At 41.0% G+C, this 461,373-nt stretch carries 472 protein-coding genes, 1 pseudogene, 8 riboswitches and 2 other annotated features (1 of these 483 cut by a window edge); of the genes and pseudogenes, 70 read left to right on the top strand and 403 right to left on the bottom strand.

The window, feature by feature from the left end:
- Positions 1-223 precede the first annotated feature (223 nt).
- A complete protein-coding gene (locus NSQ36_RS08575; RefSeq protein ID WP_339207205.1) occupies positions 224-538 on the bottom strand; it encodes a hypothetical protein in 315 nt (104 codons plus the stop codon).
- A 640-nt stretch (positions 539-1,178) separates the two neighbouring features.
- Here NSQ36_RS08575 and NSQ36_RS08570 point away from each other — a divergent pair.
- A complete protein-coding gene (locus NSQ36_RS08570) occupies positions 1,179-1,550 on the top strand; it encodes an iron chaperone (RefSeq protein ID WP_339207203.1) in 372 nt (123 codons plus the stop codon).
- 52 nt (positions 1,551-1,602) lie between these two features.
- Here the strand turns inward: NSQ36_RS08570 and NSQ36_RS08565 are convergent, their stop codons facing one another.
- Positions 1,603-2,184: an undecaprenyl-diphosphatase gene (locus tag NSQ36_RS08565; protein WP_268458598.1), complete on the bottom strand. Its 582-nt coding sequence runs from the start codon at positions 2,182-2,184 to the stop codon at positions 1,603-1,605.
- Between the two features lie 139 nt (positions 2,185-2,323).
- Positions 2,324-2,866: a GNAT family N-acetyltransferase gene (locus NSQ36_RS08560; protein ID WP_137054595.1), complete on the bottom strand. Its 543-nt coding sequence runs from the start codon at positions 2,864-2,866 to the stop codon at positions 2,324-2,326.
- A 207-nt stretch (positions 2,867-3,073) separates the two neighbouring features.
- Here NSQ36_RS08560 and NSQ36_RS08555 point away from each other — a divergent pair, with 207 nt between their 5' ends.
- Positions 3,074-3,535 carry a macro domain-containing protein gene (locus NSQ36_RS08555; protein WP_137054596.1) on the top strand — a complete coding sequence of 154 codons (462 nt, stop codon included), beginning with the start codon at positions 3,074-3,076 and terminating at the stop codon, positions 3,533-3,535.
- A gap of 71 nt (positions 3,536-3,606) precedes the next feature.
- Here NSQ36_RS08555 and NSQ36_RS08550 read toward each other — a convergent pair whose 3' ends face one another.
- The 16 genes and pseudogenes from NSQ36_RS08550 to spoVK all read right to left on the bottom strand — a co-directional run bounded on the left by NSQ36_RS08550 (position 3,607) and on the right by spoVK (position 18,032).
- Positions 3,607-4,089 (bottom strand): TIGR01741 family protein, encoded by a 483-nt coding sequence (locus NSQ36_RS08550; RefSeq protein WP_137054597.1) that lies wholly within the window; start codon positions 4,087-4,089, stop codon positions 3,607-3,609.
- A gap of 7 nt (positions 4,090-4,096) precedes the next feature.
- Complete coding sequence (locus NSQ36_RS08545; RefSeq protein ID WP_339207199.1) at positions 4,097-6,025, bottom strand: T7SS effector LXG polymorphic toxin; 1,929 nt, start codon at positions 6,023-6,025, stop codon at positions 4,097-4,099.
- A gap of 126 nt (positions 6,026-6,151) precedes the next feature.
- Positions 6,152-6,286, bottom strand: a complete 135-nt coding sequence (locus NSQ36_RS08540; protein ID WP_257736826.1) for a hypothetical protein — start codon at positions 6,284-6,286, stop codon at positions 6,152-6,154.
- A 2-nt stretch (positions 6,287-6,288) separates the two neighbouring features.
- Entirely contained in the window at positions 6,289-7,380 is a 1,092-nt protein-coding gene (locus tag NSQ36_RS08535) for a Rap family tetratricopeptide repeat protein (RefSeq protein ID WP_310426708.1), read from the bottom strand.
- A gap of 648 nt (positions 7,381-8,028) precedes the next feature.
- Positions 8,029-8,288: pseudogene (locus NSQ36_RS08530) on the bottom strand (group-specific protein).
- A gap of 187 nt (positions 8,289-8,475) precedes the next feature.
- Complete coding sequence (locus NSQ36_RS08525) at positions 8,476-9,018, bottom strand: hypothetical protein (protein WP_327840718.1); 543 nt, start codon at positions 9,016-9,018, stop codon at positions 8,476-8,478.
- Positions 9,019-9,498: 480 nt separating this feature from the next.
- Positions 9,499-9,687 (bottom strand): hypothetical protein, encoded by a 189-nt coding sequence (locus NSQ36_RS08520; RefSeq protein ID WP_003211444.1) that lies wholly within the window; start codon positions 9,685-9,687, stop codon positions 9,499-9,501.
- A 49-nt stretch (positions 9,688-9,736) separates the two neighbouring features.
- A complete protein-coding gene (locus tag NSQ36_RS08515; protein ID WP_106032486.1) occupies positions 9,737-10,243 on the bottom strand; it encodes a hypothetical protein in 507 nt (168 codons plus the stop codon).
- Between the two features lie 228 nt (positions 10,244-10,471).
- Positions 10,472-11,095 (bottom strand): hypothetical protein, encoded by a 624-nt coding sequence (locus tag NSQ36_RS08510; RefSeq protein WP_310426714.1) that lies wholly within the window; start codon positions 11,093-11,095, stop codon positions 10,472-10,474.
- A 435-nt stretch (positions 11,096-11,530) separates the two neighbouring features.
- Complete coding sequence (locus tag NSQ36_RS08505) at positions 11,531-11,743, bottom strand: hypothetical protein (protein WP_310426716.1); 213 nt, start codon at positions 11,741-11,743, stop codon at positions 11,531-11,533.
- 287 nt (positions 11,744-12,030) lie between these two features.
- Positions 12,031-12,273 carry a hypothetical protein gene (locus NSQ36_RS08500; protein WP_339207196.1) on the bottom strand — a complete coding sequence of 81 codons (243 nt, stop codon included), beginning with the start codon at positions 12,271-12,273 and terminating at the stop codon, positions 12,031-12,033.
- 221 nt (positions 12,274-12,494) lie between these two features.
- A complete protein-coding gene (gene glnA / locus NSQ36_RS08495) occupies positions 12,495-13,829 on the bottom strand; it encodes a type I glutamate--ammonia ligase (protein ID WP_003211015.1) in 1,335 nt (444 codons plus the stop codon).
- 59 nt (positions 13,830-13,888) lie between these two features.
- Positions 13,889-14,299, bottom strand: coding sequence for a MerR family transcriptional regulator (locus tag NSQ36_RS08490; protein ID WP_050944935.1), 411 nt, complete (start codon positions 14,297-14,299; stop codon positions 13,889-13,891).
- 90 nt (positions 14,300-14,389) lie between these two features.
- Complete coding sequence (locus NSQ36_RS08485; RefSeq protein WP_106032484.1) at positions 14,390-15,670, bottom strand: aminotransferase class I/II-fold pyridoxal phosphate-dependent enzyme; 1,281 nt, start codon at positions 15,668-15,670, stop codon at positions 14,390-14,392.
- Positions 15,671-15,688: 18 nt separating this feature from the next.
- Positions 15,689-16,951, bottom strand: coding sequence for a GTPase HflX (hflX, locus tag NSQ36_RS08480; RefSeq protein WP_339162182.1), 1,263 nt, complete (start codon positions 16,949-16,951; stop codon positions 15,689-15,691).
- Positions 16,952-17,072: 121 nt separating this feature from the next.
- Positions 17,073-18,032, bottom strand: coding sequence for a stage V sporulation protein K (spoVK, locus tag NSQ36_RS08475; protein WP_003211912.1), 960 nt, complete (start codon positions 18,030-18,032; stop codon positions 17,073-17,075).
- Positions 18,033-18,352: 320 nt separating this feature from the next.
- On the opposite strand from spoVK, the gene NSQ36_RS08470 reads away from it, so the two are divergent.
- Positions 18,353-19,111: an N-acetylmuramoyl-L-alanine amidase gene (locus NSQ36_RS08470; protein WP_339207194.1), complete on the top strand. Its 759-nt coding sequence runs from the start codon at positions 18,353-18,355 to the stop codon at positions 19,109-19,111.
- A gap of 67 nt (positions 19,112-19,178) precedes the next feature.
- Here NSQ36_RS08470 and NSQ36_RS08465 read toward each other — a convergent pair whose 3' ends face one another.
- From NSQ36_RS08465 to NSQ36_RS08425, 9 genes are all read right to left on the bottom strand, one after another.
- Positions 19,179-19,796 carry a hypothetical protein gene (locus tag NSQ36_RS08465; protein WP_050944943.1) on the bottom strand — a complete coding sequence of 206 codons (618 nt, stop codon included), beginning with the start codon at positions 19,794-19,796 and terminating at the stop codon, positions 19,179-19,181.
- Positions 19,797-19,880: 84 nt separating this feature from the next.
- Entirely contained in the window at positions 19,881-20,861 is a 981-nt protein-coding gene (gene nrdF, locus NSQ36_RS08460) for a class 1b ribonucleoside-diphosphate reductase subunit beta (RefSeq protein WP_003212452.1), read from the bottom strand.
- 17 nt (positions 20,862-20,878) lie between these two features.
- Positions 20,879-22,981, bottom strand: a complete 2,103-nt coding sequence (gene nrdE / locus NSQ36_RS08455; RefSeq protein WP_003212060.1) for a class 1b ribonucleoside-diphosphate reductase subunit alpha — start codon at positions 22,979-22,981, stop codon at positions 20,879-20,881.
- Positions 22,941-23,333, bottom strand: a complete 393-nt coding sequence (gene nrdI, locus NSQ36_RS08450) for a class Ib ribonucleoside-diphosphate reductase assembly flavoprotein NrdI (protein ID WP_008360380.1) — start codon at positions 23,331-23,333, stop codon at positions 22,941-22,943. The genes nrdE and nrdI overlap by 41 nt, the downstream gene beginning before the upstream one ends.
- A gap of 265 nt (positions 23,334-23,598) precedes the next feature.
- On the bottom strand, positions 23,599-23,811 hold the full coding sequence (locus NSQ36_RS08445; RefSeq protein ID WP_137054604.1) for a hypothetical protein: 213 nt from the start codon (positions 23,809-23,811) through the stop codon (positions 23,599-23,601).
- Positions 23,812-23,890: 79 nt separating this feature from the next.
- Positions 23,891-24,223, bottom strand: a complete 333-nt coding sequence (locus tag NSQ36_RS08440; protein WP_003211073.1) for a YmzC family protein — start codon at positions 24,221-24,223, stop codon at positions 23,891-23,893.
- A 161-nt stretch (positions 24,224-24,384) separates the two neighbouring features.
- Complete coding sequence (hfq, locus tag NSQ36_RS08435) at positions 24,385-24,606, bottom strand: RNA chaperone Hfq (RefSeq protein ID WP_003211269.1); 222 nt, start codon at positions 24,604-24,606, stop codon at positions 24,385-24,387.
- A gap of 25 nt (positions 24,607-24,631) precedes the next feature.
- Positions 24,632-25,588 (bottom strand): tRNA (adenosine(37)-N6)-dimethylallyltransferase MiaA, encoded by a 957-nt coding sequence (miaA, locus tag NSQ36_RS08430; protein WP_310023813.1) that lies wholly within the window; start codon positions 25,586-25,588, stop codon positions 24,632-24,634.
- Between the two features lie 69 nt (positions 25,589-25,657).
- Positions 25,658-26,059, bottom strand: coding sequence for a YmaF family protein (locus NSQ36_RS08425; RefSeq protein WP_003211728.1), 402 nt, complete (start codon positions 26,057-26,059; stop codon positions 25,658-25,660).
- 104 nt (positions 26,060-26,163) lie between these two features.
- Between NSQ36_RS08425 and NSQ36_RS08420 the strand changes: the two genes are divergently transcribed.
- From NSQ36_RS08420 to NSQ36_RS08405, 4 genes are all read left to right on the top strand, one after another.
- On the top strand, positions 26,164-26,412 hold the full coding sequence (locus NSQ36_RS08420) for a spore coat protein (protein WP_251190513.1): 249 nt from the start codon (positions 26,164-26,166) through the stop codon (positions 26,410-26,412).
- A 112-nt stretch (positions 26,413-26,524) separates the two neighbouring features.
- The gene (locus NSQ36_RS08415) at positions 26,525-27,067 is read left to right on the top strand and encodes a TetR/AcrR family transcriptional regulator (protein WP_335364956.1); all 543 of its coding nucleotides are present in this window, start codon (positions 26,525-26,527) and stop codon (positions 27,065-27,067) included.
- Positions 27,068-27,069: 2 nt separating this feature from the next.
- On the top strand, positions 27,070-27,387 hold the full coding sequence (locus NSQ36_RS08410) for a multidrug efflux SMR transporter (protein WP_003211368.1): 318 nt from the start codon (positions 27,070-27,072) through the stop codon (positions 27,385-27,387).
- A gap of 15 nt (positions 27,388-27,402) precedes the next feature.
- Positions 27,403-27,771 (top strand): multidrug efflux SMR transporter, encoded by a 369-nt coding sequence (locus tag NSQ36_RS08405; RefSeq protein ID WP_034662159.1) that lies wholly within the window; start codon positions 27,403-27,405, stop codon positions 27,769-27,771.
- A gap of 47 nt (positions 27,772-27,818) precedes the next feature.
- Here NSQ36_RS08405 and NSQ36_RS08400 read toward each other — a convergent pair whose 3' ends face one another.
- Both NSQ36_RS08400 and NSQ36_RS08395 read right to left on the bottom strand, forming a co-directional pair.
- The gene (locus NSQ36_RS08400; protein WP_050944954.1) at positions 27,819-28,268 is read right to left on the bottom strand and encodes an OsmC family protein; all 450 of its coding nucleotides are present in this window, start codon (positions 28,266-28,268) and stop codon (positions 27,819-27,821) included.
- A 77-nt stretch (positions 28,269-28,345) separates the two neighbouring features.
- Complete coding sequence (locus tag NSQ36_RS08395) at positions 28,346-29,080, bottom strand: poly-gamma-glutamate hydrolase family protein (protein ID WP_339207188.1); 735 nt, start codon at positions 29,078-29,080, stop codon at positions 28,346-28,348.
- A gap of 585 nt (positions 29,081-29,665) precedes the next feature.
- Here NSQ36_RS08395 and NSQ36_RS08390 point away from each other — a divergent pair.
- A complete protein-coding gene (locus NSQ36_RS08390; RefSeq protein WP_050944956.1) occupies positions 29,666-30,991 on the top strand; it encodes a S8 family peptidase in 1,326 nt (441 codons plus the stop codon).
- Positions 30,992-31,082: 91 nt separating this feature from the next.
- On the opposite strand, the gene NSQ36_RS08385 is transcribed toward NSQ36_RS08390, so the two are convergent.
- The 3 genes from NSQ36_RS08385 to NSQ36_RS08375 all read right to left on the bottom strand — a co-directional run bounded on the left by NSQ36_RS08385 (position 31,083) and on the right by NSQ36_RS08375 (position 33,933).
- A complete protein-coding gene (locus NSQ36_RS08385) occupies positions 31,083-32,231 on the bottom strand; it encodes a Rap family tetratricopeptide repeat protein (RefSeq protein ID WP_339207185.1) in 1,149 nt (382 codons plus the stop codon).
- A gap of 165 nt (positions 32,232-32,396) precedes the next feature.
- The gene (locus tag NSQ36_RS08380) at positions 32,397-33,146 is read right to left on the bottom strand and encodes a poly-gamma-glutamate hydrolase family protein (RefSeq protein ID WP_106028923.1); all 750 of its coding nucleotides are present in this window, start codon (positions 33,144-33,146) and stop codon (positions 32,397-32,399) included.
- 313 nt (positions 33,147-33,459) lie between these two features.
- On the bottom strand, positions 33,460-33,933 hold the full coding sequence (locus tag NSQ36_RS08375; RefSeq protein ID WP_050944959.1) for a CarD family transcriptional regulator: 474 nt from the start codon (positions 33,931-33,933) through the stop codon (positions 33,460-33,462).
- 567 nt (positions 33,934-34,500) lie between these two features.
- Between NSQ36_RS08375 and NSQ36_RS08370 the strand changes: the two genes are divergently transcribed.
- Together NSQ36_RS08370 and bslA are read left to right on the top strand one after the other, a co-directional pair.
- A complete protein-coding gene (locus tag NSQ36_RS08370) occupies positions 34,501-34,899 on the top strand; it encodes a hypothetical protein (protein ID WP_003211318.1) in 399 nt (132 codons plus the stop codon).
- A gap of 125 nt (positions 34,900-35,024) precedes the next feature.
- Positions 35,025-35,561, top strand: coding sequence for a biofilm surface layer hydrophobin BslA (gene bslA / locus NSQ36_RS08365; RefSeq protein WP_339207183.1), 537 nt, complete (start codon positions 35,025-35,027; stop codon positions 35,559-35,561).
- A gap of 208 nt (positions 35,562-35,769) precedes the next feature.
- On the opposite strand, the gene mutL is transcribed toward bslA, so the two are convergent.
- The 57 genes from mutL to NSQ36_RS08080 form a co-directional block, all read right to left on the bottom strand.
- On the bottom strand, positions 35,770-37,671 hold the full coding sequence (gene mutL / locus NSQ36_RS08360; protein WP_339207182.1) for a DNA mismatch repair endonuclease MutL: 1,902 nt from the start codon (positions 37,669-37,671) through the stop codon (positions 35,770-35,772).
- Positions 37,672-37,691: 20 nt separating this feature from the next.
- Positions 37,692-40,268 (bottom strand): DNA mismatch repair protein MutS, encoded by a 2,577-nt coding sequence (gene mutS, locus NSQ36_RS08355; RefSeq protein WP_339207180.1) that lies wholly within the window; start codon positions 40,266-40,268, stop codon positions 37,692-37,694.
- A 124-nt stretch (positions 40,269-40,392) separates the two neighbouring features.
- The gene (cotE, locus tag NSQ36_RS08350; RefSeq protein WP_003212450.1) at positions 40,393-40,938 is read right to left on the bottom strand and encodes an outer spore coat protein CotE; all 546 of its coding nucleotides are present in this window, start codon (positions 40,936-40,938) and stop codon (positions 40,393-40,395) included.
- Positions 40,939-41,203: 265 nt separating this feature from the next.
- Positions 41,204-41,638 carry a RicAFT regulatory complex protein RicA family protein gene (locus NSQ36_RS08345; protein WP_003211238.1) on the bottom strand — a complete coding sequence of 145 codons (435 nt, stop codon included), beginning with the start codon at positions 41,636-41,638 and terminating at the stop codon, positions 41,204-41,206.
- A gap of 1 nt (position 41,639) precedes the next feature.
- Positions 41,640-43,166, bottom strand: a complete 1,527-nt coding sequence (miaB, locus tag NSQ36_RS08340) for a tRNA (N6-isopentenyl adenosine(37)-C2)-methylthiotransferase MiaB (protein WP_012010025.1) — start codon at positions 43,164-43,166, stop codon at positions 41,640-41,642.
- 90 nt (positions 43,167-43,256) lie between these two features.
- Complete coding sequence (locus NSQ36_RS08335) at positions 43,257-44,363, bottom strand: DUF3578 domain-containing protein (RefSeq protein WP_335364959.1); 1,107 nt, start codon at positions 44,361-44,363, stop codon at positions 43,257-43,259.
- Between the two features lie 110 nt (positions 44,364-44,473).
- Positions 44,474-45,655 carry a glycine C-acetyltransferase gene (locus NSQ36_RS08330; RefSeq protein WP_106032963.1) on the bottom strand — a complete coding sequence of 394 codons (1,182 nt, stop codon included), beginning with the start codon at positions 45,653-45,655 and terminating at the stop codon, positions 44,474-44,476.
- Positions 45,652-46,716 (bottom strand): L-threonine 3-dehydrogenase, encoded by a 1,065-nt coding sequence (tdh, locus tag NSQ36_RS08325; RefSeq protein WP_268458617.1) that lies wholly within the window; start codon positions 46,714-46,716, stop codon positions 45,652-45,654. Before tdh ends, NSQ36_RS08330 begins: the two co-directional genes overlap by 4 nt.
- 174 nt (positions 46,717-46,890) lie before the next feature.
- On the bottom strand, positions 46,891-49,935 hold the full coding sequence (locus NSQ36_RS08320) for an efflux RND transporter permease subunit (protein ID WP_339207177.1): 3,045 nt from the start codon (positions 49,933-49,935) through the stop codon (positions 46,891-46,893).
- 202 nt (positions 49,936-50,137) lie between these two features.
- On the bottom strand, positions 50,138-50,398 hold the full coding sequence (gene spoVS, locus NSQ36_RS08315) for a stage V sporulation protein SpoVS (protein ID WP_003211281.1): 261 nt from the start codon (positions 50,396-50,398) through the stop codon (positions 50,138-50,140).
- A 201-nt stretch (positions 50,399-50,599) separates the two neighbouring features.
- The gene (locus NSQ36_RS08310; protein WP_003212177.1) at positions 50,600-51,394 is read right to left on the bottom strand and encodes a TIGR00282 family metallophosphoesterase; all 795 of its coding nucleotides are present in this window, start codon (positions 51,392-51,394) and stop codon (positions 50,600-50,602) included.
- Positions 51,395-51,482: 88 nt separating this feature from the next.
- The gene (gene rny / locus NSQ36_RS08305) at positions 51,483-53,045 is read right to left on the bottom strand and encodes a ribonuclease Y (RefSeq protein ID WP_003211958.1); all 1,563 of its coding nucleotides are present in this window, start codon (positions 53,043-53,045) and stop codon (positions 51,483-51,485) included.
- Positions 53,046-53,278: 233 nt separating this feature from the next.
- Positions 53,279-54,454, bottom strand: a complete 1,176-nt coding sequence (locus NSQ36_RS08300) for a serine hydrolase domain-containing protein (protein ID WP_137054611.1) — start codon at positions 54,452-54,454, stop codon at positions 53,279-53,281.
- 141 nt (positions 54,455-54,595) lie between these two features.
- On the bottom strand, positions 54,596-55,633 hold the full coding sequence (gene recA / locus NSQ36_RS08295; protein ID WP_050944976.1) for a recombinase RecA: 1,038 nt from the start codon (positions 55,631-55,633) through the stop codon (positions 54,596-54,598).
- 177 nt (positions 55,634-55,810) lie between these two features.
- Positions 55,811-57,061: a competence/damage-inducible protein A gene (locus NSQ36_RS08290; protein WP_034620034.1), complete on the bottom strand. Its 1,251-nt coding sequence runs from the start codon at positions 57,059-57,061 to the stop codon at positions 55,811-55,813.
- A gap of 16 nt (positions 57,062-57,077) precedes the next feature.
- A complete protein-coding gene (pgsA, locus tag NSQ36_RS08285; protein WP_003211136.1) occupies positions 57,078-57,659 on the bottom strand; it encodes a CDP-diacylglycerol--glycerol-3-phosphate 3-phosphatidyltransferase in 582 nt (193 codons plus the stop codon).
- Between the two features lie 75 nt (positions 57,660-57,734).
- The gene (locus tag NSQ36_RS08280; protein ID WP_003212257.1) at positions 57,735-58,646 is read right to left on the bottom strand and encodes a helix-turn-helix domain-containing protein; all 912 of its coding nucleotides are present in this window, start codon (positions 58,644-58,646) and stop codon (positions 57,735-57,737) included.
- A 23-nt stretch (positions 58,647-58,669) separates the two neighbouring features.
- A complete protein-coding gene (locus tag NSQ36_RS08275; protein WP_003211480.1) occupies positions 58,670-59,461 on the bottom strand; it encodes a DUF3388 domain-containing protein in 792 nt (263 codons plus the stop codon).
- A gap of 131 nt (positions 59,462-59,592) precedes the next feature.
- Positions 59,593-59,850, bottom strand: coding sequence for a DUF3243 domain-containing protein (locus NSQ36_RS08270; protein ID WP_003211590.1), 258 nt, complete (start codon positions 59,848-59,850; stop codon positions 59,593-59,595).
- A gap of 73 nt (positions 59,851-59,923) precedes the next feature.
- Entirely contained in the window at positions 59,924-60,652 is a 729-nt protein-coding gene (locus tag NSQ36_RS08265) for an SDR family oxidoreductase (protein WP_106028933.1), read from the bottom strand.
- 31 nt (positions 60,653-60,683) lie between these two features.
- Complete coding sequence (locus NSQ36_RS08260) at positions 60,684-63,803, bottom strand: MMPL family transporter (protein ID WP_327840692.1); 3,120 nt, start codon at positions 63,801-63,803, stop codon at positions 60,684-60,686.
- The gene (locus NSQ36_RS08255; protein WP_339207175.1) at positions 63,781-64,257 is read right to left on the bottom strand and encodes a MarR family transcriptional regulator; all 477 of its coding nucleotides are present in this window, start codon (positions 64,255-64,257) and stop codon (positions 63,781-63,783) included. The genes NSQ36_RS08260 and NSQ36_RS08255 overlap by 23 nt, the downstream gene beginning before the upstream one ends.
- Before the next feature lie 152 nt (positions 64,258-64,409).
- The gene (locus NSQ36_RS08250; protein WP_106028935.1) at positions 64,410-65,702 is read right to left on the bottom strand and encodes a pitrilysin family protein; all 1,293 of its coding nucleotides are present in this window, start codon (positions 65,700-65,702) and stop codon (positions 64,410-64,412) included.
- Positions 65,699-66,979, bottom strand: coding sequence for a pitrilysin family protein (locus NSQ36_RS08245; RefSeq protein WP_335364963.1), 1,281 nt, complete (start codon positions 66,977-66,979; stop codon positions 65,699-65,701). Before NSQ36_RS08245 ends, NSQ36_RS08250 begins: the two co-directional genes overlap by 4 nt.
- A gap of 145 nt (positions 66,980-67,124) precedes the next feature.
- On the bottom strand, positions 67,125-70,241 hold the full coding sequence (locus tag NSQ36_RS08240; RefSeq protein ID WP_339207172.1) for an MMPL family transporter: 3,117 nt from the start codon (positions 70,239-70,241) through the stop codon (positions 67,125-67,127).
- A 317-nt stretch (positions 70,242-70,558) separates the two neighbouring features.
- Complete coding sequence (locus NSQ36_RS08235; RefSeq protein ID WP_339207170.1) at positions 70,559-71,791, bottom strand: MFS transporter; 1,233 nt, start codon at positions 71,789-71,791, stop codon at positions 70,559-70,561.
- A gap of 99 nt (positions 71,792-71,890) precedes the next feature.
- Positions 71,891-72,616 carry a GntR family transcriptional regulator gene (locus tag NSQ36_RS08230; protein WP_050944992.1) on the bottom strand — a complete coding sequence of 242 codons (726 nt, stop codon included), beginning with the start codon at positions 72,614-72,616 and terminating at the stop codon, positions 71,891-71,893.
- A 164-nt stretch (positions 72,617-72,780) separates the two neighbouring features.
- Positions 72,781-75,153 carry a DNA translocase FtsK gene (locus NSQ36_RS08225; protein WP_339162141.1) on the bottom strand — a complete coding sequence of 791 codons (2,373 nt, stop codon included), beginning with the start codon at positions 75,151-75,153 and terminating at the stop codon, positions 72,781-72,783.
- 110 nt (positions 75,154-75,263) lie between these two features.
- On the bottom strand, positions 75,264-75,500 hold the full coding sequence (locus NSQ36_RS08220; RefSeq protein ID WP_003211099.1) for a YlzJ-like family protein: 237 nt from the start codon (positions 75,498-75,500) through the stop codon (positions 75,264-75,266).
- Positions 75,497-76,225 (bottom strand): ClpP family protease, encoded by a 729-nt coding sequence (locus NSQ36_RS08215; RefSeq protein ID WP_003212436.1) that lies wholly within the window; start codon positions 76,223-76,225, stop codon positions 75,497-75,499. The genes NSQ36_RS08220 and NSQ36_RS08215 overlap by 4 nt, the downstream gene beginning before the upstream one ends.
- Positions 76,226-76,344: 119 nt before the next feature.
- On the bottom strand, positions 76,345-78,012 hold the full coding sequence (gene rnjB, locus NSQ36_RS08210) for a ribonuclease J2 (protein WP_003212233.1): 1,668 nt from the start codon (positions 78,010-78,012) through the stop codon (positions 76,345-76,347).
- Positions 78,013-78,183: 171 nt separating this feature from the next.
- Positions 78,184-79,050 (bottom strand): 4-hydroxy-tetrahydrodipicolinate synthase, encoded by an 867-nt coding sequence (dapA, locus tag NSQ36_RS08205; protein WP_003211660.1) that lies wholly within the window; start codon positions 79,048-79,050, stop codon positions 78,184-78,186.
- A gap of 30 nt (positions 79,051-79,080) precedes the next feature.
- Positions 79,081-80,295, bottom strand: coding sequence for an aspartate kinase (gene dapG / locus NSQ36_RS08200; protein WP_012010005.1), 1,215 nt, complete (start codon positions 80,293-80,295; stop codon positions 79,081-79,083).
- Between the two features lie 92 nt (positions 80,296-80,387).
- Positions 80,388-81,407: an aspartate-semialdehyde dehydrogenase gene (gene asd / locus NSQ36_RS08195; RefSeq protein ID WP_003211715.1), complete on the bottom strand. Its 1,020-nt coding sequence runs from the start codon at positions 81,405-81,407 to the stop codon at positions 80,388-80,390.
- A 139-nt stretch (positions 81,408-81,546) separates the two neighbouring features.
- Complete coding sequence (gene dpaB / locus NSQ36_RS08190; RefSeq protein ID WP_050945000.1) at positions 81,547-82,140, bottom strand: dipicolinate synthase subunit B; 594 nt, start codon at positions 82,138-82,140, stop codon at positions 81,547-81,549.
- On the bottom strand, positions 82,137-83,039 hold the full coding sequence (gene dpaA, locus NSQ36_RS08185; RefSeq protein ID WP_003212195.1) for a dipicolinic acid synthetase subunit A: 903 nt from the start codon (positions 83,037-83,039) through the stop codon (positions 82,137-82,139). Before dpaA ends, dpaB begins: the two co-directional genes overlap by 4 nt.
- Positions 83,040-83,162: 123 nt before the next feature.
- Positions 83,163-83,435, bottom strand: coding sequence for a YlmC/YmxH family sporulation protein (locus NSQ36_RS08180; protein ID WP_012010001.1), 273 nt, complete (start codon positions 83,433-83,435; stop codon positions 83,163-83,165).
- Between the two features lie 70 nt (positions 83,436-83,505).
- On the bottom strand, positions 83,506-84,429 hold the full coding sequence (locus NSQ36_RS08175) for an aminoglycoside phosphotransferase family protein (RefSeq protein ID WP_339207168.1): 924 nt from the start codon (positions 84,427-84,429) through the stop codon (positions 83,506-83,508).
- A 73-nt stretch (positions 84,430-84,502) separates the two neighbouring features.
- Positions 84,503-85,732: a pitrilysin family protein gene (locus NSQ36_RS08170; RefSeq protein WP_050945004.1), complete on the bottom strand. Its 1,230-nt coding sequence runs from the start codon at positions 85,730-85,732 to the stop codon at positions 84,503-84,505.
- Positions 85,733-85,765: 33 nt separating this feature from the next.
- Complete coding sequence (locus tag NSQ36_RS08165; RefSeq protein WP_223250646.1) at positions 85,766-86,659, bottom strand: polysaccharide deacetylase family protein; 894 nt, start codon at positions 86,657-86,659, stop codon at positions 85,766-85,768.
- Between the two features lie 174 nt (positions 86,660-86,833).
- Positions 86,834-88,951: a polyribonucleotide nucleotidyltransferase gene (gene pnp, locus NSQ36_RS08160; RefSeq protein WP_003211098.1), complete on the bottom strand. Its 2,118-nt coding sequence runs from the start codon at positions 88,949-88,951 to the stop codon at positions 86,834-86,836.
- Between the two features lie 181 nt (positions 88,952-89,132).
- On the bottom strand, positions 89,133-89,402 hold the full coding sequence (gene rpsO, locus NSQ36_RS08155; RefSeq protein WP_012009997.1) for a 30S ribosomal protein S15: 270 nt from the start codon (positions 89,400-89,402) through the stop codon (positions 89,133-89,135).
- A gap of 140 nt (positions 89,403-89,542) precedes the next feature.
- On the bottom strand, positions 89,543-90,508 hold the full coding sequence (gene ribF, locus NSQ36_RS08150) for a bifunctional riboflavin kinase/FAD synthetase (RefSeq protein WP_137054622.1): 966 nt from the start codon (positions 90,506-90,508) through the stop codon (positions 89,543-89,545).
- Between the two features lie 18 nt (positions 90,509-90,526).
- The gene (gene truB, locus NSQ36_RS08145; protein WP_137054623.1) at positions 90,527-91,456 is read right to left on the bottom strand and encodes a tRNA pseudouridine(55) synthase TruB; all 930 of its coding nucleotides are present in this window, start codon (positions 91,454-91,456) and stop codon (positions 90,527-90,529) included.
- 68 nt (positions 91,457-91,524) lie between these two features.
- A complete protein-coding gene (rbfA, locus tag NSQ36_RS08140; RefSeq protein ID WP_003210803.1) occupies positions 91,525-91,875 on the bottom strand; it encodes a 30S ribosome-binding factor RbfA in 351 nt (116 codons plus the stop codon).
- Positions 91,876-91,892: 17 nt separating this feature from the next.
- On the bottom strand, positions 91,893-92,171 hold the full coding sequence (locus NSQ36_RS08135; RefSeq protein ID WP_012009994.1) for a DUF503 domain-containing protein: 279 nt from the start codon (positions 92,169-92,171) through the stop codon (positions 91,893-91,895).
- Positions 92,168-94,288 carry a translation initiation factor IF-2 gene (gene infB / locus NSQ36_RS08130; protein ID WP_003212253.1) on the bottom strand — a complete coding sequence of 707 codons (2,121 nt, stop codon included), beginning with the start codon at positions 94,286-94,288 and terminating at the stop codon, positions 92,168-92,170. The genes NSQ36_RS08135 and infB overlap by 4 nt, the downstream gene beginning before the upstream one ends.
- A gap of 19 nt (positions 94,289-94,307) precedes the next feature.
- Positions 94,308-94,610: a YlxQ family RNA-binding protein gene (locus NSQ36_RS08125; RefSeq protein WP_034619894.1), complete on the bottom strand. Its 303-nt coding sequence runs from the start codon at positions 94,608-94,610 to the stop codon at positions 94,308-94,310.
- A complete protein-coding gene (locus NSQ36_RS08120) occupies positions 94,603-94,887 on the bottom strand; it encodes a YlxR family protein (protein ID WP_003210758.1) in 285 nt (94 codons plus the stop codon). Before NSQ36_RS08120 ends, NSQ36_RS08125 begins: the two co-directional genes overlap by 8 nt.
- Positions 94,888-94,902: 15 nt before the next feature.
- Positions 94,903-96,018, bottom strand: a complete 1,116-nt coding sequence (nusA, locus tag NSQ36_RS08115) for a transcription termination factor NusA (RefSeq protein ID WP_003211013.1) — start codon at positions 96,016-96,018, stop codon at positions 94,903-94,905.
- Between the two features lie 32 nt (positions 96,019-96,050).
- The gene (gene rimP / locus NSQ36_RS08110; RefSeq protein ID WP_003211398.1) at positions 96,051-96,524 is read right to left on the bottom strand and encodes a ribosome maturation factor RimP; all 474 of its coding nucleotides are present in this window, start codon (positions 96,522-96,524) and stop codon (positions 96,051-96,053) included.
- Positions 96,525-97,181: 657 nt separating this feature from the next.
- On the bottom strand, positions 97,182-97,985 hold the full coding sequence (locus NSQ36_RS08105) for a class I SAM-dependent methyltransferase (protein WP_339207335.1): 804 nt from the start codon (positions 97,983-97,985) through the stop codon (positions 97,182-97,184).
- Positions 97,986-98,013: 28 nt separating this feature from the next.
- Positions 98,014-98,607, bottom strand: a complete 594-nt coding sequence (locus NSQ36_RS08100; protein ID WP_251191259.1) for a CPBP family intramembrane glutamic endopeptidase — start codon at positions 98,605-98,607, stop codon at positions 98,014-98,016.
- Positions 98,608-98,689: 82 nt separating this feature from the next.
- The gene (locus NSQ36_RS08095) at positions 98,690-99,499 is read right to left on the bottom strand and encodes a SagB/ThcOx family dehydrogenase (RefSeq protein ID WP_050945016.1); all 810 of its coding nucleotides are present in this window, start codon (positions 99,497-99,499) and stop codon (positions 98,690-98,692) included.
- 24 nt (positions 99,500-99,523) lie between these two features.
- Positions 99,524-100,870, bottom strand: coding sequence for a YcaO-like family protein (locus NSQ36_RS08090; protein WP_251191260.1), 1,347 nt, complete (start codon positions 100,868-100,870; stop codon positions 99,524-99,526).
- A gap of 2 nt (positions 100,871-100,872) precedes the next feature.
- Positions 100,873-101,853: a TOMM precursor leader peptide-binding protein gene (locus NSQ36_RS08085; protein ID WP_003210769.1), complete on the bottom strand. Its 981-nt coding sequence runs from the start codon at positions 101,851-101,853 to the stop codon at positions 100,873-100,875.
- Between the two features lie 24 nt (positions 101,854-101,877).
- Positions 101,878-102,576, bottom strand: coding sequence for a hypothetical protein (locus NSQ36_RS08080; protein ID WP_003211085.1), 699 nt, complete (start codon positions 102,574-102,576; stop codon positions 101,878-101,880).
- Between the two features lie 419 nt (positions 102,577-102,995).
- On the opposite strand from NSQ36_RS08080, the gene NSQ36_RS08075 reads away from it, so the two are divergent.
- Positions 102,996-103,121 carry a plantazolicin family TOMM peptide gene (locus NSQ36_RS08075; RefSeq protein ID WP_003212531.1) on the top strand — a complete coding sequence of 42 codons (126 nt, stop codon included), beginning with the start codon at positions 102,996-102,998 and terminating at the stop codon, positions 103,119-103,121.
- A gap of 343 nt (positions 103,122-103,464) precedes the next feature.
- Here the strand turns inward: NSQ36_RS08075 and NSQ36_RS08070 are convergent, their stop codons facing one another.
- The 85 genes from NSQ36_RS08070 to NSQ36_RS07650 form a co-directional block, all read right to left on the bottom strand.
- Complete coding sequence (locus NSQ36_RS08070; RefSeq protein WP_251191261.1) at positions 103,465-104,184, bottom strand: pentapeptide repeat-containing protein; 720 nt, start codon at positions 104,182-104,184, stop codon at positions 103,465-103,467.
- Between the two features lie 144 nt (positions 104,185-104,328).
- Complete coding sequence (locus tag NSQ36_RS08065) at positions 104,329-105,075, bottom strand: ABC transporter permease (RefSeq protein WP_003212220.1); 747 nt, start codon at positions 105,073-105,075, stop codon at positions 104,329-104,331.
- A 262-nt stretch (positions 105,076-105,337) separates the two neighbouring features.
- A complete protein-coding gene (locus NSQ36_RS08060; RefSeq protein ID WP_003211121.1) occupies positions 105,338-106,231 on the bottom strand; it encodes an ABC transporter ATP-binding protein in 894 nt (297 codons plus the stop codon).
- A gap of 21 nt (positions 106,232-106,252) precedes the next feature.
- On the bottom strand, positions 106,253-106,546 hold the full coding sequence (locus NSQ36_RS08055) for a transcriptional regulator (RefSeq protein WP_034619900.1): 294 nt from the start codon (positions 106,544-106,546) through the stop codon (positions 106,253-106,255).
- Entirely contained in the window at positions 106,539-107,132 is a 594-nt protein-coding gene (locus NSQ36_RS08050; RefSeq protein ID WP_251191262.1) for a hypothetical protein, read from the bottom strand. Before NSQ36_RS08050 ends, NSQ36_RS08055 begins: the two co-directional genes overlap by 8 nt.
- Before the next feature lie 236 nt (positions 107,133-107,368).
- A complete protein-coding gene (locus NSQ36_RS08045) occupies positions 107,369-108,499 on the bottom strand; it encodes a cellulase family glycosylhydrolase (protein ID WP_050945026.1) in 1,131 nt (376 codons plus the stop codon).
- A gap of 18 nt (positions 108,500-108,517) precedes the next feature.
- Entirely contained in the window at positions 108,518-109,747 is a 1,230-nt protein-coding gene (locus tag NSQ36_RS08040) for an endo-1,4-beta-xylanase (RefSeq protein WP_339207158.1), read from the bottom strand.
- Positions 109,748-109,832: 85 nt separating this feature from the next.
- On the bottom strand, positions 109,833-111,938 hold the full coding sequence (locus NSQ36_RS08035) for a glycoside hydrolase family 48 protein (RefSeq protein ID WP_339207156.1): 2,106 nt from the start codon (positions 111,936-111,938) through the stop codon (positions 109,833-109,835).
- Positions 111,939-111,968: 30 nt separating this feature from the next.
- A complete protein-coding gene (locus tag NSQ36_RS08030; RefSeq protein WP_339207333.1) occupies positions 111,969-113,819 on the bottom strand; it encodes a glycoside hydrolase family 9 protein in 1,851 nt (616 codons plus the stop codon).
- A 421-nt stretch (positions 113,820-114,240) separates the two neighbouring features.
- Complete coding sequence (locus tag NSQ36_RS08025; RefSeq protein ID WP_233421743.1) at positions 114,241-118,494, bottom strand: PolC-type DNA polymerase III; 4,254 nt, start codon at positions 118,492-118,494, stop codon at positions 114,241-114,243.
- A 135-nt stretch (positions 118,495-118,629) separates the two neighbouring features.
- Positions 118,630-120,327 (bottom strand): proline--tRNA ligase, encoded by a 1,698-nt coding sequence (locus tag NSQ36_RS08020; protein ID WP_050945032.1) that lies wholly within the window; start codon positions 120,325-120,327, stop codon positions 118,630-118,632.
- Positions 120,328-120,406: 79 nt separating this feature from the next.
- A complete protein-coding gene (gene rseP, locus NSQ36_RS08015) occupies positions 120,407-121,672 on the bottom strand; it encodes an RIP metalloprotease RseP (RefSeq protein WP_106055909.1) in 1,266 nt (421 codons plus the stop codon).
- 6 nt (positions 121,673-121,678) lie between these two features.
- The gene (dxr, locus tag NSQ36_RS08010; RefSeq protein WP_003211521.1) at positions 121,679-122,830 is read right to left on the bottom strand and encodes a 1-deoxy-D-xylulose-5-phosphate reductoisomerase; all 1,152 of its coding nucleotides are present in this window, start codon (positions 122,828-122,830) and stop codon (positions 121,679-121,681) included.
- Between the two features lie 39 nt (positions 122,831-122,869).
- Entirely contained in the window at positions 122,870-123,664 is a 795-nt protein-coding gene (locus NSQ36_RS08005; protein WP_044141895.1) for a phosphatidate cytidylyltransferase, read from the bottom strand.
- A gap of 12 nt (positions 123,665-123,676) precedes the next feature.
- Entirely contained in the window at positions 123,677-124,459 is a 783-nt protein-coding gene (locus tag NSQ36_RS08000) for an isoprenyl transferase (RefSeq protein ID WP_003212321.1), read from the bottom strand.
- Positions 124,460-124,589: 130 nt separating this feature from the next.
- Positions 124,590-125,147 carry a ribosome recycling factor gene (frr, locus tag NSQ36_RS07995; protein WP_003212469.1) on the bottom strand — a complete coding sequence of 186 codons (558 nt, stop codon included), beginning with the start codon at positions 125,145-125,147 and terminating at the stop codon, positions 124,590-124,592.
- A gap of 1 nt (position 125,148) precedes the next feature.
- Positions 125,149-125,871: a UMP kinase gene (gene pyrH / locus NSQ36_RS07990; protein ID WP_003210919.1), complete on the bottom strand. Its 723-nt coding sequence runs from the start codon at positions 125,869-125,871 to the stop codon at positions 125,149-125,151.
- Between the two features lie 134 nt (positions 125,872-126,005).
- Positions 126,006-126,887, bottom strand: a complete 882-nt coding sequence (gene tsf, locus NSQ36_RS07985; protein ID WP_003211584.1) for a translation elongation factor Ts — start codon at positions 126,885-126,887, stop codon at positions 126,006-126,008.
- A gap of 91 nt (positions 126,888-126,978) precedes the next feature.
- Positions 126,979-127,713, bottom strand: a complete 735-nt coding sequence (gene rpsB / locus NSQ36_RS07980; RefSeq protein WP_003212093.1) for a 30S ribosomal protein S2 — start codon at positions 127,711-127,713, stop codon at positions 126,979-126,981.
- A 155-nt stretch (positions 127,714-127,868) separates the two neighbouring features.
- A complete protein-coding gene (locus NSQ36_RS07975) occupies positions 127,869-128,408 on the bottom strand; it encodes a Swarming motility protein SwrB (RefSeq protein ID WP_050945035.1) in 540 nt (179 codons plus the stop codon).
- A gap of 21 nt (positions 128,409-128,429) precedes the next feature.
- Positions 128,430-129,197: a FliA/WhiG family RNA polymerase sigma factor gene (locus NSQ36_RS07970; RefSeq protein ID WP_012009976.1), complete on the bottom strand. Its 768-nt coding sequence runs from the start codon at positions 129,195-129,197 to the stop codon at positions 128,430-128,432.
- A gap of 24 nt (positions 129,198-129,221) precedes the next feature.
- The gene (locus NSQ36_RS07965) at positions 129,222-129,722 is read right to left on the bottom strand and encodes a chemotaxis protein CheD (RefSeq protein ID WP_034662325.1); all 501 of its coding nucleotides are present in this window, start codon (positions 129,720-129,722) and stop codon (positions 129,222-129,224) included.
- Positions 129,722-130,348: a chemotaxis protein CheC gene (locus NSQ36_RS07960; RefSeq protein WP_003211405.1), complete on the bottom strand. Its 627-nt coding sequence runs from the start codon at positions 130,346-130,348 to the stop codon at positions 129,722-129,724. Before NSQ36_RS07960 ends, NSQ36_RS07965 begins: the two co-directional genes overlap by 1 nt.
- Before the next feature lie 12 nt (positions 130,349-130,360).
- Positions 130,361-130,822 carry a chemotaxis protein CheW gene (locus NSQ36_RS07955; protein ID WP_003211606.1) on the bottom strand — a complete coding sequence of 154 codons (462 nt, stop codon included), beginning with the start codon at positions 130,820-130,822 and terminating at the stop codon, positions 130,361-130,363.
- A gap of 24 nt (positions 130,823-130,846) precedes the next feature.
- Complete coding sequence (locus tag NSQ36_RS07950; protein ID WP_212045863.1) at positions 130,847-132,877, bottom strand: chemotaxis protein CheA; 2,031 nt, start codon at positions 132,875-132,877, stop codon at positions 130,847-130,849.
- A gap of 5 nt (positions 132,878-132,882) precedes the next feature.
- Positions 132,883-133,956 (bottom strand): chemotaxis response regulator protein-glutamate methylesterase, encoded by a 1,074-nt coding sequence (locus NSQ36_RS07945; RefSeq protein WP_003210900.1) that lies wholly within the window; start codon positions 133,954-133,956, stop codon positions 132,883-132,885.
- Positions 133,953-134,858: a MinD/ParA family protein gene (locus tag NSQ36_RS07940; RefSeq protein ID WP_339207153.1), complete on the bottom strand. Its 906-nt coding sequence runs from the start codon at positions 134,856-134,858 to the stop codon at positions 133,953-133,955. The genes NSQ36_RS07945 and NSQ36_RS07940 overlap by 4 nt, the downstream gene beginning before the upstream one ends.
- Entirely contained in the window at positions 134,855-135,970 is a 1,116-nt protein-coding gene (flhF, locus tag NSQ36_RS07935; protein WP_106032949.1) for a flagellar biosynthesis protein FlhF, read from the bottom strand. The genes NSQ36_RS07940 and flhF overlap by 4 nt, the downstream gene beginning before the upstream one ends.
- On the bottom strand, positions 135,970-138,003 hold the full coding sequence (gene flhA / locus NSQ36_RS07930) for a flagellar biosynthesis protein FlhA (protein WP_003212241.1): 2,034 nt from the start codon (positions 138,001-138,003) through the stop codon (positions 135,970-135,972). The genes flhF and flhA overlap by 1 nt, the downstream gene beginning before the upstream one ends.
- A 29-nt stretch (positions 138,004-138,032) precedes the next feature.
- Positions 138,033-139,121: a flagellar biosynthesis protein FlhB gene (flhB, locus tag NSQ36_RS07925; protein WP_284906491.1), complete on the bottom strand. Its 1,089-nt coding sequence runs from the start codon at positions 139,119-139,121 to the stop codon at positions 138,033-138,035.
- Positions 139,118-139,897, bottom strand: a complete 780-nt coding sequence (fliR, locus tag NSQ36_RS07920; protein WP_012009967.1) for a flagellar biosynthetic protein FliR — start codon at positions 139,895-139,897, stop codon at positions 139,118-139,120. The genes flhB and fliR overlap by 4 nt, the downstream gene beginning before the upstream one ends.
- 6 nt (positions 139,898-139,903) lie before the next feature.
- Positions 139,904-140,173 (bottom strand): flagellar biosynthesis protein FliQ, encoded by a 270-nt coding sequence (gene fliQ / locus NSQ36_RS07915; protein WP_003211206.1) that lies wholly within the window; start codon positions 140,171-140,173, stop codon positions 139,904-139,906.
- Between the two features lie 16 nt (positions 140,174-140,189).
- Positions 140,190-140,855, bottom strand: a complete 666-nt coding sequence (fliP, locus tag NSQ36_RS07910) for a flagellar type III secretion system pore protein FliP (protein ID WP_003211147.1) — start codon at positions 140,853-140,855, stop codon at positions 140,190-140,192.
- Entirely contained in the window at positions 140,848-141,507 is a 660-nt protein-coding gene (gene fliZ / locus NSQ36_RS07905; protein WP_226805181.1) for a flagella biosynthesis regulatory protein FliZ, read from the bottom strand. Before fliZ ends, fliP begins: the two co-directional genes overlap by 8 nt.
- Before the next feature lie 18 nt (positions 141,508-141,525).
- Complete coding sequence (locus NSQ36_RS07900) at positions 141,526-141,888, bottom strand: response regulator (RefSeq protein WP_003212360.1); 363 nt, start codon at positions 141,886-141,888, stop codon at positions 141,526-141,528.
- A gap of 27 nt (positions 141,889-141,915) precedes the next feature.
- A complete protein-coding gene (gene fliY / locus NSQ36_RS07895) occupies positions 141,916-143,040 on the bottom strand; it encodes a flagellar motor switch phosphatase FliY (RefSeq protein WP_050945045.1) in 1,125 nt (374 codons plus the stop codon).
- Positions 143,030-144,028 (bottom strand): flagellar motor switch protein FliM, encoded by a 999-nt coding sequence (fliM, locus tag NSQ36_RS07890; protein ID WP_003212239.1) that lies wholly within the window; start codon positions 144,026-144,028, stop codon positions 143,030-143,032. The genes fliY and fliM overlap by 11 nt, the downstream gene beginning before the upstream one ends.
- A 32-nt stretch (positions 144,029-144,060) precedes the next feature.
- Positions 144,061-144,489 (bottom strand): flagellar basal body-associated protein FliL, encoded by a 429-nt coding sequence (gene fliL / locus NSQ36_RS07885; RefSeq protein WP_003212424.1) that lies wholly within the window; start codon positions 144,487-144,489, stop codon positions 144,061-144,063.
- On the bottom strand, positions 144,486-144,701 hold the full coding sequence (locus tag NSQ36_RS07880) for a flagellar FlbD family protein (RefSeq protein ID WP_034620035.1): 216 nt from the start codon (positions 144,699-144,701) through the stop codon (positions 144,486-144,488). The genes fliL and NSQ36_RS07880 overlap by 4 nt, the downstream gene beginning before the upstream one ends.
- Positions 144,702-144,738: 37 nt before the next feature.
- Positions 144,739-145,533: a flagellar basal body rod protein FlgG gene (gene flgG / locus NSQ36_RS07875; RefSeq protein ID WP_339207149.1), complete on the bottom strand. Its 795-nt coding sequence runs from the start codon at positions 145,531-145,533 to the stop codon at positions 144,739-144,741.
- A gap of 17 nt (positions 145,534-145,550) precedes the next feature.
- A complete protein-coding gene (gene flgD / locus NSQ36_RS07870) occupies positions 145,551-145,997 on the bottom strand; it encodes a flagellar hook assembly protein FlgD (protein ID WP_251191269.1) in 447 nt (148 codons plus the stop codon).
- The gene (locus tag NSQ36_RS07865; protein WP_251191270.1) at positions 145,997-147,319 is read right to left on the bottom strand and encodes a flagellar hook-length control protein FliK; all 1,323 of its coding nucleotides are present in this window, start codon (positions 147,317-147,319) and stop codon (positions 145,997-145,999) included. Before NSQ36_RS07865 ends, flgD begins: the two co-directional genes overlap by 1 nt.
- Entirely contained in the window at positions 147,320-148,018 is a 699-nt protein-coding gene (locus NSQ36_RS07860; RefSeq protein ID WP_251191271.1) for a MotE family protein, read from the bottom strand.
- Positions 148,019-148,030: 12 nt separating this feature from the next.
- Positions 148,031-148,474, bottom strand: a complete 444-nt coding sequence (fliJ, locus tag NSQ36_RS07855; protein WP_034620036.1) for a flagellar export protein FliJ — start codon at positions 148,472-148,474, stop codon at positions 148,031-148,033.
- Positions 148,475-148,482: 8 nt separating this feature from the next.
- Positions 148,483-149,799 carry a flagellar protein export ATPase FliI gene (gene fliI / locus NSQ36_RS07850; protein ID WP_106065280.1) on the bottom strand — a complete coding sequence of 439 codons (1,317 nt, stop codon included), beginning with the start codon at positions 149,797-149,799 and terminating at the stop codon, positions 148,483-148,485.
- Positions 149,796-150,560, bottom strand: a complete 765-nt coding sequence (fliH, locus tag NSQ36_RS07845) for a flagellar assembly protein FliH (protein ID WP_251191272.1) — start codon at positions 150,558-150,560, stop codon at positions 149,796-149,798. Before fliH ends, fliI begins: the two co-directional genes overlap by 4 nt.
- Positions 150,553-151,569, bottom strand: coding sequence for a flagellar motor switch protein FliG (gene fliG, locus NSQ36_RS07840; RefSeq protein WP_003210883.1), 1,017 nt, complete (start codon positions 151,567-151,569; stop codon positions 150,553-150,555). The genes fliH and fliG overlap by 8 nt, the downstream gene beginning before the upstream one ends.
- 11 nt (positions 151,570-151,580) lie before the next feature.
- Positions 151,581-153,173 carry a flagellar basal-body MS-ring/collar protein FliF gene (fliF, locus tag NSQ36_RS07835; protein ID WP_034619909.1) on the bottom strand — a complete coding sequence of 531 codons (1,593 nt, stop codon included), beginning with the start codon at positions 153,171-153,173 and terminating at the stop codon, positions 151,581-151,583.
- 49 nt (positions 153,174-153,222) lie between these two features.
- Positions 153,223-153,540 carry a flagellar hook-basal body complex protein FliE gene (fliE, locus tag NSQ36_RS07830; RefSeq protein WP_003212183.1) on the bottom strand — a complete coding sequence of 106 codons (318 nt, stop codon included), beginning with the start codon at positions 153,538-153,540 and terminating at the stop codon, positions 153,223-153,225.
- 11 nt (positions 153,541-153,551) lie between these two features.
- Complete coding sequence (gene flgC / locus NSQ36_RS07825) at positions 153,552-154,004, bottom strand: flagellar basal body rod protein FlgC (protein ID WP_012009953.1); 453 nt, start codon at positions 154,002-154,004, stop codon at positions 153,552-153,554.
- Complete coding sequence (gene flgB, locus NSQ36_RS07820) at positions 154,004-154,393, bottom strand: flagellar basal body rod protein FlgB (protein WP_012009952.1); 390 nt, start codon at positions 154,391-154,393, stop codon at positions 154,004-154,006. Before flgB ends, flgC begins: the two co-directional genes overlap by 1 nt.
- 286 nt (positions 154,394-154,679) lie before the next feature.
- Positions 154,680-155,459, bottom strand: coding sequence for a GTP-sensing pleiotropic transcriptional regulator CodY (gene codY / locus NSQ36_RS07815; RefSeq protein WP_003210838.1), 780 nt, complete (start codon positions 155,457-155,459; stop codon positions 154,680-154,682).
- Positions 155,460-155,493: 34 nt separating this feature from the next.
- On the bottom strand, positions 155,494-156,894 hold the full coding sequence (gene hslU, locus NSQ36_RS07810; protein WP_003211907.1) for an HslU--HslV peptidase ATPase subunit: 1,401 nt from the start codon (positions 156,892-156,894) through the stop codon (positions 155,494-155,496).
- A gap of 16 nt (positions 156,895-156,910) precedes the next feature.
- The gene (gene hslV / locus NSQ36_RS07805) at positions 156,911-157,456 is read right to left on the bottom strand and encodes an ATP-dependent protease subunit HslV (RefSeq protein ID WP_003211247.1); all 546 of its coding nucleotides are present in this window, start codon (positions 157,454-157,456) and stop codon (positions 156,911-156,913) included.
- Positions 157,457-157,470: 14 nt separating this feature from the next.
- Positions 157,471-158,388, bottom strand: coding sequence for a tyrosine recombinase XerC (gene xerC, locus NSQ36_RS07800; RefSeq protein WP_003211704.1), 918 nt, complete (start codon positions 158,386-158,388; stop codon positions 157,471-157,473).
- Positions 158,389-158,450: 62 nt separating this feature from the next.
- Positions 158,451-159,755, bottom strand: coding sequence for an FADH(2)-oxidizing methylenetetrahydrofolate--tRNA-(uracil(54)-C(5))-methyltransferase TrmFO (gene trmFO, locus NSQ36_RS07795; protein WP_003212444.1), 1,305 nt, complete (start codon positions 159,753-159,755; stop codon positions 158,451-158,453).
- A gap of 70 nt (positions 159,756-159,825) precedes the next feature.
- Positions 159,826-161,901 (bottom strand): type I DNA topoisomerase, encoded by a 2,076-nt coding sequence (topA, locus tag NSQ36_RS07790; RefSeq protein WP_003212237.1) that lies wholly within the window; start codon positions 161,899-161,901, stop codon positions 159,826-159,828.
- A 193-nt stretch (positions 161,902-162,094) separates the two neighbouring features.
- Positions 162,095-162,997, bottom strand: a complete 903-nt coding sequence (dprA, locus tag NSQ36_RS07785) for a DNA-processing protein DprA (RefSeq protein ID WP_050945050.1) — start codon at positions 162,995-162,997, stop codon at positions 162,095-162,097.
- Positions 162,998-163,060: 63 nt separating this feature from the next.
- Positions 163,061-163,963 carry a succinate--CoA ligase subunit alpha gene (gene sucD, locus NSQ36_RS07780; RefSeq protein WP_003212080.1) on the bottom strand — a complete coding sequence of 301 codons (903 nt, stop codon included), beginning with the start codon at positions 163,961-163,963 and terminating at the stop codon, positions 163,061-163,063.
- A 22-nt stretch (positions 163,964-163,985) separates the two neighbouring features.
- The gene (gene sucC / locus NSQ36_RS07775; RefSeq protein WP_003211841.1) at positions 163,986-165,146 is read right to left on the bottom strand and encodes an ADP-forming succinate--CoA ligase subunit beta; all 1,161 of its coding nucleotides are present in this window, start codon (positions 165,144-165,146) and stop codon (positions 163,986-163,988) included.
- Between the two features lie 176 nt (positions 165,147-165,322).
- Positions 165,323-165,598, bottom strand: a complete 276-nt coding sequence (locus NSQ36_RS07770; protein ID WP_003211418.1) for a FlhB-like flagellar biosynthesis protein — start codon at positions 165,596-165,598, stop codon at positions 165,323-165,325.
- Positions 165,595-167,331, bottom strand: coding sequence for a glycosyltransferase (locus NSQ36_RS07765; protein WP_251191273.1), 1,737 nt, complete (start codon positions 167,329-167,331; stop codon positions 165,595-165,597). Before NSQ36_RS07765 ends, NSQ36_RS07770 begins: the two co-directional genes overlap by 4 nt.
- A gap of 27 nt (positions 167,332-167,358) precedes the next feature.
- Positions 167,359-168,123 (bottom strand): ribonuclease HII, encoded by a 765-nt coding sequence (locus NSQ36_RS07760; protein WP_003210902.1) that lies wholly within the window; start codon positions 168,121-168,123, stop codon positions 167,359-167,361.
- Positions 168,124-168,199: 76 nt separating this feature from the next.
- Complete coding sequence (gene ylqF / locus NSQ36_RS07755; protein ID WP_050945052.1) at positions 168,200-169,048, bottom strand: ribosome biogenesis GTPase YlqF; 849 nt, start codon at positions 169,046-169,048, stop codon at positions 168,200-168,202.
- Between the two features lie 88 nt (positions 169,049-169,136).
- Complete coding sequence (rplS, locus tag NSQ36_RS07750) at positions 169,137-169,484, bottom strand: 50S ribosomal protein L19 (protein ID WP_003212364.1); 348 nt, start codon at positions 169,482-169,484, stop codon at positions 169,137-169,139.
- 137 nt (positions 169,485-169,621) lie between these two features.
- On the bottom strand, positions 169,622-170,356 hold the full coding sequence (gene trmD, locus NSQ36_RS07745) for a tRNA (guanosine(37)-N1)-methyltransferase TrmD (RefSeq protein WP_003211682.1): 735 nt from the start codon (positions 170,354-170,356) through the stop codon (positions 169,622-169,624).
- A complete protein-coding gene (gene rimM, locus NSQ36_RS07740; RefSeq protein WP_050945053.1) occupies positions 170,353-170,877 on the bottom strand; it encodes a ribosome maturation factor RimM in 525 nt (174 codons plus the stop codon). Before rimM ends, trmD begins: the two co-directional genes overlap by 4 nt.
- Positions 170,878-170,885: 8 nt before the next feature.
- Entirely contained in the window at positions 170,886-171,272 is a 387-nt protein-coding gene (locus NSQ36_RS07735) for a YlqD family protein (protein WP_050945054.1), read from the bottom strand.
- A gap of 103 nt (positions 171,273-171,375) precedes the next feature.
- Complete coding sequence (locus NSQ36_RS07730) at positions 171,376-171,621, bottom strand: KH domain-containing protein (protein WP_012009937.1); 246 nt, start codon at positions 171,619-171,621, stop codon at positions 171,376-171,378.
- On the bottom strand, positions 171,621-171,893 hold the full coding sequence (gene rpsP / locus NSQ36_RS07725; RefSeq protein ID WP_003212139.1) for a 30S ribosomal protein S16: 273 nt from the start codon (positions 171,891-171,893) through the stop codon (positions 171,621-171,623). Before rpsP ends, NSQ36_RS07730 begins: the two co-directional genes overlap by 1 nt.
- A gap of 105 nt (positions 171,894-171,998) precedes the next feature.
- Positions 171,999-173,339 (bottom strand): signal recognition particle protein, encoded by a 1,341-nt coding sequence (ffh, locus tag NSQ36_RS07720; protein WP_050945055.1) that lies wholly within the window; start codon positions 173,337-173,339, stop codon positions 171,999-172,001.
- 13 nt (positions 173,340-173,352) lie between these two features.
- A complete protein-coding gene (locus NSQ36_RS07715) occupies positions 173,353-173,685 on the bottom strand; it encodes a putative DNA-binding protein (protein WP_003210763.1) in 333 nt (110 codons plus the stop codon).
- Positions 173,686-173,827: 142 nt separating this feature from the next.
- Complete coding sequence (gene ftsY / locus NSQ36_RS07710) at positions 173,828-174,814, bottom strand: signal recognition particle-docking protein FtsY (RefSeq protein ID WP_003211188.1); 987 nt, start codon at positions 174,812-174,814, stop codon at positions 173,828-173,830.
- A 22-nt stretch (positions 174,815-174,836) separates the two neighbouring features.
- Entirely contained in the window at positions 174,837-178,397 is a 3,561-nt protein-coding gene (gene smc, locus NSQ36_RS07705; RefSeq protein ID WP_339207143.1) for a chromosome segregation protein SMC, read from the bottom strand.
- Positions 178,398-178,502: 105 nt separating this feature from the next.
- Positions 178,503-179,246, bottom strand: a complete 744-nt coding sequence (gene rnc / locus NSQ36_RS07700) for a ribonuclease III (protein WP_003211549.1) — start codon at positions 179,244-179,246, stop codon at positions 178,503-178,505.
- A gap of 184 nt (positions 179,247-179,430) precedes the next feature.
- On the bottom strand, positions 179,431-179,664 hold the full coding sequence (gene acpP, locus NSQ36_RS07695) for an acyl carrier protein (RefSeq protein ID WP_003212028.1): 234 nt from the start codon (positions 179,662-179,664) through the stop codon (positions 179,431-179,433).
- 81 nt (positions 179,665-179,745) lie between these two features.
- Entirely contained in the window at positions 179,746-180,489 is a 744-nt protein-coding gene (gene fabG, locus NSQ36_RS07690; RefSeq protein ID WP_050945057.1) for a 3-oxoacyl-[acyl-carrier-protein] reductase, read from the bottom strand.
- Positions 180,489-181,433, bottom strand: coding sequence for an ACP S-malonyltransferase (gene fabD, locus NSQ36_RS07685; protein WP_253622622.1), 945 nt, complete (start codon positions 181,431-181,433; stop codon positions 180,489-180,491). Before fabD ends, fabG begins: the two co-directional genes overlap by 1 nt.
- Positions 181,434-181,448: 15 nt before the next feature.
- The gene (gene plsX / locus NSQ36_RS07680; RefSeq protein ID WP_003211133.1) at positions 181,449-182,447 is read right to left on the bottom strand and encodes a phosphate acyltransferase PlsX; all 999 of its coding nucleotides are present in this window, start codon (positions 182,445-182,447) and stop codon (positions 181,449-181,451) included.
- 15 nt (positions 182,448-182,462) lie between these two features.
- On the bottom strand, positions 182,463-183,029 hold the full coding sequence (gene fapR, locus NSQ36_RS07675; RefSeq protein ID WP_003210820.1) for a transcription factor FapR: 567 nt from the start codon (positions 183,027-183,029) through the stop codon (positions 182,463-182,465).
- A gap of 112 nt (positions 183,030-183,141) precedes the next feature.
- A complete protein-coding gene (recG, locus tag NSQ36_RS07670; RefSeq protein ID WP_310426817.1) occupies positions 183,142-185,190 on the bottom strand; it encodes an ATP-dependent DNA helicase RecG in 2,049 nt (682 codons plus the stop codon).
- Positions 185,168-186,070: an L-serine ammonia-lyase, iron-sulfur-dependent, subunit alpha gene (gene sdaAA / locus NSQ36_RS07665; protein ID WP_034620038.1), complete on the bottom strand. Its 903-nt coding sequence runs from the start codon at positions 186,068-186,070 to the stop codon at positions 185,168-185,170. The genes recG and sdaAA overlap by 23 nt, the downstream gene beginning before the upstream one ends.
- Before the next feature lie 20 nt (positions 186,071-186,090).
- Positions 186,091-186,753, bottom strand: a complete 663-nt coding sequence (gene sdaAB, locus NSQ36_RS07660; protein WP_003212160.1) for an L-serine ammonia-lyase, iron-sulfur-dependent subunit beta — start codon at positions 186,751-186,753, stop codon at positions 186,091-186,093.
- 149 nt (positions 186,754-186,902) lie between these two features.
- Positions 186,903-188,576: a DAK2 domain-containing protein gene (locus NSQ36_RS07655; protein ID WP_050945060.1), complete on the bottom strand. Its 1,674-nt coding sequence runs from the start codon at positions 188,574-188,576 to the stop codon at positions 186,903-186,905.
- A 15-nt stretch (positions 188,577-188,591) separates the two neighbouring features.
- Positions 188,592-188,954: an Asp23/Gls24 family envelope stress response protein gene (locus NSQ36_RS07650; RefSeq protein ID WP_003211680.1), complete on the bottom strand. Its 363-nt coding sequence runs from the start codon at positions 188,952-188,954 to the stop codon at positions 188,592-188,594.
- 271 nt (positions 188,955-189,225) lie between these two features.
- Between NSQ36_RS07650 and rpmB the strand changes: the two genes are divergently transcribed.
- Entirely contained in the window at positions 189,226-189,414 is a 189-nt protein-coding gene (rpmB, locus tag NSQ36_RS07645; protein WP_003212514.1) for a 50S ribosomal protein L28, read from the top strand.
- A gap of 69 nt (positions 189,415-189,483) precedes the next feature.
- Here rpmB and spoVM read toward each other — a convergent pair whose 3' ends face one another.
- The 17 genes from spoVM to NSQ36_RS07560 all read right to left on the bottom strand — a co-directional run bounded on the left by spoVM (position 189,484) and on the right by NSQ36_RS07560 (position 207,051).
- Positions 189,484-189,564, bottom strand: a complete 81-nt coding sequence (spoVM, locus tag NSQ36_RS07640) for a stage V sporulation protein SpoVM (protein WP_008354550.1) — start codon at positions 189,562-189,564, stop codon at positions 189,484-189,486.
- A 71-nt stretch (positions 189,565-189,635) separates the two neighbouring features.
- Positions 189,636-190,280 carry a thiamine diphosphokinase gene (locus NSQ36_RS07635; protein WP_003210934.1) on the bottom strand — a complete coding sequence of 215 codons (645 nt, stop codon included), beginning with the start codon at positions 190,278-190,280 and terminating at the stop codon, positions 189,636-189,638.
- A 60-nt stretch (positions 190,281-190,340) separates the two neighbouring features.
- On the bottom strand, positions 190,341-190,991 hold the full coding sequence (gene rpe, locus NSQ36_RS07630; protein ID WP_339207140.1) for a ribulose-phosphate 3-epimerase: 651 nt from the start codon (positions 190,989-190,991) through the stop codon (positions 190,341-190,343).
- A gap of 3 nt (positions 190,992-190,994) precedes the next feature.
- Positions 190,995-191,891, bottom strand: a complete 897-nt coding sequence (gene rsgA, locus NSQ36_RS07625; protein ID WP_050945062.1) for a ribosome small subunit-dependent GTPase A — start codon at positions 191,889-191,891, stop codon at positions 190,995-190,997.
- A 12-nt stretch (positions 191,892-191,903) separates the two neighbouring features.
- Positions 191,904-193,859, bottom strand: a complete 1,956-nt coding sequence (gene pknB, locus NSQ36_RS07620; RefSeq protein ID WP_003212486.1) for a Stk1 family PASTA domain-containing Ser/Thr kinase — start codon at positions 193,857-193,859, stop codon at positions 191,904-191,906.
- Entirely contained in the window at positions 193,853-194,623 is a 771-nt protein-coding gene (locus NSQ36_RS07615) for a Stp1/IreP family PP2C-type Ser/Thr phosphatase (RefSeq protein WP_251191279.1), read from the bottom strand. Before NSQ36_RS07615 ends, pknB begins: the two co-directional genes overlap by 7 nt.
- 3 nt (positions 194,624-194,626) lie before the next feature.
- Positions 194,627-195,709 (bottom strand): 23S rRNA (adenine(2503)-C(2))-methyltransferase RlmN, encoded by a 1,083-nt coding sequence (rlmN, locus tag NSQ36_RS07610; RefSeq protein WP_003212089.1) that lies wholly within the window; start codon positions 195,707-195,709, stop codon positions 194,627-194,629.
- Between the two features lie 3 nt (positions 195,710-195,712).
- Positions 195,713-197,056 (bottom strand): 16S rRNA (cytosine(967)-C(5))-methyltransferase RsmB, encoded by a 1,344-nt coding sequence (rsmB, locus tag NSQ36_RS07605; RefSeq protein WP_339207138.1) that lies wholly within the window; start codon positions 197,054-197,056, stop codon positions 195,713-195,715.
- Complete coding sequence (fmt, locus tag NSQ36_RS07600; RefSeq protein ID WP_050945065.1) at positions 197,043-197,996, bottom strand: methionyl-tRNA formyltransferase; 954 nt, start codon at positions 197,994-197,996, stop codon at positions 197,043-197,045. Before fmt ends, rsmB begins: the two co-directional genes overlap by 14 nt.
- A gap of 5 nt (positions 197,997-198,001) precedes the next feature.
- A complete protein-coding gene (gene def, locus NSQ36_RS07595) occupies positions 198,002-198,484 on the bottom strand; it encodes a peptide deformylase (protein ID WP_251191281.1) in 483 nt (160 codons plus the stop codon).
- A gap of 15 nt (positions 198,485-198,499) precedes the next feature.
- Entirely contained in the window at positions 198,500-200,908 is a 2,409-nt protein-coding gene (priA, locus tag NSQ36_RS07590) for a primosomal protein N' (protein WP_106028965.1), read from the bottom strand.
- Positions 200,905-202,122: a bifunctional phosphopantothenoylcysteine decarboxylase/phosphopantothenate--cysteine ligase CoaBC gene (gene coaBC, locus NSQ36_RS07585; RefSeq protein WP_251191282.1), complete on the bottom strand. Its 1,218-nt coding sequence runs from the start codon at positions 202,120-202,122 to the stop codon at positions 200,905-200,907. The genes priA and coaBC overlap by 4 nt, the downstream gene beginning before the upstream one ends.
- Before the next feature lie 117 nt (positions 202,123-202,239).
- A complete protein-coding gene (gene rpoZ / locus NSQ36_RS07580; protein ID WP_003211647.1) occupies positions 202,240-202,443 on the bottom strand; it encodes a DNA-directed RNA polymerase subunit omega in 204 nt (67 codons plus the stop codon).
- 3 nt (positions 202,444-202,446) lie between these two features.
- Complete coding sequence (gene gmk / locus NSQ36_RS07575) at positions 202,447-203,061, bottom strand: guanylate kinase (protein WP_003212381.1); 615 nt, start codon at positions 203,059-203,061, stop codon at positions 202,447-202,449.
- 9 nt (positions 203,062-203,070) lie between these two features.
- Positions 203,071-203,340, bottom strand: a complete 270-nt coding sequence (gene remA / locus NSQ36_RS07570) for an extracellular matrix/biofilm regulator RemA (RefSeq protein ID WP_008344898.1) — start codon at positions 203,338-203,340, stop codon at positions 203,071-203,073.
- Between the two features lie 76 nt (positions 203,341-203,416).
- A complete protein-coding gene (locus tag NSQ36_RS07565; RefSeq protein WP_003211878.1) occupies positions 203,417-204,292 on the bottom strand; it encodes a YicC/YloC family endoribonuclease in 876 nt (291 codons plus the stop codon).
- Positions 204,293-204,375: 83 nt separating this feature from the next.
- Positions 204,376-207,051 (bottom strand): calcium-translocating P-type ATPase, SERCA-type, encoded by a 2,676-nt coding sequence (locus NSQ36_RS07560; RefSeq protein ID WP_251191283.1) that lies wholly within the window; start codon positions 207,049-207,051, stop codon positions 204,376-204,378.
- 164 nt (positions 207,052-207,215) lie between these two features.
- On the opposite strand from NSQ36_RS07560, the gene NSQ36_RS07555 reads away from it, so the two are divergent.
- A complete protein-coding gene (locus NSQ36_RS07555) occupies positions 207,216-208,925 on the top strand; it encodes an NFACT RNA binding domain-containing protein (protein WP_251191284.1) in 1,710 nt (569 codons plus the stop codon).
- Positions 208,926-208,955: 30 nt separating this feature from the next.
- Here the strand turns inward: NSQ36_RS07555 and NSQ36_RS07550 are convergent, their stop codons facing one another.
- From NSQ36_RS07550 to NSQ36_RS07260, 59 genes are all read right to left on the bottom strand, one after another.
- Entirely contained in the window at positions 208,956-209,459 is a 504-nt protein-coding gene (locus tag NSQ36_RS07550) for an NAD(P)-dependent oxidoreductase (protein ID WP_050945072.1), read from the bottom strand.
- On the bottom strand, positions 209,440-210,225 hold the full coding sequence (locus NSQ36_RS07545) for a sirohydrochlorin chelatase (RefSeq protein ID WP_251191285.1): 786 nt from the start codon (positions 210,223-210,225) through the stop codon (positions 209,440-209,442). Before NSQ36_RS07545 ends, NSQ36_RS07550 begins: the two co-directional genes overlap by 20 nt.
- Positions 210,226-210,299: 74 nt before the next feature.
- Positions 210,300-211,055 carry a uroporphyrinogen-III C-methyltransferase gene (gene cobA, locus NSQ36_RS07540; protein WP_137054650.1) on the bottom strand — a complete coding sequence of 252 codons (756 nt, stop codon included), beginning with the start codon at positions 211,053-211,055 and terminating at the stop codon, positions 210,300-210,302.
- Between the two features lie 29 nt (positions 211,056-211,084).
- Entirely contained in the window at positions 211,085-211,678 is a 594-nt protein-coding gene (gene cysC, locus NSQ36_RS07535) for an adenylyl-sulfate kinase (protein ID WP_003212173.1), read from the bottom strand.
- A 14-nt stretch (positions 211,679-211,692) separates the two neighbouring features.
- Positions 211,693-212,829, bottom strand: a complete 1,137-nt coding sequence (gene sat / locus NSQ36_RS07530) for a sulfate adenylyltransferase (RefSeq protein WP_050945075.1) — start codon at positions 212,827-212,829, stop codon at positions 211,693-211,695.
- A gap of 57 nt (positions 212,830-212,886) precedes the next feature.
- Positions 212,887-213,951, bottom strand: a complete 1,065-nt coding sequence (locus tag NSQ36_RS07525; protein WP_003211192.1) for an inorganic phosphate transporter — start codon at positions 213,949-213,951, stop codon at positions 212,887-212,889.
- 13 nt (positions 213,952-213,964) lie between these two features.
- Complete coding sequence (locus NSQ36_RS07520; RefSeq protein ID WP_251191286.1) at positions 213,965-214,666, bottom strand: phosphoadenylyl-sulfate reductase; 702 nt, start codon at positions 214,664-214,666, stop codon at positions 213,965-213,967.
- A complete protein-coding gene (locus NSQ36_RS07515) occupies positions 214,653-214,844 on the bottom strand; it encodes a DUF2292 domain-containing protein (RefSeq protein WP_003211143.1) in 192 nt (63 codons plus the stop codon). The genes NSQ36_RS07520 and NSQ36_RS07515 overlap by 14 nt, the downstream gene beginning before the upstream one ends.
- Before the next feature lie 68 nt (positions 214,845-214,912).
- Positions 214,913-215,015, bottom strand: a riboswitch (SAM riboswitch).
- A 139-nt stretch (positions 215,016-215,154) separates the two neighbouring features.
- Positions 215,155-215,793 carry an orotate phosphoribosyltransferase gene (gene pyrE, locus NSQ36_RS07510; RefSeq protein ID WP_044141967.1) on the bottom strand — a complete coding sequence of 213 codons (639 nt, stop codon included), beginning with the start codon at positions 215,791-215,793 and terminating at the stop codon, positions 215,155-215,157.
- 7 nt (positions 215,794-215,800) lie between these two features.
- A complete protein-coding gene (pyrF, locus tag NSQ36_RS07505) occupies positions 215,801-216,505 on the bottom strand; it encodes an orotidine-5'-phosphate decarboxylase (RefSeq protein WP_106028971.1) in 705 nt (234 codons plus the stop codon).
- On the bottom strand, positions 216,477-217,409 hold the full coding sequence (locus tag NSQ36_RS07500; RefSeq protein ID WP_050945079.1) for a dihydroorotate dehydrogenase: 933 nt from the start codon (positions 217,407-217,409) through the stop codon (positions 216,477-216,479). Before NSQ36_RS07500 ends, pyrF begins: the two co-directional genes overlap by 29 nt.
- Entirely contained in the window at positions 217,403-218,179 is a 777-nt protein-coding gene (locus NSQ36_RS07495) for a dihydroorotate dehydrogenase electron transfer subunit (RefSeq protein WP_003211895.1), read from the bottom strand. The genes NSQ36_RS07500 and NSQ36_RS07495 overlap by 7 nt, the downstream gene beginning before the upstream one ends.
- Entirely contained in the window at positions 218,176-221,391 is a 3,216-nt protein-coding gene (carB, locus tag NSQ36_RS07490; protein ID WP_050945080.1) for a carbamoyl-phosphate synthase (glutamine-hydrolyzing) large subunit, read from the bottom strand. Before carB ends, NSQ36_RS07495 begins: the two co-directional genes overlap by 4 nt.
- A complete protein-coding gene (locus NSQ36_RS07485; protein ID WP_339207130.1) occupies positions 221,376-222,470 on the bottom strand; it encodes a carbamoyl phosphate synthase small subunit in 1,095 nt (364 codons plus the stop codon). Before NSQ36_RS07485 ends, carB begins: the two co-directional genes overlap by 16 nt.
- Positions 222,467-223,753: a dihydroorotase gene (locus NSQ36_RS07480; protein WP_106033181.1), complete on the bottom strand. Its 1,287-nt coding sequence runs from the start codon at positions 223,751-223,753 to the stop codon at positions 222,467-222,469. The genes NSQ36_RS07485 and NSQ36_RS07480 overlap by 4 nt, the downstream gene beginning before the upstream one ends.
- Positions 223,737-224,660, bottom strand: a complete 924-nt coding sequence (locus tag NSQ36_RS07475) for an aspartate carbamoyltransferase catalytic subunit (protein ID WP_253622632.1) — start codon at positions 224,658-224,660, stop codon at positions 223,737-223,739. The genes NSQ36_RS07480 and NSQ36_RS07475 overlap by 17 nt, the downstream gene beginning before the upstream one ends.
- Before the next feature lie 130 nt (positions 224,661-224,790).
- Positions 224,791-226,119, bottom strand: coding sequence for a solute carrier family 23 protein (locus NSQ36_RS07470; protein WP_050945084.1), 1,329 nt, complete (start codon positions 226,117-226,119; stop codon positions 224,791-224,793).
- Positions 226,120-226,272: 153 nt separating this feature from the next.
- Positions 226,273-226,815 carry a bifunctional pyr operon transcriptional regulator/uracil phosphoribosyltransferase PyrR gene (gene pyrR / locus NSQ36_RS07465; RefSeq protein WP_003211705.1) on the bottom strand — a complete coding sequence of 181 codons (543 nt, stop codon included), beginning with the start codon at positions 226,813-226,815 and terminating at the stop codon, positions 226,273-226,275.
- Positions 226,816-226,985: 170 nt separating this feature from the next.
- Entirely contained in the window at positions 226,986-227,900 is a 915-nt protein-coding gene (locus NSQ36_RS07460; protein WP_339207128.1) for an RluA family pseudouridine synthase, read from the bottom strand.
- Positions 227,897-228,364 carry a signal peptidase II gene (gene lspA, locus NSQ36_RS07455; protein WP_003212011.1) on the bottom strand — a complete coding sequence of 156 codons (468 nt, stop codon included), beginning with the start codon at positions 228,362-228,364 and terminating at the stop codon, positions 227,897-227,899. The genes NSQ36_RS07460 and lspA overlap by 4 nt, the downstream gene beginning before the upstream one ends.
- A gap of 94 nt (positions 228,365-228,458) precedes the next feature.
- On the bottom strand, positions 228,459-228,833 hold the full coding sequence (locus NSQ36_RS07450; RefSeq protein WP_050945086.1) for a TraR/DksA family transcriptional regulator: 375 nt from the start codon (positions 228,831-228,833) through the stop codon (positions 228,459-228,461).
- A 160-nt stretch (positions 228,834-228,993) separates the two neighbouring features.
- Positions 228,994-231,759 carry an isoleucine--tRNA ligase gene (gene ileS / locus NSQ36_RS07445; RefSeq protein ID WP_339207126.1) on the bottom strand — a complete coding sequence of 922 codons (2,766 nt, stop codon included), beginning with the start codon at positions 231,757-231,759 and terminating at the stop codon, positions 228,994-228,996.
- Between the two features lie 59 nt (positions 231,760-231,818).
- Positions 231,819-232,054, bottom strand: a binding site (T-box leader).
- Between the two features lie 61 nt (positions 232,055-232,115).
- Positions 232,116-232,610: a DivIVA domain-containing protein gene (locus NSQ36_RS07440; RefSeq protein ID WP_003211323.1), complete on the bottom strand. Its 495-nt coding sequence runs from the start codon at positions 232,608-232,610 to the stop codon at positions 232,116-232,118.
- A 26-nt stretch (positions 232,611-232,636) separates the two neighbouring features.
- On the bottom strand, positions 232,637-233,413 hold the full coding sequence (locus tag NSQ36_RS07435; protein ID WP_212045842.1) for an RNA-binding protein: 777 nt from the start codon (positions 233,411-233,413) through the stop codon (positions 232,637-232,639).
- Positions 233,414-233,466: 53 nt separating this feature from the next.
- The gene (locus NSQ36_RS07430; protein ID WP_251191297.1) at positions 233,467-233,748 is read right to left on the bottom strand and encodes a YggT family protein; all 282 of its coding nucleotides are present in this window, start codon (positions 233,746-233,748) and stop codon (positions 233,467-233,469) included.
- Between the two features lie 6 nt (positions 233,749-233,754).
- Complete coding sequence (sepF, locus tag NSQ36_RS07425; protein ID WP_003212271.1) at positions 233,755-234,213, bottom strand: cell division protein SepF; 459 nt, start codon at positions 234,211-234,213, stop codon at positions 233,755-233,757.
- A gap of 1 nt (position 234,214) precedes the next feature.
- Positions 234,215-234,904 (bottom strand): YggS family pyridoxal phosphate-dependent enzyme, encoded by a 690-nt coding sequence (locus NSQ36_RS07420; protein ID WP_251191299.1) that lies wholly within the window; start codon positions 234,902-234,904, stop codon positions 234,215-234,217.
- A gap of 6 nt (positions 234,905-234,910) precedes the next feature.
- Positions 234,911-235,774 carry a peptidoglycan editing factor PgeF gene (pgeF, locus tag NSQ36_RS07415; protein ID WP_212045841.1) on the bottom strand — a complete coding sequence of 288 codons (864 nt, stop codon included), beginning with the start codon at positions 235,772-235,774 and terminating at the stop codon, positions 234,911-234,913.
- 212 nt (positions 235,775-235,986) lie between these two features.
- Entirely contained in the window at positions 235,987-236,223 is a 237-nt protein-coding gene (locus NSQ36_RS07410; RefSeq protein ID WP_008344958.1) for a YlmC/YmxH family sporulation protein, read from the bottom strand.
- 79 nt (positions 236,224-236,302) lie between these two features.
- Positions 236,303-237,079 carry an ABC transporter ATP-binding protein gene (locus NSQ36_RS07405; RefSeq protein WP_034620040.1) on the bottom strand — a complete coding sequence of 259 codons (777 nt, stop codon included), beginning with the start codon at positions 237,077-237,079 and terminating at the stop codon, positions 236,303-236,305.
- 130 nt (positions 237,080-237,209) lie between these two features.
- Complete coding sequence (locus NSQ36_RS07400; RefSeq protein WP_007499733.1) at positions 237,210-237,566, bottom strand: PTS glucitol/sorbitol transporter subunit IIA; 357 nt, start codon at positions 237,564-237,566, stop codon at positions 237,210-237,212.
- Between the two features lie 26 nt (positions 237,567-237,592).
- On the bottom strand, positions 237,593-238,603 hold the full coding sequence (locus tag NSQ36_RS07395) for a PTS glucitol/sorbitol transporter subunit IIB (protein ID WP_251191300.1): 1,011 nt from the start codon (positions 238,601-238,603) through the stop codon (positions 237,593-237,595).
- Positions 238,604-238,616: 13 nt separating this feature from the next.
- Positions 238,617-239,147: a PTS glucitol/sorbitol transporter subunit IIC gene (locus NSQ36_RS07390; RefSeq protein ID WP_003210918.1), complete on the bottom strand. Its 531-nt coding sequence runs from the start codon at positions 239,145-239,147 to the stop codon at positions 238,617-238,619.
- 18 nt (positions 239,148-239,165) lie between these two features.
- Positions 239,166-239,597 (bottom strand): transcriptional regulator GutM, encoded by a 432-nt coding sequence (locus NSQ36_RS07385; protein WP_003212289.1) that lies wholly within the window; start codon positions 239,595-239,597, stop codon positions 239,166-239,168.
- Positions 239,598-239,609: 12 nt separating this feature from the next.
- Positions 239,610-240,854 (bottom strand): SAF domain-containing protein, encoded by a 1,245-nt coding sequence (locus NSQ36_RS07380; RefSeq protein ID WP_003212501.1) that lies wholly within the window; start codon positions 240,852-240,854, stop codon positions 239,610-239,612.
- A 243-nt stretch (positions 240,855-241,097) separates the two neighbouring features.
- The gene (locus tag NSQ36_RS07375; RefSeq protein ID WP_050945093.1) at positions 241,098-242,036 is read right to left on the bottom strand and encodes a sugar-binding transcriptional regulator; all 939 of its coding nucleotides are present in this window, start codon (positions 242,034-242,036) and stop codon (positions 241,098-241,100) included.
- Between the two features lie 151 nt (positions 242,037-242,187).
- Positions 242,188-242,967 carry an RNA polymerase sporulation sigma factor SigG gene (gene sigG, locus NSQ36_RS07370; RefSeq protein WP_003211879.1) on the bottom strand — a complete coding sequence of 260 codons (780 nt, stop codon included), beginning with the start codon at positions 242,965-242,967 and terminating at the stop codon, positions 242,188-242,190.
- 143 nt (positions 242,968-243,110) lie between these two features.
- On the bottom strand, positions 243,111-243,830 hold the full coding sequence (gene sigE, locus NSQ36_RS07365) for an RNA polymerase sporulation sigma factor SigE (protein ID WP_003211142.1): 720 nt from the start codon (positions 243,828-243,830) through the stop codon (positions 243,111-243,113).
- 58 nt (positions 243,831-243,888) lie between these two features.
- Positions 243,889-244,818: a sigma-E processing peptidase SpoIIGA gene (gene spoIIGA, locus NSQ36_RS07360; protein ID WP_251191301.1), complete on the bottom strand. Its 930-nt coding sequence runs from the start codon at positions 244,816-244,818 to the stop codon at positions 243,889-243,891.
- Positions 244,819-245,055: 237 nt separating this feature from the next.
- Positions 245,056-248,559, bottom strand: a complete 3,504-nt coding sequence (locus tag NSQ36_RS07355) for a S8 family serine peptidase (protein WP_339207121.1) — start codon at positions 248,557-248,559, stop codon at positions 245,056-245,058.
- A 290-nt stretch (positions 248,560-248,849) separates the two neighbouring features.
- A complete protein-coding gene (ftsZ, locus tag NSQ36_RS07350) occupies positions 248,850-249,995 on the bottom strand; it encodes a cell division protein FtsZ (protein WP_003211613.1) in 1,146 nt (381 codons plus the stop codon).
- A 33-nt stretch (positions 249,996-250,028) separates the two neighbouring features.
- Entirely contained in the window at positions 250,029-251,360 is a 1,332-nt protein-coding gene (gene ftsA, locus NSQ36_RS07345; protein WP_003210781.1) for a cell division protein FtsA, read from the bottom strand.
- A gap of 159 nt (positions 251,361-251,519) precedes the next feature.
- Positions 251,520-251,888 (bottom strand): small basic family protein, encoded by a 369-nt coding sequence (locus tag NSQ36_RS07340; RefSeq protein ID WP_003210988.1) that lies wholly within the window; start codon positions 251,886-251,888, stop codon positions 251,520-251,522.
- On the bottom strand, positions 251,888-252,613 hold the full coding sequence (locus tag NSQ36_RS07335; RefSeq protein WP_106029729.1) for a DUF881 domain-containing protein: 726 nt from the start codon (positions 252,611-252,613) through the stop codon (positions 251,888-251,890). The genes NSQ36_RS07340 and NSQ36_RS07335 overlap by 1 nt, the downstream gene beginning before the upstream one ends.
- 20 nt (positions 252,614-252,633) lie before the next feature.
- The gene (locus tag NSQ36_RS07330) at positions 252,634-253,323 is read right to left on the bottom strand and encodes a DUF881 domain-containing protein (protein ID WP_003211621.1); all 690 of its coding nucleotides are present in this window, start codon (positions 253,321-253,323) and stop codon (positions 252,634-252,636) included.
- On the bottom strand, positions 253,320-254,099 hold the full coding sequence (locus tag NSQ36_RS07325) for a cell division protein FtsQ/DivIB (RefSeq protein ID WP_339207119.1): 780 nt from the start codon (positions 254,097-254,099) through the stop codon (positions 253,320-253,322). The genes NSQ36_RS07330 and NSQ36_RS07325 overlap by 4 nt, the downstream gene beginning before the upstream one ends.
- Before the next feature lie 127 nt (positions 254,100-254,226).
- The gene (gene murB, locus NSQ36_RS07320; protein WP_339207117.1) at positions 254,227-255,138 is read right to left on the bottom strand and encodes a UDP-N-acetylmuramate dehydrogenase; all 912 of its coding nucleotides are present in this window, start codon (positions 255,136-255,138) and stop codon (positions 254,227-254,229) included.
- Positions 255,139-255,169: 31 nt separating this feature from the next.
- Positions 255,170-256,264: an undecaprenyldiphospho-muramoylpentapeptide beta-N-acetylglucosaminyltransferase gene (gene murG, locus NSQ36_RS07315; protein WP_003212323.1), complete on the bottom strand. Its 1,095-nt coding sequence runs from the start codon at positions 256,262-256,264 to the stop codon at positions 255,170-255,172.
- 197 nt (positions 256,265-256,461) lie between these two features.
- The gene (spoVE, locus tag NSQ36_RS07310) at positions 256,462-257,562 is read right to left on the bottom strand and encodes a stage V sporulation protein E (RefSeq protein ID WP_003212197.1); all 1,101 of its coding nucleotides are present in this window, start codon (positions 257,560-257,562) and stop codon (positions 256,462-256,464) included.
- A 59-nt stretch (positions 257,563-257,621) separates the two neighbouring features.
- Positions 257,622-258,977, bottom strand: coding sequence for a UDP-N-acetylmuramoyl-L-alanine--D-glutamate ligase (murD, locus tag NSQ36_RS07305; RefSeq protein WP_212045839.1), 1,356 nt, complete (start codon positions 258,975-258,977; stop codon positions 257,622-257,624).
- Positions 258,978-259,952, bottom strand: coding sequence for a phospho-N-acetylmuramoyl-pentapeptide-transferase (mraY, locus tag NSQ36_RS07300; protein WP_003211854.1), 975 nt, complete (start codon positions 259,950-259,952; stop codon positions 258,978-258,980).
- A 135-nt stretch (positions 259,953-260,087) separates the two neighbouring features.
- Positions 260,088-261,563 (bottom strand): UDP-N-acetylmuramoyl-L-alanyl-D-glutamate--2,6-diaminopimelate ligase, encoded by a 1,476-nt coding sequence (locus NSQ36_RS07295; protein WP_212045889.1) that lies wholly within the window; start codon positions 261,561-261,563, stop codon positions 260,088-260,090.
- Positions 261,564-261,775: 212 nt separating this feature from the next.
- Positions 261,776-263,695: a stage V sporulation protein D gene (locus NSQ36_RS07290; protein ID WP_012009866.1), complete on the bottom strand. Its 1,920-nt coding sequence runs from the start codon at positions 263,693-263,695 to the stop codon at positions 261,776-261,778.
- A 125-nt stretch (positions 263,696-263,820) separates the two neighbouring features.
- Complete coding sequence (locus tag NSQ36_RS07285; RefSeq protein WP_339207330.1) at positions 263,821-265,971, bottom strand: penicillin-binding protein; 2,151 nt, start codon at positions 265,969-265,971, stop codon at positions 263,821-263,823.
- Positions 265,972-265,978: 7 nt separating this feature from the next.
- Positions 265,979-266,326 carry a cell division protein FtsL gene (gene ftsL, locus NSQ36_RS07280; RefSeq protein WP_212045837.1) on the bottom strand — a complete coding sequence of 116 codons (348 nt, stop codon included), beginning with the start codon at positions 266,324-266,326 and terminating at the stop codon, positions 265,979-265,981.
- 37 nt (positions 266,327-266,363) lie between these two features.
- Positions 266,364-267,296 (bottom strand): 16S rRNA (cytosine(1402)-N(4))-methyltransferase RsmH, encoded by a 933-nt coding sequence (rsmH, locus tag NSQ36_RS07275; protein WP_127686901.1) that lies wholly within the window; start codon positions 267,294-267,296, stop codon positions 266,364-266,366.
- A 66-nt stretch (positions 267,297-267,362) separates the two neighbouring features.
- Positions 267,363-267,794 carry a division/cell wall cluster transcriptional repressor MraZ gene (mraZ, locus tag NSQ36_RS07270; RefSeq protein WP_003211163.1) on the bottom strand — a complete coding sequence of 144 codons (432 nt, stop codon included), beginning with the start codon at positions 267,792-267,794 and terminating at the stop codon, positions 267,363-267,365.
- Positions 267,795-267,922: 128 nt separating this feature from the next.
- A complete protein-coding gene (gene bshC / locus NSQ36_RS07265) occupies positions 267,923-269,542 on the bottom strand; it encodes a bacillithiol biosynthesis cysteine-adding enzyme BshC (RefSeq protein ID WP_212045836.1) in 1,620 nt (539 codons plus the stop codon).
- Between the two features lie 65 nt (positions 269,543-269,607).
- Entirely contained in the window at positions 269,608-270,507 is a 900-nt protein-coding gene (locus tag NSQ36_RS07260) for a 2-dehydropantoate 2-reductase (RefSeq protein ID WP_339207113.1), read from the bottom strand.
- 209 nt (positions 270,508-270,716) lie between these two features.
- On the opposite strand from NSQ36_RS07260, the gene NSQ36_RS07255 reads away from it, so the two are divergent.
- Positions 270,717-271,196 (top strand): N-acetyltransferase, encoded by a 480-nt coding sequence (locus tag NSQ36_RS07255; protein ID WP_003211702.1) that lies wholly within the window; start codon positions 270,717-270,719, stop codon positions 271,194-271,196.
- Positions 271,197-271,242: 46 nt separating this feature from the next.
- Here the strand turns inward: NSQ36_RS07255 and gerR are convergent, their stop codons facing one another.
- From gerR to NSQ36_RS07240, 3 genes are all read right to left on the bottom strand, one after another.
- A complete protein-coding gene (gene gerR / locus NSQ36_RS07250; protein WP_339207111.1) occupies positions 271,243-271,782 on the bottom strand; it encodes a sporulation-specific transcriptional regulator GerR in 540 nt (179 codons plus the stop codon).
- Positions 271,783-271,921: 139 nt separating this feature from the next.
- Entirely contained in the window at positions 271,922-272,095 is a 174-nt protein-coding gene (gene rpmF, locus NSQ36_RS07245; RefSeq protein ID WP_008354700.1) for a 50S ribosomal protein L32, read from the bottom strand.
- A gap of 26 nt (positions 272,096-272,121) precedes the next feature.
- On the bottom strand, positions 272,122-272,640 hold the full coding sequence (locus tag NSQ36_RS07240; RefSeq protein ID WP_339207108.1) for a DUF177 domain-containing protein: 519 nt from the start codon (positions 272,638-272,640) through the stop codon (positions 272,122-272,124).
- Between the two features lie 206 nt (positions 272,641-272,846).
- On the opposite strand from NSQ36_RS07240, the gene NSQ36_RS07235 reads away from it, so the two are divergent.
- On the top strand, positions 272,847-274,091 hold the full coding sequence (locus NSQ36_RS07235; protein ID WP_284906397.1) for a nucleotidyltransferase: 1,245 nt from the start codon (positions 272,847-272,849) through the stop codon (positions 274,089-274,091).
- Between the two features lie 177 nt (positions 274,092-274,268).
- Here NSQ36_RS07235 and NSQ36_RS07230 read toward each other — a convergent pair whose 3' ends face one another.
- Positions 274,269-275,297 carry a SepM family pheromone-processing serine protease gene (locus NSQ36_RS07230; RefSeq protein ID WP_050945105.1) on the bottom strand — a complete coding sequence of 343 codons (1,029 nt, stop codon included), beginning with the start codon at positions 275,295-275,297 and terminating at the stop codon, positions 274,269-274,271.
- Positions 275,298-275,301: 4 nt separating this feature from the next.
- Complete coding sequence (locus NSQ36_RS07225) at positions 275,302-276,081, bottom strand: patatin-like phospholipase family protein (RefSeq protein WP_050945106.1); 780 nt, start codon at positions 276,079-276,081, stop codon at positions 275,302-275,304.
- Between the two features lie 158 nt (positions 276,082-276,239).
- On the opposite strand from NSQ36_RS07225, the gene ylbJ reads away from it, so the two are divergent.
- Entirely contained in the window at positions 276,240-277,448 is a 1,209-nt protein-coding gene (gene ylbJ, locus NSQ36_RS07220) for a sporulation integral membrane protein YlbJ (RefSeq protein WP_277552440.1), read from the top strand.
- Positions 277,449-277,461: 13 nt separating this feature from the next.
- Here ylbJ and coaD read toward each other — a convergent pair whose 3' ends face one another.
- The 9 genes from coaD to NSQ36_RS07175 all read right to left on the bottom strand — a co-directional run bounded on the left by coaD (position 277,462) and on the right by NSQ36_RS07175 (position 282,520).
- On the bottom strand, positions 277,462-277,944 hold the full coding sequence (gene coaD, locus NSQ36_RS07215; protein WP_044142001.1) for a pantetheine-phosphate adenylyltransferase: 483 nt from the start codon (positions 277,942-277,944) through the stop codon (positions 277,462-277,464).
- Positions 277,945-277,947: 3 nt separating this feature from the next.
- Positions 277,948-278,535 carry a 16S rRNA (guanine(966)-N(2))-methyltransferase RsmD gene (rsmD, locus tag NSQ36_RS07210; RefSeq protein WP_257736834.1) on the bottom strand — a complete coding sequence of 196 codons (588 nt, stop codon included), beginning with the start codon at positions 278,533-278,535 and terminating at the stop codon, positions 277,948-277,950.
- A 280-nt stretch (positions 278,536-278,815) separates the two neighbouring features.
- Positions 278,816-279,088, bottom strand: a complete 273-nt coding sequence (locus NSQ36_RS07205) for a YlbG family protein (RefSeq protein WP_003212137.1) — start codon at positions 279,086-279,088, stop codon at positions 278,816-278,818.
- 66 nt (positions 279,089-279,154) lie between these two features.
- A complete protein-coding gene (locus NSQ36_RS07200) occupies positions 279,155-279,604 on the bottom strand; it encodes a YlbF family regulator (protein ID WP_007499807.1) in 450 nt (149 codons plus the stop codon).
- Between the two features lie 57 nt (positions 279,605-279,661).
- The gene (locus NSQ36_RS07195; protein ID WP_050945107.1) at positions 279,662-280,069 is read right to left on the bottom strand and encodes a hypothetical protein; all 408 of its coding nucleotides are present in this window, start codon (positions 280,067-280,069) and stop codon (positions 279,662-279,664) included.
- A 72-nt stretch (positions 280,070-280,141) separates the two neighbouring features.
- Positions 280,142-280,390 (bottom strand): YlbE-like family protein, encoded by a 249-nt coding sequence (locus NSQ36_RS07190; RefSeq protein ID WP_034619936.1) that lies wholly within the window; start codon positions 280,388-280,390, stop codon positions 280,142-280,144.
- A 19-nt stretch (positions 280,391-280,409) separates the two neighbouring features.
- A complete protein-coding gene (locus NSQ36_RS07185; RefSeq protein WP_003212038.1) occupies positions 280,410-280,823 on the bottom strand; it encodes a YlbD family protein in 414 nt (137 codons plus the stop codon).
- Positions 280,824-280,931: 108 nt separating this feature from the next.
- Complete coding sequence (locus NSQ36_RS07180; RefSeq protein ID WP_003212349.1) at positions 280,932-281,975, bottom strand: CAP domain-containing protein; 1,044 nt, start codon at positions 281,973-281,975, stop codon at positions 280,932-280,934.
- Positions 281,976-282,097: 122 nt separating this feature from the next.
- A complete protein-coding gene (locus tag NSQ36_RS07175; RefSeq protein ID WP_044142103.1) occupies positions 282,098-282,520 on the bottom strand; it encodes a CBS domain-containing protein in 423 nt (140 codons plus the stop codon).
- Positions 282,521-282,681: 161 nt separating this feature from the next.
- Between NSQ36_RS07175 and NSQ36_RS07170 the strand changes: the two genes are divergently transcribed.
- The gene (locus NSQ36_RS07170; protein WP_050945108.1) at positions 282,682-283,047 is read left to right on the top strand and encodes a YugN family protein; all 366 of its coding nucleotides are present in this window, start codon (positions 282,682-282,684) and stop codon (positions 283,045-283,047) included.
- A gap of 31 nt (positions 283,048-283,078) precedes the next feature.
- Here the strand turns inward: NSQ36_RS07170 and ctaG are convergent, their stop codons facing one another.
- The 6 genes from ctaG to cyoE form a co-directional block, all read right to left on the bottom strand.
- Positions 283,079-283,957 carry a cytochrome c oxidase assembly factor CtaG gene (gene ctaG, locus NSQ36_RS07165; protein ID WP_012009845.1) on the bottom strand — a complete coding sequence of 293 codons (879 nt, stop codon included), beginning with the start codon at positions 283,955-283,957 and terminating at the stop codon, positions 283,079-283,081.
- Between the two features lie 30 nt (positions 283,958-283,987).
- Positions 283,988-284,317 (bottom strand): cytochrome c oxidase subunit IVB, encoded by a 330-nt coding sequence (ctaF, locus tag NSQ36_RS07160; RefSeq protein WP_003211520.1) that lies wholly within the window; start codon positions 284,315-284,317, stop codon positions 283,988-283,990.
- Positions 284,318-284,319: 2 nt separating this feature from the next.
- Entirely contained in the window at positions 284,320-284,943 is a 624-nt protein-coding gene (gene ctaE, locus NSQ36_RS07155; protein ID WP_088001578.1) for a cytochrome c oxidase subunit III, read from the bottom strand.
- The gene (ctaD, locus tag NSQ36_RS07150) at positions 284,940-286,811 is read right to left on the bottom strand and encodes a cytochrome c oxidase subunit I (RefSeq protein ID WP_050945109.1); all 1,872 of its coding nucleotides are present in this window, start codon (positions 286,809-286,811) and stop codon (positions 284,940-284,942) included. Before ctaD ends, ctaE begins: the two co-directional genes overlap by 4 nt.
- Positions 286,812-286,977: 166 nt before the next feature.
- Positions 286,978-288,045: a cytochrome c oxidase subunit II gene (gene coxB / locus NSQ36_RS07145; protein ID WP_003212202.1), complete on the bottom strand. Its 1,068-nt coding sequence runs from the start codon at positions 288,043-288,045 to the stop codon at positions 286,978-286,980.
- Between the two features lie 278 nt (positions 288,046-288,323).
- The gene (gene cyoE, locus NSQ36_RS07140) at positions 288,324-289,241 is read right to left on the bottom strand and encodes a heme o synthase (RefSeq protein ID WP_003211774.1); all 918 of its coding nucleotides are present in this window, start codon (positions 289,239-289,241) and stop codon (positions 288,324-288,326) included.
- Positions 289,242-289,634: 393 nt separating this feature from the next.
- On the opposite strand from cyoE, the gene NSQ36_RS07135 reads away from it, so the two are divergent.
- On the top strand, positions 289,635-290,558 hold the full coding sequence (locus NSQ36_RS07135) for a heme A synthase (protein ID WP_003210766.1): 924 nt from the start codon (positions 289,635-289,637) through the stop codon (positions 290,556-290,558).
- A 40-nt stretch (positions 290,559-290,598) separates the two neighbouring features.
- Here the strand turns inward: NSQ36_RS07135 and NSQ36_RS07130 are convergent, their stop codons facing one another.
- From NSQ36_RS07130 to glsA, 5 genes are all read right to left on the bottom strand, one after another.
- Positions 290,599-292,032 (bottom strand): deoxyribodipyrimidine photo-lyase, encoded by a 1,434-nt coding sequence (locus NSQ36_RS07130; protein ID WP_339207104.1) that lies wholly within the window; start codon positions 292,030-292,032, stop codon positions 290,599-290,601.
- 298 nt (positions 292,033-292,330) lie between these two features.
- Positions 292,331-295,777, bottom strand: coding sequence for a pyruvate carboxylase (gene pyc / locus NSQ36_RS07125; protein ID WP_339207103.1), 3,447 nt, complete (start codon positions 295,775-295,777; stop codon positions 292,331-292,333).
- A gap of 80 nt (positions 295,778-295,857) precedes the next feature.
- Positions 295,858-297,069, bottom strand: coding sequence for a putative lipid II flippase FtsW (ftsW, locus tag NSQ36_RS07120; RefSeq protein WP_339207101.1), 1,212 nt, complete (start codon positions 297,067-297,069; stop codon positions 295,858-295,860).
- 210 nt (positions 297,070-297,279) lie between these two features.
- Positions 297,280-297,561 (bottom strand): YlaN family protein, encoded by a 282-nt coding sequence (locus tag NSQ36_RS07115; protein WP_003212509.1) that lies wholly within the window; start codon positions 297,559-297,561, stop codon positions 297,280-297,282.
- A gap of 122 nt (positions 297,562-297,683) precedes the next feature.
- On the bottom strand, positions 297,684-298,613 hold the full coding sequence (glsA, locus tag NSQ36_RS07110) for a glutaminase A (protein WP_251191315.1): 930 nt from the start codon (positions 298,611-298,613) through the stop codon (positions 297,684-297,686).
- A 119-nt stretch (positions 298,614-298,732) separates the two neighbouring features.
- On the opposite strand from glsA, the gene NSQ36_RS07105 reads away from it, so the two are divergent.
- Entirely contained in the window at positions 298,733-299,215 is a 483-nt protein-coding gene (locus NSQ36_RS07105) for a hypothetical protein (RefSeq protein ID WP_050945113.1), read from the top strand.
- A gap of 16 nt (positions 299,216-299,231) precedes the next feature.
- On the opposite strand, the gene NSQ36_RS07100 is transcribed toward NSQ36_RS07105, so the two are convergent.
- Positions 299,232-300,554: a PhoH family protein gene (locus NSQ36_RS07100; RefSeq protein WP_034619937.1), complete on the bottom strand. Its 1,323-nt coding sequence runs from the start codon at positions 300,552-300,554 to the stop codon at positions 299,232-299,234.
- A gap of 140 nt (positions 300,555-300,694) precedes the next feature.
- On the opposite strand from NSQ36_RS07100, the gene NSQ36_RS07095 reads away from it, so the two are divergent.
- Together NSQ36_RS07095 and NSQ36_RS07090 are read left to right on the top strand one after the other, a co-directional pair.
- The gene (locus tag NSQ36_RS07095; protein WP_310426892.1) at positions 300,695-301,312 is read left to right on the top strand and encodes a YhcN/YlaJ family sporulation lipoprotein; all 618 of its coding nucleotides are present in this window, start codon (positions 300,695-300,697) and stop codon (positions 301,310-301,312) included.
- A gap of 101 nt (positions 301,313-301,413) precedes the next feature.
- Positions 301,414-301,644 (top strand): YlaI family protein, encoded by a 231-nt coding sequence (locus tag NSQ36_RS07090; RefSeq protein ID WP_003210787.1) that lies wholly within the window; start codon positions 301,414-301,416, stop codon positions 301,642-301,644.
- A 31-nt stretch (positions 301,645-301,675) separates the two neighbouring features.
- Here NSQ36_RS07090 and NSQ36_RS07085 read toward each other — a convergent pair whose 3' ends face one another.
- Positions 301,676-301,999, bottom strand: coding sequence for a YlaH-like family protein (locus tag NSQ36_RS07085; RefSeq protein WP_003210819.1), 324 nt, complete (start codon positions 301,997-301,999; stop codon positions 301,676-301,678).
- 54 nt (positions 302,000-302,053) lie between these two features.
- Positions 302,054-303,892 (bottom strand): translational GTPase TypA, encoded by a 1,839-nt coding sequence (typA, locus tag NSQ36_RS07080; protein ID WP_003212439.1) that lies wholly within the window; start codon positions 303,890-303,892, stop codon positions 302,054-302,056.
- 114 nt (positions 303,893-304,006) lie between these two features.
- On the opposite strand from typA, the gene NSQ36_RS07075 reads away from it, so the two are divergent.
- Entirely contained in the window at positions 304,007-304,186 is a 180-nt protein-coding gene (locus tag NSQ36_RS07075; RefSeq protein WP_003211596.1) for a DUF5325 family protein, read from the top strand.
- A gap of 274 nt (positions 304,187-304,460) precedes the next feature.
- Positions 304,461-305,096, top strand: coding sequence for a hypothetical protein (locus tag NSQ36_RS07070; RefSeq protein WP_044142020.1), 636 nt, complete (start codon positions 304,461-304,463; stop codon positions 305,094-305,096).
- A 157-nt stretch (positions 305,097-305,253) separates the two neighbouring features.
- On the opposite strand, the gene NSQ36_RS07065 is transcribed toward NSQ36_RS07070, so the two are convergent.
- Positions 305,254-306,060, bottom strand: coding sequence for an inositol monophosphatase family protein (locus tag NSQ36_RS07065; RefSeq protein ID WP_137054683.1), 807 nt, complete (start codon positions 306,058-306,060; stop codon positions 305,254-305,256).
- Positions 306,061-306,193: 133 nt separating this feature from the next.
- Complete coding sequence (locus NSQ36_RS07060; protein WP_003211901.1) at positions 306,194-306,382, bottom strand: hypothetical protein; 189 nt, start codon at positions 306,380-306,382, stop codon at positions 306,194-306,196.
- Between the two features lie 288 nt (positions 306,383-306,670).
- Between NSQ36_RS07060 and NSQ36_RS07055 the strand changes: the two genes are divergently transcribed.
- A complete protein-coding gene (locus tag NSQ36_RS07055) occupies positions 306,671-307,306 on the top strand; it encodes a DUF1054 domain-containing protein (protein WP_050945117.1) in 636 nt (211 codons plus the stop codon).
- 30 nt (positions 307,307-307,336) lie between these two features.
- Here NSQ36_RS07055 and NSQ36_RS07050 read toward each other — a convergent pair whose 3' ends face one another.
- On the bottom strand, positions 307,337-307,606 hold the full coding sequence (locus tag NSQ36_RS07050; RefSeq protein WP_050945118.1) for a UPF0223 family protein: 270 nt from the start codon (positions 307,604-307,606) through the stop codon (positions 307,337-307,339).
- 190 nt (positions 307,607-307,796) lie between these two features.
- Here NSQ36_RS07050 and NSQ36_RS07045 point away from each other — a divergent pair, with 190 nt between their 5' ends.
- Positions 307,797-309,269, top strand: coding sequence for an aminotransferase class I/II-fold pyridoxal phosphate-dependent enzyme (locus NSQ36_RS07045; RefSeq protein WP_251191318.1), 1,473 nt, complete (start codon positions 307,797-307,799; stop codon positions 309,267-309,269).
- A gap of 43 nt (positions 309,270-309,312) precedes the next feature.
- On the opposite strand, the gene NSQ36_RS07040 is transcribed toward NSQ36_RS07045, so the two are convergent.
- Positions 309,313-309,432, bottom strand: coding sequence for a GapA-binding peptide SR1P (locus tag NSQ36_RS07040; protein WP_003212464.1), 120 nt, complete (start codon positions 309,430-309,432; stop codon positions 309,313-309,315).
- Between the two features lie 316 nt (positions 309,433-309,748).
- On the opposite strand from NSQ36_RS07040, the gene NSQ36_RS07035 reads away from it, so the two are divergent.
- Positions 309,749-310,129 carry a hypothetical protein gene (locus NSQ36_RS07035; RefSeq protein ID WP_223250645.1) on the top strand — a complete coding sequence of 127 codons (381 nt, stop codon included), beginning with the start codon at positions 309,749-309,751 and terminating at the stop codon, positions 310,127-310,129.
- A gap of 118 nt (positions 310,130-310,247) precedes the next feature.
- On the opposite strand, the gene lpdA is transcribed toward NSQ36_RS07035, so the two are convergent.
- The 5 genes from lpdA to NSQ36_RS07010 form a co-directional block, all read right to left on the bottom strand.
- Positions 310,248-311,660, bottom strand: coding sequence for a dihydrolipoyl dehydrogenase (lpdA, locus tag NSQ36_RS07030; RefSeq protein WP_003211097.1), 1,413 nt, complete (start codon positions 311,658-311,660; stop codon positions 310,248-310,250).
- Positions 311,661-311,664: 4 nt separating this feature from the next.
- Positions 311,665-313,005, bottom strand: coding sequence for a dihydrolipoamide acetyltransferase family protein (locus NSQ36_RS07025; RefSeq protein ID WP_003211261.1), 1,341 nt, complete (start codon positions 313,003-313,005; stop codon positions 311,665-311,667).
- 107 nt (positions 313,006-313,112) lie between these two features.
- Positions 313,113-314,090, bottom strand: a complete 978-nt coding sequence (gene pdhB / locus NSQ36_RS07020) for a pyruvate dehydrogenase complex E1 component subunit beta (protein WP_003211433.1) — start codon at positions 314,088-314,090, stop codon at positions 313,113-313,115.
- Positions 314,091-314,093: 3 nt separating this feature from the next.
- Complete coding sequence (pdhA, locus tag NSQ36_RS07015) at positions 314,094-315,209, bottom strand: pyruvate dehydrogenase (acetyl-transferring) E1 component subunit alpha (protein WP_003211678.1); 1,116 nt, start codon at positions 315,207-315,209, stop codon at positions 314,094-314,096.
- A gap of 410 nt (positions 315,210-315,619) precedes the next feature.
- Positions 315,620-316,288 (bottom strand): YkyA family protein, encoded by a 669-nt coding sequence (locus NSQ36_RS07010; RefSeq protein ID WP_251191320.1) that lies wholly within the window; start codon positions 316,286-316,288, stop codon positions 315,620-315,622.
- Positions 316,289-316,522: 234 nt separating this feature from the next.
- On the opposite strand from NSQ36_RS07010, the gene NSQ36_RS07005 reads away from it, so the two are divergent.
- Both NSQ36_RS07005 and def (NSQ36_RS07000) read left to right on the top strand, forming a co-directional pair.
- On the top strand, positions 316,523-316,711 hold the full coding sequence (locus NSQ36_RS07005; protein ID WP_041816227.1) for a YjcZ family sporulation protein: 189 nt from the start codon (positions 316,523-316,525) through the stop codon (positions 316,709-316,711).
- A 112-nt stretch (positions 316,712-316,823) separates the two neighbouring features.
- The gene (gene def / locus NSQ36_RS07000) at positions 316,824-317,381 is read left to right on the top strand and encodes a peptide deformylase (RefSeq protein ID WP_137054685.1); all 558 of its coding nucleotides are present in this window, start codon (positions 316,824-316,826) and stop codon (positions 317,379-317,381) included.
- 39 nt (positions 317,382-317,420) lie between these two features.
- Here the strand turns inward: def (NSQ36_RS07000) and NSQ36_RS06995 are convergent, their stop codons facing one another.
- Positions 317,421-318,200 carry a Cof-type HAD-IIB family hydrolase gene (locus NSQ36_RS06995; RefSeq protein ID WP_251191321.1) on the bottom strand — a complete coding sequence of 260 codons (780 nt, stop codon included), beginning with the start codon at positions 318,198-318,200 and terminating at the stop codon, positions 317,421-317,423.
- Between the two features lie 395 nt (positions 318,201-318,595).
- Between NSQ36_RS06995 and NSQ36_RS06990 the strand changes: the two genes are divergently transcribed.
- Both NSQ36_RS06990 and rnjA read left to right on the top strand, forming a co-directional pair.
- Entirely contained in the window at positions 318,596-318,805 is a 210-nt protein-coding gene (locus tag NSQ36_RS06990) for a DNA-directed RNA polymerase subunit epsilon (protein WP_003211882.1), read from the top strand.
- A 5-nt stretch (positions 318,806-318,810) separates the two neighbouring features.
- Positions 318,811-320,478 (top strand): ribonuclease J1, encoded by a 1,668-nt coding sequence (rnjA, locus tag NSQ36_RS06985; protein WP_003212511.1) that lies wholly within the window; start codon positions 318,811-318,813, stop codon positions 320,476-320,478.
- 91 nt (positions 320,479-320,569) lie between these two features.
- Here rnjA and ade read toward each other — a convergent pair whose 3' ends face one another.
- The 5 genes from ade to NSQ36_RS06960 form a co-directional block, all read right to left on the bottom strand.
- On the bottom strand, positions 320,570-322,300 hold the full coding sequence (gene ade / locus NSQ36_RS06980; protein ID WP_251191322.1) for an adenine deaminase: 1,731 nt from the start codon (positions 322,298-322,300) through the stop codon (positions 320,570-320,572).
- Between the two features lie 263 nt (positions 322,301-322,563).
- Positions 322,564-323,232, bottom strand: a complete 669-nt coding sequence (locus NSQ36_RS06975) for a TrkA family potassium uptake protein (RefSeq protein WP_003211815.1) — start codon at positions 323,230-323,232, stop codon at positions 322,564-322,566.
- 37 nt (positions 323,233-323,269) lie between these two features.
- A complete protein-coding gene (locus NSQ36_RS06970) occupies positions 323,270-324,106 on the bottom strand; it encodes a gamma-glutamylcyclotransferase family protein (RefSeq protein ID WP_251191323.1) in 837 nt (278 codons plus the stop codon).
- Positions 324,107-324,110: 4 nt separating this feature from the next.
- Positions 324,111-325,421 (bottom strand): ATP-binding protein, encoded by a 1,311-nt coding sequence (locus NSQ36_RS06965; protein ID WP_339207095.1) that lies wholly within the window; start codon positions 325,419-325,421, stop codon positions 324,111-324,113.
- A 142-nt stretch (positions 325,422-325,563) separates the two neighbouring features.
- Entirely contained in the window at positions 325,564-325,842 is a 279-nt protein-coding gene (locus tag NSQ36_RS06960) for an AbrB/MazE/SpoVT family DNA-binding domain-containing protein (protein ID WP_003211634.1), read from the bottom strand.
- A 276-nt stretch (positions 325,843-326,118) separates the two neighbouring features.
- On the opposite strand from NSQ36_RS06960, the gene mreBH reads away from it, so the two are divergent.
- From mreBH to NSQ36_RS06945, 3 genes are all read left to right on the top strand, one after another.
- Entirely contained in the window at positions 326,119-327,126 is a 1,008-nt protein-coding gene (gene mreBH / locus NSQ36_RS06955; RefSeq protein WP_003211642.1) for a rod-share determining protein MreBH, read from the top strand.
- A 74-nt stretch (positions 327,127-327,200) separates the two neighbouring features.
- Positions 327,201-327,332 carry a protein YkpC gene (locus NSQ36_RS06950; RefSeq protein WP_003210922.1) on the top strand — a complete coding sequence of 44 codons (132 nt, stop codon included), beginning with the start codon at positions 327,201-327,203 and terminating at the stop codon, positions 327,330-327,332.
- Between the two features lie 106 nt (positions 327,333-327,438).
- Entirely contained in the window at positions 327,439-328,671 is a 1,233-nt protein-coding gene (locus tag NSQ36_RS06945) for an aminopeptidase (RefSeq protein WP_339207093.1), read from the top strand.
- Positions 328,672-328,709: 38 nt separating this feature from the next.
- Here the strand turns inward: NSQ36_RS06945 and NSQ36_RS06940 are convergent, their stop codons facing one another.
- Positions 328,710-330,329 carry an ATP-binding cassette domain-containing protein gene (locus NSQ36_RS06940; RefSeq protein WP_003212114.1) on the bottom strand — a complete coding sequence of 540 codons (1,620 nt, stop codon included), beginning with the start codon at positions 330,327-330,329 and terminating at the stop codon, positions 328,710-328,712.
- Between the two features lie 143 nt (positions 330,330-330,472).
- On the opposite strand from NSQ36_RS06940, the gene NSQ36_RS06935 reads away from it, so the two are divergent.
- Positions 330,473-330,748 (top strand): hypothetical protein, encoded by a 276-nt coding sequence (locus NSQ36_RS06935; protein WP_034619939.1) that lies wholly within the window; start codon positions 330,473-330,475, stop codon positions 330,746-330,748.
- A 65-nt stretch (positions 330,749-330,813) separates the two neighbouring features.
- Here the strand turns inward: NSQ36_RS06935 and lepB are convergent, their stop codons facing one another.
- The 8 genes from lepB to NSQ36_RS06895 all read right to left on the bottom strand — a co-directional run bounded on the left by lepB (position 330,814) and on the right by NSQ36_RS06895 (position 339,111).
- A complete protein-coding gene (gene lepB, locus NSQ36_RS06930; RefSeq protein ID WP_223251366.1) occupies positions 330,814-331,386 on the bottom strand; it encodes a signal peptidase I in 573 nt (190 codons plus the stop codon).
- Between the two features lie 210 nt (positions 331,387-331,596).
- Complete coding sequence (locus NSQ36_RS06925; RefSeq protein WP_310426907.1) at positions 331,597-333,492, bottom strand: fructose-specific PTS transporter subunit EIIC; 1,896 nt, start codon at positions 333,490-333,492, stop codon at positions 331,597-331,599.
- Positions 333,493-333,505: 13 nt separating this feature from the next.
- Positions 333,506-334,417 carry a 1-phosphofructokinase gene (pfkB, locus tag NSQ36_RS06920; protein ID WP_212045821.1) on the bottom strand — a complete coding sequence of 304 codons (912 nt, stop codon included), beginning with the start codon at positions 334,415-334,417 and terminating at the stop codon, positions 333,506-333,508.
- Positions 334,414-335,169, bottom strand: a complete 756-nt coding sequence (locus tag NSQ36_RS06915) for a DeoR/GlpR family DNA-binding transcription regulator (RefSeq protein ID WP_137054690.1) — start codon at positions 335,167-335,169, stop codon at positions 334,414-334,416. Before NSQ36_RS06915 ends, pfkB begins: the two co-directional genes overlap by 4 nt.
- Positions 335,170-335,490: 321 nt before the next feature.
- A complete protein-coding gene (locus NSQ36_RS06910; protein ID WP_339207090.1) occupies positions 335,491-336,684 on the bottom strand; it encodes an ABC transporter permease in 1,194 nt (397 codons plus the stop codon).
- The gene (locus NSQ36_RS06905) at positions 336,671-337,372 is read right to left on the bottom strand and encodes an ABC transporter ATP-binding protein (protein WP_339207088.1); all 702 of its coding nucleotides are present in this window, start codon (positions 337,370-337,372) and stop codon (positions 336,671-336,673) included. Before NSQ36_RS06905 ends, NSQ36_RS06910 begins: the two co-directional genes overlap by 14 nt.
- The gene (locus NSQ36_RS06900) at positions 337,369-338,475 is read right to left on the bottom strand and encodes an efflux RND transporter periplasmic adaptor subunit (RefSeq protein WP_050945132.1); all 1,107 of its coding nucleotides are present in this window, start codon (positions 338,473-338,475) and stop codon (positions 337,369-337,371) included. Before NSQ36_RS06900 ends, NSQ36_RS06905 begins: the two co-directional genes overlap by 4 nt.
- Before the next feature lie 9 nt (positions 338,476-338,484).
- Positions 338,485-339,111 (bottom strand): YIP1 family protein, encoded by a 627-nt coding sequence (locus tag NSQ36_RS06895; protein ID WP_003211611.1) that lies wholly within the window; start codon positions 339,109-339,111, stop codon positions 338,485-338,487.
- A gap of 508 nt (positions 339,112-339,619) precedes the next feature.
- Between NSQ36_RS06895 and NSQ36_RS06890 the strand changes: the two genes are divergently transcribed.
- Positions 339,620-339,997, top strand: a complete 378-nt coding sequence (locus tag NSQ36_RS06890) for a hypothetical protein (protein ID WP_003211488.1) — start codon at positions 339,620-339,622, stop codon at positions 339,995-339,997.
- A gap of 46 nt (positions 339,998-340,043) precedes the next feature.
- Here the strand turns inward: NSQ36_RS06890 and moaD are convergent, their stop codons facing one another.
- The 6 genes from moaD to NSQ36_RS06860 are packed head-to-tail and all read right to left on the bottom strand — an operon-like array spanning position 340,044 to position 344,179.
- Entirely contained in the window at positions 340,044-340,277 is a 234-nt protein-coding gene (moaD, locus tag NSQ36_RS06885; protein ID WP_044142043.1) for a molybdopterin converting factor subunit 1, read from the bottom strand.
- Positions 340,270-340,761, bottom strand: a complete 492-nt coding sequence (locus NSQ36_RS06880) for a molybdenum cofactor biosynthesis protein MoaE (RefSeq protein WP_339207085.1) — start codon at positions 340,759-340,761, stop codon at positions 340,270-340,272. Before NSQ36_RS06880 ends, moaD begins: the two co-directional genes overlap by 8 nt.
- Positions 340,758-341,282 (bottom strand): molybdopterin-guanine dinucleotide biosynthesis protein B, encoded by a 525-nt coding sequence (mobB, locus tag NSQ36_RS06875; protein WP_339207082.1) that lies wholly within the window; start codon positions 341,280-341,282, stop codon positions 340,758-340,760. Before mobB ends, NSQ36_RS06880 begins: the two co-directional genes overlap by 4 nt.
- Positions 341,264-342,541 carry a gephyrin-like molybdotransferase Glp gene (gene glp, locus NSQ36_RS06870; protein WP_050945134.1) on the bottom strand — a complete coding sequence of 426 codons (1,278 nt, stop codon included), beginning with the start codon at positions 342,539-342,541 and terminating at the stop codon, positions 341,264-341,266. Before glp ends, mobB begins: the two co-directional genes overlap by 19 nt.
- A 9-nt stretch (positions 342,542-342,550) precedes the next feature.
- Entirely contained in the window at positions 342,551-343,567 is a 1,017-nt protein-coding gene (locus tag NSQ36_RS06865) for a thiazole biosynthesis adenylyltransferase ThiF (RefSeq protein WP_050945135.1), read from the bottom strand.
- A 30-nt stretch (positions 343,568-343,597) separates the two neighbouring features.
- Positions 343,598-344,179, bottom strand: a complete 582-nt coding sequence (locus tag NSQ36_RS06860; protein ID WP_050945136.1) for a molybdenum cofactor guanylyltransferase — start codon at positions 344,177-344,179, stop codon at positions 343,598-343,600.
- Between the two features lie 84 nt (positions 344,180-344,263).
- Between NSQ36_RS06860 and NSQ36_RS06855 the strand changes: the two genes are divergently transcribed.
- On the top strand, positions 344,264-345,181 hold the full coding sequence (locus NSQ36_RS06855) for a hypothetical protein (RefSeq protein ID WP_050945137.1): 918 nt from the start codon (positions 344,264-344,266) through the stop codon (positions 345,179-345,181).
- A gap of 52 nt (positions 345,182-345,233) precedes the next feature.
- Here the strand turns inward: NSQ36_RS06855 and rok are convergent, their stop codons facing one another.
- The 3 genes from rok to ahpA form a co-directional block, all read right to left on the bottom strand.
- A complete protein-coding gene (rok, locus tag NSQ36_RS06850) occupies positions 345,234-345,815 on the bottom strand; it encodes a transcriptional regulator Rok (protein WP_003210851.1) in 582 nt (193 codons plus the stop codon).
- 470 nt (positions 345,816-346,285) lie between these two features.
- A complete protein-coding gene (locus NSQ36_RS06845) occupies positions 346,286-346,744 on the bottom strand; it encodes a TlpA disulfide reductase family protein (protein ID WP_003211884.1) in 459 nt (152 codons plus the stop codon).
- An 82-nt stretch (positions 346,745-346,826) separates the two neighbouring features.
- The gene (gene ahpA / locus NSQ36_RS06840; protein ID WP_003211758.1) at positions 346,827-347,369 is read right to left on the bottom strand and encodes a biofilm-specific peroxidase AhpA; all 543 of its coding nucleotides are present in this window, start codon (positions 347,367-347,369) and stop codon (positions 346,827-346,829) included.
- Between the two features lie 271 nt (positions 347,370-347,640).
- Between ahpA and NSQ36_RS06835 the strand changes: the two genes are divergently transcribed.
- The gene (locus NSQ36_RS06835; RefSeq protein ID WP_339207079.1) at positions 347,641-348,447 is read left to right on the top strand and encodes a mechanosensitive ion channel family protein; all 807 of its coding nucleotides are present in this window, start codon (positions 347,641-347,643) and stop codon (positions 348,445-348,447) included.
- A gap of 29 nt (positions 348,448-348,476) precedes the next feature.
- On the opposite strand, the gene NSQ36_RS06830 is transcribed toward NSQ36_RS06835, so the two are convergent.
- The 15 genes from NSQ36_RS06830 to fadH form a co-directional block, all read right to left on the bottom strand.
- Entirely contained in the window at positions 348,477-348,719 is a 243-nt protein-coding gene (locus NSQ36_RS06830; protein WP_003211408.1) for a YkuS family protein, read from the bottom strand.
- Between the two features lie 50 nt (positions 348,720-348,769).
- On the bottom strand, positions 348,770-349,948 hold the full coding sequence (locus NSQ36_RS06825) for an N-acetyldiaminopimelate deacetylase (protein ID WP_339207077.1): 1,179 nt from the start codon (positions 349,946-349,948) through the stop codon (positions 348,770-348,772).
- A 34-nt stretch (positions 349,949-349,982) separates the two neighbouring features.
- A complete protein-coding gene (gene dapD, locus NSQ36_RS06820; protein ID WP_106029784.1) occupies positions 349,983-350,693 on the bottom strand; it encodes a 2,3,4,5-tetrahydropyridine-2,6-dicarboxylate N-acetyltransferase in 711 nt (236 codons plus the stop codon).
- Positions 350,694-350,802: 109 nt separating this feature from the next.
- Positions 350,803-351,228 (bottom strand): flavodoxin, encoded by a 426-nt coding sequence (locus NSQ36_RS06815; RefSeq protein WP_229200389.1) that lies wholly within the window; start codon positions 351,226-351,228, stop codon positions 350,803-350,805.
- 49 nt (positions 351,229-351,277) lie between these two features.
- Positions 351,278-352,171: a hypothetical protein gene (locus NSQ36_RS06810; RefSeq protein WP_095117790.1), complete on the bottom strand. Its 894-nt coding sequence runs from the start codon at positions 352,169-352,171 to the stop codon at positions 351,278-351,280.
- A complete protein-coding gene (locus NSQ36_RS06805) occupies positions 352,161-352,637 on the bottom strand; it encodes a flavodoxin (RefSeq protein WP_003212484.1) in 477 nt (158 codons plus the stop codon). Before NSQ36_RS06805 ends, NSQ36_RS06810 begins: the two co-directional genes overlap by 11 nt.
- A 186-nt stretch (positions 352,638-352,823) precedes the next feature.
- Positions 352,824-353,246 carry a DUF4275 family protein gene (locus NSQ36_RS06800; RefSeq protein ID WP_226805329.1) on the bottom strand — a complete coding sequence of 141 codons (423 nt, stop codon included), beginning with the start codon at positions 353,244-353,246 and terminating at the stop codon, positions 352,824-352,826.
- A 111-nt stretch (positions 353,247-353,357) separates the two neighbouring features.
- A complete protein-coding gene (locus NSQ36_RS06795; RefSeq protein WP_003211236.1) occupies positions 353,358-354,239 on the bottom strand; it encodes a LysR family transcriptional regulator in 882 nt (293 codons plus the stop codon).
- Positions 354,240-354,335: 96 nt separating this feature from the next.
- Positions 354,336-354,779 (bottom strand): cyclic-di-AMP-binding protein CbpB, encoded by a 444-nt coding sequence (gene cbpB, locus NSQ36_RS06790; RefSeq protein ID WP_003210874.1) that lies wholly within the window; start codon positions 354,777-354,779, stop codon positions 354,336-354,338.
- A 146-nt stretch (positions 354,780-354,925) separates the two neighbouring features.
- Complete coding sequence (gene abbA / locus NSQ36_RS06785) at positions 354,926-355,117, bottom strand: antirepressor AbbA (protein ID WP_003210802.1); 192 nt, start codon at positions 355,115-355,117, stop codon at positions 354,926-354,928.
- A 149-nt stretch (positions 355,118-355,266) separates the two neighbouring features.
- Positions 355,267-355,782 (bottom strand): ribonuclease H-like YkuK family protein, encoded by a 516-nt coding sequence (locus NSQ36_RS06780; protein ID WP_003212504.1) that lies wholly within the window; start codon positions 355,780-355,782, stop codon positions 355,267-355,269.
- Between the two features lie 147 nt (positions 355,783-355,929).
- The gene (locus NSQ36_RS06775) at positions 355,930-356,172 is read right to left on the bottom strand and encodes a DUF1797 family protein (protein WP_003212254.1); all 243 of its coding nucleotides are present in this window, start codon (positions 356,170-356,172) and stop codon (positions 355,930-355,932) included.
- Positions 356,173-356,355: 183 nt separating this feature from the next.
- Positions 356,356-357,252 carry a manganese catalase family protein gene (locus NSQ36_RS06770; protein WP_003210823.1) on the bottom strand — a complete coding sequence of 299 codons (897 nt, stop codon included), beginning with the start codon at positions 357,250-357,252 and terminating at the stop codon, positions 356,356-356,358.
- Between the two features lie 303 nt (positions 357,253-357,555).
- Positions 357,556-358,776, bottom strand: coding sequence for an EAL-associated domain-containing protein (locus NSQ36_RS06765; RefSeq protein ID WP_339207326.1), 1,221 nt, complete (start codon positions 358,774-358,776; stop codon positions 357,556-357,558).
- 64 nt (positions 358,777-358,840) lie between these two features.
- Positions 358,841-359,605 (bottom strand): 2,4-dienoyl-CoA reductase, encoded by a 765-nt coding sequence (gene fadH, locus NSQ36_RS06760; RefSeq protein WP_003211125.1) that lies wholly within the window; start codon positions 359,603-359,605, stop codon positions 358,841-358,843.
- 137 nt (positions 359,606-359,742) lie between these two features.
- On the opposite strand from fadH, the gene NSQ36_RS06755 reads away from it, so the two are divergent.
- The 4 genes from NSQ36_RS06755 (at position 359,743) to NSQ36_RS06740 (ending at position 363,162) form a co-directional block, all read left to right on the top strand.
- Positions 359,743-360,600 carry a metallophosphoesterase gene (locus NSQ36_RS06755; protein ID WP_339207074.1) on the top strand — a complete coding sequence of 286 codons (858 nt, stop codon included), beginning with the start codon at positions 359,743-359,745 and terminating at the stop codon, positions 360,598-360,600.
- A 156-nt stretch (positions 360,601-360,756) separates the two neighbouring features.
- Positions 360,757-361,254, top strand: a complete 498-nt coding sequence (locus NSQ36_RS06750; RefSeq protein WP_034619946.1) for a L,D-transpeptidase family protein — start codon at positions 360,757-360,759, stop codon at positions 361,252-361,254.
- A gap of 73 nt (positions 361,255-361,327) precedes the next feature.
- The gene (locus NSQ36_RS06745; RefSeq protein WP_003211422.1) at positions 361,328-362,605 is read left to right on the top strand and encodes an MFS transporter; all 1,278 of its coding nucleotides are present in this window, start codon (positions 361,328-361,330) and stop codon (positions 362,603-362,605) included.
- Positions 362,606-362,946: 341 nt separating this feature from the next.
- A complete protein-coding gene (locus NSQ36_RS06740; RefSeq protein ID WP_050945147.1) occupies positions 362,947-363,162 on the top strand; it encodes a hypothetical protein in 216 nt (71 codons plus the stop codon).
- Positions 363,163-363,357: 195 nt separating this feature from the next.
- Here NSQ36_RS06740 and NSQ36_RS06735 read toward each other — a convergent pair whose 3' ends face one another.
- On the bottom strand, positions 363,358-364,254 hold the full coding sequence (locus NSQ36_RS06735) for a DMT family transporter (RefSeq protein ID WP_339207072.1): 897 nt from the start codon (positions 364,252-364,254) through the stop codon (positions 363,358-363,360).
- A 112-nt stretch (positions 364,255-364,366) separates the two neighbouring features.
- On the opposite strand from NSQ36_RS06735, the gene NSQ36_RS06730 reads away from it, so the two are divergent.
- Positions 364,367-365,263 carry an AraC family transcriptional regulator gene (locus NSQ36_RS06730; RefSeq protein WP_339207070.1) on the top strand — a complete coding sequence of 299 codons (897 nt, stop codon included), beginning with the start codon at positions 364,367-364,369 and terminating at the stop codon, positions 365,261-365,263.
- Positions 365,264-365,484: 221 nt separating this feature from the next.
- Positions 365,485-365,946: a YkyB family protein gene (locus NSQ36_RS06725; protein ID WP_012009774.1), complete on the top strand. Its 462-nt coding sequence runs from the start codon at positions 365,485-365,487 to the stop codon at positions 365,944-365,946.
- A gap of 33 nt (positions 365,947-365,979) precedes the next feature.
- On the opposite strand, the gene NSQ36_RS06720 is transcribed toward NSQ36_RS06725, so the two are convergent.
- The 3 genes from NSQ36_RS06720 to NSQ36_RS06710 all read right to left on the bottom strand — a co-directional run bounded on the left by NSQ36_RS06720 (position 365,980) and on the right by NSQ36_RS06710 (position 368,937).
- Positions 365,980-366,888, bottom strand: a complete 909-nt coding sequence (locus tag NSQ36_RS06720) for a chemotaxis protein (RefSeq protein WP_003212225.1) — start codon at positions 366,886-366,888, stop codon at positions 365,980-365,982.
- Between the two features lie 73 nt (positions 366,889-366,961).
- Complete coding sequence (locus NSQ36_RS06715) at positions 366,962-368,272, bottom strand: MFS transporter (protein WP_339207068.1); 1,311 nt, start codon at positions 368,270-368,272, stop codon at positions 366,962-366,964.
- Positions 368,273-368,397: 125 nt separating this feature from the next.
- Entirely contained in the window at positions 368,398-368,937 is a 540-nt protein-coding gene (locus tag NSQ36_RS06710) for an RDD family protein (RefSeq protein ID WP_003211813.1), read from the bottom strand.
- A 301-nt stretch (positions 368,938-369,238) separates the two neighbouring features.
- Between NSQ36_RS06710 and NSQ36_RS06705 the strand changes: the two genes are divergently transcribed.
- Positions 369,239-369,391: a hypothetical protein gene (locus tag NSQ36_RS06705; protein WP_170965990.1), complete on the top strand. Its 153-nt coding sequence runs from the start codon at positions 369,239-369,241 to the stop codon at positions 369,389-369,391.
- A gap of 61 nt (positions 369,392-369,452) precedes the next feature.
- Here the strand turns inward: NSQ36_RS06705 and NSQ36_RS06700 are convergent, their stop codons facing one another.
- Positions 369,453-370,337 (bottom strand): cation diffusion facilitator family transporter, encoded by an 885-nt coding sequence (locus NSQ36_RS06700; RefSeq protein ID WP_284906313.1) that lies wholly within the window; start codon positions 370,335-370,337, stop codon positions 369,453-369,455.
- Between the two features lie 292 nt (positions 370,338-370,629).
- Here NSQ36_RS06700 and NSQ36_RS06695 point away from each other — a divergent pair, with 292 nt between their 5' ends.
- Positions 370,630-371,799 (top strand): aminotransferase A, encoded by a 1,170-nt coding sequence (locus NSQ36_RS06695; RefSeq protein ID WP_003210942.1) that lies wholly within the window; start codon positions 370,630-370,632, stop codon positions 371,797-371,799.
- Positions 371,800-371,824: 25 nt separating this feature from the next.
- Here the strand turns inward: NSQ36_RS06695 and NSQ36_RS06690 are convergent, their stop codons facing one another.
- Positions 371,825-373,654 (bottom strand): PAS domain-containing sensor histidine kinase, encoded by a 1,830-nt coding sequence (locus tag NSQ36_RS06690; protein WP_137054703.1) that lies wholly within the window; start codon positions 373,652-373,654, stop codon positions 371,825-371,827.
- A gap of 155 nt (positions 373,655-373,809) precedes the next feature.
- A complete protein-coding gene (locus NSQ36_RS06685) occupies positions 373,810-375,936 on the bottom strand; it encodes a penicillin-binding protein 2 (protein ID WP_339207065.1) in 2,127 nt (708 codons plus the stop codon).
- A gap of 336 nt (positions 375,937-376,272) precedes the next feature.
- Here NSQ36_RS06685 and NSQ36_RS06680 point away from each other — a divergent pair, with 336 nt between their 5' ends.
- Positions 376,273-377,067, top strand: a complete 795-nt coding sequence (locus NSQ36_RS06680) for a CAP domain-containing protein (RefSeq protein ID WP_003212087.1) — start codon at positions 376,273-376,275, stop codon at positions 377,065-377,067.
- A 39-nt stretch (positions 377,068-377,106) separates the two neighbouring features.
- On the opposite strand, the gene NSQ36_RS06675 is transcribed toward NSQ36_RS06680, so the two are convergent.
- From NSQ36_RS06675 to NSQ36_RS06630, 10 genes are all read right to left on the bottom strand, one after another.
- Positions 377,107-377,979, bottom strand: coding sequence for an NAD(P)-dependent oxidoreductase (locus tag NSQ36_RS06675; RefSeq protein ID WP_003211880.1), 873 nt, complete (start codon positions 377,977-377,979; stop codon positions 377,107-377,109).
- Between the two features lie 13 nt (positions 377,980-377,992).
- Positions 377,993-378,778: an SDR family oxidoreductase gene (locus NSQ36_RS06670; RefSeq protein WP_251190919.1), complete on the bottom strand. Its 786-nt coding sequence runs from the start codon at positions 378,776-378,778 to the stop codon at positions 377,993-377,995.
- Between the two features lie 74 nt (positions 378,779-378,852).
- Complete coding sequence (locus NSQ36_RS06665; RefSeq protein WP_339207062.1) at positions 378,853-380,814, bottom strand: methyl-accepting chemotaxis protein; 1,962 nt, start codon at positions 380,812-380,814, stop codon at positions 378,853-378,855.
- A 118-nt stretch (positions 380,815-380,932) separates the two neighbouring features.
- A complete protein-coding gene (gene splB / locus NSQ36_RS06660; protein ID WP_050945157.1) occupies positions 380,933-381,961 on the bottom strand; it encodes a spore photoproduct lyase in 1,029 nt (342 codons plus the stop codon).
- A gap of 82 nt (positions 381,962-382,043) precedes the next feature.
- The gene (locus NSQ36_RS06655) at positions 382,044-382,286 is read right to left on the bottom strand and encodes a transcriptional regulator SplA domain-containing protein (RefSeq protein ID WP_044331928.1); all 243 of its coding nucleotides are present in this window, start codon (positions 382,284-382,286) and stop codon (positions 382,044-382,046) included.
- Positions 382,287-382,383: 97 nt separating this feature from the next.
- Positions 382,384-384,102, bottom strand: coding sequence for a phosphoenolpyruvate--protein phosphotransferase (ptsP, locus tag NSQ36_RS06650; protein ID WP_106029802.1), 1,719 nt, complete (start codon positions 384,100-384,102; stop codon positions 382,384-382,386).
- The gene (locus NSQ36_RS06645) at positions 384,102-384,368 is read right to left on the bottom strand and encodes a phosphocarrier protein HPr (protein ID WP_003211078.1); all 267 of its coding nucleotides are present in this window, start codon (positions 384,366-384,368) and stop codon (positions 384,102-384,104) included. Before NSQ36_RS06645 ends, ptsP begins: the two co-directional genes overlap by 1 nt.
- Before the next feature lie 93 nt (positions 384,369-384,461).
- The gene (gene ptsG / locus NSQ36_RS06640; RefSeq protein WP_003210849.1) at positions 384,462-386,561 is read right to left on the bottom strand and encodes a glucose-specific PTS transporter subunit IIBC; all 2,100 of its coding nucleotides are present in this window, start codon (positions 386,559-386,561) and stop codon (positions 384,462-384,464) included.
- 202 nt (positions 386,562-386,763) lie between these two features.
- Positions 386,764-387,618 (bottom strand): transcription antiterminator, encoded by an 855-nt coding sequence (locus NSQ36_RS06635; RefSeq protein WP_277552591.1) that lies wholly within the window; start codon positions 387,616-387,618, stop codon positions 386,764-386,766.
- A 55-nt stretch (positions 387,619-387,673) separates the two neighbouring features.
- Positions 387,674-388,663, bottom strand: a complete 990-nt coding sequence (locus NSQ36_RS06630) for a LacI family DNA-binding transcriptional regulator (RefSeq protein ID WP_253622666.1) — start codon at positions 388,661-388,663, stop codon at positions 387,674-387,676.
- 93 nt (positions 388,664-388,756) lie between these two features.
- Here NSQ36_RS06630 and NSQ36_RS06625 point away from each other — a divergent pair, with 93 nt between their 5' ends.
- On the top strand, positions 388,757-388,900 hold the full coding sequence (locus NSQ36_RS06625; protein ID WP_003211556.1) for a hypothetical protein: 144 nt from the start codon (positions 388,757-388,759) through the stop codon (positions 388,898-388,900).
- A 53-nt stretch (positions 388,901-388,953) separates the two neighbouring features.
- Here NSQ36_RS06625 and NSQ36_RS06620 read toward each other — a convergent pair whose 3' ends face one another.
- The 6 genes from NSQ36_RS06620 to NSQ36_RS06595 form a co-directional block, all read right to left on the bottom strand.
- Entirely contained in the window at positions 388,954-390,048 is a 1,095-nt protein-coding gene (locus tag NSQ36_RS06620) for a Xaa-Pro peptidase family protein (RefSeq protein ID WP_253622667.1), read from the bottom strand.
- A 104-nt stretch (positions 390,049-390,152) separates the two neighbouring features.
- Positions 390,153-392,072 (bottom strand): heavy metal translocating P-type ATPase, encoded by a 1,920-nt coding sequence (locus NSQ36_RS06615; protein ID WP_253622668.1) that lies wholly within the window; start codon positions 392,070-392,072, stop codon positions 390,153-390,155.
- A 290-nt stretch (positions 392,073-392,362) separates the two neighbouring features.
- Entirely contained in the window at positions 392,363-392,851 is a 489-nt protein-coding gene (stoA, locus tag NSQ36_RS06610; RefSeq protein WP_253622669.1) for an endospore biogenesis thiol-disulfide oxidoreductase StoA, read from the bottom strand.
- A gap of 54 nt (positions 392,852-392,905) precedes the next feature.
- Positions 392,906-394,222, bottom strand: a complete 1,317-nt coding sequence (locus NSQ36_RS06605) for a polysaccharide biosynthesis protein (protein ID WP_309216599.1) — start codon at positions 394,220-394,222, stop codon at positions 392,906-392,908.
- A 115-nt stretch (positions 394,223-394,337) separates the two neighbouring features.
- Complete coding sequence (locus tag NSQ36_RS06600) at positions 394,338-394,991, bottom strand: cell wall hydrolase (protein WP_003211234.1); 654 nt, start codon at positions 394,989-394,991, stop codon at positions 394,338-394,340.
- 307 nt (positions 394,992-395,298) lie between these two features.
- Positions 395,299-395,493 carry a hypothetical protein gene (locus NSQ36_RS06595; protein WP_003212409.1) on the bottom strand — a complete coding sequence of 65 codons (195 nt, stop codon included), beginning with the start codon at positions 395,491-395,493 and terminating at the stop codon, positions 395,299-395,301.
- A gap of 167 nt (positions 395,494-395,660) precedes the next feature.
- Here NSQ36_RS06595 and NSQ36_RS06590 point away from each other — a divergent pair, with 167 nt between their 5' ends.
- Positions 395,661-395,849: a DUF2187 family protein gene (locus NSQ36_RS06590; RefSeq protein WP_003211747.1), complete on the top strand. Its 189-nt coding sequence runs from the start codon at positions 395,661-395,663 to the stop codon at positions 395,847-395,849.
- A gap of 152 nt (positions 395,850-396,001) precedes the next feature.
- Complete coding sequence (locus NSQ36_RS06585) at positions 396,002-396,526, top strand: GNAT family N-acetyltransferase (protein WP_327840586.1); 525 nt, start codon at positions 396,002-396,004, stop codon at positions 396,524-396,526.
- A gap of 92 nt (positions 396,527-396,618) precedes the next feature.
- Here NSQ36_RS06585 and NSQ36_RS06580 read toward each other — a convergent pair whose 3' ends face one another.
- The 6 genes from NSQ36_RS06580 to NSQ36_RS06555 form a co-directional block, all read right to left on the bottom strand.
- Positions 396,619-396,837 carry a hypothetical protein gene (locus tag NSQ36_RS06580; protein ID WP_044139792.1) on the bottom strand — a complete coding sequence of 73 codons (219 nt, stop codon included), beginning with the start codon at positions 396,835-396,837 and terminating at the stop codon, positions 396,619-396,621.
- Between the two features lie 267 nt (positions 396,838-397,104).
- Positions 397,105-397,602, bottom strand: coding sequence for a preQ(1) synthase (gene queF / locus NSQ36_RS06575; protein ID WP_003211403.1), 498 nt, complete (start codon positions 397,600-397,602; stop codon positions 397,105-397,107).
- A gap of 15 nt (positions 397,603-397,617) precedes the next feature.
- Positions 397,618-398,349 (bottom strand): 7-carboxy-7-deazaguanine synthase QueE, encoded by a 732-nt coding sequence (gene queE, locus NSQ36_RS06570; RefSeq protein ID WP_050945163.1) that lies wholly within the window; start codon positions 398,347-398,349, stop codon positions 397,618-397,620.
- Positions 398,342-398,782, bottom strand: coding sequence for a 6-carboxytetrahydropterin synthase QueD (gene queD, locus NSQ36_RS06565; protein ID WP_003211826.1), 441 nt, complete (start codon positions 398,780-398,782; stop codon positions 398,342-398,344). The genes queE and queD overlap by 8 nt, the downstream gene beginning before the upstream one ends.
- Positions 398,783-399,439, bottom strand: coding sequence for a 7-cyano-7-deazaguanine synthase QueC (queC, locus tag NSQ36_RS06560; RefSeq protein WP_003211973.1), 657 nt, complete (start codon positions 399,437-399,439; stop codon positions 398,783-398,785).
- A gap of 159 nt (positions 399,440-399,598) precedes the next feature.
- Positions 399,599-399,643, bottom strand: a riboswitch (PreQ1 riboswitch).
- 71 nt (positions 399,644-399,714) lie between these two features.
- Positions 399,715-400,758, bottom strand: coding sequence for a hypothetical protein (locus NSQ36_RS06555; RefSeq protein ID WP_335355804.1), 1,044 nt, complete (start codon positions 400,756-400,758; stop codon positions 399,715-399,717).
- A 244-nt stretch (positions 400,759-401,002) separates the two neighbouring features.
- Here NSQ36_RS06555 and NSQ36_RS06550 point away from each other — a divergent pair, with 244 nt between their 5' ends.
- The 3 genes from NSQ36_RS06550 (at position 401,003) to motB (ending at position 405,038) form a co-directional block, all read left to right on the top strand.
- The gene (locus NSQ36_RS06550) at positions 401,003-403,111 is read left to right on the top strand and encodes an ATP-dependent Clp protease ATP-binding subunit (RefSeq protein WP_309216594.1); all 2,109 of its coding nucleotides are present in this window, start codon (positions 401,003-401,005) and stop codon (positions 403,109-403,111) included.
- Positions 403,112-403,486: 375 nt separating this feature from the next.
- Positions 403,487-404,281 (top strand): flagellar motor stator protein MotA, encoded by a 795-nt coding sequence (gene motA, locus NSQ36_RS06545; protein ID WP_003212085.1) that lies wholly within the window; start codon positions 403,487-403,489, stop codon positions 404,279-404,281.
- Positions 404,274-405,038 carry a flagellar motor protein MotB gene (motB, locus tag NSQ36_RS06540; protein WP_003211671.1) on the top strand — a complete coding sequence of 255 codons (765 nt, stop codon included), beginning with the start codon at positions 404,274-404,276 and terminating at the stop codon, positions 405,036-405,038. Before motA ends, motB begins: the two co-directional genes overlap by 8 nt.
- A gap of 29 nt (positions 405,039-405,067) precedes the next feature.
- Here motB and NSQ36_RS06535 read toward each other — a convergent pair whose 3' ends face one another.
- Positions 405,068-405,523, bottom strand: coding sequence for a MarR family transcriptional regulator (locus tag NSQ36_RS06535; RefSeq protein WP_003211701.1), 456 nt, complete (start codon positions 405,521-405,523; stop codon positions 405,068-405,070).
- 204 nt (positions 405,524-405,727) lie between these two features.
- On the opposite strand from NSQ36_RS06535, the gene NSQ36_RS06530 reads away from it, so the two are divergent.
- Positions 405,728-407,233: an ATP-binding protein gene (locus NSQ36_RS06530; RefSeq protein ID WP_309216591.1), complete on the top strand. Its 1,506-nt coding sequence runs from the start codon at positions 405,728-405,730 to the stop codon at positions 407,231-407,233.
- A gap of 47 nt (positions 407,234-407,280) precedes the next feature.
- Here the strand turns inward: NSQ36_RS06530 and NSQ36_RS06525 are convergent, their stop codons facing one another.
- From NSQ36_RS06525 to NSQ36_RS06500, 6 genes are all read right to left on the bottom strand, one after another.
- Positions 407,281-407,523 (bottom strand): aspartyl-phosphate phosphatase Spo0E family protein, encoded by a 243-nt coding sequence (locus tag NSQ36_RS06525; protein ID WP_003211198.1) that lies wholly within the window; start codon positions 407,521-407,523, stop codon positions 407,281-407,283.
- 301 nt (positions 407,524-407,824) lie between these two features.
- Positions 407,825-408,355, bottom strand: a complete 531-nt coding sequence (locus NSQ36_RS06520; RefSeq protein WP_113386965.1) for a cupin domain-containing protein — start codon at positions 408,353-408,355, stop codon at positions 407,825-407,827.
- Positions 408,356-408,371: 16 nt separating this feature from the next.
- Entirely contained in the window at positions 408,372-409,010 is a 639-nt protein-coding gene (locus NSQ36_RS06515; protein ID WP_003210888.1) for a methylthioribulose 1-phosphate dehydratase, read from the bottom strand.
- The gene (locus tag NSQ36_RS06510; protein WP_050945170.1) at positions 408,974-409,669 is read right to left on the bottom strand and encodes a 2-hydroxy-3-keto-5-methylthiopentenyl-1-phosphate phosphatase; all 696 of its coding nucleotides are present in this window, start codon (positions 409,667-409,669) and stop codon (positions 408,974-408,976) included. Before NSQ36_RS06510 ends, NSQ36_RS06515 begins: the two co-directional genes overlap by 37 nt.
- A complete protein-coding gene (gene mtnW / locus NSQ36_RS06505) occupies positions 409,670-410,890 on the bottom strand; it encodes a 2,3-diketo-5-methylthiopentyl-1-phosphate enolase (RefSeq protein WP_339207055.1) in 1,221 nt (406 codons plus the stop codon).
- 102 nt (positions 410,891-410,992) lie between these two features.
- A riboswitch (SAM riboswitch) is annotated at positions 410,993-411,094 on the bottom strand.
- Between the two features lie 44 nt (positions 411,095-411,138).
- Positions 411,139-412,329 (bottom strand): pyridoxal phosphate-dependent aminotransferase, encoded by a 1,191-nt coding sequence (locus NSQ36_RS06500; RefSeq protein WP_050945172.1) that lies wholly within the window; start codon positions 412,327-412,329, stop codon positions 411,139-411,141.
- Between the two features lie 165 nt (positions 412,330-412,494).
- Positions 412,495-412,653, top strand: a riboswitch (SAM riboswitch).
- A gap of 79 nt (positions 412,654-412,732) precedes the next feature.
- Here NSQ36_RS06500 and mtnK point away from each other — a divergent pair.
- Both mtnK and mtnA read left to right on the top strand, forming a co-directional pair.
- On the top strand, positions 412,733-413,926 hold the full coding sequence (gene mtnK / locus NSQ36_RS06495; RefSeq protein WP_113387013.1) for an S-methyl-5-thioribose kinase: 1,194 nt from the start codon (positions 412,733-412,735) through the stop codon (positions 413,924-413,926).
- Between the two features lie 6 nt (positions 413,927-413,932).
- Complete coding sequence (mtnA, locus tag NSQ36_RS06490) at positions 413,933-414,994, top strand: S-methyl-5-thioribose-1-phosphate isomerase (protein WP_113386963.1); 1,062 nt, start codon at positions 413,933-413,935, stop codon at positions 414,992-414,994.
- Between the two features lie 25 nt (positions 414,995-415,019).
- Here mtnA and NSQ36_RS06485 read toward each other — a convergent pair whose 3' ends face one another.
- The 3 genes from NSQ36_RS06485 to NSQ36_RS06475 all read right to left on the bottom strand — a co-directional run bounded on the left by NSQ36_RS06485 (position 415,020) and on the right by NSQ36_RS06475 (position 417,934).
- Positions 415,020-415,154: a hypothetical protein gene (locus tag NSQ36_RS06485; RefSeq protein ID WP_003211599.1), complete on the bottom strand. Its 135-nt coding sequence runs from the start codon at positions 415,152-415,154 to the stop codon at positions 415,020-415,022.
- A 91-nt stretch (positions 415,155-415,245) separates the two neighbouring features.
- On the bottom strand, positions 415,246-415,737 hold the full coding sequence (locus NSQ36_RS06480; RefSeq protein ID WP_113386962.1) for a methylated-DNA--[protein]-cysteine S-methyltransferase: 492 nt from the start codon (positions 415,735-415,737) through the stop codon (positions 415,246-415,248).
- 1 nt (position 415,738) lies between these two features.
- Complete coding sequence (locus NSQ36_RS06475; RefSeq protein WP_113386961.1) at positions 415,739-417,934, bottom strand: PAS domain-containing sensor histidine kinase; 2,196 nt, start codon at positions 417,932-417,934, stop codon at positions 415,739-415,741.
- A 293-nt stretch (positions 417,935-418,227) separates the two neighbouring features.
- Between NSQ36_RS06475 and NSQ36_RS06470 the strand changes: the two genes are divergently transcribed.
- Entirely contained in the window at positions 418,228-419,247 is a 1,020-nt protein-coding gene (locus tag NSQ36_RS06470) for an acyltransferase family protein (RefSeq protein ID WP_113386960.1), read from the top strand.
- A gap of 27 nt (positions 419,248-419,274) precedes the next feature.
- On the opposite strand, the gene NSQ36_RS06465 is transcribed toward NSQ36_RS06470, so the two are convergent.
- The 5 genes from NSQ36_RS06465 to htpX all read right to left on the bottom strand — a co-directional run bounded on the left by NSQ36_RS06465 (position 419,275) and on the right by htpX (position 422,626).
- Positions 419,275-419,457, bottom strand: coding sequence for a hypothetical protein (locus NSQ36_RS06465; protein WP_003211111.1), 183 nt, complete (start codon positions 419,455-419,457; stop codon positions 419,275-419,277).
- Positions 419,450-419,614 (bottom strand): hypothetical protein, encoded by a 165-nt coding sequence (locus tag NSQ36_RS06460; protein WP_199852772.1) that lies wholly within the window; start codon positions 419,612-419,614, stop codon positions 419,450-419,452. Before NSQ36_RS06460 ends, NSQ36_RS06465 begins: the two co-directional genes overlap by 8 nt.
- A 6-nt stretch (positions 419,615-419,620) precedes the next feature.
- Positions 419,621-420,139: a YetF domain-containing protein gene (locus NSQ36_RS06455; protein ID WP_003211987.1), complete on the bottom strand. Its 519-nt coding sequence runs from the start codon at positions 420,137-420,139 to the stop codon at positions 419,621-419,623.
- 97 nt (positions 420,140-420,236) lie between these two features.
- Entirely contained in the window at positions 420,237-421,583 is a 1,347-nt protein-coding gene (locus tag NSQ36_RS06450) for a TrkH family potassium uptake protein (protein ID WP_003211513.1), read from the bottom strand.
- 143 nt (positions 421,584-421,726) lie between these two features.
- Complete coding sequence (gene htpX / locus NSQ36_RS06445; protein WP_003212518.1) at positions 421,727-422,626, bottom strand: protease HtpX; 900 nt, start codon at positions 422,624-422,626, stop codon at positions 421,727-421,729.
- Positions 422,627-422,904: 278 nt separating this feature from the next.
- On the opposite strand from htpX, the gene NSQ36_RS06440 reads away from it, so the two are divergent.
- The gene (locus tag NSQ36_RS06440; protein ID WP_003211160.1) at positions 422,905-423,618 is read left to right on the top strand and encodes a DUF1836 domain-containing protein; all 714 of its coding nucleotides are present in this window, start codon (positions 422,905-422,907) and stop codon (positions 423,616-423,618) included.
- Positions 423,619-423,747: 129 nt separating this feature from the next.
- Positions 423,748-423,942: an alpha/beta-type small acid-soluble spore protein gene (locus tag NSQ36_RS06435; protein ID WP_003211343.1), complete on the top strand. Its 195-nt coding sequence runs from the start codon at positions 423,748-423,750 to the stop codon at positions 423,940-423,942.
- A gap of 39 nt (positions 423,943-423,981) precedes the next feature.
- On the opposite strand, the gene NSQ36_RS06430 is transcribed toward NSQ36_RS06435, so the two are convergent.
- The 4 genes from NSQ36_RS06430 to NSQ36_RS06415 form a co-directional block, all read right to left on the bottom strand.
- A complete protein-coding gene (locus tag NSQ36_RS06430) occupies positions 423,982-425,166 on the bottom strand; it encodes an anti-sigma factor domain-containing protein (RefSeq protein WP_106029820.1) in 1,185 nt (394 codons plus the stop codon).
- Positions 425,163-425,918, bottom strand: coding sequence for an RNA polymerase sigma factor SigI (gene sigI / locus NSQ36_RS06425; protein WP_034662939.1), 756 nt, complete (start codon positions 425,916-425,918; stop codon positions 425,163-425,165). Before sigI ends, NSQ36_RS06430 begins: the two co-directional genes overlap by 4 nt.
- Before the next feature lie 215 nt (positions 425,919-426,133).
- Positions 426,134-426,925 (bottom strand): TerC family protein, encoded by a 792-nt coding sequence (locus NSQ36_RS06420; protein ID WP_050945179.1) that lies wholly within the window; start codon positions 426,923-426,925, stop codon positions 426,134-426,136.
- Positions 426,926-427,019: 94 nt separating this feature from the next.
- A riboswitch (yybP-ykoY riboswitch) is annotated at positions 427,020-427,127 on the bottom strand.
- A 79-nt stretch (positions 427,128-427,206) separates the two neighbouring features.
- A complete protein-coding gene (locus tag NSQ36_RS06415; protein WP_050945180.1) occupies positions 427,207-427,821 on the bottom strand; it encodes a DedA family protein in 615 nt (204 codons plus the stop codon).
- Positions 427,822-428,066: 245 nt separating this feature from the next.
- Between NSQ36_RS06415 and NSQ36_RS06410 the strand changes: the two genes are divergently transcribed.
- Entirely contained in the window at positions 428,067-430,490 is a 2,424-nt protein-coding gene (locus tag NSQ36_RS06410; protein ID WP_339207050.1) for an EAL domain-containing protein, read from the top strand.
- 30 nt (positions 430,491-430,520) lie between these two features.
- Here the strand turns inward: NSQ36_RS06410 and NSQ36_RS06405 are convergent, their stop codons facing one another.
- The 3 genes from NSQ36_RS06405 to NSQ36_RS06395 form a co-directional block, all read right to left on the bottom strand.
- A complete protein-coding gene (locus NSQ36_RS06405; RefSeq protein WP_088004396.1) occupies positions 430,521-430,985 on the bottom strand; it encodes a MarR family transcriptional regulator in 465 nt (154 codons plus the stop codon).
- Positions 430,986-431,340: 355 nt separating this feature from the next.
- The gene (locus tag NSQ36_RS06400) at positions 431,341-431,505 is read right to left on the bottom strand and encodes a hypothetical protein (RefSeq protein WP_050945182.1); all 165 of its coding nucleotides are present in this window, start codon (positions 431,503-431,505) and stop codon (positions 431,341-431,343) included.
- A 38-nt stretch (positions 431,506-431,543) separates the two neighbouring features.
- The gene (locus tag NSQ36_RS06395; RefSeq protein WP_095117785.1) at positions 431,544-431,699 is read right to left on the bottom strand and encodes a hypothetical protein; all 156 of its coding nucleotides are present in this window, start codon (positions 431,697-431,699) and stop codon (positions 431,544-431,546) included.
- A gap of 191 nt (positions 431,700-431,890) precedes the next feature.
- Between NSQ36_RS06395 and NSQ36_RS06390 the strand changes: the two genes are divergently transcribed.
- Positions 431,891-432,220 carry a MerR family transcriptional regulator gene (locus NSQ36_RS06390; protein WP_012009715.1) on the top strand — a complete coding sequence of 110 codons (330 nt, stop codon included), beginning with the start codon at positions 431,891-431,893 and terminating at the stop codon, positions 432,218-432,220.
- Between the two features lie 260 nt (positions 432,221-432,480).
- On the opposite strand, the gene NSQ36_RS06385 is transcribed toward NSQ36_RS06390, so the two are convergent.
- Complete coding sequence (locus tag NSQ36_RS06385; protein ID WP_003211130.1) at positions 432,481-432,852, bottom strand: cupin domain-containing protein; 372 nt, start codon at positions 432,850-432,852, stop codon at positions 432,481-432,483.
- A gap of 213 nt (positions 432,853-433,065) precedes the next feature.
- On the opposite strand from NSQ36_RS06385, the gene NSQ36_RS06380 reads away from it, so the two are divergent.
- A complete protein-coding gene (locus NSQ36_RS06380; protein ID WP_050945183.1) occupies positions 433,066-433,929 on the top strand; it encodes a LysR family transcriptional regulator in 864 nt (287 codons plus the stop codon).
- Between the two features lie 86 nt (positions 433,930-434,015).
- Here NSQ36_RS06380 and NSQ36_RS06375 read toward each other — a convergent pair whose 3' ends face one another.
- The 3 genes from NSQ36_RS06375 to NSQ36_RS06365 form a co-directional block, all read right to left on the bottom strand.
- Complete coding sequence (locus tag NSQ36_RS06375) at positions 434,016-434,414, bottom strand: hypothetical protein (protein WP_003211828.1); 399 nt, start codon at positions 434,412-434,414, stop codon at positions 434,016-434,018.
- 101 nt (positions 434,415-434,515) lie between these two features.
- Positions 434,516-435,874, bottom strand: a complete 1,359-nt coding sequence (gene mgtE / locus NSQ36_RS06370; RefSeq protein WP_003212108.1) for a magnesium transporter — start codon at positions 435,872-435,874, stop codon at positions 434,516-434,518.
- 207 nt (positions 435,875-436,081) lie between these two features.
- Positions 436,082-436,245, bottom strand: a riboswitch (M-box (ykoK) riboswitch).
- A 132-nt stretch (positions 436,246-436,377) separates the two neighbouring features.
- Entirely contained in the window at positions 436,378-436,518 is a 141-nt protein-coding gene (locus NSQ36_RS06365; RefSeq protein ID WP_003212346.1) for a hypothetical protein, read from the bottom strand.
- Between the two features lie 260 nt (positions 436,519-436,778).
- Between NSQ36_RS06365 and NSQ36_RS06360 the strand changes: the two genes are divergently transcribed.
- Positions 436,779-438,071 carry an aminotransferase class V-fold PLP-dependent enzyme gene (locus NSQ36_RS06360; RefSeq protein WP_339207048.1) on the top strand — a complete coding sequence of 431 codons (1,293 nt, stop codon included), beginning with the start codon at positions 436,779-436,781 and terminating at the stop codon, positions 438,069-438,071.
- A 148-nt stretch (positions 438,072-438,219) separates the two neighbouring features.
- On the opposite strand, the gene NSQ36_RS06355 is transcribed toward NSQ36_RS06360, so the two are convergent.
- The 6 genes from NSQ36_RS06355 to NSQ36_RS06330 all read right to left on the bottom strand — a co-directional run bounded on the left by NSQ36_RS06355 (position 438,220) and on the right by NSQ36_RS06330 (position 442,371).
- Positions 438,220-438,738, bottom strand: a complete 519-nt coding sequence (locus tag NSQ36_RS06355) for a PepSY domain-containing protein (RefSeq protein WP_050945185.1) — start codon at positions 438,736-438,738, stop codon at positions 438,220-438,222.
- A gap of 93 nt (positions 438,739-438,831) precedes the next feature.
- Positions 438,832-439,521: a PepSY domain-containing protein gene (locus tag NSQ36_RS06350; protein WP_003211196.1), complete on the bottom strand. Its 690-nt coding sequence runs from the start codon at positions 439,519-439,521 to the stop codon at positions 438,832-438,834.
- 67 nt (positions 439,522-439,588) lie between these two features.
- Complete coding sequence (locus tag NSQ36_RS06345; RefSeq protein WP_339207046.1) at positions 439,589-440,938, bottom strand: ATP-binding protein; 1,350 nt, start codon at positions 440,936-440,938, stop codon at positions 439,589-439,591.
- Positions 440,939-440,941: 3 nt separating this feature from the next.
- On the bottom strand, positions 440,942-441,628 hold the full coding sequence (locus NSQ36_RS06340) for a response regulator transcription factor (RefSeq protein ID WP_253622684.1): 687 nt from the start codon (positions 441,626-441,628) through the stop codon (positions 440,942-440,944).
- Positions 441,629-441,864: 236 nt separating this feature from the next.
- On the bottom strand, positions 441,865-442,068 hold the full coding sequence (locus tag NSQ36_RS06335; RefSeq protein WP_050945187.1) for a helix-turn-helix transcriptional regulator: 204 nt from the start codon (positions 442,066-442,068) through the stop codon (positions 441,865-441,867).
- Positions 442,069-442,371: a hypothetical protein gene (locus NSQ36_RS06330; RefSeq protein ID WP_050945188.1), complete on the bottom strand. Its 303-nt coding sequence runs from the start codon at positions 442,369-442,371 to the stop codon at positions 442,069-442,071.
- 457 nt (positions 442,372-442,828) lie between these two features.
- Between NSQ36_RS06330 and NSQ36_RS06325 the strand changes: the two genes are divergently transcribed.
- The 3 genes from NSQ36_RS06325 to NSQ36_RS06315 all read left to right on the top strand — a co-directional run bounded on the left by NSQ36_RS06325 (position 442,829) and on the right by NSQ36_RS06315 (position 447,144).
- The gene (locus tag NSQ36_RS06325) at positions 442,829-443,788 is read left to right on the top strand and encodes a S8 family peptidase (protein WP_003210884.1); all 960 of its coding nucleotides are present in this window, start codon (positions 442,829-442,831) and stop codon (positions 443,786-443,788) included.
- A gap of 113 nt (positions 443,789-443,901) precedes the next feature.
- A riboswitch (cobalamin riboswitch) is annotated at positions 443,902-444,093 on the top strand.
- Between the two features lie 153 nt (positions 444,094-444,246).
- Positions 444,247-446,535 carry a 5-methyltetrahydropteroyltriglutamate--homocysteine S-methyltransferase gene (gene metE / locus NSQ36_RS06320; protein WP_050945189.1) on the top strand — a complete coding sequence of 763 codons (2,289 nt, stop codon included), beginning with the start codon at positions 444,247-444,249 and terminating at the stop codon, positions 446,533-446,535.
- Positions 446,536-446,673: 138 nt separating this feature from the next.
- Positions 446,674-447,144 (top strand): nucleoside deaminase, encoded by a 471-nt coding sequence (locus NSQ36_RS06315; protein WP_003212370.1) that lies wholly within the window; start codon positions 446,674-446,676, stop codon positions 447,142-447,144.
- 61 nt (positions 447,145-447,205) lie between these two features.
- Here NSQ36_RS06315 and NSQ36_RS06310 read toward each other — a convergent pair whose 3' ends face one another.
- Positions 447,206-447,622 (bottom strand): organic hydroperoxide resistance protein, encoded by a 417-nt coding sequence (locus NSQ36_RS06310; protein WP_003212261.1) that lies wholly within the window; start codon positions 447,620-447,622, stop codon positions 447,206-447,208.
- Positions 447,623-447,784: 162 nt separating this feature from the next.
- Here NSQ36_RS06310 and NSQ36_RS06305 point away from each other — a divergent pair, with 162 nt between their 5' ends.
- Positions 447,785-448,231, top strand: a complete 447-nt coding sequence (locus NSQ36_RS06305; protein ID WP_003212097.1) for a MarR family transcriptional regulator — start codon at positions 447,785-447,787, stop codon at positions 448,229-448,231.
- Between the two features lie 32 nt (positions 448,232-448,263).
- On the opposite strand, the gene NSQ36_RS06300 is transcribed toward NSQ36_RS06305, so the two are convergent.
- From NSQ36_RS06300 to purU, 6 genes are all read right to left on the bottom strand, one after another.
- On the bottom strand, positions 448,264-448,692 hold the full coding sequence (locus NSQ36_RS06300) for an organic hydroperoxide resistance protein (RefSeq protein WP_044138892.1): 429 nt from the start codon (positions 448,690-448,692) through the stop codon (positions 448,264-448,266).
- Positions 448,693-448,843: 151 nt separating this feature from the next.
- Positions 448,844-448,978: a hypothetical protein gene (locus tag NSQ36_RS06295; RefSeq protein ID WP_003211284.1), complete on the bottom strand. Its 135-nt coding sequence runs from the start codon at positions 448,976-448,978 to the stop codon at positions 448,844-448,846.
- A complete protein-coding gene (locus tag NSQ36_RS06290; protein WP_335355926.1) occupies positions 448,968-450,104 on the bottom strand; it encodes a Rap family tetratricopeptide repeat protein in 1,137 nt (378 codons plus the stop codon). The genes NSQ36_RS06295 and NSQ36_RS06290 overlap by 11 nt, the downstream gene beginning before the upstream one ends.
- A gap of 125 nt (positions 450,105-450,229) precedes the next feature.
- Entirely contained in the window at positions 450,230-451,477 is a 1,248-nt protein-coding gene (locus tag NSQ36_RS06285) for a glutamate-5-semialdehyde dehydrogenase (RefSeq protein ID WP_339207043.1), read from the bottom strand.
- Positions 451,478-451,489: 12 nt separating this feature from the next.
- Positions 451,490-452,587 (bottom strand): glutamate 5-kinase, encoded by a 1,098-nt coding sequence (gene proB, locus NSQ36_RS06280; protein WP_003211523.1) that lies wholly within the window; start codon positions 452,585-452,587, stop codon positions 451,490-451,492.
- 55 nt (positions 452,588-452,642) lie between these two features.
- Positions 452,643-452,861 (bottom strand) — a binding site (T-box leader).
- Between the two features lie 43 nt (positions 452,862-452,904).
- Complete coding sequence (gene purU / locus NSQ36_RS06275) at positions 452,905-453,807, bottom strand: formyltetrahydrofolate deformylase (RefSeq protein WP_003212058.1); 903 nt, start codon at positions 453,805-453,807, stop codon at positions 452,905-452,907.
- A gap of 162 nt (positions 453,808-453,969) precedes the next feature.
- Between purU and NSQ36_RS06270 the strand changes: the two genes are divergently transcribed.
- On the top strand, positions 453,970-454,155 hold the full coding sequence (locus NSQ36_RS06270; protein ID WP_050945194.1) for a hypothetical protein: 186 nt from the start codon (positions 453,970-453,972) through the stop codon (positions 454,153-454,155).
- 32 nt (positions 454,156-454,187) lie between these two features.
- Here the strand turns inward: NSQ36_RS06270 and NSQ36_RS06265 are convergent, their stop codons facing one another.
- Positions 454,188-454,502 (bottom strand): multidrug efflux SMR transporter, encoded by a 315-nt coding sequence (locus NSQ36_RS06265; protein ID WP_003212530.1) that lies wholly within the window; start codon positions 454,500-454,502, stop codon positions 454,188-454,190.
- Complete coding sequence (locus NSQ36_RS06260; protein ID WP_003211810.1) at positions 454,499-454,828, bottom strand: multidrug efflux SMR transporter; 330 nt, start codon at positions 454,826-454,828, stop codon at positions 454,499-454,501. The genes NSQ36_RS06265 and NSQ36_RS06260 overlap by 4 nt, the downstream gene beginning before the upstream one ends.
- Before the next feature lie 66 nt (positions 454,829-454,894).
- Positions 454,895-455,002: riboswitch (guanidine-I (ykkC/yxkD leader) on the bottom strand.
- Positions 455,003-455,222: 220 nt separating this feature from the next.
- Between NSQ36_RS06260 and NSQ36_RS06255 the strand changes: the two genes are divergently transcribed.
- Positions 455,223-455,357 (top strand): YrzI family small protein, encoded by a 135-nt coding sequence (locus NSQ36_RS06255; protein ID WP_003212325.1) that lies wholly within the window; start codon positions 455,223-455,225, stop codon positions 455,355-455,357.
- 174 nt (positions 455,358-455,531) lie between these two features.
- On the top strand, positions 455,532-456,575 hold the full coding sequence (locus NSQ36_RS06250; protein ID WP_339207041.1) for a trifunctional transcriptional activator/DNA repair protein Ada/methylated-DNA--[protein]-cysteine S-methyltransferase: 1,044 nt from the start codon (positions 455,532-455,534) through the stop codon (positions 456,573-456,575).
- Between the two features lie 17 nt (positions 456,576-456,592).
- On the opposite strand, the gene NSQ36_RS06245 is transcribed toward NSQ36_RS06250, so the two are convergent.
- From NSQ36_RS06245 to NSQ36_RS06225, 5 genes are all read right to left on the bottom strand, one after another.
- The gene (locus NSQ36_RS06245) at positions 456,593-457,138 is read right to left on the bottom strand and encodes a GNAT family N-acetyltransferase (RefSeq protein WP_137054731.1); all 546 of its coding nucleotides are present in this window, start codon (positions 457,136-457,138) and stop codon (positions 456,593-456,595) included.
- Between the two features lie 17 nt (positions 457,139-457,155).
- The gene (locus tag NSQ36_RS06240) at positions 457,156-457,644 is read right to left on the bottom strand and encodes a small multi-drug export protein (RefSeq protein WP_003211008.1); all 489 of its coding nucleotides are present in this window, start codon (positions 457,642-457,644) and stop codon (positions 457,156-457,158) included.
- A 112-nt stretch (positions 457,645-457,756) separates the two neighbouring features.
- On the bottom strand, positions 457,757-458,509 hold the full coding sequence (locus tag NSQ36_RS06235; protein WP_335355925.1) for a hypothetical protein: 753 nt from the start codon (positions 458,507-458,509) through the stop codon (positions 457,757-457,759).
- A gap of 4 nt (positions 458,510-458,513) precedes the next feature.
- On the bottom strand, positions 458,514-458,840 hold the full coding sequence (locus NSQ36_RS06230) for a PadR family transcriptional regulator (RefSeq protein WP_339207040.1): 327 nt from the start codon (positions 458,838-458,840) through the stop codon (positions 458,514-458,516).
- 114 nt (positions 458,841-458,954) lie between these two features.
- Positions 458,955-459,476: an acyl-CoA thioesterase gene (locus tag NSQ36_RS06225; protein WP_034619972.1), complete on the bottom strand. Its 522-nt coding sequence runs from the start codon at positions 459,474-459,476 to the stop codon at positions 458,955-458,957.
- Between the two features lie 179 nt (positions 459,477-459,655).
- On the opposite strand from NSQ36_RS06225, the gene NSQ36_RS06220 reads away from it, so the two are divergent.
- Positions 459,656-460,537 (top strand): dimethylarginine dimethylaminohydrolase family protein, encoded by an 882-nt coding sequence (locus NSQ36_RS06220; protein ID WP_003210878.1) that lies wholly within the window; start codon positions 459,656-459,658, stop codon positions 460,535-460,537.
- Between the two features lie 39 nt (positions 460,538-460,576).
- Here NSQ36_RS06220 and NSQ36_RS06215 read toward each other — a convergent pair whose 3' ends face one another.
- On the bottom strand, positions 460,577-461,373 hold the 3' portion of the coding sequence (locus NSQ36_RS06215) for an oligopeptide/dipeptide ABC transporter ATP-binding protein (RefSeq protein ID WP_003211497.1). The gene runs 172 nt beyond the window's last position; only the last 797 of its 969 coding nucleotides appear in the window; its start codon lies beyond the right edge, outside the window — the gene reads right to left on this strand; it ends in the stop codon at positions 460,577-460,579.

Raw genomic sequence — 461,373 nt, 5'->3', positions numbered from 1 at the left:
TGATTTCACTAAATATGGAACTTCTATTAGCAATTGCTAATTAGTCCATTCGAGATCATTTTAATATGAATCACTTAAATCTTCAATAACCGTTTCCTTTGAAAAAGCTTTTCTTTTTTCTAACCAATGATGTTTGCGTAAAAATTCCGCCTTTTTTCGGTTTTAAAATAAACAATCATCTCGGGATGAAATGAAAAAAGCCCTTTTTGGGGGCTTTTTGTACTTATTCCAATCGTATGATGGTAAGTGCCGCTCCAACAGAACCTCCCCCAAGTAACACCACTGTTGCGACTAAACCGAAAATTTGGAGAGAAATTTGGTTACCTGCTGCAAGTGTTGTAATGAGTGATGCCGATAAAGCGGGTGTTAATATAGAACCAGGAATGGCAGATCCGCTGTTAACCAGCCTTGTTCCAGCAAGCAGCGCTGCATTTGTGTTCACTTGATAAGTGATGAAATAGCGACCCGAGACTGGTACTGTAAAAATCGTATTTCCACCACTTGCCGTAAAACCATCTAAACTCTGATTATTAGGCAAAGAAACCGCTGTCCCGCCTAGGACAACAAGCACTGGAGGCGTACATTGAGTTAGCGGTTACAATTGTGCAGGATCGGTTATTCCTGTTGGACACTTCTATCAAAGAACACCAATGAGTAGAAAGATTCCGCATATTTCCTGATGAGCAATAAAGGAGAACTTATTGGACATTTGTGAGTAAAGCTTTTCATTTTTTGTTTGAATATTGATCTCTTTCAGTTTACTCATCAACAGGTTTGTCACTTTCCATCAGCCCAATTCAATGCTGTATACAAACACAAACCATATGGTCTTTTATCATATGTGCCTATGACTATTTTGTGCGATTCGTCTAAAGATCAGTAAACTTATTATCAGCGCAGCTTTTCATTTATCCAGTTTCTTTATATAATATGATCAATAACTTCCGCGCCTCAGTAGCTCTAGAAGGGAAGAGCGCCGTAAAACAAATTGTAGCTAGCGGGTCGCAAGGCAAGGGTTTCAGAAGCACCGAAAAGCACATGAGCTGAGACAGGCGAAACTCCTGTCGGTGAAATTCCGTAGGGAAGCGTGTTGCCCCTAGCCTATGCTTACGAAAGGAGTGCGGGTTCGAATCCCGTCTGAGGCTTATGAGGTAGATGGAATGGGAGGATAAAACATCATGCATGTGTTTGAAGAGTATGTAAGCAACATTGGTAACCCAGAGCTGAAGCAGCGCACGCAAGACATTTTACAATGGATTTTAGACACATTCCCTCAATTAGAACCAAAAATTGCTTGGAATCAGCCCATGTTCACAGACCATGGCACATTTATTATTGGGTTTAGCGTGGCAAAACATCACATTTCTGTCGCACCAGAAGGAAAAGGAATTGATCACTTTTCAGCTGAAATTGTACAAGCTGGTTACGATCATGGAAAAAAGATGTTTCGCATGAAGGAAAGCTTGCCAGTTGATTATCCTCTCCTAAAGAAAATCATCGAATTTAATATCGAAGACAAAGCGGATTGTACAACGTTTTGGCGAAAATAAAAAGTACCCCGATCTGAGCCATTATTAGATCGGGGCATTTTGCTGCAACATGTTATTTTGTTCTCTTCCTTACAACGTTCTGCTCAAGCCACTCATAACATGACAAGATGGCATTCACGCTCTTTTGGCATATCGGCAAATATACAACAGTGACCGCTGTTAAACTCGCTATGACAGCCCCTGCTAAGACATCAAAAGGATAATGGACACCTACCCATATCCTTGAAAAACCAACGGCGCACGCTATGATCAGCCAATAAACATGGCGTTTGTGAAAAAGCCAAAAGATCAGACATACAGAAAAAATCAAGATGGTATGATCACTCGGAAAAGAGTTATTCACTTCCTTTTGAATCAAAAGATTGACATGACTCATTTCGGCAAAGGGCTGCTGGTTGGAATAAAAAAATCCTGCAATTTTCCCAATTAACTCTGCCAATATGAAAGTAAGTCCAGCAGATACCACCATCCCCCTATTGGTTTCACTTCGATTTTGAAACCATATGAACAGACACGTGAGCGCTGCTAACAGCACAGTATATTCAGCTAGTCCAATGAATATCGGATTCAAATAACCATGATCGATACTGAGCTGATTCACCCACCTAAATAAATCTTCATTATATCGCTTCATCTCATTTCATTCCTTTTTCCTCGATTTATGATAAGGATAATTGAAATAAGATGACTCTTCCATCGATTGAACGAACAAACCATGGAACCATATGACATGTTTGTCACTTTGCTGTCACTGACATCATTTACTTACTGCTCTATAGAGAGTGACGCTGCTCCCATTCCTTTTTTAGTAAAGCATATTGGTACGTGTTTTCATATTTAGGGGTGCCATCCTCATATGTAGTAAATGAAATAAACTCAAGAAAAAGGCCTTCTCTCCGCATGCCTAATCGCTCACATAATGCCTGCGAACGGACATTATCATCTTCTACATAGGCATAAAGCCGCCTTGCTGCCTTTTCTACAAATAAATAGGACAAAAGCGCCACAGCGCTCTCTCGTGCATATCCCTTTCCTTCATATGCTTCATTGAAATTCCAGCCGATTGAATACGTATCAGGATCCTCTTTTAAATGAAACAACTCACCGATAATCTGCCCACTTTCTTTTAAACAAACCGCTACATATGAATGGTCTTCTTTTCTCTTTTTCACTATAGCCAAAGCTTCTTCTAATGAAGAAATTCGATCAGCGAGGAAACAATTTACTCTTGGATTAGACAAGTACTCAAGCATCCCTGCTGCATCTTCATCGCAAAACGGTCTAAGCATTAAACGATTCGTTTCTAATTGATTCATAAATGACTCCTCACTGTTTTTGCTTTATTTCGTGTTTTCTAGTCTCTTCATATTTTAGATGACATGCACCAGCTTTGACAATCAAGTTATTCTGAAGTGTCTTCAAATAAACGAAACTCATAAAAAGCATTTTGCTATTAAATCATTTGGTCAAAACTGATAAAATAGAACTTATGTTTCTATTTTATGAAAAAGGGGTTACACGATATGATCAAAACAGTGGATGGCAACATTTTAGAGGCAAGTGAAGACATCATCTGTCACCAGGTGAACTGTAAAGGGGTCATGGGCGCTGGATTAGCCAAACAAATCAAAAGCAAATACCCCAATGTGTACAAAGAGTATAAAGAATTATGTACAGAACAAGGAGATGACTTGTTAAGCTCCGTTCAACTCATCACAACTAATGACGGAAAAACAATTGCCAACTTATTTGCTCAAACCGGATACGGAAGAAAAAGAATGCAAACGGACTACGATGCCTTACGCAGCTGCTTACAAAGCCTAAAAGACACAGTAACCCATTCAAATGAAAAGAAAAACCATACTTCCATCGCCATTCCCTACGGGATCGGCTGCGGACTGGCGGGCGGCGATTGGGCGATTGTGGAAGGCATGATTGAAGAGGTGCTTAGTGATTGTGAAGTGACGGTTTATCGGTTTAGATAAGTGAATTTTCGTTTTCGATTAAAAGATAAAAGGACCATTCTGTCTGGAACGGTCCTCTTATTCTATGCAAACTAGTTATTATTCTTTTCTTTGTTCTTCATATATTCAATTACAAATTCTCGATCTTCCTGGTCTTCTGGAAGTATTCCAATATTTTGATACATCCATATCTCTTGTTTTTGAACTTCATCTAATCCATCTTCCAATATATCTATATAATCATATTCGATGGAAAACTCACCTTTGTTATTTAATTTTAATGTAGCACTAGTCCACACATCATTATTAATTTCTTTATCAGTAAGCCATAATTCTTTAAACAAAGCATGTAAATTTAAAAGTAAATCTTCATAAATATTCTCACTTACATTAAACGTTTCTGGAATATCATGAGAATATATATACTCTGTATTACAGTCCTTTTTAAAGAAAAAAAACACCTCAGATGATTTCTCTAGCACTTCAGCATAAAGCACAGCTTTATACCATTCAGTTGGGATGATTTCGTTAACCTCTTTTGCGATTCTTTGAAATAGATCTGCTTGATGCTGCATCTTCTTATCAACCTCCTGCTTGATTCTGTATCACAACAGTTCTTTTCATTTTTCCCTCTATTGTATAAGTCACTTTAAATTCAGTTGGTCTCAATGAGCCACTTATATATAGCGGTTTAATTTCTACATTAACTTTTTTGGGCGGATTTGCACTAAGAGCCTTTATCCATGTTTGCTCCATCTTGTACCATTTCCCACCGCTTCGATTAATCTGTGAATTCATCGGCACAAGATTATCAATATCCCCAGACCCTTTAAAAATTGACGCAATTAAATGACCACCATCATCATCCAGTAATCGATCTGGCTTGCCTGAATTAGATTGGGCGTATTGGTTTCTTTTGACCTCTCCGTATTTTAAATCACTTGCTTCAACTTTGACAATACGTCCGTAGTGATCGGTTGTGTAGGTGTAGCCTTGCTTTGTTGAATAAACGACATTTGGTTTTAATACTTTTTTACGTTTCCATCTCACATAGTGATCTCCGTAACTGACAACAGCCGGTGGTGATTTAGGTGCTGGTAATCGTCTGCCTGTCTTAGAGATTCCGTAGCCTGAATTGTTGTCGAGACGCTTTGCCATGGAGAGGAGTTTATTTTTGAGATTTTCGCCGTCAAATACATTGTACGGAAGCTTCGGTCCACCAGCCATTTGAAACTTTGGTGAGTACGGCAATAGATTCGGAATAGAGACTCTGTCTAATGATTTTGCTCCTTGTTCAAGCCCTTTCTTCACTGTAGTTTTGGCCGCGGTTGTCCCTGTTTTTGTGATGGCTCCTGCCCCTTTGGAACCAAAGACGATTTCTGCTAGTGAACCAGTCGCATAGGCGAACCAGTGTGAACGAGAATACGCATCACCATCTATGACTTCTTTTTGGAATGAGTCTGAAATTGATTTTCCAATCGCTTTCGATGTTTCAATTGGATGAGAAACAGCCGTAACGACTGATTCTACGGCACCACCAGGATCTGTTACAAGATCGTAAATGCCAACTACTGTATCTTTGGCCACATCATATAGACCAACTGCAGCACCTTTTACACTATCAACGAATACCTCTGATGCTTCTTCCTGCGCTTTGATTTGGAGCAGCTGGCTGTAATACATTTTTTGATCGTAAGAAAGATTTTCATATCCAATTTCGTCTACAATCTCAAAGTATTTCGCTTCTGATATACACGAGGGATCATTGAGCTTTTCTTTCAATTCTTTGATTCTTCGTTTCTCTTTTTCTTCTTTTTTCACTTTTAAATATGCTTTCACCTGTGCATCGATTTTATCATGATTCTTGTACACATCTGTCTCATGAAATGCTTTTGCATCATAATACATGGGCTGAGCGTTCTTACCTTTTCCTGTAGCAGCCATCATTTTTGTATAAAAAGTTTTGAGGTGATTCTCAATCTCTTCTGACTTTGCGTATTCTGTTTTTAGCTCATGATCTATTTTATGTAAAGCATCAATTGTCTCTTTTCTTTTTTTGTTCGCATCGTCTAAATGTTCATTGACCTCTTTACTTGAAAATGTGTGTAATTCAATTAAATCACTGATATCGTCAAAAATAGTGGAAAGAGCTTCTTTTTGTTCCTTGACCATATCTTTATTATTCTGAATGCCTTGCTTCAATTGAGCATCTAGGAAGTGCTCATCAATAAATGTACTCCCGCCTAATGATTCATCATCCAGCTTTCCTTTCACTCCATCTAAAAAAGCTTTTTGCATATCGATAAAATCAAGATAAGTGTCTGCGTATAGTGCAAGATCATTATAAAAAGCTTTGATATTATCTGCACCTTTTCCAGTAAACTCATCACCTAATCCCGATACACCTTTTAATGCTTTTTTCACAAGTTTCATCTCTTCTTGAAGCTCATGATAGGCCTTTGACCTCTGTTCGACAGCTGATAGTAAAGATGGAGCATCTAATATTTTCATATAAAAAAGACTCCTTTTATGGAATATTCTTTTACTAGAATACCATAAGGAGTCTGACACTTTAATCCATTTTATCGTTTTTTAACCAATTATCCTCCGTAGTGGTGGATTAAAACCCTATCGCTTTTATGAACCTGCACCTCTAGAGAAAAGTAACACTACCTCATTTTTAGCATCAGCTTGAGTTTGTTGTCCAACAGGCATTCCAAGAATTGTACCTAATAGCAAAGCAGTAGTAATCATCATCATTATTTTTTTCATGATCATATGACCTCCTTTCCTATAAGCGTACAAGATTTTAAAGCCAATTCCAAGAAGTAGTTACTTTCTTCATAAAGATTTAACTTCTTATAAATGGATGCAACATCAGGAGCTAGAGCCTCTATATCAACATATGCTTTTCTTTCTTCCAAAAAACATAGCCCTTTCTTGATATCCTCATAGCTTTCCCGTGGTGTTGTATAACATTTCTCAAGGATATTGAATTTCAAAATAAAGTTTGTGTTTTGCTGTTCTTTAGAAAAGGATTTCCCCTCAGCAACCCAACTTATTGCCTGATCCAATTGATTTGATTTATAGCTTGATCTTGCAAATTCATACGCACATTGTAAGTATGAAACAGGGGCTGACTGTTTTAGATCATCTGCGAAAATTGCTTTGTTAAAATATTCAATGGCTTCTATATGGTGGTCATCCTGAATTTTGAGAAATCCTAAATCATAATAAGCCAACGCTAACAATCTCTTATCATCCTTCTCAATTAGTCTATCAACACACTCCAAAAGCATTTTTTCAGCTTTGTCTAGTCTACCATCATCAATCAAATTCAGTGCCAACAACATATTACAGTTTATGGTCTGTATGCTGTAGCCTTCATGACCTTTATAGATATCTTTTGCTGTTTGTAGATGATGGTGAGAAAGGAGCGTGACCTTATTGAAATAGTAGAGTGTGCCAATTTTATAATGGAACTCAGCCTTTTCAATTTCATCATGTACCTTATCCAATTGTCTCTCAGCTACTCTAAATAGGACTAGAGCTTCTGAATAATTATTCCTTGCACTCTCGTACATACCTTTGAAAAGATAAAAGTAAAACCTTAACATGTCATCTGTTTTGACTCTTTCGCTTTCTGTTATTGTTGGCTGCCCCACTAAATCTTCCATAAGTACCTTAAATCTATAATCAAGAATATTGAAATAGAGTAAAACATCTTGATTTTCTTCCATTTCGCCTAACATCTCTTGAATCTCATCCCTCAACTCTACTGCTTGTGAAACTTCCCTCTTTTTAATATGTAAATACCATTTGTTGAGAGTGTTTGCTACATCTACAGAGGAAATCAAACCCGACATCCCATTACCCCCTTGCTCTCATTTCCTTTGTATAATTTTAACACGATATTTACAACATATGTAAAGTCAAGGTGGTCATTTTAAAAATTTTCGGTATCCCGCAAAATGCAAAAATACGTTTCTATAAAAGGTATGTTTTATGTAGAGTGCATTAAAAGAGGAACAGCATGGCAGTAAAAAATTATACATATGGATCCTGTAACACAGGAAGTAACAGAGCTTTCTAAAGGTGGATTTAGTACAAAAAAGAAGAGCAAGTTGATGCTTAAAACATGAGAATTGCTTAGAAGTGGTATTGAAGTTGGTGGCGTAGAAACAACTTTAAAACATTTTCTTTAGGAACGCCTATTCTCTTTTTAAATATAGATTCACACCCCATTTTCTTCTTTTTTTAATATAAATTGAGACCAAAATAAAATCCCCCTGAAGCCAATAGCTCCAAGGGGTTTCTTGATTAATACTGAGACATATACTGATCGCGTTCCCATGGGTGTACTTGGGTTCTAAATATAATTTATTACTTAATATATGTAATTTGTTGTTTCTTAACCCTATTAAATCAACGCTTTGTCAGATAGAACCCTCTCCTTAATTCATCTTAAATTATCCATTGGTGGTCAAAATCACAATGAAATTAGCCCCATTGATTTACTTATTATTGATCCATTTTAATAAGAATTCTTTAGTTTGAGATACAGGATAATACCACTTGTTCCCTATCTTTCTCTTAGGAAATCTTCATCAAAGAAAAACTCTTTTTGCATAGTGTTCATACACATACTTGTCTGATATTCCAGCTCCTTAGTATTCCAAAACAGCTTTTCATTGTCAAGCTTCTTTAAGTGTTTCTCCAATTCATCTATGTATAGTTTTCTAACTTCTTCTTCATCAATTTTGATGTTTAACATTTAATTCCTACTTTCTTTTTTTATTTTATATACGACAATTTATAAATTAAAGAACGACGAATAAGGTGTTGGCATCATGCCCCCACCCTTTGTTTTTAATAAACTTCATTAGTATTTAATTAAAAAACAAGCAGACAGGTAACATCTCCCTATCTGCAAATTGAGCTTAATTAATGAAATACTTCTTTTATACACTTTGTAATACAGGTTTAATTTTTTGTTCATATAAATTCTTACCGTACAGTCCATTCAGTTTTAATCCTCGAATTTTTTCTAAGGGTAAATCTTGTGCTGAAATGGCTGTAGGAATATATTTAAATGTTGCTTCTTTCTTAAGTATTATAGGTTTAAATGTCTTTGTGAAATCTTGAAAACCAGTAATGAAATAAGAAATAGGTTTTCCACGATTAGATCTTCTCACCATGACATCTACTAAATCGTCAATTTTCGCAGAATAATTTTCTGCATTGTTACTAATAACATAGTCTGGGATAAATGTTTTGTGTTTATTAGATAAACCTTGTTTTTTTATGGTTAAATCAACTACACCAAAAGGAGGCACTACGCACCAAGCATGTGCTGCAATTTTTGGCAAGGAGCCAGAACTAACAGGCCAATAATGGAGTTGAGATAGACCGCTATTTTTAGGAAAATTTATTGGCAAGGCTCCAAATACTATATAGTTCCATACTCCTTCTGCTTCGATAGCACTCCTGCCATATTTACACAAGCGTTTTGCCTTCCGTCAGTTTTTAGTTCTCCATACAATAGTTCTGCAACAACTGAAAGAACTTTTTGTGCATGATTTTTATAATCATCCTTGTATTCTTTGTACTGAACAAACTTTGCATAATTTTCTAAAAATTTCGAGTCTACTTTCTCATTCTCTATAAAATTTCGATCATCATAAAATCCAGGTTTTGTTACATCAATATGTTTTGCAGTTAAGTCTAATTTAACCTTCTCAAAAATTTTATTGTGAGTGCTCGTTATTTAATCCCCTTCGGATAATATAAAAGAATGATTTTGTTTAATAATTCTATTAGTGTAACTAACACTATACCCATCAATACCTGAATTTCAATGTCGGCGAGGAAAGTGTTTTTGTTATCAACATATCTACCCTTTCTATTTATTACAAGAAACAGATATCCGAAATAGAATAAAAATCAAAAAAAGGGAGCTATAAACGTAGCCCCCTCATAAGTGATTAATTTTTCTTTTTTTTGTGATCTTTTATTAAACTTGAAACAGTTAAACCCATAACACCAAAAGCTACAATATAAAATAAAACATTAGTGACAGGTGTATCAATTTTACTTAAAACCAACACAACAGCTATAATAGCGATAGGTAAAGTAATTAACACACTTTTAGATGCCTTATTTTCCTGTGTCATCTAATTAAGCACCTCCTTGAATTTTACCATTAGGATGTTTTAGCTAAGTTTAAAAAACAAACAGCATTATGGTTTTAGCAACCCACCACGCAGCATTTTCATTTCCAGTAACTTTAAGAGCGCCTAAATAGATACCATGTTCTAGAGCGCCTGTATAATGTTCTAGAGTCATTAGAATCGTTTCTAACCCAGTAACACCGCCTATCATTACCTTAAGTTTTTTCGGTAATTGGTCATAAGCACCTTTTATTGCTTTTATAGCCGATGTGAATTTACCATGTACAGAGGCTTCCCCATTTTCCTTATCTTGAAATTCTTTTATAGTTTTTTTGAATTTTACTGTTTCTTCTTCATTTAGATTCCAATACTGTGCAATCTCATCTATTGTAGGCTCTTTTGATTGATCAAAAGAAGATTTTACAGATGAATAAGAATAGGACTGTTCTTTTTCGAGAGCTTTAGCAGCATTTGCTTCTGCAAAAGGTGTGACTGTTAAAAAAGAAACTCCAGCAACCATTGAGAGTAATAATCCTTTTGAAGTGCTTAAATTTTTCATAATAACTCCTAATTTTAAATATTTAGTGGCTATACTTCTAACAAATATTAAGCATATTTTTGTAATTCAACATATTGTTTCAGCTGTTAAGAATAACCCTCCTCGGTTTTATGCTATCATTTGTAAATAAATGAAGTAAATAGGGTTTTGGTTGCATACCTTTAATGGTTCAATATACACATTATTGATAATCCATAAAAAAATCATCTTATTTGAAAACCATCTGTCTTACTGCTTATTCGTCTTAATAACTATTTGACACTCGATTTTGTAAGTGGATTCACCAGTATCAACTTTTATATCATCACGGTTAATTTTATATTTCCCACCATACAATCTCGATGAAACAGGATGGGAAATACCATCTTTAAGATATCTGAATATAAATTCCTTGCCTTTTTTATAATCTTTAAGTGGAACATGCCCTACTTTCAAATCATTAACATAGACTGCAATAGCTTGAGGATCATGTTCGTTGTCCTCCTCAAGTTGCAAATAACAATCAGAAAAAAATTCATCCTGATGAAGGAAAATAGGCTCGTCATAAGTGTATTCTAATATTTCAGTATTGGTCATTCCATTATATTTTTCTTCAAAATTATAATTGTCTTTTTCTTGGGCAATGGCCTTTTTTATTTCTTTTTGATAATAGCTTACTCCAGCAACATTGAATGTGATATATTCAAAAAATGCATCTTCCTCTTCATACTTTACTGAGTATGAAGTTTCACTCACAAACTTTGGATATTCATCAATTTTCAGGGGCGGATCAGCTATTTCTTCTAAAGTGTTCACAGTACTTTTTGCTTCTTGTTTAAAAATCATATTCTTAATAGTATTCCATAAACTCACTTACTCACCCTCCAAATGTTCTTCTTTTAAATAGTTATTATATTATCGGCATAATTCCCATTTTGTTTACAATTTTTTTGATACTGAGTTGCGTCTGTTAATTTCAGATACATGTGCAAATAGGGAAGCACAGAGATATCCTATCCTCATTTATCGCATCGGCTGTTTCACTACTCTTTCAAGTTTAACGTTGTTAGCGCATGCCACGACAGCCTCACCCTGAAATTAGGCATCACTAAAGACAACACCTTGATCCAGGAGCATAGACTGATTCTATTCAGTTGTGAACTATTGAATATAGATTAAAAATAAGTTAGAATGGGCTGGTATCATTGCAAATTCATCAAAATTATTTAAATGTTATAGTAATTAACTCATAAGCCTTTAATTAGTTTTATAAGTTTAATTACGCACCTTAAATTTACACTTGAAAATTTATAGATTCGGTTTTGAAACCTTTCCTTTCATTTGCTTTAATCCTTTTCTAATAGATTCTAAAGCATTATAAGCCCCTTTTTCATCAGCGACCATTTTATCGATGTGCATATTCACTGAATAATTGCTAGTAACATTCTTGGACTCTGACACTTCAAATCCTAGAACTGAAAGTTTAGCGATAGCAACTGAAGAAGCTACATTGTTAAACATACTTCGTATTGACTCGTAGCTCTTTGCTACTGCTTCGATCTTCTATCTTTGTTTCTCTAAGTAAACTCAACAGCTTTAAGCATGTTAACTGAGCCTTGTTTATTAAGGACAATTTCTCCATCATCTACTACAGCTAATGCTCCTTGAGCTGGGACTTTACCAACTGATCCACCAGTCTTGAAACGAGGGATCTTTTGGCCAGTAGTATTACCCTTAACGACAACACCGAGAGCATTTAAAGCCTCTTTAAGCTTATCAATCAAATTGTTAGAGATAGACTTGCCGATTTACTCCATATTTGAATTGATAAACTTAGTGAATTCAGAAAGCTGTTTATTGATATCGATAATCTTATCGTTCATCAATTTTCCTTCTAAATCCTTGAACCCATGCTCAGCATTAATAAGATCATCATACTTTGCGTTAATTGATTTTTCGACTTTTTCAAGCTGATATTGCAGCGCTTCTTTACGCTTGGAGTTTTCACGATCTTTTAGGAATTTATCTAAAACAAGCTGTTCATTTTGCATCTGTTCACTAAGTTATTTAACTTTTCATTTACCGAACTCACAGTCATGGAGTGAATATCGATTTATTTGATCTAAAAGTTTTGTTTGCTTTTGAAATTTTCTGTTGAATTTGGTGGTCAAAAAGTGGCCAATCTTCATTTTGATTCTGGTCACTATAAATTTGACCACCAAATCCTTTTTAAAAACCCCTTGAAGCCAATAACTCCAAGGGGTTTTCTTTATTAATACTGAGACATATACTGATCGCGTTCCCATGGGTGTACTTGGGTGCGGAACATATCCCATTCGATTTCTTTTGATTCGATGAAGTGCTCGAATAAGTGATCGCCTAGTGCGTTGACCATGACTTCGTTTGATTTCAGCAGCTCAAGTGCTTCTGCAAGTGTTGCAGGAAGGTCAGCGATGCCGTTTTCAAGGCGCTCTTCTTTGTCCATGACATAGATGTTTCTGTCGATTGGTGCTGGTGCGTCTAGTTTGTTTTTGATTCCGTCAAGACCTGCTGCAAGTAATACGCTTAATGCAAGGTATGGGTTTGCAGATGGGTCTACGCTGCGCACTTCTACACGTGTGCTGATGCCGCGTGATGCAGGGATACGGATCAGTGGGCTGCGGTTTTGTGCACTCCATGCCACATAGCAAGGTGCTTCATAACCAGGTACAAGACGCTTGTAAGAGTTCACCGTTGGGTTTGTGACCGCTGTAAAGCTAGTTGCATGCTTAACGATACCCGCGATAAAGTGTCTAGCCGTCTCGCTTAATTGTAAGTCTGCTTTTTCATCAAAGAATGCGTTTTTGCCATTTTTGAATAATGATAGGTTACAGTGCATACCAGATCCGTTCACACCAAACAATGGTTTTGGCATGAATGTCGCATGAAGACCATGCTTTCTTGCAATCGTTTTGACAACGAGTTTGAATGTTTGAATGTCATCACAAGAACGGATGGCGCCTGCATATTTGAAGTCAATTTCATGCTGTCCAGGTGCTACTTCGTGGTGAGACGCTTCAATTTCAAAGCCCATTTCTTCAAGCTCAAGCACGATATCACGGCGGCAGTTTTCGCCTAGATCTGTTGGTGCAAGGTCAAAGTATCCACCTTTATCGTTTAATTCAAGCGTTGGCTCGCCTTTTTCATCTAATTTAAATAAGAAGAATTCTGGCTCAGGTCCAAGGTTGAAATCACTAAATCCTAGGTCTTCCATTTCCTTCAAGACACGCTTTAAGTTATTACGCGGGTCTCCATCAAATGGCGTCCCGTCCGGCTTGTAAATGTCACAAATAAAGCGTGCAACTTTACCTTTTTCTGCTGTCCAAGGGAATATAACAAATGTGTTGAGATCTGGGTATAGATACATATCTGATTCTTCAATACGTACGAAACCTTCAATAGATGAACCGTCAAACATACATTTGTTATCGAGAGCTTTTTCTAACTGGCTCACAGGAATTTCAACATTTTTAATCGTTCCGAGAATGTCTGTAAATTGCAGACGGATGTACTTTACATTTTCCTCATTTACTAATTTTACGATATCTTCTCTTGTGTATTTTGCCATTTCGTAAAACTCCTCCCCTACAAAAGGTAAAATTGTATAGCAATGCTTTTGCTAATTGGTTAACGGAAGAACCTTGACATATCCCCCTGCCTAAAGGTCGTTCCTTGTTGGAAACGTCCAGCCTGAATGAGTTCCTTCTTCAGTAGCTTCCTGAGTTCATCATCTGTCAAGTTGTGCTTCGCTGTGGATTTCTCCTCGGTCTTTGCATCAGACGCTGGATGTTCTGCCTCAGCTTTGGCAAAAAGTTTTTTGATTCCTGCCATGTTTACACCTTGTTCGATGAGGTTTTTAATTTCTAGTAATTTATCAACATCATGGAAAGAAAATAATCGGCGATTCCCATCACTTCTTGCTGGAAATACTAAACCATTTTCCTCATAATAGCGAATTTGCCTTGCAGATAATTCTGTTAGCTGCATGACAATCCCAATTGGGAATAAAGGCATTGAGCGGCGAATGTTATCACTCATCTCAACTGTCTCCTCCTCTTTGCTTAAATTTATTATATGTCATGTTATATTATGTGTCAACATTATGTTAGGAATATTAACATGAATTTTTTATCGAGCAGGTATGTCGATAAAACCTTGTTCCATTAAGGCATCTACAGCACTGCAAATCGCATTTTTCACATGGGCATACGTGAGTCCGCCTTGAACGTAGGCTGTATAAGGCGGTCTGATCGGTCCATCGGCTGACAATTCGATACTAGCCCCTTGGACGAAGGTGCCCGCTGCCATAATGACATCATCCTCGTAACCTGGCATATAGCTTGCATGCGGTGTGACGTGACTGTTGATCGGAGATGCATATTGAATCGCCTGACAGAATGCAATCATTTTGTTAGGATCACCAAATTCGACGGATTGAATTAAATCCGTTCTTTTCGCATTCCACGCCGGGTTCGTTTGGAACCCGAGCTTCTCAAGAAAACGAGCCGTGAACACTGCACCTTTTAAGCTTTGCGCCACAACATGCGGTGCTAAGAAAAATCCTTGATACATTTCCTGAAGCGCATAAAGCGAGGCACCCGCTTCACTGCCGATGCCCGGAGATGTCATTCGATAAGAGCAAGCTTCTACCCATTTTTCTTTTCCAACGATGTAGCCGCCTGTTTTGGCAAGCCCGCCGCCTGGGTTTTTAATAAGGGAACCCGCCATAAGATCCGCTCCCACATGACATGGCTCTTGTAATTCAGTAAATTCACCATAACAGTTGTCCACAAACACAATGATTTCTTCATTGATCTCTTTTACAAATGAAATCATTTGCTCGATTTCTTCTATTGTAAAGGAAGGTCTTGAAGCATAGCCTTTTGAACGCTGAATGCCGATCATTTTTGTTTTAGAGGAGATTGACTCTTTTACTTTGTCATAATCGACGGATCCATCTTGTCTTAAATCAATGGCCTTGTAATCAATCTGGAAGTCTTTTAATGAGCCTGTCCCTTCTTTGCCGCGAATCCCTACAATTTCTTCTAGCGTATCGTATGGTTTTCCCGTCATATAGATCAATTCATCGCCAGGTCTCAGCACACCAAATAACGCAATGGAAATGGCATGTGTGCCGGAAATGATCTGCGGACGCACAAGGCCGCTTTCTCCTCCGAAGACATCCGCATAAATTTTTTCTAGCGTGTCTCTTCCCATATCATCGTAGCCATATCCAGTTGTCGGGTTAAAGTGAGAATCACTGACTCTATGCTTTCGGTAGCTTTCAAGCACCCGCCACTCATTTTGTTCACTCTTTTGATCAATTTGCTGATGCATGTGAAAAATGTCTTGTTCTGTTTCTGCTGCTACTTTTTCTAAAATACTGCCGTGTTTTAATGTATGAAACATCTTGATTTAATTCCTTTCTTACAACATATACTTCTTGATTTGACCTAATATGGTCTGCTCCTCACCGCTAAACCCGGTGATGTCATAAAGTTCTGCTTCTTTTTGAAATTCTAGCGATTCCACGAGCGTTTCTGATTTTAATGCGGAGATGAGCTTTCCTTCATACGCTGGAATCTTCACATGATATGGCTTTAAAAAGTTTTGTTTCAGTTCTGCCATAATATCCGCTTTTAATCGCTTTACATCTTCTTCGCGTCTCGCACTGATTAACAGATGACGATGCTTTGAAGATGGGATGAAATCCGGTCTGATTTGATCTTCTTTGTTATAAACCGTCAGCATCGGTATACGGTCTGCTTCTAGTTCTTCTAATAACTCATGAACCGTCCGTTCGTGACCTTCGTAATCCTCATTAGAAGCATCAATGACATGAAGCAAATAATCGGCTTCCTTCACTTCTTCAAGAGTGGAACGAAATGCCGCAATGAGTGTTGTTGGGAGGTCTTGGATAAAACCAACGGTGTCTGAAATCAGCACACTATAGCCAGATGCTAATGTCATCTTACGTGTCATTGGATCAAGTGTCGCAAATAGCAGATCTTCTTCATGACTATCTGCATCTGTTAATTGGTTAAACAAAGTAGATTTTCCGGCATTCGTATACCCAACAATGGCAATTTGGAACACACCATTTTTCTTCCGGCGCTCCCGGTATCTTGTCCGGTGCTCTTTGACTGTAGATAATTGCCCGTTAATTTCGTGAATACGGTTTCGAATATGGCGTCTATCTGTTTCAAGTTTTGTTTCACCTGGACCTCTTGCGCCAATTCCTCCGCCTTGCCTTGAGAGGCTGATCCCTTGTCCGCTTAGTCTCGGCAAGGCATACTGAAGCTGGGCAAGCTCTATTTGCAGCTTCCCCTCTCTTGTCCGGGCTCTTTTTGCAAAGATGTCTAAAATCAATTGTGTCCGATCGATAATTTTCACATCTAAGGCAGTTGCCAAAGCTTTTAGCTGACTTGGAGACAGTTCATCATTAAAAATAATGACATCACATTCGAATTCCTCGCAAAGCACTTCAAGCTCTTCTACTTTCCCTTTACCGATATATGTTGCGCTGTCTTGTCTATTTCTCTTCTGCGTCATTACGCTGACAGCTTCACCGCCAGCCGTTTTGGTTAAGGAAGCTAATTCTTCCATTGAGTATTGAAAGCGTTCATCCGTGACATGCGGCAATTGACAGCCGACAAGGATCGCTTTTTCTGTCATTTCATGTTCATTCAACGTCAGTTGTTTCCTTTCTGTACTTAAGTTTTCAGTAGTACCATCATACCAAACACACCACACGTATACCACTATTCGGATGGTTTATTTTAGTATCTCTTTATAAAAAGGATACGCCATTTTAAGTAGGCGTATCCTCTTTCATTTGGAGATCGTGACTTTTAATCGTGAGCAAATCTTTTTTATCATAATGATCCACAAGCAGGAGTCTCATCGCTTGGGTTCGAATGGCCTTTTCAATCGTGTTTCGCACAAAACGGCCGTTGCTGAATTTTGCAGGACTCGTGGTGCTTTTAATGTGCATTAAGTAATCTCGCAGCTTCCATTCAGCTTCTTGAGTAAATATATATTCTCTGTCAGCCATCATCCGTTTGGCAATGTCCATGAGCTGATCGACGGTATAATCAGGAAAGCTGATATTGATTGGAAATCTCGATTGCAGCCCCGGGTTTAATGATAGAAAATGATCCATTTCCTTGGAGTAGCCAGCAAGAATGAGAATGAATTCGTGTTGTTTGTCCTCCATATGTTTGACTAGGGTATCAATCGCTTCTTTCCCAAAATCCTTTTCGCCTCCGCGGGCAAGAGAATAGGCTTCGTCGATGAACAAAATGCCGCCTAGTGATTTTTTAATTAAATCTCTTGTTTTTTGAGCAGTATGACCGATGTACTCGCCGACTAGATCTCCGCGTTCCGCTTCAATTAAGTGACCTTTTGAGAGGACATTCATTTCAAAGAAAAGCTTCCCGACAAGTCTTGCAACCGTTGTTTTCCCTGTGCCGGGATTCCCTTTGAACATCATATGAAGCGCTTGTTTACCTACCTTTAACCCTTGTTCCTGCCTTTTTTGATTGACAAAGATCCAAGCATAAATCTCTTTTATGTTTCGTTTCATTTCATCCATACCGACAAGGCTGTTCATTTCACGCTCTATTTCCCGTAAGATGCTGTGTTTTGCCTCATTTTTCTGCAAGGCTTCTAGGTATTCTGCCTCTGAATCTGCATCAACCAATACTTGTTTTTGTCCGTTAAGTATAATATTGATTTGGCCGTTGTTTTTATATGTGACAGCTCGCTCCAACGTATTCACCTCTCGCTCTTCTCTCTTTATTCTATTCGGGTGGAGCTGTAATCGTGACAATCGCCCGCTTAAGCCCAAGTTTGCTGTCAAAATGACCCGAGATTCCGAATATTGTAGGGATTTCTGCGGTTTCCCAGGAAATGATGTGCTATTTCCATTGTATTCATCCCATTTAGGCGGACAAACCAACAATTTGTTTTTTCTTAGAAAAATGTAGCTTTCTCATCACAAATTGTGCAGAAAAGAGTCTCAATGATTTCCGCATTTTGTACAGGCAATTTTTCTATTTTCTCATAAAATAAAGACGAGGTGATGAATAGATGGTGAAAATTTTTATTGATCCTGGCCATGGAGGAACAGATTCTGGAGCTGCTGCTAATGGACTTTTGGAGAAAAATATCACACTGCAAATCGCGATTTTATTGAGAGATATGTTGATTAGTGATTATGATGACGTTTCCGTCCGCTTAAGTCGTTCAATTGATCAATCCGTTACTTTGGCCCAGCGTACAAATGCGGCAAACAGCTGGGGAGCTGACTATTTCGTGTCTATTCATGTTAATGCAGGCGGGGGCACAGGTTTTGAAAGCTATGTGTATCCTGGCGTTTCAGCACCAACCACCACGTATCGCAATGCCCTTCATGATGAAATTGTTCGCTCGGTGGATTTTGCCAACCGCGGCAAGAAAACAGCGAACTTCCACGTTCTTCGAGAAACTTCTATGCCCGCTATTTTAACAGAGAATGGTTTCATCGATACGACAGCTGATGCAAATAAGCTCCGCAACGCAACCTTCCTTCAAGGCATCGCTCGCGCTCATGCCACTGGATTAGAGAAAGCCTTTCAGCTGAAAAAAAAAGCTAGTAATCTTTATAAAGTTCAGGCTGGAGCTTTCAAGGTGAAAGCCAATGCAGATGAATTAGCAGCCACGCTGAAATCCAAAGGCTTTGACGCCTTCGTTGTATTAGAGGGCGGTATGTTCCGAGTGCAAGCCGGGGCTTTTCGTACAAAGCAAAATGCGGATGACCTCGTCGCAAGATTGAAACAGGCCGGTCACGACGCATTCATTTTCCAATAACTGAAGCTTGTTATAACGAAATAAACCGGCTCAAGTCTGCTGCTGAGCCGGTTTATGATTGATTCCTTTATGCTAAAATGTTCACGACAAATTGAGACCACGTTTCAAGTCGATCGAAGTATTCAGGCTTTTTCAAATCGGATGCTTTCATCCATTTTCCTGAGATTTGATCTGTTTCTTTCACTTCTACATGAGCGCCTGGAGATAATTCAAGCGCCGATAACAGTCCAATGTGCACACGGCCGACACTGTTGTCATCATCATTAATTAAACCAAGGGTTTTCATCTCAAGTTTGTCTTCTTCTTGAATAGAAAGTTCCTCGTCTAGCTCACGATCCGTATTTTCTTTTAGAATTTCAGCAAAGTTTTTGCCTTCGATGAAATTCATGTGACCACCAAAGCCAAGAGATAACTTATGATGCAATCGAGTCTCTCCCCCGCCTTGAAGCCTTTCATATACATACACTTCGTCCTCACGCTTAATCACGACATAAGGAATCGGCTGCTTGAAGTCAGGATTTTCTTCCGCATCGCCTCTGCGCATCTGCTTGAAGTGCTCTTCGATTTCTTTCATAATGGTGTTGATTGTTTTCTCTTCACTATTCACACCATTAAACGCAAGCGTTTCGTTTTGGAATACGCGTGTGCGCGGTGCAACTAGTATGATTTCATCCATTTTTCCCATGTTCGGTAACCTCCAGTATGTAACGCATTATATGAAATGGCAAAAAGCCAAAACGAGTGATGCGTTTTGACTTTTACGCCTTACTTATGATTCATCTCCAAAGAAGAAGTCGTCATCTTTTAACGGCTCAACCGTTGCTTTTTTGTAGCCGTTCCCTTTCATTGAGAAGAAGTCATGCGATTTTGTTTTTGTATTGAGTCCGTTCAATACAATTGGATTGATCTCTTCTTCTTCAAAGTAAGGGGCAAATCCAAGGTTCATTAACGCTTTATTGGCATTGTAACGAATGAACTTTTTCACATCATGCGATAAATTGACTTGGTCATATATATCTTCCGTGTAATGAAGTTCATTTTCATAAAGCTCGTTCAAGAGGTCAATCGAGAAATCATATAGCTCTTTTTGCACGTCAGGTGTTTGTTTGTTGTAAATTTCTTGTGCTAATAATCCAACATATACACCGTGAATCGCTTCATCACGCAAAATCAAGTTGATGATTTCACCACTTTGCATGAGCTTTCCTTGTCCATAGAAATAAAGCGGGTAGTAAAAACCACTATAAAATAGGAAGCTTTCTAAATAAACAGAAGCAACCATTGCTTTAAAGAGGGAAATCGGATCGTCCTTTTGAATCGAACGGTATAAACTGACAATCATATCTGCTTTCTTTTGCAAGAATTTATTCTTTTTGACCCATTCAAACACTTCACTGATCGTTTCAGTTGGTGCGAGTGTCATGAAGATATTTGAGTATGATTTCGCATGTACCGCATTTTCCATCATGGCCATAAAGTTTAATACTGCTTTACGCTGATGGCCTTCTACATGTTCAGCCACAATCGGCATCCCTGTATTTCCTTGTTCTGTATCAAGTAAAGTCAATCCAGCAAGTACCTTCATGTACGTATCTCGCTCTTTTTCACCTAGATATTTCCATGTTAAGAGGTCCCCATTTAAGGAAATCTCTTCAGGAAGCCAGAACTGCTTCACATTTTGGTTGTAAAACATTTGTGTAAAATCATCTTCGTGTTTTGACCAGTTGGCTGCATCATAAATTTTTGTCACGTTAAACTCTCCTTTAATCAAACAACACAAGAAAGACAGCCTTCCTGCCCTGTATCCTTCGTTCTTGCATAATAAAGTGTCTTAATGCCTTTATGGTGTGCATACAGATCGATGCGGTTTAGGTCACGCGTTGTCATCGTATCTTTCAGGAATAGTGTAAAGCTGATTCCTTGATCGACGTGCTGCTGAATCGTTGCGATCATATCGACCACTTTAAACATATCCATATCGTACGCTTCTTTATAGAAGAACCAGTTTTGCGCTGAAAGACCTGGCATTGGGTAATACGTTTTGCTGTTGCCGTATGTTCTTTCTTCGATACGTTCCATAATTGGCATAACAGAGGCTGTTGCCGATTGCACATAAGAAATGGAACCTGTTGGCGCAATACATAAACGGTAGCTATGGTACATGCCATTTTCCGCTACAAAGTCTTTGAGTGCTGCCCAGTCTTCTTTTGTTGGAATGTGCATGCCTTCAAATAATGCTGCTGCTTTTTCTGTTTTTGGTGTGAAATCATTCTCCACGTATTTATTGAAGTACTCGCCCGTTGCGTAGCCAGAGCCTTCATAACGATGGAATGTTTCTCCTTTTTCTTTTGCAAGCTCACTTGAACGTTTAATTGAATAGTAGTTCACCATCATAAAGAACGTATTCGCGAAATCTCTTGCTTCTTCACTTTCATAGGCCATTTGGTTTTGAGCCAAATACCCGTGAAGGTTCATCGCACCAAGTCCGATTGATTTCATCGCTTTGTTCGCTTTTCGAACAGCCGGTGCATTGCGAATATCTGTTGTTTCAGATACAAGCGTGAGTGAGTCTGTTGCTAGTTTGACCGTTTTTTCGATCGATTTGTTTTTCATGACATTCATGATATTTAATGAACCAAGGTTACAAGAAATATCAAGACCAATTTCATCTTCTTGATCATAGTCCGCGTAAGAAGAGACCTCTGAAGCTTGAAGCACTTCTGAGCAAAGGTTTGAGAATTTCACTCGTGAAATATGGTTTAATGCATGCTCTCTATTCACATTATCTTGGAACATGATATATGGATAGCCAGATTCTGAGCGAAGAACAGCCAATTTTTCAAGAAGCTTTCTCGGATTGACTTTTTCTTTTTTGATTTTCGGGTTTTCTACAAGCTCATCATACATTTCTTCCATGTCCATCTCATCAAGATGCTGTCCATATTCTTTATAGACTGTGTGCGGATAGAAGGTGTAAGCTGTTTTATCTTCTCTGGCAAGCTCAATAAATTTATCCGGGATGACGACACCGATGGACAATGTTTTCACACGCACATCTTCATCTGCAGAGATTTTTTTTGTATCTAAGAAATCATTAATATCTCTGTGGAAAATATTAAGGTAGGCACTACCTGATCCTTGTCTTTGTCCCATTTGATCTGCATATCTGAATGCATTATCAAGAAGCTTCATCACGCCGACGACACCTTTTGTCGCGTTTTCAACATCTTTAATTGCTTCGCCTTTTGCACGAAGCTTTGACAAGTTCAAGCTGACGCCGCCGCCTAATTTTGAAAGCTGCATTGAAATATCAATCGCTCTTGAAATATCGTTTAATGAGTCATTCACTTCAAGCAAGAAGCAGCTCACAAGCTCACCGCGTCTTTTACGTCCAGCGTTTAAGAATGTTGGTGTACTTGGCTGGTATTCCTGATTGATCATCAGTTCTACAAACTCAAGGGCTTTTTCTTTATCTCCGCCCGCAAAGAAAAGCGCTACAACTGAAATGCGGTCTTCATAGCGTTCAAGGATTTTCTTTTTATCATTTGTTTTCAGTGCATAATCGTTGTAAAACTTAAACGCACTCATGAATGATGGGAATCTAAATTTCTTCGCATATGCAGCTTCGAATACCTCTTTAATATCTGCCATGCTGTATTGTCTTAAAAATTCTTCCTCATAGTAGTCGTTTTCTATTAAGTAATCAATCTTCTCTTCTAAGTTGTGAAAGAAGACTGTGTTTTGATTAATATAATCTACGAAATAACTATGTACAGCTTCTTTGTCCTTATCGAACTGAAACTTTCCTTCTTTCTGAATCATAATCTCGTTATTTAATTGTATCCACTTTGGAACCTGATTTTGTGACAATTCTTTCTACCTCCTGTGTAAACAATTCAACATCCCTTTTTGTTCCGCTTAGTTCAAAGGTGTGCAAAATAGGAACTTGATATTGTTTAGAAATCGTATCGGCGCTTTTGGCAAAATTATCTCCCCATACTTTGTTTCCACTCACCGCTACACCTAGTAAAAGGTGAGCATTTTTCTCTAAAAAGGATTGAGTAGTACTAGGGACTTGTCCAAATCCTGTCGTAAAGGTGACGAGAATAAACGGCGTATCCAAAAACTCTTCTCCAGTCAATTTTCGTTTGTCTGTAAAAGGGGTCTTGTCCAAAAAGCGTTGAACATTTCCTGTTTTTGAATCAAATACGATTTGAATCAATTCCATCACGACCTAGTTTTTAGTATTGTTGATCATTTCGTTATTCACTATATATAGTATACTATGTTTTTTCAAAACACAACATATAGATGTTCGAAACGAAAAAAATCAACCAACCCGGCCGAACATTCATAGCCGAACTCGTACGTTCAAATAAATAGAGCAGAACAGGATCTAAAAATAGACTGCTCTACTCTCTATTCAACTGAAACCGAAATCTATCATAACACGAAAAAAAATCGCTTAGTAGACTAGACTTTTTGTTTTATTTTTTGTAGGCATCGCACTGTAAATCTTCTGACACTTCTGTAATTTCCACTTCAACACCTAATTCTTTTAGCACCGCTTCAAGCGCAGAGACGATTGAAGCTTCTCTGACTAATTCTTTCCCATTTATAGAAACGCTTGTTCCATATTCAAAACAGGAGTCGTCTTCACAAGTTTGTTCCCAATGATTAATTTTAATTTTGTGTGTCATGAACTCATCCTTTTCTGTCTAGATGTCTGATGCATGATTATAGTGTAGCGACTTCACATTCATTTGTAAATTTACGTGCTTACTCTTCTACAGAATCGTCATCATCATCATAATCTTCGTCCCACTCATCTATGTATTTTGTTTTAATAAGGGTCAGTTCTCCCTCTTTTTCATCAAACCGGTACACATGTACTTCATCATCTTTCACAACAGCAAAGTGATTATTTTTTAGTGCAACAGCTGATTGTAATAGGCCATCTATATGTCCATGATCATCTTGATTAGAATAGTTATGCCAGCTTTCCTGTCTTGATTCAATGTTTGAAATGGCGCATGATCCAAATAAGACAACAATCCCAATCAATAGAAGGATCACTCTAATCCTTCTTAATTCAAGCTCTGCATTTTCCATATCGCTTCCCTCACCTTTCTTCATATCCAATAAGGGATTATACGCAGAATAGGCAGAAAAGTTTCATGGCATGCAAAATAGCCCCTCTGCACTGACAAAAAACGTAGCGGGTTCCGGCCGGTTTATTCGCAGATGCATGGGGCTATTAGGTCGAACATATCCTATTCTAATTCTAGATTTACATTCTTTTGAGGTGCAAATGTAGAAATGGCGTGTTTATAAATAAGCTGCTGCTTCCCTTCTGTTTCAAGCAGCACCGTGAAATTGTCAAAGCCTTTCACTTGACCGCGAAGCTGAAAGCCATTCAGTAAGAATACTGTAACAAATGTATTGTCTTTACGAATTTGATTCAAAAATTGGTCCTGAATATTAATCGGTTTCATGTTTCGTCCTCCTTGATTCTGATAACTACAGTTTCGCTTTAAGTCCAAGCTTTCCTGCTATATATGCGAAAATTTCCTCTTTTTTGTCTGAAAAGTGGCAAGGCGGTGTCATGTCGAACCAAGTGACATCCATTTTATTACGGAACCACGTGAACTGACGCTTCGCATATCTACGGGAATTTTGCTTTAATTGCTGGATAGCTTCATCAAGTGAGCAGTCACCTTGAAAATACGCATACAACTCTTTATAACCAATCGCTTGAACCGATTGACAATCCTTCAAGCCAGATTGATAAAGTGCGCTCACTTCCTCAATTAAGCCTTCATCTATCATCATATCAATTCTTTGGTGAATGCGCTCGTACAAAAGCTCTCGATCCATTTTGAGCCCAATGAAGGCTGTATCATAAAGAGGAACTTCTTGATGACCATTTTGCATCTCCGACATTTTCTGACCTGTTGTATGGATCACTTCCAGCGCCCGGATCACGCGGCGGACATTATTCGGATGAATGGCTTTTGCAGCATCAGGGTCTACTGCTTTTAGCTTTTCGTGCAGCTGAAGGGAGCCATGCTGCTGTTCAAACAGCGCCATTTCTTCTCTAAAAGCAGGGTCACTTTTCTCATCGGTAAATGTGTAATCATATAAAACAGATTGGATATACAAACCTGTTCCGCCGACAATCATGGGTGTTTTCCCTCTAGCGGCAATCTCTTTGATTTTCATACGGACCAGCTGCTGAAATTCAGCTGTAGAAAAGGATTCGGCCGGCTCTTTAATATCAATTAAGTGGTGCGGGACACCATCCATTTCTTCAGGGGTGATTTTAGCTGTTCCAATGTCCATTCCTTTATAAATCTGCATAGAATCACCACTGATAATTTCTCCATTAAATGCTTTGGCTATATGTATGCTCAGTTTTGTTTTGCCGACAGCCGTCGGTCCTACTAATACAATCACTGGTTGTTTCGTTTTTTTCATAACATCACTCTCTTTTACAAACTGCCTACAGTATAGCATAACTTCTCTTTCTCTCCTATATAATGCCCATCACCAGCCGAGTGGTTCATTTCCGACCACTTCATATGTTTTTCCTTTTAAGCGGTGCGTATGCGTCGGCCGCTCTTCGTCCGGACTATAGACGACTCCTCCGTACGGAATGGGGACAGAATCGTTATAGGCTGAAAACGTAACTTCCTCAATCTCGTGATAGTGGGTACCATCTAATCTCGGTATCGCAGGCCCTGTGACGCCGTAGTATCTGTGGAAATGCCCTCTCTCAAAAGAGGTGACCCCGCGATAGTAATGAGTATGCTGATCGGTATTGCTCCCATTGACAGGCTGAGAAATACCTTCTATTAAATGATAATGCTCTTCTGTTACATCCGTTCGTGCTTTATAGGCATGAGCATGCGGCGGGCATTTTGCCCAATCAGATGGATACAGGCCCATTTTTAACATTCCTCCTTATCATAGGCGTTCATCCAAACACATATAGGCCAATCGAATACACTGATGTCAGTTACAGTGATTTTATGTGAGAGGAGCCTTTTTTTATGAATTATTTTGATGCACCGCCATTTATGCAAGAAGACATGAGAAGACCTTTTGGTTTTGGATTTGGACGCCCGGGTTTTGGGTTTGGGAGACCTGGATTCGGGTTTGGTAGACCCGGATTCTTCGGACCTCCATTTTTAGGTGGTTTTGCTGGAGGTCTGCTGGCTGGGTCTCTGCTTGCGCCAGGCTATGGCTATGGGTACCCTTATCCGCCGTACCCGCCATATGGACCATACCCTTATTATTAAACATGCCTTTTAAGTGAAAACAACCTTTCATAAAAATGAATCGATTGACACACTAGTTTTTCATGGGTTAACATTTACTTTACCGACCGTTCAGTAAAGTAGGTGTTTTTTTATGTCTAAAACCAAAAAAGAGCAAATTTTTGAGGCAGCTGCTCGTACGATTTTAAAAGAAGGATTAAGTCAGCTTACCCTTCAACATGTAGCAGAGCATGCACATATGACCAAAGCCGGTCTGCTTTATCATTTTGCAAGCAAGGAAGAGCTCATCCAAAAAATGAATGACCACGCGATTGTCTGCTTTCGTCAGCAGCTTGAGTCGTATCAGGAAACATACAAAAACGAAAAGGCTCCTTATGTACGTGCATATATTTTGGCGACATTAAATGATCTTGATATGCAAAACACGACCCAGTTATGTACAAGCATGCTGGCCACCATGTCATTTGATGAAGCGTTATTGAACCCTTGGCGTGATTTTTATGCAGAGTTCAAAGCGAAAGCAGCTGAGGAAATCAATGACCCTGCATTGAGCCAGCTGATCCGCCTTTCATGTGATGGAATATGGTTTTCAGAAATGTTTCAGCTTGAACCGCTGAACCGAGAGGAAAAAACCCTTTTACTTCATCGGATTTTACACCTATTAGAGGAGGGATAATCATGATCCTCGGATATCTTTTTCTAGCTGTGGCTATTTTTTCAGAAGCCATTGGCGCCGTGATGTTAAAATTCTCAAATGGCTTTACTCGCTTTAAGCCTAGCGCTGTCGTTGTTGCTGGGTATACACTTGCCTTTTATATGCTGTCATTGACACTGAATATCATTCCGCTTAGCATGTCTTACGCAACATGGTCTGGGGTTGGTACAGTCCTCACGGCTATTTTTGGCGTGCTTTTTTTCAAAGAAACCTTGAACCAAAGAGCAATCATTGGGATGGCGATGCTTGTCTCAGGAGTCGTACTTTTAAATATGTCATAAAGGATGTGAGAGATCATGAAAGGAATGCTCTATTTAACAGGGGCTATTTTGACAGAGGTTTTTGGCAGTACGATGCTGAAGCTTTCCCAAGGTTTTTCGCAACTGCTGCCGAGTATTGGGGTCCTGATCGGATTTGGGTGTGCCTTTACCTTCCTCAGTCTGGCACTTAAAACGATTGACCTTTCGTCTGCTTATGCAACATGGTCTGGCGTTGGAACAGCACTCACTGCTCTTATCGGACTCGTGCTGTTTAACGAAACCATTCACATAAAAGGCTTCATCGGTCTTGCACTAGTGATATGCGGCGTGATTGTCTTGAACCTGTCAAAAAAACAAAAGGAAGAAAACAAAGAACAAATCGATCAAACCGAATGGACGTCATAAAAAAAGTCATTTTCTCCATTTCATTAAGAGAAAATGACTTTTTGTTTTTACCCGCCGACTTGAATGGTTTCTTCTAAGGAAATGTCCACATTTCCTTGAACAGCTCTTGAGATCATACATGAGCTTTCGGCTTTGTGCGCGAGCTTGCGGGCCAGCTCAATATCTTGCGGAGAAGCAGAGGCTTTGAGGATGATGACAGGCCGGTGAATGATTTTTTCATATGTAAACACACCATTTGTCACATCTACGACAGCCTCAGAACTCATTGTGAGATCCTCTTTTTCTAATTGGCTCCGCTCCATCATAGCGGCAAGTGTAATAATATAACACGTAGCCGCTGCACCTAAGAGCATCTCATCTGGATTTGTTCCGATGCCGGGACCGTCCATTTCTTTTGGAATTGAAATCTTCGTTTTTAACTGTTCGCATGAGATTGTACCCACATCGTTACGCAGGCCAGGCCAGCTCGCCTGAAGATGAAAATGATGACGCGCCATATTCGTCTCTCCTTTTGTTATCACTTTTTATAGTGTAACAAGAATTCACGCTGCTTGTCTTAACATGTGCACCATCTTTATGTATATTCCTCATCCAGCACTGTCCGAATCGCCCTGACATACCGGTAGAACGTCTCGTTTTTTGCACTCGACCGCCGCCGAAAGTCAAAACTGTCAAATAAAGCTTCACGCTGACTTCTACTAATCTCTAACTGTACACTTTGCCCTGTTTTAGTAAGATTATTAATATTATGATTGCTTGTTCCGCTCAGGGTTGCGTGTGCGACAGCCAGTTCAGCAGAAAATCCGTTCCGCTCTAATGAGTTCACTATTTTTTCTGCACGGTCGTAATCTGTTCCGCCAACGAGCGTATGGTCAATGCCTTCCTCACCTTTGTATCCATGCACTGCTAAGATATAATCGTGTGCTTTTGCCTGCGCGACGCCGACTGGCTCATCAAAGTTTGTACTTGTCACATGAAGTTCTGACGCATTCTCTCTTAAACCTTCAAACAAATACGTAGAGAAATCATTATCGAAAAAATGGACGATCTCACTCACGCCGCCTTCAATTCTCCCGCCATGGGGTGACATCACAAGAAGACGGCTTCCAGGCACTGGGTTGGCTGTAATTTGATAGCTGCTTGTTGATTCGTTTTCTTCCAGTTCTTTAAAATTGCGATAAATATCATTTGAACCGCTTTCGTCTTCCCCACCTGATGACAATGGCTCATCATGTTCCTGTGCTTGCATTGTATAATAAACGCCCCATCCGATCGCAAGCAGGAGAAGCAAAGCAAAAAACTTCTTCATTCCCGTTCTCCTTTAACAGATTTCTAAGCCGTTTCTATGATTTATATTGAATCATCATTTCTTTTCATTTTTTCCACTTTTTCTCTTCAAATTTGATCATAACACTCTAGATCATGAGATTCCTCAAAAATAAGATAATTGCATTTATATACACAGAAACGCCTCTCGTCTTTGAAAACAGAGTTAGAATAGTATGACAGACAAACGAAGTTATGTTTAAAATGACCTAGTTCTATCCAGTCTGTTTTCTTTAATTCGGCTTGTTTTTATATGGATTTGATTTTTTTCCTCTGTGACAAGTCACATTTGTATGAGCATTGACCCTGTCTAACCCCTCCTTTTTTTCTGCAAAATCGTTTGTTTCACCGGTTCTCTAAGAAGAACTCTCCCACCTATCATCGGCTGATTCTACATGTTTTCCACCTTTTTCTATTATTTTACAAAATGTAAGCGCTTTTCTTTTTCATCAGAAATGAGTAAGCCGCCAATATGAAGAAAAGAAGGGACAAGAATCCGAACAAAGCAGCTCTCATTCTCATAACGTAAGAGTGTACAAGAATGGATAGCTAGAATGGAGGGCATCACATGTTTGGATTTTCTATGGTGCAAATGGTCAGGACACATGCTAGTAAACTAGATCAGCCTTTAAGAGAGACCGTCCTTCACCTTTATAAACCTTTTAAATGGACGCCATGCTTTCTTCATCGTTTCTTTGAAGGAAGATTAAAGAAGAGAAAGAAGCTTCGTGTAATTATTGAATTTAAGGAAGACGCGGTCGAAGCAGGGATTCAAAGCACAAAACAGCTCATGAAAAAAAGTAGAAAAACAAATATCAAACGGCACTTTTCACATATCGACTGCTGCGCTGCAGACATAACACCGGCCGCTTTAGAGGAGCTGTTAGCAAATGGTGAGCATATTCGTAAAATTTATTTAGACCGGAAAGTTCATGCACTTCTGGATGTGGCCACACAAGCCAGTCACGCGGATGAAGTCTTCCGCAACGGTACAGCCTTAACAGGGGAAGGCATTACGGTCGCTGTCATTGATACAGGAATTTATCCGCATGAAGATTTAGAAGGAAGGATTCGCGATTTTGTGGACTTAGTCAAGCAAAAAACAAAGCCTTATGATGATAACGGGCATGGTACTCACTGCGCTGGAGATGTAGCTGGAGACGGAGCGGCCTCAGATGGCTTGTACAAAGGACCTGCTCCAAAAGCTCATTTAATTGGCGTAAAAGTGTTAAATAAACAAGGGGCTGGATCGCTTTCTACTATTATAGAAGGGGTTGAATGGTGCATCCAGTTCAATGAAGATCACCCTGATGATCCGATTCATATTATGAGTATGTCACTAGGCGGAGATGCTCAGCGTTATGATGACGAACAGGACGATCCGATGGTGCGTGCTGTCAATGCTGCTTGGGATCAAGGCATTGTAGTATGCGTCGCAGCCGGAAACTCTGGTCCTAACAGTCAAACGATTGCGAGCCCTGCCGTCAGTCAAAAAGTGATTACGGTTGGCGCTTTTGATGACCGGAATACACCAGAATCAAACGATGATATCGTGGCACCATTTTCAAGCAGAGGTCCTACTGTTTATGGTGAGACAAAGCCTGATATCCTTGCACCAGGAGTAAACATCGTCTCTCTCAGATCACCAAGATCCTTTCTAGATAAACTCGACAAATCAAGCAGAGTCGATGATGATTACACGACGTTATCTGGCACATCTATGGCAACACCGATTTGCGCTGGTATTTGTGCTCTTCTATTAGAGCATTCACCAGATTTAACGCCCGATGAGGTCAAAACCCTGTTAAAAGAAAATACAAGCAAGTGGTCTGGGGATGACCCGATGATTTACGGGGCAGGTGCCATTGACGCAGAAAAAGCCATCAAAGAATAAATAAAAAAGCCCTTTACGTTGATTCGTAAAGGGTGTTGTTTTTGTCTGTTATTACGTGTGAAGTCTTTCATCTACTTGATCAGCTGACATGTTATGCTTCGTTCTCATACATCTCATCTCCTTTTTGAATGTGCGTACGCGCTTCGATCACAATCTCAAAAAAAGTGGAGGATTCCTTGTACATGTCGCGTTCCTTATAATAATTAGCCGCATCAAGTGCTAATTCCTCTAAATCAGCAAACATTTTTTTGCTTCGCAGCCCAAATAGTGCCGATCTTAATTGCTCACAGCTGTCTTTTTCTATATAAAGCGCCTGTAAAAATTGAAATTTCAACTGATAAATTTCATCTTCCAATAAACAAGCCTCGTTCATTCCTTTACGTATAGCCTCACCCGCCCGCTCGATATCTCCGAGTTTAAACCAGGTAAGAGCAAGTGAAAATAATGATTTGATCATCGTGGATGCTTGATCTTTTTGATAAAGGGAAATGGCTTGTTCAAAAAAGACTGTCGCTGTATGGTACGTTCCCATACTATAATGACAAGCTCCTAAGTTATTAAGAGCCATCGCTTTAAAATAAGATGTGCACTCTTTCCGCTCCATCGCTTCACAAACCTTTAACGCTTTTTCTAAGTAAGGAAGCGCTTTTTGGTGCTGACTCACATCAATACAATTACCTGCCATGACAAAATCACATTGAATGCTTCTTTTTCCATAAAGCTGATGTTTCTTATAAATGTCTCTCGCCTTTTTAGCATAATGCATGGAGAAATAAGTTTGTTTCATATGATAGTATACTTCAGCGATTTTATAGTAAAATTCCGCTTTTTCAATCTCATCTGTCACTAAGATCAGTTGATGTTCCGCATGCTTGTAATAGGAAATGGCCTCGATGTATCGGCGCTGGATAAACGCATACATTCCATGAAAAAAATGAAAGTAATAGCCAAGTAAGCCTGTCATCTCATCTTCTCCATCTTCCATTTCTTTCGGAAAAGACACGGCTTGAAGTGTTTCACTCCCTGCATGGACTGGCGTTAAATGCTGAAGCATCAGTTGATGGCGAAAATCCATTAGAGAATAATATAGAAGCAAATCTTGATCCTCTTCCATCTCATGAATTTCTTCTTCAACAAGGCGCTTCATATCGTTTGCTTGTTCGACTTCAAATTTGCAAATATGCGTGTACCATAGATTGATCTTTACACCTACTTCGGAAGATGGTATTTTATGTGCCATCCACTTCAGCCCCATTCTATCATATCAAACTGATAACTATTATTTTACATAATTTATGTTTTTAAGGCAAATTGTAATTTATTGCATGATTTATGTTCATTTCGCATATTTCTATCTTTTTTACCAAGTTTAAATGGAGTACTTTTACCCATCAAAACGATTTTACTACGAAGTTGGGTCAAATTCTCTTAATACTTCTTTTAAAGCACGGATATAACGTCTGAATGCTTTTTTCTTTCCTTTTCTCGTATCAAAATGGTCGAAAAAAGATTCTCTCTGCGCCGTACTAATTTCTAGCTGAACGCTTTCACCACTTGCATTTCGATTATTAATATTTTTAGGATCTGTTCCTGAAAGCCGTTCGCCTTCTTGCACCATTTCTGCAGAAAATCCTCGATCTTTTAACTCTCGTACAACTGCTCTTTTCATTTTTTCGTTTGTCCCGCCAACTAGCGTGTGCTTTTTATCACTTTTATAGCCGTGGATGGAAATGGAGAAGGGATACGTTTTAATCATTTGGACCAATATCGGTTCATCAAACTTGGTGCTTGTAATATGCAAATCACGATTGTTGTCTTGTTTCGTTCCTTCAAACAAATACGTCGAGTATCTTTCTTGAAATGCTTCTACAATTTCACTTGTTCCTGGTTCAATTTCCCCTCCATGAGGAGAAAAGACGAGTAAATCACTTCCGCCCTTTTCGTGAAATTCTATTTCATACCCTTTTCTTTCATGCCGAATAAGCTGTTTAAAACTGTCGTATCGATCCCCTTTTTTTCGCTCTTTTTGATACTTTTCTACCTCTTCTTGATGTTGCTTTTGCTCTTTTTTTTCTTGAACAGAATGGCTGCATTTCACCATTAAAAGAGCACATAGGATCAGAAAGATGAATCCACATATCAGTAGCCTTTTCATTTCACCGCTCCTTTTCATTCTCTTAGGTGTCATCTTATCGCATTATTTTACTATCAATGGCTAACAGAATTCAAAGGTTGTCCGGCTCATTTAAATGAATCAGGAGAACTTTCCTGTTTTTTTATGCCGCTCTAGGTATTTCTGACTTCTTTGAATCATTCGCTGCTTGAATAAAAAACTGCATCGTATGACCTTATTTTAGCTTTAGTTAAAATCACCTACAAAAATGGACATGTTTTTCTGATTTCAAACAAAAAAGCCGCAAACAAAAGGGATGCCCTTCTGTTTACAGCCAATTATTGTATATCCATCATTAAATTCTTAGTTCATTCTCTAAAGCTGAAAGGACTTCATCTTGTGAAAGCCCTTGTGCAAGAGAAATTTCACTCACTAACATGCCTCTAGCATCTTCAAGCATCTTCTTTTCACTTGAATTTAATGCTTTCTTCTGATTTCGTCTCATCAGATCTTTGACAACGTCTGCACCGTCTTCGATCGCACCTGTTTTTAGTTTTTTCATATTTTCATCATATCTTTGCTTCCAAGTAAGCGTGTCGTCGTTTGTTTCTTCTGCAAAATTGTTCATCACAACTTTCAGCGTTGCTTGATCTGCTACCTGACGAATACCTAGTTGATTGATTCTGCCTCTTGGGATCATCATCTGCATATTCGGCATTTGAATCAGAAAATATTCCTCCGTCTTACCTAAAATCTCTTTTTCTTCCATTCCTTCAATCACACCGGCACCATGCATAGGATAAACAATTTTATCACCTATTTGAAACAAATCCGCCACCTCCGAAAGTATTCACAATTTGATTATAACACATTTCATGGTTGGATAAAAATTTATATTTTATCATGTTATTTTAGCACTAGTCAATTCTTTTCATTTGAATTTTGAGAAAAAGCCTTTTTTTAGAGAAGATGCGCCACCATCCAGTCCCCTTGTCTTATTCGTGCATATACTAGCATTGAGTCACATTTAGGAGGGATGACAATGTGCAAATGCAAGTGCAAACATTCCCACTCAAACTGTTATAAAAAGCATGACGATCATTGCCATGAGGACCCATGTAAAGAAAAAAAGTTTCATCATAAAAAAGATGATTGGTTTGAGAGCGATTTCTGGGATACTTCTAGAAGCTACGATCCCTATTATTACCCTAAAAGTGTCTGCAGCAGTTGTAAGAAGCGTCGTAGAAGAAGACATGGCTTCTCATATTAGCACCTGACGCTTTCAACTGCTTTTTGTTTTCCCGGCTGAAAAGCCGGTTTTTTTCATATGGATAGGCTCATGAAACGGATCATGCTCATAGGATATGGCAACCTGACATAAAGGATGAGATATCAAATGAACAATATGAATAGCCAAATGAATTATCATCACGAAGGAAATCCGTACCATACGTTTGAGAATGTGTATACAGCCAATCATGAGCATGTGGTCGCGCCAAACATGCATGATCATATGAATATGCCAAACCATTATCATACCGGTAAAAAGGATAAGTACAGCGGACATTATCCGCATCATCATTCAGCCTATCCGCCTTTTCCAAATCAGCATGACCCCTTTTCGCATGTTCCAATGAAGGATCACCATCATCATGGCCACTATGGTGGATATGGAATGATGCCATATCATCCATACGGATATCAAGATATGCATATGATGATGCCGAATCAGCAAATGCCAGGCTTTGGTTACGGAATGAACCAACCAAATGCGCATTTTCCCCGTTATTACTAAACAAGATGACAAAATAAGGGTATAATATACCATTTAATACCATGTAGGGATATGGTAACATTATAGGTAAATAATGGGTGTAATCATCTATTATTTACCTATATTCAACAAGGGGGAAGGAAGAAATGAAAAAAACATGGACGATGATCATGATGGGGATGCTCACATTGGTTATGGCGCTGTCAGTACCGCTTTCTGCATCTGCTGAAGGAGCCAAAATAGAGGAAAGCAAAGCATCAACCAATGCAAAACCAGCTGCCCTTTACGCAAAAATTACAGGTACAAGTAAGCAGGAATGGTCTTTTTCTGACATTGAACTAACGTACAGCCCAAATTCTATTCTAAGTCTTGGTGCGGTTGAGTTCACACTGCCAAAGGGTTTCCAAGCAACAACTAAAGACATTATGAACGGTAAAGCATTAAAAGACAGCTACATTTTGAACAACGGACAAACCGTCCGTATTCCGCTTAGATTGGATTTACTTGGAATTTCCAAATATACATTAAAGCTTTCACATAAAGTACTCCCTGCCGCAGGTACATATACGTTCCGCGCAGAAAATCGAGCAATTAGCATCGGTTCCACATTTTATGCAGAAGATACGATTGATATTAATACACGACCAGTTGTGGTCACACCGCCAGATCCGTGTGGATGCTAAATAAAAAAGCGCTCTAATAAGAGCGCTTCAAATGACAAAGGGCAAAATGATGTTTATTTTAGCCCTTTGTCTTCTTTTCAGTGTGATAGAAACCTTTGTAGCTTAGGAAGGACGAGTTCTGGCGCGGATTAGACATTCGTGAGCACCAGCTCGCGCAATAGTTTGTCTACACGCTGAGGTGCCTTAATAAGAGCTTTTTTTTATTTGATCACATGACCCGTTTAAACATTTTCTCCATTTCATATGTCGAGTGATGAATGATGATCGGCCGGCCGTGCGGACAAGTGAAAGGGTCCTTTGTCTGCCTGAGTTCATCTAATAGGGCTTTGATTTCATCATTTCGCAAATGACGATTTGCTTTGATAGAGCCTTTGCAGCTCATCATGATTGCCGCTTCTTCTCTTAATTTTTTGATATCTACACGCTTCTCATCCAGCACTTGCTCAATAATCTCTTCGATCAGTTCAGCCTCTTCTCCTTTTGGAAACCACTGCGGATGCGACCGTACAATGTAGCTTCCTGAACCGAAAGGCTCTAAGAAGACACCCACTTTCGTTAATATCTCTTTATGCTCTTCAATAATCAGCATATCGTTTTTCGAGTAATGGAATGTTAATGGGACGAGCATTTCTTGCACTTCCTGTTTGATCTCTCCTACCTTCTCACGATAATACTCATACTTGATTCGCTCCTGAGCCGCATGCTGATCGATAATATAAAGCCCACGTTCATTTTGAGCCAAAATATATGTGCCATGCATTTGTCCGATGGGATACATGACAGGAACTCGTTCGTTTTCTGAAATGGCTTCTGCAGCATCTTCTCTTAGTTCTAACTCTTCATATTCTAGTGAAGCGGCGGATTCCTCTAACTGAACTCGCTCAGATGAGGCTTCTTCATAAAATACTGGTGATGATGGTTCCATCTTCTCTTGATTAGGCATTCCGTATGCTTCGGTATGGCTTGTCTCATATAAGACCGATTCGAGCGGCTCCGGCTGATAGGATAGCGGCGTTTCCGCTGGGCTTGGGTTTCCTTTTTTCGCATCAAAGGTTAAGGATTGCTGCTCATTTTTGATCGCTGGCATTGGTGCTTTCTTTGGCACCGAAGCACTTGGAATGAGCTGCTGCTTTTGAAATATGTCCTTAATTCCTTGCTTAATTAACTCATGAAGTTCCTGCTCTTTACTAAGTCTCACTTCAAGCTTCGAAGGATGAACGTTCACATCCACTAAAATGGGGTCCATCTTCATCTCTATAAATGTAATCGGGTGGCGGCCAATCGGTAGCAGCGTGTGATACCCTTCATGGACCGCTTTCACGAGCGGAAAATGCTTAACATATCTGCCGTTTACAACAGAAGACATATAATTCCGTGATGCCCTTGTCACTTCTGGCAAGGAGATATATCCTTTCACTTCAAAATCAAGTGATTGCACGTGAAGTGGCACCATTTTTTTCGCAACAGCTGTTCCGTAAATGGCCGCAAGCACATGCCGCACATCCCCGTTTCCATTCGTCTGAAGCAGGACTTTTCCTTGATGACGCAAGCGAATCGATACTTCTGGGTGAGCCAGCGCAATTCGATTGACGACATCTGATATATTGCCAAGCTCCGTATGAACGGTTTTCATGTATTTTAGGCGGGCCGGTGTATTGTAAAATAAGTTGGTAACGACGATCTCGGTACCGCGGCGACTAGAGGTTTTTTTCTCTGAAATGATCTTTCCGCCTTGCAGCACCAGTTGCGTTCCAGCTCCTTCACCAGTACTTGTTTTCATTTCTAGATGAGAGACAGATGCGATACTTGGCAGCGCCTCTCCCCTGAAACCGAGCGTTCTGACACGGAACAGGTCATTTTCATCTTTGATTTTACTCGTTGCATGGCGCTGAAAGGCGAGCTTACAATCTTCAGCATCGATTCCAACACCATTATCAATCATTCTAATAGAAGAAAGACCTGCTTCTTCTACATCGATTTCAATCACTGTACTACTTGCATCGATTGCATTTTCCATAAGCTCTTTTACGACAGAAGCTGGACGCTCGACTACTTCACCTGCAGCAATTTTATTGGATAGGTCATCGGATAACTGAATAATCTTTGCCATTTTGCTCACCTCACCTTACATTATAATTTCTTTTGCAATTCATATAGCTTAGTCATCGCTTCGAGCGGAGTCATATCCATTAGATTGAATGACTTTAATTCCTCGATCACCGCTTGATCTTTCTGTTTTAGAACTGGTTTGGTTTGCGGTTTTTCTTCTACTTCAAAGAAAGAAAGCTGCTGCTTTTCCTCTGCCTTTTCTGTTTTTGGAGCTGCAGATACGTGCGGGGTCACTTCATGTGATCCGCTCTCAAGCTCCGTCAAAATGGTCTGGGCCCTATCGATGATCGCATCAGGCAATTCAGCAAGCTGCGCTACATGAATACCATAGCTTTTATCAGCTGCACCCTCTTTGATTTGATGTAAGAAAACGACCGTGCCCTCATGCTCTTCAGCACGTACATGGACATTTTTCAGCTCGCTTAATTGAGATTCAAGAACTGTCAGCTCGTGATAATGTGTGGAAAAAAGCGTTTTGGCACCAATATGATCGTGAACAAATTCAATGATCGCCTGCGCAAGAGCCATTCCATCATAGGTGCTTGTCCCGCGTCCAATTTCATCAAATAAAATCAAGCTGTTTTTCGTTGCATGCACCATCGCATTTTTTGCTTCGAGCATCTCTACCATAAAAGTACTCTGACCAGAAATCAAATCATCTGCCGCCCCAATGCGTGTAAAGATTTGGTCAAAGATCGGAAGAGTCGCCTTCGATGCCGGCACAAAGCAGCCAATTTGCGCAAGAATGGAGATAAGCGCCATTTGTCTCATATACGTACTTTTCCCTGACATATTTGGTCCAGTAATGAGTAAGGTTTGCCGGCCATTTCCCATATGGCAGTCATTTGGTACATACTCCTGGTGATCCATCACTTTTTCAACGACTGGGTGACGACCATCTATGACATCTACCTCATCCTCTGAGAATTCTGGACGGATATAACGGCGTTTTTCACTGACAGTCGCAAAGCATTGAAGCGCATCCAGCTCACTCATTTGTTTTGCAAGCAGCTGTAATCTAGGAATATAACCTTTCACTTGATCCCTGAGAGCTGTAAATAGTTCATATTCCAATTCGTTGATATTTGATTCTGCTTCAAGTATCAGTGCTTCTTTTTCTTTTAATTCAGGTGTGATATACCGCTCTGCATTGGCAAGCGTTTGTTTTCTTTCATAACGGCCTTCCTCCAGCAGATGTGTATTTGCGCGTGTCACTTCGATATAATAACCAAACACTTTATTAAACCCGACTTTTAAGGAGCGAATGCCGGTATATTCTCTTTCCTGCTGTTCAAGACGTGCAATCCAGTCCTTTCCGTTTCGGCTGGCATCACGGTATTCATCTAATTTTGCATTGTAGCCATCTTTAATCAAATTGCCTTCTTTTATCGTCATCGGCGGATTTTCATAAAGTGCATCTTCTAATAAATTAAGCAAGTCACCACAAGGATCAATCGCATTCGCTCTTGATTTTGCCATTTCCTCTGGCAGTGAGTGCACAAGCTCTTTAATGGCTGGTACTTGTTTTAAGGATTCCTTTAACTGAATGAGATCACGGGCATTTACGTTGCCAAATGCGACGCGGCCCGCTAAACGTTCGAGATCATATACTTGCTTTAACCGTTCACGCAGATCCTCTCGTTCAAAGAGATGGTCCATAAGAATTTGCACCATTTCCTGGCGTTCTTTAATGTGCGAAAGCCGAATTAACGGCCGGTCGATCCATTGCTTGAGCAGCCTTCCACCCATCGCTGTTTTTGTTTCATCTAACAGCCATAACAAAGAGCCCTTCTTGCTTTTTGAGCGGATCGTCTCTGTTAATTCAAGATTTCGTTTTGAGTAAAGATCAATTTTCATTGTTTGTTCGAGCTCAAACACTTGAACTTGCTGAAGGTGATCGAGACTTCTTTTTTGCGTTCTTCTTAAATAAGCATATAATGTCAAAAAGGCCGATCTTAGTTGCTCGCTCAGGCGGGACACGAGCCGCTCAGCTTCATCGATCAATTCATCACTATCTTCGTATGAAATGGTCGCTTGGCACCGATCCTTTAAGGTCTTGACTGTTTCCTCATCCAGCTGCTTTGACACCACAATTTCTTTTGCACCGACAGAATAAATTTCAGACACGACTTCATCTAATCGATCAATGAAAGCCGCCATGTTTTCACCAGTAGATAAATCGGAAAGTGCAAGTCCATATCCATTTTCAAACTTTGTCACAGAGGCAATGAAGTTGTTTTCATTTTCACTTAAGCCTTTACCATCCATCACCGTACCTGGTGTAATGAGTTGAACGACTTCTCTTTTGACTACACCTTTTGCCGTTTTAGGATCTTCCACCTGCTCACAAATCGCGACCTTGTAGCCTTTTGAAATCAATTGTTCTATGTATGCAGAAGCAGAATGATAAGGAACACCGCACATTGGTATGCTCCCGCCATCTCTGCTTGTTAGCGTGATTTCTAATTCTTGTGACGCTTCTTTTGCGTCATCAAAAAACATTTCATAAAAATCGCCTAAGCGAAAAAATAAAAAGGCATCTTGGTACTCTGCCTTGATTTTTAAATATTGCTGTATCATGGGCGTATAACTTGCCATATTTCTAATCCCTCACTATATTACATTCGAATTCATACCATCTTTCATTATAGCATATAAAATCACCTTTTTTCTCCTAGATAGGACACAAAAAAACTAGGGGGATATGCGCCCTAGTCATCAATTACTCTTCTGGATCACCCGCTAGAAATTCTGGATGAATATCCTCTAACTCCTCATCCACCTCTTCTTCCCACTCATGATCATCTTTTTCTTTCCAGCTTGAATTGACCTCTACAACAATTTTTGTTTCTCCTACCACTTCAGCAATGAATTCACGCTCTGCCTGAACGATAATTTTATTGCCGTTTGGAGAAATGGTCACTTCTAGACAATTCGGCTGCTGCAGCACTTTTGCAATCACTTCGTGCTCATCATCAAGGAAATTTTTATCTTTATATCTTAGTTTGATGATGTCTACATATTTCACCCGTTCTGTGACAACTTCTGTTTTTGTGTTATCAGCGTAAGAATACCATACGTTAATATCAAAGGTTCCTTCAATCTCAACAGTTTTACCGACCTTTTCAGCATCATACTTATGATTAATGATCCAACCACCTAGGATGCTGGTTGGTTTTTGCGATGGAGAAATGGTGTGTGTGCTTTGGGTGAATTTCCTCCCTTTTGCAACCACCGCTTTTGTAATAATTTCTCTGTATTCAGACATTCCGGCATGCCTCCTTGTTCTTGATCGTTTTATCTTATGCTGGGCATTCGTCTAGTGTGTCACGATTTTGAACTTCATGTTCAATTAAATTCATTTCTGTTTCAGTGTATGCATGGTTGCCCATAAACTTGCCTTGAAAATTGGAAAAGTTGGAGAGTGAGAGATTTTGGGGTGACGAAACAAGAAGTAGAATGGGAAGTGTGATTTTTGTTCTTTCAAAAAATGATGATAGCAAAACAAAAAACCCCGCATTTGCGGGGTTTTCTCATTTAATGGAGCAACTTGGTGATGAGTTTTTCACTTTTGAACCGGTTTCTCCTAATAAGAGGTCACCGCCGGTTGAAAGAATGATTTCATCTGTTACTTGATTAGAAATCGTATGCGCTACGAGCTGAAGCAGGGAATTGACTTCCACTTGAGATTCTTTGAATTCTTGAATCACCGGGATTTCATCCAGTTCTTCTTGCAGGGCATCGATTTTTTCTTCGACTTGCTTTAAGGCTTCATGTTTGCCGTAATGCTTTAAATTCACAGCTTGTTTTTGAAGCGCCTTAATTTGATTAATAATCGTTGAAATTTTTGTATTTTCATTGATTTGCGCTTCTGCTTTCTTGAAGAAATCAACTTCTTCTGTTTCAGAAATCATTTTAGCGAGCTCTCTTGCGCGCTCGACAATCTCTTTTTTTGAATAAAGCGTCATTTTAATTCACCTCGATAGCTTCTCCAACCATTTCTCCGTCAAGAGACCAAGTTTTGGCTTGTGTGATTTTCACTTTGACGATGTTGCCAATCGCTTCTTTTGGTGCTTTAAAATTCACAAGCTTGCTTTTACTTGTATATCCGGCTAGGATTTCAGGATTGTTTTTACTTTCACCCTCTACTAATACTTCGACAGTCTGCCCTTCATATTCCTTCATTTTTTTCGCAGAAATTTCATTCACGAGGGCATTCAGGCGCTGCAGACGTTCTTTTTTCACATGCATTGGCACGTTGTCTTGCATTTTCGCTGCTGGTGTTCCTTCTCTTGGAGAGTAAATGAACGTATAAGCAGCGTCAAACTCAACCTCGCGATAGAGGGAAAGTGTTTCTTCAAACTGCTCATCTGTCTCATTTGGGAACCCAACAATAATATCCGTTGTTAATGAAGCATTTGGCATCGCTTCTTTGATTTTGCGCACAAGATCAAGGTAACGCTCACGGTCATATTTTCTCGCCATAAGCTTCAAGACAGAAGAACTGCCGGATTGAACTGGCAAATGAATATGATCGAGAAGGTTCCCACCCTTAGCAAGCACTTCAATTAAGTGATCGTCAAAGTCACGCGGGTGGCTTGTTGTAAAACGGATACGCGGAATATCGATTTTACGCAGCTCATCCATCAAGTGTCCAAGACCATATTCCATGTCTTCAAAATCTTTTCCATACGCATTCACGTTTTGACCAAGAAGGGTAATTTCCTTATATCCTTCTGCCGCTAAACGTCTGACCTCTTGAATAATTTCGTCAGGGCGGCGGCTTCTTTCTTTACCGCGTGTGTAAGGGACGATACAGTATGTACAGAATTTATCACAACCGTACATAATATTCACCCAGCCCTTAATTTTTCCTTGGCGGGCTCTCGGAAGGTTTTCAATGACATCGCCTTCTTTTGACCAAACCTCGATGACCATTTCTTTTGAAAGATAGCATTCAGATAACAGCTCTGGCAGGCGGTGAATGTTGTGTGTACCGAAAATCAAATCAACAAATGGATGTTTCTTCAAAATACGGTTGACGACAGATTCCTCTTGAGACATACATCCGCAGACACCTAAAATTAAATCTGGCTTTTCACGCTTTAATGCTTTTAAATGACCAAGCTCTCCGAACACTTTATTTTCCGCATTCTCACGAATTGCACAAGTGTTTAATAAGATGACATTTGCATCCTCCGTTGAGTTTGTCGGTTCATAACCAAGCGCCATAAAAATACCAGCCATCACTTCTGTGTCATGCTCATTCATTTGACAGCCATATGTGCGAATATAAAACTTGCGCCCGTTTCCTAACCCTTGAAAACGCTCGTCAATTTGAAATTGATTGTATTCGACTTCTTCTTTACCCCGTTTTTTTGCATCTTTTAAGGAAGGCGGAATGTACACAGCTTCAAAATACTGGCTATAGTCCTTCTCGGATTTTTTGTCCGATGAACTTACTTGTCCGCTCGCTTTTCTCTGCTCTTCATTCATGAATTTGTACTCCTTTCAAACCAAGCTCCACCCTACAGTATAGACTATTTTGTGATGAATTGAAAATAAATTCATACGTGCCACTACTTTTCAATCCACACGAATTTTGCATGAATATTGAGTAGGTTTCAGATGTAGATCGTCTTTACCTAAAGGGTTTTGTATTTCTTTGACAATCTTCATATGCTGTGTCCCGACACTCTCAACTAAAGTAATCACATATGATTCTTTTTCCTCTTCTGCTACCATTCTTTCTTGTTCAGATAAGAAGAATGGAAAGTCTTGGTGAGTCAGTTTAGATCCTTTTACTTCTATGAGTTTCTCTTTTCCATCGGGGTAATAAGATTTGATATCAAATCCATGACCATCTTCCGTCTCAGCCACCCAATCGACAGCTTCCGCTAATTGTTCCCGACCCACTGCTTTTAATTGCTCTACTTCCTTACGATAAACAAATTTCTCTGCTATTCTACCTGTCTCTTCGTTTTGCTTTGCTCTTTCTTCTCTTAATTGTTTATAAACATCTCTATGAATGATTCTTTTTCTTTTAAATTTGTTCTGATCTTTCACTTTTGGAGTAAGGTCCTGATCCAAATATACTTCGTAAACAAAATCATAAAAAAACTCATTTAAAGAATTGATATCTTGTATTAATTGGTGATGGTCAAAATGATCAATATTATACTTTTTAAAAACCAATGAGCTTGCCACGTATTTTTTAGGTCTTAATGATTTACCCAAATGAAAATCACCTATATGAAAGCCCTCTAGTCTTTTATGGTGCTTTAATTCCGGCTGTAGCCTCTTCCTCCAAATAGCTGCCTCTTCTTTAATTTCAGATAAAGATAAATTTTCAGTTCCAGTTTCAATTGTTAAATAAAAATCTTCCCCGTTCTCAGCAAATAAAATAACAATAAATATTCCTTTTTGTGTCGTTGTTTTTTGGGAATTAGGATTTGTCGTTAATCTCCTGTCTAAAAGTGCAATCCAAAAACATTCTGCAACTTTTCCATTTCCTGTAGATGCTTTAATATCGATCCTATCCAAATTCCTCATATAACGTTTTTCTAATTCATAACGAATGTTGTTTGGGATTTCTTTATTAAACATGTTGTGAAAAGGGTGATTCTTATCTGTTCTCCCTTTGTTCTTATAATCTAAAAATTGCTCATAAAAATTTTCTTTATTAAATAACATTTGTCTCACCACTTACCTCAATAGATCTTTTTACATACATTATACATAACAAACGGTAGATTTGATGAAATATGGAAAGAATAGTGCAAAAAAAGAGAGCCTGCGCTCTCTCAATCAAGTATGTTCAGTTTTTTTGCTTCTTCTTCGATGATCGTCAGTGCACGGTCCAGTTCTTCTTTTGTGTGCTCTGCTGTGATGATGGCTCTAATTCTCGCTTTTCCTTTTGCTACAGTTGGGAAAGCGATGCCCTGGGCAAACACGCCTCGGTCTATTAAAGCCTTTGAAAAGCGAAACGTAAGAGCTTCGTCTCCAATCATGATTGGAATAATGGGTGTTTCTGTCGGAGCAACTTGAAATCCAAGGCTGACGACTTTTTCTTTGAAATAGGCGGCGTTTTCCCAGAGCGTGCTAATTCGCTCTGGTTCGTCTAACAGCACTTCAATCGCTTCTTCACACGCTCTAGTCACAGCTGGCGGATGTGAGGTGCTGAATAAAAACGGTCTTGCTTTATGCTTTAAATAATCAATCAAAACGGCTGATCCCGCTACATAGCCGCCGAGCACTCCGACAGCCTTACTAAGTGTCCCAACCTGAATATGCACTCTGCCGTCGAGTTTAAAATGGTTGACTGTCCCGCGGCCATTTTCACCAAGCACGCCCGAGGCATGTGCATCGTCTACCATCACAAATGCATCATATGCTTCTGCGAGCCTGACAATCTCAGGAAGTGGCGCAATATCTCCATCCATCGAGAACACACCGTCTGTGACGATGAGACGAACGCGGTAATTCATAGATTTCTTTAAAATTTTCTCAAGCTCTTCCATATTGGAATGACCATATACTTTTTTATCTGCTTTTGTTAACCGAATGCCGTCAATGATTGAGGCATGATTCAGTTCATCTGAAATCACAATATCATCTTTTGTCAGGATACTTGATAAGACCCCTTGATTGGTCGTAAAGCCTGATTGGAATACAAGGGCTGCCTCGGTCTTTTTAAATGCAGCGAGCTTTTTTTCAAGACGTTCGTGCATCGTCATTGTGCCAGCGATCGTTCGTACCGACCCCGTACCAGCACCGAATTGATCAATGGCCTCTTTTGCCGCTTTCATCAGCCTTGGATGTGAGGTGAGGCCTAAGTAGTTATTTGAGGAGAGCTGTATGACAGGTTGTTCATTTAATGTCACAGTGGATGATTGTTTTGAGTCAATCTCTTTCAATGTTTGGTGAGTGCCTTGCTGCTTCATTGTTTCCAGTTCATCTTGTAAATACGTGAATTCTTTCATCATTTCTTCCCCCTTTGATTTGATGGCATCATCAGTACGACCTTTCCGCACATCCCATTTCTCATGAGTTCAAATCCCTTTTCGAACTGTTCAAATGGTAGTGTATGGGTGACAACTGGCTTGACATCGATGGTATTTGTTCTTAATAACTCAGATACTTGACGCCACGTTTCAAACATTTTTCTCCCCGTGATCCCTTGCACGGTTAATCCCCTAAAAACAATTTGATTCGTAATGTCAATTGTCACTGGTCGTTCTGGCAAGCTTAGTATATTGACTTTCCCTCCATTTGCACAAGCTTCGAGAGCTTGATTAATGGCAACTGGATGTCCTGACATCTCGCATATCACACCTGCCCCCTCCATCCGCGTGAACTGCTTAATCACCTCAACAGGATCATCTTTTCCAATATCCACGATATGGTCTGCTCCCATTTCCCGGGCAAGATTCAGCCTGTATTCGTTTTGATCGACAGCAAACACTTGGACAGCACCGGAAGCTTTCGCGACGGCGATCGCCATTAAACCGATTGGTCCGCAGCCAAAAATCGCCACTGACTTACCTGAAACAGGTGTGTGCAGCACTGTATGAACCGCATTGCCAAGCGGCTCTTGAATAGACGCAAGCTCTACTGGCATTTGAGCTGGATTGTGCCACACATTTTGTTCAGGTACTTTGACATATTCAGCAAAACAGCCGTCAATGTCTACTCCTAAAATTTTCGTTTCATTGCACAAGTGCTGTTGACCTGTTAAACACATAGAGCACTGATTACATACAACATGTGTCTCTGCCGATACAAAATCCCCTACTTTTGCACGTGAGACTTGTTTCCCCGTCTTGACAACTTCCCCTGTAAATTCATGTCCAAAAATGTAGGGCGCTTTAACTCTTCCCTTTGCCCAGTCATCCCAATTATAAATATGCACGTCTGTTCCGCATATCGAAGTGGCTTTCACCTGAATCAATACTTCATGATCATTGATTTCTGGAATCGGCATCTCCATCAGCACCGCTCCGTAAGCGCTTTCTTTTTTAACAATTGCTTTCATCGTTCCACACATGACGTACAACCCCTTTGTTAAAAAACTTCTCCCAATGAGATTTTAACACGTCTTATTTTCGTCGTAAATACCATTGTCTACTGCAAAAAGACAAATGAACACTCCACATATTTTTTTGGATATTTTTCTAAAAAAAAAGCAAATCCCCATAGAAAAGGAGATTTACTTTTTGATTCACCGTCTTTTTGAAACGGCAATATATAAGGCTGGCACAATTAATAGTGTCAAAATTGTTGAGAAAAAGACACCCGATACAATGCAGATTGCCAGCGGCTTAAAGAGCGGATCATTACTTAATGCTACAGGCATTAGGGCAACAAGTGCCGTAAATGCTGTTAGTAAAATTGGCCTAATCCTTGCTCTTCCCGCTTCAATGACAGCTGTCTGTTGATCGAATCCCTGCTTACGCCGCTGCTCAATAAACTCGAACAAGACAACCGCATTTCGGACCACGATACCAGCTAATGAGACAATTCCCATTGTTGCCATAAAGCTGAACGGTGTTTGTGTGACAAATAGTCCGATAACAGCTCCAGATATCGCTAAGTAAACCGTTCCTAGAACTAATAGTGGAAGCATCAATGAATTGAACTGGAAAGCGATGGTCACATAAATGAGAAGCAAGACAACCCCAAATAAGAGACTAATTTCAATAAAGAACTTGGTTTGATCTTCATTTTCTCCGCCTTGAGAAATAGCTAGATCCTTCGCTGCATCTGTTTTTCCTACTTGATCGACGACTTCTTTCATGTCGTCTTTAAACGACTCTGACGTGCCAGGGTACGCCTTCAGCGTAATGGTCGGAATTCCATTTTCATGTGGAATGCTTTCGTACTGCTCTGTTTCTTTTTCTTTTACATATCGGCTAAGTGGCTCGAGTGAAGGCATACCGCCTTCATTTGAATTGACAGGCACTTTTATTTCTTTTAGCTTTAATCCATTTTGATGTGTACCTACATCCTGTTTGACCACTAAATCGATATCTTTTGTTCCTTGTTTAAAGCTGCCTAATGGCATGCCTTCTGTCACAAGACCGAGCTGTCTGCTGACAAGCTGAGCGCTGAGGCCATCCTCTGCCATTCGGTCACGGTTTAGTTCAAAGGAGATCGTTTTTACCGGCTGATTGACATCGTCAGTGATCAAGCTCGCTCCTTTTTCTTTCATTTCACTTGTGAGCGTTTCTTTGACATCAATGAGCTTTGCAAAAGAGTCACCCGCAATGGTTACTGTCACAGGTGCACCAGTTGGAGGTCCTTGAACAATGGTTTTCATAAAGATATCAGCATCTTTAAATTTCTTACGCAATGGCTCTGTCATACGATCGATCAATTGTTTACTCGTCATCTGATCATTGTCTACTCTCACGACAACCTGACCAGTATGATCACTTGCATTTGAGATACTTTCATTAAACAGGTTCGGTACACCGCCGCCTGCAAAGATCGCCGTCTCTTCAATGCCTTTCTGCTGTTTCATCTCTTGTTCTATTTTCTCTAATGTTTCATTTGTTTTGTCTAATGTTGTTTCACTTGGAAGTGTGACAGTGACAACCACTTCTTTCTTATTCGCTGCAGGGAAAAATTCAAATGGTGTGACGAAAATTAGTAAAAAGGCAAGCGTTGCAACAAGCAAACCACTTAGCCCAATAAGCAGCGGACGCTTCACAATGTTCGTCAGCACGCGGTCTGCATAAAAATCAGCTAATTTTTTTAACGGTTTGCCTAGGAATCCTGGCTCTTTTTGAATTTTCTTGTTCTGTCTTTTTCGGTTCACGGTATATTGGTAGACTGGCACTAGTGTCAGAGAAATCACCATAGACGCAAGTACAGTCGTTACGAGGACAGACGGTAATGCTCGTATAAATGAACCGTTTGCACCTGATAGGAAAACAAGTGGCAAGAAAGCAAACACAACCGCAAGTGTTGAGGTCAAAATAGACCCTGCAACTTCTTTGACCCCTGCAATCGTTCCTTTCAGCGGACTTTCATATTTTTTCATCTGCCTTAAAATATTATCGTTGACGACAATGGCATCATCGACAAGTATCCCTAGGGCAATGATAAATCCGATAATTGATATCTGATTGAGGTCCACTTGTAAAAATGGCAGCGGAATCGTTCCGATTGTGATTGATAATGGGATGGCAAGTGAAACGATAAACGCACCGCCAATGGTCAGACCAAGTGTGGTGACAACAATAACAGCGATGACCGCAACAATGGCTTCTTTTATCAAATCATTAAAAATGGCATCCACTTCACTTTTTTGTGAATAGTAGTTTACCCACTCGACACCACTTGGAAGCTGCTTCTCTTTCTCAATAACATCACTGACTTTGTCATACATTTTAGGAATATCAAGCCCTGGTTTGATATTGACTGTAAATGAATAGGCAGGCTTTCCGTTATACGACACAATGTCACTTTTCTCTTTTTCTACTTCTTTTAAGCTGCCAAGCTGACTGATTGTGACCGGTTCACGGTTCGTTTTGGAGAAAAGCTCAAGCTTTTTCACTTGATTCAAACGGTCGTAGGCATCGATGGACAGCTTAACCTTCTCGCCGCCTGTCCGAATGTCGCCTAGTGGAGATGTGTCAAATTCCTGATTGATGGCATTTGTGACATCCGTTACACTTAACCCTTCATCCTCCAGTTTACTTGAATCTAAGTTTAATACCGCTTGCTTGTCATTGAATCCTTTGATGACGACACTGTCTACCCCTTTGATGTCCTCAACCTTTTCCTTCAACGCACGCAGCGATTCCTGACTTTTTGCTAAGTCTGCTGATTGACTTGCCACAGCCATATAAGAACCAACCGGCACGCTGCCAAACTCATCCTTTACATCAGGCTCCATCACTCCATCAGGAAAGGACGACGCAGCACTTGTGGTTTCGTTCTTAATTTGACTTGCCACCTTTTGAAAGTCGGCTTGATCATCAATTTCAAGCACAATATTTGAAAACCCAATGGCAGAAACAGAGCTCGTTTTCTCTACACCATTGATATCAGATATGGCTGATTCGAGCTTATTGGTTACATCACTTTCCACCTGTTTTGCATCCGCACCTGGGAACACGGTGGAAATCGTGACGATATTCGCTTGGAATTCTGGCAGTTCTCGCTTAGGAAGCTGCGTAAATAAATAGCCGCCTGCAATGAGAACAATAAAAAATAAAATAAAAACAAGCTTTCCTCTTTTCAAAAAAGCTTCAATCATTATTTCACCTACTTAAATATTTATTTTTGATGAAGTATTTTTAACTTAATCTTAATTTATCATCATGGTGAAAAAATGCAAGCTCTAATATGTCATTTTTATCTATTTCATGAACTGAATTTGTTATATAAGAAATGTATAGTGGTAAACAAAAACAACCTGCTTACATGATGTAAGCAGGTTGAAAATAATAAAATTAGAATTATCGTGGCTCAACAATCAATTTGATGGCTGTTCTTTCTTCTCCATCGATAAGAATGTCAGTAAAGGCTGGAATGCATATCAAATCCACTCCACTTGGTGCAACAAATCCCCTTGCTATGGCTACAGCCTTGACCGCCTGATTCAGCGCTCCAGCGCCGATTGCTTGTATTTCCGCTGCACCGCGTTCACGTAAAACGCCTGCTAATGCTCCTGCTACTGAATTCGGATTTGACTTTGCTGAAACTTTTAAAATTTCCATTTCTGCTCCCCCTTAAATTTACAATGGATAAGTGAGTGTTCATTAGAACAATCTTTGTTAGATGATGCTATTTTTTGAAAATCCATCCCCAAAATGTTTTTCAAAAATAGCAGGCTACCTACCATTTTTACTATATTCACGATAGAGGGCGCATATTCCTTCTTTCTGATTAATATTTTTCTGAAATAAATATGTGAACATTTATTCAAAGAAAATATGGTCATCATTTATCAAAATTCGATCAATTTTGACAGCTTTTTTCGACTGTTCGTCAATTTCTACGATTACTGCACTTAATGTCGTGCGTCCTTCCGCAATCTCAAAACGGACTGGAAGACTCGTTTTGAATCGTTTAATAATCGTCTCCCGATCAACACCTAAAATGCCATCATAAGGTCCTGTCATTCCCACATCTGAAATATACGCAGTTCCTTTTGGCAAAACGCGGTTATCTGCTGTTTGAACATGTGTATGCGTTCCAACGACACATGATGCACGGCCGTCTGTATACCAGCCCATCGCTAGCTTTTCACTTGTGGCTTCACCATGAAAATCAATAAAAATGAACGGTGTACGTTTAGATGCTTCCGCAATTAACTCGTCTACTTTTTGAAATGGGCAGTCAAGTGGGGGTAAAAAAGTACGTCCTTGCAAGTTGATGACGGCTAATTCTTTCCCTTGTTTTTTGATAAACGTCAGACCTTTACCAGGTGTACCTTCTGGGAAGTTCGCCGGACGAACCATGTTGGCTGCGTCATCAATGAAATCAAAAATGTCTCTTTTATCCCATGTATGGTTGCCCATTGTGAGCACGTCAGCTCCTGCTTGCAGCAGTTCATGATAGATTTTTTCAGTGATCCCTTTTCCATGAGCAGCATTTTCTCCATTGACAATGGTAAAGTGGGGCTGATATTTCTTCTTTAGCTTTGGCAAGTATTCTTTCAGTGTGTCTCGTCCAGGTGAACCGACAATATCTCCAACAAATAATATTTTCATGCGCTTTGAACCCTTTCTCTTATAAATTGACTTCTTATCAGTGTTGCATATTTACACAAAAAAATAAAGCGGCGCTAAGCGCACCGCTCTATTTTGCATACTCTACTGCGCGAGTTTCTCGAATGACCGTCACTTTAATGTGACCAGGGTAATCGAGCTCGTCCTCAATCCGCTTACGAATATCCCTTGCTAGACGGTGAGCTTCAAGATCATTAATTGAATCCGGCTTCACCATAATACGTACTTCACGTCCAGCCTGTATCGCAAACGATTTTTCAACACCTTCATAAGATTCAGAGATATCTTCTAATTTCTCAAGTCTCCGAATGTAATTTTCAAGCGTCTCACTTCGTGCACCAGGGCGTGCTGCAGATAATGCATCTGCTGCCGCAACAAGAACAGCGATAATAGATGTCGGTTCTTGGTCACCGTGGTGAGAGGCAATACTGTTGATGACAACAGGATGCTCTTTATATTTCGTCGCAAGCTCAACGCCAATTTCTACGTGGCTTCCTTCTACTTCATGATCAATGGCTTTTCCAATGTCATGCAGAAGACCTGCTCGTTTTGCAAGCTTTGCATCTTCTCCAAGCTCTGAAGCCATGAGACCTGCAAGATGTGCAACCTCAATTGAATGCTTCAGGACATTTTGTCCATAACTTGTACGGAATTTTAAGCGACCGAGAATTTTGATGAGGTCCGGATGCAGACCGTGAACTCCGACTTCGAATGTCGTTTGCTCACCCATCTCACGGATATAATCATCGACTTCACGGCGTGATTTTTCCACCATTTCTTCAATTCGTGCAGGATGAATGCGGCCATCCTGGACTAGCTTGTCCAGAGCTATCCTCGCTGTTTCACGTCTAATCGGATCAAAGCCCGATAGGATAACAGCTTCAGGTGTATCATCTATGATCAAGTCAATACCTGTTAACGTTTCTAACGTACGGATATTTCGTCCTTCACGTCCGATAATACGACCTTTCATCTCATCATTTGGAAGATTGACTACAGATACCGTCGTTTCAGCTACATGATCAGCTGCACAACGCTGTAACGCAAGTGAAAGAATATTTTTCGCCTTTTTATCAGCCTCTTCTTTCGCTCGGTTTTCAGATTCTTTCGTCATGACTGCAATGTCGTGGGAAAGCTCATTTTCAACTTGATCCAGAATGATTTGTTTCGCTTCATCTCGAGTTAAACTTGAAATACGTTCCAACTCGGCTTTCTGCAAACGAATCATATCATCCACTTTGCTTTCCATCTCTTCAATATGTTGTTGTCGTTCATTCAGAGAATGATCTCTCTTCTCCAACAGGGACTCCCGTTTATCTAAAGATTCATCTTTGCGATCAAGATTTTCCTCTTTTTGAAGTAAACGGTTTTCTTGTCTTTGAAGCTCATTACGTCTTTCACGAACTTCTTGCTCCGCCTCTACACGAAAGGAATGAATTTCATCTTTCGCTTCCAAGAGCGCTTCTTTCTTCAATGCTTCCGCATCACGCTTTGCATCCTCAACAATTTGTTCGGCCATGTTTCTTGCGCCGGATATTTTTGCTTCTGCAATGGTTTTACGAACAAAGTAGCCAACAACTAAACAGATTAGGCTCAGCAAAATGGAGATGATCGTAAACATCGTAGGCGACATATTTTCACCTCCTCTTGCTATGAACTTGGTTTTACAAATAAAGTGTCGGCATGTACATTGTTTTGTGTCTCAACATACAGGGCCTTCACAGGGAATGAGATCCTCACTGCCCTTGTCAAGTTTAAATTAGTTATCAATCATGTTAAGAAAAACAAGTGATACATTTCCATTGTAATTGTGTCGGAAATACTTGTCAAGCTTGCTATCTTAACGTTTGCAAAAGCAGATCAGAATTATTCTTGATTCAGCAGCTGATATATTATATTGTTCACTTGGCCCAGTTTCGTGTTATTTTGAATGTTTGACAACAATACAACAATGGTTTGTCCAGATTTGCTAAAGCTGTTCAAAATGTTGAAACCCGGCATGACACCATGGTTTGAATAGCTGCCGGGAGCAACATAAAATCCCATTCCGTATGTGGAGCTACTTCCTGGCGTAAACATCTTTTTATAGCTCTTCTGCGAATACAGTTTGCCGTCTATCAGTGCTTGGTCAAATTTGCACATATCTATAGCACTCATATAAATATCTCCAGCACCATACAGCTGAGATAGATCAGGCATATACGGTGTAATCATTCTGCCGCCTTTCAGTTTATACCCTACAGCAGGATAAGGGTTTTTTTCATATGTTTTGTAAAAACCTGCATGCGTCATTCCTGCCGGTTTAAAAATATGATTCGTTATATATTGTTCATAGGACTCACCGCTTACTTTAGCAACAATATAAGCAAGAACAGAATAGTTGGAATCCTTGTATTCCCATACGCCCGGCTGACGATTAATTCCCTGACGTTCTATATCTTTTATTAAATTGTCCGGAGTAATTGCGCCGTTTCCTTCAATATGTCCGTTTATTCCCGATGTATGTGTAAGCAGATTTTTCAAGGTAATCTTTTGTCCGTTAGGGAAATGAGGTAAATACATGCTTACCGGATCACTTGTCTGAAGTTTCCCCTTTTCCTCAAGCTGCAAAATAGCGGTTGCTATCAGCGCTTTTTGTGACGAACCGACATAAAAAGATGTCAATGGATTATTTTGAATTTTTTGTTTACGGTCTGCATAACCAAAACCTTTATTTGTTACGATTTCTCCATTTTTAACCATCATGGCTGTTCCGCTGAAACCGATCTCATTTAAATAGCTGCTGATATTTTGATTGCGGTCCACTGTTTTGATTTGTTCCTCTGATTTTTTGACGGTTTTCTTTTTGACTTCTTTTTTCTGGCTAGTACTTGAAGCTGCTGCAGTTTGTTGAAACGGGTTGTTCTCTTCACTATTTCGATGAAGCACATTCCACATCGTTAAGTAAATCATCGCTGCTAAAAAAACAAGCACAAGTTTTCCCCTCTGATTTGGTTTTCTCTGTCTGCGTTTTGCAGTTCTACTGCGGGTTGGGCTTGTCATTACCTTTTCCTCCCAAAATAAATCCCATTTTATATTTTAGACGGATGAAGTACTGAAAAAGTTGTCGAAAGTTTTTTGCAAAATTAAAAAGGCTGAGTTTTTTCACCCAACCTTTTGTATCATTTCATACTGATTTTATTTTTATTCTAATTCTTCTAGCGCCTCTTCAGCTTCCTGCTGCGCTACTCCGTTATTATCCAAGCCGTAATGTTCGCGAATTTGCTCCTGAATCATTAGCATGATATCTTTGTTTTCTTTCAGGAACTGTTTCGCATTTTCGCGGCCTTGTCCAAGACGTTCCTCTTGGTAAGAATACCAAGCACCGCTCTTTTGTACGATATCTAGTTCGCTTCCAAGGTCGATGATTTCGCCCTCTTTTGAAATTCCTTCACCGTACATAATGTCTACTTCTGCAATACGGAATGGCGGTGCTACTTTGTTTTTCACTACTTTAATTCTCGTTTTATTCCCCATAATGTCATTGCCCTGCTTCAGCTGTTCAGCACGGCGCACTTCTAAACGAACAGATGAATAGAACTTCAGCGCACGTCCACCTGGCGTTGTTTCAGGGTTACCGAACATGACCCCAACTTTTTCACGAATTTGGTTAATAAAGATGGCAATGGTTTTTGATTTATTAATGGCACCAGATAGTTTACGAAGTGCTTGGGACATCAAACGTGCTTGTAGACCAACGTGTGAATCACCCATGTCTCCTTCAATCTCTGCTTTTGGTACAAGAGCAGCTACTGAGTCAATAACAACAATGTCAACTGCACCACTGCGGACAAGAGCTTCTGCAATTTCAAGTGCTTGTTCTCCTGTATCAGGCTGAGAAAGTAACAACTCATCAATATTGACACCTAGTTTTTGAGCGTAAACTGGATCGAGCGCATGCTCTGCATCAATAAATGCAGCTTGTCCTCCCTGCTGCTGAACCTCGGCAATGGCATGAAGTGCTACTGTCGTTTTACCAGAACTCTCTGGACCATATACTTCAATAATACGGCCACGAGGATATCCACCTATTCCTAGTGCAGTATCAAGTGCTAACGAACCACTCGGTACTGTTGAAATACGTGTATCTGTTCGCTCTCCTAGTTTCATAATAGAGCCTTTACCAAACTGTTTTTCTATTTGTTTAAGAGCCATATCTAAGGCTGCTTGACGATCACTCATTCTATTGTTTCCTCCTTTATCAATTCCACTATCTATACTATACCTTGTTTCACCTCATTTGCCAAGAAAAAAAACGAACACATATTCGATTTTTTCTTGGCAGATTTTTAAGAAAAGAGTGATTTCTATTAGAAAAAACACTCTTTTATAAAGGAGTAAACCTAACAAAAAACAAAATTAACTTTCTTTTAATAAATTGAGCAAGTGATGCAGTCCGTATTTCACAGCGCGCTTTCGAATGCCCGACCGGCTTCCTGTAAACATCCATTCAAACACGTCTGTATGGTCTTTCGTAGATAGCCCGATGAACACTTTTCCGACAGGCTGTCCCTCGTGGGTATCAGGGCCTGCTACACCCGTAAAGCTAATGCCAATATCACTTCCCGTAAGCTTTCTAGCACCTTCAGCAAGCTCTAAAGCACACTCTTTGCTAACAGCACCATGAGAAGACAATGTTTCTTCCCGGCAGCCAAGCACCTGCTGTTTGACTTGGTTTGTATAACAAACGATACTGCCGCTTAAAATCGACGATGCACCTTCAAGGTCTGTCAGCCATTCAGAAAACATTCCGCCTGTCAGGCTCTCAGCCGCTGCCACTGTTTTCCCGTGTTCGTGCAGAGCCTTGGAGGCTTCACGGACAAGTGATGTATCACCATACCCGTAGAAGTACTCTCCTACACGCGCTAAAATTTTCGCTTCCGTCTCTTTTAACAGACGCTCCGTTTCTTTTTCATCCTTATGCTTAGCCGTGAGCCTAAGTGTCACTTCACCGTCAGATGCGAGAGGTGCAATCGTTGGGTTGGTTTGAGCATCAATTAAATCTTCTAGGTCTGTTTCAAGCTGTGATTCACCGATTCCGAAAAAGCGAAGAACAACAGACACGATTTTTTCCTTCAAATCCAGTTTCTCAGATATCAGCGGCTTCGCCTCGTTCTCAAACATTGGATGCAGTTCACTTGGCGGACCAGGAAGAAGCATATAAAACGTATCGTTTTCTTGAATAAACATACCTGGAGCCATTCCAAACCGGTTCACGAGCACATCAGATCCTTCTAGGACGAGTGCCTGCTTCCGGTTATTCGGTGACATGTCTCGTCCAGTCTTTCGAAAGTATTCTTGAATGGATTCAAATGCTTCTTCATTTAGCACGAGCTCTTTTCCAAGCGTACTCGCGATGGTTTCTTTTGTTAAATCATCTTTCGTTGGTCCAAGACCACCTGAGAAGATAATAAAATTCGATCTTTCCTGCGCCACTTGAATGGCCCTTTTTAAACGCTCTGGATTGTCACCAACTGCTGTATGGTAATAAACATTCACACCAATTTCAGCCAGCTGTTTGCTGATGAATTGTGCATTCGTATTCGTAATTTGCCCTAGCAATAGTTCGGAACCGACTGCAATAATTTCTGCTTTTCTCTCTGACTTCAAAGCGTACACGTCCTTTTTAGTTAGCATTCTTTAAAGCTTCCCAGTTTTTCACAAAGTAATCCCAGCCTGACACAACAGTGAAGAACACTGCTACCCACATCGCAAGGTCACCAAACGGGAATGATACAAGTTCGAACGGCAGGTTATGCAATAGAAGAGCTGAAATCGCAATGATTTGCGCCCATGTTTTCACTTTTCCAAGCATATTAGCTGCTACCACTTCACCGCCTCCGGCTAGTACAAGCCTTAGACCAGTTACAGCAAATTCACGGCTAATGATCACAATCGCCATCCATGCCGGCGTGAGGTTGTACTGAACAAGTATAATTAAAGCAGCTGAAACAAGCAATTTATCTGCAAGCGGATCTAAAAATTTACCAAAATTCGTCACTAAGTTCAGTTTACGCGCATAGTACCCATCAATCCAGTCCGTTGTCGAAGCAACAATAAACAGGATTGCTCCAACAAGATGTGTCACTTCGATGCTGACGTGACCAAAACGCGCAACGCCCCAATCTAAAGGTGCAAGCATAATAATCATAAAAACAGGGATCAAGGCGATCCTAGAAAGAGTTATTTTATTCGGTAAGTTAAACATGAATTTCAATCCTCCAATAAGCCATTTTTTTATGTATATATAATAGTAGGAACAAAAGAAAAGTCATCTACTTGCTTAAGATGACTTTTCCTTTCCTTTATTCACAATCACAATGTTTTGTGTCATGGTGTTCTTAGGGTCTAATTCGTACTTAAGCGTCTCGTCATTCACCTTAATATCAATTCCAGTCGCATTGCCTAGACGGATATCGACCTGAGAGAGCTCAGACAAGTCTGTTTTAAACGATTCGCCATCTTTAAGTTCACCCATTTTCAGCACTTTTCCAGATTCGTCTCTGACGCGCAGCCAAGAAGCTTTTGTAGCAGAAATGGTTAACTCCATCTCATCTGCGCCTGACACTTCATACGTTGTCGTTGAGCCTTCTGTATTCGCTGCCTTCAAAGAGACCGTTTCATCGTCTTTGGATGAATCCTTTGATGAGTCATCTTTTTTAGATGATTTTTCTTGATCATCTGACGAAGCTTTTTCTTTTTTCTTTTGATCCTTGGCAAGAGATGAATCCTCAGATACTTCATACTTAGATTCTGACTGCTGAGGAGCCGTCTGGTTGTTCTTCTGTCCGCTATCATGATTGACCGCCTGCACGATGACATAAATGATCGCGATGACCACAAGGACGCCTCCAATAATCAAGATGGTCGGCAGCAGCTCAAGCACCTTCGAGGCAGGCTTAGGCAGCTCTCTTTGCGGCTTAATATTTGATAATTTATCAGATACTTCATCGTTATATGTGCTCGGCACATCTTTACGAAATTCTTCGAACAATTGTTCAGGATTTAGTCCAACGGCTTCGGCATATTGTTTAATAAATGCTCTGACGTAAAATTTACCTGGAATAATATCATAGTTTCCTTGTTCGATTGCTAGCAAGTAGCGCTTTTGGATTTTGGTCACCGTCTGAAGATCCTCCAGCGACATCCCTTTTTCCTCTCTGGCCTCAATGAGCCGTTTTCCCAATTCAGTCAAAACAAACACCTACCATTACCATATTAAAAATCGAAGCCAGAAAAACCAGAATGATCAAACACTTGTGGTTCTTCAGCGTGCTCATATGTAATCTCTTCGTCTGCACTATTACGCAATTCAATGATATAGTCGAAATCATCCATTGTATATTCTGAATTTTGAATAAAGATGTCTGGATGCTCAACTACTTTTGTTGCCGGCAGTCTCATAATTTCTCTTAAAAGCTGCAAGTGCTTCTCAGAACCTCTTCGCGTCGACACAATACCATCAATAATAAAGACGTTATCTGGGCTGTATTCATCCGCAATCAGCTGACTTCGGATCGTCTGTTTCAAAAGAGTCGACGATACAAATAGCCATCTCTTGCTGGCACATACACTTGAAGCCACAATTGATTCTGTTTTTCCGACACGCGGCATCCCGCGAATCCCAATCAATTTATGTCCTTCTTTTTTAAATAGTTCTGCCATAAAATCAACAAGAAGACCAAGCTCGTCCCTTTCAAATCGGAACGTCTTTTTGTCATCTGCATCACGCTGAATATATCTGCCGTGACGAACCGCTAAGCGGTCACGAAGTTTTGGCTGTCTTAATTTCGTTACTTTTATCGTTTCCATTGTATTTAAAATTGATTCAAGGCGCTTAATTTGATCTGTATGGTCACAGCGCAAAAGCATTCCGCGTCTTGATACATCAACACCATTAATTGTCACAATATTAATTGAAAGCATCCCCATTAGAGATGAAATGTCTCCTAAAAGTCCGGGACGGTTTACCTGTATCTCATATTCAAAATACCATTCGAGCTTTGCCAAATGATATTACCCCCTTCATTGTGGCAAATTTTTACCTTCCTATATCATAAAGCATTTTCACATTTTTAGAAAGCACAATGTTGTGAAACAGTTAAAATAAAAAGAGAGGCACAAACGACCCCTCTTTTTGTTTAGTGCGAGCTATTATTTTCAACCAGTTTGACCATCATATTGGCAATTGCGCGCTGCTCATCTTCTGATGCAACGCTCCAAAGGTCAGCAAGTACTCTTTCTTGCTCGTTCTTTGCTTCAACTTCGTTAGCTAAATATCCGCCAATTTCATACGCAAGGTTATTGATGGTATCATCTTTTAAGCCTTTATCCTGCGCATGATTTAAGCGGTCACCTAAAAAGTTTTTCCAATGGTCCCAGTTCTCAAGTACTGACATGTCGATTCCTCCATTCGAAAAGATGAATTACAGCCATAGCTTTTGTCATGGAGTTACGAATTATACACGTTATTTAACAGTACCAGCCTCCATTAACGGATAAAATTTGACCTGTCATATAACTTGACTGCTTTGAGGCGAGAAACCAAATGACATCTGCAATCTCCTCAGGTGATGCAAGCCGGCCAAGCGGGATTTCTTCCTCCAGCATGTCAATATCTTCTTGTGTGAAGCTTTTCATCATGTCTGTATGGACAGCACCTGGCGAAACAGCATTTGCTCTAATTCCACTTGGGGCAAGCTCTTTTGCCAGACCTTTAATAAACGCATTTTGCGCCCCCTTTACCATGCTATACAGCACTTCACACGATGCACCTGTTTCTCCCCATATTGAGCTTACCGCAACAATATGACCTGCTTTTTTTTGAATCATGGCTGGCAATAGGTGCTGGGTGAGCTCATATGGACTTGTGACATGAAGCTGCACCATACTGGCTAATACGTCTTTTTCTGTATCTGTCACTAATCCGACATGACTCTTACCGCTATTTAATACAAGAATATCTGGACATACAGGCAGACGGCTGACGAGCTCATCTGCGCCGCCCGTTTTAGCTAAATCCGCTTGAACGACATGCGTCTGAATATGACATGTTTCTTCCAGCTCAGCGGCAAGCTGCACGGCTGTCTGTTCATTTTTGTGATAATGGAGTATCACATGGCAGCCTTCCTGGGCAAGCTTTTTTGCCGCAGCCTGCCCAATCCCGCCACTGGCACCTGTTATCAGCGCCCAACGACTCATCACATGGATTCCTACTTTCTATTTGAAATATCTATTCTTTTCGTTTAAATGGGAACCAGTTCGCTGATCCGAACAATTTCACCATCACAGGTACGAACAATGGTAGCACAACGAGTGCGTACAGCAAAAGTCCTGTGAGAACAAGTGTTGCAATCTGCAGGAGAGACAGCACTCCTGAAGGAAGCATGGCTGCAAATGTTCCTGCCAAAATAACAGCAGCAGACATAATGACAGAGCCCATATTCTTCATTGATTCGGTCATCGCAAACTGAATGTCTTTTGTTTTGTATTCATTGAACCTCTCCATTAAGAAAATCGAATAATCGACTCCGAGCGCCATTAATATGACAAATCCAAAGAATGGAACCGCCCAGTTAATCCCCGGATATCCGAAGAAATGAGTGAAAATAAATTCTGTCATTCCGATAGCTGTAAAGTAAGTCAAAATAAGTGAACCTACTAAGTACAGCGGCATCACAAGCGAACGGAACAGGATCACCAGGATGAGGAAAATACCGATCATCATGTAAAGAACCGTCTTATTGAAATCTTGGTCTGACAGCTGTTTTAAATCAGCGTTCATACTTGATACACCTGAAACGCCGAATGATGCATCTTTTAAATTTGTTTCAGGAAGTGCCCGCTCGACAGAAGCTTCTACTTGTTTGATCGTCGACAAGGCTTCATTACCATATGGATTTTTTTCTAAAATGACATCAATCTTTGTCATCTTGCGGTCATCCGACATGTATGAATCAAATACTTGCTTAAATGCTTTATTTTTCAGCACATCTTTTGGGATAAACCAGCCGGCCATGTCTTGATCTGGTGCATTTTTCAGTTCGTCTAAGTAGTCACCTGCACCCATTAATCCGCTTGAAATTTTCTCTAAGCCATCGACGCTTTTGTTCAGCCCATCTGTCAGTTTGGTCAGGTCATCACCAAAGCCGCCAATCTTTTCTTTCATTTGTTTTTGACCATCAATCACTTGCCCGGCACCATTTGCAAGCTTTGGCATATTATCAGCTATTTGCCCTTGACCTTTAGACGTTTTATCCAATCCAGTTTCAATTGCATCTAAGCCAGCAATGAGTTCATCGATTTGACTCGTCAAGACTTTTTGCTGCTCTTTAGCTTTTGCGATAAAGGCATCCGCTGCTTCAAGCTGTTTTCTAGCTTCTTTCGCTTGTTTGGCATAGCTGTCTGCCTGTTTTGCGCCTTCTTGCAAGGTCGTAGAAAGTTCATTATATGAAGCTTTGATGGCTTGATACGATTGATTTTCTTTCACTTGCGGAATTTGTTTTTCAAGTGTACTAAATTGTTTATTTGCTTGTGTGATTAATGCTTTTACATCTGCTGCGGCAGAGGAGGACGTATCAACCTGCGCCAATGCTGCCTTTAATTCTTTGGAAATGCTTTTATACAGCGACACTTGCTGATTTACTTGTGCGACTTGAGTCGTTAATTCTTTTTTCGCACCTTTAATTTTTTCTTTAATCTGTGCAACACCGTTTTTGTTTTGATCGATTCCGCCTTGTAAATCTCTTAACGATTTTTCGATGTTTTGAATGCCTGTTTTCACTGATTCTGTACCAGAAATCAATTTGTTAATGCCTTTTCCAGATGATTTGATTTGCGGCGTTTGATCCTCAATGGATTGACTCATTGTCGTCAGTGCATCTTGGATTTTTTTCAAGCCTTCATTACTTTTATCAAGTCCGGTATTTAGTTCTTTTGCTTGTGATTTCACGTATAGATCACTCAGCCCTTTACCGACAGGACGTGTCGCACTTCTCACTTTACTTACGCCATCTGTTTGTTCAATTGCACGGCTGAGTTTTTCAACAGCAATCAGCCCTTTATTGTTGTCTAACAGATCAGCTGATTTCACAACAATCGTTGCAGGTAGAGCTTCTCCTGGTCCAAATTTGTCAGAAATCGTATTGAATGCATTGACTGATTCATATTTATTACCGATTTCATCTAAGCTATTATAAGAAAGCGTTCCTTTATACATGAGAATGGGCGGAAGCGTAATGATTCCTACGATTAATAAACTGAAAAGTGGTTTTTTAAATGAAAAGCGTCCTGCTGTTTCCCACATTTTTGACTGCGGATGCGCAATATCACCTTTAATCGGCCAAAATAACACTTTACCTAAAACCGCCATAAAGAACGGAACAATCGTGAGAAGCGCCACAATGAGCACAGCGACACCAACTGCTACTGCAACAGCCGATTTATAGAGCTGAAACTGTGCCAGGCCAATACATGTAAAACCGATGAGCACAGCAATTCCGCTGAATAAAACAGTCTTTCCTGCTGTTTTATACGTAATGAGAATTGCCTCAATTTTATCTTTACCGTGTGCGATTTCTTCTTTAAAGCGGCTGAGAAGTAGAATGCAGTAGTCCGTTCCTATTCCAAACATGATCGCGACCATGAAAATTTGGGTAAAGGTCGAGAGCGGGAAGTCGAGATATTTAACTAAATAAGCCACGATGGATTGACTCACCAAGTAAGACAAAGCTACTGCGACTAATGGAACGAAAGGCGCCACAGCTGATCTAAAGACAAGGACAAGAACGATAAGAATAAACCCAATCGTAATGAACTCAGTTTTCTTCAGACCTTCTTGCGAGCTTGTGATCACGTCATCATCAATTAACGGCTGTCCTGTCATTTCATATGTTAGATTTAAGCTCTTCAGCTTTTCATTGACTCTTTCTTTAAAATCGGAAGCTTTGATTTTGTTTGAGTCATATGTAACTGGAACAAGGAGCGTCGTGCGATCTTTAGAAAGCATCTGTTTTTTGATATCTTTATTGGCGTCAAAATAAGAAGTGATGTCCTCGACATGTAGATCTTGGTCCTTTTCTAAAATCTCCATTGCCTTTTTTAAAGATGTTTCTCTTTCTTTGGCAATGTTCTTTTCTTGAAAGACAATGACAATTGATTTTTCTGTATCACCGTTTTCAGACATTTTCTTTAATAACTGATTTGCATATGAGGACGGATAGCCGTCTGGTACTGAAATTTGCCCTTTTTCTTTTGTTAATTGCGCCATATTAGGGGCGGTGATGAGTAACACTGCCGCTAATACGATCCATAAAATCGTGATCAGCCATCTACCCTTTATGATTGCTCTCATTAGTACTTTGTGCCTCCTCTTCGATGATTACTTGATAGATCTTTTCATATGTTTGAATAAATGATTCCATTTCTTTTTCTTCCAGCTTTTCAAAATAAGATCGAACGAGATCCTGAAGCTGCTTTTCCATTCGGCTGACCACATCTTTGCCCTCTGGCGTGACGTAAAGGTGAACATTTCTTCGATCGGCTTTATCGTGCTCACGGACAATATAGTTTTTTGTAAAAAGACGATTGGTCATGGAGGTTACCGCACTTTTATTCACATTGCATACATTTGCAAGGTCAGTAGACGTACATCCAGGATTTAAATTGATGTATCGAAGCGAGTAATACTGATCAAGCGTCAGCTCTTTATCAAGCTTTTCCGTGATCATACTCGATACCTTTTTTTCCATCATAAGATAGACGTCTGCATATCTCTGAATGAGCTGTGCAATTTTATTTTGTTCCATACGCTGCTCCTTTTTTAGTTTAAGTGTTTAACTATTAAAGAGTTTAACTAATGAACAAAATGATTGTCAATGAAAATCCTCACACATCACAGGCTTTTATTCATTAGACATAAAAAAGACAAACTCATGTATCTGAGTTTGTCTCTCTTTATTTATTTGGTTTTCGGGACGACTTTGAAAACGGACATCCGTTCTTCATCAATTTCTTCCTCTAAAATTTGCTGAATGTCGGTTAATTGGATCTGTTCCAGCATAGTCACGACATCAAATAAGCTCATGTCTAAAAATGCATATCGGGTAAATTGGTTTGCAATGTATTCAGGAGAGTTCATCGCTTTTAAAAAGCTTCCGATTTTCTTCTTACGCGCGAGCTCAATTTTCTCTTCTGAGATCAAGTTCTTTGCTTGAAGAAGGGTTTCTTTTAATACTTTCGCCAGTTGATCAGGATCATTTGTGTCTCCGCCAACTGACGTGAAGCCAAAGCCGCCTTCTTCCGTATAATCGTAGCTGAAGGTCTCATCAATTAAACCTTTTTCATACATTTGTTCATATTGTAAGGAGCTTTTACCAAACAGTGTCTCTAAAATGAGATTCATTCCGAGCTCATGTTTTAGCAGCTCATTTCCTTTTTTATGAGGATTCTTTGTTTTCAAACCGAACATACATTTCGAGCCTTGTACGTTCATTGGAAGTTCGTATTCTTTTCGGTACACACCTTCAGGCTCATTGATGTCTTTTCGTTTGATCTCTGGCTGGTCTGTAAATGGCTTTTTCGCCTGATTTGCTCGAACTTGATCTAATATTTGCTTCGGATCAACGGGACCGACAACAAATAGAAGCATATTGCTCGGGTGATAGAACGTTTCATAGCATTCATACAAATGATCTTTTGTAATCGGAGCAATGCTTTCTACTGTTCCAGCTATATCAATTCTCACGGGGTGCTCTTGATATAGATTTTCAATCAGACCGAAGAATAAACGCCAGTCCGGATTGTCATCATACATGTTAATCTCTTGACCAATGATGCCCTTTTCTTTTTCGACCGTTTTTTCAGTAAAATAAGGTTCTTGAACAAAATCAATGAGTGTCTCAAGATTTTGTTCGACATTTGAGGTGCTTGAGAATAAGTAAGCTGTTCTCGTAAATGTCGTAAAAGCATTTGCGGATGCTCCTTGTTTACTAAATGTATGAAATACGTCTCCGTCTTCTTTTTCAAACAGTTTATGCTCTAAGAAATGGGCAATTCCGTCAGGCACTCGAATCATGTCTTCTTTGCCAAGCGGCACAAATTCGTTATCGACAGAGCCATATTTGGTTGTAAAGGTCGCATAGGTTTTGTTAAACCCTTGCTTTGGGAGCACATAGACGTCAAGTCCGCTCTCCATTTTTTCGTGATAGACCGTTTCTTGCAGCTGGTCGAATTGAATTGTTTTCACTGTCATGAAGCACCCTCCGTTCCTTTAAGAAAATAGGTCGTATCCCATTCGATTTTCTGACCCACTTTGATGATGTCCTCTTTTGTCACTCGGTCAAGTGCTTCTAAAAAGGAATCAAGCGTTTCCCCTGTTGGCACAACGGCATGCTGATACAGGTATTCCGCTGTCCCATAAGATGTATCGATCGTTTCAAGAAGCTGATTTTTGACGACAGCTTTTGTTTGGTCAATCGCTTCATCTGAAAAATCACCTTTTTGCATCGCTTCAAATTGTTCTTTAATGATGTCTACTGCCTGCTGATAGTTGCCGACTTCAATCCCTGACATGACCATCATCAAGCCTTTAAAGCTCTCAAGTCTAGACACAGCGTAGTACGCAAGACTTGCTTTTTCCCGAACATTGATGAATAGCTTCGAGTGTGAGAAGCCGCCGAATATGCCATTAAACAAATGCAAAGCCGGATAATCGTCATCTGCAATCGTCGTATGCGTGCGAAAGCCGATATTTAGCTTGCCTTGCTTTACGTCTTCTTCGTCGATGACTTCTTTTGCTTCTCTTTGCGTGCTTGCTGATTCAGCGTGTTGTTTAACCGGTTCTCTATCACTTGTTTTGAAGTATTGAGAGACCATTCGGCTGATGTCTTGTTCGTCTACATCTCCCACAACATAAAGATCAAGCTGATTTGTTTGAAGCGCATGCTTATATGCTTCAAACAGCGAATGAGCTGTGATCGTTTCGATATCTTCCATTTCTCCATTGACGTGCAGTGCATACGGTTCACCTTTGCACATTTCCTGCACAAGCCTTAAGTTCGAGTAACGCATTTTATCATCATACACTGCTTGAATTCGCTGTTTTAAAGTGCGTTTTTCTTGATCTACATATAATTGACTAAACGCTCCATTTTCAACATACGGATGGAATAGTAGATCAGATAGTAAGGCAATCCCTTTTTCTAGTAAAGGGGTTTGATCCTTTAAATATTTCTCATTCGCCATTTCCAGGCGGAAGGTAATGATGTGATTCTCCCCTTTTTTCGCCATGTCTGCTGAAACCGTAGCACCATAAAGCTCATCAAAATAAGCACGCAATTCTCCTGTTTTCGGCATTTTTTCTGTTCCTCTTAACAGCACATGCGGGAAAAGTGAACGCATGGTGACGTCATCTTTCGATAGAGGCGCAAGCATTTTAAAAAGGATTGTGACCGTTTTAAATTTTTCTGTTTTGACAATATGAGTATGAAGACCATGTGTGTCTAGTGTCTTCTCTTGTAAGTACGTCATGAGAAACCTCCTTTGTTCATCCTATTTATTATGTATTAGAACATAGCTGATATATACGTAAAACAGCCATTTAATAGACATTATATCAATCAGAGGAAAGGATAGGAAATAAAAACGCCTCTGCTATAAGCAGAGACGCCGGTCGTTATTTCATTCTAAAAGGCCACCAATTCCATTTACCGAAAATACGAACCATGACCGGGATGAAGAGCGGTAATACAACAAAAGCATATAATAAAAGCCCAATGAGTATGACCGTTGCAATTTCAACAAGTGATAATACACCGGACGGCAGCATAGCAGCAAAGGTCCCCGCTAATATCGCGACTGCTGAAATAATGACGGAACCCATATTTCTCATCGCTGATATCATTGATGCTTGCACATGCTCTCCCTTCCATTCATTAAAGCGATCCATTAAGAAGATCGAATAATCAATGCCAAGGGTGACAAGAATGACAAAGCTGAAAAATGGGACAGCCCAGCTGAGACCGTCGTAGCCAAAAAATGTTTTAAAGATCCATTCTGTTAAACCGACGGATGTAAAATACGTTAAAATGAGTGAAAGTGTTAAGTATATCGGCATGACGATTGACCGTAATAATATAATTAAAATGATAAAGATGCCAACTAGCATGAAAATGACCGTTCGAATAAAGTCACCGTCAGATGTTTCTTTTAAATCTACATTTAAACTTGAGATACCAGACACACCGTAATTTGGATTCTTTAACCCGCTGACAGGTAAATATTGATCAAGGGTGTCCTCAATTTTCGCAACGCCTTTCATCGCTTCATTGCTGTATGGATTCACATTTAAAATAACTTCAAAGGTTGTTAATTTACGATCAGGAGACATATACGTATGAAAGATTTGCTTAAATTCAGGGCGTTTCAGCACTTCTTCTGGAATAAACCAGCCTGTTATTTCTTCATCTGGCGCTTTCTGAAGCTGCTTTAAATAGCCGTCCGCCTCTGTGAAGCCGCTTTTGACCTGCTCAAGCCCTTCAATACTTTCATCTAAACCATCTGTTAACAATGTGAGTTTTGATGAAAGCTGGCTAAATCCTTTTTTGATGGCTTTTTGACCGTCTGTCAGCTGGTCTGCGCCATCTTCAATTTTAGGCATTTCTTTAATCAATTGTTTTTGACCCTCATTTGTTTGATCAAGACCGGCATAAATTTGATCCAGTCCTTCCATGAGCGCTTGTACTTGACGTTTTACTTCTTTTTGCTTGCTTGATAGGCTTTGAATCACTGAATCTGCTTTCTTGATCTTTTCTTTAAAGACAGAGGCTTCCTCTTCATACAGACTCATTTGGTCCCCTGCTTGATCAAGCATTCCTTTTGTGTCTTTGAATACTTTCTTTATTTCTTTATATTCATCCATATCTTTTACTTCTGGAAGCCGTTTTTCAAGTGCTTCAAACGATACATTTTCATACGAACTTTTTACTTTTTTAATGGTGGTTATTAGCTGCTGATTTGATTTCGCATGACGTTCCAGCGTACTCACCATTCGTTTAAGCTCTTGAATCATCGCTTCACTGCTTCGATATTCTTGCTCTAATTCCTTTTTTGCTTCTTTGATTTTACTTCGAATGGTTCCGACGCCATCTTTACTGCGCCTCACCCCATCTTCTAAAGAGATCAGGGACACCCTTACTTCTCCAATGCCGCTTTTGATCGCTTTTGTTCCATCAATCAGCTGATCAATGCCTTTAGCGGATTCTTGAATTTTTGGTTTTTGTTTAAGAAGGGCAAGATTTGTTTCGGTCAAACCATCTGAAATTTTTCCGATTCCTTCATGGCCTTTTCCTAATTCTCCGCCCAGCTCTTTTGCTTGAGAGGTGACGTAAAGCTGACTTAGCCCGTCCCCAACAGGCCGAGTGACACTGCGAACTGTTTTTACTTCGTCAATGTCATTTAATTTACGGGTCAGTTTTTCAATTATGACAATCTTTTCTTGGTTATCTAACTTATTGTCACTTTCAACAAGTACATTCAGGGGCAGCGCTTCCCCAAAGCCAAATTGCTCTGATATCGTATTAAATGCAGACACTGATTCATACTTTGTCCCAATCTCATTTAAGCTGTTATAAGAAAGAGTCCCGTCGTACATCAGAATAGGAGGCACCGTAATGAGTGCAACTAAACCTAGGCTGATCAGCGGCCTTTTAAATGAAAAACGCCCAGCCCATTCCCACATTTTACTTTGCGGGTGGCGAATGTTTTCTCTTTTAGATGGCCAGAAAAGGGATTTTCCAAAAACAGACATAAAAAAGGGAACGATGGTGACAAGGGCGATCAGCAGGATACCAACTCCAACAGCAACACTAACGGCTGATTGATACAATTGAAATTTGGCAAACCCAATGCTTGAGAAGCCGACTAACACGGCTAAGCCACTGAAAAGGACCGTTTTCCCTGCACATTTATATGTGATGATAATCGACTCTTTGACATCACGACCTTGACCGATTTCTTCTTTAAAACGGCTTAACAGCAAAATACAATAATCTGTTCCTATACCGAACATAATCGCTACCATAAAAATCTGAGTAAAATTAGATAGAGGAAATTGCATATATTCTACTAGAAAAGCCACAATACAACGGCTGACAGCATAAGAAATGCCGATCGTAATAAGCGGAACAACAGGTGCCAAAATCGATCTGAAAACAATGATTAAAATAAAGAAAATAAAAATGATCGTTATAAGTTCAGTTTTCTTCAGACCTTGTTGAGAGCTTTGAATGACATCTGAATCCACAAATTTTTGTCCCGTCATTTCATATGAGACATGATAGGGCTTTAAAACTTCCTCAATTTGTTCTTTAAGCTTCACAGCTTTTGTTTCGTAGTGGTCGAATTTGAATGGAACAAGAAGTGTACTTTTATCCTTTGATAAAAGTTGTTTTTGAATGTCCGGATCTACATGAAAATACGAAGTAATTCCGTCAACGTGGAGGTCTGGAGCATGTGTCATGAGTGCAGATAAAGCCTTTTTTAATTCCTGCTCTTTCTTTGGGAACAGATGTTGTTCGGAGAATACAATGACACCCGTATCTTTTTTCCCGTTTTGATCTGTGAGCTTATCCAATAAGTGAAGTGCCTCAGCTGTTGGTGTCCCCTCCGGAACCTTTAATTGCCCTTTTTCTCTTGTTAATTCCTCTAAATTGGGCGCAGTAATAAACAGAATCACAGCTGTTATCATCCACACCACTAATACAATCCATCTTGCTTTAATTATTTGCAACATAGCTGCTTCAAGCTCCTTCTAGTTCATCAATCAATTTGCTATATTTGAGCGTGTCTGAAGTGCTGACTGCGTCTCCTTCAACGTGCTAATGGCAGGATGACCTATTCAATTGTCTTTTCGTGTTGAAGAAACACACATTCATCATCACCACGCGAACTCAATTTCCGCCTAAAGAAGGACAGAAAATGAATATTTTTGAACACCTCCCGTTTGGAATAATTTAAAAGATATTACTATACATTAGTTTAACTATCAAAATTTTACATGTCAATTTATAAAAAAGAAAAAAGATGGCAAAATACCGTCTTTTTTCTAGATTAAACCGTTTTTAATTGTTCACTTTCATCCTCTTCATCTGGCTGGATGAAGAAGATGACCAAAAATAGAGAAATAAGACTGCAAATGGTCGAGAGAATAAAAACGATGGAGTCCCCTTTATCCATGAGATAAGCGTAAATCGGAGGTCCTAAAGCGACACCGATAAAACGCATACTGCTGTAAAACGACGTAATGGTTCCGCACTGCTCTTTTTCAATTCCTTCTGTGATCAGGGCATCAAGTGCAGGCAGGACAATACCGATGCCAACACCGCCAATGCTTAAGCAGATAAACAATACATAAAAGCTGTGATTCCACCATAAAAGCATATAGGAAAGTGATAACAAGACCATGCCTACGATTAAAAAGATTCTCATTTTCCCTTTTTCTTTTCCAATTGTTTTCCCAGCAATGTATGAGCTGATGGATAGAAAAAGGAGCGGAATGCTAAGCAGGAGCCCTTTTTTGACACCCTTAATTTGATAAGCTGCCTCTAGGTTATCAGATAAGTAAAAAAGCACACCAAAAAGAAGAAACATAATAAAACCGCCAATTGCAAAAATGGCATACAGCCAGCGTCCCTCATGCTTAAATATGGTCTTTGTTGATTTTAAAAATTCTTTGAATGAAGGTGGGTCCTCCTCTTTTTTCGCGGATTCTACCATGAACAGTACCATGAGAAAGCTGATGATTGAGAAGAGCGGAATAAACCAAAATGGCACAAACCAAAACCATGAAGCCAAAAGCGCCCCAATAATTGGGCTCAATACCTTTCCAGCTGTGTTAGAGGTTTCAATGGCGCCTAGTCCCGCACTGACTTCTTCATCATCATGAAACAAATCTCCAATAAACGGCATCACGACAGGTGCTGCCCCGGCTGAGCCAACACCTTGAAGGACCCTGCCAAATAGAATCCACATGTACGGTTCTTTCATGATCGTTGAGGCAACTGCTGCCACAGCCCCTCCAAGTCCTGCGATTAACAGACACGGCAGGAGTACCTTTTTTCGGCCGATTCGATCTGATAAATAGCCGGCGATCGGAATACATAAGATCGCGACAACGGAGTATACCGTAATAATGAGGGAGACTTGAAAGGAAGTAATGGAAAGTGTCTTTTCTATCTGTGGCAATACGGGAATGAGCATCGAGTTCCCAAGTGTCATGATTAAAGGCACTGATGATAATGCAATAATATTCTTTTTACTGACTGTTTTCTCGCCCAACATCATTCACCCAATTCTATATACTGTTACGTATTAGTGTGGCAAGTTTTACGGGTATTATGTATGGGCAAACAAAAAGCAACCGCTTATGAAAGCGACTGCTCGTTAAAATCGTTTACGTATCACATGAAAGCTGAATTTATCCGCTCGAAAATAATTAAGCGAGTATAAGACCGGCTGATCATCCTGATCATAGTGCATTTGTTTCAGTAGTAATAATGCTGTTTCAGGGTCACATTCTAGTATCGGTGAAACCTGATCGTGGTAGCCGATTGGTTCAATGTCAGCAACTGCATATTTTATCCCGCTATGTGGTTCTCTTCCAAACAGCTCAAAAAGAGACTCTTCTTCATGTGTAAAAGAAGCGGGAAGATGCTTGACCGGAATTTTATCTAAACAGTAAACCACGGGCTGTCCATCTGCCGTCCGAACGCGCTCCATTGAAAAAATCTCATCAGATTCATCACACTGAAAACGAATCACATCATTCTCTGTTGGTTCCCCTTCTTGGGAGGATAAAAAAATGGTACCAGGCGTCATATTGACCTGCTCTATCATTTTCGTGACACTTGCCAGCTGTTCTATGCCTGTTGAAAAGAGTGGTCTTGTGTTGACGAACGTACCCACACCATGCCTTCTAATTAAATATTTCTCTTCTTCTAATATACGAAGGGCTTCACGCAGTGTCGCTCTGCTCACGCCTAAAAGCTTTGAGAGCTCAAACTCAGAAGGCAGCTTTTCTTTTTCGGCATATACGCCTGATTGTATATCTTCTTTAATACGGTCAATCACTTTCAAATATAAATGGCGATTGTCTGTTTTGGTCGACATGTTTTCCCTCCGTCTAATCAATGCAAATGATAAGATGAGAAATCTCTATTCCGAGATAAGTTGAACATAACTATATCATGTTTTTGCAAATAAATAAATAGTCTGACTTCCAGTTAACATAATCATACTATCGTTCACTTCTTTTTTAGAAAGCTCTCTTCGATTTATGAAGAGAGCTCGTCATATTGTTCTTTTGAAAGCAGGACTTCTCTCGGTTTACTTCCTTCATAAGGACCGACAACGCCTCGCTCTTCCATTGCGTCAATCAGGCGGGCGGCCCGGGTATAGCCGATGCGGAATCTTCTTTGAAGCATAGAGACAGAAGCCGTCTGCATGCCGATGATGAGTTCCACTGCTTCATCATATAAATCGTCATCCACAGCTGTAAGCTGATCCTGCGTTTCTTCAGTTGGAATCATTTCTTCTTGATATTGCGCTTTTTGCTGAGTGATCACATGGTCAACGACATGCTCTACTTCTTCATCTGATAAAAAGGCGCCCTGCACACGAACCGGTTTGTTTGCTCCAACTGGCAGAAACAGCATGTCCCCTCTGCCGAGCAGTTTTTCTGCGCCCCCCATATCAAGGATCGTCCTTGAATCGGTTTGCGAGGACACGCTAAAGGCGATGCGAGATGGGATGTTGGCTTTAATGACACCTGTAATGACATCGACAGAAGGTCTTTGTGTGGCAATAATTAAATGAATCCCGGCTGCTCGAGCCATTTGCGAAAGTCTTGTAATAGAATCTTCCACATCTGAGGAAGCGACCATCATTAAATCTGCAAGCTCGTCTACAATGACGACAATATAAGGAAGTTCTGGCTGTTTCGCCTCTTCTGATTGATTCATTCGTTTAATGTAATCATTGTACCCTTCAATATTTCTTGTCCCCGTATGAGAAAATAATTCATAGCGGCGTTCCATTTCACTGACGACTTTTTTCAGTGCCTGTGAGGCTTTCTTAGGGTCCGTTACAACGGGAGCGAGCAGATGCGGAATGCCATTATACACATTTAGTTCAACCATTTTCGGATCAATCATCATCATTTTCACTTCATGAGGTTTCGCTCTCATGAGAATACTTGTGATAATGCCATTGATACACACACTTTTTCCGCTTCCTGTCGATCCTGCTACAAGTAAATGCGGCATTTTGTTCATTTCAGCGAGCACGGCTTCACCCGAAATATTGCGGCCTAGTCCAATCAGCAGCTTCGCATTTGGACGGTCATTTTGCTTCGATTCTAATACCTCTTTTAAAGAAACCATCGCAATTTCTGCATTAGGAACCTCAATACCGATGGCTGATTTCCCAGGAATCGGCGCCTCAATCCGAATATCTTTTGCGGCGAGAGCAAGAGCTAAGTCATCACTTAGATTGACGATCTTACTTACCTTCACGCCAACATCTGGATAGACTTCATATTTGGTAACAGCCGGTCCTAAGTGAACCTGTGTGACTTTTGCTTTGACGCCGAAGCTTTGAAACGTTTTTTCAAGCTTTCTTGCATTTTCATATATATTCTTCTTGTCTGTTTGCTGTCCTGAGTGCTGCGGCTCTGCCAAAATATCCAGTGATGGCAATTCGTAATCTTTGTTTTCAAGTTCCGTAAACGTCATCGGCGGCGCCTCTTTTGGTTCATCAGCTGAATCTGATCGAGCCGGCGTACTTTGCACAGAATCTTGAAGAGGCGAAGTCTCTTTTGCCGCCTGCTCTTTTTGAACGAGCGGGGTGAGAATGTCATCTCTGTCAGCAAAGCTTGAGATAATCGGCTGACTATTGTCAGGCACTGGCGCTTCCTCTTCCATTATGATCTGATCATCTTCGTCCTCTTCTTGAATACGAGACCGTTTTTTCTTTTGGGCCGTTTTCTGAGAGGGCGCGCTCTTTTTCGCCTGCCTGATTCCTTTCATATCTTCAACAAACGCTTTCCACTGCTTCACCATAAATTGCGAGACAGGCAGCGTCACTTTTTTCACCATTTCTTGAAGAGATCGATTTGTAATCAGCACAATTCCAATCAGCATCAGAACGATTGCCATGATTTGAGAGCCTGCTTGTGCAAATAAGAAATAAGAAGCAGCAAATAATACGGCACCGATCATGCCGCCTCCTAAATCAGGCGACCCCGTCTCACCTTTCATGTCCATCAAGAAAAGCTCAGATGTATTTCTGATCACACTTTGAGAGCCTATCGCACCCGCAGATGAAAGGTGCTGAAAGAGCTTCACATGAGACAAAAGCAAGATACTCGCAATGATGCAGTATAGACCTGCTTTTCTTCTTGTCAACATATCTGGGATTTGTTTTTTCCAGAAAATGGTCACGCCAAAAAGAAATAATCCGATAAGGCAGAGAATGAACCATTCACCTGCAAAGAATCGGAATAAATGTACGAAGGTTTGTCCAACGACGCCTAGCTGTAAAATGGCGATGATCGCTATGGCAATACAGACTAACCCATTTAATTCATATTTCAGTTTTAGCTGTTTATTTTGTTTTTTTCTCGTTTTCCGTTTTCTCTTTTTAGCCATACTCATCACCTTACTACGAAAGAAAATATAACCTACCGAAAGATCAGAAAGAAAGCAGCCTGGTTTTGGCTGCATCTTGTTGTAAGTTTTCCCTTTATTATAGCATAGAATCATTCATATGAGTCGGTTTGATTGGAGCCTAATTGTAACTTCAATCGCTTGCCTGGTGCAAGCTCTTGATTCAAAAAGTCCATTGGATTGGTGCTCATGACTTGAACGATTTCTGCTTCATCCTCTTTCATTTCAACCATAACTGGCACGCCTTGGATGTTTACCTGCTGAAGTTTACGGTCTCCTTGTTCCTCTGCGTAAATGGCTTCATATGGCATAGGTGTGTATAAAATCATTGGATCAGCCCCTCGTTTTGAGATGCCCTTTCTCCAATCAGCTCGTTCAACTTTTTAATCGCTTGTCCTACACCGCCTACTTCATTCATGAGACCGTATTCTGCCGCTTCATGACCAACAACATTTGTTCCAATGTCTCTTGTCAAATTGCCTTTTGAGAACATGAGCTCTTTGAACTTCTCTTCTGTAATATTGGAGTGGCTTGTCACAAAGTTAATGACTCTTTCCTGCATTTTATCTAAGTATTCAAAGGTTTGCGGGACACCGATCACAAGACCAGTTAAACGCACAGGATGAATGGTCATCGTGGCTGTTTCCGCAATATAGGAATAGTCACACGATACAGCAATCGGGACACCAATGGAGTGGCCGCCGCCAAGTACAATCGATACAGTCGGTTTTGATAAAGACGCAAGCATTTCTGCAATCGCTAGTCCCGCTTCAACATCGCCGCCTACTGTATTTAAGATGATCAAAAGCCCTTCAATCTTTGGGTTTTGCTCTACTGCTACGATTTGCGGTATGACATGCTCGTATTTGGTTGTTTTATTTTGTGGTGGAAGCTGCATGTGCCCTTCAATTTGTCCAATAATGGTGAGGCAATGGATATTTGTATCTTGCGGCAGCTGTGGTATGGCTGTTTCACCAAGCTGCTGTATTTTGCTCATAATGCTGTCTTTTTCTTCTGGCTTTCGCTCAGGCTGCTGTTCATTTTTTTCGTCCATTTGTCTCCATCCTTTCCTCAAACTCTCCTCCTATTATGAACAAGAAGGCCGTATTCAATCCGCATTCCTCGCACCACATCAAAAAAGCCCAAAGAGCTTATGCTCCTTGGGCTTTGTCATTATACTTCCATAATAATTGGAATGATCATCGGCTTACGTTTTGTTTTTTCATATAGGAATTGATTGAGTACGTCACGCATGGATTGTTTCAATGTTGACCATTCAACAATTGAGTTTTCCGTTTGCTCTTTGACAATCCCTTTGACCATTTCTGTCGCTTTCACAATCAGCTCTTCAGATTCTCTGACATACACAAATCCTCTTGTGATGATTTCAGGTCCAGAAATTAATTGTTTCTTTTGTTTATCGAGCGTAATGACGACAATTAAGATACCATCTTGAGACAGTAGGCGTCTATCGCGTAACACAATGTTCCCGATATCACCAACGCCAAGACCATCGATCAAAATATTGCCTTGGTGAACTTTTTCACCAATCTTGACGTTCTGTCCTCTAAACTCCACAACATCCCCTTTATCAATCAAGAAAATGTCACTTCGTTTCATTCCCACTTCTTCAGCAACACGAGAATGTGCTTTTTGCATACGATATTCGCCATTCACCGGAATTAAATACTTCGGCTTTAGTAAGTTCAGCATGAGCTTTAACTCTTCTTGGCAGCCATGTCCAGAAACATGCACACGTTTTTGTGCAAAAATGACTTGTGCGCCGCTTCTTGTAAGGAAATCCACTGTTTTTGAATAGGTGAGTTCTTGTCCAGGAAGAGGTGTAGATGCAATCACAACCGTGTCATCTTTTTCAATATGAAGCTGTTTGTGATTTTGTTTCGCCATTTTTGTTAACGCAGCTAAAGGCTCTCCGTGGCTTCCAGCTGTCAGGACGACCACATCGTTTTTCGCCATTTTCTTCACTTCTTGAACTGGTACAAATAATTCTTCGTCTGCTGTGACATAACCAAGTTTGATCGCCAGCTGAAGAGTCGTCATCATATTCTTTCCTGCTACGGCAAGCTTACGGCCATTTTGATTTGTTGCATTAATGATCTGCTGCACTCGGTTAATGTTAGATGAAGATACAGCCACAATGACACGATTTTCAGCATTGTACATCGCATTTGAGATTTCGTCTTGGACGAGCGCCTCAGAAGGTGTATAGCCTGGTTTTTCAGCATTGGCACTGTCTGAAAGAAGTGCTAAAACGCCATTGTTTCCAATTTTCGCAATCTCTCCGATGTCACAGGCTTGGTTAAGCGCTGGGGTTTGATCAAATTTAAAATCACCTGTGCATACGATTGAACCAAGAGAGGTTTTGAAGCTGATCCCAACTGAATCAGGGATGCTGTGATTCGTTCTAAAGAATGATACCTTTGTTGTTTCAAACGTAATGACTGATTTTGCATGTACCTCACGCAAATCAGCTTTTTGATTGAAGCCATACTGTTTTAATTTTTCTCGAAGTAACGCAAGGGTCAGCTTCGTTCCGTAAACTGGTACAGACAATTTGCTTAAGCAATGGAATACGCCTCCGATTGCTTCATCATGTCCGTGGGTAAGAAAAATTGCTTTCACCCGATCAGCACGTTCTGTTAAATAAGAGATATCAGGAATGACAACGTCAATGCCTAGCATTTCGTTTTCTGGATGCATCAAGCCTGCATCTACCACATATATGTCCGAATCAATTTCAATGACATATAAGTTTTTCCCGATTTCTCCAACGCCTCCAAGTGCAATAATTCTTACGTTCTCTGTATTTTTCTTTTTCAAAATTCTTATCCTCCTAGTCTCAAGCCCGTCCATCATCGCTTAATGCTATTATAACTGAATCTAATTTTAGAAAACAAGATGAAGTCACATTTTAAGAAAGTGTTTATGTATAAAAAACGGTCATACTCAGGGACATCTGAGAATGACCGCTTACGAAATCTTTTGTTTTGATCAGCTGTTTAAGACGCTACTTAAATCCAGTCTCTCTTCTTCTGACAAAGGTAGAAGCGGAAGACGAACCGATCCGACATCTAGTCCTTTCAGCTGAAGAGCTGTTTTGACAGGCGTTGGATTTGGCGCTGAGAATAGCTGTTTCATGATTGGAAGCAGCTTTTGATGGATCAATGCGGCATTGGCCGTTTGACCTGAAGCATAGCTTTTCAGCATTTGCTGCATATCAAGCCCTACGATATGAGACGCCACAGAGACTACTCCTTTTGCACCAACAGATACAGCTGGAAGTGTTAAGCTGTCGTCACCTGAATAGACATCGAAATCCTCTGGTGTCTCTGCAATGATTTTTGTCATGGCATCAAGATCACCACTTGCTTCTTTGATTGCGACAATGTTAGGTATTTGCGCAAGCTTAATGGTTGTTTCTGGGGCTAATGACGCAGCCGTTCTCCCTGGTACATTGTAAAGCATGACAGGAAGAGATGTAGACTCGGCAATGGCTTTAAAGTGTGCATACATGCCTTCCTGTGATGGCTTGTTGTAGTAAGGTACGACAAGCATCACTGCATCAACGCCCGCTTCTTCTGCTTTTTTCGTTAGTTTGATAGACGCATTTGTATTATTACTGCCTGTTCCTGCAATGATTTTACAACGACCATTTGCTAATTTTACCGATTGCTGAAAAAGAGCGACTTTTTCCTCAGTCGATAAAGTTGGCGATTCGCCTGTTGTCCCTGCAACGACTAATGAGTCACTGCCGTTTTTTAACAAGTAATCAATGAGAATTGATAGCTTTTGGAAATCAATGTTGCCCTTTTTATCAAAAGGTGTAATCATAGCTGTTGCGATATTTCCGAAATTCATTTTTTTCACCTCATCATGATTCAATCACATTTATCTTGAAAGTTCAAACACTTCGTGCAGGGCATTGACAGCCGCTCTCATGTTTTCTTCGTTCACTAGCACCCAAATGGTCGTATGGCTGTCAGCCGATTGTAAAATCGGAATGTTTTGCTCGGATAGAGCCGATACAATTTTTGATGTGACACCTGGTACACCCATGATGCCTGCGCCAACAGCTGATACTTTCGCACAATTTGTTGTGACAATTGGCGTATAACCAAGATCTTTTAGGATCGAGGTTGCCTTTTCAGTCATTGCACCTGTCACGGTATACACAATCTCACTCGGTGTAATATTGAAGAAATCGACACTGATTTGTGCATTAGCCATTGCTTTAAAGACCTCTGTTTGGACGCTGTATTGCCCTTCTTTTGCCGGGACTTTGATTTGCGTCACATCATTGACATGTGCAATACCCGTAATGAGGCGGTCGTACACATCATGGCTCATTTTATCTGAGTAGTGTGACGTGACGAGTGTGCCCTCTTCATCAGAGTATGTTGAACGGACCCTCATTGGTACTTTTGCTTGCATCGCAATTTCGACAGCTCTCGGGTGAATGACTTTTGCTCCTTGATATGCAAGGTTGCAAATTTCTGTATATGTCACGACTCTGAGCGGCTTTGCATTTTCAACAATGCGGGGATCTGCCGTCATGACGCCTTCTACATCTGTAAAAATATCAATAAAGTCTGCCTGTAATGCAGCACCTAAAGCAGCTGCGGACGTATCACTGCCGCCTCGTCCAATTGTGGTCACGTCTCCATTTTTCGCGGCTCCTTGGAACCCAGCAACAACGACAACATCATGTTCAGATAGTGCCGCCTCGAGACGTTCGCACTTCATATCAATAATTTTCGCACTCGTATGTTCCTTATCTGTCACAAAGCCAGCCTGTGCGCCTGTCATCGCTACAGCTTTTAGCCCGTTTTCATTCAGCATGCTTGAAAACACAACAGCTGAAATATTCTCTCCGCAGGAAACGAGCAAGTCTTTTTCTCGATTTGTCATATGCTGCGCGCTGCCGTAAAGCAGACCAAGCAGCGTATCTGTCGCATAAGGATCGCCTTTTCGTCCCATTGCGGAAACGACGACAACCGACTTATAGCCTTTCTCTTTTGCCGATAAGATATGTGCAAGTGCCCTTTTTCTACCTTGATCATCTTTGACAGATGTACCGCCAAATTTTTGGACAATTATTTTCACTGTTTTCACTCCAAGTTCATTCTGACGTAACAGAAGAGAGCAGGCGAAAGATGCCTAACTCTCTTCTGTTCGTCCTCATCATCCATTGAATGTTAAACTAATTTTAATGCTTTTAAGCTTTCTGCAATTTGAACGGAGTTCCATGCAGCGCCTTTTAGCAGGTTATCAGATACAATCCACATATGGAACCCGTTTGGACGGTCCAAATCTTTCCGAATGCGGCCGACAAATACGTCGTTTTTCCCAACAGCATCTGCAGGCATTGGATAAATTTGCTGAGACGGATCATCTTGCAGTGTAATGCCTGGAGCATCTTTTAGAATGGACTTGACGTCTTCAACTGTTGCGTCGTTTGATTCTAGTTCGACGTAAACAGATTCTGAATGTCCTGTTTCAATTGGAAGTCTCACACATGTTGCCGCTACTTCCAGCTCTGGCATATGCATGATTTTTTTCGTTTCGTTGATCATTTTCATTTCTTCAAATGTATAGCCATTGTCTTGGAATTTATCAATTTGCGGAATCGCATTAAATGCAATTTGATAAGGCATGACTTCCGGCTTCACATCTTCTTTATTTAAAATGGCTTGTGATTGGCTATATAGCTCGTCAATGGCTTCATGTCCTGCACCTGATACGGCTTGGTAAGTGGACACGATGACTTTTTTCATGCCATACGCCTGACGAAGCGGTTCTAATGCCGCTACCATTTGAATCGTTGAACAGTTAGGGTTTGCAATGATTCCTTTATGGTCATGCAAGTCTTTTTCGTTTACCTCTGGTACGACAAGAGGGATGTTTTCGTCCATACGGAAAGCACTTGTGTTGTCTACAACAATCGCACCTCGTTTGACTGCTTCAGGAGCTAGCGCCTTGGAAACATTTCCTCCAGCACTGAATAATGCAATACTTACTCCTTCAAAGCTTTCAGGTGTTGCTTCCTGTACAGTATACTCTTGACCTCTGAATGTCACTTTTGTTCCAGCAGAACGTTTTGAGGATAGTAGAGTCAGTGTATCCATTTCAAAATCTCTGTCAGCTAGTGTTTTTAACATTTGTTGACCGACAGCTCCAGTCGCTCCAACTACAGCTACATGCAATCCTCTTCCCATCAGTAAAACTCCTTCCGACCCATCCATGATTCTTTTCTTTCGGATGGCCATCCTATGACTTTTTACATTTTATTTTACCATAGAAAAGCAAGGCTTGAAGCATCTTTTTTGAATCTTTCATGATTTTCTAGTGAATCTATTATTCGCTTGGTCCAATTAAAATTGGCTGAATTTGTCTATGCTGAAGTGCCTCTTCTACTGTTTGAGAAAGCAAATCCATGTTCGCGACCATGGAGGTCGGTTTTTTAAATGGATCATCCTGGCCAAATGGAATAAAGAAAATATTTTTTGTCGACATCAGCCTCATCAGATTTGTACCATTTAAGCCTAGCGCATCATTTGTTGAAATTCCTAAAACGACAGGACGATGATTTCGAATGGTTGCTTTTGCCGCCATTAAAACAGGGCTGTCTGTCATGGCATTTGCGAATTTCGCCATCGAGTTCCCTGTTAATGGAGCAATGACCATACAATCAAGTGGCAGCTTAGGTCCGAGCGGCTCTGCTTTCACGATTGAGTCAATCGCCTTAAAGCCAGTCAGCTTCTCGATCCGCTCAATCCAGTCCGCCCCATCTCCGAATCTTGTATTCGTGTTCTGGACCGTATATGACACCACTGGACGCACTTCTGCTCCTTCTTTTACAAGTGCTTCGATCTGCGGATAAACAGCTTCGTACGTACAGTGGGAACCAGTTAAGCCAAAGCCGATTCTTTTCCCTTTTAATGTTGTCATGATTCCATCCCCCTTTTTTCCTCTGCAAGTTCACATAAGAGCCCAGAAAGCACTTTTGCAATGATTTGCCCTGCTGTCTTTGGTGCGACAATCCCCGGGAGTCCAGGTGCAAGAAGCGCCTTCACCCCGTGTTTTTGTGCAAAGTCAAAGTCTGTTCCTCCTGGGCGGGAGGCGATATCCAAAATGAGTGTCTTTGGTGTCATGCTGACGATGACAGATGAATCTAATACAAGGCTTGGAATGGTATTGATGATGATATCTACATCGGTTACTTCTTCTTTTAAACGGTCCATTGAAAATGGATCGAGTCCCATTTCAAATGCCCGCGCTAAATGCGCTGTATCTGCTGCCCCTACTTTTACGTCCGCACCGAGTGCCCGAAATGTGCGGGCAATGGTGAGTCCTGTTCTTCCGAGCCCAAGAACAGCGACACGTGATCCATGAATCGTATAATCCGTTTGCTGAATGGCCATCATGATAATCCCTTCAACTGTTGGAATAGAGTTATATATGGCAATATCATCTCGCTCAAACAGCTTCACAAGTTTTCGGTTCACCTGCTTTGCCAGATTGTCTAAGTACGTATTAGAAATACCTGAGTACAAGGTACAATGGGCAGGGGTTCTTTCTAAATATGTTGCTTCTAGTAACACCTGTTCATTTGAGAAAACTGTCGCGACAACACCTTCATCCGTTGCCCCTGATACTGGCAGGATCATACTGTCTACCTGTTCGAATGGAAGTTCTGACATTTTTAGCTTTTCAGCCCCAATAAATCCGTGATCCAGCTGATCAAATCCAACCAAAAACACTTTGGCATGCTGCTGTGACAGCTTGCGAATAATTTCAAGCTGCCTTGCATCTCCCCCGATCACCGCAACCGTTAAACCGCTCAACATACTGACCGTTCACCTTCTTTATTTAAAAAAGTCTGTAATATTTTCTGAATCTCCCTTTTAGCATATGAGGAGAGGATTCAGCCTGTGAACAAATCGAAGAGAGAAAAGAAAAAGAGCACCCATTTATGATGGATGCTCTTTTTCCCCGGGCGGCTGAAGTGCTTCAGGCACATCGAGAATGATCATATCTGATCCTATTTTTTGAATGTGATTCCACGGGACGCGGATGTCATTTCCTTGCTTTCGAAAGCCAAACCACTTCACGGAAGGTATGATGAGTGCTGTGATTTGACCGTCCTGTTCATTGATTTCAAGGTCGGTTTGTCCAAGCACGCCAAGCCGCTCCGCTCTTTTGATATCAACGATCTCTTTTCCTGACAGCTCGCTTAGCCTCAAAATCGCATCACTTCCCTTCCGTATCATATATGCAGCCACAAGAAGAAATAGACCGTCCCGCTTTTGCAAGTTATGCATGGTGCCAATTTGAATACCAAGCTGGTTTCAGTTGATGAAAGTGATCATGGTCTGCCAGCATTCTCTCCACTCGGTTCACCATATCTTGTACATGTTCAGTGTCATAAGAAAGCGTCCAGACAATAGAAGAAAAGCAGCTCATTGCTGTATAGATAGAAAAAAGAAGCCAAAAATCGTCTGTGACCTGCGTATTTACATAGTGATCCAGTTGCCCTGCTGAAAACGGAATACTATTTTCTCGGCTAAATAAGGACAATTTATAAAAATCATGAACCGGGTCACCCCAGTCAGATTGATCAAAATCAATGACGCCGGAATACTCACCTTCTTGTATGATGATATTCCCCAAATGAAAATCATCATGCTGGAATTGATTAGGTCTCGCCTTTACCGCATCAGCATGTGATTTGATAAAATCTAATACGAATTGCTCTTTCGTAAAGGTCACTCCACTTGATTGATAGGCATGTACATACCGTTCATGTTTCGCCATGACTCTCTCATCCCATGGCGCGACATGAGAAGGTGCGGGACATGTATGCATGAAATTCAGCTCTCTGCCTGCCCGTCTTCCGATTTCATACTGCTCTTCATTTGTAAGCAGATGGATGGATGCTCTAGCGTTCTCTCCTTCAATAAAAGAGAAAATACGATAGGTACAGTTAAGTTCAGTATTCATTCCAACCTCCATGACTTCAGAACATAGAAGCCCTCGATTTTTAAACTTTTGCTGAACTGAAGCTTTTCTTTTAAAATTAGTATACGTTTTGAGATTTGATAGCTTGAGCACCAGCTTTTCACTTGAGGATGTTGTGACGAGGTAAGTACGGTTTCCAGAAAAGCCAGATGTCATCGGCTGAAAGGAGATGGCTTGTGTCAGAAGCGGAGAGAGGAGTTTCAGTTTTTCACGTTCCATGTAAGCAGTGCCCCTTTCTACTTGATATACAATAAACGGCAGACCTCATAAGAAGCCTGCCGTGTTGTTTACATTATGATGGCTGATCACCCGTAGGACTAATAAGCGAGAGCGCATAATCCTCAGTAAAGATTCGTTTTGATAAGTTATTCACACCGTCTAATGTGACTTTATTGATTTCTTCAATAATTTCATCAAGTGTACGATGTTTGCCAAGGAGCAGTTCATTTTTACCGTTTCGGCTCATCTTACTGTTTGTGCTTTCAAGACTGAGCATTAGGTTCCCTTTCATTTGTTCCTTAGAGTTTTCAAGCTCTTTTTGCGTGATTCCCTCACGCTTTAAGACGTCTAGCGTTTGTAAGATGGTTTCAGAGAGCAGGTTTAACTGCTTCGCTCCAGTCCCGCCATAAATCGTCAGCATGCCGTTATCTGCAAATGAACTGTGATAGCTGAAAACAGAATAGGCGAGTCCTTTGTCTTCTCTTACATCCTGGAACAAGCGGCTGCTCATGCTTCCGCCAAGAACATTATTTAAGACGATTAAGTCATAGATGCCTTTGTCTCCAGCTGGGAGGCCATTAAAGCCCATGCATAGATGCGCTTGCTCTGTTTCCTTTTTGCGTGTGAGCTTGTCATAGTGAAATTGCGGCGCTTCTACAGGCTGTTTTTTTCCTTTCGTTTCATACGAACCGAACAACTTTTCAACTTCACTAATGAATGTGTCATCCACATTCCCTGCAACAGAGATAACGACGCGGTCCGGCGTGTAGAATTCATCCATATAAGCTCTAAGAGAGTCACCGTTAAAGGTAGAAAGTGTTTCTTCTGTTCCTAAAATCGGGAACCCTAAAGAATGATCACCATAAATCGCTTTGCTCAACAGATCGTGAACGATATCATCAGGTGTATCCTCATACATTTTGATTTCTTCATATACTACATTTTTTTCTTTTTTCAGCTCTTCTTCATCAAAAGCAGAGTGGAAGAACATGTCGCTTAATACATCGAGGGCGTAGCCGGCATGTGAATCAAGCACCTTTGCATAGTAGCAAGTGTATTCTTTTGACGTAAAGGCATTTACTTGACCACCGATGCGGTCAAAGGATTCTGCGATATCACGTGCAGATCTCGTCTTTGTCCCTTTAAAGAACATATGCTCTAAAAAGTGTGAGATTCCGTTAATTTCTGGTGTCTCATGTCTAGAACCCGTTCCAATCCAGACGCCAATTGCGACAGATCTTACAGTGGGATTGTTTTCAAGTACAATTCTTACTCCGTTTTGGCATGTATACGTTTTGACCAAGTTTTGCTCCTCCTATTCAACAAACAGATCGGATCACGGATGTCTTTTTTCACTTAGGAGGTCAGAAACCGTTCCTAATTCATATCCTCTTTCCTTGATTTGAGTGATAAGTGCGTCAAGACTTTTCGCCGTCGAATCTGTTGGATGCATTAATATCATCGCCCCATTGTGAATTTTTCCAAGCACCCGTTTTTGTAGTACGTTTGGTGACGGTTTTTGCCAGTCAATGGTGTCTACCGTCCACATAATGGTTTCCATTCCTTCTTCTGCGGCAAGCTTCACTGTTTCTTCTTTAAAGCTACCGCTTGGAGGGGCGAACCACTTCGGTTTTTTTCCAAGGGATTCTTCAATTTGACGATTTGTTTTGGTAATCTGCTCTAATGCTCGTTCTCTTGTCAGTGTGCGCATATCTGGGTGATTGTATGAATGGTTTCCAATTTCATGACCATCTGCCACGATCTTTTTAGCAAGATCCGTGCTTTTTTTCACCCATTTGCCCTCTAAGAAAAAGGTCGCCTTGACCTGATGCTTTTCCAGTGTCTTTAACATCTTGATTAAATGCTCGTCACCCCAAGCCACGTTGATGAGGAAAGCATTCATTTTTTTATCTGGATGTCCCTTGTAAATGGGTTCAGCACCAAGTTCATGTAAATGAATAGAAGGTTTTGTTTCATTGAAAACAAGCAGCTTTTCATCAAATGACCCTTGTTTTTTCATTTTTTCATAAGAGGCATCGATATTGACCGTCTGTCCATTTAGACCAGGCATCTTTTTCCACACTTTATCAATCTTAGCATTTTGCGCCTTCACTTCATAGTCAGAAGACTTCGATTCAATCTCTTGATATAAAATATCTTTTGAAACAGATGCAACCTCAGCATGCTCTTTCATTGATTCAATATATGTAACAGCAGCCGGCTGCTTCATCGTTTGATATGACACGAGCAGTAAAAATACAAACACAATGAATGGTAACGTTTTTTTCAATGGTTGTCCCTCCCCTTTACCACAAATTATGATGGGGAGAAACAAGCTAGAACTATTGTTAGCGCAAGAAAAGAAAGAAGCCTGGTACGGATACCTGGCTTCTAACATATTTCATTAAGACTGTTTTTCTTCTTTTTCCTTTTCTTCACGTAAAACAGCTTTGCGAGAAAGGTTCACACGGCCTTGTTTATCGATTTCAGTGACTTTGACAAGTAATTCATCGCCAATCTTCACGACATCTTCTACTTTGCCTACACGATCAAGCGCAAGCTCAGAAATATGAACAAGTCCATCTTTGCCGCTGAAGATTTCAAGGAAAGCACCGAATTTTTCAATGCGTTTTACTTTACCTAAGTAAAGTTGTCCTACTTCAACTTCTCTCACAAGATCTTCAATGATTTTCTTCGCTTTTTGGTTCATGTCTTCTTCTGTAGAAGAGATAAAGATTGTACCATCTTGTTCAATATCGATTTTCACACCGGTATCTTCGATGATTTTATTGATTTGTTTACCGCTTGGTCCAATGACATCACGAATTTTATCAGGATTGATTTTCATCGTTAAGATTTTTGGTGCATAACGAGACAATTCTCCTCTAGAAGCAGGAATCGTTGACAGCATGCTATCTAAGATTTCCATTCTTCCTTTTTTCGCTTGTTGGAGCGCTTCTTCCAAAATGTCTTTTGATAGACCATCGATTTTGATATCCATTTGAAGTGCTGTTACACCTTTTGATGTACCTGCAACTTTAAAGTCCATATCACCAAGTGCATCTTCCATTCCTTGAATGTCTGTCAGCACTGTGTAGTATTCACCGGATTTCACAAGTCCCATTGCAATCCCTGCAACTGGTGCTTTAATTGGAACACCCGCATCCATCATCGCAAGTGTGCTTGCGCAAATACTTGCTTGTGAAGTAGATCCGTTTGATTCCAGTACCTCAGACACAAGGCGAACCGTATAAGGGAAATCTTTTTCAGATGGGATCACTGGTTCTAATGCCCGTTCACCTAGCGCTCCATGTCCGATTTCACGGCGTCCTGGGCCACGCATTGGCCCTGTCTCACCAACACTGAATTGAGGGAAGTTGTAATGGTGCATGAAGCGTTTTGATTCTTCAACGCCTAGACCGTCAAGAATTTGCACATCGCCAAGTGCACCTAATGTACAAATACTGAGCGCCTGTGTTTGTCCTCTTGTAAATAGACCTGAACCGTGCGTTCTTGGTAGAAGTCCTACTTCTGAAGAAAGTGGACGGATTTGATCTACACCACGTCCATCTGGACGTACTTTCTCTTCAGTGATCAGACGACGAACTTCATTTTTGACAAGCTTGTTTAATACGTCTTTCGCTTGTTTAATTGTCGCTTCGTCGCGATCTTCTTCTTCAAATTTCTCAACCACAGCTTTTTTCACTGCACTGATTGCATCTTCACGTGCATGCTTCTCATGTACTTGAATCGCTTTCAGCAGGTCTGTTTCAGCAAGTGCTTTTACTTCGTCTGCTAACGTTTGATCTACTTCATATAGAGGAATATCGATTTTTGCTTTACCGACTGCTTTGACAATTTCCTCTTGGAATTCGATTAAACGTTTGATCTCTTGGTGACCATACATGATAGCTTCAAGCATTGTTTCTTCTGGTACTTCATCAGCACCAGCTTCGACCATGTTGATCGCATCTTTTGTTCCAGCGACTACAAGGTTGATGTCACTTTGTTCAAGCTGTTCTACATTTGGATTGATGATAAACTTTCCATCAACTCGTCCTACTGTAACGCCAGCGATTGGTCCCTCAAATGGAATGTCAGACACACATAATGCTAAAGATGAGCCAAACATTGCAGCCATTTCAGATGAACAATCTTGATCCACACTCATGACGATACTAATAACTTGTACTTCGTTTCTAAATCCATCAGCAAATAATGGACGGATTGGTCTATCAATTAAGCGGCTCGCAAGGATCGCTTTTTCACTTGGACGGCCTTCTCTTTTAATGAAGCCACCAGGAATTTTACCTACTGCGTATAATCTTTCTTCGTAGTTCACAGTGAGCGGGAAGAAATCAAGTGGTTTTGGTTCTTTAGAAGCTGTTGCTGAGCTAAGCACAGCTGTATCTCCGTAGCGTACGAGGACCGCTCCGTTTGCTTGCTTTGCAAGCTGGCCAGTTTCAACTGTCAGTTGACGTCCAGCCCAGTCTATGGTGAAGACATGTTTCTCTTGTCCCATTCTGAGAAAAACTCCTCTCTTATCTTGAAATTTTAGTTAATTCTTATTATGAACAAAATGATTTTCACATATCAATGTGAAAGGTGTATGTAGAAGGGTTTTTGCCATTCTTTCAACATTTTAACCATAAAATATTAGTGATTATACGATAAAAAAGCGGGAATCCTCCCGCTTTTTACGATTATCGACGTAAGCCTAGTTTGTTAATTAACTCACGGTAACGAGTTACGTCTTTATTACGTAGATACGTAAGAAGATTACGACGTCTACCTACCATTTTCAAAAGACCGCGACGTGAGTGGTGATCTTTCTTATGAGTACGTAAATGCTCGTTCAAGTTGTTAATTGATTCTGTTAGGACAGCGATCTGAACTTCTGGAGATCCAGTATCAGATTCGTGTGTTTTGAACTCACTAATTAATTGAGTTTTACGCTCTTGAGTAATAGCCATCCTGTTTCACCTCCAAATCATGTTAGCCCCATCTACCTCGCAACCGTCGGTGAAGTCGGCCTGCCAAGTAAGTGGTTTTAAAGCTACAGGAATAATCATACTAAAAATATGCTGAATTTGCAAATGGTAGAGCTGTTTTTCTATGAATTTTTTGTTTGCTTTCGCTGATGTTGAAAAAACTGAATCGCTTCTTCTTTATCTTGACTGATTTGAGCCGTTAACTCCTGGATTCCGTTAAATTTTTGCTCACTGCGAATGCGCTTGAACCACTGTAATTTAATCGGTTCACCATATATTTCTTCGTTAAAACCAAAGAGGTTTACTTCAATGGCAGGTTGATCAGGACGTTTTTCATAAAAGGTTGGTTTATAGCCAACATTACAAACACCGTCATACACTTTACCTTTCACTTCTGCTTTTACTGCATAAACCCCTGTTGGCGGAATGATATACTCAGCAGATAAACCGACATTCGCAGTCGGAAAGCCGATCGTCCGTCCTCGTTTATCACCATGAATGACAATACCGCGCAGCTGATACGGTTTTCCTAAAAGCTCACTCACATATTCAACATCCCCATTTTTCAATGCAGAGCGTATGAGAGTTGAGCTGACTTTTCGGTCTTGATTGGACAACTTAGGAACGATGGTGGCCGTGATACGCCCTTTTCCGTACTCATCGAAGGTTTCCATTGTACCTGCACCAAAACGGCCAAACGTAAAATCAAAACCAGCTACTGCGTGCTTCACATTCAGCTCATCTAAATATTGATCGACAAACTCTTGAGGAGATAGCGCTGCAAAGCTTTCGCTGAACTGCACAATGTATAAATAGTCAGCGCCCAGTTGTTCGATGAAATCAATTTTATCCTCAAGCGGTGTAATTAAGTCCTTGGGTTCACGTGCTTTTTGCAAAACATGTGATGGGTGCGGATGAAAGGTCATGACCGCTAAAGCCAATCCTTCTTTTCTCGCAATGCTTTTTGCTGCGTCAATCACTTTTTGATGTCCGAGGTGAACACCGTCAAAATACCCTAAAGCCATAACAGACGGGTCTTGATCCTTTTGATTCAATGTATGTGGGTGTGAAATATGTATAGTCTTCACGAGATGGTCACCTTTTCTTTAAGATTGCTTGTCCTGAGATAAGATCTTCGCCGGCTTCATCAGATTCTGTTTGGTCGGGTGCTTCATATATATCGCCATACACCGGCCTGAAGGAGCAAAGACAGCGACACGATCTTCCTCTGCGAAATGAGCGAATTCATCAGGCATGGGCAGGACTGCACCGTTTTCCACTTTACTTGCTAATGTATCATTTATCTCCCATTTCGGCAAATGATTGAGCGCACGCTCGATCGAGACAAGGTGCTCATCTACTGTGCCTTCTTCGCTTATATCTCGCAGCTCATCAAGGGTGATGCACTCATCTAGTGTAAAATCACCTGATCCTATGCGAATGAGATGTGACATATGAGCTGGAAATCCTAGTTTCTTTCCAATATCAACTGCTAAGGTTCTGACATACGTTCCTTTTGAACATAAAACGGTGAATCTAAATGATACTTTTCCATTTTCAAATAAAGCAGGTGTTGTCCGCTCGATACGGTGAATCGTAATCTCGCGGCTCGGCCGCTCAATTTCAATGCCTTCTCTTGCATATTCGTAGAGTTTTTTTCCGCCAATTTTCACAGCCGAAAACATAGGAGGAATTTGTTCAATGGTTCCTTGAAACTGTTTCAGCACAGCATCAATGTCTTCTTCTGAGATGGGGTTTTGCACCTTTTTTTCTTCTACGATCTCACCTGTTTGGTCTTCTGTTGTTGTAGAAAATCCAATCGTGATTTCTGCATCATACGTTTTCGATTTATCTGTTAAGTATTCGACAATCTTCGTTGCTCTTCCGATACAAATGGGCAGAACACCTGATACCTCGGGGTCGAGGGTGCCTGTATGTCCGACTTTTTTTGTATGTAAGAGCTTTCTCACTTTGAACACACAGTCGTGAGAGGTCATCCCTCTTTCTTTATGTAATAAAAGAACACCATTTACCATCTGCGCTCTCTCCTTTCGTAAACGATGAAAAAGGACAGACGATCATCGCCTATCCTTATTTCAACGTCTTATTCGTGATCTTTTGTGTTTAGTTCAGCAATTAGGCTTTCAATTCGGTTTCCGTAATCCACGGATTCATCGAATTCAAAGTGCAGTTCTGGTGTTTTGCGAAGTCTAATTCGATTGCCAATTTCAGAGCGGATATACCCTTTAGCCTTAGCAAGGCCTTTTAAGGTTTCCTCTCTTTTCTTCTCGTCACCGAGAACAGAAATGTAAACTTTCGCAATTTGCAAATCACCGGTTACTTCGACATCGGTTACAGTCAAAAAGCCGATTCTTGGATCTTTTAGCTTTCTGCCTAGGATGTCGCCTAATTCTTTTTTCATCTGCTCACCCACGCGGGTTGCTCTCATACTCATGATCATATCACCTCTAATTAAAACCACTCAGTTTTCGTGATCGTTCGTTCAATTTCAGGAAAAGAATCAATAAAGCTTAAAACACGCTGCAATTCCTTTTCCACTTGAACCCGAGATGAGGAAATCACGGCGATTCCAATTGATGTACGCTGCCATGTGTCCTGGTAATCCATTTCAGCCATGGTTACATTGAATTTATGGCGCGTTCTTGTCAATATACGCTGAAGAACCGCACGTTTTTCCTTCAGTGAGGAGGCATCATAAATGATGCACTCACATTCGGTATAACCGATCATTTTCTTTCGATTTCTTGCATAACAAATGATTCCAGAACATCGCCTTCACGGATATCATTGTATTTCTTAATGGTAATACCACATTCATAACCTTGTGAAACTTCTTTCACGTCATCTTTGAATCGTTTTAATACGTCGACTTCGCCTTCAAAAATAACGACGCCGTCACGAATTAAGCGGATACCACTATCTCTTGTGATGGTTCCTTCAGTGACATAACCACCAGCAATTGTACCGATTTTAGATACTTTGAACGTTTGACGAACTTCAACTTGACCGATGACTTTTTCTTCATATTCAGGGTCAAGCATTCCTTTCATCGCCGCTTCAATTTCATCGATGACTTTATAAATAATGCGGTGTAAGCGGATATCTACGTTTTCTGTTTCAGCTGTGCTCTTCGCATTTCCATCAGGACGTACGTTAAATCCGATCACGATCGCATTAGAAGCACTTGCTAAAATAATATCAGATTCTGTAATCGCTCCAACACCCGTATGGATGATTTTCACTTTTACGCCTTCTACTTCAATTTTTTGAAGAGCGGCCGTCAGTGCTTCAGCAGAACCTTGTACGTCTGCTTTCACGATCAAGTTGATATCTTTCACTTCACCTTGTTTGATTTGCTCAAATAGGTCATCTAGAGATAATTTCGCTTTGTCTGAACGCTGTTCATCAAGCTGTTTCGAAGCACGCGCCTCACCTACTTGACGAGCTGTTTTTTCATCTTTGAATACGAGGAACTGATCCCCTGCATTTGGTACATCGTTTAAACCAGTGATTTCAACAGGTGTAGATGGTCCTGCTGTTTTCACGCGGCGTCCGATGTCATTGACCATTGCACGAACGCGCCCAAATGTATTTCCGACAACGATTGGGTCACCTACTTGAAGCGTACCAGTTTGAACAAGAAGGGTTGCAACTGACCCTCTTCCTTTATCAAGCTCAGCCTCGATAACAGTCCCTTTTGCCGCACGATTTGGGTTGGCTTTCAGTTCTCCAACTTCGCTGACAAGAAGGATCATTTCGATCAATTCGTCAATGCCTTCCCCTGTTTTTGCAGATAGAGGAACGAAGATCGTTTCGCCGCCCCAAGCTTCTGGTACTAGACCATGCTCCGTTAATTCCTGCATCACACGGTCAGGGTTCGCTGTTGGTTTGTCAATTTTGTTGACAGCAACAATGATTGGCACTTCTGCTGCTTTCGCATGGTTAATAGCTTCTACCGTTTGCGGCATCACACCATCATCTGCTGCCACGACTAGAATGGTTGTATCCGTTACCTCGGCACCACGTGCACGCATCATTGTAAAGGCTGCGTGTCCAGGTGTATCAAGGAACGTGATTTTCTTGCCGTTTTCTTCAATTTGGTATGCACCGATATGCTGCGTGATTCCACCAGCTTCGCCTTCAACGACTTTCGTCTTACGAATGCTGTCAAGAAGCGTTGTTTTCCCGTGGTCAACGTGTCCCATGATCGTCACAACTGGAGGGCGTACTTGCATATCTTCTTCTTTATCTTCCACTTCATACTTTTCAAGTTCAGTTTCTTCTAAAATAATGACTTCCTCTACTGGAACGCCATATTCAGAAGCGATTAGTTCAACTGTATCTTTATCCAGCTCTTGGTTAATGGTTGCCATTACACCAAGCATCATCAGCTTTTTGATAATTTCAGCTGTTTCTTTTCCAAGCTCTTCAGCCAGCTGGCCGACTGTCATTGAATTTGTAAATTCAATTTTTTCAGGAAGCTCTTTCTTAGGCTTCACAGGTCTAGCTTGTTGATGCTGCGATTTGTTATTCCCACCGCGTTTATTTTTGTTTTTGTTTTGGTTGTTGTTTTTTTTGTTTTTATTAAATTGATTATTCTGCACGTCATTCTTCTTTCTATCATTGTTTTTGTTAGATGATTGTTTTTTTTGTTCTGCGGGTTTCTCGTTAGTTGTCTCTTTTGCTTTGGCTTTTTTATAGATAGCGTCTAGCTTTTTCACAGTGTCGTCTTCAAGCGTCGCCATGTGGTTGTTCACTTCCACATTCATATCCTTAAGCGCTGCTATAATATCTTTACTTGAAACATCTATGGCTTTTGCGTATTCATATACTCTCACTTTAGCCATTCGTTCACCCCCAAATAAATTAATCGAGCAAGCTTATAAGCTTCTTAGCGAAGCCTTGGTCAGTGACAGCGACAACTACGCGAGCTTCTTTCCCAATAGAACGTCCGAGAACGGAACGGTCTTCAATTTTTCTAACCGGAACATTATAAAATTTGCATTTGTCAGATACCTTTTTCTCTGTGTTCGGTGAGGCATCTGCTGCAAGAAGAACCAGCTTAGCACGCGCATGTCTAACTTCTTTGATCACAAGATCTTCTCCTGACACGACTTTACGAGCTCGATTTGCTAGACCAAGCAAAGGATACCACTTAGAATCAGTCATTTGGTTTTTTCACCTTTTCAGCTAGTTCTAGTAATTCTTCAAATATGTGTTCGTCAATCTGTGTCTGAAATTGCTGCTGTAAACTGCGTTTGTTCTTTGCCGCAAGAATGGTTTCTTTATCGAGAGAAAGGTAAGCTCCGCGTCCGTTCTTTTTTCCAGTTGCGTCAACAGACACTTCACCTTCTTTAGAACGAACAACACGGATCAGTTCTTTCTTTGGTTTCATTTCTCCCGTCACGACACATTTTCTAAGCGGGATTTTTTTTCGGCTATTCACCTTTTACATCACCTCTTATTCGTCAGATTCCTCAGCTACTGGTTCAGCCTCTAAGAAAAGAGATTCAGAGTCTTCAGTTCTTGGGAAAATACCGAGTTCCCTTGCATCTGTTTCGCTTTTAATGTCAATTTTCCAGCTAGTCAGCTTTGCTGCAAGACGAGCATTTTGACCTCTTTTACCAATGGCTAACGACAGCTGATAATCAGGGACAATGACTGTTGTCGCCTTATCTTCTTCATTCACAATAACATCAAGTACTTTTGATGGACTTAATGCATTGGCAACAAATTCAACTGGGTCATTAGACCAATGGACAATGTCAATTTTTTCGCCTTTTAGCTCGTTGACAATTGCTTGTACACGCTGGCCTTTTGGTCCAACACAAGAACCAACTGGGTCAACATCAGGATCATCCGTACGAACAGAGATTTTAGAACGGTCCCCAGCTTCTCTAGCAACCGATTTAAGCTCTACAGTACCATCATAAATTTCTGGCACTTCAATTTCAAATAAACGCTTTAAAAGACCTGGATGTGTTCTAGACACATAAATTTGTGGTCCTTTTGTTGTTTTTTCGACTTTTGTAATAAACACCTTAATGCGGTCATGTGGTTTGTAGTCCTCATTTGGCATTTGTTCGTTGACCGGAAGAAGGGCTTCGATTTTGCCAAGTGACACGTAAATGAATTTACTGTCAATTCGCTGAACGATTCCCGTCATAATGTCTTCCTCGCGATCGATAAACTCAGTGTAGATCACACCTCGCTCTGCTTCTCTCACTCGCTGCGTCACCACTTGTTTCGCAGTCTGAGCTGCAATGCGTCCGAAATCTTTTGGCGTGACTTCAATTTCAACGACGTCACCTACCATGTAATTCGGGTTCATATTGGCTGCATCATCTACAGAGATTTCAAGGCGAGAATCATACACTTCATCTACAACATCTTTTCTTGCAAATACGCGAATTGTTCCCGTTTCGCGGTTTAAATCAACACGAACATTTTGCGCTTGATTAAAGTTACGCTTATATGCAGAAATGAGTGCAGCTTCTATCGCTTCAATAATAATTTCTTTACTAATACCCTTCTCTTTCTCGAGAACAGTCAGGGCATCTAACAACTCACTACTCATTTTTATGGTTCCCCCTTATATCAATGAAAAGGTTAATTGAACGAAACTGCTAATCTTGCGTTAGCTATTTTTTCGTATGGAATATTGATCTCTTTCTTTCTTGTCTTGATCTTCACTGTCACTGTTGCAATCTCACCATCAAAGCTTGTAAGCTCACCTTCAAATGCTTTTTCACCATCAATTGGTTCATATGTTTTCATGAAAACATTTTTTCCAAGTGCTTTTTCAAAATCAGCTTTTTTCTTTAATGGGCGCTCCGCTCCAGGAGAGGACACTTCAAGAAAGTAGTTTTGGCTAATCGGATCTGCCTCATCAAGCTTTTCGCTCAAGGCTTCGCTCACTTTGGCACATTCTTCGATATCGACGCCTTTATCAGAGTCAATAAACACGCGAAGGAACCAGTTTTGACCCTCTTTGACAAATTCAACATCAACGAGTTCAAGCTGTAAGCCATCTAAAATTGGCTGTACCATTTCGCTTACGACATCCACTACTTTTTTGCTCATTCTCTTCCTCCTTGTGCTTTCGATAAACGCTCTTATCAATCATTCTGCATAAAAACCCTGCTTTATGTGAGCAGGGGGAGCAGAAAACGGATGAATAATGTCGAGACAAAAATTGCCTGTTCAATACAAAAGAGCGGGTTTCCCCACTCTTGTCTCGGTAATCGTTAGCATTTCCATAAAAACTATACCATATCCAATTTTTTTATGCAAATGAAGTTCTTCCTTATAACAGGTACTCGTAAATCGTTTACTTTAAACCAATCATACCTCTCTCTTCCTTTATTATATATGCCAATATGAACAGAACGGGCTGGTGATAATCGCAGCTGTATACTATGGGCGAAGAACAGAACTCCCTATGAAAGATGATCTCCATCTGCACTAAATCATTTCTATGTCGAAAAAGCATTTTGTATTAAACAGAATGGTTGATATTTAATATAGAAGAAAAGAGTGTAAATGTTAAAGAAATAAGCAGGCTTCCATTTTAATCGCTTTGCCTTTGCTCCCTCATTTCAAAGAAAACCCTTCCAACTTGTTTCTAGCGAATAAAATTGAGAAAAAATTCACATCGAACTCCATGGAGAGTAGGCGGAATACTGTACTGATAACCTTAACATTACACATAAAGAAAGGACCATGTTTAGATGGAGTTATTTAGCCAGAATTTTTAATAAGCCACGCATGTAAAAGTACAGGTGCTTTCTGCGTTGAACTGCTATATTGATCTGAAGCCTGTCTTAACGTTTGTTGTAAATTTCCATTTCCTATTAACGATAAAAATTCCATACTAAATGGGCTAAATCCTCCAATTATAGAAGTACCAATCTTATACATCATATCTTCTCTCGGTTTGGTAATATAGGTGAGTAACTGTTCAAACTCAGATAATGTCAACGAGGCATGATATTGATCATATATATACAGTTCTTCTTCTTTGCTCTGAACTGAACTCAATCCACTTTCTATACTATCTCGATTTAAATCAACAATATAAATCATAGATTCATTTGATAAATAAGGAAGTAACTGTTCTAATAATTCGATCGGATTTTCAAATAGCCCAAAACACAGATGTATTAAAATCACATCATAAATTTTAGCATGTGATGAAAAATTTTTTATATCTGTACAAATAAAATTGGCTTTTATATTTAATTTATTTGCACAATGTATGGCTTCTTCAGATGAATCAATCCCAGTCAAATCAGCTAGAGGTAATTGCTTAGATATATACTCAAGCATCTGACCTTGTCCACACCCTATATCTAAAATAGAAACAGGTGTTTTTTTGAATGTTAGTTGATAATAAGAAATGAAAGTTTCAGCTGATAGAAATCGAGTAAATGGTGTTTCTCTATTATCATAATTTGAACTTATTTTTCTTTTATCTGGATCCGAAAACCATGACTGAGCCAGAGCTCTTTTTACTTCAAGCTCTTTGATTTTTTCTTGTATCATCACAGGGTTTACCACCTTTATAAAAGCCTCACCAGTCAGTTTCAGATAATACGGGAGGTTTCGTTTTGAATTCCTTTACTTTGAGAGGGTGAAAAAAATGAATGAACAAATTATGAGAAATATGAAATGCTATCGCTGCTAAAATCCCAAATGCAAAATATGAAATAACTGTAATTAATGTAAAAAGAGACATATAAGCAGTTGACTTAGCACCGCCTAATGGTATATGCAGCAATATAAATCCTATCGAACTTACACAGATTGATATTGCAATAGATTCCCATAAATTCATTAATAAAGCCGGAAGAATAAAGCGCCAAATTACTTCTTCTGATAGAGCAGTCAATGGAAGAAAAACGATTGAATCAACATTGACAGCATATCTACCTTTAAATACAATCACTTTGTTTTTTATTTTCCATAGCACTGATGGTAAAAGTACTCCTAACAAAAAGAAAAATAAAATGCCAAATACATTTTTACTATTCGCGACTTCAACAAAGAGTTCTTGAGAAAGCGCCCCACAGCATATAGAAGCTCCGATAATGGTGAGTCCATCATAGCTCCTCTGAGGTGTGATATATGTTGTTAGCCTTCGATTGGCTGTTGATTTATCTCTCATGATTTTGACAACCATTTTAGAACTTAAGGGACCCAAAAAGTGAATGAGGATCCCTAAAGCTGCTATCATTGAAATCATTTATTTAAGTACCCGCAATCAATGTATAAATTGGGGCATCATCTACCCCATTAAATCCACCGATCAATTCCATCAACTCATCATCGATAAACCCTCCGAACGGTCGACTATTAATCTTCTGTGCAGTAGATAGCATGATCATATTTTGCATGACATGTCCTGCCTCCATAAAAACAAAGCGATAAGAACGATGTCCATACTTAAATCGAGAACGCCAAAAATTAGCTGAAATGACTATAGCAAATGCAAAATCTTGAACTGATTCTTCTTGTAACATTATTTTCTCAAATTCTTTTTCGGAGTAATCACCCATTTTAGTCAATCCTCTTCTATACGGATCGAAATGATAAACACCTTTGTCTAAAGTATCCACTTTGTTGGCTACAATATATAGATCTAGAGGATAGAGCGCACCACCAGATGGTATAGGACGTCTAGGTCCTTCTTTACGCTCTACCAATCCATAACTCTTCTGTAAAACTGTTGAGAGTTGTTCTAATGAAACACTCCCCCCGCTAAAATAATCTGCACTTCTTCGTCCCTTAATGACATCGTCTAAAGATATATTTGTATTTAATGGTTTAGGTAGTGAAATTAATGGTAGGTCATCAAATCTTTTACTTGCATGTGTAGCAATCTTTTGCAAAGTTTGAGATCGAAGCAGTCCTGCAACACCAGGTGCGTCCCATGCCATTGAACCTCTATAGATTTTTGTTGCTTCAAACCAATTTTCAGAAGGATCATCAAACCGTAATGCTTCGTTTCCATACACAACATCAGCCAAATTAGTAGCATGTCTTTCAATACTATTCATATATTTAATCACCTTTCTACGATATTAAGGAAATGGATGCGGAATTGGATTCAGTTCTTCTAATTTAAAAGGTTTATCTACTAAACCTAATTGATAAGAATGTTTTAAAATTCGTTCTCCACCCAACATTCTACCTCTATATAGAACGTCAATCGGTTTATATCCAGGAATAATTGATTTTACGACATATGCACCAGCATCTTTTATATCAGGACTGGTTAAATCAAAAGTTGCTACATGATATCCTTGTTTTGATAAATGACTGACGAGACTAGTCCATAAGATGTCTGGAGAACCATCATCAAACGGTGTATAATCATTAACGTCCACTAATTTCTTACTCGCAGTTAAAAAATCAGCTTCTTTCACAATAGCTGTTCCAGCATAGAGTTTAATATGATCTTCAAAACTATTTATATCACGATGATAATCTACATCTACTAGCGCATTCCCTAATCGTTGTTCTGTTTTTACCCAAGTTCTTGTATACATTCCCTCTATTGCAGCTTTCTCACATGCTCTTTCAATTGAATGAGCAGAGGCAGCGCCAATAGCAAATGGAGCTAAATCTGTATGAGGATTTCTTATCACTGCCAAAATAGTAGGTACACCAGAAAAAACGGTCATGTCTACTAAATGCAAATCAAGAGATGTAGGTTTAATATATCGTTCATAGAAATGTTTTAATCTAGGTGAAGTATTAATATCGATCTGCGGTAAACTTAACTTATTGTACCAAGTAAGCATAAATGCATCTCTTTCAATTGTTTCAAATAAACCTGAGATTGCCGCTTCTTGATATGTAATACCACATGCTAGTCCATTACTAGTTGCATGACCAATATTTGGGTCTCCTGGCCACTCAGTATAGTTTGCAATATGAATTAATTGAGCAGGCGTCCAAACTTCTTCATTATTTTCAGCAACATGACCTTTTCTCCACCATAATTTTGTATCTTCATTCCATACATTATGAGGAAAATTCGGATCTTCATATTGGGTGACAGCATACATTTCCCACTTATCAAAGCCAATTACTGATTTGTTTTCATTGATTAAGTCCTTTTGTGTTCCAAAACAAACTACATCAGAGTTTAAAGGTAAATAAGCTGCACTATATCTTTCTACCGTTTCACCTATAGCTGCTAATCTGGCTGCTGCTGGATTAGCAGACCCTCCCCCATTATAAGAATTAGATGGTACTCCAAATAAAATATTGCTGTCTGTACCATGCGCTCCATATGAATGACCCCATATATCATCAACGTCTCTGAGTTTTCTATACTCTCTACGGACTATCCCAACATAAGGATCCGCCAATTGGTCAAGTATCTCCCATGACTCTTCTAATGTTGTCCATTTATTAACCATAATTAATTTTTCACCTCACCATGAAACCAAACTTGAGGAAAACCGGTATCTGCAGCTGGAGAACACTTAGGGCATCTTGGTACTCTATAAACACGATGATTATGAACAGATACTCCCTTATCATCTAAATTAATTGTTGTAAATCCACCTGGTGTTGCACTTGGTGCGTAATCTTTTAAAGTGAGCCATTCTAGAATTAAATTACTTGCAATCCCGATTTGAACTAAATTAATCGGCATATGATAAACCGGCTTCTTTTCAGGATTTACAGGTTTGATTTTCATTAAGTCTGAACGCAGTACTTCGTCAGAAAAGTTCGCTGATTTTCGAAGGTTATAACAATGTAAACAAGCTGATTGATGTGGTATGAAAAATGGACCTACCCAAGATGTCTGTCCATCATATGGCACAATGCTTAACCAAGGTATATGGTCTTCTAATGCTAGGTCATTTATTTCTTCCAAAATCGGATCTAAATGAGATTTACCAATAGCAACCCTGATATTTGGTTGCTTAGTTATTTCTCCCTTAAGCACTACATGTAGCCCTGCCTCTTGCAAATGACGTATGAATTCTACAGCAACTGGATTGTGATCCTGCGCAATCACTTCAACAATCCCTGTTTTTAAACGATCTAGTATATCTTCAACCAATACTTGGCCACCGGCTCTTTCATAAGACAAAAGCGCAGTCAAATCAAAGTTCATATCAGTCTTAACACATATTCCATTCGCAACTAAAAATTCGAGGACATGTTTTAATTGATCACTCTCAATTTCAAAATTCTCCTCTAGCTCTTTAATTGAAACCCCATTATCTTTCGTGAGATGATTAGAAATTTCTTGAATAAATTCAATAATTCCTTCACCTTCAATTTTGGTGACAGTTTGCGCTTTTAAACCAATCAAACTGTCTTCTAATTTACCCAGCGTAACGTGTGGTGCTAATTTATATCTCGTGCTTTCTTGTTCTTTAACAAACATACATTATTCCTCCTTTAAGAATAACTAATTTGTATTTTTAAATAATTGTGCACTTGTTGGGGGATGACCAATTATTTGTTCTAGCGTTTTCGTAAATGGCTGTAATTGTTTTGAAGAAGAATATTCCTGAAATCCGACTAACCATTCTAATACATCTAAAGGCATATTATTTTGGGATAAAATTGTTATAACCTCTTCTTTACTTTTACAATATAATTCAATTTTCATGTCTAAATCCTTTTCAAAGATATCCTTAAGCCTACTCATACTTACTAACTCTGGCCCTGTTAAATCATATGCTTTTCCAGCGCGACTTCTAACATCTTTTTTAGGGATCAAACATGCCTTTATAACATCTATTGTATTAATCCAATTAACTCCCTCGGGAGAAAATGCAGTTATTAATTTTCCAGTAGCACCTGCCCATCCTCTATAAAGTTCTATATTGATATCAAGCGGTGAAGTCCTATAAAGTATACTATTCTGATAAATTTTCAATAATTCACTTTCAAGAGAACCTAGTTCATCCTCGACATTATGCCTTCTATTAGATAAAAGAATTGTTTCCGTTTGAAAATCAGTATTATTTATAAAAAATTCTTTGTCATAATTGACCGCTCCGCCCAAATCAATAACTTGAACAGGGTAGTCGTCATAATCAACTTTCATCTTCTCTAAATAGACTTTTATTGGTTCTCTAATACCGACATAATGAATACTCATAAACAGCACTTCCCTCTTTTCTCTTTCTTATCTCTCAGTTAGATAAAATGATTAAACTTTTAACAGAAATAGTAATCTTCTTTTTGAGTTCTTCATAACATAGTTAACCTCGACTTTTTTCATACATTTACTTAACTTAATATCTAAATACCCAAAATAATTGATCCAAATTAACATCATCCCTCAATTAAAAAATAACATCTAGACCATATAATGACTTTAAATACATAAAATTTTAATTATAGTATTATTTTCCATGGTCATATTAAACCACACTTTTTTGGTGTTATCAATGTACTTTTCAGAAAATATAAAACTTTCACACTTAATTATTGACAAATAAAGACTTATGAACCATCATATGTAATATATCAACTACATAATCTATGTTGATAAATTTTATTTAAGGAGGTTTAAAGATGACTAAAATTACAATTCCAACTGCTTTGTCTGCTAAGGTACATGGGGAAGGTCAACATTTATTTGAACCAATGGCTGCGCGCTGCACTTGCACAACAATCATCTCAAGTTCTTCAACTTTCTAATCAACTTTAGGTTTTTTCGTAATATATATGATTGAAAAAACCTCCCACACACTTAGCGAAGCAGATTAGTTAGGTGTGTGGTCATCTTTTATTTGGAAAAATAGAAATTTTCCACACTTATTCTCCTTAACGAAAACCTTGCATTTAACTCGCTTTTGTAAAGCTCCCTCTTATAATTAAACTAATTCTTGTACTTCAATTTAAATTCTCAACACAACTATTTCTCTTACATATATTTGAATTTCAACCCAAAGACACGGTGATCATGATACTAATGGGGTAATCTAGAGATAGAGGATAAAACAAAAAAGGCTATTGAGATTTTTCTCAACAGCCTACTACGTTAACTATCGATTACTTTCACACCGCTTAAATCAGCCCCTTCTCCTTCTAAGATATGATAGGTCATTTTATCCATTGTCACTCCAATAAAATTTAATTTTTTAAACGTACATGATTTGAAATTAACATTTATTAATTTAGAATTCTCAAAAGAGATGTTTTTAAAATAACAATTTTCAAATGAAACATTTATTAAAGTTGATTCATCAATACGAACATTGGGTAAATGACAGCCATATAAAGATGAATTCGTTATCTCACAATGTTCAAAATGAGATTGAGTCAAATCACTCTTTTCAAAAGTTGATGTGGAAATTTTAGAATTGCTAACATTCATTTTTCTCAGATAACACCCATTAAATTCTGAATGGTTCATCACTTTTTGTACGATCGATAGCCCTTTAAAATCGCACAACTTATACTTAACATTTATAAAAGTCAACCAATCTAAATCAGCATTAACAAATATTTTTTTCACATGCTCTACTCGATTATGATCATCAATATCTAATGTATTGACATCAATGCTTATTTCACCTGATTTCAGCTTTTCAATAAGCATATCCTGAACTTCTTCATCTTTTGTTCCAGCATTCTCCAGTTTTAATTTAACTTTTCCAAGCATCTCTAATAATTCTTTTTTCTTTTCTTCATATGTTTTGTTTTTTTTATATGGCCGAAAACAACTTTCAACATATAATTCTAACTTTTCACTTAACATTGCCCCACTCCTTTTATATAAAAAGACGGCTTACAAGTATTGATTTTTCGGTCAACGTTCTAGAAATAGACTAATTGAAGTTTAGATAAATCATTAAAATTTAAGTTAGTTTATGTGCATAACATTCAGCTGAAATTTTATAGCCTAGCCTCTGGCTCTCTTTATATATTTTTTATAACCAACCAACGAAAGAATAAATCCTAACAGTGTATAACCTATAAGGACTACTGTTACTAAGATCAAATTCTCCCCCCCGGGTAGTGTTGATACTGATTGCACTAAGCCTTGATGTGCCCAATACTGTGGGAAGAGCATTCCAATTATTTTTAAATAACTAGGTAATTGATCAAATGGAGTCCATAAACCACAAGCAACCGCTGTCCCTAAAGCAATCATGTTCGTCATCACTAAACCTGTATTCTCAGTTTTAGCAAATGCGGCGATGGCTACTCCCCATGAAGTTACTTGCATTGATAATAGGACAACTACTAAGAAATACGAGCTGTATTGTGTGATTTCAATACCATATAAGTAAACACCCAAAATGGTTAACAACAAAACTTGAAATAAAATGATGACAAAGAACGGAACACACTTTCCAAGAAAAAAATTATGCGGCTGTAAGGGAGTACTTGCCAGCCTTGCCACAATTCCTTTCTCTCGATCTTTTACAAAGCTAATTACAATTGAAATAATAACAAATGTGGAAAAAAACACACTCATTCCTGTAACCGATTGAGAAGCAACTAATGTTTTTTGTGCTTGTGAACTACCTGATGTAAATAATTCTATTAAAAGAATAATTGAAGCAACTGGCAACAAAATGGTCCAGAACAACAAAGATCGATCTTTCACTTGTTTTATGGATTCGATGCGGACTAATGGCCACATAAAAATCACTCCCGTTATATTAATTTAATTCGCTTTCTTATATCACTTTTAAAATAATCACATTTTTTAATTATTTTACCATTTATAGATGTATTTAATTATAATTAGTCAAATCATCTTAACTAACCTACTTATTATTTTAAATTGAAGATTCACACAAGGTAATTCTGTTCGTTTGATGTATGCCTCTTAACTATGTCAATCACTCTTATAAGTTATATGAATTAAAATACGAGAGTGGTTTTCATTCATAAAGACATTTTTATTGGAATTGATCACGTAAATCTGTTCCTGTTAATTGAAAAAATACATCTTCGAGTCTAGGTCTGTACAAAGATAATTGTTGGGGAACCAATGATTCTTTTTTACTCAGTTTAGCCAAATCTTCTAAAGTTTCTAAGGGTTTTGTTGTTTTAACTAACACACCGCCTTGATAAGTTACAAAGTCATACCCGAGACTAGTTAATGTTTTATTAGGAATCATAGAATCAAAAAAGACAGATGTTTCTGCATAACGATTCAAAAGTTCACCTATTTTTCCTTCTTCAACAATTTTTCCTTTATCAATGAAAGCCACATAATCACATAAACTCTCTATTTCCTCCATATAATGACTAACATAGATAATAGTTCTTCCCTCTTCCTTCAATTTGTTGATTATGTCAAAAATATAGCGTCTTGATTGAGGATCTACCCCCACTGTCGGTTCATCTAAAAGAATTAACTCAGGGGCGTGCATGAGAGCGCAGCCAATATTCAAACGGCGTTTCATTCCTCCTGAAAAATGTTCAACTATATCATTTGCTCTTTCCCACAACCCTACATCTTTTAGTGTTTTTTCTACTCTTTCATCTAATTTCTTCCCTTTTAAACCATAAATCTGTCCAAAAAACTCCATATTTACTTTAGCTGTTAATTTTTCCTCCAAGCTGATGTCTTGGGGGATGTAGCCTAGCGCACTTTTAGACTCACCAACATGCTCAACTTTGCCTTCATAAGATTTAATTATATGAGATATAATTTTCATTAAGGTTGATTTACCAGAGCCATTTGGACCTATTAATCCATAACAAACTCCTTCTGGAATCGTTAATGTAATACTTCTTAACGCTTGGGAAGCTCCGTATTTTTTACTGACGTTTTCTATTTTCAACATTCGGCACCCTTTCCTTTCATCTCATTTATTTTTTAAAATGGCTTCAATAACACTCAAATATTCTTTGTAAGCGTGCTCTCCTAAATCTGTTATACTAACTATTGTTTTTGGTTTTTTATCCACAAAGGTCTTTGTAATTAGCACATAGCCAGCTTCTTCTAATTTTTTCAAATGCGAGCCCAAATTCCCGTCTGTTACAGATAAAGAACCTTTTAAGAAGGTAAAATCACATGTTTCATAAATCATTAATAAACTCATAATCCCTAACCGGACTTTTGGATGGATTAAATCATTTAAACTATTGACATTACTCATTTCCTTGTCCTTTTCTTTTTAAAATCACACCAGTTAATAACAAACTTCCTCCACCAATAAAAGCAAAAATAATGTTCATTAAACTAGGAAATAATAAAAATGTAGTTACACCTAAAACACTTAACCAGAACCCCATAATAAAAATCTCTTTAGCTAGAACAATACCTAAAAGTAAATACATTATGGATACCAATAAAACAATATAAAAGGGTAAATTATCTACTGTATATGGTAATAAACCAACACATATTAAAAAAATAAAGATACCTAAAATGATTCCAAGGCCAAGCCATGTGTATTGCAATTGAGTTCTTAAAAACAAGGGCATTGGTATCATTTTCTTTTGTTTAAAATATGTAGTTAAAGTGATAACCCAGCCCACAATACCTAAAACAAGCCAAAAGACACCTATAGTTATTGGATTAGCAAAAAGTAAAGGTATTGAATACCCCATTATCCAAATAAGGCCCCAAATGATAAAATAAATACTTGTTTGTTTACAATACTCTGTTTTATAGTTTGTAATCGTCTTGATATGAGATAAATTCTCTAATATTTCTGAATTATTCGATTTTTCATTCGGCATAAATAAACTCCTCTTCCACAAAGAACTCTGTACTACAGAGTATAGAGTTAAATTTCCATTTAGTCAAGTTATTGGAAATGTTTTTTACAAATTAAGATAAAAAATAAAAATAACCACCTCCTTTTTTATGGGGAACGAAATCTCATAAATACCTTCTGTCACTTGATCCTTTCTGAAAACTTGGTTTAAGCAATATAAACAGCAAATGAAGTTCCTTATTCAGCAAGCATTCGCCATCAGTTCTTTTCGTTCATTCTTTTCGCATGTTCACTGATAAGGGCTGCCTCCCTGCTCCCTTTTATGATGCGGAAACCGTCATAATCGGGATAGAGCGAATCATCGTCTTGAATGCTTGTTAAAATCCAAAATTGACTACCAGCCCCTCCGAGCCGCTCAACTGCTGACAGCCAGCTTTGGTATACGTCAGGACGTGCTGATTGATTTTGATAGCCAAACTCTTCTAACACAACTGGTTTTCCGATTGACTTCCCGCGGGTGATATGGTCTTCGATCCATTTCACTCCCCAAGCAGCAGACTTGTTCCAATGATCTGGGTACAGATGGTAGGTTCCATAATCGATATTAGAGAGAGCTGTCAAACGGTCCCAATCGACGCCTTCTCCGCCTCTGTAAAACCAATCTTCATGGCCTGGTATGCGAAAAAACCCTTCATCTCCTACTGCAACAAGATGGTGACGATCCAGCGATTTGATCCATGTACTCATTTCATCTGCCCATTTGACTAGTATATTACCCGTTGGATCTGACTGCACACGCGGCTCATTGGCTAGTTCCCAAGTCATAATAACTGGATCGTCCTTATATTGAACACCTGTGTACGTATTCGTTCTTTCTAAAACATAACGCACATAATTTTTGTAAGCATGTTGAATACGAGGATCTGTATAAAAGGCATCATGTGACCCTGCATTGAACCACTTTACGTATTGATTCATCCCGCCAAAGTCATCCCAATTGTTCACTAGTGGGATGACAAGTTTTATTCCTTCCTGCCCCGCTTTATAAATCGCATAATCTAGTTTTTGAAAACCCGATTCTTCATAGACCCCTGGACTAGATTGTAAAACGGAGTTTTCTTGAGGGGCTCCGTCGTGAAATCCCCAAATACGTAAGACCTTTAAATTCATTGCTTTCATATCATCGAACACTGCATCTACCATCTTTTTAGATTTGTAATGGAAATAGTAATTATTTGTACCAGCAAAGTAAAATGGTTGATTGTTCAGCGTAAATTGTGTGCCAGACGTCTGTACATAAGCGGCGGCTTTAATCGTCAGTGAAAACCATCCGGCCCATATAGCGACCACAAGTATGAAGAAGGACACTCTTTGAGTCCACTTTTTCATTTACATTCTCCTCACAATCTATCCTTCTTCAGGTATGATCACATCTAGCCGAAGTGGTGTTTGTTCATTTGAATCAAGTTCAATTGTCTGCTGTTTCAACAGTTTACTTTCTTTACCGATTCGAATCTCATATGTCCCGTGAAATGCTCGACATGTCACATTGCCATTAGCATCTGTTATTTCAACTCTTTGTGTCGTCCACTCATTTAGAAGCTTTTCGTAACGTCTACCTGCTTCATTTAAAGACCAATCGTAATTCACGATGGCCGCATGCTCACCTCTCCAATGGGCACCTGCCCAAAATCCCCACATTAGCACTCCTTTTACGGCTGGATGACTAAATGCGACACGGTATAAAGCCTCTAGGTTATCCGCTCTTCTATTAGCGTCAGGGTGAACAGAGTCGTACTCTGTAACCCATATAGGAAGTCCAAGCTCAGCAAGCACATCGAGCCTCTCTTTTACAACTGCTGGATCGACCCGTTCTTCAAAATGTCCTTGTACACCAATCGCCTCAATAGGTGCGCCTAACTGACGAAGTTCATTGATATGTGCTTTATAAGCATGGTGCTCACCATATGAGATCACATTATAATCATTCACAAACAATCGTGCTTGAGGGTCAATTTTTTTCGTTTCTTCATACATCCATTTCCAAATATTTTTCCCGAAGCGGTCTTTAAAAAATGAACCATGCATCATTTCATTGTTTACATCCCAGTGACGGAATCTTCCTTTAAAGTGATTGCCCGCATGCTCAAGCCGGTTTTTCATGGCTTCATACACTTCGTGATTCGGTAGTGACCTCAGCCAGCTTGGATTGGCATCCTCTACCTCCCAAAATAAAGCGTGCCCCCTTACTGGAAGTTGATGTTTATCTGCAAAATTCAGCATCGCATCTGCTTTTTCGTAGGTGATTCTCCCTCTTTCCGGCTCATTTGCATACCATTTTGCCTCATTTTCAAAAACAGCCCAATTAAAATGCTTCACAAAAAAATCGGCATATTGTTGATTAAATAACACTTGGTCATTCATCGCTGAACCAAATGCAAATTCATGCCTAATTTGCTTCAACTCAACCTCTATTCCTGCTATTGGCTTTTTATCGTGATTTGTGACGTTTATTTCAAGATCTCTTTGTCTATGCTCTGAGATTCGATCATTCGCCTCTTTTTTCCACATCAGATTGATCTGCTCATTTTCGCCCTTGTTTATTGATTGATGAAGAAAACTTCTTTCTTTGACCATGTAAAAACACCCTTATCTTCACTGTATTTATATTTCTTAAACAAACTGCCGGCTCAAAGAAACCGGCAGCTTAAATTTTCACCTGCTAGTTGATTAGACGATGATATTCTGCGTAGGCAGTGGCCATATCCACTTGTGACCAAAAACGGTGATAGGTGAAAACCGGTGCCCCATTCTCCCATTTGCCTGTTGCTTCATTATATGAAGACTGATATTTACTCTCGAGTGAAGACCATGCTGGATCTTGTTTAATGTTTGGACGAAGATCAGCAAAACTCGTATAGACCCCATTACCTCCTCGCTGCGGATCAGAAGGAATAGTGCTTGATCCAGGAATCTGATTCCCTTGACCAAATGTCCCGCTCCAACCATTTGGGAAATACACTTCTTTTTTAAAGAAGCGGTCATAGTCCTCTCTGTCTTCCTCTGTCACAATGCCCACGCCATCATTGTAATTCCACGCCACCTCAAGGAGCTGAGCGGCTGCATCTTTCGCTCTTACGCCAAGCGCTGTATAATCCCCTGTTTCTAGCTTAGTAGCAGCAGCAAAGAAAGTTAAAGCCTTGACGAGACTCCCTAGTACGCCCGTATCCTGAGTTGGATCTTTTGTGACAGCTGTTAAGTTTGGATTTCCTGTTGCAGACTGGAACCCATTCCAAGTATCAGGCTGTCCGCTCCATGCAATATTTCCAGGAAGCCAAAACTCGCCAGGTGCACTCGTTGTAGCCACAGCAGCATTTGTTCCTCCTAGAATTCTTTGTCCTTGGTCATCTAAGAAATACCCCTCTTCATCCGACACAGGACGGCTGCCGATAAAAATGTAATCTAATGCATAGTCGACCCATTTTGTGATACAAGATTTCGCCATTTGGACATTTTCAGAAGTTTTGTCTCCATCTTTCACAAAAATATAATAAAGCTCTGCTACGCGTTCCATCGGCCATGCCTGCATCCCAAACCAGTTATTAGAAGGTGGATCATGGTAAACAGGTGCATCCTCGTATGCCATATCGTAAAAAGTACTTCTTCCCGCCGGATATGCACTATAGTCTCCATTCCAGCTATTGGTTGCGCCTCCTGCTATCGCTCCCTCTTTTGATTGAAGCCATACATAAAATTCAAGCTGCCTTTTTAATGTTTTTTCCCAATCGCTTGCACCGGTAGCGGAAGATGGCTTTAAACCACCTTTGTCTGAGGACAAAGCATAAGCGGCGACAGGGTTTTGATACCCTTGGTGGCAGTGGCTCGCTCCGATACGCCATGACCAGTTTGCATAGTCGCCAAGTCCTCCGCCCCAAGAGGTATACCACGCCATTAAGTAATGACAGGCACCCTTTCCGTTTCCAGGGTACGGATTCCCTTGCTTGCCGCTTCCAATCGTTTGAAAATACTTATCGTACATACCGTAACGGAGAAAATCACCCATTTTTTTCGCTTTATCAAGATAGGTTGAATTATTGTAGCCGAGTTCCTTTGCCCAATACATCGCTTGTATTGCACGCGCATCAGCATCCGTCGCATTGGTATAGCGCCACTGAGCAGCTGGTGCTTGGTTTTCTTTTGTGAACAAGCTCATAAAGCCTTCATTTGGCTTCCCAAAAGATTGATCATCTTGTGATGGATGTGGGATCGCCTCCCATACAGATTCCTGCGGCCCGCGCTGGAACGTGTTTACATATGCGGCTGTATGTGATGGATTGAGTAAGTTCCCATATTTATACCAGTTATCGACATCAAGCAGCCAGTGCATTAAATACGTTTCATTCGTTCCATAGGTTGATTTCAATTCACCATCAATCGGATCTTGACCAGCAGGACGAGCTCCGCTCAGCTGACTAGGATATTGATCTGGATATGGTTTTTCCGCTGCGTATGTGGCTGGGCTAGAAGGATTGTAGGCGCTCATATGCGGCTGCTCATCATTTCCATCTTCATTTACTGGGATGATGTACTTCTCCATATTGTCCCAGGCTGCCTCTAATTTGCTCCAATCCCCTGTGTAATGTCCGTACAACACCTCTAGCCACAGCCAATAGCTATACGCTTCTGACGTTGTCATATGCCCATAATCAGGCGCTTCGCAAATAAGCGTCTCAATTGAATGATACGGAATTCCTTCTGATGAAAAATATCCATTCCCATCACTTTTAATTTGATGATAAAGCGTTAAAAACCGTTCTTTGTTTGACAAATCCTTCACCCTTTCAAAAAATCTTGATTTTTATTTGTCTGGAAGTGTACCAAATACTAAAGCACCATCATCAAAAACAGGAATTCTCGTTGTTTTTTGCATATTGGATGTTAAGCCTTGAAAGGAATAATCATTTGAGGCATCCCATATATTCGACCCATTTGGTGCAGATAATCGAAATTGTATTTCCTTCTTATGCTCTGATTCTCCTCCAGGAAAAATCGCTACGCCTGTAAAATCAATTTCTGCATAATACACGTGAGCTGATGCGTCATATACCTTGAGCGGAGATAAGGAAGCGCCTTCATTGTAGGCGGCTGTCACTTGAATATCTTTTTCAGTGAATCCCTTTGCAAAGACCTCACTCAGATTGACGTAATATCTAAAGGAGAGCGTTTGACTACGTCTAGCCGGCCATCCGGACCGGTTGTATAGAACCGCCTTTACTTGAGTAAATGTTGCATCGTTATTCATCACTGCTGCCTCTACAAAAAACTCATCCTCTGGTTGTTCTTGAGGCGGGAAATTGGGCAGCTTTGATTGCCCTTTTCCAAACAGCTGCACCATTTTGGCTATATTTCCTGTAAAAGCGGCATTATAGTCCGTCGCCACCTCGTTTGATACATAATCAGAGATGTCATCGTCATATTGATCCTGTGCATTAGGTCCGCCAACGAGCGACCCATAAAGAGTGTGACGATGATTCGAAGGATTTGTCAGTTGATTAGACCATGAACCGTGTGCAGTTCGGTGGTGTGGATGCTTCGGCGGGTTCTGGCCAAACCCAACGACATAGCTTCTATTAAGCGGATTATCACCAAGCATATAGTGAGTTTGGTTGATCGCAAACGTTTGGTATCGATTCTTTTTTTCTTCATCTGACACCCAATCAGCGTAAACAAAGGCTAAAAATGCTGCATTTGCTGTATAACGAAGCGAGCCCCATTGATCAAGCCATGCCAAACCGCCAGGCGTATAAGTGATTCTTTCGACTTTTCCATTTTGAACAAAACCTGTGGTCCAGTAATCAAGATTACGCTCAGTCGATTCTATAAATCGATTCTCTTTCGTGATTCTGGCGAGTAAGATTTGCGAAGCAAAAAAAGTATTGTCCCAAGACATGGTAAACGTATAATCCCAATCCTTCGGCCATTCCTCTACTGCTTTTAATGCTTGATTTAAATAGGTTTCTTCATTTGTTGCCAAATGCAGCCAGATTCCCCCCCAAATGAGTTCATCAATATAGCCGCTCCATGAGTTGTAAAACGGCTGAGCGTTTGTGACACAATCTGTATACTCGCCGCGATACCTGTCCGCAAATGCATACAGCTGTTTCGCATGCGTCAGAAGCTTTGCTGCATAAGGGGCATCTGTCTCTTTAAAAATGATAGAGCCCGCTGCTAAAGCTGCCGCAGTTTGTGCGGCCACTTCTGTTCCTGGACAATTTTCATCAATTTTAAAAGCTGGCCGGCTCATCGGCATCACTTCTGCCGGTCCCCACCAAGCATGATCAGCGTTCCCATCACCTACCTGCGCCCAAAACTCGTTCGGACCTGTATGAGCTTTCAAAAAATAATCTGTTGCCCACCTGATTTGATCGAGGATGTCATCAAGCAGTTCTGCCTCTTCATAGGCTTCTCGGTATTCATATACTGTCCATGCAAGCACAGCTGCTGAGTACGCCATTGGAAGTCCAAATTTCACATGATCACCTGCGTCATACCAGCCGCCAGTTAAGTCATGCCCTACATCCTTCCCGTCCTCTAGTCCAGAATCTCCCCGCCAGTTGAGACGGCTGCTTTTAGGCAGTTTTCCAGACCGCTGCGCTTCATAAAACAACAAGGATTTTTGAAGAACCTCTACATAGTTATACGATGCCATTTCTGTATGACTCACCCCTTCTATTTAGTCAAACATGAATAGACAAGCCACCTCCTTTGATTCAGAACGTGATTTGAACAGCTTTGAAAAGAATCAAATATGTTTCAAAAATAAGCATAGTAAACAGCAATCAGCTTTGCGCTCATCGAAGTTTTTTTCTCTTGATTCTTTCTGTGACTGTACCCAGAATGATCATATGTCGATTGAGAACATTTCAGACGGCGAAATTCTCTTTTTTGCTCTATTTGGGTAGAAAGAATGACATACAATCTCTTCTTTTAAAACATCACGCTAAATCAAGGTATATGAATGAATTAGAAAATGATTCCATTTGGTGGAAATTCTTTATTAGTTAACATAATAATATTATTGTATATATAAAAAAGAAACGCCCCTTTAAGGGCGCTCTTCATTGATCGCATTAAAACAAAGAAAGCTGGTTTTGATCAGGAAGTGCTTCTAAGCAGCCTTGACGATCTAAATATTCTAGAATCGTTTTCGACACTTTTCCGCGTTTTTGTAAATCCTCTTTTGAAAGGAATTCCCCATCTTGACGTGCGCGAACAATATTTAACGCAACGTTCGTTCCGAGTCCAGGGATTGAGTTGAATGGCGGAATTAATCCATCTCCATCAATGATAAACTCTGTTGCACTTGATCGATAGAGATCCACTTTTTTGAAATGGTAGCCTCTTTCACACATTTCAAGGGCAAGCTCTAGTACAGTTAATAGGTTCTTTTCTTTCGGTGAAGCATCTAAACCTTTTGAGTTAATATCGTCCATGACCGCTCGAATCGCATTCGATCCTTTTGTCATTGTTTCAATATCAAAGTCATCTGCACGAACGGTAAAGTAAGCCGCATAGTATAAAAGTGCATGATGCACCTTAAAGTAGGCAATCCGTACAGCCATTAATACGTAAGCAGCTGCGTGGGCCTTAGGGAACATGTATTTGATCTTTTTACAAGAATCAATATACCAGTTCGGTACATTATTATTCTTCATTTCTTCTTCCCATTCAGGGGGAAGTCCTTTTCCTTTACGAACAGACTCCATGATTTTAAAGGCAAGTGATGGCTCTAAGCCCTGATAGATGAGATAGACCATAATATCGTCACGGCACCCAATCACTTCACTTAGTTCACACGTTTTATTGTGAATGAGCTCTTGCGCATTCCCGAGCCATACATCCGTCCCGTGTGATAAACCAGAGATCTGAACGAGCTCTGAGAAGGTTGTTGGTTTTGTATCCTCAAGCATTTGCCGAACAAACCTTGTCCCAAACTCTGGAATACCGAGTGTACCTGTTTTACAGCCAATTTGCTCCTCTGTTACACCAAGAGGCTCTGTTCCTTGGAAAATTTTCATCACTTCTGGATCATCTGTTGGAATCGTCTTTGGATCAATTCCGCTTAAATCCTGAAGCATACGAATAACCGTAGGATCATCGTGCCCTAGTATATCAAGTTTGAGCAAGTTGTCATGGATTGAGTGGAAATCAAAATGCGTCGTTTTCCAATCAGAACCTGTCGCATCTGCTGGAAATTGAATAGGTGAGAAATCGTAAATGTCCATATAATCCGGCACTACAATAATACCGCCTGGATGCTGGCCCGTTGTCCGTTTTACCCCTGTACAGCCTTGTACAAGCCGGTCGATTTCTGCGCCCCTCATATGAAGATTATGATCTCCAGCGTAGCCTTTCACGTAACCATATGCTGTTTTTTCTGCAACAGTACCAATCGTACCTGCTCGGTATACATACTCTTCACCGAACAGCTCTTTCGTATAGTTATGGGCAATCGGCTGATATTCACCTGAGAAGTTCAAGTCGATATCAGGGACTTTGTCTCCTTTAAAACCTAAGAACGTTTCAAACGGAATATCATGTCCGTCTTTTTTGTACGGCGTGCCACATTCCGGGCAGTCCTTGTCAGGAAGGTCAAAGCCTGAACCAACAGATCCGTCGTTAAAGAACTCGGAATGCTTACAGCTTGGACATACATAATGCGGCGCAAGCGGGTTCACTTCGGTAATCTCTGTTAAAGTTGCAACAAGAGATGAGCCGACAGATCCCCTTGAACCAACAAGATATCCGTCATCAAGTGATTTCTTTACAAGCTTATGAGAGATTAAGTAAATAACGGCGAATCCATGCCCGATAATACTTTTTAATTCTTTCTCAATACGGTCTTCTACGATTTTCGGCAAATCATCTCCATAGATGCTGCGCGCCATTTGATAGCTCATTTCCCGTACTTCTTCATCTGCACCTTCAATTTTTGGTGTGTATAGGTCATCTTTGATTGGTTTAATGCTTTCGACCATCTCAGAGACTTTTTTCGTATTCGTCACGACGATCTCTTTCGCTTTTTCCTCTCCTAGAAAGGAGAATGCTTCAAGCATTTCATCTGTCGTTCTAAAATGAACTTTTGGCAGTTCATGACGATTCAGCGGATTTGCTCCACCTTGTGATGAAATTAAGATTTTACGATAAATTTTGTCTTCTGGATGCAGATAATGCACATTTCCGGTTGCTACGACTGGTTTATTCAGCTTTTCGCCAAGCTTCACAATGTTTGTGATGATTTCTTTTAACGCACGTTCATCTCGAACAAGCTCCAGCTGTAGCAGATGCTGATACACTTCTGGCGGATGAACTTCTAAATAGTCATAAAATGCTGCAATGTCTTCCACCTCATCAGGTGATTTTTGCATCATTCCTTCAAACACTTCACCCTTATCACAGGCAGACCCAATAATTAAACCTTCTCGATATTTCTCAAGCTGTGAGCGCGGAATGCGCGGCACTCGGTAGAAATAATGAATATGAGAAAGAGAAACAAGCTTGAATAAATTTTTCAGCCCTGTCTCATTTTGTGCGATCAGAATGGCATGGTAAGGACGTGAGCGCTGGTAAGCATTAGACTGACCCATGTTTTCATTCAATTGATCGTGATAGGCAATATCCTTTTCAGCCGCATCTTTTAGCATTTTCAGCATGAGGTAGCCTGTCGCCTCTGCATCGTAAATGGCCCGGTGATGCTGCGTCAGTTCTATATCGAACTTTTTACAAAGTGTGTTCAGCCGGTGATTCTTAAATTCAGGGTAAAGGAATCGGCCAAGTTCCAGTGTATCAATCACAGGGTTTGACGCTTTATCTGTTTTTAACAGGCGTTTGTACGCTGTATTTAAAAAGCCCATATCAAAGCTTGCATTGTGCGCAACAAGGATATCTTGTCCAATCCATTCTTTGAAATCCCGTACGACATCGACGACATCTGGAGCATCTCTGACCATATCATCCGTGATACCTGTTAATTCGATCGTTGTCGCTGATAGTGGGTGATGAGGATTTGCAAATGCCTCAAAACGGTCAATGATTTCTCCGCCCTTTATTTTCACTGCTGCCAGCTCAATAATCGTGTCATACACAGCTGAAAGTCCAGTTGTCTCTACGTCAAATACAACATACGTTGCATCCTCTAACAAACGGTGCTCTGGATTATAGGCAATAGGTACTCCGTCGTCAACCAAGTTGATTTCCACACCATACATCATTTTGATGTCATGCTTTTTACTTGCTGCATACGCATCTGGGAAGGATTGTACAACCGCATGATCCGTCAGAGCAATCGCCTCATGTCCCCATTTTTTTGCTTGTTCCACCAACTTGCCGATGCCAGTAACAGCATCCATTTGACTCATTGGGGAATGCAAATGAAGCTCGACACGCTTTTCACCCTCAGGTGCCGTATCCTCTTTCAGCTGAGGTTTCATTTCATTGACGTCATTGGCAATCATGACAAGGTCTCTAACAAACGTATCGTTTTGAATGCTTCCTCTTGCTTTGACCCACATGCCTTTTTTCAATGATTTCATCAGCTGGGCATCTTCTTTTTCTCTTGCAAACATTTTAATTAAAATACTGTTTGTATAATCTGTAATTTTAAAGATACAAAGCGTTCTGCCGCTTTTCAGCTCACGCGTTTCTGCATCGAATACGTAGCCCTGGACGGTGATTCTTCTTTCCTCATCCATAATACTATCAAGCGTACGAATTTCTTCATTGTCTTTAATTTGATAGCCAATCATGAGAGGGCCAGACGGACCTTCCTCCTGCTCCTCACTTTCCTTCTTCTCCATCTCAGTGAGGGCTTGCATCGCTCTTTCTTGATCTTCAGCAAGCTTTTGTTCTCTGAACTTCTGAATCTCTTGATCTGATACAAAAATTTCTGTATCAAATTGCAATTCTGGAAAGCCTACTTGTTTAAAAGCAGCCTGGAGCATTGGACTGTACTTCTTCTTGATGGCCAAAGCCTCTGTTTCGCTTTTCGTTTTGATGATGATTTTATGTCCAGACAGCGATGGTTTTTGCTGCTGAAGCAAGCTGATAATTGGAGGAGAAATTCCTTGAAGCTCTTCCACACAATGTGACCAATACGATTGAACGAGCTCTTCAGAGATGCTCGAATCATTGACTTCAATCGTGCAAGTGACTTGTGCAATATGAGAAAATGCATTTGTCAGCCTGCTGAGAAACATGGCATATACCTTGTAAGGCAAAAGCGCCTTAAATTTAAAAAGGAAATGCCACGTTTTCGCCGCCTTATGCACCGTCAATTTGACGATTTCTCCTTCTTCAAAGTAACGACTGAGGTCATCATCTGTCATTTGAATCTGATTGAGTAATATATGAAATTGCCGCCGTGTGATCGGTAATTGTTCATCCAAGACAGGACCCTCCTTTTGTCAATCAGAAAGGTACCTCTTTTCTACAGGAGGTACCTTCATTTTTTTGTTCGTTTTTTATGCTTGGCGTATAAAAGAAATCAGCTCATCAACAGATACTTCGTGTGATTCCCCTGATTTTCTAAACTTCACTTCAACAATGCCTTCTTCTGAACGTTTTCCGCAGCTAATGCGAATTGGCAGCCCAATTAAATCACTGTCTGCAAATTTCACGCCTGCTCGCTCCTGACGGTCATCGAAAAGTACGTCAAAGCCCTCATCTTCTAAGCGCTCGTATAACGTTTCAGCTAGCTCTTTTTGAGCATCGTTTTTCATATTTAATGCAAGGAGATGAAGGTCATATGGCGCAACAGCTTCCGGCCAAATGATTCCTTTCTCATCGTGATGCTGTTCAACAATCGCTGAAAGCGTTCTAGAGATACCGATACCATAGCAGCCCATAATCATTGGCTGCGCTCGACCATTCTCATCAAGGTACGTCGCATCCATTGACTCAGAATAACGAGTGCCTAGTTTAAAGACTTGTCCTACTTCAATCCCTTTAGCAAACTGGATTGTGCCTTCTCCATCTGGAGAAACGTCGCCTTCTTGGATCAAACGGAGATCTGTGAATTCTTTCACTGACACATCACGCGCAGGATTGACATTGATATAGTGATAATCCGCTTCGTTTGCACCTGCAACAGCATTTGTCATGCCTTTAACCGCAAGGTCTGCATAAATATCGACTTCTGCTTCCAGCTTCACTGGACCAACAAATCCAGGCTCTGTTCCAATGACTTCTAGTACTTCTTCGCGAGTAGCAAGCTCTACAAGCTGTGCTCCTACCAAGTTTTTCACTTTCACATCATTTACTTCATGGTCGCCTCTCGTCAGGATGAGAACATACGCATCATCTGCTTTAAACAAAACAGACTTGATACAAAGAGAAGGATCAACTTCTAAAAATCCAGCGATGTCTTGAATCGTTTTTGCTTGCGGTGTATGGACTTTTTCAAGTTCTTTGAAGTCCGCAGGATTTGCTTCTTCTCCTTGATATACAGCTTCAGCCATTTCAATGTTCGCAGCATAGGAAGATGTATCAGAGTATGCGATTGTATCTTCTCCTACTTCTGACAGTGCCATAAACTCATGTGTATCTTTTCCTCCCATTGCACCAGAATCTGCAATAACTGGTCTAAAATTAAGACCTACTTTTGAGAATACATTGGAGTAAGCTGTAAACATCTTGTTGTAAGTGTCATCAAGGCTTTCTGGTGAAGAATGGAATGAGTACGCATCCTTCATAATAAATTCACGTCCGCGCAGTAGCCCAAAACGCGGTCTCTGTTCGTCGCGGAATTTTGATTGAATTTGATAAAGAGTTAAAGGAAGCTTCTTATACGATTTCACTTCGCTGCGTACAAGTGATGTAATCACTTCTTCGTGCGTTGGGCCAAGTGCAAACTCACGGCCATGACGATCTTTCATACGCATCAATTCTGGACCGTATGTATACCATCTTCCTGACTCTTGCCACATTTCTGCCTGCTGCAGCACTGGCATTAACAGCTCAGCTGCTCCCGCCTTTTCCATCTCCTTGCGAACGATGGATTGAATATGCTGGATGACTTTATGAGCAAGCGGCAGATAATGATAGATTCCGCTTGTGTTTTGTCTAATGAACCCAGCTCTTACTAAGAGCTGGTGACTTTTTGCCTCAGCATCTGCTGGCACCTCTCGAAGAGTTGGTATGAAAGTCAGGGATTGTCTCATGTCGTTACACCTCATTTATGAAATAGGACTTCTCACAAAAACTCTTGTTTCCCGTAATGAGAAACAAGAGACATTGGTTTTATAAAAATAATCGCTGGATGTCATTCCACGTAACCACTAGCATTAACAGCATGAGGAATGCAACACCGATAAAGACAACAAGTGCTTCTTTCTCACGATTAATTGGTTTACCGCGAATGGCTTCAACAAACAAGAATAGTAAACGTCCTCCGTCTAGTGCAGGAATCGGCAATAAATTCACGATACCTAAGTTAATACTAAGGAACGCCGCAAACTGCATTAATGTTAACACACCTTGCTTAGCTACTTCTCCTGTCATGTCATAGATCCCAACAGGACCTGCTAACATATCTAGTGAAAATTGCCCTGTGACAATCTTTTGTAAGTTCGTTAAAATCAGACCTGCTGTTGAAATCACAGTCGTTCCTGAGGATGAAATAACCTTCAGAAATCCATTTTCCGTTGGCGGATAAGATCCGAAACGGCCAATGTTTTTTCCGTCTGCTTTCACAGCTTCTGGTACAACCTGCACAGTGCTTTCTTTGCCGTCTCGGTCAATGACGACATTCATTTTTTTCTCAGGGTTCTTTTGAACGGTTTGAACGACGTCTGTCCAAGAATTCATTTTATCCCCGTTAATGGACACGATGTGGTCTCCCTGCATGAGTCCAGCTTCTGCCGCTCGGCCGTCTTTCGTCAGCTTGCCGAGTACAGGATCATCAACGGTGACCCCTTGAATAAACCCTAAAGCAACTAAAATCACATACGCCAAGATAAAGTTCATAATCGGTCCAGCTGCGATCGCTTTAATACGCTGCCATACCGTTTTTGATCCAAATTGACGATTGTACGGTGCGATTTGAATCTCTTCACCATCTGCAATATAAAAGCTTGTTTGACTTACATTGTAGCCAGTCAAAATATCTTCATTTCCAGCTTCATATCCTGAGATTCTCATGGCATGATCTAAATCAATCTGCTCAACTTCGATGACAAGTGCATCAGGATATTTTTCTTTATCATTTAAAATGATTTTTTCTACTTCATTTTGCTCATTGAATAAGAGCCCCACTGTATGACCTGGTTTAATTTCAATGACTTCAGGGTCCTCTCCTGCCATTTTAACAAATCCGCCAATAGGGAGAAGTCTAATGGTATAAACGGTTTCTTTTCGTTTAAAGGAGAAAATCTTCGGCCCAAAACCAATTGCGAACTCACGGCATAAAATCCCCGCTCGCTGCGCCATAATTAAATGGCCAAGCTCGTGGAAAAAAACGAGCGTTCCAAAAATAATAATAAACGCAATCACTGTATTCACGAACATACCACCTTATGTGAGGATTGATTGAACAAAGTCTCGTGTATCTTTGTCCACTTCATGGATATCTTGCAAACTAGGCGTTGAAATCACATGATGTCTGTTTAGTGCCTTTTCAATCAATTCTTCAATTTGCAGGAATGTTACTTTGCCTTTCAGAAATGCATCGACTGCCATTTCATTTGCTGCATTGAGCACAGCAGGCATTGTCCCTCCTATTTTACCTGATTCATAAGCAAAATGTAAGCAGCGATACCTGTCAAAATCCGCTTTTTGGAAATTCAATTGTCCAATCTCCCAAAGGTTCAATGATTTTGCTTCTGGTAATGGCGCCCTGTCAGGGTATGTGAGTGCATATTGAATGGGCACTCTCATGTCAGGTGTCCCTAACTGAGCCATGACGCTTTTGTCGTGAAATTCCACCATCGAATGGATAATGCTCTCTTTATGTAACAGCACATCAATTTGTTCATACGGTATATCAAACAACCAATGTGCCTCAATCACCTCGAGCCCTTTATTCATCATCGTCGCTGAATCAATGGTAATTTTCGCTCCCATCGACCAGTTTGGGTGGTTCAGCGCTTCTTCAACCGTAACACCTTCAAGTTCAGTTCGTTTTTTATCTCGGAAACTACCACCTGAGGCTGTCACGATTAAGCGTTCAATGTTTTTAGCTTGTTCACCTTGCAGGCATTGAAAAATAGCGGAATGCTCACTATCGACAGGAAGTAAAGGTACATCATATCTTTTCGCGTACTCTTTTACTATATGACCAGCTGTCACAAGTGTTTCCTTATTTGCGAGTGCAATCGTCTTTTTTTGTTCAATGGCCTTTAATGTTGGAACAAGCCCGACACTTCCGACAAGGGCATTGACCACAACGTCCACTGCATCATAGGTCGCTGCTTCGATGTTGGCTTCATCACCAGCAGCCATTTTGACATCGTATTCAAATGAATGACCTTTTAGCGTGTGATAGGCCTCTTCACTTAAGCAACCGACAAATTCAGGCTGAAACTGTTCAATGATTGGTATGGCCTTGTCTACATTTCGGCCAAACGTCATGGCTTTTAGCTTAAATTTGTCTGGGTGCTGCCTCATCACATCTAATGTTTGTTCTCCAATTGATCCTGTTGCGCCTAATAGCGAAATATATCTCAAATTGCCACTCCTTCTCTCGTTCAATAAGTTTCTATGAGGTTAGCTGGCAAACGTTGCAAGCAATAAATATAAAAACGGCAGAACGAATAAAAAGCTGTCAAACCTGTCCAAAATCCCGCCATGTCCAGGGAGAATTGTCCCTGAATCCTTCACGTGATAATGACGCTTTAAAGCAGATTCCACAAGGTCGCCAAGCTGTCCAAAGATACTGAGCAAAAGCGTAATAAACATAACGAGCAGATATGATGGCAAAAATCCTGTAACCGCCTGAAACACAAATGACAACACGACCGCTGTGACGATTCCGCCGATAAATCCTTCTACTGTTTTGTTTGGGCTGATCTCTGGCCAGAGCTTTCGTTTCCCCATCGATTTCCCAATAAAATAGGCACCTGAGTCAGTGGACCAAATAATCACTGCTGCGAAGAAGATCGCACTCATGCCATATAAGCCTCTAATTTGAATAAAATAATAGAAACTGACGCCAATATATAATGTCGCTAATATTACAAAAGCAACCTCATCGAATGTGAAAGAGTTTTTGCTCAACACTGTATAAGTTAAAAGAATTAAGACTGCAAATAAAGCAATCTGCATTTTTGATGCGTCTACGTTCGGGAAGAAGCTGTTCTCTCCGCCCATTAAAAGCCAAAGTAATATTAAGCTGACAATACCAGGAAAGCTAAAAATCGATATCTTTTTCATTCTTAGAAGCTCAAAGAGAGCGACACTTCCCATTAAGTAAATCAGCAGGGTAAATGGCATCTGTCCATATATAACTGCAAGTAAAAAGACTGCAGCTGCCAAAACACCCGTCAAAATTCTTTGTTTCATCTGCACCACCCTCTAAATTCCACCGAACCTCCGGCCGCGGCGCTGGTATTCTCCGATAGCGCCTATAAGATGCTCATCAGAAAAGTCAGGCCAAAGCACATCCGTAAAGACAAATTCGCTGTACGCAATTTGCCAAAGCATGAAGTTGCTTAATCTAATTTCTCCACTTGTGCGAATAAGCAAATCCGGATCTTGAAGAGATTCTGTCATTAAATAAGCTGAAAACATCTCTTCTGTGATGTCTTCTGCTTGAAGCTTACCTTCTTTGACTTTTTCAGAAATTTGTCTGCATGCGGAGACGATTTCTGTGCGCCCTCCATAGTTGAGCGCAAAATTCAAAATGAGCCCGTCGTTATTCGTCGTACTCTTTACTGCGTTCTCCACCGCTCTTTTCGTATGCTGCGGGAGGCCGTCTGGATCACCTGTTAAGCGAACACGGACATTTTCCTCGATGAGCTCGGGCAGGTAGATGTTTAAAAATTCTTCAGGAAGTTTCATTAAAAAGTCTACTTCTAGTTTTGGACGCTTCCAATTTTCTGTAGAGAAAGCATACAAAGTCAGCACTTTGACATTCAGCTCATTTGCAAGCTTTGTCATGCGCTTGACGACTTTCATTCCTTCATGATGTCCTGCTACCCGCGGAAGAGCACGTTTTTTTGCCCATCTTCCGTTCCCATCCATGATAATGGCGATATGTTCAGGAATTTCTCCATTTAATATGTCTTCTTTTGTCAGACTTTCTAAGTTGGAAGCTGCAGTTTGCTGATTCTTCCAATTTTTGAGTATATTGAGCATGAGATTCCTCCATCACCCAAAAAGGTTGCGTTTCCGCTAAATAATATAGTCACCAACAGTATTAACAAAAAAACCCCCTGTAAACATGAAGAGGGTCTTTTCACTATTATCTATTGTACATAGTTTTTTCTTAAACTTCCATGATTTCTTTTTCTTTATCTTTCGTCACGTCATCAATTTTAGCGACATATTCATCTGTCAATTTTTGAACATCCTCTGTTGATGATCTTAATTCATCTTCAGTGATCTCACCATTTTTCTCGAGCTTTTTCAACTCATCGTTTGCATCACGACGAACATTACGAACAGCTACTTTTGCTTCTTCTGAATATTTTCTTACCACTTTCACAAGCTCTTTACGTCTTTCTTCTGTTAGTGCAGGAATCGCAATACGGATCACATTTCCGTCACTTGTTGGCGTGATGCCAAGATCAGACTTTTGGATCGATTTTTCGATATCACCGATAGCTGTTTTATCATAAGGTGTGATAATCAGCATACGTGCTTCTGGCACTGTGATTGACGCGATTTGGTTAAGTGGTGTTTGTGCACCGTAATAATCAACCGTCACTTTATCAAGCAATGAAGCATTTGCTCTGCCCGCACGAACAGTTGCAAGTTCACGTCCGTATGCTTGAACGGCTTTTTCCATTTTTTCTTTCGTTTGGTTCAATACTTCTTTTGACACGTTATTTCCCCCTCACAATCGTTCCAATTGATTCGCCATTTACGGCACGTTTAATATTTCCTTCTTCCATAATAGAGAATACGATTAATGGAATGTCATTGTCCATACATAATGAGGACGCAGTAGAATCCATTACTGCAAGCCCTTCTTTTAGCACATCAAGATATGAAAGCTTGTCATATTTTACTGCATCCGCATCTGTACGAGGATCAGCACTGTAGACACCGTCTACATTATTTTTCGCCATTAAAATGACATCTGCTTCAATTTCTGCTGCACGAAGTGCTGCCGTTGTATCTGTAGAGAAATAAGGGTTACCAGTACCTGCAGCAAAAATTACGACACGTTTCTTCTCAAGATGACGGATCGCTTTTCTTCTTATGTATGGTTCTGCAACCTGTCTCATTTCGATAGAGGTTTGTACCCTAGACTGAATGCCAAGCGTTTCTAGGCTGTCTTGTAGCGCGAGTGAATTCATCACTGTTGCCAGCATGCCCATGTAGTCTGCTGTTGCACGGTCCATTCCTAAGTCACTACCTGTCTTACCGCGCCAAAGGTTTCCTCCGCCTACAACAACTGCAACCTCAACATCTAGCTCTGCAATTTCTTTTACTTGCTTTGCAATTGAATGAATGACAGTTGGGTTAATTCCATTTCCAGCATCACCTGCTAGTGCTTCGCCACTTAGCTTCAGTACAATGCGATTATATTTCGGTTTGCTCATGATAACCTCCAAGTGTAAACTATACCGTCTCTTATTATGCGTAAGAAACTGCCTTTTGTAAATCAATATCCTCTAAAAAATAGGGAACACAGTGCTTGTGCTCCCTAAAAAAGCCCCAGAGAGCTTTTCAAACATTATTTTTTCACTTGGCTCATAACTTCTTCAGCAAAGTTGTCTTGACGCTTCTCGATGCCTTCGCCCACTTCATAGCGAACATAAGTTTGAACGCTTGCGTTTTTCGCAGCTACTACTTGTTTCACTTTTTCATCTGGGTTTTTAACGAAAGCTTGGTCAAGTAAGCAAATTTCTTCGAAGAATTTGTTTAGACGGCCTTCTACCATTTTAGCTACGATGTTTTCAGGTTTTCCTTCTTGAAGCGCTTGCTGCGTTAATACTTCGCGCTCACGGTTTGCTTCTTCTTCTGACACTTGGTCACGAGAAATGTATTTAGGGTTTACAGCAGCAACGTGCATTGCGATGTCTCTTGCAAGCTCTTCGTCAGTTGTTCCGTTAAGAACAGCTAACACACCGATGCGTCCGCCCATGTGTAAGTAAGAACCGAATGCTGCGTTATCTTCTTTCGTGATAACAGAGAAACGACGTAGAGTGATTTTCTCTCCGATTTTCGCAATCGCAGATGTGATATGCTCTTCAACTGTTGAACCGTTTTCCATTTTAGAAGCATGAGCTTCTTCAATTGTTGCAGGTTTAGCAGCAAGCAAATGATCAGCAAGTTCGTTAAGAAGTGATTGGAACCCTTCGTTTTTCGAAACGAAATCAGTCTCAGAGTTCACTTCTAGGATCACGCCTGTGTTGCCGTCAGTTTTGATAAGAGTTAATCCTTCTGCAGCAATACGGTCTGCTTTTTTCGCAGCTTTTGCAATTCCTTTTTCTCTTAGAAGATCGATTGCTTTGTCGATGTCACCATCAGTTTCTGTTAACGCTTTTTTACAGTCCATCATACCTGCACCAGTTTTTTGACGCAGTTCTTTAACTAATTGAGCAGTAATAGCCATTTTACATTTCCTCCTTCTATGTTAAAACACGGATTACTAGGTGAAAAAAAGGTGATAAAAGGCATTTCCCTCTTATCACCTTTTGAATAGGTTACGCAGTTGTTGTTTCAGTTTCTGTCGTTTCTTCTACAACAGCTTCTTCTTCGCCTTGTTTAGACTCAAGAATCGCATCTGCCATTTTAGCAGTTAGAAGTTTTACAGCACGGATTGCATCATCGTTTGCAGGGATCACAACATCAATTTCGTCTGGATCACAGTTTGTGTCAACGATACCGATGATTGGGATATTCAATTTACGAGCTTCTGCAACTGCAATACGCTCTTTACGAGGGTCGATAATGAAAAGTGCATCCGGAAGACCTTTCATGTCTTTGATTCCGCCTAGGAATTTTTCAAGACGTTCTAATTCTTTTTTCAGTTGAACGACTTCTTTCTTAGGAAGAACATCGAATGTACCGTTTTCTTGCATTTTTTCAATATCTTTTAAACGTTTGATACGTTTTTGGATTGTTTCAAAGTTTGTTAAAGTTCCACCAAGCCAGCGTTGGTTCACATAGAACATACCAGAACGGATTGCTTCTTCTTTCACTGAATCTTGTGCTTGCTTTTTCGTACCAACGAAAAGGATTTTTCCTCCGTCAGCAGCAAGGTTTTTCGTGAAGTTGTAAGCTTCCTCTACTTTTTTCACCGTTTTTTGAAGATCGATGATGTAGATACCGTTACGCTCTGTAAAGATGTAACGCTTCATTTTTGGGTTCCAGCGGCGCGTTTGGTGACCGAAGTGAACACCAGCTTCTAGCAATTGTTTCATAGAAATAACTGACATGTTGTTGCCTCCTAATATAATGGTTTTTTTTCCTCCGCTCAAGTCATGTTCACATAAAACTGCGCCACGGCAGCACCTTCATATGAATCATTAAGCGTGTGTATTTAACACCAAGAAATAATATAACACATGATGGACTGACAATCAAGAATCCTTTACAGCTTTCCGCTAAATTTTAATAAAAGCTCGATTTCTGTCTTGCCCGTTTTCAGTTCTTTCGCTATTTCTTCTAGCGAATGCCCTTGGTCATATAAGGTCTTCACTTGGTCCTCGAATGTTTCTTCTACTTCACTTTCAGAAGACGCAAAAGCGTCTGATTCAAGATGTGGAACGGGTTCGTTTACCTTCTCTTCCTGCACTTCGACTTCGCTAAGGAGAGCCGACAAGTGCTCTGGTACTGGATCTTCACTTTCTACCGATTGCTGGGATTCAATTGGTGTTTGTGGCTGCTTTGGTGTCTGAAAATCTGTTTTCAGCTCTTCAGCAGAAAAATCAGGGGAAGCGGCTGCCACTTTTGATAGTTTGTCATTCTCTTCTTTGACTTCCATCAAAAATGCAGCCAGGGTATTTTCCGTTTCTTCTAGAAGTTCTCGCTGCTTTTGTTCAGTTGCCTTCAGCGAATTCATTCTCGTATATAAAATGATCACAAAATAAATAAGTGCAGCATGAAGCATGAAGCTAATCAGCCATAACATATTTTTTCACTCACTAACTCTTTAAGATTGAATGGCTTTATCAAGCAGATGCTTAAGCTTGAACAATGCCTTTGAATGAATTTGCGAAATGCGTGAGGTCGATAAATTGAGCACGTGACCGATTTCCGTTAACGTCAGTTCCTCTTTATAGAAAAGACTGATCACGAGCTTTTCTTTTTCAGATAGCTCGGTCATTTTTTCAGCAAGCTGTTCTATTAATTCATCTTTCAGCATCTTCTCTTCAGGTGTCACAGTTTTCTCGTCGCGAATCATGACTTGGACGTTTTCACCGTCTTCTTGATCATGCAGCTTCTCGTCGATTGAAAGCAGATTTGCAAAGAAACCTTCATTCATTGTTGTGACAACATCCTGTTCACTCATGCCAAGTTCCTCTGCCACTTCTGTCGGCGTCACATTTCGTAAATAGCGTTGTTCAAGCTTTTCAATAGCCGCTTCTACTTTTTTTGTTTTTTCTCTTGATGTACGAGGCAGCCAGTCCTCTTTACGAAGACCGTCGATGATGGCCCCGCGGATTCTGAAGGATGCATATGTATCAAACTTCAGATCTCTTCCGGGGTCGAATTTTTCAAGGGCATCATATAAACCGAGCATCCCTAGACTGATCAAGTCTTCTTTATGCACTGACTTCGGGAGACCGATGGAAATTCTTCCAACATGATATGTGACGAGCGGCATATAGCGGCGCATAAGATCATCTCCAGCAGCTGGGTCCTTCCACTCTTTCCATCTAGCCCATAGCGCCTGATCTTCGTAATTTAAGGATTGCATCTTTCTCCCCCTATACTTCCTTAGTTATATCTTCATAGTGCCTTGCTTCACAGTGCGGATCTCAAGCTCTGTCGTAAGCGGATCAAATTCAATCGTACGGCCATTGTTCCCGCCCGTATCCTCACTAATGATCGGGATGCGATAAAGAGACAGATGTTCTTTAACAGCTGATACGTTTCTAGGTCCAATTCTCATCAGATCATTGGTTGACTTAAACTTAAACATTTCTGCGCCACCAGCAAGTTTTGCCTTTAGCGCATGTTTGCGCGCTCCTTCTTTAAGGAGCAGATCAATTGTATGCTTGACACCTGTATCTGCATATTTAGCCAAGTTCTCCACTGCCCCTTTTGCAAGGGATGAGTCTGGAAGCATGACATGGACAAGACCTGCCAGTTTTTTTTCTTGATCAAACAGAACAAGCCCTACACAAGAACCAAGTCCGGATGTCCGAATGCGGTCCGGTGTTTTCACAAGCTGAACATCCGCTATACCAACCTTTACAACTGCCGGAATCTGAACGTTCATTAAAGGTTACCTAATGCTTTGAATAGTTTTTCAAACGATTCAAAGTCTGGTAATAGAAACATATTCCCTTTCAGCTCTTGCTTATTTTGATCATCAAAAATTGATGTATCAATCACAATTGCCTGATCACCTAGAGGACTGAATTGCATTAACCCTTCGCTAATGACAGCCCCGAACATATCGAGCGTAACATCTGGAACACTTGGGTGAAGCTGCAATTTTGTTAAATCGGCAAGGGCTGATAAATAAGAGCCTGCTAAAATATTTCCCAGCTCGTGTAGTGCTGACGTCCCCATCACATGCTCGTGAATGGTATCAATATCAAATGCTGGATCTCGTACAAGCTCTCTTACAAATTGCTCAGCTTGCTCAAAGGGCATAATGAAAAAGATAGAGCCAGATAAATCTCCTTCCATTCGCAGGAAAATGCTTGCAACTGGGAGGTCTGCACCGCCAAAGAAATCCATTAATTCTTCAAACGAGAGAACCTTGACAAACGGAACAGCCATATCTATTTTGCGATCCAAAAGGCTGGCAAGAGCAGACGCGGCGTGGCCTGCTCCAATATTCCCAACCTCTCTTAATACATCCAGCTGTTCATCTTTTATTTCATTGAAAATGCTCATTTCACATCCTCCTTAATGAACAGGTGCATCTTGAACGCTCTTGTCGAGGACAGCACCAGGGTGAATGATATTAAATAGACGCTGATCATGCTTAATGATACCTGTTACCCATGATTGTCCTTCTTTTTCAGCTGACTCAGGAGAAGATTCTACTTCTTCTTGATGGACTGTAATGACATCATTCGCTTCATCAACAATCCAGCCGACTTCAATGTCACCAACTTGTACAATAATCATTCTTGTTTCATCTGTAATTTCGTTGTCACTTGATCCAAGTCTCACTCTAAGATCGATGACAGGCGTCACGACACCGCGCAGATTAATAACACCGCATATATAAGGGGCAACGCCAGGGACTCTTGTCGGCTGCTGCCATTTTTCAATGGACTTTACTTCTGATACTGAAATGGCGTATTCTTTTTTGTTTACGATAAACACAATCATCTTTTCGCCAGTTTTGATATCTGTACTCATTTCAGACCGCTCCTCTATTGTTTTTTACTTGATCAGTGCATTACAGTCAACGATGAGTGCAACTTGACCGTCGCCTAGGATTGTTGCGCCTGAGATCGCAAACACGTTTGGCAGGTAATCTCCTAGTGATTTCAATACAACCTCTTGCTGACCAATAAATGAATCGACCACAAATGCTGTCAGCTTATCTCCTTTACGAACAACGATGATGTGCAGTTCTTCCTCTAATTCATTCGCATTTGGTACGTGGAATTGTTTCTTCAAGTACACGACCGGTACGATAAATCCGCGGAAATCAATTACTTCGCGATCATGCGTTTGAAGGATGTCGCTTTTCTTAATGACAGCCGTTTCAATAATAGAAGAAATCGGAATCGCAAATGTTTCCTCTTCCAGTTTTACAAGAAGTACAGAAATAATCGATAATGTAAGCGGAAGCTGGATCGAGAATAGTGAGCCCTGTCCTTCTGTTGAGTTGATGCTTACAGATCCGCCTAGTGATTCCAGCTTGTTTTTCACGACGTCAAGACCTACACCGCGGCCTGAGATGTCAGATATCTCATCAGCTGTAGAGAATCCTGCTGCAAAGATCAATGAATCAATTTGATGATCTTCAATGGTTTCCGCTTCTCTTTCTGTAATAACCCCGCGCTCTAATGCTTTTTCAAGCACTTTCTTACGGTTAATTCCGCCGCCATCATCTTCTACTTCAATGAAGACATGGTTTCCGCTATGATACGCCTTTAATAGAACGGTACCTTTTTCTGGCTTGCCTTTTTTCACACGTTCTTCTGGCGATTCAATTCCGTGATCTAGACTGTTTCTAAGTAAGTGTAGGAGCGGATCTCCAATCTCGTCGATGACTGTTCGATCAAGCTCAGTATCAGCACCTTCAATGATCAGTTCAATTTTTTTATTGAGCTCTTTCGTCAATTGACGGATCATACGCGGGAACCTGTTAAACACCGTTTCTACAGGTACCATTCTCATGTTCAGGATGATCGATTGCAGATCGCCTGAAATACGTGTCATTCTTTCGACCGTATCAGTGAGTTCGTTATTTTCAAGCTCTTTGGCAATCTGTTCTAAACGGCCTCTGTCAATCACCAGTTCTTCAAATAGATTCATAAGAGAGTCTAGACGATCGATGTTGACACGAATCGTTTTTGTTCCTCCTGCAGCTGAACCGTTATTGCCATTTGCTTTTGGTGCATCGTTTGCTGGTGCTTTCGCAGCAGGCACGGAGACTTCTTCTTTTTTCTGTTCAGGTTTTGCTTCTTGTTTTTCAGCTGGAGTCGCTTCTTCAAATGCAGAAACTTCCGAAATCTCAACTTGTTCAACTTCTGAGATCGTCATCACGATTTTTTTCACTTCGTCCATCGGTTGTTTAGATAAATAAGAAATACTGAATTCAGATTCGAAATCTTCTGATTCTAAAAGTTCTGCATTTGGAACTGTTTTGACGACCTCGCCTGCTTCGTTCAGTCTTTCAAAGATCATATAGACACGAACGGCTTTTAATAGGCATGCGTCACTTAATGTTACATTGAGTTCATAGCATTTAAAGCCTTGTTCCCTCGCTTCATCAAGCACTGTTCGTTCAAATTCGTTGTAGTCTAAGTCATTAGCAGCAGCCGCTGATACAGCCGCTGTTTCAACACTAGGAGCTGCCTCAGCATGGCTTCCTGTCACATCTAGCTTTTTACTAATCTCTGTGACATCGCGTTTCCCATCTCCGCCTTCTGCAATTGATTGAACCATTGCTTCAAGGTGATCAAGTGCTTCAAACATTGTGTCCATTGACTCAGGTGTGACAATCATTTGTTCATTTCGAATGGCATCAAACATGTTTTCTAAATGATGTGTTAGCTGAGCCATATCAGCGTAGCCCATCGTTGCACTCATGCCTTTCAATGTGTGAGCCGCTCTGAATATATCATTCACTAGCTGCAAGTCGGTTGGGTTCTTTTCTAAATCAAGAAGTTTTTCATTACAAGTTTGTAAGTGTTCTCTGCTTTCATCTAAAAAGATATCTAAGTATTGGTTTACATCCAACGTGTTCACGCCCTCTCTTTTTTCATGGAGCTTATAATTGCATGTGCGATGTCATCCACATGCCTTGTTTCATGTGCAAGGCCTGCTTTAATGACTGATTTAGGCATTCCGAAAACAACACATGATTCTTCTTTTTCTGCAATGACTTTTGTATGACCGCTTGCGACCATTTTTTTGACACCTTCTGTGCCGTCACTACCCATGCCTGTCATAATGACAGCAATTTTCTCGTAACCCTTTATATGACTGATGGATTCAAATAAATAGTTAACAGAAGGTTTGTGCCGGCTTTCCGTGTCCTCTGGAGATAGCCTGATGACTAAGGATGCCCCTTGTTCATGAAGTGACATATTCATTCCACCAGGCGCTATGTAAGCCACTCCATTTTTAGCGATGTCTCCATCTTGTGCTTCTTTAATCGAAATTTGAGATAAATGGTCTAACCTAGTAGCAAGTGATGCTGTAAATCCTGCCGGCATATGCTGCACAATCAAAATAGGTGCTTCTATGTCCTTAGGCAGCTTCGTGACAACTCGTTGAAGTGCCCTTGGCCCTCCCGTTGATGTTCCGATTGAAATAATCTTTCGGAGTGAGCCACTTTTTACGGCTTGCGGGCGAGGTGTAGCCACTGGAATTGGCGGCTTCATCACCGGCTTTGGAGAAACCTGTACTTCAGTGCGTTTCCTTGACAGCCCTGCCGCAAGCACCCGCTCTACAATTTGGCCTCTTACTTTGTGTAAATCGAGCGAAATACTTCCTGAAGGCTTTGTCACAAAGTCAAAAGCACCAAGTTCTAAGCAATGGATGGTTAAATCTTTCCCTTGCTTTGTCTGGCTTGACACCATAATCACGGCAAGGTCGTGTTCAGCCAGAATTTGTTTTAATGCTTCTGTTCCATTTAAAACAGGCATTTCCACATCTAATGTGACGACATCTGGATTCAGTTCCTTGATCCGTTTTAAGGCATCTTCCCCATTTCGCGCCGTTCCGACGACTTCTATTTCTTGCTCGGCACTTAGGAAATCACTAATGAGCTTTCGCATAAAGGCCGAGTCATCTACTACAAGCACTCTAATCATGAGTCCACCTTCCTCCTTTTAAAAAAAGAGGACAACTTATCTATAAACGTATGCTGCTCTCTCTGTGCCTCTCTTATCTGCTGTTGATAAAGTGTTTCTGCCAGCATCTTGATCGTTTTACTCAGCCGTGAATGAGGCTGCTTCAAATAAAATGGAATTTGTTCAGCCACCGCTTTTGGAACCGCAGGATCATCCGGCACAGCACCAGCAAATACTAGTTTTCTGTGTAAAAATGATGTGACCACTCCTGCTAATTTCCGATAGGTTTCTGACCCTTCTGACGGGGTTTTACACCGGTTGACAATGATTTGCACAGATTGTTCGAACTGATGAATCGCTAAGTATTTAATTGCGCTGTAGGCATCCATGATTGATGTTGGTTCTGGCGTTGTCACAACCACAACTTCTCCTGCTGATAAAACAAAAGGCAGTTGATCTTTAGACAAGCCAGCCCCCATATCAAAGAAGATACAATCAAAGTCGTGCATCATTCTTTCCATTTCCTCTAGAAAGAACGACCATTGATCTTTATCTAAAGAAAACAGCTGTTCAAGTCCGCTGCCACCAGAAATGTAATAAAGGTTGTTCGTTCCTTGGGTCATAGCTGCTTGGAAGGATTTCTTCCTGACAAGAACATCTAATATAGAGCTAGTCGAAGTTTTTCCTAGTAAAATATCAATATTGCCCATACCAAAATCAAGGTCGATGACTAACACTCGCTTCCCTGCATTTGCGATAGACAGTGCCATATTCAGCGTCAAATTCGATTTTCCAACCCCACCTTTACCGCTCATGACAGCAATGGTTTTTGCCTGTCCGCTTATACCAAGAGGAGCTGGTGCGATCGTTTGATTCTGCTGAACGAGCTTTCTTAAACCTTCTGCTTGGTCGGGCTTCATCATTGTAAGACCATCCTTGTTAATTCAAGAGGAGAGCCCTCAAGAATATCCTCAGGAACATTTTGACCATTTGTTAAAAAGCCAAGTCCAATTTGAGAGTCTGCAATGATTTGAAAGATGGTTCCCATCGTGTCTGTTTCATCTACCTTTGTAAAAATGAATTGATCGATTGGAACGTGTTCAAAGCGTTTAACCATGGCTTTCATGTCCTGATACTTCGAGGTCGCACTCATCACTAGAAAACTTTGAATGCTTTCATTAAATGGAATGATGTCTGTCAGCTCTTTGATATACGCTTCTTCTTTAAAGTTACGACCCGCTGTGTCTACGAAAATATGATCATACTCTTTAAACGTCTCTTGAGCTTTTACAAAATCCTCTCTCGAATAACAAACCTCAAGCGGTGCATTGAGCAGTTCCGCATATGTTTTCAGTTGTTCGATCGCTGCAATTCGGTACGTATCTGTTGTAATAAAAGCGATTTTCTTTTGCTTCTGAATGGCCGTTTTGGCAGCGAGCTTTGCAATCGTTGTTGTTTTACCAGCTCCAGTTGAACCAAACAGCACAATGTATTTTGAACGAATCATCGGCTCATCAGAGGTGTGAGCCGGCAGCATATCTGTCAGCTGTTGTTCAAGTTCTTTTTGAATTTGATCTTCCTTGACAGCACCCTTCGTTAAAAGACCTTTGAGGCATTCGTCTCGAATGACATCATCAAGACCTTGATCCTTCAGTTTTTGATCGATTGCCATGAGAGGATCAGGCAGAATACCAGCATGCCGCTCATTCCTCGCATATTCTAAAGGCTGAGCTTGAGAAGGTACTGGTTTCACTGCCTCAGGAGCAAGAGACGGCTCTTCAGGCCGGTGTTGAATCTGCTCCTTTTTCGGAAATACTGGAAGAGGAGGCGCAGGGTGTCCACCTTTACCCGCTCTTTCTTCAAAATCTTGATCCAGCACTGCAATCACTTCAACCATTTGCTGTTTCTTTAAACCGAACAGCTTTCGTTTCACAACGGTTTTGGAATTTAAAATGACGGCATCCTTTCCAAGCTGCTGCCTAATTTGAATCGTTGCCTCCTGCATTGAATTCGCTGTGATTTTTTTCATTTTCATTAGATATCCACCACTCCGATGCTCTGTACTTCCACATTTGCTTCTAGTTCGTTATAAGATAGTACCGGTAAATCCGGGAAATATCTTTCTAACAGCTGCTTGACGTACATTCTTATAGGAGGTGAGCACAATAGAACCGGCGTTTCCTGACGAAGCGAAAGCTGTTCAATTTCTCTCGCCACTGATTGAATCACACTTTCAGAGGATTCTGGATCTAACGATAAGTAGTTGCCATGCTCTGTCTGCTGTACGCTGTCAGCAATCACCTTTTCCACTCGGCCTGAGCATGTCACGACTTTGAGCGATTCATTTTCTCTCGCATATTGTGCAGTAATCTGTCTTGCCAGCGCCTGTCTGACATACTCTGTTAACAAATCTGTATCCGTCGTTAATTTTCCGTAGTCTGCAAGCGTCTCAAAAATGGTGACAAGATTTCGAATAGAAACCTTTTCTTTCAGCAGTTTTGCCAACACTTTTTGAATATCACCAACTGCTAGTGGGTTTGGCGTCACCTCATCCACTAAGACAGGATAACTTTCTTTTAGATGATCGATTAATTGCTTCGTTTCTTGGCGCCCGAGCAGTTCGTGTGTGTTTTGTCTAATTTTCTCTGTAATGTGAGTAGACACAACCGATGCAGGATCTACAACCGTATAGCCAAGCATCTCAGCCTGATCTTTTTCTGCTTCTGAGATCCATTTAGCCGGAAGACCAAAGGATGGCTCAATTGTTTCAATCCCTTCAATCGGATCATCATCAGGCGTTGGAGACATCGCTAAGTAATGATCAAGCAGCAGCTCTCCTTTTGCTACTTCGTTCCCTTTAATTTTCAACCGGTATTCATTTGGGTTCAGTGCAATATTGTCCCGGATCCGTACGACTGGAATGACAAGACCAAGTTCGAGGGCAAGCTGCCTTCGGATCATCACAATTCGGTCTAACAGGTCACCGCCCTGATTTGCATCAGCGAGCGGGATGAGGCCGTAGCCAAATTCAAATTCAATGGCATCCATTTGCAGGAGATGAATAACGCTTTCTGGACTTTTCATCTCTTCTACCTCTGCCTGTTCCTCCAGTACCTCTTCAATTTCTTCTTGGTCTTGTTTGTTTTTCGACATCATGTATGCGCCAAGTGCAATTAAACCTGCGATCGGTCCTGTCAAAAGTATGCCGATTGGTGTAAACAGCCCAAGAAGGAAGATCGTGCCTGCTGTGACATAAAGCATAGCTGGGAATGCAAAGAGCTGACCTGTAATGTCTGATCCAAGGTTTCCGTTAGAAGCTGCTCTCGTAACAACAATCCCTGTCGCCGTTGAAATGAGGAGTGCCGGAATTTGAGAAACAATTCCGTCCCCTACTGTTAACAGGGTAAAGTGGGAAGCTGATTCTTGAATCGACATGCCTTGCTGAAGCATCCCAATAATAATTCCAAATATAATATTGATGATAACGATGATAATACCAGCGATGGCGTCCCCTTTAACGAACTTACTGGCACCGTCCATCGCTCCATAAAAGTCTGCTTCCCTCGCTACTTTTTCACGGCGGTTTCTTGCTTCACTTTCTGTCAGCATCCCTGCATTTAAATCAGCGTCAATACTCATTTGTTTACCTGGCATCGCATCAAGTGTAAATCTTGCCGCAACCTCTGATACACGCTCAGCCCCTTTAGTAATAACAATAAACTGAATGATGATCAGAATAAGGAAAACAACGAGACCAACGATGATATTTCCTCCAACAACAAATGAACCAAACGTTTCTACAACCTTTCCAGCATCTCCTGTTGAAAGAATAGAACGTGTTGTAGAGATGTTAAGCCCTAAACGAAACAGTGTTAAGAGCAAAAGCAATGATGGAAAAATTGAAAATTCCAGTGGTTCTTGCATGTTCATAGTGGTGAGAAGCACGATAAGCGCAAGAGAAATATTAATAATGATTAAAATACTTAATAGCATTGGCGGAAACGGTATGACCAGCATCGCCACAATTAAAATAACACTGAATATAACAGATAAATCTCTTGCTGACATGCCTGTTCTCTCCTTTTAAAACCAAAAATTCATAAAATCTTTTGTTTCGTTTTATAGACGTAAGCTAAAATTTCTGCGATCGCCTTAAAGTATTCCTCTGGGACCGCTTGGTCGATGTCGACCTGATCATATAGTGCCCGAGCGAGCGGCCGGTTTTCTACGGTCATGATATCGTGCTCTTTCGCAATCGTTCTAATTTTCAAAGCTAAAATATCTGTTCCCTTTGCCACAACAAAGGGCGCGTCCATCTTTTCTTCGTCATATTTCAAAGCAATTGCATAGTGGGTTGGGTTTGTAATGATGACGTCCGCTTTTGGGACTTCCTGCATCATCCGTCTCATGGCCATTTCCCGCTGGCGCTGTTTAATCTTAGATTTTATGAGCGGGTCACCCTCTGATTTTTTATACTCATCTTTGATGTCTTGTTTGGACATCCGTAAGTTTTTTTCATAATCAAATTTCTGATACATATAATCAAGCCCTGCTAAGATCATGAGAGCACCTGCTGCATATAGCCCCATAATCAAGGTCATATTTGCGACGAAATGAAGGGTTTCCTCTGCTGTTAATAAAGGAAGCCTCAGGATTTCGTCAAAGTGCATCCAAAGTGCAATAAATGTCGCAAAACCAATTAAACCAATTTTCAAAATGGATTTTAATAGCTCTACGAGGGCTCGAATACTGTATATCCGTTTAAACCCTTTAATAGGATCTAGCTTTTCTAATTTCGGTTTGATGATTTCTGTTGAAAAGAGAAAGCCAACTTGTAAATAGTTACTGATAACGCCTGCCAGCATACCAACACCAAGGATTGGCATGAGAAGGAGCCCTGTTTCATGAAGCAATTCCACAAATAGTTGATGAATATTAGATGTGCTAACCTTCATTAGCATCGTTGTTGAATAAAAACGTTCAATGAGCGCAATAATACGCTCTTTCATAAAAGGCCCAATAAAAAAGAATGATAAAAAGATTAATAGAAATGAGATGGCTGTATTGACGTCGGTACTTTTGGCAACCTGACCTTTTTTACGTGAATCTTGTCTCTTTTTCGGCGTTGCTTTTTCTGTTTTTTCGCCTGCGAAAAATTGCAAGTCTAGTCTAAGTCTTGTCATCATGACGAACCACCGACCAATGCTAAGAAATTCCTCATGGTGAGTACAATCGTATCAAATGTATTTTGGACAACCCCGAAGATGACGCCCATACAGATGATGATCATAATAAAACTCACACCCATTTTAATAGGAAGTCCGACAACAAAAACGTTCATCTGTGGAACTGTTCGTGCCACAATGCCCAGTGCCAAATCGACCAAAAACAAGCTGGCAACGACCGGTGCTGAGATTTGAAAGGCAATGATGAACATTTGGTTGAAGCTCTTTGCAATAAAATAAGCAAAGGATTCACTGCCGAAATTCAGTGCGTACTGATCAACTGCAATATATTGAAAGCTGTAATAGATTCCATCAAGCAGCAGGTGGTGTGCATTGGTTGCCAGCATCAATAGCAATGTGACCGTATAAAAAAACTGCCCCATCAGCGGCGTTTGCGCCCCTGTTTGCGGATCAATCACATTGGCGATCGCAAAGCCCATTTGAAAATCAATAAATGAGCCGGCAATTTGAACAGCGGACACCATGATATATGCAATCAAACCAAGCAGAAGTCCGACCATTGCTTCTTTCACCGCAAGCATCATATAAAGACCGTCTATGTCGAGTGCTGGCGGTTCCTTAATCGTGCTAAAACTAATCACGGCTAAAAACAGAGAGAATCCAACTCTGTGTACAGCTGGGATCGTTCTATGCGCTAAAAGCGGTACTGTCACAAAAAAAGCGGTGATCCGAATAAAAACTAATAGAAAAGCAGGGAATAATTCTATGATTGACATCGCTCGTTAACCTGCAAATCGATCTAAATTCGAGAACAGCTCTGTCGTAAAGGACACAATGGTTGACAGCATCCATGGACCAAACACAACAAGCCCGATAAGAACTGCAACAATTTTAGGAATGAACGCAAGCGTCTGTTCTTGAATTTGGGTTGTCGCCTGAAACACACTGACAATCAGTCCCACAATAAGAGCGAGCGCTAGAAGCGGCCCACTGACAAGCAATACCACATACACTGATCTTTCAGCCATCGTAATGACAAATTCTGAACTCATGTTTTAAGCACCTACTCTAAAAGCTTTGCAGCAAAGATTTAACAATCAAATACCATCCATCGACTAAAACAAATAACAATATTTTAAAAGGGAGCGATATCATAACCGGCGGAAGCATCATCATCCCCATTGACATCAGAACACTTGCGACCACCATGTCAATAATTAAAAAGGGAATAAAGATCATGAAACCAATTTGAAATGCCGTCTTTAATTCTGAAATCGCAAAAGCGGGTACCATCGCCGTTAACGGAATATCTTTTATCGATTCAGGTGTATCGATTTTTGCGTAACTAAGAAATAAAGCCAAATCCTTCTGTCTCGTATGTTTACTCATAAATTCTTTAATGGGCACTTCGGCTTTTTCATATGCCTGATTGAGCGTAATGTCATCATTTAAAAGCGGCGTGAGTGCCTCTTTATTAATCTCTGAGAACGTGGGTGCCATGATAAAAAATGTGAGAAACAATGCAAGCCCTACAAGCACTTGGTTTGGCGGCATTGAGTTGGTTGCAAGTGACGTTCTAACGAATGAAAGTACAATCACAATTCGTGTAAAACACGTCATTAAAATGAGAATGCCTGGTGCAACCGAAAATACGGTTAAAAGTAAAAGAAGACGGACAGACGTGCTAATATTCCCTGCACCGCTGGAATTAAATAAATCGATAAACTCATTCATTTTGTTTCGGGCCTTTCTTTCTGACTTCTGATTGGGTCTTTTTCAATTCGGCTAGCTGCGCCTTCAAATTGGCTGAAAAAGAAGAAGTGGTTGGCTGATCCTGTTTCTTTATCTGAGATGTGAATTTTTGAACGATTTTTGGTAAATCTGTTTTACTTTCCATCGCTTCTTCATATTGTTTCACGATCGCTTCACATTCTTGTTCATCATCAATTTCTTTTAGCAGCTGGATTGAGTCCGCTACTCCGACAACTAATACTCGTTTGCCCACTTTTATAAGCTGGACTGAACGGTTTTGGCCAACCGTCGTTCCGCCAATATTTTCAACATAGCGAAATGGTTTAAGTAAGCGGTTTTGCTTACCAACAAATCTCACCAATCCATAAATAAGCAGGATGACAAAAAGTAAGGCACCAATCATTTTGACAAAATCCATAATGGAGACAGAAGAAGAGGGAACTTCTTCTGCCGGATTCGTTTGATTGTCAGTGGTTGTCTTTTCTGTATCCTTTTTGCTGCCTTTCTCTTCTTTGAGCCAGTCATTCACTGTGCCATTTTCAGGATCTTTCGTTTCAGCAAACAGTGAGGCAGGCTGTATCGTTAAGAAAAGCATAAAACTGATCATTGCTATACATACCAAACGTTTTTTCAACAAGTCTTACACCCTTTTTTAGCCTAACGTTTTATTAATTGCTTCAAGTACACGGTCTGCCTGGAACGGCTTCACGATAAAGTCTTTTGCACCTGCTTGGATCGCGTCAATAACCATTGACTGCTGGCCCATTGCTGAACACATGATGATTTTTGCAGAAGCGTCGATTTGTTTAATTTCTTTTAATGCTGTGATCCCGTCCATTTCTGGCATTGTGATATCCATTGTGACAAGATCAGGAGATGTTTCTTTAAATTTTTCAACTGCTTGAGCGCCGTTTTCTGCTTCTCCTACTACATCAAATCCGTTTTTTACAAGAATATCCTTTATCATCATTCTCATGAATGCTGCATCATCTACGATTAATACCTTAGTAGCCATTTACTTATTCTCTCCCTGTATGTTTGTTTATTTTAAATTAGAAAGTCTTTCTGACTGACTTAAAATATCAGTCACACGAACACCAAAGTTCTCATCAATGACAACGACTTCCCCTTTGGCGACGATTCGTTTGTTCACTAGAATGTCTACTGGCTCACCAGCAAGTTTGTCCAGTTCAATGATACTTCCTGCTGAAAGCTCAAGGACTTCTTTGACACTTCGCTGAGTTCTTCCAAGTTCCACCGTAATGGAAAGCGGAATGTCCATCAGCATATCAAGATTTCCAAGCTGGCTTGTTGTATGCTGAGGCTCACTGAACGCTTCAAATTCAACTGGTGCCACATTTACAGGTGCTGCCGGCTTTGGCTTCGCCTGTCTTTTCGGCGGAGCAGCTTGCTGCGCTGGTGCAGACTGCGTTTGAGGTGCTGCCTGCTGAGGTTCAGGTGTGCTCACTTGCGTGTCTTGAACCGGCTCTTCCTCCTGCGCTGGGTCTGTTAATTCTGCGATTAAATCTTTCGCAAATGTAATAGGATAAAGCTGCATAATATTTGAATCAATGAGCTCTCCTATTTTTAATCTGAAGGACACTTTGACAAGCATTTCTTCAGCTGGGATCCGGTCTGTTCCTTCTCCTTCTTTCACATCAAGTAATTCGACGCGAGGCGGAGAAATATCAATCTTTTTATTAAAGACCGTCGACATGGATGTCGCAGCAGAACCCATCATTTGGTTCATCGCTTCTTGCACTGCACTTAAGTGAATCTCGCTTAAAGAAGGGTCAGCATTTGTCCCGTCTCCGCCCATCATTAAGTCCGCAATGACTGCTGCATCTGTTTGCTGGACGACAAGCAGGTTACTTGCGCTGAAGCCTTCCGTATAATTCACTTCAATCGCGACATACGGATGAGGAAATTCCTCATTCAGCATACTTTTTTGAATCACTGTCACAGTTGGAGTGGTAATCTCCACTTTTTGATTTAATAGGGTTGAAAGTGCTGTAGCAGAACTGCCGAATGAAATATTTCCGATTTCTCCAATGGCATCTTGCTCCATTGCAGAAAGGATTGTTTCAGGCTCTATATCGTCATTGCTGCCTCCTTTAAGGAGCGCATCGATTTCGTCTTGTGATAATTTACTTCCGTTATTCTCCATCTTCTTCACCTCTTATGTCGTGATCTAGAATTTGAATCGCCTGTTTCCGATTCACGCGGCCGGCCTGTCCCAAGAATTTCGGTTTATTTCCGACCATAACAGTAAGAGGCGCATTTACTGGTTTGTCCAAGGCAATACAATCACCAATTTCCAAATTCAAAAACTCTTCCACCGTCATTTCCGATTCCCCTAGCTCTGCGACTACCGGTATCTTTGCCGTCATAATCCGTTTTTCAATAGCCTTTGTTTCTTGTTGTTTTGGTTCATTTCGTTCAGACTGCATCCAGTAGTGTACAGACAGCTTTGGAATAATAGGCTCTAATACAACATGAGGAATACATAGGTTAATAACCCCGCTTACCTCACCAATTTGTGTATTAAGAGAAATGACGACAACTGTTTCGTTTGGTGACACCATTTGAACAAACTGGGGATTTACCTCGAAATCTGCCATTTCAGGCTCGATGTCGGTTATGGACTGCCACGCTTCTCTGTAATTTTCCAAAGCTCCCTCAAACATGTTTGAGATAATCTTTGTTTCGATTTCTGTAAGTGATTCTGTCTTATTATGACTAATGCCTATCCCGCCCATCAGCCTGTCCATCATGGCATAGCCGATTGTTGGGTTCACTTCAAGCATAATTCTTCCTTCAAGCGGGCTGACATAAAATAAGTTTAATAATGTCATATTAGGAATCGAACGAATAAATTCTTCGTATGGTACTTGGTCAACCGAGCTGACAGTAATTTGAATATATGATCTTAGCTGAGCTGAAAAGTGTGTGGTGAGCAGTCTAGCGAAGTTATCGTGAATCCTTGTTAAACTTCGAATCTGGTCTTTCGAAAAGCGAAGTGCACGTTTAAAATCATACACCTTTACTTTTTTCGTCGTTTCTTCTTTTTTCAGCTCTTCTGCATCCATTTCGCCTGTAGATATGGCGGATAATAATGCATCGATCTCATTCTGGGAAAGCACTTCTCCTGACATTTCTTCACCTCCATCGTGTCAATTAATCGCCTCTATTGCAGATTAAAGGAGGTTATATATACTTCTTTCACCTTGCCATCTTGCAAATAGTTATTCACTTTGTTTTTAACTAGTGTTTTAAAATGTTCTCTGCCTTTTTTGCCATCAAGTTCATCTGCATTTGTGTCTGATAAAATGTCAATTACGGCGTCTTTCACTTGAAAACTTCTTTTCTCGAGCTCTTCTTTTGCTTTTTCAGAGTCTGTTTCAATATTCAATACAAGTTTGACCGCATTTCCTTCAGACTTTAAATTGGTGATAATCTCAGGAATTTCAACAGAAGCTTTTACGACTTCATCTGCTGTTGGCTCTTTTTCAGCTTTTGCTTCTTCTGAACCATTCAACAGAAAAATGATGCCTGCTCCTATTCCGCCGATGGCAATAATCATGATTAGCATTACTACGACTAATTTCTTCTTCATTCAAATTCCTCTATTCCTTGATTCAATGAAATGACTTGGATTTTTCTGTAGAAAGAAATGATTTTCTCTTGAAGCTGCTCTTCATTTTCTTTCACAACGAATTTCTTTCCATTGGCTAATGTAATGGTCGTGTCTGGAAAGCTTTCGATTTGCTCGATATGGAGAGCGTTCAGCATAAATCCTTTGCCATTCAATCTTGTCACTTCGATCATATTAAGCAGAGAAGCGATCATCCGCTCCCCCTACCTCCTATCGTTTCAGATTCACAAGCTCTTGCAGGATTTCATCAGATGTTGTGATCGTCTTTGCATTCGATTGGAATCCACGCTGCGCGATAATCATTTCGGTAAACTCGTCTGTTAAATCAACGTTTGACATTTCAAGTTTCCCTGTTTGAAGTTCACCTGTTCCTTGACTTCCAGGAGCGATGGCATTACTTGGCGCACCGGAACTTAGTGTTTGGCGGTATAGGTTATCCCCAACTTTATCTAATCCTCCTGCATTACTGAATGACACAAGTGATACTTGCCCAACAGTACGAGAAACGTTGTTCTCAACAACAGAAACGGTCCCATCTGGCCCAACACTGACACTTGACACATTGTCTCGTGGAATGTTGATTTTTTGCCCATCCATGCCAAGTAGATAGTTTCCATCAGGTGTTGCCAAATCCCCATTTGAATCAGGTTTGAAGTTCCCTGTTCTTGTAAATAGGATTTCACCTTGCTTTTGAATACGGAAAAATCCATCTCCATTAATATAGAAATCAAATGGTTCGTCTGTATTTTGAGAAGAACCTGATTTCATGATTTTATCAATAGAAGATAAAGATGATCCTAAACCAATTTGTTTAGAGTTGATTGAGCCAGAGTTGTTCGTTGGTCCACCTGAGCTTGAAATTGTTTGACTGACCATATCTTTAAAAGTGATACGGCTTTTTTTGTATCCGTGTGTATTGACGTTGGCTACGTTGTTGGCTACCACATCTAATTTTGATTGGAAGTTTTTCATTCCGCTAATTCCTGAGTAAAGTGAGCGTAACATTTATTTTCCTCCTCGAATTACTTCGTTTTTTCTCCAACTGCTGTAACATCCCAAGGGCTGATTTTCGTTCCATCTTCTAAAACAAGTAAGTATTCATTGTCTATGTTTTTAACAGACTTCACAGTGCCCGATATCTCTTTATCATCCAACTTGCCCGATACTTCTTTACCAATCCAGCCTACATACGTCGTAAACGGATCTTGGTGTGCAACAAATGTAGACATGAGCTGATTCAGCTTGGTGATAGAATCGTTCATATTGGTTTGCTGTTCTAAAGATGAAAATGTCGCAAGCTGTGTGACAAACTCACGGTCATCTAGTGGGTTTGTCGGATCTTGGTTTTGAAGCTGCGTGAGCAAAATTTTCAAGAATTGATCTTTGCCGAGCGTATCTGTTTTCTTTTCTGCTTTTGAAGAAGTGTCTGTTTGTGCGACTGTTCTATTCGTAGCATCAACTGTTGCCATTAGATTTCCTCCTCTTCTTCATCTGACCCAACAAGAGCATCCAGTACATCTTGGAATTCTGCTTCCTGTTCATCAGGCTTTTGGAAATTCTGCCCTTTTGACTGTTGCTGCTTGTTTTCTTCGTTAAATTGTCCAAATAACGGCTGCTCATTTGATTGAAGCGGTATATGAAAACGGTCCACTTGAACCGACATATTCGGAAGCGCCTGCTTGAGCTGCGGAAGGTGATGCTCTAGCAGTTCTTTTGCTGCCTGTGTCGAAGCTGTAATTTTACTCGCATACATACCATTTTGCTTCGTCAGCTGAATCGTGATAAATCCGAGATTTTCTGGATTTAACCGAACTGTAAAGCGCCCACTTGAGTTGCCAAATGGCGTGAATTTCATTTGCTTCCACGTATTTAGAATTTGCTGATCAACCGTTCCCGGCTTTTCATCAGTTGTTTGTGTCTGCTGAACAGGAGCTGCTGATTGCAGTTGAAAAAACTGCTTATGACCTGGCAACAGCGTATGAGTGATTGTTTTTTCAGAAGCAGGTGCAGCAGTGCTTTGTCCTTTGACAACTTCCTTTTTGATGAGCCATTCAAGAGAGTTAGCCCCTTTTGCAGGAGTAGCAAGAGTAGATTCTTGTCTTGGAGAGACCAATTCTTTTAACTCTCCTAAAGCAATCTTCAACTCTTTGTCTGACCCTTTTGCATTTGCCATCATATGGTCGATTAACTGATTAAAGTGTTTCAGCTCACTTTGAGACATCGAATTCAGCTTTGGTGCTGAACCCTGCGAGAAAAACTGCTCTTTTACTTGCTGAATCAGTTTCTCATCTACTCCATTTTTTGAAAGAAAGTGAATGAAGTCTTGACCCTTTGCTTCAATATCTTGCACTAGCTTTGCATCAAAGCTGAGCGGCTGTTGATTGAGTAGTTGATATATGAAAAAGTGGACTTGTATGAGCTGCTCACTATGTTCAGAAGCTGACTTATCCGTTTGATCACCGTAAATGGATGATTCCATTTTTTGAAATAGCTCTTCTAGTGACTTGAGATCAGACGAATCAAGCATTTGACCTTGAAGTGTTTGAAGCGCGCTAAGAAGGTCTCCGTTGATGCCTTCTTCAGGCGATTGCATCCATTTTTCAATGATTTGCATCGCATCATTGATGGAAAGAGTAGCACCCGCTGTCTCAGCATTCACAAGGCCGCTTTGTGCGCCTGCCCCGCTAAGTAATTGTTTAAACAACCCGCTTGCAGATGCCGCGCCGCTCCCCTTTGGTCCCGAGAGACCTTGAGACGATTGCTGTAAGGCTCCAATATCCAATAGCTTCACTTATTGTCCACCCCCATTTTCACTTTCTTTTTTAGAAAGCTCTTTCGTAAACGTAGCTGCCTTCTGAGGTGTTAGTTTTGCTAATATGTCTGTTAGTTTATTTTTGCTCAGCTCTTCGAGGATCTTCAATGCCTCTTTATCACTTAATTCTGATAAAATTTTGGCGGATTTCCCTGCGTCCATGCTTTCATAGATACTGGCAATCTTCCCTTTCGGTTTCTGGTTAGAGGCTGCTGCCCCATCAGAAGTTGTCCCTGATGCATTATTACCTGATGTATCGCTTGATGAGCTGCTATTTGATGAACTGTCATCCGCTGAATTATCATTCGCATCATTTTCAGATGTTTTTTCGAGTGAACTGATTTTTTGATTCAGTCTTTTAATCTCTTCATCACTTGTTTTTAAGTCTTTTTGTGCAATTTCAAGTTCATTCTTTTGCTCTTTAATGGTCTTTTTCAGTTCCTTCAATTCTGCATCGCTTTGATTATTATGTGAAGATGACGTTTTTGAGGTGTCATCTGAACCAACCAAACTACTGACGCCCGGAATGTTTTGGAGCGGTTTCTTCAGATCAAAACCTGCCATATAAAGGATTGTGCCAGTCACTAACACAAGCACAATCAATGGGATGATGACAATAAACAAGATCCATTGAAATTTACCGCCGCTTGATTCTTTCGTTTTTTCCTTCTTAGGCATTCATCTCGACTCCTAATGTCCTTGAAACATGAATTGGCTGATAGAGATATCATCCATTTCTTTCATTTCAATGGCCTTATGTTCAAGGGAAAACTTTTCGTACTGCTTTTCTTTCATTTTTTCAAACTTTTTAAACTCGATGTTTTTTTCAGTTAAATCAGATTGTTTTTCATTCATTTGATGGCGTTTCATGATCACAAGCTGCTGATAATGCTGAATGGTGTTATCTAAATTGGTCACAAATTGCTGATAATGACGCATTTCTTGAACACTCATACCACTTCTCAGCTTTTCTTCTTTGCTTTTTTCCATTAATTCTTTTTTACTCATATTTTCATAGAGCTTTTCAGCGACTTGCTCAAATGCCGAAACGGATTGTTGGTACGCTGCGAGTGACTTGTCTTTTTCACTTTCTTTCAGTTCTAAGAGCTTTTGAAATTTGTATTGATATCTCACTGTTTTTGTCAATCCTCTCTATTCATCAAACCGAGCAATACATTCACACTGTCTTCAATAGATACAGCCTCTTCTACATCCTGCTTCAAAAATGAAATCAGATGAGGATAAGCCTGCATGGCATCATCAATGTCTTTCGAGGAGCCTTTTTTATATGCTCCAATGTTAATGAGGTCCTCAGCGTTTTGATAAGTGGATAAAAGCTGGCGGAACCGGTTGGCCGCCTCCTTGTGATCATGACTTGCGATATTGCTCATAACACGGCTGATACTTTTCAGAATATTGACAGCAGGAAATTGTCCTTTGTTGGCTAAAGCACGATCAAGTACAATGTGGCCATCTAAGATTCCCCTGACTGTATCAGCGATTGGCTCATTCATATCGTCACCATCAACAAGCACTGTGTAAAACGCTGTGATAGAACCAAGCTGATTCGTTCCAGTTCGTTCAAGTAATTTTGGCAGTATAGCGAACACCGAAGGCGTATATCCTTTTGTCGTTGGCGGTTCACCAGTTGCAAGACCGATTTCCCTTTGTGCCATAGCGACCCGTGTAACAGAGTCCATCATGAACATGACATTTTTGCCTCTGTCTCTAAAATATTCTGCAATAGCTGTTGCTGTATAAGCAGCCTTCATTCTCGTCAGTGCAGGCTGGTCAGAAGTTGCGACGACAACAATCGATCGCTTTAGTCCCTCGGTACCTAAATCCTTTTCAATAAACTCACGAACTTCCCGGCCACGTTCTCCAACAAGGGCAATGACATTGAGGTCTGCTTCTGTCTGCTTAGCAATCATCCCCATTAAGGTACTTTTTCCAACACCACTTCCGGCAAAAATACCGATCCGCTGACCAGTGCCGACTGTAAGCAGACTGTCGATCACTCTGACACCAACGCCCATTTTTTCACGAATAGGTGGCCTGTCCATCGGGTTTGGAGGTGACTGATCTGTCGAAACAGGTGCAAGTCCCTTTGGAAGCATACTGCCGTCCAGCGGTTCACCGAAGGCATCAACAACTTCGCCAATTAACCCAGTCCCAACTTTGACCTTCAGCGACTCACCTGTCGCTTCAACTAGACTTCCTGGTGAAATATTGGATGCTTCTACATAAGGCATGAGCAGAATATTTTCATCTCTAAACCCTACGACCTCTGCTTTTATTGGATCGTGCTTACGCCCCTTTTTATGAATGAGACACACGTCTCCGATAGAACTTTCCGGCCCCTTAGATTCAATCATCAGTCCAACAACTCGATTGACTTTACCAAATCGTTTATAAGGATCTGCGGTTTCAATCGTTTCTTTTAACACATCGATGTTCATTTGTGATCACCTGAATCAATGACTTCTAGTAGCTTTTCTTTCAACTGATTCATTTGTGTATCAACACTCGCTTCCACTTTTCCAAAGCTTGTTTCTACGTAACAAGTCCCTTTTGGCGCTTTTTCATCCGAGTAAATGGCAAGGTGTGTATCCTTTTGAAGGATTCTGATTAATTCGTCTTTATACTCCATCACATGATCGTAATGTTCAGGGTCAACATAGATGGAAATATCGTCATATTCTTTCACTTCAGAAATGACCTGCTTCACGAGAGCCAAAAATTGATCTTTCGTGTCCTCAGCCGAGTACCAAACACGTTTGGCGAGTTCAAAAGCCAGTTCCACAATTTTTTCTGCGGAGCTTTCAATTTTTTCTTCGTAATCCTGCTTGGCAAGACTGACAATGTCATTTGCTTGATCAAGAATTGATCGGTACTGACTCATCGCATCTGCTTCACCCTTTTGGAAGCCCTCTTGGTAACCTGCTTGTTTCGCTTCTTCAATAAGCTGCATTCTTTCTTCTTCAAAATCAGCGCGGCGCTGATTGATTTCAGCCATTGTTTTTTCAAGCTCACTATTTGCTTGTTCTACTATACGGCTTGCTTGATCTTCAGCATCACTTAGTACAAGCTGCGACACTTCTGTTTCATTGACAAGCTCTTCTTCATGATGTTCTTTTTTGAACTCCACTTGCTGCAAAGGAATCGTTTGCCGGCCTTGCTCAGGAATAACAGATGTTTCATGTTTGATAATCCTAGACAATGATATCGTCTCCTCCGCCTCGAGCTATGACGATTTCTCCAGCTTCCTCGAGTCGTCTTACGATGCTGACAATACGGGTTTGTGCTTCCTCGACATCTCTAAGCCGGACAGGTCCCATAAACTCCATTTCTTCTTTGAACGTTTCGACCATTCTCTGTGACATGTTGCGGAAGACAATTTCTTTGACCTCTTCGCTTGCCACTTTGAGTGCAAGCAATAAGTCATCATTTTCAACATCTCTGATCACGCGCTGAATCGCTCTGCTGTCAAGAGTGACAATATCCTCAAAGACAAACATACGTTTCTTAATTTCATCAGCAAGCTCAGGATCTTGAATTTCAAGAGTGTCTAAAATGGTCTTCTCGGTCGCACGGTCTACACCATTTAGTACTTCTACAACCGCTTCGACTCCGCCCGTTTGCGTATAGTCTTGCGTAAAGGTTGAAGAAAGTTTTTGTTCAAGAATGCGTTCCACTTCATTGATGATCTCTGGAGATGTGCGATCCATTAAAGCAATACGTCTCGCAACCTCTGTTTGTACTTCCTCACCTAATTCAGATAAAATCTGCCCTGCTTGAACTGGATCTAAGTAGGAAAGGATGAGCGCAATGGTTTGTGGATGCTCATGCTGGATAAAGTTTAAGATTTGTTCTGGGTCAGCCTTTCGAGCAAAATCAAACGGTTTCACTTGAAGTGAGGATGTTAATCGGTTTAAGATACTATCCGCTTTGTCCTCACCAAGCGCTTTTTCAAGCACTTGTCTTGCGTACATAAGACCGCCTTGTGATATGTAGTCCTGCGCGATGGCGATGCTGTGAAATTCTTCAATGATTTCATCTTTTTTAGCAGTATCTACACTTCGCACATTGGAAATTTCCAATGTTAATTTTTCTATTTCGTCTTCAGACAGATGTTTGTATACAGATGCTGACACCTCTAGCCCTAAGGAAATCATTAGGATTGCTGCTTTTTGTCTGCCTGTTAGTCGATTTGAATCTTTTCTCGACATGTGTATTCCTCCTAATCCTCGGACAGCCAGCTGCGTAGCAATTTAGCAAAGTCTTCTGGTTTATCTTTTGCCATTTTTTCAAGCTGATTTTTCCTCACCATTTCTTCTGTTTCTGGTTCAGTGTCGATATCAGGAACATGAATTGGTGTATGTTCATCAAACTCAAACTCTTCTTCCTCTTCTTTTCTGCGTTTACGCACAAGAAGAATAATGAGAGCGATAATTGCAAGTAGTAGCACACCGCCTACAATATAAACCCAAATTGGAATATTGTTTGATGGGTTTTCTGCTGCAGTTTGCTGTTTACCGTCTAATTTTGATACAGATAAAACAATTTTGTTATCTAAGTCCGCTTGAGTGAGCGCTTGACCATTTGTGTATTCTTTATCAATTGACGTGCTAATGATCGTTGAAAGAATCTTTTTAATATCATCTTGCCTTTCAGCTGTTAAAGAGTTCACATCGTTTGCAGTTGGTGGTTCGACCAATGCTTGAATGCCAACATCTCTAATTTTATAAGGGCTCTCTTTGATATCTTTATGAATGCGGTTGACTTCATAGTTGATACGATCTTCGCTCTTTTCGTAATCTCCGCTACCATTCGCTCCATCGGCGCCTTGATAGTTTGTGACATCATCGTCGCCTGTTCCAGCGGTTCCACCAGCTGCTGCACCATTTCCTGAATAAGTTTCAGCAATCTTTTCAGCACTGACAGCGATGCCTTGCATGTTTTCTTTATCAACTGGTTCTACAAGGTCTTCTTTTCTTTTCTCTTCAGTAAAATCAATGTCTGTTGTGACCGATACAGCGACTTTTTCTTGACCCATCATTGTTCCCAGCAGCTGTTGAATTTTTCTTTGAAGGTTCTTTTCAATTTCTTCTTTTTTCTGCTGCTGTGCATCCATTCCACTTGCATAGGAATCGGAACTGCTGTTTAAATCGTAGTAGTTGGAATCTTGGTCCATAATGACAATGTTTTCTGTCTTTAAATTCGGTACACTTTTTGAAATAAGATGATAAAGGCCTTTTACTTGCTGCGGCGCGAGCGTGTAGCCACGTTCAACTTGCAGCACAATGGATGCTGATGCATTACTTTGCTCTTCTCCAACAAAAACGGAATCTTTTGGCAGGTTAATCATAACTTTTGAATCTTTTATCCCATCAATCGTGTTGATTAGATTGGATAGTTCTGTCTGAGTTGCGTCTACTTTCAGAACATCAAATTCATTATCTGTTAAACCGAAGCCGGAATTATTCGCAAAGAAGGAGTAATCAATATTCCCTGTCTTAGGGAGACCCTCAGATGCGAGTGTTACTTTTAAAGAGTCGGCCTGCTTTTCTGGAACGAGAATCGTTGTTCCATTATTCGCAAGTTCCGATTTAACGTTTTTGCCATCTAGTTCCTGTTTGATTTGCCCAGCTTCTGCCTCAGACAAATCTCTAAACAATGGAACCATTTTTTCAGAAGAAGCAAAGATGCTAACAACCGTAATAATGATTGCTAGGGCAGCAACGCCGCCAATCATAAGTATTTTTTGTAATTTTGATCGATTTCGCCAAAACTCAACTGTTTTTGTTCTTAATTGCATTAAAGTACGATTCATCTTAACCCCCGGTCATTCCATTCAGTCTTTTTTTGTCCGTCAGCACCTCCTACATCTGCATTCTCATAATCTCTTGGTACGCTTCGACCGCTTTATTTCGAAACTCCGTTGCAGCTGTGAGTGTCACACTCGCTTTTTGCGAGGCAATCATGACTTCATCGAGATTGACATCTTTTCCTTGTGCAAGTGCATTTGTATACTGGTCTGATTTAAGCTGTGATTGATTTAATGCCTCAATGGAATTCTTCAGCACATCAGAGAAATTCGTTTGACTTTTAGGTGCAGCCGCATGAACGGACGATGCATTTGTCAATTCACTTGCTTGCTGAGCAGCTTGAAGCTGGAAAGGAGATATTGCGTTAACCAATTCTTTTCACCTTACTTTCCTATTTCTAAAGCTTTCATCAACATGCTTTTATTCGCATTTAGCGCGGTCACGTTTGCTTCATATGACCTTGAGCTGCTGATGAGGTCAACCATTTCCTTTAATGGATCAACATTAGGTGTTTGAACATATCCATTTTCATTGGCATCGGGATTTGTAGGATCATATTGAAGGTTGAATGGAGTTTCGTCTTCTGTAATCTTCGTTGCTTTCACGCCGTTTCCTAATTTACCGCTCGAATTCATGCTTGAGTTTAATATAGATGAAAACGATTCACCTGACGGCTGTAATGTGACGAGCTTACGTCTATAAGGCTCCCAGTTGCCATCAACCTGTTTCGCTCTTGTTGTATCCATATTTGCAAGGTTAGAGGATACAACGTCCATTCTGAGCCTCTGTGCTGTTAATGCAGAGGCCGAAGCGTTAACGCCTGAAAAAATTGACATCACTTACCTCCTGTCAAAACTGTTTTAAGAGAATTGAATTTTCCACTCATTCTTTCAACCAACGCATTATACTGAATTTGGTTTTTAGCGAGTTCACTCATCTCTTGATCAATATCGACATTATTTCCGTTTTCTTGATATGAAGTACGGTTGCTCGAAACAACTGAATAATTAGACCCTGTTTTAGAAAAATCAATGTGACCTTGGTATGTTTTTTTAGCATCTAACTTGATCGACGCATCGTTTAGCATATCATGAAATGCGACGTTTTTCGACTTGTAGTTCGGTGTGTCTATATTCGCGATATTATTGCTTATGACTTTTTGCTTAACATTCGCTCTGCCCAAGGCATTCTCAAGGTTGCTTATCGTTCCAGAAAATATATCCAAAACCATATACCTCCAATCATATGTATTTCATTCCATTTAATCATGTCGAGATTTGTAAAACCATATGTTCATTGTAAGAAATAATAGGATTAAAGTCTATGATGTATATGTAAAAAAAACTCGTAATATATATCTATTTTACGAATAGGTATAAAGACCTAGATTCAAAGAACTAAGAATTGTAAGGGTTTTCTTGGAAAAAAGAGTGTCATTTTTCGGACAAATCCTCTTTTTTTATAAAAAAAAACCCTTTTCAGCTTGTATTTTGGCTGAAAAGGGTTTTTGATTAATGAGATTTTAAATTTTCAAGTTCAATTAAAAATTTGTTGTTTAACACTTTGATATACGTTCCCTTCATTCCAAGAGAACGAGATTCGATGACGCCTGCACTTTCTAACTTACGTAAGGCGTTCACGATCACTGAACGAGTGATTCCTACACGGTCAGCAATTTTACTTGCCACTAGAAGCCCTTCGTTACCATCAAGTTCTTCAAAGATGTGCTCAATGGCTTCAAGCTCACTATATGAAAGAGAACTAATCGCCATTTGGACAACAGCTTTACTTCTTGCTTCTTCTTCGATTTCCTCTGATTTCTCACGAAGGATCTCCATTCCAACAACTGTTGCACCGTATTCAGCAAGAATTAAATCATCATCTTTGAATGTATCTTGCAAACGAGACAGGATTAACGTCCCTAAACGATCTCCTCCTCCGATAATTGGAACAATGGTTGTCAAACCTGATTCAAATAAATCACGGTTCTCAATCGGGAAAGCTGTATACTCACTGTTAATGTCAAGATTTGAAGATGTTTCAGGGATGTTAAATAGACTTTTTGTATATTCTTCAGGGAACTGACGGTCTTCAAGCATTTTCTTCATACGCGGATTTTCAATCTGCTGGTTGATCGAGTAGCCTAGAAGCTTCCCTCTTCTGCTTAATACGAAAATGTTTGAATCAATGACATCTCTCAACGTTTCTGCCATTTCCTTAAAATTAACTGGTTTCCCCGCTGCATCTTGCAGCATTGAGTTAATAATCCTTGTTTTTTGTAGTAACGCCATATTAATGATCCTCCTAGATTACTTTATTCATTTGTTAAAGTATAAATTGACTTAAGTCTTTGTTATTCGCAATCTTTCCTAGCTTCTCTTCTACATACTGAGGGGTAATGGTCACTGTCCCTAGTGTAATATCAGGCGCCTCAAATGAAAGCTCTTCAAGCAGCTTTTCAAGTATGGTATGAAGCCTTCTTGCACCGATGTTATCTGTCTCCTGATTGACATGATAAGCCACTTCGGCAATCTTATGAATAGCATCGTCAGAAAATTCAAGAGATATACCTTCTGTTTCAAGTAAAGCTTTATATTGCTTTAATAATGCATTATCTGGTTCCGTTAAGATTTTCACAAAGTCTTCGATACTTAATTTATCTAATTCTACACGAATTGGGAAGCGCCCTTGAAGCTCTGGAATCAAATCTGATGGTTTTGCCATATGAAATGCACCTGCTGCTACAAAAAGCACATGGTCTGTTTTCACTGCCCCATATTTCGTCATCACAGTTGAACCTTCTACAATCGGTAAAATATCACGTTGAACCCCTTCACGAGAAACATCTGCAGATGATGCACCACCGCTTTTAGCGATTTTATCGATTTCGTCGATAAAAATAATTCCTTGCTGCTCTGCTTTATAGACAGCTTCTTGACTGACTTCATCCATGTCAATCAGTTTTGAAGCTTCCTCAGCTGTTAACGCCTTTCTTGCTTCTCTGACGGTCAGCTTTCTGCGTTTTTTCTTTTTAGGCATGAGATTGCCGAGCGCATCCTGCATGTTCATGCCCATTTGCTCCATACCCGAGCCCTGAAGCATATCAAACATGGATGGCTGCTGCTCTTCGACTTCGATCGTGACGTAATGATCTTCAAGTTCGCCCATAGCCAGTTGATGAGCGATTCGCTTTCTTGTCGATTCAAGTTCAACTTCTTCACTTGATTGATCTCGATCACGGTCATCTTCATCAGAACCACCAAACAGCATCTCAAAAGGATTTTTCACAGACTGGCTTTTTTTCTTGCCAGGAACAAGTAAATGAACAAGACGTTTATTTGCTTGTTTTTCTGCTTCTTCTTGAACGTCTTTCATCTTTTCTTCTTTGACAATTCGGATCGCTGTCTCAACTAGATCTCTGACCATCGATTCTACATCACGGCCGACGTAACCAACTTCAGTAAACTTCGTCGCTTCCACTTTAATAAAAGGCGCACCAGAAATTTTTGCAATTCTGCGGGCAATCTCTGTTTTCCCCACACCTGTTGGGCCGATCATTAAAATGTTTTTCGGAACGACTTCATCCTTTAGCTTATCATGTAAAAGGCTTCTTCTGTAACGGTTTCTTAAAGCCACCGCCACTGCTTTTTTCGCATCAAGCTGACCAATAATGTATTGATCAAGCTTTTCAACTATCTCTCTTGGGGTGAACGGCTTTTTCTCCATACGTCTCATGTCCTTTCTATTCAAGCTCTTCTAAAGTGATTTGATCGTTCGTGTAGACACAGATTTCTCCAGCGGTTTCAAGAGCTGCCTTTGCAATATCTCTTGCTGTGAGATGATCACCTGCATGTGTTTTGAGTGCTCTCCCGGCGCTAAGCGCATAATTGCCGCCTGAGCCGATGGCCAAAATACCGTCATCTGGTTCGATGACCTCTCCTGTCCCAGAGACAAGCAGGATGCTGTCTTTGTTCATAACGATCAGCATGGCCTCAAGCTGTCTAAGCATCTTGTCACTACGCCATTCTTTTGCTAGTTCTACGGCTGCCCGCTTTAAGTTACCACCATATTCTTCAAGCTTCGTTTCAAACTTTTCAAAGAGTGTAAATGCATCTGCTACTGAACCTGCAAAACCTGCAAGCACCTTGCCTCCGAAAAGACGGCGCACTTTTTTTGCTGTGTGTTTCATCACGACAGCCTGCCCGAAAGTGACTTGACCGTCTCCAGCCATCGCACTTTTTCCTTTGTGTTGAACGGCAAAGATGGTTGTTGCATGAAATGATGACATGAAAAAACCTCCTTTTAGGATCGTTTAAAAGCCCTTGGGTGATGAGACATGTACGTTTTCCTTAAAGAATCTTTTGATACATGCGTGTACACCTGAGTTGATGATAAATTCGAATGACCAAGAAGTTCTTGAACACTTCTCAAATCTGCCCCCTCATTTAAGAGGTGTGTGGCAAAGGTGTGCCTTAACATGTGAGGATGGATATGTAATGTGCCTGACGCCTTTTTCATTAGTTCAGTGAGAATGAATCGAACGCCTCTGTCTGTAAGAGGCGCCCCGCGCTGATTCAAAAACACATATGCATCAGCACGATCATTCCCCTTCGCTTTCAGCTTTAGCCTTCCATCCTCTAAATAAGTGATGAGCGCTTCATGAGCATATGAACCAAAAGGAACATACCGCTGCTTGCTGCCTTTTCCATGAACAAGCACTGTATCCATCGATAAATCAAGATCAGATTCTTTTAATGAACATAACTCACTGACCCTCATACCTGTTGCATAAAGAAGTTCTAAAATCGCTTGGTTTCTTTGCCCAAGCGGTGTGCTGACATCAGAAACTGTAAAAAGCTCTTTCAGTTCCTCTTCATACAAAAATGAAGGAATTCGCTTATCCTGCTTTGGTAAGCTAACGAGTAAAAAAGGATTTTCTTTCACAAGCTGTTCTCTTAATAGAAATTTATAAAAGCTGCGAAGCGCAGAGACTTTCTTACTAATCGTTCTTCTTGTCAGGCCTTTTTCATAAGCTTCTGTTAAATAAATTCTCGTATCTTGATAGGATACCTCTTCAAAACCGTCTATTCCTTGAACGTTCATAAATCTGACAAATTCTTCAATCGCTTCTGTATATCCTGAGATGGTTAAAGCAGAATAGTTTTTTTCAATTTGCAGATATTCAATGAATAAGTGGACAAGACGCTGTTTATTCGTCATTTTTACACCTCTTTAAGGCTTTTAAATGGTATCACATATCTTGCTTTCCGTGCAATGATTTACTACAGAGATTTCGAAATAGTTTGAATAGTTTCGATTGCGCGCTTAGCGTACTCCGCATAACGCTCTTGTTTGTTTTTAATGCGAACACCAAGATCTTTCAACAAACCAAAATTCGCATTCATTGGCTGGAAGCTTTTCTTGTTTGTCGATGTGATGTAATAAGCCATGCTGCCGATCGCTGTTTCCTCCGGAAGTGTCACAAGCTCTTCTCCTTTGACAAAACGAGCGGCGTTAATTCCAGCCACTAGTCCGGAAGCTGCGGACTCGACATAGCCTTCAACGCCTGTCATTTGTCCGGCAAAGAATAGATCTTCTCTATTTTTAAACTGATACGTTGGTTTTAAAAGACTTGGTGAGTTAATGAATGTATTGCGGTGCATCACGCCATAACGAACAATCTCTGCTTCTTCAAGACCTGGAATCAAGCGGAATACTTCCTTTTGGTCGCCCCACTTCAGGTGTGTCTGGAAGCCGACGATGTTATATAAAGTGCCTGCTGCATCATCTTGTCTTAATTGAACAACAGCATAAGGTCTTTTTCCTGTTTTCGGATCTTCAAGTCCTACTGGCTTCATCGGACCAAACAACATCGTTTTCTTTCCTCTTTTCGCCATGACTTCAATTGGCATACAGCCTTCAAAGAAGATTTCTTTTTCGAACTCTTTTAATGGCACAGTTTCAGCAGAAATAAGCGCGTCGTAAAAACGATCGAATTCTTCTTCTGTCATTGGACAGTTTAAATAAGCAGCTTCTCCTTTGTCATAACGTGATTTCAAGTACACCTTATCCATATCAATGCTATCTTTCTCTAGGATAGGAGCCGCTGCATCGTAGAAGTACAGATATTCTTCACCAGTTAACGATTTTAATTCTTTTGAAAGTGCTTCAGATGTAAGTGGGCCTGTCGCAATAATTGTTGGACCTTCTGGAATGCTTTGCACTTCTTCTTGAAAAACTGTCACATTCGGGTGATTTTTTACGCGATCAGTAACGTTTGCTGCAAATTCATGACGATCTACTGCAAGCGCTCCGCCAGCAGGAACTGAGCTTTCATCTGCAGCTGCGATAATCGCTGAATCTAAATGACGCATTTCTTCCTTTAATACACCGACCGCATTTGTCAAAGCGTTGGCACGCAGTGAATTGCTGCATACAAGCTCTGCAAATTTATCTGTGTGGTGAGCTGGCGTTTGTTTGACAGGTCTCATTTCATACAAGTTGACTTTAATTCCGCGTTTAGCAATTTGCCATGCCGCTTCACTTCCAGCTAAACCTGCTCCGATCACATTTACAAATTGACTCATTGTACAACTCTCCTATTTCGTAAGTTCTGTTTGATGACATAAAAAAGCAGGTGAACAAGGCTGCTCACCGCTATTTTTGTTGTTCCTCTTTATAATCACAATTCACACATTGAACTTGCATGCCTTTTTTCAGCTTTTTCTCTACAAGCATATTTTCGCATTTTGGACACTTTCTTTCAATCGGTTTGTCCCAAGAGACGAATTCACACTCTGGAAAACGATCACAGCCATAAAAAATGCGGCGCTTCTTAGATTTTCGTTCAACAATGTTTCCTTCATGACATGTCGGGCATTTCACACCAATATCTTTCACAATTGGTTTTGTGTTACGGCAGTCAGGAAAGTTAGAGCAAGCCATGAACTTACCGTATCGACCCATTTTGTACACCATCGGATGTCCACACTCTTCACAGTCAACTCCGGCGTATTCAGGCTCAATCTCAACTTCTTGCATTTCTGCTTCCGCTTTTTCGACCCGTTTTGCAAAGTCTTGATAGAAGCTGTCGATAATACGAACCCATTCGATCGTACCTTCTTCAACGCTATCAAGTTCTTTTTCCATTTTCGCTGTGAATTCCACGTTAATGATTTCAGGGAAGAATTCAATGATTAAGTTGAGAACAATTTCCCCAAGCTCTGTTGGGATAAACCGTTTATTATCAAGTGCGACATAGCCGCGCTTTTGAATCGTATCTAATGTTGGTGCATACGTAGACGGACGGCCTATACCTAGCTCTTCAAGCGTTTTGACAAGTCTTGCCTCCGTGTAGCGCGGAGGCGGCTGCGTGAAGTGCTGTTCAGGTTCGATATCTTTTGAAAGAACCGTATCACCTTCTTTAAGATCAGGCAGCATTTTGTCCTTTTCTTCTAGCTGGTCGTCTTTCCCTTCTACATATACCTTCATGAATCCAGGGAATTTCACTTTGCTTCCGTTAGCACGGAATGTAAGCCCGTTATTATCAAGGTCCACACTCATTGTATCAAGAACAGCCGGCGCCATTTGGCTTGCGACGAATCGTTCCCAAATCAATTTATACAGACGAAGCTGATCTCGGCTTAAAACATGTTTGACATCTGCTGGTTTTCTTAGCGTAGATGTCGGTCTAATGGCTTCGTGAGCATCTTGTGCATTTTCATTCTTTTTAGCGGTTCGTTTTGTTGTATTTAAGAAATTCTTACCGTACGTCTGATCAATGAAAGCAGATACTTCTTCAATCGCCGTATTGGAAATACGTGTTGAGTCCGTTCTCATGTATGTAATGAGTCCGACTGTACCTTCTTTACCAAGATCAATTCCTTCATATAATTGCTGTGCAATCATCATCGTCTTTTTCGCACGGAAGTTTAATTTTCTCGCAGCTTCCTGCTGTAAAGTAGATGTTGTAAACGGAACAGCTGGGTTGCGTTTACGCTCTTTTTTCGTCACTTTCTCTACAGAGAATTTGCTCCCTTTTAGTTTCGAAAGGATTTCTTTTACATCTTCTTTTGTTTTCAGTGGATGCTTTTTGCCATTGACGCCAAAGAAGCTCGCTTCGAAGCTTTCTTTTCCTTTTAGGAATGTACCGTCAATTGTCCAGTATTCTTCTGGTTTAAATTCATTAATTTCATTCTCGCGATCAATAATCAGGCGGAGTGCAACTGATTGAACACGACCAGCACTTAAGCCCTTTTTCACTTTCTTCCATAAAATCGGACTAATTTTATACCCAACGAGACGATCTAAGATCCGTCTTGCCTGCTGTGCATCAACTAAATCCATATTGATCATACGTGGATGCTTAAAGGAATCTTTAATAGCATCTTTTGTAATCTCGTTAAAGACAACGCGGCAGTCAGAAGAGAGGTCAAGGTCAAGGCTATGCGCTAAATGCCAAGCAATCGCTTCTCCCTCTCTATCGGGGTCAGCTGCGAGATAGACTTTCTTTACTTTTTTCGCAGCTGTTTTTAATTCTTTTAATACGGGGCCTTTCCCGCGAATTGTAATATACCTCGGTTCGAAGTCATGCTCAGTGTCAACACCAAGCTGACTTTTCGGTAAATCTCTTATGTGCCCCATTGAAGCCTTTACTTTATACTTTTTACCTAAATAACGCTCAATCGTTTTCGCCTTGGCTGGCGACTCAACGATGACTAAATAATCAGCCATACTCAAAATCCCCCTTAAGAGGTGTTCTCTCTTTATACATTTCACAATTCATATTTATGTTAATTGCACCTATCTAACAGGCAATCATGAAAAATTCTTTATGATGAACATCATTATAAACACGAAAAACAAAGTGTAAACTTAAATCCTCACTATTATTAAATATTCCTATGTCTTTTGTCAAACGATATTTTTATGAGAGTTCAGTATATTGAACGCTGCGGAAGGAGAATTCCTCTAAAATATCCTTCGTTGAATGAACAAGCTTTGCCCCCTGCTGTATAAGTCTGGCTGGACCTGTGGAATTAGGATCAAAGATTGATCCTGCAACCGCAAATACCTCTTTGCCTTGCTCAAGTGCTTGATAGGCGGTAATGAGTGAACCGCTCTTTTCTTTGCACTGAATCACGATGGTTCCACTTGTGAGCGCACTAATTAAACGATTCCTCAAAGGGAAATGCCACTTTTCTGGTTTGACGTAAGGCGGATGCTCAGATAAAAGCAAATGATGCTCGCCCATGTATTCAGCCATTTGCACATGTTCCTTTGGGTATAAGTGCTGAAATCCGCCTGCTATAATACCGATCGTTTTCCCTTTATTCCTAATGCACTCTTTATGTGCAAGTCCATCAATGCCTTTTGCTAAGCCACTGACAATCGTCCACTCTTCCTTTACAAGCTCACCAACAATTTTCTTCACACATGCTTCTCCATAAGACGATGGAACTCGTGTGCCTACTACACCTAAACTTTTTTCTTCATTTAAATACGATATGTTTCCTTTTAGAAATAACACAGGGGGAGGATCATAAATATGTTTTAGTGTGCTGGGATATAAGGGTGATGTGATGGGAATCATGTGAATGTTTTGCTTTAAATAGGCTTGAACGATGTGTTGAAAAATGGGGAATTCTTTTTCTTCGGCTTGTTTTAAGCGGGTAAAGTCGATTGTTTGTAATGATCGATCCTGTTTGAAATGATGTGTTTCTTCATTTATATATAGCTCAGGATCGACTTTCCACCATTTTGTTAACAAAGAGGGTGAGATGAGGCCTTTTAAGCGGTGAAAAATCATTCTTTCGGACACGTTGTACATACCATTCCTCCTGTTTAAGATAGAAAGAAGAAGACTTGTCAAAGAACAAGTCTTCTTGTGTCATTAATGCGTTTTACAAGCTTCAAAGAGATTCTTCTCTTTTAGTACTTTAATCAAAGTTTCTCCCATGACAGATGGTGTCTCTGCCACTTCAATTCCACATTCACGCATTGTTTTTACTTTTTCATCAGCTGTTCCTTTACCACCAGAAATAATGGCACCAGCATGTCCCATGCGTTTTCCTGGAGGCGCCGTTTTACCGCCAATAAAGCCAACAACTGGCTTTGTCATATTTGCTTTTACCCATTCAGCTGCTTCTTCTTCAGCCGTACCGCCAATTTCACCGATCATAATGACAGCATGTGTATCAGGGTCTTCATTGAATGCTTTTAATACATCAATAAAGTTTGTCCCATTGACAGGGTCTCCGCCGATTCCTACAGCTGTCGATTGACCAACGCCAGCTTCTGAAAGCTGATGTACCGCTTCATATGTAAGCGTTCCAGAACGAGAAACAACCCCCACATGACCTTTTTTATGAATGTAGCCTGGCATGATCCCAATCTTACATTCTTCAGGTGTAATGACACCTGGGCAGTTAGGGCCAACAAGTCTTGTCTTTTTCCCTTCCATATACCGTTTTACTTTGACCATGTCAAGTACTGGAATATGTTCTGTAATACAAATGACTAGATCGACTTCTGCATCAACAGCCTCTAAAATGGCATCTGCTGCAAATGGTGCTGGTACATAGATAACAGAAGCATTTGCTCCAGTTGTTTGAACAGCTTCAGATACTGTATTAAATACAGGAACTCCTTCTACTTCAGTTCCACCTTTTCCAGGTGTGACACCGCCAACAATATTTGTTCCGTACTCAATCATTTGTTTTGTATGGAACAATGCGGTTGAACCGGTAATCCCCTGAACAATTACTCTCGTATTTTTATTAATAAATACACTCATTTAGGTTCCCTGCCTTTCTGCTCTACTTGACTAAAGATACAATCTTTTCTGCCCCGTCAGCCATAGACTCAGCAGAAGTGATATTTAAGCCTGAATCGCTCAGGATTTTCTTCCCTAATTCAACGTTTGTTCCTTCAAGACGTACAACGAGTGGTAATGTTAAGCCGACTTGTTTCGTCGCTTCAACGACACCTTCTGCAATGACATCACATTTCATGATGCCGCCAAAAATGTTCACGAAAATCCCTTTTACATTTTGATCAGATAAGATGATTTTAAATGCTTCCGTTACTTTTTCAGCTGTTGCACCGCCGCCAACATCCAGGAAGTTTGCAGGGTCCCCGCCGTAATGCTTGATGATATCCATTGTAGACATCGCAAGACCTGCACCATTGACCATACAACCAATATTTCCATCTAGAGAAATGTAGCTTAGATCATATTTAGATGCTTCAATTTCTTTTGGATCCTCTTCATCAAGGTCACGGTATTCTAATATATCTTTTTGTCTATATAAGGCATTGCTATCAAAGTTTAATTTCGCATCAAGTGCCATGACTTTTCCATCGCCTGTTACAACAAGTGGATTAATCTCAGCAATTGAACAATCTTTTTCAACGAACGCATTGTAAAGACTTGTCATAAACTTAACAGCTTGGCCAACTAATTTTGTTGGAATATTAATTTTAAACGCTACTTCTCTCGCCTGATAGCCTTGCAATCCAATCGCTGGGTCGATGACCACTTTGACGATTTTTTCTGGCGTTTTTTCTGCTACTTCTTCAATTTCAGTACCGCCTTCTTCAGAAGCCATCAATACAATTCTTGATGTCGCTCTGTCCAAAACAAGTCCAACGTAGTACTCCTTTTGAATATCGCAGCCTTCTTCAATAAGTAAGCGTTTTATTTCGCGCCCCTCAGGCCCAGTTTGATGTGTGACAAGTGTTTTGCCGAGCAATTCCTCTGCAAACCCTTTCACTTCATCTTTTGTTTTTGCAATTTTTACCCCGCCTGCTTTACCACGGCCGCCTGCATGAATCTGTGCTTTTACGACATATACAGAGCTTTCTAGCTCTTCTGATGCTTTCACTGCTTCATCAGGTGTAAATGCTACTTTACCATTTGGAACTGAAACCCCATATTTTCTTAGGATTTCTTTTCCTTGGTACTCATGGATATTCATTTCCCATCCTCCCAACATATGTAGAAACAAAAATTATAAAATAGACTGCGCTTTCATTTTAAAGAATAAAAAAGAGAATGTCTAGGGTTCTATGTAAAATCGTAAAATCCTTCTAAACATTCAAACTTTTATTTTATTAAAAATATAAATTTTTCATTCAAAACACTTATTTTACCTTATTTTTTCATTTTTTGATCTAACCTATAGATAAACGAAAATATTTCTGCTACAGTATCGTATAACGCTTCAGGGATCTCCTCATCCAGCGTTAAGTGGCGCATGAGTTCAACTAAATTACGGTCTTCTTGGATAGGAACTCCCGACTTTTTTGCTTCTTCAATAATATGGTCTGCTACATAGCCGCTCCCTGTTGCAACGACTTTTGGCGCCTTTTGTTTTTCTTCATCATAATGTAGAGCGACCGCCCTTCTAAGCGGTTTTGAATCCTTCATACTCGTAAGTCCAGCCCTTTCTCGCTGATTTTATGAAAGTGTTCATCTAGAAAGTGAGACGGATCTACTGGCTCTTGTCTCTTCTTTGCTGTAATTCCCGTAAGGCTGTATCCTAAGGCATTTAAATTCTCCCGAACTGCTGGAATCATTGGATTAATGGTTCCTTGAAGTTCATGACCGGTTTCAACTGTAATTGACATGACCTTTTGCTGAATCGTACAGTCGATTAATGTTTCTTCGAGGTTTTCCATGTTTAAGTAAAACATAAGGCGACACTGAGAAATATCAATAGAGCCATCTTTTTTCTTATGTCCTTTTAGAATAAAGGTTAAATCTTGAACACTATGTTTTGAAAAGAGCGGATAAGAGACCATCATTTGGCTGATGGTTTGGTTCTCCTGCTGCACAAATAACTGCCCGTTCAATCTATGAAACAATTGATCGACTTCTTTTTTTACGGGCTCTGGTAAATCGGACTGTCTCACATCATTTAAGACGAGCTTTAATTGGTGAAGCTCCTGATTTTTTACATCCTGGTTGCCTTTTTCGAGTAGTTTCAGCATACCGATTTCGTCACGTACACCTATTGCCTTTTTCATCGTCATGAGTAAATCGAGCACATCGGTTTTATTGCTTAATGCGGGTTCCGTCTGCTGCACCACCTGAGCCAATGCTTTTGCCTCTGTTTTTGACAGGAACGGAAATTCTTTTTGAAGCACAGATGCTTTTGCGTCAGGCTGAGATCCAGCCTGCTGAAGCCCTTGCAGCAATGATGTGAGCTGTTTTAAGCTAGGCTCTTGCTGCCCATCTGCGCCTTGTTTTATTAAACTTGTAAGTATCCGCTCAATTTGCTGAGGCGGGATGTGCAGCTCTTTTGGACTTGTTGACTGCTGCACGTTAGATTGAAGAACTTGGGTCGTCTGACGCTCTTGAGCGATTGGAGTTTGGCTATTTTCTTTTGGTTGAGTCAGATTGGGCTGAGGCGTTACAGGTAGACTTCCTCCTTGCTTCGTCGCCCCTTCTCTCGCTGCTAGAAGGACCGATAAGAGCTTTTCTGCATGGACAGACGTCTCAGCATCTATGACTGATCGAACGGCTTGTGTAAGCGCCTGTGTGGCGTCTGAGTGCTTCGGGAGCTGTGTTAAGCGTTCTAGCAGCGCTGTCATATCCTGATGAAGAGCAGAGGATGATTTCACAGCTAAAATGGATTGAAGCACTCCTTCCTGAATCGGCAAGTCTTTCTTTAAAGCAAATAGAAGTGCCTGGAGACCTTTTTTCACATCAGCTCCTTGAAGCTGTTCGATCCACTTCACTGCCGTTTTTAACTCTGTTTCGTTGATAACCGATTTTTCTTTTAAAAAAGCTGTGGCTGTTAGAATGTTTTCAAGTCCGCTTTTCAGGGAGAGACCTTCTAATAGTTTGGCAGCGGCATCCTTTAATGTCTTAGGATCTTGATCAAATTGCTGGACTGGCCTTAGTTTATTGAGGCTGTCTCCACCCTCTTGTTCAAATTGGAACCAATAAAATGCGTCTGCTTTAAGCTGAGCCGCTAGCTGTGCTTTTATTTTTGTTGAGCCTATTTGAACAAGGGCTGTATCATCTCCAAGCATTTTCAGTACTTTACCGAGAATCAGCCGATGCACATTTTCCTTTCCTTCGGTGTTTAATGGCACAGATTCTGCCGCACTTAACCGGCTATTCAGTGCTGTATGTATGTCCTCAACTCTTGTCATCACAGGCAGCCTCCTTAGGTCAAAAATTTATGAGATAACGGATTTCACTGGTGCAAACGATAATCGATGGATTGGGGCAGCTCCATGTGTTTGAATGGCAGCCAAATGCTCTTTTGTTCCGTACCCTTTATGTTTTTCAAATTGATACTCAGGGTACTTACGCCCGTATTCTTCCATCATCTGATCTCTTGTCACCTTTGCAATACATGCACCTGCTGCGATGGATGCACTTTTTGCATCTCCTTTGATGATATTCTCCTGGTGAATAGGAAGTGGGAGCGTCATGGCATCTATGAGTAGATAATCAGGTGTATGAGTTAACTGCTCCACCGCTCTCACCATCGCCAGTCTTGATGCCTCGTAAATATTGATTTCATCAATCGTAGCCGCATCAACAATGCCGATACCGATATCAAGTGCTTCTTTTTGGATCAGGTCATAATATGCCAATCTTTTTTTCTCAGATAATTGCTTTGAGTCGTTTAAACCGAGCAGGACTGTATCTTCCTTTAATATGACAGCTGCTGCTACAACGGGGCCTGCCAGCGGTCCTCTTCCTGCTTCATCTATTCCAGCAATACATGTGTATCCCTGCGCCTTAGCATTGTTTTCAAATTGCAGCATCTCATTCCATGCTACATGAAGTTGCTGCTGCTTTTCTCTCTCTTTGTGCCACTTCTCTATCAGTTTTTGGACACTTTTTCTCTTATCATCTTTTACAAGCTCATGAATGTATGACTCGTCTTGCGAATGCTTTTCTATCAGTTCTTTTATTTGTTTCACTGTGTACATAGGCTTTTCGTCAGCCTCCTTCTTTATATCGGCAGTTTTCCGCAAAAAATAAAGACCCGCATGAGCTGCGTGTCTTTTAGCTTTCAGGCTTCTCAAAAGTGAGGGGACCAAATTTTTCTGTTCGAATATCCCGAATAATGATTTCGGTGGTTTTGTCGTAATTAATCAATCCACCGCTCATGAGACAGCCGCGCTTTGTACCTATTGCATCAAACAGCTCAGCCGTATCTTCAGGGATCTCCGTTAGGTCATAGCGTTTTTTTAATCTCTCTGGATAGTTTTCTTCTAGAAAGCGAAGTCCATATACAGCGACATCCTGTAAGTTGATGATAGAATCTTTGATCGCTCCAGTTACCGCTAGCCTAAGTCCTACTTTCTCATCTTCAAACTTCGGCCAGAGGATTCCAGGTGTATCGAGCAGTTCCAATTCTTTCCCTACCTTCACCCATTGCTGTGAGGTGGTAATACCAGGACGGTCTCCTGTTTTGGCAATGTTCTTTTTCGCTAAACGATTGATTAAGGTCGATTTCCCGACGTTGGGAATCCCGATAATCAGCGCCCGGATTGCACGTGGTTTAACACCTTTTGCTTTCATGCGGTCGAATTTTTCTTTTAAGATTTCTTTTGAAGTTGTGATGATCTGATTTAACCCTTGTCCATCGACAGAGTTAATAGCAAGTGACCGAACGCCTTGCTGCTCAAAGTGCGCCTGCCACTCCTTTGTCACACGAGGATCCGCTTTATCTGCTTTGTTTAATAGCATGATTTTGGGTTTATTCTGAAGGATTTCTTCGATCATTGGGTTTCTAGAGGACATCGGAATTCTAGCATCAGTTAATTCAAATACGATGTCGATGAGCTTTAATTTTTCTGTGACTTCACGTCTTGCTTTTGCCATATGGCCTGGAAACCATTGAATCGTCATATGTGCACCTTCTCTTCTATCGATTATCTCTATACATCGTACAAAAAAAGAGCCTGTTACAGGTAACAAGCTCTTTCCTTTGATATCATTATCGTCTGATTTCTTTGATACGAGCCGCTTTACCGCGAAGTTCACGTAGGTAGTAAAGTTTCGCACGACGTACCTTACCGTGACGTACAACTTCGATGTTAGCGATTTTTGGTGTGTGTACAGGGAATGTACGCTCAACGCCTACACCGTAAGAAATCTTACGAACTGTGAAAGTTTCGCTGATTCCACCACCACGACGCTTAATTACAACACCTTCAAAGATCTGGATACGCTCACGAGTACCCTCGACAACTTTAACGTGTACACGTAAAGTGTCACCAGGACGGAACGCAGGAAGATCAGTGCGTAATTGTTCTTTTGTGATTTCTTCAATCAAATGTTGCATCGTTTTCAACTCCTTCCAACAGATGCTCATGTCCTCTTTCTTCATTGCAGCGGAACATCGTTTTCAAACTTGAATCGGCAAGCCGTCCAAGTCACAAGTAGTATCATACCATACCTCTATGCAGTGTGCAATACAATCTAGTCATTATGAAGCTGCCAAAGCCATCTTTTTTCTTCATCTGTTAACGTTTTGCATGAATCGATCAAATCTGGCCTTCTTGTATAGGTTCGCTTCAAGGATTCTTTGCGCCGCCACTCTTCAATTTTGGCATGATTTCCAGAGAGGAGCACTTCCGGCACTTTTAGTCCTTTATAATCGGCTGGCCTTGTATAGTGAGGATGCTCTAGCAAACCTGTACTAAATGAATCTTCAATGTGAGACGCTTCTTTTCCAAGCACATGAGGCAAAAGCCTGACCACACTGTCTGCAATCATCATCGCTGGCAGCTCTCCGCCTGTGAGAACGAAATCTCCGATTGAGATTTCATCTGTGACAAGATGCTCCCTGATGCGCTCATCGTAGCCTTCATAATGGCCGCAAATGAACATAAGGTGTTCTTCTTTTGCAAGTTCCTCTGCCTTCTTTTGTGTATATCTTTCTCCTTGAGGACAGACAAGAATAATTCGGGGCTTCTTGCTTGCTTTCTTCGTTAAATCTTCTACCGCATCGAATACGGGCTGTGCTTTCAGTACCATACCAGCACCGCCGCCATATGGGTAATCATCTACTGTTTTGTGCTTATGATCTGAATACTCTCTAAAATTGACAACATTGAATGAGACAGCTTCTTTCTCCTGTGCCTTTTTTAAGATCGATGAGTGGAGCACACCTTCGAACATTTCAGGAAAAAGCGTTAAGAAGTCGATTTTCATTCGTCAATGAGTCCTTCCATCACTTCAATGTGTATGGTTTTGGATGAGATATCGATCTTTTTGACGACAGATGGGATATAAGGAATCAAGGCATCTTTTTTGCCTTTTCTTCCGACCACCCAGACATCATTTGCCCCTGGTGTTAAAATCTCCTTGATTTGGCCGACAAGCTGATCCTCTTCATCGTATACTTCACAGCCAATGATTTGGTGGAAATAAAATTCTCCTTCATCTAAAGAGCCGAGATGTTCTTTTTCTACTTTTAAGATTGATTCTTTCAATAGCTCTGCTTCATTTAATGAGCTAATTTCTTCAAATGTAAGCAAATCAAACTGTTTATGCTGCCTATGTGATGCGACAGTGACTTTCAGCGGCTCCCCTTGACCTTGCTTAAAAATATAGAGGACGCTTCCTTTTTTGTAACGCTCTTCTGGGAAATCTGTCTTTGATACGACGCGTACTTCTCCGCGCACTCCGTGTGTATTGACAATCTTTCCAACATTCAACCATTCTTGTTCCATGTTCTCAATCACCCCTGACGTATTTCCACAATGGTGCCGTCTTTCACGACGATGACATTGTCTTGCATCTTGTCATCCCATTTATCACCTATTTTCACTTCAACCAGCGCATCCACTTCTGTCTCTTTCATTTCACTTCCAAGCGGCAAAATATGCAGCTGCTCTACTTGAAAGTCAATTTGCTGGATCTTTTCCTGCCGTTTATCGATGGCTTTTTGAAATTGAGGGATGGCTTCTTGCTGATGTGGTTCTTTTTCATGTTTTTTCAGTTGAAAATATAGTTGGTTGCATTCACGTTCTAGTCTTTCTTTTTTCTCCAAAAAAGTCGTTAACAGTTTGTCCTTACTGCTTTCAGTTAATACTTGCATGACGGTGACATGTTGAATGATCTGCATCTTCCTTTTTGTCCCCCTATCCGAAGGCATTTGTCCTCTACAGTATAACGAAAAATAGATTTAAACGTGTAAAAAAAGGGGAGGTCCTAAGCCCTCTCCCTTTTTAGTCAGCAATCTCAAGTTGAACTTTCTTAGAAGACTCTGCACTTGCTGCAAACATGACTGTTCGTATCGCTTTCGCTGTACGTCCCTGCTTTCCGATCACCTTTCCGGTATCTTCAGCATTGACAGACAGTGTGTAAATCACTTGCTCATCTTTTTCTAATGAAGATACGTGAATATCTTCAGGGAAATCAACAAGTGGCTCGACGATGGACACAATCAATTCTTCCAAGGACAGCTCATTCATTATTTGCTGTTTTTCGCATTATGAAATTTTTCAAGAATTCCTTGGCTTGAGAAAAGGTTGCGAACTGTATCAGATGGTTTCGCACCATTTTGAAGCCATTTAAGAGCTAATTCTTCGTTGATTTTCACCTCAGCTGGTGATAACACTGGATTGTATGTTCCAACTGTTTCGATGAAACGACCATCACGTGGTGAACGAGAATCTGCTACTACAATACGATAGAAAGGAGATCTTTTTGATCCCATACGTTTTAAACGAATTTTTACTGCCATTTTACTAGCACCTCCGAAAATATTTCAACAAGATAGTATATTAACAATGATAAAAGGGTTTGTAAAGTGTTTTTTCTTAACAACGGTTTTATCATGTATAACCAATTACATAAATGGTAATTTAAAGCCTTTTTTCTTTCCTTTGGACATGTTGGTCATTTGCTTCATCATCTTTTTCATTTCGTCAAATTGCTTTAAAAGGCGATTGACTTCCTGTACAGATGTTCCGCTCCCTTTTGCAATCCGTTTTCTTCGGCTTGCATTGATGACCTCTGGCTGTTCTTTTTCCTCGGTCGTCATTGATTTAATGATCGCTTCGATGTGATTGAGCTGCTTTTCGTCTACTTGGACGTTTTTGAGCCCTTTCATTTTACCGGCTCCCGGCATCATTTGGATCAATTCATCAAGTGGACCCATGTTACGAACTTGGCCAAGCTGCTCGAGGAAATCATCGAGTGTAAAGCTCATGGTCCGCATTTTTTGTTCAAGCTCTTTCGCTTTATCTTGGTCCACGTTTGCCTGTGCTTTTTCAATCAGTGTAAGCACATCTCCCATGCCAAGAATTCTTGATGCCATCCGTTCTGGGTGGAATGGTTCAATCGCGTCAAGCTTTTCACCTAGCGCGGCGAATTTAATCGGCGTATTAGTGACAGCTCGAATGGAAAGTGCTGCACCGCCTCGTGTATCCCCGTCTAGTTTCGTTAAAACGACACCTGTTAAACCTAGCTGTTCATTAAAGCTTTTCGCTACATTGACAGCATCTTGACCTGTCATAGAGTCAACAACAAGGAAAATTTCTTCTGGACTCGCTACTTCTTTTACTTTCTGAAGTTCATCCATCAATTCTTCATCAATATGAAGGCGTCCTGCTGTATCTAAAATGACATAATCATGGTGTTCTTCTTTCGCTTTTTCGATTGCCTGTTTGGCAATCTCGACAGGACTTACTTGATCACCTAATGAAAACACAGGCATATCAAGCTGTTTCCCTAGCGTTTCAAGCTGCTGGATCGCTGCTGGTCTGTAAATATCTGCAGCCACCATCATCGGCTTGCGATTATGTTTTTTGCGAAGTAAATTGGCAAGCTTCCCAGTTGTGGTGGTTTTACCTGCCCCTTGAAGACCAACCATCATAATGACCGTCGGAGATTTTTTCGCTACAGCGATTTTACTCTCTTCTCCGCCCATTAATTCAGTGAGTTCTTCTTTTACAACTTTAATGACCTGTTGCCCAGGGGTAAGGCTTTTCATGACCTCTTGTCCAACTGCCCGCTCACTTACTTTTTTCACAAAGTCTTTGACTACTTTAAAATTGACGTCAGCTTCAAGAAGGGCAAGGCGTACCTCGCGCATCATTTCTTTTACATCTTGTTCTGACACTTTTCCTTTGCCGCGGATTTTTGAAATCGTCTGCTGCAGTCGGTCGGCTAATCCTTCAAATGCCATACTGTGCCGCCTCCTAATCTAATTTCTCAAGCGATTCAATTAAAGCTTCTGCTTCTTCCATCTGAGCGGAATCTGCTACGAGCTCACTCATTTTTTTGAGAAGTTCTTTACGCTCTTTAAATTTCTTAAACAAGAGCAGCTTTTCTTCATATTGTTCAAGCATCGCTTCAGTCCGTTTAATATTATCATAAACAGCCTGTCTTGATACTTCATATTCATCCGCAATTTCACCGAGGGAAAAATCGTCTAGGTAGTAAAGCGACATGTAGCTCTTTTGCTTTGCGGTTAACAACGATTGATAGAAGTCAAACAAGTAGTTCATTCTCGTTGTTTTTTCAAGCGTCATGGGCTCTCTCCCCTTTGTTAAGTTCATTCCCTTTACATCAACTAAGTTTACACGGTTCTCTACTGTGTGTCAAGTTTTTATCTTGTCACTGCATGAAGCGGCGTATAAATAAAAATGCCAGCAATTTTTGCCGGCATTTTTGTTAGTCCTCTTGATCAATCACGTCTGAGAATAATCCATACACATACGATTCTGCATCGAATTCTTGCAGATCGTCTACCTTTTCACCTAAACCGACGAGCTTCACGGGGATGTTTAACTCATTTCGAATTGCAAGGACAATCCCGCCTTTTGCAGTGCCGTCAAGCTTTGTTAAAGCAATTCCTGTCACATTCGTCGCTTTAGAAAATTCCTTCGCTTGTGCCATCGCATTTTGACCCGTTGTTGCATCAAGAGCGAGCAGCACTTCATGCGGTGCATCTGGAACCTCGCGTTCAATGACTCTCTTGACCTTCTCTAGTTCTTTCATCAAGTTGACTTTGTTTTGTAGTCTTCCTGCTGTATCACAGATAAGGACATCCGCATTTTTCGCTTTTGCTGATTGAACGGCATCATAGATCACCGCTGCTGGGTCAGAGCCAGCCGTCTGTTTGACAACAGGGACACCTGAACGCTCTCCCCATACTTCAAGCTGCTCTATCGCACCGGCACGGAATGTATCACCTGCTGCCAAAATGACGGATTTCCCATCATTTTTCAGCTTATTTGCAAGTTTGCCGATCGTCGTTGTTTTCCCAACGCCATTGACACCAACAAATAAAATGATATTTAATCGCCCGTCTTCAATATTCAGCGCAGAGATTTGTTCCTCTCCGCTATTGTAGATTTCAACCAGTTTTTCAGAGATGACCGATTGTACTTCACTTGGGTCTTGAATGTTTCTTAGTTTCACTTCTTTTTTCAGCTCATCAATCAGTTCCATCACCGTTGTGAAACCGACATCCGCGCCGATCAGAACTTCTTCTAATTCTTCAAAAAAGTCTTCATCAACTTTACGGTAGCGTGAAATGAGTTCATTTACTCTTCCTTGAAAGGAGTTTCTCGTTTTTTCAAGTCCATCCTTAAACTTTTCTGATACTGAATCGGTTTGCTGCGTAAATTTTTCTTTTAATTTCTTAAAAAAGCTCATTTGGTTCAAAAACCTCCTTTAATTACTGGACAAGCTCTTTCGTTTCTTCTAGTTTGACAGATACAAGCTTAGAAACACCTGACTCCTGCATCGTAACACCGTAGAGCACATCTGCTTCTTCCATTGTTCCTTTGCGGTGCGTAATGACTATGAATTGTGTTTCTTCGCTGTATTTTTTTAAATATTGTGCAAAGCGGAAAACATTGGCTTCATCAAGCGCCGCTTCTACCTCATCTAACACGCAGAATGGAACAGGTCTGACTTTTAAAATAGAGAATAGTAAAGCGATCGCTGTCAATGCTCTCTCACCGCCTGAAAGAAGGCTTAAGTTTTGCAGCTTTTTCCCTGGCGGCTGCGCGACAATATCAACGCCAGAGTTTAGTAAATCGTTTGGATCTGTCAGCTTAAGATCTGCTTTCCCGCCGCCAAATAATGCTTGGAAAACTGATTCAAAATGCCCGCGAATTTGCGAGAATGTTTCAGAGAAGCGCTTTGTCATCTCTTGATCCATTTCTTCGATCACTTGGAATAATGTATTTTTCGCTTCTGTCAGATCATTTCGCTGTTCTGTTAAGAAAAGGTAGCGTTCATTTACTCGTTCATACTCATCAATGCTGCCTAAGTTCACTGTTCCTAGCTCTTCAATGGCTAATTTGATCAGTTTCACTCGTTTTCTTGCTTCATCTGGCGATAACGTCAGATGATACATCTCTTTTGCCCCTTCAAACGAGAGAGCATACTCTTCGTTCAAATAAGCGATGAGGTTGTCGAGCTCAACTTCCATACGGCCAAGCTTAATTTCTTCATCTTTTAAGCTTGTGGTGAGCTGCTTGTAAAGGCGTTTTTGTTCTTTCAGTTCACGTTCAGCAAATTCTAACGTTTCAGAAAGAGCAAGACGCTGTTTGCGCCGCTCTGAAATGAGTGCGGTTGTTTTGTTTTTATTTTCAAGCTTCTCTTTCGCCGCTTCTTCCAGCTGTTCTGCTCCGCTTGAGCTAGATGTCATTTCACTTGTTAAGAGTGACAGATCTTCTTTTGTTTCCGTCAGCGTTTGTTCAGCCTCTTCTAATTCGGCCATTAAGCTTGAAAGCTTTTCTTGTTCATTCGCTAAAGACTGCTCTTTTTTGGCAAGCGAGATTTTCAGCTCTGTTAATTCGGCAGAAATGGTTTCTTTCGTTGAGCTTTGGGTCTGCTTACGCTTTGTTAATGTATTGATCTCTTGATCAAGGGTGGTCAATTTCTCCCCTATAGAAACTTCAAGAGCTGCCTGCTTTTTGTCCTTATCTGTAAGTTCAGTAGAACGCAGCCGCAATTCTTCTTTTTCTTGGTCATAGAGTTCAAGGTGAGCATTAATATTTTTTTCTGCTACTTGCAGTTCGTATAGCTTCCCTTTGAGCTTTTGCTGCTGTTCTCGAAGCGTTTCTCCCCGCTGACGCAGTTCGTTTAATTGACTTTCGTTTGCTGCAATCAATTGCTTCGTTTCTTTTGTTTCCTTTTCAAGGATCGTCGTTTTTTCTTCCATTTCAACAAGCTGCTTTGTTAATGTTTCGATCTCTCGGTTTCTTGAAAGAAGGGAGTTGTTCTTTTTCTTAACACCGCCACCAGTCATTGAACCGCCGGGGTTCACAACATCTCCATCAAGGGTCACGATGCGATAACGATGACCAAGCATTTTTGCCAGTTCATTGGCGCCTTTTAAGTCTCTAACGATCAGAACCGTTCCAAGCAAGTTCTGTATGACCTTTTGATACTTTTCTTCAAAGGAAACAAGGTGACTTGCTACACCGATAAATGCAGCGTGCTGCTCGGCTGTTTGGACGTCTCTATGCTGAATGGTTCTTTCTTTGATCACATTCATTGGCAGGAAGGTTGCTCGTCCAAAGGAGTGCTGCTTTAAGTATGCAATTGCTTGTCGCGCTGCGGCTTCGTTTTCTGTGACGACGTGCTGCGTTGCTGCGCCTAACGCGATTTCAATCGCTGTCTCATGCTGCTGATCTGTTTGAATCAGCTCTGCAATGGCACCGTGAATACCGCCTAACCGTTCTTTTGCCTTTAAGACCTCTTTTACTCCTTGGAAAAAGCCTGAGAAGTCTTCCTGCATGGATTCTAGCATCTCTTTTTTTGACTTTGCCTGCTGCACATATTGATAGGCTTGGTAAAGAGCCGTTTCTTTTTTCTCGTATTGACGTTTCATTTGCTCAAGTTTTTGCTCCGCTTCTCTAAAACGCTTGACCTGAGCCAGAATGTCTTCTTCTAGGGCTGAAAGCTGCTGCTCAGCCTCTGTTTTCTTCTCTTTGACAGACACACGTTCTTCAATGTGTTTTTGGTTGTTTTGCGTGAGCCGATCTAGCTGCATGGCCACTTGGCGCTGCTGTTCTTCTAATAATTTGCGTTCATTGCGGATGGTAGCCTGTTCATTGAGCAGATCAAAATAATCGCTTTTCAGCTGTTCAATTTGACCTTCCACATCTTCACTATGAAGCGACAGTTGATGCTGCTTTGTTTTCACTTCATCTTTTAGCTGCTGCACTTCTTTTTGAAGGCTGTCCCGCGCGATTTTCTGCTGCTGAATCTTTTCGGTTAGCTGCGCCTGCTTTTCAGTTAAACGAATGAGCGTTTCTTCTAGCTGCCCTTGGTTTGCGGCTGCATTTTTCTTCCGTTCTTTTAGTACTTCTTTTTTACCTTCAAGCTTTTCTAATTCCTCACTTGTGAAAAGAAGAACTTCTTGCAGGTCATTAATTGATTCGTCAAGTGCTTGAATGCGGTCTCTTGACTCTTCAATTTTAGCTTCTTTTGCTTGAATATCTGTGGATTGCTTCATTTCACCTTGTTTGAACCGCTCGACAGCTTCACCAAGTGTTGTCCATTTTTCATGAAGTGCTTCGATGTCATGGACAGTTAAGGCGATTTCGACATTTTCAAGCTCTTCTTTTTTTTGCAAATAGTCCTTTGCAATAGATGCCTGCATTCTTAATGGTTCTACTTGATCTTCTAGTTCATGCAGAATATCTTCTACTCGGTTTAAGTTGTCCTGCGTTTCAAACAGTTTATTCTCGGCTTTTTTCTTTCTTGTTTTATATTTCAAAACACCAGCCGCTTCTTCAAAGATGCTTCTTCTCTCTTCTGCCTTACTAGATAGAATTTCCTCTACCTTTCCTTGGCTGATGATCGAAAAAGCTTCCTTTCCAAGACCTGAATCCATGAAAAGATCAATAATATCTTTTAAGCGGACAGATTGATTGTTTATGAGAAATTCACTTTCTCCTGAACGATAGACTCTTCTTGTCACGCTGACTTCGTGAAAATCGATCGGTAAAAAGTGATCTTCGTTATCTAATGTTAAAGTCACTTCTGCTAGATTGACTCTTTTTCTTGAGTCGCTTCCTGCAAAAATGATGTCTTCCATTTTTCCTCCGCGGAGGCTTTTCGCTGATTGTTCTCCAAGTACCCAGCGGATGGCATCGGTAATATTACTTTTGCCGCTTCCGTTTGGTCCAACAACAGCGGTGACCCCTTTGACAAAGTCCACGGTCACTCGCTGTGCAAAAGATTTGAATCCTATCACGTCTAAACGTTTGAGGAACATGAGAGTGATCCTCCTTATGTATTTAAAGTACTATTATCTTACCATATGAAGTGAAAAAAGATGATGGAAAACAGAGTGAAATCCCCCTGAATGACGAGGGGGATTTTATTGGTTCATATGATGTTTCTGCAATTTAGCAAGTGCTTCCTGTGCAGCATGCTGTTCTGCTTCTTTTTTACTGCGGCCATTTCCAATTCCAAGCACTTCTCCGCGAAGGGAAACATTTGCTTCAAATTCCCGGTTGTGTGCTGGTCCTTTTTCATGCAGGATGTGGTATTCAAGTACACCTTTTCCATCGCGCTGAACGAATTCTTGCAGCTGGCTTTTAAAGTCCATGACATGCGAGAACGCTCCATCATTAATTTTTGGATAAACATAGGCTTCTAGGAATCGCTCCACTGGCTCAAGCCCTTGATCTAAATAAAGTGCCCCGATAAACGCCTCGAATACGTCCGCTAAAAGTGCTGGGCGTTTTCTCCCGCCTGTCATTTCTTCGCCTTTTCCTAAAAGAACAAGGTCTCCGAAGGACAGCTCATGTGCCAGAGACACAAGTGACGGTTCACATACGATCGCTGCTCTTAGTTTTGTTAAATCTCCCTCGCTCATCGCAGGGTATTTCGCAAATAAGAATTGAGAGATGGTCAATTCTAAAACAGCATCTCCTAGAAATTCAAGTCTTTCATTATCCTCGTATGGCTTTTTCCGGTGTTCATTCACATAAGAGGAATGCGTAAAGGCTTGATATAGAAGTTTTTCATTTTGAAAGTGTACAGAAATACGCTGCTGGAATTCTCTAAATTGCTCTAGTTTTTTGCTCTGTTTCTGTTTGTCTTTATATTGTTTTGGCATAGCAACCTCCAGGTAGGCTTAATCGCCTTTAAGGATACTGATTATATGGAGTCTCTCTTTCTACATGCAAGGAAACATTGCTCCTTAGCATCTGAAAAAGGCTGACAATTGATCAGCTGAATATGTTGAAACTAACATAAATTTTGAAAGTCCCGTCATGAAAACAGACGGGACTTTGTTACGCTTATTGCTGGCTATTTATGTAGTTCACAGCGTCACCGACTGTTGCAATTTTTTCAGCATCTTCGTCAGAAATTTCCATATCGAACTCATCTTCAAGTTCCATAACTAGCTCAACTACATCAAGGGAATCAGCGCCTAAATCTTCTTTAAATGAAGCTTCCATTTTCACGTCAGCCTCATCAACGCCAAGGCGGTCTACAATAATTTTTGATACACGCTCTAATACGTCTGCCATTGCCTTTCACCTCCCCTCAAAGTATTATAGTTGATTCGTTTTTAAAAAACTAGAGAAAACCTAATGAAATTTTGATATTTCTTAGGACATGACCATTCCGCCATCTACTTGGATGGTTTGGCCTGTAATATAACCTGCTCCTTCTGAAGCTAAAAAGACAACAACGTTGCTAATATCTTCAGGTGCACCAAAGCGTGCAAGCGGGATCTGCTTAAGCATTTCAGTTTGTACATTCTCATCAAGCTTGTCTGTCATATCTGTAGAAATAAAGCCTGGTGCTACTGCATTGACTGTAATATGACGAGTTGCCAGCTCTTTTGCTGTTGTTTTCGTTAATCCGATGACACCAGCTTTTGCTGCAACATAGTTTGCTTGTCCAGGATTTCCACATACGCCAACTACTGAAGCCAAGTTGATGATTCTTCCGCTGCGCTGTTTCATCATTTGACGTGTCACGGCTTTTGTACAGTTAAAGACACCTTTTAAGTTTATGTTAATGACGTCATCCCATTCATTTTCTTTCATTCTCATGAGCAGATTATCCTTTGTGATCCCTGCATTATTGACAAGAATGTCAATTGAGCCAAATGTGTCAATCGCTTGTTTCATGAGCGATTGTACTTCTTCAGCATTTGAAACATCAGCTTTAACGGCAAATGCCTGCTGGCCAAGTGCTTTGATTTCGTCTACGACTTCATTTGCTTTTGCTTCGTTTCCAGAATAGTTGACGACAACATTTGCACCATTCTTTGCTAAATCGATCGCAATAGAACGGCCAATCCCGCGTGATGCACCTGTTACAACGGCTGTTTTATTTGTAAGCATCAAGAATCCTCCTTCAATGTTTCAATGGCTGCTTCAATTGTTTCCTGATCTGAAACTGAAATAGTTGTCAGGCGGCGATTGACCTTTTTCACAAGACCTGAAAGCACTTTGCCTGGGCCAATTTCAATAAACGTTGTCACGCCTAAATCAATCAGACGTTCTACACTTTCTTCAAATCGAACAGGAGAATACAATTGTTCAATGAGCTTTGTTTCAATAGCATCACGAGATGTAACGATGTCTGCTGTGACATTTGAGATCACTGGTGTTTTGGCATCTGTAATGCTTAGCTTTGACAGAACATCTGTGAATTTTTCAGCGGCTGGTTTCATTAAGGCAGAATGGAAAGGTCCACTCACTTCAAGGGCAATCGCACGTTTTGCGCCTTTTTCTTTCGCTTTCTCTGAAGCGAGTTCAACCCCTTTTGCTGTACCAGAGATCACGATTTGACCAGGACAGTTTAAGTTAGCGAGTTCTACAAGATGACCACTCTCTGTCACTTCTTTTGTCACTTCTAAAAGCGCAGCTTGATCTAAGCCAAGGATCGCTGCCATAGCGCCTTCTCCTGCTGGAACAGCTTCGTTCATTAATTCGCCGCGCTTTCTCACTGCATAGACAGCATCTTGAAACGAAAGTGCGCCTGCCGCAACGAGGGCCGTATATTCACCAAGGCTATGTCCTGCTGCGTAATCTGCTTTGATTCCGCTCTCTTCAAATTTCTTTAAGATGGCGATACTTGTCGTTAAAAGAGCTGGCTGCGCGTTATAAGTGAGCGTCAGCTCTTCTGCATCTCCTTCAAAAATCATTGAAGATAAGTCAAAACCGAGGGTCTTGTCTGCTTCTTCAAATACAGCTTTAGATACTGCTTCTTGGTCAAATAAATCTTTTCCCATGCCAATTTTTTGAGAGCCTTGGCCAGGGAATAAAAATGCAATTTTAGTCATGCTGCTATACCTCCATTAAGACTCGTTCGTGGTTTCTTTTTGGACTTCTTGATGAATGATGGCTGAAACGTCTTTTTCTACGATATCACGTGCCTGACGAATGGCATGAAAAATGGCGTTTTCATCAGAGGAACCGTGCGCTTTAATGACAGGTGCCTTTAAACCAAATAAAGCGGCACCGCCATATTCGGAGTAATCCATTTTAGACTTCATCTGCATCAATTTCGGCTTCATCATGCCAGCCGCTATTTTTGCTGTGAAGCTGGATGTTAATGTTTCTTTCAGCATTTTAAAGACAGAAAGAGCTGTGCCTTCAATCGTTTTCAGGGCGATATTTCCTGTGAAACCATCTGTGACAACGACATCAGCTACACCTTCTAGTAAATCACGAGACTCCACATTTCCTACGAAATTCAAATTTGATGCTTTCAATAATTCAAAGGTTTTTTTCGTGAGATCGTTGCCTTTTTTATCTTCTGTTCCTACATTTAACAATCCTACACGCGGATTGCTCTTTGGAAAAACACGCTCCGCGTAAATTGAACCCATCATCGCATATTGCACAAGGTGTTCTGGTTTGGCATCAACGTTCGCGCCGACATCTAGTAATAAAAACCCACTGCCATCAAGTGTTGGCAGTGTTGGAGCAAGTGCCGGTCTATCGATGCCATCAATTCTTCCTACGATAAACAGTCCTGCTGTCATGAGTGCGCCAGTGTTTCCTGCTGAAATACAAGCATCTGCTCGTCCTTCGGATACTTCTTGCGCCATTTTCACCATAGATGAATCCTTTTTACGTCTAACTGCACGCACTGGTTCATCTGTCGGTTCAATGACTTCTTTTGCATCTAAAATCGTGATGCGCTCGTTATTTGTTATGTATGGTTTGATTTTATTTTCATCGCCGACAAGTGTAATCTCGATATCTGAAAATGCCGTTAAGCTTTTTTGCACACCGTCAATAATGGCTTTAGGGGCATGGTCTCCCCCCATTGCATCGACTGCAATTCTCATATTACGTGCCACCTTTTACTTTTGTTTTGAGCGATACATGACGAAGTCACCTGAGAAGACAACTTCCTCACCGACATAGCTGTTTACTTCAACTACAGTTCTGCCTTTTTCTTTATCATGCGAGGCTACTTTGGCTTTTGAGACAACTCGTTCGCCTTGTTTAACCTGCCTTGTAAATTTAATATTCGCTTTTGCTGTTAAAGCCAGTTCATCGTCAATGACCGCTACTGCAAGCGAATTTGCCTGGGCGAAGAGATGATGTCCCCTGGCAATTTGGTTTCGGCTAAATACATGCTCTTTTCTCACTTCTAAAATGGAAATGGCTTGATCATCAAGCTCTACATCAATCATTTCTCCAATCACTTCATCCAGCGGAAGTGACTTCACTTCATCCTCTAATGTCTTTTCGGCCACATGCTTAATTCTTTCGCGTAATTCAGGAATTGACAGTTCCAAACGATCAAGACGAACCGTTTGAATGCTTACACCGAATTTACTTGCCAATTCTTCATCAGTAATGAACGGAGTCGAGCTGATCGTTTGCTGGAGAAGCTTTTGACGTTCTTTTTTATTTAGTTTCATATGCAGACACCATCCGTACATTTATGACTAGGTACTAATAGTAGTATATAATCTCATAGATGATAAATCAATCCTTGTTTCAAAAAGACAAGAAAATTCCTCCAGCGCTTGATCAGCTTAATTTATCTCCGCCCAGCACCCCGCTGTCTACAAGTGTTTGCCGAAGTTCTTTGTATTCGGAATCTGTCCAAAATGCATCTGACTGCACAAGTTCTGCCGCATCTTTTCTAGCGGTTTCCAGTGCTCTGTAGTCATGAACCATATCGGCTACTTTAAATTCAGGCATTCCGCTTTGTTTTTTACCGAAGAAATCACCGGGTCCTCTTAGCTCTAAGTCCTTTTCAGACAGCTCAAAGCCGTCGGTTGTTTCGGACATGATCCTCATCCGCTCTTTCCCGGTTTCCGATTTTGGATCCGCCATTAAAACACAAAATGATTGATGCTCTCCGCGTCCAACCCGGCCTCTGAGCTGATGAAGCTGAGACAGTCCGAAGCGGTCTGCATCGTAAATGACCATGATGGTCGCATTCGGCACGTTGACACCCACTTCAACGACTGTGGTTGAAACGAGAATTTGTACTTCATTTGCTGTAAAGTCTCTCATCACCTGATCTTTTTCATCACTCGCCAGTTTCCCGTGCATTAAGCCGATCGACCACTTACCGCGGTATGCCTCTGTCAGCATGCTGTGGACATCAATCGCATTTTGGACATCCAGCTTGTCCGATTCTTCTATGAGTGGACAAATAATATATGCCTGTCTTCCTTTTTTTAGCTCTTTATCTACAAATGCAAGAATCCTCTCAAGCATGTCATGCTTGACCCAATACGTTTCGATCTGTTTTCTGCCGGCTGGTAATTCATCAATGACGGAAACGTCCATTTCTCCAAAAACAGTGATCGCAAGTGTGCGCGGAATAGGTGTGGCAGTCATGAATAAGACATCTGGGTCCTGCCCTTTACTTCTTAGTTTTTTCCTTTGTTCGACGCCAAACCGGTGCTGCTCATCTGTGATCACAAGACCGAGCTGCTGAAATTCGACTTCGTCTTGGATGAGCGCATGCGTTCCGACTAATATATCAATCTCGCCCTCTTTTAGACGTTCTAGCAATTCTCTGCGGCGCTTTCCTTTCACAGAGCTTGTTAGTAGAGCGATATTTAGTCCCCATTTTTCAAACAGCTGATAAAGGGAATCTGCATGCTGCTCTGCCAAAATCTCTGTTGGAACCATTAATGCACCTTGATAGCCGGATAAATGAGCGGCATATAGTGCAATAGCTGCAACAGCAGTTTTCCCTGAACCTACATCCCCTTGCAGCAGACGGTTCATCCGGTACGGGGACGCCATATCAGTCATAATTTCATCAAGCACTCTTGATTGTGCCTTTGTCAGCGGAAATGGCAGACTGTGAACAAACTCAAAAACAGCGTCTTTAGAAAACGGATGCTGGATGCCCGATGTTTTTTCTCGTTCTTTCTTTCTGATGGCCTGCATCTTCAGCTGGAAAATAAGAAATTCCTCGTACACAAAGCGGCGTCTTGCTTGCTTGAGCGAGTCTCTTGTTTCTGGCAGGTGAATGGTTTTTAATGCTTCCTGATAGGACATGAGTTTATAGGTAGAGACAAGCTGCTTTGGCAGTGGATCTTCAGCTTTATCTACATAAAGTGACAAGGCTTGTTTGACAAAACGCCTCATCATTTTCACGGTTACATTTTCTTTTACTGAATAAACAGGCTCTATACTGCCATCTTGCTCGTGCGTCCCTTTTTTAAATTCCTGCACCATGATCGATTGACGGTTTTTATCCCATTTGCCAGTGACGGATACCGTATCACCTAACACAAGGCTTCGTTTTAAATAAGGACGATTGAAGCAAATTGCTGTGATGAGAAAACGCCCGACAAGCAGCCTGAATGTCAGCCTGCTTCGTTTTTTTCCATAATAGGTGAGGACGGGCTCACTGTGCACTTTTCCTTCAACTGTGACACGTTCGTCATGCTTTACTTCTTCTAAGTTACGAAGCTCATAGTCGTCATATCGATAAGGAAAGTAGCCAAGTAAATCGGCTACTGTGTGAATTCCAAGTTCATTGAGTGTTTTTTCGGTTTCTTCTCCAATCCCCTTAAGGACTGAGACATTATCTTGCAGTTTCTGTATCACGAGATGGGGTCACACCTCCGAAAATCTTCTTTTCAAGCTCTCTTGCTGTCGGTGTCGCAGCAAGTCCGCCTTGTGCTGTTTCGCGAAGTGCCGTTGGCATGGTTTGACCGATTTTATACATCGCATCAATGACTTCATCACATGGGATACGGCTTGTGATGCCGGCAAGTGCCATATCTGCTGCAATCATCGCATTTGATGCACCCATGGCGTTTCGTTTTACGCACGGTACCTCAACAAGTCCAGCTACTGGGTCACAAACAAGTCCAAGCATATTTTTCAGTGTAATCGCCATTGCTTCAGCAGATTGCTGAGGTGTACCGCCTGCCATTTCGACAATGGCTGCTGCCGCCATCCCTGATGCTGAGCCTACCTCAGCCTGACAGCCGCCTGCTGCACCAGAGATGCTCGCATTATTGGCCACAACAAAACCAAATGCGCCAGAAGTGAATAGGAATCTGACCATTTGTTCCTTTGTTGGCTTTAATGTTTGTTTTACTGCAAATAATGTACCTGGCACAACACCTGCTGAGCCTGCTGTAGGCGTTGCACAGATCGTCCCCATTGCGGCATTGACTTCATTTGTTGCCACTGCCTTACTAACAGCATCTAATATCGTATGACCAGACAATGTTTTGCCTGATGCGATATACGCTTGAAGTTTGACCGCATCTCCGCCTGTTAAACCGGATAATGATTTCACACCTTTTAGCCCGTTTTCTACGGCTTGTTCCATCACTTCTAAGTTGCGGTACATCTGGGAGAAAATATCTTCACGTGATTTCCCTGTTACTTCCATTTCTTGCGTAATCATGATTTCTGAAATGGAGGTATTCCGTTCTTCTGTTAGCTGCACGAGTTCTTTGACGTTTTTAAACATCATTCATAACCTCCTTGTTGTTACTCTGCAATTTGTGTGACTTGAATAATGTTTGGCAGTGTTTCAAGCTCTGATAAGGCAGCTGGGTCAATATTTTGATCCACTTCGATGGTCATCAGAGCCTCTTGCCCGACATCTTTACGCGCCACTTCCATATGACCGATGTTGATGGCGAATTTCGCTAACACGTTGGCGACTGCCGCAATCGTGCCGTAGCGATCGTTATGAACCACAAGAATGGCAGGATGATTTCCTGAAAGTCTGAGCTCAAAGCCATTCAGTTCAGTAATTTCGATTTTACCACCGCCGATGGAAATCCCGATTAATTCAAGGCTTCCGTTCGCATCTGATATCTCTACTTTTGCTGTATTCGGATGCGCTGGTACCGCATCTTCTTCTTTAAATTCAATGTCGATCCCTTTGCTTTTTGCAATATCGATCGCTGTTTTGATGCGTTCATCAAATGTATCAAAGTCAAGAACGCCGCCGATCATGGCGACATCTGTACCATGTCCTTTATACGTATCTTTAAAAGAGCCATAAAATGAAACGACAATTCGCTTCGGTTCTCTTCCAAATAAGCTGCGAGCCACTCTTCCTATTCGAGCCGCACCCGCTGTGTGCGAACTTGATGGACCAATCATGACGGGTCCAATAATATCAAACACACTTCTAAATTTCATAGGTCTTCCCCTCTCATAACCACTCACATATTGGTTTGGTTCTTTCTTTAGACTAATGGATTCAATCGTTTCCCGCAACTCATTTCACCGTTGAATCGTTAGTAAAAAATTGCAAAAGAAGAAGAAGGGCTTTATTTGCCCTTCTTTCGTTATTCGACAGCCAAAATATATGAATAAAGCGGCTGTTTTCCATCGTGGACTTCAACTTCTATATCTTCAAATGTTTCTTCAATAAAGGCTTCTAACTCATCCATCTCTTCAGATGATGCATCTTCCCCTTTAATGATCGTAACAATCTCATCATCTTCTGTCACCATTTTGGTCAAAAGTTCTTTTGCTGCATCTAATTGATTTTTCGCAGTTAAGGTGATTTTTCCGTTAAAGAGACCCATATAATCTCCTTTGGCAATGTCGATTCCATCAATTTGGGTATCTCTCACCGCAAAGGTAATTTGGCCGCTTTTCACGTGGTCAATCGCTTCTAGCATCGCCGCTTCGTTGTCTTCATTTGAAGCTGCTTCATTGAGAGAAAGAAGTGCCGACATTCCTTGAGGAACGGTCTTCGTTGGAATGACAACAACCTCACGACTTGAGACAGTTGCCGCCTGTTTCGCTGCCATGACAATATTAGAATTATTAGGTAAGATAAAGACGGTTTCGGCATGTACGCTTTCAATTGCTGTGACAATGTCTTCTGTACTTGGGTTCATCGTCTGTCCGCCTTCAATGACGACGGAAGCTCCGATACTTTTAAACAAGTCAGCAATTCCTTCTCCCATTGCGACACTGACGACTCCAAAGCGCTGTTTTTCAGCAGCAGGTGCCTTTGGTGCAGCGGGCGCATGTTCTTTTTCTTCGTTCACAATCGAGCTATGCTGCTCTCTCATGTTTTCAATTTTCATATTGATCAGGCTGCCGTAGCGCTGTGCATAGGATAAGACATCTCCAGGCTGCTCTGCATGAATATGAACTTTCGCCAGCGTTTCATCAGATACCACAAGAAGTGAATCTCCGAATTCGCTTAAGTCTTCTCTGAAGGCATTCTCATCAAAGGACTGTTTCTCTTCTTCAAATTTCACCATAAATTCAGTACAATAACCAAATTCAATATCTTCAGTGTTCATATGGCTTTGTGCACTTTTATGATGCTCTGCACTGACAAGTTCTTTTAACGTTGGCAAAGAGGCCGCTTTCAGATGGAGGTCCTCTCCTCTTAATGAAGCAAGGAAACCTTCATATACGCAGAGAAGTCCCTTACCTCCACTATCGACAACGCCTACTTCTTTTAAAACAGGAAGCAGATCTGGCGTTCGATCAAGTGATGCTCTCGCTTCCTCAATCGTTAACTCAAGAACGCGATCAATGTCTTTTTCTGTTACTGAAACAGCAACCGCTTTCTTTGCTGCATCCTTTGCGACCGTTAAGATGGTCCCTTCAATCGGCTTCATCACGGCTTTATATGCTGTATCGACACCTGCCTGTAAGGCAAGGGCAAATTCTTTGGCGTCAATCGTCTCTTTTTGTTCTATATTTTTACTGAAACCTCTAAAGAGCTGTGATAGGATGACGCCTGAGTTTCCTCTTGCGCCCATCAATAGCCCTTTTGACAAGGCCACGCCGACCTTCCCAATATGATCGGTATTTGTTTCTTCAACTGCTTTTGCCCCTGAAGTCATTGACAAATTCATATTTGTCCCCGTGTCTCCATCTGGCACTGGAAAAACATTTAACGCATCCACAATTTGTGCGTTTTGAGAAAGATGGTGAGCACCTGCAAGAATCATTTTTGCAAATGAGCGGCCATCAAGATTTCTAATAGACAATATATTTCCTCCTTACTACGGGTTCGTAACTCTTACTCCTTGTACATAAATGTTGACCGAATCAACAGAAAGTCCAACTGTGTGAGAAATCGTATATTTGACTTTCGTTTGAACATTATGTGCGACTTCTGATATTTTTGTACCGTAGCTGACGATGATGTACATATCAATATGAATGCGGTCTTCTTTTTGACGCACAAGAACACCCCGGCTGAAGTTCTCTTTACGGAGAATATCCGTCAAGCCGTCCTTGATTTGATTTTTGGACGCCATCCCAACAATACCATAGCAATCGATCGCAGCGCCTCCTGCCACCATTGCAATGACTTCATTTGATATATCAATTTGTCCGTATTTCGTTCTAAGTTCAATGGACACATTGGTTCCCCCTTTTTGAGAAATTGCCCTGAGTTATCACTATTTTACTATAAGACCCTTCTTTTTAAAAGAAATCATTCAATCCGACCCAATCCTACTTATACTATAGCCTTGATTTTTTATCAAGATGTCAAGGTATTTTTCTTGAAAGAGGAGTAAACAATCCTTGCAAACCCCTTGAAGCTGTGGTAAATTATTAAAGTATCTTGAGGCATCTCTAAGTACGTATATGAAGAATATGATGATGTTTTCGCAGTTAGGAGGGAAACAAATGGCACGTAAATGCGTTATTACAGGCAGAAAAACAAAAGCTGGGAACAATCGTTCTCACGCAATGAACTCTACAAAACGTACATGGGGCGCGAACCTTCAAAAAGTTCGTATTCTAGTGGACGGTAAGCCTAAAAGAGTATATGTATCAGCTCGAGCTTTGAAATCTGGTAAAGTTGAGCGTGTATAAGCAAGAGTAAACGCCTGCTACAATAACTTGTAGCAGGCGTTTTTATGTGGAAATAAAGGAGATTACTCATTAATCTTTCTTAAATGAACCAAGCATCGCACGGACAATGCCGCCAAGAAATCTAGGCAGTTTGATTGTATAAAATTTCATTTTGTCCCCCTCCTAAAAGTACCGCTTGCAGCACAATTGAGCTTAATCAGCCATCCACATTGATAGGTTGGTCAATCTTTGCTTCTTACCATTATTAATATGCCTTCATGAAAAGAAAAAGTACCATTTGAGTGGATGAGTTCGTTACTAATACATAGTGTGGAACCAGGCTCAATATGACAATTTTTCAGAGGATATTTGAAACCTTTTAACGTCAGCTTTTCAACCGGTGTTCCAAAGGGTAAAAACGATACATATTTTTTATCCTGATCTTCTTTTATTTCGTATGTACCAGGTTCAAACATTTGAATGATATTTTGTTTGTCTACAAGGGTGATATTCTGCTTGTGCTGAATCCCTTTGTAAAGAAGATGGATATTTCCTAGAAAATGATCCGCCCTTCCTCCTGTAATACCATAGATGTAAATATGTGCTGGGTGCTGACTTAGTGCCCAGTTCAGTGCAAGCTCTAAATCGGTTTCATCCTTTTCAGCTTGAAATACATTCAGAGCAGGCAATTTCTCTTTCAGCTCCCGAAGCTCTTTTTCTGTCACACTGTCAAAATCACCAAAGGCTTTGGCAGGGGTAATACCGTGCTCTAGTAAGAAGAGGGTTCCACGGTCTACGCCAATCCAGAGAACATCCTCCTGTGATGCTTCACGTTCAAGTGGCGGGATGTATTCAAAAGGACCGCCGGCTACGATATGTATGTGCATGATACACGCTCCTCTCCATGTAAAAAGAACCAAAGATCACAATGACTTTGGTTCCTTCCTTTACGCTTCTCGAATTGCCTGGATCGCTGCTGCGCGGTTTTCTTTACCATATACCGCAGAGCCCGCTACTAGTAAATTAGCGCCTGCTTCTTTGCAACTCTTTGCAGTCTCTATATTGACACCGCCGTCTATTTCTATTAGTAAATCGGTTAAGCCCTTTTGTTCACTCAGTGCCTTTACTTCTTTTACCTTCGTGAGGACAGATGGAATAAATGCCTGTCCCCCAAAACCAGGGTTCACTGTCATGAATAACACAAGGTCCACATCTTCTAATACATGCTCAATGTGAGAAACAGGTGTGTGCGGATTCAAGACGACCCCTGCTTTTACACCTTGTTCTTTCATATGTTGTATTGTTCGGTGTAAGTGCGGACAAGCTTCCACATGAACAGAGATAATATCAGCGCCTGCTTTTGCGAATGCAGGAATATACCTATCTGGCTGCTCAATCATTAAGTGAACATCAAGCGGAAGACGCGTATGTGGTCTGATCGCTTCAACGACATTTGGCCCAAATGTCATATTCGGAACAAAATGACCGTCCATGACATCGATGTGAATGTAGTCTGCACCGCCTTGTTCCACATCACGGATATCTTTCTCCAAATTGGCAAAATCTGCTGATAAAATGGAAGGGGCAATATAAACCATGATTTAGTACCTCGGCTTTCTGTCTTTGATTTCAGTTAAAAACTCTAAATAATGCTGATAGCGATATTCTTTGATTTGATCATGCTCGACCGCATCTTTTATCGCACAGCCAGGCTCTTTCACATGCAGGCAGCCTCGAAATTTGCAATCTGCACTCCGGTCTCTAATATCTAAAAAGTATAGACCTAGATCTTCTGCTTCGATGCCAGTAAATTCGAGCGAGCTAAAGCCCGGAGTATCTGCAATGAGCCCGTCTGCTGTTCGAATGAGTTCGACATGTCTTGTCGTATGCTTTCCTCGCCCGAGATGGGATGAGATATCATCTGTTTTCAGCGCCAATTCAGGACTCATCGCATTTAAAAGGGAGGACTTGCCTACACCAGACTGACCGGCAAATACCGTGATTTTATTGTGAAAATGCGGGGTCAGCTTCTCAATGCCATCTCCTTCAATCGTAGAGGTTAAATGAACCTCATAACCAATTTGCCGATAGTCGTCTGCATATGCCTTGATGGTTTCACGCTCTTCGTCTGTTTTCAATAAGTCAATTTTAGTGATACAGATAATCGGCTCAATATGATTGGCTTCTACAAGCACTAAAAATCTGTCTAAAAGTGAGGTGCTAAAGGCTGGTTCTGCCGCTGAGAAAACAAGTACCGCTTGATCAACGTTACTAATAGGCGGACGAACAAGTTCGTTTGTCCGTTCTTTTACTTCTAATAAGTAGCCTTCTTTATCATTGTCTGCTTGATACACGACGTAATCGCCAACAAGAGGTGTAATTTTGTTTTTTCGAAAGATGCCTCTCGCTCTGCACTGAACTACTTTTCCACTCTCTTGCGACTCATCCAGCACATAGTAGAATCCGCTTAATGCTTTAATAATTTTGCCCTCAGGCATAAAGTCCCTCCTTTATTCATCATCAGGGTATTCGATCGTTTTCGAGCTGACGACTTTATCATCAACCGTCACTTGATAATATCCTTTTTGACCTGGTTCAATCTTAAATTTAATGGTCCGTTCAGTCGGCGCAGTGATTTTAAAGCTTTCGTATGAATCAGAGATGCTATGCTCCGCATCATCAATGGAAATTTGGACATTCATCTCCTGCCCTTCCGCTTCTGGTTCATAAGGGATCTCAATCTTTTCAGTTACCGTTTTAGCTGGTTTTTCCTTCGGTCCAAGAGAGAATGTAATCTTGACCGTATCACCTGGTTTAACAGCCGTTCCTGCTCCTGGTTCCTGCTTCATGACCTCGCCTTTTGGCACATCGTCAGAATGCGCTTCTTTTTCATCGAGCTTTAAGCCGTTATCCTCTAAATAATTCGATGCCGCTTGCTTACTATACGTCGTTAAATCACGTAATGTAATATCGGCAGGACCTATGCTGACAGTCAACGTGACTTCTTCATCTGCTGCTACAAGCTCAGTATTCGCGGAAGGACTCTGTTCCATGACAATCCCAGACTCGGTGTCATTATCATTCACTTCCTCCACAACGACCTGTTTAAATCCTTTTTTCTCTAATATTTCTTTTGCTTTATCGACCTTTTCGCCTGTAACATCAGGTAATTCGGTCTTTTCCTTGCCAGTACTTTCGTAAAGCTGAATCTCTGTTCCTTCTTTGACCTTTGTGCCGATTTTCGGGTCTGTTTTGACGACGAGACCTTTTTCAATTTTCTCATCAGCGATCTCTATTGACTCCGAAGCGACGGTAAACCCAGCTTTCTTTAAGGTATCTTCTGCTTTTTCAACCGTCATGCCAGATACATCTGTGACTTCCACATCTTTTGGAAAAAGCAGCCCTGGAAACACAGTGATGGCTAAAATTGACGCAGCAGTCAATATAAATAAGATGGATGCCACAATCCATGGCCATTTTTTTCGTTTCTTTTTCGGCTTTTGTTTCTCTTTTTTCTTCGGTTTTTGAGCCGGATGGACGGCTGTTTTTTCATTGTCTTGATCGATTTGATGATCTTGAATGATTGGGATCGCTTTCGTTGCTTCATGGTCTTCTTCAATAACAAAGCGTTTTTCTTTTAATCTGGCTGGATCGAAAGCGGTTTTTAAGTCTTTTTGCATTTCAGATGCATCTTCATATCGATAAAATGGATCTTTGGCCATCGCCTTTAAAATGATGTTTTCCACGCTTTGTGGAACAGAAGGATTCCATCTTCTCACAGATGGCGGCTCTGATTGCAAATGCTTCAGCGCAACACTGACAGCCGATTCTCCTTCAAATGGCATGCGTCCTGAGATGAGTTCATAGAGCACAATCCCAAGTGAATAGATGTCTGATTTTTTCGTTGCAAGACCCCCGCGTGCTTGTTCTGGAGACAAGTAGTGCACGGAGCCTAGGACAGAATTTGTATGGGTAATGGTCGCTGAGCTGAGTGCCATGGCAATCCCAAAATCAGTGACTTTGATGTTCCCCATATTGTCTATTAATATATTGTGAGGCTTAATGTCTCGGTGGACGAGCTGTTTCGCATGGGCTTCTTCCATCGCCGCAACGACTTGCTCCATGATGCGAACGGCTTCTTTCGGATGAAGCGGGCCATTGGCGTGTATGTATTCTTTCAGCGTCATCCCTTCGACATATTCCATGACAATATAATAAATGTCATCTTCTTCCCCAACATCGTAGATGCTGACAATATTCGAATGATCTAAGCTTGCAGCTGACTGCGCTTCCCTCCGAAAACGTCTAATAAAATCATCATCGCTCGCAAAGTCAAACCGCAAAATTTTAATCGCTACTTCGCGATCTAAAATCATATCCTCCGCCAAATAGACGTTGGCCATTCCGCCTCCGCCTATGACGCGAAGAATCTGATAACGGCCGCTGATCCTTTTTCCGATCAACACTCGCTGTCACCCTCCTCTGGCTGGGAGGAGATTTCTAACAGTACTGCTGTAATGTTATCTTCACCGCCGTTGTCATTCGCTGTTTGTATTAACTCTGTTACTTTTTCCTCTGGTGCGGTCGTTTGCGTTAATATATGAGTCAAATTCTCTTCTTCTACTTTATTCGATAGACCATCTGAGCAAAGCAGGATTTGATCTCCTGGGTCCACTTCAAAAGTGCGTGCATCAATTTGAACACGTTTATCTGTTCCTAATGCTTTCGTGAGCACATTTTTTCTTGGATGATATTCTGCATCCGCTTTTGAAATTTCACCTGTTTTCACAAGCTCATTTACGAGTGAATGATCATCTGTTAATTGGGTCAGCGCTCCTTCTCTTAGCAGGTAGCAGCGGCTGTCTCCAATATGCGCAATTGTGACCGTTTGCAAATGAACGAGCGCGCATACAATAGTCGTCCCCATTCCTTGGCACTCCTCATTGTTTTGCGCATGTTCATAAACTTGGTCATTAATGTCACTGATTTTTGAGATTAACCAGCTTTCTTGATCGGCTGGCTTTTCTGGAATTGAAGATGTTTCTTCCCAGTATTCTTTTAAAGAAGAGACTGCCATCTTGCTGGCGACATCACCAGCAAGATGACCTCCCATGCCGTCTGCTACAACAGCGAGAAGTGAATCTTCTTTTGCTTCAAAAATACCTGCATCATCTTCATTATGCTGACGGACTTTTCCTGTATCGGTAAGAAAGGCTGCCCTTATCAACATTCGTCACCTCGTCTCTTCCTGACGCTCCTTCGCTCTTAGCTGACCGCAAGCAGCATCAATGTCATGGCCTTGCTCTCGTCTAATCGTTACGTTTACGCCTCGTTCTTTTAGCGTTTTTTCAAATAGGAAGATTTGTTCTCTAGGTGTTCTCACATAATCTCTCTCTGGTACATAGTTCACCGGAATGAGATTCACGTGGCACTTGATTCCTTTTAATAGGTCTGCAAGTTCTTCTGCATGGTGAACTTGATCATTTACTCCGCCAAACAGGCCGTATTCAAAGCTGACACGTCTACCCGTCTTTTGAATGTAGTATTCGATGGCTTCCATTAATTTTGGCAGCTTATATGCCTTATTGATCGGCATTAGGCGGCTTCTGATCTCTGTGTTCGGTGCGTGCAATGACACAGCAAAGTTGATTTGCATTTGCTCATCAGCGAATTGATAGATCTTTGGAATGATTCCGCTTGTCGAAACCGTAATATGGCGTGCACCAATATTTAAGCCATGATCATGGTTGATGATTTTAAGGAAAGCAAGCATTTCTTCAAAGTTATCAAACGGTTCGCCAATTCCCATGATGACAACAGAGCTGACTCTCTCGTCTGTTTCGTCAAGTGCCTGCTGTACTTTTAATACTTGTGCAACGATTTCTCCGGCTTCAAGGTTTCGTTTTAAACCGCCGAGTGTAGATGCACAGAATGTACAGCCAATTCTACAGCCAACCTGCGTTGTCACACAGACAGAGTTTCCATATTCATGACGCATAAGAACTGTTTCAATTGTATAACCATCATGCAGTTCAAATAAAAACTTGATCGTTCCGTCTTGAGACGTTTGTTTGATCACGGTTTTTAATGTTGTGATTGTAAATTGATCTTTTAATTTTTCTCTTAAATCTTTGGAGAGGTTAGACATTTCATCAAAGGATGTCACACGTTTCTCATAAAGCCACTCAAAAATTTGAGCTGCGCGGAAAGGCTTTTCGTCTTGTTCTTTTAACCATTCTTTCATTTCGTGAAGCTCAAATGAATAGATCGACGGCATATCTGTTTTCAGTTCTTTTCTTACTTTTTGTTCTGTCATTTTTTATCCCTTCTTTCTCATGCTGCAAATAAAGAAACCATCTGTTCCGAAATAATGAGGAAGAATTTGCACACTTCCGTTTTGAACAAACGGAGCAACCTGCTCAGGCAGCCGTTCATTAAGAGATAAATCGGGTTCGAAGTCTTGGTGTTCTTGTAAAAACGCATGAATCACTTGTTGATTTTCTGTGGGGTCCATTGTACATGTACTATATACAAGGGTTCCGCCAGGCTTTAAAAGCGGAGCTGTTTCTTTTAAGATTGCCTGCTGAATTGAAGCAAGCCTTGCTGAGTCTTCTGGAGACTTTGTATATTTCATATCTGGTTTTCGTCTAATGACGCCAAAACCAGAACACGGCGCATCAATCAGAATCCTGTCAAATGAAGCTTCGCTGTAATCGTCTTTTGCTTTCCTTGCATCAAGCGCTTTTGCCTCGATCTGAGTAAGGTTCAGACGTTTTGCTGCTTGTTTGATGAGTTTCACTTTGTGTTCGTGCAAATCAAGTGAAACAATTTGTCCTTCGTCGTTCATACGCTCTGCGATATGTGTTGATTTTCCGCCTGGAGCCGCACAGGCGTCAAGCACAGCTTCTCCCGGCTGAGGGTCTAGTGCTCTTGCGACAAGCATTGAGCTTTCATCTTGAATGGTCACATAGCCTTCTTGAAAAGAAGGGGTTGAAACGATGGACCCTTTCATCAGCTTAAGTGCATCTTCTGATAAATCGCCAAGCTCCGTTTCAATTCCGGCATCCAGCAGTTCTTGCTGCAGTGCTGCGCGGTCCGTTTTCATTCGATTGACACGAAGGGTTTGCTTTGGCGGTACTAAATGAATGCGGCACATGCTTTCTGCCGCTTCAAATCCGTACGACTGAACCCATTCCTGCACGAGCCATAATGGGTGGCTTGTCTCAATCGAAAGCCGCTTGACTGGATCTTTGATGTCATCAAAAGCCGGAACGCCTTCTCTTTGCACGGATCGAAGAACGCCGTTCACAAGTGAAGAAATGCCCTTGTGCCCTCTCTTTTTCGTTAGCTCAACCGCTTCATGGATGGCTGCACGATCTGGAATCTTTTCAAGGTAGATCATTTGATAAAGGGACATCCGCAAAAGCTGCATGACCCACGGAGCCACCTTTTGCGGTTTTTTCACAAATGGTGCCAGCATATAATCTAATGCCAGCTTGTTTTGCAGTGTACCGTACACAAGCTCTGTTAAGAGCGGTTTGTCCTGATCTGCCAAGTCTTTGTCTTTCATAACTGACTGCAAAAGCAAATTACTATAAGCTTGGTTTTGTTCGAGTTTGATTAAAGCGTCCAGCGCTACTTCTCTCACATTACTTTTCTTCATTCATTAACCCTAATTTCTGTCCCATTTCGATATTTGCGCCTCTTAGGAAGTCTTCGCCGCTCATTTTTTTCTTACCAGCTGGCTGCACACCTGTTAATAAAAGGCCTTGTTTATTCCCAGTTCCAATGACTGGACCTTCTTTTTGAAGCTCAATCACTTTCCCAGGTTCTTCTTGCGCTTCGAGTGGAACTTTTTTCGCTTCCCATACTTTTAGATGAGCCCCGTTCCATTCAGTATAGGCAACTGGCCACGGATTTAAGCCGCGAACTTGGTTGTAAAGCTCTTCTCCGGTCTTTGTCCAGTCTAACCTTTCCTGCTCTCGCTTTATATTAGGTGCATACGTTGCCGCTTCTTCATTTTGCGGAATTGGAGAAATAGATCCGCTTAGAACATTCGGCACAGTATCTTTCAATAGTGCGGCGCCTGCTACACTTAATTTATCATGTAATGTACCGACATTGTCTAATTCGTCGATTTCCACTTCTACTTTACTGATCATGTCCCCTGCATCGAGCCGTTCCACCATGTACATGATCGTGACGCCTGTTTTCTTTTTGCCTTGAAGGATCGCATAATGGATCGGCGCGCCCCCTCTTAGTTCTGGCAGCAGCGAGGCATGTACATTGATACAGCCAAACTGAGGTTCATCTAGTAATCGTTTTGGTAGAATTTGTCCAAATGCCGCCGTGACAATTAAATCTGGCTTTAAGGCAAGCACTTTATCAATTTCTTCATCAAGGCGTACCTTTTCAGGCTGCAAGACCGGAATGCCGTGCTTTAAGGCTTCTACTTTCACAGGAGGCGGCGTGAGTACTCGTTTTCTGCCTTTCGGGCGATCTGGCTGCGTGACGACCCCGACAACTTCGTATCCTTCTGTTATAAGTGTCTGCAGCACAGGTACTGAGAAATCAGGGGTTCCCATAAATACAATACGTGCCATTTTCTTCACCCTTCCATTTCCGCAAGTTCTTTTTCTGTATAGGTTTGAATGATTTTCGACGTAAATAAAATGCCGTCTAAATGATCAATTTCGTGCAATAAGGCTCTTGCTAAAAATCCTTCTGCTTCTATTGTAAATGGTTTGCCTTTCTTATCAAAGGCTTTTACCTTCAAATAGCTCGGTCTTTCTACTGTGCCGTATAAAGATGGAAAGCTCAGGCAGCCTTCAATATCTGTTTGACTTCCTTTCACTTCAAGAACCTCGGGATTTACTAAATCAATTCTGCCCGTTTCTTCTCCGATATCGACAACAGCAATTCTTTGTGAAATGCCGATTTGTGGTGCTGCTAGTCCGACTCCATCTAGCTCAAGCATTGTATCATACATATCATCAAGCAGTTTTTTGAGCTTTTTATCGAACGTATCGACAGGCTCTGCCTTTTGTTCGAGTACTTCTGCCGGATGCATGACTATTGGTTTGACTGCCACTTAAAGCCCTCCGTTTTACATCATCATATATGGATTCATATCTATTGAAATCATCAATTGTTTTTGTTCCATTTCCTTTTGATAATGATCTTGTATTTTCCGTAGTAAACTTGCCAGTTCATTTTCCCTTTTGTATTTTATCACGCATTGATATCGATATCTATCTTTGATCTTAGCGATTGGTGATGCAGCCGGACCAAGAATTCTTGTATTCGGTGCACAGTTCATTTTTAGGAACTGAACAATTTGATCCGTGACATGCGCTGCCTTCGTCACTTCCTCATGTGATACTGTCACCATCGCCAAAAAGTAATACGGCGGATAGGACTGGTGGCGGCGATGCAGCATCTCCTGTTCATAAAAGGCTTCGTAGTCATGCTGCTGCGTTAATTCAATACTATAGTGAGAAGGCGTATACGATTGAATGATCACAGAGCCCGCTTTTTCATGTCGTCCTGCCCTGCCGCTGACCTGCGTGAGAAGCTGAAATGTTTTTTCACTTGAACGGAAATCAGGGATATGAAGAGACGTATCCGCACTTAGAACACCAACAAGTGTGACATCTGGGAAATCTAGCCCTTTTGCAATCATCTGCGTCCCGAGCAAAATATCTGCTTCTTTATTGCCAAAAGATGTGAGGAGCTTTTCATGAGCACCTTTACGAGACGTTGTATCTACATCCATTCGGATGACTCTTGCCTCTGGCAGTACTTTTGTCAGCTCTTCTTCTACACGCTGTGTACCCGTACCAAAATAGCGAATATGCTCACTATGGCATTCTGGACATTCAACTGGCACCGGTGCCTCGTGACCGCAATAATGGCATTTCAGCCGTTTTTGATAGCGGTGATAGGTGAGAGAAATTTCGCAATGAGGACATTGCTCCACATATCCGCAATCACGGCACATCACAAAGGATGAATAGCCCCTTTTATTCAGAAATAAGACGGCTTGTTCTTTTCTTTCAAGCACTTCCTTTAATCTGAGCATTAATTCTTCTGAAAACATGGACCTGTTGCCATTTCTCAATTCTTCTCTCATATCAATTAACGAAACGTGCGGCAGCTGCTGCTGGTTGACTCGGTTTTTGAGCGTCAGCAATGTAAACACGCCTTTTTTGGCACGCGCGTAGGTTTCAAGTGAAGGAGTTGCACTACCTAAAACAACTGGGCAACGATGCCTTTTGGCTCGTTCAATGGCGACGTCCTTGGCATGATAACGAGGCATTTCCTCTTGTTTATAAGAAGATTCATGCTCTTCATCTATGATAATCATGCCTAGATTTTCAAATGGTGCGAAAACAGCCGATCTCGCGCCCACGACAAGTTTGACTTCCTTGCGGTGGATTTTCCGCCACTCATCATATTTTTCCCCTGTCGATAATCCGCTATGAAGTACAGCCACATTTGAACCGAATCGTTCTTTAAACCGCTGAACCATTTGAGGGGTTAACGAGATTTCTGGGACGAGGACGATCGCTTCTTTTCCTTTTTGTAGGGCATGATCAATCGTCTGCAAGTATATTTCCGTTTTACCGCTTCCTGTCACCCCGTGCAGCAGAAAGGTTTCATGCCGGTCATCACTGACTGCTTGATGTATATGTTTTGCCGCTTCTGCTTGTTCTGGCATAAGGTCAAGTGAAGAAGAAGGTGTAAATGCCCGGTCACGATAAGGATCCCGGTAGACCTCTTCATAGCTTTCTGTTAGCAGCCCTTCTTGAATAAAGGTTTTAAGCGTTTGAGAACTCGCGCCTGTTTGCTGCTGCAAGTCTTTCGCTAAAAAGGTCGTCTCACTCGCTTGAAGCAAAAAGGAGAGCAGAGCCTTTTGTTTCACCGCATTTTTTTTCAGCTGCTGCTTTTTTTCTTCAAGCTTATCTTTTGATGCAGCTAGTTGGAGCGTGCGCACTTTTTTCTTTCCAGATTTTTGCGAGACGTGATACCTTACCTCTAGATGACCTTTTTGGACATGCTTTTGAATCTGTTTTAGTTGTTCGGCTGGGATGTCAGCGTAAAGAATGCTATCTCGCTGACCGAAAAGCTCTTTCAATGACTGCGGAAGTTCTTCATCTGACAGCACTTGAATTTCTTTTTCATACTTCGCCTTCATGGCTGCAGGCAGCATCGATTGAAGTGCCGTAATGTGATAGGACAATGTTTTTTCCGTCAGCCAGTGGGAAAGCTCCAATAACTCATCTGTCAGAACAGGTGATAAATCAAATAAATCGACAATGTCCTTTATGCTTCCTGTTTTTACGTCTGTTTCTTCTTTGACTTTTGTCACAAACCCTTGAATCTTCCTAGGGCCAAAGGGAACGACCACCCTCATTCCCGCTTTGACGAGATCTTTGAATCGATCTGGTACACGGTAATCGAATGGCCGGTCAATGGCTTTCGTTGTGACATCTACGATAACTTCAGCAATCATGCTCGATCACGCTCTTTTGGCAACAGCTGTTTTGCCTCCTTTAAGATTTCAAAAGCGAGGTCTTTTTTGCTCATCATCGGCAGTTCTGTTGTTGTACCATCTGCTTTGATGATTGCTGCTACATTTGTGTCTGTGCCAAAGCCTGCACCTTCTTTTGTGACATTATTGGCCACAATCATATCTAAATGCTTGGATTCGATTTTCTTTTTCGCATAATATTCTACATCCTGCGTTTCAGCTGCAAAACCGACAAGCACTTGATGCTCTTTTCTTTTCCCCAGTTCTTTTAAAATATCTTTTGTCCGGGTGAATTCAATCTCTAAGGCGCTGTCCTGTTTTTTCATTTTATGAGGATATGAGGTCACAGGGGTATAGTCGGCGACTGCTGCTGATTTAATGACAAGGTCCGCTTCCTCGTACACAGCTAATGCGGCTTGATACATGTCCTCTGCCGATTCAACGTGCACCACATGTACATGATTAGGTGCAGTTAAAGATACAGGTCCTGAAATAAGCGTGACATCTGCCCCCATTTGCTGCGCAGCCTCTGCAATTGCATAGCCCATTTTTCCAGACGATCGATTTGTAAAGAAACGCACAGGATCGATGACTTCTCGTGTAGGACCTGCTGTCACCACGACTTTTTTACCTGAAAGCGGTAAGTTTTTTGGCTCTTCAAAAAATGCACGGATGTGCTCAACTATTTTTTCAGGCTCCTCTAATCGCCCTTTTCCAATATAGCCACAGGCTAAATAACCTTCACTCGGTTCAATAAACTGGTAGCCGTCCTCATATAATGTGCGAATGTTCCGCTTTACAGCCGGGTGATCATACATATGCACATTCATAGCTGGTGCGATCCATACAGGAGCAGTTGAAGCAAGTAAGGTCGTCGTGAGCATATCATCTGCAAGCCCTGCCGCCATTTTACCAATCGTATGTGCTGTTGCAGGGGCAACAAGAATGAGATCGGCCCAGTCAGCTACGTCAATATGCGCAATGACTTTTGGATTGTTTTCTTTAAATGTATCCACATACACCTCATGTCGAGACAGAGCTTGGAAGGTAAGCGGAGACACAAACTCACGAGCAGATTCCGTCATAATCACTCTTACATTTGCGCCCGCCTGTACGAGTTTACTAGTAAGTGCAGCTGCTTTATATACGGCGATTCCTCCGCTGACGCCGAGCAAAATATTTTTTGACTGTAACATTTGTTTGTCCCCCTTAACGGCCTTTTTCACAAATTCGTCTACAATTCAAAAAAGTCAAAACCAATCATAGTTTTGACTTTTTTGAACGTATCGTATCTGCATAGCAGAAGCGATGTGTTATTCTTGATCCTCTTTTTCAAATGTCAAAAGACCGGCATCGATTTCTTCAAGTGCTTTACCTACAAATTTGTAAGATTTCGTATTTTCGATTTGCTGATCTTGGTGGATCTGCATTTCACGTGCACGGCGTGCAGATACTGTCACAAGTGTGTATTTTGAATCAAGTTTGTTCATCAATGAGTCAATTGAAGGATCTAACATAGTTTATTCTACCCCCAGCATTTTTTTATATCTTGGTGCGACTCTGTCTCTGCGCAGGTGTTCTGCAAGGACGATCGCTTTGATTCTTTCACAAGCAAGCTCGACATCATCGTTTTCCACGACATAGTCGTAAGCATCCATCATTTCAATCTCTTCTTTTGCAGCAGCCATTCGATTTCGAATGAGCTCCTCAGACTCTGTACCACGTGTAATGATGCGGTTCTGAAGTTCTGAAAGACTAGGCGGTGCAAGGAAAATAAAAAGACCTTCTGGGAATGCTTCTCTTACTTGAAGTGCACCTTGCACTTCGATTTCAAGGAAAACATCTTTTCCTTCGCTTAATGTCTGTTCTACATAGTCAACAGGCGTGCCGTAATAATTCCCGACATACTCTGCCCATTCTAACAGCTTTTTGTTTTCAATCATATGTTCAAATTCTTCCCTGGATTTAAAGAAATAATCGACACCATTTCTTTCACCTTCACGCGGTTTACGTGTTGTCACAGAAATTGAGTATTCAAATTTCGTATCTTCCTGGGAGAAAATGGCTTGTCTGACCGTTCCTTTTCCAACTCCCGAAGGTCCAGAGAGAACGATTAAAAGTCCTCTTTCTTTCATAATGGCGTATTACCCCTGCCCTTCATCTATGATTTCTTCTTTTACAGAAAGTCTTTGCGCGACAGTCTCAGGCTGAACGGCAGATAAGATGACATGGTCACTGTCCATAATGACAACAGCACGGGTTCTTCTTCCGTATGTAGCATCTATGAGCATGCCTCGATCTCTTGCGTCTTGTATCATTCGTTTAATCGGTGCTGATTCCGGACTGACGATCGAAATCATCCGATTCGCTGAAATGATGTTTCCAAATCCGATATTGATCAACTTTATGGTCATCTTCTAACGTCCCCCTGTATTATAAACGTCTCTAGTCTCGCCGAAAGAGACGTACTGTAAACAGCATACACAATGACTATTCTATATTCTGCACTTGTTCTTTTATTTTTTCAATAGCACTTTTCATTTCAACCACCAGCTTAGTTAAATGATGATGGTTCGCTTTTGAACCAATGGTGTTCACTTCACGGTTGAGCTCCTGTACAAGAAAATCAAGTTTTCTGCCAGCAGCACCGCCTTGCATCAAGATTTGCTGGAATTGCTGAAAGTGACTTTTCAATCTCGTAATCTCTTCTGTAATGTCACAGCGGTCAGCAAAGATCGCAGCCTCTGTTGTCAATCTGCTTTCGTCAAGCGCCTCTCCGATCCATTCTTGCAATCGCTGATTGAGCCTGTCTTTATACTGACTCACAACCTCTGGTGCAAAGACTTTGATTTCTTCTGTATAGGCCTCTAATTCAGAAAGCCTCAGCTCACAGTCTTTTTGAAGTGATGTTCCCTCCTGCTCTCTCATGAAGCAAAGCTCCTTGACAGCCGTTTCACAAGCTTCCATCAGCAATTGCTCTAATTGCTCATTTCGGCTAGCGGATTCTTCTACTTGAACGGCATGCTCCAGCCCCAGTAAGTCATGTGCATGCTGAATGCCTGAAATGTGATAGCGTTTCTCGAGATCTTTTGCGGCTTTCATGTATTCATCAAGCAGCGGCCAGTCGATCTGCAAGGACCGGCTTGCTAGTTTACCGCCTTCAATCGTAACAAACAGCTCAATTCTACCGCGCTGCACGTGACGAAGAATGATTTTTTTTAATGTGTCTTCGAAATATAAAAGCGGCCTCGGCAAACGGGCATGAACCTCTTTAAAACGGTGATTGACCGATTTTAGCTCAACTGACACTGTCAGTTCTCCATCCGTTTTACTCGCTTGGCCGAATCCCGTCATACTGCGTATCATGTCAAAACACCCAATTCTTTCATATTAATAAAATGAAAAAGGTAATAGCAGACACTATTACCTCAAAATTATACCATAACGAATTATTTTTTTCTTGTCAAAAGTGATCCTGCCAGTAAAAAAGTTGGCAGTGCAGACATACCGATGATCAGCAGCCAATCAATTGGTGCAATCGCCACCGTTTTGAAAATCGGCTGAAGCGGCGGATAATAAATGACCACAAACATCAGTAAAAGTGATGACAAAACCGCACCGATTAAGTAGAGATTCCCGAATGGATTGCGTTCAAAGATGGATCGTTCACTGCGGCAGTCAAATACATGAATGAGCTGCGCCAACACAAGCGTACTAAATGCAACAGTCTGTGCATATGGCAGGTTGTTTGGATCACGGTGATACACAAACATAAATGCTAAAAGGGTCGCAAGTCCAATGAGGAACCCTCTAGATACAACCTTCCAGCCGAGCCCTCTAGCAAAAATCCCCTCTTTCATATTCCTCGGCTTCCTTTTCATGACATCGCCTTCTGGCTTATCCATACCAAGCGCCATCGCCGGGAGACCATCTGTGACGAGGTTGACCCATAAAATTTGAATAGGAACGAGAGGAAGCGGAAGCGCTAGAAGCATCGCAAACAGCATAACCAAAATTTCTCCCACATTTGATGCGAGCAAATAGCGAACAAACTTACGAATGTTTTCATAAATATTTCGGCCTTCTTTAATGGCCGATTTAATGGTCGCAAAGTTGTCATCAAGTAAAATAAGAGAGGACGCTTCCTTGGCTACGTCTGTTCCAGTGATGCCCATGGAGATACCGATATCTGCTTGCTTAATTGCAGGCGCATCATTGACCCCGTCACCTGTCATCGCTACAATATGTCCATTTTTTTGATAGGCCTTCACAATTCTCAGCTTATGCTCCGGTGATACCCGTGCAAAGACGTATACATTTTCAGCCGTTTGCTCAAGCTCTTTGTCACTCAGCTGATCCAGCGCTTTTCCGTCGAGCACCTTTCCTTGCTTTGGTAAAAGGCTCAAGTCTTTTGCGATCGCTTTGGCTGTTTCCACGTGATCCCCTGTAATCATAACTGTTTTTATGCCCGCATCCCTGCACTCTTTAATCGCTCGTCTCACTTCAGGACGAGGCGGGTCGATCATGCCCTCTAGTCCGATAAAAGTTAAATCAGTTTCAGCCTGCTGGACAGTGGTGATTGTTTCTGTCAGACCAACTTTTTTATACGCAATGGCAATCGTTCTCAGCGCCTGTCTTGCTAAACCTTGAATCGCAGCCTCTGTTTCTTGCCTGTGAGTGGTTGAAAATGAAGCTGTGCGTCCGCCGTGCATGATATGGCTTGAACGGTTCATCAGGACATCCGGCGCACCTTTTGCAATGACGTACCGCTCTTTTTGATTCGTTTCGACGACGACTGACATCATCTTTCTTTCTGAATCAAAAGGAAACTCTTCTACCACGTGAAATCCGGCTTCGATGAATTGCTCTGTAAAACCCGCTTTACGTGCTGCGGTGAGAAGTGCCCCCTCTGTCGGATCACCATCAAGCCTCATTTCGCCATCTTTTTCAACGATGGTCGATGTATTACAAAGCGCCCCATATAATAACACCTTTTGCAGACTTGGATGTTTGTCTACATGGACAAGTTCTCCGTTCAAGGTGAAATCACCAGATGGCTCATAGCCCGTACCAGAAATATTCCACGTTTTGCCCTCTGCCCATACATGGGTCACAGTCATTTTATTTTGCGTCATGGTTCCTGTTTTATCTGAGCAAATGATCGACGCGCAGCCAAGAGTCTCCACCGCCGGGAGCTTTCTGACAATCGATTTTTGTTTGATCATCCGCTGCACTCCTAAGGAAAGTGCGACGGTAACAATTGCCGGCAGGCCTTCGGGAATCGCAGCAACCGCAAGTGATACTCCCGCCAGGAACATATGATACAAATCATGTCCTTGCACAACGCCAAGAACCACAACGAGCACCGTTAAAAATAAAGCAGCCACAATGAGGATTTTCCCCAGCTGTTCGAGACGTCTTTGCAGTGGTGTTTCCATATTCCCTGCAGCATCCAGCATGCCGGCAATTTGCCCCATCGCTGTATTCATTCCTGTACCAATGACAACGCCCACGCCGCTTCCTCTAGTGACAAGCGTCCCCATAAAGGCCATGTTCGTCAAATCTCCAAGCGAGACATGATTGCTAGAAAGCGGACTTGCGTGTTTGACTGCTGGGATGGATTCGCCAGTGAGAGCAGACTCCTCGATTTCCAGGCTCTTTGTTTCTAGTAATCTAATATCTGCCCCAATCCGGTCTCCGCTTGAAAATTTCACAATATCCCCTGGCACGAGATGTTTAGATGGGATCTTGATCCATTCATGATTTCTCCTTGCATACACATGTGGGGTTGATAATTCCTTTAGTGCTTGAAGGGATTTTTCCGCCCGGCGTTCTTGATAAAAGCCGAGCACTCCATTAATCAGAACAATCGCTACAATGGCTACTGCATCAATGTATTCGCCTAGAAAAGCAGAAATGATCGTTGCTGCAAGCAAGATTAACACCATAAAGTCTTTAAATTGCGCTAAAAAAATGATCAGAGCTGACGCCTTTTTCCCTTCTTGCAATTCATTTGGCCCGTGTTTTTCAAGCCGTTTTTGTACATCTTTTTCTGACAGTCCGTCACCTATCGATGTATTCATTGTTTTTAATAAATCGGTTTGGTTCAGTTCATGCCAATTCATTTGACCTCGTCCACTCCTCTTTTGTTCTCTCTCATATGCAGTGTTCTATAAGCCAGTTTATTCAGACTCGTCCTAAATCATGCTATAATAATAAGACTGCCTAAAGAACGAGAAATGGAAGGTTCTTTCAGTAGATTTGTGTGAAAGAAGAGGGTGTATCCAACATGTCATTTGACGGCATTTTTACATATGGTATGACAAATGAATTGCAAGAGACATTAACTGGCGGAAGAATTTCAAAAATTCATCAGCCATATAAGCACGAGCTGATTTTTCATATCCGGGCAAACGGAAAGAATCATAAGCTCCTTTTATCCGCTCATCCGAGCTATGCTAGAGTGCAGCTCACAGAGCAGCAATATGACAATCCAAGCGAACCTCCAATGTTTTGTATGCTCCTTAGAAAGCATCTTGAGGGCGGATTCATTGAGCGTTTTGAACAAATTGGATTTGACCGGGTGATCGTACTTCATGTACGAAGCCGCAATGAAATTGGCGACGAACAGACGCGAAAGCTCTACATTGAAATCATGGGAAGGCATAGTAATTTGATTCTTGTCGAAGATGACACGCAGCAGATCATCGATGGCTTGAAGCATCTTTCTCCATCTGTGAACAGCTATCGAACAGTGCTTCCTGGGCACGAATACCTTCTGCCGCCTGCGCAGCAAAAATTAAATCCGTTTGCAGTAACGAAGGACGATATTTTAAAGCATTTACGCTTTCAAGAAGGAATGATCACAAAGCAAATTGTCGATACATTCTCTGGGGTTTCTCCGCTGTTTGCAAAGGAAGCTGTTCACAGGGCCGGTCTTGCCAATCAGGAAACAATTCCAAATACACTAGTCGACATGTTCCAGCTGATTCGCATGCATTCCTTTACCCCGCAGCTGACAAGAAAAGATGGGAAGGAGTATTTCTATTTATTAGAACTGCAGCATGTCCAAGGCGAAATGAAGACATTCGACTCTCTCAGCCAGCTGCTTGACCGCTTTTATTTCGGCAAAGCTGAGAGAGACAGAGTGAAACAACAAGCGTCTGACCTTGAACGGTTTGTCATAAATGAAAAAAAGAAAAATGAAAACAAGCTCAAAAAACTGAACAGAACCCTTGAAGAATCTCAAAATGCCCATAAATACCAGCTCTATGGCGAATTGCTAACAGCCAATTTATATGCCATCAAAAAAGGGGATAAAGAAGCGACTGTCATCAATTATTACGATGAAGATGGCGGAGAGATCACAATACCGCTCAAAACAAACAAAACCCCTTCTGAAAATGCGCAAGCATATTTCACAAAATATCAAAAGGCAAAAAATGCAGTAGAAGCGGTCAATGAGCAAATTGAGCGGACACATAAAGAGATTGCTTATTTTGATGAGTTGATTCAGCAGCTGTCCTCTGCCTCACCGAAGGATTTAGAGGAAATGAGAGAAGAGCTTGTTGAAGGGAAATATTTACGCGCCAAACAAAAGCGCAACGCCAAAAAGAAAAAAACGGCGGCCATTCAGCTTGAAACGTATGAATCGTCTCAAGGGATTCCGATATTAGTCGGAAAAAACAACAAACAAAACGAGTATTTAACCACAAAGGCGGCTGCCCGTGACGATATTTGGCTGCACACGAAGGATGTTCCTGGATCACATGTCGTCATCCGTCATCAAACGCCTGATGAACAGACGCTGCTTGAAGCGGCTCAAATCGCTGCCTACTTCTCGAAGGCAAAGGAGTCGAGCTCCGTTCCTGTCGATTACACGAAAATCCGGCATGTGAAAAAACCAAATGGAGCCAAGCCCGGATTTGTGACGTATGATCAACAGCAAACATTATTTGTCACACCTGACGAAGATGTGGTTCTAAAGCTGCGAAAATAATAAAAGCCGATAAAATCCTTTCAAGAGATTTTATCGGCTTTTTCTTTGTTGTTTTTTTCTTTCGATATAGAGAGCATCAAGTGCATCTACATCCTCTTGTTCAAGCAATGCCTCAATTTCCGCAGCCAGCTGTTTTGTCAGGGCTGGGCTTGCACCGCTTGTAGAGACTGAAATCGTCACTTTCCCTGCTTTGACCACCTTTGGCACGATCACATTGCCAAGCTCTGATTGGCTCACACAATTCACAAGCTGGTGAGGCCGTGCTGTTTGTGCAATCCATTCATTTACTGCCGGATCATTTGTAGCAGCGACAATGAAAAAAGCATCCTCTACATCTTGAGCTTCCACTTTCTTTTCTTTCCAATTCAGGTTGTATGTATCAATGAGACGCGCCATCTCTTTAGAAATATCAGGACTCACGATGGTAATATGGCAAGGCTCTATGCATAGCACCTCTGCCCTTCTTGCGGCTATTTTTCCACCGCCGGCGATGAGCACTTGTTGATTGGTTAAATCAAGATGGACTGGAAGCATGGCTTTCTCCTTGGAAATGAAACGCATCGTCTTTGTTTAAAATGGTTTCTTGCACGCGTTCAATATAAGCTGCTTTTACATGCGGATGAAAGCCAATATACCGGCATACCCGGACGTCTTTCAGCCTCTCTCTCGCCTGAGCCGCTTCATTTTCAATCTCTTTCATTAAAATACCCGTAAACAACAAGTAAGGAACGAGATAAACAGGCGCATCATCATCTGCTGTTAATTGCGCAAGAACATCTCGGTAATTTGGCTCACATGCTGTAATAAAACATGGCAAGACCTCAGCAAAAGGAAGCAGGCGCCGGACATCGTCCGCAATGCCAAACACATCTCGCTTCACATCTGGATCAGAGCTTCCGCGGCCAATTAAAAGAATACGTGCTTCCCCGCCTTGATATCCTGCTTCTTCAATTCTTGCAGCAACTGCTTTTGTCACTTCTTGATTGACCCCAATTGGTTTCCCGTATGTGACCTTCACTTGCGGGTATCGTTTTTGAACTTTCTCAATCTCAACTGGAATATCTGATTTAGCATGCATAGCAGTTAAAAGGAGGAGCGGGACGATCGCAATGTTTGTAGCTCCTTTGTTCACACAGGCTTCAAAGCCTTCCTCTATAGAAGGGGCTGTTAGTTCTAAAAAACAAATTTCTTGTATATCGGCTTCTACTAATGGCATACAGCTTTTCATAAAAGAAATGGCTTTATCTTGTGCTTCTTTTACCCTGCTTCCATGCCCAACATAAAGTACAGCTTGTTTCATGTGACTCCTCCTTCTTACTTGTTTTGTTCAGACGAAAAGACACGATCAATGCACGTGTCTTTTCTCTAACATTCTCAATTCTCAATGAGAGCCGGTTCAAACCAGTTCAGCTTTTGGTGAAAATGAACGACATCTCCAACAACTATTAAGCTTGGATGCTCGATGCCTTCTTTTTCAACGGTTTCAGACAGTGTCTTAACAGTGCAGCAAGTCGTCTTTTGCCTCGTCGTGGTTCCCCAGTGTATAAACGCTGCTGGCGTTTCTGGATCACGTCCATTTTTTATAAGAAGCTGCTGCACTCTTTCTACGTTTTTGACGCCCATGTAAATCACAAGGGTATCAATCCCTGTAGCCAGTGCCTCCCACTTTTCTTCAAAATGCTCATCCTTTTGATAGTGACCCGTGACAAACGCAACATTCGAGCTGAATTCACGGTGCGTCACAGGAATGCCTGCATAAGCAGCTGCTGCAATACCAGAGGTAATCCCCGGGACAACTTCATATGGAATTCCGTGCTCAGCTAAGCATTCGATTTCTTCACCGCCGCGGCCAAATACAAAGGGGTCGCCGCCTTTCAGACGGACGACAACATTCCCTTCCTTTGCATGGGTCACAAGGGCATCATTGATGGCTTCCTGTCTCATCGTATGATGATTCGGGAGCTTGCCGCAATAGATTAATTCCGCCTCGGGTTTGGCGTGGGCGAGTATTTCTTGATTGACAAGACGATCATATAAAATGACATCTGCCTGCTGTATTGCCTTAAGGGCTTTTAATGTAATTAAGTCTGGATCCCCAGGTCCAGCCCCCACAATGTATACTTTCCCCATCGTGCTTTTCTCCCCCTGCCATCAGGCGATTATTTCGCTTTTCCCTTTACATAATCAACAAGACGCTGTTTGGACTCTTCACGCGATAATTCACCTGTATCTAGAACAAGCTCAGGTGCAGCTGGCTCTTCATACGGCGAATCAATCCCGGTAAAAAATGGAATTTCGCCATTTCTAGCTTTTTTATATAACCCCTTTGGGTCACGCTCTTCGCATACGTTCAGATCACATTTCACAAACACTTCGTGAAATTCTCCCGCTTCAACTAACTGTCTGACAATGCGGCGGTCTTCTTGAAATGGAGAAATAAAAGCCGTGATGACAATCGTTCCTTGCTCAACAAATAATTTCGCCACTTCTCCGATACGTCGGATGTTCTCTTTTCTGTCATCATCTGAAAACCCTAAATCTTTATTCAGACCATGCCGCACATTATCGCCATCAAGAACAGTGACTTGATAACCTTGTTCAAACAGCTCTCTAGCCGCTGCATTTGCAATTGTAGATTTACCTGATCCACTTAGACCTGTGAGCCAAATAATGCCGCTTTTATGATTGTTTTTCTGTTGATATTCTTTTTTTGTAATAGATGAATCATGCCACACGATATGTTCGTTGCTCATGTCATACCCTCCCATTAAGATACCGTCGTTTTTAATCCTTCGATTAATGTTTCAATGACTTCTTTTCGGCTGAACGTGCTTGGCGGTAATTCTCCGTTTCTCAGCATCGTTCGAACCTTTGTACCTGAAAGAATGACATGCTCGCTTTTATCGTGAGGACATGTTTTTGGTGTTGCCATTGCTTCACATGTATTACAGTAGAAGCTATGTTCAAATTTTAACGGGGTAATGCCAATTTCTTCGCTTGTAAATTGTTCAAATAACTCCTGCGCCTCGTATGTGCCGTAATAATCACCAACACCTGCATGATCTCTTCCCACAATAAAGTGAGTACAGCCGTAATTTTTACGAACAAGCGCGTGAAAGATTGCTTCCTTTGGTCCAGCATAACGCATTGCCGCAGGAAAAACACCTAAAAAGACGCGATCCTTTGGGTAATAACCGTTCAATAACACTTGATAGCTTTTCATTCTCACGTCTGCCGGAATATCGTCTGATTTTGTTTCACCGACAAGTGGATTTAAAAACAAACCATCGACGGTTTCAAGTGCTGTCTTTTGAATATATTCATGGGCACGGTGAACAGGGTTTCTCGTTTGGAAACCAACAATCGTTTTCCAGCCGTTCTCTTTAAAATGACGTCTTGTTTCTTCCGGCTCATACGTAAATTGAGGGAATGGTTTTTCGCTTCGTTTCGTCAGTGTAATTTTACCACCAATGTACGTATCACCGCGTTCAAATAATTTTTTCACGCCTGGATGATTGCGGTCATCAGTTTTATACACATTCACCGCTTCTTTTTCCTTATCTGGTGTGTATTGATCCTCTACTTCAATCACGCCATATACAGTTCCATTATACGATAGACGCACAATCTCGCCTCGATGGATTTCCGCTGCCTTTTCCTTTGTCACTGGCAGTGTAATAGGAAGAGACCAAACGACACCACTTGCTAGCCGCATACTGCTCACAACCGCTTCATAATCAGCTTTTGTTAAAAACCCTTCAATTGGACTATACCCGCCAATTGCTATGAGTTCAAGGTCTGCAAAAGAGATAGCATCTAGTTCAATTTCCTTTGCAGCCGTGCTGAGGTCATACTCTTCATTTACTCGATTAATTAATACGCCACCATGTGGTGTTAAACTCATTTGTTCATCTTCCTCTCAATGTTCATATTTATTAGATGTAAATAGTCGGATTTGTCGTTAAATCCCGCCGCCCTGTTCATGAATCGAGCTGCTTTCATTTTTGACTGCCTTCATCAGACTTAGCGCACCAAGTGAGGCAAGCAGTACACTCATCATGATAAAGATAGAGTAATAGTCCCCTTTTAAGAAAAGACTCACCAGCAAATACGATAGACTAAGTGATAAAAAGGGTGATACTACCCACACTTTCAGCATTTTTTTCACCACATGTTTATGAAAAATATTAGGTCCGCCTTTTGCCATGCCAAGTCCAATGATAGACGAGGAGGTGATTTGGGTAAGTGGAACTGGCAGCCCAAAAATAGAGCTGACGATGACAAGTCCAGCACCGGTACCGGAAAGCAATATCCCTTCGCCCGTTTGATAGCGGGTAATCTTCTTTCCATTTGTTTCTAGTACTCTTCTGCCAAGCAAGAGGGCTCCAATGGCGACGAAGATTCCGCCGTAAAGTGTTCCTTGCCCAACTGACAAAACGCCCGCGGCAACAAGTGGACCGACTGCATTTGCCACATTGTTCATACCTGCTGAAAATGCTTCTAAAAACCCACTAAGGATTAAAACAATGGATAAAATGACTGTTCCTTTTTTAGACAGCTTACGTTTAGGGAACATTCTGATGATTTTGACTACAACAAAGGTAAAAAGAAAGGCGACAAGCGGAATGATGACCCAAAATGCCACAATGACTAAAATGGATTTCACATACAATACTTTATATGCGACCGCGACACCAACTACAGCTCCTACTGTCACCTCACTCGTTGATAAAGGGATGGCCATCAGATTCGCTATAAAGAGTGATAATGCAGCAGAACCAATAATAATACAAACAATTTCAAGTGTAATGACGGATTCAGGCATAATTCCAGAGCTAATCGTTTTGACAACCTCACCACCGCCAATAACTGAACCTGCTAAAATCCCAACTGCACATACACTGAGTGCATAGATCGGCTTTCGAATCGCACCTGATCCGTACGCGATACCCATCGAAGCTGCTGCACCACTCGCGCCAATGTTTAGAGCGAAAAATAAACTAAATAAAATTGCGGCAATTTCCATACACTATGCTCCCTTACTCATGTAATCCGCACTCAGTCTTAGCTGTGCCTGACCATCTGCCAGACCGCAGATCCTCGGCAGTAAATGCTGGCTGTGTACACGGGGCACACCCGATACTTGGATATCCCTGATCATGTAGCGGATTATAAGTAAGTTCCTCTCTAGATGCATATCTCCATATGTCCTTCCACGTCCAGTGGATAAGCGGACATACTTTCACTGATTTGAATTTTTCATCCTTATTTAAAAAGTTCGTCCCTGCTCGCTTAGGAGACTGCTCTCTCCTTAAGCCAGAAAGCCATGCCGGATAGCCAGATAGCGCTTCTTGCAAAGGAATGACCTTACGCATATGACAGCAGCTTTGAGGATCTGTTTTCCATAGTTGATCACCATGCTGCGCATTTTGCTCCTCAACCGTCAGCTCAGGGGTTTTCAGCACAATATCTAAACCCGGGTATCTTTCCTTTACCGCATCAATTGTGTCGTACGTTTCCTTAAAATGCAGACCTGTATCTAAAAAGACAATTCTTGCATCCTTTTTTACTTTCGCAATCAAATCAATGAGGACGATGCCTTCAATACCAAAACTGCATGCATAAACGAGCTGATCACTATAATGACCGTATGCCCATTTCAGCACAGATAAGGCCCCTTTATACAAATCATCTTCTTGAAATGTAATGGACGGCTCTTGCCAATTTTCATAAGTTAACATTGTTTCTCCCCTTCCGGAGTATCACTACTCTCCGCACTACGTCAACTGAATTTTTTCTGTCTTCTTCCACTTGGATCACTTGACCGTCCTGAACAATCAGTGTAACTAAACTGAATTCATATCCCCAATCAGTTTCTGCATAGGCTTCAATTAAGTCTTCATCCTGCTTTTGCTTCACTTCCCCCTCACCGTTAAAATAAAAAAACTTCCTTTCAGTCCGAAAGAAAGATGAGGAAGCTCACGATTTCCTTATCTTTCAAAATAGAATCATTTTGCAGGAAGTAGCACCTTGCAAATCGCAGGTTGCCGGGCTTCATTGGGCCAGTCCCTCCACCTCTCTGGATAAGTGTTTTAATTTGTCTTAAATATTAACACAATTCAAACAAAAGTCAACCCGACTTTATTGATAGGATTAGTTTTTATTTAAATTTGAGTCTATTTTACTATTTTTAACCAAATAAAAAAGCTGTGCGGGGAGGCGCAGCTTTCTAGACGGTTTCTTCCATCCAAGATTCAGAGGAAGGATCTTGTCTCCAGCGTTTCAATTTATTCATAGCAGAAGGCTCAATCGCTTTCAGCTCAAGTGCCACGTCTGTCAGGGTGTCATAGTCTGTTAGGGTGACATATGGAATGTTTTTCTCTTGGAATGCTGCCGCAGCTTTTGGCAGACCGTATGTGAAGATCGCAGCAACGCCTAGTACGTCACAGCCCGCTTCTTGAAGAGCAGCGACCACTTCAAGCACACTGCCTCCTGTTGAAATCAGATCTTCTACGACGACCACCTTTTGGCCCTTTGATACGGCACCTTCAATTTGATTTCCTTTTCCATGTGCTTTTGGCTTACTTCTGACATAACACATCGGGACGTTTAGACGATCTGCTGCTAATGCCGCATGCGGGATGCCTGCTGTTGCAGTACCAGCAATCACCTCCGCTCCCTCAAAATGAGTGAGAATCAACTCTTTAAGACCTTCAGCAATGTCGTGTCTAACTTCTGGATAGGACAAGGTGAGACGGTTGTCACAATAGATCGGTGATTTGATACCGCTTGCCCATGTAAACGGTTCGTCTGGTTTCAATGAGACCGCTTTGATTTGTAATAGGTGTTTAGCAATTTTTGTTTTCATCTGGCAGTCACTCCCACTCTTTCAAAATTTGATGATAGGCTTCCAATGGTTTTTCAGCTTTTGTGATTGACCTTCCGACAACAATTTGTGAAACACCTTGCTCTTTTGCATAAGCAGGGGTTGCCACACGCTTTTGATCATCGGTTTGATCATTTAGTAAACGAATCCCTGGCGTAACAGTGAGGAAGTCAGGTGAGATGTGCTCATGAAGGGCTTTGGATTCATGAACAGAGCAAACAACACCGTCTAGTCCACTTTCATGTGCCAATTGACCGTACCGGATGACAGTCTCTTGCAGCGGACGGTCTATGAGTAATTCGCTTCTCATCATGTCTTCAGATGTACTCGTCAGCTGAGTCACTGCAATAATGCCCGGACGTTTTTGCCCAGCAGGCGTTCCGCTTTCAAGCCCTTCTAACGCAGCTTGCATCATCTGTTTCCCGCCAGCAGCATGTACATTGACTAGATCAACGCCAAGTGCGGCAAGCCGGTTCATTGCTTTTTGCACCGTTGTTGGAATGTCATGTAATTTGAGGTCGAGGAAAATGTGGCAATTTTTTTCTTTAAGTGCGTCAAGGATGGCAGGTCCTTCTTGGTAAAACAGCTCCATGCCGACCTTCACAAATAATGGTGTCCCTTCAAAGGGTTCTAAAAAGGCAAGCGCCTCCTGCCCTGATGGAAAATCAAGCGCGATGATGGGCAAGTGCTTCATATTTCCAGCTCCTTCCGATACATTCCTCTACAGATGAATACCCATAGGCTGCTAATACATTTGGCAGTTCTTCTATGATTTCTGGGCAAATAAATGGGTTTACAAAATTGGCTGTGCCAACAGCTACTGCACTCGCACCTGCTAGTAAAAATTCAAGTACATCTTCAGCGTTTTGCACTCCGCCCATTCCAATAATCGGGATAGAAACCGCTTGACTGACCTCATGTACCATGCGCACAGCGACAGGTTTGACAGCAGGGCCTGATAATCCGCCTGTTTTATTGGCAAGAATCGGTTTCCCTGTTTTTAAATCTAAACGCATACCGATTAACGTGTTAATCATCGTGAGTCCATCCGCTCCAGCACATTCAATCGCTTGAGCAATCTCCACAATATTAGCTACGTTAGGAGACAGTTTGACATAGACAGGAACGGAGGACACGTCCTTCACCGCTTTTGTCAATGCTGCTGCCATTTGAGGATCTGTACCAAAGGCAATTCCGCCTGTTTTGACATTTGGACACGAGATATTCAGTTCAAGGGCATGGACATTTTTTGCTTGGCTGATCTGCTTCGCTACTTCAACATAATCATCGACCTGTGAGCCAGCGACGTTTGCAATAATAGGCGTATCAAACTGCTCAAGCCAAGGCAATTCATTTTCCAGCACGCCTTTTAGGCCAGGATTTTGAAGACCGATAGCATTGAGCATCCCGGCACCTGTCTCCGCTACCCTTGGTGTCGGGTTGCCAAATCTCGGCTCTAAGGTTGTGGCTTTGATCATGATACCGCCAAGCACGGATAAGTCGTATAATGAAGCAAATTCTCTCCCGAATCCAAAGCAGCCTGATGCAGGGATAATCGGATTCTTTAAAGATAAGCCGGGTAACTCAACGTTTAGCATGACAACGCCACCTCCTCTGCTTTAAATACAGGTCCGTCCAGACAGACTTTGACGTAAGCTTTTTCGTGCTGATCGGTATGACAGACACATGCAAAGCAAGCACCAATTCCGCAGCCCATTCGTTCTTCCATTGAAATGTAGACAGGCTTATCGGGGTAAGAGTCTTTTAGTGCTTTTAACATAGGGGTCGGCCCGCAGGAAAGCATGACATCAAAGCTCAAATCATTCTCTTCAATGACACTTGTCACGAAGCCCTTTGCGCCATATGTCCCATCAACTGTTGCGATAAATGTATCTCCGAGTGCTTGGAATTTCTCCTCGTAAAATACATCCTTTTTCGATTGAAAGCCAAGGACATGCTTGACAATGACGCCTTTTTTCGTTAAACGTTTGGACAGCTCATATAAAGGCGGTACTCCAATTCCACCACCGACTAGTAACGCTGTCTGACCTGGCTGAACAACTGAAGGATCGTACCCGTTGCCAAGCGGCCCTAAGACATCGATGGATTCCCCATCCCGCCTTTGGGAAAGAAGCTTTGTGCCCTCTCCCTCTGCGCGATAGATGATGGTTGCTTCTTGCTTCTCGGCATGAATATTGGCAATACTGATCGGTCTTCTCAGCAGCGGTGTCATGGACTCGCTGACCTTGATATGAAGAAATTGTCCAGCCGTTTGAAAGGAGTCCACAAGGTCACCTTTTAATGTCATTTCGTAAATATGATCAGCGATCTCTCGATTTGAGACGACCGTCAAGTATGCTTTTTTCATATCGTTACTGTCACCTCAGCATTCGTTTTCACTTCTGGCATTTCGTCCGCTCTAAATGTCATGCTTTCTAGTACTCTTAAAATCGCTTCTGCTGTATCTAGCGACGTTAAGCAAGCTACGCCATTTTCAACAGCTTCACGTCTGATTCTAAAGCCGTCTCTTGCCGGCTGTTTTCCTTTTGTCAGAGTGTTGATGACAAATTGGGCTTCCCCGTTTCGAATGACATCGAGAAGGTTTTTGCCTTCTTCTCCTATTTTGCCGACAACACTTGATGGGATGGAGGCTTGTTTTAAGTAATTCGCTGTTCCTTCTGTCGCTAAAATATGGTAGCCGATTGAATGGAATCTTCTCGCAATCTCCAGTCCTTCTTCTTTATCCTTATCAGCAACTGTCAGAAGAACTGTCCCATCTTTAGGAATTTGAATGCCTGATGCAATTAATCCTTTGTAAAGAGCTTTTTCGATTGTGACATCTTTCCCCATGACTTCACCTGTCGATTTCATCTCAGGTCCGAGTGTAATATCGACTCTTCTTAGTTTTGCAAAAGAGAAGACTGGAACTTTGACGTACACCCCTTCTTGCTCTGTGTGAAGTCCTTCTTCGTAGCCATAGTTTTTGAGTTTTTCTCCTAAAATGACTTTTGTCGCTAGGTTTGCCATCGGGATGCCCGTGATTTTACTTAAGAAAGGAACTGTCCGGCTTGAACGCGGGTTCACTTCAAGTACGAACACTTCACCTTTTGAGAGAACAAATTGAATGTTTAGCAGCCCAATAATGTTGAGTCCTTTTGCAAGCTTGATCGTGTATTCTGCGATCTTCGCTTTGATCTCTTCAGACAATGTTTGCGGCGGGTAAACCGCAATCGAGTCACCAGAGTGAACCCCGGCTCTTTCAATGTGTTCCATAATGCCAGGGATCACGACAGTTTCGCCATCAGACACGGCATCTACTTCGATTTCTTTTCCTGTTAAATATTTGTCAATTAAGACTGGGTGCTGCGGATTGACTTTCACTGCATTCTCCATGTAGTGAAGAAGCTCGGCTTCTTGATAAACAATTTCCATCGCACGACCGCCTAATACATAGGAAGGACGGACAAGGACTGGGTAGCCGATCTGATTGGCAATCGCTACAGCTTGAGGCACAGAAGTAGCTGTTTTTCCTTTAGGCTGCGGCACGCCGAGTGCTTCTAATGTTTGTTCAAACTTGTCCCTGTTTTCAGCTCGGTCTAGGTCTTCAAGAGAAGTGCCGAGAATCTTCACCCCTCTATTTGATAATTCATCTGCTAGGTTGATTGCTGTTTGACCGCCGAACTGGACAACGACTCCTTCAGGTTGCTCTAGATCGATGATGTGCATCACATCTTCTACAGTGAGTGGTTCAAAGTAGAGCTTGTCCGAAATACTAAAGTCTGTTGAGACCGTTTCAGGGTTGTTGTTAATAATGATTGCTTCATACCCTGCTTGTTTAATTGCCCACACAGAATGAACGGTCGCATAATCAAATTCTACTCCTTGACCGATTCTGATAGGACCTGAGCCTAATACGATGACGCTTTTCTTGTCTGTACGTTCTGATTCATTTTCATCTTCATATGTGCTGTAGAAATATGGCGTCTCGGATTCAAATTCAGCCGCACAAGTATCTACCATTTTGTAAACAGGTACGATGCTTGCTTCTTGTCTTAGCGTATAGACATCCGCTTCATTCATATTCCACTCGCGGCTAATATAGATGTCTGAGAAGCCTTTTTCTTTCGCTTCTTTTAATACGTCTGTATTGCCTTTGTTTTCTTTTAATGTCTTTTCAAAAGCGATGATGCCTTCCAGTTTATGAAGGAAGAAGTAATCAATTTTTGAGAACTCATGTATTTGTTCAACCGTATAGCCTCTTCTAAGTGCCTCGGCGATATAGAATAATCGTTCGTCTCCCGCCTTGATAATCCGCTTTTCAAGCACTTCGTTTGTGATATCTGCTTCATCTTTTAATTCAATGTGGTGCACATCCGCTTCAAGTGAACGAACAGCCTTTAGAAGAGACTCTTCTAATGTACGACCGATCGCCATCACTTCACCCGTTGCTTTCATTTGCGTACCAAGACGTCTGTTGGCCGATTCGAATTTATCAAACGGCCAGCGCGGAATTTTAGACACAATATAGTCAAGTGCCGGTTCGAAGGCGGCATAGGTTTTACCTGTGACTGGGTTCATCATTTCATCAAGCGTTAAGCCGACAGCAATTTTCGCTGCAAGTTTGGCAATTGGATAACCAGTTGCTTTCGACGCAAGTGCAGAAGAGCGACTCACGCGCGGATTTACTTCGATGATATAGTATTGAAAGCTGTCTGGGTCAATTGCCAGCTGTACGTTACATCCGCCTTCAATCCCAAGTGCCCGGATCAGCTTGAGCGACACATTGCGAAGCAGCTGATATTCACGGTCACTTAACGTTTGGCTTGGCGCCACAACGATACTGTCTCCTGTGTGGATACCGACTGGATCAAAGTTTTCCATGTTACAAACAACAATCGCATGATCACCGCTATCACGCATGACTTCATATTCAATTTCTTTAAAGCCTGCAATACTTTTTTCAAGTAAGCATTGTGTGACTGGGCTTAGCTTCAAACCGTTTTCGACGATTTCCTTCAGCTCTTGCTCGTTTGTACAAATTCCGCCGCCTGTTCCGCCTAATGTATAAGCTGGTCTCACAATGACAGGGAAACCAATTTGATTCGTAAACGCCATCGCTTCTTCTAGGTTATGGATGATTTCACTTTCTGGTACAGGCTCATTTAGTTCATTCATCAAATTACGGAATAGATCTCTGTCCTCTGCTTTTTGAATAGCTGAAAGTTTTGTTCCTAATACTTCAACACCACATTCAGCTAATACGCCAAGGTCTGATAATTCAACAGCAAGGTTAAGTCCAGTTTGTCCGCCAAGTGTTGGCAAGATCGCATCAGGACGTTCTTTTCGAATGATTCGTGTTAAGAATTCTGGTGTCAGTGGTTCGATGTATACCTTATCGGCCATTTCTGTATCTGTCATGATGGTCGCTGGATTGGAATTCACAAGAACGACTTCATAGCCTTCTTCTTTCAGTGCTAAGCAAGCCTGTGTGCCTGCATAGTCAAACTCCGCTGCCTGACCAATGATGATTGGACCTGAACCGATAACTAAAATCTTTTTGATGTCTACGCGTTTTGGCATACTTCTTCCCCTTCTTTCTCAGTTGTATGAATCATGTCCATGAACTGGTCGAATAAGTAGTTCGCATCTTCTGGACCTGGTGATGCTTCTGGGTGGTACTGGACAGTGAATGCTGGTGCTTCTTTATGTTTTAAGCCTTCAATTGTATTGTCGTTTAGTGCGATGTGTGTGACTTCGAGCACGTCCTCGTTAATGGCACTAACTGTGTAGCCGTGGTTTTGAGCTGTCAGTGTGACCTTGCCGGTTGCTAGTTCTTTCACTGGGTGATTCGATCCTCTGTGACCGAATTTCATTTTTTCAGTACTTGCGCCGCATGCAAGCGCGAATAATTGATGTCCAAGGCAAATGCCAAAGAGTGGAACTTTTCCAATCAATTGCTGAATCATCTCGACTGCTTCTGGTACATCCACAGGATCCCCAGGGCCGTTTGAAAGCATGATTCCATCAGGCTTCAACTGCAGTACTTCATCTGCCGTGATATTGTACGGCACCACAATGACATCACAGTCCCGTTTATTGAGCTCGCGCAAAATGCCGTGCTTCATGCCGAAATCGACAAGGACAATTCTTTTTCCTCTTCCCGGGCTTGGATACGCATTTTTCACTGATACTTGACTCACTTGATCTGTTGGCTGCTGCATTGTTTGAAGGCGGCGGACCACATCTTCCACTTGTTCATCCGGTCCTGCAAATGCCCCTCTTAAAGTACCTGCACTTCGAATCATTCTCGTCAGCTTTCGTGTATCGATTCCGCTAAGCCCTGGAATGTTTTTCATTTTCAAATACTCATCAAGCGAGTATGAAGAGCGCCAGTTTGAGGGCTTTTCACAAAGTTCCTTCACAATCAGCCCTTTGACAAACGGTGTGATCGATTCAAAATCATCACGATTAATGCCGTAGTTGCCGATAAGCGGGTAAGTGAGTGTGACAATTTGTCCGCAGTATGATGGATCAGACAAAATTTCTTGATAGCCTGTCATCCCTGTATTAAAGACGACTTCTCCGACTGATGATTCTAAGCTGCCAAAGCCTGTTCCTTCGAATACTGTTCCGTTTTCTAGCACTAAGCGTCTCTTCATTTTACTAGTCTCCCCTCTTCATACACGACTTTCCCAGATGCAAGTGTCATGACCGGCCATCCTGATACAGTCAATTTGTCAAACGGTGTATTTTGTCCTTTTGATAAGAAGCTCTTTTTATCGATTGCCATTTCTTTGTTTAGATCAATGAGTGTAATATCAGCTGTTTGTCCTTCTTCCAGCTTTCCATAAGGAAGGGAGAAGGCTTCTGCTGGCTTGATCGTCATATAATCAACGAGTTTTTTTAATGTCCATTCGCCTGTTTTGACAAATCGCGTGTAAAGAAGCGGGAACGCTGTTTCAAGCCCAACTATTCCAAAAGGTGCGCGTTGCATCGTTTCGTTCTTTTCTTCTTCTGTATGCGGTGCATGGTCTGTTGCGATGAAATCAATCGTTCCATCTAACAGTCCCTCGATTAGTGCCTCGCGATCCTCTTTTCCTCTAAGAGGCGGGTTCATTTTATAGTTCGTATCAAGCCCTGGGATGTCTGCATCACATAGGAGCAGGTGATGCGGTGACACCTCTGCCGTCACACGGATGCCTGCTTTTTTTGCATCGCGAACGACTCGCACAGATTCTTTCGTACTGATATGACATACATGATAATGACAGTTCGCTGCTTCTGCTAAAAGAACATCTCTTGCAATATGCACCGATTCACAAATGGACGGTATTCCGTTTAATTCATTCGCTTTTGAAAATTCTCCTTCATGAACGCATCCTCCGTAAATGAGCGAGTTATCCTCACAGTGCGCGACAATGGCTTGATCAAGACTTGCTGCCTTTTTCATCGCTTCGTACATCATACCTGCTGTTTGGATGCCAACCCCGTCATCTGTGAAAGCGAAGGCGCCTGCTTCTTTTAGTGCTGCAAAGTCTGTCATCTCTTCCCCAATTTGTCTAGTTGTGATGGAGGCGTATGGCAGTACTCTGACAGAAGAGGTCTCTTCGATTCGATTCATGAGCCATTCCATTTGCTCTTTTGTATCTGGAACTGGGCGTGTATTCGGCATCGCTGCAATCGTCGTATAACCGCCTCTTGCTGCTGCTTTAGAGCCTGTTTCAATCGTTTCCTTTTTCTCTCCGCCTGGCTCTCTTAAATGTACATGCAGATCAATTAAGCCTGGTGAAACAAATAGCCCTTTAGCATCAATGACCTCTTCTCCGTCTTCTCTTTCTAAGTGACCAATCGCTTGAATCACTTTTCCTTCTACCCTAATATCCTGCTGCACTTTTTCACCTGTGCTTGTTAAGATAAAACCGTTTTTAATGAGATACGACATAGACAGAATCTCTCCCTTTTTGATGTAGTCTGCTATTTTGAAAAGCTCTTTTTAATACCGCCATTCGGACATAAACGCCATTTTCCATTTGCTTGAAAATTCGTGACTGCTTTGATTCCACTAAAGAATCATCTATCTCCACACCCCTGTTTACTGGTGCTGGATGCATGATAATGGCTCGTTCTTTCATGTTGTTTGCCCTGTTTACTGTTAATCCATAAGTCGATAAGTATTCTTCATTACCCATTTTTTTAGCGTGCCGTTCATGCTGGATTCTAAGCAGCATCACCACATCAGATTGTCTAATGGCTTCGTCTACTTGGACATACGTTCCGTGAGGATTTTGCTCATCTTGGAAGGAAGCAGGTCCTGAGAAAAGGACTGTCGCTCCGAGCCTTGAGAGTACTTCCGCATTCGACCTTGCCACCCTGCTGTGCTTGATGTCTCCATGAATCGAAATCGTTAAGCCCTCAAAGCCGCCAAACTCTTCATAGATGGTCATTAGGTCAAGCAGTGATTGGGTCGGGTGCTGCCCGCAGCCATCTCCAGCATTGATGATGGGAATCCCAACCTTCCCGATCAGTTCGTTGTAATATTCATCGGTGCTGTCTCTGATCACACAAGCTTTCACGCCGATGGATTCGAGCGTTTTTACCGTATCGTAAAGAGTTTCGCCTTTTTGAACAGAGGTGCTTGCCGCATCTAAGCTTAGTACATTCATCCCCAGCTTCTTTTCGGCGACTTCGAAGCTAAATCGTGTTCTTGTGCTTGGTTCAAAAAAGAGATTTGCTACAAATTCTCCCGCTAAACCAAGCTCTTGCTTCCCCTTTTTGAGAGTCGTTGCTTCTTCAATCAGCTGTAAAATCTCTTCTTTAGACAAGCTGCTCATTGTCGATAAATCATTCATTTTTTCTTCCCCCTCTAGTTTTTCATCACTTTCAGGTTCAAAAAAACCCTAAGCCTCGGCAGCTTAGGGTTCTCCAAAAGAAGCAGCGGCACGTTCGTGCATTCTGCTCATTTTAGAACCCTTGTCAGCCTCACTGGACTTCTTTTAAAAGGTTTTCTGTATTCGATTCATTTGACTCGTCATCCTCCGCTTTTTGCTGCGGCAGGATCAGGTTCAACAGGACACCCGTGATGGCAGCAAGTGCCATTCCAGATAGTGTGAGGTTGATTTGTTTCACCTCAATGAATGCCCCGCCAATTCCGATGACTAAGATGACTGATGCGATAATGAGATTACGCTTTTCTTCAAAATTTACTTTATGATCAATAAGGATTCTCAGGCCGCTTGAGGCAATGATCCCAAAGAGCAAGAATGAAACGCCTCCCATGACCGCGGACGGCACTGTACTGATTAATGCTGAGATTTTTCCGACAAAGCCGAAGCAGATTGCAAATACTGCTGCTCCGCCGATGACGAAGATACTGAACACTCTTGTGATGGCAAGGACGCCGATATTCTCTCCATACGTTGTTGTCGGCGGTCCGCCAATGAGTGAAGCGAAAATTGTCGCCGCACTGTCTCCTAAAATGGAGCGGTGAAGACCAGGTTTTTTAATAAAATCTTGCCCTACAACTTTACTTAACACCACTTGGTGGCCGATGTGCTCAGACATTGTCACAAAGGCAACCGGCACCATTACGGTGAGAATGCTTAAAGTCACAGCTGGTGTGTAGTCCACAAATGGTACAACGAAGTCTGGTACAGCAAACCATTTTGCATCAATGACCGGCTGGAAGTTCACAATGCCTTGTGATAAGGCAAAGAGATAGCCGCTGATAATGCCGATTAATACTGGGATCAAGCTAAGGAATCCTCTTAGGAAAATCATGCTGATAATCGTGACAGCCAGTGTGAAGCCGGCGACCATTAGGTGCTTCAGGCTGTAAACAAGCTCGGTTGCATTCGGATCAGCATACATCGCCATGTTGACAGCTGTTCCAGCGAGTCCGAGTCCGATGACCATAATGACCGGCCCTACGACGACCGGCGGTAAAAGTTTCATCAGCCAGCCTGTGCCGAGCCATTTAATAAATAGTGCAATGAGTGCATAAGCGACACCCGCCATGAAGGCACCCACCATGGCGGCTCCAGGGCCGCCTGTGGCTTTCACATTCAGTATGGGGGCGATAAAGGCAAAGGACGATCCAAGATACGCTGGAATTTGGCCTCTTGTGATGATTAAGTAAACTATGGTTCCAACACCACTTGAGATGAGCGCGACCGCTGGACTCATATCGATGATTTTTGGTACTAGAATGGTTGCACCAAACATGGCAAACAAATGCTGAAGGCTAAGTGACAGCCATGTGAACGGTTTTGGGATATCTCGAATGCCTAAATTGGCTTTTTGCTGACTCATGATTTTCCTCCTAGATGTGTCCTTTTTCATTAAAAAAGCCTCTTTGCGAGTATGCGCAAAGAGGCCTAGAAAAACCGTACACGTCATGTTTGCCGTGCTCGGTATCTCTGTTATTGCCCTCTTTGCAAACTCTCTGGAATGCATTTAAAAAGGTTATTTTTCATATATAGCGACAAGGTCGTTTTGATCTACTTCATTCAGTTGAACCATAACTGTCTCTGCTTTTGATGTCGGAATGTTCTTCCCGATATAATCCGCTCGAATCGGTAGCTCCCGGTGTCCCCGGTCGACGAGAACAGCAAGCTGAATGGAAGATGGTCTTCCTACATCCACAAGGGCATCCATGGCTGCTCTGACGGTTCTGCCTGTAAACAGGACATCGTCAACGACAATCAGTGTTTTGTCATTAATGTCAGCTGGAATGTCTGCACCCTTCACAAGCGGGTCTTGGTTCTCTGTCTTTTTTGTCAGGTCATCACGGTATAGCGTAATATCAAGTTCACCCACTATGACTGGATTTCCTTCAATTTGCTCGATGCGCTCTGCAAGGCGCTTTGCAAGATGAATACCTCTAGTCTTGATCCCCGCAAGGATGACATCTTTCATCCCTTTGTTGCGCTCAATCATTTCATGTGCAATTCGGGTAAGCGCTCGTCTGATCGCTTGTTCATCAAGAATGACTGCTTTTTGTTCCATCTTTTACACCTCTTTTTGACAAATAAAAAGCCCCTTCTGCAAAGGGCAGAGAGGGGCGTTCATTTGTGCATACACGTGCACAAATTGATCCGTTATCCTTCTCAGCCTCTCTGGACTGTTTTAAAGAATCTTCATTTCTTCGTTCATTATTTCAAAAAAAGAACGGCCTGTCAATCGTTATTTCTTAATGAATCGATAAAAGCTTGCATATCAGCAGGAACTGGTGCTGTGAACTCGATATATTCGCCTGTTCTTGGATGATCAAATCCTAAAACACCTGCATGAAGCAGCTGACCATTGAAATCGACTGTCTTTCTCGGTCCATATTTCGGATCTCCTGCAAGCGGATAGCCGATATATTTCATATGAACACGAATTTGGTGTGTTCTTCCTGTTTCAAGTCGGCACTCCAACACCGTGAAATCCTGAAAGCGTTCAATCACATCAAAGTGAGTGACTGCTTGTTTTGCACTTTCTTTTGTGACCGTCATGCTTTGGCGGTCTTTTTTGTCTCTGCCAATTGGGGCATCAATTGTGCCTGTATCATGCTGAATGATGCCATGGACAACGGCCGTATATTTTCTTGTGACAGTTTTAGCCACAAGCTGATTGACGAGTGATTCATGCGCCATATCGTTTTTTGCGACCATTAACAGCCCAGATGTGTCTTTATCAATACGATGGACAATTCCAGGACGCATCACACCATTAATCCCTGATAAGTCCGTGCAATGTGCCATCAGGCCATTTACAAGCGTTCCTGACACGTGACCTGGTGCTGGATGAACGACCATTCCTCGTGGTTTATTCACCACTAGCACATCTGCATCCTCATAATAAATATCAAGATCCATTGGTTCTGCTTCTACATCTAGTACTTCTGGTTCTGGAATCTCGACTTTAATCTGATCTCCAGCTTGTACTTTGTAATTGGCTTTCACTTGTTTCCCGTTTACCTCGATCAGCCCATCCTTTACCCACTGCTGGACCTGGGTTCTTGACCATTCTGGTTCTGTCGTGCTTAGAAATTTATCAAGCCGTTCACTCGTTTGTTCCTCTGAAACGGCAATATTTACTTGATTCATGTAGTTGACTCCTTCGTTTTCTTTCCATCTAACAGCATTTGAATGAAGAGCAGAATAACTCCTACACATAGAGAAGAATCTGCAATATTAAAGATTGGGTAGTGATAATTCCCAAAGACGAAATGAGCAAAATCTACCACTTCCTGACGGAAAACGCGGTCGATAAAATTCCCAATCGCTCCGCCAAGCATTAAGGCCAGTGCAACTCCAAGCAGCTTGTCCTTTTGTCCATGCTTTTGCAAATAATAAACAATTCCCGCAATAACAACGAGTGTGATCACATAGAAAAACCACATTTGTCCTTGGAGAATTCCCCATGCGGCGCCTGAATTTCGGTGAGACGTGATATAAAAGAAACCATCAATCACTGGATAAGAATCTCCGGGCATCATATTTTTGACAATGAGCCATTTTGTTAATTGATCTAAACAAATCATCACGAATGCGATTATGTAATAGAACACACACGTTCCTCCATCTTCATACTTTGATCTTTATGCATTTTATCAAGAAAACAGGAAGGAGTAAAGAAACTTTAGTTGACAGACAAAAACCTCCCTACATATGGAAGGCTTCAAAATGAGAATCATCTGATTCATGAGGATAAGGAGTGAATGCTTTTTTCTCGTATTGCTTATGATATAAAAAGTCGTCAGCCGTGCGGGCGGTAGGAAGAATACTCATTTGTTCAAGCGGAATGACATCACCTGTCGCCTCACATATACCAAAGGTTCCTTGCTCAATTTTTGCAATAGCGAGAGACACATCTTGCAGCTCTTCTTTGATGTGATAAAGAAGCGTGGCCGTTTGGACCTCGTTCATTGAGACATGCTCAGCGGGTGAACGAAATGATGCGTATTCAAAAAGTTTAGCTTGCAGCTCTTCTTTCATTTGAAGGAGTTCCGTGTAAATCGTCTCTAGATCGCCATTCATGTCGCTATTTCAACTCCTGCCCTGTCGTGATAATCATATTGTTGCCCCGGCTGTCCACTTTAAAGCCATAAGATTTTTCCTTTCGTTCTAAACGCTGTCATTTCCGCAAAAAAGAAAACACCCCGCATATGGCGGGGCGCTAATTGGTCATATCACACTGTTAATTCTGGTAATATTTTTCCACGATTTCAGCATTTTTCAGTGACAATGTTGGGTATTTCGGATTTGCACCAACATCTTTTGAAATAATACGAGAACGTTCGCATAGTTCTCCTTCTGCTTTTTGAACCAAAATTCTTCCTGAAGTGTATTCAGGTGCTGATGTGTCAGCATTTTGCTCATCTTCTACCGTTAATTCAGAGATGATAAAGAGCTGCTTCACATCTTCTTTAATGGATGCAAGAAGGTTTTTCACTTCTTCTGTCGCATAAAGGATCACACTTGCTTCAAGAGAACGTCCAATGACTTTCTCATTACGCGCAATTTCGAGCGCTTTTAGCACATCGTCACGCACTTCCATAAAGCGGTCAAACTTCGCTTCTGTCGCTTCCGCTTGAAAAACAGCCACACCTTCTGGCATATCTGTTAACTGAACACTTGGCTCTTCAACAAAGCTTAAGTGGCTCCATAATTCATCTGCTGTATGCGGAAGAATTGGTGCAGTCAGCTTCACTAATGCCATTAATGTTTCGTAGAAGACCGTCTGCATGCTACGGCGGTCTGGATGATCCGCATGCTCAATGTACACGACATCCTTTGCAAAGTCGAGATAGAAAGAGCTTAGCTCAATTGTACAGAAATTGTGAATCGCATGATACACGACCGCAAATTCGTAATCATCATAAGCCTTTTTCACTTTATCAATCAATTTGTTTAATTTGATCAAGATATATTGATCCACTTCGCGAAGCTCTTCTACAGGTACTGCATGGACTGCTGGATCAAAGTCAAATAGGTTACCGTGCAGGAAGCGGAACGTGTTACGGATTTTACGATAGACCTCTGCTACTTGTTTTAAGATATCATCAGACACCGGGTGATCGGCTTGATAGTTGACAGAAGATACCCAAAGTCTTAGAATCTCCGCCCCAAGCTGCTTCGCTACCTTTGTTGGGTCAATTGTATTGCCTAATGATTTACTCATCTTGCGTCCTTCTTTATCAAGCGTAAAGCCGTGGCTGAGAACACCTTTATACGGTGCTTTTCCAGTGACTGCAACTGCTGTTGATAAGGAAGAGTTAAACCAGCCGCGATATTGGTCAGAGCCTTCAAGGTAAAGGTCTGCCGGACGAACAAGATCATCTCTTTCTTCTAAAACAGCTTGGTGAGAAGAACCAGAATCAAACCATACATCCATGATGTCCTGCTCTTTTGTGAATTCACCGTTTGGACTGCCTGGGTGTGTAAAGCCTTCTGGCAATAGTTCTTTCGCTTCTTTTTCAAACCAAATATTCGAGCCATGTTCTCTAAATAATTGAGAGACATGCTGAATGGTTTCATCTGTGATGATCGGCTCACCATTTTCTGCATAAAAGACCGGAATTGGAACGCCCCATACACGCTGTCTTGAAATGCACCAGTCGCCTCTGTCACGCACCATATTGAATAGGCGCGTTTCGCCCCATGCTGGCACCCATTTCGTTTCTTTAATATTGTCTAATAGCGCTTCTCTGAAGTCTTTAATCGAAGCAAACCACTGAGCGGTTGCACGATAAATCGTTGGTTTTTTCGTTCTCCAGTCATGCGGGTAGGAGTGCGTGATAAAGTCGAGCTTTTTCAGCGCGCCTTTTGCTTCAAGCTGTTCTGTGATAGCTTTATTGGCATCCTCGTAAAATAGACCTTCAAAACCAGGCGCTTCTTCTGTCATGACACCTTTTTCGTCTACTGGACATAGTACGTCAAGACCGTACTTCATGCTGACAATAAAGTCATCTTCCCCGTGACCTGGTGCTGTATGAACACAGCCTGTTCCTGCATCCGTTGTCACGTGGTCACCAAGCATCACAAGTGAATCTCTGCCATAGATCGGATGCTCTGCAACGACGTTATCTAATTCTTTTCCTTTTATTGTTTTCACGACTTCATACTCTTCAAAACCAAGCGTTTTTGCCACTTGTTCAACAAGCTCAGATGCGACAACATATCGCTCAGCACCCTCTTGAAGAACACTGTACTCTAGGTTTGGATGAACACAAATACCAAGGTTTGCAGGAAGTGTCCAAGGTGTTGTTGTCCAGATGATGAATTGTTCGCCATTTTCAAGTACGCCTTTCCCATCTTTCACTTTAAATGAAACGTAAATGGATGGTGAACGTTTGTCTTTATATTCAATTTCCGCTTCTGCAAGAGCTGACTCACTTGAAGGAGACCAGTTAACAGGCTTTAGTCCTTTGTAAATGTAGCCTCTCTTCGCCATTTCTCCGAAGACAAGAATTTGCTGCGCTTCGTACTCAGGCTTTAACGTGACATAAGGATTGTCCCAATCTGCTCTGACGCCTAATCGCTTAAACTGATTGCGCTGACCTTCGATTTGTTTCCAAGCATACTCCTCGCATAGTTTGCGGAATTCAGCTGTCGACATTTCTTTACGTTTGACTTTTTTATTTTTAGTGAGTGCTGTTTCAATTGGCAGCCCGTGTGTATCCCAGCCCGGTACGTACGGTGCATGGAATCCATTCATTGATTTAAAACGGACAATAAAATCTTTAAGGATTTTATTGAGTGCGTGCCCCATATGAATGTCACCATTCGCATATGGAGGTCCATCATGCAAAATAAAGGTCGGGCGTCCTTTTGTCCGCTCTAAAACCATTTGATAGATGTCTTGTTCTGCCCACTCCTCTTGGATTTCAGGCTCTTTGTTCGGCAAGTTCCCTCTCATTGGGAATTCTGTTTTCGGCATTAATAAGGTGTCTTTGTAGTTCATACCCATTCCTCCATATGCAAATTCTGATTAAAAAACAATAAAAAAAGCCCTCTCATCCCATAAGGGACGAGAAGGCTTGTCTCGCGGTACCACCCTTTTAGACAAGCGCTATTTAAACAGCCGCTTATCCACTCTAAAATCGTAACGTGATCAGACGCCTTTTCTTACTGGTCATTTCAGAAAAGGAACTAAAGGGGTGATCTCATTGCAGCGTCTCGTAATGTCAGGCTTCCACCATCCCTGATTCGCTTTATTACGCATATGACAACTGCGAGTGTCCCTTTCAAACGTTTATCTCTTGTTAATTTATGATGGTATTATATGCAACTTGTACACGTCATGTCAAGATGATGCGCTTATTCTTTTTCGTCAAAGACAGCGTCAACTTCATATTCCAGTAAATGATCCCAATCGTCATTTTTTAGAAGATCAAGCTGAGCTTCGATGAGCATTTGGAAGCGAGTTCTAAAGACCTTCGACTGCTTCTTCAGCTCTTCGATTTCCATCGCAATCTTTCTTGATTTAGATAGCGCTTCGTTAATAATACGATCGGCATTTTTCTCCGCTTCACGAATGATCAATTTCGCTTCTTTATCAGAATGACGTTTGACGTCTTCTGCTGCTTCCTGCGCCACAAGAATTGATTTGTTTAATGTCTCTTCAATTGTTGCAAAATGACCTAATCTTTCGTCAAGCTCGTTTACTTTTTCTTCAAGTTCGTTCTTTTTACGAAGTACAATTTCATAATCTTTACGTACTTGGCTTAAAAACTCGTTTACTTCATCTTCGTCATAGCCGCGAAAGCTTTTTGTGAACGTTTTATTATGAATATCATTAGGTGTTAATGGCAACCTCGCCACCTCCAGATTCAAGTTCGTTATGTCAGAAGCTCAAATGTTACTTTAAATTTATCTTTTTTGGTCTTCCCATCAATCGTTTTGAGGCTAAAGCGGCCAAATCCCCTAACAGAGAGCTGATCGCCTTCGCCGATTGTAAAGGAAGGGTCCTCAGTGACTTTCCAGTTAACTTTGACAAGCCCATTTTTGACCAAAAGCTGTGCTTTTTGCCGAGACTGACGGCTGATTGCAGCACATACCGCATCAAGCCGCAGTGAAGAAATCGTATCTTCTTTGATGTCAGTCTTGCTCTTAACCGGCTTTAAATCTGCCTGCGTGATTTCCTCTAATGAAACGGAGGCTCTGCCGACATGCGTCAGCTGCGCCCGAACAAAATCGGCGACATCACTCGTACAAATAAACTGCACATCTTCCTCTGAAAATAACAAATCTCCAAATTTTTGACGCTTCAAGCCTGTCCCAATCAGAGAACCAAGGAGCTTCGGGTGTTCTAACGAAATAAACTTTTTCGCATAGTTCACCTGAAAATAAGAGAGCTCAGCATCCTGAGTAGCCGGTTGTAAATATTCGGGATAAATGAGCGCTCTTTTGCGCTCCGCTCCCTCATAACCGCCAAAAAACATGATCCCAAGCTCATCAGCATGCTGGATGACGGACTCGGTAATAAACTGCTCACGCGGATCAAGAAAGTCTGTTAATTTCATTCGATACTGGTCGAGTGCGATTTTTTTCCAGCCTAACACTTGGTCGACAAATGGCTGTTCGTCTTTTCTAAAATGTTGATAAATATCGCTCATTTTGTTCCCCTCTTATGTAAAAGAGCCTGGCAGCGCCAAGCCCGGCAGCCTGTCTACATGAAGCGTGCAATCATATTGTAAAGACCAGTTAGTCCATATGTTGATGCAAAACGAATCACAAGCAATGCCACAATTGGCGAGATGTCAATCATGCCAATTGGCGGAATAATTTTACGAAATGGTTCTAAATATGGTTCGCAAATATTTGTCAGAAAACGCCCAATTGCTGTTTCTCTTGCTGATGGCACCCATGACATAAAGATGTAAATAATAATCGCGAATGAGTAAATCGTTAATACAGTCTGTAAAAGCTGGAAAATGTAATTTAGAATCACTATGATTTACCACCTCTGAGGTTCTTCCTCTGTCAAAAGTTCTGATATTGTGCCAGATACATCTACATTATCAGGTGTACAGAGGAATATATTCGAGCCAATACGCTGGATATCTCCACCGATTGCATATACAGTGCCGCTTAAGAAGTCGATGATTCGCTTTGCTTGATCGTGCTGAATGCGCTGCAAATTGACGACGACTGCACGTCTGTTTTTAATATGGTCTGCAATCTCCTGCGCTTCTGCATAAACACGCGGCTCACTTAACACCACTTTAGAGGATTTCTGCACGCTTTGCAAGCTGACGACATTTTGTTTTCCTGTCTGCGGACGCTCTTGAAATGCCGCTTTGTCCTTTGTTCCTTTTTCTTCTTGGACTGGTTCTCTTTCTTCATCAATATATTCGTACTCATACTCTTCATCGTCGAGAGTGAAAAAGCTTTTAAACTTATTTTTTATGCTCATGTCACGCACCTCCTGTTTCATTTCCAACAAGTGAAGAGCCAATCCGAACGAATGTCGCACCTTCTTCAATTGCGATTTCAAAATCATTTGACATGCCCATCGATAAATGCTGACAAGGTGCATTTACTTGGTTAAGATGTTTTACTTCTTCTTGAAGGTTTTTTAATGTTTTAAAGCAGTTTCGTATCACAGTGTGATCATCTGTAAATGGAGCCATCGTCATCAGTCCAGCAATTTCAATGTGTTTGCAATCAGCGAGCTGCTTGACAAATGGGATCACGTCTTCACTTTGTAAGCCATGTTTTGACTCCTCCAGCGATGTGTTCACCTGTACAAAACAGCGAACCGTGTGATCTGCTCTTTTTTCAATTTCATTCGCAAGAGAGATCCTGTCGAGCGAATGTAAGTAGTCAATGCTCTGAATGACAGATTTTACTTTTCGTGTTTGTAAACTGCCGATGAAGTGCCAGCTAATGCTTTCATCGGTTATAGCCGCTTGTTTTTCAAGTAACCCTTGGTCACGATTTTCACCAAAATGCAAAATTCCTGCTTCCTTGGCTTCTTGTGCTCGTTCAATTGAGACATATTTTGTGACAGCGACGACTGATATATCGTCTGGGTTCCGGCCGGCTCTTTTACATGCTTCGTTTATTTGTTCATTTATTTGTCTGAGATTCTCTCGTACATTCAATTGCTCTTATGCCTCCTTAAACCCGACAAAAGACATCATACGTCCTGTTTTTCCTTGATCACGCCGGTGTGAGAAGAATAGCTGATCATTGCAGCTTGTGCACATCGAACTGACATGTATGTTTTCTTCTTTCATCCCTGCATGTAGCAATACGTTTTTGTTTAATGTTTTTAAGTCTAATTTATATTGTCCTTGTGATATCTCGGAATACACATCCTCTGTAGAAAAGGGAAGCTGTTTCACTTGATTCAAGACCACATCATCAACTATGTAGCAACAGCTGCCAATGGATGGTCCAATGACGACTTGTATTTGATCGGTCTTAACACCTTCTTGGTTGACCCATAGATCTACCATTTTTGCACCAATTTGTTTGACGGTTCCTTTCCATCCGGCATGGGCTGTTCCGATGAGGCCATGTTGCGGAGCTAGAAAATAAAGCGGAACACAATCGGCGAAACAAAGAGCGAGCATGATGTTCGGTTCAGACGTATATAAGCCGTCTGTTCCAGGCAGTGCCTCATGATAATGAAGACTTCCTCTTCCTCTTTGCTCCTTGGTGACTTTCTTGATGCGGTCCTCGTGTGTTTGGTCTGCAAACACCCAATCAGAGAGCGGCACAGCAGTAGCATCTGCTATGACTTGACGATTCATTTGGACACTAGAAGCATCATCTCCTACATGGAGTCCAGTGTTCAATGATTGATATGGAGAAAGGCTGAAGCCGCCATTTTTTGTCGTAAATCCGGCTAATACCTCTTTACCAGAACATGTCATGTTCGTCCAATCATGAATCATCATTGCATAAGGTGATTTCTGCTGAAAGGGGTCATAATTGTGTGTCAAAGCTGCCTCCCACCTTTCATTCATCTCTCTTTATATCGCTCCTATTTTACCACAAGACATGCGTAGACAGTTAGTGGGATTCATTAAATATTACACTCAAATGTGCCCTTTCTACAGGTTTTTTTGCAAATTGATATGAAAACGTAATCTTTTTACCCGAAAAAGACATTGTTTGCTGAGAATGGAGAGCTTATGTTAAGGATCATTAAATGATTCATTGAGGAGTTATACGAATTTTAAGAAGACAATCGGACAAGTATCACATCTTCGCCAATTTTTACTATATTTCGCCACGGGACAATCATTTCCTCTTCTTTTCCGAAAAATCCCATCATTTTACCTGTACCGCCGATAATGATTGCTTGTATTTTACCACTCGTAACATTGATATCAATGTCCCCAATGGTGCCTAGTTTTTTTCCGCTGGACACATCGACAACATCCTTGATTTGGAATTCAGAAATACTGATCATCTGTCCTTCCCCGCCTTTCGTTTTCTACTATAATATGTATGATGGAAAAGCAGGGACGCAGACCAATAGTTTCTTTTATCTACAATTTACTTAAATGAGGACGGCCATTTCTCCACATCACATCTACCGGACATTCAAAGAAGGAAGAAAGCAAGTCGCTTGTCATCATCTCTTTTGTTTTCCCTTGATCAAAAACAGTCCCATCTTTTAATAATAAGGTGTGCTGAAAAACAGGCAAAATCTCTTCTGCATGATGGGTCGTGTAAAGCAAAGTAGGCGCATCAGGCTTTGAAGCAATGAATGAGATGGTCTCCAGCACCTGTTCTCTTGCTAAAAAATCAAGACCTGTCACAGGCTCATCTAAAATCAGGAGCTTGGGATCATTCATTAAAGCCCTCGCAATCAGGACTTTCTGCTTTTCTCCTTGCGAGAGTGTTTCATATGTCCGGTTTGCATATTTGAACGAACCAAATGCTTTTAATAGATCAATGGCTTTCTCCCTTATCTCATCTGTCGGGGTTTCATAAAGCCCGATAGAGGCAAATGCCCCGCTGAGAACAATTTCAAATGCATTGTCGTCTCTGTGCAGTTTCTTTTCAAGTCCCGCAGAAATGAGGCCAATTTTCTTCCTGAGCTTTTCGCCAAGAGCCTCCTTGCCAAAGATATGTCCCAGCACGGTCATCTCACCTGATGTAGGGAAATAATATGAGCAGAGCATATTTAATAAAGCGGTTTTCCCCGCACCATTTAAACCGTAAAGCACCCAGTGCTCCTCTTTGTTCACATGCCAGTCAACAGACTGAAGCAGCCATTTTCCATTTCGTTTTAATGAAACATTCTTCAATTCAAGTGACACCATCATTTCCCCCTGAGTAAAAATTCTGAATAAACAAATAATGAATGTTTACAGCATATCGCAATTGCTCTTTCTGGTAAACCTCACATAAAAAAAGCTGCTCCTTCTACGGAACAGCTTTTCTTCATAGCTACGAAATTTCAATACGTACGCCTTCTTTTATATCAGGAAACGTGTGCGGGGATGCAAAGACAGCTCCCGGTAATACATCATCAAACGGCTCTTGGAAGTAGATCGAAATATGGCCGAGTTCTTTAAAGTTGTCATTTGCTTTATTGCCGAGGGCTGTGATCGTGTACGTTTGATCGCCCACTTGAATGGTACCGCCCAGTTTCAACGGCTCTTCTTCTAAATGTTCGAACTCATGAATGACGGACATATCTCTTAATTCCTGCGGCGCTGCGGGTCCAAATAAAACAATCAGCTTATCTTCTTTAAATTGCGGCACTAAGATCCCGATTTCTTTTACGACAGATTGTGTGACCATGTATATCGATTCCTCCTTTAATACGTTTAATACATACCGAAGCTGGCAGCGTATGCGATCACAACAGATAGAACCCCTGTAATGAGACGGCTATACAAAACAGCTGGTACTCCATATTGTACCGTTTCCGGCTTCGCTTCACCAAGTGACAGACCCACTGGAATGAAATCACACCCTACTTGACCGTTGATGGCAAATAGTGCAGGAAGTGCAAATTGAGGCGGGATATTTCCTAGTGCAATTTGACTACCAATGAGAACACCGATTACTTGTGCAATGACTGCACCAGGTCCTAAGACAGGTGATAGGAATGGCAATGTACAGACCACAACGAGCAGTAAGAGTCCCCATATAGATCCTGCCAATGGTGATAGAAAATGGGCAATCAAGTCACCAATTTTTGTATAATTGATAATTCCAATTAACATACTGACAAATGCCATGAATGGAATAATGTTTTTCAAAAGCATATCAACGGAATCACGACCAGCCTGGTAGAACGTACCGGTAACTTTCCCAATTCCTCTTGAGAACCTCATCAGGAAATTACCTTTTTCCTGACGCTCGAGATTTTCCTCTTTCAGTTTTGAATAGGTTTCTTTGAAATTCTCCTTGTCAATCGGCTCACTGTTTTCCTGACCTTCTGCTTTTTCCTCACCACTTGATGCATCCGCAAAGGAAATATCTTTTTCTGTGACGCCAGATACGAAGATATCCTCTGTAATATGTTTTGCAAGCGGTCCAGAAGGAGAGGATGCCAAAACGTCTACAGTTGGAATGCGCTTCATTGGATAAAGTCCGATTCGTGCGGTTCCTCCGCAGTCAATGACAACACACATCATTTCATCTTCTGGTATCGAGTTTTTAAAGCCGTCACATGCTTCTGTCCCTGTCATTTCTGCAATTTTACGTGCAACTGGGTGAATGCCTCCCCCTGTAATGGAAACAACCTTTCTTTTTTTACCGGTTGGTTCAAGCTCCAAGCCTTCTCCCCATCCGCCAGCACCTTTTGCAACAAATACTTTGTGGTTTGTCATGTCTAACCCTCCCCTATTGTGAATTCGCTTTCATTTTTCCTGCTAAGTACTTTGTAATCCATTCAGTAATAATACCGCGAAGTAAAATGACGACGATCCCGACTAAGAAGTACCGAACAGCAAGCTCTGACATTGAGTATCCTGCTTCTTTAATACCGTTCGCAATCCCTAAGTAGACAAACAGTTCTCCTGCGTTGGCATACGGAAACAGTGATGTCACCGGATGAACAAATGAAACAGCTGAATCATAGAATGCTGGTTTTTGTTTTTCGGGTAAGAAGCGGCCAAACGTATAAGCCATCGGGTTTGTCAAAATAAGAACGGATAAGATCGGCATTAACGTGTAGCGCAAAATGGTATATTTCGCAGCAAACTGAATCGCTCTATTCACTCGCTCTTCTCCAATAAACTTCATGACAGCATAAGTGAAAGTAAGTAACACAACAAGCGTTGGAACGATACCTGTAACAAGACCCATGAATTGCTTTCCGCCGGCTTCAAACATTCCGATAAAGTGCTCTCCAAACCATTGAATCCATTCCATGTTTCATCTCCCCTTTCTTTAGTTCACATTTGTTATATTTTTTTTCGAAATCGAGACAAGTGCCTGTTCAGCCGCCATGGAAAGTGCGTGCATGACAGCTGGCCCCTTTTTGCGTTTTTTCAACGTCTGCTTCATCATATGGTGCTCGTCTAACACAGCCCCTACATGCTTTCCTTCATATGAAGGGACTTCTTTAAATTTAGATAAGATCGACACACCGCCAAGCACATGGCATTTTTGAATGATATACGATTCATCTACAATGATGAGCGCAATGGCTCCAGGGCCAACTTTGCGCCGCTCCATTCCTGAAAATAAGTGATAGCCCTGCTTCCCTCTGTAATCATCAATAAGTGAATCCATGCTCTTGCGGTAGTACTTGATTTGAATAAAAGATAACCCGTACTGCACAATGAGAATGATACAAAGTACGATCGCTAATTTTTCCACAGCTTCACGTCCTTATGATTGAAATAAATGATCTTGTAATGATCGCAGCTTCCAGACCGTTGTGTTTGAATCAAGCTCTACATCATCATGAGTCAGGAATTGTCCTAATTTGATGTCTTTTTTCGCTACGACTTTTCCGCTAATTAAACCAATTGGAATGTGGCCGTTCGTTTTCATGTCTTGATGTGTTTCAAGAACACCTCTTACAGAGTATCCGCCAATCCCGTCAAGTGATTCTCCAGCTTTAATATCTCTTTTTGCCACAGCGACTGTTTCTGATACTGGTACACCAATTGGGTGAATGGATGAATCATGCTGTAAGACCGCTTTTGCGATGGTAACAGGTGTTTCAAGACTCGCTAAGTGGAAAGGACGGTAAAGTGTGTAGTGTGGGCCTTTTCCAACTTTTAAGTAGCGCAGCTCTTCATCTACTGGCTCAAGATCACTCTTCACGATGACAAATACACCTGGTGCAAGTCCATTTACATATTCAACGACTCCGAAGTTGTCGAGCACGCCGCCTTGCTGTTTTTGATTCAATTTATCTGCTACATTTTCTAAATTGGCTTCGACTCCGTGCATACCGACTTTATCTGGCAGAAGCCCAGTCGCGTTACTTAACAAGTTCATTTCCGCCATTGTTTTTGTTCCGTCCTGGAATGCAGCCAGCATATGTGAACTCATATGTTTACTATCTGCTTCTGCTTGACACGTATCTGGATTTGCTTCTGGGAAGAATGGGTTGTTCTTTCCTTTCCCAGCAACGAGTACCTCAAGACCCATTGTTTTCGCAAATTCATATAATTCTAGTGTTGCTGCTGGTTCGTCTCCAGCTGATCCTGAGTAAACAAGTCCTGCATTTGTGAATAACTTATGCATGACCAACCCGATGGTAATATCAACTTCTACATTTAAAAGAACGAGATGTTTTTTTGAATTAAGCGCTTCCAAAGAAATGTTTGCTCCGACCTCTGGGACACCTGTTGCATCTACGACAACTTCTACGGAATCTGATTGAATCACTTCTCTGTAATCATTTGTGACAACCATTTGATGCGGCTTTGCATGCTGCTTGTAAAAATTCGCTGCCTTCTCTGCTGCACTAAGGTGAATATCACAAACACCAGCAACAATCATGCCTGGAATTTTAGAAATTTGTGAAATGAGTCCAAAGCCCATTTGGCCTGCTCCAATAATCCCTACTTTGATTGGATCTCCACTGCGTTCTCGAGCTAACAATTGTTGATAGATTGACATCTAAATCATCCTTTCAGGTTTTCTTGCTTCTCAATAGATTGCTAGAAATATAATCTGAAACTTTTAACAAATGTTATAAAAATTAACAAAAATCCGTTTATTGTAACATTTGTTATTTTGTTTATCATTTGTTATGAACTTAGTTTATATGATGTGTCAACTTTGTGTCAAGCTAAAATCGATAAAATTTTCAATCTTTTTGAGTCTAAAGACTCAAAAAAACTACCTAATGATATTAGGTAGTTACTTTAATAAGGCATCTCCAGTTCGTTCATCGGTAATTAATACATGAATTAATCCACCTGCTAATGCCGCCCGAATTGCTTCAATTTTTTCTTCGCCACCAGCGACACCTATGACAAGTGGAATTTCTTTTAGCTTTTGGGGGCTTATGCCCATCACCCGGTCGTTCCATGGGTGGGGATATACTTCCCCTTGATGATCAATAAAGTTATAGCAAATGTCACCTGCTACATCCTTTGCTTGAAGGATGTCCTCTTCACCGCTTGTCATATAAGATTTCACCATCGTTGAATGCTGCGGAACACCACCAATTCCGACAACCGCGATATTTGATGATTCTCCTAGTTCAATCACTTTTTTGATTGACGGCTGTCGGATCAGTACATCTTTCGCTTCTTTCGTATCAAGCATGACAGGTACATGTAAAAACTCACATTTAGATTTGAGCGCCTCTGTGCATCTCGCAATAATATAGTTGGCGTGGATATCGACATCTTCATTTCCCACACCTCCGACAAGCGGAACAAATGTCACGGATGGATAGTGCTGAACAGACGTAACCGCTTTCGCCATCTCATGCAGCGTTGTCCCAGAGGAAAACCCAATAACTTGTCCATCCTTCATCACTTTTAATAAAAAGCTTGCCGCCGCGGCACCGATTCGGCTTTTGGTTGTGTCTTTGCTGAGTGTTTCCACACAGACGACTTCTCGGAGCCCATATTTACGTTCTATTTTTCTTTCTAACGATCCATACTGTTGGTTGACTTCATCATGAATAATGATTTCCACGATTCCTGCTTCACGTGCTTTTGCCAAATATTTCGATATGAGCGAACGGCTAACCCCAACCGCTTCTGCAATGTTAGATTGAGTGGCGCCTTCTTCATAATACATATGCGCAACCTTAATGAGCAGCCTTCTTTCATCATGGAATGTCATAATAACCCTTCTTTCCGCTTAAGTGTTCCCTAACAAATGCTATCTAAAATAACATTTGTTAAAAACAGATTAAATGAAAAAAATAACAGAGTCAATACTAGAGGAGTGTTCTCTCATAAGAATGAAAAAAGCCGCACATGAAGCGGCGGCTTTAAAAGATGTTTTTATTCATTTGTTTGATGGCTGCTTTTTCAAGCCTAGAGACTTGTGCTTGAGAAATCCCGATCTCTTCGGCAACTTCCATTTGCGTTTTGCCCTGGAAGAAGCGTTTGCGAAGAATCATTTTTTCCCTGTCGTTCAACCTACGCATGCCCTCTTTTAAGGCCAATTCTTCCACCCATTGTGTGTCTTTGTTCCGTTCATCACTAATTTGATCCATCACATAAATCGGATCTCCTCCGTCATTATAGATCGGTTCAAACAAAGATACAGGATCTTGAATTGCATCTAGGGCAAAGACAATTTCCTCATGAGGCACTTCCAGCACTTTGGCAATGTCTTCTGCTGTTGGCTCCTTGCTTGTCTCACTAATCAGCCTCTCACGGACCTGAAGTGCCTTATAGGCAATATCTCTTAGCGAGCGAGACACCCGAATCGGGTTGTTATCACGCAAGTATCGACGGATTTCTCCTATGATCATAGGAACCGCATAAGTTGAAAATCTGACATTGTGGCTTAAATCAAAATTATCAATTGATTTCATTAATCCGATACAGCCTACTTGGAAGAGATCGTCGACATATTCGCCTCTGTTGTTAAAACGCTGAATCACACTTAAAACCAACCGTAAATTGCCATTGACTAGCTTTTCTCTTGCTGTATCGTCACCCTCATCTTGCAGCTGTCTGAACAATTTTCTCATCTCGTCGTTTTTCAGAACAGGCAACTTGGAGGTGTCGACTCCGCAGATTTCCACTTTATTTCTGGACACTTTTTTCCCTCCCTACAGGAGCTGTTGTACAAAGTTCAGTATCTCCTTGGGATGGAAAAATATGCACGAGCGATGACGAGAATCATGAAAAAAAAGGTTGTTTCCTTTGACAGTGCAGGGACAGAGCTTTTTTAAAAAAATTTTTAGACCATTTTATTAAATTCTTTTTGTAATCGTTTAATAATTCTTTTTTCAAGCCTCGAAATATAAGACTGTGAAATCCCAAGCATGTCAGCGACATCTTTTTGGGTTTTTTCCTCACCACCAATTAAGCCAAATCTTAGTTCCATGATCTGCTTTTCGCGGTCATTTAATTGCTCGAGCGCTTTTTTCAGCAATTTTTTATCTACATTTGCTTCAATATCGCGTGTGATAATATCATCATCTGTTCCAAGTACGTCTGATAAAAGCAGTTCATTTCCATCCCAATCAATGTTGAGCGGCTCATCAAACGAAACTTCTGACCGGATTTTATTATTTCGACGTAAGTACATCAAAATCTCATTTTCAATACATCTCGAAGCATATGTTGCAAGCTTGATCTTTTTTTCTGGGTTAAATGTATTGACTGCTTTGATCAGACCAATGGTTCCGATACTGATTAAATCCTCAATATTAATACCTGTGTTTTCAAATTTTCTTGCGATGTAAACGACTAAACGCAAATTTCTTTCAATCAGAATCGCTCTTGCGGTTTGATCACCCTTTGGTAATTTGACAAGCAGCTCCTGCTCTTCATCCTTTGATAATGGAGGCGGGAGCGCTTCACTTCCACCAATATAATAAATTTCATCACTCTTTAGACCTAGCTTCATGAGGAGTTTATACCAGTAGTAAGTGAGTTTAAATTTTAATTTTTTCATCTTCTTCTCCCTTCTAAATGTCAAGTTGACCTCGTAAGATAAAAGACATCACCAAAAACTACGACACCCCCTGGATGATTTTCCCGTCTAACATATCTGGATGAATGATGGATTGAAATTCCTGATCTGCCGATAAACCGCTGAGACTCAACCCAACAAAACACTTAGCTGGCTGAATCATATGCGTCTTTGAATAAATGAAGACTGTATCTGGTTTTAGGCATAGTAGAAAGCCGTGATCATGACCGACCGCTCGATATGGAACAAGTCTTAATCGATCAAGAAGAGGAAATTGATCATCGATCTTTTGCATGACTTCAACAGGATGAGACTGTTTCATGAGCTCTATAAATGGCTCTCCGCAAATAGCCGTTAGCTGGTCGGCCTGGACGATCATGACAGGTGTTTTTGTCATAGGATCATACAGCTGGTTGCCAGAATCGACGAGTCCCTTTAAACGGATGGTCTCTCCATGAATGTGTATTTCCACAAGCACTTGTTCATCAACCTGTCTTTTTTTCGTACCCACCTCGCCTAATCTTTTCTTTGAAAACAGCCAAATCGCAGGAAACCCAGTTAAAACAAAAAGCCAGCTAATCGGATCACCAAAGCCATCATTTTGTGAAATCAGCAGGCCATCTTGAATCACTGTATTGGTTTGCAAAAATGAATGAACCCCAATCATGCCTCCTCCCATCAAAAATGTTACAAAGTAAAAAGCAAACAGATTTTGAAAAAAGGAACGAAATCTTTGAAAACCAAAGGTTGCAAGAACGATGAAGATAGAAAAAAGTAGTTTGCCTAAAGGGTGTGACACAACCATTGCAAATGGTGTAAAGAGCAAGAGAACAATGCTCGATCCAATGAGAGCTCCTAACATATATCGCCTTTTTTTTACTTGTCGTTTGAGAATAAATGCAGTGAGTAAGAGAAGCAATAGATCAAAACAAAAGTTTAACAGCCAAATCACATCTAAATAAATGACCACCTTCTGCTCCTTTCATCTGAAACAAAGAATCAAAAGCAGTACTTGCACTTGTTTGTACCAGTATAAAACAGTCATGAGATGGAAGTCTGTCAATTCTTGTTGGGGATGATAGAGAACTTTTGGTGGATTGTTATTGTTTTTGTCGAGGAATGAGAGAGAGTATTCTTCTGGACAAGCCTTCAAACAATTGTTGAAAGAAAAAAGACACGCTCCAAGAAGTCGTGTCTTTTGTTTAAGTTACTTTTCATTGATGTTTAATGTACCTGAAGCTTTTTGTCTTGTGACATTTCCATAATCATCTCGCACAATTACTTCAATGACCGCACCTTTTGCTTTGGCGGTAGAAGTAGCAGTCCAGTAGCCTTCATACGTTCCGCTCGATACTTCGCGAAGCGGCAGCTCTGTGGTATTTTGAAGCTTTGATCTCGCGTTTGTCAGCGGCATGTGAATGACAAACGTTGCGTCTAGCTTTTCTCTGCTGTGAAATGAAATTTTAACAGACTCCCCTGATGCCAGATGGACATTCTCTGCTGGAGTCAGCTTAGAAATCTCAGGTGCCTCGTATTGGACATCGATCTTGATTTTTTTAGTTGTTTTGTTTCCTGCTGCATCTTTCGCTGTGACTTTGATCATATTTTTCCCGTTCTCAAGCAGTATTCTTACGGAATACTTCCCTTCTTTTATGGTTGCCTTTTTTCCATTTACGGTGACTTGATCAAGATGATCATCTGTCACCTTTCCTTCTACAGTGAGCGATTCTTTATTCGTCTTTTCCCCTTTTTTCGGTGTATCGATAGTGAGCGCTGGCGCTGTTTGATCAATGATTACCTTTACTGGTGTAGATCGTTTTGTTGCACCTTTATCCGTAACAGTTGCAGCCGTGAATACATGCTCTCCACTTGAAACTGTGACCTTTTCTTTGAAGGCGCCTGACTGATCTGCTTTCACTTTGGCAATCTCTTCGTCGTTTTGATAGATCGCTACATCAAGCCCAGGAGAGGCTTTGCCTTCAATCTCCAGTTCATCTTTGTTCGTAATGACGCCTGCCTTTGGAGATGTAATCTCTGGCACATCTGCTTCATAGTCAACAAGCGCACGAATCATATAATTTCCCTCTTCTTTTGGAGAAGGAGAAAATGCACCGCTTGTCAGCTGCCAGCTTCTTTCAGCATTTGGTCCATCTTCATCAGTTGCAAGCCCTGGAGATTCCGTATTCTTTTTCGTTTGAATATAGACAAGATAGAAATCTCCATCCACCGTAATGGCTTGATCTTCTAAATCTACTTTTGTCCATTCCCCATTACGCAGCGCTTTTGCTTTTAGAGGTCCTGCCATTTTCTCCCCTGGAGCTCCGTTCTTCCCAGAAGCGTCATACACTTCAACTGCAAATTCATTCCCTCCAGGAGCTGGCCACTCTGATGACCAGAAACGGAAAAGCCCTCCTGTGAGTTGCGCTTGTTTCTTCCCCTTTTCTAATGAAAACTTCACAGCCCAGCCATTGCCAGGATCATAGAAGGCTCTCGCATTTTCAGCTGTTCCATCATCGTAGCCAATTTCCCCAGCAAAGCCGATGAATGGCTCTAGCTGAATGTTTTTTCCAACTGGCTTTTCTGTCACATCTGCTGTAAAAGAATATCCTTTAAATCCTTTGGCAAATACTTTGACGGTATAGATACCGCTCAATGCCTCTAGAGAAAATTCGCCAGATTCATTTGTTTTCACCGGCTTAACTTTCGCATCCTCTACAAGATAAACCGTGGCATCCTTTATCTTTTCACCCGTTGTTTCGTTGGCAATTGTGCCAGATATCGTTCGTTTCTTTAGTGGCTGTAAGGCGAAATTCGCCTCTGCCGTTTTATTTGAAGAAATATGGACGGTTTGTGTGCGTGATTCAAATCCGTAAGCTTCCGCTTTCACTGTGAATTTTCCTGCACTGTGAGGAAGCTGATATCTCCCTGTCGCTTCATCTGTGTACGTTGACTTGCCGCTTTCAAGAACACTAATTTCCGCTTTCATTGGAAGAGCTTTGATGGACGGAGCAGCTAGATTTTTTTCCTTTTTCAATTCTTTTATGTTCGCAGGCTTCTTATGTGGGTGTACCGCCTTATCTTTTTGAGGCAAGGCTTGATCTGTTATTTTCATATCACCTAAATGAACATCTTCGTTTGTCACCTGTCCTTCGATCATGCCAATTCCATCTGTTAATGCCGTAATCGCCTCTCTTGCATCAACTAAACCTGCCCCATAGCCATTGTTTGGGGATTCCGGGAATTGCTGATCAGTTAATGGCTTCGCTGTATCAATCAGAATTTGTTCAATCTCTTCAACAGAAAGATCTGACTGTACTTGGCGAAGAAGAGCCACAACAGCTGAGACATGCGGACCAGCCATCGACGTCCCATTCCAGCCATCCTCATACCCTTTCCCAGGAATGGATGAACGAATGTTTACCCCTGGGGCGGCAATGTCTGGTTTCATGACACCATATGGAGACGGACCTTGCAGCGAGAAAGACCCCAATTTGTTATCTTGATCCGTAGCACCCGTTGCAAAGACCTCTTGATAGTTCGCAGGATTCGCAATGGATCCTTCACCACCAGGGTTGAATAAATCGGTATTGCCAGCTGAAAACTCTGGGAAGATGTCCGCCGCTCTCCAAGCATTGACGACATCTTTATACCAATCATCAATACCAGGCCCACCGCCCCAAGAGTTATTGACGACATCAGGTGCCTTTTCTGGATGCGGGTTGCCGGCCTCATCTTTTGGTGCTAAAATCCACTCACCTGCGTCAAGCAGATCAGCATCTGTCCCACCATCTTCTGAGAAAGCTTTCACCGCAATCCATTTTGCGCCCGGTGCGACACCGATTTGATTCTTTCCATCTGGCTCAGAGCCAACCATCGTTCCCGTTACATGTGTACCATGCTCTAAATCATCATATGGCGCTTCAGATCCTGTCGTAGCATCGTACCAATTGAATTCATGAGTTGGTTCATTCGGATGTGCTGGATCAAATCCGCGGTATTTTTCCTTTAAAGCAGGATGATCCCATTCCACTCCTGTATCAATACTTGCCACAACTGTACCAGTACCGTCATAACCTAAAGCCCACGCTTCTGGAGCATGAACTTGAGAAATGTTCCACTCGACTCCATCTACTGATTTCATTTGTTTTTTCTGCTTCGTCTTCAAATCAACTGGCCGGTGAATTTGACGGGTTTCATTTGGCAGCACTTGATCTACTTCTGGAAAGGCAGCCACCTTTTCCATGACTTCTTTCGTTCCCGTCACCGCTAAACCATTCACAATATAGTACGAATGAATCTCCTTCACTTGCTTTTTCTTTTGTTCCTTTTGTAAATACGTAAGGAGCGCTTCCTGCGTCTTTTCAGACGTTGCTCTTAATTCGGATACGACAGCTGATCTTTTTGTGTATTGCGTTTTAGCCGCTGTTAATTTCTGTTTTTTGGCTTTGATCACCGCTTCCTTCGCCACATGTTGCGTATTTGTTTGCTCTTTCATTTTGATTAAAAAAGTCACCTGATCATCCTGCTGAAACTGCTTCATTAATCTAGATGAGATCTTTGCTTTTGTAGTCTTAGAGGAGACAGCTTCCTCCTGATATGAGGTAGAAGTCGATGTTGCTTGAACCGTCCCAAAGCTTGTCATCGTTAAAGTACCAATCACCAAAAGACTCATCAAACGATAGCCGGCGGTCTTGCGAAACTTCAATTTCAATCAAATCCCTCCTCCTCAAATGTCCAAACAGAGTATAGGTCCCACTCCTTTCCTTCTGTTGTTCATGACAAGATTCATGGTGTTCTATTTAATGTAGTCAAATAAAGTTCATCATTTTGTCGTTTTTTGTAAGAGGGAGTAAAAATGATTCTTTTTTCTTAAACACCATAAGTCAAATTACATATGGAAATTGAAGTAGCTTTCACGTATTTATGACTTTTTGATTAGAAACCCTTATAAGTTGAGACATAAAAAAACCCCTTCCATGGAAGGGGTTAAGCTATACTCGATTAGCGTTTATTGCGGTTGCGTAAGAACGTTGGAATGTCTAGCGTATCATCACTTGATTGTGTATTTTGTCTTGGCTGAGATGATGGCTGTTGATGTTCCTCACGTTTTACTTCACGTTTTTGAGGAATGGATTGATTTTGCTTTAATCCTTGTCCTAATGGGTTTCTTTGTGATTTTGTCACTTCTGGTTCTTGCTCAATAAATCCAGTAGCGATCACAGTCACCACAATTTCATCCTTCAAGTTATCATTGATGACAGACCCGAAAATCATGTTTACATCTTCGTCAGATGCAGAAGCCACAATATCTGCCGCTTCTTGCACTTCATAAAGACTTAGGTTCGTTCCACCCGTAATGTTCATGATGACACCTTGAGCACCATCGATTGCTGTTTCTAGAAGTGGTGAGGAAATGGCTTTCTTCGCGGCTTCCGCAGCACGGTTTTCACCTGTTGCGACACCAATACCCATAAGAGCTGAACCTTTATTGGACATGATGGTTTTCACGTCAGCAAAGTCAAGGTTAATCAGACCTGGTGTTGCAATTAAATCTGAAATCCCTTGAACACCTTGTCTAAGCACGTTATCTGCCGCGCGGAATGCTTCCAGCATTGGCGTGTTTTTATCAACAATTTCAAGCAAGCGATCGTTTGGAATCACGATTAATGTGTCAACGGCTTCTTTCATAGAAGCAATTCCTTCAACTGCTTGAAGCTGACGCTTTCTTCCTTCAAATGTGAAAGGACGAGTCACAACTCCAACTGTCAATGCACCAGAATCTTTTGCGATTTTTGCAATGACAGGTGCAGCACCCGTACCAGTTCCACCGCCCATACCAGCTGTAACGAAGACCATGTCTGCGCCTTTTAATACTTCTTCAATCTGCTCTTTGCTTTCCTCAGCAGCTTTTTTACCGACTTCAGGATTCGCACCTGCTCCAAGCCCTCTTGTCAGCTTAGCACCGATTTGCATTTTAGTTTCTGCTTTTGATAGATTTAACGCCTGTGCATCAGTATTGACTGCAATAAAATCGACACCTTGTACGTCATTTTCAATCATTCGGTTGACAGCGTTATTCCCGCCGCCACCTACTCCGATTACTTTAATTGATGCTAGGCCGTCTATATTTGTTTCAAACTCCAACATGCTGAATCCTCCTAATCCGTCGAAAATCTAATTCTATTCCCAGAACATATTAAATAGTTTTTTCATTTTGCCCGGTTTTTTATTTGTCTCTTGTTGTGCTTGTTGTGCTTTTTGTTTTACTTTCGGTCTTGGCTGCGCTTCTTTCACTTGTGGTGCAGAAGAAACCGGCTCCATGGATGCGCCTACTTCATGAAACGCCTCATCTGGCATTTGGAATCCAACTTGTCTGCCCTGAATCTTTGCATTGCGATAAGCAAAATGGATCAGACCCACTCCTGTCATATATTGAGGCTCTCTCACCCCGATATAATTCGGACTTGCAATCCTGACATTGTTTTGCAAGACTGTTTGTGCAAGAGAAAGGATACCTGGAATGGCTGCCTGTCCACCTGTTAGAACGAATCCACCAGGCAAATCATGGACACCCATATTTCTTAATTCCTCTGCCACAAAGAGCAGGATTTCTTCCAGCCGCGCTTCAATAATGTTAGCCGCATCAATTTGTGTATACGTTTGTTTTTGATCGGTACCGATCACAGAAACTTCAAATGTCTCCTCAGTCGATGCCTCATCATAAAACGCATGCCCAAATTGTTTTTTGATTCGTTCAGCTTCTTCAGTGGAAGTTCTAAGTCCTATAGACAAATCTTTTGTTATGTTCTCTCCGCCCAAAGGGATACTGTGAGTAGAATAGAGATGCCCGTTTTCAAATACGGAAATCGTTGTAGATCCGCCGCCAATATCGACAAGAGCTACCCCAAGATTTTTTTCATCTTTCGATAATGCTGCCGAGCCCGATGCGAGTGGCTGCAAGCATATATCCAGTATTTCAATTCCAGCTCTTTCTACACATCGGAGCCAGTTATGTAGAATCGTTTTAGAACCTGTAATTAACGATCCTTCCACCTCTAGCCGAACACCAAGCATTTTTTTCGGATCTGTGATCTCATCTCTTCCGTCGACGATAAATTGTCTCGGAATCACGTCTACGACGAGATGTTCTTGAGGAATAGATACTACTTGTGCAGCATCTAAGACACGTCTCACATCTTCAGCATGTATTTCTTTGTTTTCACTAGATACTGCGACTACGCCGCTCGTATTCTGAATATGAATGTGGTTTCCGTTAATTCCGACAATCGCCTTTTGTAAAGGAAAACCTACCATTCTCTCAGCCTGTTCAAATGCTTGTCTAATAGAATGAACTGTCTCATCTATATCAACAATCGATCCTTTTTTTAACCCCTCTGAAGGGACATTTCCAACACCTATAATGTTAAGCGAATCATCCGCCATTTCTCCGACGATGACTTTTATATTGGATGTACCGATGTCAAGGCTGACGTAAATTTCATTGTTGTTCATTCTATGGCACCTCCTCACATATCAATACTTTCTATTCTATTATTTGCTGAACAACAATACAATGAATGTGTTTTTACAAGTGTGTAACAAAACTTAAAAAATCAACATTTTTTATTAGGATTACTGAAAATATTCGTTACATCATATGTATATCCTTTTTTATGACTCACTTTTTTTCTTTTTTTCTCTAGAAATTGTCCATTTTGTTAGGAGAATTCTTCTAATAACTGCTATATTTTGAAACAATCTAACGCCGAATGCAAACATTCCGACTAAGTATAAGTCTACACCAAGATGGACGCCCAGAAAAGCTAAACTTATTGCCAGTATAATATTAAAGAAGAAGCCTGATACAAACACTAGTTCATCGTATGCCCCTTGCAGATGTGCCCGGATTCCACCAATCAATGTATCAAGCGCAGCAAGTACAGCGAGGGAAAGATAATTAGAATACTCATTCGGTATCGTAAAATTAGTTAAGAAACCGATCGCAACTCCTATGATTAAGCCAAGTACAGGAAGCCACATTAAGATTTTCCCTCCTTTACATCGTCAAGAGGCTTCAATTCGTTTACTTGAATTGCACCGTCATATGCTTTTAAGTGGATTTTTTTCTTCGGCTGGCTCATACTCAAGCTGAAGTTTTCCTGAGCAAACAAATCACCAATATCTGATACATTTAAACGGCTGTATAATTTGTCGGCTTGCTCACTAATCATTTTAATGGTGACTTCATCACTATCTAAGCTGTAGCCATCCATTTTTGTCGTGCCATTAATATCTCGAATCACACTTGTATTAATGACACGGCGATCATTGATGGAAATATGTTTTGCCCCAAACATATTGGCTTCATTCATTAACTTTTTCAGAAGATCAGGTGGGATATTTTTCACTTCTTCTCCGGTAAGGTCCTTGGAAAAAAGCTGAGATATTTCAATTTCAATCCCCTCCCCTTCCACTTCTGTAAAACCAGCCTTTTCTTTTAAATCCTTTAATGTTTTTGTTAATTGTGCTTCTTTTGATCGGTCTCCTTGAAGACCATATTTTTTTAGCATCTCGTCGTATTTATCAATTTCTTTGAGCAAATCCAATTCCTTACTTTTAGATGCAGATAAATCCTCTCTCAGTTCCCACACATCACGAGTATCACGAACTTTGGGCTTTTGTAAGGAATTAAATTGGATGGAGACCATGATGCCAAATATGATCATTAAAGCTGTTAAACTAAGTAAAGGCTTCTTTTTCCTCAACACCACTCACCTTTTCACTTTTAATCTTTGTTTCTTAAAAGAGGGTTCATACGAATATCCGTTTTCTCGATCGTCATTGAAATGTGATCACTTGTCAGTTGATCGACCACTCCCCCTGCAATATTTAAAGCAGGTATTAACACAGCTGGATCACCAATAGCAGATATGACAAATGGTGCTGGATGCTGAACACCATCTACTGTGACAACTGGACCGTTACAATGTATGTATGATTGGTGTGTGATTCTTTGCCCATTAATAGATACAGCAGAAGCCCCTGATATAAATAGTTCGTTTATCACATGAAAAATGTGGCTCTCATGCACAATGTAATTATTAACATTTTGTCCACTCGGGATATAAGATGCATCTTCAAGAGACACTTTTACCCCTTTTCCTTTTACACCGATCTCTCCTGTAAACATTCTATATTTCTCAACATCTTCCAGCACATTAAAATATTGCTCTTTTTCATTTTTCAAATTGGACTCCGTTGCTTGTACCTTTGATTGAAGACTATATAATTCTTTTTCGAGTTTCTGATTCGCCTTTTCTTGCGTTGTGAGCTGACTTTTCAGAGAGTATTCTTTTTTCCATTGCTCTGTTCGAATGACATCTGCCTGATGCTGCTTTGTATATTGGTATGAAAAAGAAATCAGAAAACCAAGAACAAGCATGACAATCGAGAATATAACTGTTTTGCCTCTCAACGCTCATCTTCCTTTTTCTTAGATTTAAACGCTTCGAAATACGTAGCGACTTCCATATGGATTGTGCCTTTTTCAGATGATGAAAGTTCTTTTACAATGGCTGGATAGGTTTTCATTTTATCACCGAATGTTTTAATTGATGCAATCACAGTGTTTCCGTCATTCATATAAAATTTAACTAGCCACTTGTTTGAATTGGTCGGCACATAATATATTTCTGAGATGAGTTCCTGAATAGAGGCTGGCAGTTGATTTAAAGATTTAACAGTTTGCTTCAGCTTCTCCTTATTGTCCCAATCGACAAAAATAGGTCCTGCATGACTCGGTGTCACTTCTTCTGGTAAAGCGGTCCCATTTTCAAGAAGCTCATAATATAGATTTCCCTTTTGAAGATACGCAATATTTGCATATTCTTTGACAGCAATACTTACTTTATTTGGGAAATGCTTTTTGATACTGACACTTTTAATCAATTTATTTTGTTTCATATGATCTGCTGTTAAATCTTTATTTAAATTCCAAAACTCTGTTTCGCCTTCTTTAATTTGTGAAAGTTTAACAAGCTGTTTTGTTGAGACATGCTCGTTACCTTTGATGGTTAAAGAAGAAATTTTGCTGATAGGTGTCTGCAAATAAATAATAATTAAAACCATGATAAAAAACAGTAGTATAAAAGAGATCAGTCTCCGATTCGCTTTTTGCTTCCTTTGTTCTTTAATTTTAGGAATTCGCTCTTCTATATTGACGATCTTTTCATTTTCATGATCAGGCCGCATATATACTCTTCACCTCATTCAAAGCTGCTTGTCCACACCTTTGGGTCATCATTTTGATGAGAAAACAAACGGCATTCTTTCATGCCGTTTGTTTTCCTCAGATGCCATCATTCATAAAAACTAGCTGTTAATTTTCTTCACCGATAATTTCTACTTCTGTATGCATCTCTACGTTGTAGTCTTCTTTAATTTTCTTTTGGATGAACTGAATTAAGTCCAGCACGTCTTGAGCAGTCGCTCCACCAGCGTTGACAATAAAGTTGCCGTGCATATCAGAAATTCTAGCTCCGCCGATTTGGTATCCTTTTAAATTCGCTTTTTCTACAAGCTGTCCTGCATATTCAGGCAGCGGATTTCGAAAAATACTGCCAGCACATGGCCGGTTATAAGGCTGAGTTTCTTTACGATAATCTTTATTTTGCTGCATCTTCTTTGTGATTTTTTCGCGGCCATCCTGCTTGAGCTTAAACACAGCTTCTAGAACAATGCCAGGTCGTTCCTTTTGTAGGACTGACGTTCGATAGCTAAAATTCATTTGTTCATTTGTGAGCCACTCGATGCTTCCATCTTCAAATAAGATTCTGGCTTTCACAAGAATCTTACTGATATCAGATCCATGTGCACCTGCGTTCATATAAACAGCGCCTCCAATAGATCCCGGAATACCAGCTGCGAATTCCAGTCCTGAAAGACCCTGTTTACTAAGTGATGTCGCGAGCCTTACGACAGAGTAGCCGCCGCCTACTGTAATTTCTTCATCATTTACAGTTAGGTGATCCAGTCCAGCACCTAGCTTTAGGACAACTCCTCGAATTCCCTTATCAAGGACAAGTAAATTAGATCCTCTTCCAATGACCGTCCAATTCGTATGGTGTTTTTTCACATGATCCATGATCGTTTTCACTGCATCGATATCTTTTGGGATGATCAAAAGATCTGCTGGTCCGCCTATTTTCATTGTTGTATGATTTGCAAGCGGCTCATTTTCAAGTACTTTACCAACTTGCGCTTCTAATAATTCATTCTTCAAGTTCTCCATATTACCCTCCGCCTTACCTAATATCATTCCATCATGTAGTCGTAATTTCTTTTAACACATTATATAAACGTGTAGCCGCATCTGGTACTCCGAGTTCTTTCGTTAAACGGCTCATTTGATTGAGTTTTTCTTCATTACCAGCAATTTCATCAATGGCATGCAGCAAACGATCCCCTGAAAGCTCTGATTCTCTTAAAACAATCGCAGCATCATGTTTTTCAAGTGATCTTGCATTGATTTCCTGATGATTTGCCGTCACGTATGGGCTCGGAATAAAAATGGTTGGGATTCCAAGAGCCGTTACTTCAGCAATTGTTGTAGCTCCTGCTCTTGCAACAATCACATCGATCGATTTTAGGTACTCTGGCATTTGATGCAAGAAAGGTTTGGTGATCATGTTAGGTGCTGCACCTTTTTCCTTTAGTTCATTCAACACTTTTTCATAATGAACCTCACCTGTGATATATAAAAGCTGGTAGTTTTTAGCCTTTAAATCATCTTGCATTTCGATCACTGCTCTATTGATAGGAGCAGCACCTCGACTCCCGCCGAAAATAAGAACCGTTTTTTTCTTTTCATCGAGCCCGAATTCTTTAAGAGATTTCCCCTCTTTTATAGAGACGACTTCAGAGGCTCTAGGGTTTCCCGTAAATACAACCTTTTCAGAAGGAAAATGTGCCTTTGCCTCATCAAAGCATATGGCTACCCTATTAACATATCTCGCTAGGAACTTATTTGTAATACCAGGCAGGCTGTTTTGTTCGTGTATAATGGTCGGGATCTTCAGCTTAGAAGCCGCATAAACAACAGGCCCACACACATAACCGCCTGTTCCAATAACCGCATCAGGCTTGAATTCTTTTAAGTAAGATTTGCTTTTTTGAACGCCTTTTAAAAATCTCATCACCGTTTTGACGTTATCAAAGGAAAGCTTTCGTTTAAAACCTGAAATTTCTATTGCCTTGAAAGGGATATTTTCTCTTTCTACAATTTTCTTTTCAAGTCCATTTTCAGTACCGATATATAAAAATTCCACATCAGGATGCAGTCTTTTCACTTCTTTAATAAAGGCTAAGGCCGGATAAATATGTCCGCCTGTTCCGCCTCCACTGATTACTATACGCATTATACCATTTCCCCTCAATTTTTTTCTGCTCTGAACAAAGTATAAACCCTGTTTTAAACAACAGGGCTCCATTAAAACCTGTAAAGAAGAGTCAAAATAAACGTTTTCGAAACAAAAACTGTCATTTTCACTCTTCAAATCATTTTTTTATACTTTTGCAAAATAAACGTCAACATGGTTTCATTAGCTTCAGCACGCTAATATCTTGCGTACCTGCTGACATTCAAAAGTACGCCAATCGCCATCAGCATTAATGTCAATGATGAGCCGCCATAACTAAGGAATGGGAGCGTGATACCTGTCACAGGAATAAGTCCAGTGACAACTGCGATGTTAATCATTACTTGAATGGCAACCATTGAAATAATACCAACTGCTAGGAAACTCCCATATAAGTCTGGGGCTCCAAGTGCTATTCGTATGCCTCTCCATAATAGAACACTAAAGAGGAGTAAAATGAGTGATCCCCCTATAAAGCCAAGCTCTTCAGACAATATCGCAAAGATGAAGTCCGTTTGGGGCTCAGGTAAATAGAAGAATTTTTGTCTACTTTGACCAAGTCCCATTCCGAACAGACCACCTGGACCAACAGCGTATAAGGACTGAATAATTTGAAACCCACTGCCTAGTGGATCTTCCCAAGGATTTAAATAAGATGTAATTCGTTTTATTCGGTAGGGTGCTGATAAGACAAGTGCAGCGAACCCGCTGAGCCCTATAAGACCGAGAAATATAAAGTGAGCAATTCTCGCACCTGAAACAAATATCATAATAATACAGGTTCCAACCATCACCGTTCCTGTTCCCAGATCCGGTTGAAGCATGATGATGGCAAATGCAGAAAATACAATGCCTAAAGCTGGGGCAAAACCTTTTCGAAAGGATGTGATATTTTTTTGCTTTTCAGATAAGAATTTTGCAAGAAACGCAATCATCGCAAGCTTCATGAATTCAGAGGGCTGAATACTAAACGCTCCGACACCGATCCAGCTTCTTGATCCATTTCTCTCCATACCGATACCAGGAATAAGTACAAGTAGCAAAAGGAGAAAACAAACAGCAATCAATATCTTTGACCAAGTCCGCCACGTCCAATAATCGACTCGCATAATGAAAAACATTGCGATAACTCCGATTCCGGCAAACAACAGCTGTCTTTTTGCAAAATAAAACGAATCATCAAATTTATACGATGCCCACACAGCACTAGCGCTGTACACCATAATTAAACCAATCGTCAATAAAAGTAACGTAATGACAACAAGCAAAAAATCCGGAGAAGTTTTCTTATTCGTCAAGAGACCGACACCCCAAGCATAATTTCATTTGGGCTGTCAGTCATATGAGAGACAAGCCCTTATTTAAGCATATGCACGGCGTTTACAAACATGTCTCCACGTTCTTCAAATGTTTTATGTTGATCCCAGCTTGCACAAGCCGGAGATAATAAAATCACGTCTTCTTCTTCAGATATGTTAAACGCCGCAGGTACTGCTTGTTCAACATTATCGACATGTTTTACGTGATGTATTCCAAGCTCTTCACCAAGCTTCACAAACTTAGGTGCAGTCTCACCAAATGTGATAATTCCTTTGACATGTTTCATAAAAGGTATCAACTCATCAAATTCATTGCCTCGATCAAGTCCACCTGCTAATAAAATAGTCGGTTGTTCGAAGGCTGACAATGCTTTAGTTGTTGCCAGTATATTGGTCGCCTTGCTATCGTTATAAAATTTCCGACTCTGAATTGTATCTACAAATTGCAGACGATGCTTCACTCCACCAAATGTTGTGAGTACGCGTGTGATCGCTTCATTTGAGCAACCTGCATTTTTCACAACACAAATAGCTGCCAGAATGTTTTCTTGATTATGCTCACCAGGAAGAACAACATCCTTTACATCAATGATATGTTCATTCATGTAGTAAATTGCACCATGTTGAATAAACGCACCATGATCTACTGGCTCTTTCACTGAGAAAAACACTTTTTTTGCTTTTGAACCTTCTGCCAGTTTTACAACCGAAGGATCATCTAGGTTAATTACAGCGATGTCATCTTCTTGTTGATGTGCGAATACTTTCTGCTTTGCTTTTTCATATTCTTCACGAGTGTGGTGATAGTCTAAATGTGCATCAAAAATATTTAATATTAAGCTGATTTTAGGTCTAAATTCAACTGTTCCCATTAACTGAAAAGAAGACAGTTCCGTTACGATCCACTCATCGCCAGCTGCATTTGCAGCGACTTCACTGGCAACTGTTCCAATATTACCTGCCACTAATGTTTTTTGGCTGTCTTTTTTCAGCATTTCATAAATCAATGTCGTGGTAGTGGTTTTTCCATTCGATCCAGTAATCCCAATAAAAGGAGATGGGGTTAAATGATATGCTAATTCTATTTCCGTCCAAACTGGAATTTGGCGGCGAAGTGCTTCTTGAACCATCACATTTTCATATGGAATTCCTGGATTTTTAATTAAAATTGTAATGTCTTTATCTTCGAATATACGAAGAGGATGACTGCCACAAACGACATCAATCCCCTTTTCAGAAAGTAGCTGAGCAGGTTTATTTTCTTCAAACGGTTTTTGATCATTTACCGTCACATTTACTCCATGTTCATGAAGAATTGAAGCTGCCGCATATCCGCTTTTAGCAAGACCTAATACTAGTACATGTTCGTTTTTTAACATTTGCATCTTATTCAATTATAACCACACCTCGATGTAAATTCCTAAAACAGCAAGTAATAAACCAGCTGTCCAGAAGGTGACAACTACTCTCCACTCTGACCAACCAACTAACTCATAGTGGTGGTGAAGCGGACTCATCTTAAAGATTCTTTTGCCGGTTGTTTTAAAGGAGATGACTTGAAGAATAACAGATAACGTCTCAACAACAAATACTCCACCAATAATGACAAGTAAAATTTCAAGCTTCGTTAAAATCGCAATTGCTACAATGGCTCCGCCTAATGCTAGAGAACCTGTATCACCCATAAATACTTTTGCAGGATGTGCGTTAAACACAAGGAAGCCAAGAACGGCTCCTGCAACAGCTACTGAAAAGATCGCTACATCATACTGGGATTGATTCCAAGCCAGTATAGCAAATGCTCCGAAAGCAATAGCAGCGGTTCCAGATAAGAGGCCATCCAGTCCATCTGTTAAGTTTACGGCATTAGAACCTCCGACAAGCATGAAAACAACAAGGATAAAGTAAGCCCATCCTAAATCAAAGCTGACGTCTGTTCCTGGAATGCGAATCGTCGTTGCAAACTGATAATAATGGAAAACTGCATAAAAGATCACAGCGATCACAATTTGACCGATTAATTTCTGTTTCGATGTTAATCCAAGATTTCGTTTCATCGCTACTTTAATATAATCATCTAAAAATCCTAATAGGCCGTAACCAAGTGTGACAAATAACAGTAAAAACATTTCTGGACTAATCTCAGAAAATTTGTTGATCATCACAATTGTTGTAATAGTGATAGAAAAGATAATCATGATGCCGCCCATTGTCGGCGTCCCAGATTTCTTTTGATGGGACTGCGGGCCCTCTTCTCTAATACTTTGACCAAATTTTAGTCTTCTTAAAAACGGTATAAAAATCGGGGATAAAAGAACACTGATTAAAAATCCCATTATGATTGTAAACAATATCACCTGTTCAAGCATCGTTCTTTACTCCTTCCGAATTTCCAAAGCCGTTTTCCATCAGAAAATTGCATTCATTATTATGGTATTCATTCGCGTTCTTCGTATGTTGTTTTTGTACAAAATGCTTCATTTCATTACACTCTTTTCATCATTTTAAGATTTGTTTAGATCTAAAATAGCGTCAATAGCAACCTTTGCATCATCAAAGTCATAGACTTGATCGTCAATAATTTGATAGGTCTCATGGCCTTTACCGGCTATTAAGACTGTATCGCCTTTTTTCGCATTGGCAATGGCAAAGAAGATCGCTTGTTTCCGATTCACAAAGCTATGATAATATGCGTCTGGTACCCCGTTTTCCATATCTTTTAAAATGGCTGAAGGATCTTCGCTTCTTGGGTTGTCTGATGTAAATATAGGTTCATCTGCATATTTCACAGCGATTTGAGCCATTTGAGGACGCTTTGTTTTATCACGGTCGCCGCCGCAGCCAATCACGCAGAAAATTTTGCCCTCTGTTAATTCTTTACATGTTGTGAGGACATTTTCTAAACTATCAGGTGTATGTGCGTAATCGACGATGACAGGGAAGTCTTGATCGCAGTTTACAAGTTCAAATCTGCCCTTGACTCCTTCCAGCTCTTCAATCGCACTCACGATCGTCTCAAATGTTAAGCCAGATACGATCCCAACTGATACAGCTGCGAGGATATTATACACATTGAACTTTCCGACGAGGGCAACCGTCACTTTCTTGGTGCCGATTGGAGTGACCAAATCAAATTGAGTTCCCTTCGGCATGATTTGAATATTTTTTGCCATGACATCTGCTTTTCGCTCTAGGGCATACGTCATGACTTCAGCAGCTGTGACTTTTTCAAAATAACTCGAAGCCTCATCATCTGCATTTAAAATCGCATGCTTCGGTTTATTGTGATGAAAGGCACTTCCGAGCTGAGAAAACAGCAAGCTTTTCGCATGTTTATATTCTTCCATTGTGTTGTGGTAGTCAAGATGGTCCTGCGTAAGATTTGTGAAAACAGCAATATCATAATCACATCCATGCACCCTGCCAAGATGGAGGGCATGTGATGATACTTCCATGATGGCTGTGTCTACATCTTGATCAAGCATCTGTTTAAACGTTTTTTGAAGTGTGACACTTTCAGGTGTGGTGTTTTTCACGTCGAGAATGTCATCATTCACCTTCATATACATCGTACCGATTAAGCCTGTTTTCTTCTCGGCTTTTCTCATCATTTGTTCAATCATGTGTGTTGTTGAGGTTTTTCCGTTTGTGCCTGTGATCCCGATGAGATTCAGCTTATGAGTGGGCTGTTCATAAAACGCATCAGCTATTCTTGCAAGTGCTCTTTGAGAGTGTTTCACAATAATGACTGGTACCTCTGTTATGTTAAGAGGGTGTTCTGCTACAATGGCAGCAGCCCCGCTTTTCACCGCTTTTTCAGCATAATCGTGTCCATCTACTGTATAGCCTTTTATACAGACAAAAAGGCTTCCCTTTTTCACCTCTCTTGAATCCATTTCAATGGAAGTGATATCAGGATTTTCGTTTATCAATTCGTTGTTTTCACTTTTAAAGTATGTAAGCAGTTCTTGTAATTTCATTTTCATATCAAACCTCTCAAATTCGTTCACGTGCATGTCTTGTGAAAAAAACACACAGTCTATATTTTATCGTAAAAAAAAGGATACATCCAGCGTATTCCTTAAGTTTCTGTTGGAAAAAACACACTTTGGACTCTTTTTTTCAAACTGGCCTTCTCTTTCAACAAAAAGAGGCAGCCAAATGAGTGCGGCTACCCTCTGTTCATTCTTTATTATTCATCGTTTAAGTATAATCTGATCGTGGAGCCTTCTTTGACCTTTGTCCCAGCAGCAGGTGATTGCTTCACTACTTTACTGCCAGTTCCTGAGGCATCGATCTTTAGGTTGATCAAGAGGGATTCAAGATCTGAAACAGATCCTCCTACAAGATTCGGTACTTCAATGGTTTTTGTGTCCAGCCACTGATACTTCTTTTCAATTTGGCCTTTTCTTTTTTTCACACCCATCTCAGGCAGGCTATCCCGCATAATATGACCAACAATTGGTGCGGCAACGGTACCACCAAATTGAATGGTGCCTTTTGGATTATCCACAGCTACATAGACTACGATACTTGGGTCATCTGCAGGCGCAAATCCGATAAACGACACAATATGGTTATTCTCCATATACTTTCCGTCCTTTACCTTCTGTGCTGTTCCTGTTTTTCCGCCAACCCGATACCCTTCAACAAATGCATTTCGGCCAGTTCCTTGAGCGACTACACTTTCAAGTGCATACCTGATTTCTTTAGATGTCTCTGCTGAAATCACTTTCTTTTTGGCAATCGGTGATTGCTTTTTCACAACCTCTTTTGTGATTGGATCTATCCATTCTTTTGCAATATAAGGCGTGTAAAGTGTCCCGCCATTTACTGCAGCTGCTACTGCAGCTACTTGCTGAATTGGCGTAACAGATACACCTTGACCAAAGGCCGTGGTCGCCTGCTCTACAGGACCTACACGATCAAGCGGGAACAAAATTCCCCGCCCTTCTCCTTGAAGGTCAATTCCGGTTTTTTGGCCAAATCCGAAATTTTTGATATAAGAAAATAATTTTTCTTTACCAAGACGGTCTCCTAGCTCTACAAAGCCAGGGTTACAAGAATTTTGAACTACTTCCAAGAATGACTGTGATCCGTGCCCGCCTTTTTTCCAGCACCTGAGTCTTGCACCATCAACTGTCACAGATCCGCTGTCAAAAAATGAATCGCGTTTTAAATTCACTTTCTTCTCTTCTAATGCTGCTGCAAGTGTAATAATTTTAAATGTCGAACCCGGCTCATATGTGCTCCACACCGGAAGATTTCGGTTAAACACTTTTGAGTCAACTGATTGATAGTCAGCTGGATCAAAATCTGGTCTGCTTGACATTCCTAGCACTTCACCATTTTTCGGATTCATCGCAATCGCAATCATACCATCTGGATTATACTTTGCCTGCGCATTGTCTAATTCCCGTTCTATGATGGTTTGTACTTTTGCATCGACTGTTAATTTCATATCAAGACCATCTTTAGGCGGTGTATAATCGTCTGCTTCATCTGGCATTTTCTGCCCTTTTGCATCAGAATAAAACTTCACAGACCCTTTTTCGCCTTTTAGGTCATCGTCATAGTAGGCTTCAAGTCCAAGTAAGCCTTGATTATCGATTCCAGCAAAGCCGAGTACATGTGAAAGAAAGCTGCCAAACGGATAATGTCTGATGCTGTCTTCTGCTACATACACGCCTTCTAAATCAAGCTCTCTTACTTCTTTTGCTTTTTCATGTGATACCTTTCTGCCCTCAGGAGAAATTCGTTCAATTGATGTTTTTTTCGTGACGTGCTTGTACGCTTTTTCTTCAGACATATTCAGCACAGCTGCCAATTTCTTGCTTGTTTCTGCGGGATCTTTAATTTGCCGAGGGACGACCAAAATAGATGGAGCACTTTTGTTCGTCGCAAGCTCTACCCCATTCCGGTCCAAAATATCTCCTCGTTCTGGTTCGAATGGGAGGTTTCGGCTCCATGAATCTTTTGCTAAGCTTGTCAGCTTCTCACCCATAATAAACTGCACATATCCTAATCTAGTATCTATGATGAAAAAAATGATCACCCCAAACAGCAGCACGAAAAGCAATCGTTTTCTCACTGTTACACTCGACACTCGCACGCCCGGTTCACTCCTTACATATGGCTTGTTTTCATCATATGCAGGCCCGTCCTTTTGTAGAACGCACCGTGATATTCTGCTGGAGCAAAAGAAAAAACCTAGCAAGTGATTTGCTAGGTTTACAGTTAATTTGGGCTTTTAAATGTCACAGTGACGACTTTGTCTGAAATCTCCGCTCCACTTTTGACACTTTGTTTCACAGCATATCCTTGTCCATTTGTTTCTATATGCACACCGGCAATCGAAGCATATTGAAGGACTTCTCTTCTGGACCAGCCTGTCATATCAGGCATCTTAATGGTTTTCCCTGCTGTTTTCAAGAAGACTTTCTGGCTTTCAGAGAATTCAGAGCCCGCACTCGGCCACTGGCGTTTAATGGACAGACCGTCGCCGATGACAACAGGTGTTAAGTGTTTATTTTTGACTTCTGTTTCAGCCTGCTTCACTTCTAAATCCAGGAATGAAGGCATCGTTTCTTGTTTCATTTTTTGTTCGCCTGATTTCTTATTGTCTGTTTTTGTTGGTGCAATATTTAAATATAGCAAACTATTTTTCATGACAGGGTTAAAGATTTGAGAAACCGGAGCTGACCCCGTTTCTGTTTCAGACAGCTGCGGCTGCTGGACAGCCACATAAACAAGTAGCTTCGGATCATCTTTTGGCGCCATTCCCATAAATGAAAAGACGTAATCGTTTCTTCCTTGGAGGTAACCGCCGGCACCGCCAATTTGTCCCGTTCCTGTTTTTCCAGCAACGTCGAAGCCTTTGATTTGATAAGGCTGACCTGTTCCAATTTTCGAGGAAACAACCTCACCTAAAATGTCACGAACTTGCTTCGCTGTATCAGATGAAATCGGTTTTCCTGCCGCTGTTGGTTCGTGCTGCAAAATCGTTTTGTTTGTGTTCGGGTCTGTAATATGGTCAATGACATATGGCTTCATCATTGTTCCGCCGTTTGCTATCGCAGTGGCTGCTTCGATTTGTTGAATCGGTGTGATGGCTGATGCTTGACCATAAGCTGTCGATGCTTTGTCATATTCATATCTATAATTGATTTTACTAGACGCTTCGTTCGGCAAGTCAATCCCCGTTTTGTCATAGAAATGGAACTTCTGCAAATATTGTTCGTAGCGTGTGAAGCCTAGTTTTTCTTTTGCCAGCTTTGCAAAGGCCACATTTGACGAGCGAAGAACTCCTTGATGAAAGTCAATTTTCCCCCAGCCATTTCCGTTGTTGTGGTCTCGGACAAGTCCGCCGCCTACTTTATAAGTACCAGATTGATATTTGTCATTGCCTTGGTAGACCCCTTCTTGGATCGCCGCAGCGAGGGTAAAGATCTTCATCGTTGAACCTGGTTCAAACGCATATGAAATCACATCATTGTTATAATTCGTAATGTCTAGTTCATTTAAATTAAAGCTTGGCCGCTGCCCCATCGCGAGAACCTTCCCAGTTTTCGGATCAACGACTGTGGCAATGATTTTCTTCGGCTTATACTTTTTGGCAACCTGCGTCATACTTTCTTCAAGAAACGCTTGAATTTTCTGATCGATGGTCAGCGTGACATTTTTCCCGTCTTTCGGGGCGACAATGTCTTCTTTACTATTCGGTAAGGCCCATCCGCTTCTGTCACTGTTATATGTCACATAGCCGTCTTTTTCTTTTAAAAATTTGTTCAGTGCCTTCTCAAGTCCCATTGCACCTGACATGTCCTTTGTCGCCTCATTTAATCTGGCATAACCGATTAGGTTAGAAGCAAACATGCCGTTAGGATAATATCGCTTCGTGTCTTTTTCAAAAGCAACACCTGGAAGCTTTAGCTTTTCAATTTTTTCCTTCGTTGAAAAACTAATATCCTTCCCCGCTTTACCAAACTCCACTTGGAATGCATCTTTTGTATTGAGACGCTTTAAAATTTCACTTTCACTCATATCGATGACTTTCGAGAGCTCTTTTGCCGTCTTTTCTTTATCGATGACATGCATTGGATGCTTAGGGTCCACTGTCATTTTCTTGCTCATGACCGCAATGAGCTTATACACAGATGTATCCTCAGCGATCACATTTCCATTCCGGTCTAAAATAGATCCTCTTTTTGCTTCAAGTGTTTTCTTCGATTGATATTGTTCATTTGCCTTGGCAGCTAATACTTGTCCATCAACCGTTCCTGTAATTTGAATATAGATAAAACGTGCTAGGATGATAAAGAAAAACAGGGCGAAGCAAATACTCGCAATTGCCGCGCCTCTGTTCATCATTTTATTCTTTTTAGGCATCGCCATGTTAATCGACCTTCTTAACATCTTTCGAAATAGTTAAGCCTGCTTTTTTTGCAGCATCAATGATTCTTTCTGGTTCACTCAGCAAGTCTTTTTCCTTTTGTAGCTCAATGATCTTCTTCGATTCTAAAGATACTTGCTGTTCTAGCTTCTGCACTTCGATATTGGCGTGATAGACAGCAAAGGCTTTAGAAATGATGAGAATCGAGCTGCACATAAGAGCCATGACAAACATGACAAGTAAGATTTTTTCACCAAGTGTGATAGAACCTCTTCTTTTAATGACAACCGATTGGCCTTGCTGCTCTGTTTGATGTTGCTTCACTTCTCTTTGATAAGCCAAATTACTCATAAGAAACCTCCTTTTTATCATCATCTATGGTGTCGTTTTACTTTTTTTCTGCAATTCGGAGCTTCGCTGAACGGGCACGGTTGTTATGTTCCAGCTCTTGTTCTGATGCAACGATCGGTTTTCTCGTGATCAGCTTCAGCTTTGGTTCAAGTCCTTCTGGAATCACTGGTAGTCCGTGCGGAAGTTCTGGAAGAGAAGACATTTCTCTAAATGTACTTTTACAAATCCGGTCTTCAAGTGAATGGAATGTAATGACAGAAATTCTCCCCTTCGGATTGAGTAACTCTATTGCTTGTTCTAGTGCTTCTTCAAATACTTTCAATTCATCATTTACGGCAATTCGGATCGCTTGAAACACTCTTTTCGCTGGATGTCCGCCAGTTCGTCTTGCAGGTGCCGGAATTCCTTCTTTGATAATGTCGACAAGCTCACCCGTTGTTTCAATTGGCGCTTTTTTTCTTGCTTCTTCAATTTTGCGTGCGATTTGCTTGCTGAACTTTTCTTCCCCATATTTGTAGAAAATCCGAACTAGATCTTCAAATGGCCATTCATTCACCACTTTTTTTGCCGACAATGCGGCTGATTGATCCATTCGCATGTCAAGAGGTGCATCATGGTGATAACTAAAGCCTCTCTCTGGTGTGTCGAGCTGAGGAGATGATACCCCAAGGTCAAAAATCACACCGTCTACGTTTGTAATACCTTGTTCATTCAGACGTTCTTTTAAATATCGGAAGTTGCTTTTTATGAAAAGAATGTTCGCTTTAGAATCCGCGAGCTTCTCTCGTGCATGATCCAGTGCAGCATCGTCTTGGTCAAATCCAATCAATGTTCCTTTTTCTGATAATTGAGATAGTAAATATGAGCTATGACCTGCTCCGCCTAGCGTGCAGTCCACATATGTACCGTCTTCTTTTACGTTTAAACCGTCAACTGTTTCTTTTAATAATACTGTCTCATGTTGAAACATGATGTTATGGTCCCACCTTTTTCAAATAGAAATGAATGTGTAGAAAGCTTGCTGCACAAGGGATTATTATATATCAAATCCAATCATGTTTTCAGCAATTTCAGCAAAAGAATCTTCTTGCTCTTCTGTATATTGTTCCCAGATCGACTTACTCCACAACTCAATTCGATTTGAAACGCCGATGACCACACATTCTTTTTCGAGTTTTGCATATTGGAGTAGGTTTGATGCGATGTTAATACGCCCCTGCTTGTCCAGATCGCATTCGACTGCGCCAGAGAAGAAGAACCGGGTAAACGCACGTGCATCTTTTTTCGTTAGCGGTAGTGCCTTGAGTTTCTCTTCGATTAGTTTCCACTCACTCATAGGGTAGCCAAATAAACATTGATCAAGCCCTCTCGTCAGCACAAACTGTTCTCCGAGACCGTCTCTAAATTTAGCAGGGATGATCATGCGCCCTTTTGTATCAATCGTATGTTGGTATTCACCCATGAACATGATAATCAGAGCCCCACTTTCTCACCCATACTCTCCACTATCCACCACTTCTCTCCACAAAACTTATTCTACACTGTTTCTACATAAAAAAAAACCCTGAACTAGTCAGGGTTCATTAAAACTTTATTTCAAAGTTTGACAATTTGTTGCTTGTTTTGAAATGAAAATGGCATATTTTTGAATGTTTTGAAGAATTCCGGACCATATTTGTTTAAAAAGTACATGATATTCCAAATTCTTTCCTGCGGAGCATCTAGTGGTTTTAAACTATTTTCAATCCGTTCAAAGTCCCGAAGGATATATCCTTCCTTCTCTTCCACACGCTGCGCAACCTTTTGATAAACAAATTGAAGCTGGTCTTCAATAAATTTGGCATTTTTATCTAGCAGCTGCTCGAAGTTTGGTTCAATCTCCAGTGCTTCTTGTCTCATCACGTCATGAGCATTTGCTAATTCACGTTTGGCGTGTTGAACCGCTTGAACAAAGCTGTCTGGAAGACTTTGCTGAAAGTGCGCTTCTTTCTTTTCTTTCACTCCATTTGTCAGCACTTCTTCTACCGACAGTTCTCTAACTGGCAGTTTCTTGTCGATGTGCCTTTCAAGAAGGGTTACATGCAGTCTTGGAAGAACAGGCGCCATCTTTAATTTAAAATGCTCAAAGATTCCTTTCAGCTCTCCCCAATAGTTAACCTCACCGTGTCCTGCCATAAAGGCAAGTGTCGGGAGAAGGGTTTCCTGCATCAAAGGACGCGTCACCACATTGTTGCTAAACCGTTCTGGGTGCTCCTCCACTTCCTGCAAAAGCTCTTCCTTCGTCCACGTAAGCCCCACTTCTGATATAGAAAACCGGCCGTTCTCTTTTTCAATCAGGAAACGTTCCTCATCATATTCGTAAAACAGATTCGCCTGATTGTCACCAGCTTCAATAATTGGCTGATATCCTGCTCGTTTCATAGCAGCCTGCGATTCATTTAAGCGAGCAGTAACTGCATCATTTGTCTCGACAATGTGCTTGAATAACGCACGCTCGAGTGGTTTGACACCTAAGTCCCCCGAATTAAATAAAAGCAGTCCATCCTCTTCAAAGAGGTCACATACAATCCATTCAAAGAAATCAGTAAACGTTTGTGATTTGCGTAAACATCGAAGAAGCTGATCAAACAAGTCATTGGTGTATGCTGATTCTTCATACGTTGAAAACACATCACGGAGCCATGTCTCGGTTTTTTCTTGATCAAGCGGGATTCTTTTCGCAGCCGCTTTTTTGACGTTATGTAATGACAGCTTTTGTTTCACTGGCCCTTTTTCGCCAGATGTGTACACAAAATTAATTTCATCTACGTCATGATCCTCACCGGCTACCCAAAAGACCGGAATCACCGGGACGCCAAGCTCTGTTTCTTTTTCTTTTGCAAACTGAATGATGGATATGATTTTATGTATGGTATAAAGCGGTCCTGTTAATAGACCAGCCTGCTGTCCTCCGACCACCATGACACTCCGTTCATCACGGATCTTTTCAATGTTCTGGCGCATCGCTTTCGATTCAAACTTTGCGTGGTACGCGCTCATATAATCCGCTAAAGCCTCGCGCGGGAAGCTCATTTCCATGAGATCGTCGTATCTCTTTTTCCATGTGTGCTCAGAATGTATATCATAATCAAAAAAAGTCGTCATCTCTTTTTTTTCTTCTATATAATCACGTATGAATAAATTCTGACTTCGGATGGAAAGTTCAGTCAATTGCATGTTTAGAACTTCCTTTCTTCAATAAATAGTTAGTTTCCCGAAAAAAGTATAGCATGTAAATGAGCTCACTCAAAAGATTTTGTTTGCTTTTTTTCCAATACTTCCAAGCTTCGATCAAAGAAAGTGAGATGTGGCGCCGCAACGCTGTGAGCTTGAGCCTTTTTTAAAAGATAGCCAAGGATGGCTTTTCTTTCGGTTTGGCGGCCTTTCACTATATCTTGAAGCATAGACGACTGATTCTCAGCCGTTTTCTCACAAACAGAGACTACATAAGACCAGAGCCGCTCTTTTTCATGTAAGCCCAAGATGGAAACTGCTTCTTCGAATGCACATTTCATCATGTATTCATATGAAGGGTTTGCGATCAATTCCCCGTTTCTCACATGCAGCAAAGCCGTGAGTGGATTAATACAGACATTGACAAGCAGTTTTTCCTCCAGCACCTTTTTCCATTCATCCGTATAGATCATCTGAAAATGAGATGATGTCTCATTCAATGCTTTTTTTATATCAGCTGCTTCCTCATGCTGAAATGCCCCCCACTTGATGACACCGATACCTGTATGGTTCACTGCATGATCTGACATCTTCATAGCTCCGTGCTCTACCACACCTATGTATAATGAATGTCCCGTTTTCCAATTCTCCAAATCTAATAAGTGAGCCATTCCGTTCTGTAAGAATAAGATACGATGAGGAGGTAATGTCGATAGTTCACCAAGTACATCTTGCAAATGATGATATTTCACTGTCACGATGAGCAAATCAAATTCTCCTGTTATTCCTGTCTGTGCATGAACAGCCGCCTGGCATGTTTCTCCTTTTACTGTTCGCTCAATGCCTACTGCTCGAATCTCTTCTGCCTGTTCGTTTCTTCTTGTAAAGACTGTGACGTCATGATGCTGTGATAAATAACTAGCACAAAGCAGACCAATCGCACCGCCGCCAATGATTCCAATATTCAACTGCCGCACATCCCTTTTTCGTTTACTTCATGATATCAACTATTTTAACAGGTTCATGTCGTGATGCAAAAAGCAGATGGCGCGCTATGATTGAATTTTTTTAATTTAAAAACTATAATAATAAGTGTAAAAACTTTTTGAGGCGGGTGGGATGAAAACGCCTTCAATGACATCACTGTCGACATTATGTGTGTAAGGGGGAAGATCATATGGCACAAGTAAAACGACTTCTAATTAATTACAAAACGTTAGAGGAATTTAAACAATTTAAGGAATACGGCATACAAGAGCTATCCATGCTCGAAGACCTTGAAAGCAATATGATTGAAAATGACAGCAACTCTCCATTTTATGGGATTTATTTTGGAGATAAGCTAGTGGCACGTATGAGCCTTTATCAAGTGGACGGCTCAACGACAACGTATTTTAACCACAACCATGATTATTTAGAGCTGTGGAAGCTGGAAGTGCTTCCTGGGTATCAGCGCAAAGGGTACGGCGAAGCACTTGTTGAATTCGCTAAATCGTTCGGATTGCCAATTCGGACCAATCCGCGCGTCAAATCTGCTGGTTTTTGGGATAAAATGGGCTTTGAAGCAGTCAAATATGATATGGAGCGCGATAAGGGTGAAAATCCACTCATCTGGGAGCCCGCACATATTCAAAAAAATACAGGTGAATCCGCTTAAAGGCTGATCACAAAACGCCCCTCCTTTCTCTGTGAGGGGCGTCTCTTTATTTAGCATATTCTTTTAAGCTGATATTCTGTTTGACTCTTTCAACAATACCTATGAGTGCCCGGTAATCTTCTTCTGTCATTTTTAATTGCCGCTTTAAGTGTTCATTTTCTTCTGTAAGTGACTTCAATTGATGCTGTGCATCTGCCAGTTCTTCGCGTAAATGAGTAGGTCCATCAGGTTCTTTTTCAAGCTGCTCTAAAAACTGAATCACTTCTCGAAGGGTCAATTCAACCTGATTTGAAGTAATCTTCTCTTCTATGGTTAACGCATGCTGTGGTAAACCAGAGGAATGAATACCTATTTTTTTGCGCAATTCTTTCCGCTGTTTTTTTGCCAGCTCTATGCCTGCCTGATATTGTTTTCTAACGTATGAGTTCCACCTGAAACCACATGCTGCCGCTGTTCTTGACAATGCTTTCCCGACTTCCTCAAATGCGGAAAGCTGCGTTCCTCCGTCTCGAATGTGCCTTAAGACAACTTCTGCTAAAAGTAAATCTTCATCCTGTGTCCATGCGTCCTGCCTTGTAATCGTCAATTGATCATCCCCCCTGAATCTGAATACCACATCATATGCGCCTACTAGAGTAGATAGACTATTTGCAGGGGAGAAACCTAAAAAATAGACAAATAAAAAAACGCAAGGGAAGAATTCCCTCACGTTTTTTTATCAAGCATTAGTTGCTTTTTACGTCTTTGCCTTTGTATGTTCCGCAAGATTTGCAGACACGATGAGAAATTTTCATTTCACCGCATTCTGGGCAAGCTACCATACCAGGTACTTGTAGTTTGAAATGCGTACGACGCAATCTTTTTTTCATTTTAGAAGTTCTTCTAAAAGGTACAGCCATTATTCCCACCTCCTTAAAGAGTTAAGTTAAGATTCATTATTTTCTTCTAAGAGCTTCTTCAAGCCTTCCAGACGCGGATCAATTCGGTTTTGATGTGCATCTTCCGAAATGACCGCCCAGTCATTCCCTTCTTGTGGTGCAGCACCTTTTACGTCCGTTTGGTCGCAAAAGATTTGCATCGGCACTTCAAGAAGAATTTCTTCCTTGACTAAAGGCGTTAAGTCGATGATGTCGTCTTCTACAATAGAAACGTCTTCATCTTCTATGTCGTCTGTCTTATGAAGTACAAATAGTTCTTTCGTTGAAATCGCAAATGGATAATTTACATCAACAAGCGTTCTTGAACAAGGCAATGTCATTTCACCTGTGATGGTTAAATCAAATGCGACTTGCTTTGATTCGATCACTCCAGTCCCTTTCACCTCTACCTGTGAAATGCGACGTATATCTGAATGAAGGCTAGTAAGTTCATTTAAGTCAACCGTCTCATGAAAATCGAAGCTGTTTTTAGCTTTTTGATGTAACTGATAAACTGTCCATTTCAATTGTATCACCTCTAAGAGCAACAAACATGATTATAGCTTTCCTCATGTTATTTGTCAATATTTTTTCTTTACAGTCCTTTGTGATGTCAGAGCGTTGTTTGACATCAGTTCTCGGAATGCCTACACTGAAAAAAATGGGCTTCATTTTTCCCTTATGCTACTGTAGCATAGACCATTTAACCATAGCAAGAAAGGCGGAACATCTATTGAAAGCAACAGGAGTCGTTGTCGAGTATAATCCATTTCATTATGGACATGCCTATCATGTTCGTCAGGCGAAAACACATACCTCCTCAGATGTTGCCATTGCCGTCATGAGCGGTTCCTTCCTCCAGCGCGGTGAGCCTGCCATCGTCTCAAAATGGGCGCGGACAAAAATGGCACTGCAAAACGGTGTAGACATTGTATGTGAGCTTCCATACATATACGCAGTGCAAAAGGCAGAAACCTTTGCAAACGGTGCTGTGGCGATTCTAGATGCTTTAAAATGCCGCTCCCTTTTTTTCGGCAGCGAGGATGGTGACATCAAAGCATTCGAGCGAACAGCTCGTGCTTGGCATGAGAAAAAAGAAGAAATTGACCTTTTCACAAAAGGAAAAGTAAAAGAGGGCCTTAGTTATCCAGCTGCTGCTGCTGCTGCGTTTCAAGAGGTGATTGATCCTAAGCACTTACTGGATCTGTCTCTGCCCAATAATATTTTAGGTTTCCATTATGTCAAAGCCATCTTGGAGAGATCCCCTCACATGCAGCCCTTTACCTCTCAAAGGATTTCATCTGGTTATCATGATGATAAACTACCTGAAAATCAGAAAATCGCAAGCGCAACAAGTATACGAAAAGCGTTAAAAGATCATGGTACATTTGAAACAGTCGCCCCTTATCTCCCAGAAGCTACGCTTAAGCAATTACATGACTATCATTCTTCATATGGTCTTCTACATACACAAGAAGCCTACTTTAGCTTCTTAAAACACGTTTTTCACACAATGGATACGGCAGAACTAGAAGGCATCTATGAAATCGAAGAAGGCATCGAACACCGCATGCAAAAGGCGATTACACATGCGTCCTCCTACGAGGAATATCTATCACTTGTGAAAACAAAACGCTATACGTGGACGAGGCTGCAACGGATGAACACACATCTCTTAATGAGGGTGAAAAAGAGTGCCATGCATGAGCTGCTGAAAGAGAAAAAAGCGCCTTATATTCGTTTACTTGGTATGTCAAAGAAAGGGCAGCAATACTTATCTCTTGTGAAAAAAGAATTGGACGTGCCGCTCGTCAGTAAGCTGTCTGCCTTTTCACATCCCGCACTTAATCTTGATATTCGCGCATCCCGCGTCTTCAGCCTGCCCGTTAGTGAGCCGATGCAAACGAACTTAACGGGAGCGGAATTTAAAACCTCACCGATCCGATATGATGAAGAGACTGGTCTCTTCCAGTCTTAGCAAAAAAAGCAGCCTTGCGGAAGGCTGCTCCAAATTGTTGACACAGGGCTAAAATGATCTTTATTTTAGCCTTTGTCTTCTTTTCAGCATAATAGAAAACCTTTGCAGTCCTGACAAAGAATGCAAAGGTTTGTCTACATGCTGAGAGCAGCCTTTATGAAGGCTGCTCTTTTTTGATTAAGATGCTTTCTCTTTTAATTTGTTTAAATAGTTCAGGGCATCTTGCATTGTATCTACAGGCACAATTTTCATATCACTTTTAATATCTTTCGCTGTTTTGACAGCATTTCTATAGTCTGAATTTGGATCACCTTTATCATTCGGTGCAAAGAATATATCTTTTCCTGCTTTATCTGCCGCCACGACCTTTTGATCGATTCCGCCAATTGGACCGACCGTTCCATCGGCGTCAATCGTTCCCGTTCCTGCAATCGCATAGCCATGTGTTTCGTCTTCTTTTGTCAGCTGGTTATAAATTTCAAGTGACATCATAAGACCTGCTGATGGGCCGCCGATATTTTCGATATCCACCTTAATAGAAGGTGAGACTTTCACATTTCGGTCTGTAAATAATGATACGCCAATTCCAACTCGATTCGGCTCTTCTTTAAATGGTTTTAACGTCACTTTCTCCGTCATGTCTTTGCCATTTCGTTCAAGGACAAAACGGACAGATGTACCTGCTTTTTTGCTGCTGATATACGAAACCATTTTATCAGCAGAATCATAGGTCTTGCCATCAACGCTTTTGATTCGGTCGCCCACTTCAATTTTGCCGTAAGCAGGCATTCCTTTCATCACGTAGCTTGCATATACGCCGTTAAACGTATAATCTACTTTTTTACCTGCTTTTGTATATGCTGCAATCATGGCATTTTCTTGCGAGCTTTTCATCAGCTGAAGCTGCCGTTTCATATAATCTTGATCCGACTCCCCGTCCGCTTTAATATTTTCTTCTGGGACGATTTCATCATATTTATTCATTTTCGCAAGCAAATACGTATACGGATTGGCTGGACCTACTTTAATTGTCATAAGAGAGAAGCTGCCCTTCTCGCCATATCCGCCGTCTACTTGAATGTGGGGAGCAATCTCGGTTGCATCACCCGGCTTTGTCACGTAATATGGCAGTTTGACAAAGGTTAAGCCACATAATACAAGGATAACGACAAAAAAGCTGAGCCAGCGAATATTTAATTTTTTCATTCGATTAACACTCCCATTTATCAATGACATCTTTCAGTGTACCTGTTAGTTGATCTGCGGCAAGCTCACCTGCTTCAATCATCTCCTGCACCTGCACGAACGCACTCGAGCTAAATGTTTCAAGCCTCGGCCGGATCATGACATCAGCGTGAATGGTTTGATGACGGACCAATTCATTTTGAAGGATGTCCAAACTTTGCATAATCACATCCGATAATCTCGTCGCCTTTTCCGTTTTTTTCACTCTTGATACATCAGAGGCGATAATGAGGTCTGCGCCCATATCTTTTAAAACAGACACAGGAATGCGGTCCACAACCGCTCCATCCACTAGCTGTCTGCCGCCCATTTCATGAGGAACAAACACGCCCGGAATGCTGATGCTTGCTCTGACTGCTTGTGAGACAGACCCTTTTTTAAACACGACCTTCTCCCCTGTCTCGAGGTCACAGGCAACCACTGCAAGGGGCATTTTTAATTCTTCGAATTTTTTCCCATATGTAAACGTGTGAATCAGCTGCAAAATTCGATTTCCTTTTAAAAGACCGATTTTTGGCAGTGTATAGTCAGCATAATACTTTTTTCTGAAGACAAGTGCAAGTTTTTTCATTTTTTCTACGTCCTGTCCTGCCGCATAAAAGCTCCCAACAAGTGCGCCAATACTGCTGCCAGCAATCATATCTACCTGAATACCTTGTTTCTCAAGACTAGATAAAACTCCGATATGTGCCATTCCCCTCGCACCCCCAGAGCCTAACGCAAGCCCGATGACTGGTCGCCTCATGAAAATCCACCCTCCTCTTTTCTATGCATATATACGAATCTATTGGTCTAAACATGCCCCTTCTGCTCGTATAGTAATAGAAGACAGGCTCGGCTAGTTTCTTTCTTTTTTGATCACGAGCTCGCCAATAGATCATAACGGCAAGGGGCGAAATCTCCATGAAAAAATGGAACACTCTGTTCATCGCTGCTTTTTTTATCTTTTTAACAGCCACTGTGATTACACATCCACAAGCCTCTTTGCAAGCGTCTAAAAATGGACTTGCAATGTGGTGGGAGGTTGTATTTCCATCATTGCTTCCTTTTTTTATTTTGTCCGAGCTATTAATTAGTTTCGGGATTGTCAGATTTGTCGGGGTATTATTAGAGCCATTTATGCGCCCCATCTTTCGAGTGCCTGGTGTAGGCGGATTTGTCCTAGCGATGGGAATGGCATCAGGCTTTCCTTCTGGTGCGAAATTAACCACAAGACTCAGGCAAGAAGGACAACTGACACAAATCGAAGCAGAGCGCCTCGTTTCTTTTACAAATTCATCGAACCCATTGTTTATTTTCGGTGCGGTGGCTGTTGGTTTTTTTCATCATCCAGCTTTAGGAATTGTTTTGGCCTGCGCACATTATTTAGGGAATCTCGCTGTTGGGGTGACGATGCGAGGATATAAAGCGCGGCATGATGCACATCTGAGAAGCCGTAAGCAAATTTTATTCCCACCGTTTAAAGAAGCATTCAGCGCACTTCATACAGCAAGACTCGCAGAGAAAAGACCGCTCGGCCAAATTTTAAGTGATGCGGTCATGTCATCAGTCCAAACACTCTTTATGATTGGCGGCTTTATTATCTTATTTTCTGTGTTTAGCAAAATGCTGTCAGTTGTTCAGGTGACGGACCTCTTATCCATAGGGGTCGGATATATGCTCCAAACGATGCATCTTCCGCCAGAATTAGATCTTGCGATGATTGCCGGTTTATTTGAAATCACATTAGGAAGTCAGCTGACAGGGTCACAGGAAGTCACCCTTCTTGCTAAAACGATTGTCGTCAGCTTTATATTAGGATTCAGCGGGTTTTCTGTTCAAGCTCAGGTCGCTGGCATTCTGGCGGCAACAGATATACGCTTTAAACCGTTTTTCTTCGCTCGTTTGCTTCACGGGATTTATGCAGCTGTTTTTGCCTTCTTATTGTTCAAGCCTCTTTATGTCTCTCGATCTGACATGGCTCTCCCAGCAGGTGCCTTTGAAGCAAGCCAGCAGGTCGTCATGTACAGCAGTGTGCTTTGGAATCAGCTTGTGACAGCTGGCCCTTTGATCACGCTATGCAGCTTGATCTTGTATACGGCGCTATACTATCAGAAATTAAAAAAAGGATGAGTGCACAGTGCACTCATCCTTTAAATTTTTCTATCAGCGCTTCTTCTACCTCTTTTGGCACAAGGTCTTTGACTGAACCATCATATTTCGCTACTTCTTTGACAATGCTTGAGCTTAAGAAGGAATACTGATTGTTGGTCATCATGAAAAACGTTTCAATGTCATCGTTTAACACTTTATTCATTGATGTGCCCTGCATTTCATATTCAAAGTCTGTCACAGCTCTTAATCCGCGTAAAATGACTTTGGCTTCTTTTTGTTTCGCATAATCAACAAGCAGACCGTGAAAGGATTCGACTTTGATATTTGGCAGATCCTTCGTCGCTTGGCGAATGAGCTCACACCGTTCTTCAACGGTAAATAACGGTTTCTTGGATGAGTTATTTAGTACACATACATACACTTCATCAAAGATCTTTGCACCTCTTTTGATGATATCCAAATGGCCCAATGTGACTGGATCGAAGCTACCCGGACAAACGGCTATGTTCCCCATGCTTTAATTTCCCCGCTTTCTATAGATCGTAATACCAGTCAACCCGTACAGTTCCTGTCTTGATATGTAAAGCTGTCCAGCTTCCTCTGGCAGTATAACGTCCTTATCATGCTCACACACGATCACGCCGTCATCTGTTAATAAGGCATGCTCGTCAATCATGTCAAGAAGTGCTTTTAGCTGTTGATCTTTGTAAGGCGGATCAAGAAAGATCGCTTGAAAGGATTCCTCTCGTTTCACAACGGCTGCAAGTGCACGCTTTGCCTCGTTTCGAAACACTTCACTTTGATCAATCAACTCCAATTGATTGAGGTTTCCTTTGATCGTTTGAATCGCCTTCATATCTCGATCAACGAATATGCAATGATCGAATCCTCTAGAAAGCGCTTCAATCCCTAAACCACCGCTTCCCGCAAATAAATCAAGGGCCCATCCGCCATCAAAATACGGGCCGATCATATTAAATATCGATTCTTTTACTTTATCTGTCGTCGGTCTTGTTGATTGACCTGGTACCGCTTTAAGTGTGCGGCCTTTTCTCGTTCCAGAGATGACTCTCATTTTTCCACCACTTTTTCTGCTTGCTTCTATTGGTTATTGTGTATGACAAAAAATCCAACATTATCTTACCACAACACTCCGCAGGGGACAATGCGCAGACTTTCATTCATTTACTATGTATAGATCAAGGAAAGCGGGGTCATACTACTTATAACAGCATCTGATGTGGTGCTGTTGCCAACCGCGGAGAAGACTTACGTTTCCCCATAAGTTCTTCCTCCGGTTTCTCCTCTCCCTTTGCCTTCTCCTTAATGATTCATTAAGAATAGAAGGACCCCGCGGGTGATGCCGCGGGGGTTTTTTTGTGTCTTTAAAAGCCCACTTTATAATCATACTCTTTTGCTTTGTCCAATTTGGATTCGTACTCTAATTTAATAAAGGGTTTATATGAAGGCTCAACACGTTTCACAAATGGCAATGAGCTGAGCTTAGCCATATGGCGCTCGAGATCATTCATATCACAATAGATCACTGCATATTTCATTTTCCGTGAAATATAGTGAACATTTCCAAATTTTCTTAGCGCCTTTGACTGCTTTAACGAATGCAGCCAAACGACCATCCCTTGACGTTTGGTTTCCATCTTTTCACCTGCCGCTTTTTCAATTCTTTTCAGTCATTATGTAAAAGACGAGACATTCAAGTCTCGTCAAGATACTTTACAGCCACAGCTGCCACCAGATCCACAGCCACCGCCGCATGATGATAGACCATCAAAATATGGGTTCCCTGTTGGAACTTTGATATATGCTGATACAGCTTGACCGATTTCAATACTAATCTCATCTAAGATGGATTGAATCGCTGTTTCTGCTTTTTTGAAATCAACCACTGTATCGTGAAGATCTAACTTTCTTTTGACCTCACGCATTTCCTTTGAGATCGTTCTATAGTCCGGATGGTATTTGCCGAACCGCTGCACATCCTCATATTGCTCTTTTACTTTTGTAAAATGGGCAATAATTTGTTGGGCTTCTTCGTCTTGCTGGAGACGCTTAAAGCAGTTGCGGTAATGTTCAGCCTCCTCCGACTGAAGAATCATGGCAGCCAATTGATTCGCTTCCTCTTGGAGCTCCACAGATTCGATTGTCGCATACATAAATGATGCACCTCCAATTCATAGTTTACCACGAAACCTATGGATCAGAAAATGCTTTTACGTCACAAATACATCCCATGTCTCTCTTTTCTGCCTATATTCTGGATGACGAGAATTGAGCACAACGGTCATTTTATGCTTTCCTTTTGAGAGATGCTTGACCACAAATGCAGCAGTATATTCATTGCCTGCACGTTTTCCGTCTACATACACTGTAAAATATCCCGCCTTCTCATCCTTTTTTAGTCGCGTAGGCTCAAGATGAAAATCTTGCAGTGTACTTTCTATATAAACAGAAGACCCCTGCACTTTGTATTTTAAAAAACCTTGCTGCTTCATTTCGCTTTGGGCTTGCTGCATCACATGTACAGCTGGATCTTGCTTTATGACTTGCTTCTCTTCATGTTGACTTTGACACCCGGTGACAAGAAAAAGCAATGCGCATATTGACAGCATCCATTTCATCATCTGATTCTCCTTTCATCTACTTTTATAGGATGCTCAGGAAATAGACATCTTAATCAACTCAAAAAAGCCTCATCCGGCTCCATTTTGATTGCGCATTGCTTGGAACATTTGAATCATCATTTCAGCCATTTGGACACTGTTACTCAACTGACTCACACGATGAGGAATGGTTTTTTCGTAAAAATTCATTTTATCTAATTCAAAGGACGATAGCTTATCAGGATGTCGAGTCAGCTGTCTGTACCAGAGAGGACGCTGTCTGATGAATTTGATTCGATCCTCTTCGGCCATGACAAACTCCAGTACTTCTTTCCGCACCAAAAGCATCCCCTTTCACTTAATCTTTCCTGAAGGAGAATGGGTGCTGACTGCCTCCAGATGAACCTTTCTTTGAGCCATTTGATGAAAATTGTCCGAGTAAGCTTTGTAAAGAGGAAATAGACTGGCTCATTTTGTTGATTTGTTCATTCATTTGATCAGCGTCCATTTTTTTCACAGCAGAAACCATTTTAGACATAAAATCGGCTTTTCCCGCTTCACTTGGCTTAGAGTCTTTTTCTTCTTTCACGTCTCCAGATTGCGTTTGCCGGTAAGGAGACCACATCTCATCTTCCTCACCAAACATGACCCAATTTTCGTATACACTTTGCCAGCTTTTTTCTTGCGTTTGCACTTCTTGAATTAACTTCGGATGGCGTCTGACGAATTGTTTAAATTCATCAATGGATGTTTGTTTTTGCTTGTTTGTCATATCCTCACCCCCCATACAAATGCCTACTATACTATATACATCAGCAGTTATTTTGGTGAGCCTCTTTTTCAATCAAAAAAACAGCTGCGATGGTGCAGCTGCTTTCGTTTAAGATGTTTTTTTAATGAAGTTTTGGGTGTAGTATTTTTCTTTCACACCGACGCCAAGGTGTGTGTAATCTTTATTTAATAACGCCTTTCTATGACCTTCACTATTGAGCCAGCCTTCTACCGCTGCAGGTCCATCTACATAATTATAGGCAATGTTTTCACCTGCGAGCTGAAATGCCACCTCGCCTCTTTCTAATCGGTCTTTCAGCGTACCGTATTTTTTAGATTCATGGGAGAAATAATGATTCTCTTTCATGTCCTCACTATGCATGAATGCCACTTCAGAGGTTTCATCATCCCACTTTAAGATCGGCAGTTTGTACTTATGACGAATAATATTGGTCATATCAAAAATTTGTTTTTGACTGGAAGCTTCGATCTCTTTCCATTTTTCACCCGATATTGCCTCTGGTTCTATCAATTGACCACGATAGACGACTTCGTATGGCTTTTGTTTCACAAATGTATCTGCGTTAAACGCCCTGATACTTGAAAGGGTGCTTTCAAACTTATCCATGTAAAGCTGAACATATACATCATCGTCCACTTTCACGGTAGGTCTTGTATTCATATCATCTTCTGAGAATTCAAAGCGGTATGAATTTTGTTCATCCTCTACATGAATGTAAGGTGCAATTTGTGTTTTTTTAAATACCTCACTTGTGGCTTGACCGATTTTAAACGGTTCAACATTGAGCCCGTCTCCTGTTGCAAACAATGTCACCACTTTACTATCCTTTACCCCTACTTGAATATAGTGCTTCTTCGATTGATTGTATATCCACCAGTCATAATCATATGCAGAAGGATCAATGCGATCTGGTTCTCCCAGCTGTTTAAGCACTTCGTTTGAAGATTTCCCCATAAAGGACATGAGCCCCTTTTTAGGGATGTTGATCGGCTTATCGCTAGATGTTTCTTCATTAGACACCTTCGGTTCATTGCTGTTTTCTTTTTCTGGTGAAGATCCATATTGAATAAACAGAACGTACGTTCCAGATATAATCAGGAGGATGAGGAGTGTTTTGAGCACAGTTTTCAAATAAACACCTCCGTTAAATTGGCAAGGTACAAAAAGTACCTTCTACTGTCATTTAAACAAAACTCGCTCTATTTATCAACGACAATACAGCCTATTTAACACGAATTTAAAATATGCCCCTCTTAATGAAGAAATCCTTGCCCATGATCTTGATCCTGCTGAGAGATTTCTGTCAGTGCATCTCCTGCGCGATCATTCGATAAATCTTCGACGGATAAATCTCCAAGAGCGACAATCCCTGTTAATGCACCGTTCTTCACAACAGGAATGCGGCGAAGCTGGTGCTCTGACATCAGCCGGACAATTTCTTCAAGCGTTGCATCTTCTTCTGCTGTCAGTACTTCCTTCGTCATCAGCGAGCCTACTTCCTGTGAGTTTGGCTTTTTTTCTGCAATGCCTCTGAGTACAAGGTCACGGTCTGTCACGATACCAACGAGCTGATCTCCGTTAACCACGGGAATGGCACCAATGTCTGCGTCTCTCATTTTGACTGCGGCTTCATACGTATTGTCATCTTGCTGACATGTCACTACTTTTTTTGTCATAATATCTTTAATTTTTTTCGTTTTCACGTTGATTCCTCCATCTGTTATTTTCTTTATTACTGTAACCAGGTTATAAAAGAACATACCTTTCACAGTTGAAAGTTTAACGCTTTCATACTATGATTGTCAGTAAAGGGAATTTTTATAAGGAGGGGTTTTGGGTGAAGTTTGAAGGTACGGGGATTGAAAAGGTAGCAGCTGACTTAAATAAATTAGATTTCATCATGGAAAGTGAAGGATTTGTACGAGCCGATCAATGGGATTATGAGCGTGTGACGTACGACAGAAAGTTTAACATGGTAGAGGGAACCTTTTATTTACGCATTTCCGGCTACGCCACCGAAGGAGATGTAGGTTCAAAAAGAGCACACATACAGCTTCTTACACCTTTACTTGGAAAACATTATTATCCGCACGGTGTTGAATACGGTGAAGGCGAAGATTTCCCTAAGTCTCTCATCCAATCAAGCAAAAAAACGCTTGAACAGCTGAAAGAAAAACTAGAAGCAATGACTGCAGAAGCATAAACGAAAGCACAGCCATCCGGCTGTGCTTTTTTCATTCATATTTCGGAATCAGGGCATCTGGTACGGCATCTTTCGCTCTTTCTTTTCTTGCCCAGTCAAAGAAGACAACAGCAAGGATCGAGCCGTACACAATCTCCTGAATAATTTTCATCAAAATCGCGCCTAGCTGCTGGTCTTCTAGCAGCGGCAAGGTATGGAACATTTCAGGACCTGTGAGCGCAAGACCTGCCAGCGTATCACTTGGTACGCATAGATGCAGCGCCTGTATCCAAGCACCAGCATCAGAATAGGTTGCATAGATCGGTGCCTCACTAAACATGATGAGTGCACACGCAGGAGTCATTAATATCCCGTCTGCCATGATATAACCAAGCTTTAAAATGCCTGTAATCTGAGGCTGACTTTGGACTTTATGAACGAGCGGCCACCACATGAAAAAGGCAGCGATAAAAATGACCACTGTCATCAGCGCATGATAAAACGGATCTGTTTTCACAAAGTCAAACACAAGCGGAATATGGTACATCGAAAACAAGCCGTTAAACCCAAGCAATGCAATTAAAGGCTTGGAAAACAAACGAAACATCTGCTGAATGCCTGGTGTTTGTATGATCCGCTCCCAAATGGCCGCAGGTAATCCTGTAATAAGGAGAGGCGGAATGACTAAATAGAGCACCGCCATTTGCGCCATATGTGCACTAAACATAATATGCCCCATTAAATCAATTGGGCTTCCTTTTACGGCGTATAACAGAACAAGCCCCGTCAGAAACAACGTTTTCTCTTTTACCGTCGCACGATGCTTCCCCTTTGTCACAAGAAGCAGATAAAGAGCAGCTGCTATGACAATACTAGTCAAATAGTAAGGGCTCCATAATGCCCGAAATCCGAATATTTCTAAGTTCTCCATTGCTGCGCCTCCTTCAAGGGCAAAGCGGGCTTACCACCAAATAATGGTCAAAAAGGCTAATACGGTAATAAACGCGACAAACACACCTGAGTAAAGAAACAATGCGGGTGTTTCATGCCCTTTTTGGTTCATGTGCATAAAATAATAAAGCTGAAAAGCCACCTGAATAACGGCAAGCAGTAAAATAAATGGTACTGCGAACCAGTTTCCTACGTCTTCAGAAGCGATTGTTAAAAAGGCAACAAAGGTTAATCCAATCATCAAGCCGAAAGAAATGAGCTGATGCTTCATTTCTTCGGCATTTTTCTTTTTACGGTATACAAGATCGACTTTAGACTGATTTGTGTTTTTATTTCCCATTCTTATCCCACCATTCCCATTAAATATACAACGGTAAAGATGAAGACCCACACAACATCAATGAAGTGCCAATACAGACTTGCCACATAATATTTCGGCGCATTGTATAAATCGAGTCCGCGTCTCATATTTCGAATCATAAGAGCGGTAATCCAGCAAAGTCCAAAGGCGACGTGAGCCCCGTGAGTTCCTACAAGTGTATAGAAGGAGGAACCAAGAGCTGAGCTGGTAATGGTAAAATCATACGCATGCACATAATGATAGAATTCATAAATCTCAACCCCTAAAAATGAAGCACCTAATAGCACAGTCACACCAAGCCAAAGCTGCATCTTTTTAAAGGCAAAGTTTTTCATATGATACATTGCATACACACTCGTTAAACTGCTCGTTAGTAGTAGCATCGTGGCAATAAAGACAAGCGTGAGATCAAACATATCAGTTGTTTTTGCTCCGCCTGCATTAGAGTTTTTCAGCGCCAAATACGTGGCAAAGAGCGATGCAAACAGAACGGTTTCTCCCCCAAGAAACAACCAGAACCCGACGAACTTATTCTTTCCTTCTAACGTGGCTTTCTCAGGAGAAGCCGGAAAAGTTTCTGCTGTCATTTTTTGTGGTTCCATTATGCTTTCACCCCTTTATCATCGTCATCGGTCAAATCTTCTTTGTGAATATGGTACCCATGATCGTCTTTAAGAGAGCGAACCAGCATGGTCGCAAATGTAATGCCAAGACCAATGAGAATCACTGGAAGCCCCCAGCTATGCTCTTGACGATACATGAAGCCAAACGCTGACACAAATAGACCGAATGAGATAATGACAGGTAAGATGGAATTATTCGGCATGTGAATATCATCGAGCGGTTCAGATGCTGTCATTCCTTTTTTACCATCCATTTTTTCAATCCATAATGGATCTAGTCCTCTGACAAGCGGAAGCTGTTTAAAGTTATATTCTGGCGGAGGTGAAGACACTGCCCATTCAAGCGTTCTTCCATCTCCCCAAGGATCGCCCGATACACGCTCCCCTTTTGCTGTCGTCCAGATGATATTAATCAGCATGATGACAACAGCTACAAACATGAACAGTGCCCCAATCGTACTGACCAAGTTCCCAAGGTCTAGCCCCTGACCCGGCAAGAATGTAAAGACTCGGCGCGGCATGCCCCAAAGACCGAGAAAATGCTGGATAAAGAAGGTTAAATGGAAACCGACGAAAAACAGCACAAAGCCAATTTTCCCAAGCTTCTCATTCAGTATTTTTCCAAACATCTTCGGCCACCAGTAATGCACACCAGCTAAAATACCGAATACGACCCCGCCGATAATGACGTAGTGGAAATGCGCCACAACAAAGTACGTATCATGGAACTGATAATCTGCTGCAGCTGCTGCAAGCATGACTCCGGTTACCCCGCCAAGTAAAAACGACGGTATAAAGGCAACGGAATACAGCATTGGCGTTGTAAACTTCACATTACCGCCCCATATGGTGAGCAGCCAGTTAAATACTTTAATTCCTGTCGGCACCGCAATCGCCATTGTAGCTACAGCAAAGATGGCATTGGCAATCGGACCAAGTCCAGTTGTGAACATGTGATGCGCCCACACCATGAATCCAAGGAAACCAATCAATACAGTCGCAAACACCATCGACGAATACCCAAACAGCCTTTTTCTTGCAAACACTGGAATGATTTCAGAAAATATTCCGAATGCTGGCAGGATTAAGATATAAACTTCTGGGTGTCCGAAAATCCAGAACAAATGCTCCCAGATGATTGTATTTCCGCCGAGCTCTGGATTAAAAAAGCTCGTATCAAACATTCTATCAAGCATCAGCATCGCAAGCCCTGCAGTAAGCGGCGGGAATGCGAATAAAATCAGTGCTGAGGCGACAAATGTCGTCCAAGTAAAGAGCGGCATTCTCATATACGTCATACCAGGCGTTCTCATATTAATAATCGTTGCAAGAAAGTTGATTCCGGCAATTAGCGTACCAATACCCGCTATCTGCAACCCTAAAATATAGAAATCCATGCCGTGTCCTTCTGAATTCAGCGTGAGCGAAGCGTATGCAGTCCAGCCTGCATCAGGTGCCCCGCCCATAAACCATCCAAGATTTAAGAAAATTCCTCCGAAAAAGAACAGCCAAAAACCAAGTGAATTCACAAATGGAAACGCTACGTCACGTGCACCAATTTGAATAGGTACAACCGCATTCATTAATGCAAATAAAAGCGGCATTGCTGCAAGGAAAATCATCGTTGTTCCATGCATCGTCATGACTTCATTGTAAAACCCTGCACTTACAAAATCATTTTCAGGGATGGCTAGCTGAATACGGATTATCATCGCTTCCAGGCCGCCAATTAAAAAGAAAAATCCCCCTGCCACTAAATATAGTATGGCAATTTTTTTGTGGTCAACCGTCGTCAAGTAATCCCATAAGACAGCGCCAAACCCCCGCTTTTTAGCTATAGTACTCACCATGAAATCCCCCTCTTATCTCCCATTTGCCCCTTTTCATATAGATGTTTTAACTTTACACAGACTGTGTCTGACAGATGGCTACTTCTTGGTTGTAGAGACATATTCGGGAGCTCTTAACAAAAACTTCACATCGATTACATACCCTCTTACACATTCCTATTAGAAATTACTCGATTTTAAGTCCTTTTAAATACTCATAAAGTGCATCTGCTTCTGAGTCATTTAATTTAGGGTACGTCCCTGTCATTTTATTTCCTGGTTTAAAGCTCTCTGGATCTTTCAGCCATGCTTTCACGTTTTCTTTGTTCATGTCTTTAATTCCAGCTACTTTCGTTCGCTCTCCGAAGGTTGCAAGGTTTGGTGCTGTCCTTGCCGCTTCCGGCCGTTCGTCCCCAGGCTCTACTGCGTGACAGCTCAAGCAGTTTTTCTCTTTAAATAATTTTTCACCTTCAAGGGCAAGATCTTTTGTGGATGTAGGCTTCTTGTAATCAGCCATTTTTTTCGTCCATCCTAAAAACTCATCTTGAGAAAGCGTTTTAACTTTAAAGTCCATTAAAGCATGCGAGGGACCGCAAAGCTCCGCACATTTCCCGTAGAAATATTCTCCTGCATCTTTCGTTCGTTTTGAATCAAAGGTTAAATAAAACTTGTTTTCATTGTCTGTGTTTGTATCAATTTTACCGCCAGCCGATGGAACCCAGAAAGAGTGTTTCACATCAGATGCTTTCAGCTTGAAGTAGACCTTTTGATCTGTCGGTACAATCAATTCCTGACTCGTGACAATCCCATAATCAGGGTATTCGAATTCCCACCAATATAAACTGGCTCTTACATTGACAACAAGTGTCTTTTCAGGATCTCGTTTTTTCTTATCCATAGCGCTTGTATCCCCAAGCTCAAGCGTGTATGCCACAACAGGCACAACGAGAATAATGAGGAGAAGAATCGGAATCGCTGTCCACGTAATTTCTAGGTTACGGTTCCCTTCCACCTGCTTTGGAATCGTATCTTCTCCAACTTTAGAACGTTTGAATTTAATGATGACGTAAAAGAAAATGATCGATACAACAATGACGACAAGAACCATAATGAGTGTACTCAGTACCGTTAGGAAAAATTGTTTATCTGCTACTTCCCCAACTGGTTTGAGTGTTGATAAGTATGGTTCACCACAGCCCGCCAAAACGAGCGTCAATAAGAGAAACAGTGAATAAACACGCCATTTTCTTATCATAATTTGTCCCAACCCCTTTTGCTTGATCTCCTTTGCCTTTCGCTTTTTACCTCTTATTTATAAAATCACTTTTCACCCATCCATAACCCCCGCCTCTTATAAAAGCACTTACATTTCCTGTTTTCATAAAAAAATGATGTTTTTACTCAAAATACCATCTATGTATAAACAGAAAGCCGCCTAAATAGAACTGAATATCAGGCGGCTTTCATAGTTGTTAGAAAATGTTGTGTTATAAGATATAGCCTTGTTTTGATGTGATCAAAGTGTATTTTACTCTAGAATAGTGTAATAATAATCATCGCGACGAAAAAGATGGTTAAGTAGTTTAATGAATAAACGAACATGAGCGTTGACCACTTCATGACGTCTTTCATTTTAAAGCCCATAAGGCCAATGACGAGCCATCCAATATTCAGCAATGTGCCAAGTGCGACAATCGGCCATCCTAATCCACCTAAGAAAAATGGAAGCGGGAGAAGACATGCTGTCCAAATGATGATTTGGCGTTTCGTGACTTCAAAGCCATAAACGACTGGTAGCATTGGAATACCTGCCTTACGGTAATCTTCCGTTTTCTTAATCGCAAGTGACAGGAAGTGCGGGATTTGCCAAATGAACATAATCATAAACAAAACCCAAGCCGTTGTGTCGATTGTACCTGTGACAGCTGTCCAGCCGATTAATGGCGGCACCGCACCAGATACACTTCCAATAACGGTATTAATGGTGTAATGGCGTTTAGACCACATGGTGTAAAGAACCGCATAAGTAAAGACTCCGATAAATCCAATCACTGCTGATGTGATAGTTGTCATCAGAAGCATGATGAGTCCAAGTACAACAAGCAAAATACCAAATGCATACGCTTGCCCCGGCTGAATCTTACCTGTAACCGTCGGTCTTGTTTTTGTTCTTTCCATTAATATATCAATATCACGGTCAAACGCATTATTAATGGCGCATGAACCGGCAATAATAAGAGAAGAACCAATCATTGTTAACAGCACAATATCAAGATTCCCAAGGAAACTCATCCCTGTAAAATAAAAAGCAAGCCACATTCCAGTAAATGTTGTAATGAAGTTGGAATTGACGATGCCCATTTTAATCAGAGCAAGAAAATCTTTCCAAGCTGTTGTTTCTTCTATTTGTCCATGAATAGCTGCTTCCGCGGCTGTTTTGGAATTTGCCAATGTGTATAACCTCCCTTGCCCAAACCTTCAAACAAACAATGAAACGTAAATTCGTTACAACTCTATCATACAAGATAAACAGCTGTAAAAAAACATCCTATTAAATAATAAACGACAATCTCGAAGTTATTTGTGAACTTTTAGTGAATTTATTAGGATTTACCTGTGTTTCAGAAGGCGGTGCAAAATGAAATATTCTCTCCTCTATTTCTATCAGACTGTGAAAGAAAGATCAAGCACTCTAAATCTGTAAACTTTGTGAACTAACATATCATTTTTTTGTGAACTTTGGTCATTATGAATTGCAACAGAACACGCATTTGGCTTAAACTTGAGAGCATGTGAGGTTTTTCAATTAGATCAGAAGTTTTTTAGAGAAGGTGAAATAATTTGATGAAATTTGCTTTAAGGTTATTGAGCGTGATCACAACGTTTGTGATGCTGATCGTTTTGATTGGCGGTGCGCTTGTGACGAAAACCGGCTCGGGTCTTGGCTGCGGCAGGCAGTGGCCCCTTTGTCACGGTCGTTTCTTCCCTGAAATGAACCCTGCTTCCATCATCGAATGGAGTCACCGCATGTCAACAGGGGTTTCAACCATTCTTGTCTTGGCACTGGCGGTCTTATGCTGGAAAAAGATTAGTCCAGTATTCCGTGAAACCAAATTTTTGGTCATCATGTCGATTATATTCTTACTGCTACAAGCGCTGTTAGGGGCTCTTGCCGTCGTGTTTGGTTCCAACGCACTTGTCATGGCACTGCACTTCGGTATTTCACTCATTTCTTTTGCTTCAGTGTTATTGCTTGCGCTTCTTGTATTTGAGGCAACCAGATCTGAAACAAAGCTTGTGAAGCCGCTTCATATCGGCAAAAAAATGCAGTTTCATATTTATGGTTTGATCACCTATACGTATATCGTGGTGTACACGGGTGCTTATGTGAGGCATACTAAGTCAAGCCTTGCTTGCTCTGTTTTCCCGTTTTGTTCAAAAGACGGTGCACTTCCAGCATACTTTAATCAGTGGGTGCAAATGTCTCACCGAGCAGCAGCACTTCTTTTATTCGTCTGGATATTTGTTGCGATGTTCCATGCCATGAAACATTATAAAGAACAGAAGCAGCTGTATTATGGATGGATCATTTCAGCCATTCTCATTACACTTCAAGCGATTTCAGGTGTGATGTCTGTGTATTCTCAGCTCGCACTAGGTTATGCGCTGGCTCATTCATTCTTTATTTCCTGTTTGTTTGGAGTACTCTGTTACTTCTGCCTACTCATTGCCCGGTTTAAATATGAAAGCAAAGAACCATTCAAATAAGAATTTGTATCCCCCTTTCTTGCGGAATGGGGGATTTGTTTTATTGTTGTTTTGCTTCTTCAAATAGCGAAATGGCTTTTTTGCGTCTTTCCTGGTGGTCAACTGCCGGCAGCGGGTATGTATCACCTAGCACACAGCCCGATTTCAATTGCTCATCAATCGGCATTTTACTTGGTTCATGAATCCATTTTTCATCGACATGCTCTAGCTCTGGTACATATTTTCTAATATATTCTCCGCTCGGGTCAAATCGCTTTGACTGAGTGGTCGGGTTGAAAATACGGAAGTACGGCACCGCATCTGTTCCGACGGAGGCTGCCCACTGAAATCCTCCGATATTTGACGCCTCATCATAATCCACAAGTTTTTTTGCAAAATACGCTTCGCCCTTTCTCCAATCAATCAAATAATCCTTTGTTAAAAATGAAGCTGTAATCATTCGCAAACGGTTATGCATCCAGCCCTCCTCATTTAACTGTCTCATCCCTGCATCAACGAGCGGAAAACCTGTCTCTCCTTTACACCAAGCTTCAAACAGCGTCTCATCTTCATTCCATTCCATTCCTTGAAACGCCGAATTGATTTCTTTTTCTTTCATCTCAGGATAATGCGCATAAATCATATGATAAAAATCACGCCATGCCAGCTCTTTGATAAAAGTCTCTCTGCCCTCGTCTTCATAGAGTGCTTCTTCATATATCGCATGAAAGATTGTTCGAATCGAAATAGTGCCTGTTTTTAAGAACCGCGACAGCTTGCTCGTTCCAAAAACAGACGGAATATCTCGTTTCTCATGGTAACGCGTTAATCTTTTTTGAATAAATTGATGAAGCGTGTTCATCGCTTTGTCTGAGCCGATTTGATCAAACTTCCTTGAGTAGCCCTTTATCAATTCTCGCAGTTTATCATTTCCTTTTTGCGAAAGTGGCTCATCACAAATCGTATGCTCGCTGCTAAAAAATGATTTGTCAACTTTTATCACAGGCTGCTTTTCTTGCTTACGCCATGATTGATAGTATGGGGTAAACACTTGATAATGTGACCCATCTGCTTTTAAAATATCTCGCGCCCCGTGAAGGTGTGTATCTTGCCATGTTGACACATGAATGCCCTTCTTTTCTAAAAAATCGGTTACTTGCTTGTCACGCCTTTGACCGATACCCACCTCATCTTCGTTAAAAAAGACGGCTTTGATGTCATACACTTCCATGACCTGCTGAAAGGCGCGCAGGACATCATCATGGAGAAGGTGAACATACACTTGAGATTCTCTCGCTTCCTTAACGAAATGCGCCAAGTTTTGAAAGAAATGTTCGTTATTTATATCCATTTCCATTTCAGTAAAGAATGGATCTAGATGATAAAGAGCCAATAATTTGTACTCGTGTTTTTTTGCATAAGTGATCGCTTTTGACAAGGCGATATGATCATCCAATCGCATATCTCGGCGAAACCAAATCACGACAATTTCCAACTTTCTTCACCTCACTCTATAGTGTAATCACTCTCGCAGGCTGCTGCACATTTTAATGCGCTCAAAAAAAGACACATCACGATGGATGTGTCTCAGATTGTAGACAAAGGGCTAAAATGATTTTTATTTTAGCCCTTTGTCTTCTTTTCAGCGTGATAGAAAACCTTTGCAGTCTAGGAAGGGCGAGCACCGGAGCGGAGCGAATTTGACATTCGTGAGCACCGAAGCGCAGACCTGACAAAGAATGCGAGGGTTTGTCTACACGCTGAAACACATCACGATGGATGTGTCTCACTTATTATTCAGGCTTTAAAACAATCAGCAGATCTCCGGTTTGAATCGGTTCTCCATTTGTCACATGTATTTCATCTACGACCGCAGTGAATGGGGCTTGTACAGTCGTCTCCATTTTCATGGCTTCATTGATCATCAAATGCTCACCTTGCGAGATTTTCTGTCCTTTTTCCACGAGCACTTTGATGACAGTGCCTGGCATTGATGCGGCAATGTGATTTGGATTTGAACGGTCCGCCTTCATTTTTTCTTGAACGGATGATTTGATGCTTTCATCCTTAATCACGACTTCACGCGGCTGTCCATTTAGCTCAAAGTAAAGAACTCTTGTGGCATCTGGATTCGGTTCTCCAATTGACACGAGTTTAACAATGAGGGTTTTTCCTTTTTCGATTTCTACCTCAATCTCTTCACCAAGCCTCATCCCGTAGAAGAACGTTGGTGTGTCAAGAACAGAGATGTCTCCGTAGCTTTCTGCTGTTTGGGCAAATTCAGAAAAGACTTTTGGATATAAGGCATACGCAATCGCGTCTTGCTCTGTCAGCGTCAGGTCATGAGATTCTTTGAACTGCTGCTGAATAGCTTCAAAGTCAACTGGCTTCAGCTTTTCACCAGGTCTAACAGTGAGCGGTTCTTCTCCTTTTAAAATCAGCTTTTGCAATTTTTCAGGGAACCCGCCATGCGGCTGGCCTAAATAGCCTTTAAATAGCTCCACAACAGAATCAGGGAAGTCTAAAGTTGCTCCTTTTTCATAGACATCTTCCTCTGTTAAATCATTTTGCACCATATAAAGTGCCATGTCTCCGACTACTTTAGAGGAAGGTGTCACCTTCACAATATCACCAAACATGTCATTCACACGTCTGTACATTTCTTTTACTTCGTTCCAGCGGTCGCCAAGTCCGACACCTTTCGCCTGTTGCTGCAAGTTACTATACTGTCCGCCAGGCATTTCATGCTCATAAATTTCTGTATGAGGTGAATTCATGCCACTTTCGAATTCACGGTAGTATTTTCTAACAGAATCCCAGTATTGAGAAAGGTGTTCGACAGATTGGACGTTCATGTCTGGCTTTCTTTCATGCCCATCTAAAGCATAGTACAGTGAGCTTGCGCTTGGCTGCGATGTGAGTCCTGCCATAGAGCTGACGGCCACATCGACAATATCAACACCTGCATCAATTGCCCTTGCATAGGTGAACAGTCCATTTCCACTCGTGTCATGTGTATGAAGATGGATAGGGATTGTGAGTTCATCTTTTAAAGCAGAGACTAACTCATAAGCTGCCTGCGGCTTTAATAATCCCGCCATATCTTTAATACCTAAAATATGTGCACCGGCAGATTCAAGCTCTTTCGCAAGAGATACATAGTACTTAAGATCATATTTCGGACGAGATGGATCGAGAATGTCCCCCGTATAACAAATGGCTGCCTCTGCCACTTTGCCTGATTCACGAACAGAATCAATGGCAAGTGTCATGCCTTTGACCCAGTTTAAGCTATCGAAAATACGGAACACGTCAATGCCTGCCTCGGCAGATTCCTTTACAAATGCTTTAATCACATTATCCGCATAGTTTGTATATCCGACAGCGTTTGATGATCTTAAAAGCATTTGGAACAACGTGTTTGGCACTTCTTGGCGAAGCTCTTTTAATCGCTGCCAAGGATCTTCTTTTAAGAAACGGTACGCAACATCAAATGTAGCACCGCCCCACATTTCCATACTAAACAGCTCTGGCCATAAACCTGCTGTTGGCTGGGCTACTTTCTTTAAATCATGAGTTCTGAAGCGGGTCGCAAGCAGAGACTGATGCGCGTCCCTAAAGGTTGTATCTGTTAAAAGGACGCTCTTTTGTTCTTTCACCCAATTGGCAAGGCCCTCAGGTCCATGCGCATCTAACAATTGTTTAGTCCCAGATGGCATCTCTTGCTTGAGAGGAAGCTTCGGTACAACAGGCTTGTCAAAATGAGGCTTCTTTTTCTCCGCAATACCAGGGAATCCATTAATGGTCACGTTACCAATATAAGTCAGCATCTTCGTTCCACGGTCTTTTTGCTTAGGGAAATTAAATAGCTCTGGCGTTGAATCGATAAACGACGTATCGTATTCCCCTTTTAGAAACTTCTCATGCTTTGCCACGTTTTCAAGAAACGGAATGTTTGTTTTAATTCCGCGAATCCTGAATTCCTGTAAGTTTCGAACCATTTTAGCAGCCGCTTGGTCAAATGTGAGCGCCCATGTGGACAGCTTGACCAATAGTGAATCGTAATAAGGTGTAATGACTGCACCTTGAAAGCTGTTCCCTGTATCAAGTCGTACACCAAATCCCCCGCCTGAACGGTAGGCCATAATTTTCCCTGTGTCTGGCATAAAATCATTTAAAGGATCTTCTGTTGTAACCCTTGATTGAATGGCAAAACCATGTGTGAAAATATCTTCTTGCTTTGATATACCGACTTCCTTGCTGTGAAGGTCATAGCCCTTTGCGACAAGAATTTGGGTTTGGACGATATCGACACCAGTGATCATTTCAGTGATCGTGTGTTCTACCTGTACCCTTGGATTGACTTCAATAAAGTAAAACTCTCCATTTGCAACAAGGAATTCTACAGTTCCTGCATTGATATATGATACATTCCGAGCCAGCTGAACAGCCGCTTCGCAAATATCTTCACGCAGTTGATCTGTAAGAGACACACTTGGCGCCACTTCAATAACTTTTTGATGCCGCCTTTGAACAGAGCAGTCACGCTCATATAAATGAATGATATTGCCGTGATTGTCACCAATCACCTGCACCTCAATGTGTTTCGGATTTTCAATCAGTTTTTCAACGTATACTTCGTCATTTCCAAAAGCCGCTTTTGCCTCTGACTTCGCACGGTCATAGGCTTCCTTCAGCTCCTCTTTCGTTCTGACAATCCGCATACCCCGGCCGCCGCCGCCTAGTGAAGCTTTAATAATAAATGGGTAACCGTATTCTTCACCGAATTTTTCGACTTCTTCGGCCGAATCAACTGGTCCGTCACTTCCTGGAATGACTGGAATTCCAGCTTTTTTCGCTTCTTCTCTTGCCTTTACTTTATCTCCAAACATATCTAAATGTTGAGAAGTTGGGCCGATAAATTGAATGCCTTCCTCTTCGCATCGTCTTGCAAAATGAATGTTTTCAGATAAAAATCCGTATCCTGGATGAATCGCATCCACGTCATTTCGTTTTGCAATTTCGATGATCCCCTCGATATCAAGGTAGGCATCAATCGGCTTTTTCCCTTCTCCAACTAGATATGCTTCATCGGCTTTATAGCGATGATAAGAGCCCGAGTCTTCTTTGGAATAAATGGCTACTGTACGTAAATTGAGCTCCGTACAGGCCCTGAAGACTCTGATAGCAATTTCCCCTCTGTTTGCAACTAGAACCTTTTGAATTGTTCTCTGTGACATTTCTCACTCCTCCATATCCCTTAAAATTTTATATGTACTCTATAATAAAGGAAGAAATGAAAACTGTACACTTTTGTTTTCTAAAGATTCAAAGTTTTCTGCAATCCATTTTTTTGAACTGATGGCTTGCTCATTGATTTTTTCTTTTTGTAACGCTCTTTATATTCAGTAAACATGCTGATATTCAGCAATATTCCCATACAACCGCTCAGTAAAATGATGGACGATCCCCCGTAGCTAATAAACGGAAGAGTGACCCCAGTAATCGGAATCAGACCTGAAACACCGCCTAAATTAATGCATGTTTGGATCGCAATCATGGAGGAAATTCCTATTGCAAGCAAACTTCCAAATGGATCTTCACACTTTCTTGCAATATAAAAACCTTTCACGACGATGAAGCCAAGGAGAGCGAGTACAAAAAATACGCCGAAAAAGCCAAGCTCTTCTGAAATGATTGCCATGATAAAATCTGTGTGCGGCTCTGGAAGATACCCGTACTTTTGAACGCTTTCTCCTAGACCCAGTCCAAAAAAGCCGCCTGATCCAATGGCGTAATAGGAATTAATCAATTGATGTCCAGTATCCCCTGCATCTTTAAAGGGATCTTGGAAACTCTCAAAACGCCCGAGGCGATTTTGCGTGAATATTTTATCCCAGAACAGAATAATAAATGGGGTTACGATGACCATCACGGCACTAAATAACGCCAGCAGCTTAACAAGTGTTTTCCCGCTAAACCCTGAGCATAAAATCATCGCAAGAGCAATCATGCCAATGATAAAGGCTGTCCCATAGTCTGGCTGCAAAATGATAAATCCGCATAAGATTGAAACAATCACGATTGGAGGTGTGACTCCTCGTAAAATATGATCAATATAATGCTGCTTTTTTGCATACACAGCAGCAAGATAAATAATAACGACAATCTTCACAAATTCCGCTGGCTGAAGACTGAATGGGCCTACTTTAATCCAGCTTCTTGCGTTCCCTGCAATATGACCGCCAAAGTACACATAGATGAGGGAAAAAACGGATAGCAGCAGCATACCGATTTGAAATTTCTTATTTGAAAACAGCTGATATGGAACTAATGCTGTAAAGAGCAAGATGACTGCTCCAACGATCATAAATAAAAGCTGTTTCTTAAAAAAATTATCTGGCGCGGCATCGTATCTAATCACAGATGTAATCATACTTGAGCTATACACCATGACCAAACCGAATGCGCTAATTAAAATAATGGCGAACAATAATGAGTAGTCATACGATTTTAGCATTCTCTTTAACATATAATCCTCTTCCTAACGTCTGTTTCTACTGCTTGATATCCTCTTAGCTGTTTTTATTCTACTACATTTTCTCCGTTTGATCTCGTTTTACCTCTTTTATATTGTTCGTCATTCATGAATGAATCAAGTCCGTTTGACATGAAACAATGAAAAGAAAATAGAGGACAAAAAAACTCAAACTTATGTTAAGGAAGTTTGAGTTTTCAATCATTATTTTTTTGTGAACGCATCATGAAGTGCGGAAAGCTCTCTCTCAAGTTTATCGAGTAGTTTCTTACCTTCATGTTGATCAACTAATCCAAGCCGGACAGCAAAATCAATTTCTCTCGATAATCCGAACATTTGAGTATCTAAAACCTCTTCATAAAGAGGACATTGCGGCATCGTTAAGTTGTCCATTTGCACTTGGATCAATTTTAAAATTTTATCTGCATCCAATTTTAATAAAGCCAGTGCTTTTTGCCGATGATCGACTAAAATTTCTGACGCCAAAAGTATCCCTCCGTTCCCCAGGCGAGTACCTAATTCTTCTATTTATCATAAAGCGAAACGCCCAAAATTGCAAGCAGATTTGTACAGTTCGCTTTGTAAAAATAAAAAGAAGCCTTCCTTCATTAAAAGATACTCATCTCGTATTTTTCACTCATCAGCTCAAGCAGCTTAATCCCAGCAATACTATTCCCTTTTTCATCCAAAGCCGGACCGAAGATACCGATTCCAAAATCATATGGTGCAGCTCCCATAATCCCGCCTGAGACACCGCTTTTTGCAGGAATTCCGATGTTAATGGCAAATTCTCCGCTCGCATTGTACATGCCGCACGTCACCATAAAGGTTTTACAAATTCTAGCGACATCTTTTGAAAGAATTCGCTTCCCCGTTTCTGGATGTCTGCCGTCTAATGAAAAAACACAAGCAATTTTCGCCAAATCCAAGCTGTTCATCATGATGGCACATTGTTTCGTATAGACGTCCATGACTTCCTCTACGTTCCCTCTAATAATATGATATTGCTTCATATAATAGCACATTGCCCGGTTAATCATCGATGTCTCAAATTCGGAGGCTGCTGTTTCCTTGCAGTATGTAATGCTTTTGTCATTTGCAAGCTCTCTAATGAAGCTGAGCAACCGGCCCAGCTGATCTTGCGGAGTCGCTCCTCTGATTAAACTCGTGACTGCGAGCGCCCCTGCATTAATCATTGGATTCAGCGGTTTATTCGGACTCGCTGTTTCCAGTTTGATCATTGAATTAAACGGGTCACCTGTTGGTTCTTGTCCAACAAATTGAAAGACTTTTTTTGGCCCTTCTTCTGAGAGCACAAGCGCCAGTGCTAATACTTTTGAAATGCTTTGAAGGGTAAATCGTTTATCTACATCTCCAGCTGAGTGGCACGTATTACTCACATGATACACTGCCACAGATAAATCCGTCTGATCCGCTTTGCCGAGAGCGGGAATATAGGATGCTACTTGACCATCTTTGGCCACTTTTTTTGCTTCTTCTACAAATCGCTGAAGCTCTTCATTGTCGCGACATGCCATGCTCATACACTCCCTATCTTTCATGTATGATTAGTGTGTACAAGGTGCAGCATGTTTATGAAAGTGACAAAGCGGGAGAAAACTTCTATAATTTATGTTGGAAAGGGGTTGTCTTGAACATGAGCATCATTCAAATCAAGGGGAACGTACAGTACAAGATCACCATTGATCCAAGTGTATGGATTTTTGATGACCGCAAATTTTTAATGGATTCGTTCTTTGAAAAAAATGCAGCAAGTGAAGAAAAGCAGCTAGATCAGGAGCTTGACCAAGAGCGGGTCATAAGAGAAGGTCAAACTCTTCCACCTACGTTAAAAACAGAGAAGAAGTACGAAAAGGAAAGACTCGTCACAGGCAGCTTCGGGATGAAGCTTGGCGATATGCTAAAAAATGCTGAGCCGCTTGAACATGCGGATACATGCGAATTTGTCACAGAGACAGGTACAATTGCTGTGCCGCTTTCTCAGGCAATGGAAAGCATTGCTCATTTCAGCCAACATGGTAAGCCAATCACAGAAGAAGGACCCATCCACGTCTATTTCGCGGATCAGTCCAACCTCACTCAGCCGATAAAAGGTGTCAAAGAGCTGATCATTACATAAGAACAGATGGTCTGGACTATAGCAAATCAGCGGCAAGCTGTGCAAGTCCAGACCTTTCTCCTTTGACAAGCTTGACATGTCCAGATATTTGCTGCCCTTTGAACCGTTCAATCACATACGTAAGCCCATTATTTAAGCTGTCTAAATAAGGGTGATCAATCTGCTCTGGATCTCCCATGAGCACAATTTTACTTCCCTCTCCGACTCGCGTTAATAATGTTTTCACCTCGTGCTTTGTTAAATTCTGCGCCTCATCAATGATAATAAATTGATCAGGTATACTTCTTCCCCGAATATACGTCAATGCTTCGACTTGAATAGATCCAATTCCCGCCAAAATCGCATCAAGCTCGCCCGGCTTTTTTGTATTAAATAAAAACTCTAGGTTGTCATAGATCGGCTGCATCCATGGTCTGAGCTTTTCTTCCTTTTCTCCAGGCAAATATCCTATATCTTTCCCGACAGGCACGATGGAGCGCGCCACGATCAACTTTTTAAACATACCGAGGTCCTCTGTCTGCATTAATCCGGCAGCAAGTGCAAGCAATGTTTTACCAGTCCCCGCTTTTCCAATCAGTGTCACAAGCGGAATGTCACGGCGCAAAAGCAGCTCGAGTGCCATCGTCTGCTGGACATTCTTTGGACGGATTCCCCAAATATGCTCTTGATCATAAACGAGACGTTTTACATGCTCTGCCTTTTGATCAAGCATTCCTAAAGCAGAACCACCTTCATTTCCCTTCATGATGACAAATTGATGAGGGTTGAATGGTGCGCTTGTGACCTCTTTTATTGGTAATTGATTTTGCTTATAAAATGTATTCAATTGCTCAGTCGGAATGTAGAGCTCATGATAGCCATTATCGATGTCCTCATTTTGCAAAACACGGTCACTTAAGAAGTCTTCTGCTTGAAGCCCTATAGCATCCGCCTTTACCCGCACTAACACATCCTTGCTGACCAAAATAACAGGTCTGCCATGAGGCTTTGTTTCTTCCTCTAAGCTTAAATTTTTCGCGACTGCCAAAATTCGATTATCGTTCGTTTTTTCAATAAAAATTTCTTGAAGCTCATGAAAAGAGCGGTGATTCAGTTCAATGCGTAGCGTCCCTTTTGACTCTAGTGTAATTTTTTCATGCAGTTTCCCTTTCGATCTTAAACCGTCGATTAGGCGTGAGACGCGCCGGGCATTTTGTCCAACCTCGTCCATATATCTCTTTTTTGAGTCTACTTCTTCTAACACAACGGCTGGTATGACGACCTCGTTGTCTTCAAATGAAAAGATTGAATTCGGATCCTGTAATAACACATTTGTGTCTAATACATAAATTTTACTCAGGTCCTTCGCCTCCTGATCGGGGTTTCATTCATCCTTGTCTTTCCCAAAACGATTGTTAAAATATATGTTTTCATGAATAAAGTTAGAAGGTTAATTCAACAATAAAATAAATCATGCAGTTTGTGAAGGAGGGAATACAGATGCGACTATTTTTGACATTATTCATGATTCAAGCCATCATTCTGTTGGGCGCTTGTCAGCAGCAAGAAAAGCCAGAGGCACTAGACAAGCAAGATGGACGCCAGCACGTAGTACGGGTGTCAGACTCAACGAAGAAAAAGACCAATCAAGCCCGGTCATCTACAGATGTTGCGCAGCATCTTGTCAAAGTGACAGAGCACGTAGCAGATGTCAATGATGCAACGGCGATTGTCATCGGCCGCTATGCTGTTGTTGGTATTGATGTAAAAGATGATTTAGATAGAAGCAAAGTAGAAAACATTAAATATTCAGTTGCAAGAGCACTGAAAAATGATCCAGAAGGTGCGAATGCTGTGGTGGTCGCTGATCCGGATACAGTCAGCCGGTTAAAAGAAATGGGCAAAGAAATACAAGCAGGCCGTCCTGTCAGTGGGATTATGGATGAACTAGCCGCCATTGTCGGCCGCGTGATGCCAGAGATGCCGAGAAATGAAATTGATCGCCACGAAACAGATCCGACAAATGAGCCGAATGATCAGCTCAAACAAAATGATCAAAAGCAGTTAGACGAACATCAAAACGATCAATCAAACCATCATATGAATCAGAAGAAATAAAGAGAACGGCTTATATCTCCTGTGATATAAGCCGTTTTCTACGCTGATTTTAAGTAGCTGGAAAACATGCTATAATAAATGCAATAAGTGAGGTGAAAAGGATGAGAGTGAAGTGCTCAATATGTGAGAAGCTTGAAACCATTGATGATGATACACTCGTTGCTAAGCGGTTAAGAAATCGACCGATTCATACATATATGTGCGATGACTGTCAGGAACGTATTAAAGTAAAGACAGAAGCACGCATCAAGACTGGCAGATTCTCTCTTTATCAAGATCCTGCGACGAAAGAGAAAAAGAAGAAAAAAGGAAAAAAAGAACAAAAGACATAAAAAAAGACCTGACACATGTTCAGGTCTTTTTTTACGTATTCACTGTTCCTTCTTTTTTCGCACGATGCAGCCGTATTTTATAAATAATCAAAATGGCAGCTGCCACAACTAGGCCTTCCGCTACTGGCAGGAAGATTCCTAGAAATGTGAGAAACGTGCAGCCAAAAATCAAAAACAAGTAAATCACGAGCGCTTTTAAAATCGGTAAACGTCTAGCAAAGCCGAGCTTAAAAACAATAATCGCTAAAACAAGGATGGTGCCATATAGGAGCCACATCCCTGTTTGCGGATTTTCATCGACACGAAACAGCATCGCGAAAAAGGATAGATTTTCACTTACTTCCTGATCATTCAAAAAGATTCCCTCCCCTTATCTTTCAGGGTTCTATCTCTTTAATTCTTCATGGAATTAAGATAATCCTGCTAGCTTTTTCTTCTTCGCTGATTTCTCACGTTCGTTTTTATCTAAAATTTTCTTTCTTAGACGAATTGATTCAGGTGTAACCTCACAGTATTCGTCCTCATTCAAGTACTCAAGAGATTCCTCAAGTGACATAATACGTGGTTTTTTCATGCTCACCGTTTGATCTTTCGTCGCTGAACGCACGTTTGTTTGTTGTTTCATACGGCTTACGTTGACAACAAGATCGTTCTCACGGTTATGCTCACCAACAATCATTCCTTGGTATACTTCAACACCCGGCTCAACGAAGATCACACCGCGCTCTTCAACGCCTTGGATTCCGTAAGCAGTCGCTTTACCTGTTTCCATTGAAACAAGAACTCCTTGACGGCGTCCGCCGACTTGACCAGACTGCATTGGCTGGTAGCTGTCAAACGTATGGTTCAAAATACCAAAACCACGAGTTAATGAAAGAAATTCAGTTGTATATCCGATTAAACCACGTGAAGGCACTGTAAAGATCAGGCGAACTTGACCATTACCATTATTGATCATGTCAATCATTTCACCTTTTCGTGCGCCCATTGATTCCATGATAGAGCCAGTGTGCTCTTCTGGTACATCAATTTGAACGCGTTCAACAGGCTCACATCGAACACCGTCAACTTCTTTTACAATAACTTCTGGCTTCGATACTTGTAATTCAAATCCTTCACGTCTCATATTCTCAATAAGAATGGATAAGTGAAGCTCTCCGCGTCCAGATACAACCCACGCATCAGGTGAAGCAGTTGGATCAACACGAAGACTGACGTCTGTTTGAAGCTGCTGCTCTAAGCGCTCTTCAATTTTACGTGATGTTACGTATTTCCCTTCACGGCCTGCAAATGGGCTGTTGTTAACAACAAACGTCATTTGAAGTGTCGGCTCATCAATACGAAGGATTGGCAAAGCCTCTTGGTGTTCAACCGGACAAACCGTTTCACCTACGTTGATGTCTTCCATTCCAGAAACAGCAACAAGATCTCCTGCTTTCGCTTCGTTGATTTCCACTCGTTTTAACCCTTGGAAACCAAAAATCTTCGTCACACGGAATTGTTTCACACTGCCGTCAACTTTCATTAAGGCTACTTGCTGTCCTACTTGCATTGTTCCTCTGAATACACGGCCGATCCCAATTCTTCCAACATAATCATTGTAATCAAGTAGTGCCACTTGGAATTGAAGCGGCTCTTCATGGTTATCAACTGGGCAAGGGATATGGTTAACAATGGCTTCAAACAAAGATTCCATGTTTTCATCTTGCTTGCTCGCATCGTTACTTGCTGTACCATTGATTGCTGATGCATAGACAACTGGGAATTCAAGCTGTTCTTCTGTTGCATCCAATTCAATGAACAAGTCGATTACTTCATCGACTACTTCAGCCGGACGAGCAAAGTCGCGGTCAATTTTGTTGACAACAACGATTGGTGTTAAGTTTTGCTCAAGTGCTTTTTTCAGCACAAAGCGTGTTTGAGGCATACAGCCTTCATAAGCATCCACAACGAGAAGTACACCATCTACCATTTTCATGATACGCTCAACCTCACCACCGAAATCGGCGTGTCCTGGTGTATCTAAAATATTAATGCGTGTATCTTTATAATGGATCGCAGTATTTTTAGCTAAAATCGTAATACCGCGCTCTCGCTCTAAATCATTTGAATCCATGGCTCTCTCAGCGATATTTTCATTCGCACGGAAAGTACCAGCTTGATGGAGCAATTGGTCAACAAGCGTCGTTTTACCATGGTCAACGTGGGCAATAATTGCGATGTTGCGAAGATCTTTTCGAAGTTTCACATTTTCATCTCCTAAAATAATTAGATAACTTTCATATTATATCACAATCCCCTTTAAATGCCGATCGTTTTTCTGTAAACTTATATTAACTCTAAAAAAAAGGGATGGAGACAAATGAAACAAATCAAATGGCTTCTATTATTATGTGCATTACTTGCGGTTGTCAGTATGGCGTTTATTGGGGTAACTCTTGCAGAAAAAAACGTGCTGGGTATTTGTCTAAGTATTGTGTTTGCCATGATTTTCATGGGTACAGGATTTACATTAAAAAGAAAATTAAACGTGCAATCATAAAATTTCTCAAAAGCCTTTTACATTCTATATGTAGAAGGCTTTTATTTTGGGTAAAAACAAGACCAACCACCTATGAAAGGTCGTGTATAAAGACAGAACATATCATTTAGGCTTGGCAAAAGTAAGCCATCTGAACCTCTCCATTTTTCGACAATAACGTTTATAGTTCTCCAAAATCAAACAGAAAGTTACAATTTTCCTATTCTTCCACAAAGTTTCTCGTGATATGCTGTTCTTGCAACAAAATTTAACAGAAAAGGGAGAGAAAAGAAGCATGAAGAAGATTTTGAGCAAATCGCTCAGCTCTGTTGTATTTTTCGCTTTAGCTATTATTCTTACTTTCACAACAGTAGCTCCTGGGCAAGCAAGCGCTGCAACTTTCAAAGGGATTCCTTTCGAGCAGCAGCAAGTCATTAAAGAATTATTGGAGAAAAACGAGCGTGTCATCAACATTCTCATCAACTCATTTGTTGAGGAAGACAACAACTACACATTTGATGTGAAAAAAGCTGTTGAGCTCGGATTAACTGAAGAAGAAGCGGCGACTGCTGAGAAATTCTTAGATCGCGCAGCTGTTCTGACAATCGTTTTCAGTGAAAGCATCACTAAAAACGAAAAAGGAAAATTGGTTTTTGATGCAGCGAAAGCTGTTGAACTTGGTCTTACAAAAGAAGAAGCAGCTAAATTTGAAAAGCTGTTGAAATCAGTGATCAGAATTGCTGATCTTGCTGGTGATGCACTTGTTTTAGACAAAAAAGGTAATGTTGTCATTGATTCAAAAATCGCAAAAGGTATTGGATTCAGCTCTACTGAATTACTTGTTTTCAACCAAATGCTGAAGAAAATTCCTCAAGAGCAATTAAAATCGGTCTATGATGCCATTCAAATTGCTAAAGAAAAATTAAGCTAAGCTCGAAAACCCCCACCTGGATCGCCCAGATGGGGGTTTTTTATTTCAGCCAATAAAGAATGATCATCTGGCTTTTTCATATCGATAGCCAGTTGTGGTTCATTAAAAAGTTTCATCAAATAAACCAAATCACTTCATTCTCATGAAGTGATTTGGTTTATTTTTTATTTTCACTGCCTTTTATGTAATCGTGCAAGATTTTTTCACAAACGGATCGATTTCCGGCGACGATACTGTTTTTGTCTAGAAACGTTAGGCGTTCTCCGTGTATATTTGAGTAGACTGCCCCTACTTCATCCAAAAGCACACAGCCTGCTGCATAATCCCACGGCGCAAGCCTTAACGTGACGTATGCGTCACTTCTGCCGCTTGCGATATAAGCGAGCTCAAGTGCAGCTGATCCAATCGTTCTCGTCCCTCTCACATCACGCACAAGGCGGGCGAACGGTTTAGCATCAAAATAAGGGCTTTCGATCGCCCAGGTCGGGTTAATGCCAACAATGGCTTTTTCAATCGCTACATCTTTTAATGGAGGAAGCAGGGTATCATTCATATAAGCCCCTTCTCCTTTGATCGCATGGTAAAGCTCGTCATGAATGACGTCATAAATGAGACCGATTTTCCCAATGCCATTTTCAAATATCCCGATTGAAATGGCAAAGTTGCGTTTTTGATGGACAAAGTTCATTGTGCCATCGATTGGATCAATGATCCACACGACTCCATCCAGTGAGGTCACTTCTTCCCCTTGTCCCTCTTCACCTAAAATATGATGATCTGAAAATGTCGATTGTATCTTTTCAATGAAAAAACGTTCTGTTTCTTTATCGATATTTGTGACAAGATCATTTGGATTTGATTTTGTTTCAATTGATAGACCTTCCTGCATGGACGCTTTAATACGGCTTCCTGCTTCTTTTACCCAAAGCTTTGCAAGACGGTCAATTTCCACCCAGTTTGTCATCAGACTGTAAACCTCTTTTCTATGTAATACCTATTTGTAATAGCATACTGATATTATGTGCGTAAAAGCAAGAAAAAAGCAGCTTCATACAAAAACGAACCGATGAATTGGTTCGTTTTTACCTCACCTTGTTTTACCCTTTAAGCTGCTCCCATTCTTTTCTTAGGCGCTCAAGCTTTCGTTTGCTGCGTTCGATTTGGATGTCATCTTTTTGCTCGATGGCTTCATGAAGCGTAGAAAGCTCATAGTCCACCTCTAATCTCCACACAGCGATGCGATTCTTCTTCTCCTGTCTATACCCCTGCTTCACGATTTGCTTCATTTGGTCAACGCCCCTTCCAGAGAATGATTCATTCCTTGTCAGTTTTCATTGATAAAAAATTCAATCGATAAGAGAATTGGTTCTTGCTTATATCGTATGAAGCGATCGCATAACCGCAACGACATTCTGAAAATTGTGTTTTTACCTATTTGTTATGTACCACAAAATCGTTGTTTTTAAACGCTGCCCTACTTCATCTACAATCTTTGACATGACGGTGCATCTTTTTTTGAGCTTAACCCAAGCTATGATAAAATATGATCAGCGAAAGAATACAGGAGGCATACTATGAGTGAAATGCGTTTTAGAGATGAAGATTTTGAGACATTTACAGTTGACGGTTTAGATGAACGAATGACCGTATTAAAAGAAAGAGTCCGTCCAAAGCTTGAGGCACTTGGAGAACACTTTGCACCACTTCTTTCTTCTATTACAGGAGACGAAATGTTTGTACACGTCGCAAAGCATGCTAGAAGATCAGTCAATCCGCCAAATGATACGTGGGTTGCTTTTGCAAACAGCAAGCGTGGGTATAAAAAACTCCCTCATTTTCAAATTGGGCTTTGGAAAACACATGTCTTTGTATGGTTTGCTCTCATTTATGAATCTCCTGTGAAAGGCGAATATGGTCAGTTATTCGAAAAAGAACTAGATACCATTCAGAAGAAAATACCGCAAGATTTTGTTTGGTCTAAAGATCATATGAAACCAGATGTCATGCGTCACAGCGAACTCGATGCAGAACAGCTAAAAACGCTGTTTGAACGTGTCCAAACGGTGAAAAAAGCCGAGCTCCTTTGCGGTATTCAGCTGCCTAGAGAAGAAGTCGTTCAAATGAATAATGAAGAATTTTTATCAAAAATCGAAGATGCCTTCCGCACGTTGACTTATCTATACCGCTTTACACAAAAACAATCTGTATAAAAAAACGAGCCCACCAAGGCTCGTTTTTTCTTACATACGTATAATGGCGGACTCTTCTGCTTCTCTTGCCGTTTTCACTGTACGATAAGGAGAATACCCGCTTTCCTTTTCAAACGCTGCACAATGCGTCTTTTCTTCTGCTTTTGATGGCACAATCTCTTTAAAGCGTTTATAAGTATCTAATAACTCCTGCTTCGCTATTCCTTTTTCATAGGCTTTTTCAACAGCTTGAAAAAACGAAATAACCGCAATCTTTTCCTCTGTCGTCCAGTCGACGTCCATTGGATATTGATATTCCATTTACTTGTCCCTCACTTTAACACTCATTTCTTATTTGAACTTTTATTATAGCATCTGTTCGATCAGAAACCGATTGATTTTATGCTTTACATTCCGATCAGTTCATAATATAATTCTTTTGTTTTATGCAATGAAATCTGTCGTTATTGGCACAATAATAGCAGGTATTTCGACGAAGGTGGGAAAGCAATTGTCACAACATGATACACCCTTATACACTGGACTAAAAAAACACGCAGCAACCAATCCAGTTCAATTTCACATTCCTGGCCATAAAAAAGGAGCCGGAATGGACCCTGAATTTAGAGCATTCATTGGCGACAATGCATTAAGCATTGATCTCATTAATATAGAACCTCTTGATGATTTACACTCACCTCGAGGAATGATAAAAGAAGCACAAGATCTAGCTGCTGAAGCCTTCGGTGCTGACCATACGTTTTTCTGTATCCAAGGAACAAGCGGCGCCATCATGACAATGGTGATGACCGTATGCGGACCTGGAGATAAAATCATCGTTCCGCGTAACGTCCATAAATCGATTATGTCCGCGATTGTATTTTCTGGCGCAGTTCCTGTTTTTATTCACCCAGAAATAGACAAAGAGCTTGGCATCTCTCACGGCATTACACCAGAATCAGCGAAAAAGGCACTCACGGAGCACCCAGATGCAAAAGGTCTGCTTGTGATTAATCCGACGTATTTTGGCGTTTCAGCAGACTTAAAATCGATTGTAGACATTGCCCATTCATTTCATGTGCCTGTCCTTGTCGATGAAGCACACGGCGTGCATATTCATTTTCACGATAAGCTCCCGCTATCTGCCATGCAGGCAGGTGCCGACATGGCAGCAACAAGTGTCCACAAACTCGGCGGTTCCCTGACCCAAAGCTCTATTTTAAATATGAAGGAAGGGCTTATCTCAAAAGATCGCGTGCAATCGATTTTAAGCATGCTGACAACAACGTCTACTTCTTATTTGCTCTTGGCGTCACTTGATGTCGCTCGAAAGCGATTAGCCACTGAAGGAAAGGCACTAGCAGATGAAGCCATCCGTTTAGCTGAATCAGCGAGAAACCGTTTGAATCAAATTAATGGCATTACGTGTATTGGCAAGGAAATACTCAGTTCAGCTTCTACGTATGATTATGATCCAACGAAATTAATTATTTCAATTAAAGACCTTGGCCTAAATGGCCATGATGTTGAAAAATGGTTGAGAGAAAGCTACCGGATTGAAGTGGAGCTTTCTGACCTTTACAACATTTTATGTATTGTGACCCCTGGTGATTCTGATGAAACAATCGATACGCTTATAATGGCTATGAAAGACATTGCCGCAACCTCTACAAGTGAGAGCGGCACACAAGCGGTAACTGAAGTCCTGCTTCCTGAGATTCCATCGCTTGCCATGACGCCGCGTGATGCCTTTTACGCCACAACAGAAGTGGTTCCGTTTAAAGAAGCAACAGGCCGCATCATCGCAGAGTTTGTTATGGTGTACCCGCCAGGCATACCTATTTTTATACCAGGAGAGATTATCACAGAAGAAAATATCTCCTATATCTTTAAAAACATTGAAATTGGTCTCCCTGTCCAAGGACCAGAAGATTCAACGCTAGAGATGATCCGCGTGATTAAAGAACAGAAACCAATTTTATAAAAAAGAAACATGCAGCCCCAAATGGAGCTGCATGCTTTTTTATTTATTCAGAGGCTTCATCACAGCAATGACAGTGACCACACGTTCCGTATAGTGTTGTCACTTTTTCATTTTCAAATTGATCAATGGTCTCATTGCAATCTTGACAAATAATTGTACCCACGTACATTCCCCTTTTCTTCATTCAATATTTGAAAGCGTTTAATCTATTTCATACTTCTATAATATGATGTCACATTTAAGTTGTCAACGGTTAATTGTATGACACATTTAATTATTTTTTATGAATATGTGCTATTTTCTCATCATATTGAGGGAACGTTTCAATTGTATTTTGCTTCATATCAATTCTGTAACAATTGAGTAACAATCGAAAATTGTCAAAAAGGACATGATACACTAGAGTGACTAACAGGTAACCAGCTCCTAAAAATGTTGGGACAACCCCAAAGGATTTTGAGGTGAATAGATTGAATTTTATGAGGACACTTCTCATTATATTCCCCATGCTCTTTGTACTTAGTTCATGCTCATTTGCGTATATCATACCGAATCAGACAGACCAAGTCAGTCATATTCAAAAACCAAGAATTCTCTTTTTTACAGATGCAGAAAATCTTGATAAAGAAAGTCCTTATTATGATGCAGTCCTCGATTTAAAGAATGAATACCCGAAGGAAATGTCAAAGATGATTGTGAAAGAAGATCGTAAAGGCTGGAAAAATGAAGTAGACGAATTACCGGCTATTTTACTTGTAAATAATGAAAAAGTCATTGTGAAGGTTGAAGGAAATGTCAGCAGCAAAGAGGATATTTTATCGCCTTTATGCCACGCTTTAGACCGCGTGAATACAAATTAATGGCTTCACCTTGCACTTATATATCCATATGAAATAGCCCCCTCATGAAATGAGGGGTTTTTCTCATGCAGCGCTCAAAAAAACCCTCTCCTTGATGGAGAGGGTTTTAATAAGTTCATTATTTTACGATATGGATTGGGCTTCCAATTGCTACTTCAGCCGTTTCCATTGTAATTTCACCTAAAGTTGGGTGAGCGTGAATTGTCATTGCGATATCTTCAGCAGTCACTCCAGCTTCGATTGCAAGGCTAAGCTCTGAAATCATATCAGAAGCGCCAACACCTGCGATTTGTGCACCAATCACAAGACCATCCTCTTTACGAGTGATCATTTTCATGAAGCCATCAGTTGCGTCAAGAGAAAGTGCACGTCCGTTTGCTGCGAATGGGAATTTCGCTGCAACGATGTCGATTCCTTCTTCTTTTGCTTCTGCTTCAGTGTATCCAACAGTTGCAAGTTCTGGCTCAGAGAATACAACAGCAGGAATACCAAGGTAATCAATTTCAGCTGGCTCTCCAGCGATTGCTTCAGCTGCAATTTTACCTTCGTAAGAAGCTTTGTGTGCAAGTGGTGGTCCATCAACGATGTCACCAATTGCATAGATGTTAGATACGCTTGTACGGCATTGTTTGTCTGTTTTGACAACTCCGCGGTCAGTCAATTCAACACCAACTTGCTCAAGACCAAGCTCATCTGTGTTTGGACGACGACCAACAGTAACAAGTACGTAATCAGCATCAACTGTTTTTTCTTCACCTTTTACTTCGAAAGTAACAGTGACACCATCAGATTTTTCTTCAACGCCTTTTGCAAGAGCGTTTGTATGGATTTCAACGTTTCCTTTTTTCTTCAGGTTACGTTTAACCAATGAGCTCATTTGCTTTTCGAAACCTGGAAGGATTTCGTCTCCACCTTCAAGGATGACAACTTCTGTTCCAAAGTTTGCATAAGCAGTACCAAGCTCAGTACCGATATATCCACCACCGATAACAACTAACTTCTTAGGTACTTCTTTAAGCGCTAAAGCACCGGTTGAGTTGATCACGCGGTCTGTGTATTTAAAAGTAGGCAATTCAATTGGACGAGATCCAGTAGCAAGAATTGCATTTTTGAAAGTGTACGTCTGTGCTGAATTTTCATCCATTACACGTACAGAGTTGCTGTCTACGAAATAAGCTTCACCTTTAACGATGTCTACTTTATTTCCTTTAAGAAGACCTTGAACTCCACCTGTTAATTTGTTTACAACAGAAGCTTTCCACTCTTGAACTTTTGTGAAATCAACTGTTACGTTTTCAGCTTTGATACCCATGTCTTCAGAATGCTTAGCATTTTCGAAACGATGGCCAGCATTGATTAATGCTTTTGAAGGAATACAACCAACGTTTAGACATACACCGCCAAGTGTTCCTTTTTCAACGATTGTTACTTTTTGTCCAAGCTGTGCAGCACGAATAGCAGCTACATATCCGCCAGGACCTGCACCGATGACAAGAGTATCTGTTTCGATTGGGAAATCTCCTACTACCATGACATTACGCCTCCATTAAAATTAATTGTGGATCATTCAATAAACGCTTGATGTGGTTAAGGGCATTTTGCGCAGTAGCTCCGTCGATCATACGGTGGTCAAAGCTTAGGGAAAGAGCTAAGACTGGAGCTGCAACGATTTCGCCATCACGAACAACCGCTTTTTCAGCGATACGGCCAATACCAAGGATCGCTACTTCTGGGTGGTTGATGACTGGAGTAAACCATTGTCCACCAGCAGAACCGATGTTTGTGATTGTGCAAGATGCACCTTTCATTTCAGCTGGAGCCAATTTACCATCACGTGCTTTTGTTGCAAGCTCGTTGATTTCGTTAGACACTTCAAAAATAGCTTTGCGATCTGCATTTTTCACAACTGGAACGAGCAGGCCTTTTTCAGTATCAGCTGCAATTCCGATGTTGTAGTAATGCTTTTGAACAACTTCATCTGTTTTATCATCGATAGAAGTGTTAAGTACTGGGTACTTTTTCAAAGCAGAAGTAAGAGCTTTTACAACGTAAGGCAAGTAAGTTAACTTGATTCCTTGATCAGCTGCAACTTGTTTGAATTGTTTACGATGTGCAACAAGGTTCGTTACATCAACTTCATCCATTAATGTTACGTGAGGAGCTGTATGCTTAGAGTTTACCATTGCTTTCGCGATCGCTTTGCGGATTCCGCTCATTTTCTCGCGAGTTTCTGGGAATTCCCCTTCAAGAACTGGAGCTGCTGCCGCTTTTGGAGCTGCTTCTTCTTTCGCACTTTCAGCTGCTTGAGGCGCTGCTTCTTGAGCTGCAGAACCACCATTAACGAAGCTGTCGATATCTTCTTTTAACACACGTCCGTTTTTACCAGAACCTGCAACTTTGTAAATTTCAATGCCTTTTTCGCGAGCATATTTACGTACAGATGGCATAGCGATAACGCGTTTGTTTGGATCAGCATCTACTTGCTCTTGTGCGCCTGCACCAGTTGCTGCTGCCGCTTCTTCTTGTGCCACTTCTTTCTTCTCTGGCTCGTTACCAGCTTCAGCAGTACCTTGTACTTGAGCTTCAGTTTTTGCTTCGCCTTCTTCTTCGCTGCCTTTAAATTGAAGATTTTCGTAACCAGGTGCATCAAACGTAATGATTGTTTGTCCTACAGTTGCAACTGTTCCCTCTTCAACTTTTAATTCTAATACTTTTCCTTTAACAGGTGAAGGAATTTCTACAACTGCTTTATCGTTTTGTACCTCTGCTAAAACGTCATCTTCATTAATTTCGTCGTTTGGTTTTACAAACCACTTAACGATCTCACCTTCGTGGATACCTTCTCCGATGTCCGGAAGTTTAAATTCAAATGCCACTGTTTTTCGCCTCCTAGATTTTGTTGAATCCTTGTTGTGTATGTTTACACGGTCTTGTAATTGATAAAGGGGAAGAGAAATAAATTCTTTTCCCCTCAGTCATTTAATTAAAATTCAAGAACTTTCTTAGCTGTTTCAAGCACGTCTTTATGGTTTGGAAGCCATACGGTCTCAGCTTGAGAGAAAGCAAATACAGTATCAGGTGCAGCTACACGAAGTACTGGTGCTTCTAGGCTAAGGATTGCTCTGTCATTGATTTCAGCTACTACGTTTGCAGCAATACCAGCTTGTTTTTGTGCTTCTTGAACAACGATCGCACGACCTGTTTTTTCAACAGAAGCGATGATTGTTTCAATATCAAGCGGGCTTACTGTACGAAGGTCGATCACTTCAGCAGAAACGCCTTCTTTTTCAAGCTCTTCAGCAGCTTTAAGTGATTCGTGAACCATTGCACCGTAAGTGATGATTGAAAGGTCAGAACCTTCACGTTTCACGTCAGCTTTACCGATTTCAATTGTGTACTCTTCTTCAGGAACTTCCTGACGGAATGAGCGATAAAGTTTCATATGCTCAAGGAATACAACCGGATCATTGTCGCGGATTGCAGAAATTAATAGTCCTTTTGCATCGTAAGGTGTTGAAGGAATGACCACCTTGATACCAGGCTGTTGTGCGATAAGACCTTCTAAGCTATCAGCGTGAAGCTCAGGTGTGTGAACTCCCCCGCCGAATGGAGAACGGATTGTCACTGGAGAATGCCAGCGTCCGCCAGAACGGTAACGCATACGAGCCATTTGTCCAGAAACAGAATCTAATACTTCGTAAACGAATCCGAAGAATTGAATTTCCATTACTGGGCGGAATTCTTGTAGTCCAAGGCCAATTGCAAGACCGCCAATACCAGATTCAGCAAGTGGTGTATCGAATACACGATCCTCACCAAACTCTTTTTGCAATCCTTCAGTCGCACGGAATACGCCGCCGTTTTTACCAACGTCTTCTCCGAAAACGAGAACGTTTTCGTCATTTTTCAGTTCTGTGCGTAACGCATCAGTGATCGCTTGAATCATTGTCATTTGCGCCATGGCTTACTTCGACTCCTTCTGTTTGTAAATTTCAAGCTGTTCAACTAAGTTGAATGGTTTCACATCGTACATGTTTTCAATCAAGTCAGTGACTTTTTGCTTAGGCTGTTCGTCAGCTTCTTTGATCGCTTGTTTGATTTGTTCTTTTGCATCTTCGATGACTTTATTCTCTTCTTCTTCAGACCATAGGCCTTTGTTTTCCAAGAATTTGCGGTAGCGTACCAATGGATCTTTTTGCTCCCACTCGTTTTCATCTTCTTTTGTACGATATCTTGTTGGATCGTCACCAGCCATTGTATGTGGGCCGTAACGGAATGTAAGAGTTTCGATTAATGTTGGACCTTCGCCATTTACAGCACGCTCACGAGCTTCAGCAGTTGCTGCATATACAGCTAATGCATCCATACCGTCAACTTGTACGCCTACGATACCAGCTGCAGCCGCTTTTTGTGCAATTGTTTGCGCAGCAGATTGCTTCTCAACAGGAGTAGAGATCGCATATCTGTTGTTTTGGACAACAAAAATCGCTGGCGCTTTGTAAGCCCCTGCAAAGTTAATACCTTCGTAGAAATCACCTTGTGAAGCTCCGCCATCACCAGTGTAAGTGATTGCAACAGCATTTTTACCGCGCTTTTTCAAACCAAGAGCTACACCAGCAGCTTGAATGATTTGTGCACCGATAATGATTTGTGGTGAAAGTGCATTCAAATCTTCAGGCATTTGGTTACCAACAAAGTGTCCACGAGAGAACAAGAACGCTTTTGTTAATGGTAGGCCATGCCAGATTAATTGTGGTACATCACGATATCCTGGAAGAATGAAATCTTCTTTCTCAAGTGCAAAGTGAGTTGCAAGCTGAGAAGCCTCTTGTCCAGCTGTTGGCGCATAGAAGCCAAGACGTCCTTGACGGTTCAATGAAATTGAACGTTGATCTAATACTCGTGTAAACACCATACGGCGCATTAATTCTTTTAATTGGTCATCTGAGAGATCTGGCATTGCCGCTTCGTTTACGACTTCGCCTTTTTCGTTTAAAATTTGAAACGTTTCAAACTGCTTTTTGATGGCATCAAATTGCTTTTTGCTATCAACAATTGCTTTTTTTGTTTTTGCAGCCATTCTAAAGTCACCTCTTCCTTTCTTTTAACAGTCAATTTGTCGTGAATCCATTTATACATACAGATATAGGATAACCCAAAATACACATATGACTCCTGTATTTAATAGCCACTAGGATCGTTGTCGAAACATAAGATGATCGCTCGTTTTTGAGTTCTTCTAACTGTATTAACGATAGTTCACAAATAACTAATACAACTTCTGTTAACAAGGACTAGTTTACAACAAGAAAAATAGTCCGTCAATTGATTTAACGGCTTTATTTAAATAAATGTATTCGCTTTACTTTTTATGGTGAGCTGTATCAATCTGTTTAACAAACATATCGAACTGTACTAGTATAGTGTGTACTACTGTACTACAATAGAAAATGTTTGTTTTTGTCGAAAAATAAAAAAAGAGCTGTTTTTTCAGCTCTTTTTGGACTCTTGATCTGCCACTTTAGACAAAGCCTGTTTATGCTCATTCAATTGCTTTGTATATTGATTGAACTTTTTACCTTCTTTTCTGACTTTGCTATAAGAACGGTTCACCGTCTTCAGCTTGGATTTTAGCTCTTTATATCCTAAGTCCTTTTTCTTTAAAGATTGATATAAATGCTGATCTTGTTTCAACGCCTTTTGATATTCCTTGTAAAGCTGGTCATACGACGCATATCTTTTCTCAAGCGATTTGACCGTTTCATCTGCTTTTTCTTTTAAATTCGTATCTTGTATACGTCCCGCAGATTCCTTGACCGTTTTCAATTCTTTTTTCGATTCATCCATGCTGTCTTTTTCTGTTTTCAAATGTTCTTCTCGTTTCGCTGCAGATGCTAACGCCTGATCAGAAAGGCTTTTCACTGTTTTAGTGTGATCCTTTGTGGTTTGAATCATTTTTTTATAGAGCTGCTGCTCTTTTTTCTCATAGCTTTGCAGTGCGCCTTGCTCTTTTTCAAAGGATGCCTCTTTTTCGCTCATTTTCGTCATCGCATCTTGCATATCATGAAATGGACTTTGACCTCCGCACCCCGCCAGCAAAAGGGTACATATCCCCGCTAAAGCAGCACCTGCTTTCATGCTTCTTCTTATCTGTCTCATCACAAGGTTCCCCCTTTACATCTCCACATACCACTATAATTTTTATAGGCGTTTGTGACAAGGAAAGAGGTCATTCTGAGGAGCCGAAGAAGATTTTTTTCAAGTGATAGGCGCATGACTATACAAATAGTGCATTCATACATAGTTTATATTACACGCTTCGCCTTCACTTATGAGAGGCCGAGTGTATTTCCAAAGGAGGTCAAAAGTATGTCTAATTATAGTCATGGAAGTATGTATGGTGGATACGGCGGTTACGGGTATGGATACGGTGGTGGATATGGCGGTGGCTGTTGTTACCCAAGTTATGGCGGTGGCTACGGATACGGCGGTGGACGGACATTCGCTTTAATCGTTGTCCTTTTCATCCTATTAATCATCGTTGGCGCAGCATTCTTAGGCGGCGGTGGCGGCTGCTGCTAATGGCTGTTTAAGCCTCTGACCGGTCTCATAGGACCGGTCTTCTTTATTTCATTGCATATGTTGTGTATCATTTTATATACTTTACATACAAAGGAAATAGGAGTGAAGATTTGTGATTACCATGGAAGATATCGTACGGGACGGACATCCCGTCTTAAGACAAACAGCTGAAGCGGTCGAGCTCCCGCCGACAGAAGAGGACAAACAGCATTTAGCTGACATGATTGAATTCGTTAAAAATAGTCAGGATGCTGACATGGCTGAAAAGTATGGACTCAGACCCGGCGTTGGACTCGCGGCTCCGCAAATTAATGTCAGTAAACGAATGATCGCTGTTCACTGTGAGGATGAAGATGGAGTGGAATACAGCTATGCCCTTTTCAACCCGCGCATTGTCAGTCATTCCGTCAAAAGAGCTTATTTAACGACTGGTGAAGGCTGCTTATCTGTTGATGAAGCCATTCCTGGATTTGTCCCTCGATATCAAAAGATCAGGGTGAAGGGTACAACGCTTGAAGGAGAAGACATTGATATTCGCCTAAAAGGGTTTCCGGCCATTGTGTTTCAGCATGAAATCGACCATTTAAACGGCATTATGTTTTATGATCATATTCAAAAGGATCAGCCATTCGCTGAGCCTGACAACTCTGTTGCGATCGGCAGATCATAAAATAAAAAGAAGACCCAATAATCTAAGGGTCTTCTTTTTTTATTCTTCAATCAGGCCTAAATGAGTCACTGCATGGAATATGCCGTCTTCATCTACTGGCTTTGTCACAAAATCAGCCAAATCTTTTAGTTCATTCACAGCATTTCCCATGGCGACGCCTGTACCAGCAAACGAAATCATCTCTCGATCGTTCAGACCGTCTCCAAAGGCAACGGTATCCTTTTGCTCGTAAGGCAGTCTTTCGATAACTCGTTTAATGCCTTCAGCCTTTGATCCGCCTTTTGGCAAGACATCTGTTGACAGCTCGTGCCATCTGACAAGATCAATTTCTTCGCGGAACGCCTCGTATTGGACTTCCTCTTCTGCCTTACAGAATAACAGCATTTGAAAAATCTCGTTTTCTTTAAAGTAAGATAAATCATGTTCAGGATGCTCTGTTTTTAAAGTCCCAATCCCCTCATGGATAAACGGGTGATTTGGCACAGAAGCCTTCATCGCTTTTTCCCCCATGAAAACAAGCGGATGATCATGATGATCCGCTGTTTCATAAATTTGCTCCATTAGCTCCAGTTTAAGCGGATTGCCGTAAATGACTTCTCCCTCATACATGACATACTGACCGTTATAAGCTATAAAGGAGTCAAGCCCCAATTCCTCTAAAATAGGCTTAATTAAAAAAGGCGAACGCCCAGATGCAATGAAGAGATGATGGCCTTTTTCTTTTAATAAACGAACCGATCGCTTCGTTGATTCAGGTATTTTTTTATCATGATCATATAAAGTACCGTCGATATCAAAGAAGATGACTTTTTTATTCATATCCCGTCTCCTGTCTCTTGTTATGTATATCTACTCCCTTTCATCATACAGAAAGATTTCTGCTTTCGAAACCACTTCCTATGAAAACGCCTATTTCCCACATATAACCATGTAACATTCAATGGAAACGTCATATAATACAAGTATAAAGAGAGAACGGAATACAAGGTCTAATCTAACTTCAATTCGAAAGGAGGCGACCTGCGATGCTTCGTCGTCTGCGCAAGAAAATTAGAAGACAATGGAAGGACATGCTTCGTAAAAAATCGATCGCTTAAAAGGATCTTCCGCACATTTGCTGAAGGTCCTTTTTTCTCAGAGACTTTTCTTATGCGCGTTTTTTTAATATAATAGAAATAGCGAGTGTAACATACGGTATTTAAGGAGAGATTTGGATGATATATAAGGTATTTTTTCAGGCAAGTACTACTGAGGTACCTGTAAGAGAACACACAGATTCACTATACGTTGAAGCAGTTTCTGAAAGAGACGTACGTGATAAGTTGAAAAAACATAGCTACAACATTGAATTCATTCAGCCTGTAGACGGTGCTTTTTTAGACTATGAACGAGAAAGTGAAAATTTTAAAGTATTGGAGCTATGAGAGGAATGAAATTTGTAAAAAACGATCAGGCGGCAGTTTTTGCGCTCGGCGGTTTAGGCGAGATCGGTAAAAACACGTATGGCGTTCAATTTCAAGATGAAATCATTTTAATTGATGCTGGTATTAAGTTCCCTGAAGATGAGCTTCTTGGAATTGACTACGTCATCCCTGACTATACGTACTTAGTTAAAAACGAAGATAAAATCAAAGGTCTTTTCATCACTCACGGACATGAAGACCACATCGGCGGTATCCCTTACCTTCTCAAGCAAGTGAATATTCCAGTTTACGGCGGCAAACTCGCAATCGGCCTACTTCGTAATAAATTGGAAGAGCACGGTCTCTTGAGACAAACAAAACTTCACATTTATGAAGAAGAAGATACCATTAAATTCAGAAAAACAGCTGTGTCTTTCTTTAGAACTACACACAGTATTCCAGATTCTTATGGAATTGTCGTGAAGACACCTCCTGGTAACATCGTACATACAGGTGATTTCAAGTTTGACTTTACGCCTGTTGGCGAACCTGCCAACTTAACAAAAATGGCTGAAATCGGGAAAGAAGGCGTTCTATGTCTTTTATCCGATAGTACAAACAGTGAAATTCCAGAATTTACGATGTCTGAAAGACGCGTAGGCGAAAGCATTGATGACATCTTTAGAAAAGTCGACGGACGTATTATCTTTGCTACGTTTGCTTCAAACATTCACAGACTTCAGCAAGTGATCGAGTCCGCTGTTGCCAACGGCCGAAAAGTTGCGGTGTTTGGACGAAGTATGGAGTCTGCCATTGATATTGGACAAGATCTTGGCTACATTAAATGTCCAAAAAACACGTTCATTGAACATAATGAAATCAACCGTCTACCAGCAAACAAAGTGACTATTCTTTGTACTGGGAGCCAAGGTGAGCCGATGGCTGCTCTTTCTCGTATTGCAAACGGCACTCACCGCCAGATTTCGATTAATCCTGGAGACACTGTTGTCTTCTCTTCTTCACCGATTCCAGGTAACAATATTAGCGTAAGCCGCACCATTAACCAGCTGTACCGTGCTGGCGCTGAGGTTATTCATGGCTCACTTAATAATATTCATACATCTGGTCATGGCGGACAAGAAGAACAAAAGCTGATGCTCCGTTTAATTAAACCAAAATTCTTTATGCCGATTCACGGTGAATACCGCATGCAAAAAACGCATATTAAACTTGCGAATGATTGCGGAATTCCTGAGGAAAACTGCTTTATCATGGATAACGGTGAAGTACTTGCACTAAAAGGTGACGAAGCAAGTGTCGCTGGCAAAATTCCATCAGGTAACGTGTATATCGACGGAAGCGGAATTGGCGATATCGGGAATATCGTCTTAAGAGACCGCCGCATTCTTTCTGAAGAAGGTCTTGTCATTGTGGTCGTCAGCATGGACATGAAAGAATTCAAAATCTCTGCTGGTCCTGATCTCATCTCAAGAGGCTTTGTCTACATGAGAGAATCTGGAGACCTCATCAACGACGCACAAGATCTCATTTCAAAGCATCTTGAAAAAGTAATGGAACGTAAGACAACTCAGTGGTCGGAAATTAAGAACGAAATTACGGACACACTTGCTCCTTTCCTTTACGAAAAAACAAGACGCCGCCCAATGATCTTACCGATTATTATGGAAGTGTAATCACAAAAAGAGACACGAGCCGACTGGCTGTGTCTCTTTTTTTCATCAGTATTGAAAAAAGCCGCATATATAACATGCGGTTTCTCACTTTTTATGATTGAATTGGGAGGTGCTGGAAGTTTCTGACATCAAACAAGCCCTTTGTCGTCATTTTCACATCAGGAATGACTGGAAGTGCCAAGAAGGACAGCGTCAAAAACGGATTAAAGTCTAAGGTAAAACCTGTTTCTTTAAGCGCTTCATGAAGTGTATGAAGGCTTTCATTGACGAGATGTGCCGGCTGATCTGACAATAAACCAGAGATCGGTAATGGCAGCGTATGAAGAGAACGCCCTTCTTTAACAACAGTCAAACCGCCGCCTGCTTCTTTTAACGCCTCAATCGCTTTGATGATATCAGCATCATTTGTGCCAACTGCAATTAAGTTATGTGAATCATGTGCAACCGTTGTTGCAATCGCGCCCTGTTTGATGCCGAAGCCGCTGACAATCCCTACGCCTATTTCAGATAAACCTTGATGACGTTCAACAAGCACCATTTTCAATACATCTCTGCCTGTATCACTTGTAAATTGTCCGTTCATTTCTGAAGGAGAGACTTGTTCTAACTTTGTTTCAAGCTGATTCGGAATAATACGGATCACATTCATATGTTGATCGCCCGTGATAGGTAGTGCAATGTCTTCCTCTTGAACATCTACTGCATGAACAGATTGTAATAATGCTGGGCTTGGTGCGATCTTTTCGACACTCGGCTTGTACTCTCCGTTCTGTGCAACCAATTCACCTGCGATAAATACGCTTGTAATGTCTACATGATGAAAGTCCGAGACAAGCATAAAATCAGCATCATAGCCTGGTGCAATGGCTCCCTTTGTTTTAAGACCAAAACACTCTGCGGCATTTAAGCTTCCCATTTGATAGGCTAAAAATGGATCTAAGCCTTCTTTTATGGACATCCGTACTTGCTCATCAATACTTCCCTGTGCCATTAAATCATCCAAATGTTTATCATCTGTGCAAAAGAAAAAGCGTCTCGCATTCTTTTCATTGACAGCGGGTAAAACATTTTTCACGTTTTTGGCAACAGATCCTTCTCTCAGCATCACATACATGCCCCTTTTCACACGCTCAAGGGCTTCCTGTGCAGTTGTCACCTCATGGTCTGTTTGGATATTGGCCGTCCGGTAGACGTTGATTAAACGATCTGTTAAGCCTGCTAAATGGCCATCAATCAGTTTATTCTCGTTTTGGGCATCAAGCAGCTTTTGAAGCATATCTTCTTCTGCCTGCTCCACACCGACATAGTCCATCACCTCAGCAAGACCAAGCACTTCCTTTTCTTGATAAAGAGGCTTTAAATCTTTCGCTTTTAACGTAGCACCTGATCGTTCAAAACTTACTGCCGGTACACAGGATGGCAGCATGAAATAAATATGTAAGGCAGCTTTTCTCGCTTCTTCCAGCATAAATTGGATGCCTGTTATACCTGACACATTGGCGATTTCATGCGGATCTGTTACGACAGTTGTCACACCGCGCGGAACGACAGCTTTGGAGAATTCAGCAGGGGTAACCATTGAAGACTCGATATGAACGTGGCCATCAATAAAACCAGGCACAAGCATTTGACCTGCTGCATCAAGCTCCTGTTCTCCCTCGTACTCCCCTATCCCGACTATTTGTCCATTTTCAACAGCGACATCAGCGTCTATCCATTCCTGGTTAAACACATCCATGACTTTCGCATGTTTAATCACGAGGGCTGCTTTTTTTCTCTTTGCTGCTACCTCAATTTGATGTCTGAAAAGCTCCTTATCCAACGACACTGCCTCCTCCAAGTAAACAATATAATGTTTCTTATCGTAAACGAATCTGTTTGTCCAGTCAATGACATTTAGAGAAAATCAACCATATCAAAACACTGATTTTTATTTCTGAATAGTGATAATTGCACGAAAAATAAGATGATTCATTTTTGCGGTTATACATGAACAAAGCAACCCTTTTCAGTGTCAATTTCCGTCTCAATGTCCACCTGTCATGAACACATTCATGTAAAAAAAACACCCCGTCATCGGAGTGCTTAATAATCGTTTTGCATTTCTCGTTTTTCAAAGCGTCCTATATCGGCTACTGCCCCAATGACAATGAGGATATCTTCTTTTTGAATCATTTCATCTGCCAGCGGGGAAACAATGACTTCTTTTCCGCGCTTAATGGCCACAATGTTGATGCCGTATTTTGCCCGTATATCAAGATCTAAAAGAGAATGTCCCGCCAGCCTACTGTTTGCCACAATCTCAATCAGGCTGTACTCATCTGACAGCTCGAGGTAATCAAGCACGTTATTTGAAATGATTTTATGTGCAATCCGTCTGCCCATATCTCGCTCTGGATGAACGATGCGATCCGCTCCAATTTTGTTGAGCACCTTTTCATGGTAGTCATTTTGCGCTTTCACGGTGACCATTTTGACGCCAAGCTCTTTCAGCATAATCGTTGTTAAAATACTTGCCTGAATATTTTCACCGATTGCAACGATGACATGATCAAAATTGCGAATACCAAGATTTTTTAAAACGTTTTCGTCCGTCGAATCACCAATGACTGCATGTGAGGCAATTTTCGCGTACTCGTTTACTCGATCTTCATTCATATCCATCGCCATGACTTCAAGTCCTTCTTCGCTCAGCGCCTTGCAAATACTTCCGCCAAAGCGTCCAAGACCAATGACTGCATATTCCTTTTTCATGTTCAGACTCCTTTTATCTCACTTACCATGCATTTTACTACGGTTTGATTAATGAATCCATATGGGAACGAATTTTTTTGCGGAACGCTTCACTTAAGTAAAGGTCTGCTCCTTTTTCGATTTCACTGCGATAATGAGCTGGCGGAGCGATTTCTTCGCTCTTTTGAAGCACAAGAAAGGTTAAACAGTCCTCATAAATTTGATCACCTATTTTGACATCGACAAAAGCTGGACGATATGTGCCTTCATATACTCCCTCTCGTTTATACAAATAACGAATGGCATCAAAAGGAACTTCATATAATACACCCTCTGTTTCGCCGCCGTCTTCTACCATATCAGCTCTTGATCCATCTGGCCTCACCAATGTAAATCTCGTAGTAAAACCGTTTAGTACACCACCGCCGATGATTTGTCTGAAGTGATGATCGACTTCTGCGAGCTTAAATCTAGCATCATCCATACAGGAGCCATAGGCAAAATAATAGAAGGATGATGGCTTCTGATGCCACAGTTTATAAGCTTTCCAGCACCCTCTCTTTATTTCTTTCAGTGCTGATGCCTTCTGCTCTGGCAAAGTGTATGTCATGGCTGCTACCTGACCTTGATCCGTCATGACATTGATTTCCTGCTTGTCATACCCTTCCTCTAGTGCGTCTATCTTATTCAACGTGTCAGCAGTCACCTCGTACAATTCCCCGTATACAGTGCCTTTTTCTGCGGAAACACACGCTGGATATCCTTGACCTGTATCGTAGATTCTTCCATTCATCCAAGCAGATTTAGCTATTAGTCTACTTTCCTTCATGTACGCTTCATGGTGCTCTTCATGCTGCAATAGCGTCCCATATACAAATAAAGCTTTCACCGTCATGACTTCACGTCCTCTCAACTTGCTGCTGTCTGCTTTTTTGACACACAGGCAAATAAATATGAAAAGCTGTGCCTATTCCAAGCTCACTAGACACGTCCATTCTTCCGTGATGATCTTTTAAAATTGTCGCACAGATGGTCAGACCAAGCCCTGTCCCTTCTTTTTTCGTGGAAAAGAAAGGGTCATATATTTTTTGAATATCTTCTTCAGACATCCCTTTTCCTTCATCTTGAATGGTAATCTTCCATTCATTCAATACTTTTTCTGTAGATATGTATATGCTGCCACCTTCTGGCATTGCCTCAATCGCATTTTTGATTAAATTAATGAACAGCTGCTTCATTTGGTTAGCGTCTGCTAGGATTGCACCGGCATCCTGCCTTTTAAATGGCTGCTTGAGATCAATATTTGAAAGAACGGCATTTGTTTTTAATAAAGTAATCACTTGTTCTAGAAGCTCATGAAGCTGAACTTCTTGAAAATGGACCGCTTGAGGCTTAGCCAATACAAGCAGCTCACTTAAAACAAAATCAATCCGTTTAATTTCAGAGAAGATAATGTCAAAATAATCGGTTCTTTCAGGATATTGTGTCTTCATCAGCTGTAAAAAACCATTTACTGATGTCAGTGGATTTCTGACTTCATGGGCGATTCCAGCGGCTATTTGTCCAGCGACGGCCAGCTTTTGCGCCTGCATTTGCAATTGCTGATTGGATCTTTCAAGCTCAAGCTTTGCCTGCTTTTGTTTCGTAATATCAGCTACTGTTCCAATTCCTCCGGTAAACTGGTGATGCTCATCAAAATAGAGCTTGTAATGAACGTCTCCCCATACCTTCTTTCCCTCTTTATGGAGAAGCTGCAGTTCTACCCGCCCCGCATCCTTATGCTCCTTGATCACAGATAACAAATGCTGCACCACGCGTTCCTCTTGATCAAAGTACTGATTGTACATGGTGCCTAGACATTCATCAATGTCATAGCCTGTCATTTGTGTCCATGCTTGATTCAAAAAAATAATTTCACCTTTTTCGTTTGTTTCAAAGACGATTTCTTGCAAGTTATCTGTGATTCGATTCAGCCGCTCTGTCAGTTCATGTGCTTCTTTCTCTCTCGTATTTAAGTCTGACACAAATAGATTTAAGCGGTCTACATAGCCTGAGACAACCCAGATCCCTGTTAGAACAAGGACTGTAAAGGCTAGATCGAGCGGCCAATTAATTTGATAGCCGCCTAGATAATAAAAGAAATCCCAGCTTAATATTAAAATAAATGCAAGAACAGATAACACGATCCGCACTTGATATGTTTTGTTCAAATGATTCCACCTGCCGCCCTGAGATTCTTTGTCAATTGTACCATTTTCCACTTATTTTTTGAGGGAGATGGGGCATTTTTAAGGAACTTTTTCAGAAAAAAAGCCTGTTCTCCGCACAAAGGAAGAGAGCAGGCTTTTTTCATTACTGCTGAAGAGCTTCTTGCAGCTCTTTTAAGAGCAGTTCTGCGCCTTCAGCGCTTAATGTAATTTGACCATTTCCATAATCATGGTTCTCTGATGTAATCTCACCAGTCATGAGGCAAACACCCTCTGGCTTGTATTTTTTCAAGACGATTTTCTCCCCATCTATAAAAAATTCCATACTGTCTTTAATGGCAATATCAAGTGCTCTTCTTAATTCGATTGGCATCACAATACGCCCTAGTTCGTCTACTTTTCTTACAACTCCGATAGATTTCAATTTCGTTCCCTCTTTCTTTCATTTGCTCAAGATCAATCTGTTTTTCACCAATTGATATATCGTAGACGTAAGAGATTCTCAAAAGGTTTCTCCTCTATAAAAATTTTTTTCATAAAAGAAAAAACAAAGGGAAAATTTATTGTGATTGTCAAAATGATACTTGAATTTTACAAGTTCATTTCAAGGTCATCACAAACCCCCACAAATGACCTCAACCCTCTGAACTTTTAAATGTAAAATTGTTTAAAACAGCAAAAATAGAGATTGGGTGAAAACATGTTTCAAAATGCCGAAATTGGAATTGATTTAGGAACAGCTAACATATTGGTTTATAGTAAAAATAAGGGAATTATTTTAAATGAACCGTCCGTCGTGGCAGTCGATACAGAAACAAAAACTGTACTTGCCGTCGGAACAGAAGCAAAAGAAATGATTGGGAAAACACCTGGGAAAATTGTGGCGATCCGTCCGATGAAAGACGGTGTCATCGCTGATTATGATATGACAACAGATTTACTCAAACAAATCATGAAAAAAGCAGGAAAAAATATCGGGTTTACCTTCAGAAAACCAACGGTCGTCGTATGTACACCTTCTGGTTCAACAGCTGTTGAGCGTCGTGCCATCAGTGATGCTGTGAAAAACTGCGGAGCAAAGCACGTGCATTTAATAGAAGAACCTGTTGCAGCCGCAATCGGCGCTGATCTCCCAGTAGATGAGCCTGTTGCAAACGTCGTAGTTGATATTGGCGGAGGAACAACGGAAGTTGCCATCATTTCGTTTGGCGGCGTTGTCTCTTGTCATTCCATTCGAATTGGCGGAGATCAGCTGGATGAAGATATCATTACGTTTGTCCGAAAGAAATATAACCTATTAATCGGCGAGCGGACAGCTGAGCAAGTTAAAATGGAAATTGGTTATTGTCTCATTGAGCATGAGCCTGAATCATTAGAAGTACGTGGACGTGATCTGGTGACAGGTCTTCCAAAAACGATCACACTTGAATCTCATGAAATTCAAGGTGCCATGCGAGAGTCACTTCTTCATATTTTAGAGGCGATTCGTGCCACATTAGAGGACAGCCCTCCAGAGCTTAGTGGTGACATCGTAGACCGCGGCGTGATCTTAACCGGCGGTGGCGCTTTGTTAAACGGGATTCAAGAATGGCTCTCACAGGAGATTGTCGTTCCAGTTCATATTGCAGCAAATCCACTTGAATCTGTCGCAATCGGAACAGGTCGTTCACTAGAAGTCATTCATAAATTGCAAAAAACATTAAAATAATCTTCTTGTTCTACTTCTTTTTTTATCATTTCGATCATATCGTGAGGAATGGATAAACGTGAAGGAGGAAGAACATGTTGCTTGATTTAGGTAAACGGGTCGTTGTCACAGTCATTTTAACGGGTATTATATTAGGAGGAATGAGCCTGTCGTTTTCACATATGCCCCCTTCTAATGCACAGCCTGTGAAACAACTGAACCGCTAAAAAAGCCGCATGAAAGCGGCTTTTTTATTTTGGCCTTTCGCGTGCTCCCCATTTTCCTTTTCGGTCTTAAATCTGATATGATGAACATGACTAAAGGAGGGTTTTTATGAATTCATTCGAAAAACAATTAGATCAATATGCGAAGACCATCGTTGAAGTCGGTGTGAATGTTCAAAAGGAACAAGAAGTCGTCGTATCTGCATCTACTGAATCTGCAGACCTTGTTCGTCTTGTCGCGAAACATGCATATGAGCGCGGGGCGAAAAACGTACATATCCGCTGGAGTGATGGTGTTCTTGCTCGTTTAAAATATGAACATGCACCGCAGGATGTGTTTGAGCAATTCCCAGAATGGGAAGCACAGATGATGGAAACCATCGCAAAACGCGGCGGCGCTTTTATCACGATCTTGTCAGAAAACCCTGACCTTCTGCGAGGCATTGATTCGAAAAAAATCGCTGCACAGCAAAAAGCCGCTGGATCCGCCCTTCATACATATCGCCAATATGTTCAATCAGACAAAGTGGCTTGGACGGTCGTAGGCGCTGCATCAAAAGATTGGGCGAAAAAGATTTTCCCTGACGAGACAGATGAAGAAGCTGTCGCTTTATTATGGGATCAAATCTTTAAAGTCGCTCGCGCTGATCAAGCAGATCCTGTGGAGGCTTGGAAAAAGCACGATGAGTTGCTAAATGAAAAGGTCAAAATCCTAAATGAGCGCCACTACCACAAGCTTCATTATGATGCTCCTGGCACTGATTTAACGATTGAGCTCCCTGAGCAGCACATTTGGGTAGGTGCCGGCAGCGTGAGTGAGCGCGGCGTCTCTTTCATGGCCAACATGCCAACAGAAGAAGTCTTTACCGTACCTAAAAAAGATGGTGTAAATGGGACTGTCTCAAGCACAAAACCGCTCAGCTATGCAGGAAATATCATTGATGAGTTTACTTTAACATTTGAAAATGGCCGAATTGTCGATGTGAAAGCGAAGGAAGGCGAAGACATTTTAACTTCGCTCGTTGAAACAGATGAAGGCTCTCATTATCTAGGTGAGGTTGCTCTCGTACCAGATGATTCACCAATCTCAAACTCGAACATTCTCTATTACAATACCCTTTATGATGAAAACGCATCGAATCACCTTGCCATCGGCAGCGGGTATGCGTTCAATATCGAAGGCGGAAAAGAGATGAATCGTGAAGAATTGGATGCAGCTGGTGTAAACAACAGTATCACACACGTCGATTTCATGATTGGTTCAAAGGAAATGAATATTGACGGTATTACAAAAGACGGAAAACGTGAACCGATCTTCCGTAATGGAAACTGGGCGATTTAACCAAAAAAAGACATCCACTTGTGGATGTCTTTTCTTATTTACGCATAAAGCTCAACGAGTCTCTTTTGAATCTCTTGATCTGATAAGAACTCATCATATGTTGTTTGTTTATCGACGATGCCATTTGGCGTCACTTCGATAATACGGTTTGCCACTGTTTCAACAAACTGATGGTCATGAGATGAGAAGAGCATAGCTCCTTTAAAGCTCATTAAACCGTTATTCAGCGCCGTAATGGATTCTAGGTCTAAGTGGTTCGTCGGCTCATCTAGAAGCAGTACATTCGCTCCTGACAGCATCATTTTCGATAACATACAACGAACCTTTTCTCCTCCTGATAAGACGCTTGCTTTTTTCTTAACTTCTTCCCCAGAGAAAAGCATACGTCCTAAGAATCCGCGTAAGAAGCTTTCGCTTTGATCATTAGGAGAATACTGGCGAAGCCAATCCACTAGATCGACATCGTTTCCTTCAAAGTATTCACTATTGTCTTTCGGGAAAAAGGCTTGAGATGTTGTGACGCCCCATTTATATGTCCCGCTGTCTGGCTCCATCTCACCAGCAAGAATTTTAAATAAAGTAGACACAGCAAGCTCATTACGGCTTAGGAACGCAATCTTATCCTCGCGATTCATAATAAAGCTGACGTTATCAAGTACTTTCACACCGTCAATTGTTTTCGATAGACCTTCTACTTGAAGAACATCATTCCCGATTTCGCGCTCTGGCGCAAAATGGACATAAGGATATTTACGTGAAGATGGCTTAATATCGTCTAAAGAGATTTTATCAAGCAATTTCTTTCTTGAGGTCGCTTGCTTCGATTTAGAAGCATTCGCACTGAACCGGGCAACGAACTCTTGAAGCTGCTTAATTTGCTCTTCTTTTTTCTTATTTGCATCTTGGCTGAGTTTCAGCGCTAGCTGGCTGGACTCATACCAGAAATCATAGTTTCCGACATATACTTGAATTTTTCCGAAGTCTAGGTCCGCAATATGTGTACATACTTTGTTTAAGAAGTGACGGTCATGCGAAACGACGATGACGGTATTTTCAAAATGAATAAGGAACTCTTCCAGCCACTGGATGGCTTGTAAGTCCAAGTGGTTTGTTGGCTCATCCAGAAGAAGGACGTCAGGCTTACCAAATAAAGCTTGGGCTAGTAGTACTTTAACCTTTTCAGAACCACCAAGCTCAGACATTTTCTTCGATTGAAGGCTCTCTGGAATGCCAAGACCTTTTAATAAGATCGCTGCTTCACTTTCTGCTTCCCAGCCGTTTAACTCAGCGAACTCACCTTCAAGCTCTGCTGCACGAATCCCGTCTTCATCTGAGAAATCAGGTTTCATATAGATCGCATCTTTCTCCTGCATCACATCATATAGACGTTTGTGACCCATCATGACGACTTTTAATACTTCAAATTCTTCGTATTCAAAGTGGTTCTGTTTTAAAATCGCTAAACGCTCACCAGGGCTCATATGAACATCGCCCGTCTGAGCTTCAATTTCACCTGAAAGAATCTTTAGAAACGTTGATTTACCAGCTCCATTGGCACCAATTAAACCGTAGCAGTTGCCAGGAGTGAATTTAATATTTACTTCTTCAAATAGTTTGCGATCAGCAAAACGCAAACTAACATTATTTACTGCAATCATTTATTAATCCTCCATCACTCATTCATCATTATGAAGTATAACATGAATAACGTTTGATAGAAACGTCTCTCACTAAGAACGAAGGCAAATTGTCCAATATGGTATAATAAGTGGGAATGATTTATTGAAGGAGTTCGTGCGATTTGAGATTACTTACACTGATGGAATACTGTTTATTGATTTTCTTTATGGGTATTTATTTATCTGCAACAGGCTTTAATGCGAGGGATTTTGGCCTTTATATTGGGCTTGTGCTTATTTACACACTGGTACACATCTTTTCGAAACGCTTTTTACAAAAGCGAGGGAAAGAAAATCATAAGATCGGATTGTTTCGGTCCGTTTTAGCCATTACTGGGTCTGTCTTCGCTTCTGTGTTGGCCATTGTGCTCATTGTTACAGTGCTCACGCCAAATTAAAAACGACCCTTCTTTTAAGGGTCGCCCGTTCAAGCACTTTTCTCACGCACCTGAGAAGGGTGCTTTTATTTTGTTTGCCGAATGTCGCCAAATGGGAAGAAAACAAATTCTGATGTCCCGACAACCCGATCCTTTTGAATGAGTCCAAGTCCATTTCTGCTGTCCATGGAGTTGAGTCTGTTGTCCCCCATCACAAAGTAATCGTTTTTCGGTACTTTCACTGGACCAAAATCCCCTGTCAAATGCACTTCATACTCTTTCGCATGTGCCTTGTTCTCTTTTAAATAAGGCTCATCTACTTTTTTACCATTAATGTAAAGCGTATCATCCTTCATTTCAATCGTGTCTCCCGGAAGACCGATCAATCGTTTTACATAATGAATTTTCTGGCCATCTTTTCCATTAATAATCACGATGTCACCTCGTTTGACACCACCTAGATAGTTAATGGTTTTGTTGACAAACAGCTTTTCTCCATCATGAAGGGTCGGTTCCATCGACTCTCCTTCCACCACATACGGCTCAAATATAAACGTACGGATGAGCAAGACGAGCGCAAGTGCAATTAAAATGGCTTTGATCCATTCAAACAGTGAACTTTTCTTCTCTGTTTTGGCTTGCTTTGCATCAGATTGAATATCATTTTCGTTTTGTTTGTTTTCTTCGTTCAAAATACTGCTTCCTCCTAAGACTTTCTGCTAAAAGACTTGAAACGTGAATTGAATAACTTTACTTTATCACATGTCATTTAAAAATTCACAAGACAACCATTCAATTAGATATTTTTTCCTAATTTGTTCATAATTAAACAAAAGAAGCACCGCTGTTCACGATGCTTCTCTTCTACTTTACGCTTCTAGTTTCACTGGTTTTTTCAAAATACCAAGTAAAATCGCTGTTACAACGGCACCGATTAAGATGCTGATGATATAAAGTATCGGATGATTTGTTACCCAGAAAACGAATAGTCCGCCGTGCGGTGCAGGAAGCGTGACTCTAAAGAATTCCGTTAATCCGCCAGCCACAGCTGCTCCAATGACAGCTGAAGGAATCACGCGTAGAGGATCAGCCGCTGCAAACGGGATCGCCCCTTCAGTGATGAAGGCCGCTCCCATGAAATAGCATGTAATCCCTGCTTCTCGGTCACGTTTTGAGAATTTATTTCTAAAAATTGTTGTAGCAAGTGCAATACCTAATGGTGGTACCATTCCGCCTGCCATAATGGCAGCATGCGGTGCATAGTTTCCAGCAGCAATCATCGCAAGACCAAATGTGTAAGCCGCTTTGTTAATTGGCCCACCCATATCAATCGCCATCATACCTGCCAAAATAATGCCCATTAAGACAAGGTTTCCAGTACCTAAAGTTTCAAGCCAATGAGTTAATCCGTCCATCACCATTTTTACTGGCGTGTTAACAACGTAATGCATAATGATACCTGTGAAGAAAATACCGAACAATGGATAGAGCAGAACCGGTTTAATTCCGTCGAGTGACTGCGGTACAAATGTGAATACTTTTTTAAGTAACACAACGACATAACCAGCAAGGAAACCGGCAATGAGTCCGCCTAAGAATCCAGCACCTGCTGCCGATGCCATAAATCCACCGACCATACCTGGCGCAAAACCTGGACGATCTGCAATACTCATCGCAATAAATCCGGCTAATACAGCCACGATTAAGGCAAGTGCATTATCTCCACCAATTCCTTTTAAAACAGCTGCAAATGAATTAAATGAAGGGTCATTAGGGTCAGCCGATTTAATACCCCAGAAGAATGAAATTGCAACAAGGATACCGCCTCCGACAACAAATGGAAGCATGTTGCTTACACCGCTCATTAAGTGCTTGTAGAAACCACTTCTCCCTTTGCCAGATGACTCATGTTCGTCTTTTGAAGAACTACCGCCAGAGCCTTTATAGATCGGCGCATCTTGATTGACTGCTTTTTCAATCAATTCCTGCGGACGACGGATTCCTGCTGTCACAGGTACTTCAATGACATGTTTGCCTTTAAAGCGTTCCATTTCAACTTGCTTGTCCGCTGCCACAATGATGGCTGGTGCTTCTTCGATTTCTTTTGCGGTAAGAGCGTGTTTAATACCGCCAGAGCCGTTTGTTTCAACTTTAATGTCAACGCCCATTTCTTTCGCTTTTTCTTTCAAAGCATCTGCTGCCATAAATGTATGTGCAATACCTGTTGGGCAAGCTGTTACTGCTAAAATCTTAGCTGGTTTACCTGCTGCAACCGGCTCCTCTTGAACTTCCTCTTCTTCTTCATCGTCGTCCTTATCATGCGTATTGATGATATCGATGATTTCATCTTCAGTAGCCGCTTCAAGAAGCTGCTTTCTGATTTCTTCACGCATCAGAAGTGTTGATAAACGAGAAAGTGCTTCTAAGTGCGTGTTGTTTGCGCCTTCAGTTGCTGCAATCATAAAGACAAGATGACTCGGCTGCGCATCCAGTGATTCATAATCTACACCAGCTACCGAGCGGCCAAATGCAATGGCAGGCTCTTTGACACTTGCTGTTTTAGCGTGAGGGATAGCAATTCCTTCGCCAATACCAGTAGAGCTTTGTTTTTCACGGTTGATCACCGCTTCTTTGTAGCCCTCTTTATCATTTAACTTGCCAGCTGTATCTAAAACAGTGACTAGTTCTTCAATGACTGCTTCTTTCTGCTGGCTGTCTAATTGAAGCTTAATGGTCTGCTTTGTGAGTAGTTCTGTTATTTTCATGGTGACTCCTCCTTTAAATGCGTGTGACTTTTACTTGTGGTAATAGTGTGTCAACAAGCTCTTTTGTCCCAAGCTCTTCAGAAAATGCTGTAGCACTGCCTGATGTGACGCCAAGCTTAAATGATTCTTCAATCGAAAGGCCTTTCGAAACGCCGGCTAAAAATCCTGCAACGACTGAATCCCCTGCACCAACCGAATTAACAAGCGTACCCTTTGGAACATTGGACTGATAAATCCCTTCCTTACTGAATAAGAGAGCGCCATTACCAGCCATGGATACGATAACATGTTCAGCACCTTGCTCTAACAGCTTCTTCCCATAAGGAATAGCTTCTTCCGCAGTAGAGATGCTTGTCTCAAACATTTCACCTAGTTCATGATGGTTTGGCTTCATTAAGAACGGTTTCAAGCCTGCTGCTTTTTTTAGGGCTTCCCCGGAAATATCAAGGACAACTCTAACGCCTTGCTTTTCGCATACCTCAGCAATACGTTCATACGTGTTATGAGGCAATGAAGAAGGAATACTGCCAGCTAACACAACGACATCTCCTTCAATCAATGAAGTAAATTGAGACAGAAACGACTCAAATTGTACTTCAGTAATGGATGGGCCGAGTCCGTTGATTTCGGTTTCTTCACCTGTTTTTAGTTTCACATTAATTCGTGTATCTTCTGACACCTCGTGAAAGGCTGTTTGTAATTGTTCGTTTTGTAAAAAGTCTTGAATATATTTGCCTGTAAATCCACCAATGAATCCAAGTGCTTTTGATTCAACACCGTGACGTTTTAAAAGCCTTGAGACATTGATCCCTTTTCCGCCCGGATATTTTTTGTCATAGGTTGAACGATTCAAACCGCCGACTGCGAAATCCTCCACGTGTACGATGTAATCAACTGATGGGTTTAAAGTAACTGTATAAATCATGTTTTCACTACCTTTATAACCGTTTTTTCATGGTAATTATCGAATGAATCCTCTTTTGCGTCGTTTGTGATAATGGTGGCTTCCTGTAAACTAGCAAAGGTTGAAAACGATATTTCGCCAAATTTAGAGGCATCTGTTAAGATATAGGTTTTTTTCGCCTGCTTCATGGCCCTTTTTTTCATGAGCGCTTCCTCTGGATCAGGTGTTGTAAACCCCGCCTCGGGATGAATGCCGTTCGTCCCAACAAAGCTTTTGTCAAAACGGTAATTATCCATCGCCGTTAAGGCTGCGGCTCCGACCATGGCTCCTGTTCGATGTTTCACTGATCCGCCTATCAGGTAAAAAGAAATGCCTTTTCTCATGAGTGCTTCAATGTGCATAACACCATTTGTCACCACAACAATATCTTGATCTGGATCGATATATTCAATCATTTGCTGTGTGGTCGTACCAGCGTCTAAATAAATACAATCGCCTTGTTTTAAAAGTGAAGCAGCTGCCTCTGCAACCAATGACTTTTCTTGAAGGTTTTTGGCAGATTTCTCAAATACATCTGGTTCAAGACGGATACTTGATATCTTAGCTGCTCCCCCATGAACTCTTTTAAGAAATCCTTTTTCTTCAAGGGCTGATAAATCTCTTCTAATAGTAGATTCAGACGCATCCGTCATAATCGTTAAGTCCTGTATTTTGATGACATCATTTTCTTCTAAACAGTCGATAATGAGTTGATGTCTTTCCGGTGTTAACATGAAAACACCCCCTTTTGAAAACGTATTCATTTTGCGCGCACCTTTATTGTAATCGCTTTTTTCAACATTATCAATACAAAACAATCAAATACATTCAATAACTATCAAAATCTTTCACCATGGTCATCTTACCTTTATATGTACCATTTGTAAACTGAAAAATATGTGACATTAAGATGAAAGTCATGATCTTAGCATTTCTATCATTTTTCATTTCATTCAATAGAACTAAAAAAAGCTTTTATGCGATGTGCATAAAAGCTTTTGATGTTTGATTACAGCGGAATTCACACTGTTTGTATACTTTTGTTCTTCTCGAAATTATTCATATCTAAGAGAATCAATCGGATCTAGTCTTGCTGCTTTATTCGCAGGAATTAACCCAAAAACAATCCCAATAAGCATACTAAACAGCACACCTACACAGATGATTTGCCAAGATACTAAGGACGGCCAGCCGGCAATGAGTGATACTAACGAGGCACCGCCTATACCTAGTGCAATCCCCATCAACCCGCCGATCAAGGTTAAGACGACAGACTCAATTAAAAATTGAACGAGTATTTGAGCCCTCGTTGCTCCAATCGCTTTTCGAATACCGATTTCCCTTGTCCTCTCTGTCACAGAAACAAGCATGATATTCATTACGCCGATACCGCCGACAAGTAAAGAAATTCCAGCTATTGAGCCAATGATTGTGGTCATAACAGACGTGATTTGACCGATGCCTTCTGCGATTTCTTCCATGTTGATCATTTCATAAGCATCTTCTGTATGATGATTTTCATTTAATAATGCAGCCGCACTCTTTCCTACTTCCTTCATTTGATCAGCATGTGCGACTTGAATTGACAACTTATCGTATTCATTGATCCCAAATGTGGAGGTGAGCATTGCAAAAGGGACATATATTTCATTCATATCGAATGAGAGCATCCCTTTTTGTTTGGCTAAAACACCGATGACTTCAACCGGCTGTCCGTTCATCCAAATCATTTCGCCCAATGCCTTCTGTCCATTAAATAATTCTTTTTGTAAGCCTTCAGAGATGAGGGCGGCTCTTCTGCCGCTTCTAAAGTCAATCTCTTTTAAATTCTGCCCTTCTGCTATTTGTAATGAATGTACATTCGTATACCCTTCATTTATACCGTTAACTGTCGCATCCACTGTTGTATCTTGAAATCTCAGCTGCATTCCTTGCGCAGTCGAAGAGGCAACCTGATTCACCCCATTGATTGTCTTAATGCTTTTTATGTCTTCCTCAGTAAATGTGGCATCGAATAAAGCGTTGGGATTTGCATTTAACTCTTCGTCAGACGGCGTATACGTCATATCAACGGTATTGTTTGGACCCGAAATTGACCCTTTTAGCATTTGCTCGCCGCCTTGACCGATAGCCACGACCGCAATGACTGATCCAACACCAATAATAATCCCAAGCATCGTTAAAATAGAACGTAATTTATGAGCTAAAACAGAATTCATCGCTATTTTGATATTTTCAAAGAGTTTCATTCATAGCGTCCCCTTGTGTCAATCTATCTTCAACGAGTCGGCCATCTCTTACAACGACCGTCCGATTTGTATATGCAGCTATTTCTTCTTCATGGGTGACAAGCACAATCGTTGTCCCTTCCTCATTCAGCTTAGTAAACTGTTCCATGATTGAGAAGCTTGTTTTTGAGTCAAGAGCGCCTGTCGGTTCATCTGCTAAGATAAGCTGCGGCTTATTGACAATTGCACGGGCTATTGCCACTCTTTGCTTTTGTCCTCCCGACAACTCACTTGGCATATGTTTCATTCGGTCTGCCAAACCAACCTTTTCAAGTGCCATCTCTGCACGTTCTTTTCTTTCCTTTTGACTGATACCAGCGTAAATCATCGGAAGCTCAACATTACGCCTCGCATTTAACCTCGGCAGCAGATGAAATTGCTGAAAGACAAATCCAATGAATTGATTTCGAATCACTGCGAGGTCTTGATCCTTTGCTGCTGACAGCTCTCTTCCTTGAAAATGATATTGTCCTGTAGTTGGCCGGTCTAAACAGCCAACGATATTCATTAACGTCGATTTTCCAGAGCCGGACGGGCCCATAATGGACATATACTCGCCTTTTTCGATGACAAGATCGACCTCACTTAATACATCAAATGATTCCTCGGCAACCTCATAGCTTTTTGTCACGTTTGAAAGCTGAATCATTCAGCATTCACTTCCATTCCGTCATACATATCATCTGATGGATGAGAAATGATTTGATCCTCTGCTATGACACCTTTTGTCACTTCAAGATCATGACCTGACGTTTCCCCTAGCTCCACTTTTACTTTTTTAAGTACATTCTTTTTGACAACATATACATATTGTCCATCATCCTCTTTTTTTACAGCTGATTCAGGAATCGTTAGGGCTTGACGCTTATCTGTTTCAATTTCCATGATCATTTTAAAACCAGGTTTTGCTTCAGGTTTTTTTCCTTTTATTTCGATTTCAACTGGATATTGCACCGTTTGATCACCTGCAGTTGTTTCGGATGCTGCCTGAGCAGGTACAACCCCCACTTTTTTCACGACCCCTTGCCAGCTCTTTCCGCGAATGACATCAGACGTTATCTTTACTTTTTGTTTCTTTTTCACTTTTATGGCGTCATATTCAGAAATCAATCCTCTTACAATCATTTTTTTCTCATTGCCAATATGAATGATCGCCTGTCTCTCTTCTGGCTTTCCTGCCCCTTCTTCTTGCTCAATGGAAATGACTGTACCGGCAATTTTACTATGTACGATTAAATCTTCTATTTGTGCTTTTACTTTTTCTTGGCTGATCTCTGCTTGTTTTTGTTCTAATTCAGCCGCTTTCAGCTCTAGTTCAAGCTGGTCTCGCTCGGTTTTAGGATTGGCAGCGGAGTCGCCTCCTTGTTTTTTATCTAATTCACTCAATCTATTTTGTAATTGTTCGCGTTTTAACGTACTGGATTCAGCCGCAAGAGCTTGCTGCTCTTCTTCAAGTTCCAGCTCTCTATTTTCATATGTGAGAAGCGGCGTTCCAGGCTTTACCTTTTCTCCTTCTTTCACAGAAATCCCCTTCAAATGTCCCTTTTCCTCTTCTGCATAAATGAACTGCTCTTCAGAGAATGAAAGTGTCCCTGGCGTCATGACCGTAGTGGTGATTTCTTTTTGCGTAGGTTTTACTGTTTTAATAGCTGCTGTCGAAGCAGGCTTTGATTGATTTTTCGCAATGTTAAAGCCAATAAATAGACCGATAACAATAATAAAAATGGATCCGATGATGATTTTCTTTCTCATAAAGACATTCTACCCCCAGCTTACTGATATGGTGATTGCAGTTCCTACATATTGAAAAATGATAGATAAGAGATAAAAGACTCCTATAATGGTCCAAGCGATTCTTGGCGATATATGGCCTACTTTCATCAATAAAAAGCCTGTTAAAACAAGGTTCCAGATCACAAATAGATCAATATTGGCAAGCACAGCATGCCATGGACCAGACGTTTGAATGAGTGCATTTAATGAGGTGATTGTGATGTTTTTTGGCACATGGAACAGAATGATGGACAGATGAGAAATAATCGTACCAACGATCGTAACTGGTGTAATAAACAGGACCGCTGAAAACAGCTGCTGAAACGATGCATCACCCTTTGCTAAAAAAACGATGAACTTATATATTGCAGCATTAACCACAAGCCCGAGAAGTAGACCAATTAGCGTCACCACATAAACGACCGATACCGGCAAGCTTAAATCTGCCCACATTCCTTCATTCACCAGCTCTGACAAATAAGTCACAATCACTGTTAAAAAAAGTACGCAGGATAAAGGCCACCAAACCACCGGATTTTCCCATACTCTTTTCAGGTGCTCCGAAGGCCTTGTGCTCACTCCAATGATCGTAGGCTTTTGCATATTTTCTTTCATTAAATGTCATCCTCTCTATGTCATGCAAGTATGCAAACGCACATGCTCTCTCTTATTCTTTCTATTTTATCAAAAGATTGCCAATAAGTGATGGGTGATTTGATTTTCTTATTTTCATTGAGGGAAAAATTATCTATTATCATGAATGAAATCCTCCAAATGACACCATGACTAGACCATATTCATATCAAGAAATAAAGGTTTTTCTGACCTAAAAACATTTTATCAAAAAAAACCATGTCTTTCGGAATAAATATCCTTTTCCTTTGAATTCGGTTGGTCTTCGTGAGACACAACAATTTTTTGTTAAAATAATCCTAGTAATTTCAACAAATCCCGGCTTTATAGGACTATGATTGGTTTCTTTTATAGAACAAATGAGCCTTTAGTAACAATACTTTCATATTAAAAAATTAAAAATATCATGATTTTACTTGATCAAAAGTTATTTTTTCATATAATGTAAAATAGAGGTAGGTTAAATGATAGTGGAAATGGAGTCAAGTGAATGTTAAGAGAAAAATTGAAAACGCAATTGATTTTACTTTATGAAAAGGAACAAGAAGCATGGCAATACTTTCGAAAGGAAAGAGAACTGATTTATCATGAGCTCAAATTACTTGATATGAAAGAAAGCAGACCCTCTAATGACAAAATATACTACGCTGCTAGATGTGTAGATATTATTAAAGAGAAAAAGGGAAGCATTGTGAGCACAAAAGAATTAAAAGAACAGCTTCAAGCCCAGACAGATTTCAACGTGAGACGAATTAGTGAATTGTATGATCTGATTCAGCAGCTCGATCCTCACATTTCTAAAGCACGAAGGGGATGTTTTATTTACGAAGATCACACCCAAATACCTCTACAATCTTTTCACACATAAAAAATTGGTTACAGCCGCTGGCCATAACCAAATCCTCTAATATCTATTATCCACCGCTTACAGGAGGAATGAATGCAACAGTGTCCCCGCTACGCACTTCAGCGTTTCCCCTCGTATATCGTTCGTTGACTGCAACCATCACATTTTGTGCAGCATCAACACCATATACCTCCTGTAATTCTAATTTAATCTCATCAACAGTTGTTTGATCTTTTTGAATGATGATTTGTTGTTTACCGGCCTTCTCAGCAAGGCCGGCGAACAATAATACACTAATCAAGCTGATCACCTTCTTTCTTTGCAAGTTGAAGCTCGCTAGGTTTCCCCTCTGGATATGAAACTGTTTCAAGCTGATCACCTATCCAGGCTTCCCCGTCTTCCCAATATTCTTTTTTCCAAATCGGAACGATTTCCTTAATTCGCTCAATGGCATATTCGTTCGCTTCGTATGCAGCCTTCCTATGAGGAGATGAAACGGATATCGCAACAGCAATATCCGTTATATCAAGTGTCCCGACCCTGTGCACAATGGCAGCTTCAGTATCAGGCCACCGATTTTTGATTTCTTGTCCAATTTGACTTAGCATGCTTTCAGCCATTGGTATGTAAGCTTCGTAAGTTAAGCGCAGCGTTTTCTTACCGTTTGTCCACTCTCTGACCGTCCCGATAAACGTCGTAATGGCCCCTGCCTTCCGCCTTGTCACATGCTGAATCAATTCATTCACATCAATCGGCACTTTTGTTATTTTAAAAAGTTCACTCAAATAGAGCCACCTCCCTTCAATAAGTTATAACAAAATGTATTCGCATCCTTTTCAAAGGCTGAAAACACTGGAAAAGAGTAATTTTTGGCTAACTGAAACTCTTGAGAAAAATAAATAGCTGCTTGTATATTGGAAAGTGTTGAAAGATCAATGAGCTCCTCTTCATTCTTCACACAAACGATTTTGCGGTATGGTGCCTGTTTATACCCTTCTATCAAGACCGCGTCTAATGGAAGATACTTACACATGTTGAGCAATTGCTTTAACGTGATGTGCTGCATTGAAAAGTGAAATTCACCCTCTCCTTCTATGCCAGCGGCAAATGCACCTGCCCCGACATATCGATCGGTGTCTTTTTCTTTCAAAAGACGATCTGGTTTACCGCCATGTCCATGGTGTTTAAAACAGCCTAGCTTCAGCTCATCAAGTACAGCCAGCTGACAGAGCTTTTCAATCAACGACGTCTTTCCGCTGTTTTGATAACCGACCACCTGTAATATACTTAATGTGTCATCCAGCATGGGGAACCCTCGCCTTCGTGCTGAAACAGCAGAACATGCACCTGATCACCAGCCTTAAAACCTCTTGTTCCACCTGGCAGCACGATGAAACAGTTCGCCTCTGCTATTGAGGTCACGGCACTTGATTTATCGAGACCTGTTGGGGTCACACTGAGCTGACTGCCCGTGAACTCAAGTGCCGCTCTGACAAATCGAGTAAACGGATTGGCTTTTGGGAAATCGTGTGTCAGCTTCGCCTCAGCAAAATCGGGTAACGGCTGTTTCTTGAAAGACCATTTATAGACCATCGGTTTCACAAATAATTCAAAGCCAACAAAACAGGCAGCAGGATTTCCTGACAGGCCAAACAGCAGTTGACCATTTGGCATTGCAGCAACCGTCGTTACACTGCCGGGTCTCATGGCCACTTTATTAAATAGCACCTGAGCTCCCAGCTTTTCATAAATTGCGGGGAGAAAGTCAAAATCACCTACTGAAACTCCGCCTGTTGTAATTAAGAAGTCTACCTTGCTTAAGGCTGCTTTGACTGCATGATAGCTTTTGTCAAAATCATCGGACACACCGCCTAAATCAAGCGGCTCTCCCCCAACCTTAAGGATCTGGGCATAAACCATGCTAAGGTTACTGTTTCTAATCTTCCCGTCCACCATCGCATCACTCACTTGAAGAAGCTCTGTACCTGTTGAGATGATGCCGATCACTGGCTTTTTGACAACTGGAACTACCGCATATCCGAATGTCGCCAATAAGGCCGTAACGCCCGGAGTTACTTTGGTTCCTTTTTTGAGCATCACATTCCCTTCAAGTACCTCTTCTCCTTGACGAGAAATATTGTCCCCTTTTTTCAGCGGTCTTTTAAGTGACATGTATGATTTCCCATCTTTTTCAAAGGTTTTAGTCAGCTCAAGCATGATGACGACATTTGCTCCATTCGGGATTTTTGCTCCTGTCATGATACGAATGGCTTGAAAGGGACCGATGGTTTTTGCTGAGACCACTCCTGCCCCAATATGATCAATGACCTCAAATTCAACCGGATGCTCGCTTGACGCTTCTTTTGTATCTTCTGCCCGAAGTGCAAAACCATCATACGGGGACCGATCAAATGCAGGCACATCATGATCTGCCAAAATATCTTCTGCAATGAACCTTTCAAGGCTATTTCTTAAAGGCACCCATTCTGCTTCTCCATGCTTTTCATATTGATGGACTTTTTGAATGGCTTCTTGTACTGGAATTGGCTGACGTCTTTCCATCACACTTCACTCCTATATCCCTAGCAGTTTTGCTAGTAATGAATTGGCTGCTTTTTCATCATTTGTCCCATGGATTAATGCACGTCCACCTTTGAAAAAGACGATACGATAAGATTCATAGCGGACATGGATTAAGAAGTCATTCACTTCTACCTCACAAATGGATGACAGCCGCTCTTTCACATGCTGAAATGATAGATTAGCTAGATCCTTAGATACAACTTGGACTGTATCCCGCCCGCAAAGAATCGTCGTTTTTTTACGCTGATCGTGTAAATAAGGATAGGTTCTATCTTTGCCGCAAGATGGACAGTCCTTCTGCTTAGTAAGAGACAAATCCATTTTAAACGATGTCGCCTGCCAAAGATCAAATGTGACAAATTTCCGTTCGATTTGATCTTCATGTCCTGTTAAATACTTTAGCGCCTCTGTTTGCTGATAAGCAGAAACCATCTGAACTGCTGGAGAAATAATCCCCGCTGTATCACACGTCAAACCGCCAACAGGCAGTTCTGTAAAGACACACGATAAACACGGCGTTTTATCTGGCAAAATGGTCATATACATCCCCTGGCTGCTCACACAAGCACCATATATCCACGGCGTCTTCGTTTTCTGAGATAAATCATTCATGACCATTCTCGTCTCAAAATTATCCGTCGCATCAATGACAATATTTGCGCTGTGAAATAACGGTCTTAACAGCTCAACCCCTGCATCTTCAATCAGGGCGTGTATGGTCACTTCATGATTGATCTCTAGGAGACGTTTTTTTGCCGCAGCTGCTTTTGGCACATGTGCCTTTGCGTCATGTTCTGTATACAGCTGCTGCCGCTGTAAATTTGAAAATTCTACATAATCACGATCAACAATCGTCAACGTGCCGATCCCAGACCGGACAAGCCCTTCCGCAGAGGCCGTTCCAAGTGCACCCGCTCCAACAATTAGAACATGACTGTCAGCAAGCGCACGCTGACCCTTTTCCCCAACCGGAGGGAACAAGATTTGTCTTGAATATCGATCATTCAATGCTGTTCTCTCCTCACCATTTTTTATGTATCATATCATACCGTTTTCAGGTAAATCGCTTCTTTTATTGATATTTCGGAATTCATTTGGTGTTACGTTCAGTTCCTCTTCTGAGACGATACGCACCTTAAGCCTTTGAAGTAACTCTTTGATGGCTAATTGATTCTCTTTTAAACACGCATCAATGGACGGCAGACAGCGGCGGTGATAAAGTGCAAATAAAGGCTGTAATCTGCCCTGAACAAGCGGGATGATTGCATCTACGTGCTCGCCACAATAGGACGATAATGCTTCGGCGGTCTCTCTCCGCACGAAAGGCATGTCACATGCCGTCACTAAATACCATGCTGCTTCTTGCTTTTGCATCGCTGTATACATGCCGGCAAGCGGCCCGCATCCGAGCACCTGTTCATCATCCAACCACACATCTCGTTCACCTCTTTCTTTAAAAAAGGTCAGAAGTGATGGATGGCTGATGATGACCATCTGTCCTTTCAAAAGCTGCTTTTTCACATGCTCATATAGTGGTTTTCCTTGATACATATAACTTGCCTTTGGCTCTCCAAAACGTCTGGATGCTCCTCCAGCTAAAATGACATTGACTATGTCCATCCACTCACCCTCCTTTGATATGGTTGTTCTAATCACTCTCATCTCGCATACTTTATTGGTAACATGAATAAGGAGGGTCTATCGATGAACAGGCGCCATGCTTCTCCCCTATTCCATGACCTATCTCAAGAGAATTTATACTTAAAAGCGGAAACAGCCAAATATCAACAAATGATCTCTGATTTACAGTCCTCATATACGTATTCTAAAAACAAGAAGTTAACTCAAGAATATCACGAGATGAAAAAGGATTACACGCAATTAAAGCAACAATTGGATGAAATGACCATTGATCAAGATCATGCAGCCTCAAAAATACAGGATCTTTCCTACAGCAAATCTGAATTATTACATAAAATAGTTCTTCTTCATGAAATGCTCCAAAAAGAAACCTTTCATAGAAGGAAAGAAACGGAAGAAAAACACCGGCTGCATTTAAAAGTCATCAAATATAAAGAAATCTCTCAACAATTAAATGAACGGGTGCAAGATCAAGATAAACGGCTTGCAAAAGAGGAGAAAAAAGGAAATACTTTATCCGCTGTGATTGAGAAACTGCAGCAAACATTAGGTGATAAAAACGCAGAGCTCAATCTATTACAGGAAGGCGTTAAACACCTGCAGGAGCGTTTTTATGAAACACAAGAGAAATTACTGCAAATTGAAAAAGCAAAGGAAGCGATTTTTTATGAAACGCTCACAAGCTATCAAAAGCAGTTAGCCGAAAGTGAGGAATGGATCGCATCTCATTTTGCTGATATTGACCAGTCAGCTCAAACAAATTCACAGCCATTCTCTCGAGACAGCCTCCTGCAAACAACGGAAGAAATCGAACCCATCTTGAAAAAGTTGAATGAACAAGTTCAAACGCTACAAGCACAAGTCGATGCGGTGCAGCAAAATGGAGATGTCATGACAGTGAAGATTGAAGGCTTCAAAAAGCAGCGTGATCACCTGTCAAAGGAACGAAAAATTGTCTATACTGTTGATCAAAAAAAGTAATTCTCGCAATAAAAAAACTGCTGGCTTTTTTCGTCAGCAGTTTCTTTTTTATTTATTCGTCTTCTGTTTGAATATCGCCTTCTAAAATATACTGTCCGCGATATGGCTTTTTCACTTCAGGATACATTTTAATTAAGCTTTGCATAAACGTTGTCATATTTGGAATTTCAAGACCGCTCTCTTTTTCAATTTCTTTTTGAAGTTCAGAGCTTTTAATCGCTGCATTATGACGCTTTAACGTTTTAATCGCAGCTTCACGAAGCTTAGCTGCCTTTGAACCAGGGCGAGCTGTGCCTCTTCTGCGTCTTGTAGATCCTTCAGGAATACCTACAGGTGCACCGTTTAGCTGTCCTGTTCCTAAAGTTGATACAGCATTTGATTGTGATTGTGCAGGCGGCTGGTAGCTTCTCATTTCTTGTGCAGCCAGTTCAGCTAATACAGGCAGTGAATCCGTTTTTCTTTCTGTACGCACTTCTTTTTTTGTATCTGACACTAGACCTGTTCCATGACGGTCTAATTCTCTTAATTTTGCATAAATCGTATCTCGCTCAATTTGATATTCACGGATGACCTTTACTTCTGCTTCGTTTAATTGTTCCAATCGTAATCGTAACGCTTCCCTCTCATTAAACAATGGATTTCCCCCTCATCATATAAAAAATATTCTATAGTAAATATTAGATTAGAAAACTAATTTTATCAACTATTTTTTTATCATTTTACAGTTTGTTATCAGATAGGTATTTTCAACTAAAATTTTGCCAAAGAGGAACAATCGGCATCCATTTCATTGCCACTAAAGGCTTTTGACAAACCTTAAAATATTGTAAAAAATTTGAATAAACACTTATACTACTTGATTTACATCGTTATTTACCAAACTGAAATTTCTTTTGTGCAAAAACGTTCTGAATAGTAAAAAGTTAAAATCTTTACATTTTCATTTCAAAACAAAAATGTAAATAGGTCTTTAGATCTTTTTGTTTCAGGAATATTTTTTAATAAACTCCCCCAATTTCTCTTTTCTTAGGAAGGCGAAGTCCATTCCGTGCAATAGGTCGCCTATTTTTGTCCATGAAAAAACCCCCATTTATGGGGGAAAGCCTATTCTGCAGCCTTTTCAGACTCAGAAAGCACTCGATTGACACGTTTCTCAAGCATTTTCATTCCGCTTCCGCCAGCTTGGAAGTGGCGCAGAGCACCTGTTTTATCAAATACATAATATGCTGGTACATATTCATTTTCAAAGGCTTCTGTTAACTTATGATCACTATCCACAAAAATTGGCTGCGTGATTTCATGCTCTTTCGCAACTTCCTTGATCTTATCCAGATCTAGGTCATCCTCTGATCGCGGCATATGAACGGCTATCACGTTTAGTTGATCCTTGTATTCATCACGGAATTGATTGACTTGAGGCATTGCCTCTTTACAAAGATGACAGCTGACTGACCAGAAATGAATCAATGTTGGTTTGTCACCAATTAGATCTTCTTTTGTTACTTCTCCATTTAACCATTCTTTTGCACCAGTTAGTTCTGGCATTGGTTGACGTAATTTCATTATGAAGCGCCTCCATCCATTGTATGTGTCGAAACAAAAAGGTCTAACATTAGTTAGACCCTCCTGTTTCTTCAGCTATCAATTAAAGTGTTTTTTGACCAGGCTTCCAGTTCGCTGGGCAAAGTCCACCAGTTTGTAATGCTTGAAGAACACGTAATGTCTCATCTACATCACGACCGATATTGTTGTGGAATACTGTTTGATATTGAAGTTCGCCTTCTGGGTTGATAATGAATAGACCGCGAAGTGCAATTCCTTCTTCTTCAATTAAAACGCCGTATTCTCTAGATACTGTGTGGTTTGTGTCAGCAGCTAGCGGATATTTCAATTCGCCTAGACCATTGTCTTTACGGTCTGTGTTGATCCAAGCAAGATGCGTATGGATTGTATCAGTAGATACACCAATGATTTCAGCATCTAAATCTTCGAACTCATCATAACGATCGCTCATTGCTGTAATTTCAGTTGGGCAAACAAATGTGAAATCCATCGGATAGAAGAAAAGAACTGTCCATTTGTCATTCTTCATGTTTTCTTCTAAACTTACTTTACCAAATTCCTTGTTAGCAAGTACTGCTTCCATTTCAAAACGTGGAGCTTGTTTTCCTACAAAACGCTCTGCCATATGTAAATCCCTCCAAAAATAATATCTTTATACAGACTTCTAAGCTGTATATAAAATGAGAATCAAAAGTTGAAATTCTCATTTAGTTAATAACTTCACAATTACAATTATAATACTTAAGCGGTTTTTAGTCAATATTAATTAATAATAAATTTAATTAACGATTTGTCACAATCTCTTGCTTCACTTAACAAAAGTTTAACATGTCTTGCAGAAGGGAACAAATGATTAGCTTCTCTATTAGAGCATACATAGAAAGGTTTTGAAGATCATGAAAGCATTTGAACAAGTAGATTGGGTTTCCATTATCCTCAATAGCAGTATGATTTTGCTAAAACTAATCGCTATTTTTGTGATTTATTTTATCATCAGAGCCATTGGAAATAAGATGATTAAGCGTGCCTATTCCACATTCTCTGAAAGGCATGACGTCTCTTTATCAAGAGCTCAGACGCTGCAAAGTCTCACGCTAAATATTTTCGCCTACATATTGATTTTTATTTTAGTTGTCATGATCCTCGACTTATTTCATTATAACCCGACCGCTTTGCTAGCTGGCGCAGGCGTTGTGGGGCTTGCAATCGGTTTTGGCGCTCAAGGACTAGTGAGTGATATTGTGACAGGATTCTTTATCTTATTAGAGAAACAATTCGATGTGGGAGAATACATAACAGTTGCTGGCTTTGATGGGATCGTAGAACAAATTGGACTTAGAACCACGCAGCTTCGAAGCTTTGACGGCACCCTTCATTTTATTCCAAATCGAAGCATATTGAACGTGAGCAATCATTCAAGAGGGACTATGCAGGCACTCGTTGATATCGAGCTATCTCCAGAAGAGAATGTGGATCAAATGATCACAGCCCTTCAAGCTGCGTGTGATGAGGTACGAAAAGACATTCCTCAAATTATCGAAGGCCCTCAAGTTGTCGGCGTGGAGGCGTTTGGATCCTCTTCCCTTGTACTGCGCATCATTGCAAAAACCGAAACAATGGAGCAATGGCGGGTAGAACGAATCTTGCGCAAAAAAATGAAAGAAGTACTCGATATAGAAAAAGAGCAAAAAGAACCGGGATGATAATCTACCGGTTCTTTTTCTTGTTTGTTTTATTGAACACGCTGTTCTACTTCTTGACAAATTTCATCAGCCGTCATACCAGACGCGGTAATCACAGATGCCTTTGTCGTTGTGTCTGAAATGCCAAGAACATTTGAATCTAGCCCTGTGACTACATAGCAGTCACACTGATCCATTTGCTGTTCATTTTGAATACGTACGACGTCATACCCTTTTTGCTTCAGTAGTTCTTCTACATCGGATAAAGATGGTTCTACACCAATTCTTGTCATAATCAAGAACACCTCCTGTTCATAAGGTGTACAGGAGGTAGCTTGATTATTCATTCACCTGCTTGCTTTTTGAAATAAGCCGTCATAACGTTTACTGCGGTTTCTATCGCTTTTTCATCAGGCATAAGTTTTGCATGATGCAGGCCATATTCTGAATCGACCCCTAACCAAAACATGAATCCAGGGTATTTTTTCAGCATGTAGCCAAAATCTTCTCCTGTCATGGCTTCTCTGCATTCAATCACATTCGCAAGCCCTTCTCCGGCGACATATGACATAAATTCCTCTGTCAGTTCCTTTGAATTATCCACTTCGTAATAAGATGAAGGGTATCGCACGGTTGCCTTGCATTCGTAGCCAATTTCAATCCCTTTTGCTAGTGCTTCAATTCGCTTTCTCACTTTTTCCATAGATTCTGGTGAAAGTGTACGAATGGTGCCATCAAGCTTTGCATGCTGTGCAATGATATTTTGAGCCGTTCCCCCGGTAATCGTGCCAATCGTGATGACCGCACTATCAAGAGGATCGACATTACGAGAAATAACCGATTGCAACTGACCTACAAGTGCGCTCGCTGCCACAACCATATCATTCGCTAAATGAGGGTAAGCAGCGTGTCCGCCTTTTCCTTCAAGATCTATCACAAGCTCACTCGTATTGGCAAAAAGCAGCCCTGGCTTTGTGGCTATCGTTCCGACAGGATATTCAGGTGCAATATGCAGTGCTGTAATAAAATCTGGCGTCCACTTTTTCAGCACATCACTTGTAAGCATCGGTTCAGCTCCGCCTGGACCTTCTTCTGCCGGCTGGAACATAAATAATAGATCTTCTTTGATTGGCTCATGAACGAAATGATCAATGATCCCAAGTGCGATGGTCATATGAAGGTCATGTCCACACGCATGCATCTTCCCTTCATGTACTGATTGAAATGGATACCCTGTGTCCTCAGGAATTGACAGACCGTCCATATCTGCACGATACGCAAATACGCGCTCAGGATTTGTTCCCTTTACTTTGACAAAAAGTCCAGTTCGCCATGTTTCTATCTCAACTCGATCTTTTGAATAAGCACCAAGATGATTGATGAGGTACGCTTGTGTTTTGAATTCCTTAAAACCAAGCTCAGGGATTTGATGTAAATCTCTTCGAATGGATATCAATTGCTCACGATTTAACAAGTGAACTCGCTTCCTTTCCTCTATACGAATAAGACGTGGATATATCATCCACGTCTATGTCTTCAGCTGCGAATTGTATGAATTAAAGCTGACGCAGTTCTTGTTTAATTTCTGTTTTACCTTTTGTTTTTTCATCAATGTCTTTGATTTTCTTTGCAGGTGTACCTGCTACAACTGTGTAAGGCTCTACATCGTTCACAACGATCGCACCAGCAGCTACGACTGCACCTTTACCAATTGTTACACCTTCTAGAACTACAGCGTTCGCACCGATGACAACATCATCTTCTACGACAACTGGTTTAGCAGATGGTGGCTCAATGACACCTGCAAGAACAGATCCGGCACCGATATGACAGTTCTTACCTACTGTCGCACGGCCGCCAAGCACCACGTTCATGTCAATCATCGTACCTTCGCCGATCACAGAGCCGATATTAATAGAAGCCCCCATCATGATGACTGCATTATCACCGATTTCAACTTGGTCACGAATGATCGCACCTGGCTCAATACGCGCTTTAATGTTCTTTAAATCTAACATCGGGATTGCAGAGTTGCGGCGGTCATTTTCCACGACAACATCTTCAATTTTGCTTTTATTCGTTTCTAGCGCTTCTTGAATGTCGCTCCACTCACCGAAAACAACTCCAGTGTTTCCTGTGATGAACGTTTTTGCATGTTCACCAAACTCAATACCTTCTAAATCACCTTTGATGTAGACTTTGACAGGTGTTGATTTTGTACTATTTTGAATAAATGAAATAATTTCATTAGCGTCCATTTGTTTCATGTATGTATGTCCTCCTCTTAATTTATACTTCATTACTGTACCAAAGGAGAGTTTTAATGACAAGTGAAAGAGTTGACTCTTCAATGGAAAATAAAACAAGCGGGACTGATTACCCCGCTTCCTGCTGGTGAAGATGAACAAATTGTTTGCCAAAAGAAATCAATTTCTCTTCTTCTTCTCCTTCTGGATTTAGCTCGATCTTGACGGATGGCAGAACAATGTCACCGCCAAGTTCCTTCACTTTTTCTTCGATTAGGTCAACAGCTCCGCAAAAATGCTCATAAGATGTATCCCCGGAACCGAATACAGCAAATGCTTTTCCCGTTAAATCAAGCTCTTCCATTTCTTCATATAAATCAATAAAATCATCAGGAAGGTCACCATCTCCCCATGTGTACGCACCTAACATAATGTGCGTGTAATCATTGAGAAGCTCTGCATCAATATCCATCGCTTCATGACGGTCCACCCTGGCTCCTGCTTCTGTTATTCCTTTTTCAATTAGATCTGCCATCGCTTCTGTATTCCCAGACATCGTGGCATACACGAGTAAAACCTTTTCTGTCACTTTTTCTTCCTCCTTATCAATGAATCAATGCCGGCTCCTCATATGGTCTTACAAACTTGCTCTCATATAAACCAGCACAGAAAAAGTTTTCATTTTGATTGGCTACACGAAAACCGTGTCCTTTGATCGTATCAAACCATTTGAGCTCTTTTTGCTCAATATCAAGCTGATACACTTTAGAAAACCCGTGTTCGTCTTGTGAAGTCGTCACATACACAATGCCATTATCCTCTGACACATCCAAAAATGATTCCTCTCTAGCAAAGGCTTGTGATTGAATATCATGCAGCATATTGGTATGTAAATCTAAAATTTGAACAGATCCCTTTTTGCCTTTTTTTGATCCCAATGCGCAAACAAGCAGATGCTCCTGACAGAGCAGCATAGAAGCTGTCATCCGGTGCTCCTCTCTGTTTAGGAGGAAAACCTGTTCACTCTCCAAGTCATACACCCATATTCCTCCGTGAACATCATGAATCTGTGTTCCAATATAAAGGTGATCACCTGCAGCACATAAGGAACGAATGACAGGTGGGTGGTTCACATGAGCAAATGGCTTCATAATTTCCCAGGAAATCCCGAAATCATTTGACACATAAATACTATGTTTTCCATGTGCACACACAAACCCATCTTTGCGTCCTGTAATAGACCAAACGACTGCATTTGTTGGAAATGATGATAGCGCCCATGTATGACCTTCATCTCCTGATCTAATCACTGTGCCATTTTCACCAACACCGAATAAATAAGGTCCAATATAGCTGATGGCATGAATTTTATGCTTGAGCTTAAACAGTTGCTGCCACCCGCTCTCCACACTGTAGTGAAAAATACCTTCACGTTTTACAGCGACAAAGTATCCACCGTTTTTAGATGCAGCAACAGCTGTCGCTCCTTTATGAAACATGGTTTTCAACTCGTTTCTCAGATAGCGCCGCCCACGTTAAAAAGCTTGTCGCAAATTCCTGACAGCACGCCACATCCTCATCGGTATCAGGCGCAAGCTCCATTTTCAATGTTTCAGGAAACACAGATGCACCGGTTGATTTGAGCATGTCATGAAATGTATGGACAGCCTCACAAAACTTCGGGTAGCTGTAATCTCCAGATCCGAACACAGCTGCTTTGATGTCACTTAGTTCAAGCGTGGAGACCTCTTCATAAAAGTCCTCAGCTTCATAAGGTAAATCACCATCACCCCATGTATAAGAACCGATGAACACATAATCGTATGAAGAAAGATCCTCTGCGCTTGTATCATCAAATTCCAACATCTCTGTATCGATCCCTATTCCTTCTAGTGTTTGCTTTATGATCGCTGCCATATCTTCTGTATTACCAGACATACTCGCAAATGTAATTAGTGCTTTCATCTATCGGTCACCCCATCTAAATGATAATCATTTTCAATTATTATATGTACACTTTAAATGATAATGATTTTCATTGTCAAATGATTTCATAAAAAAGCTTTGACCAATCAATACGATAACCCAATGAAAAACCCGCTCATTCCAATTGGAAGGCGGGTTTTTCATATCGAAGAGATCATCGGTTTCTCATTCGTTCGTTTCATCTATTTGAATAAAATATGGACCATAAGCCGTTTCATGCGTCATCACAAATGTCCATTTTTCATTCCAATCCATCACATACATATCGTTATAATCCATATGATTAGATTGATATGGTAAATCATTGATTAAAAGAGAGCTGGCATTTTCGAAAAGATACGCCTCGTCAACAAATTGATAAAAAACAGTACACTTATCCTTTGATTGTTGAAGAAATGCGTCTATCGCTTCAGCATTTTCAAGGCATGTAACCATTCCAAAACTGCATAAATGCCATAAAAAATCATCTATTGATATCTCGTTTTGTTCTTTCATTGAAAGATGACTAGCAAAACGTTCACGCCACCTCACGCGCAAATGATCTCCCCATTCTGGTTTGTTCATTTTGATTAATTGATTGTTTTTCATAAGATCGAAGTCTCCTCTATGATTCGCTCCATCTATCTGTTGCTTTGATATGCGTGCAATAAGTAAATGATCATTCACCTAAAAAAGCACCTTCCTCTTCCAAGAAGGTACTTACACCGCATCACTTTCAAGCATTTCTTTGACCACACCAACAAATGCTTGCACTTGTTTTAATTGAAAAGAAGCTTCATAGCCTAGCAGCCATGTGTCACGTCCGATTTGCTCTCCATTCACGTCAACAAGCGGTGTTTTATGAACACTTTTTTCGTGGTCGTATAAGGTGACCGAAGGCAAAATGGCGTAGCCGATGCCGTGGTAGGCCATTTGTTTACACGTCTCAATCTGGTCCACTAGAATCGTCTGCTTTGGAGACACTTTGAATTTTTGATGCCACCAGTGCTGGATTTCCTGATAATACGTGCTGTCGCTTTTAAATTGAATAAACGGGCGTTCTGTCTCGATTAACTCGTCCACGTCTTTGATAACGGAATCGACTAAATATAAATGATCTGTCATCAAATATTCCTTTGTTCCCTTCCAATCAGGGTTTCCGCGAATGATCCCAATGTGCACGTGGTCCTCGTATAAGCTTTTGAGCATTTCACTACTCCAGCCGGTCACAAGTGATACCTTCGCATTTGGGTACTTTTCGACATATCGCTTTAACACTTTCGGCAGCCAGTGCTGTCCAATAATGGATGCAACCGCAAGCTTTAGTGTACCGTGAATTTCCCCTTCAAGTTCATCGATTCTCTCTCTCACTCGATCTTGCTCAACCGTCACCTCTTTTGCAAATTGAATGATCTGTTCACCTGCCGAAGTCACGGTGAGCCCTTTCTGAGAACGAAAAAAGATTTTGGTTCCCCACTCTTTTTCAATCGTCTGCAATCTTTGGGATAAAGCAGGCTGAGAGACAAAGAGCCGCTCCGAAGCCTTTCTCATATTCAATTCTTCACTTAGCACAACAAGCATATGTAACTCCTGAAGCTGCATGGGCGTCCCCTTTCTCTCTATAAGTTTTTCTTATTCCATATGGTCATTATATAAATTATAGCTTATGAAGGCAAAAAAAATAAGCTGGGTTTCAGCTCATTTTTTCGCGGCATGAATCACTTCATTTAAGCGCTTTAATACAACACGTCGTGTAAATATTCCTTCAAAGACTTGCTCCTCATTTACGACACAAACAAATCCATTATTCGTTACAGCGTGAACGCCTTTTAGCACAGGATCCGTCGTTTTAAGCCTTGGGATATCAGTAAGCATAACCTCTTCTACCTTCAGTTGGTCCAGCTTTTCGAATTCAATTCGTTCTAAACCAAAGATCTTATCCATGATCATATTCGTTCCAATTAACCCATGCAGGTGATAAGAAGGATCTAGTACCGGGATGGCTGTATATCCTGTTTTTGTAAGGACCAATAGAGCATGCTCAAGGTTATTTCCAATTTGAACATGTGCCACTTTATCTGCATCAATCATATGCTCGGCTACTGTTGACTCAAGCAATTGAGTTGGTTCTATCTCTATCATGTTTCTTCGACCCCTTTTCTCTCAATCATCAATCATACATTCCCCTTTACCATTAAGCATAAACTAAAACGAAATTTGTCGAAAGATTTTTTCTGCATAAAAAAGATACTCAGCTCCCGAGTATCTAATAGAATGTTCAATCAATATTAATTCTCAAACCTTACTCTGTCATACAATGTGATCAACTGCTTATACGTATTGTCATCGACATTTTTTGTTCCACATTCTATATCATTGATCTCACTGCTTAGTAATTCGACAGCATATTCCTGATTCAGCAATACGTTTAATAATAGCTTTTTCTCTTCTTCATTAAAACGATTTTCGATGACGCTCATCCAACATCAGGCCCCCTGTTTCATATATGCTTTTATATTGATTAGCAGGCTTTTGAATGTCTGCTTCCTCTCTATACAGCTAGAATAAGGAACTAGAATCGAATCGTCAACCGCACGTTTCGACAAGGTTTGGAGAAAAATGACGGAATTTATTTTGTGTATCGATTGGCATAGCAAAATGCTGCGTATGAGTCGGGTTTTATTTTAGCTTCAATTCCCATAGCTGTGATCATTCCGGTCATTTCCTGGATCAGATCTTTTGTACTTCCTTTTTTGCCAATATCCAGATGGGCTTCAAAACGGAGGTCTGCCCCTTCCTCAGCAAACGGAAGAAGCAAATCCATCAGTTCTGTTAAAGGCCCCTCAAGGATGTCTGCACATACCTTTTGGCTAAACGCTGTCTCTAATGAAATTTTTTCTCTAAGGCTTTGCACAGGTCTGCTGATCACTTGTTGCGTGAGGCAGCCCCAAGCCCCTTTGCCAATCCGGTGGAGATGAATTGCAGTCATAAATCTTGTGACATTTTGATTGACCTGAGAGTCCGTACCAATTGATAACACATAGGCGGATCTAGGGTCTTTTCGAATAAAGTCTTTCATTCTCATGACGACATCAGAAAACGCTAAATGATCTTCAGAAAGATTGTAGTAAAAAGAATCACTCACAGAAAGGAACTCCTTTTTAATGGTCTCTTATCCGAAATATGCGCTGAATGATCATCTTCCATTTGTACACTGCGCCAATCATGACACATGTATATTGCCGCAAATAAACGAAGGAATCCTTAGAAAAAACATTTCATACGATTCAGCTTAGGATTGTAAAAGCTCAAAAATCTCAATCGAAATCATATCAATGTTGTCAAATGGGAAAGTATTTGGCTTATCCCCTTGTTGAAAAACAGTCAATTCAAACGTTTGATTCTTTTCGAAATACTTAACACTACAGATTTTCTCACCGTTCACTTCGAAATAACGCTGTGCCGGTTCGTTTGCAGCTTCTGCTGTCTCTTGAAGACTTTGCAGCCTTGTAATGATACCCATTAATTGTGACATTCTAAAAAAAGACTCCTTTCAAAAAAACAACTCAAGATGAACCCGTATTGATTATACACAAGTCCTACAAAGCATCATACCATAAAGTGTTCTCAGATGATATTTTTCCTCTTGAATTCAAAAAAAGAAAAAGAATCTGTTTTTTTAGTTTGAGTCTTTTTTCTAATCTCATGCACCATGTTTTTATAAACCCGCAGATCTCATCAGACGTTTGGCAATTTCGTCAAAATCCTCTTTGGAAATGCCTGGGGCAAACTCTTCCGGTAATTCTCTATAATCTGGCACAGGTGCTCCTTGCGGGGTGCCCTCAATCACTGTGAGCGGTTTTCCATCAATCGGATGACTGCCTTTCCAAATCTTATTAATGTCCTTGTAATCCGTATCACTAAATGTATACAGCTTTGTATGAACATTTTGATCTTCAAATTTCCTCGCTGAATCAAAGTATTTGTTGTCGAGGTTTGGGATTGGTAGCATCTTTCCTACATCTACACCTGTGGCTACCTCAAGCGCCTTTGCATATGCCACAACATGCACTCCGCCCCTGACGAGTAAATAACCGATCATCTCTCTTGCTGTAGGATGATCTGTCATTTCATATACGCGCATTTTGTGCGTACGTGCTCCGCATTCTAGGAAGAAATTATGAAGGAGGTCAAGAATCAGGTTTCCGCTTGAGAACACATTCTCCCCGGTCCAAGGTTTTGCCATGGAATCAAACGGATAGCCTGTTTGAGCCGTTTGAATAAAATGCTGTGTATTTCGTTTATCGACAGCCGCTTTCATCGGTGTCGTATCTGGATCTCCGCCATGGGTGGTCCCTGTAATCATGAGATTCACAGCTGTGGTCACAAGTTCTACATGACCGAATTCTTCAGCCGTAATGCTGGATACGAGGTCATAAAACGGTTTGAGTTTTCGTTTTCCTCGAAAGTTAAAGGATTGAAACATGTAATTATTTAATGTGGACATTTCACCGAATTTTCCGCCGAGTAATTCTTGCACAGCAGCAGCACCATTTGCATCTGGGTGATCTGGTCTTGGCAAATCAATCAGCAGCCGCTTGTCACGTTTGATCATGACGTTCCCTCCTACCGTCTAACTGTCATCACTTAAGATGTATGGAAGGATTGGGCTGTCCTATGCATGAGGCAAAGATGAAAAGCACAAAAAAAACTTGGCGGGGGTAGCGCCAAGTTTTTTGGATCTTGATCTGATAGAGGGGTTGGGGAACAGAGAGTAGCTTCTCTCTATAACTAAATGATAATGATTATCAGTTTCATTGTCAACCATTTTTTATTTCTTTTTTTCAATCAAAAAAAGCAGCCCAAAAGGCTACTCAAATTGTTAATAAATGGATAATATAATCTTCACACTGTGATTTTAAATTAATCCATCTTGCTCATATAAATAGGCATACGGAAGATCTATAAATAAATACATATCTCCCTCTAACGGGTAAGAAAACGTACGTATCCTCTCACCAGTTTCTAAATCGCTGTAAATATCACTGAAAAATCCTTTCCCGCTCATTCTCATTTGGAGAATATTTGCTAGGAAATAAGGACGCCAGCTCCAGTTTTTCTCGATATATTCAGGCTGGAACAACCATTCTTTTTCTTTTTTAAACACATTTCCAGTGATTTGAAAGCCTTCTTCATTACACATATAAATCCGAAAGCTGCAATCCGATAATTCTAATGCCAGCTTTTGGATGAGTTCATCATTTGTAGTGCATGATTTTTTTAAGGTCGTGACAGCTTGGTGAATTCGTTTATAAAATGTTTCAGAATGTTCGTAGACAGTTTGTAGTTTCTTTTTCTCATGCGCAATAAATTGCTGGAATTCTTCCCTCAGCTGATCTTTTCGTTTATTGCGGTCGATTAATTCCGCCGCCGGCTCGTGAAGATAGAACCCTTGAAAGTATCTGCCGCCATTTCTCCATGCATATTGCAGCTGAAAATTTGCTTCAATGTCTTCATAAATTAAAGCCGCCCCTATTTTTCTCGCAAGCAATGAAATGCTGTACAAGACATATTCATAGGAAGGAGAAGGAGCCGATGCCCTTAATGCGTGTAAATCTATTTTTAATAGATCGGGTGAGAGCAAGGCAATCCGGTCAAGATTGCTGCTTTCTTTTCCGATATTCGAAATGGCGATTTTAATACCATATGTACGAAAATACGTTAACGTATGGTAAAGCTGTTCAATATCGCCGCTAAACGTATGCTCTGTAAATTCGATAACAAACCGATTAAGCTGAATGCCCCTTGCTTCATATTGCTTCAAGAGTTCTAAAAAGCTTTCACCATGATCAAGCATCAGGATATTGGCATCATGATTAATAAAAATGAGCAAATCATCATCTGCTGTTGTGAAAAGATCGAGTGCTTGCGTCAGTACTTTATGATCTACTTCCACTTTATATTCGTCAGGAATAGATGAATCCGTAAAGAAGGAGCCTAGGCTAACTGTTTCAGACTCGAGCTTCATTCTTCCTAAAATCTCATAGCCTATCACTTTTTGCTCTTCCGCACTGAATATCGCTTGATAGTGCGGGAAAACATCTTCAATATTCGTTAAAATATCCAATGGATCGACCATTTTCATCACCTGCTTCTCTCTTTGTGTGATTATAACACATCAAAAGCAGGTCTTACATCGTCATTCAAAATGGGGATTGGTTGAGCCATTGCCCCCCATCCATTGTGATACAATCTCCATTTATATAAGACGCTTGTTCAGATAATAAAAAGCTTGCAAGCTTTGCAATTTCCTCTGGTGTACCAAGTCTGCCAAGTGGAACACTATCTACTGTTCTTTGCGCTGCCTCTTCCGATTCCCATAGTTTATCCGCACCACCTGTTCTCTCGATTGGACCTGGCGCGATGGCATTAACGCGAATTCGATATTGCTTACCCCATTCCACTGCAAGCGTTCGAGTGAGAGATAAAACACCGGCCTTTGCTGCCGCTGAATGCGCCACACCTACACCAGCACCCCATGCATAGGTTGCCACCATATTGACCATACTTCCCCTTTTCTTTTGACGAATCCAGTAATTGCCCACTGCATGACTGCAAAAAAATGTTCCATTTAATACAATATCAATGACAGCCTTCCAGCCGTTAGGAGATAGTTTTTCTGCTGGAACTAAAAAGTTTCCTGCAGCATTGTTAATCAGAGCGTCCACATCTCCAAATGTATCTACCGCAAACTTGACCATTTGATCGGCATCCTCTGGGTTTCGTACATCCATTTGGAAGTAAGCGATCGAGCCGCCATTTTGTTTTATTTCATTTGCTACCTTTTCTAACGTTTCTTCTGTTCTTCCAGTAATCACGACATTCCAGCCTTCATGTGCCAAATGGACAGCCATCGCCTTCCCCATTCCGCTTGATCCCCCTGTGACAATCACTGTTTGTTTCGTCATTTGTTCTCCCCCTCTGTGGTTTTGAATGACTATTCATTCATTATTTTCTATCATATCATGATTGACCCTAGATGCACCATATGGGAGATTCTTTAAATATGATGCTATACTTAATTTTATTTATAAAGGAGTCTTATATGAAGCAACTTTCTCGGAGACAGTTTTTAAAAGGAGCAGCTGGCGCGAGCATTCTCGGTTTTTTAGCTACAACATGTGGATACGGATATGCCAGATATATCGAACCACGCATGATTGATACCGTGTCAATGACCATTCGGGATGCTCAGCTTCCAGCTTCATTTAACCAGTTTAAAATTGCTCAATTTAGTGATGTTCATTTAAGTGATACATTTCCTGCGAAGGAATTAGAATCCGTCGTCCAGCAAATCAACGCTGAGTCTCCAGACCTCATTGTGTTCACAGGTGATCTCGTTGATTTTCAAGCATCGATTGAAGAGCATGAAAAAGCGAAAGCCTATTTGACTGAGCTCCATGCCCCGTTTGGTAAGCTCGCGATATGCGGTAATCATGACTACGGACCATTTGGCATTGATCTTTATGAGAATACGATGAAAGATTGCGGCTTTACAATATGTAAAAATGATGTGTTTCCATTAGAAAAAGAAGGGGCGCATATTCAGATTGCTACAATGGATGACCTGATGATGAGTGTGCCGGATTATGACCTGATTAAGCGAGAAGTATCATCTGATTTATTTACCTTGCTGCTCGTACATGAGCCTGATGCAGCATTGGAGCTGGATACAACCCCCATTAACTTGCAGCTTTCTGGACATACCCATGGCGGACAGGTGCAGCTTCCTTTCTACGGACCCATTCTCACAGCACCTTTTGGCCATACATATGTGGAAGGTTTATACGGAAGTTATCAGCACCGAATCTATGTCAACCGCGGACTTGGGACAACAAGACTGCCGCTTCGATTTTTAGCCAAACCTGAATTAACCTTTTTCACCCTCTCTTCTCGCATTTAGACAGAAGCCAAACCGCTTCTTTTTGCATATAGATAATCAAAGATCTTTCTCATGACAAATGTTAGGAGAAACCTTCCTTAGCCTGATTCCGTCCATATATAGATTGAGTGACAGGCATCATGGCTTCTTTTATTTGAGCAAAAGGAGTGTCCTTTGGTGCTGCGATATACGGTAAAACGCGGAGAAACGCTTGCTTCTATAGCGCTTGATTTTCGAACAACAACAGAAGCTTTAAAGGCTGCAAACCCTTCACTGCAAGGCCGAGAGCCGTTACAAAATGAGGTCATTATCATTCCTGGTCTGCCCGATCCTAATACGATCCCTTACCGCATCTCTGTTTCGATCTCAAGCAAACGTCTCGTCTTGTTTTCTGGATCAGAGCTGATTCGGTCTTATCCGATTGCAACAGGAAGAATTTTAAATATGACACCGACAGGCTCTTATTATATTGTGAACAGACAGCCAAACCCAGGAGGTCCCTTTGGCGCCTATTGGCTAAGCCTCTCGAAAGTTCATTACGGCATCCACGGTACGAATAACCCGTCTTCAATTGGTAAAGCTGTGTCTAGGGGATGCATTCGTATGTATAATCAGAATGTCATCGAACTTGCTTCAATCGTTCCAAATGGAACACCTGTGACCATTAGCCAGTAGGAGAAATCAATTGTATGAATGCTTAAAATTTTATATGATATAAAGTGGGATCTTCAGGTTAAGGAGCGTATTTATGGATATTTTTAAAAACAGAAATTTTGTTCGTCTCTTTTTTGCAGCACTTGCTTCGCAAATGGGGACAACAGTAGGCAATATGGCGTTTGCCTTTTATTTGCTCGATCATTTTAGTCATCAGCCCGCCTACGCCACATTAGCAGAGCTCATGTATTCACTTCCAACGATCTTTGTCTTTTTTATGGTCGGTGTCGTAGCAGATCGTTTTGATCGTAAAAAAGTCGCAGAGAATTGCGATTGGATACGAGCTGGGCTGACGATTGTTTTATTCATTGTTATTTATTTCAATTCACTACCTCTTATTTTCTTGATCTTGTTTATACGAAGTGCCATTACGAAGTTCTTCTATCCAGCTGAAGCCTCTCTCGTTCAGGCGATTTTAAATAAAGATCAATATGCAAAAGCCGCTGGCTTAAATCAAATGCTGTTTAGTTTATTCATGGTATTTGGTGTTGGAATCGGTGCGATTATGTATAAGACAATTGGACTTCACGGTGCCATTACCATTGATTTGATCAGTTTTATTGTGTCAGGCATCCTGATTCGTACATGTAACATTCCAATTGAAGCACGTCAGCCAAATGGACAAGCAGGCTGGAGAGGCATGACCATTAAAACGTCTCTAAAAGATTTTAAAGAAGGCATTCTTTACATTATAAAAAATAAATTATTGGCTTCTTTAATTTTTGGCTTTTTTGTTTTCGGTCTAGTCAATGGCGCATTTGCTGTACTTCCGATGTTTACAATGAAATATGGCCTTTCACCGGACCATTTTGAACTGCATACATCATTCTTTACAATCGCGATCGGTGCCGGTCTACTTGTTGGCAGCTTAATGGGCTCTGTTCTCGCTAAAAAAGTAAAGATGCAATATCTCATGTCACTTCCAATTTTGGTTGCAGGCATTCTGATTTTTGTACTTGGTTCCACCCATACACTATGGTTGTTTTACGTCACATCGTTTGTCATTGGTACATGTATTGGCCCAGTCAACATTGTCATTGGCGGCTGGCTGCCGAGAATCGTCCACCCTCGTCTGATGGGACGTGTGTCAGGCTGGGTTGACCCACTTACCATGTTTGCTCAATCCATGACATTAGGTTTGATTGCGGTACTATTTCCAAAACTCATTACAAACGTTTCTTATATTTATTACGGAATGGGCGTTATTATTTTACTCGTTTTCCTTTTTTACTTCTTTACACTGCCAAAGTTCAGCAGAGAAGCTGACGACTTAGACGTGCAGCGTGAACTAAAAGGTCAGGGAGCGCAATAAATGAAGCAAAAAGGACTTTCTTCTATAGAAAGTCCTTTTTGCATGACTGAAACACAAACGGCACTTATTTTTTCTGCTCATCGAAATGATTGGAAGCAAAGGATGAATCGAACGATCATCTATCACGTACACAATGCCTCCAACGACAAGTGCGACCAATAAAGGAGTTAACATATCTTCAATCTAAACAGTCCTGTCTGTTCTCATTAACTTTGATCTTATAACATATTTTTCTTTTTATGAAATATAAGGAATGTGTATAAAATTGCAATATTTTTAATAAAAAATCTTTACATCTTTGGAAGTTTTATAGTAGTATAGTCAGGTTGGAGGTGAGGGGTATGCTAAAAAGTTATTATTTTATTCATACAAAAGATGATCAAGGTCAATATGTTGTACATACAGAAGATTGTGCATTTTTAGGTGATGCTTCAAGCCGTAAATTGATTGGTCTGCACATGAGTGGTGAGAGTGCCATTGATGAAGCTAAACAAATGACGAATGAAACTGATTTTAATGGTTGCTTCTACTGCGCTTATTCAAGTCATAAGAAATAGACCATGTGATTAAACCATATGTTCGGGCATGTTGTCTGGCATATGGTAAATTTTCAGGCGCAACATGAATACAAATTGAGAAACTACCCATTTATTTAAATAGGTAGTTATCACGAACTAATAGTTCACTTCATATATATTTCACCCAGTCAATTCTTCTTGCAATGAAAATCTCTCTTTGAACACCCTTCCTTCTCATTTTTTTGGCTGATATAATGCCATGAATAAAATCATGTATACAACACAAGCTGTCCCAGCCCATTGAAAAAAACCAAATGGCTCCTTTAACCAAAAAACAGTCGTGACAACTGCCGCAAGGGGCTCGACACTTCCAATTAAGCTTGACTCTTTCGGTGATAAATATTGCAAGCTTTCTATGTAAAACCAAAAAGCGATCATTGTACCAAATATGATAACAAACAATAAATAAACATACGCTTCAACAGGTAAATGCGACAGATTTATCTTCCATGGCGGATGGACTAAGCTAAGGGCAGCTCCCCCAATCAGCATCGCCCAGCCGACAACGACTAAAGAATCAAATTCTTTTAACAGATTGATTGGATATAGCGTATAAAACGAAAGCGCTACAGCAGACAGTATTCCCCAAACCACTGCGACAAATGGAACGGTTAATGTTGAAACAGAACCATTCGTCAATAAGAGAAACATACCCATGAACGCCAATGACACCGTCAGCATATCTCTTTTGGTAAAAGTAGATTGGCGGCGAAGTACTAAATACATGATAATCATAACAGGGGCCGTATACTGCAGAAGCGTCGCCACAGCTGCATTCCCAAGTTGAATGGATGCCATATAAGTATATTGAACAGCTAGCATGCCCATTACTCCAAATATAAGGACTTGCATAGCCGTCCTCTTCTTTTTCCACACACCAATTAGTTGCGTTCGTTCTTTTGGCATGAAATGAACAAATAAAAGCAGTCCACCTGAAATAAGCAGCCTGACAGTAACAAGCCAATTGACATAAATCCCATATTGCTGAAACAATTTTTGTGAAACAGTTCCTCCTACTCCCCAACAGATGGCACCAATCAGCACAAGCAAAATTCCCTTATTTCTATCCATTTCGTTCTCCTCAACTCTCAAACAATCATGATAATATAGTTGATAGTAGTTCACTTTGTTACATATTGATATATCAATTGAACATAAAAATAAAAGAATATTGAGGAGAACCATGAACAACCATCATTTTCTTATTGACTACAATTTGAAAGAATTAACGGAGCATTCTACTACGACCTGGTCTATCGCTCTTTATCATACGAAAATTTGTGATCATAGAAGCGGCCACATCCCTCTTCACTGGCATGACGAATTTCAATTTGTTTTTATTTTAGAGGGGGAAGCTGAATTTCACATCAATGAAGAGACGATATGTTTGAAGGAAGGAGATGGCGTATTCATCAATAGTGGCTGCCTGCATATGGCAAAAGATGCGAATGGGACAACTTGTACATATCTTTGTCTAAACGTTTCCCCACATTTCATCACAGCCAATGAATTATTTACCACTTTCGTTCATCCTTATATGCATGCGAGTCAGACACCTTATATTTTATTGAACCGAAAAGACCACTGGCCAAATCATATCTATCAATGTATTCAAACCATTCAGCGATTAATTGATGAAACTCCAGCATATTATGAGCTTGAACTCAATATTCAACTCATCACCATGTGGAAATGTTTATTACAAAATGGCTTTCAAATAAAATATGATCCACGGCAGCATGATAAAAATGAACGGATGAAACCTATGCTGAATTGGATTCACCAGCATTATCACGAAAAGGTGCTTCTTCAAGATATCGCTCGAGCAGGTCAGCTAAGCCGATCTGAATGCTGCAGATACTTCAAAGATATTCTAAAGAAGACACCTCTTCATTATGTGAATGAATATAGAGTTCAACAAAGTCTCATCCTGCTTCAAGAAACAGACTTCAATATAACCGAAATTGCTTACAAAGTCGGCTTCAACAGCACAAGTTATTTTATTAGTATGTTTAAAAGAATAAAAAATACGACACCTTTAGCATATAGAAAATTAAAAGCGCCGCATTCTTGTAACTGAAACAGATTGAAGAAAAATCATGATGGATAGATACTAGTGTCTTTGCACACCATTCTGTCATTTTTATATACAAACACGTTTTAGAACCGTCATGAATGGCTATTGTAAATAAGAACAATGGAAATCCTATCGCTTTTTAAAATAAGTCTATTTGCAATTTACTAATAAAAACGTATAATTTATACTAAGCACAGGAAGACGAAAGACAAAGGAGAGAAAAAATGGACGATTATGCTCATACTAAAGACATAGAACCTACAGCAGAAAACATCGCAAAAGCCATTTATACTGTTAACCGCCATGCTAAAACCGCACCAAATCCCAAGTTTCTTTATCTTTTGAAAAAACGTGCGCTGCAAAAACTATTGCAAGAAGGTAAAGGAAGAAAAGTGGGCCTACATTTCTCTAACAATCCCAAATATAGTCAACAACAGTCCGACGTGCTGATTGAAATTGGAGATTATTATTTTCACCTGCCACCAACCAAAGAAGACTTCGAATTTTTGCCACACTTAGGAAATTTAAATCAATCATATCGCAATCCGAAAGCGAATATGTCATTAAACCGAGCAAAGCAACTGCTTCAAACGTATGTCGGTTTAAAAGAAAAACCTACCGCCACAAAACAAAAATCACATTATACAAAGCCCGTCTTCAAACGACTCGGGGAAAGTTATTTTTAAACAAAAAACCACTCATGACGAGTGGTTTTTCCTTTAGATTATAAAGTGATCGACTTTTTCAATCAGCTGATGAATTTCTGGTTTACTAATTTGATCATCTGCACCAATTGTTTCCCCTTTATGGCGCAAATCTTCAGTGATTAACGAAGAGAAGATAAGAATCGGTATGGAACTTGTTAAAGGATTTTCCTTCAACAGTTTCGTTAATCGGTGACCATCCATTTTTGGCATTTCAATATCTGTAATAATCATATCAATTTCTTCTGTCACAGTAATTCCTTTGCTAACAAGGTCCATGACGTGGTCATATGCCTGTTTCCCGTCTTCAAAGGTCACAATGTTTTTATAGCCTGCTTCGGTTAATTCATTTGTTAATAAACGCATGAGAAGCGGAGAGTCTTCAACAACATAAAGCTTCTTCCCTGTTCTTCTCTCGTCTTTCTCACCGTCAAACATATGATACGTTTCTACTCCAGAAGCGGATTCAATATCATAAATGATTTTCTCATAATCTGGAAGGAAAACCATTTTCTCATCAAGCTTAATGATACCGGTTAAATGACGTTCCATCCCTTGATTGAGTGCAGTTGGCTTTTCAATCTCTTCCCAGCTGACGCGGTGAATTTGTGATACCGTTCCTGTATGGAACACAAATTTCCGTTGGTTGAATTCAGTCACAATATATTTCTCTTGTTCTGACTGATCTGACTCGACATTAAAAAAGGAAAATAGATTGATGACTGGTAAAATCTCGCCTCGTAAACTAATCATCCCTTCTACATCTTGATGAGAGTGCGGTACTGCCGTCACCTCAACCGGCTGGATGATTTCTCTTACTTTCATGACGTTAATGCCGAATTGATTTGAACCAATTTCAAACTTCACAATTTCCAATTCATTGGTACCAGAGTCAAGTAAAATTTCTTGTTTATTTAAAGCCACGGAAATCCCTCTATTCTTCAATATAAGATTGTACTTTTTATATCGGCAGCATAGGTAAAAAGTTGACGTTTCTTTACGCTTTCTCTCGTACGAATTGATGAATCACAAGTCCTATCGCTGCAAGAATAAGTAAAGACCCTAGCGCAAGGCGGCTTGCGAGGTTTCCATGCTCTGCAAACAGCAGAGTGACTGACCCATAAATGATGGGTCCAATAATGGAAGACACCTTCCCTGAGAATGCGAAGAGACCAAAAAACTGTCCTCTCTTTTCCTTCGGTATCAGCTCAATAATCAATATTCGTGATGCCCCCCAGCTTGCGCCGAGTGAAATACCGAATAAACTGCCAGCCACCCAGAAGATCCATTCCGTTGTGGCTGTGACAGCCAGAATCAGGGCAACGATCAAAATCACATACACGACTGTAATCGAGCGCTTTGCCCCAATCGCTTTTGTGATATATCCAAATAAAAAGGAGCCAATGATACTTGAAATGGTCGACACAAGATAAAGCAGAATAAATTGTCCAGCGGTAAAGCCAATGATGATTTTGGCATACACCGCCATCATCGCAATCGCTGTCTGCAGGGCATCATTCATAAAAAAGAAAGCAATCATAAAGATAAAAGCGGGCTTGTAATGTTTCATCTCTTTAAACGTGCGAATAATTTCTTTATACCCGCTGAAAAATGACGCCTTTTTCTCTTGCTGCGGCAGTGGATGAGTGTCTTTTACAAAAAAGAGAAATGGCAGGAAAAAGAGAAAGAATAATAGTGCTGTCGGAATAAATGCTTCATGAAATTGGTCATTGCCAACAAGTAAATAAACTGTGAGACCAACAAGTGTCCCTAAATAACCAACGGCAATGCCAAATCCAGAAATAAGCGGTATTTCATCCTTTGTCCCAAGATCGGGCAGGATGGTGTCATAAAACACTAGGCTCGAGTGATAGAAGAATTTTGCAATCACAAACAAGGTGACCACTACTAATAAAGAGACAGGCAGCCCAAACCATTCGCTTGAGAAATCAATCCCAGCAAAGATCCCCATCAAAAATGTACAAGCTATACATATTAGAGTAAACACTGTGATATAGCGCTTCTTTTTTCCTGTACGATCGATCAGGACTCCGTATAATGGTGTGAAAATGACGAGAAAAAAACTGGCTAGTGCGTTTGCATAAGAAATAAATGTACTAGCGATCTGATCCATTCTCGCACTGTCTCCGATTGTTTCCTGCAAGTAGAACGGGAAGAAAATGGTGATCATATTCGATGAAAATATCGTATTTGCAAAGTCATACAATGCCCAGGCCAAAATGGGTGCTGTCAAAAACAGCCCGAAGCCTGCCCCTTTTTTCTGCATGGTCTTTTTCCCTGTTTTCAATCGTTTGTCTCCCTTCCCTGCCTGATTTTTCACTATCATTCTATTTTATGTCATACGTCCCTCTTCCATACAAGCAATCTATACAAAAAGCACCTCTTACGATTGAGCAGAGGTGCTTTTTTTCATTATTTCTTCACAACAATGGTACTTGCAATTAAATCGTGAAGTGCTTGTTTTTTCTCTGTGAAAAAGGCAATGATGTAGCCAATATATAAGATTGGAGACAAAAAGCCTTTTGCAAAGAAGCGACCTGTTGCACGGCCGAATGTCACTTTTTCGCCCGTTACTCTTGTCACTTTAATCCCAAGAGCCATCTTACCAAGCGTTCCTTGCAGTTTTGATGATTCCATGATGGCGTAATAAAGCCATGTCACCACAATACCGACCAAGATCGCTCCTATATAGAAAAAGATAAGTCCCATAATCACTGCCCATTCCTCATCTGTCATAACAGTTGTTGAATAGTAATAGCTGTCGTCATCCATCATCAATGCTGCCTCTGGACTTGAGACAAAAAAGAGTGTTGCCAAAATAAACATGATAAAAGAATATGGTACGCCGATGATGATACCATCCAAAAGGTGTGCAAGAAAACGATAGCCTACGCCTGCTAGCTCAGGATGTTTCTTTTCTTGAATGTGTGGTTCTGTTATGTTTGTTTCCATCCTATTTCTCCTTTATTATGTATGTTTTCTATAAATTTCTTATAATCATTCGTTATTATATCTTATGAATATCGCAAGATCAATGTAACTTTACACTTTTACATATATTTTAGATCAGTTCGTCCTCAATGATTTATGTGAATAAATACTGAAAATTTGTGAAAATCATGGTAATTCTAGTTCTTTTACCTCCTGATTTTTTAACATTTTGTGATATTTTCGTCTTGTTTCCATTCTGCTGTTGACAATGGTTCTTCACATGGTACAATAGTCAAGGATTTTTTAAAGAAAGGTGTTCATGATGGGAACTGTCGTACTATTAAATAACAATGAAATGACTGTGATTGAAGATATTTGCGAAGCTGATTTTTTAGACATGAAGCATGATTTGTCAAATGATGACGCAGCTTATATCTCTTGGTATGAAGATTACGATACTGCTTATGGATATTGATTTCATTTCATAGATGAAGCGTAAAAAAAGGCGATACAACCTAAGTTGGTTGATCGCCTTTTTACGTTTGCGTGCTTCTTTCACTTTCAGGTTCTACATGAATAAAGATTTGTGCATGCGGAAATTCTTGCTGAATCTTCTCTTCAATTCGATCACATAATTGATGAACATCTTCTATCGTTGTCTTGCCATCTACAATCAAATGAAAATCAATATATTCCTCTGCACCGGATCGTCTTGTTCGAAAGTCATGATATTCGATGAATTCTTGACTGAATCCTTGAATGATTGCTTCGATCGATTGTTCTTCCTCGGGCGTTAGCCGGGCGTCTACGAGCGGCGGGAAGGCTTCTTTCATGAGTTTAAATGCTTCACGCATAATAAAGAGAGCAAGTATCATTCCAATGATCGGATCTAAGAAATACCAGTCGGTTAATGCGACAAGCAATAAACTGAATGCGACCCCTAATGACGTATACACATCTGTTAACAGGTGCAATGCATTCGATTTCATGGCGACAGAATGTACTCGCTCTGCCTCTTTGTTCACAGCCTTCGATACGATAAAATTGATGAGCGCGCCTATCAGCATCACCACAATGCCAAGTACAGGCAGCTTGACTGGCTCTGGATGCATTAATTTGTGAACACATTCGTAGATGATCCAAATGCCCGCAACGAAAATCAGTAAGGTCTCAATCGTTCCAGAAATATTTTCGACTTTTCCATGTCCATAAGGATGTTTAGAATCTGCTGGCTTTCTTGAAATACGAACAGAGATAAATGCAATAAAAGATGCCATTAAATCGAGAAAAGAATGAATGGCTTCTGATAAAACCGCAACAGATCCAGTGAGCAGACCTACAATAATTTTTAAGATGACAACAAATGTGTTACTCATCACGGATAGAAACGCTATTTTTGATGTCTTCGCTGATTGTTCCATTTATCGTCCTCCTTTAGGAGATCGTATGTCTATGAAAGCAATTCCCATGACCCTGATTCTCACGTTCTTTCAGTTTACACCGTTTTGCCGTTTTCTAATCATGTTATCGCAGCCTGTATTTTCTCGTGAGGTTACGCTATAATAAATGTTGCTCTTTCTTCAATATATCACTCATGCTGTGATGAATAGGAGAATAGACTACAGATAATGATATCCAGTGCCTTTCGCAGGTGACATTTATGCAGTGAATGGTAAAATAGGATAAAAACATAAATTTTTAAGGTGATGAGAAATGGAGCATTTGCTGAATCCAAGAGTAAAGGATATTGAAATTTCAGGCATTCGAACATTTTCAAATCTCGTATCGTCATATGAGGATGTCGTATCTTTGACGATAGGCCAGCCCGATTTTTATACGCCGCATCATGTCAAAACAGCTGCAAAAGCAGCCATTGACGAGAATTTCACTTCGTACACTCATAATGCTGGTTTCCTAGAGCTAAGACAAGCAATCCAGCACTACATCAAGAAGAAAGTCAACCTTGATTATGATGCAGAGTCAGAGATCATTGTGACGACAGGTGCAAGTCAAGCGATTGATGCTGCGTTTCGAACCATTTTGTCAGAGGGTGATGAAGTGATTTTACCTGGACCTGTCTATCCTGGCTATGAACCGATCATTCGAATGTGCGGGGGGAAGCCCGTACATATCGACACAACGAATGCTGGCTTTAAATTAAATGCCAAGCTGATTGAGGATGCATTAACGGAAAAAACAAAGTGTGTTGTGCTTCCTTATCCTTCAAATCCTACTGGTGTCACGCTTTCAGAAGAAGAATTGAAAGAGATTGCCCAGCTCCTTGAAGGAAAAGACATCTTTATTTTATCCGATGAAATCTATAGCGAGCTGACATTTGACCGGCCGCATCATTCAATCGCTTCTTTCTTAAAGGAACAGACCATTGTGATTAACGGACTGTCTAAGTCTCATAGCATGACTGGTTGGAGAATTGGCTTTTTATTTGCTTCAGCTCCAATTGCTAAACATGTATTAAAAGTACATCAATATAACGTGTCTTGTGCCTCGGCTGTCTCACAAAAGGCGGCACTTGAAGCTGTGACAAATGGTGTGGATGATGCACTCATCATGAGAGAGCAATATAAGAAAAGGCTCGATTATGTATATGATCGGCTCATTTCTATGGGGCTTCCGGTCATTAAGCCTTCTGGCGCTTTTTATATTTTTCCATCCATTGAATCGTTTGGGATGAGTTCCTTTGATTTTTGTATGGAGCTGTTAGAAAGTACAAGACTTGCTGTCGTACCAGGGTCTGCTTTCTCTCCACTCGGCGAGGGGTATGTGCGTCTATCCTATGCTTATTCACTTGAAACACTGAAAGAAGGACTTGACCGCCTAGAACAATTCGTTCTTGAAAAGCGTTCCATTCATTTAACAGACTGAAACAACGGCTCTCCTGCCGTTGTTTTTATTTTGCAGGAAACATGATGTGAAATACGGTGCCCTTTTCGGGATGACTATCCACACGGATCGTCCCGTTGTGATTTTCTAAAATATTAAATGTCACCATAAGGCCAAGTCCAGTCCCTTTTTCCTTTGTCGTTAAAAAGGGCTCTCCTATTCGCTTCATGACCGATTCAGGAATGCCAACCCCTTCATCACGAATGGTGACGTGAATTCCATCTCTTTCTGCTTTGGCCGTAATGTCAACCTGCCCTCCGTCCGGCATGGATTCTACGGCATTTTTGATTAAATTGATAAACACCTGCTTGAGCTGATTTTGATCCCCGTTCATCAGGAGATCCTCTTCTATTTCACTTGTATTCATTAAAATGCCATTTAAGTTCGCTTGTGTTTCTAATAAAGCCGTGACTTCGCTGATGATTTTTTTCAAATCAAGTGTCTGCATCGATGCCGTTTGCTGCGGTTTTGCAAGCATGAGCAGCTCGCTTAAGATAATTTCTATCCGGCTCAGTTCAGAGAAAACAATCTCGAAATATTGATCCCGATCTTTCGTTTTCGGTTTAATGAGCTGCAAAAAGCCTTTGATGGCAGTCAATGGGTTCCTGATCTCATGTGCAATGCCCGCAGCCAATTGGCCTGCGATCGATAATTTTTCAGATCGGAGCATGAGCTCTTCTGTCTGCTTACGTTCGGATATATCTCTTAAAATAATTTGAACGGCTGTTTCTCCAAAAAATGTAGTTGGGATACACACCATTTCTGTATAGATCAGCTTGTGCTTAAATGTATGACAGCTCATCGTGACAATCTCAGAATCTGATGCTCTTTCAATAATACGTGATATGCTTTTTTTCACTTTTGGCTGGTCACAGGAATGGATTTGATGAAAAATATCTTTTCCTATTAATTTATCGTAATGCTCGGCTTCAAATAATTTAATGCCTGATTCATTCATAAACACCCATTTGTGATCGTGAATGACCGCAATCGTATCAATGGAGTTTTGGATGAGCAGCTGATACCTCTCCCGGCTTTTTTGCAGAACGGTTTGGAATTTCTTACGGGATGAGATGTCTACTAACAGCAAAAGCTCTGCCCGCTGATTTTGATAGATCGTTGGTGATGACTTCACTTCGATATGAATGCTGCTCCCATCTTTCCGCTTCCATATCTGTTCAATCATTCCGACTGGAAGACCTTGCTGCAGCCTTGTAATTCGGCTTCTCACAATGTCATGGTACTCCTCAGCAATAAAGTCAAATGCAGTTTTGCCGATCATGTCATCTCTTGTACATACCCCCATTAATTGAAGCATCGCATCATTCGCATAAACAATTTCCCCTAAAATCGTAATACATAACGGATTTGGCAGCATGGCAATCAATTGTTCAGCTTCACTGACATGTTGGAAAGCCGGCAGACTGCCTAACGACTGTTCTGACACTTCTGATGTTGTTTGAAATGCTGCTTTTTGCGGTTCAGCGTCCAGCACCCTCATTTTTAGGATCATTTCTCTACTTAGTTCACTGTCTAACTCATCACAAGCGACAAAATCAATACTAGCTTCAATCCATACAGCTGTTAGGTCACTTCTAAGCAGCCTAAAGTGGGAAATCTCTAGCATGTGCTGATTGTAGAAATAACTCTCAACGAGAAATTGATCTTCGGTATGAACAAAGTCTTTCAAAAAACACCCTAGTAAATCCTTTTGTTCATAGAGCAAAAGCTGCTTACAGTTAGAAGAAATGTAGAGAAAGCGGCCATTAGAAGAAAGAACGGCATGTAAATCGATATTCGAATAAAGCTGATTCGAATCTTTCATTTTTTGTTCCATCGTCGTCCGACCCTCCTTTTCATTTTTTAGGGTTGTCCTTAGATTGATGTATAAAAAAGATTCGCTAGAAAACCCGTATTTTCCTTCCGTCATCGAGGGAAACGTCCATATTTTCAGCAAAAAAGAGCACATTCTCTTGATGTGCTCTCTGCTGTTTACTGCTTTTCGTATTTCTTTTGTAATTCAACGTACTTATCAATAATTTTACTTGGAATGGTTTTAATGACGGAATCTTTGTCTGAAACATAAGGGGTCACGACACTAAAAGCCACTTTTGGATTGGACGATGGATAATATCCCCCAAAGGTTAAATTGTAAGTGGGGTTTCCCCACCAGCTGCGGTTAGCACCATAGTAAAAGGTTTGGGCCGTCCCTGTTTTTCCTGAGACATCATGCTGACCAAAGCGGCCAGCGGCAGTACCGCCGGTCGATGTGACCATTTTCAGCCCCATTTTGACGCGGTCAATATCTGCTTTCGAATTGTTAATCGTGTTCAATACCTTCGGCTCATATTTTTTCACGACTGGGCCTACTTCATCCTTCTTTGTTGGAAGGTGAACGCTTTTCACCACTCTTGGTTGAACGCGATTTCCTCCATTGGCGATCGTTGACATGTACTGGGCAACTTGAAGCGGTGTATACGTGTCATACTGCCCAATTGCTTCATCGAGCAAAAGTCCGCCGACCGTCTTCGGATGTGTCTGCATCCCGCTTGATTCCTGCGGCAAATCGATCCCTGTTTTCACGCCAAGGCCGAATTGCGCATAGTAGTTTCTCATTTTTTGCAGGTGCTCAGGTCTTGCCGGTAACGGACCATCCTTTTGATAAATGATGCCCGCCATTCTCATCGCTACTTGGAACATGTAGACGTTGGAACTTTTTTGGAGAGCCTGTAGATCATTGACCCATCCAAGAACTTTGTATGACCGTTTCGGCTTTCCACCACTCCCTGCAAAGTAGAGCGGTGTATCCATATAGGATTGGTTGTGCGACATTCCGTCCTGATAACCGCCAAGTACTGTGGCTCCTTTGATTACAGAGCCCATTTCGTACTGGGTCGTAAATGTTCCGATGGCATAATCAGTGACGTCTCTGCCGTCCATTTTCTTGCCAGACATCGCGAGAACATCCCCAGTGTTAGGGTCCATCATCACGACAAATGCGCGATCCATCATATAGTTTCTCGCACTAGCGGATCTAAGCTCTGATTCGACGATCTTGTCGACTTCCTTTTGCAGCTCCATATCAAATGTCAGTGCAAGATCAAGTCCTCTTCGTCCCTCTGTCCGCTTGATTTCATCGAGCAGCTTCCCGCCAACCTGAGTATATTGAACGGTCGCTTTCTCCGGGTTCAGAAAATCCTCGTATTGATACTCTAAATAGCTCTTCCCTACTCGGTCATTACGTGAGTAGCCTCTTGCCATATAGTAATCTTCACGCTCTTTTATAATCCCTTGCTCTGGTGTGGTCACACCGCCAAGTACATTATAAAGGGTCTTCTCATACGGATATTTTCTTGTCCAATCATTGATGACATTCACACCAGGCAGTTCATCAAGATGCTCTGATACAAGTGAAATCTCTTCATAGGTCAAACTCACAGATGATGCCTGCTTTGACTCTTTTGTTTCATCGAGTAAAGCAACTTTTTCGTCCCCTTTTTTCTCTTCATTTGGGTCCATTGCTTTCACGATTTGAGGCTCAAAGGCATATCCGCCTGTAAATCGACGATAGATCGCTGCAACTGCTTTTTCCTCTGCATTTTTTTCGATCGCCTTGACCTCTTCCTTAGGCACGCGCTCTACTTGAAGCGGATAGACATCTTTTGCTTTAAGATTCTTTTGCTCTGCTTTTGAAATGAGCTTATCCGCTTCTTTCGGATGGCTTGCCAGCCAAAAATCTCGAATGTCACGCTCTCTCAAAAAATCAGTATCCATTTTTATATAAGTCGCAAGTTTTCTTGCTACCTTAATCTTATCCTTCGCTTTTACACCGCTTTCTGATGTATAAACGATGGCAGGTACACTTTCATTATCAACGACGACTCTTCCTCTCGCGTCATACATTTTTCCTCTTGGTGACGGGTATGATGCTGTTTTGACCTCTGTTCGGTTAGCCTGCTTTTTATAATCCTCACCATTGACGATTTGCAGTACACCAAGCTTGATCACAAGCACAGCAAACAAACTAAAGACAGCGAAGAAAAAGAGATTAATCCTCCAGGCGTTCCGGCGCTTGAATTTTTTCTGCTCGGCACCACCTTGATGCTGTTTCTCTCCCACTTATGTAGCTCCTCTCATCCTTTCAATCTTTTACAATTACCACTCATTATTGTAACACTTTTGTAATAGTTGTTACAGCGAAACAAGCGAAAAAAAGCTGTCAATCCCTATTATGCAAAAAAATATACTAACACTTTAAAATATTGGTATGTTTATGTCGTTTTCATTAAATGGAAGAATTCCCTATCCTTTGATATGAGGCGGTTTTTTTTGTGACTTTAACAAAAATGACAAACAGGCATTGTCAATGGAGGATGCTGGTACGTTTATAACAAAAAGTCCATGTTATGATTTTCTGTGAGAAAACAAAACAAAGATTTTAGGAGGAGTTACAATATGAAGAAGAAATCATTCTTTTTTTCAGCGCTAACGGCTGCTGCACTCATCACGTTCACTGGGGGACATTCAGCTGATGCGAAGGAGCTTAACCTGAAACAAGTAATACATGTACAGCATCAAACCATTGATCTTCATACATTAGCTACAAAATTACATATCTCTTCAGATGTAAACAAGCTAAGCAAGTCGAATCAAAAAGAGATCGAAGCTCTTTTAAACAAGCTGATCAAAAGCGGTCAACCTGTTACTGGCACAAAAGTGGTAAAAGAAGTAAACAAAGCAAAAAATGAACAAAAACAAGAATCAGTGAAAAAACCTACTGCTTCTAAACCAAGTGCGCCAGCAAAACAAAATACAAACAACAATACAAAAGCTGATCAAAAAGACACAACGACAGCAAAAGCAGACAGCAGCTTGAATGCATTTGAAAAAGAAGTCGTTGAGCTTACAAACAAAGAGCGTGCAAAGCAAGGATTAAAAGCACTTTCTGTTGATTCAAAGCTAAGTAAATCTGCTCGCGCAAAATCTCAAGATATGAAAGATAAAAACTATTTCTCTCATACAAGCCCAACTTACGGATCTCCATTTGATCAAATGAAGAAATTCGGGATCACTTACAAAACAGCAGGTGAAAACATTGCCCAAGGTCAAAGATCTCCACAAGAAGTGGTGACTGCTTGGATGAACAGTGAAGGTCATAGAGCCAATATCTTAAACAAAAACTATACACATATCGGTGTTGGTTATGTGAAATCTGGCAACTACTGGACGCAGCAATTCATCGGAAAATAAGTTATCTAAAAAGCCTGTCCCAAAGTAGGACAGGCTTTTTTATTTCACCCATAATTTATATATACTTTGTGTGCCGCTATTTTCTTCGCCCTGTTCGCGCAGCTTCTCATAAAGTGACTTCGCAAGTGAGAGCCCAGGCATCTCTTCTCCCATCAGCTCTGCTTCTTCAAGTGCAATGCCCATATCTTTAATAAAATGCTTCACGTAGAACCCTGGCTCGAAATCACCTTTCAACATTCTTGGTGCAAGGTTTGACAAGGACCAGCTTCCTGCCGCACCCGTTGTGATGCTTTTGAGCACGTGCTCTGGATCAAGTCCTGATTTTTCGGCATAGGCCATAGCCTCTGCGACACCTACCATGCCTGCTGCAATCGCAATTTGGTTACACATTTTGGTATGCTGGCCGCTTCCTGCAGGTCCTTGATATTGAATGTTTTCGCCCATTTTCTCAAATAAGGGCAAACACGCTTCATAGGCTGATTTTTCTCCGCCAATCATAATCGCAAGCGTTGCATTTTTTGCGCCTACGTCTCCGCCAGAAACTGGTGCATCTAATGCAAACAGCCCTTTTTCTTTCGCTTTCACTTCAATTTCTTTTGCCAGTTGAGGCTTCGATGTCGTCATATCTATCAGATAAGTACCAGGCGTAGCATGTGCCACAAGCCCCTCTTCACCTAAATAGATTTCTTCTACATCTGATGGATATCCTACCATTGTGATGACAGCATCTGCATGTTGTGCAATTTCCTTCACTTCCGGCTTCCATGATGCGCCTTTTTGAATGAGTGCATCTGCTTTCGCTTTTGTTCTTGTATAAACGAGAACTTCATAACCTGCATCCATTAAATGTTCAGCCATACTGCGTCCCATTACACCAATTCCAATAAAACCAACTGTTTTGATTTGTGTCATCACTTGTTCCTCCTTAAAGAGACTTTGTCAATCCACCATCAATGATAAGTGTTTGACCTGTCATATATGTATTGGCTTCAGATAAAAGAAAGGCTGCATATGCTGCAAATTCCTCTGGCTGTCCATAACGGCCAAGCGGAATCGTACGTTCAGCCTGTGCTTTGATTTCTTCAACCGTTTGATGCTCTGCCTGCGCGCGGTGCTTGTCGAGCTGTTTGACGCGGTCTGTTTCAATTTTCCCTGGGGCTAACGTATTAATCAAAATCCCATCCTTAGCAAGCTCCTGAGCGGCTGCTTTTGTCCAGCCGGCAATAGCCGGTCTAAAAGTATTTGACAGCATCAAGCCTGGGATCGGTTCTTTTACTGACATAGACGCAATGTTTAACACGCGTGCACCGCGTTTTTTCAAATAAGGCAAGGCCTCTTTTAATAATCGAATATAGCTGAGTAAATGAAGCTGAAATGATTCCATCCAGTCTTCATCTGTTAAGGTTTCAAGCGTCCCTGTTTTAGGCCCGCCTGTATTGTTCACAAGAATGTCTACACACTTCTCATCACCAGCTGCCGCTTGAACTAGCGCCTTGATTTGCTGCGCGTCAGACACATCACATACTTGATAAGTCAGCTTTCCTTTTACAAGCGGAGATAATTCTTTCACCGTTTCTGTCAGCGTGTGCTCATGTCTTCCTGAAAGCATCACATCTGCTCCCTCTTTTGCTAGAGCAAAGGCAATCGCTTTTCCGATACCTTGACTACTTGCAGCGACCAATGCTTTTTTTCCAGATAAATTGACATTCATGTCAACACCTCCTTTGCTTTATTTTATCATACAAAAAGAACCTTGCTCACGTCGCAAGGTTCCTTTCCGCTTCTTTACAGCTTAAACCGATCTACTGCCTGACGTAATGCATTGCTTGATTCGTTCAGCATTTCAGTCGAGGTTTTCGTTCTTTCTAAAACTTGGACTTGTTCATCTGTAGACGCATGCACTTCCTCAGCTGAAGCCGCCGATTCTTCTGAAATTGCAGCAATGCTTTGAATGGAGTCACTCATCTTCTGCTGTTCTTCTGTCATTTCATTGATCTGTGTATGAATGCTGTCGATTGTACCGACAAGTGCCTGCATTTCCATTGTGATGCTGCTCAGTGCCTCACCTGTTGCATTAATGGCGTCACCTTGTTCCTCATTCATCTTACTTGCTGCTGTCATCGCTTCAGCCGCCTTCTTCGATTCATTTTGAATGAGTTTGACGGTTTCACTAATGTGTTTTGTTGATTGCGCAGATTGTTCAGCAAGCTTTCTGACTTCTTCTGCAACAACAGCAAATCCTCGTCCGCTTTCTCCAGCTCTCGCTGCTTCAATGCTTGCATTCAGTGCAAGTAAATTCGTTTGATCCGAGATTTGAGAAATGGCTGTCACCACGTTTTCGATATTTTTCGTTTTATGCTCAAGGTCTAGCAGCATTTGCTCTACCTTTTTCGATTCTTCGTTCGCTTGTGTTGATTTTTGAACGAGCACACCAAGTGCATCAAGCCCTTTATAGCTTGCATCCTCAGATGATTTTGAGTTGGTTTGCATTTGTGAGGCAAGCTCACCCATATGGCGCACTTTCTCATACAATTGCTCTGATTTCTCATTAATTGTTTCTGCATCTGATGCCTGCTTAGATGCCCCTGTTGCCACCTCTTGAATGGCGGTTGCAATCTGTTCGCTCGACAGCAAGGTTTCATTTGAAATTTGTGTGACTTCATCCGTTGATGTCACTACTTGGTCTGAAGCCCCTTTCACTTTTTCAATTAACTCTCTAATGTCCTCTATCATTTGATTAAAGCTTTTCGTGAGGAGACCAATTTCATCTTTAGACTTCACTTCAAGCGTACTTGTTAAATCGCCTTCTGACACTTTACGCACATGCCCTGTTAGACGCTTGATTGGCGTTGTAATGCTTCTTGCCAATAAGAAGCTGAGGATCATCGCAAGAATAATGGCAATGACGGATATAATGATACTTGTCTGATTCATTTGTTCTGTAATCCAAAGCAGTTTCTTTTTCTCAAAGCTAACACCAACCGTCCAATCGGCTTCTTTGATTTTAGATATAACCGTCAGTTCTTTGCTGTCATCAATACCTGAATTGTCGATTGCTTTTTTCACAGAAGCAACTTTTGATATGTTTTTTCCTTGCTCTTTTGGATGCGCCAAAATGGTGCCTGTGTTATCAACTAAGAAAGCGGTCCCTTTATAAGGAATCTCTTGTTCATTTATATAAGATTGAATGGAGGAGAGCTTCAAATCAAGTCCAGCGACTCCAATGACCTTTCCATTTTTGACAATCGCCTTCGTGGCTGAGACAATCACTTTTTTCGTTGCTTCATCAATATATGGATCTGTCCAAACAACCTGATCAGGCTTTTCGACTGCTTGTTTAAACCAGCCTTGTTTAGATGGATCATACCCTTGGCCAAGATCGAACTCCGGGAAGCCGAGCATTTTGCCATCAGTTGTTCCAATATAAGCAAACGAAATGAGTTTATCCTGTTCCTGCAGGTTTTTTATTGCACTTTTTTCAAAATCCAGTGTTTGCTTTGTTTGTTTTTGCGCAAATTCTTCAGTTATTTTACCTGTTGCCAATTTTTTAATTGTATTGCCGTAATTATCAAGCTTTTCTGTAATAATGTCTTTCAGGCTTTCTGCCGTTGCTGTGGCGGTCGTTTTTGCATCTCGTTCAATCAGTGGTGTTAATACCATGTTGGAACCCACTTGAACTGCCACGACGGTTAAAATTAAAATAACTGAGATGAAAACAGCTATTCTCACTTGAAGTTTCTTAAACATCTCCTCACACCCCTATATCCTACTTTCATACCTCGTTGTATATATCGGCATAATTGATACCGCATTCAATAGTTGTGAGAAAATTTAAATAGAAAAAACAAGCCCAAAAAGGCTTGCTTCAAGTAAAATATTCAATTTTTGCAGACGGAAAGTACTGATCAATATATGATTCTAACGTCTGTCTCAGTTCTTGTTCCTCATCTTTTTGGTAGATATATTTCCCGATTCCATATCTACCCCACTTGTATCTTCTTTTTTCTTCATCTAATTCTAATTTTGATTTCGGATAGTTTTTTTGGATGACACGCTTCGCTGGTTTTGTAAAACGATGCTGGATCATTTCAAAGGTGATATCGTGCCTCACATCTTCAGGAAGGGCTGCATCTAGCTTTTCAAAAAGAACTTTATACCCTTCCTGCCAGCCTTCATGAATGTAAATTGGGGCAATAATAAAGCCAAGAGGATAGCCTGCCTTTGCGACCTTGACAGCCGCTTCAATCCGCTGATCAAGCGGTGATGTTCCAGGTTCGAAATATTTAATGACATAATCCGCATTGATGCTAAAACGGAATCTTGTCCGGCCATTATGCTTTGCATCAAGTAAATGATCGACATGATGAAATTTGGTCACAAAGCGAAGCTTACCAAGATCAGTTTGGCCGAAGTATTCAATCGCTTTCTTTAGTGTATGTGTCAAATGGTCAATTCCTACAATATCTGACGTACAAGAAGCTTCAAATCTCGTGATATCCGGCGCACGCTCATTCATGTACTGCTCCGCCTGATCTAATATTTCTTCAACATTCACATATGTTCGAATGTATGGCTTACTTCCCATCGTCGTTTGCAGGTAGCAATAATGGCAATGCCCCATACAGCCTGTTGCAAATGGGATCGCATACTCCGCAGATGGTTTAGACGTATCAAACTTCAACGTTTTCCTCACACCAATGACAAGCGTTGATTTCGCATTACGATACTTTTGTAAGTCATTTTTACCCGGAATATTTCTCACTTGGTTATGTGAAGTCGTTTCTCTTATTTCAATACCCATCCCCTCGAACTTTTCCTTCAGCTCTCGTCCTAACGGGTACTCTAACGCCCGTGGTTCAATGTACACAAGCTGGGGCACAAAAGGTTTGATCATATTTAGCACATCCTTACCTTATAGGTTTTCATACCGTTACTTTAACCGTGCAGGATGGCTTTTATCCTTTCTAAAATCTCCCTTATTCAAACAAATCTTGATAAAGAGCTTCTGCTTCTTCATATGTTGGAAAGACCGCATCATCTGGAGCCAAGGGATGGTACGTTTCAAGTAAAAATAGGGCAAGCTCCTCTTCGTTGTATGGATGTGAAACAATTTCTGCTTCTTTGATTTGTGCTACGTTTGCTGCATGTGGATTTCGATAAATCACATATACTTGATCACCCGGTTTATAGTCTGAGAAAGGCAATCTGGTCACCTCCATTTTTCTTATAGAATGCCCTTCTCTCTGACGGATATGACCCAATATGATAAAATTCGACAAAAAAACCAGACAGGGTTACTGTCTGGTTTGAATTCACTTAGTTATGTTGAAACGTTTTCTTCACGAAATCAACCACTTCTTCTGTCGTGCTAAGTGATAAAATATGCTCTTTAAATGATGCAGCTTCTTCCTTAGAAAGCTTGCTTAGCTGAGTTCTTGCTGGAAGAATAGATGTTGCACTCATTGAGAATTCATCTAATCCTAATCCAAGAAGAAGAGGAATTGCGATTTCATCTCCTGCCATCTCTCCGCACATGCCAACCCATTTACCTTCTTTATGCGCTGCTTCAATAACAAGCGTAATCAGACGTAAAATCGCTGGATTGTAAGGCTGGTAAAGATAAGACACTCGTTCGTTCATTCGATCAGCGGCCATTGTGTATTGAATCAAGTCATTCGTTCCAATACTGAAGAAATCCACTTCTTTTGCAAATTGGTCTGCAATGACAGCTGTTGATGGAATTTCTACCATTATACCGATTTCAATGGAATCGGATACGTCTGTACCAGCGGCAACCAATGCTTCTTTTTCTTCAAGTAAAATGGCTTTTGCTTCTCTAAATTCTGATAACGTCGCGATCATAGGGAACATGATTTTCAAGTTTCCATATGTACTTGCACGAAGTAAGGCGCGTAGCTGTGTTCTGAAAATCTCCTGTTCTTCGAGGCAAAGGCGGATCGCTCTAAAGCCAAGAAACGGGTTCATTTCTTTTGGAAGCTGCAAGTAAGGGAGTTCTTTATCGCCACCAATATCTAGTGTGCGGACAACCACTGCTTTGCCTTCCATTTTCTCTAAAACAGTTTTATACGCATCAAACTGCTCTTCTTCTGTAGGAAGCTGATCTCTGCCCATATATAAAAATTCTGTACGGTACAATCCGACTGCTTCGCCGCCATTTTCAAGCACACCTTTTACATCTTCAGGTGTTCCGATATTTGCAGCTAGCTCTACGTGAACGCCGTCTTTTGTGACCGTTGGCTGGTCAACCAGTTTCGCCCATTCCGCTTTTTTAGCTAAATAGTCTTCATGCTTTTTTTGATACGCTTTCACTTCATCTTCAGAAGGCTGAATGATGACGTCTCCGCTAATACCATCAACAATGATCAGATCACCATTTTTCACCGTTTTTGTTGCTTCTTTTGTTCCAACAACAGCTGGAATCTCCATTGATCTTGCCATAATCGCTGAGTGAGAAGTACGACCGCCGATATCTGTCGCAAACCCTTTGACGAATTGTCTGTTCAGCTGAGCAGTATCAGAAGGAGTTAAATCTTCAGCAATGATGACCACTTCTTCAGAAATCATGCTTGGATTCGGAATGTCAACGCCTAGCAAATGTCCAATTACACGCTTTGTTACGTCGCGAATATCCGCTGCACGTTCCTTCATGTATTCATTGTCCATTGCTTCGAACATCGTAACAAACATTGTCGCTGTTTCTTTTAAAGCAAATTCAGCATTTACTTTATCAGAGTTGATTTTATCCTTTACTGGGTTTAGCAGCTCTGGATCACTTAACACAAGAAGGTGTGCAGAAAAGATATCTGCTTTGTCTTGGCCAAGCTCTTTTAGCGCATGTTCTTTAATTGCTTCAAGTTCTTGTTTAGAAACATGAATTGCTTCTTCAAAACGCTTCACTTCTGTCTCTGGATCGTTGATGTCTTTTTGGTGAACTGTTAAATCTGGTTCTTCCAGACGATATGCTTTTGCAATCGCAACGCCTGCTGAAGCACCGATTCCTTTCAGTTGTTGCATTACTCGCCTAGGCCTTCACTTTTCATTGTGTCTTTAAGCGCAGCAAGTGCATCATTTTCATCAGAACCAGAAGCAGAGATTGTGATTGTAGCACCTTTCGCAATTCCTAGAGACATTACACCCATAATAGATTTCAGGTTCACTGTTTTACCATTATATTCTAAGTTGATATCAGCATCATATTTACTAGCAGTTTGTACAAGTACTGTTGCAGGACGTGCGTGAATTCCAGAATCTGCAGTTACTTTGAATGTTTGTTGAGCCATTTTTATCAATCTCCTTTTTATACAATTAATACATCCACAATATTATATCATACTGCCGAGCTTGTCATCTAACAAGAACGGCAGTTATGAAAATTATTTTGAAATTTTCATGATGTTTTCTTGACCAGCTTTGATTTCACCGGCTTCTTGAAGGTCAATAAATTGTCCTTCACTTAAGTTGGTAAATACAATTGGTGTCATTAAAGATGGTACTTCAGACTTAATTTTATCAATATCAACCTCTAAGAGTTTTTGACCGATTTCTACTTGATCTCCCTCTTGTACAAATGCTTCAAATCCTTCTCCTTTGAGGCTGACCGTATCAATACCGAAGTGGATCAAAATTTCAAGTCCACCGTCAGATTGTAGGCCAATTGCGTGTTTCGTTGGGAATACATTTAAGATCTTCCCTTTCACCGGTGAAACCACCGTTCCATCTGTTGGCAAGATGGCGAAACCGTCACCCATCATTTTCCCTGAGAATACTTGATCTGGTACATCTGTAATCGGATGAAGCTCCCCTGTAATTGGTGATGCAAAGATTTCTTCACCTAGTTCGTTTTGAAGCGGTTTTGCAATGACCTCTTCGACCTGCTGGCTGACTTCTTCTTTTGCAGAAGGGTCTTTCGCTGGACGAGGCGTGCGGCCTGCAATGATGTCCTGCATTTGTGTTTTTAAATTATCAGAGCGAGGACCGAAGATGGCCTGGATGTTGTTCCCTACTTCGAGAACTCCTGAAGCACCAAGCTTTTTCAAGCGGTCCTTGTCCACTTTCTTCTGATCATTAACAGTGACACGTAAACGCGTAATACAAGCATCAAGGTGTTTAATGTTTTCTTGGTCACCCATTGCTTCAAGAATTTCATAAGGTAAGTCATTACCCTTTTCAGACTTAGCACTATCTGCCCCGTCAGCTGCTTCATCCTCGCGGCCTGGCGTTTTCAGATTAAATTTGCGAATGGCGAATCTAAATCCGAAGTAATAAATTGCAGCAAGTGCGAGACCAACTGGAATCACAAGCCACCAAGCGGTTCTGTTTGGCAAGATACCGAATAAGAAGAAATCGATTAATCCTCCTGAGAAGGTCATACCGATTTTCACGTTTAGAATATCCATTATCATAAAGGATAATCCAGCAAATACACAGTGGATTGCAAATAACACTGGTGCAACAAACAAGAATGAGAATTCAAGCGGTTCAGTAATCCCTGTTAGGAAAGAAGTCAGGGCTGCTGATCCCATAATTCCTGCGACAAGCTTTTTATTCTTTGGTTTTGCTTCATGGTAAATCGCAAGTGCTGCTGCTGGGAGACCAAACATCATGAACGGATATTTCCCTGTCATGAATGTACCAGCTGTCAGCTGAACACCATCTTTGATTTGAGCCATGAAGATACGCTGATCACCACGGATAATATCTCCTGATAAGCTCTTATAGCTAAAGAACTCATACCAGAATGGCGCGTAGAATATGTGGTGCAGACCAAACGGAATTAATGAGCGTTCAATGACACCGAATACAAAGGCAGCAAGCGGCTCATTCGCTGCAAGCAGTCCTGTTGAAAATGAGTTCAGTGCACCTTGGATTGGCGGCCAAATGACTAGCATCAAAAGCCCTAAAATAAGTGCTGAAATAGATGTAACAATTGGAACAAAACGCTTACCGGCAAAGAAGCCAAGATATTGCGGAAGCTCAATTTTGTAAAATTTATTAAACATATAAGCTGCTAATACCCCGACAATAATCCCGCCAAAAACTCCGGTAGATAAGGTCGGTATGCCGAGCATATTAACATATGCTGGGTGGCTTTCCTTAAAGAACTTAGCCAATTTGATTGAATCGGATGGAATGGATCCGTTGGCCATTAATACGGCACTCATCGTTACGTTCATGACAAGATAACCGATAATTGCGGCAATCCCTGCCACACCGTCTCCATTAGCAAGACCGATGGCAACCCCTACAGCAAATAAGAGCGGAAGATTCGAGAAGACAATGTTCCCCGCATTTTCCATGACGCTTGCAACAAGCTGAATTGTATCATTGCTTAAAAATTGAGCCACATCGATCAGCTGCGGATTTTGCATCGCATTCCCAAGTGCTAGTAAAATACCAGCAGCAGGAAGGATCGCAACTGGAAGCATAAGTGCTCGTCCAATTTTTTGCAACACACCAAAAAGTGATTTAAACACTAGTTGAACCTCCTTTTATTTTCGCTTACAACATACAAGCGGGACGCTCCCTGACATACATTTCATAGTTAACCGTTTACATTTCACTTTCAAACACAAAAAAAGGCATGGTGATATAAGGTTGCGCAAATAACAGGATCTTATCCTGTATTTACCTTAAGTCACTCATGCCTGATCGAATCAGTTACACGTTTCAAGGAAACTATGAAATTTTATTTGTCAATCTGTACAGATGAAGGGTTAGGTAGACAGCCTCTGCATCTTGTACAGGCTTTTTCAATGCATGTTGTAATATTTTGATCATTTTCCAAGCAGTATTGTAGCATAAAGGATATTCATTTTTCAATAGATGAAGCAATTTTTCTGGCTCCTCTAAAGATTCTTCCCGTTTAATACGCTCAATCGAAAACGTAATATGGCGCAATAAGCGTAAATAATGAATACTTTCTCTGTCTACTTTCATATGAAATGAATCTTCTATGACTTGGACCATTTGCGTGATGAGCTGCGAATGACGGTTCACCTCAGATAATGGCCGATTCGTTAAAGCTGAGTGAATATGGAGCGCAATAAAGCCAATCTCTCCTTCTGGCAGCTTTGTTTCGACATCAGGACGCTCGTTAATGAGCTCAACGACTTCCTTTGCGACCTCGTATTCTTTCGGATACAACGACTTCGTCTCAAGCATAAAGGGATTGGTGATATCATATCCTTGCTGCACCCGCTTAAAACTAAAGGCAATATGGTCAGTCAGGGCAATATGAATATGCTCATTCAAACGGTGTCCCATTTTTTCTCGTATATGATAAATGACGTCATTGGCAAGCTCGATCATGTTCTCATCAATGTGGTGAAGCAGTTGTTTATATTCTGTTTGTTCCTTTGTATTTTTAAGGACAAACATTTTTTCAAATGTATCTTGATCGAGAACATCACCCGATTTTTTCCCGAAGCCGATTCCTTTCCCAATCAGAACTACTTCGCCCAAAGAAGAGTGTCTTGCAATGATGACATTATTATTTAACGCTTTATCAACGGTGAAGGATTCCATGAACATCCCCACCTCCTTCTTATTCAATCCCTCTTATCGTACAAAACAGATGAAACGTGCGTCAACGATTGTTTTTGAAAACAGTGGTTGATCGCTCGTTCAGGTGAAATGGCAGCATTCTTTTCTCTGGCACCTCTCCCTTTATGGCTCGATCGAACAAGTCAAACGCTTCCTGACCCATTCGTTTCAGCGGAATATCAATGCTGGAAATCCCCAAAGCCTCACTTAATTGGTTAAATTGAAAGCTCAGTATGGCTGGAGTTTCTTCTGCTTTTATGTGATGACGCTGCGCCTCTAATAAAAAGCCTGCTGATACGTCATCATTTGTGATGAATAATGCTGTGGGGCGATTCTTCATCTCCTGCCACTCTGTAAATAATTGTTTTCCATCAAAAAGTGTTAGTTTCCCTTCGATGATCCATTCTTCATCAATCTCCTGCCCGAGCGATTTCATCATTTCTTGATAAGCCTGAAGGCGCGACTCGCTATTCGCTCCTTCTGTTCTGGCGAGAACAATCGCAATTCGTTGATGGCCGCATGCTGCCAAATGATGCAGGCCTTCCTTAAATGCTTGATCATGTGCAATTGACACTGTTGAGCATGTATCATGCGGCGTGGGATGACAAAATATAATCGGCCCAGATTCCTGCCACTTTAAAATATGCCTATCACTTAACGCATTTGAACAAAATATTAAACCATCCACACGGCGTTCTTTTAAACTCATTAACGCTTCTTTTTCTTTTAATGGATCATACCCCGTTTGAAATAAAGCAAAATGCATACCGTGCGCCTGTGCTTTTTCTGCAATACCTGTGACAAGGCCGCTGAAATAAGAGTGTTCAATCGTCGGAAGAACGATGCCAAGCATATTTGAATAGCCCTTTGCTAAATGGACAGCTTGAATGTTTCTCGTATATTTGAGCTCTTTCATCGCATGTAGAACACGTTCTCGTTTTTCCTCTTTGACATAAGGATGATCATTCAACACACGTGATACAGTTGTCACAGATACGCCCGCTCTTTTCGCAATCTCCCTTATGTTTGCCATTTTTTCTCCTACTTTCTCTTGCTATGGTAAGCGTTTCATACTTTAAGATGTATGTGAGCTGAACAAATCACTGGATGGAAAGGGGAATTCAAGATGGGTTTCATCATATGGATTATATTATGTATGACTGTTTTGTTTTCTGCTCGTTTTGCACTACATCCTTTAGGAAAAGAACATAAAATCAAACCGTTTGAATCAATTGATGATTTTTTTGTTGATAAGGATCGAAAAGAGTGACAAAAAATCACGATGACACTTCCAAGACATGGACGTTCATCGTGATTTTTTTATTACTTGATGATCGTCAGCTCTTTCGGATAATTGGTTAAAGTGACTGGACCGTCTGCTGTGATCAATACATCATCTTCAATTCTGACGCCGCCGACTCCTGGGACGTAGACCCCAGGTTCGATCGTATACACCATGCCTTCTTGGAGAAAATCATCATTTGCCTGGCTCATCGAAGGAAACTCATGAACAGACACCCCTAGACCATGCCCAAGGCGGTGAGGGAAATAGTCTCCATATCCAGCTTCTGTGATCAGCCCGCGTGCTTTTAAGTCCAGGTCCCCAATTCTCACACCCGGCTTACTCATTTCTAGTGCTGCCATTTCTGCGTTCAGGACGGTTTGATAGATGTCCTTTTGCTGATCAGAAGCTTCCTGATAGATGAATGTTCTTGTAATGTCTGAGCAGTACCCATCAACAATGACTCCAAGGTCAAATAACACAAAGTCGCCTTTTTTTAAGGCTGCCTGTCCTGGATTTCCGTGAGGCTCTCCTGATTTTTCGCCAAAGAGAACCATCGTCGAAAAGGACATGCCTTGAATGCCTTTTTTCTTTAGCTCATATTCAATGACAGCGAGCACTTCTGTTTCGGTGACTCCTTCTTTTAAGGCGTTCACCCCAATTTTTACCCCTTCATCTGCCAATTGAGCTGCTTTTTTCAGTGTAGCAATTTCAGATTCATCTTTAATCAGCCTTAGCTGATTGAGCTCTTCTTCTGCCCGGACAAAAGTTTCTGCCCCAGTGGCAGCTTGAAGCTGTTCTGCTCTTTGAAGCGGAATCGACTCTTTTTCAATTGCAAGTCGAGTTGCTCTTACACCGCGTTTTTCTACTGCTGACTGAATGAAATCAAATGGATTCTCATGGTCTTCATAACCAATGATATCGCCTGACCACCCAGCATTTTTCGCCTGCTCGACTTCCATTTTAGGCAAAATAAAAAATGGATCTGCCTCTTGAAACACAAACAGCCCCATTACTCTTTCATGCGGCTCTGTGAAGTATCCAGATAGATAAAACACATTTTCCTTTGTATGTATAAATGCACCTTGAATGTCTTTTTCCTTTAGCCAAGAAGACAAGCTCTTCATTCGGTTCATCGTGATCCTCCTCACACGTTTTACTACTGATCTATTGTATCAGTTTTTGCTTTATTTCGCACAAAAGCGCACTGGCAGAAGCCAAGTGCGCTATGATGATTTGCTTAAGATGCACGAAGCAGACGCAGTCCATTTAAAATAACCAAAATCGTACTTCCTTCATGCCCGATGACGCCAAAAGGCAAATCAAGCACTTGTAAGAAATTCGCACAAATTAACAAACAAATCACCGTTAATGAGAAAATAATATTTTGCTTAATAATTCGGTTCATCTTTCTTGAAAGACGGATCATCTTCGTTAAGTTATTTAAATTATTCTTCATTAAGATCAGATCTGCTGTTTCTAAAGCCACGTCTGTGCCTCCGCCCATCGCAACCCCCACATCTGCTGTGGCGAGTGCCGGTGCATCATTGATTCCGTCTCCTACCATGATGATGGAATTACCGTGTTTTTTAAGTTGATTGACCTCATGTACCTTTTCATCTGGAAGGCACCCAGCAACAACCTTTTGGATGCCGGCTTCCTGCGCAATGGCTTCAGCCGTTTTTTGCTGATCTCCTGTCAGCATGACGGTTTGGATGCCTAAATCATTCAGCTCTTGAATCATTTTTTTCGCTTCAGGTCTCATTTGATCTTTAAGGCCAAGGCACCCAACGACTTCTTGATCCTTTTGAACATACACCACTGTGTATCCTTTTTCAGAAAGATGCTCTCCTGTTTCTTCAATCTCGCGGTCCATTGAAGCCTTGCCAGCAAAGTCTTTCTTCCCAATCCGCCACGTTTCTCCATTCAATTGTGCCTTTACACCAAAACCAGAGGTTTCTTCAATGGTGACATGAGCTGATCTTTCTATTTGCTGCTCTTGTGCCATATCAGAGATCGCTTTCGCTAATGGATGGTTTGATTGATTTTCAATTTGATAAAGCGCCTGATAAAAGGCCGCTTCCTCTTGTCCTTTAGCGATCACCACCTGCTCTACAGCTGGCTTTCCGCTTGTAATCGTCCCCGTTTTGTCAAAAGCAATCATGCTGCTAGTGCCTAGCTTTTCTAAAAAGACGCTCCCTTTAACAAGCATTCCGTTTCTTGCGCCGTTTGAGATCAGTGACAAAGCAGCTGGCATAATGGATGCAACAAGCGCACAAGGTGATGCTACGACCATAAACACCATGGCCCGGTAGAAGGTTTCACTCATACTCCAGCCTAGTACAAAATGAGGCAGAACCATTAAAATCGCGACGGTGATCAGTACACCTTTTACATACGCACCTTCGAATTTTTCAATAAATGCCTGGCTTGGTGACACACTTTCTTGAGCCGATTCGACAAGTTTAATAATTTTATGGAAAAGCGTTTCTTCATTATGTTTGGTCACTTCTACTGTTAAGGAACCATTTAAGTTCACTGTTCCCGCAAACACATCTTCGCCTTGCCCTTTTTCTTGGGGCACAGACTCGCCCGTAAGCGCAGATTCATCCACACTTGTTCTTCCGCTTAAAATCACACCATCTGCTGCAATACGTTCCCCAGCTTTGATCATGATACGGTCACCTGGTGTTAATGATGAAGCAGAGACTTGAATGGTCGTACCATTTTCTTCAATGAAAGTCGCTTCATCTGGTGCGATGCTCATTAAAGCTGTTAAATCCTTCTTGCTTTTATTTGATGTATACGTTTCAAGCGCACCACTAAGTGAGAAAATAAAAATTAAGATCGCGCCCTCTGCCCAATATCCAATGATTGCTGAGCCTATAGCTGCAAAAATCATTAAAAGTTCAACATTCAAGCTTTTAGACGAAATGGTTTCTTCAATTCCTTCCTTCGCTTTTGCAAAACCTCCAATTATAAACGCAAGGATAAATAAAGGAATACTCCACATGCTCTCATCCTTTAACATCCATCCAACCAAAATGAGAATCCCCGAGATACCCGCTGCTATTAATTCTCCGTGCTGTGCCCATTGATGAAGGGACCATTTCGATTCCTTTTGATTTGTTGTTTGATAAAGTGCTGTATTCTCATTCATGATTGTTTTCTCCTCTCTAATTGATAATGGTTTTCACATCATCAATTGTTGCCCGTTTCCTTTTTTCATCTATATTTTCTGCTATTTCAAGCTTTTTATAGGTCTGTTATTCATTATAACAGGTTCTGACCGATTTTCAATTAATAATTATTATAATTTCTTTTTGATAATAATTATCATTATTGATATAGACCCTTTCTCTTCTGAGCACAGTTTATTCAGATGAAAAGCAATTGAACACAAAAAAGAACCAAAGGAATGATCCTTGGTTCTTGAAATCATGTTTCGTTCTAAAAATCCGTCCACTCCTTGATTTGTTTTTTCGTCAGTGGACCTACATGATTTTTCACAATTTCCCCTTTTTCATTTATCAAAAAGCTGGTTGGAATGGTGATGATTTGGTATTTCTTCATCATTTCCCCTCGCTCATCTAGTATGACCGGGAATGTAAACTTTCTGTCTTTCACAAATTGGGCAACCGCATGTTTACTTTGTTCAGCCCCTAGTAAATTCACCGTTAAGATATCAACATCACTCTGATTTTCTTTCACGATCTGGTCAAATACGGGCAGCTCCATTTTGCAGGACGGGCACCAAGTTGTCCAAAAATGCAAAATGGTCTTTTTTCCTTTCGCCGGAATCATCTGCGTTTCACCAGTTAATGTAGGAGCCTCTATCCTTGGCGCCATAACGGGCTCTTTCGCTTCAGCCTCGCTGCCTATGAGTAATAGAAGCAGGGTCATTATAAGAAGACTGGCGGGTAGATATTTACGATTCATCAGGATCTTCCTTCCCAGTTTTCTTATAGCTTGCCCGCTCGACGAAGAGGACATTCAAGCTTTTTTCATTCTAAGAAACATGGAAACGCCGAGCTCCTTACAAATCGTCGCATAATGCAGTGCAGTCAAGAGGAGCATGCCCGTATTCATCCCTAATATAACCCCCATCATATTCAAGCTTTCAATTGACCCGAGAAAATACACCATTGAAAACGAGACGACATGCACCCATATATTATGTAGGAACACATCTTTAATGAGCCCCATACCGATTAAGCACGCTTGAAATGGCATCACAAACAGGTGGCATAAAAAGTATGGCCAAAGCAGCTGTAAGTAGACAGCAGCTTGCGGTGAATCAAAAAAGAGCTGTGTGAGCGGATAAGCAAAATAATACATCACCATCACTGCCGGTACCCCGTACCCAAACGTAATGATTATTGCCTGCCTGACACGTTTTTTCACAAGGGCATACTGACCTAAAGCATAGGCTTCAGATACACTCGGAATCATCACAATCATGATGGAATGAGCGATAAATGCAGGGAAAAAACCGATCGACATCGCGACACCAGCCAGCATGCCGTAATGATCAACAGCAAGTGTGCCAGAGATGCCTGCAGCAATAAGGGCACCTTTGATTAAAAACGGTTCTATCGCATTTGCGATCGCATGAAAAATCCGCATGCCCGTTGTTGGAATGGAGACAGCTAATAGGCGCTTTCTCACGTCAATTCCTCTTAATTCAACAGACCTGACATTGACAGCATTTTTCGCCATGACGTATTGGGAGTATAAATAAATAAAGACGACAAGATCACTCGCGACAATGACACCGATGGCAATGAGTACCGCTGTTTCAATATCAAACGAATACCAATGGAAGAACAAAAACAGGCAGATAAGCTGGATCGTTTTCTTCAGCATATTGGCAAGAGCGATCCTGCCCATTTGCTGCTTTCCCATAAAATAGCCGCGTGCAATCGAGGTAAACGCAATAATTGGAATAAGAGACAGCACAAGCCCTTTCATGAGCGGATGATACGACTGAAACACTGGAATGAACGGCAGGACAATCGCAGCGATCCCCGTTGTTGTACATGTCACCACAAGCGTCATTTTAAACGCATGGCGGAGCATACTTTTATGGAGCCGCTCATGCGATTCTGCAATGAATTTAGAAATGGAGACTGGCAGCTCTAAGCTGGCAATCACGAGGACCAGCATGATGATTGGAAGGATACTCATATATAGACCCATTCCATGTTCTCCAAGCTCTCTCGCTAAAATCATATTGACTAAAAACTCTATACACTCCGCAATGAAAGCTGCGACAGATAGCAGAATGACCCCTTTTACAAATCGATTCATGTAGCCTCCCCTTTATCTAAAGCAAATTCTTTTCACATTCTATGAGACAAGTCCTGAAAATATTTTGATAAATGAAGACAAAAAAAAGAGCGATCTGATTGATCGCTTCATTTCTTTATACAGCAAATACGTGACGACCGATACGTTCTACAATTTTGCGAGAACGAATCCAGTTATCTGTTGCCGTTTTGGGATTATAAAAATAAATGGCCTTTGTTGTTCTGTCATGTTCTTTCACTACTTGCTTCACAGCTTTAACAGAATCTTGATCTGCTTTATCATGAATGCTTCCATTCGATACTGGCTGGAAAGCATTTCGCTGATAAATAACACCTTTGACACTGTCAGGAAAAGAGCGATGCTCCACCCTGTTTAAGACGACGCTTGCCACAGCTTTTTTACCTGCGTAAGATTCACCTTTCGCTTCAGCATGTACCAATCGTGAGAGCAGTTCCATTTCCTCATTAGAATAGCGTTTGGCGCTTTCCTCGTTCGTCGTTTCTGATTTTACTCTTTTCTTTTGCTTCGGTTTTGAAGACATTTTTTCTGAAGACGTACTTAGCATTTTGACTTTCGGCTGACGCTTCTCCTCTGAAAATGCTGGGATGACTTGATCGTGTTCATCTTGATCTATATATGAAAGCTCATGCTTAACAGGTGCTTGTGAAAGTTCGTGACTTAATGTGCCTTGCTGCTCTTGTATGTTGTCCATCTTCATGGCTGCGATTAGCATAAGGATGACAAAAAGAGCGGTATGAATTTTCATCATTCGCCTCATTCCTCCTTTAATTAAAGTAGGCGGTAAGATACTTGTCCACTCTAACAAGAGCTCCTTCTATTTTCACGCACAAAGATTTGCATGCCTAACCAAATTCCGTCATTAAATGGCATGTCCTAGTTGAATTGCGTATCAACTGGAATTGTTAGCGCTTAAAAAGACCCCTTTTCCGCCTATCATCATCCTTATGCTCCTGATTATGGGTTATTACATTTTCTTTTCAGATGTATCAAGCTCGTTTGAAGTGTGACAAAAGAACTAAAATAAAAAAGCTTTCTCTCATTCATGAGAAAAAGCTTTAGCTTCTTGCTTCTGTAAGATATTCAAAAATAACATCTCCACCATGTTTCGCAATCCCGCGAAAATACTTAAAATCATCTTGATTCACCAAGATCGAACGAAACGTTAAAAAATCATCTTTCTGAATGGTCACTTGCTTTTCTGTCCCATTTCGTAACGATTCAAGTATTGTGAGCATTTGTTCTTCCGTCAAATAAACCGCTCCTTTACAGCCATCATCAAATATTAAATATATCATCCGTTAGGAAAGCATACAACGAAAACGAAACAAAAACGTCTTTATCCTTTACATTGGTATGAAAATATTGCAAAATACTTTTTAATAGGGAATGAAATCTGTTTTTAAAGGAGAGGGATCGGTTGAAGATTGCAAAAATTGGAAATGTGATCGAATTTAGAAATGGTTTAACAGGTGTAGTTGAAAAAGTGAATGAAAACTCTGTCATTGTGGATGTCACCATTATGGACAACTATAGAGATTTAGAACTGGATTCACTAACAGTCGTTAATCATAAAAACTATAAAATCATCAAAGACTCCGTACATTAATTTGCAATCCTCAATTCAGACTATCGATACATACGTAAATACGAAGCAAAGCTGTTCATTTATTTGTTGAAAAGGTGAATAGTATTTCAGACAACTTTCTATTTTTATAAAGTGATGAGATGCAGTATTAGCTCTAGACAGGAGAAACTAAAATGCAAAATTCAAATGATATCATTGTGCGTTTTGGGAATATGGAAGACGCTGAAACTACTTTAGACATACAGTCATCAGTGATTGCTGAATCAGATTATTTACTTACAACGCCTGAAGAAAACAAAAAAACCCTTTTAGAACACAAGGCTTGGATACAAAAAAGAATAGAGAACGAAAACGAAACGTACATAGTTGCTCAAAAAGACGGAAAAGTCATTGGGTTTATAGCATTTGAAAATGGATCAAATAGAAAAAGAACTGCCCACGCAGGTTCATTTGGTTTGATGGTTCATAAGAGCTTTAGAGGTTTAGGCGTAGGGGAAATGTTGCTAACAGCGTTATTAAATTGGGCAGAAATGAATCCTTCGATCGAAAAGGTTAGTTTAGCCGTATTCTCTACAAATCAAAAGACCATTTCTTTGTACAAAAAGATGGGATTCAGAGAAGAAGGTCGTAAAATAAAAGAATTTAAAATAAGTGAACATGAATACTGGGACGATGTTTTAATGTATAAACTTGTTTAATACCATAAAAATAGATGCAGAAATAAGGACATAACATAAATTGATTCATCAATTTGTTATGTCCTTTTCTTATTATTTCACCTGTACTAGTGTCAGTCTTTTTGCGTATGAAAGGTTTGCATTTCCGCTTTCGTTTTGTACATGTCAACTTCCTCTGGGGTGATAACGCCTTTATCGATTAAAAGTGCAATCACTCCAAGCAATGTGGAGGCACTCCATTTATATCGTTCTTTGTTTTGATGTTCGAGCATTTGAAGCTCTTCTTTTAGTTCCATCAGCAGCTTCTCTGTCTTTTCTTCTTTGTTTGCCAACTCAAACGCCTCCGTTATTCGTTCATTGCCTCTATTTTATCTCAAAGCAAATAAGATAAGCAAAAAACACAAATTACCTTTACAAACATACGTTCTGCCATGTATAATAAATTTACGAGCTGGTAGCCCCCAGCCGTCCTAGCAAGTTCTATTCCCATTTTTATGAGGAGAGCGACATGACTCTTCTCTTTTTTTATCACTTCAATCTAATTCATCCCATTCAAACCCATAAAAAAAGACATGTCATTAGGCATGTCTTTTCCTTTATTAGCGATTATCAATCGTTTCAGGATACATATCATGATTCATCATGCGATATGAAGCCATTTCTTCATATTTGGTACCAGGTTTTCCGTAGTTCGTGTACGGGTCAATTGAAATACCGCCTCTTGGTGTAAATTTGCCCCATACTTCAATGTATCTTGGGTCCATCAATTCAATGAGATCGTTCATAATAATATTCATACAATCCTCATGAAAATCACCATGGTTACGGAAGCTGAACAAATACAATTTTAATGATTTACTTTCAACCATGATTTCATTTGGGATATAGCTGATATAAACTGTCGCAAAATCCGGCTGACCTGTTTGCGGACAAAGTGACGTAAATTCTGGGCAGTTGAATTTCACAAAATAATCTCTATTTGTATGTTTATTCGGAAATGTTTCAAGCACTTGTGGTGCATAATCAAACAAATAATTGGTTCCTTGATTTCCTAGTAAAGTGACACCTTCTAATTCTTCTGGTTTTCTTGTCGTCATGTCGTCTCTTCCTTTCTATACGCCTCGTTTATTGCCCCATAATAATGTGTGCAGCTGCGGCAGCACTCTTACGCGATTTAAGTCTGGGTCTTGCGCTACTTGATCGACAAGCGCTTCATACTTCTTTAATAAGTGCGTCAATAAGTACGCATCATCACCTGTTGTCGTGTCATCATTTCCTACCTGCAAATAAAAAGGAAGCTCTGGATATTTCGCATGAACATCCTTTGCATAGGCTAAATCATGATCGTCAAAAATCACGACCTTCAGGCTTGCATGCTGCAATCTATTTCCGTTTTTCAGCTCATCTATGATACGTGTGAGTTTCGCGAAATCTGTTTTCATATTTGAGCTTGGTGGCTTCGGAGAAATGGTTAAATCATCAATTTTCAAAAACCAGTCCTGATACATTGTCCCTTGTGTTTCAAGCGCTGTATCAATTCCTTCTTCGTGTAGCAAATCAATAAGTGATTCCATTTGTTTTAAAAGCGCAGGGTTTCCCCCTGAAATGGTGACATGAGAAAAAGCCTGTCCGCCTATTCTTTTTAATTCCTTGACAATGTCCTCTGCGTGAAGCCACTGAATGTCATGCTTTGCTGATCCATCCCAAGTAAAGGCGGAATCACACCAGCTGCAAGAGTAGTCACAGCCAGCCGTTCTGACAAACATGGTTTTTTGTCCAATGACCATCCCTTCTCCTTGAATGGTCGGACCAAAGATTTCTAATACAGGAATTGCTTTAGCCATTGTGTTCAACTCGTTTCGGCCGGTAAATGCAGTAGCTTGTTGGTGTCTCCCTAACAAAGACCTGAACACATACTGGTTTATTTGCTAAAGTCGATAAATATGCTGCGACTTTGTCATGGACTGTCTTTGCCACAACCTCTGTAGTAGGCATCGCGTATGGATCGGTTGATGAGAATTCCTCATGATCATTGAGCAGCGTGTGATCATACTGTCCATGAATAAGTTTTTTCAGTGTACTAAAATTGACAAGGAAACCTGATTCATCTAGGTCATCTCCAGCAATGGTTATATTGATGGTGTACGTGTGACCATGTACACGGCTGCAAGCACCTGCATCCTCTCTTGGGATGAAATGGGCAGCTGATATATGCATATCCTTGTTCAATTCAAATGAGTATGGATGATTCGTTTGTGGATAGATTTGAGAAAGCATTTATTTTGCCTCCTTCATTTCCATATAAGTGTCATAGCCCTTTTTCCGAAGCTTACACGCAGGACATTCCCCGCAGCCATCAGACATGATGCCATTATAGCAAGTGAGCGTTTCATTTTTCACAAAATCTAATGCATTCAGCTCGTCTGCTAGCTTCCATGTTTCTGCTTTATTGAGCCACATGAGCGGTGTATGGATGACAAATGGTTTTTCCATCGCCAAATTCACTGTGACATTACAAGATTTTACAAACTCGTCACGGCAATCTGGATAGCCGCTAAAGTCTGTTTCACATACACCTGTGATAATATGTCTTGCACCGATCTGATACGCAAGAATAGAAGCGAAGGATAAGAACACTAAGTTTCTTCCTGGTACAAATGTGGAAGGCAGCTCTCCTTCTTTTTCCTCAATGTCAATGTCATCTCTTGTTAAAGCATTTGGTGCCAGCTGATTCAAAAGAGACATATCTAATAGATGGTTCTTCACACCTAACTTGTCAGCAATTCTTTTGGCGACATCAATTTCTTCTTGATGACGCTGATTATAATGAAAGGTCACGGTTTCTACCTCTTCGAATTGTTGAAGTGCCCATAATAAACATGTCGTACTGTCTTGTCCCCCGCTAAAGACAACGACTGCTTTTTCATTTTTCATCTTCTGTTCTCCTCCTTTTGCAGATCTATACACTCGTACAAAGCTGCATCTGAAAGGCTCATGAAAACCCCTATTTTTCTCAAAAGAAAAGACACCTTTACATGTGTATGAGGTGTCCCAGCCATAAAAAATAAAAAATGCCACATCCAAGGATACGGCAAGTCCTTAGTTTTTTATAGAGGGTTTTGCTAGAACCTCTCCCGTTTACACGGATTTTTGTTCAATTTTCACAGAGGATAGTGTACCACATATTTTCCATGCAGGCTATCCTTTCTTTAATTATCATGTGATGCAGGCACTTTTTTTAGAAAAAGAAAGAGGATAAAAAAGATGCTCACATAGCCAAAAATAGGATAAACTGTTGATATCAATGTACCGTAACCAATTTTACTAATCACATAGCAGCATAAGAGAATAAGGGATATTGTCAAGACACTGTTCATTCGTATATACGCCCTCACTTGTCTCTCAAGTCCATATAAATTGCCTATGACGGATGTAAAGACTTCGCCGAAGATCACAAATAAATAAATGAGGTGAATGGAATTTGCTACTTGATACACGACCTGAGCCATTGGAATATCAAACGCCTCCAGCATATCTAATGAAGAAAGAGATAAAAAGCATACAAATAAAATAATTGTCAGCATGACGCCCCCAAGCACAGCTCCCTTTTTAATCACCGCTTCAGAGGTCATTTCATTTGCGACGGGCACTAACACTGCTTGAGAAAGTGCCAAATTAAAAGCACCATATGAGATAGCTGATAAAATCCACTCTCCCTCACCCATTTGCAGCGCAAGAACATAACTTTCACTACTGCTAAAAACGAATGAATCAAGAAACACAATCATTGAAAAGAAAATAAGCATTGGGACGACGAGAACATTGACACCAAATAATCCTTTTGATCCTTTCAAAAGCACAATCACGCTCAGAATGATCGTCAAAAAGATCCCATATTCCTTCGATATGCCAAGCTGCTCTTCAAATATAGCACCTGCGCCAGAAATCATCACTGAAGTGACGCCTAATAAAATAAAAAACATGACGACATTAATATACCTGCTTGCAGCTGCGCCAAATAGAAACCGGTTCATATCTTGATAAGACTCTGCTTCAATTCGTTTAGAAATGAGCATCATTTTTGCCCCAAGTCCAGTAAAAATAGCGCCGCTAATCAAGATTCCGAATAATCCAATCCAGCCAAAACGAACAAAAAATTCTACGATTTCTTTTCCGGTCGCAAACCCAGCTCCAACCACTGTTCCTACATATACAAAGGCAAGCTGAAAAGCGGATTCATTTGAACGTTTCATGTGACCCCTCCGCACCCATCACTTTCGATTGTCTTTTTTTATCCTATGAGACAAGTTCCTTGAAAAGAAGGACAAACCATGATTAAATGCAAAAAAGGATTTTCACCCGCCTTTGAGCAAAACAGTTGAAAGTCAAAATAGGTCAGAGTATACTATAGTCAAAGATGGTCAAACAACAGACCATTTTCTTTAACATTCATTGGTCAAATAAAGTCAAACTTTTATCATAAGGAGGTCATGGCAAATGCGTTGTCAACATTGTCAAGTAAATGAAGCAACTATTCGCCTGAATATGCAAGTGAATTCATCCCGGAGCCAAATGGTTTTATGTGAAGACTGCTACACCTCTTTGATGGAGCAATCAAAAATGAAAATGGGACCTCAATTGTTCGGAGGAAGCTCATTCTTCTCTGGGCAAGAGCAAGCAGGACATACGCAAAACGTAGAGCAGCCAAAGCAAAAAGGCTTACTTGATGAACTTGGCCGCAATTTAACAGATGGCGCAAATGCTGGTTTAATTGATCCAGTCATCGGCCGTGATGAAGAAGTCGCAAGAGTCATTGAGATTTTAAATAGAAGAAATAAAAACAATCCTGTCCTCATTGGTGAACCAGGTGTTGGGAAAACAGCGATCGCTGAAGGACTTGCATTGAAAATTGCAAGTGGCGATGTACCAAATAAATTAAAGAACAAACAAATCTATTTATTAGATGTCTCCTCCCTTGTAGCGAATACAGGGATACGTGGTCAATTTGAGGAAAGAATGAAGCAGTTAATCAAAGAACTGCAAAGCCGTAAAAATATTATCTTATTTGTAGATGAAATCCATCTTCTTGTAGGCGCTGGATCTGCCGAAGGGTCAATGGATGCTGGAAACATCTTAAAACCAGCTCTTGCACGAGGCGAGCTCCAGCTAGTAGGTGCGACGACATTAAAAGAATATCGTCAAATTGAAAAAGATGCCGCACTTGAACGACGCTTCCAGCCCGTCATTGTAGATGAGCCAACACAAGCTGAAGCGATCGAAATTTTAAAAGGCATTCAAGATAAGTACGAAAGCTACCATGGCGTCACCTATTCAGACGAAGCCATTCAAGCGTGTGTTCAATTATCTTCCCGGTATATTCAAGACCGTCATCTGCCGGATAAAGCCATTGATTTAATGGATGAAGCAGGTTCAAAAGCGAACCTCTCCATTGATGCAGCAAGCGAAGATGAACTAACAAATCGTCTGAGAGAAATTGCTGCTGAAAAACAAGCCGCTTTAAAAGAAGAACAATACGAAAAAGCAGCGAAGCTTCGAGATGAAGAAGAGGCCATTGAAGCTAGACTTCAAAACAAAACAAATGACAAAGAACATGTCGTCACAGCAGAAGACATTCAAGCCATTGTGGAACAAAAAACAGGCATCCCTGTCGGCAAACTGCAAGCAGACGAACAAACCAAAATGAAAGAAATTGACGTCCGCTTAAAAGCACGAGTGATCGGTCAGGAACATGCGGTTGAAAAGGTAGCGAAAGCTGTGAAGAGAAGCAGAGCCGGCTTAAAATCGAAACATAGACCAACTGGCTCCTTCCTATTCGTTGGACCAACAGGTGTCGGGAAAACCGAATTATCAAAAACACTAGCTGAAGAATTATTTGGTTCAAGAGATGCGATCATCCGTTTAGATATGAGTGAGTACATGGAGAAACACTCAGTATCTAAGCTCATCGGTTCTCCTCCTGGTTATGTTGGACATGATGAAGCGGGTCAACTGACGGAAAAAGTACGCAGAAAACCATACAGCATCATTTTGCTGGATGAAATCGAAAAAGCACACCCTGATGTGCAGCACATGTTCCTTCAAATCATGGAAGATGGCCGATTAACAGATAGCCAAGGTAGAACCGTCAGCTTTAAAGATACGGTCATCATCATGACAAGTAACGCAGGCAGCACAGATAAAACGGTCAAAGTCGGCTTCCAGTCTGATCAGGAAGAAGCAATTGAGGAGCAATCACTCATTGATTCACTTAGCGCCTATTTCAAGCCAGAATTCTTGAACCGTTTTGACAGCATCATTCAGTTTGATTCATTAGATCGAGATGATTTAGTGAAGATTGTGGATCTTTTGCTCAATGAGCTATCAGAACAATTAAAAGAGCAAAATTTAACAGTCCATGTGACAAATGAAGCGAAAGAAAAAATTGCAGAACTTGGATACCATCCTGCATTTGGTGCTCGTCCACTGCGAAGAACCATTCAAGAGCATGTTGAAGATCAAATGACGGAAATATTGCTTGAAGAAGAACAGCTTTCAGGATTTACTGTAGAAGTTGAAGATAACGAAATTGTCGTAAAAAAAGGATAAGTACATCTTAAGAAGGATCTATAGCTCCATCATGTTGCGGTGTCTAAGTTCCATCCGCACGCCGACGCTCCCCCGCCTCTATTCCTTTAAGATAAAAGAAAAAGAGGTGGATCACATGATGAATTGGAGCTATGATCTTGTCAAAATCATGTATGAGGAAAAATTAAAAGAGCTGCTTTTAATTGAAACCGCTCAAAGAAATTAAAAAAGAAACTCCCTTTATATCAGAGGGAGTTTCTTTTTTAAGGTAATAGAAAGCGCTTTCGTCAAAAATTCTTCACAGAAACTGCCTTAATTTGATATTCAGACTAAAACCCTTCTAGAAGACACCGATATTAACTATAGAAAAAGATAGTTAAAGGATTTGGTGAGATAATGGACAAAACATCGTTAATAGGTATTATTTTAGCATTTATTGCACTGAGTGTCGGTATGGTTCTGAAAGGTGTAAGTCTAACCGCTCTTATCAACCCAGCGGCTATATTGATCATTGTGGTTGGGACGATTGCAGCTGTTGTCATCGCATTCCCATCTAGTGAAATTAAGAAAACACCAAAATTGTTCGGCAAAATTTTTAAAGACAACAAGCTTCCAACGATTCAAGAAATGATCCCTCTTTTTTCAAACTGGGCACAAATTGCGCGTCGTGAAGGTCTTTTAGCATTAGAAGCTAGCATTGAGGAAGTAGATGACGATTTCCTTAAGAACGGCTTAAGCATGGCGGTTGACGGTCAAAGTGCAGAATTTATTCGCGACGTCTTAACAGAGGAAGTTGACGCCATGTCTGAAAGACATCAGTCAGGCGCATTAATCTTTACACAAGCCGGTACATACGCTCCGACGCTTGGTGTACTTGGCGCCGTTGTCGGACTTATTGCTGCACTTGCTAACATGGGAGATATTGAAGCACTTGGACATGCAATCAGTGCAGCCTTCGTTGCCACACTGCTTGGGATTTTTACAGGGTATGTGTTATGGCATCCATTTGCCAACAAGCTAAAGCGTAAATCAAAGGAAGAAGTAAAACTTCGTCTAATTATGATTGAAGGGATCCTTTCTGTTCTTGAAGGTCAATCTCCAAAAGTGATTGAACAAAAACTTCTCATGTACTTACCAGCGAAAGAACGTGCAAATCTTGTCATTGAAGAAGGAGAAAAACAAAATGGCTAGGAAACGTAAAAAACATGATCACGATGACCATGTAGATGAATCTTGGCTGATCCCTTATGCCGATCTTCTGACGCTTCTACTCGCTCTCTTCATTGTGCTTTTTGCATCAAGTTCGATTGATGCGGCAAAGTATGAACAGATGGCCAAGTCTTTTAATGTCGTCTTTACGGGCGGTACAGGTGTCATGGATCAAACCAGCATGCAAAGCACTGAAGAAACTGAAAATAGCAACCAGACCAAAAAAGCAGCTGAAGAAGATGAAGAAGCTCAAGCGAAAGCTCGAGATCATGCCGTTCTCACAAAGGTCAAAAAGCAAGTGGATTCCTTCATTGCCAATAAGAAACTTGGAGCTAAGCTCGAAACAAAGCTCACGGACGAAGGTTTGCTCATTACGATAGAAGACAGTATCTTCTTTGATTCTGGCCGGGCGATTATTCGACCTCAAGATGTCCCGTTAGCAAAGGAAATCTCAAAACTACTCGTCATTAACCCCGCTCGTGACATCGTCATTAGCGGACATACTGATAATGTTCCGATCAGAAATTCAGAATTTGAATCCAACTGGTATTTAAGTGCCATACGTGCTGTAAACTTTTTAAGTATTCTTCTTGAGAACAGCAATTTAAACCAAGAAAACTTTAGTACAAAAGGTTTCGGTGAATTCAAGCCAATCGCTTCAAATGACACAGCAGAAGGCAGAAGTAAAAACCGACGCGTAGAAGTACTTATTTTACCGATTGAGAAAAAAGCAAAATAAAAAAGGGAGCCCTCGGCTTCCTTTTTTATTTATTCTTTATGATCATATAAATGTTTTGCACGCAGTCCCACATGTTTAAGCATGTCAATGCAGGCATCCTTCTCTTCTTCGCTCAGGACACTGATCATCTCATGAATTTCTTTCGCATGATCTGGGAAGATATCATCAAGCAAAGCTCGTCCCTGCTCGGTAATATGCGCAAATGTGACCCTGCGGTCTTCTGCACAAGCCTTACGGCTAAGGAGTTCTTTCTTCTCCAATTTATCGACCACATACGTGATGCTGCCGCTTGCAAGTAAAATCTTATCACCGATTTGCTGAAGCGGCTGATCCCCTTTATGATACAGCAATTCTAATACTGCAAATTCAGTCGGATTCAGCCCGTGCTTCACAATATGTTTGTTCATGTGATGATTAATTGAGCGATAGGCACGTGATAATACAATAAATAATTTCAAAGATTTTTCAACATTATGATTTTCCATTTTTTATCATCCTTTATGAAATACACCCCACTAATGTGACATTAATAAACAATAAGTAAAATGTCAACATTTTGATCTATCTTTAGCATGAAAATGAGACCAGAACGAATCACCTAATTTTTTAAAAATCACACAAGTCATCGTAATAAACATAGGTTCAATGCTATAATAAGTCTATTAGGTAATACGTTGGAGCGATGAATGATGAGTATACTGAAAGGGTTTTGGAAGAAGATCAGGCTGTACCTTATTTTGGTCATGATTCCAACCCTAATCATTAGTTATTTTATCTATGAAAAAGAAACGGAAAAAATCGACTTAAAAAACAAACAAACTGCTACACTTATGTTAAATATTCACAAAAACCAAATGAATTATTTAATTAGTGAAACAGAAGCGAGATTAACTTCACTTGCCATGGGATTTGACCAGCCTCTTGAGACGAAAAAAGTAAAAAACATCCTAGAGAAAATCTATAAACAAGAACCTCGTTTTTCAGGCCTGTATCTCCTAGACAAAAAAGGAAATGTAACAGTAAGCACCACACCATTAAAGGAAAAAATCAACCTATCATTCAGAGATTACTTTAAGCGCATTCAAGTGACCAAGCAGACGGTGATCACAGATAACTATGTGAGCCGAATTACAAAACAGCGGATTCTTTCCATTTGCGTGCCTGTGCTGGATGAAAACGAAGAAGTCACCAATGTGCTAGTCGCCGCCATTCAAATTGATTATTTAAGAAATATTATGAATGTATTGAACCCTGATCTTCATTTTAAGATGCTGAATCAAAATGGACATGTCGTGTTTACAAGTGGTCCACAGCCAGCATCAGAAAATGGCAGCACCGTGTCTACATATTTAGATGAAAACAGCTGGAAGCTAGAGGTCTATCCGCAACGCGCTTCTACAGGTGAAGTGCTGTCTGTTATGCTGATCCCTTTATCCAGTGCTTTTATTTTATTAAATATTTTATTCACACTTGTTCAATATGTCATTTTAAGGCGTCAAACCCAGCAGGAGCGTCACCAAAATGAAGCGCAAAAGCTTGAATTAATCGGAACCCTCGCAGCAAGTACGGCACACGAAATTCGCAACCCATTAACAGGGATTAGTGGATTTATACAGCTTTTGCAAAAGAAGTATCACTCTGAAGAAGATCAGCTCTATTTTTCTGTCATTGAAGAAGAAATTAAACGAATCAATCAAATCGTCAGTGAGTTTCTTGTATTAGGGAAACCAACGGCAGAAAAATGGCAGAATAACTCTGTCAAAGAAATTGTCAGTGAGATCATGCCGATCGTTTTCTCTGAGGCGAACCTTTATAATGTTGAGGTTGATTTGCAAATTAATACGATTCGAGATGTTGGGGTATATTGCACAAAGGATCACATTAAACAAGTCGTATTAAATGTAGCGAAGAACTCGTTAGAAGCGATGCCAAATGGCGGTCATTTGAAGATTTTAATTGAGGCTGAAAAAGAACATGTCATTATTAAAGTGAAGGATACGGGTGAAGGCATACAAGAAGAAATGTTAAAACATATCTTCCTCCCTTTTATTACGTCGAAGGAAAAAGGGACAGGTCTTGGGCTTGTTGTGTGTAAACGAATCATTTCGATGTATGGCGGAACAATTGATATCGAGAGCGAAGTGAATAAAGGAACAACCGTCATGATCATGCTTCCTTCTGCTCACTCAGCATAGCTGAAACATTCAGCCGGTTTTGCTTAGGCAAGACCGGTTTTTTCATGTCAATAAGAGGGACGGTTCACAGATAGAAGACTCATTTGAGATACAAGATCATGAAAGGAGGGGGCAGATTGTTTCTCATGAAAAAGGAGATGCTGATACTCATTCATCAGGTTGTCCAGTTCTTGACTATATTTAATTGTCGTCTCACCAGTGTAGCCTTCTGCTTGAGCAGCTTCTACCATCTGTTTTCTCTTCTCATCAATGGACATTAGCAATTGTTCTTTCCTTACATAAATATTCATGATCTCAGCTCCCGCAATGAATTCGACTGTCTATGCTCAAAATGATCCGACACCAAAATTATACTTTATTTGTAAATTAAATTAAATATGCTAATTTTATTTAATTTTTTACAGCCTAAAGACCTCTTACCCAATCATATTTGGGGGTAAACTTCAAATTTGGACAGGACTGACACATGGATTAAACAGAATTTTATCCTATGTAGAAGATCAAAATCAACTATTTTCTTTCTCATTTTATGTCTATTTCCCTAAAAAAAAGCTGATCTTCCGCCTCATGCGGAATGATCAGCTTTTGTCATTAAACCTTTTCTTCCTCGTAAATTGGCACCCAGCCCTCAGTTGTGACAAATATGCGAACGGCAACCACTTTTCGATCCTTTTGAAGTGTAAAATAGTGACGAATATGTGGCGGAACAGAAATTAAATCGCCTGGATTCAGTCTCACGTCAAAAAAGACGCCATCCTTACCTTGAATGGCAAAGATTCCATGTCCGCTTACAATAAAGCGTACTTCGTCATCTGTATGGTGATGCTCACGCTGAAAATTTTGGAGCAGGTCATCTAGGTTTGGTGTGGCGTCAGATAATGAAATCACATCCTGCGCTTTGTATCCTCGTTTTTCAGATATACTCTCGATTTCCTTTTGGAAAACAGTCAAAATCTCTTCCTTTTCCTCATCTGTTAAATCATACTTTTCTGATAATCGGTTTGGAAGCTTTGCAATATCCCAATGCTCATAAATGACCCCTTGGTTTTCTAAATAGGCTGCCACCTCTTGCTCGCTTTCAAGTAATGTGTTCTCTTCGTTATGAATCAAAATCGTCGCCATGTGCTTTTCCTCCTTTTTATGTGACAAGCTGCTTTTGATAAAGCGTTAATTTCAAGTGGTAGCTAAACAAAAATTCATACGCCTCTAATACTCGTTTTGCTTCTGAGGCTGTTTTTCCCCAGACTGTGATGCCGTGATTTCGAATGAGCACAGCACCTGATTCCGACTCTTCAGTGAGATGCTTTGCAAATTGTGCTGCAAGATGCGGGATATGGGCTGGATTTTCAATAATCGGTAACGACACTTCTGCATCCTCTTCCCAGTAACCAAGCGCTTTGATGATTTCGTTTCCTTTGAAACGAACCTCGCCCCTATCCCCATACAGCTCAGACATCACATTATTATCGATTGTATGAACATGGAGACAGCAGCCTGCATTCGTCTGCTCATACACATAGTTGTGAAGCAATGTTTCAGCTGATGGTCTAAGCGGTTCGTTCGGATCAACAGGCTTACCTGCTGCATTTACTAAAACAAAGTCTTCATCTGTTTCTTTTCGTTTATCTTTACCGCTTGCCGTCACCAAAAACGTGATTGGATCATCCGACACCTTGATCGATAAATTGCCGCTTGTTCCGTAAAACCAGTCTCTTTGTGCCAGTTCACGTTTGACGTCTGCTAGCTCCTGCCAGCGCTTGCTCTTTGCGTCTGCCATTCCTTCACTTCCTTTATTTGATCAAATTGTGCTTTAAGATCAATAAATGTTTCATACTCTAGATGGACAAGCCCGAGCTCTTTACATTCGTTTAGCAAGTAGTCACGCGCAAATGTGAGATCCGCATGCTTTGCCGCCTCCACATCGGTGACTGAATCTCCAATCATGATAATGAAGTCATTCTCACAGGTCAGCTCTCGAATGATTGACGGCTTGCAGCATCCGCAGCCATTTTGACATTGCGAATCGCAGGCATGCGGCCATTCAATCTGAATATGCTCTTCCCCAAATGACGCATGATTGCAATAAATATCGTCTCGATCCACAATGCCCTCGAGTATGGGATAAACAAAAAAGTCCATCCCGCCGCTTAGCACATAGAAGGGAATATCAGCCTTTTTCACATGATCAACAAATTGCTTGAATCCTTCTCGAATCTCTGTATCTTCTAAAATAAACGATTGAATGGCTTCTTTTTGATCACTCGTCAGTAATTGAAACATCTGCCCGACGCCTTCTTGAATGGTGATCTCCTTTGTGAGAACATCGTCCTTCAGCTTCGTCCATTCACTTGGTGCAAAGTGTTTCATGATGCGAATGATATTATCATTTTTCGTAATGGTTCCATCAAAATCACAACATACAATTGGTTTTTTCATTTATTCTGCTACCCTTCCCCATAGTTCAAGTGCTGCTTTTAAGTCTTGGCAAGAAGCTGCCTTCTCTTGGATCGACTCTCCATGTATCACCGCATCAATGATCGATCGAAATGCTTTCCCTCCGCCGATGGCTCCACGCGGATGTCCGTGAATTCCTCCACCAGCATTTATCACATGATCGAGTCCAAAATCTTTCATCAAAACTGGAACCATTCCAGGATGAATGCCTGCTGACGGAACAGGGAACGTTTTTTGAACCGAATCCTCTTTTACACAAGCTTCATAGATTCCAAAGGCATCTTTTTTCGGAAGTGCGACCGACCCATACGGTGAGGGAAAAAGACTCAAATCAGCGCCAGCATATCGATTTAATTTACCTAAAAGAAGAGAATGGGAGAATCCATATTCGTGCGATGTTGTCAAAGCGCCGCTTACTGCGGGATGGGCCATAATAGGCAATCGAATATCTGGATCCTCAGCTAAGCTTTGCATGACATCTAACCCGTAGGCAAAAACATTGAATAAGAGTGCATCTGCTCCAAGCTCAGCTGCCTTTCTTGCTCGATCCTTTAGTTCAAAGGTTCTGCCTGTTAAATTAACGGCATATAGCGTTCGGTGCCCTGTCTCTTCATATGTTTCTTTTAATATCTTTTTTCCTTCTTTGATTCGTTCTTCAAAAGGGGCTAGTGGGCTCTCAAATAAAATTTCATCGTCTTTGATAAAGTCAACGCCGCCTAATGCTTGTAAACGGAGCTGTTCTTTTAAATCTGCCATATCACGGCCAATGACACCTTTAAAAATACTCATCAACAAAGGTCGATCAAACACGCCTACTTTTTTTCGTATGCCATCAATTCCAAATACCGGTCCTGGCAGACTTCTTTTCAATCGATCCGAGAATTGAATGTCGATTAGCTTCACTTTTCCATCTAGTGAAAGCTTTCCAAAGATCGTCGTCAAAACGGCCGGAATATCCGCTGAAAAGTTAGCCTCAGGATAAGCAATGGTCACCTCAGATTGATATAGGCCATTTTCGGCTGGAGCAAACTTTTCTGATACCTTTTCCACCCGGCCTTTATGCTTTTGAAGCTGCTCTTTTTTGAGCTGCGGCAAATCCGTCCATGATCCAACTGTTAAACCAAGCGCGATCTGCTCCGCTTTTCGGTTTACTTGTTCATCCTCTCGATGTGTTAATACGTATGTTGCCAGTAATTCACTCACTAGGAATCCCCTTTCGATTGCGTCATGCATATGGTCAATAAAAAAACCTCTCCAAGTGCTTTATCAGCGCCTTAAAGAGGTTGTTTCGTGTCATTCATCCGAATCTTATCTCTCAGCGCTTGCTGCAAGAATTAGCACCGTGCTTCATGGAAGTCGGTTGCCGGGCTTCATTGGGCTAGTCCCTCTGCCTACTCTTGATAAGAATATTCAATTTTCTTAAATATTGTCTGAATTATCGCACCGTTTATTCATGTTGTCAATGGCTTATTTTCAAACAGATTCAAGGAATCGATTCGCCGAGCGGCTTCTTTTAACCGCTCCTCATTTGTTAAAAGTCCTACTCTCACGTATCCTTCACCGTGAGTACCAAACCCATTCCCCGGCGCCACAACCACATGTGCTTTCTCTAATAATACGCCAGCAAAAGATTCAGATGTATATCCTTCTGGCACCTTTAGCCAAGCAAAAAACGACCCCTTTGGTGCAGTGACCTCCCAGCCAATCTCCTTGCAGGCAGCAATCCACACATTTCGCCGATTCTCATATCGATCATTTTGCACCTGTACGCACGTTTGGTCGCTTAACAAAGCTTCCGCTGCCGCATCTTGAGTGGCTTTGAACAGTGAAACAAACAGGTGATCCTGATAAAGCTCAATCGCTTCAATAACAGACGGATTTCCTGCTGCAAAACCTACTCTCCAGCCGGCCATATTATACGTTTTAGACAATGTGTATATTTCAATTCCTGTCTCTTTCGCTCCATCTGTTTGCAAAAAGCTGATTGGCTTTTCCCCATCAAACCCAATGCCGCCATAGGCAAAATCATGGACAACACAGAGCTTGTGATCTTTTGCGAATGTAACGGTTTCTTCAAAAAATGAACGGCTTGCCGTGGCACCTGTCGGATTGTTGGGATAATTTAAATACATCAACTTTGCTTTTTCCTTAACATCCTCAGGCAACCTGTCATAGTCAGGTAAAAAATCATTTTGTTCAAGAAGCGGCAGCGTCACCATCTGAGCTCCAGCAAGTACGGCACCTGACCAATAATCAGGATAACCTGGGTCTGGAACAAGGAGCGTATCACCGGGATTCAGCAGGCATTGCGGCAGCTCAACAAGCCCCGCTTTCCCGCCAAATAAAATCGCAATTTCCTTCATCGGATCAAGCGTGACACCATATTCTCTTTCATAAAAGGCAGCGGCAGCCTTTTTTAATTTCGCTGTTCCGCGGAATGACGAGTATTGATGATTTTCAGGTTTTAATACCGCTTCCTGCATGGCTTTTACAATGTGCGCGGGAGTTGGCTGGTCAGGATTTCCCTGCCCTAAATTAATAATATCTGCGCCTTCCTGCACCTTTTTCTGGACCTTTTGGACAAGGGATGCAAAAAATTGTGTCGGTAATTGTTTCAATACATCTGATTGCTGGAATTCCATTTTTCTTCACCTTCTATTCAAGTTACGTAGCAATACAAATACTGTAATGGATTGTTTTACGAATTGTAAAGCAATTTTGAAAAAGGATTGACATGTGAAGCGCAGCTCTGATAATATCTTGAATTAAGAAATGCAAACAGACACGAGACAATGACATATTGATTTCTCTTATCGAGAGTTGGGCGAGGGATTTGGCCTTTTGACCCCAACAGCAACCGACCGTTAATACCACTGTGAAGTGGGGCGCAGCAAGTAAGCGCCAAGACAATTGTCTTATAGGGCACGGTGCTAATTCCATCAGACGTATGTGCTGAGAGATAAGAGAGGCTTTGAGCATACACGCCATCAAGCCTCTTTCTCTCAGGAGAAAGAGGCTTTTTTATATGATTTGGAGGGGAAGCAATTGGTTACACTTACGGCATCATATGAAGAATTAACAGAAAGCTCGGCAGTTGCACTCGCAATTAGACTTGGCTTGATCCAAGAAAGCAGTCATTTGACATGTACGGAAATCGGGGACGGGAATTTAAATTACGTCTTTCATATTTTTGATCATAAACAAGAAAAAGGTTTGATCATCAAGCAGGCACTGCCCTACGCCAAGGTGGTCGGAGAGAGCTGGCCGCTTACATTAGACCGTGCGAGAATCGAAAGTACTGCCCTGATCAAGCAGTCAGAGTACACACCGCACCTCGTACCAGCAGTCTATTATTCAGATACAGCTCTTGCTGTGACGGCAATGGAGGATCTATCACACCTCGAAATCGTCAGAAAAGGGCTAATTGCCGGAAAACAATATCCGCATTTATCCGATCATGTCGGAGAATTTTTAGGAAAAACACTTTTTTACACTTCTGACTTTGCCACAAATCCTAAAATTAAAAAACAATTTGTGAAGCAATTTACGAATCCGGACCTTTGTGACATTACCGAAAAGCTCGTCTTCACAGATCCTTTCTTTGATAGCGGCACAAATGATTTCGAAGAAGAATTAAGAGAAGCTGCCGAAGCACTTTGGGCAGATCTTGAAGTGCAGGCAAAAGCAGCTGAATTGAAGCGTATTTTCCTGACATCTGCCGAAACACTTGTTCATGGAGATCTTCATACAGGCAGTATTTTTGCAAGTGAGACGGAAACAAAAATCATTGATCCAGAATTCGCTTTTTATGGTCCCTTCGGATTCGATATTGGTCATTTTATCGCTAACCTGTTCCTAAATGCTTTGTCCCGTGAGAATGAACATGATCAGCAGCACCTTTTTGACCATGTCGTCAATGTATGGGCAACATTCAAAGAAGTGTTCGCAAAAGCTTGGAAAGAAGACAGCATTGAAGCATTTAGTGTATCAGACAGTTTTTTAGAAACAACCTTTGACCGTATTTTAAAAGAAGCGACAGGCTTTGCGGGCTGTGAACTTGTCCGCCGAACGATTGGCCTTGCTCATGCCGCTGATCTCGATGCGATTCCATCACCATCTAAACGGATTCAGCAGAAAAAAGCAGCACTTACGCTCGGAAAAGCATTCATCAAACAATATCATGCAGTGGAAACAGCGTCTGACCTCGTCGCATTATTCCAGCAATCTGTAAAGGAGTGACGGGTTTTGTCTAAAGAATTTGAAGTCCCCCGTTCTGTCGAATGGGAAGAAAACTATATTAACATTTTGAATCAGCAAAAATTACCGGCAGAAACTGAGTTTGAGCATCTATATACAAAAGAAGACGTGTATGATGCCATTGTCACGTTAAAAGTGCGGGGAGCACCTGCCATTGGCATTACAGCAGCTTTTGGACTGGCGCTCAGTGCCCAAGACATTGAGACAGAAGAAATTGATGTGTTTAGACAAGAAGTCATTCAGATAAAAGAATATTTAAACAGTGCTCGTCCAACCGCTGTGAATCTAGCCTGGGCATTAGAGCGATTGTTGCAGCGCATTGATCGTGCAGCTTCGGTCAATGCAGCCAAAACAGACCTTGTCCATGAGGCCATTCAAATTCAAATTGAAGATGAAGAAACATGCAGACAAATCGGTCAAAATGCACTCCAGCTCTTTAAATCGGGTGATCGGATTATGACCATTTGCAATGCAGGCTCCATCGCCACGAGCCGATACGGAACAGCCCTTGCTCCATTTTATTTAGCCAAAAAGAAAAATCTCGACCTTCACATTTATGCCTGTGAAACACGCCCTGTTCTCCAAGGGGCTAGGCTGACAACATGGGAACTCATGCAAGGCGGCGTAGATGTGACGCTCATTACAGATAACATGGCAGCCCATACGATGAAAGAAAAACAAATTTCTGCAGTCATTGTTGGAGCTGATCGCATTGCCCGTAATGGAGATACGGCAAACAAGATTGGCACGTTAAGTCTCGCCATTTTAGCCAAGCATTTTCAAATTCCGTTTTTTATAGCTGCACCGCTTTCTACCTTTGATATCTCAACCAAAAACGGGGCAGATATTCCAATAGAAGAGCGTGACCCGCTGGAAGTAAAGGAATTAAACGGCGTCCAAATTGCACCACCTGATGTTCAGGTATTCAATCCCGCCTTTGATGTCACTCCTCACCATCTCATTTCAGGGATCATTACAGAGAAAGGGATTATCACGTCAAACTATACAGAAGAGATTGATGCTCTGTTCACTGAAGGCATCTCACTCTGATCATAAAAAAAGCGCCGTGTACTTCTTATTTAAGAGCACCGCGCTTTTTTATTTCATTCGTTTTTGCTAAAATTTCTTTTTTCTGTTCTTCTGTCAAAACCTTCATTTTGACACATAGTGATGTGACGGCATACATTTTATTCTTTTTGTCCCAAAACATTCCCTAGCGCCCTCCTTTTTCCCTCAACCAACTTTTTTAGCTTAATAAAAGGATATGTCGCTTGGAAAACATTTGGAACAGGTCAATCGATTTATTTTTGAACAAATGGGATACCTTCTAATTCAAGCAGAACCGCTTTCATATCTGTCTTCGTTCCTGCATAGCCCGTCAGAGAACGGTCTTTTCCAATCACTCTGTGACAGGGAATAAAAATAGGTAATGCATTGCGTCTGTTGGCTTGTCCAATGGCTCTCACAGCCTTTGGGTTACCAACCGCTTTTGCAATGTCTGCATAACTTTTTGATTCACCATACGGAATAGTCGAAAGTGCTTCCCACACTTGCTCTTGAAACGAAGTTCCTTTTTGCTTGAGCGGGAGATCGAATTCTTGGCGCTCACCCTTGAAATATTCATCTAGCTGCTTTTTTGCTTCTTGTAATACAGACGTTTCTTCTTCTTTTAGATTGGATGCTTGCTTTTTTGCTAAAAACGGCTCATCATCAAACATCACTTCGATGATGGCATCGTCTTTTTCTAGTATGTATAGTGCCCCAATTGGTGCGTGATAGACGGTATAATACACATTAATGCTCTCCTTCTTGTTTCTTCTGCCTCAGTGGCAGCGTGAGATGGAAGACGGTTCCTACCCCTTCCTCACTTTCTACCTCAATGGTTCCTTGATGCTCTTCAATAATTTTATAACTAACCATTAAGCCAAGTCCAGTTCCTCTTTCTTTTGTCGTATAAAATGGTTCCCCTAGACGCCTCAGCTTGTCCTCTGCCATTCCGCAGCCTTCATCCCGCAGTGAAATGACAATATGCTCTTCGCCCTTCCGCTGAATGCTCACATAGACATTTCCTTTTCTCGGCATGACTTCAATTGCATTTTTTAAAATGTTAATAAAGACTTGTTTTAATTGGTTTTGTTCACAATAAATGAGCGGAATTTCATCCAATACATTGAGATGCATTTGAACGTTGCCAAGATTCGCCTGTGCGTGCAGCAGATCCATCGTGTCTTTCACAATTTGCACCACATTTTTTTCTTCAAATACGATGGCTTGCGGCTTTGCTAAAATCAAAAATTCGGTGATGATCGATTCAATTCTTTTCAGCTCTGAAGTGATGACATTGAAATAGAGCGAATACTCCCCTTCTATATTTCCTTTTAGCAGCTGAATGAAGCCTTTTAATGCTGTCATCGGGTTTCTAATTTCATGCGCAATTCCAGCGGCAAGCTCTCCGACCACATGAAGGGTATCTGATTTTCTCACCCGTTCTTCTAATTCCTTCCGCTCTGTCACATCTCTAAAGATCGCCAAATTCATATTATGAATGATGTTGCGTTTAAAAGAGAATTCCAATATCCGCTGATCTGGGTGGTTCAGCACAAATGGCACTTCATTGTCCATTTCATCTAATGACATCGCCTGGGCAGGCTGTGCCAAATGTTCAATTTGATAAGGCGCAAGGATGTGGAAAAGGTTCATTTCCGTTAAATGATCACTTTTCAATCCTAGTAGCTCGCTTGCGGATGGATTGACTTCGATAATGCGGTATTGGTTATCAAACAGAACAATGCCGTCCATTGATCCATTAAATACTTTACGGAATTTGAGCTCACTTTCGCGCAGCTCCTCCTCCATCCTTTTTCGATCACTCACATTACGTAAAATGGTTAAGTGCTGTCCTTCTAATACCGTATGCTTTGATGTAAACTCGAGCTCTTTAAACTGACCATTTGCCATTCTGAACAAAAGCTCTTCCCTTATTTCATGATTCCGAATATATCGTCTTCTAGTCGATCTATATCTCTGATCAGATTTCACGAGAAAGTCTGTGAGTTTCTTGCCAATCAGTGAATGCATAGGTAATTCAAAAATGCGGCAGGCTGATTCATTGGCTCTCACAATCTCTCCATCATCTGCCCAAATGATGATCGCATCCATTGCATTTTCAAAAATTTCTCTAAAGCGTTCCTCACTTTTTAACAGCTTTTCTTCCATTAACCTTTTTTCTGTAATATCCCGCATGATCGACATATAAAAACCACTCATCACATTTGATGTAATGGTGAGCTCGAATAATTTGTACTGGCCAGATTGAAGGGTAACGGGAAGTTCTCCCTTGGCTTTCCCTGTTTCTTTAAGTGACGTTAAAAGGTGCTGTAAGGATGGAAGATTTTCTTCGTCGACAAATTCATGTAAATAGCGATCGGTTAAATCAGTCTTTTGCAGCTCAAAGCTCTGACAAAAAGAATGATTCGCATCAATCATGCAGCCATCCTGATCAAAAATGACCATCCCGTCAATGGCTCGGTCAAACAAATCTTTGAACAGCTGCTCATTCATGGAGCGTTCTCGTTCTAATATTTTCTTTGAGGAAATATCTCGCATGACGACAATATATTGCTGATTCATGGTGTCGTGCTCTGCGACAAATTCAATGTATTTTGTTTCACCATTTTCCAGCTGAATGGAGATTTCTCTTTTTAACGTACCTTTTCGAAAAAATAGATCGAGTGAGCATTCAATTTTATCTTTCGGGATGCCGTAAAGGAAATCTAGAACGGATTTATTGAGGAGGTCTTCTTTCGGTGTCTGTACAAGCCTGCATGTTGCTTCATTGGCTTGGATGATGTTGAGGTGCTGATCAAATATAAAAATAGCATCTAACGTCTTATTTAACAGCATTTTTTGCTGCATCAACTCTGTTCGCAAATATTCGTTCTCTTTTTCTAATTTTCTGATATCTTCTGCGCCATCGAGCGTTTCAGTCATTCTCTTACACTCCTTTTCCAGCCTCATTCCTCTACAATATTTCTACAATATTTTCATTGTTCCTTCATTCGACTCATAAAAAAAGATAACTTTTTACACGAAGACTGTCTCATTTATTTCATTTGGATGACAGGATCGAACCTCGATTCTCTTTTCTTACGCTTCTTTTACAGCCGTTCTACAATTTCACATCAAATAGCGAAATGAGCCAAAATGTATTTTAAAATGGGGCAAATACGGGAACAGTGCACTTAGAACATTTATGTTTAAAATCGAGCAGGAAAGGTGATGTTATGGCATCTTCACGAGATAGTTATTTTGATAATGCGAAATTTCTTCTGATTTTTCTAGTTGTTTTTGGTCATTTGTTACGATCATTCATTCATGATAATGATTGGATGCTTTATTTATACAAATTTATTTATACTTTTCATATGCCTGCCTTTATTTTGGTTTCCGGCTTCTTTGCAAAAGGGTTTAGAAAGCCAGGTTTTATGAAAAAAGTTGCTATTAAGCTGATCATCCCATATTTCATTTTTCAGGTGATCTATTCCGTTTACTATTATCTCTTGCAGGATCAAAGCATGGCCAATTTAAATCCAATTGATCCGCAATGGTCTTTATGGTTTTTAATTAGTTTATTCTTTTGGAATTTGCTGCTCATTCCTTTTTCTAAACTGCCATTTCACTGGGCGATGATCGTCAGTTTGTCGATTGCGTTACTTGTCGGTTACGTGGACAGTATTAGCAATACACTGAGCTTATCGCGTACGTTTGTCTTTTTGCCAATGTTTTTAGCAGGCTTCTATTTAAAAAAGCAGCATTTTGAATTCATCCGTACAAGTAAAGGAAAGCTGTCAGCACTTCTTGTATTAATGGCTGTATTCATGTTTTGCTATTTCTATGAATTTGATTATTCCTTCTTATTTGGATCACAGTCATATGCTTCTCTTGGTGATGAGGGAGTGATTGCGGCAATGAAACGAATGGCATGGTATCTGCTTGCATTCGGCGCTACATTCAGCTTCTTTGCTTTAGTGCCAACACGCCGTTTCTTCTTTACAAAATGGGGCACAAGAACGTTATATGTGTATTTATTACATGGCTTTGTAATTAAGCTACTTAGAACGACTTGGTTTGATGACTGGGCCTTGAATGCAGCAAGTGTTCTCATGTTATTGCTGCTGACCATTCTGTTAACCTTTACCCTGTCTAGCACCTTTGTTAAAACCGTTGCACAGCCAGTGATTGAGCTCAAAATGACCAATCTCATGCGTACAATCACCGGCAGGCAGGGCAGTTATAGCAAATAAAAAACGATCCCGCGCGGATCGTTTTTTCTATTTTTCATTCATGTGTCCATTGTGACATTCAGCATCTTTCTTAGGCTTTACAAGCGTATCAATCCATTTGCTGCTGTTGATATCTCCAAGCTCACTACCAAATTCCTCTTCTAAGATATCTGGGTCCATTGGCTTTTTATGGTCTTTCATGTCCTTGCTTTTTACATGCTTCTTAGTCACGAGATCCTCCCCCTTGTTTCCCTTTATGAGAATTTCGGTTTGCTTGACGATCTCTTGAATGTTCATCAAATTGGGTTTGTCCTTGATCATGTGCCATGCTTTCTGTCGGTGTCATATTATTTGTCAGTGCTTCATTTTTCGCTGCTTTTCTTTTCATCTGAAATCAGTCCTTTTTTGACATATTTAGTTCTTCTCTTAATTGGTCTAGAAGTTCCTTCATTTGTTTGACCGTCACCGGCTTTTCCTCTGGCTTTAACTCATAGCCGATTTGTCCATTGGCTTCTAGGGTGGCTTTTTTGAGACTGCTGATGTCTGTAATGCCTTGCTGCTTTAAGCGCATTTTGAATTCATCCCTTGTGAGCCGCGTTTTCTTAAGTTTGTGATCAAGCATTTCTCCATCCTGCAAAATGACCACAGATTTCCCTGAAACCAATTTTTCAAAGAAATCAGATTGGATAGACAATTTTTCCATGATGACGAGTGCAATGATAAATGTAGCGGCGGCATAAATCGTTTCAAGTAAATTGTGCTCAATAAAGGGTTGGATAATAATCGATCCGATTGAAATCATGATCACTGTTTGTTGAACAGTTAATTGACTAATGGATTTAGGCCCTGCTATTCTCAGCAGCAAGGTACCAACTAGCAGCATGACAATTGCTTTCCATATTACATCCAGCACGTCTCGTTCACCTCTTACCTATAGATTGCGAACATCCCATGTGATTTAGCCAGTTAGATAATGGAAATAAAAAAACAGCATTCGCTCGGAATGCTGTTTAGCCGATGATGACGCGCTCTTTCGGATAATGATAATTCGCTTCGCTTTCTCTTCGGCCAATTAAATATAAGAAGCTTGGAATGCCGATCCGTCCAATAAACATGACGACCATAATGATACATTTACCGAACACCGTAAGGTCCGAGGTGATTCCTAGCGATAGCCCTGTTGTTCCGAATGCAGAGCAAACTTCAAATAAATTTTCTAGAAGTGTATTATGCTCGGATAAGGATAACAGAAACGTAGCGCCAAACACCAAAATAAAGGCCATCATCGTCACCATCAAGGATTTGTTAATATCCGCTTGATGAAGCTCTCTTTTGAAAATTTTAATGGACTTATTTCCCCTAGCAAAATGAAACAGTGCGAGTAAATTCAGGGCAAACGTAGTTGTTCGAATTCCGCCTCCCACAGAGCTTGGGGAAGCCCCGATAAACATAAGCATACATAGAAATAAAAGGGTCGGTTCTGTCAGCTGGGTAATATCTAATGTTGTCAAACCCCCACTTCTTGTTGCGGTCGATTGGAAAAAAGAATAAAACAAGATTTCGTGCCAGCTTTTCCCTAGGAAGCTGAACCCGGCTTCAAGTGCATATATGCCAATCGCTCCAACAACGACAAGACCGCCAAACGTAATCGTTGTGATTTTTGTAAACAATGAAAACGATGCGTGCTTTCGGTCCTGATTAAATAAATAATCCTTTACTTCGACGAGCACAGGAAAGCCAATCGCTCCAAAGATGATCAGCAGCATCGTAATAAATTGGACAAAATAATCATCCTTGTAAGGGATGAGCGAGTTCCCTGTAATATCGAAGCCCCCATTGGTGGTCGCACTAATACTTGAGAAGAAGCCATGCAAGAATGCTCCTTGAACATCGTAATATTTGAGAAAATACATGCTTAAAATCAGACCGCCTAAAAACTCAATGAGCAAAATTAAATATAAGACCTGCTTCATTAATTTCACAATACCTGATAAATTGCTCTGGTTTTGATCTGCCATGATGAGCTTTCTTTCTTTAATCCCAATCCTTTTTCGCATGACAATCCACACAAAGGTACCGAGCGTCATAATGCCGATACCTCCGATTTGCAGGACAAACGCAAGGATCCACATACCTGCCACACTAAATGTTTGCGAGGTATCAACGACAGTGAGTCCTGTGACACTTACCGCACTCACCGCCGTAAATAGAGCATCAATAAATGTCCATTTCACTCCCTCTTGATGAGCCACTGGGAGGCTGAGAAGAATAAGTGATACGGTTACAGCAAGAAAATAATAGAGGGCAATCAGCTGAAATGCTGACAGCCGGTCAATTAGCTTTTTGATAGGATTCATTGTCATTCCTTCTTTTATCTATCTTTTCGAATACTTTATCATTTTAATGAAAAGAGACATGATTTTAAAGATATTTTATGCTTTATTTTCTTTTTCATCAAAAAGAAAAAGACATCCTGTTGCAGAATGTCTTTTCGTCTTTCTTATTTTGCTTCTAGTCTTCTGATTCTTTCGTTTAAATCAGGGTGTGTTGAGAAAAGAGAAGCTTTTCGTTTACCACTGATTTTAAGCGTAGCAACTGCTGTTTGATCATCATCTTTGATTCTTGACGTATACGCCTCAAGTGAGCGAAGCGCATGAACCATTTTATCTTTACCGGCAAGGTCAGCTCCGCCTCGGTCTGCATGGAATTCACGGTGTCTAGAATATGCAAACACGACAAGGCTTCCTAGGACAGAGAAAATGATTTGGAAAACAATCACTGCAATAAAATGAACAATCGGAACAAGCTCTTCACGCGAAACAAAGCGGCTTGCGATCCATGCCGCAATTCTTGAAAGGAAGACAACGAACGTGTTGACGATCCCTTGAAGCAGCGTCATTGTCACCATATCACCGTTCGCAACGTGAGCAACTTCATGAGCGATTACACCTTCAACTGCTGCATCATCCATTTCATGAAGCAATCCAGTTGAAACGGCAACAAGTGATCTTCTCTTAGAAGGACCTGTCGCAAAAGCATTTACTTCAGATGATTGATAAATACCAACCTCAGGCATTTTAGAAAGGCCTGCTGCTCTTGATAATCTGTGCACGCGGTCAACAAGCTGCTGCTCATCATATGTTAATGAATCCTTTTCAGGGTTTAACACACGCACACCCATCATCATTTTTGCCATCCAGCGAGACATCGCAAGTGACATGAACGAGCCAACAAAACCAACAACTGCACTGAATACTAGCAGTGCCACCAAATTAATTCCACCGTCTGCTCCTATATAAGAACCAACACCAGTTGCTGCACTAATAACCGACAGTACAATACCAATCGTAGTGATAACAAGAATGTTCGTTAATATAAACAGAAATATTCTTTTACCCATACATAACCTCCGCTGTCATATTAAGTTCATTTGAACTTATTAATAAAATTATAAAAATAAACGTCTCAAATTGCAAGGAAAAAGGAATCATTCCTTCTGTTTATCATAACGGCTTAAGCCCCGTCACTTCAATATTTACGACTTTGCCACAGCTGAAAAGTGAACAAATTGTGACGCCGCGTTCTGTATTTTAGTTTATTTTGCATTTTCATCAAAAAGAGATTATGATGTTGAATTAGATCAATAATCACGTTTTTGACGTACAAATGAGGTGGAACATGGTGACTTTTAAATTAACGAGAATTGACATGACGAGACTTCTATATTCTCTAAAAGGAGAGGGAGATCTGACTCCGCTTCAGCTTTTGAATCTATCTGTAAAGGGCGATAAGGATCATGAATATGATGAGTTAAAGATCCCTTCGTTTTTTGAGAAGCTCGAACGGCGGAAGCAAAAATCAGAGCACGGTCTTTCTACAAATGAAATTGTTGAGCTTGGCAACTTGTGTGAGCTAACGTCTCTTAAATCGACGGCGATTCAAAATTGGATCAAGCGTGATATTAAAGATATGATTGGTCATCCAGAGCTTGGCAAGAAGTACTCCATTGATCAGGTCGTTATTTTATTAATTGTCAGGGATTTAAAATCAGTTTTTGACTTTGATGCCATTCGCATGATCTTATCTGCCTTATTTAACACGATCACAGATCGAACAGATGATATTATTAGTCCAATCCGTTTTTATGAAGCATATGCGCACGTCCTAGATTTTATTTATCACCATACACATTTTCCGTTAAAGGAAACAAATTTACGAGAAATGACTGAGGAGCAGACCGACATGCTCCATGAAGAGTTTACAGAATTAACGAAGAATCAATGGAATTTGATTAAAGGCATTATCAGTTCTACCGTCTTCTCTGTGTTCACTTCCCACTTGCAAAGTACAGCGCAAGAAATGATGTTTAATACGCTACAGGCAGCTAAATAAGGATAAAAGAAAACCGAGGTGATGAGCTCACCTCGGTTTTTTTGTGCAGCAATTGCCAGCATAATTGTACGCCGTTTTCTTCAAAATAAGAAGGCGCAACAAACATGAGGTGAAAGGAGGAATATGGACATGGCAAATCGAAATCAGCTTCTTGTTCCTGGAGTAGAACAAGCATTAGATCAATTTAAATACGAGATCGCTCAAGAATTTGGCGTGACTCTCGGTTCAGATACAGTCGCACGTGCAAATGGTTCTGTTGGCGGTGAAATTACAAAACGACTCGTTCAACAGGCTCAATCACAAATGGGCAATCAATCTAAATAAAAACATGGTGAAATACGCCGGAGCTATTCTGGCGTTTTTTTATTGTTCATATGTGTGCTCAAACCGGTTTTCACGATACGGGGACGGTGCACCTTTTCCCTGCTTCTTCATATGGTCTTTTTTTCGTTCAGCGGACGGCTGTTTCTGATCCCTGTCGTTTTTTTTTGCGTGCTTTTCAGCACCACCACGTGATGTGCCGTTTGGATTCCTTTTATCATCAGGTTCCGTTGAGTGATTTTTTTTTTGTTCTTTATCGATAGAACGTTCCTTTTCTTCCTTTATTTGATTGTCTTTGCTTTTATCATCAGGTTTTGTTTGGTGTGGCTTTTGAATAGATCCTTGCTCTTCCCTCTCTTGATCCTTCTGCTCTTTGTCTTCAGCTTCAGGAGCCTCTTGATCTGGCTTCATCTCTTCGCTATCGTCTGTCTTGACGTCTTCTTGTTTGTCTTTGTCTGCTTGATCTTCATCATCTTTTTTAGGCTCTTCTTCTTTGACAGCATCACTCTCTGCTGCGTCTTCATCCTTTTGAATGCCTTCTTGTTCTTTGTCTTGGATTTCTTGATTTCTGATATATGTGCCTGTTGAAATGCCTGCCTTTTGAGCTTTTTCTCTTGTTTCCAGGTCACTTTCTACAGTTTCTAGCTTGTAATCGCGCTTTTGATATTCACCAGAGATGGTGTTAATTTTACTTTTGACGTTGGTTTTATATGTATGGTCCTGCTTGTTTTCATAAACCGTTGAAATATAAATACTCTTAGAGTGGTTCACATAACCTTTTTTGTCACAGTCATCTATGATTTCCTGCACAACTTTGGTCATGTCGTTTTTTTCTAAATCCTTCATACTGGCCAGTACTTGTTTCGCATCTTTATTCAGTGGTGTGACACCGATCACTTGATAATTGTGATCAAGCTTCAGTTCAAAGCTTGGATTAATGTCAATCGTCATATATGCATATGCTTTTTGACTTGAGAAAGATGGCATCATAGTAAAAATCACGACAATAATCGCAGCGATTGATAGGATTCCTGCATTTAATGGACGTAAACGAAGCAAGTCAAAAAAACCGGCTTTTTTTCTTTCGAGACGTGATTCATTCGGAAATGTCACTTCTTGACCGATTTCATAATCTTGTTGTTCATATTTTGTCCGCAGAAATTGTCCATCAGGGGTCAGCAGCGTGACATATTTTTTGTTTTTCTCTACTATAATGCCTCTTCTCATGAATTAAGCACCCCTTTAAGGTAATCTTTCAAATACACATAATCACCCGTCATAATGATCGCCATCGCAATGATATATTTTCTATTTCTCTCAATCGTTTTGCGGCTGACTTCCACTAGCTTTTCAAGCTGTTTGACTGGCAATTGTTTTTTTTGAAATAAAATGGTTCTGAGCTCATCGTGTTCAACGAGTGTGTGAGCTACTTTAATGGCATTTTGCCTTGCATCTGCATGCTTTGGTGAATGTTCAAGCAGCTCTTGAAACGTGAGACCGTATACTTTCAATCGTTCTTTAAAATGTTCAATTTCTTCTCTTCTGTGTTCTTGTTCAATTAAACGTCTATATTCGTTTGTAGACAGCTCTGCTTCAATCATGCTTTGAGAGTACTCGCCATTTTCACTTTCTTGCAGGTCCATTTGAACCGTTGGCGCATTTCTCGCTTCTTTTCGAATATAGTCGATCACTTTTCTTTTAATAATTAATTCTGCGAAAGCAAGGAGTGAGTTTCCTTTTTCAGCAGAGTATTTTTCTATCGCTTCATTAAAGGCAATTAAGCCTATGCTGAATTCATCATCTTTTTCATCTATATATCGTTTACAAACGGATGAAACCGTCTTAGCGACAAATGGTTTGTATTGCTCTATTAATGCATTTTGCAGCTCGATATCACCTTGTTGAATACTGATAGCCGACTGCTCTAATGTTTGCTTTTTCTTTCCTTTTTTAAACAAAAGGCTAAGCAATGGTTTCACCTCAGTTCTCCCTATATTACTCATTTATGATAGCTAATTTATGAGGGAAGCGCAAAGGAAGAAATGAGGAATTCATTTCCTGTTACCCAATTATGACATGTATATCATCATCTACTTTACAATGTTTCGTCTAAAAGCAAAGAAATAAGGGGGTATCTCCCCCTTATTTGTAATATACGTGTTATGAAAATGAAATGATATTTCTTTCAAAAAACCTACTCTTCTAGGCGTACCTCTTGTTTTTCCTTGTTTTGTTGCCCGCCTTTTCTTGATGGACTTGATAAAAACCAGCCAAATGCTGCAATTGCGAGAAGCACTGTCCAGAAAATCACTTTCCATAATGTTGAATGAATAAAATGAGAGGACACGATACCAATGGCTGGATGTGACAGTGTGTAAAGCGTGAGCTTCACACCAACCCACCCGACAATGACAAAGGCTGCTGTTTCTAGGCTCGGTCTTGTTTTGAGCAGTTTCACAAAGACAGTCGCTGCAAATCTCATGATGATCAGACCGATGATACCACCTAAAAGAATGACAATAAATTGACCACCATCAAGTCCACCGATTTGCGGAAGACTTGTTTTCGGCAAAGTTACGGCTAATGCGACCGCCGCTAAGATGGAATCGACAGCAAAAGCGATATCAGCAAGCTCGACTTTTACGACTGTTGCCCAGAAGCCGCTTTGCTTCATGTTTGTGTCTGATTCCTTTTTCTTAAATACGTGCGATTTTAAAATATGGTGAATGGAAATATAAAGAAGATAAATTGCACCAATGGCTTGAACTTGCCACACATCCACTAAAAACGAAATAAGAAACAGGGAACCAAATCGCATGACAAACGCACCCGCAAGTCCGTAAAACAATGCTTTTTTCCTTTGCTTTTCTGGAAGGTGTTTCACCATCACAGCCATGACCAGCGCATTATCAGCGGCTAAAATTCCTTCTAATCCAATCAGTACGAGAAGAACCCACCCGTACTCTAAAATAATTGCTGCATCCATCATCATTCCTCCTTGTTTTATCTATTGTCCCACAACAGACAAAGGCTTATGAATGCAAAAAAGACCTTTGCCTGTAATGGCAAAGGTCTTGCTAGACATGTGATATGTAGAATCATGCCAACAAAGCCGATGGAACTTAAGTCCATGTAATGACGACTTTGTTTCCGGTAAAAACCGGACGCTACTCCCCTTTGGTGGGATTTAAAAATATTTAGATTACTTATAGTTTAATCAATAGACACTGTATTGTCAACAGGGGATTTTCACCTCGGGTCCAGTGATTAGGCAGTTGGTGTTTCTGCTTTTCTTTTTCTACGTTTCAGCCATATATACATCGCGAAAAGCAGCACAATCCCGATCCCAATCGGCAGAAGATATGGATCTAACATTGCGCCAACCTCTTTCCAGTTCTCCCCGAGCACAAATCCAAGATACACATATACAAATGTAATAGGCGTAATCGCTAAAAACGTGTACAGGCAAAAGACCCACACATTCATCTTGGCAATACCGCACGGGATGGAAATAAGCGTTCTGACTCCTGGAATAAACCGGCCGCTAAATGCGACGAATCCACCATGCTTTTCAAAGAAGGCATCCGATTTATCAAGCGACTCCGGTTTAACAAAAAAGTACTTCCCATATTTATTTAAAAAAGGTCTACCGCCATAACGTCCTAACCAGTACAAGGTCAAAGGGCCAGCCACGCCGCCAATAGAGCCGGCTGCCACAACACCAATGAAGGCCATGTCCCCTTCTGAGACCCAGTAACCCGCAAGAGGCAGAACCACTTCAGCAGGAACAAATTCAATACATAATGCAAGGAAGATGCCAAAGTACGACAAGTTCTTAAAGGCATCAGCTAAAGAAATAATAAAATCTTCGATGTTTATCAATCCCTTTCACACATAATCGTTTAACTGATTCTATCTCTTTTAGAATCGCACATATATTAAACGAAAAAAACCGAAGAAACGATTCACTTTTCGTCGTTTTTTTACATTAAATTTGATTTTACTATAAAAGACAGGTGAAAAAAAAGTTGATTGTGGTATTTAAGTGAAGGAAAAGTGAACACAGAAGCCATTCGATCCGATATATTAGGTATACGTCTGTTTTAAGATACTGGAGGTTTTCTTACATGACCCATTTAACAGGAAGTTACAATGGATGGCTTGTCTTTCTGTCAATCGCAGTCGCCACTGTCGCCTCCTACTCAGCTCTTCATTTAGCCAGCCGAGTGGCACAGTCAAGCGGTGCAAAGAAAAAGGTATGGCTGATCGTTGGTGCCTTGATCATGGGAATGGGGATATGGTCGATGCATTTTATCAGCATGATGGCATTTCACGTGCGTGCTGGCATCACCTATGAAACACCCTTGCTCATTTTATCGATTTTGGCATCTTTTGTCGGGTCCTTGATCGCATTCACAATATGCATTCAAGAGCAACTCTCCACAAGGCGGTTGCTCATTAGTTCAATCACCATGGGCTCAGCTATTTGCAGCATGCATTATCTTGGAATGGAATCAATGGCCAATGTCTCAATCAGCTATGATCCAGTCCTCTTTTTTCTTTCGTTTTTCATTGCTGTGATAGCGTCTTTCTTTTCGCTTCATCTCTTTTTTCGGCTCCATCGATCCGGGAAAAAGCAGGAGGATCATCTGTTAAAAATAGCTGGTGCACTCGTGATGGGCGGGGCTGTTTCTGGGATGCATTATACCGGTATGGCTGCTTCTACTATGTTTTTTCATTCAGACGGACAGCCCTATAGGGGTGGTTCTCTTGAACTATCACCATTCAGTCTGTCGATTTTCATCGGCTTAATGACACTGATTGTCCAAACACTGATGATTTTTGGTGCCTATATAGATCACCGAATCATGAAGCAGGCAGATAAGCTAAAGGAAAATGAACAGCGGTTCCAATCGCTCATCAAACATAATATCGATGGCATTATCGTGTTATCTGTCAATCGAAAGGTGCTTTCTGCGAACGACTCAGGTAAACAAATTCTAAAAATGTGCAATTCTTGGATTGGTGATGATGTCAGCCAATACGTTATGCCGACTGACATGTGGGAAGAATTTATTTACGAGTCAAAAAAAGCCATCACACGTGAAGCAGAACTAAAAGCAGCAGATCGCTTTTATTATTATCATGTCACTTACATACCTGTTCATGTCAACAATACGCTTGACAGTATTTATCTTGTCTTAAAAGATTTAACGCAGCAGCGGATTGCAGAAAAAGAAATTCATGTCATGGCACATTATGATGCGTTAACCGAGCTTCCTAATCGGCGCCACGCCATCAACCATTTAAGTGATGTTCTCTCCGCTCAAGAAGAGACAGGAACATCGACGGCTGTTCTGTTTCTTGATTTGAATCGTTTTAAAATTATCAATGATGCACTTGGTCATAACATAGGGGACTTACTTCTTAAAGCAGCTGCAAACAGACTGACGCAATGTTTACCAGACAACGGCTTTATAGCCAGACTAGGCGGGGATGAATTTTTAATGATCTTCCCTGACATGGGGCATGACACACAGAAAATTGAACAGCTTTCTCAAAATATTATTCGGCAATTTGAGCGTCCTTTTTTCATCCAGAATCATCAGCTCATTACTTCTATCAGCATTGGAATCGCTATCTCACCTCAAAATGGCAAAGATGGGATGGAGTTAATGAGGAAAGCCGATATGGCGATGTATTTATCCAAAAAACATAAGCAAAGCCGTTATGAGTTTTTCACCGAATCAATGGAAAGATCAAGTGAAGATAGGTTGAACCGAGAGCTTGAGTTACGGGATGCCATTCAAAGAGAACAGTTTGTGCTTCATTACCAGCCGCAAGTGAGTGCGAAAACAAGACAGATGACTGGCGTAGAAGCTCTTCTAAGAATGAAAGCACCAGATGGTTCGTTAAAATCACCCGAGGCTTTTATTGAGCTGGCAGAGGAATCAGGACTGATCATTGATATTGGCAGATGGGTGATTGATACCGCATGCAAGCAGGCTAAAACGTGGTATGACAACGGGCTGAAAATTCCCGTGGCTGTCAATTTATCTGCAAAACAATTCAATTCTGAAGACTTAATTGATTTGATTAAGCTGACACTGAAAAAATACGATATGACACCGTCACTGCTCGAGCTTGAAGTCACAGAAAGTATGACAATGGACAATATCAAGCAATCAAAGCAGGTACTGACCTCACTGAAACATCTGGGCGTTCGCATTAGTATTGATGACTTTGGTACAGGGCATAGCTCCTTAAGCTATTTAAAGGATTTGCCCATTCATCGCCTAAAAATCGACAAATCCTTCATCGAAGATATTTTAAATGATTCAAAATCTGAACAGATTACAGGTGCCATTATCGCGATGGGACATCAACTCTCTCTCGAGGTCATAGCAGAAGGTGTTGAAACCTTTGCGCAGGCACAGCTTTTATCTGCGCAAGGATGTGACGACTTGCAAGGCTTTTATTATGCAAAGCCCCTTCCAGCAAACGATATCGAAAAATTCATTGCCTATCCAGCGCATCAGCTGGACACATAAAAAAGGTGCCAATCATGGCACCTTTTCGTTCTATCTAAATAATAAATGTTGACTGTGAATACCTGCTTTTTTCAATAGACTAATCAATTGTTCTTGTTCTTCTCGCGAGAGGCCTGAGAAGGCACGCGCAATCCGGAGAGAATGAATCGGGTAAATTTTATCAAGATAACTGCGCCCTTTATCTGTTAAATGGGCATAAACCGACCTTTTATCCTTTGGGTCCTGCTCTCTTTCAATGAAACCATTTCGTTCTAATTTGTCAATTACGTACGTCACATTCCCGCTGACAAGCAGGAGTCTTGAGCCGATTTGCTGAAGTTTTTGAGCACCTCTTGTATACAGCAATTCAAGAACCGCAAATTCAGTTGGATTAAATCCATGCTCTTTGCTGTCTCTAATGCTGTGTTCTGAAACGCTTTTAAATGCTCTTGCAAATACCTTGTAAAGTGTCATTGAACGTTCTACTTCTTCTTCATTAAACGATAGTCTCATCACATATCTACCTCTTATAATATTTTTTTAACTTCAAGGCTTTCTTGCGGTGCAGTTGGAGCCTTTCGTAAAAAATAGAAGTACGTTTTTGAAAACCCTTTCAACCACATAAGTGACTCCATTCGTGTTATGTATAAGATTTCGATATAAACTTTTAAAATCCTTCTTATTTTTCACAACCATCTCGAAAAAAAGGTTTTTTAGCAAACCATCAAGATCCGACACAGTTTAACATAATCTGTAAAGACTCTATGTTTCTTTACACTGTATTCGTCAAATTTCTACAAAATTCAATATTGCTATAACATTAAACAAAAAAAGAACCCTTTATGTGACATGCGCACATTTCAAGGGATTTTCACAAATCACGCTTTGTTTTGTTGAAAAAGAAGTGATACTCTTTTTTTAAGTCACTAATTGTCATTTTCTTGGCCGCACTAGGACTGTACACTCCTAATGAACAGAGCTGCTTCGTATAATAATGTCTTTCCTTTGCTAAAGCTTCTGTTAAGATACGCCGCACCGATTATCCCCTCCTATCAATTGATCTGGAGCAGGTGCTTATGAAGACCTTTTATACAAATCATTTTGTACAGCTCTTAGAAGAGCATGCGCATTCTGACCTGCAGCCTGCATGAATCGCTCCAGTAATTCATCTCTCTTCATATCTAATGCGATGATTTCTTTTGCCATACAGATGATCCGTGTTTGCTCCATCATGTGCTCCTCCTCCTATTTCAACTCATCATCATTATATGCAAGCGTAGCAATCACTTCACATATGTTGTCAACTTTCCTTCCATCGTTTTTTCATTTTTATGTTTTTATGTTATATTTTCTAACAAACGATAGGTTTTTTTCGTTGTCATTCTGTATAATATGAAGAAAAGACTTGCAGGGGTGAGTATATGACGCAGGAAGATGTATCTTATAAAGATAAAAAAGTCATTTCAATCGGGATTGTCAGTGAATTAACAGGGCTATCCGTCAGGCAAATCCGATATTATGAGGAACGCAGACTCATCTACCCCCAGCGCTCAACAAGAGGCACGCGTAAATATTCTTTTTCTGATGTAGAACGATTAATGGACATCGCCAACAAACGAGAAGACGGTGTGCAAACAGCGGAGATTTTGAAAGACATGAAGAAAAAGGAACAGGCATTAAAAAGCGGACAATATAAGAAAAAAATGCTGGAAGGTCAAATTAACGCACACTTCCGGTACAAAAATCGATAAACAAATAAAGTTTAGCTGACTCTTTTAGGCTTTGTTCGCACTTGATTTTTGGTCATGGCTTAATGAAAAAGAGACAGCTTTTTTTGCTGTCTCCGTTATCAAACCAAAGCCCTTGGCAATGCCAAATCATACTCAGTGAAATAAGCTATATAAGCAAGGACATCCGTTTACTTTTTTTAGGCGGCGTTCCACAACATTTCATTCTAAGAAACAACACTATATCAAATAGCGTTTTAGGTATATTGTTAAGTGCAGGCGATCTAGCGTTTATCCATTCGTTCAGGAATCGAAACAGTTCGTTCATTGATCACATTCCCCGTGTTCAGCGTCGTTTTTGGTTCAATTAAGAGCAAATGAACTTCTTCTTCAGCAATTGGCTGATGTTCAATTCCTTTTGGAATCACAAGAAACTCCCCTTCATTAAGCGCTATTTCTCTATCCCTAAAACGGATGACTAGATTTCCTTTCCATACAAAGAACATTTCATCCTCGTCATCATGGTGATGCCAAATGAATTCACCCTTAATTTTTACCATTTTCATGTATGAGTCGTTCAACTCTCCACTTATTCTAGGATTCCAATAATCATTTATTTGCGAAAATTTCTCTTGGATATTAACCTTTGAAATCAATAGATTCCCTCCTCATTTACTTGGAAACGTCTTTTTTATCTTTCGTAAGCTAGAACTCCCTACCTTGCAAATTCTCCTCCTCATGATAAACATCAAGGGACACAATGAGCATCAACCTCTTATATTATTAAGTTTACTTATTCTGTTGGATCACGTAAAATCAAAAAATAATGTATAGTTCATCACAATTTGTGATGCAAAAGGAGCATTGTTTTGGATATTACATCTTTGGAGATATTTAAAGCGGTAGCTATTGAACAAAGCGTTACAAAAGCTGCTGAGAAATTAAATTATGTGCAGTCCAATGTCACTGCACGAATCCAGCGTCTTGAACAAGAATTAGGTGTTCCTCTTTTCTATCGATATCACAAAAAGATATCCTTAACGCCTGCAGGGCGAGAACTGTTGCCATATGCAAACAAATTACTCTACGATTTTGAAGAAGCGATAGAGGCCGTAAAGCTTTCCTCTACTCCGCGAGGTACTTTGCACATTGGATCTATAGAGTCTACCGCTTCGACAAGATTGCCCAGCATTTTCGCAGCATATCACAAGACATTTTCACAAGTAGAATTAAGCATGTATATGGCACCTACTGTAGATCAGGTTCATGCTATTCTCAACTACAAGGTAGACGGTGCATTGGTTGATGGGCCCATTCTTCATCCCGACATTATTGAATATCCGGTATTGGAAGAATCACTTGTTCTCATTACAAGCTACTCCCAGGAGGAATTCCAGGTAGAATCAATTTTACATGAACCATTGCTTTCGTCATTTGCGCATTGCATCTATTTGGGGCGTTGGCAACGATGGTTAGAGAGCAATGGCTTTGCTCCGATGAAGGTAATGGAATATGGCACTTTAGAGGGCGTGCTTAAATGCGTTGAAAACGGGCTAGGGGTTACCGTATTACCAAAATCTATGGTTGAATCTCGGGTGCAAGGCAGATTTACCTGTCATCCTTTACCGGAACCACACAGAATCGTGCCAACTGTGTTTATAAGGCGCCGCGATTCGTACATGACCAGTGCCCTCTCACGGTTTATGGAATTATTGGGCATAACTCATATGTGATCGGGTCATTTGTGGTAAAAAAGAGGATAGATAGAGCGACATTCTTTCAGCTCTTCTATCCTTTTTACATAAAATTATTTTAGCTTTCATTGAGAGGAAGTGTCAGTTCCTTCAACGAGTCCTACAAAGTCAATCCGTACACCACCTTTTTCAGGATCTTCTATGACCCGCATGGCCAGTGCCTTTTTCTCCCCTGTTTTTTCATCTTCGTAATTCGCATGAAAGACGTGAATGCTGGCTTCTTCCAATTGAAAATCATCATAAGAAAGCGTCTCTATGCCCCATTCTTTTTTCAGTTTTAGAATGTCATTTGGGCTTGGGACAGCACCTTCAACATAGATGTTTTCTATTTTTTGTTTATTTCCTTCGGTAATCGCTTCAATCATATGCTCTGCAGCCACTAGTCTTCTGTCTTTCCCCTCGTCTTCCCTTGAACATGCACCTAGCAATACAATGCACATTAAAATGAATAAAAACTTCTTCATTTTTCTCTCCCACCTTCTCCTTAAAATGTAAAGGATGGAAGCGCTATATGCAATCTTTATTCAAAAAAGACTGTAAAACGTCACGTTTTACAGTCTTCATGCTACATCAGTGTATGAAGGAATGCTGTTGCAATTCCAAAATAGATCAATAAGGATAAAATATCATTCAATGTTGTGATCAGCGGCCCAGATGCAATGGCTGGGTCCACGTTTAATCTGTGTAAAATAATCGGTACGACCGTACCTGCCATTGTCCCAATAATCAGTGTTGCAAGCAGTGAGGAACCGACAACAAAACCTAAAATCATATTGCCCTGCCACACCATTGCGACGACTGTAATAATAATAGAGCAGACAATCCCAATGTAAATACTCGTTCTCAGCTCTCTAAAAATAAGGCGCATGATGGTTTTTTTCGTTAATTCTTCTTTTGAAAGCCCTCTAATGACGACGGCAAGAGACTGTGTCCCTGTATTCCCTGTCATCCCGGCAATCATCGGCATGAAGAACGCTAAAGCAACGACTTGCTGAAGGGTACCTTCAAAATAATTTAAAATACTGCCTGAAATCAGCCCAATGAACAAAAGCAAAATGAGCCACGGAAGACGGCGGTATGCCGCCACAAATGCCGGCGTGTCGAACGTGATATCTTTACCAGAGGCAGCAAACTTTTCATAGTCTTCGCCCGCCTCTTGAATCACAACATCAATGATATCATCGACTGTAACAATTCCGACTAGAACATTGTTCTCTTCCACAACAGGAATCGCAAGGAAATCATATCGTTCAATCAGCTTTGCGATTTCCTCCTGATCTTGAAAGGCTCCAACGGCAATGACTCTTGTAAACATGAGATCCTGTACCTTTTCATCCGGTTCACCTAAAATGAGATCCCGGTATGAGAGAACGCCTACAAGCTGTTTTTGATCATTAATCACATATAAATAGTTGATTGATTCCGCAATTTCAGCAAAGCTTTTCAGCTTCACAACGGCATCCTGCACTGTAAAATGCTGAGGAATCCAAACATAACGGTTCGTCATGATCCGTCCCGCTGTCTCAGCAGGATAATTCATAAGAAGCTGGACGGCCTTGGATTCCTCTGCTTCCATGTTAGATAAAAGCTGATCCTTTAGCTCATCCTCCATCTCATCAAACAAGTTGGCTAGATCATCGTTATCCATTTTGTTTGTGACGAAGGTCGCTTTGTCTTTACCTACTTTTTCAAGAACAATTTCTTGATATTCCCGCTCCAGCTCACCCATCATTTCTGTCACGTCATCGACTGGTAAAAAGCTAAGGAAGCGGCCGCGGTGTTTCTCTGGAAGTTCTTTAAATAAGTAGGCCATATCATATGGCTGAAGTTCTTCCATGATGTTTTTAAATTCTTTTCGTTTTCCATCTCTCAGTAAAATAATGATGCGTAAAATGAGTTCATCATACGTAATATTTTGTATCATCGCTGTTACCTCCCCAAAGTCAGGAGATACCCGAATCCCTTAGAATGTGCGGGGATCAGGATCTCCTCTATCTGATGTCTCAATCTGATCTTTTGACATATCCTCTATGTGTCTCGAATCGGGATGATCCATCCCCACACCTCCTATTCTCATAAAAAAGCACCTTCAACCGAATGAAGGCGCTTTGTAAGCATGACAAATAAACACTTGCTCCTTCAATCGTAGAGCTTTAGCACTGTATGGCATAGGAAAAATCCAGCTGCATTAAAAATCACCTTATGTCGATGATTTCTGTTGACCCATTGGCGTCTTTGGACATTTTTGGGCAGCAGCGTATCTCCATACAGGAGCCTCACCTAACGAAGTCTCATATTGTTGACACACTGAGATTACAGAAAAAGCGCAGTGATGTCAATAAGCAAGATGCCAATTTCCCTTATGTATTCGCTTACTTTTGAAAAAAAGAGCGATAGACAAAGTAGACTATCGCCCTTTCATGTCTTTTATTCCTCTTCTGGCTGATTCATATCCTCTTGGGAGAGGAGATGAAAGGAATCATGCAAAAACAAAGCATATCCTTCTCCATCAGGATGCGGAACATATTCCGCATGGTCCATTGTCTGCTCTTCTTCTTTTTTCTTCATATTCTCTCGCCTCCTTTCCCGTAGTTTGTCCCAATGAAAAAACCTTACACATGAAAGTGTAAGGAGTGATTAGTACAAAACAGCTGAACTCATAAAGGTGCGGCGAATGTCACCATTGGCAATGCGCTGATAACCGTCGCTTTAGCTAAAAATGAATGATTGTTTACAGAAAAAAGCTCTCTCTGATTAGGGTACAGCCATTGATTGATAACACAATGTATAATACTAAGTATAAAAATTGAATATTGGGGGATATGATGATGAGCGAATCTACACTGAACATGCACTTTTCAAATGATTTATTAAAAAAAGTAAGAGAACAATTTTTATATATTGATGAGGATCCTATCCTAAAAAAGGAACGACTTTTTTTTGACAATGCAGGTGGCTCTCTTCGTTTAAAACAGGCAAATCATATATTTTCAATCATTGATGGCATCCCAGATTGTTCTGAAAGAAATCATAAAGCTGCAAAACACTTGATTGATATCCAAAAAAAGGGGATTGTTGATCTTCAAACCATTTTTAACGTGAAACAAGGAAGCTTCGCCACATATCTGACAGCATCACAGGCTATCTTTCAAACTACGGGTATCATTGCAGAACATATTCAAGGAACAAATATTGTCACAACATCCTTAGAACATCCAGCAGCCTACGACGCAGCTAGTTTTTATGCAAATAAATTAAACAAAGAGCTGAGAGTGGCCAAGTCTAATCCTTTAACAGGTGGAGTGAACGTAGAAGACATCTTGGCATTAATCGATCAAGATACTGTTCTTCTAAGCGTCATCTATGCTTCGAATATCTCTGGTGCTATTTTAGATATTGAACAAATTGTACAAGAGGCAAGAAAAAAGAAACCAAACTTATTTATCATGGTTGATGCCGTTCAACATGCACCTCATGGTTTAATTGATATTGAAAAAACACCTGTGGATGTGATAAATTTTGCTCCATATAAATTTTTTGGTGTTAGAGGCTGCGGGATTGCTTATTTATCGGAAAGAGCTGCTCTTCTCCCTCATCATAAGTTAAAAGGAAAGAAAGAAACTGAATGGGGTCTAGGAACTCCAGCACCTGCTCATTATGCGGCTATTAGCGCAATTGTTGATTATGTGTGCTGGCTTGGAGGTCATTTTACAACAGTGAATGCCAGACGACAGTTATTCGCAGCAGGTATGGAAGCTATCGGAAAACAAGAAAGGTCTTTATTAAAAATAATGCTAGACGGGACACCCAACGTAAAAGGGCTAAGAGAAATCAAAGGAGTTACCGTGCATCTTGATGACCATGATTTATCAAAAAGAGATTTCATCGTAGCCATATCGATAGAAGGAACAAACCATGAGGATGCAGTAAGACAATATGAACAGCACGGTGTGATCGTATATGAAAGGTTGAATACAAGCATTTATTCTAAAAGGATGCTGGATTCCTTTGGAATGAAAGGGGCTATTAGAATATCACCTCTCCATTGTCATACTATTCAAGAGATTGAGACGTTTTTAAGAACAACTGAAATGATAAGCAATCAACATAAAAAGCATTAACATGCTTGGTGGACAGATACATGGAAGTACGCTATTTAGTTTAAAAGATGATATTCATTTGTACTTGAATATCATCTTTTAAGCAAAAATAACGGTCTGAACCATTGGTTCAGACCGCATACAAATTTATCTTAGGATTGCTGCCGTATTAATCATCCCATTCTTGCTTCAGGATTTTGCCTGTTTTAGCGGAAATCTCAAAATCAACTTCCTCGCCGTTTGGTGTGGTGATTTCGACTTCATACAAGTACACACCATTTTCTTTATCTAAATCAGAATCTGTGACTGTTCCTTTTACTTTTGCAAGGGCAATTTGTTCAGCCTGCTTTTTAGTGATTTTCACATTCTTTTTCTTTTCTTTGACTGGATCATTCAGCGCTTTCCCTGTTTTGGCATCGACATATACTTTATATTCAAAGCCGCCTTTTTTAATCTCGACCTCATACACCCATTTTCCTTTTTTACGCTCAAGATCCACATCGTCCACATAGCCTTTCACAACTTTTAATGCTGCTTTTTCAGCTTGTTTCTTTGAGACAAACGATGATTTCTTTTGCACCACCTGCTCGGCGTTTGCTGTTTGATTTGTATTTTGCGCTTGAAGTGTGAAACCACCTGCGACAAGAGTTCCTGTTAATGCTGTAGCTACTAGTACTTTTTTCATCATGTTCATGTCCTCCTCTATTTGATTTCTCCTTTATCTTAAAGAAACAAGATGATAAAGGAAGGAAAGAAACATGAGAAAATCATGAGAAAAGGATTAGTTTTCGTACGTAATACCTTCAATGTCTCCTGTATATGCGTTCACAAGCACCTCTGCCTCTCGCCCATCAGGCAAATCCAGCTCCACCTCAAAGACGAGCATACCGCTAAATGTTTCAAGATCAGCATCATCCACTGTCCCTCCGACTTCTTTTACTGCAATTCGGATGGCTTCTTCGACCGTGATTTTTGTCATTTTCTTTTCTTTAGAGGTTGGGTTTTTCTTTTCTGCTTCAAGCACCTTAAACGTTTGCTTGTCGACATCGACTTGATATAATTCTTTTTTTGATTGGATCGTAAAAATAAAACGATCGGACTTTTCTTTCTTTTGAATGACCGTACCGCTTACTTTTTTTACAGCCGCTTCTTCTGCCAGAAGCTCAGCATTTTTTTCATTTGGCTTTTGATAGCTTTTTAACTGCTTGATTTCTTTCATTTGACCGCTTGCAGAAGATGCAATGATTTGATAGATCCCATTTGAATTTTCCAGGGTCAAGGTATAGTCCTGTTTATGATTGATTAAATCAATATTTGTAATGTTTCCATTGTAGTCTTTTGCGATGATTTTTTTGATTTCTGCTTCACTTAATATTTTTTGATCAATGGTTTGAATCATGAGCATTGCAAAGGCTGCAAGAACGACGAGACATCCTGCGAGCGCAAGCACCATTTTCGTTTTTCTAGACATGCAGCGCCTCCTTCCTATTTCCTATTTTATAAGGAGGAAATGAGAAATTGATGAGAAAAGACCTATTTTATTTCTGAAAAAGAATGGTCATGGTTGTCCCTTCGCCGATACGACTGTCCACCTTCAGTTCGGCCCCGTGCTCTTCCGCAATTTGCTTCGCAATTGAAAGACCAAGTCCGGTTCCGCCCGTCTCACTGTTTCTCGCTTCATCCACACGGAAAAAGCGGTCAAAGATTTTCGGCAGATCCTCTTCTTTTATGCCAATCCCATGGTCAACGACTGAAATATACGGCTTCTCTCCCGCCCATCCACAGGTCACATCAACGGCCCCTGTACTATATTTAACTGCATTATCAATCAAGATGGTCAAAAGCTGTTTGATTTTCTCTTCATCCCCCTCAGCGACGAGCGGCTGATCTGTTTGCACATCAGGATCAATGGTTCGATTCGTTGCAACTTCAAGTGTATGACATACCTGCTTGCATAAATGACCAAGATCAACTGGCTTCATGTCCAAGTAAAGCGGCTGACCATTTTTCGCAAGTGTTAATAATTGATCTGTCAGCCTTTTCATTTTTTTCGCTTCATCATGAATCGCTTGAGAGGATTCTTCTATAACCTCTGGACGTGTCTGTCCCCAGCGCTTTAGTAAATTGCTGTAGCTCATAATGACGGTAATCGGTGTCTTCAATTCATGAGAGGCATCATGCAAGAATTGCTGCTCTTTCTCATAATGTTTCTCGAGGATTTCTGACATTTCATTAAAGGTTTGTCCCATTTGATACAATTCATCCTTTGAATCGCCTGCTAGTTTGATTCGCTTAAACGCCTTCTCCTTCATACTTGCCTTCATGGTGCTCGTCATTCTACTAATAGGGCGTACGATTTGTTTTGTTAAAATGTGGCCAGCAAAATAGGAAAGCACTATAATTAAAACGCCAGCAGCGATTAAAATCATTCTTAATAACGCCAAATTCTCTTCCGTATTTTCGATTTCTTCATATACTTGGAGCGACACAATCTCCCCATTTGTCCAAATAACCGGAATCGCAGCGAACGCAACCATATGCTTGTTGTATTCTTTGATTTCTGCTGTCTGACCAGTTTCATATGTAAAAGGCAGTGAGCTAAACGTTGATTCCTTTGTGACAGTCAGCTTTGACTCACCCTTTTCTGTCACGACACGGATCATGCCATTTTGAGGTAGGTACGCCTTCAGCAGCTCCGAGGATGGAAGACCCTCTTCTTCTGATTTTTTTAAAGCAATGGCAATATTTTCAGCAACCTCAGACAGCCGGGACATATCTTTTTGCGTCAAGGTCATCGAAAAAATAAAATATATGGCTGTATGAAACAGCAGCACCATTAAAAACAAGGACAACGATGTATAAAGCTGAATTTTATTTTTTAATCTCATTCTTTATCCTTTCATCACATAACCCACACCTCTCACTGTGTGAATCAGCTGTTTTTCGAATGGGTAATCGACTTTTTTCCTTAAATAACGAATATAGACATCCACTACGTTTGTGTCACCGAAGTAATCAAAGCCCCAAACGGCTGTTAAAAGCTGATCTCTTGTAAGCACTTGCTGCTGATGCTTCAGCAAGTGGACAAGCAGGTCATATTCTCTCGGTGTGAGCTCAAGCATTTGCCCGGCCCTTTGTATGTCTCTTGTTTTCTCGTTGACGGTCAAATCTGCTATGCTAAGCTCCGTTTCCTTTTCTTCTTGCGCCTTTATATTCAACCTTAGCTGCGCACGAATTCGCGCTAGTAATTCTTCTATGTCAAAAGGCTTTGTAATATAATCATTCGCCCCAAGATCGAGGCCGCTTACTTTATCAGGCACACTCCCTCTTGCTGTTATCAAAATAATAGGTGTCGCTGTATTTGTCTTTCGAACCCTTCTTAGCACTTCAAGACCACTTAATTCTGGAAGCATGACGTCAAGCAGCACCAAATCGAAGCTTTCCTCTTCAAGAGCCTGGAGTCCGCTCATACCTGTCTCTTTGACTTTGACCTCATATCCTTCATATTCAAGCTCTAGTGACAGCACCCTTGCAATTTTCTTTTCATCTTCGACTACGAGTATCTTCCCTTTGTTCATCTCTATCTCTCCTATCTAAAAGGCAAGCTTGTCTTTCCATTATTATATGTTGCCTTTCCCATTTGGAACAGTCACAAACTTCACGTCTTTTTTTACTTAAAAAAGGAACATATATTTAATAAAGCTGTATTCATTTTCATCAATTTTTAAACATAGTCATTCAATCTCACGAAATACAGAGAAATCAAATTGAATAGATGCTCAACAAAAAAAGCCTCTTTCTTGAGGCTTTTTATTTATTTCGTTTTAGGATTATTGTCAAAAAGCTCGTCTACTGTGGTATCCAGAACAGTTGCAATGTCAAAGGCTAATTGTAAAGTAGGATCATATTTATCATTTTCAATGGCATTTATGGTTTGTCTTGAGACCTTACAACGTTTAGCCAGTTCTTCTTGGGATAATTTAAAAGATTTTCTGAGTTCTCTAATATGATTTTGCATTTAATCACCATATTTTTTTCTGTAAATGATTAATGAAAACAAATATATGATTGAGATCAGAGTCAAAAACATGATAGGGGAAACTCCAAAACCTTTATAAGAATTTTTTTCTTGAATCATATAAAATATGGCCTGTGCGACTTCTAATACCAGTATACCGATTACCACCATAAAAGCATAGGATTGAGCTTTCGAGTAGATAAATTTCTTTCTCTCATCACCTTTTTGAATCATTGGTGCAATAAAGATGAACAGTCCGATCAGTAATAATATAACTGAATACACAATTTTTACAACATCCATTTATTCGTCCCCTCTCCATCAAAATGTAAAAAACTCTTTACATTTAAAATCATAGCATCATTCCGATAAATGTCAAATACTTTTTACATTTTATTTTATATAACGTTATCATAAAAAAACAATCATTCGCCCCTCGCTTGTGCTCTTCCTTCCCTTCTATTTATCATCTCCTGATTTCATTGTTATGTAGTTTGCCTCTTTTAGTCCTTTTCACCCATTTTCATCTATACAGGTGCAAGCTCACTATGCAGCATTTCCTTCTTTTTCATATGATATCAAGAGTTTTCCTCAAAAGCTGAGTTCTTTCGTCAAGATGTGAGGAGAACTGCACTTTTGATAATAGATTGATTATTTGAAAAATTATTACAATTGACCCTTTCCGATCAAAAGTTTCTTTTATACAATAACATTACGCAGCCTGAATCTACTTTGAAAACAAAATAAGGAGGGCTTTCTTATGAAAGGTGAAATTCGCTTAATTCCGTATGAAGTAAAAGCCAATGTGATGGAAGCGAAAGAGACGCCGGAAAGTATTCAGGAGATTAAAGCACCCGAACTTTGGTCAAGTGGCTTCAAAGGAAAAGGCATAACCATTGCTGTCCTTGATACAGGCTGTGACACAGAGCATCCCGACTTAAAAGATCAGATTATCGGAGGCAAGAACTTTACCGATGATGACAATGGAGATGCTGAAAATGTAAAAGACTACAACGGGCATGGTACCCATGTAGCAGGAACGATTGCAGCAACAGATCAAAATGGCGGAATTCTAGGGGTTGCCCCTGAAGCCAAGCTGCTGATCGTGAAAGTTCTTGGCGGTGAAAATGGCAGCGGGAAATACGAATGGATCATTAATGGCATCAACTATGCCGCTGAGCAAAAGGTGGATATTATCTCTATGTCTCTCGGTGGTCCAAGCAATGAGCCCGCCTTGCAGGAAGCCATTCAAAATGCAGTGAAAAGCGGTGTACTTGTTGTGTGCGCAGCAGGAAATGAAGGGGACGGGGACGAGCGTACAGAAGAATTCTCCTACCCAGCAGCATACAATGAAGTCATTGCCGTCGGCTCTGTCTCCCTTGCAAGAGAATCCTCTGAATTCTCCAACGCCAATAAAGAAATCGACCTCGTCGCTCCAGGAGAAGACATTTTATCCACTCTTCCTAACCATAAATATGGCAGACTCACAGGCACCTCAATGGCTGCCCCTCACGTGAGCGGTGCACTAGCCATTATTAAAAATGCCGAAGAAGAAGCGTTCCAGCGTAAGCTGACAGAGCCTGAGGTCTATGCTCAGCTTGTCAGAAGAACCCTTCCACTGAAGCAATCTAAAGCCCTCGTCGGAAATGGATTTTTATATTTAACTGCGCCTGATGTCCTTTTAGAAAAAACATTGGAAGCAGATCTTTTATCTCTATAGCTTGAATAGAGGTCCTGAGAATAGATAGAATTTTCTCAGGATTTTTTTAATTAAAATTATTCAAAATTTACTTTGACGAAATGAAATGGACGTTATATAATCGAACACAATAAATTCATAGTTTGAGAGTCGGTAATTCGATCACACGTCGAATTTTAATTGGGAAGACCGGTGAAAATCCGGCGCGGTCCCGCCACTGTGAGTGAGGAGAGCTTTTCTTATGAATCCACTGTCATAAGGACGGGAAGGATGAAAAGCTTGCAGATTCATCAGCCAGGATACCAGCCGCTCTATCACATCAAACCCCCTACGGTTGATAGGAGATGTCGGGAAAAAGCGTCAGTTCTGCTCACGCCTTATTTCGCACACACATTTTGTCTTTTTAAACCAGACATTTGCCCTCATCAATCTTCACCATGAGTGTAAATGTCTTTTTATATTTAGAGGAGGAATTGGAATTGACAATTGTTAAAACAAGTAATCTAGGTTTTCCGAGAATTGGTTTAAACAGAGAATGGAAAAAAGCACTTGAGTCTTATTGGAAAGGTCAAACTGACCGTGAAACCCTCTTAAGCACACTGGATGAACAATTTTTAACTGCCATTAAAACGCAAATTGATCAACAAATTGATGTTGTTCCTTCTGGAGATTTTACCTTCTACGATCACGTGCTCGATACTGCTGTCATGTTCAATTGGATTCCAGAGCGCTTCCGCAGCTTAAAAGACCCGCTAGATACATACTTCGCGATGGCAAGAGGAACAAAAGATGCTGTCTCAAGTGAAATGACAAAATGGTTTAATACAAACTATCACTACATCGTTCCAGAATACGAAAAAACCACCGAATTCAAACTCACACATAACAAACCGCTTGAAGCTTACGAAAAGGTAAAAAAGGCGTTTGGTGTTGAAACAAAACCTGTCGTACTTGGTCTTTATACATTTGTCTCACTTTCTAAAGGCTATGAACCAAATGAAGTAAAAGAGATTCAGCAGCGTCTCGTCCCGCTTTATACTCAAGTTTTAAAAGAACTTGAAGAAGCTGGCGTCAAATGGGTACAAATTGATGAGCCAGCACTTGTCACAGCTTCATATGAAGACGTGAAAGCCGTCAAAGAAATCTATCAAACAATCAAAGAAGCCGTACCTGCCTTAAATATTCTTCTTCAAACCTACTTTGATTCAGTAGATGCGTATGAAGAGCTTGTCACATATCCTGTTGAAGCCATCGGTCTTGATTTTGTCCATGATCAAGGACGCAATCTTGATCAAGTGAAAAAGCACGGCTTCCCGAAAGATAAAATTTTAGCAGCAGGCGTCATTGATGGAAGAAATATTTGGAGATCAGATCTTGGTGAAAGATTGTCATTCGTTTCTGAGGTCATTGCTGACGCTCAGCCGAAGGAAGTATGGCTGCAGCCATCAAGCAGTTTGCTGCATGTACCAGTTGCAAAACACCCAAGCGAACAGCTTGAAGAAAAACTATTAAACGGACTGTCTTATGCTACTGAAAAGCTGGCTGAATTAACAACATTAAAAGAGGGCTTAACAAAAGGAGCTGCGGCGATTGAAGCCGCCATCAATGAAGCCAAGCAAGCACTTCTTACTTTAAAAGAATTTGCAAAAGGAACCAATGCGGATTTCACAGCAGAACGCAACAATCTTTCATCGAAAGACTTTAAGCGTCCAGTTGCCTTTGAAGAGCGCCTTCGTATCCAAAACGAATCTCTTGAACTGCCACTCTTGCCAACAACAACCATTGGCAGCTTCCCGCAGTCTGCTGAAGTGCGAAGTGCTCGTCAAAAATGGCGTAAAAATGAATGGACAGATGCGGAATATGATGAATTTATTAAGAAAGAAACAAAAAGATGGATTGATATTCAGGAGGAAATCGGTCTGGACGTTCTCGTACATGGAGAATTCGAACGTACAGACATGGTTGAATACTTTGGTGAAAAGCTAGCCGGATTTGCCTTTACGAAATTTGCTTGGGTGCAATCCTACGGCTCACGCTGCGTGAAGCCGCCAATCATTTATGGAGATGTCGAGTTTACAGCGCCAATGACCGTGAAAGAAACGGTTTATGCACAAAGCTTAACGGAGAAAAAGGTCAAAGGAATGCTGACAGGTCCTGTCACCATCTTAAACTGGTCTTTCCCAAGAACAGATATCACCCGAAAAGACATTGCCTTCCAGATTGCTTTCGCATTACGTAAAGAGGTAGAAGCGTTAGAGGAAGCAGGGATTCAAGTTATTCAAGTGGATGAACCTGCGCTAAGAGAAGGTCTTCCGCTCAAAGAAAGTGATTGGGCAGACTATTTAAACTGGGCAGCAGAGTCGTTCCGTCTATCAACATCATCTGTTCAAAATGAAACGCAAATTCATACACATATGTGCTACAGTAACTTCGAGGATATTGTCGATACGATCGAAGACCTTGATGCCGACGTGATCACAATTGAACATTCACGCAGTCATGGCGGATTCCTCGATTATTTAGAGAAGCATCCGTATTTGAAAGGCCTCGGACTTGGTGTATATGACATCCATAGCCCGCGCGTTCCATCTGTCGAAGAAATGAGTCAAATCATTGATGATGCGCTGAACGTATGCCCGACAGATCGCTTCTGGGTGAATCCTGACTGTGGACTAAAAACGAGACAAGAGCCTGAAACCATTGCTGCTTTGAAAAACATGGTGACGGCGGCTGAAGTCGCTCGTAAAAAGCTGTCGCAGCATGCATAATTGATTTCCTCTCCCCTGCTATCATGGCGGGGGATTTTTATGTGCAAATTGTCCTGTTTGACCATCTACTTGGAGGTTTCCTTTTCTAGCATGATTCGTTTATACTAGAGAAGTCAGTCGAACAAAGGGAGGAAGACAATGAATCACGAAGATTTTTTACAACGCGCAATTGATCTTGCAGTAGAAGGAGTCAATAGTGGTACTGGCGGCCCTTTTGGAGCAGTCATTGTCAAGGATGGACAGATTATTGCCGAGGGAAGCAACAATGTGACAACAACAAATGATCCAACCGCACATGCTGAAGTCACAGCCATTCGAAAGGCGTGCCAAACGCTGAATACATACCAATTAGAAGATTGTATTTTATATACAAGCTGTGAGCCTTGTCCGATGTGTCTTGGTGCTATTTACTGGGCTAGACCAAAAGCGGTCTATTTTGCTGCTGGACATCAGGATGCAGCAGTTTCTGGTTTTGATGACTCGTTTATTTATGAAGAAATCAATAAAGATTACGAATCAAGAAATATTCCATTTTATCAGCTGACACTTCAAAAAACCCTTGCACCATTTGAAGCATGGGAAACATACGAACAAAAGAAAGAATATTAAAAAAAGACACCTGCGCTCATCAGCAGGTGTTTCTTTTTTTCAGCGTGATAGAGGACCTTTTTTATTCAGCCACTTCAAGCTCTACTTCGATGTTCCCTCTTGTTGCTTTTGAATATGGACAGAATTCATGCGCAGCCTCAACAAGCTCTTTCACCTTGTCATGGTCAAGGCCTTTTGCAGATACAATCAGCTTGACACCAAGCTTAAATCCGCCATCACTTTCATCTTTTAAAAGACTGACATGTCCCTCGACTTCTGATTCAATGTTGACCCCTTGCTTTTTCGCTACTTGTTCAAGTGCCCCTCCGAAACAAGCTGCATAGCCCGCTGCAAATAATTGCTCTGGATTCGTACCAGTTTCTCCGTCTTTCTTTGCATTAGGCATGACAATGTTATGATCGAGCACACCATCTTCTGAACGAACATGTCCAGCTCTTCCATGTTGTGCCTTTACTTTTGCTGTGAATAATGGTTTCATCTTCATCTCCTCCTTTATCTATTTATTCCTTTCACGTTCTATCCATTTCTCAAACATTTATCGCACATTAAAGAATTTTTTCGTTTTTGGGCTGTATTTATTTTAAAAAAGAAGAAAATCTTATACAATGATAAGTATGACAAAAAATAGTTGGTGACTGACATGACAAATGAATTCGAGCATATGAAGCTGGAAAATCAGCTTTGTTTCTTGTTATATGCAAGTTCAAGAGAGATGACGAAGCAGTATAAACCGTTATTAGAAGAGTTAGACATTACGTATCCGCAATATTTGGCACTGCTTTTATTGTGGGAGCATGGGACATTAAATGTGAAAACGATGGGAGAGCTTTTATATTTAGACTCCGGTACACTCACACCTATGCTGAAACGGATGGAGCAAAACGGACTCATCATCCGCGAGCGCTCGAAAGAGGATGAACGTTCTGTGCAAATTCGTTTAACGGAATATGGCGAGCAACTAAAAGAGAAGGCTACTGCAATTCCATTTCAGATGCTGTCTGGGACAGGCAGATCGGAAGAAGAGTTAAAAACGCTGCGCGCCTCTTTGCATGAGCTTTTGCAAAAATTAACACAATCAAAAGGCTGAGGGAACATTCCCTCAGCCTTTTATGATATCAATTATTGTGCGACAGCTACTAATTCTACTTCGATATTTCCTTGAGTCGCTTTTGAATATGGGCATACGCCGTGTGCTTTATGAACAAGCTCATCTAATGCTGATTGCTCGATTCCAGTTCCTTTTACTTCTAACTTAACGCCTAGTTTGAAGCCGCCATCTGAACTGTCTTTTACTAAGCTCACATGTGCTGTTACTTCACTTTCAAAACGGATACGCTCTTGTCTTGCGACCATTTGAAGGGCTGAATCAAAACATGCAGAGTAGCCTGCTGCAAATAATTGCTCTGGATTTGTTGCTTTTTCAATTTTTTTCGCTCTTGGTGTTCCAGGCATTGCTACATCATGCTCAAGCACACCATCAGTTGAAACAACCTTTCCTTCTCTTCCTCCTACAGCTGATACCGTTGCAGTAAATAAAACTTCTGACATGTATATAACCCTCTTTCTCTACAATAATATTTTCTACAATTGAATTGTACACAATTAAAATTCAAGAGTCAACGAATACACACTCTTTTTTTAAGATTTCCTTTCTCTTCTATTTTATGTACACAGTAAAAAAAGCCCTTAATAAGGGCTTTTAGATGATGTCATGCTGCGCATTTGGTTGTTGTAGCGTATGATTTCTGTTATCCGGGTCGGCATTTGCTGCTGCCAGCCATAACGCCAGGATGGTGATGCTTGTACAGACGACTGCCCATTTTTTAAAATTCATATAAACAATCCCCTCTCTGAATATAGATTCGAGCATGTTCCGCTTCTCCGTAGAACATGGAAGATTTTTCATAATCTTCCATTTCATTATAATACTTTGCGGTGTCTAATGCCAGCTCCTCTATATCTGGATATGCATAGGCAGACTCTAAAAAATGAAAAATTTGTTTAATATGCTCCGCATCTTGCTTTAAATACAATGCTTCTAAAAATATCGTCTTTTGAATATGAATGTCATCTTGAAGTACTTCTGCTCGCTTCATACATTCTTCTCTGTAGTGTAAGGCTTCTTCGTGTTTGCCTTGTTTGTATAATATCTGAGCGGCTGTATAAAGAGGGTCTATGGATCGACGAAGGTGATCGGATTGATTTTGGTCAAATAACGAGATGGATTCTTTCATTAGTTCGAGTGCGCGGTCAAGATCGCCCATTCGGTAATAACTGTTGCCCATATTAAACAAAGAGGAAGCAATAAAACGCACATTTTGAAAGTCTCTTGATCTCGCAAGCGCTCTCTCGAGATGTGGTAATGCCTTTTCATGTCTTCTCATATCATCATAATTACCTGCCACAATAAATTCGCATTGGATCGTGCGAAGCGCATATAGCTCATGCTGAATATAGACATCTCGCGCCAGTTTGGCATGATGCATCGAGATATGTGTTTGTTTCATGTGATAATATATTTCTGACATTTTAAAATGAAATTCCGCACGTTCAATATCATCTGACACAAAAGAAAGCTTGTGCTCTGCCTTTTGATAAGACGAGATGGCAGCAATATACTGCCTACGGCCAAATTCATACATGCCTCTGAAAAAATGATAGTAGTATTCAAGCATGCCTGTGACATGTGTTTGATGCTCATCTATTTCTTTCGAAAGCTCGGAAAAGTTGGCGCGAAGCTTTCCTTCCTTTAATGGCTTTAAATAATCGAGCATGACCTCATGTCTGAATTCCATTAAAGAAAAATAGAGAAGCAAATTCTGATCTTCTTCCATTGAATCAAGAGAGGTGCGAATTTCCTGCTTTAGTTGTTCTGCTTGTTCTGAATCAAATCTGCGGATTAATTCATACCACTTGTTGATTTTCACTCCAATATCCGAAGAGGGAATGATTTTCGCCATACGTTGCCTTCTCCAATCTTCTCAAAATATAAAACATTACCATATTTTATCATACTTGACCGAAGAAATACAAAAATGAAAGGAAAAAGAGAGCCCTTTTGTCACAAGACTCTCTTTTGAATTCGTTATTCTCTTATTTGTCCTTGACCGCGAATGACAAACTTTTCAGAGGTTAAGGCAGGCAGACCCATAGGTCCTCTTGCATGCAGTTTTTGTGTGCTAATGCCTATTTCTGCTCCGTAGCCAAATTCAAAGCCATCTGTGAACCGAGTAGAGGCATTATGATAGACAGCGGCAGCGTCGACAGCTGTTAAGAAAAGTGACGCATTTTGATCATTTTCCGTAATGATCGCTTCAGAGTGCTTGGAGCTATACGTTTGTATATGCTGAATCGCTTCTTCTATATTGGCTACGATTTTAATACTGACAATCGGCGCTAAAAACTCTGTTTCATAGTCCTCTGTGGTCGCTAATGAAGCACTTGGCGCAAGAACACATACAGCTTCATCGCCCCGTATCTCTACCCCATTTGCATGAAGGGCTTCAAATAACGAAGCGCCATATGTTTTTGCCCATGTTTCATGAATGACAATGCTCTCGATCGCGTTGCAAACAGACGGCCTTTGGGTTTTAGCATTCAGCACAATCTGCTCAGCCATTTCGTTTTTCGCTGTTTCATCAATGTAGATATGACAGTTCCCTGCACCTGTCTCAAGCACTGGCACGGTAGACTCTCTCACAACAAGATCAATTAAATTTTTCCCGCCGCGCGGAATAAGGACATCCAGATATTCATTTAAAGTGAACAGCGTTTTCGCCGTTTCACGGCCTGTATCTTCAATCAATTGCACACTGTCTACTGGAATATCCGTTGTGTGAAGCGCTTCATGGATCACCTTCACAATCGCTTTATTACTATGGATGGCAGAGGAGCTCCCGCGAAGAATAACAGCATTCCCAGTTTTCAAACAAAGGGTGGCAGCATCTACAGTCACGTTTGGTCTTGCTTCATAAATCATTCCAACCGTTCCAAGAGGCACACGCACCTTTTCGATGTACAGACCGTTTTCTTTTTGAATGGTTTCTAATGTTTCACCAATTGGGTCTTTTAGGTGAATGAGTTGAAGGGTCGCGTCTGCGATGGCTTCAATTCTCTCTTCCGTGAGTGTAATCCGGTCAATAACAGAAGGCGTGAACTGCTTTTCCTCTGCAGCCTGCACATCCTTTTTATTCTCATCGAGTAAATAAGCGGAAGATGCTTTAAGTGCCGTTGCGATGGCATGTAAAGCTGCATTTTTTTGCTCCGTCGTTTTTAGGAGCAGCTGATCTTTGGCTACACTTGCTTTTTTTGCTTTTTCAAGAACTTCATTCATCGTATTCCCTCCTCAGTTTTGTACATGCTGTACCCAGTGATCTCTGTGTATGACTTCAGGCTTCTCATTTGAAAGCTCATCACTTCGCATTCCTTTAATACTGAGAAGCTCATCGGATGCGTACAAGGTTTGTCCTTTACCTACTAGCCCATTCGGACCGACGACTTCAACGACCTCTCCTTTAGAAAAGTCACCAGCGACATCAATGACGCCAGCTGGAAGAAGACTTCTGCCATGATGCAAAATCGCCGCTTCCGCTCCTGCATCTATCATAATTTTCCCAGAAACGGGTGAATGGAATTGAATCCATTGACGGCGGTTGTTAACAGCTGATAAGTCCTGTTCTCCGATATACGTTCCGTCTCCTTGACCCGCTAGAATATGAAGCAGCTTATCCTCACCAGTACCTGTACCAATGAAGACTTTCACGCCTAGTGAAAGTGCCGTTTGTGCAGCAGACAGCTTTGATTTCATCCCGCCTGTTCCCACTTTTGAGCCTGTGCTCTTCGCATATGAAAACAATTCTTCAGAAATGTGTGTTAGTACATCAAAACGCTTCGCCTCAGGATGCTCATTTGGATTTGCATTATAAATACCGTTAATGTCTGTTAAGATGATCAATTGGTCTGCATGAATTAATCCACTGACAAGAGCTGACAGCATGTCATTATCACCAAAGGTAAGCTCCTCAATGGAGACAGAATCATTTTCATTAATGATCGGTAAAATTTTTCTTTCTAGCAGCTCCATCATCGTTGCATAAGCATTTCGATATCTTGTTCGATCTGAAAAGTCATTACGGGTTAAAAGCATTTGTGCAGGTGTCATGTGAAACTGTGAAAATAGTTCTGTATATTTCTGCATTAATAAGCCCTGACCAACGGCTGCTGCTGCCTGTTTTCCCTTTAAGGTCACAGGTCTTGATGGATACCCTAAGCTGCCAAACCCTGCTGCCACGGCTCCTGATGAAATTAAAATAATTTCATGCCCAGCCTCTTTCAGCTTTGCTATCGCTTTCACATGATCCTGCATTTTTTGTTCATCAATGGCTCCTTTTTGCTCTGTTAATGAACTGCTGCCAATTTTGATGACGATCCTTTGCTTTTTCATTATTGATTCCCTCCGCTATACCTTTAGGCACAAAAAAATCCCTTTTTCTCCTTATGTAAAGGACGAAAAGGGATTTTCCGTGGTACCACCTTCATTGAATAAGCATACTTCTAGCTTATTCCACTCAACTCCTGTAACGCCAGGCACGCGCTTAGATTTTTCCTCTAAGGCTCAAAGGGCAGGTTCAGCAGCTGTCTGCGGCAAATGTTTCAGCATGTCATTTGCTCTCTTTACGCATCAGTTCCTGCTTACTATTCCTTTTCAACGCTCGTTAATTTTTTTATATTATCACCAATTGCTAAGGAAAAGTCAAGCGGTCAATTAAATACAATCGTTTTATTCTCATGCACAATAATTCGATCTTCTAGATGCCATTTGACGGCACGTGCAAGCACACTCCGCTCAATTGTTCGGCCAATATTTTTTAAAGCTTCCGCATCATCCCGGTGATCTACACGCTCAATATCCTGTTCAATGATCGGTCCTTCGTCTAAATCATTGGTCACATAATGAGAGGTTGCGCCAATTAATTTGACTCCTCGCTCATATGCACGCTTATATGGATTCGCACCGATAAACGCTGGCAGGAAGGAATGATGAATATTAATGATTTTGTTCGGGTGTTGTTCTATAAATCCAGGCGTTAAAATTTGCATGTATCTAGCAAGCACAATGGCATCAATATCATACTCTTCTAATAATGTGAGCTGCTGTTTTTCCGCTTCTTTGCGAATGTCTTTGTTCGCCTTCACAAAATGGAACGGAATTCCAAGCGCTTCTACTGTATCTTTTGCCGTTTCATGATTGCTGATGACGACCGCAATTTCAGCCATCAAATTGCCGCTTTGCCATTCCCATAGCAGCTCATGTAAACAATGAAGCTCTTTTGACACAAAGATTGCCAGCTTTTTCAGCTCACTTGCACGCGACATGCTCCACGTCATTTGAAAAGATGCTGCAATTGGTTCAAACTGCTGCTTCAGCTGATCCATATTTGCCGAGATGTCTTTCCAATCAAATTCAATTCTTAAAAAGAACCGGCCGCTTTCATGATCTGTTGTGTATTGGCTGGATTCAATGATATTTGCTCCGTGCTCAAATAAAAAGGAAGAGACAGCTGATACAATTCCAGGCTGATCCGGGCAGCTGACAAGCAATCTTCCTTTTTGCTCATGCTTTTGTCTGTGTAATTCAAGTTTCTCTGTTATCAAAGTTCTCATGTATCATGACCTCATTTACGTTTTCATTCTAATGAAATATTATACTGGACTGGAAAGAGAAAAAGCAATGTAGAGCCCTATTTTTCATTGAATATTCATTCAATTCTGCACCTATCGTGATATAATGTGAATAGACCTTTTATCATAAAAGGAGTGATGGAGATGAAAAGTATGACTTTGTTTGGAAAAGTGAGCTTTTGGCTCGGCATCATTTGTCTAATCACAGGTATTTTCCTTTTTATAGCCGGTGAAAGACTCATTCCTTTTCTCACATTTGGTGTGTGTTTTCTGCTTGTGAGCCAGCTTTACCGCAAAAATGAAAACGATTCCAATCATCATTCGATGTAACAAAAGGCTGGCATCTATCTGCCAGCCTTTTCTTATTCAATGATTTTCAATCCTACTGCCGCAGATAAAATCAGTGCGATGAAGAAAATACGTTTTGCGTCTTTCGATTCTCCGTAAAACAGCATACCGACGATGGCGCCTCCAGCAGCTCCGATTCCAGTCCAAATGGCATACGCCGTTCCCATCGGAATCGTGTTCATCGCAAGAGACAGCATCAGAAAGGACATCGAAAAGCCAGCCGCAATGAATAAAATCCATTTGACATGCTTGTCTTTTTGGAATTGGTTCATCATGGTCACACAAAACATTTCTAAGATGCCTGCTCCAATAAGTAAAAGCCAGCTCATGATTCAGCCTCTCCCTTCTTTTCACCTGTTGTCAGCTTCAGTCCTAATACACCGCACAAAAGCATGACAATCAAAAGCAGTTTGACAAGCTGAACCGGCTCACCAAGCACCATGCCTATGACGACGGTTCCTGCTGTCCCAAGCCCGGTAAAAACGGCATAAAGTGTGCCAACTGGGAGTACACTTGTTGCTTTCAGGAGTAAATAAAAGCTCACGATAATACAAACGATGGTTGCGCCCCATTCTATGAGCGAGTGGGCATATTTCAGCCCCATCACCCAGCCGACTTCAAAGATGGCCGCAATAAAGACATTTCCCCATTTCATCTGATCTTCTCCTTTCTGAACGATTCCAACCAACAAAAAAAGCCTGGAAATCGATCGTTTGATCAAATCTCCCGGGCTTTTATCCCTCCGTGTCCATATGGCCTCTTCTAAGACCCTATGTGTTTTCTCTCGGTCCAGACTGCGCCAGCGCACGGAACCCTAGAAAACCAATTCATGATAAACAGACCTGACTTAGAGCAGATTCTGTATTAAAAATCTTATCACACCCCAATATGCCGGTCTACCAGTTTGCTCTCCCTCTTCAAATATACTTGTTCATTTTTCGAAAGAAATGATTTCGGACCGGCGTATACTAAGTGTTAGAAACAGATCAACTGATAAAGAAGATCTGCGGGATATTTGCGTGCTGCTAACCGAAGGGAAATGAACGTATATGACAATCCATTTATTTTTTATTACATTGACGATCAAGCGTAAATACAAGGACATGGAGACCGTTCTTTACGAACAAGAAGTTGAAACATTTTATGAAGAAATGAAACAGAAACAACTAAAGTATATGAACTAAAACAGAAAAAATATGGAAGAAGGACCAAGTTAGACACGCTCAGACGTTAAAGGAACGATCATATCGCTGGTATAATGAACTCAGATTGATGTGATGAACGTTCAACTTTAGGATGCTGCATTTATAGATCATCCGTTGTATCGGCCCAAATAATGAAACCAAGAGGTGGATCGTATGATGATAACCGACGAACAGAAACATGAATTTTATCAAGCACTGGTTGACAAGAATCCGCAATATGACGGCACATTCTTCGCCGGCATTAAGACGACCGGTATCTTCTGCCATGCCACATGTACCGCTAGAAAACCAAAATATGAGAACTGTGAGTTTTTCTTTACAGCAGAGGAAGCACTGCTAGCAGGGTATCGTCCGTGCAAGCGCTGCACTCCATTAACCTATCCAAACAGCATTCCAGAAGAAGTCAAAACACTCGTTTCAGCAGTTGAAACACATCCTGAAAAACGCTGGAAAGAAGAGGACTTTCGCGAGTTAGGGATTCACTCTGCAACGGCCCGGCGGAAATTCAAAGAAATCTACGGCATGACCTTTGTTCAATATGCGAGATCACGCCGAATGGGGCTTGCCTTTAAAGAAATTATGAATGGAAAAAAAGTGATTGATCAGCAGGTCGCCTTGGGCTATGATTCTTCGAGTGCCTTCAATGATGCCTTTACGAAAATCATGGGAAATCCCCCTAAAAAGGCGCAGACCAAGATTCTCCACGCTAATTTTATTTCCACACCGATTGGACGCATGATCAGCGTGACAGATGCCGCGCATGTGTATTTACTGGAATTTATGGACAGGCGGGGACTAGAAAAGGAAATTGAGAAATTGAGAAAAAAGCATCATGCTCGTATTTTAGTTGGGGAAACAAACATCCACCAACAATTGGTAAAGGAATTGACCTTATATTTCGAGAAAAAACTGACGCAGTTTACCGTACCACTTTCCATGCATGGTACCCCTTTTCAAATGAAGGTGTGGGACCTGCTCACACGCATTCCATCAGGCGAAACAAGTTCATACCGAGATCTTGCTGTGATGCTGGGCGATCCGCATTTGGTCCGGGCGGTAGGGAATGCAAATGGTGCCAATCAATTGGCGATCATCATTCCATGCCACCGCGTCATTCAAACAAGTGGTGAGCTTGGCGGCTACGGCGGCGGGGTTGAACGTAAGAAATATTTACTTCAGCTAGAACAGCGGATATAAAATAAAAACGGCTCTGCTTATTTTGTAAGCGAGCCGTTTTCTTCGTTGCGGGTGATGCTGTATACATCAATGATTTGGTCCCATTTTGAAATGGTTTTTTCTTTTTTCATGCCCATTTTTAAAGCGACCTTTACCGATGCTTCATTGTCTGGGCGGATTAAGCTCACCATTCGTCTGACCTTCATTTCTTCAAAACCATAGGTGAGACAGCCTTTTGCGGCTTCAGCAGCATAGCCATTTCCCCACGCTGCTTTTTTTAGCATGTAGCCGATTTCAAGTTCTGTTTGTCCTTCAATGTTTTGCAGAACAATCCCGCTTTGTCCAAGTGGTTCATTCGTTTCTTTGTCTTCAATGATCCAGAGAGAAGTATGATACATACGGTCATTCTTTTGATTCCATGCAATCCACTCTTTCGTCTGCTGCTCATCCTTCAAAGAAGGATAATACTTCATTACTTCTTCATCTTGGAACAACATGTCATATAAAAATGATGCATCATGTTCATTCATCGTTCTCAGTCTAAGGCGCTCTGTTTCAAGCACTGTGCGTGTTTGAAGTTTCATTTATGATCCCCCCTCACTTACTGATTAAAAATATCACCGAACAATCCATTTGAATCTGGGGCAAAGTAATGGATTCCCGCACCGGTTAAACTAGCTGCCAGCGCCGTCCACATCATTAAACTGACTGTCATCCACACCGCAACTTGCTTTCTCTTCGTCCCGAAGCTCATGCACATAAATGCCGCTAGATGACTGCCGATGATAAAAGGACCAATAAGCGCTAATCCCGGGAGACCATATCGTTCCCAAATTTTTCTGGCTCGCAGTTGCTTTTTTTCTCCTTTTTCATCACTTTTGTCCTCTTTTCTTCTCAACCGCCATGCTTTGAAGCGGTCTACGAAAACAATGAGGAGCAAGACTGTGAGAAAGTTGCCGATGAATCCGATTACAGCCGTTGTCACAGGATGCAGTCCACCTAAGATGGCCAGTGGAACAACACCAACCACTTCAAAAAAAGGCAAAGCAGCCAATACAAAAACAAGTACATATCCCCATAAAATATCCAAGCATAGAACCCCTTTTCATTTTTGTCCTCTTCCCATTGTAATGAAAAATACGCTACCATTTCTACATTTTTTTAGAAAAAGAAAAGCACACCGGATGGATGTGCTCTATTTTTTACATCGTGTTTTCATTTTTCTTGTTCGCCCGGCGTAAGGCCATGAGCATAAGCCCTATTACGATCACAACCGATAGTAGACTTTGCATGAGAAGCACGCTTGGTGATGTCCAGCCAAGCCATTCGAATATGAGCTGCGGTCCGAAGAAGATAACCGGTATCAATGAAACGACATTCGCCTTTAAGATTGCATTAAAGACAATGATACATAACAGCATGAGCAGGATGACGCCCCATCTTTGACCTGAGGTCAGCACAAGTAATGGTGTGCCGAGCTTTTGATCCAATAGTTTGATTGTGACCATTGAAGTCAGTTGAAAGATTCCTAAGATCCAAAAATAAAGAAATGCCCGGCCGCCTGTCTGAAAGGCAGACGCTCTAAACATCACAATAATCATGATGACATTGGCTACTAAAACGAGCGGATAGCCAATTAACGCATACCAAGAATAGGATAAGCTTTGACTGATCGCATCTGATAAAATCATATAAAAGAGTGAACCGATTAAGAAGGCACTGACGAAAGGAACCCAGTCTTTATGGTTTCCTGACAGCTCTTTTGCGAGTTCATCAGCATAGCCCCTCGGATCTCTGCCAAACACAGCCTCCCCTGTTTTGCCATCTTTTTCAGCCTCAACCGCATGTGTCGTTAGCTCATCCATCAGCTCATCAATTTCGTCCTCATTTTTTCCCATTGATATGAGATAAAATTTCAGCTCTAGTAAGATGTGTCTTGTTTCTTTTGATACCATAATCTCACTTCCCTTTTTGTAGTAAACAGTTCACTTTTTTTGAAAGCTCACTCCAGCGGGTAATAAACTCTGTGAGCGCTTGTTCTCCAGCTTGTGTGAGCGTATAGTATTTCCTTTTCGGCCCGCTTGCTGATGCTTTTGTGACAGTGGTCACAAGCTGTTCCTTTTGCATACGCAGCAGAATCGGGTAGATACTGCCTTCACTAATTTGATCAAATCCATAATGAGCGAGCTTCTTCGTCATTTCATATCCATAAATCTCACCCTCTGAAATAATCGACAGCAGGCAGCCTTCTAAAATTCCTTTTAGCATTTGTGTGGATGTTGTCATCTTTGTTCCTCCGATTCCAGTACCTTGCATCACAAGATAGCATCATCTTACCACACACTATCTTGCCATGCAAGATACCGTTCTAGAAAAAAATCACCGCTTAAAGGGTGATTTTTACGCCCATGGTTTATCTGTCCCAAGTGCGTCAGCCAGTGCCTTGCTATGCTTTCGGCGGCTTTTTCTTTCTTCAGCCCGCTGTTTTGCGGTTTGATGCAGCATGATTTCTTCCTCTGTTTCCGGCATGACTTGTGGGACTTTCTTTGGCTTCCCATTGTCATCTAACGACACAAAGGTAAGAAATGAAGTCGCTGCGAGTCTGCGCTCTCCAGACATCAAGTTTTCTTTGATGACCTTAACGAACACTTCCATAGAAGACGTACCCACCCATGTGACATAGGACTCTAAACATACCGACTCCTTTTGTCCAATCGGCTCTAAAAAATCAACTGAATCCATTGATGCCGTGACCGTTTCACATCGGCTGTGCCTTGCTGCCGAGATGGAGGCAATGTCATCTATATAACTCATTAATTTTCCACCAAATAAGGTTTGGTGATTATTCGTATCGAGAGGGAATACCCTGCTGGTTTTGACAACTTTTGATTCCTTGCAGTATTTAAAATTTTCTTCACTCATCATCATAGCTCCTTCTTGCTGTTTTCGTGAATGCGGAACGACTTTTATTAAACACTATTCTTTTAGGTTTGTCTAAACATTTTGCTTTAGTCTCCTGTGAGAGATTTTCTTTCGGAAATGTTTCAACTATGACTAGAACGAGGAATAATAGAACTATGAACAAACAAGGAGGCCATTTGATGGATTCTATGAGAGCAGAACAAATACACAAAATGCCGCAATGCATGAGTGAATATGACGATTTACAAGAAGTCCTTTTATGCAGTCCCATCTATATGGAAATCAAACAGATCATCAACGAAACCCAAAAACATTTTGCAAGAGAAAATATTTCTCAAATGAAAGCCATTACTCAGCATAAGCAATTGATCCAAACCCTAAAAGACCATCAAGTACGCCCCATTATGCTTCCTGCAAATGACCGCTTTCCTGAACAAGTGTTTACCCGGGATATTGGGTTTACGATTGGACATACACTCTTTGTTTCAAGCATGGCCGCTCCAGTTAGGCAAGGAGAAGAACAATTGTTAAAAGAGTGGGCACAGGGAAATGGGTTGAAGACTGTTACCCTGACAAATGGAACGATTGAAGGCGGCGATGTGCTTGTGGATCAAAGACGCGTATTTGTCGGAACGAGCAAAAGAACAAATCCAGCCGCTATTCATGAGCTTAAAAAAGAACTGCCGGATCATGACATCATTCCCATTCATCTTCCTGCTCACATTTTGCATCTCGATTGTGTGATGAATATTCTCTCTCATGATGAGATATTGATTTATCCAGAAGCGTTCAAAAAAGAGGATCTTCACCTGCTCAACATGCATTATCATCTAATTGAAATAAGCGAACAAGAGCAATTCACACTCGGCCCAAACGTTTTATCCATTGGACAGAAAAAAGTGATCAGTTTGCCCATCAATCAAGAAACAAATGCTGCATTAACCGCTCACGGCTACACTGTCATTGAAGTGGATTTTTCAGAAATCATTAAATCTGGCGGCTCTTTTAGATGCTGCACATTGCCGATTAGGCGTTCGTTCACTAAAAAAGCCAGCGTGTAGAACAGTTTGTCTACTTGCTGGCTTTTTTTCTGCCTATTTTTATGTCCGATCGTATAAATGACAGGCGACATCATGCCCTTCTTCTACTGCTTGTAATGTTGGCTTTTTTTCAGCACACACATCCATCGCTGCAGGACACCTTGTTCGAAATACACAGCCGCTTGGCGGGTTCACTGGACTTGGAATTTCTCCCTTTAAAATGAACCTTTTGCGCTTGTCCTCCACGTCAGGATCTGGAATGGGGATCGCTGACAGCAATGCTTGTGTATAGGGGTGCAGCGGTGTTTGATATAACGTATCACTGCTAGTCAATTCGACGAGATGACCTAAATACATGACACCGATTCGGTCGCTAATATATTTGACCATCGACAAGTCATGCGCAATAAAGAGAAATGTCAGCCCTTCCTCCTTTTGCAGTTTCTTCAGCAAATTCACGACCTGCGCTTGAACGGAGACATCTAGTGCAGAAATTGGTTCATCTGCCACAATAAATTTCGGCGCTAAGGCGAGTGCTCTTGCAATACCGATTCTCTGCCTCTGCCCTCCGCTGAATTCATGAGGATAGCGCGTGGCAAAGTCATAGCTAAGTCCAACAGCTTCCAGTAGTTCTTTCACCCGGGCAACCCTTTTCTTTTGACTCCCATAAAGGTTATGAATCTCCATTGGCTCCAGCATAATATCTTTTACAGATAGCCGCGGATTTAAGGAGGAATACGGATCTTGAAACACCATTTGAATTTGCCGATTAAAATCAAAGGATTCTTTTTGTGAAAGGTGATGAAGGCTTTTCCCTTCATACAAGGCTTCTCCATCTGTCGGTTCATAAAGGCGCA

The sequence above is a fragment of the Bacillus sp. FSL W8-1143 genome (genome assembly GCF_037965155.1).
GTDB classification, from domain to species: Bacteria; Bacillota; Bacilli; order Bacillales; family Bacillaceae; genus Bacillus; species Bacillus pumilus.
The sequence above is the reverse complement of the archived record's forward strand: the minus strand, read 5'-3'. Positions and strand labels throughout refer to the sequence as shown.

Excerpts from the sequence above, each read along its gene's own strand:
- fabG (WP_050945057.1), bottom strand. The coding sequence starts at position 180,489 with ATGCTTACAAATAAAACAGCCGTTGTAACAGGTGCATCACGCGGGATT.
- truB (WP_137054623.1), bottom strand. The coding sequence starts at position 91,456 with ATGGTAAATGGTGTTCTTTTATTACATAAAGAAAGAGGGATGACCTCT.
- ctaF (WP_003211520.1), bottom strand. The coding sequence starts at position 284,317 with ATGGGAAATAAAAACACAAATCAGTCTAAAGTCGATCTTGTATACCGT.
- NSQ36_RS07105 (WP_050945113.1), top strand. The coding sequence starts at position 298,733 with ATGAGCATCATTCAAATCAAGGGGAACGTACAGTACAAGATCACCATT.
- NSQ36_RS07380 (WP_003212501.1), bottom strand. The coding sequence starts at position 240,854 with ATGTCAATCTATCAACAATTGTTAGCTCGAGAACGCAGTGGAGATCCA.
- NSQ36_RS07390 (WP_003210918.1), bottom strand. The coding sequence starts at position 239,147 with ATGGAATGGATTCAATGGTTTGGAGAGCACTTTATCGGAATGTTTGAA.
- dprA (WP_050945050.1), bottom strand. The coding sequence starts at position 162,997 with ATGTACAACGTGTCCGAAAGAATGATTTTTCACCGCTTAAAAGGCCTC.
- NSQ36_RS06755 (WP_339207074.1), top strand. The coding sequence starts at position 359,743 with ATGAAGCAACTTTCTCGGAGACAGTTTTTAAAAGGAGCAGCTGGCGCG.
- NSQ36_RS06440 (WP_003211160.1), top strand. The coding sequence starts at position 422,905 with ATGGTGACTTTTAAATTAACGAGAATTGACATGACGAGACTTCTATAT.
- NSQ36_RS06625 (WP_003211556.1), top strand. The coding sequence starts at position 388,757 with ATGGGTTTCATCATATGGATTATATTATGTATGACTGTTTTGTTTTCT.
- NSQ36_RS06460 (WP_199852772.1), bottom strand. The coding sequence starts at position 419,614 with ATGAAAAGAAAAGCAGCGAAAAATGAAGCACTGACAAATAATATGACA.
- rsgA (WP_050945062.1), bottom strand. The coding sequence starts at position 191,891 with ATGCCTGAGGGCAAAATTATTAAAGCATTAAGCGGATTCTACTATGTG.
- glnA (WP_003211015.1), bottom strand. The coding sequence starts at position 13,829 with ATGGCAAAATACACAAGAGAAGATATCGTAAAATTAGTAAATGAGGAA.
- ylbJ (WP_277552440.1), top strand. The coding sequence starts at position 276,240 with ATGAAAAAATGGAACACTCTGTTCATCGCTGCTTTTTTTATCTTTTTA.
- miaB (WP_012010025.1), bottom strand. The coding sequence starts at position 43,166 with ATGAATGAAGAGCAGAGAAAAGCGAGCGGACAAGTAAGTTCATCGGAC.
- plsX (WP_003211133.1), bottom strand. The coding sequence starts at position 182,447 with ATGAGAATTGCAGTCGATGCAATGGGGGGAGACCATGCCCCTAAAGCC.
- NSQ36_RS08335 (WP_335364959.1), bottom strand. The coding sequence starts at position 44,363 with ATGTTATTTAATAAAGAAAATTTTTATGAGCAATTTTTAGATTATAAG.
- NSQ36_RS07730 (WP_012009937.1), bottom strand. The coding sequence starts at position 171,621 with ATGAATGAGCTGTCCTTGGAAGAATTGATTGTGTCCATCGTCGAGCCA.
- NSQ36_RS06390 (WP_012009715.1), top strand. The coding sequence starts at position 431,891 with ATGACGCAGGAAGATGTATCTTATAAAGATAAAAAAGTCATTTCAATC.
- NSQ36_RS06585 (WP_327840586.1), top strand. The coding sequence starts at position 396,002 with ATGCAAAATTCAAATGATATCATTGTGCGTTTTGGGAATATGGAAGAC.
- NSQ36_RS06245 (WP_137054731.1), bottom strand. The coding sequence starts at position 457,138 with ATGAAACTTCAAACACGCACAGTGCTTGAAACAGAGCGCCTTAGACTG.
- NSQ36_RS08425 (WP_003211728.1), bottom strand. The coding sequence starts at position 26,059 with ATGGGCCTGTATCCATCTGATTGGGCAAAATGCCCGCCGCATGCTCAT.
- NSQ36_RS08505 (WP_310426716.1), bottom strand. The coding sequence starts at position 11,743 with ATGTTTAACAATGTAGCTTCTTCAGTTGCTATCGCTAAACTTTCAGTT.
- NSQ36_RS08570 (WP_339207203.1), top strand. The coding sequence starts at position 1,179 with ATGCATGTGTTTGAAGAGTATGTAAGCAACATTGGTAACCCAGAGCTG.
- tsf (WP_003211584.1), bottom strand. The coding sequence starts at position 126,887 with ATGGCTATTACTGCTCAATTAGTTAAAGAACTGCGTCAAAAAACTGGT.
- mraZ (WP_003211163.1), bottom strand. The coding sequence starts at position 267,794 with ATGTTCATGGGTGAATACCAACATACGATTGATACAAAAGGGCGCATG.
- NSQ36_RS07900 (WP_003212360.1), bottom strand. The coding sequence starts at position 141,888 with ATGGCTACTAAGGTATTAATCGTAGATGATGCAGCATTCATGAGAATG.
- NSQ36_RS06630 (WP_253622666.1), bottom strand. The coding sequence starts at position 388,663 with ATGGCAAACATAAGGGAGATTGCGAAAAGAGCGGGCGTATCTGTGACA.
- ftsL (WP_212045837.1), bottom strand. The coding sequence starts at position 266,326 with ATGAGTAATTTGGCTTATCAAAGAGAAGTGAAGCAACATCAAACAGAG.
- NSQ36_RS08560 (WP_137054595.1), bottom strand. The coding sequence starts at position 2,866 with ATGAATCAATTAGAAACGAATCGTTTAATGCTTAGACCGTTTTGCGAT.
- rimP (WP_003211398.1), bottom strand. The coding sequence starts at position 96,524 with ATGAGCAAAAAAGTAGTGGATGTCGTAAGCGAAATGGTACAGCCAATT.
- NSQ36_RS08060 (WP_003211121.1), bottom strand. The coding sequence starts at position 106,231 with ATGTTGAAAATAGAAAACGTCAGTAAAAAATACGGAGCTTCCCAAGCG.
- NSQ36_RS08175 (WP_339207168.1), bottom strand. The coding sequence starts at position 84,429 with ATGGAACGTGAAAAACTGAAACTCCTCTCTCCGCTTCTGACACAAGCC.
- miaA (WP_310023813.1), bottom strand. The coding sequence starts at position 25,588 with ATGAAAAAAACGAAACAACCAGTGATTGTATTAGTAGGACCGACGGCT.
- bslA (WP_339207183.1), top strand. The coding sequence starts at position 35,025 with ATGAAAAAAACATGGACGATGATCATGATGGGGATGCTCACATTGGTT.
- NSQ36_RS08555 (WP_137054596.1), top strand. The coding sequence starts at position 3,074 with ATGATCAAAACAGTGGATGGCAACATTTTAGAGGCAAGTGAAGACATC.
- NSQ36_RS07090 (WP_003210787.1), top strand. The coding sequence starts at position 301,414 with ATGAGAGTGAAGTGCTCAATATGTGAGAAGCTTGAAACCATTGATGAT.
- NSQ36_RS07735 (WP_050945054.1), bottom strand. The coding sequence starts at position 171,272 with ATGCAGATCATTCAACATGTCACCGTCATGCAAGTATTAACTGAAAGC.
- NSQ36_RS08260 (WP_327840692.1), bottom strand. The coding sequence starts at position 63,803 with ATGAGAGCAATCATAAAGGGTAGATGGCTGATCACGATTTTATGGATC.
- flgC (WP_012009953.1), bottom strand. The coding sequence starts at position 154,004 with ATGTCAATTTTTTCAGGCGTTAACGCTTCGGCCTCTGCATTAACAGCA.
- dpaA (WP_003212195.1), bottom strand. The coding sequence starts at position 83,039 with ATGTTGAGCGGTTTAACGGTTGCGGTGATCGGGGGAGATGCAAGGCAG.
- rsmB (WP_339207138.1), bottom strand. The coding sequence starts at position 197,056 with ATGAAGAAAAGTAATGTGAGAGAAGTAGCGCTGGACGCTTTAATCAAA.
- NSQ36_RS08445 (WP_137054604.1), bottom strand. The coding sequence starts at position 23,811 with ATGACACACAAAATTAAAATTAATCATTGGGAACAAACTTGTGAAGAC.
- NSQ36_RS08045 (WP_050945026.1), bottom strand. The coding sequence starts at position 108,499 with ATGAAAAAGTGGACTCAAAGAGTGTCCTTCTTCATACTTGTGGTCGCT.
- NSQ36_RS06860 (WP_050945136.1), bottom strand. The coding sequence starts at position 344,179 with ATGGACATAGTCAATGTCATTTTAGCTGGAGGAGCATCCAGACGTTTT.
- NSQ36_RS06620 (WP_253622667.1), bottom strand. The coding sequence starts at position 390,048 with ATGAACCGAATGAAGAGCTTGTCTTCTTGGCTAAAGGAAAAAGACATT.
- NSQ36_RS06365 (WP_003212346.1), bottom strand. The coding sequence starts at position 436,518 with ATGAAGAAAAAAGAAGAAGAGCAGACAATGGACCATGCGGAATATGTT.
- queF (WP_003211403.1), bottom strand. The coding sequence starts at position 397,602 with ATGACGACAAGAAAACCAGAAGAATTAGAAGGTGTCACTTTACTAGGA.
- mutS (WP_339207180.1), bottom strand. The coding sequence starts at position 40,268 with ATGGCAAGTTATACGCCCATGATACAGCAATATTTAAAAATCAAGGCA.
- acpP (WP_003212028.1), bottom strand. The coding sequence starts at position 179,664 with ATGGCAGACGTATTAGAGCGTGTATCAAAAATTATTGTAGACCGCCTT.
- NSQ36_RS08515 (WP_106032486.1), bottom strand. The coding sequence starts at position 10,243 with ATGAAAAATTTAAGCACTTCAAAAGGATTATTACTCTCAATGGTTGCT.
- NSQ36_RS08075 (WP_003212531.1), top strand. The coding sequence starts at position 102,996 with ATGACTAAAATTACAATTCCAACTGCTTTGTCTGCTAAGGTACATGGG.
- fliP (WP_003211147.1), bottom strand. The coding sequence starts at position 140,855 with ATGAATGAGTTTATCGATTTATTTAATTCCAGCGGTGCAGGGAATATT.
- flgG (WP_339207149.1), bottom strand. The coding sequence starts at position 145,533 with ATGTTACGCTCACTTTACTCAGGAATTAGCGGAATGAAAAACTTCCAA.
- NSQ36_RS07395 (WP_251191300.1), bottom strand. The coding sequence starts at position 238,603 with ATGACAAACCACAAAGTATTTGTTGCAAAAGGTGCTGGCGGATGGGGA.
- NSQ36_RS06975 (WP_003211815.1), bottom strand. The coding sequence starts at position 323,232 with ATGAAAAAGGAATATGCAGTCATTGGTCTTGGACGCTTTGGCGGAAGT.
- mreBH (WP_003211642.1), top strand. The coding sequence starts at position 326,119 with ATGTTTCAAAATGCCGAAATTGGAATTGATTTAGGAACAGCTAACATA.
- NSQ36_RS08320 (WP_339207177.1), bottom strand. The coding sequence starts at position 49,935 with ATGATTGAAGCTTTTTTGAAAAGAGGAAAGCTTGTTTTTATTTTATTT.
- NSQ36_RS08470 (WP_339207194.1), top strand. The coding sequence starts at position 18,353 with ATGGTGAAAATTTTTATTGATCCTGGCCATGGAGGAACAGATTCTGGA.
- pyrH (WP_003210919.1), bottom strand. The coding sequence starts at position 125,871 with ATGAGCAAACCGAAATATAATCGCATTGTACTGAAGCTAAGTGGCGAA.
- NSQ36_RS06895 (WP_003211611.1), bottom strand. The coding sequence starts at position 339,111 with ATGAAAGAAAATATGCAAAAGCCTACGATCATTGGAGTGAGCACAAGG.
- NSQ36_RS06645 (WP_003211078.1), bottom strand. The coding sequence starts at position 384,368 with ATGGCTCAACAAACATTCAAAGTAACTGCAGATTCTGGAATTCACGCA.
- NSQ36_RS07075 (WP_003211596.1), top strand. The coding sequence starts at position 304,007 with ATGAAACAAATCAAATGGCTTCTATTATTATGTGCATTACTTGCGGTT.
- NSQ36_RS08540 (WP_257736826.1), bottom strand. The coding sequence starts at position 6,286 with ATGAAAAAAATAATGATGATGATTACTACTGCTTTGCTATTAGGTACA.
- fliY (WP_050945045.1), bottom strand. The coding sequence starts at position 143,040 with ATGGAGAATAACGGAAGTAAATTATCACAAGACGAAATCGATGCGCTC.
- NSQ36_RS07555 (WP_251191284.1), top strand. The coding sequence starts at position 207,216 with ATGTCATTTGACGGCATTTTTACATATGGTATGACAAATGAATTGCAA.
- NSQ36_RS08420 (WP_251190513.1), top strand. The coding sequence starts at position 26,164 with ATGAATTATTTTGATGCACCGCCATTTATGCAAGAAGACATGAGAAGA.
- NSQ36_RS08040 (WP_339207158.1), bottom strand. The coding sequence starts at position 109,747 with ATGGTCAAAGAAAGAAGTTTTCTTCATCAATCAATAAACAAGGGCGAA.
- ileS (WP_339207126.1), bottom strand. The coding sequence starts at position 231,759 with ATGAACTACAAAGACACCTTATTAATGCCGAAAACAGAATTCCCAATG.
- coaD (WP_044142001.1), bottom strand. The coding sequence starts at position 277,944 with ATGGGGAACATAGCCGTTTGTCCGGGTAGCTTCGATCCAGTCACATTG.
- NSQ36_RS08235 (WP_339207170.1), bottom strand. The coding sequence starts at position 71,791 with ATGATGTTGGGCGAGAAAACAGTCAGTAAAAAGAATATTATTGCATTA.
- hslV (WP_003211247.1), bottom strand. The coding sequence starts at position 157,456 with ATGTCATCATTTCATGCAACAACCATCTTTGCCGTTCAACACAAAGGA.
- NSQ36_RS06360 (WP_339207048.1), top strand. The coding sequence starts at position 436,779 with ATGAGCGAATCTACACTGAACATGCACTTTTCAAATGATTTATTAAAA.
- NSQ36_RS07615 (WP_251191279.1), bottom strand. The coding sequence starts at position 194,623 with ATGTTGATAAGGGCAGCCTTTCTTACCGATACAGGAAAAGTCCGTCAG.
- NSQ36_RS08055 (WP_034619900.1), bottom strand. The coding sequence starts at position 106,546 with ATGAGTAATGTCAATAGTTTAAATGATTTAATCCATCCAAAAGTCCGG.
- NSQ36_RS06530 (WP_309216591.1), top strand. The coding sequence starts at position 405,728 with ATGAGTATACTGAAAGGGTTTTGGAAGAAGATCAGGCTGTACCTTATT.
- NSQ36_RS07175 (WP_044142103.1), bottom strand. The coding sequence starts at position 282,520 with ATGACAAAAAAAGTAGTGACATGTCAGCAAGATGACAATACGTATGAA.
- ylqF (WP_050945052.1), bottom strand. The coding sequence starts at position 169,048 with ATGACGATTCAATGGTTTCCAGGCCATATGGCAAAAGCAAGACGTGAA.
- topA (WP_003212237.1), bottom strand. The coding sequence starts at position 161,901 with ATGGCTGATTATTTAGTCATCGTTGAGTCGCCAGCCAAGGCGAAAACG.
- NSQ36_RS08485 (WP_106032484.1), bottom strand. The coding sequence starts at position 15,670 with ATGTTTCATACATTAAAACACGGCAGTATTTTAGAAAAAGTAGCAGCA.
- NSQ36_RS06420 (WP_050945179.1), bottom strand. The coding sequence starts at position 426,925 with ATGGATGCAGCAATTATTTTAGAGTACGGGTGGGTTCTTCTCGTACTG.
- NSQ36_RS07545 (WP_251191285.1), bottom strand. The coding sequence starts at position 210,225 with ATGAAACAAGCTGTACTTTATGTTGGGCATGGAAGCAGGGTAAAAGAA.
- NSQ36_RS06355 (WP_050945185.1), bottom strand. The coding sequence starts at position 438,738 with ATGATGAAAAAAGTACTAGTAGCTACAGCATTAACAGGAACTCTTGTC.
- cobA (WP_137054650.1), bottom strand. The coding sequence starts at position 211,055 with ATGGGGAAAGTATACATTGTGGGGGCTGGACCTGGGGATCCAGACTTA.
- NSQ36_RS07400 (WP_007499733.1), bottom strand. The coding sequence starts at position 237,566 with ATGGTCACACAATCTGTCGTAAAAGAAATCGGGATCTTAGTGCCGCAA.
- rpsO (WP_012009997.1), bottom strand. The coding sequence starts at position 89,402 with ATGGCTATTACTCAAGAGCGTAAAACTCAATTAATTAGTGAGTTCAAA.
- cysC (WP_003212173.1), bottom strand. The coding sequence starts at position 211,678 with ATGAGCAACGAACATATCGTGTGGCATGATTCATCTATTACAAAAAAA.
- NSQ36_RS06615 (WP_253622668.1), bottom strand. The coding sequence starts at position 392,072 with ATGAATGAGAATACAGCACTTTATCAAACAACAAATCAAAAGGAATCG.
- NSQ36_RS06450 (WP_003211513.1), bottom strand. The coding sequence starts at position 421,583 with ATGAATCCTATCAAAAAGCTAATTGACCGGCTGTCAGCATTTCAGCTG.
- NSQ36_RS07955 (WP_003211606.1), bottom strand. The coding sequence starts at position 130,822 with ATGAGTACAGATATCAAAACTGGCGAAAAGATGATTGTGTTTATCGTA.
- NSQ36_RS06265 (WP_003212530.1), bottom strand. The coding sequence starts at position 454,502 with ATGAGCTGGCTTTTACTTATTGGAGCAGGCATCTTAGAAATGTTTTGT.
- NSQ36_RS08565 (WP_268458598.1), bottom strand. The coding sequence starts at position 2,184 with ATGAAGCGATATAATGAAGATTTATTTAGGTGGGTGAATCAGCTCAGT.
- NSQ36_RS08400 (WP_050944954.1), bottom strand. The coding sequence starts at position 28,268 with ATGGCGCGTCATCATTTTCATCTTCAGGCGAGCTGGCCTGGCCTGCGT.
- NSQ36_RS06470 (WP_113386960.1), top strand. The coding sequence starts at position 418,228 with ATGGCATCTTCACGAGATAGTTATTTTGATAATGCGAAATTTCTTCTG.
- NSQ36_RS08245 (WP_335364963.1), bottom strand. The coding sequence starts at position 66,979 with ATGACGTACTTACAAGAGAAGACACTAGACACACATGGTCTTCATACT.
- cbpB (WP_003210874.1), bottom strand. The coding sequence starts at position 354,779 with ATGATAGAGATAGAACCAACTCAATTGCTTGAGTCAACAGTAGCCGAG.
- NSQ36_RS07005 (WP_041816227.1), top strand. The coding sequence starts at position 316,523 with ATGTATGGTGGATACGGCGGTTACGGGTATGGATACGGTGGTGGATAT.
- NSQ36_RS07065 (WP_137054683.1), bottom strand. The coding sequence starts at position 306,060 with ATGACAAACTGGGTGGAAATTGACCGTCTTGCAAAGCTTTGGGTAAAA.
- NSQ36_RS06335 (WP_050945187.1), bottom strand. The coding sequence starts at position 442,068 with ATGCAAAATCATATTAGAGAACTCAGAAAATCTTTTAAATTATCCCAA.
- NSQ36_RS07475 (WP_253622632.1), bottom strand. The coding sequence starts at position 224,660 with ATGAATGATTTATCGACAATGAGCAGCTTGTCTAAAGAAGAGATTTTA.
- ftsW (WP_339207101.1), bottom strand. The coding sequence starts at position 297,069 with ATGTTAAAGAGAATGCTAAAATCGTATGACTACTCATTATTGTTCGCC.
- NSQ36_RS07565 (WP_003211878.1), bottom strand. The coding sequence starts at position 204,292 with ATGATACGCAGTATGACGGGATTCGGCCAAGCGAGTAAAACGGATGGA.
- fadH (WP_003211125.1), bottom strand. The coding sequence starts at position 359,605 with ATGACGAAACAAACAGTGATTGTCACAGGGGGATCAAGCGGAATGGGG.
- ftsA (WP_003210781.1), bottom strand. The coding sequence starts at position 251,360 with ATGAACAACAATGAAATTTACGTCAGCCTTGACATCGGTACATCCAAT.
- codY (WP_003210838.1), bottom strand. The coding sequence starts at position 155,459 with ATGGCGTTACTACAAAAAACAAGGATTATTAACTCAATGCTGCAAGAT.
- NSQ36_RS06945 (WP_339207093.1), top strand. The coding sequence starts at position 327,439 with ATGAATTCATTCGAAAAACAATTAGATCAATATGCGAAGACCATCGTT.
- NSQ36_RS06695 (WP_003210942.1), top strand. The coding sequence starts at position 370,630 with ATGGAGCATTTGCTGAATCCAAGAGTAAAGGATATTGAAATTTCAGGC.
- NSQ36_RS07470 (WP_050945084.1), bottom strand. The coding sequence starts at position 226,119 with ATGAGTCAGCAAAAAGCCAATTTAGGCATTCGAGATATCCCAAAACCG.
- gmk (WP_003212381.1), bottom strand. The coding sequence starts at position 203,061 with ATGAAAGAAAGAGGACTTTTAATCGTTCTCTCTGGACCTTCGGGAGTT.
- NSQ36_RS06345 (WP_339207046.1), bottom strand. The coding sequence starts at position 440,938 with ATGAGATTAAAAAATAAAATTCAGCTTTATACATCGTTGTCCTTGTTT.
- fmt (WP_050945065.1), bottom strand. The coding sequence starts at position 197,996 with ATGGCACGTATTGTATTTATGGGAACCCCTGATTTCTCAGTACCTGTG.
- NSQ36_RS06815 (WP_229200389.1), bottom strand. The coding sequence starts at position 351,228 with ATGTCTGGGAATACAGAAGCGATGGCAGATCTAATTGAAAAAGGAATA.
- NSQ36_RS06835 (WP_339207079.1), top strand. The coding sequence starts at position 347,641 with ATGAAAGCATTTGAACAAGTAGATTGGGTTTCCATTATCCTCAATAGC.
- rlmN (WP_003212089.1), bottom strand. The coding sequence starts at position 195,709 with ATGACAGAACAAAAAGTAAGAAAAGAACTGAAAACAGATATGCCGTCG.
- NSQ36_RS07770 (WP_003211418.1), bottom strand. The coding sequence starts at position 165,598 with ATGAAGGATTCAAAACCGCTTAGAAGGGCGGTCGCTCTACATTATGAT.
- NSQ36_RS08230 (WP_050944992.1), bottom strand. The coding sequence starts at position 72,616 with ATGTCGACCAAAACAGACAATCGCCATTTATATTTGAAAGTGATTGAC.
- NSQ36_RS06600 (WP_003211234.1), bottom strand. The coding sequence starts at position 394,991 with ATGATGAAAATTCATACCGCTCTTTTTGTCATCCTTATGCTAATCGCA.
- ahpA (WP_003211758.1), bottom strand. The coding sequence starts at position 347,369 with ATGGCAGAGCGTTTTGTAGGAAAACAAGCTCCACGTTTTGAAATGGAA.
- NSQ36_RS06430 (WP_106029820.1), bottom strand. The coding sequence starts at position 425,166 with ATGAGAAGAGGCATTATAGTAGAGAAAAACAAAAAATATGTCACGCTG.
- NSQ36_RS06735 (WP_339207072.1), bottom strand. The coding sequence starts at position 364,254 with ATGGATAGAAATAAGGGAATTTTGCTTGTGCTGATTGGTGCCATCTGT.
- NSQ36_RS08220 (WP_003211099.1), bottom strand. The coding sequence starts at position 75,500 with ATGATTTTATACACACCTATGCCATATGAAGCCATTTACGCAGAGGAA.
- rpoZ (WP_003211647.1), bottom strand. The coding sequence starts at position 202,443 with ATGTTAGATCCTTCAATTGACTCATTGATGAACAAACTTGATTCAAAA.
- dapD (WP_106029784.1), bottom strand. The coding sequence starts at position 350,693 with ATGAAACAAATGGACGCTAATGAAATTATTTCATTTATTCAAAATAGT.
- NSQ36_RS08100 (WP_251191259.1), bottom strand. The coding sequence starts at position 98,607 with ATGAGAGATAAATCAACAGCCAATCGAAGGCTAACAACATATATCACA.
- htpX (WP_003212518.1), bottom strand. The coding sequence starts at position 422,626 with ATGGGTAAAAGAATATTTCTGTTTATATTAACGAACATTCTTGTTATC.
- NSQ36_RS08255 (WP_339207175.1), bottom strand. The coding sequence starts at position 64,257 with ATGGAACAAAATAAAATTGCACAGCTCATTCAGAGATATGCAGACGTC.
- pfkB (WP_212045821.1), bottom strand. The coding sequence starts at position 334,417 with ATGATTTATACAGTTACTTTAAACCCATCAGTTGATTACATCGTACAC.
- rny (WP_003211958.1), bottom strand. The coding sequence starts at position 53,045 with ATGTCGCCTACGATGTTTACGATCATCTCCATTTTGCTGAGCCTAATC.
- fliR (WP_012009967.1), bottom strand. The coding sequence starts at position 139,897 with ATGTCAATCATAGAATTATTCCCTGCTTTTCTATTAGTTTTTATTCGG.
- NSQ36_RS06520 (WP_113386965.1), bottom strand. The coding sequence starts at position 408,355 with ATGGCGACGATTTTGATTCATAACGAAGAGAACACATTACTTGAAAGC.
- ctaG (WP_012009845.1), bottom strand. The coding sequence starts at position 283,957 with ATGGAGAACTTAGAAATATTCGGATTTCGGGCATTATGGAGCCCTTAC.
- NSQ36_RS06745 (WP_003211422.1), top strand. The coding sequence starts at position 361,328 with ATGGATATTTTTAAAAACAGAAATTTTGTTCGTCTCTTTTTTGCAGCA.
- pgsA (WP_003211136.1), bottom strand. The coding sequence starts at position 57,659 with ATGTTTAACTTACCGAATAAAATAACTCTTTCTAGGATCGCCTTGATC.
- NSQ36_RS08380 (WP_106028923.1), bottom strand. The coding sequence starts at position 33,146 with ATGAAAAGGCTACTGATATGTGGATTCATCTTTCTGATCCTATGTGCT.
- NSQ36_RS08535 (WP_310426708.1), bottom strand. The coding sequence starts at position 7,380 with ATGTCGGGTTTGATTTCCTCTGTAGATGTAGCAAACACTCTCAACAAA.
- NSQ36_RS08370 (WP_003211318.1), top strand. The coding sequence starts at position 34,501 with ATGAACAATATGAATAGCCAAATGAATTATCATCACGAAGGAAATCCG.
- NSQ36_RS06800 (WP_226805329.1), bottom strand. The coding sequence starts at position 353,246 with ATGAAAAACAATCAATTAATCAAAATGAACAAACCAGAATGGGGAGAT.
- queC (WP_003211973.1), bottom strand. The coding sequence starts at position 399,439 with ATGAAAAATGAAAAAGCAGTCGTTGTCTTTAGCGGGGGACAAGACAGT.
- NSQ36_RS06680 (WP_003212087.1), top strand. The coding sequence starts at position 376,273 with ATGAAGAAGAAATCATTCTTTTTTTCAGCGCTAACGGCTGCTGCACTC.
- pnp (WP_003211098.1), bottom strand. The coding sequence starts at position 88,951 with ATGGGACAAGAGAAACATGTCTTCACCATAGACTGGGCTGGACGTCAA.
- NSQ36_RS07070 (WP_044142020.1), top strand. The coding sequence starts at position 304,461 with ATGAAGAAGATTTTGAGCAAATCGCTCAGCTCTGTTGTATTTTTCGCT.
- NSQ36_RS06235 (WP_335355925.1), bottom strand. The coding sequence starts at position 458,509 with ATGGTATCAAAAGAAACAAGACACATCTTACTAGAGCTGAAATTTTAT.
- flhF (WP_106032949.1), bottom strand. The coding sequence starts at position 135,970 with ATGAAAATGAAAAAAATCACAGCGAATTCAATGCAGGAGGCAACGATT.
- NSQ36_RS07765 (WP_251191273.1), bottom strand. The coding sequence starts at position 167,331 with ATGACAAGAGTTGAGGACATACATACAGCACTGAATAGCCGGTTAAGT.
- NSQ36_RS06970 (WP_251191323.1), bottom strand. The coding sequence starts at position 324,106 with ATGACGGTGAAAGCTTTATTTGTATATGGGACGCTATTGCAGCATGAA.
- NSQ36_RS07255 (WP_003211702.1), top strand. The coding sequence starts at position 270,717 with ATGGCACAAGTAAAACGACTTCTAATTAATTACAAAACGTTAGAGGAA.
- NSQ36_RS06900 (WP_050945132.1), bottom strand. The coding sequence starts at position 338,475 with ATGAGAAAGAAAATCATCATCGGATCCATTTTTATTATTGTTATCGGT.
- motA (WP_003212085.1), top strand. The coding sequence starts at position 403,487 with ATGGACAAAACATCGTTAATAGGTATTATTTTAGCATTTATTGCACTG.
- NSQ36_RS08415 (WP_335364956.1), top strand. The coding sequence starts at position 26,525 with ATGTCTAAAACCAAAAAAGAGCAAATTTTTGAGGCAGCTGCTCGTACG.
- NSQ36_RS07500 (WP_050945079.1), bottom strand. The coding sequence starts at position 217,409 with ATGCTAAACGTTGAGTTACCCGGCTTATCTTTAAAGAATCCGATTATC.
- rpmF (WP_008354700.1), bottom strand. The coding sequence starts at position 272,095 with ATGGCTGTACCTTTTAGAAGAACTTCTAAAATGAAAAAAAGATTGCGT.
- pdhA (WP_003211678.1), bottom strand. The coding sequence starts at position 315,209 with ATGGCTGCAAAAACAAAAAAAGCAATTGTTGATAGCAAAAAGCAATTT.
- NSQ36_RS06605 (WP_309216599.1), bottom strand. The coding sequence starts at position 394,222 with ATGAATCGATTTGTAAAAGGGGTCATTCTGCTATCTGTCGCAGCTTTC.
- pyrF (WP_106028971.1), bottom strand. The coding sequence starts at position 216,505 with ATGAAGCACTTGCCCATCATCGCGCTTGATTTTCCATCAGGGCAGGAG.
- NSQ36_RS06550 (WP_309216594.1), top strand. The coding sequence starts at position 401,003 with ATGCGTTGTCAACATTGTCAAGTAAATGAAGCAACTATTCGCCTGAAT.
- NSQ36_RS08330 (WP_106032963.1), bottom strand. The coding sequence starts at position 45,655 with ATGATGAAAGAATTCACGTATTTACAAGATGAACTGGAAACAATGAAG.
- NSQ36_RS08165 (WP_223250646.1), bottom strand. The coding sequence starts at position 86,659 with ATGAAGCAGCCGGCTGCTGTTACATATATTGAATCAATGAAAGAGCAT.
- NSQ36_RS06795 (WP_003211236.1), bottom strand. The coding sequence starts at position 354,239 with ATGCAGCTTCAGGAGTTACATATGCTTGTTGTGCTAAGTGAAGAATTG.
- NSQ36_RS06710 (WP_003211813.1), bottom strand. The coding sequence starts at position 368,937 with ATGGAAACAAACATAACAGAACCACACATTCAAGAAAAGAAACATCCT.
- carB (WP_050945080.1), bottom strand. The coding sequence starts at position 221,391 with ATGCCAAAACGCGTAGACATCAAAAAGATTTTAGTTATCGGTTCAGGT.
- NSQ36_RS06675 (WP_003211880.1), bottom strand. The coding sequence starts at position 377,979 with ATGACACAAATCAAAACAGTTGGTTTTATTGGAATTGGTGTAATGGGA.
- murB (WP_339207117.1), bottom strand. The coding sequence starts at position 255,138 with ATGGAGAACTTGAAGAATGAATTATTAGAAGCGCAAGTTGGTAAAGTA.
- NSQ36_RS07525 (WP_003211192.1), bottom strand. The coding sequence starts at position 213,951 with ATGGAAATTGCCGCAATTTTATTTAGTTTATTTTTCGCTCTAAACATT.
- NSQ36_RS06990 (WP_003211882.1), top strand. The coding sequence starts at position 318,596 with ATGATATATAAGGTATTTTTTCAGGCAAGTACTACTGAGGTACCTGTA.
- NSQ36_RS06775 (WP_003212254.1), bottom strand. The coding sequence starts at position 356,172 with ATGTCACAATTAATGGGTATCATTACAAGGCTGCAAAGTCTTCAAGAG.
- NSQ36_RS07135 (WP_003210766.1), top strand. The coding sequence starts at position 289,635 with ATGAAATTTGCTTTAAGGTTATTGAGCGTGATCACAACGTTTGTGATG.
- flhB (WP_284906491.1), bottom strand. The coding sequence starts at position 139,121 with ATGATGACAAGACTTAGACTAGACTTGCAATTTTTCGCAGGCGAAAAA.
- NSQ36_RS06485 (WP_003211599.1), bottom strand. The coding sequence starts at position 415,154 with ATGTTTTGGGACAAAAAGAATAAAATGTATGCCGTCACATCACTATGT.
- NSQ36_RS07560 (WP_251191283.1), bottom strand. The coding sequence starts at position 207,051 with ATGAATTGGCATGAACTGAACCAAACCGATTTATTAAAAACAATGAAT.
- purU (WP_003212058.1), bottom strand. The coding sequence starts at position 453,807 with ATGAGAACTTTGATAACAGAGAAACTTGAATTACACAGACAAAAGCAT.
- NSQ36_RS06350 (WP_003211196.1), bottom strand. The coding sequence starts at position 439,521 with ATGTCTAGAAAAACGAAAATGGTGCTTGCGCTCGCAGGATGTCTCGTC.
- NSQ36_RS06230 (WP_339207040.1), bottom strand. The coding sequence starts at position 458,840 with ATGACAACATCCACACAAATGCTAAAAGGAATTTTAGAAGGCTGCCTG.
- sepF (WP_003212271.1), bottom strand. The coding sequence starts at position 234,213 with ATGAGCATAAAAAATAAGTTTAAAAGCTTTTTCACTCTCGACGATGAA.
- smc (WP_339207143.1), bottom strand. The coding sequence starts at position 178,397 with ATGTTCCTCAAACGTTTAGACGTGATAGGATTCAAATCTTTTGCACAG.
- NSQ36_RS07965 (WP_034662325.1), bottom strand. The coding sequence starts at position 129,722 with ATGAACGTTCAGATTCCGGCAGTTGTAAAGGTTGGTATAGCGGATGTT.
- NSQ36_RS06435 (WP_003211343.1), top strand. The coding sequence starts at position 423,748 with ATGGCAAATCGAAATCAGCTTCTTGTTCCTGGAGTAGAACAAGCATTA.
- rimM (WP_050945053.1), bottom strand. The coding sequence starts at position 170,877 with ATGGAACAAGAATGGTTGAATGTTGGAAAGATTGTCAATACACACGGA.
- NSQ36_RS06225 (WP_034619972.1), bottom strand. The coding sequence starts at position 459,476 with ATGAGTGAAGAAAATTTTAAATACTGCAAGGAATCAAAAGTTGTCAAA.
- NSQ36_RS08065 (WP_003212220.1), bottom strand. The coding sequence starts at position 105,075 with ATGTGGCCATTAGTCCGCATCGAATCCATAAAACAAGTGAAAGATCGA.
- mobB (WP_339207082.1), bottom strand. The coding sequence starts at position 341,282 with ATGCTGGATGACACATTAAGTATATTACAGGTGGTCGGTTATCAAAAC.
- pyrR (WP_003211705.1), bottom strand. The coding sequence starts at position 226,815 with ATGGAACAAAAAGCAGTCATTCTTGATGAACAAGCGATCAGACGAGCG.
- sdaAB (WP_003212160.1), bottom strand. The coding sequence starts at position 186,753 with ATGAAATTTAGAAGTGTGTTTGATATTATTGGACCCGTCATGATTGGT.
- NSQ36_RS08465 (WP_050944943.1), bottom strand. The coding sequence starts at position 19,796 with ATGGGAAAAATGGATGAAATCATACTAGTTGCACCGCGCACACGCGTA.
- sigE (WP_003211142.1), bottom strand. The coding sequence starts at position 243,830 with ATGAAAAAATTAAAATTTAAACTCACTTACTACTGGTATAAACTCCTC.
- NSQ36_RS06810 (WP_095117790.1), bottom strand. The coding sequence starts at position 352,171 with ATGTTTCATAAAGGAGCGACAGCTGTTGCTGCATCTAAAAACGGTGGA.
- dapA (WP_003211660.1), bottom strand. The coding sequence starts at position 79,050 with ATGAATTTCGGAAATATCGCAACAGCTATGATTACACCTTTTGATAAA.
- NSQ36_RS07975 (WP_050945035.1), bottom strand. The coding sequence starts at position 128,408 with ATGTTATGGCTGATTAGCTTCATGCTTCATGCTGCACTTATTTATTTT.
- NSQ36_RS07945 (WP_003210900.1), bottom strand. The coding sequence starts at position 133,956 with ATGATTAGAGTGCTTGTAGTAGATGACTCGGCCTTTATGCGAAAGCTC.
- NSQ36_RS07010 (WP_251191320.1), bottom strand. The coding sequence starts at position 316,288 with ATGAGACAGATAAGAAGAAGCATGAAAGCAGGTGCTGCTTTAGCGGGG.
- NSQ36_RS07325 (WP_339207119.1), bottom strand. The coding sequence starts at position 254,099 with ATGCGGCCTGATCATGAAAATGAAAAGATCGTCAATATAGAAGAGCGA.
- fliL (WP_003212424.1), bottom strand. The coding sequence starts at position 144,489 with ATGAAGAAGAAATTAGTCGTAGTAATGCTAATCATGATTATTGCCATC.
- NSQ36_RS08070 (WP_251191261.1), bottom strand. The coding sequence starts at position 104,184 with ATGTTAAGTGAAAAGTTAGAATTATATGTTGAAAGTTGTTTTCGGCCA.
- recA (WP_050944976.1), bottom strand. The coding sequence starts at position 55,633 with ATGAGTGATCGTCAAGCAGCCTTAGATATGGCTCTTAAACAAATAGAA.
- NSQ36_RS06950 (WP_003210922.1), top strand. The coding sequence starts at position 327,201 with ATGTTGCTTGATTTAGGTAAACGGGTCGTTGTCACAGTCATTTTAACG.
- mgtE (WP_003212108.1), bottom strand. The coding sequence starts at position 435,874 with ATGATACAAAATATTACGTATGATGAACTCATTTTACGCATCATTATT.
- NSQ36_RS08410 (WP_003211368.1), top strand. The coding sequence starts at position 27,070 with ATGATCCTCGGATATCTTTTTCTAGCTGTGGCTATTTTTTCAGAAGCC.
- fliQ (WP_003211206.1), bottom strand. The coding sequence starts at position 140,173 with ATGAGTTCAGAATTTGTCATTACGATGGCTGAAAGATCAGTGTATGTG.
- NSQ36_RS06940 (WP_003212114.1), bottom strand. The coding sequence starts at position 330,329 with ATGATTGCAGTAAATAATGTTAGTTTGCGTTTTGCTGATCGCAAACTA.
- NSQ36_RS06300 (WP_044138892.1), bottom strand. The coding sequence starts at position 448,692 with ATGTCAGAAGTTTTATTTACTGCAACGGTATCAGCTGTAGGAGGAAGA.
- NSQ36_RS08265 (WP_106028933.1), bottom strand. The coding sequence starts at position 60,652 with ATGAGTCGTTGGGCGCTGATAACAGGTGCCAGTGGCGGGATTGGGCAG.
- NSQ36_RS08405 (WP_034662159.1), top strand. The coding sequence starts at position 27,403 with ATGAAAGGAATGCTCTATTTAACAGGGGCTATTTTGACAGAGGTTTTT.
- dpaB (WP_050945000.1), bottom strand. The coding sequence starts at position 82,140 with ATGACAACATTAAAAGGGAAAAGAATCGGCTTTGGCTTAACTGGTTCC.
- NSQ36_RS07435 (WP_212045842.1), bottom strand. The coding sequence starts at position 233,413 with ATGAGCGATATTTATCAACATTTTAGAAAAGACGAACAGCCATTTGTC.
- bshC (WP_212045836.1), bottom strand. The coding sequence starts at position 269,542 with ATGCAATTGACTGAACTTTCCATCCGAAGTCAGAATTTATTCATACGT.
- NSQ36_RS06770 (WP_003210823.1), bottom strand. The coding sequence starts at position 357,252 with ATGATCAAACGTGACAAGCGGCTGCTGATTGATTTGCCAAGACCAGAT.
- NSQ36_RS08135 (WP_012009994.1), bottom strand. The coding sequence starts at position 92,171 with ATGATCGGTTATACCGAATGTGAGTGCATCATTTATGATGCCTCCTCA.
- NSQ36_RS06910 (WP_339207090.1), bottom strand. The coding sequence starts at position 336,684 with ATGAAACTCTTTGAAAATATCAAAATAGCGATGAATTCTGTTTTAGCT.
- NSQ36_RS08385 (WP_339207185.1), bottom strand. The coding sequence starts at position 32,231 with ATGGCACATAAAATACCATCTTCCGAAGTAGGTGTAAAGATCAATCTA.
- NSQ36_RS08050 (WP_251191262.1), bottom strand. The coding sequence starts at position 107,132 with ATGCCGAATGAAAAATCGAATAATTCAGAAATATTAGAGAATTTATCT.
- NSQ36_RS08020 (WP_050945032.1), bottom strand. The coding sequence starts at position 120,327 with ATGAGACAATCCCTGACTTTCATACCAACTCTTCGAGAGGTGCCAGCA.
- NSQ36_RS07035 (WP_223250645.1), top strand. The coding sequence starts at position 309,749 with ATGAGGACACTTCTCATTATATTCCCCATGCTCTTTGTACTTAGTTCA.
- NSQ36_RS08345 (WP_003211238.1), bottom strand. The coding sequence starts at position 41,638 with ATGACGCTTTATTCAAAAAAAGAGATTGTCGAGCGCGCAAGAGAGCTC.
- trmD (WP_003211682.1), bottom strand. The coding sequence starts at position 170,356 with ATGAAAATCGACTTCTTAACGCTTTTTCCTGAAATGTTCGAAGGTGTG.
- spoVS (WP_003211281.1), bottom strand. The coding sequence starts at position 50,398 with ATGGAAATTTTAAAAGTTTCAGCAAAGTCAAATCCGAATTCAGTAGCA.
- NSQ36_RS06250 (WP_339207041.1), top strand. The coding sequence starts at position 455,532 with ATGATGATAACCGACGAACAGAAACATGAATTTTATCAAGCACTGGTT.
- NSQ36_RS07880 (WP_034620035.1), bottom strand. The coding sequence starts at position 144,701 with ATGATCGAAGTGACAAGATTGAATGGCAAAGGATTTATGCTGAACGCT.
- NSQ36_RS06395 (WP_095117785.1), bottom strand. The coding sequence starts at position 431,699 with ATGGAGCAAACACGGATCATCTGTATGGCAAAAGAAATCATCGCATTA.
- rplS (WP_003212364.1), bottom strand. The coding sequence starts at position 169,484 with ATGCAACATTTGATTGAAGAAATCACAAAAGAACAATTACGCACTGAT.
- NSQ36_RS06410 (WP_339207050.1), top strand. The coding sequence starts at position 428,067 with ATGACCCATTTAACAGGAAGTTACAATGGATGGCTTGTCTTTCTGTCA.
- NSQ36_RS07230 (WP_050945105.1), bottom strand. The coding sequence starts at position 275,297 with ATGAAAAAATTAAATATTCGCTGGCTCAGCTTTTTTGTCGTTATCCTT.
- coxB (WP_003212202.1), bottom strand. The coding sequence starts at position 288,045 with ATGATAAGAAAATGGCGTGTTTATTCACTGTTTCTCTTATTGACGCTC.
- NSQ36_RS07635 (WP_003210934.1), bottom strand. The coding sequence starts at position 190,280 with ATGCACATACATATCGTAGCCGGCGGTCCTTTTGAATACATCCCGCCA.
- NSQ36_RS06555 (WP_335355804.1), bottom strand. The coding sequence starts at position 400,758 with ATGAAACGTTCAAATGAATCCGCTTTTCAGCTTGCCTTTGTATATGTA.
- mraY (WP_003211854.1), bottom strand. The coding sequence starts at position 259,952 with ATGCTTGAACAGGTGATATTGTTTACAATCATAATGGGATTTTTAATC.
- trmFO (WP_003212444.1), bottom strand. The coding sequence starts at position 159,755 with ATGAGTCAATTTGTAAATGTGATCGGAGCAGGTTTAGCTGGAAGTGAA.
- NSQ36_RS06925 (WP_310426907.1), bottom strand. The coding sequence starts at position 333,492 with ATGAAAATAACAGAACTACTCACAAAGCAGACCATTAAGCTTCAATTA.
- fabD (WP_253622622.1), bottom strand. The coding sequence starts at position 181,433 with ATGACTAAAATTGCATTTTTATTCCCTGGCCAAGGCTCTCAAAAAATT.
- NSQ36_RS07295 (WP_212045889.1), bottom strand. The coding sequence starts at position 261,563 with ATGAAATTACAAGAACTGCTTACATACTTTAAAAGTGAAAACAACGAA.
- NSQ36_RS08490 (WP_050944935.1), bottom strand. The coding sequence starts at position 14,299 with ATGAGTGATAACATTCGCCGCTCAATGCCTTTATTCCCAATTGGGATT.
- mutL (WP_339207182.1), bottom strand. The coding sequence starts at position 37,671 with ATGGCAAAGATTATTCAGTTATCCGATGACCTATCCAATAAAATTGCT.
- NSQ36_RS08000 (WP_003212321.1), bottom strand. The coding sequence starts at position 124,459 with ATGCTCAATATACTCAAAAATTGGAAGAATCAGCAAACTGCAGCTTCC.
- NSQ36_RS06500 (WP_050945172.1), bottom strand. The coding sequence starts at position 412,329 with ATGGAATTCCAGCAATCAGATGTATTGAAACAATTACCGACACAATTT.
- NSQ36_RS06325 (WP_003210884.1), top strand. The coding sequence starts at position 442,829 with ATGAAAGGTGAAATTCGCTTAATTCCGTATGAAGTAAAAGCCAATGTG.
- NSQ36_RS08500 (WP_339207196.1), bottom strand. The coding sequence starts at position 12,273 with ATGCAAAATGAACAGCTTGTTTTAGATAAATTCCTAAAAGATCGTGAA.
- NSQ36_RS06260 (WP_003211810.1), bottom strand. The coding sequence starts at position 454,828 with ATGAAATGGGGAAATGTCTTTATTGCGGCCATCTTTGAAGTCGGCTGG.
- priA (WP_106028965.1), bottom strand. The coding sequence starts at position 200,908 with ATGATTGCTGAAGTTATCGTAGATGTCACAACGAAAGCCATTGACCGG.
- proB (WP_003211523.1), bottom strand. The coding sequence starts at position 452,587 with ATGAAAAAGCAAAGGATCGTCATCAAAATTGGCAGCAGTTCATTAACA.
- NSQ36_RS06830 (WP_003211408.1), bottom strand. The coding sequence starts at position 348,719 with ATGACAAGAATTGGTGTAGAACCATCTTTATCCGATGTAGAAGAACTA.
- NSQ36_RS08440 (WP_003211073.1), bottom strand. The coding sequence starts at position 24,223 with ATGGAAAATGCAGAGCTTGAATTAAGAAGGATTAGAGTGATCCTTCTA.
- NSQ36_RS06845 (WP_003211884.1), bottom strand. The coding sequence starts at position 346,744 with ATGAAATTACGTCAACCAATGCCAGAACTAACTGGTGCAAAAGAATGG.
- motB (WP_003211671.1), top strand. The coding sequence starts at position 404,274 with ATGGCTAGGAAACGTAAAAAACATGATCACGATGACCATGTAGATGAA.
- NSQ36_RS08030 (WP_339207333.1), bottom strand. The coding sequence starts at position 113,819 with ATGGCATCGTATAACTATGTAGAGGTTCTTCAAAAATCCTTGTTGTTT.
- hfq (WP_003211269.1), bottom strand. The coding sequence starts at position 24,606 with ATGAAACCGATTAATATTCAGGACCAATTTTTGAATCAAATTCGTAAA.
- NSQ36_RS08090 (WP_251191260.1), bottom strand. The coding sequence starts at position 100,870 with ATGGTTAATAAATGGACAACATTAGAAGAGTCATGGGAGATACTTGAC.
- fliG (WP_003210883.1), bottom strand. The coding sequence starts at position 151,569 with ATGTCGAGAAAAGATTCAAATCGACTAACAGGCAGACAAAAAGCAGCA.
- rnc (WP_003211549.1), bottom strand. The coding sequence starts at position 179,246 with ATGCCAAAACAATATAAAGACAAACAGAAACAGAGCAAAAAACTAGAG.
- NSQ36_RS06805 (WP_003212484.1), bottom strand. The coding sequence starts at position 352,637 with ATGAAAGCACTAATTACATTTGCGAGTATGTCTGGTAATACAGAAGAT.
- ftsY (WP_003211188.1), bottom strand. The coding sequence starts at position 174,814 with ATGAGCTTTTTTAAGAAATTAAAAGAAAAATTTACGCAGCAAACCGAT.
- NSQ36_RS07185 (WP_003212038.1), bottom strand. The coding sequence starts at position 280,823 with ATGACAAACAAGCAAAAACAAACATCCATTGATGAATTTAAACAATTC.
- NSQ36_RS07225 (WP_050945106.1), bottom strand. The coding sequence starts at position 276,081 with ATGAGGCGACCAGTCATCGGGCTTGCGTTAGGCTCTGGGGGTGCGAGG.
- NSQ36_RS08005 (WP_044141895.1), bottom strand. The coding sequence starts at position 123,664 with ATGAAACAAAGAATTTTGACGGGTGTTTTGGCAGCTGCAGTCTTTTTA.
- NSQ36_RS06635 (WP_277552591.1), bottom strand. The coding sequence starts at position 387,618 with ATGTTCATGGAATCCTTCACCGTTGATAAAGCGTTAAATAATAATGTC.
- NSQ36_RS07060 (WP_003211901.1), bottom strand. The coding sequence starts at position 306,382 with ATGAAGCAAATCGTGAAGCAGGGGTATAGACAGGAGAAGAAGAATCGC.
- ctaD (WP_050945109.1), bottom strand. The coding sequence starts at position 286,811 with ATGGTGAGTACTATAGCTAAAAAGCGGGGGTTTGGCGCTGTCTTATGG.
- NSQ36_RS07050 (WP_050945118.1), bottom strand. The coding sequence starts at position 307,606 with ATGGAATATCAATATCCAATGGACGTCGACTGGACGACAGAGGAAAAG.
- hslU (WP_003211907.1), bottom strand. The coding sequence starts at position 156,894 with ATGGAGAAAAAGCCGTTCACCCCAAGAGAGATAGTTGAAAAGCTTGAT.
- NSQ36_RS08395 (WP_339207188.1), bottom strand. The coding sequence starts at position 29,080 with ATGAAGAAGTTTTTTGCTTTGCTTCTCCTGCTTGCGATCGGATGGGGC.
- rnjA (WP_003212511.1), top strand. The coding sequence starts at position 318,811 with ATGAAATTTGTAAAAAACGATCAGGCGGCAGTTTTTGCGCTCGGCGGT.
- fliF (WP_034619909.1), bottom strand. The coding sequence starts at position 153,173 with ATGAATCGTACTTTAATGCAATTAAGAACAAAAACAGTTGAGTTTTGG.
- NSQ36_RS07970 (WP_012009976.1), bottom strand. The coding sequence starts at position 129,197 with ATGCAATCCTTAAATTACGAAGATCAGGCGCTATGGGCTAGATGGAAA.
- asd (WP_003211715.1), bottom strand. The coding sequence starts at position 81,407 with ATGGGAAGAGGATTGCATGTAGCTGTAGTTGGAGCGACTGGAGCTGTC.
- NSQ36_RS08085 (WP_003210769.1), bottom strand. The coding sequence starts at position 101,853 with ATGTTTGTTAAAGAACAAGAAAGCACGAGATATAAATTAGCACCACAC.
- coaBC (WP_251191282.1), bottom strand. The coding sequence starts at position 202,122 with ATGTTACAGTCAAAAAATATTTTGCTCGGCGTCAGCGGAGGAATCGCC.
- NSQ36_RS06825 (WP_339207077.1), bottom strand. The coding sequence starts at position 349,948 with ATGATATATCCACGTCTTATTCGTATAGAGGAAAGGAAGCGAGTTCAC.
- NSQ36_RS06915 (WP_137054690.1), bottom strand. The coding sequence starts at position 335,169 with ATGTTAACACCGGAAAGACATCAACTCATTATCGACTGTTTAGAAGAA.
- infB (WP_003212253.1), bottom strand. The coding sequence starts at position 94,288 with ATGGCTAAAGTGAGAGTATATGAATACGCAAAAGCCATAGATGTTTCA.
- NSQ36_RS08390 (WP_050944956.1), top strand. The coding sequence starts at position 29,666 with ATGTTTGGATTTTCTATGGTGCAAATGGTCAGGACACATGCTAGTAAA.
- NSQ36_RS07495 (WP_003211895.1), bottom strand. The coding sequence starts at position 218,179 with ATGAAAAAAGCATACTTGACGGTCGTCTCAAATCGAGAGATCGCTGAT.
- pdhB (WP_003211433.1), bottom strand. The coding sequence starts at position 314,090 with ATGGCGCAAATGACAATGATTCAAGCGATCACTGATGCGTTACGCACA.
- remA (WP_008344898.1), bottom strand. The coding sequence starts at position 203,340 with ATGACCATAAAGTTGATCAATATCGGATTTGGAAACATCATTTCAGCG.
- glsA (WP_251191315.1), bottom strand. The coding sequence starts at position 298,613 with ATGGCATGTCGCGACAATGAAGAGCTTCAGCGATTTGTAGAAGAAGCA.
- pyc (WP_339207103.1), bottom strand. The coding sequence starts at position 295,777 with ATGTCACAGAGAACAATTCAAAAGGTTCTAGTTGCAAACAGAGGGGAA.
- NSQ36_RS07200 (WP_007499807.1), bottom strand. The coding sequence starts at position 279,604 with ATGTATGCGACAATCGAATCTGTGGAGCTCCAAGAGGAAGCGAATCAA.
- xerC (WP_003211704.1), bottom strand. The coding sequence starts at position 158,388 with ATGACGAATAAACAGCGTCTTGTCCACTTATTCATTGAATATCTGCAA.
- NSQ36_RS06670 (WP_251190919.1), bottom strand. The coding sequence starts at position 378,778 with ATGAATGTCAATTTATCTGGAAAAAAAGCATTGGTCGCTGCAAGTAGT.
- rpmB (WP_003212514.1), top strand. The coding sequence starts at position 189,226 with ATGGCACGTAAATGCGTTATTACAGGCAGAAAAACAAAAGCTGGGAAC.
- rpe (WP_339207140.1), bottom strand. The coding sequence starts at position 190,991 with ATGGTTTATATTGCCCCTTCCATTTTATCAGCAGATTTTGCCAATTTG.
- NSQ36_RS07940 (WP_339207153.1), bottom strand. The coding sequence starts at position 134,858 with ATGATGAAGCCCGACCAAGCAGAAGGTTTAAGAAAGCTCGTTCAGCAG.
- spoVM (WP_008354550.1), bottom strand. The coding sequence starts at position 189,564 with ATGAAATTTTATACAATCAAACTGCCTAGATTTCTTGGCGGCATTGTC.
- NSQ36_RS07715 (WP_003210763.1), bottom strand. The coding sequence starts at position 173,685 with ATGACGCTTGAAAAAACAACGAGAATGAACTACTTGTTTGACTTCTAT.
- NSQ36_RS08095 (WP_050945016.1), bottom strand. The coding sequence starts at position 99,499 with ATGAATAGTATTGAAAGACATGCTACTAATTTGGCTGATGTTGTGTAT.
- NSQ36_RS06525 (WP_003211198.1), bottom strand. The coding sequence starts at position 407,523 with ATGAATATTTATGTAAGGAAAGAACAATTGCTAATGTCCATTGATGAG.
- NSQ36_RS07095 (WP_310426892.1), top strand. The coding sequence starts at position 300,695 with ATGCGACTATTTTTGACATTATTCATGATTCAAGCCATCATTCTGTTG.
- NSQ36_RS07860 (WP_251191271.1), bottom strand. The coding sequence starts at position 148,018 with ATGCCTAAGAAGGAAAAAACGAAAGAATCAAGCGGCGGTAAATTTCAA.
- queD (WP_003211826.1), bottom strand. The coding sequence starts at position 398,782 with ATGCTTTCTCAAATCTATCCACAAACGAATCATCCATACTCATTTGAA.
- NSQ36_RS06730 (WP_339207070.1), top strand. The coding sequence starts at position 364,367 with ATGAACAACCATCATTTTCTTATTGACTACAATTTGAAAGAATTAACG.
- NSQ36_RS08225 (WP_339162141.1), bottom strand. The coding sequence starts at position 75,153 with ATGGCTAAAAAGAGAAAACGGAAAACGAGAAAAAAACAAAATAAACAG.
- NSQ36_RS06285 (WP_339207043.1), bottom strand. The coding sequence starts at position 451,477 with ATGAATGAAGTTCTTGAAAAAGCAAAAAAAGCAAGTGTAGCCAAAGAT.
- NSQ36_RS06315 (WP_003212370.1), top strand. The coding sequence starts at position 446,674 with ATGAATCACGAAGATTTTTTACAACGCGCAATTGATCTTGCAGTAGAA.
- NSQ36_RS08300 (WP_137054611.1), bottom strand. The coding sequence starts at position 54,454 with ATGACAAGCCCAACCCGCAGTAGAACTGCAAAACGCAGACAGAGAAAA.
- NSQ36_RS07480 (WP_106033181.1), bottom strand. The coding sequence starts at position 223,753 with ATGTCGTATCTCATTAAAAACGGTTTTATCTTAACAAGCACAGGTGAA.
- flgD (WP_251191269.1), bottom strand. The coding sequence starts at position 145,997 with ATGGCAACAGTTGATGCTACGAATAGAACAGTCGCACAAACAGACACT.
- NSQ36_RS06705 (WP_170965990.1), top strand. The coding sequence starts at position 369,239 with ATGGGAACTGTCGTACTATTAAATAACAATGAAATGACTGTGATTGAA.
- NSQ36_RS08310 (WP_003212177.1), bottom strand. The coding sequence starts at position 51,394 with ATGAAAATATTATTTGTTGGAGATATTGTCGGTTCACCTGGACGAGAC.
- NSQ36_RS06995 (WP_251191321.1), bottom strand. The coding sequence starts at position 318,200 with ATGAATAAAAAAGTCATCTTCTTTGATATCGACGGTACTTTATATGAT.
- NSQ36_RS06270 (WP_050945194.1), top strand. The coding sequence starts at position 453,970 with ATGAAAAGTATGACTTTGTTTGGAAAAGTGAGCTTTTGGCTCGGCATC.
- NSQ36_RS07285 (WP_339207330.1), bottom strand. The coding sequence starts at position 265,971 with ATGCCTAAAAAGAATAAAATGATGAACAGAGGCGCGGCAATTGCGAGT.
- NSQ36_RS06905 (WP_339207088.1), bottom strand. The coding sequence starts at position 337,372 with ATGATTCAGCTTTCAAACGTGACAAAAAGCTATGAGGTTGCCGAGGAA.
- NSQ36_RS06890 (WP_003211488.1), top strand. The coding sequence starts at position 339,620 with ATGTTAAGAGAAAAATTGAAAACGCAATTGATTTTACTTTATGAAAAG.
- NSQ36_RS07195 (WP_050945107.1), bottom strand. The coding sequence starts at position 280,069 with ATGAAATGGATGCTGTCAATATGCGCATTGCTTTTTCTTGTCACCGGG.
- NSQ36_RS08545 (WP_339207199.1), bottom strand. The coding sequence starts at position 6,025 with ATGAAAATATTAGATGCTCCATCTTTACTATCAGCTGTCGAACAGAGG.
- NSQ36_RS07450 (WP_050945086.1), bottom strand. The coding sequence starts at position 228,833 with ATGAATGGCGATCTAGAGACGATTTACACGGAACTCCTTCAAATGAAA.
- NSQ36_RS07055 (WP_050945117.1), top strand. The coding sequence starts at position 306,671 with ATGAGTGAAATGCGTTTTAGAGATGAAGATTTTGAGACATTTACAGTT.
- ptsP (WP_106029802.1), bottom strand. The coding sequence starts at position 384,102 with ATGCAACAACTGAAAGGAATCGGTGCTTCAGCAGGCGTTGCGATTGCA.
- cotE (WP_003212450.1), bottom strand. The coding sequence starts at position 40,938 with ATGTCTGAATACAGAGAAATTATTACAAAAGCGGTGGTTGCAAAAGGG.
- nusA (WP_003211013.1), bottom strand. The coding sequence starts at position 96,018 with ATGAGTAGTGAGTTGTTAGATGCCCTGACTGTTCTCGAGAAAGAGAAG.
- NSQ36_RS06665 (WP_339207062.1), bottom strand. The coding sequence starts at position 380,814 with ATGTTTAAGAAACTTCAAGTGAGAATAGCTGTTTTCATCTCAGTTATT.
- NSQ36_RS07375 (WP_050945093.1), bottom strand. The coding sequence starts at position 242,036 with ATGACATTCCATGATGAAAGAAGGCTGCTCATTAAGGTTGCGCATATG.
- NSQ36_RS06765 (WP_339207326.1), bottom strand. The coding sequence starts at position 358,776 with ATGGTCGATCCATTGGATATTTTAACGAATATTGAAGATGTTTTCCCG.
- rsmH (WP_127686901.1), bottom strand. The coding sequence starts at position 267,296 with ATGTTTCAACATGAGACAGTATTATTAAAAGAAACAGTTGACGGTTTA.
- NSQ36_RS06255 (WP_003212325.1), top strand. The coding sequence starts at position 455,223 with ATGACAATCCATTTATTTTTTATTACATTGACGATCAAGCGTAAATAC.
- NSQ36_RS07205 (WP_003212137.1), bottom strand. The coding sequence starts at position 279,088 with ATGGAAACCAAACGTCAAGGGATGGTCGTTTGGCTGCATTCGTTAAAG.
- NSQ36_RS06310 (WP_003212261.1), bottom strand. The coding sequence starts at position 447,622 with ATGAAACCATTATTCACAGCAAAAGTAAAGGCACAACATGGAAGAGCT.
- tdh (WP_268458617.1), bottom strand. The coding sequence starts at position 46,716 with ATGTGTGGAACGATGAAAGCAATTGTTAAAAAAGAAAGCGCTTACGGA.
- lpdA (WP_003211097.1), bottom strand. The coding sequence starts at position 311,660 with ATGGTAGTAGGAGATTTCCCAATCGAAACAGATACTCTTGTCATCGGT.
- NSQ36_RS06330 (WP_050945188.1), bottom strand. The coding sequence starts at position 442,371 with ATGGATGTTGTAAAAATTGTGTATTCAGTTATATTATTACTGATCGGA.
- NSQ36_RS06535 (WP_003211701.1), bottom strand. The coding sequence starts at position 405,523 with ATGGAAAATCATAATGTTGAAAAATCTTTGAAATTATTTATTGTATTA.
- queE (WP_050945163.1), bottom strand. The coding sequence starts at position 398,349 with ATGGCTAAAGCAATTCCTGTATTAGAAATCTTTGGTCCGACCATTCAA.
- NSQ36_RS06725 (WP_012009774.1), top strand. The coding sequence starts at position 365,485 with ATGGACGATTATGCTCATACTAAAGACATAGAACCTACAGCAGAAAAC.
- NSQ36_RS08105 (WP_339207335.1), bottom strand. The coding sequence starts at position 97,985 with ATGATACAAGAAAAAATCAAAGAGCTTGAAGTAAAAAGAGCTCTGGCT.
- flhA (WP_003212241.1), bottom strand. The coding sequence starts at position 138,003 with ATGTCAGCAAGAGATTTATCTGTTATATTCAGTGTTATTTTAATTGTG.
- rpsB (WP_003212093.1), bottom strand. The coding sequence starts at position 127,713 with ATGTCAGTTATTTCTATGAAACAATTGCTAGAAGCTGGTGTTCACTTC.
- pyrE (WP_044141967.1), bottom strand. The coding sequence starts at position 215,793 with ATGAAAACAAAAATTGCTAAACACCTATTACAAATCAAAGCGGTCTCA.
- fapR (WP_003210820.1), bottom strand. The coding sequence starts at position 183,029 with ATGAAACTAAATAAAAAAGAACGTCAAAAGCTTCTCCAGCAAACGATC.
- NSQ36_RS06220 (WP_003210878.1), top strand. The coding sequence starts at position 459,656 with ATGGATTCTATGAGAGCAGAACAAATACACAAAATGCCGCAATGCATG.
- NSQ36_RS06305 (WP_003212097.1), top strand. The coding sequence starts at position 447,785 with ATGACAAATGAATTCGAGCATATGAAGCTGGAAAATCAGCTTTGTTTC.
- NSQ36_RS07760 (WP_003210902.1), bottom strand. The coding sequence starts at position 168,123 with ATGTACACAGTGAAACAAATAAAAGAACTGATAGAAAAGCATTCGCAA.
- NSQ36_RS08025 (WP_233421743.1), bottom strand. The coding sequence starts at position 118,494 with ATGACAGATGATGACCTCAGTCGTTACTTTGAAGAAGGAGAAATCGTC.
- NSQ36_RS06475 (WP_113386961.1), bottom strand. The coding sequence starts at position 417,934 with ATGACTGAAACGCTCGATGGCGCAGAAGATATCAGAAAATTAGAAAAA.
- NSQ36_RS06340 (WP_253622684.1), bottom strand. The coding sequence starts at position 441,628 with ATGAACAAAGGGAAGATACTCGTAGTCGAAGATGAAAAGAAAATTGCA.
- NSQ36_RS07485 (WP_339207130.1), bottom strand. The coding sequence starts at position 222,470 with ATGAAGAGACGCTTAGTGCTAGAAAACGGAACAGTATTCGAAGGAACA.
- NSQ36_RS07410 (WP_008344958.1), bottom strand. The coding sequence starts at position 236,223 with ATGATCAGTATTTCTGAATTCCAAATCAAGGATGTTGTCGATGTGTCC.
- NSQ36_RS07960 (WP_003211405.1), bottom strand. The coding sequence starts at position 130,348 with ATGAGCATTTTCAATGAAATAAAAGATGAACAGCTGGATGTATTAAGA.
- NSQ36_RS08550 (WP_137054597.1), bottom strand. The coding sequence starts at position 4,089 with ATGCAGCATCAAGCAGATCTATTTCAAAGAATCGCAAAAGAGGTTAAC.
- NSQ36_RS06515 (WP_003210888.1), bottom strand. The coding sequence starts at position 409,010 with ATGGCAGACGCAAAGAGCAAGCGCTGGCAGGAGCTAGCAGACGTCAAA.
- NSQ36_RS08215 (WP_003212436.1), bottom strand. The coding sequence starts at position 76,225 with ATGGACGAAAAAAATGAACAGCAGCCTGAGCGAAAGCCAGAAGAAAAA.
- fliI (WP_106065280.1), bottom strand. The coding sequence starts at position 149,799 with ATGAACATCGATGTGTTAAAAGAAACGATTGAAACCGCAGATCCTTAT.
- NSQ36_RS06510 (WP_050945170.1), bottom strand. The coding sequence starts at position 409,669 with ATGAAAAAACCAATTGTATGTTGTGATTTTGATGGAACCATTACGAAA.
- NSQ36_RS07520 (WP_251191286.1), bottom strand. The coding sequence starts at position 214,666 with ATGTTAACTTATGAAAATTGGCAAGAGCCGTCCATTACATTTCAAGAA.
- NSQ36_RS08250 (WP_106028935.1), bottom strand. The coding sequence starts at position 65,702 with ATGACAGTGAAAACAATTCAATTCGACCAGCTGCAAGAAACGGTCTAT.
- splB (WP_050945157.1), bottom strand. The coding sequence starts at position 381,961 with ATGATCAAACCTTTTGTGCCCCAGCTTGTGTACATTGAACCACGGGCG.
- ftsZ (WP_003211613.1), bottom strand. The coding sequence starts at position 249,995 with ATGTTGGAGTTTGAAACAAATATAGACGGCCTAGCATCAATTAAAGTA.
- fliM (WP_003212239.1), bottom strand. The coding sequence starts at position 144,028 with ATGTCAGGAGAAGTGCTTTCCCAGAATGAGATCGATGCATTATTATCC.
- sucC (WP_003211841.1), bottom strand. The coding sequence starts at position 165,146 with ATGAATATCCATGAGTACCAAGGAAAAGAAATCCTAAGAAAATATGGG.
- stoA (WP_253622669.1), bottom strand. The coding sequence starts at position 392,851 with ATGAATCGTAAATATCTACCCGCCAGTCTTCTTATAATGACCCTGCTT.
- NSQ36_RS06295 (WP_003211284.1), bottom strand. The coding sequence starts at position 448,978 with ATGAATTTTAAAAAATGGGCAGTCGTCTGTACAAGCATCACCATCCTG.
- pgeF (WP_212045841.1), bottom strand. The coding sequence starts at position 235,774 with ATGAATGAAAGGTGGGAGGCAGCTTTGACACACAATTATGACCCCTTT.
- NSQ36_RS06375 (WP_003211828.1), bottom strand. The coding sequence starts at position 434,414 with ATGAAGAAGTTTTTATTCATTTTAATGTGCATTGTATTGCTAGGTGCA.
- NSQ36_RS07550 (WP_050945072.1), bottom strand. The coding sequence starts at position 209,459 with ATGCTTCCAGTCCATCTTGATTTAACCAATCAACAAGTGCTCATCGCC.
- NSQ36_RS08240 (WP_339207172.1), bottom strand. The coding sequence starts at position 70,241 with ATGTTGCAAATAATTAAAGCAAGATGGATTGTATTAGTGGTGTGGATG.
- sdaAA (WP_034620038.1), bottom strand. The coding sequence starts at position 186,070 with ATGTTTAAAAACGTCAAAGAACTCGTGCAGCTAACAGAAGAACGGAAT.
- NSQ36_RS06655 (WP_044331928.1), bottom strand. The coding sequence starts at position 382,286 with ATGGAGGTGACCAGATTGCCTTTCTCAGACTATAAACCGGGTGATCAA.
- NSQ36_RS06690 (WP_137054703.1), bottom strand. The coding sequence starts at position 373,654 with ATGGAACAAAAAATGAAAGATTCGAATCAGCTTTATTCGAATATCGAT.
- rseP (WP_106055909.1), bottom strand. The coding sequence starts at position 121,672 with ATGTTCGTGAATACAGTGATTGCGTTTATTATTATTTTTGGAACGCTC.
- rpsP (WP_003212139.1), bottom strand. The coding sequence starts at position 171,893 with ATGGCAGTAAAAATTCGTTTAAAACGTATGGGATCAAAAAGATCTCCT.
- NSQ36_RS06740 (WP_050945147.1), top strand. The coding sequence starts at position 362,947 with ATGCTAAAAAGTTATTATTTTATTCATACAAAAGATGATCAAGGTCAA.
- sat (WP_050945075.1), bottom strand. The coding sequence starts at position 212,829 with ATGAGTTTAACACCACATGGTGGCGTATTAATTAATCGAGTAAATGAA.
- sucD (WP_003212080.1), bottom strand. The coding sequence starts at position 163,963 with ATGAGTGTATTTATTAATAAAAATACGAGAGTAATTGTTCAGGGGATT.
- NSQ36_RS06855 (WP_050945137.1), top strand. The coding sequence starts at position 344,264 with ATGAACAGGCGCCATGCTTCTCCCCTATTCCATGACCTATCTCAAGAG.
- ffh (WP_050945055.1), bottom strand. The coding sequence starts at position 173,339 with ATGGCATTTGAAGGATTAGCCGACCGACTGCAGCAGACGATTTCAAAA.
- NSQ36_RS07340 (WP_003210988.1), bottom strand. The coding sequence starts at position 251,888 with ATGTGGCTTCCTGTACTTGGCTTAATCATAGGAGTTGCGATCGGTTTC.
- NSQ36_RS08080 (WP_003211085.1), bottom strand. The coding sequence starts at position 102,576 with ATGAGTATTCATTATGTCGGTATTAGAGAACCAATAAAAGTCTATTTA.
- rbfA (WP_003210803.1), bottom strand. The coding sequence starts at position 91,875 with ATGAGTATGAGAGCAACCCGCGTGGGTGAGCAGATGAAAAAAGAATTA.
- murG (WP_003212323.1), bottom strand. The coding sequence starts at position 256,264 with ATGCGTATAGTAATCAGTGGAGGCGGAACAGGCGGACATATTTATCCG.
- NSQ36_RS08520 (WP_003211444.1), bottom strand. The coding sequence starts at position 9,687 with ATGACACAGGAAAATAAGGCATCTAAAAGTGTGTTAATTACTTTACCT.
- NSQ36_RS07460 (WP_339207128.1), bottom strand. The coding sequence starts at position 227,900 with ATGAATCAAGTAAATATTGCCGTTTCAGAGGAACAAACGAGTGAACGG.
- abbA (WP_003210802.1), bottom strand. The coding sequence starts at position 355,117 with ATGAGCGTCATCGAAAATCGTTTTAATGAAGAAGAGAAAAAGCTATTA.
- NSQ36_RS06700 (WP_284906313.1), bottom strand. The coding sequence starts at position 370,337 with ATGGAACAATCAGCGAAGACATCAAAAATAGCGTTTCTATCCGTGATG.
- NSQ36_RS06290 (WP_335355926.1), bottom strand. The coding sequence starts at position 450,104 with ATGGCGAAAATCATTCCCTCTTCGGATATTGGAGTGAAAATCAACAAG.
- NSQ36_RS08125 (WP_034619894.1), bottom strand. The coding sequence starts at position 94,610 with ATGACTGATTCTAAGTGGTATCCTTTGCTTGGTCTAGCAAATCGAGCT.
- NSQ36_RS08270 (WP_003211590.1), bottom strand. The coding sequence starts at position 59,850 with ATGTCAGTACTTGAGAACTGGGACCATTGGAAAAACTTTTTAGGTGAC.